Consider the following 384,466-nt stretch of genomic DNA (forward strand, 5'->3'; position numbering starts at 1 on the left):
GAATGCCACACAGATTTTCGATGGCGTGCTGATCCGCCACAGCATCCGCATCACGAGTGGCAACGAAGCAAGGCTCGTGCTGGAATGCCGTCACAAGGCCGTGAAGATGACGATTGGCAGTTACAACGCCAACTACATCGACATGAAGGACAGCGACATCATCAGTCAGTTGATCGACAAGGCAGGCGCAACGTCCGACGTCGCCGCGACCACCACCCAGCACAAGGAAATCGTGCAGTTCTACAGCACGGACTGGGACTTTATGCTGCTGCGCGCAGAGGCGAACGGTGCGCTGGTCATTGCCGACGATGACGGCAAGATCACGGTGAAAGCGCCGCAAACCAGCGCAGCCGCCGTGTTGAAAGTGACCTATGGCATGGATCTCATGTCGTTCTCGGCCGACATCGATGCGCGCACGCAGTTGCAGAGCGTCGTGGCAGCTGCGTGGGATCCGTCCACGCAGGCGATGGTGCAGCAAACGGCGGGGACGGCGTCGCTCTACGAGCAGGGCAACCTGAGCGCGTCGACGCTGGCGAGCGTCGCAGGGCCAGCCACGTTCCGTCTGCAATCGACGGTGCCGGTGCCATCCGACGATCTCAAATCCTGGAGCGACGCGACGCAAATGCGCGCGGCACTCGCCCGTATTCGCGGACACATGTCGTTTCAGGGCAGCGCATTGGCCAAACCCGGCACGATGATCGAGGTAGAGGGCGTGGGCAAACGCTTCAGCGGTAGCGTCTTCGTGAGCGCCGTGCAGCATCGAATTGCCGATGGCAACTGGATATCCGACGTAGATTTCGGCATGTCGCCGGAGCGATTCTCCGAGCGCCGGGGCGCGGGAGATGTCATGGCGTCGGGCCTTGTGCCGGGTGTCGGCGGCTTGCAGATTGGCGTCGTCATGAAGCTCGACGCCGACCCCGAGAGCCAGTACCGGATTCAGGTCGCGGTGCAGGTGCTGCAGGCCGAGACGGTCGGTGTCTGGGCACGGCTCGCGAGCTTCTACGGTTCGTCGGGCGTTGGCGCGTTTTTCATCCCCGAGATCGGCGACGAAGTCATTCTGGGGTATCTCAACGGCGACCCGTCTTATCCCGTAGTGCTGGGTAGCGTCTACAGCAGTCAGCACAAGATGCCTTACGAACTGACCGCCGAGAACTTCACTAAGGCGCTCTGGACGAAGGGGCTGCTCAAGGTCATCTTCGACGACGACAAGAAGGTCATCACGCTCATCACGCCGCAAATGAACACGATCGAGATGAGCGACGACGCCAAGTCGATCTGCCTGACCGATCAGAACGACAACAAGATCCAGATGACGCCGGACGGCATCACGCTCGACAGCCCCAAGGACATCGTCATCAACGCGAAGGGCAAGGTGAGCATCAGCGCGGTGGGGAATATCGAGCAGACCGCGCAGGCCGACCTCAAGAGTCAGGCGCTCAACATCACCAGTACTGCGAACGTCGGCTTCACTGCCAAGGGATCGGCCACGGCCGAGCTTTCGGCCAGCGGCCAGACGACGGTCAAGGGCGCGCTGGTGATGATCAACTGACCCGCACGCCACGCGTCGGGAATACGACAGAGGAGACAACGACATGCCGATGGCCGCCAGATTGACCGATATGCATACCTGCCCGATGCAGACACCTGCCGTGCCTGCGCCGATCCCGCACGTCGGCGGCCCAATCATCGGTCCGTGCGTGCCCACGGTGCTGGTCGGCAAGCTACCTGCCGCCGTGGTGACGGATAACTGTGTCTGCGTCGGTCCGCCGGACAGCATCGTCATGGGCTCGACGACTGTGATGATCGGCGGGAAACCGGCGGCACGCGTGGGAGACACGTGCGCTCACGGCGGCGCGATCGTGATGGGATGTCCGACTGTGATGATCGGCGGCTGAGCGCGGGAGGCACGTTTGAGCACAGATAAATCGTTTCTCGGCACCGGCTGGGCGTTTCCGCCGCGCTTTGGCGACAGCGCGGACAGCGGCCGCACGCAGATGGTCGAAGCCGAGACCGATATTCGCGAGAGCCTCGGCATCATCCTGTCCACGGTGCCGGGCGAGCGCATCATGCAGCCCACGTTCGGCTGCGGGATCAAGGCGTACGTCTTCGAAGAAATCAGCGAAAGCGTGATGACCGAGATGCGCGACGCCATCGACCGGGCGATTCTGTTCTTCGAGCCCCGCGTCACGGTGGAGCGTATCGAGATTGACGCGTCGAACGCGATGGAAGGGCGCGTCGACGTGCTGATCGACTACACGGTGCGCGGCACAAACACCCGCAGCAACATGGTCTACCCGTTCTATTTCCTCGAAGGCACCAATGTGCCGACGGTGCAGATTGAGCCGCAGCGGTAACCCGGTCCGGTGTCCCGATAACAAGGAACGTCACGACCAGCGCAACGACAACACGAAACGATGCACAACCTCATCATTCGAGATGGCACCAGTCAGGCGATGCGGGCGCTGCCCGCGTTGCAGGACGGGTATTTTCATCTCGACGAGATGACGTTTCACGATCTGCTCGATGTCGTGGTCGAGTTCGCGGCGCTGGTGCGCTTTCACAACGCCGAGGACAAGCCTGAGGGCGATTGGTCGCCATTCTTTCGCGCGGATGAAACCGTCGTCATGAGTCGCATTCTGGCGTTCGATTTGTCGCGCGAGACGGAGAGGTTTGCGCAGTGGTGGCGCGACACCCCGGAATATGACGGCGTGCGCGGCAACGGCGCAGGCGTTCGCGCGATGATCGGCGCCTCCCCGGTCCCGGAGCTCGTCGTCACGCTCAACGGCTGGTATGTGGCGCTATCGCAAGCGCAGACGGACAACGGACTGGCACTGCGCACGGTGCTTCGGGCGGTCATCATGCAACTGAGCCGACGGGCTTCGGGCGTGCCGCATGTGATCGAATCGATGTCGCTGCGCGAGCCGCTCGATGCCGTCTGGACCGAAGCGGAGCACTTGCCGCATGCCCCCATGGCCACCACGGTTACGCCTGAACCTGACACCGTGCTGGGCAAAGCCGACGTGCGCGCAGATTTTCACGCGTACATGAAAGCCATCGAAATGGTGCGCAAAGAGGCGTTGGCCCGCTTGCCTGCGTCGCTCCAAAGCGGTAATCACGATCCGGCCATCGGTTTGCTGATCGCGTTCGTCAAACAGTTCGAGAAGCTCCAGAACAAGCTCAACGGGTACACGCAGAAATTCATCGATTTCTACTATGAACGCATGCTCGGCAGCGCGCCGCGCGGCGTGGTGCCCGATCGCACATGGCTGGTATTGCGTCGCAATCCCGACGCCAGGGATGTCGTGGTCCCCGCAGGGACGGCATTTCCTGCCGGGATCGACGCGCATGGCCACGACATCATCTACGAATCGGAAGACGAACTGCGTGTGAGCGGTGCGCGCGTGACTCGCGTGCAGACGCTGTATCTCGACCACAACGGCTACAGCATGCCGGAGAACCTGCTGCCGGAGGATCCGGAAAACGGTGCGACGGGTCGTAAGTGGCCCACGGCGGCGTGGTTCGAAGACGTTCCATGTGGGCCACCCGGCGTGGAGCATCCGCAAGCCTGGCCGGTGCTCGGCGCGCCGAAGCCCGGCGCAGGTATCAGCCCGCATCGCGCCGCGCGTGTCGGTTTTGCGCTGGCCAGCAAGGTGCTGTTGCTCAAGGAAGGCGAGCGCGTCATCAGGCTGACGATTACGTTTGCCGATGAGCGGCTGGTCACGCAACTCGGGCATATCGCCGACGCCGTATTCAATACGCCGGTCGAAGGCGCTGCCCTGAGCGTTGACGATGCCGAGCGAGGGCGAGAGACGGCGAACGATAGCCATCTGCGCCGTCAGGATCTTTACCTCAAGATTCTGCGCAGCTTGTTTTCCGTTTCGCTGACGGGAGAGAAGGGGTGGATCGATATTGCGGGCTACGTACCGGGACTGCTGGGCAACCAAATGACGCTCAGCTTCGTGCTTGCACCGGAGGCACCATCGGTGGTGCGATATTCGCCGGTGCTGCATGGTGAGAATTTCGACGTCGACACGCCGCTCGTGCGCTGCGTCATCAATCCCGGCGCGTATCTGTTCCCGTATGGTTTGCTGCGCAATCTGCCTGTGACCGGCGCGCAAATCGACGTCGACGCGCACGGTTGTCGCGATCTGGTGCTTTATAACAACATCGGCCAGCTTAGCGCGGCAACACCTTTTGCACCGTTCGGGCCGCTGCCGCGACTGGGCAGTTATCTGGTGGTGGGCAGCACGGAAATGGCGTCCAAGCGCATTACGCGGTTCGGTCTTCGTATCGAGTGGGCGGACCTGCCGCGCGTGACTGGTGGCTTCGGTACGTGGTACGACGGGTACGACGTGCGTCTGGCGAACGAAGACTACGTGGCGTCGGTCGAAGTGCTGGCCAAGGGCGGATGGCTGCCATCTGGGGATGCACCACGCCCCGTCGTGCCGCTCTTTCACACGCGGGTTACGCCCGGCAAGGGCGAGCGCATCGACAACGTCATCGTGTGGGAGGCAGGTTCGCTCGCGCATCTCTTCGAGCCGGACGAGGGCGTCAGTCCCGCCCATCCGCTCACGTGGGGCCCGGGGGCGAAGAACGGATTCTTCAGGTTCACGTTTGCCGCGCCCGCATTCGCTTTCGGGCACGAAGCGTACCCGCAGGTGTTGTCATCGACGATGCTCGCCAACTCACGCAAGCGTATGTGGCGCAAACAGCGCCCGATGCCACGTGCGCCCTACACGCCCATCGTCAACACCATCTCCTTCGACTACAGCGCGACGGGTGAAATCAGCGTCGACCGGATTGCGAATCGGGATGAAGACGGCCGCTTCCTGCATCTGTTCCCTTCCGGCTGGGAATCGCTCGACATGACGAGCTATCCCGCCCCCGAGCTACTCCCACGCTTCGAAGATGCAGGCAACCTGTACATCGGCATCGATGCGAACGACCTTGGCGACACGCTGACGTTGCTGTTCCAGCTTCGCGAAGACTCCCGCCCGGTAACGGGGTCCGTGGACGACGCCAGTGACGACGTACGACCGACGGGCTTGCGCTGGAGCTACCTCAGCAGCAACGTCTGGAAGCCGCTCGCGCTTCGCGACGTCCTCACGGACGGTACGCACAAGCTCATGACCTCGGGGATCGTGACGTTGCGTGTGCCGGACGATATCGGCAATCGCAACACCGTCATGCCCGACGGGCTGTACTGGCTGCGCGTGAGCGCCGACCGAGATATGGATAAGTATTGCAGCTTGTACGCAGTGCACGCGCAAGCCGTTCAGATCCGGCGCGGGGCAGACGTGCCACCGGAGGTGCCGATGGTCCTGCCAGCGGGCACGATTGCGCGCAGCCGACGTCCGCTGCCGGGCATCGTGTCCGTCGTGCAACCGCTGCCGTCTTGCGGCGGCCGGGCACAGGAGACACGCGAACAGATGCGTACGCGTGTGAGCGAACGGTTGCGCCACAAGCAGCGTGCGGTCACGCCTGCCGACTTCGAATCGATGATTCTCGAGGCGTTTGCCGAAGTCTTCAAAGTGAAGTGCTTCGCGAACCTGTCGACCCGGCACGGTCCGGTCGATTGCGTCCGCCCGGGGCAAGCGCTCGTGGTGCCGCTGCCGTACTGGCCTGCCACGAAGGACGGCGAGCAGATGCCGATGCTCGACGGCAATGTCGTCCAGCAGATCGCCGAGTTTGCGAATGCGTTGTCGTCGCCCTGGGCGAGTGTTTCCGTCGAGAACCCGGTCTACGAACGCATTCAGGTGCGCTGCAAGGTGCGCTTCGCCGATCGCGCGGGCAACGGTCATTACCTCGCGCTGCTCAACGCGGCGATCTCGCGCTACCTCACGCCGTGGCAGGACGACGTGGGCTACCGCACGCACTTCGGGTGGTGCATCCGGCAACACGATCTCGAAGCGTACATCGGCGCGTTGCCCTATGTGCAGTACGTCTCGGGGTTTTCGATGCTGCGCATCGCGACGGTGGCCACGGACCCCGACACGACGGCGGCGGCAGGCACCGATATGCAGACCTTCACGCTGTTCGACACTGCTCGGCGCTCGGGCGATGCTGCGGGTCCGCAGACGGACATCGTTCCGCTGTATCCGTGGAGCATTGCGATCCCGGTGGCGCATCACGCCATCGAAGCGGTGGACGACGACAGGGATTACGAGGGCGTGCCGACCACGCTCAGTCAGTTGGAAATCGGCACCACCTTCATCATTTCGGATGACGACCATGAACGGAAAACCGATCGCCCGGCGTAACCGGGACACTTTGCGGCGTAAGTTCGGCAACGGAGAGATGCCGTCGGCCACGGCATTCTCCGAACTGATCGACTCCATGCTCAACATCGTGGACGAGGGGTTCGACAAGACCCCGGTCGATGGCCTGAAGGTCTCCCAGCTCAATCAGGGCAAGTTGCTGAGCTTCTATCAGAACATCGACCTGAAGAGCCCCATCTGGACGATCCAGCTTGACAGCGAGGCGGGCGGACTGGCTTTCGGCAACCCGGACAACCCCAACGCGCTCACATTGCGACAGTTGGGCAAGAAGCCTGCGCGCGACGCAGTATCGGGGGCGCCTCATGGGCAGGGCGCGCAGGGAGCGCCCGCGGCCGTACCCACGTTCGAACTGGACGTGGCCGGACGCGTGGTTGCCGACGGACGTCGCGGACGCCCGGGTGCGCGCAGCGTGCAGGCCGACGGCAAGTGGCACGACATCACCGACCCGCTCACGGGATGTCAGGCGTTCGAGATCACCGCCGGTGTCGGCAAGCGCGGCAGCGGCAAGTTCGCGCTGATGCACGCCTACGCGGTGATGGCGTACAACGGCAAAGGGGATATCGACTATCGCCAGTCTCATTTCGGCAGCAAATGCAATCGTCTTCAACTGCAATGGGTCGATGCACCCGACGGCGCGAAGCATAGCTATGTCCTGCAAATGCGTGTCGGCTGTCCGTACGACTCGACGCGGGATGCCGCCGGTGCGCCCAAGACATGGGTGACGTATTACCTCACCACGCTGTGGTTCGATCCCGACATGACGGGCAGCGCCACCGACCCGGAACCCAAGGGGGCGCAATGACCCACGAGAACGCGCGTGCCACGCCCGCGACGGTGGACATCGTCATCGGCACCGACGACGCGCAACTGCTGATGGCCGCGCTGGGCGAGCTGCCGTTCAAACGGGTTTTCGAGCTGATCGGTGCGTTGAACCGCCAGGCCAACGCCGTCGCCCCGGGCGCGCCGGTTGTCTGTGCGCTCGACGCGTCGGCCTTCTCGCTGATCGTCGAAGCATTGGGGCATCTCCCGTATCACCGCGTGCATGGGCTGATCGACGACCTGAAGGCGCAACTGCATGCAGCTAGGCATGCGTTTGGCAACGCGGCGACAAGTAGTTCTGGCCGTATGCCGGGGGCGAAGATGCAATGAACGCGCCGGAGTCCATTGCCCGCTTTGCACCCGATCCTCAGGGGCTCGATTTCGATGCGCTACGCCGCGCCGGGATTGCGACGTTGCAGGCGCTGTGCGGCGATCGCTGGACCGATTACAACCTGCACGACCCGGGTGTCACGATCCTCGAACAGCTGTGCTACGCGATCACCGAACTCGGATACCGCTCGGACTTTCCGCCCGAAGACTACCTGACCGACGCCGACGGACAGATCGATTACCGGCATCACGCGCTGCATCCGGCCGACGAGATTTTTCCGAGCGAAGTCCTGACGTTCGAGGACTATCGCAAGGTGCTTTACGACACGATCCCCGAGCTGGAGGACGTCTGGCTGACGCGTGACGAACGCCCGGCGAGCACTGGCCAGCCCGCGCACGGCTTGTGTCGCATCGCCATCAAATTGAACGATGCGTTGCACGATAGTGCCGACACTGCGTCGCTCGCGCAGATCGAGACCGCCGTTTGTCTGCGGGTGCGGGAAGTCTTTCACGCGCATCGGAATCTGGGGGAAGACCTGTCGGACGTGAGCGTCGTGCCGGTTCAGCCGGTGTATCTGAGCGGCGATATTCAGATTCACAGCGAGCGCGACCCGGCGTCCATCTTTGCGGACGTCTTCTTCCAATGTGCGCGTGCCGTACATTCGGGATTTCGCATCGACCGTTATGTGAAAGCATTCGAGGCTGGTGTGACGCTCGACACGCTGTTTGCCGGACCCCGGACGGTGCACGGATACGTCTCCAGCACGGGCGCGCAGGCGCAGGGTGCGCCGGTTGCGGTGGCGCGTCTCGTCGGACTGGTGCAAGCGGTGGACGGCGTGGCGCACGTGCAACGCCTGGCGCTGTGTACCGCCGATGGAACACCTGTGAGCGGCGACAGTTTGACGGGGGCGTCCGGCACGGTATTGCGTCTGCGGTTTCCCGGCGACGCGCAGAGCAACTTCTTGCGACTGCATTTCGCCAGCGGGGCGCTCGGGAGTGGCGCGCATGCGTTGACGTCTGCCAGCGATCATCGACGTGAGGAAAAGTCGCGGGTCGTACTCGACGACGCCCGCGTGGCCCTCGCCAAGGCACGCTTCGAGTTCGATACGCTGCGTAATACGAAGCAGTCGTTGGCGACTGTTGTGCCCGCACCGACGGGCGCATCGCGCGAATTGCGCGAGTACTTCTCGATTCAGCATCAGTTTCCGGCGATCTACGGCATCAACCGTTTCGGGGTGCCGCCCACGGCCCCGCTGGAGAACCGTGTCAGTGCGCACCAGTTGAAGGCTTATCTGTATCTGGCCGAGCAGCTGATGGCGAACTATCTGGAGAACCTGCAATCGGTTGGCCGCATGTTCTCGGTCGACACGCTGTACGAGACCTATTTTTCGCAGCGAATCGACAACGAGGCGTTGCCGGACATCGAAGCGTTCTATACGGATGCACCGGACGCCATCCGCAGCCAACTGGCCCGGATCGTCTCGCGCAAGGACCGCGCGGAAGACCGTCGCAGCCGGTTGCTCGACGTGCTGCTGGCGATGTACGGCGAGACGTACTCCCAGAAGTCCCTGCGTCGATTCGACGATTATCAGGACGCGCACGGCGCGCGCTGGCTGATCGATAACAAACTGGATTTTCTGCGTCACATTGCGACGCTCTCGCGCGACCGCGCGTCGGCGTTCGATATCACGGCGGCCGACGTGCGGGCCGACGGACGGCCCAACGTGGCGGGCGTGCACGCGAAGATATCGATCCTGCTGGGTTTGCCTGCCGAGCCACCAAGTGTGCCTCTGAGCGACGCGCTAAATCGTTGGCACTTGCGGTTGCAGGGGGATCACGCGGCGACGAAGGAGAGCTACGAATTCGCGGCGGCGCGTCTGATCGTACTCAAGTCTCAGGGCACGCCGGCGGTGCGTCCTGCCGGAGCGCACGCGCAGCCCGGCGACACGTTGCCCGGCGGCCTGCTCGTGCATGGCGTGCGCCTGGAGAATTTCATCCTCCGACAGCACGACGACGCGGTGCACGTCCATTTCCGCACGCACGACGCGCGCCTTGGCGGCGACTCGCCCGGCGAAGTCCTGCTGGCGCGTTTTCATGGCGACGACGCGGTGACTTACGCCGGACGATATGTCGAAATTCTGCGCGAATTTCTCTGCGCGCTGAATCAGGCATCCGAGGGCTTCTATCTGGTCGAGCATGTGCTGTTGCGGCCCAGGAGCATCGGTGCGACGCAAGACGGTACGACGGCGGAATCGGACGCGCAGGCGCGCGAGGCCGAGTCGTTTTTCAACGCGCGGATCAGCGTCGTCTTCCCGGCGTGGACATCGCGATTTAGTGATCCCGACTTCCGCCAGTTGGCGCAGGAGACGGTGTGCCGCAATCTGCCCGCGCATCTGCTGCCGGAGTTTCACTGGATGGATTACGTCTCCATGCGTGACTTCGAGCATCGATACGGACTCTGGCGTGCAAGGTTGCGCGAGCGGGAAACGGCAGCGACACCGGACCGGCTTGACGCCGCGAGCGCCAGCTTGCGGGCGTTGCTGATGCGACGCCGTCGCGCGCACGGCCTGACGTTGTGGGTGTAGCCATGGCCTACCGGCATCGGATCCGCTCGCTCGATTTCGATCTGACCTTTGCGTCGGGCAGCATGGCGATGTCGCAAGGCGAACCGCTGCGAGCGCTGGTTGTCGACCAGTTGCTGCCGGTGGTGGCGTCGGTGTTCGACGAAGCAATCGACGATGGTGCGGCGGCAGACATCTACCGTATCGATCGGCTCGATGTCGATCTTGGTGAGGTGTACGCCGAGGACCTGCCCGAGACGTTGGCCGAGCGGCTGGCGCAAGCGTTGGTGGACGTGCTCGTCATGCGTCGGAACGCAGGTGTGGCCGAGAATGGCGGGGAAGGCGAGGGTGTCGGCGGTAGCGGCGATAGTGACTCGGGTGTTGCGCAAATGTTGTTGGACAGTGATGGCGCTTCCGTGTGGCCTAAGGCGGCGTCGACACCTCATGTCAGCAAGTTCGCGACAGCCGCCGCTGCGGACGCGGCCGAGTTGATAGCGTTTCTGGCGTCCGGCCAATCGGGGAACCCAGGGGGGGCGCCAGCATTCGTGCAGGCCCGACCTGACGATGCGTCGCGCCGGGACGAACGAATGCGTCGAGACACCGACGCTGTGGCGGCCGACGGCGTCGGAGGACTTCTGGCGCGCGTGCTGGCGGGCGACATACAGGCCGTCCGGCAACAAATCCGGGCGAGCGCCTCGCCGGACACACTCATCCAGCGGCTGACGAAGCAGTTTCCGGCGAACGACGTCGAAGCACTTCTTCGCGCGTTACGTCCGGCAGAGGCGTCCGGGTGGTTGCGACAACTTGATGCGCTTGATCACTTGCTTACGCGCGTCGGTTGGAATGCGGCACAGCGCACCAAGGCGCAAACGGCCGCCCGCACCCGGTTGCTCACAATGGGCCTGTTTCCGCCGGATGCTGGTCTGCGAGAAATGCCTTGGCACGACATATGGCAAGCGGTGCTGTCGATTGCGCAGGTGCGGGGACCGGCGCGCGACGCGTTTGATTTGGTCACGAAGGTTCGACAACTCGGGCGAGGCGACGAGGCGCGCACGGGTGCGATGGACGCTGCGAGGACGGGCGAGGTATCTCAAGCGGGTTTGGCACGTTCACCGATGATCGATGCGTTGCACCGCGTTTCCGAAACGAGAGTGAATGGGCACGTGAACGAGGGCGGTACGCCTACGCGTCGTTCGGAAGGTGCGGCGAGCATGGCAGTCGAACGTCCCGACGTGATTACCCATGCGGGCCTGAAGGCATTGCTGGCCGTGGCCCTGATGCGTGCGCAGGCGAAGACGCTTTACGGTGTCTGGACGACCTTGGTGGCCGACGACGCGGACACTTTACGAGAAGCGCTGCGTCACTATCTGGCTGTCTCCGATCTGCGCGAGCAAATCGCACTGACGTTTCCGGTGTCGATGCTTGAGGACATGTTGACGGTTATGCTGACGGAGCGCTCTGCAGCGACGCAAAGTTCAGCGCCGCAGAGGCGCACACAAGCCGAAGATTACGGCGTCGGCGCCCGTCCGCGGAGCATCCAAAAGGACGCCAGTCGAACGTGGGCGTGGCGTAAGGCGTGGACTCACGACATCGCTGCGATATTGGGTATCTTCGAGTCGGATGTGCCGCACGCCGCCGTGGGAGACCCGGCGGATCGATCGCACGCATCAACGCGCGGCGGGAATCGCCTCGCTGACGGCGATCAGCGTGCCGACGATGGTTCGCCACTGGTGAGCGTCGATGCCGGTAGTATCAGACTCGCGCATAGAAGCATTGTCGGCGAGCCGATGCCGGCCGAACCCGTAGTGCCACCATCTGTACCAGACGCGCAGCCATCCATAGGCGACTTCGACGTGCATGCGCCGGCGACGAGCCGCCGTGAGAGGCTTATCCAGGCGCTGTTGAGCGGTTCGGCTGTGGCGCTTCACGAGGATTGGGCTGGATGGATCGGTGACGAACGCGCAGCGCTTGCGTCCGTCTGGCGTCATTACGCGACGTACGACACGGTGTTGATGCGCGTCGTTGAGGGCTTTCCAGAGGCGATGCTTGTGGATCTCGCAACGGTGACGGTGCCGTCCGCAGCGGCCGTTTGGGAGGCGTTTTCGGGGCTTTCCGTCGATCGACTGGTTGATGCAGATCAAGCGTCGGCGCGCGCCATTGAGCGTCTGCCCGGCGACACGTCTCTCACGCGCGAAAGCTCACCCGGCCGTGCCGCCGCAAGCGGGCACGAGGCTCACGCCGAGCCGACCACACGGTACGTACCGTCACAGACTGAGTTCGATCAGTGGAAGCAGGAAGTCTGGCATGCACTCTTCGCGCAGTTACGTGCCGTCTCGCCGATCGCGTCCATATCTTCCATTTCGTCCGAGCTGTTCGCTGTGCCAGAGGCCGCCGCCCTGAGTCGCGGTCCGTCAGCATGGGTGCGTCGGGCGCTTGATCTGTGGCGTGCAACCGTCACAACCGCGTCGCCAGCACCGGCAGCCGACACCACGGCCCGCCACACATCTAAGGTAGCAATCCAACGTCTCGTCCAGCTTCGTCAACGAGTGAACCCGCAAGGCGGCGACCTGATCGCTCGCTCCTCGTCGTTGTCCGATGCAGAGCGAGTCGACCTGCGGCAAATCGTCACGGAGATATCGTCAGCGCGCGAGTCCGGTCTTGCCGGGATCGCCGCTTACCACTGGCAAGCCGTCCTCGACACGATGATCGCCGTCAGCGAAACGATTCCCGACGCGCACAGAGAAGTGCTTTACCGCTCGATTCTCGACAACGCACCGGACGTCGATGATCTTCCCGCCGAAGCCGCCGAAGCCGCCGAAGCCGCCGAAGCCGCCGAAGCCACTGAGCGCTATTACGCGAGTGTTGCCGCCGGGCTCGTCAGCGGTGCCGTGCTAGACCTTGATCTGTTCGCGGCGTCGGCGATTGCGGAAGTCGCTTCGTCAGCCCAGGACGATCCGGATTTCAATGCACTCGCCCCAATCCCCTCGACATCCCCACGCCGTCCGCCCACCATGCCGGAAGACTTCATCGCCTATCTCACTTCCACGGACTTCCGACAGCGCAAGACGCCGCCTGCCGGTTTCGACATCTGGCTTCGACAGTCGGTTTATTCGGGCGCGCATGGGCTGCGACCGGTCATCGCGATGGCCGCAGAAGACGAGGCGCTGGCCGAGCGCTGGTTGGATCTGATTCCGCAGCCGCTGTGGCCGGGCATCGCGCGGCTGTCGTCCCGGGACACGCCGCAAGTGGCGCAAATGCTGCGCGTCGCCAGCGACATCACGGATCTGTTCGCTACGTCCGTCGAGACGGTCGCACCGGCGAGTTTGCACCGTGCGCGCTGGCGTTTCCTGTTCCCGTGGCTATTCCTGCCGCAGCGTCCGTTCGACGCCCCAACGTTCGCAACATCGCTCGTGGCGCAACTGGCTCGCCACGCGAACGTCGCCGTGCCGCCCGCGCTCGCCTCGCGCGTTCAACAACAAACCGGTATCGATATGCGCACTGCCGACGTCACCGACAAAGCCCACCTCTTGCAAACCCCGCTGATGGTGCCTTACGCCGGGATGGTCCTGACCTGGCCGTTCACGTCTCAGCTCTGGGACACACTCGGCCTGACAAAGGAACACCGCTTCGTCAGCGACGAAGCCGCGGAGCGCGCTGTGTTGCTGCTGCACTACGTCGGCTCTGGCCTTACCGAAGCCCCCGAGCCGCATCTGACGATGCACAAGCTGCTTTGCGGATTGCCGTTCGCTACGCCGGTGGCGCGCCATCTCGACATCACGGACGACGAGTCGAAGATCTGCGACCAGATGCTCGACGTCATCATCCAGTACTGGTCTGCGCTCGGTAACACGTCTCGCGACGGGCTTCGCGGAAGCTTTTTGCAGCGCGAAGGCCGGTTGTCGCTGGCGGAGGATGGCTGGCATTTGAAGGTGAGGCGAGCGCCATACGACATGCTGCTGGATCGCCTGCCGTGGAGCATCGCGACAATTCGTCTGTCCTGGATGGAGCAGACGCTATGGGTGGAGTGGGCATGACCGATTCATTAGATCCCTTCGACCCGTTGGGCGCGAACGCCGCGAGCCTGTCGCGCGAGATCGAATGGTTCGGTGCAGTGCTGGAGACGCGGCTGCACGCGTACTTCATGCATGAAGGCGTGCCGCACGACATTTATGCGCATACACCACCGGATCTGACGGACGATCCCTCGCCATTTGCGCGCGCCTTGCGCGAACACGAACTGGCCGACGATTTCGACGCCCGTATCGTGCTCATGCTCGCGATGCTGCCGCACGTTCGCCCGCAAGCGCTGGATCTGCTGTTCACGCAGAACAAGAACACCGAGCGCCAGTTCACCGAGTTCGGTGGATGGCGCGCTCAGCATCACAACGGTCTGCTGCCGACCGGAGAGACCGCTGCGTTCGTCCTCGCAGGCGACGATTTGAGCCGCCGCTTCGATGTCATGGCACTGTTCGACACGGACCACGTCTTCGCGCGCGCCTCAATTCTGCGACTCGAACGCCGGGCGGACGGCGAACCGGCCCTGGCCGCCGCGTTGCATATCGAGCGCGACTTCCTCGAACGCAGTACATCGGGCCGCGAGCATAAGCCGGACTACAGCGCCGGATTTCCTGCAAAGCGCATCACGACGCAGCACGACTGGCCAGACCTCGTGCTCACGCCGGACGTGATCGAGGAGATCGACCAGATCCGGCAATGGCTCGACGACGGCGAGGGCATCATGCAACGCTGGCAACTCGATCGCATCGTCAAACCCGGCTTCCGGGCCTTGTTCTACGGCCCGCCGGGCACGGGCAAAACGCTCACCGCGACGCTGCTCGGCAAGGCGGCCGGCGTGGATGTGTATCGCATCGACCTGTCGAAGATCGTCTCGAAGTACATCGGCGAGACGGAGAAGAACATGGCGAACGTCTTCGATCAGGCGCAGAACAAGCACTGGATTCTGTTCTTCGACGAAGCCGACGCGCTGTTCGGCAAGCGCACCGAGGGCAGCACCGCCAACGACCGTCACGCCAATCAGGAAGTCGCTTATCTGCTTCAGCGCATCGAGGACTATCCCGGCGTGGTGCTGCTGGCGAGCAACCTGAAAGACAACATCGACGAAGCCTTTGCCCGGCGCTTCCAGAGTGCAATCCATTTCCCCATGCCGGACGAAATTCAGCGGCTCCAACTGTGGCGCAATCTCTTCCCCGCGCGCCGGGGACTATCGGATGAGGTCGATCTGCCCGCGCTCGCAGCCGAACACGTGCTTTCGGGCGGTGCGCTGCTCAACGTGGCGCGGCATGCCGTCATGTGGGCAGAGCGCGACGGCCGTCATGTCGTGACGCAAGGCGACTTGCTGCGCGCGATCCGACGCGAACACATCAAAGAAGGACGCACGATCTGATATGAGCCCTGTCGACTTTCTAAGATGTGCCCGCAGGCGGATGCCGTTACTCGGTGCGCTGGTGCTGGGGCTTGTCATCCAAGGACCGGTCGTCGGCGCCGAGCCGACGTCGGCGAGCACGGCGGGGGCGTCTGCCGCGTCATCTCCCGCTGCCCCCTCCGACCCTGTCGAAGCGACTGCGCCAACCGTCTCCGCACCAGCCTCGCAACCTGTCGCCGTCAAGGGCGCGCCCACGCAAGCCGTCGCGGCCCCCGCCGAAGCGTCGACGGCGAAGTTCTCGCGTATGGCGCCGCCCATCGGCAGCGACGGCAAGCCGATGACGCCCGAGCAGGCATGGCACATCGTAAACACCGTTCAGGTGAAGCCCGAACCGACCTCCGGCCCGGCCACGGTGCTGATTTCGGCAGATGTCGTACGGCATCTCGCGCCCGCCACGCGTCGCGCCATCCAGCAAGCGTTGCTCATCATCTACTCGGAAGACCCGGCCTATCTTCAGGCCTACCGCGAGAGCACGCGGCCCTTGTCCGACAACCTTGTCGGACCGATCACCTTGTCGTGGCTGAATCGATTCTGGCTCGACTTCAAGATGCAGCCTGTCGGTAATCTGACGAGCGCGTCGGTGCAGGCACTGCTGAAGTTCGCGTCGATTGTGCGCGCGCATCCGCAATGGAAGGCCGATCTGGTCGGCGCGGACCTCGGGAAGTGGATCGACGGATTCGAGCCGAAAGAGCAGGCGCGTTACTACCAGATCCGTCTCGCGGGAACGGACGACGAGATCGCCGCCATGTTGTGGCTGTATCACCTCGACACCGACGGCAGCCGTAATGCGGGCCCCGATCCCGACCGCGCGCTGCTCACGATCTACAACTACACGCTTGACGCCGCCGACTTCACGTTGCTGGCGTCGAAGTCGAAGGTCATCGATCACCTTTCCGCCTTGCAGGACAAGGTGTACCTGAACCAGCCGCTGTTCGACGCAGCGGTGCTCGATGCGCTCAAGGACCTGGGCCAACAGGCGCACGCCTATCTGCCGGAAGCGCGTGCGGTCGCGATCACAACGACCTATCAGTTGACGCAGGCCTCGCTTGCGCAGCTTCGCAACGACGCCCGTGTGCCCACGCCGATCATCGATGCCGTCTCCGGGTTGACGGAAGAATATGCGAGTCAGGCGGACTTCAACGAAGCGATTCTCGACGCCACGGTCGACATCAAAACCCCGGTCGACCCTTATGTCCCCGAGATCGTGCGGGCGGCGCAATCGCAAACCACTTATGTGCTGACGGCACAGGCGCTTGCGGAGCTGGCATCTAGCCGACGCAACGAGTCGGTGCCACCGGTCATCCTCGACATGCTCAAGGGGTTGCAGGGATTGCAATATCCCCAATTGTGGTTGTTCGACCGGGCTGTGATGGCGCGTTTGCGCGAGGGCGTGGGCGCGTGCCCCACAGGCATCCCGGGCAGCGTGGCCGACGCACGCAAAGTCTCCGCCGAACAGATGCAGCAGTTGTCGGCGGTCCTGCGCGATCCCGCGCTGTTCGCGCAACTCGAAGCGCTGTGGCGCAAGGGCGCATGCAGCAACGTCGACACTTTGTCGCTGCCGCAACTGATGCAGGCGCTGTACGACCGGTTCCGCCCGTCGCTGGTCGCTACCGCGCGCAAGAAGCCCGCGTTCGACCCCAACAAGCAGGTCAGTTGGGACGGCAACGGCTGCGGGTGCGTGCTGGACCGTCTGGATGGAGAGGTGTACGGCTTCTTCCCGTTCTGGATGGCCGGGCCGAAGCAGAACGTCGACTTCAGCACGCTCTCGCGCATTGGCTACTACGGGGCGACCTTCGACGATACCGGACGTCTGGTACAAGCCAACTACGGCAGTAGCTTCGTGGATCTGGCGCAGACGTCGGTGTCGCTGCCCGGAGATTTCGTGTCCGTCGCCCAGCGCCATCAGAGCAACGTACAGTGGGTCATTCAGCGCAACGACTGGCGCTCGTGGGCCCGGCTCGACAAGGACCGTAAGGTCGCCGTGCTCAATCGCCTGAGCGACGACATTGTGCGGCTGCTCTCGACCGGGTTGAAAAACTGGACCGCCGCCGTCTCGAATCACCTCCCATTCGGCGCGCGCTTTGCGCCGACCAACGGCAGCGGCGTGGTGCTGTTCTTCGACGGCTATCCGGAAGACCCGGTGTCGGTGCAGGCCTTCAACCAATTCGTGGATCAGTTGCGCAGCCGATTGCGCAAGGCAAGGGCGGGGGATCGCATCGACGTCATGCTGCGGCACGACCGCGTCGGACATGGCGTCTACAGTTATACGAACCTCATGCAGTTGGTGACGGACAGCGACAAAAACGCCGTGACAGACCTGCTGGCCCGTGTCGAGCGCGACCAGAAGCGTCGGCCGAACTTTCTGGTGCTGCTCGACGAGCCAACCACCGATTCGAAGAAGGCGTTGCGCGAATCGGTCGAAGCCGGGCTACACGGAGAGGCGCGCATGACGGTGCTGCGCCAGATCGTGCCCGTTATCACGTTCGACAACGACAACTGGCAGCAACTCCAGGACGACATCGTCTATGCGCAGGACAATTTTGGCGGGATCGGTTTCTGGCCGATGCCGCTGAGCGCCGCCGGCACGACGCAAAAGACCGATCCGGCGATGCCTACGGTCGACTCGCTGGTCCCCAAGGCGATGGAGGGCGTGCAGGCCTGTACGTTGACGCGCAGCATCAGTGAGTGCATCGCGGATCACTATCAGGATCCGCCCGGCGCACAATCGTCCGCCGTATGCAAGACGGTCTGCGAGAACCTCTACGCGTTCCGGCTGGCGACAAAGCTCGTGCTGCTGTTGCTGATCGGGTGCGGCGTGGCGTACTACGTATCGTGCCGCTGGCGGGAGTGGATGGCGCGCTACCATCACGCACCTGCGCTGGTCGTGGCCGCTGTATGGATGCTGCTGGGGCTGGCGTTGCTGTTCTGCGATCCGTTCCTGCGATGGCTCGCGCGCGGCTACATGATCCCGATTTTCCTGGTGCTGTTCATCATCGCGGTGATCGCCTGGTACCAGTACCAGCTCAAAGCGCGCGACGATCAGCCGTAATCTGTCATGATCAGTCCACTTTGACGGTAAACGAACGAAACAAGACGGGCCGCGCCGTTCGTAAAACGACGTGGGCCCGTCACCGATTTCAGCTATGCTGGCGACTAAACAAGCCGAAAGACGGGGTCATCGCGGGGATGACCATAGAGGGGGGCCGTACAGCACGCACCGCCCATAGCCCGTTCCGGCGATATACGAAACAAAATACTTCGCCAGGCCTACATGTCTATCCCGGCAACCTTCATCAGCATCGCGATCCTCTCGTGTGTCATGAGCGTGGCGGTTCTCGGCTCGCTGTATCAGGCGCACGTGCCAGGGGTTCGCTTGTGGAGCGTGGCCAGCGGACTGCTGGCCGTGACGTCCGCGCTGTTGCTCTCCGGCACATCGGATATCGTCGTGGCGACGTCGAGTAGCCTGCTGATGATTGCCTCGCTGCTCGGGGTACAAGGTTTCCGTCAGTTTCTGAATACGCGCACCGATTACGCGTGGGAATACGTGGCGATCGCCGCGATCCTCGGTCTGCTGATGTACTGGACGTTTGTGTCCCCGCACGTCGATGCCCGCAGCGCAATGATCTCGGGCGTCATCGCCTACGTCCGCTTTAACATTGGCTGGATGGTGCTGCGGTACCGTCCCCCGGGTCGGCCTAAGTACGCGTATTACTTCGTCTCGGTGGCTGCAACGCTCGGAGCGGTCGTGCACGGGGTTCGATCGATTGCCTACGCCCTGGGCCTCGCCCATGAAACGGTATTCCTTGAGCCGACACCCTTGAACGTGCTCTTCCTCGGCATGGCGACGCTCACGCTCCCGAGTCTGTCGGTCGGCATGGTTCTGCTGGCGCACGACCGGCTCGCCGACCGGATGGAGCGGCTTGCCACCTACGACGATCTGACCGGCGTGCTGGCGCGCCGCGCCTTCATTGCACGCGCCGAAACGGTTGCCCTGCAAAGCGGGATGGGGCGCATGCCGCTGTCCGTTGCCATTCTCGATATCGACAACTTCAAGAGCGTGAACGACCGGTATGGGCACGCCGCCGGGGATTGTGCGCTGGCGCACGTCGCGTCGCTGATCTCACGCTCCATCCGGGCCGACGACGTCGTCGGGCGCATTGGCGGGGAAGAGTTCGCCTTGCTGCTGCCGCACGTCACGAAAGAAGAAGCGGGCCGCCTCGTCGACCGGTTGCGCGACATTGTGGCCACTTCGGGTTCCTGCGTCCCGAACCGGGATGTGGTGCCCACGCTCAGTGCAGGCGTGGACGAGTTCGGCGCGGGCGACACCCTGGCGACCGTGATGGCCCGAGCCGACGCTGCGCTCTATGCGGCAAAGGCAAACGGCCGGAACTGCGTCGTGGTCGTGCCGGACACGGAAGTGCGTCCGGCCGAGGGCTGGGACCGGCGCGCTGACGCTGGCAAGGCGGCCACAGGCTGATGGAGGCCCGCTCGGGCCGCCGCCATTTTGGGCACTAATACCATCAGGTGATATTCCGGCATCCCCCGGGTCGACTAGTCTTTCGTCGGGTTGCACAGTGCACCCGCGCGCAACGTAAAGTCAAAGGACCCTGACCATGTCGAATCCCAAGCTCGAAGTCTTGACCCCTCAGAACAGCCAGCTCATCATCATCGACCACCAGCCGCAAATGGCATTCGGTGTTCAGTCGATGGACCGTCAGGCGCTGAAGAACAATGTGGTCGGTCTGGCCAAGGCCGCGAAGATTTTCAATATCCCGACGACGATCACGACGGTCGAGAGCGAATCGTTCTCCGGTTACACATATCCGGAAGTCCTCGACGTATTCCCCGGCGCGAAGACCCTTGAGCGCACCTCGATGAATTCGTGGGACGACCAAAAGGTGCGAGACGCGCTCAAGGCCAATGGCCGCAAAAAGGTGATCGTCGCGGGCCTGTGGACCGAAGTCTGCAATACGACCTTCGCCCTGTGCGCCATGCTCGAAGGCGACTACGAAATCTACATGGTCGGCGACGCCTCGGGCGGCACCAGCAAGGAAGCCCACGATTTCGCCATGCAGCGCATGGTGCAGGCGGGCGCAGTGCCGGTCACGTGGTTGCAGGTGCTTCTCGAATGGCAGCGCGACTGGGCGCACCGCGATACCTACGACGCAGTGATGAAGCTCGTCAAGGAACACGCTGGGGCCTACGGCATGGGTGTCGACTACGCTTATACGATGGTGCACAAGGCTGCGCAGCGCACGTCGGGTACGCACGAATCGCTGGCCCCGGTCCCGGCTCGCTGATCGTTCTCAACCGTTCGACGCAATAAAAAAGGCCGCCAGTTTTGACGCTGGTGGCCATTTTTGCGAGTTGAGTGCGAGACGGTCAGTCGTCCAGCGGCAACCCGCTACGATCCTTTACCAGCGCGACGGCAACGACCGACACCAGCGCGCACGCGATCATGAAGAAGACCACCGGCACGTAGCTGCCGCCGAAGTAGGCGACGAGCGCAGTGGCAATCAGCGGCATCGGACCGCCGACGAGCGCAGCGCCGATCTGATAGCCGAGAGACATCCCGGTGTAGCGAATCGACGGCGGGAACGCCTCGGCGAGCAACGTGCCGATCATCGAGCCATAGGTCGTCCAGATCACGCTCAGGCCGACCCCCACGGCCACCGACGCCAGCAGAATCGACTTCTGATTCAGCAGCCAGAAGTACGGCCCGATCCACACGATGAACGCGACCGTGCCCCACAGGAAGACCTTCTTGCGCCCGATCTTGTCCGACAGATGCCCGAAGTAGAGCATGAACGGGAAGGCGATCAGCGCGCAGACCAGCACGATGTTCAGAATGTCCGAGCGCTGGAAGCCGTGACCGATCATGTACGAGATCGTGAACGTGGCATACAGGAAGAACGTCGACGTCTCCACCACCTTCGCGCCAATGGCGATCAGCACCGAACGCCAGTGATCCTGCAACGTTTCCTTGAGCGGAATGCGCGTCTCAGTGCGCGTGGCCATGATCTTCTTGAACGATGGCGTCTCGCCCACGGCGTTGCGAATCCACATGCCGATCAGCACCAGCACGATAGAGCCGACGAACGGAATGCGCCATCCCCAGCTTTGGAAGTCGGCGTCGCTGATCGAGTTGCTCAACAGCGACGTGATGATGTTGCCCAGCGCTAGCCCAAGCACCGCACCCGTCTGCGGTACCGCACCGTAGAAGCCGCGACGATGGCGGGGCGAGTACTCGACCGCCAGCAAAACCCCGCCGCCCCATTCGCCGCCCAGCGCCAGCCCTTGCATCAGCCGCAGCACGGAGAGCAGGATCGGCGCCCATACGCCGATCTGGTCGTAATTGGGTAGCAAGCCCATGAGTACCGTCGACATGCCCATCATCGTCAACGTGATGGCCAGCGTCTTCTTGCGACCGACGCGATCGCCGATGTGCGCGAAGATCACGCCGCCCAGCGGGCGAATGACGAAGGCCAGCGCGAACGTCGCCAGCGCCAGCAGGTTGCTGACCAGCGGGTCGGTGCTTGGGAAGAATTGCTTTGCGAAGATGATGGACGCCATCGTTCCGTAAAGGAAGTAGTCGTACCACTCGATGGTGCTGCCCACGGCACTGCCGAGGAGTGCGCGTCGACGCTCGGCGTCGGGCACCATCGCTTCTTTCATTGATGACGTCAGGCCGGGGGTGCCTGCGCTGTTGGGCGCTATTCCGCTCATTGTCTCCACCTTGTTTTTTAATGACCGGACGAAGTCTACAAAGGCGGGAGCCGTCGGTACACTGAACGTTTGCGTTAGTGCTATAACTTTTTCTCAGAGCAGGCGGTGGTGTCGCGTCCCTTCGCCATGCGAGGGACGCATACCTGCGATGCCGTGGGCGAAGGAGCGCAGCTTATTCGCCCCGGACGGCGCCATTCGCGACGATGGCGTCCATCAACATCTGCGCGCCGTGCGACAGTGGGGCACCGCGCCGTGTGACCAGCTCGTACGGCTCGCTGAGAGACGACAGCGTCAGGGGCAGCGTGCAGGCGATGCCGTGTTCGGTGTGGAAGCGCGCCACATCGATGGACACCAGCGCGACCAGCGACGGGTTCTTTTGAAGCAACGACACGGTCGCAAAGGCGGACGTCGTTTCCAGTAAATGCGCGGGAAACCGCAGCCCTGCGTCATGAAACTCCCGCTCCAGCAGTCGTCGCATCGGCATGTTGGCCCGGTAGACCACCCAACGGTAGTGCGCGAGATCTTCCAGAGATACATGGGCGGTGTCGGCCAGCGGGTGCGCAGTATTGGCGATGACGGCGAGCGTTTCGTCCTGAACAAAGGTGCTGTCGTATAGGTAGGGCGTCTGGCTGACGCTTGTGCGGCAGACGGCGAGATCGAGCCGACCGGCATCGATCTGGCTCAGCAGGGCGGCGCTCGTGTCTTCGACGATTTCAATCGACATCTCGGGCTGCACCTCACTGACCGCAGTGATGGCGTCGGTGAGCAACGGTACGGCCCCCATGATCACGCCCACCGACACGCGCCCGCCATGTCCGCGCATGATCCCGACCATCTCTTCGCGCAAGTGCGCCAGATCCGACTGGATCAGTCGAGCGTAACGAATCACACAGTGCCCGACGGCGTTCGGTTCGAGGCCGCGGTTCGAGCGCTCGAACAGGGCGGTGCCGAAGGTCGTCTCGATCTCATGCAACGCCTTGCTGGCCCCAGGCTGCGTCATTGCGAGCTGCTTGGCCGCGCCCAGCAACGAACCGTGTTCCTCGATGGCGATGAGCAACCGGAGTTGCTTGACGTGCAGCCGGGAGATGATCGAATTTAGCGAGGGAGGCATCATTGTCTTGATGAAAAGTTATATCGCTATCAAATGCTGTCAATATCGCCGCGGCGCGATGGGCCATACACTGCGAAATCTCTGCGTGAGCATAGCTTTTCTATAACTTTCCGTCATCTACTATGTCCCTCATCAACTACATCACCCAGATCCAGTTCGGCTTCGACTCGATCCGGCTTCTCGCGAGCGAGTGCGAACGCATCGGCATTCGCCGCCCGTTGATCGTGACGGACGCGGGCATTCGTGCCGCCGGATTGCTCAACACCGTATTGAGCGCGCTGGGGCAGGGCGAGTCGGTGCCTGTCTTCGACGCGACACCGCCTAACCCGAACGAATCGGTCGTACGCGACGCGGTCGCCATGTATCGGTCGAACGAATGCGATGGTGTGATTGCCCTGGGCGGCGGCTCGTCCATCGATCTGGCCAAGGGAGTTGCGGTGTGCGCAACGCATGAGGGGCCGTTGCAAAGTTTTGCCGTGATCGAAGGGGGCGCGGCGCGTATCACGTCGGCGACGGCTCCGGTCGTCGCGATTCCGACGACCGCCGGTACCGGGAGCGAAGTCGGCCGTGGGGCGATCCTGATCCTCGACGATGGGCGCAAGGTCGGGGTCATCTCCCCGTACGTGGTACCTCGCGTGGCCATCTGCGACCCCGCACTGACGCTGGGTTTGCCTGCCGGAATGACGGCCGCGACCGGCATGGACGCCATCGCGCACTGCATGGAAACGTTCATGGCCCCGGCGTTCAATCCGCCCGCCGACGGTATCGCGCTCGACGGCCTGTGGCGCGCCTGGCGGCACATCGAGCGCGCAACACGCGAGCCGTCCGATCGTGAAGCACGCCTGAACATGATGAGTGCGTCGATGCAAGGTGCGCTTGCCTTTCAGAAGGGCCTCGGCTGCGTGCACAGCCTGAGCCACTCGCTGGGCGGCATGAATCCTCGCCTGCATCACGGCACGCTCAACGCTATCCTGTTGCCTGCCGTGATCGCGTTCAACCGCACGGCGCCTTCGATGCAGGAGGATTCCAAGCTCGACCGGCTGGCGCAGGCGATGGGATTGCCCTCGGGCGACGACGTGGGTCCGGCGATTGCCGCGATGACAGCCAGACTCGGCCTGCCGGGTGGACTTGCGGAACTGGGGGTGACTCGCGAGCAGTTCCCGCGCATCATCGAGGGTGCGCTGAAAGATCACAGCCACAAGACCAACCCGCGAGATGCCTCGGCTGAGGATTATCGCGAGATGCTGGACGCGTCGATGTAATGCGCAGTGGGGTGTACGGAGGGCCGATGGCCATCAGTTCGTGCGCCTCGCCTTTGCCCAATCATTCTCAGGAAATTCATATGGTTACGTCAGGTTATACAGACACCAAACTTCTGATTAACGGCGAGTGGTGCGATGCCGCCAGCGGCAAGACGCTCGACGTCGTCAACCCGGCGACGGGCGCCGCCATCGGTAAAGTCGCGCATGCGGGCATCGCCGACCTCGACCGCGCCCTCGACGCCGCCCAGCGCGGTTTCGCCACGTGGCGCAAGATTCCGGCCGCCGAGCGTGCCGTGACGATGCGCAAGGCTGCTGTCCTTGTGCGCGAACGTGCCGATTCGATTGCGCGGCTCATGACGCAGGAGCAGGGCAAGCCGTTCGCCGAAGCGCGTGTCGAAGTGCTCTCCGCTGCAGGCATCATCGAATGGTTCGCCGACGAAGGCATGCGCGTGTATGGCCGTGTCGTGCCGTCGCGCAATCTGAATGCGCAGCAGACGGTGCTTAAGGAGCCGATCGGTCCGGTCGCCGCCTTCACGCCGTGGAACTTCCCCGTCAACCAGGTTGTGCGCAAACTGAGCGCTGCGCTGGCCTGCGGCTGTTCGTTCCTGGTCAAGGCACCGGAAGAGACTCCGGCATCGCCTGCCGCGCTGCTGCAAGCGTTTGTCGACGCCGGCGTGCCAGCCGGTGTGGTGGGGCTGGTCTTCGGTGATCCGGCCGAGATTTCCAGCTATCTGATTCCGCACCCGATCATCCGCAAGATTACATTCACCGGCTCGACGCCGGTCGGCAAGCAACTGGCCTCGCTGGCCGGTCTGCACATGAAACGCGCGACGATGGAGCTGGGCGGTCATGCGCCGGTCATCGTGGCCGAAGACGCCGACCTCGCGCTGGCCATCAAGGCGGCGGGTGGTGCGAAGTTCCGTAACGCCGGTCAGGTGTGCATTTCGCCGACGCGTTTTCTCGTGCACAACAGCATCAAGGACGAGTTCGCGAAGGCGCTCGTCAAGCACGCCGAATCGCTGAAGCTGGGCGACGGTCTTGCCGAAGGCACGACGCTCGGCCCGCTCGCCAACGCACGTCGTGTCACGGCCATGAGCCGCGTCATCGAAGATGCACGCAAGACGGGCGCGACGATTGCAACGGGCGGCGAGCGCGTCGGCACGTCCGGCAACTTCTTCGCTCCGACCGTGCTGACCGACGTGTCGCTCGAAGCCGATGTGTTCAATAACGAGCCGTTCGGCCCGGTGGCGGCCATCCGTGGCTTCGATAAGCTCGAAGACGCGATTGCAGAAGCGAACCGTCTGCCGTTCGGTCTGGCCGGTTACGCGTTCACGCAATCGTTCCGCAACGTGCACTTGCTCTCGCAGCAGTTGGAAGTGGGCATGCTGTGGGTCAACCAGCCGGCCGCGCCGTCCCCCGAAATGCCGTTCGGCGGCGTGAAGGATTCGGGCTACGGTTCGGAAGGCGGACCGGAGGCAATGGAAGCCTATCTCGTGACGAAGGCTGTCTCGGTCATGGCGAACTGATCGCCTGAGTGATCGTCTGAAAAGCGCGGCACCCCGTCCCTGGGGGGCCGCGTTCCGTATAAGTCAAATCGTATGCGGACATCCGAAGATCGAATCGCCACGTGTGCTTCGCGCATCACAATCTTCCTGATCGTCACACGCCGTTGCGCGAAGACGCCTCTCTCAGGAAGCGCGATGATCGAAATCTATCTGCTGACGGCCGTTGGCGCCGTCGTCGCCGGTTTTGTGCAAGGCATCTCCGGCTTCGCTTTCGGACTGGTCGCCATGTCGTTCTGGGCATGGTCGCTGGACCCCAAACTCGCGGCATGTCTGGCCGTGTTCGGTGCACTGACCGGACAACTCCTGAGCGCCGTGACGATGCGTCGCGGATTCAATCTGAAGTTATTGCTGCCGTTCTTGCTGGGTGGACTCGCTGGCATTCCGGTGGGGGTCGCCATTCTGCCGCATCTGGAAATGCACTGGTTCAAGGCGGCGTTGGGCACGTTGCTTGTCGTCTGGTGTCCGGGCATGTTGCTCGCTCGGGATCTGCCGAAGATCACGGTTGGCGGCCGGTTCGGCGACGCCGTTGCAGGGTTGACGGGCGGTGTACTGAGCGGCATTGGCGGGTTCGCCGGGACGTTGCCCACACTGTGGTGCACGTTGCGAGGTTTCGAGAAGGATACGCAGCGCGCAGTCATCCAGAACTTCAATCTGGCGATGCTGACGGTGACGATGGGGGCCTATCTCGCGACGGGTGTCGTGACGAAAGAGGCCGTTCCCTTGTTCGCTATCGTCGGTCCGGCGATGCTGATTCCGACCTTCCTCGGCGCGAAGCTGTACATCGGTCTGAGCGAAGCACGTTTCCGCCAGATCGTTCTCTCGCTGCTGACAGCATCGGGCATTGCGTTGCTCGCGTCGTCAGTGCCCCATCTTGTCTAACGTGTCGTGAGCGTGGACCGTTCTCCTGACCGGTCCACGAGGGTTCACGTCGACGTATCGACCATCAGTTGCACGCGATCCGCAGCGAAGTGCGTGATGCCGTATTTGATCGGCAAGCCGTCGAGATCGACGTCGACGTTCTCGACCCAAAGCACCGGTTGCTGGCGATTCACGCCGAGACGCCAGGCGATCTCGGTGTCCGGCAGCACGCTGCCGATGCGGCTCCACTTGCGCAGATAGTCAGGCACGCCCATCGAGGCGAGCGCGTGCGTGATGCTGCTGTCTTCTTCGAGCAGGCTCGGCAGATCCGGGAAGCGCGCGGCAGGGTACCAGTTGCACGCGTACGTCAGCGGCACGCCGTCGGCCGCATGCAGCGACTCGATGCGCCACACCGGGGCGCGCACACGCAATTCCAGCGCCTTGGCGACGGCCGCATCGGCCTGAAGGCGCACCGCCGAGAGCATCTGTCCCTCGGCTGCGTGATGTTGCTGGCGCAGGTTCTCGGTGAAGCGTGTGCGTCGCCCGATCAGATAGTCGATGGCGCCGCGCTGCACGAAGGTGCCGCGTCCTTGTTCGATGCTCACCAGACCGTTCGCGGCCAACCCCAGTACGGCGCGTCGCACCGTGTGACGGTTCACGTCGAAGCGCTTTGCGAGTTCCCCTTCGCTCGGCAGACGGCCTTCGTCGCCGAAACCGTTGGCGGCAATCTCCCTGGCGAGAATCTGCTCGATCTGACGCCAGACGGCCACCCCTGCGCCGCGCTCGACCCGCTCCCCATTGGCTGCATTTGCACTCAATACTGCATTCCCGCTCGCTGTCATAGCGACGTCATCCCCTGGACTTCATATGTTCATCGATCAGGGCGCATTGTAGTGCGCGCGACGTGATGGATGTGTGACTTTGGCGTGTCCGTATGCAGAATCGTCACGATTTCGGGGCGTAATTTTTAGTAACAAAATCATCTAGACGTTCAGATAAATGAATCACGGTTCTGTCATGTCCGATTCCTAGAATCCGCAGCAGAGTTTTCGCACGCCCGTAGTACAACCCAGAGGGAATTCATGAAAGCTATCAAACGCTTCGCCGCGCTCGCCTTCTTTGCTGCTGTCGCCAGCGGTGCAGCACACGCCGCAGGCGAGTGCCCGAACAATGGTGTCGTGCGCTTCGGCGTCGAGCCGTACGAATCGTCGGCACGCATGCTGCCGGTCTACACCGATCTCGCCAAGCTGATCGGCGACAAGCTCGGCTGCAAGGTCGAGTTGTACATCGCCACGAGCTATAACGCCGAGATCGAAGCGATGCGCAACAACAAGCTCGAATTCGCCCAGTTCGGTCCGCTCGGCTATGTGCTTGCGCATCAGGTCGCGCATGCCGAAGCTGTCGCCACGTTCGCCAATGAAAACGGTTCGCCGCAGAACTACTACGCATCGATCGTCACGTGGCCGGGTTCGGGCGTGACGACGCTTGCCGACACGGCGGGTAAGTCGTTCGCGTACGCCGATCCGGCATCGACCTCGGGTCACCTGTTCCCGGCCTACGGTCTGCGTAAGAACGGCATCGACCCGGACAAGGGTGTGAAGGCCATCTATGCAGGCAGCCACACGGCGTCGTTCGAAGCCCTGCGTAACCACAAGGTCGTCGCTGGCGAACTGAACAGCGAAGAAATCTCCAGCGCGCGTCTGCACGGCGAATACGACGACAAGGCTTACGTCACGCTGTGGAAGTCGGACCCGATCCCGGTCGACCCGATGGCCGTTCGTGGCGATCTGCCTGCCGAGTTCAAGACGCGTCTGGCGAAGATCCTGTCGAATCTCGACCTGAAGGAACTGCCGGAAGCCGACCAGAAGTTCATGGCTGCCAACGCGACTCCGGCGCTCAAGACCGTGCCGCAGAACGACGCGGCCTACAACCAGATTCGCGATCTCGTCTCCACCCTCCATATCGATCTGTCGAAACTGTGAACACCTTGTCCAAAGCAACGGACGGATTGGCATTGCCCCCGGCTGACGCATTCGCGGCCGCCGGGGCCGCCCATGCCAGCACGCCGGGAGCGTTTCGCCGTACCAAACTCGCCCCCGGTGTGAAGCTCGCCGTTCAGAATCTGACGATGTGCTACGCGAACGGTCATACCGCGTTGCGCGATTTCAATCTGTCGGTCGAGGCCGGCGAAATGGTCGTGGTGCTCGGCAGCAATGGCTCCGGCAAATCGACCTTCATGAAGTGCGTGGTCGGCATCAACCGTCCGACGCAGGGCAGCGTGAATCTGGCCGGACGCGATCTGGTTAAGCTGTCCGGCGAGCCGCTGCGCGAAGCGCGTCTGCCGCTCGCACTGATCTCGCAGAACGCCAATCTGGTCAAGCGTCGCAGCGTGATCGCCAATGTGTGCTGTGGCGCACTCGGACGTCACCGCACACTCGCGAGCGCACTCGGACGCATGCCGCGCGAAACCATCGAACCGGCGCGCGCGTATCTGGACGAAGTCGGTCTGCTGCATCTCGAAAAGCAACGTGCTGGCACGCTTTCGGGCGGTCAGGCGCAACGTGTCGCCGTCGCCCGTGCCCTGGCTCAGGAACCGCATGTGTTACTGGCCGATGAGCCCGTCGCGAGTCTCGACCCCGAGGCCGCCGACGAAGTCATGCGCCTGCTGCGTCGTCTCGCAACCGAGGACGGACTGGCCGTCGTCGTTGTGCTGCACCAGCCGGATCTCGCCATGCGCTATGCCGACCGTATGGTCGGACTGCGTCGCGGCGTGATGGAATTCGATCAGCTGGCGCATGAAGTGTCCGCCCGTCAAATCGCCAATCTTTATGTCACCGAGGCTTCATGAGTACAGTGCTTGAAATGCGGGGCGGTCGTGGCCCGGGAGAGATGCCTGCGGGCATGCGCAACGCACTGACGTTGATCGGTGTAGTGATCGCCATCGCGTTGTTTGTGCAGGCGTGGATCGTTGTGCAGGCGCGTCCGCAGGATCTGATTACCGGCGCACACGGCATGGCCGACATCATTTCGCGCGCCATGCCACCGGATTTTGCGCAGTTCATTCCGAACTTGCGCCCGGTGCTCGAAACCATCGACCTGGCGATCTTCGGCACGGTGTTCGGCATACTGCTGGCCTTCCCGCTGGCGATTCTCGCGGCGAAGAATGTCACGCCAGGGTTGCCGCTGTACTACGGCGCACGTGCAGTGATCGGCGTGACACGCGCGGTGCCCGATCTGGTGTGGGCGTTGCTGTTCGTGACGGCGGTCGGTCTCGGGCCGTTCCCCGGCGCACTGGCGCTCGCCGTCCACTCGGTCGGCATGCTCGGGCGTCTGTTCGCTGAAGTCATCGAAGACATGGACATGGGGCCGGTCGAAGCCCTGACGCTTACCGGCGCGGGACGCGTCGCCGTACTCACCCATGCGGTCATTCCCGGCGTATTGCCTTCGCTACTGGGGATCGGGCTATTCCGCTTCGACGAGAACCTGCGGTCGTCACTGGTGCTCGGTTTTGTGGGCGCTGGCGGCATCGGTTTCCAGTTGCTCACGGCGATGAACCTGTTCGACTACCAGACGGTGTCGTACCTGCTGATCGTCACGTTCGTATTGGTGGCTTGTGCGGAGCGCGCTTCGGCGTACCTGCGCAGTCTGGTGCATTGAGGGCAGGGCAGTATGCAACGTATCAATTGCGGGGAGGGCGTCGATCCGTGGACCGGCGCGCGAGTGTTGAGCGAGGTGCCGGAGATCGATCCGACGTCACTCGTGCGCGATAGCGATTTCGGGCGCTTTACCTATCTCGGACCGAACTCGGCGGTGCGGGCGTCAACGATTGGCGACTACGGCTACGCGATGGGCAGCAACCAGATCGCGCACGCGCACATTGGTAAGTTCGTAAATATCGCGACGGGCGTTCGCATCAATCCGTCGAATCATCCGATGTGGCGCGCTACGCTGCACCACTTCACGTATCGTTCGCGCTCATACGGTATGTCGCTCGACGACGATGCCGAGATTTTCGACTGGCGTGCGCAGGACGCCATCGCGATCGGCCCGGACGTCTGGATTGGCCACAACGCGATCATCATGCCGGGAGTGAGCATCGGCACGGGGGCCGCGATTGGCTCCGGTGCGGTGGTGACGAAGGACGTGCCGCCGTACGCCATCGTCGTCGGTGTGCCCGCCCGGGTGCTGCGCTATCGCATGGACGACCGCACCGCCGAGCGCATGCGGTCGATTGCGTGGTGGGACTGGAATCCGGCGGAACTGGACGCGGCGCTCGCCGATTTCAGAAACCTGAGTTCGGCAGCGTTCGTCGAGAAGTACGAGCGGTAGGACGGGTGGTCGGGGGCTGACGTGCCGCAATGCCGGGTACATCGGCCACGTGCTTCCGTAGTAGAATCCGCCGGAATTGCCGGGACAACCGACGGGAGCGTCACCGACCATGCAATTCCATGCGAAGCCGCATCAGGACAACGACAATCGGACCCCGGTCGCACCGGAGGTTTCCCGACCGAAAACGGCCACATGGCGCTATCACTTCGTCGATAGCCGACCCGCCACTGCTCAGTTTCGCAGTCTGCAAAGCATTGTGAACGACAGCCCACGGGCCGTTGCACAGCGCAAACGCATCGACAGTCTTTTTCCCTCGCAAGCGACGCCTACGCAACGGCGTGTCACCGACGATCTCTACACGCGCGGTCTCACAGGTGGACTCAACGACGGCGAAGTCGCGTTGAGTCGGCGGCCCGATGTCGGAGCCGTCCATCTCGGCCTTCTGGCGCAATCGCTTAAACCCATTACCCAGCCCAACGCGACGCCAGTGGCCGACGCGCTGCACGCCAACACTGCCGTCGTCACGCCTGGCCGCGTGCAGATGAAAGGCATCGAAGCGACCGCCGATCCGGTTTCGATTGCGCGTCAGGTGGGACAACTGCGTCCGAAGGACACGCGTATCCGACAGTTTGCCGGGGGACGCTTCGAGCTTCAGGCGCGCCTGAATCCCTGGGTGTCGGTGTTGACTGGCGCGGTACTTGAAGATCTGGCCGGCAGCTCGGCGAATCCCAAGGACGGTACGCGCTATCCGGGCCAGCCAGATGTTGTATGGCGGGACGAAATTCCGGAGGAAGGTCATTCGGGTGCCTACGCGGCCTTTATGCAATGTCTTGCGGAAATCGACGCTGACGAGTCGCTGAAGCCCGTGGAAAAGCAGCGGGTCAAGTCGGAGATGCTGTTCGCGTTTCATGGCGGTCTGAAATCGTTGCCTGCCGCAGCCATTCTGAAGTTTGGTACGGATCTGATGCACGCCATTGAGGCACATGAGGCAACGGATTCGCTCGACGCGGCGTTTGAGGAAAACCGCGTCGTTTACCGCACATGGCATGAACCCAGACGGATCGCCGAGTCGACCCAATTGGGCGCGAGCAAGGAGGGCGGCGCAGAGCTTGTGGGGGCAGACGCACTGAACGTCGCCCTAAATCCGGGGCGCTTCAGGGCGCACAAGGAGAAAACGAAAGCGGCCGATTCGGGACTCGTGCCCATCGGTGCGGCGCCGTCGTCGTTGCTTTACGGCGACCTTGAGGGCAATTTGAAGAATACGGTTTTCCTGCGGGATCGCGGCACGGCTGCCGCACTCTTGCCCGAAAATCTGAACGCAAGCTTTAGCCTGTTCAACGAGACCGCCAAATCGGTGTTCCGGTCGAAACAACCGGAAGACGAATTAGATGCCGACAAGCAGAATCTGCAAAAGCACGCCAAAGCGATGCGCGCTCATGTGACTCGGCCGGTCTTCTTCGACAAGGGGGACATTCAGTCGTCCGTGGGGGCCTATAGTCACAAGGACAAAGGTGACGATGACGATCTTCATGTCAGAAAGACGCATTCAGCACTGGGCGTGGATCACAACCCCCTGCGCGAGACCCTTGAGCAGAAATGGAACGATCCACTGCGCCGCAACGCGATCTTCTACCAGACGTTCTCCGAACACTCTCGGGCCAATGTGCATGGCGGCGCGTGGAACGAGATGGTCGTCAAGTATCGAGGGACGGGGAAAACCTCCGCGCTTGATGACAACGTGGCGCAATGGGTGCCGGGCATCCCCACGAACGACACCATCGCCCCGCAACTTCTCGACAGCGGCAAGTTCAGTGCGGAGTATGCGGAGGATACTAAGGCAGAGGCAGACACGGTGCTGGACGGGAAAGCGTTCGATCCCGTCGTTGACCAACCCGAAGCCCTCGTTGGCAAGCGACGAGTAAAGAAGAAAAAGGGCGGGCAATAAGGCACTGCGGCGCTACCGCACTAATGCCTTTCGCGCAGATCGATGCCCATCCGCTGCAACGCCGACGTGCGGCCTTGCACGAATTGTTCGGCCTGAGTAGCCAGCCACGCCTTAAACACGGCGACCGATGGCGACTCGCGATTACGCATGACAGTCCAGTAGCTTGCCGGTGAACGAACCGCCACCGGCAGCACCGGTATGAGGCGTCCATCGGCCAATTCATCCACGATCAGTGAGGCGCGGCCGATGGCCACGCCCTGATGATTGAGCGCTGCGCTATACGCCATGCTTGCCAGATTGAAGCGCGGGCCATTCACGAAAGGCAGCCAGTCGGGCCGGATCGCTTGCATCCAGGCCTGCCATTCCGCAGACGCTTCCGCCCCCGGCCACGCAAATGCATCGTGTAGCAACACGCAGCCCGCATCGATCCGTCCTTCGGCAAGTATCGGCGTGCGCTGAAGATAGGCGGGCGTTGCCACCGGGATCAGCCACTCGTCGAACAATCCGGCGCGGCTACGGGGCGTACCGGGCGTCTCGGCACAGTACCGGATCGCCAGATCGATTTCCGAGATGTTGTCCGTCGCGACGCCGAGCGCGCCGAACTCCGCCATCAACTGCACCGGGTTGCGTTCGTCGTGATGGTGATACTGCGATAGCCGCGACACTAGCCAATGCAGGGCAAACGAAGGGCAGCATCCGACTTTCACCGGCGTGGCCGAATTGGAAATGCTCGCCAGCGTCGATTCGATTTCGTCGAACGCCCGCTGTGCGCCTTCGAGTAGCGTGCTCCCTTCCGAGGTCAGCGCCAGACTTCGATGACCGCGCACGAACAGCGGATACCCCAGACGCCGTTCCAACTGACGCATCTGCTGACTGATGGCGCTTTGCGTGAGGTTGAGCGCGTCCGCCGCGCGGGTAAAACTGAGCAGCTTTGCCGCCACAGTGAACGGGCGCAATGCGCCAAGCAAAGAAGCGTCGACCACGTTTCGCATTAGTTCGCCTAACTCCAGAGTAAAAAATCGTCGCTTGTCACGATATCGGGATTTCTAGACCATGCTTCGGTCACGCCGGGAAAAAGCACGTTGGCTCGTGCGAATTAGCATAAGCCATTTTCGCGAGAAACGAATCGCTGATAAGGAGGTATCTTGATTTCATCACTGGCATCTGCGCTGGGCAAATTTCCGACCGTCGCACTGACGCGTCTGTCGACGCCGATAACGCGCGTCGAGCGTCTTGAGCAGGCGTGTGGCGCTCAATCGCGCGGCATCCGGATCTTCGTCAAGCGCGACGATATCGGCGATATCGGCAGCGGCGGCAACAAGCTTCGTAAGCTGGCGTTCCTGCTCGGACAGGCGCAGGCGGAGCGGGCCGACACGGTGATTACCGTAGGCGGCATTCAGTCGAATCACGCACGACTTACGGCGGCCGCGTGTGCGAAACTCGGCATCGCTTGCGAGCTGTTTCTCTCCGATATGGTGCCCATCCACGTCGCTGAGTATCGCGAAAGCGGGAACGTGCTGCTAGACCGGATCTTCGGGGCGACGATGACGGTCGTGCCGTCGGACGGGGACGTCATGGCCGTCGCCAACGCCAGGGCGGCCGAACTGGCCTCCACAGGACGCCGCGCGATGGTCATTCCTGCCGGTGGCTCATCGCCACGGGGGACGTTAGGGTACGCGCAGTGTGCTCAGGAAATTCTCGAATTCGAAGCGCAGAACGCCACTGAATTCCGTCATATCGTGATTCCCAACGGCAGCCACGGGACGCAGGCCGGACTGATTGCCGGGTTGACGTTTGCCGGTCAGCGCGGGGCGCGGGTAAAAGCCTACTCGGTGCTGGCTGATCGTGACGTCACGCACGCCAGGACGACCGTATTGGCACGCAACGCACTGGAACTGCTCGGCGGGAACCCGGCGGACGTGGATGAGCAGGTCGACGTCGTAGTCGACGGCGGATATCGGGGCGCCGCCTACGGCATACCCACACAAGCCATGGTCGACGCGGTCCATCTGCTGGCCAGGACCGAGGGCATGCTGTTGGACCCGGTGTACTCGGGGAAGGCGTTCTCGGGACTGCTGGCCGATATTGCGAGCGACCGCATTCCCGCAGGTGCAGACGTGCTGTTCGTCGCCACAGGCGGCGTGCCTGGCCTCTTTGCGTATCGCGACACGTTGGCGCAGACGCGAGTGACTAGCGATTGAAGGGCCCGGCATCACTGGCGCTCAGACGCTATTTCGCGCGCTGGGATCGTCAGCGTGCCAGCCGTATCACAATTCAACGGGGGCCCGGATGACCTGCACGGTCATCGCCAATTTCCGAACTGTGCGGTATTCGGACATGGTGATGGGGAAGAAATTCTGGCCGGCATCATCGACGGATGTCGTCATCCACGCCCCATGCGCCTGCGCCGAGGGCATGGGACCAATGTCGTCGAAGTTCCGGTGGCGTCCGTTGGCGTCCCTGCTGTAGACGAGGAATTCCACGGGGACTCGCTCCGGGCCTTCCAACTGTGCCCATTCCAGACCAATTTTGGAGAGGCGACGGAAGAAGGCATTGTGAAACGCGTTTTCCAATGCCGAGTCCAGGACGTCCCCCTCCAGTGGCTTGCGGATCTCCCGGTCGCGAAGGTCATGGGCGTGATGGCGAAGCCGCATGTCGGCCCGGCCTCGCCCGCCGACGTGCCACAGTCTGCCGCCCGAATTTAGCGAGAGATTCTTCTTGACCATCTTTTGCAGGTGCGCGAATCGCTCATCTTCCGTGAAGTTACGAAATCGATGATGTAGGGATAATTCTTCGGCGCGAGAATGCAAATGGGTGGACCACCGTTGCAAAAGCGAAGCGGCGGTTTGCGTATTAAGATGCGGGAGGTGTCGCATGAGCCGTTTTACGTGCTTGCGTCTGACCTCGATGCCTTTCTGGATTTTTTTCAATGCGCCGCGCCCCCTGATGCCGAGTGCTTCGTTAAATTCGTTGATACGGAATCTGACGAGACCGCCGGGCTGATGTACGCGGTTGTACGCTTCGAGATAAGGGATTCGGACATCATCCATCCCATAAACGATGCTGACGGCTTGCTGACCGTCGCGATCCGCAAGCGTCAGCGGATTGTTGACGACAAAACGATAGCGGTTCAGGCCGTCGACGTTACCCGCCGGGTCAGGGTTGAGCCAGCGATGCAGCCAGGGCGCGTGATAGCGCTGCCCGTGGTAATTGAGTCCGGTCGCATCTTGTTCGTGCCCGGCGTAACGGATGGTGCGATACCCGGCGGCGATTTCGCTGGCGGCCGCGCGCCACGCAGTACCACCGAAGGCATAGTAGCTCTCGCGTGAAATGACTTCTGCCTTCGCGTCGATTTCCACGGTGGCACTTTCCAGATGGTCGGCAAGTATGTAGCGGACTTGATGATTCTCGACTCGCGCAGGTAACCCGGTCTCCCAGACGTATACCTGTACGCGAGTCCGACCGGCATCGAGCATGGCGACATGCATCACTTCGCCGGTGGCAGTATCCCGACGCAGCTCCAGTCCATGAAGATAGCGGGTCTCGCGCACATGGGTCGTGGATGCGGCAAGTCGTTTGCCGACTTTGCGCACGCGGTCGCCTTGCGCGTCGTACACATAGCGCTCCTCATCTGCCGAGCCATCGTCGTGTGTCATGAATGTGACGGCCGCGAGTCGGTTTGCGGCGCTCCAGCGGATCGGCTGGCCGGTGGTCAACGCCAAGAGATTGCCGCAGAGATCGAACGACGCCTCGACGTCAGGCTCAGGCAGGCCACTTTCCCACAACACGCTTCGGTTGCTCATGTGCGATACAGCAAAGCGCTGTTTCCAGCTTTGGCCTCGCGTGTCGGATGTGTGCGCCACCTCGACGAGATTGCCGCCCGCGTCATAGGAGAACGTCTGCGTGTAGGGTGTGGTACGCGTCGCGTCAGGCACGGGAATCCAATCCGGCAATGCCGGGGAAGGGGGGAGCGTCGCGCTCTCGCGTCCTGTGGCTTCGATCAGTTGGTAGAGCGAGTCATAGACGTACGTCTGCGTGCCGTCGATGCGTCGATTTCGCCAGAATTGCACCGGGGCCATGGCATTAGTGATTCGGACGACATTGCCCACGGGATCGTAGTCGTAGGCCAGATCCTGTAGCGTGGCGCCGTCGGCGGTTTGGCAAACCCTGCGCAAGAGCCGTTCCGAGGCGGTATCGAAGAGGGTGTTTTCCGTCACCCCGTTGCCCAGCGTTTGCGCCACGATTCGTCCGCGGGCGTCAGCCGTCGCATGAGTGATGAGCGCTGTCGCCTCGCCGCCGGGCGTCTGCCATGTACTGCCGCAAAGCGTTGCGTCGACTGTATAGACGTGTCGCTGCGTATTGCCGACAGCATCAGTCTGTGCGAGGAGCGCGTCGGTCGCGTCGTGTTGCCAGCAGGTTTCGTATGTGATGTTTTCGAGCAAGGCGTCGCGTTCGTCGACATCCTCCGGCCAGTCGGGGACATCGAGCGTTGCCAGGAATCGACGTCGTTCCGCGAACGGTTGCCCGCCTAGCCCGAATGCAGGGACGGTCAGTGTTCCGGCGTCATCGTCGCGCCTGATGACCTGAGCGCACCCGTTGCACTGCGCACTGGTTGCGTCACCGTAGGTCGTCCGACTCGCGCAGCGCTCGGGTTCGCCCGTCGATTGCTCGAACGTGGCGACCTCACGCATCTGATCGTCGTAAGCGATGCGCGCCCGTGTACCGCGTCCGTCCCAGGCGAGAAGACGTTGTCCCACATCACGGGCGAGCGTGATTTCCGTCCCCCCGTCTGCGTTGTCGACGCGTAGCAATTGCCCGGACAGACCGAATATCGCTCTCTCGTTAGGCGAGTTGCGCAACCCTTGCCCCAGCCGTGCGTCCCAACGCGCAACGACGTGCGAGCGCCCATCCCTGACTTGCCGCTCAGGTCTGGCCTCAGGCGTGTCGTCAGCATCGCGCCGATGGTAGTCGACGGTGCGCACCTGCTGGCCGCGCGGATCGACAACGGTGAGCGTTGGCGTATGGGCGTGGAGGGCATGGAGTTCTTGAAGGGCGGCGTCCATTATTCGAGCTCGTGGGCGGTATCGTTTTCGTCTTCGGAAACGGTGTGCCAGGCCCAGTAAGTTTGCCTGCGCAGGTACCCGGGGGCGGTCAGCGTGACGGTGGGGCGACCCAGCGGGTCGTAATACTGGCGGTCATGGCAACCGAAGTCTCGCAGTGATTCGTCGCGCACATAGACCGGGCTGTCCGCAAAGTAGGGACGGTACACGCGTACGGGCAACCCTTTGTTGTTATATTCCACGCGCTCGCTCACGCGCCAGCGCTGGTCGGCGTGGTGAGTTACCGGCTTGTCATCCGGGCCGAGTGCCAGAGTGCCGTCGTCAAGCACCTGATAGGCGTCGCCTGCCGGGGCAAGCTGCTTTTGCTGCAAGGCGCGACCGAACCCATCGGAATCCGTCAACTGCATTCGAATCTGCCGCGCGGGATCGTCTGGATAGCGGTCCGCCTGCAACGCGAGGGTGTGCGGCGGTCGACGCCGTGCGGCAAGCAGCACCTGCGCCACCGCAATGGGCATGGCGACGCGCGATGCTACTTTCGCCACGTCCTCTACCGAGCTGGCGTCGAATGTGGCCAGCACAGCGTGCGCGAGCTTTCGCGCGCTCGCTCGCACATGGCCATCGGGCAAGACCCACCGGGACCTGACCCACTCGGCGTCGAGCGGCACCTCGTCGACCTGTCCCATCCAGCTGAGCGCATCCGTGAAGACGGCGGTGGCGGCGTCTTGCAATGCTGCCTGCGGGGCGGCGATGGCGTCCGTCGGCGATTCGATCTCGCGGACGTAGTCGGACAGCGGCATGAATCCTGCGGGTTCGCCATGCTCCGTGCCATGGAAACTAGTGACCTGAAGGCGGCCGAAACTGTCGTAGCGTGCCTCTTGCGTGTTCTGATTCGGATCGACGATGCGCTCGGGCAACAACGTCCGGTAGTCGTAAGTCGTCTGAGTGGAGCAACCATCGGGTGTGGTCATGCGAGTTGCACAACAGCGATGCGCGTCGTATTCGAGCGTGGTTTGGCCGAGCGAGCGCGTTTCCCGATATGCCACGATCTGATGGAAGTCTTCGAGCGGCGAGAACGTAGGAAACTGGCGATGCACTGCCCATAATGTCATGGCCCGCTCGGGCATAAACGCCCGCATCGGTTCATATCCTGCAGCGCTCAGCTCGACGTTTAGCGCTTCTGTGGTGAGCACATCGTCGTAGGCGGTGAGGGCGTAGTCGTCAAGCTCCGCCAGTTCGACGTATTCCGGTAACGCGGCCAGTGATGGTGCGCCGTCGGCGTCTGCAAAGTAGTGAACTTCGGACATTGCCGCGAGTTGGCGTTCGTCTGCCTGATCCAGCGGACTATCGGCCACTACGAAGGCCTCGTAATGGACTGATGCGGGCGTGAGGGCGTCGAATCCGAAGACCAGTGCATCCTCGCGATTGCGCCATGGAATTGCGACGCGCCACGCGTCGTCCCGATCTATGTCGTACCAGGCGCCCCGGGTGTCCGTGACGTACCACTGCTGCTGCGCGATGTCATGCGCGTCCTCCCACCAGCGGGTGGACCACATGTCGTGCTCGTCGAATGGCGACGAATTGTTGCGACGAGCGTAGTACACGATGGCGCCGTGCAATGCCGAGCCGTTGGTGTCCCAGCGCAGGCCCAGCGTGTGCTGGCAACGTGGGTCCGACGGTTGACGTTCGTAATCGAAGTTGCGGCTCTCTGCAATGAGCGGTTGCACGACCGCGTAGCGGGCGTGGGCGCTGCGCGCCTGTTTCAGGCGCACAAGATAACGGGTGTCGCTGATCGAGAAAGGCGGTGTGTCCTGCGCATCAAGCCCGAAGGTTTCCGTGCGCGCGACGCTGCCGCTCAGCGCTCGCGCCATGTCGCGGCGGGTCTCGTCGTCCCAATCGTCGGCAGGCGTGTCGCTGTTGTCGCTCACATTGAAATGGCAGCGAATCGTGGCGCCCAGCGGTACGGCTTCGGTATCACTGACGTCATAGGTGTCGATGCCGGGCCAATCGTCGCGTCCGATGTGATACCAGGTCTTCGTCAGTGCCGGTGCCGTAAACCCATCTTCAGGCGTAGCGTTCTGAGCGGGCAATTCGGCGTCGTATTGCAGCACTAGCCCGAATCCGCGCAGTTCCCGTTCGATCGGATCGTAGTAGCCGTGACGATATTGGAAATGCTGACGCAACTGCGCGTCGGAAATCTGATCGGTCTGTCGTTGCTCGACCACCACATGGAGCGGGAAGGGAACACCACTCACCGCGATTTCTCCGCCTGCCTGGCGTTCGCGTTTCTCGTCGAGCCATTCCTGGGCCGAACTCCGGAACCGGACTTCACCGGCGGTGCCCATGTTGTTGTCGCTCGACGCTAGCAGATAGGGCTTGCCGGAGCGGGCGAAGTCGCAGACCCAATGACGGGGCGTCATGTGCGGCACGCTAAGGACGAGGCTTGGACAGCCGAGACCGTTGATATCGGCAAAGCTGACTTCGCATGTGGGGTCGTACACAACGCCCTCGGGCCACGCGAGCTTGCCCATACCGGACCAGCCGTTGCCGCTCTCGTTCAGGAAAATGGCAACGCCGTCGGGTTGGAGATAGATCAGATCGGTGGGACCTGAACCATCGAGGTCGACCAGACGCACCCGGCTCGCATCGAATTCGTCTGGCCAACGCGGCACGTTGCTGAATGGACGTGCCGCGCCGAACCGTCCTCGTCCGAGGTTGGGCCAGACGGTGATTTCGTCTTGACGCACGCGCACGAGGTGCGGCTGCCCGGTGCCGAGGATGTCGCTTAAGGCGACCAGCTCGCTACGGCCATCGGTGCGGCACGGCAGTGCGTGGGCGTGGGGAATATCGACCGGTGCAGCAAAACCTTGATCGCGCCGGTTGGCGTACAAACGCACGCTGCGCGGGCCGATCAGCGCGAGATCGGACAGTCCTGCGCCCATCAGGTCGGCGAGTTGTCCGTCAGGATGGGCGAACTCTGACGGGAAGGCCGCGAAGGGGAAAAAATCCGACCACTGACGCTCAGGCCCCAGGGTGAAAAAGCCTGCCAGACCCGGTGTTGCGATGACCCAGTCGAGGCGTCCGTCACCGGTCATGTCCACAAGACTTTGAGAGATCGGCGACGCCGCGTTGCGCGGCGGGATCTGATCGAGTAACTGCGCCGGACCGTAGGTGATGGCGTCTTCATTACGCGCACGGCTTTCGTTGACGTCATCCGCTTCGGCGCGTAACGGTTCGCGGTAATGCCAGCCGTCGTTCGTGTGGTACAGGACCCCCGGAATGCCTTCGCCGTAGAGGTCGACGAGTTGATAGCGGGCGCCGTCGTTCAGGCCCGGCATTGCGGGAAGCGTCTGGAACGTCGCTTCGTGCGGCGGCAGAAACGGCGTATAGCCGTACTCGATCGGGGCTGACCATGTCGCGTCTGCCTGTGCGCCGTAGCCGATGTCGTGCGCGGCAACGAGCAGCGAGCGAATCGGGCTCTCGTCGTACTCGATGAGCAGACGGCGGACCAATACCGGGGCATCTCCGAGTTCGTCGAAACGGTGAAACATCAACACCTGGCGGCATAGCCATCGGGTGCGGTGTTCGACGCCAAACGCAAATGAGGAGAAAGGGTCTGCGCGTTCCGGCCGAGGCAGGTCGGTGTCGTAGGGAGGCACGTCTTCCATGCCGGTGGGACGCTCACCATAGTCGAACACCAGTTCGAAGCACCATGCATCATCGGGGGACGTGTCGCCCAGCAGGGTCGACGGGATCAGACTGGCGTTGACGTTGCCATAGCAGACATGCGTCAGGTAGACGTGCGGGGCGACGTTGTCGTCGGAGAGGGCGCTTCTTATTGCGTTGCCTGTATCGATGCTATCGACCGAGTAGCGATAGCGGATTCGCTCGCCGTTCGGTGCGACCGATTCCTCGAGCCACCACTCGGCAATGCGTGGGGCGATGTCGTTATCGTTATCGTCGTTTGTTACCCCGGGCGCTTCGGTGCGCGCTGTCTTTCCGTAGACATGCACATTGCCCTGTGCGTCATGAATCAGCCAGAACCACGCCGTGGCGTTACGCCAGGATTCGATCCGGTCGTTGCTGCCTTGCACACGTGTGAAATGGCGTGTGACGGTGTAGTCACCGGCCATCGCCGCACCGCGAAACGCCGACATTTTTCGCGAGACGATGTTGCCATCCGGCCCTACCTCGGGGACGAGCACGTCGCCGTTAGGTGCGACGAACTCGTCCGTATCGTCGTATGCCGGGGTGCGCTTGCCGGTGCGCCGGGCGATGCACGGCACGCCGACCTGCCATCCCTGCCCGAATTGCGTTCGTCCGCCCTGACTGCTGTAGCTGAGCGACATGGCGGGCGTGAAACCGCGTCCGGCCGAAATCGGTAGCGCAATTTCCATCGATGCGGCACCCGTTACGCCCACCGCACCCCAGCCTTTGCCGATGCTCTGGATAGCGCCCCCGCCCTTGGGGAGGGCGGGGGCGGCCACGCGCGCTGCATAGGTATCGTCGGTCATGGTCATGGCGGGCGCTTCGAACGGAGGTGATGCGTTGCCGGTGAACGAGGTCACGTTTCCTGTTGTCGAGCAAACGGCTAGGGAGATCGCCGTCGAGTGCCGGTCAGATGCTCAGGTCCAGGTGAGCCGTCCCTTGCAAAGGAAGACGTGCAGACCGTTCTGGACACCGCGATAGAGTATGACGTTGCGTGGCCCAACTCTGGTCGTGCTCACCCTGGCCAAGGCCGTCTCTCCGTATTCAAACGGAAATATCTCGACGTCTATCGTGACACCCTGTTCATCGCGGATCGAGTACGTCTCCCAAGACTCCTTGTTCATATAGGTTGGCCACTGCAGGTAGATTGACTCGCCGGCGGGTACCGACTGGACCGGTGCATAGAGAAAGCGGAAATTACCGCCATCCGTTCCGTGCGGGTGGTCCTTCACCGTTTCTCTATCGAAGCTGAAGTGCCACATCTGCGCCATTCTTCCCCCCGCCGAAATGTGCGCGTGTACGACACGAGGATATTCACGCGGAGGCAGAGGCAGATCGACGGTCGCGAAGAGCCAGCGATCCGACGAACTCTTCTTGGGTATGGCCTTATAGGGGCCCAGCGTGGAGCCATCGGCGAGATCAAGGACGACGTCGATATCTTCCTGGTCGATGTCAGGGAACAGATCATTGATCGGCGCGTAGTGTTTGCCCAGGATGAACACCCGGAGAAAGGCGGTGGCGTAAGGTGCCCCAAGTTCCGGCCTGCGCGGGAAGATGTGCGCGATCACACAGGTCTGGCTCGGGTGCGAGGGTGTTCTGCGATAGCGGATGCCCGCAGTGAGGGGCTTCGGGCCGCCATCGACGGTAATCGTGGCATCGTCGTGAAGTTCGGTCGCGTCACCACGGAATATCACGGGAAACGTCGTGTTGCCATCGGCATTGGTGATTTGTACATGCCCCATATCCAAAAAAAGATCGCCGCTCGAGATGGCGGTGTCCGGGACTAGGCGGGTCAAAGAGCAAGGCACGCCGGGCAGCGGAGACCCATCGGAAATGGATCGCGCTTGAACCACAATACCGCAGGTAGGGAGCGATTGGTATGTGGGTCCGAAGACGAACAAATCATCTTGCATGCAGGTCTCACGCCCCGGCATCGCAACCAGCTCGAATGCTTCGGGGACGACAGTGCCGCGGACCAGAATCGGAGACTTCCACGGCTTGCAGGTCAATATGATGTCGAACATCTGCGATATCGCGCCGCCTGACGCAGCCACAGTCCACTCAAGCCCGTCCTTCGTCAGCTCACGCTCGACACCGGGTGCGGGGGAGAATGTGAGACTGCCGCGTGCGCTTGACGCCTCCTGAAAAGCGTAGTCGAGCGACACCATTTGACCTAGCGACACGTTTCCGTCCTGCGGCTTGAGGGTCAGTTTGCGCGCGGCGGTGTCCGGAAATAGCAACATTCTGCTGTTCTCCGAGTCAAGGCGCTCGCCATCGACGAGGAACTGAAATTGTTCCCACGGTGGTGTTGCAATCGTCTGCACACGGATCAATTCGCGATGAGGCTCGGCGTTGTAGGGCGCGTCAACGACAATGGTGACGTCCGAGTCTGCCGTCGGCTGGAATTCAAAGTGGGCCCAACCCTCGCTGTCGGTGAGTGTTTCCGTCGGGGCCGCACCGTCTACATGCCATTGCACAGCGGCATTCGCGATTGGCACGGACGTGATAGCACTCATCACTCTTGCGCTGATGGCCGCAGTTTCCTGCAGTGCCACGCAGGGTCGATAATCTGGCGCTACGCTCGCGCTGATCAACAGCTTGAAGTCGCCGAGCAGCAGAGCAGGCAGGGAAAAAATTGGCGCGTGATGGACGCTCTCGATCAAAATTTCGTGCACTCCCTCCGACGTGGCATCGCTCGTGAGCGTCCAGGGCAAATGAACGAGTTGCGCGTCATCATCGGGCGTGGCTGCGGTCGGAATGAGTGTCAACTTCTGTTCGTCCGCCGCTGCCTCGTCGTGCCAATAGGCGTACGCCTGGGTTCCGGGATTTCCCGCCACCGAGTCACCTGCCCATCCGCAGGCGTCATCGACAGGCAAAGTGAGTTGATGCTCTGCGCCCTTACATAACGGGATCTTGCCGTCGACCAGCCAACGTGCGGCTACGCCGTCGAGCGAGACGGGATAGGGCGTAGCGTTTAGCGCCAACGGGCCATGAAACAGCAGAACCGACATGCCCGGTGAGCCATCGTTGCCAGGAATTTCCCCGCTGACGTGGACTTGCCCAAGCGCAGTCGGCCAGTCGGGGCCTTCTTCGGGAACTAGCGCGTCGGCAAGTTCCGTCGGCGCAAGCGCAGAGGCCTCGGGTTGTTGTCCCGAGGCCAGTCGAAGTTCGAGTTCGTTGTCCCGGGGGCCCGGACCGAAAGTGGCGTCGCGCGCCAGCCAGGGCGCGGCGCGAGCCTGAATCTCTTCCCCGGGTACCGGCAAGGGGAGCTCGGAGAATCGCTCCGACGGATAGCAAAAGAGCTGAGCATTCGGCTCGGGCAGCCCCGCGCGCGTGCTGGGCTGGTAAAACAGATCGAGGTGATAACCCAGCCCAGGGGCAGTCAGGGCCGTCGCGTTGATCGGCATGGTGAAGCGCGTAGAGACCAGCGTGGTCTCGAGGATGTCGAAGTACGTGCGTCCGCTCGTCGTTTCTCGTCGGTAGAAGCCGCTGTTATTGCCATATAGCGTGCGCCACCCGTCACGCCAGTCGGTACCGATGTCCGCGTACGGGAGCAGGTTGCGTCCGGTCTTGCGTTGTTTGATGTCGGTCATGATGGTCTCCTTCGATATCGGTGCGGTCGCTGCTGCCGCGGATGATCCGCTGCCTTCCTTCGCGGTTATGCATTCATCAGCTCCTCCACCTGCGACGCAAAGTCGGCGCCGCCATCCAGTGCCGTGTATTCGATGTGGAGGATCAGGTCCGACATCGCGTCGATGACGTCCAACTGCTTTTCCGAGCCATGGCGGGGGAACGCGACTTGCCAAGTCGAAATCGCGCCCATGCGCTCGAAGGGTTCGTACCGGTCGTTGTCGAACAGGAAGCGCATGCCGGTGCCATCGTCATCGAGACCTTCGGAGATGGCGACCTGTGGCGTGATGCGCAAGTTATGCCGAATATTCTCCGGACTGGCATCGTCGTGCGTCGGGTCGTAGACGTACTGCACGGCGCGGATGTCGGGCTTCGTCACGATCAGGCTCGACGTCTGCGTGAGCGTCATGTTCAGCGTCTGATACGGGCCGATGACGGCGGGCAACGTGACCGCTACACGTCGCAATTGACGCAAATACATGCCCGGATGATCTTCGTCGAACAGGTGGCTGGTGAGCGGGAATTCGAAGGTGCCTCGATCCTTCAACGATGTCTTTGCCGCATTCCAACCGTCCTCCGTGAGCAGGGCCTTGATCGACACAATCTTCTTGACGACCAGACGGCGCTCGTGGCGATGCAGGAACGACGACTCCATTTTCAGCAGCGCCAGGGACAACGCTTCACCCGCCGTCAGCCCGTAGTTGTTGTCGAACCAGTTGCCGGGCTGTACGAAGTTCGTGTCGTAGTCGCCGATTTCATATTGCCAGCCGGCCTGAGCGGCCAGACACAGTGCGTTCGTGGCGTCGTATGCCTGAAAATAGAACGTCGCCATGCGGCTTTGTAGCCAGCGGTAAAGCGATGTTTTGCTGCCGCGCGTTTGCGACAGGAATGTGTACATTTCCTCGGCTTGTGCCATTGAGCGCGCTTGTTGCGCCAGAGATGAGCGGCTTGCTTCGATCTGAATGTCCTGCGCGGCGAGTTGCGTGTCGATCATGCGCATCTCGGCATCGGCGGTGTCGCGCTGGAACTCCCATTCGGCGCGGCGACGGCGGAAGCCCTCGGACCGGTCGAGCGCGGCCGACTCCATCGCGAGCAGCTTTGTGCTCGATTCCAGCAACTTCACTGCGGCGTCAGCGGTGGAGCTCCACTTCACGCCACCCGCGGCGGTGCCGAAGATGTTCGGCGCGAGATTGGCCAGTTTCGCCATCACTGCGTGCAGATCCAGCGCGACGGTTATAACGCGCGATCCCGTTAATAGGGCGTTGGAGGTGATTTCCATGGGCGACAGATCCTCGTCGTAAAGCCGCTTATACCGGTCGTAGCGGATTTTTACGGTGTCTCGCGAGGCGCGTAGCGTCGCGCTGACCGCTTGCGCGTGCCGAAGCATCTCCTCCTGCAATTGCAGCGTGAACTGAGACATCTCCATGATTTGCTGTTGTTGCAGCACTTCCTGTTCGGTACGGTCTCCTTGTTCCATGTACTGCCGCTGCAGATCGCCAAACCGGCACAGCGTATTCACTGCCTGCTGCGCGCGCGGCAGGATAGACATGAAGCGATAGGGCAGAACGAGCGTGTCGCTGCCGAGATCGCGGCGGTGGAAGCCGCCGTCGGCGGCTTGTGCGCGCAGTAGGTCGGTGGGATGAATTGGCGGGTCGTAAAGCGTTAGTTGCAGCGGCTTGCCGTCGATGGTGAGGTGGTTGCGCAGATTGGATAGCCGGGATGCCAGCGTCTCCCAAATGCTCAGCAAGTCGGTGTTCAACGGCAAACGAAATGCCGGGTGCGCGAGAAGATCCGCGCTCAGCGCCCCGCCTGCCCGTGGCGCAAGATTGGCCAGCACTTCGTCCGATATCTCTGCCTCAATTTCGGCAAATCTTCGCAGGTCTTCCTGGTTATCGAGTTCATCCAGCGAGGACGGCGTCCACTGTGCCGCACTCTTGAATTCCGGTGCCTGCCCCATCAGGCGTGAGGCGCGTAAATAAAGCATCTTCGCCTCGGTCAGACTGTCGCGCGAGACCTGGCGATAAAGCATGTCGGCCCAAGCGATGAGTGTCTCCACGTAGTCGCGGAAGATGCGCTTGCGGTAGTGCACCGGAGCGCTGTATGCAATGGCGTCGGGGTCGGCGGGGGCACCGATCTCGTGATTGGGATCGCCGTCTTCGATCAGCGGGCGCGCCCGCCAGTAGACTGGGGTATCGGTTTCTCCCGGATTCAGGGGCTTGCCCGGATCGAACAGGAAATTTAGCCATTCGAGTGCGTCTTCGTGGCTCATCTCTGCCTTGAGTTGATTGGCAACCAGATGTGGCAGATGGAAGAAGATTTCCCAGAAATAGCGGCCGTTGGCACCACTGAAGTCGAGAACAACCGGTGCGGACCCGGAATTGAACGGCGGCTCGGGCGTGTTCTGGGCATCCCAGCCCAGCAAGTGGTCGAGGGACACGGACGCACGCTGAATCAGCGCTCCCGTAAAGGTTGTATTCAAGCGCACGCGCTCCGGCGCGAAGTCGGCTGCTGCGAACTGGAGGAACTGACTGCCTTGCAGTCCCGCAACAATCCTCGGATTGACCGAGGAGGCAGCCTTCAGGTGGACCTTGTAGGTATTGCGTCCGAGCGCGACGTCGGTCGCACCAAAGGAAAAGGTATGAATGGTTTTCGTGGGTTCGCCCGTCTCATGCATCGAGCGCTCGGCGATACCGCCGTTCAAGGTGAGCGTTTTGGACCAGACTTGAGTACCTTCGTATTTCAGGGAGAAATCGGTTTGGAAAGGGTACGCTCGATAGGAAAACTGAACGCCCGACACATGGCACTTCCAATCGGGGAATATGTCGGGTGATTCAAACGTAAATCCGGCACCAGCCAGGCACTCCTCTTGAGTCAGGTTTGCGAGCGCGTTGAAAACCGCGCTGTCGATCTCAAAGTATTGCCAAGGGGCCCAAAGCGGGTGATTCCAACCGAATGTAATGGAAAACAAATCCTGGAACCGAAGGGTCAAGGAGCCCGTGAGCGGGGCTCCTCGTTTGGCGGTTGCGCCAAGTTTTCCGGAGGGTAAAACCTCCAGGTCGATCTCGCAGACGAGTACCGTGGGCAGATACGCTTGCATGGTATCGGCCAACAGCCGCAAGCGCCCCCCATTGAACTCGAGGAAAAGCCGCTTGGCGTGGCATTTGGCTTCGACATCGAGATGGCCTTGCGGGGTTTCGCCGGCGTTCGAAACGTAGTAATTGGCGTTTAGCGAGAGTTCCGACGCGAATCCGGGAACACTCGCACGCGCCGTCGTCTCCTTGACGACTTCGATTCGGTCAAACGTCAGATCGTCGGCACCGACCGCATCGTCGATCGAGGCAAAGCGATTCTGGAGAATCGCCGACGTTTGGTAGATCGATTGTGCGAGTATCTTGAGCGTCGCAATCTGCTTGGCGGTGAGCGCGATAGGATCGAAAATCGGGTCCCATGCGTGATATAGCGCTGGCGTCGCACCGGACGCAGGAACCAGCGCCACCGCGAGCGCCGATTGGCGTTGATTGAACGATTCGAAACCCGCTGCCACGAGATTGAACTTGGCGTCCCTTGCGTCCTCAAAATCGCCCACGACCTCCGCGGGTGACCACAAACCGTTCAAGTCCATATAGGAGTAATGCAACGAGAAACGCCACGTCGAGGCGCGCGAGGTGACTTCCGGCACTGCCACCTCCGCGCGCTCCACCCAGACCACGAAAAGGCGTCCGCTGACGCAAACCGGCCGAATGTGAGTGACGTCGCCAGACATCTTGACGCTGATCGCGTGCCATTCACCCCATGTACTGGGGTTCAGGGACGTTTGTCCTTCCACTAGCGTGATGTCGGCTCGACGCCAGAAAAACTGATGTGGCGCCGTTTTTTGCCTGCCGATGAAGTAATAAGGAGCGTCGCGATGGTTCAGCCCGTCGATGTAGCCGCTCACGACATCGAGGTTCGCTACCTGCTCGAAAGCGCGAAGGTAGGACAGGATGGCGACACGCGCGCGTTCCTTGTTGAGCCTGGCCTGCCCCAGATCGGTCTCCAACGTGCGGAAGAACTCGCTCTTGCGCAGGCGCAACGTGGGGTCGAGGTAGTTTTCCGGATAGGAGCGAAGCAGCTCTGCGCCGGACCAGATGTCGTAACGCGATTCCCAGTTGCGCCAGTGCTCGAGCACTTCAGAATCGATCGGATCGACGAAGCCCGGTTCTTCGCCTGCAAATGCGCCGTGGATATAGCGCTGCAACGACGCGATCAGTTCGGCGACGACTGATGTCGTGGGCGCGATTTCCACCTCGTGATCGAGCAGGTGGTAATGACTGAGGTCGGTGGGCGTGACGGGCGTGCCTTGCGCAATGTCCGCGTTGACCACCACTTGGCCCAGGTAGAAGTCGACCATTGCGCTCTGGCGGGCTTTGGCCAGCGACTCGTCCATGCGTTGAATGTCGTTCATGGTGGCGTTCCTTAACGGGATTCATGTCGCGGTGGACGAGGCCGTCGAAGCAACGGCTCCCCGGCGATCACTTGTGCGTGTGCTCGGTGGCGTAATCATGGGTGTATCAAGCCGGTAGGATCCGGAGTCGCATCCACCGGACATGCCGAGGATCGGCCAGCCGGATGCCAAGCGAGAAGATGGCATCTGGTGACGGCTCGCGCTCGCAGGTCAGCCACCACGTCACACCTCCAGCCTTCATCGGTACAACCTGCAAATAGGTTGGGGTCGACGACAGGCCCTGGCCGGTTGGGTTGGCACCATCCCAGGTCAACAGAACGTCCTGATCGATAAGAAACGTCTGACTTGGGTCAGGTTTGATATGCAGCGCGACGGGGTTGGGCCCGACCGTGAGCGACAGCGTGTCGGAGACCGGTTCACCATCGAGCGTGATGATCCATTTCGGCTCGGGCACGACTGTGACGTCGAACGATTCACTAACTTGCGTGCCGGTGATGCCGCAAGTGACCGTCATGTCGCCAGCTTTTGCCAGTGATATTGCGGCCTGGCTGTGGCCGGCAATATCGGTCAGCCGGGGACCTGTCTCCACCCCGTTGATTTTCCATGTCATCGGCAGGAACCCGACGGGGGGAGGATCGCGTTTGCCGTCGTCCACGCCGGGATACTCCCCGGCTTCAACGCGTATCGAGACAAAGGCGAACTTCTGTGGATTCTGGATATGCACCTGCACCGACGGGCTGAGCGGCACAATGGTCGGTGCGTCGACGATTTCAAAATTCGCGCTCACGCTGCGCCCGTCGATCGACGCGGTTACGCTCAGAATGCCCACCCCTGTCGGCTCCACTTCCAGCACGGCGATGCCATCCTGATCGGATTCGGTCGGCGACAGATTCTCGTCATTGACCGACCAGTTCACTGTTGCCTCGGGGGAAGGCACGCCGGTTAGTGACAGCACCGTGCAGATAAGCTTGGCGGGGCGGTTAGCGAGATTCGGTGTCATCAGCCGGATGCCGAACATGCTGTCGATGTACGGGCGGTCTACCGAAATAACGTTCGAGAGGAGCGTGTTCACGCCGCTGTACTCGACGCGCACCTCCGTCGTTCCCGTATCTCGACTGACCACGGTATTTCTCGCCCAGCCATCCGTGCCGGTGCGGGTCGCCAGATGCAGCAAGCGTCCGGGGCCTGATCGGATGGACCAGTGCACTTCGCGGTTGATGCCGGGATTCCCGTAATTGTCATGAACGAACACGCGAACGTCAGCGCCTTCCCGCTCGCCGGCGAGAATCTCGACGTCGTCCTCGGGAAAGGTGTCGTAAGGTTTGAGAGAGGCTTCGTGCGCATCGACTCGGACGGCGGGCAAGGTCAGGCGCTGATCCAGCCCGATCATGCCGAAGACATGCGCTGTGCCCATCGACAGTCCCGCATGTAAAGTGACGTAGGCAATCCCGTCCACATCGGTGGTCGACATGTCCGAGTCGATGAAGCCTGCGCCGGTGTGCGACCACCTGACGGGCGCACCGGCGATGGGCTGCCCGGCCAGATCCCGGATGGTGAGGGCAAATTGTGCTTCGGTGTCGACTTGATCGTCGCCGTCGGCGACCAGGGAATCGTGTGACACCGTACTCGAACTGGTAACGCTCTGGCCGACCTCGGGCACGACCGCGCGTTGACCGCTGCGCTCGGCCTGTGCGGCCGCGCTCAGGCAACTGAACGCGTCTCGAATCGCCCGACGATAGTCCTGCGCTGTGGCGGAGTTGGACAGACGGCCCAGACCATCAAGGGCCACGACGCTCAGTCCGGTTTGCTCGGCGAGATCGAGAATGCGCAGCAATCCCGAGAACTCCGACAGCCTTCGCAAGATGCCGATAGGGCTGACGATCAGTGCGGCGTCGAGTACGTCACGTGCACTTGCACCGACAAGGGCCGCGACTTTGCCGGCCGCAGCATCACGCATCAGTCGCGCGTAGGCGCTGCCTTCGGCGATCGCCTCTTCATTGATGATGCCGGGCGTGTTGACGAGCGCCAGATAGTCCAGTAACTCGGCGGGCGCGCGCAAGCCTCGGTCGATCACGTCGCGATAGGTCTGGAGGTGATAGAAGTCGCCGAGACTGGCGGCGCCGGGGGAAAAGCCAAATGCGTCCGGTTCGCGCGCGCTCAAATGGCGCGCGTTCTGCGCGTGACGCCATAGCAACGCGCCATCGAGGGCGAAATGCTTGACGATATCGGCTTGCCTGCGCAATTCGCCGAGCTTGTGCAGCATGATTTCGGACGATGCGTAGGCCGATTCGTCGTCGACGAACTCGCGTGGCCAGGCAAGGCGTGTTGCGAGCTGGGCATGAACGGATGCGGCGGTGCGCTCCAGTTTCGCATCCCACGCCCAGCGCAGCACGTCATAGACGCTTTGCTGTGCCCAATCGATTAACGGCAGCACCAGTTCGGCGGCAATGTTCAGATAACCCGAAATCCGTGCTTCCACCACACCACGCTGCGCAGCGCGCGCGCGAAGGATGACGGACGTTAGCATTGTGCTGATCTCGGCTTGCTCGATGTCGGGCGTTACCCGGTAGATCGGCCTCTCGGTGCGGCGCAGCGGCGACGACTGACGAGCGTGGGTACAACCGACGAAGTCCCCTTTGAAAAGAGCAGCAACGGCGGCGCTTACGATATCGAACGCGCTTGACTCGTAGTCGGCGTCGCTACCTGAAATGCGGTCGAGCACAATACCTTCCGGATCGGTGAGCTCGGACAGCACGCAGAGCCAGTCCGGACGAATGACGTCGGCTTCTTCGTCCGTGTCTTCCTGACCCGCCAGTAAGTGCGGTTTTGGGATCGTCTGAGGCACGCCCGCCTCATAGAGCATGGAAGGTGTGATGCGAATGCCGTTCAACTGGCTATGCAGATCGGCGATCAATTGCCGCTGAGCGTCGCCCGCGATTTGCGGCGTCGAATCCTGACGCAAATGCTGCACCATCCATGCGACGTCGATACCTTTGGCGCGGCACCAGCGAACGCAACCCTCGACCGCAATCAATGCACTCAGAAAGTCGGTCTCGCCGATGGCCGGTCTCGAGTGAATGTGAGGCACGCCAACCATCTGCCGCGTAACAGGATCGCCTTCCTGACTCAAGGTTTCGAGCAATCCTGTCAACACGACCGGCGAGATTTTGAGGTACTTCGCGAGGTTCGTTACGCGATAGAACGCAGAGACTACCTCGAGTGTGCACGTCAGCGGCCCATCGCCGAATGTCGCCGCAATGGAGCGCGAGAGGTAACTGAAGCCTTCAGGATCGAGGCCAAGGGCCGAACTGATGTGTTCGACGGTCCGGCGGTTCTCATCGTCGTCGAGCCCAAGCCGCATCTGCAATGGTCTGCCGTCGAGCACCAACGGCATCGAATGCCTGTGTGGCTCGTTGAAGACCCGGTCGAACTGAGACGGTGCGTTGTCTCCCTGACCGTAGGGCGCCAGCGTCGCGATCCACGCCGCGAAATCCTGCGCGGCAACGCCATATCGGGATTGCATCTCCTTGAAGATGCCCAGCGCACGAAGTGTGTTGGTGGTGATCATGGGGGGGCCGTCGAGACCTTGAGCCGTGTGGGCGGCGACCAACAGCCGGTCGGTATCGGCAAATGACAATTCGAGCCAGCGGCTCAACCGGATCAGTCGGTGGATGCGGTCGGCGCGTGCATCGTCGAGATGTTCCAGCCAGTGCGGGGGTTCGGTGTCGACGGGCTCCGCAGGGTCTTCCGCCTGATACGCCGTTGGCGTCCCCTTCTTGATCTCGATAGCGGGATCGGCACCGCCGTTGATGTACACCGCGCCAAAGCCCGCCCCGGAGACGGGTTCGAGACCGACGATGTTGACGGACGCTACGGGGGCGGCCGTCTGCACGGCGAACAGCCCCGCCAGCGCAGTGCTGGGGGTTTGCGTGCGAGCGCAAAAGGTCGCGGTGTCCTGAAGCGCCGAGAGACCGCTCACGCCGTACGTGTCGCGGTAGTACGTATCGGAAGCAGTGATCGTGCCTGACTGCCCACGATAGGGCGTTTCGAGCAGCAGTTCGCGACGTGCGGGGCCGAGCGGCAGGCTAAGCAGCATGGCGTCGTCGCCCCAAGCGGTCTGCATGCCTTGCCGGACGAAATAGTGATAGTTGGGATCGGCTTGCCGAGACACTTCGCCAAGTGTGAGCGGCTCGCCACCCGCGAGCTGAAGGATCTGACCAATCTGAGTTGTCCAGTGCTCATAGGGCATCGTCATTGGATAACGCACGGTGGACATGGCGAGGTCAATGTCCGGTGTCGCTTCTTCACCCGATAAGACGCGCAAATACGCCGAGATCGCGTACTCCAATACCCGCGCCGACACATCGAGCGTTGGTATCTCGCCGTTGAGCGCCTGATCGTCGATGACTTGGTCGCCGATGTCGGGACGGCGTTCGTCGAGCCTTAGCTTGAAGTCTGCCAGTGCACCCGAGCTTTCCAACGCGCAGGCGCGACGAAATAGCATGAGCAGATAGGCAACAGGCGACGTGCGGGCTTCGATGGCATTGGGTTTTGCCATGGAGCCCCAGTCTTCGTCGAACAAATTGCCGTACACCGGTCCGCTTCCGAGCGCTTCCATGCCGTGCGCGAAGTCAGGCGCCAGACCTGGCGTGCGCACCAGCTCCTGCTCACGAAATCTTCGCGCCACAACGATCCCGGCACTCACCGCCCGATCGTGAACCTCGCGCGCCTCATCGATGTGCAGGTCGGGATTCATCTCAAGCATGCGTCGCAGCGGTAAGCGTCCCAAGGCAACCACATTTCCCGCCGACCTCGCCACCTGGCGAGACATCGTCGAGCGCGATGCCGTGATCCGTCCGAGCAACGGACTCGTTTCAAGCAATGAGCGCGGTTTGCGTGCCATCGACGGCTCCCTCGTGCGCTTGAGCGCGTATGGCAAAGCTTTCCAGCAGCGCAGAGCGTGCGGGCGCACGGGTGATCAGTCGCCCAAGACCTGCCGCTGCTGCGTGCTTGCCGGAATTGCTGTCACCCTGAAATATTTCTCGTGTGGATCGTTTTGCAGAGGTCGTCCGACTATCGTCGGCTCACTTCACGGGCGCAACAACTGTCAACGTTGACAGGAGACGCCCCCAAATTTGTCTGCGTCTGTCTGAGCTCGGCGCTTTATCCGCAAAGCCGTCAATTGTCGCGGCGTGTGAAGGTCTTCACCGAGTGGCTGTCGGAGCGATTCGCGCGCGTTCAGGGCAAAGACCGCTGACGGCGTGAACTCGCAAGCCTGAGAGGATCAGTCGATATCCGGTGCGCCTTGCTTGAAGGCGTTCGGCGTTGCATAGCCGTGTTGTCTGAACAGGCGTGCGAGATAAGACGGAGAGTCCAGTCCGACAGCCGCCGCGACGGCCAGTACCGTCATGCCGGGCGCGCGCAGCAACGTTGCCGCGATTTCCACGCGTCGTCGAGACTGGTAGTCGACGACGGACTCGCCCGTGGCGTCCCGAAAGATCCGCGTCAACGTGCGTCGTGACAGGCCGAACTCATAGGCGATCCGATCGAGCGTAATCGGCTGATCGAGCGTTGCATCCAGAAACGCCTGGATATCGCGCACGATCTCGGCATAGGCATCGCTACGTCTTTGCGGGATCGGAGCGGACGTCAGACCGGCTTCGACGCAACTCGCCGCCACCGTGCGCACCGCGAGATCCGCTCGGAAGGCGGCCAGTTCAGGCAATGGGACGTCGTTTGTCGTGCGCGTGGCGCTTGCGACACGAACCGCGTCGAGCAGGGCCAGCGGAGCCGACCAGATCGAGATGCGGCTGCACGCGAGCTTGCGTCGTGCCTTGCGTTCGCAAAACGCCACGAAATCGCTCGCGACATACACGGCGATATGCTCCTGCCCGGGCCGGTAGCCCCGCGTATCGTGAACCCGCTGCGGCGGCACCACGACGAACGACTTTGGCGCGACGCGGACCGGCGCAATATTCGACTCGACGTTGAGCACGAGTTGCCCGGTCCTGGGTAGGAGGAACATGTACTCGTCGTCATGCGCGTGAGGGTGCGTGCGGTATTCGCCGACGCTCACATGCCGGACATCGGCAATGCGATCTCCGTACAAATGACGCGATGCGGTGGGATAGGGCTTCACTCTCGATTCCTTGGCTGGACAGGCCGGATGGCAACGTTATCAAAGCTCATTCCGGCTTGCAGGCGACCAGTATAGTCTTTGTCCAAAGCGTTCGTGGAACGGTGCAAAGCGTCACGTCACACGCGACGTTTTCTCGTCATTCGTCGCGCCATCTCGGGCAATCGCCGATGCGCCTGCGACAACTGCTTATCGGGTTGAGCGAGATTTGGCCCGATCGGACGCATGGACTGGCCCGATTGACGGCGACTGTCGTTCCGACGTTGGGCATGCTTGCGCCACTTGTCTTCAGGAGTGTCCGATGACCACCCCAATCCTTGTTTCTTGCAGCAGTCCTTCGCCCGAGATGCCCACGCCGGATTTGCGCTTCGTCAACGTGTTCTCCGCCGGTGCCGGTGGCGGCAACCCGGCACCTGTCGTGTTCGATGCCGACAACCTGTCGTCCGACGACATGATGGCAATCGCGGCCCGCTACTGCCACGAAAGCGCATTCGTCTGCCGGGCCAGCGATCCGCGCAACACGGTTCGTCTGCGCTTTTTCGTCCCCGCGCACGAGATGGAGATGTGCGGTCATGCCACGCTCGGCGCGATGTGGCTGTTGCGTGAAGCGGGGCGCTGGACGACGGCAAGTGCGACGGTGGAGACGCTGAGCGGTCTGGTCGATGTGCGTTTCGACGAAGCGACGCAGCGCATCGACGTCGGCCAGCCGCGCGGCATCGTCGAGCCGGTGGACGACCCGACGCTGGTGGCCGCCATTTGCGAAGTGCTCGGCATCGGTGCGGACGATCTGGCGTCAATGAGCATTGTCAACGCGAGCACGAGCCGCACGAAGACGCTGGTGCCCCTTCGCACCGTGGAAAGACTGAACACGCTCACGCCGAACCTCGGTGCGGTCGCTGCATTGTGCGATGCCCTCAGTTCGACCGGACTGTATCCGTTCGCCGTCGAACGCACACGGCCACTGGAGTTGCACGCTCGGCAGTTCCCGCGTTCGTCGGGCTATCCGGAAGACGCCGCCACGGGCATCGCCGCAGCCGCCACGCTTTACGGCGCGCTGCATTACGGTCTGCTGGCAAACGGCGAGTCGGCCATGCGCGTCTATCAAGGCTTTGCCATGGGACGTCCGTCCTGCATTCGGGTGGCGCTACGCGAACCCGGCAATCGCGAGTCCGGCTGCTGGATCAGCGGCGCAGTTGAGTTCGCCATGCTTGAGCCGCACGCTTGAGCGGGCAGACGTCCCCGACGACAACTGAAACGTCGACCTCGTGGGAATCTTCGACCTCTTCCTTCGCAGTCCAAAAGTTGTCAATATGTCGGACATCACGCCAGCCCTCGGCGCGATGCTCGATAAACGACATAACAGGAGCGAATTCATGACATCGTCGAAGACCCCTTGCCAGGTTCTGATGCACTCGATCGCGATTGCCGCACTGGCGTTGAGCGCTGGCGGCTACGCCTTGACGGCCACGGCGGCCGGTACAGAGCAACCCAAGCCGCGCATCCTCGTACTCGCAACTGGCGGCACTATCGCCAGTACAGGCGACGCGCGCTCGGCCATCGGCTACAACGCTGGCGGCGTGACGGGCGAGCAACTGACAGCCAGCGTGCCCGGTCTGGACAAGCTGGCGACGATCAAAGCGGAGCAGATTTCGAACATCGGCTCGCAGGACATGAACAGCAAGGTCTGGTATCAACTGGCTGCACGCATCAAGCAGGCGTTCGAGCGTAACGAGGCCGATGGCATCGTGATCACGCATGGGACCGACACGATGGAGGAAACTGCGTTCTTCCTCGATAACGTCCTCGCCACGAGTCAGCCGGTCGTGCTGGTCGGCTCGATGCGTCCGAGTACGGCGGTGAGTGCCGACGGTCCGGGCAATCTCTACGAAGCTGTCGAAGTGGCCGCCAGTGCGCAGTCTCGCAACCGGGGGGTGCTCGTCGTTCTGAACGACACGATTCACTCGCCGCGCTGGGTCACCAAGACGAATACGACGTCGGTGCAGACATTTCAAAATCCGAACGGCGGGCCGCTCGGGTACGTCGATCCTGCGTCGATCCGGTATCTGGCCGCAGCACCTGCGGGTCGAAAAGGTTCGCTGGCAGTGCCCAACGCTGGCTTGCCGCGCGTCGACATCGTCTACGCACATGCCGACATGGATGCAACCCAGATCGACGATGCCGTGCGACGCGACGCCAAGGGCATCGTGCTCGCGGGCGTAGGTGATGGCAATGCGTCCAAAGCGGCGCTCGACGCGCTCGAAGCCGCTGCGCGCAAGGGCATTGTCGTGGTCCGGTCGTCGCGCGTGGGTGCCGGGTTCGTTAACCGCAACGTCGAAGTCTCCGACGACAAGACGGGGTTTGTCGTCTCGTACGATCTGAATCCGCAGAAGGCCCGAGTACTGACGCAACTCCTCATCGGCAATGGCGTCAGCGCCGCAGACAAAGTGCAAAAGGCGTTCGACGCCACGCATTGAGGGGCGCTTTCCTTCGGACTGACTTTGACGCGACGCTGGGGTTTTGACGTCCAGGTCAGTCCAGCGCAGGCTCTTCTGCGATTTTTCGTTCGCGCAATTGGCGGAAGAATCGGGCGTTGTGGTGATCGGCGACGGTGAACACGTCGTCTGACGCGCGCGAGAGGGCGGCGAAGAGCAGTTCTAGTTCGTCGTACGCCGGGCCGGACATGCCGCAGCGCTTGACCAGTGATTGCCGTATCTCGTCCATTGCGGCTTGCCGGAAGCAATCGAAGGCGGGCGCTGGCGTGGCGTCGAGATGATTGATGTGCGCAAGCAGCATGCCGAGCACCTGCGCGTGCACGAGCGCTGTGGCGCGTTGTTCGATAGCCAGTACGTCGGTTTGCGTCATGATGACCTCCGTCGGACGCTGGTACGAATGCGAACGGGTGCACTTGCAGCATAGCACCGGCGCACGGGACAGGCGGGCGCCGACCTGCGTCGTTGCCACTGACGCAAAAGTGTCGTGTCAAAGCGCGAGAATGTCGCGAGCCATCTCCGGCCAGCCATCGAACCTCATTCGAACCTCATTCATGCCTGACATTGACCAACGATTGGCCGCCGCACTGCGCATCGTCCACGAGGCCGCGCGCGCGGCGCTTGAATTGTTTGACGCACGCGGCCGCTTCGCGTTGGAGGAGAAGGGCGCGCGCGAATATGTGTCCGAAGCCGACCGGATGATCGAACGCCGCATTCGCGAGGCGCTGGCGACCGACTTGCCGGGAGACGATGTGATGGGAGAGGAGATGGGTGGAGAAGGCTCGAACGCCTTCTGGGCCATCGATCCCATCGACGGCACCGCCAACTTTCTGCGCGGATCGCCGTTGTGGGGCGTGTCGCTGGGTTTTGTCGAGGACGGCGAGGCCGTCGTGGGCGCGATTGCCTATCCATCGCTGGGCATGGCACTGAGCGCTGCGCGAGGACGCGGGATGTCACGCAATGGGCTGCCGTTTGAAAGAAATGTCGACTTCCCTTCCGTCCATCTCGCAGCCGTAGGCGACAACGCCCGTTGGCCGGCCACCGAAATCGCTCAGGTCGAATACGCGTTGCGAACGTCGGGTTGGGGCTTAGCCGAGTATCGGTGCGCCACCATCGGCCTTGGGTTCGCCGCGCTCGGGTTCGTCGACGGCTATCTGGAAAAACACACAAGTATCTGGGATATCGCCGCCGGATCGGTGATTTGCCGTGAAGCCGGTTTAAGCGTTCAATCGCACGGGACGTATGACGGCGGCGGCCGGACGATCTTCGCCGGGACCGATGCGTTGAACGCCGTCGTCGGCCGCTATCTCAACTGAAGTTAGTCGCGCTGCGAAAGCTGAAAGACATTGCCCTCCGGATCTTCCCCATCGCACATCGATTGCGGGAAGCCATCGTAACGCTTCATTTCTCGCATCCTGACGCCCGCTTTGACCAGCGTCGCCCGCAAATCCTCCAGCCCCGATTCCACCGAAAAGACGAGCTTTGCGTTCGACATCTCGCCGCTTGTCTTCAAATCGCGATAGGCCACGCCGACACGGTGCAGCGCGATCTCTACTTCACCGGCTTTGAGCACCGCCCATTCGTTCACGATCTCTTCGATCACAGGGAAGGCGAAATGCGTTCGGTAAAACGCTTTCAACAACTCAACGTCGCGGACGTAAAGGATCAATCTGGACATGAAAATCGGCATTGCGTGTTCCGAAATGGCTACGGTCGCCGATTAAGGTCGACTCAAGAGGATCGATGTTGCCGGATTCACGTCATTTCGAAAACAAAGTCCCGCTTTGGGACGGCATTCGGACGTCAACCGGCACGCGTTTAGCATCAAGACGATTCGGCTTTACGGCTATTCAAGCAGACGCTCGAATGCAGTCGAAATGGGGTCGGAATGAGGGTGAAAACCGTCGATTCTCGGAAAATTTCATCTGACCCCCACTTCGATATTAGGGTTTCCACCCATGATTTCGGCGGTCTGAGCTACAATCCTGCGTTTTCGATGGTCGGCTTGTGCTACTTGCCGAAACACCGGCTGGATGACGTCTGTCAGTCCGAATCCCGCCAGCGCGCCAGCCAAGCGTGCGCTTTCCCCCCGGCGTGTGGAAGATGGCGACGCCACACGTAATTGATAAGGTGACTGATTCCCATGACTCAAACCGATAAGAAGCCGGTGCCAGGTAGCGGCCGCAAGCGCTTCACCCGACGCAAATTTCTGGGCACCGCCGTTGGCGCTGCTGCGGTGTGGGCCGGATATTCGTACTTCTTCGGCAGTCAGTACCGCGCCGCCAAGGCAGACCGCAAGGTCGACGTGCTACTGATCGGCGGCGGCATCATGAGCGCGACGCTCGGCGTCTATCTGTCCGAACTGGAGCCGAACTGGACCTGCGAAGTCTTTGAGCGTCTGGACAAGGTCGCAGAAGAAAGCTCGAACGGCTGGAATAACGCCGGTACCGGTCACTCGGCCCTGTGCGAGCTGAATTACACGCCGATGGACGATAAGGGCAACGTCCATATCACGCAGGCTATCAACATCAACGAGAACTTCCAGATCTCGCGCCAGTTCTGGTCGCATCAGGTCCGTCAGGGCGTGCTGGGCAATCCGCGCGAATTCATCAATTCCACGCCGCACATGAACCTGGTGTTCGGTGAAGAGAATCGCGAGTTCATCAAGAAGCGCGTGGAAGCATTGAAGGCTTCGCCGCTGTTCGCGGGCATGGAAATGACGACCGACCCGGCGAAGATCGCCGAGTGGATTCCTATCATGATGGAAGGCCGCAAGCCCGACGAGGTGGTCACCGCCACGCGCTCGCCGCTCGGCACGGACGTCAATCTGGGCGAAATTACCCGTCAGTTCTACAAGCACCTGACCGAAAAGTCCGGCGTGAAGGTCTCGACCGGTTACGAAGTCCGTTCGATCACCCGTAACGAGGATGGTAGCTGGCGCGTGTCCGCGTTCGATATGAACGACAGCTCGAAGATCCAGACGGTGGACGCACGCAATGTGTTCATCGGCGCGGGCGGCGCTGCGCTCCCGTTGCTGCAATTGTCGGGCATCCCGGAAGCCAAGCAATACGGCGGTTTCCCGGTGGGCGGTGAGTTCCTCGTCACCGAAAAGCCCGAGATTGCTTCGCGCCATCTGGCCAAGGTCTACGGTCTCGCGGACACCGGTTCGCCCCCCATGTCGGTGCCCCACCTGGACACCCGCGTGCTCGACGGCAAGAAGGTCATCCTGTTCGGGCCGTTCGCGACGTGGTCGAGTAAGTTCCTCAAGAACGGCTCGTACTTCGACCTCGCGAAGGCAGCAACGCCGTCGAACGTCATTCCCCAGTTGCAGGTCGGCGTGCACGAGTTCGCGCTCGTGAAGTACCTCGCGCAGCAATTGCGACTGTCGATGGACGAGAAGATGGCGGCGCTTCGCCACTACATGCCGGAAGCGAAGAACGAAGACTGGCGCCTGTGGGAAGCCGGGCAGCGCGTGCAGATCATCAAGAACGATCCGGAGAAGGGCGGCGTACTGAAGCTCGGCACGGAAGTCGTGGTGTCGAGCGACCGCTCGGTGTCGGCACTCCTCGGCGCATCGCCGGGCGGCTCGACTTCGCCTGCGATCATGCTGTCGCTGCTTGAGCGTGTGTTCCCGGATCAGATGAAGACGCCCGCGTGGCAGCAGAAGATCCGCGAGATCGTGCCGAGCTACGGCAAGAAGCTCCACGAAAATCCTCAGATGCTCGCCAACGAATGGGCGACGACGGCCGAAACGCTGCAACTGGCCATCGCACCGCCGAGTCTGGATGGCTTCGTACCCGCCAACGCTCCGATGGCGAATCCGGGTGTCGTGAAGAAGACGCCGGATATGGCGCTGTAATGACCTTCGCGTAGCGCGAAGCATCAAAGGGTTCCGGGATGTCCCGGAACCCTTTTTCTTTAGGCGTGCGCAACGCAGAGGGCGGGGAGCTCCGGGCCGGGCGTGGTATTTGAGACGTCACACGCCGTTTTGTCTCATTCGTCGGACGAAGGTGCGACCGCAATCGCGATCTTTCCCCGCAGGCCATTGTTGCGACGCTCCAGCAGGGCGTGAGCCGCCGGAATGTCGGCAAGCGAGTAAACCGCACCGACATGTGGCCGCAGTTGGTCGCGCTCGACCAGCGCACTCAATTCGTCGAGCTTGCCTCGGTTTTGCCGTGTAAAGACGAAGTGATAGCTGGCGTTCTTGCCCCAGGCCTGTACGAGGTTCTGCGGCTGCGCAATATCCACGATCGTGACGACGCGGCCTAGTTGTGCGAGCACGTCGGGGCTGCGCGACAAGGTGTCGCCGCCGATCGTGTCGAAAACGACATCGACGCCGCGGCCGTTTGTCTCTCGCATAATGACGTCGACGTAGTCCTCCGTCTCGTAGTCGATCACAACGTCAGCGCCCATTTCCCGGACGAACGGGAGGTTTGCCTCACGCGCCGTCGTGAACACCCGAGCGCCTATGGCTTTGGCGAGCTGGATCGCCACGTGTCCGACACCGCCCGCACCGCCATGAACGAGAACGCTCTCGCCAACACGCAGCGCCGCGCGTTCGAGCAGCGCTTCCCACGCCGTGCCACCAACAAGAGGCAGGCTGGCCGCTTCGAGATGGGTCAGGGAAGGGGGCTTCTTGCCGACAATGCGCTCGTTGGCGACGTGGTACTCGGCATAGCTGCCGGGACCGTCGAAGATCTGCGGGGTGTACCAGACCTCGTCGCCAACAGAGAAACCCGTGACGCCCGGCCCGACGGCTTCCACAACGCCGGAAACGTCATGCCCGGTAATCGATGGCAACGGTACGAGGTCCGGATAGTCGCCGCGTCGTACCTGATAATCCAGCGGATTGATGGACGTGGCGTGGACCCGAACCAGCACCTGTCCGGCGTGAGGGGTGGGCGTCGGCACATCCTCAAGCGCGAACGATTCCGGACCGCCAAACGACTGCAGAATGATTGCTTTCATTGAGAACTCCTGATTCGATAAACCGGGATATCGGGATTTATCGATATTATGAAATTAAAAAAAGGTCGCCGATTACAGTTCCTTCCCGATCATGCGAGCGAGGGCACTGATAGTGGCTTCGTTACGCTTGTAGTAAGTCCACTGACCGATGCGTCGTACTTCGACGAGGCCAGCGCGTTGCAGCGTTGCCAGGTAGTCGGACACGGTCGACTGCGACAGGCCGACGCCTTCCTGAATGCTGCTCACGCAAACACCCACCGTGTGGACGTCGCCTTCGTCCTGAGGCGGAAAGTTCTTCACGGGATCCTTCAGTCCTTTCAGGATCTCAAGGCGAGTGCGGTTCGAGAGCGCTTTGAAGATTTCGAGCAAATCCATGGGCAGGATTGTATCGAGATTTTTCGATATGTCAATGTGAGGGATGGATGGGTATTTGTGGCTGTGTCGTGACAGTGCGTTGATCCCGCGTGTCGGCCGGAGTATCGTGATCGACTGCACAAAACACCGGTGCCGATCCTCCTTCGGACGCCGTCAGGATCAGGAGACACGCAGTGCGCAAGACAAGAATTGCCGGACTAGGACTGTGCCTTATGACGATGCTTTGCGCGCCGACCATGGCGCAAATCTCAACGGATACCACGGCGGCCACCGCGCCTCACCGTGACGCGTTTTTCTGGCTGGGGGAAATCAACAAGGCGTCTCTCGTCATCAACACCCGCCAGGGTTTGCTGGATACCAAGCTGGCGCCACACATCGCTCAGGGACTCGACACGGTGTTGCGCGCAGGCGATCAGCCCGGCGGCGCGCGTCCGGATCTTGTCATCACGTTCGAGCCGTTGCTGATCAAGGCGGCGGGCGTCGAAGCGACATTGCTGCATGCCGGACGCTCCAGTCAGGACATGCTCGCGACAGTGCGCGCTGCGATGTATCGCGATCGGTTGCTCGTCCTCGCCGCTCAATTACGTACGACAACGGCGACGCTTCGCCGGCTCGCGCAACAGTACGAATCCACCGTCGTGCCCAACTACACGAATGGCGTCGCAGCGCAGCCGAACAGCTACGGGCACTATTTGCTGGGGCATGTGGCCGGATTGCAGCGAGACGCTCAACGTCTGCATGAGCTGTATGCACGGGTGGATCTGTCGCCGATGGGAACCACCGTGCTCAACGGTACCAGCTGGCCGCTTGATCGCGACAAGATGGCGCACGCGCTCGGCTTCGCCGATAAGGTCGACAACGCGTACGATGCCGCTCAGATCGCGGCGACGGACCTGCCGGTGGAGATCGGCGCACTGGCGACGAGCATTGCGCTGCATACGTCCGCGTTTGTGCAGGATGTGATGGTGCAGTATGCGCAGCCGCGTCCGTGGATCTTGCTTCGCGAAGGCGGTGGCAACACATACGTCTCAAGCGCCATGCCGCAAAAGCGTAACCCCGGACTACTCAACGACACCCGCACGGCAGCGTCGATGGTCGTAACGCTCGGCGTCGGGCGTGCGATCACCGCGCACAACATTCCGCCCGGGATGAGCGATGCAAAGCACATCGACGAAAACATGGCGGTGCTCGACAAGACGACGGCGCTGCTCAAGCGCTGGGATCGCGTGCTCAACGCACTGGTGATCGATCCGCAGCGCGCGCTCGACGAACTCGACAGCGACTGGACCGCGTCGCAGGAAGTCGCCGACGTGCTGATGCGCGACTACGGACTGCCGTTCCGCGTGGGGCATCACTTTGCGTCGGAGATGGTCGATTATGCCAAGGCCAACGATCTGCGTCCGAGCCAGTTCCCCTACACCGAGGCGCAGCGCATATTCAAGCAGACGCTCACGGAGATGAAGGTCAGCGGGGGAGATCTACCGATGAGCGAGGCGCAATTCCGCTCGACGCTCGATCCGGTCGCCATCGTCAAACATCGTGCAACGTCCGGTGGCCCGCAACCGGCCGAAATGAAGCGCATGCTGGCGCGCACCGATAGCGAACTGAGCGCCGACGGCAAGTGGATCGATACGCATCGTCAGGCGATCGACCGGTCGCTCGCGTCGCTGGACGGGGATTTTCGGAAGTATTTGACGGCGAATTGAGGCGCCGGAGGCGAATGCCGCTTTCACCAGCGAACCGTTTGCCCCCGGTAATCCCGATACTCCAGCCCCGGTCGCCCGCGCTTTGCCAGAAGCACGTCCACGACGCCGGGGACACTTTCGTCGATCGACAGGCGTCCCTCGGGACCGCCCAACTCGGTACGCACCCAGCCCGGTGCGACGAGCAACAGGGCGCGCTGCGTGGCCGTCGCCTGACGTGCCGCAAAGCTGCGCATGAACTGGTTCAGCGCAGCCTTAGTGCCACGATAGAGTTCGCGCTGGCCGGATTCGTTATCTGCGATGCTGCCTTGCCCCGACGACATGATGCCGATGAGGCCATCCGTGGGCACGAGGTCGCACAGGCTTTCCACGACCCGCATCGGACTTAACGCATTCGTGATCATGAGGTCCACGAAATCGTCGGTCGACACTTCACCGATGGTCTGCGTCGGATCGGGGTTCGTCGTTCCCGCATTGACGAAGAGAATGTCGAATTTCCGGTGACTTAGCCGCTCACGTAAGGCCATGATCTGCTCGGGACGCGTGATATCGAGCGTCTCGATGTCGACTTGTTCCGGGTGCTCAGCGGCCAGATCGTGAAGTCGCGTGTCATGGGTGCCCGCTCGTACGGTCCCCACAACGCGCCAACCGCGCTTGACGAATTCGACGGCCATCGCATGCCCGAGGCCGCGCGACGCGCCAACGAGCAAAATGGTGGGCACAGGGTCGATGGATGTCTGCATGGTGTTCTCCCTTGACTGGTTGATCTGATGAATTCTCCAGCTCAACATTGGGTTGCACAATACGCCTCACCTGCAATCATCCTTTGCGTTTGACGCCATGCGTCATGACTTTTGGCTTATCCTGAGCGAATGTCACGTATTGACCTCAATCTTCTGACTGCGCTGGATGCCCTGTTGAGCGAACGTAGCGTTACGAAAGCGGCTGAGCGCATGAAAATCAGTGTGTCCGCCATGAGCCGGACGCTCACACGCTTGCGCGCGACGACCGGTGACCGCCTGTTGTTGCAGGCAGGGAGAACGCTCGTGCTGACGCCCTACGCGGAGCGTTTGAGTCAACGCATTCCGGCACTGGCCCGCGAAGCCGAAGCGGTGCTGAGTCGGGCCGAATATCGATTTGATCCGGCCACGCTCGAACAGCGCTTCACGTTGCGAGCGGGAGAAGGGTTCATTGACTTGCTTGGCGCGGCGTTGGTGGAACGGATTCATAGTGCTGCGCCGGGCGTGCAGTTGCGCTTCGTGCCCAAGCCGGACTGGAATGCGCAGCCGCTGAGGGAGGGTTTGATCGATCTGGAAATCGGCGTTGTCAAAGTGTCGGCACCGGAGGTACGCGCGCGTCGGCTCTTCCGCGACCGGTATGTCGGCGTGTGCCGCAAGGGGCATCCGTTGCTGGGCCAGAAGCAGATCGCCATCGAGCGATGGCTGGCGTATGGCCATGTGATGGTTTCACGCACCGGCGACGCTGAAAACCCAGTCGACGCGGCATTAGAAGTGAAAGAACGGAGGAGGGTGCTGCCCATCGTCGTCGCGTCGTACACGAGCGCGATGCAACTGGTGCGCCAATCGGACCTGCTCGCCGTCGTTCCCCAATCCTGTCTGGGGAATTCGCATTTGCCAAACTACGCAGCAGAACAGGGCTTGCAATCATTTTTCCTGCCAATCGAGACACCGGAATTCAACGTCTGCGCAATCTGGCACCCACGCCTCGATCATGAACATGCGCAGTGCTGGCTTCGCGCGCAGGTCATGGCGGTGTGCGCCGCGCTTTATCCGGGGTGAGGAAAGGTGAGACGGGAAAAATCGAGATTCTGGCTCGGTTCGAGTACTAAGGTCATGCGATCTGATAGATTCTCCAGCTTCCGCATTTTTTGAATGAACCCAGGCATTCTGTGACCGACTTTGATGAATCCATCCCTCCGTCTCGACGCATCTTTCGTCGTCGCTTCAGTGCGTCGCGAATAGCTGAGATCGCGTTTGGCTGGCTAGCTAAAGGCACGATGATTGTGGTGGCGATTGCAGTAGTCGTGCTGTCAGTGTTTTCCGACGGAGCCGGAATGACGAGCTTGCCATCGACACGACGTCAGTGGCTGACCCTGGCACTCATCCTTGCCGTGGTGATTGCCGGTGTCGTTGTCTACTGCCACTACTTCCCAGCGTCGCCTGCATCGCCGTAGTCCACCTGAAGTGTCAGGCATCATTGGAGCAAGCGGATGATGTCGTTGGCGATTGATCATGCAAACCCTGCTCCGACATTGCCATCACCGACGCGATTTCCCTCTCGCAACCCGCGGTCCGGCGGCTCTGCCCGGTTTGTACGGGCGCGTTTCTGCTGGCGGCCGCCGGGGTGCTTGACGGACGTCGCGCGACGACTCACTGGGGGCGCTGCGATGCACTTCAGGCCGCCTAGCCAAACATCGACGTTCAAACGACGCCGATCTTCGTCAATGACGGCAACGTCTGGACGTCGGCAGGCGTCACGGCAGGCATCGATCTCGCGCTGGCGCTTGTCGAGAGCGACTGCGGCTACGACGTCGCGGCTTCGGTTGCGAAGAAATTGGTGGTTTATCTGAGACGACCGGGAGGAACGGCGCAATTCAGTGAAACACTGCTGATGCAGGAAAGCGCTGACGCACAGGCGTTTTCAGGGCTGATGACCAAGGTTTCCGTTAACCCGAATAAGCGGTGGAGCGTGGAAGAATTGGCCGCGGAAATGGGCCGGACGTCGCAAACGTTTCAGCGACGCTTCAAGCTGGCGATGGGGTGTTCACCGTACGCTGCGGTACAGGATGTACGGCTTTCGCGAGCCCGATTGATGATCGAGACGAGAACCGGCGGCATTTCATTGATCGCGGACCGATGTGGATTCACGTCGGAGGAGCGAATGCGCCGGGCCTTCCAACGGAAATTCGGACTGCCGCCTGCGGCGTTTCGGAGTCATTTTGGGATTGAGGGGTGAGTCATGCGACTTTCATTACACTGCGTGCTTGCGACGACTTTGATGACAGCCGTCACAAGCGGTTTTGCCGCTCTCCCACCGAAATATCTTGGGATCAAGGATTTCGACAAATGTCTTGCGGACAAGCCAGTCGACACATACAGGGCATGGTGCATACCTGCCAGGAAGCCCAAAGACTGTCCGAGGTCGAGCTGGAAGCAGTTACGTTCGTTGAGCGGCCAGGATCGCATCCCCCGATGTTCGGAAAAGTGATTGCTGTATTTAAAAATATTTGGATAGGAAGGCACCATGACCAAGAAGAGCGATGAACAAGTTCAGGCTGAAATCGGCGCGTTGACCGAATTGCTGCCGCAACTTCCACAGCGCGCACGCCACGCGGTTGATGCCGCCCTGGAAGTGCTGAGAGACGACCTGTCGGACGACGCGGTCTACGAGAAGTTCGAGGAAGGGACTGAGGAGTTTGAGGACGCATTGACAGCGTGCATGTGGCGCGACGGCGTCTCGGGCAGCGAGGCGCTCTCGGCTCAATATCGTCAGCTTATCTAACAGGAGCGTTGGCTACGTCGTCCAATGGGTGCTTCGGGCTGCCCCCGATTGCATCGAACGGCGCCAACCTCAGGACTCAGCGACAGCGTGATACGCAAACGCCCCATCACGTTCGGTGACGCGTCCAATGCCGGGAAAGTCGAGATGCGCCCCGGCCACATAAAGATTCGGTTGCGTCTGACGCTGAAGCAGTGATTTGCGCGATGCCACCGCCTTGGCCTGGTCGTCGTCATACTCCCAGGCGATGTCCGGATGGAAGAACTGGACGGAAGGCACGTGAATGAGATCGCCCCAAGCCAGCAATCGGCCCGCGCTGCTTGTCGCTTCGTAGGCGGTATGGCCGAGAGAGTGCCCGACTGCACGGACCGCCGAAATGCTATTCGTGATGCGCGCGCCGTCTTCAACCACGCACACGCGGCTGCGCAGCGGTGCGAGCCGTCCAGTGAAAACGGATGTCTCCTCCTTGGCAACGAACACCTGCTTGAGCATTGGGAAGGCTTCCGAGCCGTCAGGCGCGACCAGTCCATTGACATGGTCTTCATGGGTGTGGGTCAACGCCACGTGCGACACCGAGTTTCGCGCCACACCGGCCTCTTGCAGACCGTCCAGAAGCGAGCCCATCGTGTCGTGCCAAGTGTTCGATGCGCCGGTGTCCACTAGGACAGAGATGTCTTTGTCGATGATCAGAAACGCATTGACCGACAAGCGTAGTTGCCCGTCGACAAGCCTCAGGCCGATCGGTGACGCGCTGAGAAGAGCCCCTGTAGCCGTGCGCAGGCGAGTCGGCGGCATGTCGACATATCCGTCGCGAAGCGCAATGACTTGTAGCTCACCAAAGTCGAACGACGCGTAGTTCCGTCCCTGCGATTTGAGCCTCATTGGTTTCCTGTGAGCGGAGGATCGAAAAAGTACAACACGCTTTCCCGCTGCAACCTGGTATGAGAGGGTACCCGGACTGCTATCTATTTGCCAGGAAGACGTGTCGATTTCCATCGAAAGTGCCCACTACGCAGCAGAACCGGGGCACCATGACACAGCAGTAGATAGTGTTCGGCGGTCTTTTCAATCGAAGCCCTGTGCGCCTTGAAGGCAACGATCAGATCATCAACATGGCACGACTTTGCCTCGAAATGATCTTCCAGTGCTTCAGCTGAGATCGCACAAACAATTCGCTTACGCTCACAGTCCACCACGAACTCGATGGACATGTCGTCTGCGTTATAGGCTGGCGCGACGTGCGGGAATTCAATCTTCACGATGCTCGCCCTCTTCATGAGAATCGCCGTTTCGAGCACTTGTGCTCGGATCCAGACAAACGCTTTCCATTGGCTCCACCACCTTACAGGGCCATCCAAATCGATCGGCAATGCGTCTGCGTAAGCTGTCGGCTGCGGCAGGCTCGCCGTGATTCAGAAAGATGCCACCCACCGGTTTGTGAAACTTCGAAAGCCAGTTCAATGTTTCGCCATAGTCTGCGTGAGCAGAGAGCGTGTCGAGTTGAACGACCTCCGCGTTGACGTGAACGTAATCACCAAATATCTTGACTTCGCTCCCGCCGTTCACCATGGTCGAGCCACGCGTACCCGGCGCCTGAAACCCGGTGAAGAGCACGGTGTTTCGCCAGTTGCCGCTCATCGCCTTGAGATGATGCAAGACACGCCCTCCCGTGGCCATTCCACTGCCCGCGATGATGATGGCAGGCATCGCGCGCGTGTCCAGCCATTTGGACTGATCGACGCTCGTGACGAACGTGGCTGCGTTGCACATTTGCGCACACTCCAAGGCGCTCAATCGCTGGTCGGCAAGATGTGACGAGTAGGTTTTCGTCACGCTGATCGCCATCGGACTGTCCAGATAGACGGGCACATCGGGCATCTCTCCGGCTGATTTCAGCCGGGCAATCCAGTAAAGCAGGCTTTGCACCCGTCCAACGGCAAACGCAGGGACAATGACGCTCCCCCCGCGCGCAAACGTCCGGTGCAGTATCTCCGCCAACTGAGCCCCGGGATCGGTGCGGTCGTGCAGACGATCCCCGTATGTGGACTCAAGGACGAGCAAATCCGGCGTTTCGGGATTGGCCGGTGCGGGCATGATCGGATCGTCCGTGCGACCAAGATCGCCCGAGAAGAGAATCCTCCTCCCGTCGACATCCACCTGTGCCATCGCGGCCCCAAGGATGTGCCCCGCATGCCAGAAGGTCACCTGAACTCCCGGGCAGACCTCAAACGGGGTGTCGAACGCCTGCGGCGTCAGCCGCTCAATCGCTCGCCGGGCATCGTCCGTCGTGAAAAGCGGCAGTGCAGGGTGGTGTTTCGACTTGCCGTGACGGTTCAGGAAGTCGGCTTCCTCCTCTTCAAGATGCGCACTGTCGAGCAACAGAATCTCGCATAAATCTCGTGTCGCGGGCGTGCAATAGACTGGCCCGGCATACCCTTGGCGAACGAGCACCGGAAGATAGCCACTGTGGTCAATATGGGCGTGTGTCAGCACAACCGCATCTAGACCTCGGACATTGAACGGTGGGGGCGCCCAATTGCGGTTGCGTAGATTCTTGACGCCTTGAAACAGGCCGCAATCCACCAGCACATTCCTGTCTGCGATGCGAAGTAACGTCTTCGAGCCGGTCACCGTGCCCGCAGCACCGACGAAACACAACTCCATGAAGGCACCTCTCGCGTCGACTCGGCAACGGAATGCCGCCGGGCAATCAAAGCATAGTCGTCAGGTACTTGGAGTCACGATTTCAGAACCTGTCACGTTGACGTGCGTCAAGGAGGTGACACATGCCAGTTCACGCTCAGGCGGGGTTGGACTACCGTCTAATCGCAACGTTGACCGTCGCCGCGTAGATCGACACCTGCGGCACAGTCCGAACGAGTCAAACTCAGCGAGGACGACACAATGTCTCATCGAATCCTGCTCGCCATTGACGGCAGCGAAACCTCATGGCAAGCCTTACGCGAAACGATCCGATTCGCCATGCCAGATGACGTCGTCAGAGTCGTCAACGTCATCGACGATCCGTTCGCCCACTATCAATCCGCGTTTTCTTCATACATCGACCTCGAAGCCGTGCGGGAGGCGTTGATCGCGGAAAGCCAAGCGACGTTGAGCAATGCCTACAAGCGGCTGCATGAAGAAGGTATTCAGACGGATACCCGCTCCATCGATTTACGCACGTGGGGCGGCACGATCGCCGGCGCCATTATTCGCGAAGCCCGACGTTGGCAAACCGACCTCCTGGTCCTTGGCACGCATGGACGCAAGGGCGTTCGCCGCATGCTGCTCGGCAGTGTGGCCGAGCAAGTCCTGCGGCACTCGCATCGCCCTGTCATGCTGGTCAAGGAATCCACGACGCTGCCTACGGGGGCGGCCAGCGTACCGACTGCTGTCCCGGAGAACTGACACCATGTATGAACTAATCCTGGTTGCCATCGATGGCAGCCCCACGGCGGACACCGCCTTCGACTACGCGCTGTCGCTTGCGAAAGCGCGTAAGGCGAAATTGCACGTGTTGTTTGTCGTCGATATTCCGGTGGCCTATATCAGCGACGCGGATCCGTTTCCCTTCATCGAAGCGTTGCGAATTCAGGGGAACAGCATCCGGGAACAAGCCACGAAGCGCCTGAACGACGAGAAGGTCGCGGGCGACGTGGAGATCCGTGAGCTCCTGCCGCTCGGTGGCGATGTCGCGTTTCAGATCAACGCCGCAGCGGAAGAATGTCAGGCCGACCTGATTGTGATCGGAACCCATGGTCGGCGCGGCGTGCGACGTCTGACACTGGGCAGCGTGGCGGAAAACTGCGCCCGGCAGGCGCAGCGGCCAGTCATTCTCATCCCGCCGCCAGGAACGGAGGAATCCGTCGAAGTGTTGTAATTCGCCAGTGTGCGAAGACTTGCGCTGCCCGGGAGTCGCGCGTGTAGAATCGACTTCATGGGTGTCCGGGCATGGACATCCTGAGACGATGTACACGATCCAAAGGCGGACGCATGATTCGCATCATCGTGACAGACGACCACACGCTGGTACGTGCCGGACTGCAACGCATTCTGGCAGGCACCGGCGATATCGAAATCGTTGGGGAAGCCTCGAACGGCGCGCAAGCGCTGGCGCTGCTGGCGGATACGCCGTGCGATGTCCTGTTGCTCGATCTGTCGATGCCCGGGCGCAGCGGCATCGACCTCATTGGGCAGATCAAGGCGTCGTTTCCCCATCTGACCATTCTTGTCCTCACGATGCACGGCGAAGAGCAGTACGCAGTGAGAGCGCTCAAGGCCGGGGCAGCAGGCTATCTGACAAAAGAGAGTGCGCCGAACGAACTGGTGAGCGCCGTACGCAAAGTCCATGACGGTGGCGTTTACCTGAGCCCCTCAATGGCGGAGCGAATCGCCCGGGATCTGTCGTCTGCGACCATCGAAGGCCCGAGTTTCCGTCGCCTGTCCGACCGCGAGTTCGATGTATTCCTGATGCTCGCCCGAGGTCTGACATTGGGTGACATTGCTGGCCGCCTTTGCGTGAGTGCCAAAACGGTCAGCACGTACAAGGCGCGTATCCTGCAAAAGCTTCAACTCAAGAGCCAGACCGATCTGGCGCATTACGCCATCCGCCACGATCTGCTGCGCGACTAACGCTGAGGCACGCGTTGTAGTCCTTTGCCTACAGGCTGTCATGTCGGCTGACATGAGATCGCGCCCGTCGCTTATTTTTTTTCCCCACTTCATCTCCGATACTTCAGACGTGATGACACGATGCTGAATTGCCGGAGTTTGCCATGCATGCCATTTCCCGCCAGCTAAACACCATCCCCGTCGAAGCCACTCAAAACGTGAGGGTGCATCGCGCCTTCGACGTCGTCGAGTCCGCAGGCCCAAGATGCAGCACTTGTCTGCTGCGCCAGTTCTGTCTGGCCGAAGGACTCAATGATGAGTCGATCCGCCGTCTGGACGGCGTGACAAGTGTTCGGCGCACGGTTCGGCGCGGCGAAGTGCTGTTCCGACCGGGGGACACGCTCGAGTACATCTACGCGGTACGCGCCGGTTCGTTCAAGACGGTGCTGACGCACCCCGACGGACGCGAGCAAGTCACGGGCTATCTCCTCGGTGGAGAGTTGCTGGGCCTGGGAGGCATTGCCAGCGGCCGATATGTCTCCGAAGCCGTGGCCCTCGAAGACAGTCAGGTCTGCGCAATCCAGTTCGCAGAACTGGAGGCCATTGCCGCGAAGGTGCCGGTCATGCAGCATCAGCTTCACCGGCTGATCGCTGCGGGCATCGTGCGCGAACAACAACAGTTGCTTCGCCTGGGAACCGCTCGCGGGGAGGCCCGACTGGCGAGCTTTCTGCTGGATGTGTCGTCGCGGCTGGCCGCCCGGGGATACTCGCCGAACGCATTCCTGCTTCGCATGACGCGCGAGGAAATCGGCAGCTTTCTAGGCCTGCAACTCGAAACGGTGAGTCGCATGCTTTCCCGCATGCAGGCACAGGAAGCGTTACGGGTGCGCCAACGCGAGATCACGCTGCTCGATACGCAGCGACTGAACCAAATGGCGAACGCCGTTTAGTAATCGCGCTACGTTCACGGAGCGCGACAGCATGCGAGCGATGCAACTATCCAAGGCTGACGGCGCGCTCAGACTCGTCGACATTCCTGTGCCAGCGCCGGGCCCTGCACAAGTGCTGATTCGTGTCAGTGTGTGTGGCGTTTGCCGCACCGACCTGCATGTCGTCGATAACGAATTGCCCGACGTTCCCGATGGCATTATTCCCGGCCACGAAATCGTGGGGATCGTCACTGCCAAGGGGGGGAGCGTAGGGGATTTGCAAATTGGCGACCGTGTCGGCGTGCCGTGGCTGGGATCGACCTGTGGATGCTGCCGCTTTTGCCTGAACCACAAGGAAAATCTCTGCGAAGCGGCGCGATTTACCGGCTACACGCTCAACGGTGGTTACGCTGAGTATGTCGTCGCCGAAGCGCAGTTCACGTTCAAACTCCCTGATGCCTATGATGACGCGACTGCCGCGCCGCTGCTGTGCGCGGGCCTCATCGGCTATCGGTCACTGAGCATGACCGGTGACGCGCGGCGTCTTGGGATCTATGGATTTGGCGCTGCGGCGCATCTCATTGCGCAGATCGCGAGCGCTCAGGCACGCGAAGTGTATGCCTTCACCCGACCCGGCGACGACGAAGGCGTGGCGTTCGCCCTGTCGCACGGCGCCCATTGGGTTGGCCCGAGCGATGCGAATCCGCCCGTGCCGCTGGACGCCGCCATCATCTTCGCGCCGGTCGGCTCGCTGGTGCCTCAGGCGCTCGCCGCCGTCGACCGTGGAGGCGCCGTCGTTTGCGCCGGCATTCACATGAGCGATATCCCGAGGTTTGCTTACCGACTGTTATGGGGCGAGCGTCAGGTGCGCTCCGTGGCGAATCTGACGAGAGCGGACGGTCTGGCCTTTCTCGCACTCGCCGAGAGGATCGCGCTTAAAGTGGCCACGACAACGTACCCGCTCGAAAAGGCCAACGCAGCACTTGATGACCTGCGCCGCGGTGCCATTTCGGGCGCGGCTGTACTTCAAGTGCGGCCTGCTGCGTAGATATCCGCCTGCGTTCAATGCGCTGCGGGCGGCGTCGAAGCAGAGGGTTCCAGCGGAATGACGGTGGTAACCACGGTGCCGCCCTCCGACGGGCTGCGGACTTCCAGCGTCCCGCCGAGCAGGCGTGCCCGCTCCCGCATGCTGATGAGCCCCAGGGCATCCGGTTTCGGACGCGTCGGCGGCAATCCTCGCCCATTGTCGGAAATACGAAGTCTGCACTCCCGGTCGCAAGCCAATTCGACCGTTATCGCGGTGGCATGTGCATGTTTGGCGACGTTGTTCAGGGCCTCCTGCACGATACGGAACAATGTCGTCGCGACCGCTGGCGCGACAGCGGGTAATCCGTGTGTCCCCGTCACATCGACGACCACGCCGTAGCGCCGTGAAAACTCCTGCGCGTACCATTCAATAGCCGGACCGAGCCCCAGATCGTCGAGCATGGGCGGACGCAGATCGGCTGCCATCTGGCGAACTGCACTGACCATGCCGTCGATCGACTGTTCGATACGCTTGACGTCCGCAGACATTGCGGGCTGACCGTCCAATGCTTGCCTGAGCATCGCTGCGTCCATTTTCAATGCGGTGAGACGCTGACCGAGATCGTCATGAAGTTCTCGCGCGATACGGGACTTCTCGTCTTCACGAACCTCCTGAAGACGTGCGTTGAGCTTCTCGAGTTCCTGGCGGGATGTTTGCAGAGCGCTCGCCATCTGACGTTGCTCCGTGACGTCGCGCAACACGACCGTAAAGAACTTGCCCCCTGCGTCGGCACTCTGTGAAATGGACGCCTCCATCGGAAACTCCTCACCGTCCGCTCGCACCCCCCAGAGCGGGCGACCGCGCCCCATCAATCGCTCCGACACCCCGGTCGCCCCGAAGCGTTCGATGTGCTGAAAGTGGGCGTCGCGGAATCGTTCGGGGATGAAGCGTCCAATCGGCTCCCCGATCACCTCCATGGCGCTGCACTTGAAAATGCTTTCGGCAGTCGGGTTGAAAATCTGGATTCGCTGCTGCGCGTCGATGGTGATGATCGCCTCCCGCACCGATTGGATGACGCTGAATAGCCGACTCTCGGAGCGTTGCTTGCCGATCGCCGCCCGCTCGTTGACCGCCATGGCGTGCCGACGGGAGCGCAGGGCGACGACCCAGGCGAGTACCGTGATGACGCTCAGCAAGACGCCGAAGACAAGCGCCCAATTGGCGACGCCCGCGCCGCGCAGTGCAGCAAACTCGCCTGAGGCGGTGTAGGCCAGTTCCAGCGCTGGCCGGTCCGCGTAGGCAACTGTTGCGACGGTTCGATAATCGACCGGCGGTCGAGGCTCTGCCGGCGCGCGAGGCGAGAGGCTGTCGAATATCTGTTGCGCGGGCCCTTTGTCGCCGTTCACGGCAATCGTCAATGTCAGGTCATGAAGCAACGGTCCGATTGCTGCGTGAACCAGCGTATCGACATTGGCAATGGCGTAAGTGCAGTCCGGCGACGGATCCTTGCTCGTCAGAAAGACAAGCGATGGCGGAGCACCGGACACCGTGGCGCTGGCAAAGAGACGTTCCCGGAAGTCAGGACCGGAGGGAAGGCGCACGCGGTCGCCGGTGCCGAGCACCGGCTCCCCGCTCGGTGAGTAGCCGGACGTTCTGACGATATCTCCACCTGAGCGTTCGCACTTGCCGAAGCTTAATAGTCCGGGCAGACGTTCCGACAGCTTCATCTTTTTGACGTAATCGATCCAGCGAGCGTCGTCGGGCTTGGGCGTAGCCGCCATGAGGTCGGACGCGGCATGCAAGGCGTCCTCATAGGCGGTGAGTGCGATCGAAAGCTTGTCGGTTGCCGCGCTCGTGCGCAAGGCGAAACGCGCATCGACATTGCTCTGAAGTGCTGTCCGAACGGCCATCCAGTTGGCCAGCGCAACAACCACACACATCACACAAAGCATGGCGACGAGCACGGTATCCGCCCGGCGGCGCGAAGGGAATTGCGTGCTGCGAAGCGTTCTGGCCATCAATCGCCCCGATTCAAGAGTGATTCAAGCGTTATCGCGCGGTAGGTAGGCTAGTTGTATCAGCGTTCTCCTGCATTTCCCATACGCATCAATCCGAAATGTCGACGGCCGCTGGCAGGGACATATGACGGACCGATGGTCGCCTTGACGTTCATCAAGGGCACCCCCACGGACTGTACTACTGTTCAAAGATGACTTCACGTCTCAGGAGCATGACTATGACTTACCGCACGTTACTCGTACATGTCGACAACAGCGATCGATGCCGCGCCAGGGTTGAACTGGCGGCTAGCTTCGCCTATCGGTTCCCAGCCCATTTAGCGGGTATCTACCTGCCGTTTCATCCTCCGGGTTTTCCCGATGTGACGGCCATGGGCGGCACCGGGCTACCGCCGCCGCCCGCGCCCGAGAGCGACCCCAAACGCCTCGCTCAGGCCGAACAGATGTTCACGGAAGTCTGTCGGCGGCAGGACGTCAGCCCGGAATGGATCACGCCGCCCTACGAAGAAAACCCCGAAATGCGGACCCATGCCCGGTATTCGGATCTCGTGATCGTTGGACAAGAAGATCGTTCCGACCCCGAGTCCTCGCCGACGATCGGATTTGTCGCGTCGGTCGTGCTCGGAGGCGGGCGGCCGGTATTGGTCCTCCCGTATGCGGGGAAGCTGCCCACGGCCTTCAATCATGTGCTTGTGGCGTGGGATGGCGGCCGCGAAGCCGCGCGTGCCGCCGCCGACGCCATGCCGTTTCTGCGCTCGGCGAAAGCGGTCGACGTGATGCATGTCAGCCGGGGCGCTCGTCCGGACGATCTGGGCCCCATTCCCGGCATGGACATCGCCATCTATTTTGCGCGACATGGTGTCAACGTCACTGTGACACCGGAGCGCAAGGCAAACGATGTCGCAATTGGCGAGGCGTTACTCTCGCGCGCCGCCGACATGAACGCGGACCTCATCGTAATGGGCGGGTATGGGCATTCGCGCATGCAGGAGTGGGTGCTGGGCGGCGTGACCCGCACCATGCTCGAAACCATGACGGTTCCTGTGCTGATGTCGCACTGAACCTGACCAATGCGGAGTGGCGCCATGAAAGCCCTTGTATTCCACGGTACACAGCAAATCACGCTGGAAGACCGACCGATCCCCGATATCCTGGCACCAACCGATGCCATCGTGAGGATTCGCAAGACGACGATTTGCGGTACGGATCTTCACATCCTGAAGGGTGACGTTCCTACGGTGACACCGGGCCGCATTCTTGGTCACGAGGGCGTCGGGGAAGTCGTGCAAACCGGCGATGCAGTCACGTCCTTCAAGGCAGGCGATCGGGTGCTGATCTCGTGCATTTCATCCTGCGGAAAGTGTCCTGCGTGCCGCAAAGGCATGTATTCCCATTGCGCCGTGGGCGGGTGGATTCTCGGCAACCGCATTGACGGAACGCAGGCCGAATACGTTCGCACGCCTTATGCAGACACCAGCCTCTACCTCGCGCCCGCCAGTGTAGATGACGATACGCTGGTCATGCTGAGCGACATCCTGCCGACCGGCTTCGAATGCGGTGTTCTGAATGGGAAGGTTCAACCCGGCAGCAGCGTCGCCATCGTCGGGGCGGGGCCGATCGGACTGGCGGCATTGCTCACGGCACAGTTCTTTAGCCCGGCTCAGGTAATCGTCATCGATCCCGACATCGCACGGCTGGAAGTGGCCTTACGGCTCGGCGCGACGGCCATCGTGTCTCCGGAAAAGGAGGACGCTGCTGCGTTCGTCCGCAGCCTGACAGGCGGGCAGGGCGTCGACACGGCCATTGAAGCGGTCGGCGTGCCGGCGACTTTCGAACTCTGCGAAGCGATCGTGGCTGCCGGCGGCACGATTGCGAACGTCGGTGTCCACGGTCGCAAGGTAGACCTGCATCTCGAATCCCTGTGGGACAGGAATATCAGTATCACGACCCGGCTGGTCGACACCGCCGCAACGCCCATGTTGCTCAAAACCATTGAATCAGGGCGGCTCGCACCGGCTGTCCTGATCACTCACCACTTTTCGCTCGCCGATATTCTTGCCGCCTATCGAACCTTCGGTGACGCGGCAAACACACATGCGTTGAAAGTGATCATTACACCGAAGGCGTAGCGCCTGACTGGTCCATGGGCACCGCGTAGCGCGCCGCCGACGAAGGCATTCACCGGCGGCTGGCCAGTTCGTCGAGCAAGTCGACAAGCGCCTCACGCACGGCCGGCGTGACATCGATGGCGTTCGACGCGTGGGGCACGGTATTACAGGTCACGACCGATCCGGCACCTGCGGCGATCAGTTCGTCGACGCCGATCCCGTCGAACAGCCCGTGCACCGCGATACACACGGGACTTCCGAAGCCCACTTTGACCAACGCGCCAATCGTGGCGAGCATCGTTTGCCCGCTCGCGAGAATGTCGTCCACGATCACCGGCTGGCGATGCCCATAAGCCGCTGGCACATGTAGCTCAAGGCTGACTTGCCGGTCGCCCTGTCGAGTCTTGTGAGCCACGACCGACGGCGCGCCGATTCGCCCGGCGATCTGTGCCACCCACGCGGCGCTTTCGTCGTCCGGGCCGACAATGAGCGGATCGGGAACGTTCGCGGCGATCCACGCGGCGGTCGCGGTCGCGCTGTGGGGAGAGCGCACCGGAATCGTATAAACGGCGCAAAGCGATGGCAGGCGGTGCAAATGCGGTTCAACGGCGACCAGACCATCGAACCAGGTACTGAGCAACCGGCCGAAGCTGTTGGCCGATACCGATTCCCCCGGACGAAAACGCGCATCCTGACGCAAGTAGCACAAATATGGCGCGACCAGAATCACCTCACGCGCGCCGAGGTCTCGCGCCGTGTCTGCGGCGAAGAGGAGCGGCAGCAGTTTCGCGTCGGGCCGGTTCAACGAGCAGACGATAACGATCGACTTTCCGCTCAGCGGGCCGTCAAGCGTGACAAGTTGCTCGCCATCCGGAAATCGATGGATCAGCAAGCGTTGCAGGGGACATTCGATGAGTCCGGCGAGCACCCGGGCAAACGATTCGTTTCCGGGCATAGCGTAAATGGCGACGTCTTTCATCATGCCCTCACACAGACAATGTCAGGAAAGCGGTTTGCATACTCGAATGCATATTCGAGTTCACCGGGACTCTCCGCGTAGATGGTAAAAAGCGGCTGCCCCGCGCCGACTATGGTGCCGACTGGCGATTCAAACACCACCCCGGCGCGCGTCGCGAGGGGGGCGCCAGCAAGCTTCGCAACGCGCGACAGGTGGCGATTGTCTACGGTGGTGACAACACCGGCGTGGCGAGCCGTTATCGGCTTGCTATGACGCCCGACGACAGGCTCCAGCATGCCGCCCTGAGCCTCACAGATGCGCTGAAACTGTTGCCAGGCGAGACCGCTGACCAACACGCGGCGCGCCATCTGTGCCCCTTCGCCGGGTAACGCCTTGCCACCGGCCTCCAAGATCCGCCCTGCGATTTCCACGCTCTTGGTCATCAAATCCATCGGTGCCCGGGCGCGATTCTGCAGCACGGCCAGTACGTCGCGGGCTTCGAGACTGGGCCCGATACCTCGCCCAACCGGTTCGTTGCCCTGACAGACGTACGTGATGACCTCCAGCCCAAGCGCGCGTGCGATGGTGCGCAGTCGTTCGGAAAAGAGTGTGCTGGCGTAGTCCGATCGAATCTTGGCCGTGGGGCCGACCGGGATATCGATCAGAACGTGCGTCGCGCCGACGGCAAGCTTCTTCGACAGAATCGATGCGACCATCTGCGCCTCGCTGTCCAGCTCCAGGGGGCGCTCCACCTGTATCAAAATGTCGTCTGCCGGACTCAGGTCCGCCGCGCCGCCAAAAACGACACATCCCCCGACATCCTCGACGACACGGCGCATTTCGTCCGCACTGAGATCGACGGGGGCTAACGTTGCCATGGCGTCGGCAGTGCCTGCGGGAGAGGTAATCGCACGCGAAGACGTTTTCGGCATGACCAGGCCCTGCGCCGTTACGATCGCCACGACGATAGGTGTCGTCCGATTACCGGGCAATCCACCGACGCTGTGCTTGTCCATGACCTTGTCGGCACGCCATGTCAGCGTCTTTCCCGTTGCGACCATGACCTGCGTGAGCGAGATGATTTCGTCGTCGGAAAGACGGTTGCCTGTACACGCGGTCAGGAATGACGAGATATGAATGGACGAATAGTGGCCCGCAGCGATATCGCCGACCACCTCGCTTAATGCGTCGTATGTGAAGGGTTCACCGTACATGCGCCCGCGAACATGGCGAAAGGACTCCAGAGGCGGCATGTGCTGAACCCTCACCCAATCTCCTTCGGCAACGTCCAGTGCTTGTAGTGCCGCCTCGCTCAAGCCGATCTCGTCGAGTTCCAGCCAATCGCCCGTGACCGTTTGCAACGTGGCCGCGATAGTCTTCTGACCATAGTCGAGCTGCAAACGTGTCTGCGCGGCAAACCCTTCGGAACGGCAGACCTGGCTGTCGTGACGGAGGTACGCAACGGCCTCACGAAGCGTGTCGACGCTGACATGACGGGCGCGTAAGCAACGCCCGCAGGGCGCTGCGGCCGCGTCGGGCGTGGATTGGCGGTCCGCCATCCCGGTCTCAGGGTCGGGAACCGCAATCGGGCAAGCGCTTTGGACCTTCTCCGGCACGGGACACCTTCCTTGCAGAATGGGAAGCGGACGCATGGCGGAGATCGCGCTCGCGCGGACCGACATGCTGGTGCCTCAAAGCCTAGTCGGAATCCCGCCGAAGGTAGCGATTGGTTGTCATGACGTTGATGCGGGTCAAACGGTCGGGCGTCACAGACATCATGCTTTTTTCCGAGGGTGCGAAGACATTGAGATATGTCAACCGCATGCCTGTCGATCAGCGCTAAGGTAAGAGCGTTGTCGGTGCCAGTCCACCGATGTCCGGATCCCCCGATGTTGCCGAGTCAGTGGCACTTGCGCCCGTATACGGCCCCGTTTAGGGCGCAAGCAAGTTGGGATTACGCCCGCTTCGGCGGGCTTTTTTTATGTCATGACCGCGCTCGCATCTGCGCGTCGACATTGATTTGGGACAAAGGGGATTGCCCGTGCGCGACTAATCTGAAATCGCTGACTTGGCCGGAGGGCGTTCCCGTGTGGAGCGCAACACCATCCGGCCATACGCGGGCCCGCCAATGCAGGCGGCGCTCCCCGATAAAGGAACTCCGACGATGTCGCAAGAACTGAACCCGCCCCTCCGTCTGTGCAAGGCCCCCATGCTCGCCGCGCTCGAAGCGCACCATCACTGGCTCGCCAATCTTAAGCACTTGCGGCAAATGCAGCTGCGGGCGGACGAGGGTTTGCTGGAAGCCGACGGCGCTTTGGGCGACGAACTGGCCAACGCGGCGAACCTGAATGCCATTTTCAATAGCCAACTGGCGTTCATCAACCGTCAACTCGCGATACAGAATCAGATCTGGCAGGGTTGGTTGCAGATCGGAGCGAGTGGTCCCGCCGTATGGGCCGAACAGTATCACTGCGCAGAAAAAGCCTGGCAAAACGTCTTCTCCGACTCCGTCGACGTCGCCCCCAAATCCGGCGTAAGCGCGTGGGAAGCCTGGGGAGACTTCACCAGATCCGCGATCGATGCCATGAATACGATGTCCGGCGGTGCAACGCAGACGATGGTGGACCGGCTCGCGTCGCTTCAGGCCACATTCGACGGGTCCGCAAGCGAAAAACCTGCGAAGCGCGTTCGTGCGAACCGCGAATGACGGTCAATCCATGCGGGCACTTTCCGTTGCGCCCTTCGCGCCCACCACAGTGTGATTAGAGGATTTGATAATGCCTGCCGAAGACCCATCGTGCCTGTCTGAGCGCCACCTGCTGGCGTTCGCCAAAATTGTGCGCTGTTTTGCCCACTACGAATTCACGATCGACACCGCCTGTTGCGCGCTTACGAAATGCGAGCCGACGTGCTTCTCTCTGTTGACGCGCCCGCTCGATTTCCGCGCGAGGCGGGTGATGCTGCTCGACGTGCTTCGACAGGTCGGTTACCCGATGGATCGTTATGACAGGATCAGTGCTTGTCTGATGGTCCCGTTCACCTACTCGATGTTGTTGCACGACATTCTTCATTCGCGGTGGGTGAGGCATTCGGAAGGCGGCGGCATTCAACCCGCATGGATATTCGATCTCGCTCCAAGCGTCGAGCCACACCGGGACTGGTGCGACGAATGCGTAGAGGAACCGCTGCCTCGCTCGGCGGACGACCATGCCTACTCGCTGGACCAACTCGAGACCGTTGCGCGTCGTCTATCGGCAGAGCATCGGGCGCTTGTTGCGTATCTGATGGAAATTGGGTTGTTGCCAGCGTCGTCGAATGCGGCCATCGATTGATCTTGAGAAGCCCCCCAGAATGTCAGACGCGCCGCCCACCGACGCCATCGTCGCAACCGGTCTTACGAAGGCGTTCGGAGAGGGCGCCACGCGCACTACAGCGGTCAACGCTGTCGAGCTCCGGGCACACTTCGGCGAAATGGTGTTCATCGTGGGTCCGTCCGGCAGTGGGAAGACTACGCTGCTGAGCCTGCTCTCCGGCATCCTGCGTCCCGACAGCGGCAAAGTGACGATCAACGGCACGGACATATGGGCGTTGTCCAACGACGATCTGGCCGACTTCCGACTGAATACGATCGGCTTCGTTTTCCAGGACTATCATCTGTTCCCGCGTCTGACCAGCGCAGAGAACGTTGCCGTCCCATTGATATTGAAGCATCGCGACTGGCAGCAGTCCCTTGATGCAGCACGCCATTGCCTTGAGATCGTCGGCCTGAAAGCACGCACGGAGATCCTGCCTGTCAAGCTCTCAGGCGGTGAACAACAACGCGTGGCAATCGCACGGGCCATCATCGGCTCCCCTCAGATTCTGGTATTCGACGAACCGACGGCGTCGCTCGACGGCGACACAGGCCGAATGATTATCGCGTTCGTCAAAGAGAAGATTCTCGACGCTGGGCGATGCATCGTGGTCGTCACGCATGACGCGCGGATCAACGAATACGCGGACCGGATCATTTACATGGAGGACGGACGCATCGTTCTCGACAAAGGGAGCCGACCGTGAATCATCGATGGCTCTTTTACCTCTCGGGTGTCGGCATACTTGCGGCGTTGCTCGGGGCGTTTGTTTTCGGCCTGGAACGACAACCCGAGCCGCCTGCCTTCGACCCGGTGGCGAGTCCTTATCCGAGCGCCATCTACGCCACGGGCATCGTGGAAAGCGAGCAGGGCGGCGGTGCGAACATCAATGTGTATCCCGAAGTCTCCGGCGTAGTGTCGCAAGTGCTTGTGCACGAAGGGCAAACCGTGCATGCAGGCGATGTGCTACTCAGAATCGACGACTCGGTGCAGCGTGCCACCGCAGGGCAACTGCATGCTCAGATGCTTGCCGCCGGTGTCGTACTCGAAGAACTGAAGGCTCAACCGAGACTGGAAACGCTTGCGGTGGCGAAAGCGCAAGTCGATCAGGCGCAGGCGAATCTGAAAGCGGCGCAGGATCAGTACGATAAGCGGCGCGCTGCTTACGAAATGGACAGCCGCTCGATCAGTAAAGACGTTCTAGACACCGCCCACGATGCACTCGGGCAGGCAGCCACGGCGCTGGAAGTCGCGCAGCGCCAATATGCGCTGACCCACGCGGGCGCCTGGCGCTACGATATCGACAATCAGGCAAGACAGCTCGACGCGCTCTCGCAATCCTATGTTGCGGCAAACGCGTTGCTTCAAAAATATGCCATTGCCGCGAACGCCAACGGCGTGGTACTGGCGGTCAATGTCGCGCCGGGCAGCTACGTTTCCTCTCAAGGTGTCTTCGACAGTTACACGAACGGCGCCGATCCCCTGATCGTCATGGGCGCACCTCAGGAATATCTGGCGGTGCGATGTTTCATCGACGAAATCCTCGTCTCCCGACTCCCCGCCGCCGGTCACATCCGGGCACAGCTCTCGGTGCGAGGCTCCAACGTGAAGGTTCCGCTGGAGTTCGTGCGGGTACAGCCCTATGTCTCGCCCAAGATCGAGCTGTCCAATCAGCGGCAGGAGAAAGTCGATCTTCGTGTCCTACCCGTCATTTTCCGCTTCAGGAAGGTAGGTTTGCCGATGATCTATCCAGGGCTGCTAGTCGATGTCTTTATCGGGGAGCAATGATGGCGGACGTTTCCAGATTTGCGCCCCCGGGCCCGGCGTTGTCGTTGCGCCTGACGCTCTACGTCATTGCGATCTCGATGACTTGGGGCTGTACGGTGGGCCCCGATTTCGAGAGACCGGTGCCACCTGCCGATGACCGCTACACGCACGAACCAGCGATTTCCGCGACTGTCGTCGCCGGAGGTGAGTCTCAACGCTTCATTCCCGGCGCCGCGCCGCCCGAAAACTGGTGGCAACTATTCGGCTCGCCTGAACTCGACGACACCGTGCAAACGGCGTTCTCGCACAATCCCACGGCCGACGCTGCGCAGGCAAGTCTTCGGGAAAGTCAGGACAATCTGCGTGCCGGTTATGGCGTGTTCTTTCCGCAAGTGGGCGTAGCAGGGCAGGCGATGCGCGAACTTGCACCTCCCGCCAACGGGCAACTTCAGCAAGCCGGGGTGTTCAATCTGACGACCGCCAGCGCGAGTGTGACGTATTTATTTGACTTTTTCGGCGGCAAACGACGGTCGGTGGAAGCCCTGCGTGCGCAAGTCGACTACCAGCGTTATCTCGCCATCGCCACCTATCTGACGCTCAGTACCAATGTGGTCAACACGACGATCGCTTACGCGGCGTACCGGGCCGAGTTGGATGCGACCCAGCATGTCATCTCGCTTCAGATGCAGCAACTGGACGCGATCCGGGCGCAGGTCAGCGCGGGTACCGCATCGTTTTCAAGCATATTGAGCATCCAAAGCCTTATCGCGAGCAATCAGGCGACGGTCTCGCAGCTGGATCAAAAGCTGGCACAGTCTTCGCATCTTCTGGCGACCCTGCAAGGTCGGCCACCGGCGCAGGCCGCGCCACCCACCGTGACATTGGAGGCGCTGACACTGCCCGCCGATCTGCCAGTGACCTTGCCGTCGCAACTGGTCAGACAGCGGCCGGACGTTCTGGCAGCAGAAGCCCGACTGCATGTCGCCAGCGCGAACATCGGCGTCGCAACGGCGGCGATGTTCCCAAGCATCAGCCTGAGCGGCACGTACGGCAAACAGGCCAACGCCTTCGCGCAGCTGCCTGCAGACGGATTCCGCTTCTGGGGCATCGGGCCGTCGGTGTCGATTCCCATATTCGAAGGCGGGAGTCTGCGGTATGCACGCCAAGCCGCCATCGACGCATTCGAGGTCGCGCAGGCATCCTACCGTCAGACCGTGCTCACTGCGTTTGCCCAAGTCGCCGACGCGTTGAGCTCGCTGGAGCAGGATGCCAAAACGTTGCAGGCCGAGGAAGCCGCGATGCAGGACGCGCGTGAGGCGTTGGATCTCGTGCAGGTCAATCTGCGAGCGGGTACGGCAGGGTACCTCGATGTGTTGGTGGCCGATGTCCAGTATCAGCAATCGTCCATCGCCTATCTCGACGCCGTCGCCCGTCGCCCGTCGCCCGTCGCCCGTCGCCAGCAGGATACGGTCGCGCTCCTGGCCGCACTCGGTGGCGGATGGCGGGCGCTGCCGGGCATCGATGGGGATGGAAAATGAACATGAAGCCCTTCGGCATCATCCGCATCGGCCTTCACCTGCTGATCAACGACAGGGCGAAGTTTTCGGCCCTGCTCGTCGGCATCGTCTTCGCGGTATTTCTGATGACACAGATGACGGCTATGTTCGCCGGTATTTTGAATCGCGCGTACTCGACCATTACCAATGTCGGTGCGCAAATGTGGGTGATCGATCCGGCCGTGAACACGCCGACGACATCCTTCCCCTTACCGAATTATCTGCTCGACGCCGTACGCAGCATCGACGGCGTCAAGTATGCCGTGCCCCTGTATGTCGGCGGGGCACAGGTCAAGCTGGCCGATGGGCGACTTCAATCGGTGAGCGTGGTAGGGCTCGATGATGCCACGTTGATTGGCCGTCCCCACATGGAGTCGGGCAACATATTCGACATTTATGCAGACGATGCCTTCGTCATCGTCGACGATCCGGAAGTCGTCAAACTTGGCAATCCGACGATAGGAACCACGTTCGAAATCAATGACTTTCGCGCCGTCGTCGTCGGTATTGCCCGCGTATCGGCTAACGGGCTGAACGGCATTCCAACCCTGTACACGACATACAGCCGGGCTGTTGCCTACATACCCGGCACCCGGTTCACCATCTCTTACATCCTTGTACAGCCGACATCTGAAGCGGCCGTGGCAAGGATCGAGCAACAGGTCTCAAGTCTGGGCTATCTGGCATTGACCAAAGGCGATTTCAATCGGCGAATCGCGAACTACTACATCTACCAAACCGGCATCGGCACCAACATCCTGTTGATGACGATCATCAGCTTCATTGTCGGGGCGTCGATCTCCGGGCAAACGTTCTACTCGTTCGTACTCGAGAATCTCGACAAGTTCGGCGCACTCAAGGCCATCGGGGCGAGGGGGAGCGAACTGGTGAAGATGATTCTCTTCATGGCCGTCCTTACCGCACTGACCGGCTTCGGACTTGGCGTCGGACTCGTCACGCTCGTGATCGCGCTGGCGAAGCAGGCATTGCCGAACTACGCGGCGATGACGACCTTCTGGAATCTCGCGATCTCGTTCGTCATGGTGCTCCTCATCGCCGCCATCTCGAGCTATATCGGCATTCGACGCGTCCTGAAAATCGAGCCGTTCGACATCTTCCGGGGTTAGTCCGCCGGTGGCGGCGTCCGATTTCACACCCGCTTGACGCTGGTCAAGGCGGTTTTGCTCACAAGTACCAGACTTCAAAAATGCATTGTGCGCCGCAGGCCCCACCGGGTTGGCGTCGGCGCTCGGACGCCGGACGTCAGCTTCGCCCGGCATGGTGACTAAAGGAGGCTCGCATGAGAGTCCAGGACGACAGGCTTCACATCTGGTCCGTCGACGAGCAGCGATTTTTTGCGCTTTCGACAGCGCGCGAGAAGCTGCATTTTTGCCTGCAATATGCAATTCTCGCGCCGTCCACGCACAACACTCAGCCGTGGCGCTTCCTTCTCGGCGAGGATCGCTTGCTGCTGTGCGCGGACCGCTCCCGCGGACTTCCCGTGAGCGACACCTACGACCGCGAGCTGGCGATCAGTTGTGGCGCGGCATTGTTCAATCTACGCGTTGCGCTCAGCCACTTCGGTTGTGCCTACGCGATCGGAATCTTGCCGACGTCTGCGGAACCGGATGTGATAGCCAGCGTTCAGCTCCTGGAGGAAGGATTCATCGACGGTCCCATCGCCGGGCTTTTCGCTGCGATCCCGCAGCGCGTGACGAACCGCCAGCTGTACGACACCCGGCAGGTTCCCCAGGCGGTGGTCGACCAGCTGTGCGCGTGTGCCGAGGCTGAGGGCGCGCGGCTTCAACCTATCACAGACGAAGCGGGCCGCATGCGTCTTGGCGAACTGATCGATCGGGCGGATCGCGCGCAACTGGGCGATCCTCGCTTTCGCAGAGAACTGGCGTTGTGGGTCAGCGCGTCGCGCCGTGACGACGGCATGGCCAGCTACTCGTCGACCGAAAGCCATCTGCTCGACTTCGCGTCGCCGGTGGTTGCGTCCGTTGTCAGAACGTTCGATATCGGCGGCGGCATTGCCGCAAGCCATCGCCGTATCGTCGAAGGCTCGCCGCTGCTCGTGTGCCTCAGCACCCCCGCCGACAATCAGGAAAACTGGATCATGGCGGGGCAGGCCATGCAGCGCGCTTTGCTCACACTGACGGACAACGGGCTCTACGCTTCGTTTCTCAACCAGCCGATCGAAGTCGATGCATTGCGCGCGGACGTCAGCGCTGGCGCTTCGGATCACCCGCAATTGCTGCTGCGCGTGGGGTATGGCCCCTCGCAAGCGCACACGCCGCGCCGCAGCCTGGCGTCGGTCATCTCCTGACCCATGTCGGTCATACGCTCAGGCCCGATGTCCCCGCCATCCGCGTTCACCAAAGAGACTCGGCAATGACATCGGATCTGGCGAACGAACGCTCACCGACGCGTTTCGAGTCCCTTCGCAAGCGTTTGCGCGAGTATCCGTTCGCTCATGTTGGACCGGGTCTCATCACGGGTGTGGCGGACGATGACCCCAGCGGCGTCGTCACCTATTCGCAGGCCGGCGCGCAGTTCGGCCTGAATATGTTGTGGACCATGCCATTGGCCTTTCCGCTCATGGCGGCGATACAACTCATCTGTGCTCGCATCGGCCGCGTTACCGGAAAGGGATTGGCGGCCAATATCGGCGCGAGATTTCCACCGTCGGTGCTTCGCGGGACCGTTACGCTGTTGCTCGTGGCCAATACGCTAAACATCGCCGCGGATCTCGCCGCCATGGGGGAGGTCGCAGAGATGATCGTCGGTATCGAGCGGCACTGGATGACGGTCGGTTTTGCACTGGGCACGTTGTTGCTGCAAATATTCGTGCCATATCACCGGTATGTCGTCTTTCTCAAATGGCTAACGATGTCATTGCTCGCCTATGCCGCCGTGCTGTTCACGGTGCACGTGCCGTGGCATACCGTGGCGCTAAGGACGTTTCTTCCCGAACTGAAGCTCAACGCGTCTGCGGCAGCGGTGGTCGTCGCCGTATTCGGCACCACCATCAGTCCGTACCTCTTCTTCTGGCAAGCGTCGGAAGAGGTCGAAGACATGGCGCGCAATCGGGCCGCGCAGCCGCTGGTGGACGACGAAGCCGCCGCCGGGCGCGAATTGCGCCGAATCGGATGGGATACCTGGAGCGGCATGTTTTACTCGGATCTGACGGCCTACTTCGTGATCCTCGCGACCGCGCTCACCTTGCACGTCGCCGGCGTGACTCGCATCGACACCGCAGCACAGGCGGCCAGCGCATTGCGCCCGCTGGCGGGAGATATGGCGTACGTGCTGTTCAGCATCGGCATCGTAAGCGTCGGTCTCATCGGCGTGCCGGTGCTTGCGGCATCGGGCGCCTACGCGCTGGCCGAGTCGCTGCATTGGGAGGAGGGACTTGAGCGAAAGCTCACCGGTGCTCGCGGCTTCTACGGCATCATCGCACTGAGCATTCTGATCGCGACCGGCATTCAGTTCACAACGATAAGCCCGATGAGAGCGCTCTTCTGGAGCGCCGTGATCAACGGCGTCGTAGCAGTCCCGCTGATGGTGGTCGTGCTGCTGCTTGCCGCCAGCCGTTCGGTGATGGGCCCGTTTACGGCGCGTTGGCCGATCCTGGCGTTGGGGTGGATCGCGACAGCGGTGATGGGTGCGGCGGCCCTCGTCATGCTACTGCCCGATTGAGGGACGCCGCGAGATGCGCTACCCGAATGTTTCGAACCGGGCGGCGGCTCAGTGAGACAACAATACCGGCGTGGACATGTGCTTGAGCATTGTCCGGGTGGCACCTCCGAAGACCAGTTCCCGCGTCGGACCGTGCCCGTACGCGCCCATCACGATCAGATCGGCCTGATAGGCATCCGATACCGACAGCAGTTGCACACCGTCGCTGCCTTCCGTGTCCTCCCTGACCGATACCGCCTTGGCCCGCAACCCGTGCGCTTCCATCAAGCGCACGATGTCGTGCCGCGAGGGATCGTCCTCGCCCGGCGCGCGGTCGATGCCGACAACGAAGATGTCCTGTGCGCGTCCGAGCAATTGCCAGGCATCGCCGATCGCGCGCCGGGCCTCGCGCGAACCATTCCACATCACAACAATGCGGCGGATTTCCCGGGGCAGTGTCACATTATGCGGCAGGCCCATGACAGGCACCCCAGCCCACCGGATGACATCGCTGAGTCCATCGAGACCCAATGCCGCGACACTGCCCGGCGCATCCGGTTGACCGACGATGCAAAGGTCCGTCGCGCGTGCGGCATTCGCAAGGATCGTCGGTGCTGCACCGTAGGGCGTGTGCCAATCGCCAGCGATATCCGCCTCGGCGCACAGCTGGAAGAAGAGATGCTCAGCCGCCTGGAGTGCCGTGCGCGAATGCGCCTCGGTCTGAAAATGCTCGCCCGAGGACTGAAGCTGTCCTGAGTGAACCGCCCCGGGACGGTGAGGCAAATAGATGCCCGAGAGACGGGCCTCGTGCTGTCGCGCCAACTCGGCGCTAAAGCGCAGCCGCGCCGCCCCTGTCGCCGTGTCGTCCACGTGAACGCAGATTTTCCGTAGGCTCATTTGATTGCTCCGGAGAAGGGTGTCTTGGTGTTTTCACCCGAGGTTGGTCGTGATGTTGTAACGCCACTGTCTGTCTATTTATAGCCGCGGGACCACGATTCGCGGCGTCTGCCGGGGCCTCGCGTTGACGTGCATCAAGCCGCAGCAAGCCAGATCGGCGCAACGAGATCCCGCGCCCTAGAGTTCAACCACAGGACGGACTCAACAGTTCGACGCATCTCCCCCGGAGACATTCGATGAAGACAGACATTCAATTGCAGCGCGACATCATGGACGAACTGGCACGCGACACGAATATCCACGCGAACGACATCGGCGTGGAAGTTCGGGACGGCATCGTCACCCTTTCCGGCGACGTCGGCAGCTTTCTCGAAAAGTGCGAGGCAGAACGCGTCACGAGCCGCGTCGCCGGCGCACGCGCAATCGTGGTGTCGCTGGAAGTCAAACCGGCGAACCACGACCGTCAGACCGACGCCGACATCGCGCGGGCAGCGCTCGCCATTCTCAAATGGCACGCGGGCCTGCCTCCCGAAGGCATGCATGTCAAGGTAGAGAACAGCTGGGTAACGCTGGAGGGCACTGCGCCCATGTACACGCAGCGATTGCAGGCGGAGAACGCTGTACGCGCACTGCGAGGAGTCAAAGGCGTCATCAACGACATCAAGGTCGAAGGCACGCCTCATCGACGAGAGATCGTCGGGCACATTGCTGCGGCGCTCTCGCGCCAGGCGCAACGGGAAGCGAGCCACGTTGAGATTTCCTTGCTGGGCAACGGCGAGGTGCTGCTGACGGGCACTGTGCACTCGCTCGCGGAGAAAGAGGCGATTCGCGGTGCCGCGATGCGCACGCACGGTGTCAGCGCGGTCGTGGACCGGTTGCACGTGGAATGAGAATACGGTCGATGTCGTCGCGTTGCGAGGCGCGGCGCGATTCCAAGGGAGACGATCAATGAATCCAAAGCTGGAGACGGTCGTGACGGCGATTCTGGACGGCTGCCGGGAGTTGTCGCTGGCCACCCTGATGCATGACGGCAACCCGCAATCCGACATCGTATGTTTCGTTCATCAGGGGCTCGACATCTATTTTGCGACGGCACGGGACAGCCGCAAGATCGCCAACATCGAGCACAACGCGCAAGTGTCCTACTGCCTTTTCAGGCCTTACGCCGGATGGCCAGAGATCAAGGCGATATCCGGGCATGCCTATGCGGAAATCCTGTCTGATGAATCCGCCGAGCGCTCCCTCGCCATCCGTTTGCTCGACGCTCGCTTTCCCGACGCGTGGACGCGAGTCCCCGAGCACGGATCGAGCCGGACCACGATTGTGAAGCTCGAGTCCTGGGCGATGAAGGTGCTCGACTATAGCCGTGGCTTCGGTCACGCCGATATCGTCTCGATTGCCTCGAAACGCAAATGTGAATGACGTTGTCCGGGACGACGCACGCCGTCTCATGAACTTGGGGTGCCGCATGTATCAAAAAATTCTGATGGCTTTCGATGGCAGTGCTTCGTCGGAGATCGCGCTTACGCATGCCGCACGCCTCACGCGCGCGTTGGGTGCCAGCCTGCGTGTCGTTTACGTCGAAGTCGACCCCGCGCTTTACTTTCCTCTGATGGCTGCGGCGCTGCCGTCGATTGCCGACGTCAGAGACTCGGTCCGTGCGGAAACGATGGCAGTGAGGGAGGCGGCACTGAATGTGCTGTCGCGCGAAGGGGTGGCGGCCGATTTCATCGCGCTGCCGCTCATCGACAGTCACATGCACGTGGCCGACCGCGTACTCGCCGAGGCACTGCGTGCCCATTCGGACCTCGTGATCTCCGGCTCGCACGGGCGCCGCGGGCTGTCTCGTCTGGCACTCGGTAGCGAAGCGAGTCGTCTCGTCTCGCACGCCGACATCCCCGTTCTAGTCGTGAAGGCGCCCGGCCAGTGATTCCATCGGCGCCGGCCGATTTAATGCACGCTACTGCGCCACATTGACCACGAGAAGAGGACGGTCGATTTCTCGCGCCACGCGCTCGTTCTCGTGCCCTCGGAACCAGGAAAACATCCCGTTCCGGTCCTCAGCCCCTACCACCACGATATCGGCCCTCCAATCGCGCGCCTCCCGTTTGATGGCGCACGCCACGTCTTCGGTCAGGCGCGTGTGCGACACAAGACTCTCGATGGTCATGCCGGGGCTGCCTTCGGCCATGACGGCCTTCGCTTGCTCCACGGCGTGATCGGCCTTCCTGGGATCGAGCGTCGTAGAGACGAGAAACTGACGCAGTTGGGCCAGATCGATACCCCTGTCTTCGACGAACAACGCCAGCAGCCGGGCGTGTGGCGGGGCAAGCCGCAAACCGACGCGCACCGCGTGCAATGAGGCGTCGCTGCCGTCCACGGCAAACAGAAAACGCTTCGCAGGGAGCAGCGTCGACGCGTCGGCATCGCCCGGGACTACGAGAATGGCGCGGTGCGTGTGCTCGGCCAATACAGCAGACACCTTGGTCGCCAGCAGGGAAATCACGCCGGCAGTGCGCTCGGCCCCGACGACGATCAGATCGGCGTCCCAGTCCCGGGCGGCGCGCGCCAGTTGTGCGGATATCTCAAGGTTTCCGAGCGCCGGGCCGAGCACGCGCAGATGGACCTGCGCACCGCTGCCTCGCAGTGTCGAGCGTGCCGTTTCGAGTAATGCCAGCTCGTCGTTCTTGAGTTCGTCGAAGGCTTCACGGACGTCAACGGGCATGGCGGAGTGGGGCAGGAGATAGGCTTTCGGGTCCTCGACGACTCCCATCACCAGCACCTGCGTCTGAGCCGAGCAGAGGTGGGCTGCGTAGCTGACCGCCTTGGACGAGGCGCCGCCAGGGTCGACAGCGATGAGAATTCGCTTGAAGGGGCGATGCGTGGCCTGTGGCGACTGCAACAGTGAATTGGGAGGCATGATGGATCTCGCGGCAGATGCCGCGCCAAAGTGAGGTATCGGTACCAGCATAGGCACGCAATGATCAGGGCAATTGCGCTCGGTCAAGGTCGGTGCATTGCGCGGACACTGTTGCAATGCGCCAGCTACTCTGAAGGCATTCTCGCTACGACGGTGGCAATCGTGCCGAACCTCGTCATGACCGGACCCATGCACGATCTGTTGCCGTTTGCGGCGGCATTGGCTATCGGTTTGCTGATCGGGACCGAACGGGAACGGCGCAAAGGCACGACACGAGAGCGCGGCGCGGCGGGTATCCGGACGTTCGCACTGACAGCCATGCTCGGCGCAGTCACCATGTCGGCAGGCGGTGTTTGGTTTGTCGTCGCGATGGCTCTGGGTCTCAGCGCGCTTCTGGGCGCGGCCTACATGCGCCCGCACGACGACCCCGGATTGACGACCGAAGTCGCGCTGCTCCTCACCCTGACACTCGGCGCGCTGGCTCAACGGGCACCGGGACTGAGCGTCGCGCTCGGTGTGGCCGTGGCATGCGTGCTACAGGTGCGCTTTCGCCTCCATCGCTTCGTGACAGGCGTCATTACCGAGGGCGACTTGCAGGACGCGCTATTGCTCGCTGTTGCAGCGCTCGTCATTCTTCCCGTCCTTCCTGACCAGCCAATCGACGGGCTTTACGCTCTGAACCCTTACACGATCTGGCGGTTCACGGTCGTCATGTTGCTGGTCGCGCTGATCGGACATATCGCACAGCGCGTGCTCGGGCCGCGGGCAGGGCTGCCCGTCACGGGCTTCGTGTCGGGATTCGCTTCGAGCATTGCGACGATCAGCGCCATGGGGGCGCTGGCAAAACGAAATCCCGAACGGCTTCGAATGGCGGCAGCCGGTGCCGTGTTATCGACAATTGCGACGATGATACAGCTCGGGATTGTGATCGGCACGATCCATCCCGGGGTGCTGATCCAACTGGCGTTTCCGCTTGGCGCGGGTGCGCTGACCGCGTTGGTCTATGCCCTGTGGGCACTTTGGCGCGCAAGCCGAGAGGGCGGGTCGGACATGCCCGTGATCGAAGTGGGTATCGACCTGAAATCGGCTTTGATCCTGACGTTGAGCGTCTCTCTGGTCATGCTCGCATCGGGTGCACTTTCACAGTGGTACGGGAGCGCCGGTTTGCTAGTGGTGGCGATGACAGGAGGGTTGGCCGATGCGCACTCCGTTGCCGCCAGCGTCACCTCACTTGTCGAACAGGGGCGGCTAGATATGGCGAGCGCCGCGCTGCCTATACTCGCCGGTGTATCGACGAACGCACTGGCCAAAGGCGTCGTTGCCGCGATTTCGGGGGGGCGACGATTCGCTAAGACGGTAGTGCCCGGACTTGTCTTTGTCGTCGCTGCCATCTGGCTTGCCGACATTTTGTCTTCCACAGTCGGAACCCACTGAATCGGCCCACCAGTTTGACTTCGGTCAATAGCGGCACGCGACGCATTTATAGAGTAGAAAGGGTGCGATTTCCGCTGTCGCAAAGTGTCGACAACGACAAGGCGCAAGCGAATTACCGCGACGGTGTGCTCGAACTGATACTACCGAAACGCGCCGATGCGGGCGAGCGTCGACTGACGATTCAGTGAACCGCAGCGTGCGGGACATTCCCCCTTGATTGGGGCGGAGGGCGGCGCAGGCCCCCTCCGGCACGCCGCCTTTCTACAGGACTCGCACGACATAGCACGCAGGGCGCTCACACGCGTGCAGCGATGAGGCATCGTCGCGATACCGACGACCGTAAGAGGAAATATGAGTGTCGATGCAGCAAGCGGACAAACGGTTGCCGCATTTGTGCGTCTGAGCGCTCGCTGGCTCGCATTGTCGTTGTCGTTGTCGGCGGCGGCGTTGCTACTCGGGGTGCCGACGGGTGCGAGCGCCGAGCAGACGCAGCATGACGTGCTCATCCTTGTCTACCACCGCTTCACGGACGGCGAGTTGGTGCGCGATCCGGACTCGACGACCGTCAGCATGCCCATGTTCCGCTCACAACTGAAATTCTTCACGGATAACGGCTACCGGATCGTGCCGATGGCAGACGTGCTTGTGTGGCTCACCGGGTCTCAGGACTCGTTACCGCCGCGCGCCTTGGTGTTGACGATGGACGACGGTCACCGATCCATCTTCGAGATCGCCTGGCCGATGCTCAAGGCGGAATCCCTTCCCGTCACACTCTTCCTCTATCCGTCAGCGATCTCCAACGCAGCGTATGCGATGACGTGGGAGCACGTGCGCAAACTCGCGCTTTCGACGCAGGTCGACGTGGGATCTCACATCTATTGGCACCCAAACTTCAAAACGGAGCGCGCCCGACGCGCCCCGGCCGACTATGAACGCTTTGTCCACGATCAGCTCCGGCGTTCGAGGGTGTCTCTCGAAGCCGCAACCGGCAAACCCGTGCAATGGCTGGCATGGCCGTTCGGTATCTACGACACACAGCTCGAAAGCATCGCGCGCGACGAGGGCTATCGATATGCGTTCTCAATTGGCGCGAAGCCCGTCACCCGCAACACCGATTCGATGGCCATCCCGAGATATCTGATGACGCAGGATTGCGCCGCAGCCTGCCTGAGACGCATGCTCGTGCAAGCACAGACACACCATGACTAGTCAGGTGAAACGCGTCGGAGCAGTACTGATCTGCCTGCTGGCGCTGGCGCCGCTCGCAGCTGTCGCTGCGGCGGGCATAGTCGTCGACGCCAGGACACGGCAACCCATACCGGGCGCAATCGTCGTTGCGGGAGAACACGTGGCGACGACTGCGAAGGACGGATCGTTCACTATCTCCGACATCGGTGCCGAGGTCGCGACGCTAACGGTAAAGGCCCCGGGGTTCTTGCGCGTAGCGGTGCCAATGACGCAGCCGGGGGAGGGTGGCATGGTGGTGACAATGACCGCTTTTCGTCCGAAGGCCGTCTATCTATCGGCCTACGGCGTCTCTAGCCGGACGCTGCTGGCGGCAGCGCTTGCGCTCGCGGACACCACGGTCATCAACGCTTTGGTCATCGATCTGAAGGGAGATCGTGGCGTGACGCCATACCAGAGTGTCGCGCGCGAACACATCGGCGCTCAGGCGTATGTCCCGAGGAATGCGCCGCACGTCGCGGACCTTCCAGGTCTGGTGAGGGTGCTGCATGCGCGCGGTCTCTACCTCATCGCGCGAATCGTCGTCTTCAAGGACGATCCTTTGGCGCAGGCACACCCGGAGTGGGCCGTGCGCAACGCTCAGGGCGATGTGTGGCGCGACCACGAGCAACTGCGATGGCTTGATCCAACGATACCGGTCGTCTGGTCACACAATCTCGATCTGGCGGAAGAAGCGGCACGCATGGGATTCGATGAGATCCAGTTCGACTATCTGAGATTCCCCGATGCGGCGGGGCTGCGATTTCAGGAACCGAACACCGAGGTCCGCCGGGTGGCTGCCATTACAAGCTTTCTCGATGCGGCGCACGAACGCCTCACGCGCTACGGCGTGTACACGTCCGTCGACATCTTCGGCTATGTGTGCTGGAACCAGAACGACACCGACATCGGCCAGCAACTTGAGACCTTCGGTGCGCGCGTAGATTACATCTCCCCCATGCTTTATCCCTCCGGGTTCACCTGGGGGCTTCCCGGGTGTCGTCAACCAACTGAGCATGCTGGTGAGATCGTCTCGCGTTCGCTCAGCGAGGCCATTCGGCGCTCGGGACTTCCCGGCGTCAGATTCCGGCCATGGTTGCAGGCGTTCCGGGATTACGCCTTCGATCACAAAGTGTTCGGCCCGGTGGAGATTCAGGCGCAGATCAAGGCCGCCGAGTCGGAGCAGACGGATGGTTGGATGCTGTGGAATCCCCGAAATCAATACGACCGTGACGCATTACCTCGGTAGCGCGAAAGCGCGTGTTCGATGGAGTGCCGGACGGCGTGCACAGAGTTTGATTCAGGCCAAGGCGCGGCCGCGATGAACGACTACCGTTGACATATTGATCGTCTCGGTGGGCCTTCCGGTAGCGGCGCTTCTACTCACTGGGCGAGGGCCGGCAACGCGCCCTGCGGCCGGAATTTTCAGGAGATTCATGATGAAATTCAGAGCCCGGTCGACCACAGTTCGACCTGTGACGTGGGACCATTTTTCCGAGGCGAATCTTCCGGACAGCTACCAGCAACCCAACGCGGCACCCGCGCTGGCGGTTTGCCCCGGCTGTCACGCCGTCTATATGCGGGGGCGTTGGCAATGGCGCGCGGTACCACCGGGGACGGCGTCGCTGACATGTTCTGCATGCCATCGTATCGCCGACGGCGTTCCCGCCGCGCGCCTCATGCTGGAAGGCGATTTCGAGGCGAAGCACCGTGCCGAGATTCTCGGGCTTGTCGCGCATCGGGCGCAACGATTGCAGCGTGAGCATGCCATGGAGCGCGTGATGAACATCGCGTCGGATGAATCGGGGACCGCCATTACCATGACCGGCGTGCATGCCGCGCGTGATATCGCCACGGCGATTCACCGTGCCTACGGAGGGAAGCTCCATTTCGACTACGGTCACGGCCAGTCCGAGTTACGTATGCGTTGGCATCGCCCGTAAATTTTAGGCGTCCGCGCACACGCATGGACGCCATCCATCAACGGATCAAGATCATGAACGACCTTCATCGTTTCCCCTACGAAATCGTCCCCGCCCCGACTGTACCGATCGCTGTGACCGGATCCCCGGACATCATCGATCTTCCCTCGCCGGACCTCGGCAATGGGGCGTCGCTGATGGTCGCGTTGGCCCGGCGCAGAACGACACGCGAATTCTCGCAGGCTTCGCTTTCTTCACAGCAACTCGGCGACCTGTTGTGGGCCGCCAATGGGATCAATCGCGCGGATACCGGTGGACGCACGGCGCCCTCTGCGCATGACGTGCATGAAATCGACATTTACGCTGCGTTGCCGGAAGGGGTCTACCTGTACGACCCCATGTCGCACGAGCTACGGCTCAAGCGTGCGGTGGATGCCCGAAACCTGACCGGGTATCAGGACTTTGTCGGCGGCGCCCCGCTGGACCTCGTCTACGTCGTCAACCATTTCCGTGCAGATCGGTTTCCTGCCGAGCAACGCGACACGTTCGCAGGGGTAGCCATCGGCGCAATCTCGCAGAACGTTTCGCTTTACTGCGCGGCTGTCGGGCTGGCATGTGTCGTCCGTGGGTGGCTGAACCCGCGTTTGCTCGCCGACGCCATGACGCTGAACGACAATGAAATCCCGGTGCTTGCGCAGACGATTGGGCATGCTGCCGTGACCGTCTGACGCTTAAGCTCACCCGCCTGCGTGCTGCTCGGGGCGGTGCTGCCGCCAGTACAGCATCAGTAGCGCACTTCCCAGCATTCCGCCCACATGAGCGAAGTGTGCGATACCGTTAAGCGCCCCGGAAACACCGAGTGCCAACTCGGCAATGCCGTAAAGCGTTGCAAATAGCCTGGCGGTGAGGGGAATGAGCGGCATGAGCAAAATGACCGTTTCGCCATGCCGGTCATGAGTGTCGTCCCCCTCGACGCCGACACCCCGCAATACCGCGACGGGTATTTAGCGTCGCGCCGTTCATGGCACGGAAAAGCCGCGCGGACCGGCGAGCTTAGCCTGCATGAACGGTGCGTCGTGTGGGGGCGCGCCCGTCGCGCGCGTCGTTGCCAGCGTGTTAATCAGCGTTTCGATGGTGTCGGGCAGTTTGCGCAAAGGCGCATATCGCCAAGATAGTCGGGGATATCCCAGTGGAAATTCAATTCCACGCTGCCCCGGGGCGGAACGCGAACGTTGCGGCGCTCTGCCATTTGCGGCAGTTGGGCCGCAACGCCGTAACGCCCTGGCGGCAGTTTGACGAAGAGGAACGGTCCTTCGGTTCGCACGGCGAGTATCGAGCGCCCGGCGGCATCGGAGATCACGACATCCACGTCCGAGAGATAGCTGCCGGAGGTCGTTGCGAACGTCATTCGCAGGTTGTATTTGCCGGCTGCTTCATGAAATTGTCTGACTTCATCCTCACCGATGCCGCCGGTGATATATGCGACTCCCGAGGGTGCCGTCTCGTGTTTCGCTAGCGGGGCCGATATGGCATTGTCTGCCGTCCACAGGACTGAAAGCCCGGACAGCAGGAACGTCAGAGCAAAGAATCTGATCATGGCAATTCCCCTTGGAAGCATGACGATGCGGCGTGTCGCTGCCGCGCGCAGGGGCGTCCGACAGACATTTCGTCGATCACATGTCGAACGCCAGGGACGGACCATGCGGCGTTGCGCGCCGTCGTTTTCTCGGTTTGACCGGAGGCGGCGCGCTCCGTGTCGACGACGCAGCTTCCCCACGATTCAAGTTAATCCATTGGTGCTCGGCGGGATTGACGCTCGTCAATGATCGTGCTGGATGGCACTGGGGATTCTGGCCGTGGGAATGTCAAGCTGTGGAAACGCATTTCCCCGTCATTTCCTGATGAGAGTGCGACGTCACGACAATGACGTGGATTCAGTTATCGGGACGTCCATCGCAAGGCAAATGAGGACTTGCTAAGTCTTTGCTAAGTGTCGTGCCTCAGAATTTGCCGTCATGGGCTACGACATTTAGCAATATGTGCGGGCCGAAAGCAGTTCCCGACTGACGAACATGACGAGCAAGAGGTTCAGATGAAACAAAGCATTACGCGTTACGATGCGGCGTCCCGGTGCTTGCACTGGATCACTGCCGCACTTCTAGCGGTTCAATTTGGCGTCGCCTGGGCGATGCCGGATATCACGAAGCAAACGCCGGCCATCGGTCTCGTCGCGTGGCATCTCTCGTTAGGCGCAACTATTCTCGGGCTTACGGCAATACGGATGCTGTGGACGCGTTACCGGATCAAGCCGGAAAACGGGCAGAAGTCGCTTATGCATGCGTTCGCCGCTATTGCACACAAGGGGCTTTACGCACTTCTGGTGATCGTGCCCGCACTCGGTTGGATCAATGCGTCGGCCCGAGGCTACGGGGTCAAGTTCCTTGGCGTGATTCCTTTGCCTGCACTATCGGCGCAAGGGTCATCGTTAGGTCACGCAATGGGTGACGTGCATTCGCTGCTGGCCTACGTGCTGCTGGGCGCAGTAGCGCTGCACGTTTGTGCTGCGCTTTACCATCACTGGGTGCTTCGGGACGGGACGTTGCACAAGATGCTTTCCCTTTGAGGACATGACGGCGACTTGTCGCGGGGCGCCGCCAACCGAGCGCGACGCCGCCAGTGCGGCGTGCTCGGTTGCGGGTCGAACATGCAATCAGAGTCCGAGATCCGACAGCCCCGGATGATCGTCCGGCCGCCGCCCAAGCGGCCAGTGGAACTTGCGCTCGGATTCCTTGATCGGCAGGTCGTTAATGCACGAGTAGCGATTCGACATCAGCCCATCCGGCCCGAACTCCCAGTTCTCGTTACCGTACGAGCGGAACCAGTTGCCGGAATCATCCCGCCATTCGTAGGCGTAACGCACCGCGATACGGTTTTCGGTAAATGCCCACAATTCCTTGATCAGACGATAGTCGAGTTCCTTGGCCCACTTGCGCTCGAGGAAGGACTGCGCTTCGGCACGGTTGTTCACGAATTCGGCGCGGTTGCGCCATTTCGTATCGGCGGTGTACGCGAGAGCGACCTTGGCAGCATCTCGGCTGTTCCATCCGTCCTCGGCAAGGCGGATTTTCTGAATCGCGGTCTCACGCGTGAACGGCGGAAGCGGCGGACGGCTTTCGTTGGTGGATGACACGTTGGATTACCTCACGGGTTAGGTTAAGACACAGCAAGAAGTCGACGCGCTACACGCGCGGCGGTGTCGGCGGCTTCGGTTCCGCCGAAAACGAGCGCAACCGAAATCGCGCCGTCAATCAGGATCAACAGCTCTGCGGCGAGCGCATCCGGCTGGGGCAATCCGCTTGCGGTAGTGAGTTCGCTCAGGTAGTCGAGAAGCCGTTGTTTATGCAGTTTCGATACCGACCGAATGCCGCTGGCCGGGTCGCCAATCTCGCCCGCCGCGTTCAGGAACGCGCAACCGTGAAAGCCGTCGGAGGCAAACCACGTACGAAGGGCGTCGAAGCACGATTGCAGGCGCTCGAGAGGATCGTCGCTTTTCGATGTCGCGGCGACGAACCATTGCATCCAACGCTCGTCGCGCCGCAGGAGTGCAGCTTCGACCAACGCTTCTTTTGTCGGATAGTGACGGTAAAGCGTTTTGCGGACCACGCCCGATTCCTTCACGATGGCATCGACGCCAGTGGCGTGAATACCCCCTGCGTAGACCAGTCGCTCGGTGGTGTCGAGCAGCGCGAGTTGAGGTGCAGAGAGATCGGCGGGTTGAGAAGAGCGGGCCATTGGGAAACGTGGAGAATGATCGTTCTCCGCAGTGTAGAACGATCATTCTCCAAAGTCAAAGAGATTTCAGGGAGCGCTTCGAATTGCGAAAACCCTCCATGTCCACCGATGCCGTGATCCACCAGAAAACCAACTCGCTCAACCGCATCCTGAGATACGGGTAAACGTCGATTCTGAAACAGTTGACGACACTCAGCGTCCTCCGTAAAGTAATTCCATCAGCATACTGATGAGTTTTAGGAGAATGTCCATGCCGCTGCAGTTCGTAGCGAATCTCACTGATCTGGTCGAGGATGAACCGCTCCCAGTGACTTTGGGCGAAGAGAAAATCGCCTTGTACTTGCTCGATGGAAGCGTCTACGCGACGCAAAACGTTTGCACCCATCAATATGCGTTGTTAAGCGACGGCTATATGGAAGACGGCTGCATCGAGTGTCCGTTGCATCAGGGGCGGTTCGATATCAGGACCGGTGCAGCCATGTGCTCGCCCGTGACGCAGCCGATTCGTGTGTTCCCCGTTCAGGTGGATGGCAACGCCATCCTGGTCGACATCTGACTTGCAGAAGACGCAATGGAACCCACCTATCTCATCATTGGCGGCGGCCAGGCCGGCGGTCGTGCGGCCGAGACGCTTCGCAATCAAGGCGTGACCGGCCGGGTCGTGATCGTCGGCGACGAGTCCTGCCCGCCCTACGAACGTCCGCCGCTTTCCAAGGAAGTGCTGACTGCACCGAGCGACGAGACTTGCTTTAATGGCTGGCTGCACGAAGCTGTGTTCTATCAACGTGCGGCCATCGAGCAATTGGAGGATCGGGTCACGCGTCTTGACACCGCCCTCCAGATTGCCTATCTGGCGAGCGGTGAGCAGATTCACTACGACAAGTGCCTCATCGCCACCGGTGGCCGTGCACGCATGCTGTCCGACATTGCACAGGGCGAACGGGTACTGTCGCTGCGAACACTGTCGGATGCCCTGCGTTTGCGTAAATTACTCAAGCGCTCACGCTCCGTTGCGGTCATCGGCGGGGGCTTTCTGGGGCTGGAATTTGCCGCGAGCGCTCGCGCACGAGGTCTTGAGGTGACCGTGTTCGAGATGGCACCGAGGTTGCTCGGCAAGGCCATGCCGGCTGCGTTCTCGCAACGCCTTGCGGCCAAGCACCTGGCGCTCGGCGTGAAGTTGAAGCTCGAGACCGGGCCGATCTCGGTAGTACAACGCGACGACGGCGTCACGGTGAACGCGGGTACCCATACGGAAACTTTCGACTTCTGTGTGCTTGCCGTGGGTCAGACCCCCAACGACGATGTTGCGCGCGCCTCGGGCATCGAGGTGAGCAACGGCATCGTCGTCGACGCGTGCTGCCGGACGTCCGCGCCGAACGTGTTTGCCGCCGGCGATTGCGCGAATTTTCCCTTTGGACCAGGTGATGGACGGATTCGTCTCGAGTCGTGGCAGAACGCTCAGGATCAGGCAATTGCCGCCGCCAGGAGCATGCTCGGCGACGCGGCGGCATACCGGCCCACCCCACGATTCTGGACCGATCAGTACGACTGGAACGTCCAGATGATCGGGTTGCACGACGAGACCGTGGATCAATGGGTGATGCGCGAAACCCATGCCGACAAGCTGGTCCTCATCGGGCTGAGAAATGGCGTGATCGTGTATGCGCTTGCCGTGAATCAGGGCGGTGAAGTTCGTGCACTGCAACGCCTCATAGAACAATCCATTCCTGTCGACCCCGACCGGCTCTCCGATATGAGCCTGAAGCTTCGGCAACTCGAACGGTCGGTCGCCTGATTTTCCCGGAGATATCTGTGTACGCCTGCGAAACCGTGATCAGCGGCCCGACGCCGCCGATCAAGAATCAACCTATCGAAAACCTGACGTGGCCGGAAGAGGGGCTACACGCCATTCCCGACTGGGTCTACACGAGCGAATCGGTGTATGCCCGCGAGGTCGACCGAATCTTCCATGGTCGTACGTGGAACTTCGTGGCGCTTGAGGCCGAAGTGCCGAACACCGGCGATTACAAGCGATCGTACGTAGGCCCGACACCGGTGGTCGTGTCGCGCGCCGAGGACGGTTCAATCCATGTCTTCGAGAATCGATGCGCACATCGCGGTGCCGAATTCTGTCGACATAGTCGCGGCAACAACAAGGAATTCGTTTGTCCGTATCACCAGTGGTCATACGATCTGAAGGGCAATCTGCAAGGCGTACCGTTTCGTCGGGGCGTGAACAAGCTTGGAGGGATGCCGAAAGACTTCCGTACTGAAGATCACGGCCTGCGCAAGCTCGCGGTCGCCACGCGTAACGGCGTGGTCTTTGCTTCGTTCGTCCACGACATGGAGCCACTAGAGGAGTACCTCACGCCTGAAATTCTTCAGGATTTCGATGCCGTGTTCAACGGCAAAAAGCTGCGCATTCTCGGCTTCTACAAGAACGAGTTGCCGTGTAACTGGAAGATGTACCACGAGAATCTCAAGGACCCGTACCACGCGACCCTTCTGCACTCGTTCCTGGTCGTTTTCGGCTTGCTCGTGGCAGGTAACCGCTCGGCGATGATCGCCGACAGCAAATACGGCATTCACGGCACGATGGCGTCGGCGAAGAGCGACTCGCTCTATGCGAGCGTCGATGAAGACAAGAAAAAGGAGATGCGCTCGTTTCACGAAGGGATGACGCTGCGCGACGAACGCTTCCTGGAATTCGTCAAGGAGTTCGATTCGGAGTGGTCGGTCACGATGCAGACGATCTGGCCGAATCTGATCGTGCAACGTGAGATGAATACGCTGGGAATCCGGCACATCGTGCCCAACGGCCCGAACAGCATGATCATGCTGTGGACCATGTTCGGCTACGAAGACGATTCCGAGGACATGGTTCGTCACCGCCTGCGTCAGGGCAACTTGATGGGACCGTCGGGTTTCCTCGGACTGGAGGACAACGAAGCGATGAAATTCGTGCAGGAAGGCGTGCGCCGGTCGGTAACGGACCGCAGCGTCATCAAGCTCGATGCGGACAAGATCGGCACGGCGGACAACCTCATTTCCGAGGCGGCCATCCGGTCGATGTACAAACACTATCGCGAAGTCATGGGGTTCTGAATGCTACTGCCAGGTTTCGAAAAGAAGCACGTCGCGCACGACGCAGCCCTGATTGCGCGCGCTGCCGTTGAGGACTTTCACGCGGAATACTGCGCTGTCGTCGACGGCGGCGATATCGAGCGTTGGCCGGAGTTCTTTACGGAGAATTGCATTTACCGCGTGACCGAGCTGGAAAACGCCACCTGTGGCTTGCCCGTGGGCCTCGTGTATGCGGAAGGCAGAGACATGCTCCATGACCGGGCGGTAGCGATTTCCCGCACACAGATGTTCGCGCCTCGCAGCATGCTGCACTTCATCTCGAACGTTCGCATTCTGAGTGCAGATGACGAGGAGATCGTCGCACAAAGCAACTATATGTTGCTGCAGACCCTCGTCGAGGGTGCGACAACGCTGCATCAGGCGGGTCGCCTTTTTGATCGCTTCGCGCGTAATGGCAATATCTTGCTGCTCAAAGAGCGCCAGGCCGTCTACGACACAGCGATGATCGCCAACGATCTGGCATACCCGGTATGACCCCGGTCGCGATGCACAGGAAGTTCATGAGAGAGAAGACGCAATGAGCCACACAGACCACTACGAATCGCCAGTCGAGAACGGCGGTGTTGGCGCGCGTGTCCGTCGGCGTGAGGATGAGCGGCATCTTCACGGGAAAGGGCGTTTTGTTGCGGACTACGTTTTTCCCGATCTTCAGGAAGTGGCGTTTCTGCGCAGCCCCGTTGCCCATGCGCGCATTTTGCATATCGGCAAGCCGCAGCAATACGAGCGTCAGGTGATCGTGCGTGCCGATATGACAAGCGCCACCGATATCGTCGCGGATTCCAGCCTGCCCACCTATAAGTCGTCGTCGCATCCGCCGCTGGCTTCAGCAAAGGTGCGCTTCGTCGGCGAGCCGGTGGCGATGTGCTTTGCCCCGACACGCGCAGAGGCGGAGGATATTGCCGAGGAAGTGGCGCTCGACCTGGAGGAACTCCCCGCATTCGCCAACGCGTTCACGGCGCGCGATCGGACAGACGTCCGGGTCCACGACCACTGGGACAACAATCTGTTTCTGGATCTGACGGCCGACGTCGACTTTGCCGCCCATGCCGAAGGGGCGCCAGTCGTCGTCAAACAGAAGGTCGATCTGGCGCGTCAGTGCATGGTGCCGATGGAAGGCAAGGCGGTCCTGGCCTACTGGGACCATCCTCATTCGCAGCTTGTCGTGATTACTTCGACGCAGGTGCCGCATATGATTCGCACCGTGCTGGCGCAGTGTCTTGGCATCGATCACGCGCAAGTGCGTGTGATCTCCCCCGACGTAGGCGGTGCGTTCGGCTACAAGTGTGTCTTGCAGCAGGAGGAGCTATGCATCGCGTGGCTCGCGTTAACTTACAAGAAGCCATTTCGCTTCATCGAAGACCGTCGGGAGCACCTGATTGCGGGCGCAAATACACGCCAGCATCACTACGAACTGACGGCCTACGCCGACGCGACAGGGAGGCTGTTGGCGCTTGACGCACAGCTTCTGATCGACGGTGGCGCCTATTCCGCCTGGCCGTTCACGATCGGGCTCGAAACCGGACAGGCACTCGGCAATCTTCCGGGGCCATATGACTTTCGAGGCTATCGGTGCCAAACCCAGTGTGCTGCGACCAACAAGCCAGGGTTCCTGCCGTATCGTGGCGTGGCGCGCACGGGCGTGTGCTTTGCTATCGAGCTGACGATTGACGCGATTGCGCGTGCCGTCGGCCGCGAGGCGTGGGAAGTTCGCTACGACAACCTCGTGCGTGGTGAGGACATGCCCTACACCAACGTCGTGAAGAAGCACTACGACAGCGGTGATTTTCAAGAAAGCCTGAAGCGCGCCGCCGATCAGTTGGGTGTGGCGCAATGGCGCGAGCGCCAGAAGCAGGGGGAAAAAGACGGTCGGCTGGTTGGCATAGGGTTTGCCACCTTCACCGAGCAGTCGGCGCACGGCACAGCCGTGTTCGCGTCATGGGGTTTGCCCATCGTGCCCGGATACGATCTGGCAACGGTGCGAGTGACAGCCGACGGCGGGCTTGAAGTTCGTGCCGGTATCCACTCGCACGGGCAAGGCATGGAGACGACACTGGCGCAGATTGCCAATGAAATCCTCGGCGTGCCCGTCGCCAAGATCAAGGTCGTTCACGGTGATACGGCGCTCACGCCGTTCTCGACCGGCACCTATGCATCGCGCAGCATCGTGATGGCCGGCGGTGCGGTCGCGGCAACGTGCAGGGAACTGGTGCCGCGCATCGTCAAAATCGGAGCTCATCTCCTGCAGGAGGATGAAAGCGCCGTACGCTTCGAGAACGGAGACGTGGTCGGTGCGAAGGGACGAATCCCGCTGACGGACATTGCGATGGCCTGGTACCTGCGCCCGGAACGTCTGCCCAATGGCGTCGATCTTGCGGGGCTGGAGGCGACTCAGGGATTCAAGCCGAAGGTGGATACCGGTGCATTCAGTTACGCCACTCACGCCGCGGCCGTCGCCGTCGATACCGAAACCGGTCACGTGGAGATTCTCGACTACGTCATCGTGGAAGACTGCGGGCGGATGATCAACCCGATGGTCGTGGAAGGTCAGACCATCGGTGGCACGGCACAAGGCATCGGTACCGCGCTGTTCGAGGAGACGTTGTATGACGAGAACGCGCAGCCGCTGACGTCCACGCTGGCCGACTACATGCTTCCCGGCCCGACCGAGTTGCCCCGCCTGAAGATTATTCACATGGAAACGCCATCGCCGTATACAGAGTTCGGCGCGAAGGGCGTGGGGGAGGGAGGCGCCATTGCGCCACCCGCGGCTCTATTCAATGCGGTCAACGATGCATTGCGTCCTTTGGGCGCAACAGTGTCGGAAACGCCATTGACGCCGAGACGTTTGCTGTCAGCCATCGAAGCCGCGAAAGCGCAAAAGAACGAGCCGGCCAAACAGGCCTTGCAACACGAGGAGGTCGAATGAAAGCGGCCCGCTTTGACTACGTGAGGAAAGCAAGTCTGTCGGAAGCACTGGCCGAGTTGCAGGCAGACGGAAATACCAAGCCGATTTCGGGCAGTCAGTCGATGGGGCCCATGCTCAATCTGCGTCTTGCGAGACCCGCAAAAATCATCGACCTTTCTCGTCTGGACGAACTGCGTAGTGTGGTGGAGACGAACGACGCCATTCGCGTCGGTGCTGCCGTCACGCATGCCGAGATCGAGGACGGCAAATTCCCGCTGCTTCGACACGCATACCTCCAGTATGTCGCGGGCGGTATCGCTTACCGGGCGATCCGCAACCGCGGAACGATCGGGGGCAGTCTGGCGCATGCCGATCCCGCTGCCGACTGGCCGCTCGCGTTGTCCGCAATCGATGCACGGCTGGAACTGTCCCGCGCCGGCGCAAGCCGGATCGTCCGGGCTGCCGATTTCATGCAAGGGGCCTTCACGACGCTGCTGGATGACGGTGAGATCGTGACCGCAGTGCTGCTGCCGAAGCTGTCGGCCTCTATGCATTGGGGATATCACAAGCTCTGCCGGAAAACCGGTGAATTTGCGCATGCGAGTGCCGCTGCCGTGTTCGACGCAGCAAGCGGTCTGGCGCGCGTCGTGCTGGGGGCGTTAGACGGTCCGCCCGTCGCGTTGAACGATCTGGCCGCCAGCATCGCGCGTCAAGGCCCTGACGCCGTGACGCAACAGGCGCTCGAGTCGGCTGTAGCCGCCGCCATGCCCAATGCCGATGGTATAGACAGAAAAATGCATACCGCAGCGCTCAATCGCTGCCTGGCGCAAACCTTCGGCAATTAGCAGGATCCATAGAAAAGCGAACCCCCATGTCAGTCATCGAACTCACCATCAACGATCGTGCCGTACGCACAGAGGTCGAGCCTCGCGTGCATCTGGGCGATTTTCTGCGCGAGACCCAGCACCTGACCGGCACGCACCTGGGCTGCGAGCATGGCGTGTGCGGTGCATGCACCGTGCTCGTCGACGATATGCCCGTTCGGTCGTGCATCACGTTTGCGCTGGCTTGCGAGCAACAGCAAGTGCGGACGATCGAGGGTTTCGATAACGACGAGCTGATGCGCCGCATCCGCCACGCGTTCTCGATTCATCACGGCCTTCAATGCGGCTATTGCACGCCCGGCATGCTGATCACCGCGCGAGACATCATTCTTCGCTTTCCCGACGCGGACGAGGCGCGCATTCGCCTGGAACTCTCGGGCAATCTTTGCCGCTGCACCGGATACATGGGCATTGTGGCGTCGATCGAAGCCGTTCTGCAGGACCTGCGGGACAACCCGATTGTTGCGCAAGATGCCCCTCGCGAAATCCCGCGGGAACAGATCATATCGACGCCAGCTACCTTCCAGACGTTTACGGCCACTGCGGACGAAGCCGTGAAGCCCGCAGCACCGGACGCGGTCGCGGCAGCACGCAGCGAACCGACCGCGCAGACTCAGCGCAAGGGTTGGACGGCAATCGACGACAGTTTCGTGGTGCCGTTCCCGCTTGAGAAAGTCTGGGCGTTTATGGGCGACCTGCCGTCGGTGACGGCTTGTTTGCCGGGCGCGGAGCTCGTCGAGCACGACGGCGAATCGGTCAAGGGCAAGATCGCCATCAAGTTCGGGCCGATGTCCGCCAACTTCGCCGGCGCTGCCCGTCTGGATCGCGACGATGCCGCCCATCGGGCTGTCATGCGCGGTGCAGGGCAGGACAACATCAGCCGTTCGCGCGCCAATGGCGACGTCACCTACACGCTCACCCGGGAAGACGGCGGCACCCAGACACGTGTCGCCGTCACGCTGGAGTACATGCTTCAAGGCCCCTTGGCGCAGTTCTCACGTTCTGGGCTGGTTAAGGATTTCGTCCGCCGGATGATCGCCGACTTCGGTGCACGCATTACTGCGCAGCTCGGCGGCAATGCCGCCCCCGAGGCCGCCACGGAACAAACAAAGTTCAACGTGGGAAGTCTCGTCTGGAGTGTCATCTGGGGGCGTATCCGTCGCCTGTTCGGCAAGGCGGACTGATTATCGGATAGGGCGATAGCGACATGACTATCGCCGATACATTATCAGTACACTGATTAAATGGAGTTGTTCATGAACGACCGAATTCGCAAGATCGCGCTCGAAGAGCATTTCACCACACCGGGATTTCCGAACTATTCGAAGGCATTCACGCAGCACATTGCGCCCGAAGTCCTGCGCGATCTTGGCGCGCGGCTCGCCGATTTCGATGGGTTGCGCCTTCAGGAGATGGATCGCGCCGGAATCGACTACACGATCCTGTCGCAAACCGGACCGAGCGTGCAGGGGGAGACCGATGCCGGGCAGGCCACGTCGCTCGCACAAATGAGCAACGATTTTCTGGCCGAACAGATCGGTCGTCATCCGACGCGATTCGGCGGCTTCGCCACGCTGCCGATGCACGACGCCAAAGTCGCTGCACGCGAGCTGACACGCGCCGTGAACACGCTGGGGTTCAAAGGTGCGCTGGTCAACGGTCACACGCACGGCAGGTACTACGACGACCGTGCCTACGACGACTTCTGGGCCACGCTGCAGGACCTGGACGTTCCCCTGTACTTGCATCCGACGGACGCCTTTGCCCATCCACGTGTGCTGGAAGGCCATCCCGAACTCTTCGGCGCAACGTGGGGGTGGGGTGTAGAGACGGCGAGTCACGCGCTGCGGCTGCTGTTCGGTGGTGTCTTCGACAGGTTCCCGGGCGTCAAGCTGATTCTTGGCCATATGGGCGAGGGCATTCCGTTCCTGCGTTGGCGATTCGACAGTCGATTCGCCGTCTACTCGCATGGCGTCGAACTGAAGCAGGCGCCATCCGCCTACATCGGCACGAACATCGTCATTACCACTTCCGGCGTGTGTTCCTCAGCTGCGCTGGCAGGCGCCATTGGCGAGATGGGACCGCAAGCCGTGCTGTTTTCGGTGGATTACCCCTACGAGTCCACCGAAGTCGCCGCGAGATTCATCGAGGAAGCCCCGATCGACGAAGACGTGCGCAAGCTCATTTGCCACGGTAACGCCGAGCGCATCTTTCGCCTGTAACCCAACACCTCCCTCGTCATCTACTTTCGCTCCCGGAGCCGCTCCATGAAAAATTTCCGCATTGGCCAGATTGTGCCGAGTTCCAACACCACGATGGAGACAGAGATCCCGGCAATGCTGCTCGCCCGGCAGAACATCCGACCTGAGCGTTTCACGTTTCACTCCAGTCGCATGCGCATGAAAAAAGTCGTCAAGGAGGAACTCGCGGCCATGGACGCCGAGTCCGATCGCTGCGCCGTGGAGCTGTCCGACGCGCGTGTGGATGTGCTGGGCTACGCGTGTCTCGTCGCCATCATGGCCATGGGGCACGGCTACCACCGTGTGTCTCAGAAGCGCCTTGCCGAGCATACCGCCGAGAACGGCGGCGCAGCCCCGGTGATTACCAGCGCTGGTGCACTAGTCGACGCCCTCAAGGTGATCGGCGCGAAACGCATCGTCGTCGTGGCGCCTTACATGAAACCGTTGACGGAGCTGGTCGTGGATTACATCCGCAACGAAGGCTACGAGGTGATCGACTATCGCGCCCTTGAGATTCCCGACAACCTCGACGTCGGACGCCACGACCCCAGCCGTCTGCCTGACATCGTCAAGACGCTGCGCTACCAGGAGGCAGACGCCATCGTATTGTCCGCATGCGTTCAGATGCCGTCGCTGCCGGCGGTTGCCAAGGTCGAAGCGATGACTGGCAAGCCTGTGATCACCGCGGCGATCGCCACGACTTACGCGATGCTGAAGACGCTGGATCTGGAGCCGGTCGTCCCCGGTGCCGGCGCGCTGCTGTCCGGGGCGTATTGAGCAATCTGATCGAAGCCAGCTAATCGAATGATGGAAGCACTGGAGCAACAGATGAGCCAACGATCCACATTTCTCTACGGCGGTAACGTCCACGCCAATGGCATCCGGCAACACTACCTTCGCTACGGCGGTGACGACGGTGCGCGCGCGACCCGCGATCCGGTGATTATCGTGCCGGGGATCACGAGTCCCGCCATCACTTGGGGCTTCGTAGGCGAAACATTCGGCAAGGCGTTCGATACCTACGTACTCGATGTTCGCGGGCGCGGCCTGTCGTCGGCGTCCGGAACGCTCGACTACAGTCTCGACGCTCAGGCTGCCGACCTGATCGACTTTGCCGCCGCCCTTGGCCTCAAACGGTACAGCGTGGTGGGGCATTCCATGGGGGCACGCATAGGTATTCGCGCCGCCGCCGACAGACCTGAGGGGCTCGCCCGGCTAGTCGCCGTCGATCCGCCGGTCTCGGGGCCGGGTCGTCGCACCTATCCGTCGAAACTGCCCTGGTACGTCGATTCCATGGCGTTGGCAAGGCACGGTATGGACGCGCAAGCGATGCGCGAATTCTGCCCGACCTGGACCGAGGCGCAATTGCAGTTGCGTGCGGAATGGCTTCACACGTGCGACGAACGCGCCATTCGCGAGAGCTTTGACGGCTTTCATACCGACGACATTCACAGGAACCTGCCGTCCGTGGCGATTCCCCTGATGTTGATGACCGCCGAGCGGGGCGATGTCGTTCTGGATGCCGATGTCGAGGAGATCCAGGGACTTGCGCCTCAGGTCGTGCATGTCAGGGTGGCCGACGCCGGGCACATGATCCCGTGGGACAACGAGCCGGGCTTTTATCGGGCATTCGGCAGTTTTCTCGGTGCGCCGCTGCCAACGATCTGAACGAATTTTGAGGGAGGGCATCATGCCCGTAAGTGATTTTCAAATGGTGGACGCCTGGACACGTGTCCTGAAGCTGTCCCGCCTTGAGGCCGGACAAACCGTCACAATTCTGACGAGCGCCAATACCCATCCGCAGACCTTGTCGACGGCGCTCATTGCGACGCAAGCGCTTGGTGCCATCGTCAACCGGCTCGACCTCCCGCCTGTCAATGGCGAAAAGGCGCTGAGCCGCGACCCGTTGGCTTACCTGGGGACGACCCCGCTCACCGGCAATCGTGCGGCGATTGCCGCGTTGAAGGAAAGTGATCTGGTGCTAGACCTGATGACGTTGCTGTTCTCGCCGGAGCAACTGGACATTCTCAAGGGTGGCACCAAGATTCTGCTGGCCGTGGAACCGCCCGAAGTCCTCACCCGGCTCGTGCCGACGCCGGAAGATCGCGAACGCGTGCTGGCTGCACAGGCCCGAATCGGCAGGGCACGTGAGATGCATATCGTGTCGGCCGCCGGAACCGATTTCCATTGCCCGCTCGGAGAGTTTCACCCGATCGCCGAGTATGGTTTCGTGGACGAGCCCGGACGGTGGGATCACTGGCCGAGCGGCTTTGCACTCACGTTCCCGAACGACGGTCAGGCCTACGGTCGCATCGTCATCGACCGCGGCGACATTCTGCTGCCGCAAAAGAGCTACGTGAACGACCCTATCGAACTGACCGTGGAGAACGGTTTCGCCACCCGAATCGAAGGCGGTGTGGATGCGCAATTGCTATCCGAGTACATGGCCACGTTCAGGGACGATCAGGCGTATGCCATCTCGCATATCGGCTGGGGGCTGCAACCTCGCGCGCACTGGTCGACACTCGGTCTCTACGATCGAGAGCAAACCATCGGCATGGACGCACGCGCATTCGAGGGCAACTTCCTTTTCTCGCTCGGTCCGAACAACGAAGCCGGTGGAAGCCGCACAACCACCTGTCATATCGATATCCCACTGCGCCATTGCGACGTCTATCTGGACGGTGAGGCCGTGGTTCGCAACGGCTGCGTCGTCAACGGAGGCCATTGAAATGAGTCACGACCTGGAAACCTATCAACGCCAGAGCTTCGGAAGCCCGTTACAACCCAAAGCCCCCGTGGGCCTGCTGATCGTGGACTTCGTCAACGGCTTTGCGAACCCCGAAGTATTCGGCGGGGGGAATATTCGGCAGGCCATCGACAACACGGTGCCGCTGCTCGCGTTTGCGCGGGAAAGAAAATGGCCCGTAGCGCATACGCGCATTGTGTTTGCCGACGATGGGGCAGATCACAACATCTTTACGGAAAAGGTCCCGGGCATGCTCAAGCTGCTCGAACGCGGGCATGACAGCGCGATCGTGCCGGAGCTTGCGCCTGCCGAAGGCGAACTGGTCGTAAGGAAGACCGTTCCGTCCGCGTTTTTTGGCACATCGCTTGCTGCGTGGCTGTCGCAACGCGGCGTACAAACACTGGTGATCGCCGGTGCGGTGACCAGCGGGTGTGTGCGGGCATCGGTCGTGGACGCGATGCAGTACGGATTTCGTCCTTTTGTCCTGAGTGACTGCGTTGGGGACCGTGCCATCGCACCGCACGAGGCGAATCTGTTCGACATGGCGCAGAAATATGCTGCCGTATTGCCGCGCGACGCTGCAATGAACCTTCTCGGAGACCTGTCCACTCGCTAGCGTTGTCATGGGTCGCGCCGATGCCCGGGCATGTGCCGTTCGCATTCGGCGTGGCTGACAGACGAGCGGAGCCTTGGGGCCAACAATGAATACGATGACATCCCCCGCATCGCGCGCGATCGTGACGCGCCATCAGTTTGTGTTGATCTTCGCGTCGTCGTTCGGCGCATTGCTGGAGTGGTACGACTTTTATGTCTACGCGGCGCTGGCCGGGGTCTTTGGTGCGCTGTTCTTCCCGAGTGGAAACGAAACAACGGCCTTCCTCGCCAGCCTCGCCACCTTTGGCGCGGGATTTCTCGTCAGGCCGCTCGGCGCGCTGTTCTTCGGCCGACTCGGCGACCGGATCGGGCGGAAGTACACTTTCATGGCCACCATCGTGTTGATGGGGGTGGCGACGATTGGCGTTGGCCTATTGCCGTCCTATGGGCAGATCGGCATGCTTGCGCCGATACTGCTCGTCAGTCTGCGGTTGTTGCAGGGCTTCGCGCTGGGGGGCGAGACAGGGGGCGCGGCGACCTATCTCGCCGAGCATTCGCCGCCGTCCAAACGAGGCTTCTACACAAGTTCGCTTCAAACGACGGCAACCCTTGGACTGCTTACGTCGATCGCCGTAGTGGGCTTATCGCGAGCGCTCGTGGACGAGGTCGCCTTTCAGTCGTGGGGATGGCGGATCCCTTTCCTGGTGTCGACCGTGCTGTTGATCGTGTCGGTCTATCTGCGCACCCGGTTGGCGGAGTCGCCCACGTTTGAGCAAATGAAGCACGCAGGCAACCTGTCGAGATCGCCGGTCAGCGAGAGTTTCGGCCATTGGGGAAACCTGAAGTACGTGCTGATCATGCTGTTCAGCACGGCGTCGGGAGTCGGCGTGATTTTCGGCACGGGGCACTTTTATGCCATGTACTTTTTGCAGAACACGCTGAAGGTCGCCCCGAACGCCGTCAACCTGTATCTGGCAATCGCGCTCGTCTGCGTCTTCCCGTTCTACGTTCTGTTCGGTTGGTTATCGGATCGCATCGGGCGCAAATGGATCATGATGAGCGCGTGCCTCTTATTGGCGTTGACCACGCAACCGATCTTCCGCGCCTTGACCCACTACGCGAATCCGCAACTCGAAGCGTTCCAGAAGAAAACTGCCGTCACGATCTACGCCAACGATTGTCAGTTCTCGCTGTTTTCCTCTCCACGCACGGAGTGCGATCGCGTGCGGGAGTTCCTATCGGCGTCGGGCGTGTCGTACGTGCAGGCGCGCCAGAAAGCCGGTGAACCGGTGAGAACCATAATCGGCAGCATAGAAGTGCAGGGGAGTGAGCGACACGCGCTGGAAAGCGCGCTGACGGCGATGGGATGGACGAAGCGCGCCGATCCGGCAACGGTCAACGCCCCGATGGTCGTGTTGTTGATGTGGGTGCTCCTGCTCTTCCTGGCGATGGTGTATGGACCGATGGCGGCGTTTATGGTCGAGCTGTTCCCGGCGCGCATTCGCTACACGTCGTTGTCGCTCCCGTTCCATCTCGGGTCGGGCTGGTTCGGTGGAATGTTGCCCTTCGTGGTGTCCGCGATGTCGGTAGCGGCGGGGAATGTCTATTTCGGGCTGTGGTATCCGATCGCCATTGCAGCGCTATCGTTCGTGGTCGGTGTGCTCTTTGTTCCCGAGACGTTCCGACGCGACATTACGGTGTGACCTGACGAATAGCACAATCGATACGGTGTGCAGGGGAGCCGTGCGAGATCGCGGCTCGCCCGCTACCGTGGTGTCAGTCGAAGTGATTGAGCGAGGTGCGACCGTACTGGTTATTGCCTTCCACCAATTGCATCATTAACCGGATGAATGTGGCCTGATCCTTTTCCTCCAGTGGCGCGAGAAACTGGACTTGAGCCTCGCGCATGCTCGCGTACATGTCCCGCATGATCGCGCGGCCCCGTGCCGTGATGTTGGCAATCTTGACACGCCCGTCGCTTGCGCTCGGTGTCCGCTTGACCAAACCTCGCTCCTCGAGGCGGCGCAGCACATCGGCCATCGTTGTGCGATCGACACCGACCTCCGCGCACAACGACGTCTGATCGAGATTGGGATGCTCGCTGAGCGTGGTAAGCAACCCGTATTGAACGGGCGTAATGGAAAAGTCCTTGCAGCTTTCGAAGAAGAGGGCGATGTGAATCTGGTTGAGTCGGCGGATCAGGAATCCTGGACGTTGCCAGAGATGTCCCGTTTCGATAACGCCCTCAGTACTCGTGGTTTCTTTGGCGGCCGTGCTCATTGTGAAGTCGTGAATTAGCGGATTGATAGAGTCTAACCATCTTGCCGAACGGTGTCACATATGGCACGAAATCTGCATGAGGCAGCGCGAGCTAGGGACTTTTACTGATCCGGACAAGACACCTATTGCGTTCCTGATTTTGTCACGATAAAAAGCATTCTGTCAGCATACTGACAAATATTTCAATAACCTTTTTTGGTGGCGCAGCAGGTACGACTGTCGCCATATGCAAAACCAGAATGACCCCCATTCTATCAGTGCACTGATGAGATGAGGAGGTCACGCGGAACTTTCAAAAACCGGTAAACCCGCAGAGTTTGGAGCAAACGAATGACCTCTACCCCAGTGCCGATCGAGGCTGTATCGAATGAACGTTCAATGTCGATGGGCGATATCAAGACGCTGATGCTAGCGTCGCTTGGTGGCGCTCTGGAGTACTACGACTTCATTGTTGCCGTCTTCTTCACGAAGTTACTTGCGACCGTATTCTTCCCACCCCAGACACCTGAGTGGCTTGCACAACTGGAGGTGTTTTGCATTTTCGCAGCGGGTTATCTCGTCCGTCCGATCGGGGGTATCTTCTTCGCGCACTTCGGCGACCGGATCGGCCGAAAGAAGATGTTTGCGCTCAGTCTGTTTCTGATGGCCGCCCCGACGCTGTTGATCGGTTTGCTGCCAAGCTACGCGATGATCGGATTGGTGGCGCCGCTGCTATTCCTGCTGTGTCGAGTGCTTCAGGGCCTGTCGGTTGGCGGCGAAGTGCCAGGCGCATGGATTTTCTGTGCCGAGCACGTGCGCCGGGATCGCGTGGGCCTCGCCTGCGGGCTGCTGATGTCGGGGCTTTGCACGGGCATTTTGCTGGGGGCACTGAGCGCCAAGTTTCTCATCGGCAACATGGACCCGGAAAGCTTGAAGACGTGGGGTTGGCGTCTTCCGTTCATCGCCGGCGGTGTTTTCGGTCTGATTTCGGTCTATCTGCGTCGTTACCTTCAGGAAACGCCCGTGTTCGAAGCGTTGCGCGCCAAACGCCAGGCAGACTCTCGTCTGCCCCTGTCCATCGTGTTGAAGCAGCACCGCAAGGCGCTGGTATTCGGGCTGCTTGCGACGTGGGTGTTTTCGGGCATCTTCGTTGTCTATTTTCTGTACACGCCGACGTACCTGCAAACGCAGTTCCATTTGGCGCCGAAGGAGGTTTTCGCGAACAATTCGTGGTCGATCTTCGGCCTGATTCTCGGTAGCACGTTCGCGGGATGGGCGGCTGACAGGATTGGCGGGGGACGCGCTTATGCGCTGGGCAGTCTTGCAATGCTCGTGGTGACGGCTGCGTTCTATATGTCGCTGGGCTCGACGAGCCAGCTCGTCTGGCCGCTATATATCGCCGGCGGATTCCTGATCGGCACGATCACGCTTGGCCCGTACATCATCGTGAAGAGTTTCCCGGCTGAAGTTCGCTTTACGGGATTTGCGCTGTCGTACAACACCGCGTATGCCGTATTCGGCGGCACGGCACCGGCGATTGCCGCGTTTCTCGTCGGCAAACAGGGACTGACCATGGCACCGGCCTGGTATATCGGTGCGCTTTGCGTGCTCGGTTTGCTGATCGGGCTCGTCTGGCGTGCCCCTGATCACGAACAGTTCGGCGTGCAGCATTGAACGTCAGGGTGCGGAGACGACCGTGAATAGTGAAGATATTGAAGTGCTGACGCAATGCGCGGATTGGATCGACGGCGGTCGACGTGCCTTGCTCGTCACGGTCATCAAGACATGGGGGTCGTCGCCGCGCCCTGAGGGTGCCATGTTGTGCATTCGTGACGATGGACGCGTGGTCGGCTCGGTCTCCGGGGGCTGCATCGAAGACGACCTCATTGATCGCGTTGTACGCAACGGCATCCACCTGAAATTGCCTGAGATCGTCGAGTATGGAATCAGCGCGGACGAGGCTCATCGGTTTGGGCTGCCCTGCGGAGGGACGATACAGCTCGCCCTCGAACCGGTATCGAAGCGCAGCAGAATTCGGGAGGTGCTTTGCGCCGTGCTGCAACAAAAGCTCGTCGCACGAACGCTGGATATGTCCACCGGCGCCGCGCAGATCTGCGCGGCGCCGGTGACACATGGTGTTCATTTCGACGGCTCCACACTTACGACCGTGCATGGTCCCCGTTATCGCATGCTGGTCATTGGGGCAGGGCAGCTCTCTCGATTCTTTTGCCAGATCGCTACCGGCCTCGATTACCAGGTGATCGTGTGTGATCCACGGGAGCAGTATGCCGACAATTGGCAGGTTGAGGGCGTGACGCTCACGCGCGAAATGCCGGACGACGTAGTGTCATCGATGCGCCTGGATAGCCGGGCGGCCGTGATCGCTTTGACACATGATCCGAAGCTGGACGATCTAGCACTGATGGAAGCGCTACGCACACCGGCGTTCTATGTCGGCGCGCTCGGATCGCGAAGAAACAACGCTGCGCGGCGGCAGCGATTGTTACAGTTCGACCTGACGGCCCATGAAGTCGCACGTCTACGCGGTCCGGCAGGCGTGTACATCGGAAGCAAATCGCCCGCGGAAATTGCAGTCTCAATACTTGCGGAAATCACAGCAGCAAAGCACGGTGTTCGTTTGGCCGCTGCGATGTCTGTGGAAGATGCCATCAGCAAATAGCATCGACATCCTAATTTCTGTCCTCATTACTACGTCGCCACTGCACGCCCAATCGAGAGAATTGGCCCCGTTGGCCGATCAATCGGTGAGCCCTGCGGCGGTTCAAGCGTAATCTCGAACAGTTGATTGGGTTGGAGCGGTGGCAGATTGTCGAGATCCACCTCGACAGGCTCGCCCACTCGCAGCAGTCCCAATGAGACTGGGCCGGACCATCCCTCTGCCTTGGTCCACAGCTGCAATGCCTTGTCCGACTGCCTTGGCTCGGTCTTTAGCGGAATCAAACGGAGTTTCCGATCGGCGCTGACCTGAACCAGCCAGCCCGGACTTTTATCCACCGGAGACACAAGCACGACGACGAAACGCGGAGGTAACGCTGGAGTGCTGACTTTTACCTGCAAAGTAACGGCAAGGAGGACCGCTGCACACGTCAAAGCGCCACAAGTCAGTCGCCAAAAGCGGATATCGCCCCACCAGCGGCGCCATACCGACTGTCGAGCGACTGAGATGCTCCCACTGACGCGTCGCCAGAGTTGGCCCGATGGGGCGAGCGGGGCGACCGTGTCGGCCAACGGTTGGAGGCGGGACTCCCACCGAGCGACCTGTGCGGCCAATAAGAGTTCATGCGGCAGCCGCGATTCCACGTCTTGCCTGCGCTCCCAAGAGAGGGTGCCGAGAACATATTCTCCCGCGAGTTCGACGAGCGCGTCAGCTTCTTCCGGCGTCATTCCATGCACTCACGAAGGGACTGTAAGCCGCGACGCACCCACGCCTTCACAGTCCCGAGCGGGGATCGCAGGCGCTGAGCGATTTCACTGTGTGAGCAGCCGTCCAGATAGGCATAAAGAATACTTGCACGACCGGGGGCGTCGAGTCGCTCCAGGCACTGGGCCAAACGGCCGCGCATCATGGGATCGGCATCCAAAGAGAAGGAATCGGTCGCGGCCGTTGTTGTGCCATTCATGTGGGCATCGAACGAGTCCTCTTCCATATCGACTTCCTTGTTCCGGCGTCGAACAGTATTGAGGGCCTGGTGCCGGACAATGCTGAAGATCCACCCGCGGCCGGAGCCGCGCGCGGCATCGAAGGTCGCGGCACGCGTCCAGACACTCACGAATGCGTCGTGCAGCACGTCTTCAGCCAGTTGCCGGTCGCGCACGATACGATGCGCGACGCCCAGCAGATAGGCGGCGTCTCGCTCATAGAGCTGCCGCAGTGCCTCGGCGTCCTGCCGATGGCATGCGGCAATCAACGATTCGTAGTCAAACTCGTCCGTCTGTTCGTGCACAGGCACCTCGTGGAAGCGCTCGGCGGCATGTCCGGGCATGCCGCCGAAGATCGACTACGCTTTCCGGAAAATGCCTATGGCCTCCGATTCTGTCAAGAGGCCTTCCAGAAAATGTAGTCGGCCTGATACTTCACGGTTTGTTTCGCGCCTTTGGTTGCCATATTGCATTGCGACATCGGTGCCGTACCGCCTTGGGTTGTCAGGCGTTGAATATAGGTTACGCCTTGCATTGCGCCTGAACCAGTTGCCGGATTTGCCTTGACCAACTGCAGAGGAATGTTCCCCGTGCCTGCAGGAGATACGGCGACCTGTGTCGCCGTGACCTTGGAGCCGTCGCTGGATTCCCACGTCGCGGGTGGGCCGTAGTACTTCCCAACGACGTTACCGGAGCGGTCGCTCAGAATGGCGTCCGGCCCCACGAAGCTCCATTCAAACTGGCCCATTGCATCCTTTTTCTCCCGACACTCATAAAGAATTTCGCCTTTGCCCACTGTCTGCAAGGCAATGCTATGGCCATCGGGAACCTTCACGGCATCTGCGACCGGCAAAGATGAGCCGGGCGTCGACATGCTTCCAGCACACGCGCTGAGAACGGTTGTGGCAACCAGGCTGACAAGGACGATGCGATTCATGGCAAAACTCCTCAAGAGGATTGATTAGGCTGATGTCTCGAATTCGGGAGCATCACTCTCTCTACACACGAGGAACTGATTTGGATGCAATGAAGCCGATCTTTTGGTTGATCACGCGTCGAGGACATGGCCAGTTGCGAGAATAGGGCCCGCGGGACTTCCCGTGGGGCACGCCCCCGCCGTTCGGACGCATCGAGTACGCCGAGTGCATATTCGGCACAGCGCAGCTTGTTGTCGTTGATCGGGGGATTCATTGTTCAATGGGTGAACCCGGCTGGTACGGAGTCCAAGGCGCTTGCGGTCCCGGACACCGGCGAAGTTCTCGCTCGATAAGCGCGTTCAACGACAATTTGCTTCGGATGAACCGGGTGGTCCGGAGGAATCGGTACGCGACGCCCCAAGGGTGTGTCCCATCCATATGAGGCCGGGCAGAATGACGGCCCATCCGCACGCGAGCACCGCGTAGGCCTGCGTCACCTTCACGAATTGAACTGCTCCCAGCATGGCCCCCGCCTTGAACGACAGGGTGCCGCCAACGGCGCCGAGCAGCAACGAGAGCAGAGGGAAGGGGCGCAGCCACCCGAATAATGTGTTGACCTGCAGAGCGAAAAGCATCCACAGTCCGGCCATCCAGTACGGGGCGCCCCAGGGCCGAATTAAGCCGTTCGGATACGTGAGAACGCCTGTTGCCAGCACGAGAGATTCCCACATCCACCCGAGCACAGTCACGATCAGCACGAACCGCGCCTCGCGTGCACGCTGCGGTGTGAAGCGCAAGTGAACCGCCGCGAGGAACGCCACGGCGCAACATCCCACCCAGCCTTTGCCCCGCGCCGCGCTCAACACGCAGATCAGCCACCCCAATTGCCCGAGCATTAGATAGAGCCACTTCGCGCGTAACATCGCCGCCCGCGCGGTGGACAAATGTGCCGATGCCCTCATTCATGAGCCTCCGCCGAGCAACCGTTCGCGAAGTGACGGGGCGCGGGTGCGAGGGTCGAGCCAGATTCCGAAAAATGCGCGAGCGAAGGCCTCGTCATCGATTTGGCTCGTGGCTACCCCATTGGCATAAAAGCGTGCGCCTTGCCCGGGCAGGTACACGCCACACAACTCGTCGCCTCGCGACACATCGCCGAATGCCTGCTTCATCTCCTTGCGCCACGCGTTCACGGTGGCGCTCGGCAGCGGTTGTGTCGCCAGCCGCTCGATCTCCGAGATGCCTGTCGAGATGATGTTCTCGGCGCTTACGCTGCGCTCATAGTAGAGCACCAGCGCGAATGGCGCATCGGGGGAGAACCGAGGTCTTGCCGACCAGAGTTCCGCCTTGTAGAGGCAGAAGCCCAGGACGCAAAATTCGCCGCTGCCCACGCGCGTGGTCGCAGCGATATCGCTGCGACAGCCGGTCGCCGTAGCCGTTGGGGCATAGGCGCCAGCGAGCAGGAGCGCGGACAGGCCGACACACAGCGCGCGCCGGAACATGTCATGCCCCTCGCGTGAGCAGGAATTGATTGACGTCGATGCGCCGCTCGTCGAACGCGGCTTCGCAATACTTCAGATAGAGGCGCCATGTGCGAATAAACGTCTCGTCGAATCCCTGCGCGCGGACGTCGTCGATTCGAGACGAGAATGCTGCGTGCCAGTGATTCAACGTGCAGGCATAGTCCAGTCCGAATGCCAGCGTCTCGCTGGCTTGCAAGCCGCATCTGCGCGCCGATGCGACAAAACGCGACACACTCGGCAACATGCCGCCCGGAAAGATGAACTCTCGAATGAAGTCGCTGGATCCGCGATAGGCCTCGAATGCCGCATCGGCAATCGTGATCGTCTGGATCAACGCTCGTCCGGAAGGTCGAAGGCGCTCGGCAAGAACGTTGAAATATCGTGTCCAGTAGGCTTGACCGACCGCCTCGAACATCTCGATCGACACCACCGCATCGAACTGTCCCTGCACATCCCGGTAATCCGTGAGTGAGACTGTCGCCAACTGCGTCAGCCCTGCGTCGGCGATACGCGACTGTGCAAGGGCGAGCTGTTCGTGCGACAGGGTTATGCCGTGAACCGCAATACCCTGGCTTGCCGCGTGCAAGGCAAAACCACCCCAGCCGCAACCAATCTCGAGCACGCGATCGCCGGGGCGCAGGCCGAGCGTGTCGACGATGCGCTGGTACTTGGCGCGTTGCGCGTCGGCTAGCGAGCGTTGCGCATCACCTTCGAACAATGCGCTCGAATAGGTCCAGGTCGGATCGAGCCACAAGCCGTAGAACCGATTGCCGAGATCGTAGTGCGCGTGGATATTGCGCCGGCTGCCCGCCCGCGAATTGCGGCGCAGGGCATGACGAAGTCGAAACCAGACCCGGCTCAGGCGCGACCCGACGATGGACCGGTCGATCGTCGACTGATTGCGCAGCGCCAGACGCAGCAGGGCGGCGATGTCGGGCGTCTCGATCCATCCGGCAATGTAAGCCTCGGCAAAACCGATGTCGCCCGCGCGCATGATCTGCCGGCAGGCTCGCCAGTCGTGGATCTGAAGTGTGGCGCCGGGCGCCTCACTGGACTTGCCGAAAACCTGGGTCGAGCCGTCGGGCGCGACGAGCGTCAGATGCCCGACACGAATCCGCTGCAATAGGGCGCAGAAAACGCGAGCGCCAAGCGGAATGTCCGTGTGCGGGGTGTGAAGTCGAAGCATCGTCATGATCTGATCTCCTGATCGGATGGCGTGGCAGCGGGGGGCAATTCGCGCTCGCATGCTGCGCCTGGTGTCGGCATGTCGACATACCGATCCAATGGCGACTTGCCATGGAACGGCACCCGCTTGAGCAATAGCCGCAGCGCCTGCCAGTGAATTCGAAATACGACGTTCAGCGCATCGAAGGGCCCGCGTAGCATGGCCTTCAGCACCCCGACGCCGGTGAAGGGCTCGGCGCGCATGCCGACGACGGTTCGCAGCAGAAGCCTGTCGTCCACGCGGTAATCGATACCCACCGACCACCACCGGCCGTGCCGATTGACGCGAAAGGCATACTCGCCTTCGACCTTGCAAAACGGCGAGACATGAAACACTTTGCGGCACTCGAGCGCGACATCGCCGCGAATGGCGGCCGTGTCCGGCGAGCACAGAAGGTAGCCGTGATGCTGACCGAAGGTGTTGTTCACGTCCGCGTAGATCGCGCGCAGGTTGCCCTCACGGTCGTGGCAGTACCAGAAGCTCACCGGGTTGAACGCGTAGCCCACGATTCGGGGAATGGTTTGCAGCCAGATAGCGCCGTCGGCCGGGATCCCCGATGCCGCGAGACGCTCACGCATCCAGGCATCGAGCGAGCGGCCATCCCTCGGTCCGTAGTCGGTCGACTTCACGCTCAGAAGGCGGTGTCGGTCTGCTGCGAACCACCAACTTGCCAAGGTGTTCATGCGTGCGACGTCGCACGAAATCTGGAACAGGGGATACGTGAACCTGTGCCTCACCGGTGACAGACGTTCGTGCATGACGTGCCCTCTGAGCAGCCAGGCCGCGGGTGCGGCGCTCGGATCCGTCGGCTTCATAGCGAAGCCCATGAAGGGAGCACATTGAAATCCCGGGCCACGCGCAGTGCAGATTTGAGGCCATCCTCGTGAAATCCGTAACCGGTCCAAGCACCTGCGAACCAGGTCCGTCGACGACCTTGGAGCGCCGGGAGTTGTGACTGGGCGTCGACGGCTGCGAGATCGAGCAGCGGATGCTCGTAGGCGTAGCGGCCGATGACCGTAGACGGCGCAGGCTCCCGCACCGGGTTGAGGGTTACGATCACCGGCGTGCTGAAGGGCAAGGCCTGGAGTTGATTGATGAGGTAGCTCACACAAACGGGATGATCCGACGCCGTTGTCCGGCTCGCATGGCTCACGTAATTCCACGCAGACCAGACACGTCTGCGCCTGGGAAGCAACGTCGGGTCCGTGTGGAGTACGGCAATGTTCGGTTGATAGCCCACGGCGCCGAGCACCCGGCGCTCTGTCGGGTCTGCGTCGCCAAGCAACTGAAGGCTGGTTGGCGCGTGGCTGGCCATCACCACCGCATCGAAGCGCTCCGCCTGAGCGTTGCCGAACCGGACCGTCACCCCTTCGCTGTCGCGTTCGACTTGCCCCACGGGCGTTCCAAGTCGAACATCGTCCAGCGTGGCGCAGATGCGCCTGACGTACTCGCGACCACCGCCGGCGACCGTACGCCACTGTGGCCTATCGCGGATCTGCAGCAGGGCGTGGTTCAGACAGAACCTCAGGAACGTCACCGCGGGAAACCGCAGAATATCGGCGGCGCGGCTCGACCAGATGGCTGCGGCCATCGGCAGCAAGTAATGCTGCTGAAACGGCTGGCCGTAACCGTGCGCGAGCAGCAGTTCGCCGACAGACTGACGCTCGCGCGAGGCGCTCTCGAGGTGCCGCTCGGCCGAAGCGTTGAATCGCAGAATGTCGCGCAGCATGCCGAGAAAACTTGGCGAGCACAGATTCCGGCGCTGGGCGAAGACGGTGTTCAGACTGGTCCCGGCCCACTCGAGCGCGCCGCCGCCCACGGACACGGAAAACGACATGTCGCTCGCGATGGACCGCACGCCCAGTTCGTCGAAAAGCGCGATGAGGTTCGGATAGGTGCGCTCGTTGAACACGAGAAAGCCGGTATCGACAGGCGCACGCATTCCGTCAAGCTCGACGTCGACAGTATTCGTGTGTCCGCCCGCGTATTCCCCTGCCTCGAAAACCGTCACCCGATATTTTTGCGCGAGGAAATAGGCACTCGTCAGGCCCGCGATCCCGGCGCCGATCACCGCGATACGTTGACCGGGAGGCAAAACGATCGTCGTTGGGCTCATTGTGCGATCTCTATGTGAGTAAGGTTATCGGCGTTCAGTCTTCGCGACCTGGCGTGACGAAGCCGGGCTGGCCCAGCTGTTCCGGCATCTGCGGCACGCGCCGGAATCGCGATGTGTCGTAGCCCATGGCCTCCAGCCGGGTCAGCAGCAAGCGGTACGTCGCGTCGTCCATCGTCGGCTCACGTGAAAATACCCAGCCCAGCGATTTGTCCGGGTAGCCAAGCAGCGTGTAGCGATAATCCGGGTCCACATACAACGTGAGTTGCGAAACGTAGATCGGCCAGAAAAGTCGTACGCGCCAGTGACCGCCGCCGGTGCCCGGCAAAACGCTGTCGAGAAACTGGTAATGGCTCTCAGGTTGGTCGAATCCGCCTTTGCGACCGTAGAAGTGGTCGTCGATGCGTCCGTCTTCGCGCAGCACCCATTCGGCGCGGCTCGCGACGAAATCGCGCTCCGCGAAGTAGGGAATGTTGGCTATGACGTACCAACGGCCCATGTAGCGTGGCAGATCTACGGACGCCACCTTGAGAGGGACATTAGCGAGCGGGTTCGGGTTGGGAGGCGCGCCGGAGCAACTTGTCAGCGCCGCGCAGGCGAGCACCGCGACGGCGAACCAGCGTCTGCGCGTCGATTGCGGCGCAGCCCTTTGCGTGCGCAGCGACACGGCAACGCGCTCGGTGGCAAGCCGGTGGGGCGGTGTGGAATGTCGAGTCATGCCTGGACTCCTGCGCCCGCTCCTGGCTTTTCGAACAGGTAATGCCCAACTCCCCACTGCTGACCGCCCGCGTAGCCGAACAGCTCTGCCACGGCCATGTAGAACATGCGCCAGCGCTGGAGTTGAAGACGCGCCTGCGCGCCGTAGTTCGCCTCGAGGATCGGCAGCACCGTTTCTCTGGCGGCATCGAGTGCGTCGAGCCAATCGTTGGCCGTGCGCGCGTAGTGCCGTCCGTCCACCCACCAGCGGTCTGCGATGCGCAGGTCATCCTGGAAATGCAGCAGCAGATCGGCGCTCGGCATGGTGCCGCCGGTAAAGAAATGCCGCGACATCCAATCGGATCCGTCGCGGTCCTGAAAATGATAGGCGAGATGCCGATGCGCGAAGATGTGCACGAACAGCATTCCGCGATCGTTCAGCCAGCCCGCGATCTTCTTCATCAGCGCGCCGTAGTTTTTCATGTGTTCGAACATCTCGATCGACAGGACCCGGTCGAATTGCGCGGGAACGTCGTCGGTAAAGTCGAAGTCGGCCACGTTGCCCGTGACGATCCGAAGGTTGCGCAGCCCCCGCTTGGCGGCGGACGCCTCGATGAAACGGCGTTGACCGTAAGAGTTGGATAGCCCGACGATTTGCGCCCCCGGATATCGCTCTGCCAGCCAAAGTGCGAGCGATCCCCATCCGCAACCGAGATCCAGAATGCGCTGGCCATCGGCGAGCTGTGCCCGCTCGGCATAGCGCGTGAACATGGCCTGCTCGGCCTGTTCCAGCGTTGTCGACTCGCTTTCGTAATAGCAGCACGAGTACTTCATCGCGGGTCCCAGGTGGGCGAGGAAGAACTCGCTCGGCACCTCGTAATGCTGGGCATTGGCTTCCTGGGAAGCGATCGCGATGGGGCTCGTACGCAATTCCTTCACGAGGTCGGACAATGCCGACATGCCGCGCTCGAGATGGTGCGCATACTCCTGCTTCAGTCGTTGGCGCATGAGTTGACGCATTCCGGCGCGCAGCAGCGCGTCGGGCACCACGCCCAACTCGCAAAGCCGAACGAGTCCCGATTCTTCTATCGTGTCGGCGCTGGCCGAGGGCGGCCGAGTAAGGGAGACAGTCATAGTGTCAAACTCCAGGTTTGCGCAATGTCCGTCATGACGATGTCGTCTGACGAGCGGGTTTCGGTGGCCAGGGGACTAGCGAGCTGGTGGTTTGCATGTATTCCCGATAAGCCGGACGCGTGGCCATCAGGTGCGCCTCCAGCAACGGGATGCCCGACACTTTCAGCAGCAGCCATGCCATGAACAGTGGGGGAAAGAGCGTCAACCAGCCCCACGGCATTGCGATGGAGAGCGCGGCATAGCTGCACCAATGCAGACATTCGAAGAAATAGTTGGGATGACGCGAGTAACGCCACCAGCCCTCGCGGCAGACCTGTCCCCGATGCGTGGGATCGCTGACGAAGTCGCGCAACTGGCGATCGGCGCTCGCTTCCCCGACGACTGCGCCAGCCCAGATCAGCACTGCGACGATCACATTGAGTGTCGACGCCGCCTGCGCGCTGAACGCGGGCAAGAAGAACGCGACCGCGAGCAACATCGCAATCACGCCCTGGAACTGAAAGAACCAGAACATATTGCGGTCGGCCGTCGCTCCCCATCGTTCGCGGAAGACCCGGTAGCGCGCGTCTTCCAACTTGCCCCAATTGCGGCGCCACAGATGCAGGGCGAGACGTGCGCCCCACAACCCACCGGCCACGCCGACGAAAATCCGGTTAAACGCGTGTCCGGTGCCCTGAGTCGCCACGAAAATTGCCGCCAGACTCAGTGCGGCCGCCCATATGGGGTCGACCATGCCAGCGTTTTTCGTGCGTTTTTGCAACACCCACGCCAAAGCGAAGGCGAAAATCATCCCGCAGAAGGTCATCACGGCAGTCGATAGCATTGGGGACCTGTCAGGCAATTAAGTGTTGTCTGGACGTGTTGTTACGTATACGAAGATCAGACGCCGCCGGATGCACCTTCGATAAAAAAATTCACAGATCACTTGTGAAGTGTGTGCGGGGAGGGCGCATCCGGAATGTCGTGTCATCCGTATCTGTGATGGCTTCCGGATCGGAGAAACGCCATCAGCGTGATCCACGTGTACTGCCTTAAAGACACGTGGCAGAGCGGTGCGCTGAGGTGTGCTGCTTCCGGCCGTCGGGCGATGAGGCGCTTCGTCGCCCGGATTTGACCGGAGTGGGAATGGACTGACGTTCCTTGCCAAAAACTTCACCATGCACCATGCCAAAAATTCACTTTTCCAGCATTCTTTCGGCTGTGTCGGCCGGCGTGACACTTTGTGCCTGCTCGCCGATCAATGTGATCAATGCGCTTACGCCCGCCACGACGTACCAATCCGTCACCGATGTGGCCTATGGCGACTCTCGGCGGCAGCGTCTCGATATTTACGTGCCCACGCGCGCTGGTGCGGGTGACGTCGGCATGCCGGTCGTCGTGTTCTTTTACGGTGGCAGTTGGCAAAGCGGAGACCGTACGGAGTACCGCTTCGTCGGTGAAGCCTTGGCCTCACAGGGTTTTCTGGCAATTTTGCCGGACTATCGGACATTCCCCGAGGTCACGTTTCCGGCGTTCATGGAAGATGCGGCAAGGGCAGTGAGATGGGGAGCCGATTACGCCGGACACTTTGGCGGCGATCCGGGCCGCCTGTTTCTCATGGGACATTCGGCGGGAGCGCAAATCGTGACCTTGCTGGCGACCGACGAACGATATCTTCTTGGCGCGGGCCTCACGACGTGCGCTGTCTCGGGTGTAGTCGGGCTGGCCGGTCCTTACGACTTCCTGCCGTTGCAAAGTTCGACGCTTCGCCAGGTCTTCCCTGTGCCTGTGCGTGACGAGAGTCAACCCATCCGGTTCGTGACGGGACGGGAGCCGCCGATGTTCCTTGGGGTGGGCGACACGGACCTCATTGTCGAGCCGGGAAACACAGCTCGCTTCGCGCAACGGTTACGAGAGACGGGAGCCAGTGTGGAGACCCGTCATTACGACCTCGGTCACGCGCTGATGCTGGGCGCGATCAGCGCGCCGTTGCGCAGATTCTTTCCGGTACTGGGCGATATTGTTAATTTCGTGAACGGCGACCCACAGCGCGCCACGCGTGTCGCCTGCGCACAGCGGGAACGATTCACTGCTGGCGAAATTTCACCCCGGTGAATCGCTTCCACCCGCCTCATTGAACTTAGCCGCCCGACGTCATGACATGCCGCGATGTCGTCGACAGCGTTCGGAGCAGTACTTCACGTCGTCCCATGTCCTCGCCCAGCGCTTGCGCCAGACGAACGGACGGCCGCAGGTCTGGCACACCTTGCTCGGAAGATGAGGCTTGCGGTGCATGTCATTGCACGGGATCCGTGCGCGTATGGCTTACCCAGATCAGCGACGACGTGTCGACGCCAAGCGCTTGCGCGCGGGCTACGATCTGCTTCATCTGCGCGTCGTCGAGATGCTTCTGACGGGCGAGAATCCAGCAGTACCCCGTATCGGGCCCGAGCACCAGCGCCCACTGATAGTCGGGATCCAGTGCGGCCACATGATAGCCGCCGTAAAACGGCCCGAAGAATGACACCTTCAACGAGGCGACATCGGGCGACCCGGTAAAGCGGGCCTTGCCGATAGCCTCCTTCCAGCGTCCGTTCGCCTGATCAAATCCGCGATTCTGCACCTTGACACTACCGTCCGTCTCAAGCATGTAAGTCGCGGAGACATCCGTCATACCTCGCTCGAAGGCGTGGTCCAGGCGGGCCAGCTCATACCAGCGCCCCTCATACCGCCCGACATCGAAAGGCGAAACGGGAACGACGCCTGCCGGCGGTTTCGTGCTTGCGCATGCGGACATGAAGATGAGCACCAACGAAAACAGCGCCAGCAGCGACATGCGCGAAGGTGTCTTGGTACGGATGCAGTCTCTCATGGTGTGCCTTTCATGGTTGATCGAATGAAAACGCCCCGTAGGGACGACTTAGCGTTCGAGCATTTGACGCAACGAAGCGATGCCTCGACGGATCCAACTCTTCGCCGTGCCTTCGGGCACGCCGAGTACCGTAGCAAGCTCGCTATAAGAGAAGCCGCCGAAATAGGCGACCGTGATCGCATGACGATGTCGCGTCGACAGCCCGCGCAACGCATCGCTCAGCCGTTGCGATGCTCGCTTCGTCTCGAATATTTCGCTGGGCAATGCATTATCTGCTGAGAGCGAGGCCATGAGCACGTCGTCCAGCAGCGCGTGATGCTTATGACCTCGCAAATGGCTGATAGCTTTGTGCCGCGCTATCGTAAGTGTCCAGGGCAGCACATCTCCGCGCAGCGGATCGAAAATGACGTTACGCTGCCAGAGCGTCACGTAGACATCGTGAAGAATATCCTCTGCCGCGGCACGATTGTTGACGATGTGCAGAATGGCACCGAGGATCAGCGATGAAGTTCTCCGGTAGAACTGCGCGAACGCCTGCGTGTCTCCGTGCTGAGCGGCTGTCAACAGGTGTCCGAGTTCCGACTTGTCGATTGCCGAAAACTGCCGGGCGGACAGCGGCGCCCGCTTGAATCCATGTGTCTGCGGATGCGCGCCTGACGGCGCTCCCGCCGAGGTGGTGCGGGGCGCTTTGGCGGCATTGGGCAATACATCCTGACTGACGTCGGCGATTGTCATGGCGACATATCGAGAGGGGGATGGGCCGCGGCAATAAGGCGTTTACCGGGAACGCGAAGCCATCAGCGCCAGGAATTCCCGGCGAAGTGAGGGATCTTCCAGAAATCGACCACGCATCACGCGACTCACCATGCGTGCGCCATCGTCTTTCGTCCCGCGCCAGTGCATGCAAAAGTGATCTGCCTCCATGACGACAGCCAAGCCGTCGGGCGTAATCTTCTCTTCGAGCAAGTCTGCGATCTGCTTAACCGCTTCCTCCTGAATTTGTGGCCTCGCCATGACCCAGTTGAGCAACCGGGCATATTTCGACAGGCCGGGCAAATTGGAGTGGGCGTTGGGTAACACGCCGATCCAGGCGTGTCCCATGATCGGGCACAGATGGTGCGAACAGGCGCTGCGTACGCGAAGCGGCCCGATCAGGGTCAGCTCGTTCAACTGCCCGATGTTCGGGAATTCGGTGATTGCCGGCGCTGGCTCGTAGCGACCTGCGAACACTTCTTTGACGAACATTTTCGCCACACGTCTGGCCGTGTCCCGCGTGTTGTGGTCGTTGTCGACGTCGATGACGAGCGCGCGCAGCGCGTTCTCGATATGTCCGGCGACTTCGTCCTGAAGTCGGTCGACGTCGCCTTCGCGCAAATGGGCGGCAACGTTATCGTTCGCGTGAAATCGTACGCCGGCACTTCGAAGACGTTGTCTGATCGCCTGCGAAAGCGGGATCCCCTCTTGTTGCCCCTGCGCTATTACAGCCTGAGAGTCGATGACTGCGCCCATGAGATGCTCCCCATCAAATGTGATCCGAACGCGAAACGCGCTTCAGCGCTCGCCGCGCCGCATGGCTGGAACCGCCCAGCCTTCGTGCGCCGCCACGGCGGCTAGCGCGTCTTCGAACAGCGTGACGGCCCGGTTGGCGGCATCGCCTAAATATTGATGAAGCAGCGCATCGGCCGAGGAGAGCGACAGGCATTCGTCGCTGTATCGCTCGAAGGCTGCGAGTTGCACGACCAGTTCGACGATGTGCTTGGGACACTCGCAAGCGATCGTTGTGGACTGCTGCGCCAGATCGGCCAACGTCTTTTCATCGAAGCGACGCGACGACCTGCCCCACAGCCGGTCGCGGGCCGAGCCTGCGCTATTTTTGTGTGTCAGTGACTTTACGAAATCCGCAAGGACTTCGTGCTCATGAAGCAGCGCCTCGGAAGTGCGTACCATCTGAATGCCCTCGAGACGCGCAAGATCGACGGCCCGACGCGTGCCGAATGCGTAGACGACAAGCACTTGGTCGCATTGCGTCCGCCGTGCGGCGGCAATAATGGATAACACGGTGTCTTCGTGCAGCGCCTCAACCCGTACGACCATACCGCTCGCGCGACCGGCCTTTTCGTGCGCAGCCGGAATTTCGACGACAGTGGCGAATACTTCGTGAGTGACGCCTTCGGGCAACTCGGCAGTCACCCCGTCGCCGAAGCCCGCGATGAACAGAACTGTGTCGTGCGTTATGTCTGCAGCAGACGCCGGGACCTCGCCGCTCGCCAATTGGACCAACTGCTCGTTGTCCAGATGGGCGACGGCACCGATCGCGTGTCCCTTGTCGACAAGTGACTTGATTGTTCTGAGTCGACTCACGTCCACGTCGGAATACAGACGCTGACCGGAGGCGCTCGTGAGCGGGGAGACGACGCCATAGCGCTGCTCCCAGATCCGCAACGTGGCGGCCGGCATATCGACGAGTTTTGCGGCTTCGCCGCTCCGATAACGTCGCATTGAACTCACCGTGTTCTCCATCCTGGGATTGTTGCCATTGGAGTCGTATGCTCGGATCAAACCTTAACTCATCGACATATTAGAGTCAATAAACGAACTCATAAATCATGCAAATAGTATATTTGAGTTCGTTTTTGGACTCAAAATTGGTTCGCGAGGAACCTGAATGTCGCGCATCGTCAGGGCGCGAGGCCATTGGCATGACCGGGCCGCAGTCCTCGGTTCATTCACGCGCCGAGTCGCAATCTGGGCATTCTCGACACGTCCGGACACGGAGTTGGTGGTACAGGCGCCCGTTGAGGCGGCAATTGCACTGGGAGCAGGGCGGTGAGTAAGGTCGTCGCAACTTCCGCTGCGGCTATGGCGGTATCGAGGCGAGCAGAGAGTGAGCCGCCGTAGACATTGTTAGGAAAACTTACCGATGAACTGCTTATTCGCCGTGTCCGGATGGGATGACCACTACAGTGCCGCAACCGAGCAAGGGCGGAAAATATCCGATAACAGTGTTAACGCTATAAATTCGTCGAGAGTCGACGAATAAAACTTGAGACAAAACTACATACACATATGAAACATAAGAAATAACATCAATAATTCGGGTTTTCCCTTCATTCTCGCGGCATTATTTTGTAGTGTGTACGCTTTTTTGTTTGTGCTATACATGCTAATACGCAAGCCGCACACACTATGCGTTTTCACGCGAGCGCTACTTGCGTCATCATTATTCAGCCGCTCACGCCACGGGAAGTCGCCATGTCCTACACCGCTACACCCAATCCGGTTGCGCAACCCGCCTCTCACATTACCAATGTGGATGCGCTTTACGGAAAAGTCACCGTACGTCTGATTACCTTTCTTTGTCTGTGCTACTTCGCTGCGTATCTGGACCGGATCAATGTCGGTCTGGCGAAGCTGCAAATGCTCAGCGCTCTGCAGTTCAGCGACACGGTCTACGGCCTTGGGGCCGGACTTTTCTTCGCGGGCTACATTCTGTTCGAGGTGCCCAGTAATCTGATCTTGCAGAAGGTCGGCGCCAAGTTGTGGATTGCCCGGATCATGGTCACGTGGGGCTTGCTCTCGGGTGCGACCGCATTCGTCACGACGCCCACCCAGTTCTATGTCCTTAGATTCTTGCTGGGCGTGGCCGAAGCCGGGTTTCTGCCGGGCGTCCTACTCTATCTGACGCACTGGTATCCGGACGAGCGCCGTGCGCGAATCATTGCGCTTTTCATGGTCGGGCTCCCGCTCTCCAGCATGGTTGGCAGCCCGATCTCCGGTTGGATCATGTCCATGTTCGACGGCGCTCACGGGTTCGGCGGCTGGCAGTGGTTATTTGTGCTCGAGGCGCTGCCGTCGATTCTTCTGGGGGTGGCGATCTTCATGTATCTGCCCAACGGCATTGCCTCGGCACGGTGGCTGTCGGCGGAGGAGAAGGCGGTGCTCACCGCCAATCTCGACAAGGATGCCAGCGCACATAAAAGCCACAATCTCAGTGCAGCATTCACCGATCCGAAGGTCTGGGCATTGGGATTGATTGATCTTTGCGTGCTGCTTGGCCTGTATGGCGTGAGCTTCTGGTTGCCGACGATCCTGAAGGACACCGGTGTTCGCGATCCGTACACGATCGGATGGCTAATGGGAATTCCGAATGCGGTGGCTGTGGTGGGGGTGCTCGTTTGGGGCGCCAGCTCGGATAAGCGCCGCGAGCGACGCTGGCATATCGTGCTGCCGTTCATGGTTTCGGCCATCGCGATGTTCATCTTTGCGACGGGACAGCACGGCACCGCCATGACCCTCGTGTTGTTCTCGCTGATTAACTTGGGCGCTGCCGCAGCGATGCCAGTCGTCTGGGCGTTGCCTTCCACGTTCCTCAAAGGCTCCGCCGCCGCCGCAGGTATTGCCTTCGCATGCTCGCTGGCCAATCTGGGTGGCTTCGGCAGCACGTATTTCATTGGCTGGCTGCGCGACACGTTCCACTCCCAATCCGCCGGGATCTACGGCTTCGGCGTTTGCATGCTGATCGGGTGCGTGCTCGCGCTCTCCTACCCGAAGCAACTGGTCAATCGTTGAGCGAATTCGTCCGGGAGATCGCGCCGGCCAGCCCGGCGCGCACAATGAGCAGGAACACAGGTACGAAGGGGAAGGGCCGACGAAAATGTCGGCCCTTTTTTATGGCGTGCGATGGAGCGCGTGTCGACGTTTAGTCACTGCGAATGCACGTTGCGAGCGTGTGCAGCCGACGTCTCCAGGTCCGGCCATGGAGGCTGATCGGGCGCGTACCGGGCGCGAATGAAAGCGGCAAGTTCAGCTATTTGCCGGTCGTCGAATGCGTCGCGAAAACCCGGCATGTAGCCAAGCGCCTCCGTGGCCGGTTGGTCGATGCCGTTCATGAGTACGTGCATCAAGTTGTCCGGTGTAGCCTGACTCACGCTGCTGTTCAGCCCCATGAGCGGACGAACGCCGAAGTGACCGACACCCCCGCTGTCCGTGTGGCAAACGGCGCAGGCCGCTTCGAAGGTGCGCCGACCACTCTCAAGGCCGAGCGTCGTCGCAACGTCGGCACCCTTGGTACGCTGGCGGGCGATCTCGGCAACCTTCGATGCCTCCGTCGTCGGCGAGAGCGACGCAAGATAGTGTGCGATGGCACGCACATCCGTTTCGGGCAGTGCCGCGAGTCCGGCGACCACGGGCGCCATGGGGCCAGCAGCGACGCCATGCTCATGTGAGAAGCCGGTGCGCAAGTAATCGAACAGTGCGGGCTCCGTCCATGGCACCGGCGACTCCTTTGAGGCCACTAACGGCGGTGCTCGCCATCCTTCGACCTCACCACCCCCGAGATACTGCTTCGCCTGTTCCGCGCCGAGCATGTTGCGCGGCGTATGGCATGCGCCGCAATGGCCAGCGCCATCGACGAGATAGCGCCCGCGATTCCATAGCGCGGATTGCGACGGGTCGGGACGGTACTCGGTGGTGTCGTGATAGAGCCAGTTCCACCCGGCCACGAGACGCCGCCGGTTTAACGGGAATGGCAGTTCAGTCTTGGGTGGGGTGTTTGCCACCGCTGGCTGCGACATCAGATAGGCGTAGAGCGCGAGCATGTCCGGCTCGCTCATTTTGGCGAAGGCCGTGTAGGGAAACGCCGGGTAGAGATGCGATCCGTCGCGCGAGATGCCTTCGCGCATCGCGCGCGCAAAGGCAGCGTAGGACCAGCGCCCGATGCCCGCGTCTGGATCGGGGGTGATGTTCGTCGAGTAGACAGTGCCGAACGGTGTTTCGAGCGCGAGGCCCCCGGCATTGGTCGCGCCTTTGGCGGCAGTGTGGCAGACCGCACAGTCACCGGCCAATGCGATCTGCCGCCCGCGCTCCAGTGTTGCCATCGACCACAGCGTGTTGTCGGGGGCTGCGATGGGGGCGATTTCGGCGGCACCGAAAAACATGACGCTGGCGAGTCCGCCAATCCCGGCGATTGCTCCGCCGGCAAGCCATCGCGGCCAGCGTTGGGGGAGGCGTCCTCGCTTTTTCGCGCCAGGCGCAGGGCGCACGACATCGACCGGCTTGCGCAGCGTCGCGCGCAGATTCTCGGGGGTAAACGGCGGTCGGCGCAAACGGATGCCCGTTGCATCGAACAGGGCATTCGCAATGGCGGCGGCGGCAGGCGCGGCAGCGCCTGCGAGCCGCTCTGCGTCCGCAGGGGGAAGCATAACGGCACCGGAAGGCGTCTCTGACGTTTCGCCAACATACCTCATGACGGCGTGTTCATCGGTAGATGTGCCGATCTCATCGGGCGACGCCGACATTCGCCATGTCGCGCCGAGGGCATGCCGCACGGCATCGGCGATCTGTTCGGCAGGCAGTCCGTCGACGGCCGCCGCCTCGCCGGGGCGCCCACTGGCTTGCGCGGCAACCACGCGCCGCAGGGCGATCTCGCCCGACACCGGGTTGACGTCAAGGTCGACGATCCACGCAGACCAGGTGTCGGCTTCGGCGTTCGAGGCGGCTTTCGATGTTTGCCCATCGAAAGCAAATCCGCGGCCGCGCTGCCATCCTTTCGGGACACCCTGCGCGTCGGCGCCAGACGGCATGCCCCATGCAGCGCGCTGCGCGACCATGCGGATGACTTCGCGCGGGCCCTCGTTGCCCTCCGATGCCAGATGGCGCAGACGAAAGTTCACCGGGTCCTCGTCTGCCCGAGCGGCCGCTTCGTCGATGAACGATTCGCGAGCGAATGCATGTGCCGTCGCCGGTATCCGTTGCGCCGGATCGATCACCTCCGATGCAACGCTCTCGTAGCGATATGGCGGAAGGTGGTGCGGCGAGTGCGCTGCGGCTTGTGGTGGCGAGGTGTCGCCGGCAAGCACGGCTGGACCGAGCACTTTGGCCCGGTAACGCCACGTCTGCAACGAGCCGTCGTCGCGAGTATCCGCGCTGATTTCGAGCTGCGCGATGGCACCACCGTGTTTCGTGGGCCATGAATAGACGGCGTGCTGTGCCGTGTGTTCAGGTGCAGTAGAGGCGTGCGCTACGTCGCTTCCTACCTTCCGGCCGCCAACTTCCCTTGAAACGCCTGTTGTGTCCGCAGCGCCCGCAGCTTCCGCCGCGTTCGGCATCCCGGAAGTCGACGCAGGGCGACCGTCGCGGCCATTTTCGGGTGACGCATCATCGATTCTTGTCATCTTGTAGGTATTGCGCCGCGCGATGCACGGCTCTGACGATTTCGTAATGCGTGCCGCATCGGCACAGGTTGAAGCGTAGCGCGTCGTGAATCTCGGCGGTGTTGGGCGAAGGATTGCGATCGAGCAACGCCTTCGTGCTCATGATCATGCCGTTCAGGCAATAGCCGCATTGCGCTGCCTGCTCGTCGATGAAGGCGCGCTGAATGGGGTGCAGCGAGGTTGTGCCGCCCAGGCCTTCGAGTGTGGTGATTTCGCGACCCCGCGCAATGCTGACCGGCACCACACACGAGCGCGTCGGCTGCCCGTCAACCAGCACGGTGCACGCGCCGCATTGCCCCAGGCCGCATCCGTACTTAGGGCCGTTGAGTTCGAGGTCGTTCCGCAGCACATACAGTAGCGGTGTCTGCGGGGACGCATCGCCAACGGTGTGCGTTGCACCGTTCACGCGCAAGGTCGCAGGTCCCGTCGCGGGACTGGGTAAAGCCATCGGCTGACTCGCAAAGATAAGCATGAGGGTGACAATCTCGCCACCCTCCCGGGATTATGCAAACCTCGTTCCCGACTCAGGCGGCGGCCGTCAGCGGCGGCGCGACCGTACGTGACGATGCGGGGACGAGCGGCGTCGTGAAGACATCGTAGCCGAATACCCACGCCGGGTCTTCATTGGTGCGCAGCCACGTGTTGTTGTGGGAGACGCGCTGCACCTCCGACGCCCGCGCAGCACGATTCGCCTCGTAGAGAGCGAATGCGTCCGAATAATCGCCGACACCGACTTCGTCGAGACAGCGGGTGAGCATGGCGGCGTCTTCGATAGCCATCGCAGCACCTTGCGCCATGTGCGGCTTCATCGGATGGCAGGCGTCGCCAAGCAGCACCAGCCGGCCACGGCTCCACACCGGAAGCGGATCGCGCTCAAGCAACGGCCATTTCGTGATCGTCGGCGAGACTTCGATCAGATGCTGGACGTCACGGTGGTAGCCGTCGAACGCCGCGAGCATTTCCTCACGGCTGCTCGGCAGCATCGACACGCCTTCCGGCCATTCCTTCTGCGGCACACCGGTGACGTAGTAATACTCGTCTTTCTTCTCGGTGACGTAGTAGACCATCATGTGACGGTCCTCCGACCACCACTTCACGCACATGTCGTACGGCTTGTTGTTCAGGAGCGACGCGGGGAACACGGCACGGTGCGCAACGTATCCCGTGTATCGCGGCGGCTCGGCGCCCAGCAAATGCTCGCGAATCTTTGAATTCACGCCGTCAGCGCCCATCAGAATGTCCGCTGTCTCGACACTGCCGTCGGCAAACGTCATGCGCACTTCACTGCCAGTGTCTTCCACCGTACTAAGGCATTTGCCGAAGCGGATCGTGCCCGGCGTCACCGCCCGGGTCATCAGCTCATGGAAGTCGCCACGATGCACTGTCAGATAGGTCGCGCCGTATGTCTTCAGGGCGTAGTCGCCCAGCGGGATCTGCGCAATGGGGTCAGCCGTCCTTGCGTCGCGGCTGAACCAGAAATCCGGATGCGACCCCATGACGTTGAGCGCGTCCTCGATGCCCAGGCGGCGCATGATCTTCATCACGTTCGGCCCCAGGTGAATCCCCGCGCCCAGTCGGGAGAAAGCGGGGGCCTGTTCGTAAAGCGCGACGTCGTAGCCGCTGCGCTGCAAGAGACCTGCGGCGGCCGTGCCGCCCAGACCTGCGCCAATGATGGCGATACGGGGCTTGTTCATGGAGGCTCCTGATCGTGTGGCCGACATACCTGCATCGAGGTAGCCGCCCAGGTGGTTGGATTGGATTATTTAAAGCGTACACATTACAAAAATCCATCGCAACCACAAAACAAACGACCTAGGGTTTGCACTTACACAATAAGAAAAAGCGCCAAATTTATTTGATTTTTCTCAGGAAAAATCTTGGAAAACTTATTTTTGCAGGGTTGCTAGCATATAGCGCATACACTAGACTTTACGCAAAACATCATCGACCCCCTTTGGGAGACTCTCCTCATGACCAAGCGTTACCGCATCGGCCAGATCGTGCCGAGTTCGAACACCACGATGGAAACCGAGATACCGGCCATGTTCCGTTTGCGCGAAGCGATCCGGCCTGAGCGGTTCACGTTCCATTCGAGTCGCATGCGCATGAAGAAGGTGGTGAAGGAGGAGTTAGCGGCTATGGATGCCGAATCGGATCGCTGCGCAGTCGAGCTGAGCGACGCCCGTGTCGATGTGCTCGGCTATGCCTGTCTTGTGGCGATCATGGCGATGGGCCATGGCTACCATCGCGTGTCGCAAAAGCGCCTGACGCAGCAGACCATCGCCAATGGCGCAGAGGCACCGGTGTTGACAAGTGCAGGTGCTTTGGTCGATGCGCTACATGTGATCGGCGCCAAGCGCGTCGTCGTCGTTGCCCCTTATATGAAGCCGTTGACGGAACTTGTCGTGGATTACATCCGCAACGAGGGCTTCGAGGTCGTCGCCTATCGCGCGCTCGAAATTCCAGACAATCTCGAAGTCGGTCGTCACGATCCGATGCGCCTGCCCGATATCGTGAAGACGCTGCCTTATCAGGACGCCGATGCCATCGTGCTTTCCGCCTGCGTGCAGATGCCGTCGCTGCCCGCCGTGGCGAAGGTCGAAGCCATGACCGGCAAGCCCGTGATCACAGCGGCCATTGCCACGACCTATGCCATGTTGCGCACGCTCGAACTTGAGCCGGTCGTCCCGGGTGCCGGCGCGTTGTTGTCAGGCGCGTATTGATGCTATCGGAACCTATCGACATCTCCAGGACACCTCTCATGACTTCGACCCTGCAATACGGCGCGAATGTCGCCGCCAACGGCATTCGTCAGCACTACCTCCGGTATGGCGGCGCAAGCAAAGCGTGTTCGCACCGCCCGGCGGTCATCGTGATTCCCGGCATTACCAGTCCTGCCGTCACGTGGGGGTTCGTCGGCGAAGTGTTCGGCCGGGTATTCGACACTTATGTGATAGACGTGCGGGGCAGGGGACTGTCCAGCGCGTCGCCCGAGCTCGACTACAGCCTCGATGCGCAGGCAGACGACGTGGCGGCGCTGTGCGCGGCACTTGGGCTCGACCGGTTCGCGCTGGTCGGGCATTCGATGGGCGCGCGCATTGCCGCGCGCGCGGCGCTGCGTGAGCCACGCGGGCTTGCGTCGGTGGTACTCGTCGACCCGCCGGTATCCGGCCCCGGTCGTCGAGCCTATCCGGGCAAGTTGCCGTGGTACGTGGATTCGATGGCACTGGCGCGTGCGGGCATCGACGCCGAAGGCATGCGCGCGTTCTGTCCTACGTGGACTGACGAACAACTGGCGTTGCGCGCCGCATGGCTCCACACCTGTGACGAGCGCGCAGTGCTCGCATCGTATGAGGGCTTCCACCAGGATGACTTCTTCGCCGACGCCGCACAACTGCGCGTGCCGTCGTTGTTGATCACGGCGCAGAACGGAGATGTCGTACGCGACGAAGACGTGGCCGAGCTTCAGCGGGCAACGCCGACGATGCAACACGTACGCGTGCCTGAGGCCGGCCACATGATTCCGTGGGACAACCCTGACGGTTTCTTTGCAGCGTTCGGCGATTTCCTTGGCGCACCGCTGGGCCACGCGCCTGCGGCATGAACATGCAATGCATCGGAGACGGCAATGGCCATCAGTGACTTCCAATTGATCGAAGCGTGGCGCGAGGTGCTGACGTTATCGAAACTCGCTCACGGACAGAACGTGACCGTGCTGACCAGCGCATCGACCCATCCGCAAACGTTGCGCTGTGCGTTGATCGCCGTGCAATCGATGGGCGCAATTGCGAATCGGCTCGATCTACAGCCGGTCAACGGCGAGAAGGCATTCAGCCGCGACTCGCTCGCCTATCTCGGCACCACTCCGCTCACAGGCAACCGCGCGGCGATTGCGGCGCTCAAGGCCAGCGATCTCGTACTTGATCTGATGACACTGCTGTTCTCGCCCGAGCAGCACGACATTCTCAAGGGCGGCACGAAGATCCTGTTGGCAGTGGAGCCGCCGGAAGTGCTTGCGCGCATGGTGCCGACGCAGGGCGACAAGGCACGTGTGCTGGCTGCCGCCGCAAAGCTCGGGGCGGCGCGCGAAATGCGAGTGACGTCGTCGGCCGGCACGTCACTCGTCTGCCCGATGGGCGAGTTCGCGCCGACCGCCGAATACGGCTTCGTCGATGAGCCAGGGCGATGGGACCATTGGCCGAGCGGCTTCGCACTGTCCTATCCGAACGACCACATGGCGCACGGCACTATCGTGATCGACCGCGGCGACATTCTGTTGCCGCAGAAGCGCTATGTGACGGAGCCGATTCGCCTGAGCGTCGAGAAGGGGTACGCCACCCGGATCGAAGGCGGGGTCGATGCGGCTTTGCTGCGCGACTACATGGAAACCTTCCGGGACCCGGAGGGCTATGCGATCTCGCACATCGGGTGGGGGCTACAACCGCGTGCGCGATGGTCGACGCTCGGGCTGTACGACCGCGAAGCGACCATCGGCATGGATGCCCGTGCATTCGAAGGTAATTTCCTGTTCTCGCTGGGCCCGAACAACGAAGGCGGCGGCACCCGGACAACGACGTGTCACATCGACATCCCGTTGCGCCACTGCACGGTCTCGCTCGACGACGACGTTATGGTGCGCGAAGGGCGCATCGTCTACGAGTGATCGAAACATTCCACGTTTTTCAACCAGATACCGATACCTATTCGCCATGAGTGACATATCGCATCACGCCGAATCCGGCGTCTATCAACGCCAGGGCTTCGGCACGTCGCTGGCCCCGCAAGGCAACGTTGCGTTGCTGATCGTCGATCTGGTGGTCGGCTTCGCCGATCCCGAGGTCTTCGGGGGCGGCAACATCCCGTCGGCCATTTCACGCACTGTCGATGCACTGGCTGTCGCGCGCCTGAACGGATGGCCGGTGGCGCACAGCCGCATCGTCTATGCGGACGACGGTAGCGACGACAACATCTTCTCGATGAAGGTGCCTGGTATGGCAACGTTGACCGAACACAATCCGAACAGTGCCATCGTGCCGGAACTCACGCCGATTCAAGGCGAGCTCGTGGTGCGCAAGGTCGTGCCGTCGGCCTTCTTTGGCACGCAGCTCGCACCGTGGCTGGCGCAGCGCGGTATCCAGACGTTGCTCGTTGCCGGTGCCGTGACCAGCGGCTGCGTCCGTGCGAGTGTGGTCGACGCGATGTCGTTCGGCTTGCGTCCGATCGTGTTGGCGGATTGTGTCGGGGATCGTGCGATCGGCCCGCACGAGGCAAGTCTGTTCGACATGCAGCAAAAGTATGCGGCGGTGATGCCGCTGTCGGATGCGGTTCAGGTCATCGAACGGCGCAATCCCTGAGCGGTCGGGACTGCCACCGATCGGCTATCGCGGAAGGTCTCGATTGACGCCCCGAAATGGTCCTTTTATCGTGGGCTACCGGCAGCGTGCATGTTGCCCCTGCCGCATTACAGGAATCCGCTTTCGTGAATCGCTCCGAATTGCTCGTACGCGACGGTTGTCTGCTCGTTGTCAGGCAGCCGGTTACGCCGGTCATCCCTGCGCCCGGACAGCCGGGCAGTCATTCGAAGTTTGTACCCGATGTCGCAGAGATCTTCGTGGCGATTCTCGACGATGGCCGCATTCTTGGCTTTAACGGCCACGTCGATCTCGGCACGGGCATTCGGACCTCGCTTGGGCAAATCGTAGCGGAAGAACTGGACGTGCTTGCTGAAGACGTCGAGATACATCTGGGGCACACGGCTGCGACACCCAACCAAGGGCCGACGATAGCGAGCGCCACGATTCAGATTTCTTCGGTGCCATTGCGATGTGCTGCGGCGCAGGCACGACGCGAATTGCTGGCGATGGCCTCGCGCCGATCCGGCATCGACGTTGATCAATTGCATTGCGGTGCAAGGGAAATCGTCGGCACCACCGGGGAAGGTGAAACATTCAAGGCGACGTTCGCGGAACTGGTGCGCGGCGAGACGGTTGTTCTCCCACTCGATCTGGATGCACCGGTGAAGGACCCCGCGACTTATCGCGTCGTAGGCAAGTCCGCGCCGCGTGTCGATCTGCCGGCCAAGGCCACAGGCGAGCTGACCTTCGTGCATGACGTGCGGGTGCCCGGCATGTTGCACGCGAGAGTGGTCCGCCCGCCGTACAGCGGCATCGATGCTGGCGCATTTGTCGGCAATTTGCTTGAGTCGGTCGACAAAGATGCCGTCATGCAAATGCCCGGCGTTCGCGCGGTCGTGGTGATCGGGGATTTCGTAGGCGTGGTGGCGCAACGCGAGGAGCAGGCGATGCAGGCGGCACAGGCGTTGCGCGTCAGGTGGAAACCTTTGCCTGCTTTGCCGTCGATGGACGATACCGCCGCTACCATTGCAGCGGCGCCTGCTGTGAGGCGTCCGCTGCTGAGCGAGGGCGACGTCGATGCCATGCTCGCGCGCGACGATGTCGTCAAGCTTTCCCGGACTTACGCGTGGCCGTACCAGATGCACGGGTCCATCGGCCCCTCCTGCGCCGTCGCCGATTACCGGGCGCGCGGCGAAGGACGAATCACCGTCTGGTCGGGCACGCAGAACCCCGTGTCGTTGCGCTTCGATCTCGCGCAGTTGATCGCCAGAGACGAAGCGGACATCGATATCGTGCGAATGGAAGCATCGGGTTGTTATGGACGCAATTGCGCCGACGATGTCTGCGGCGATGCGCTGCTGCTCTCCAGGGCGGTCGGTGCGCCGGTACGCGTGCAACTGTCGCGTGCCGACGAACATTTGTGGGAGCCGAAAGGCACCGGCCAGGTGATGACGGTGAGCGGCGCGGCGACGCACGACGGCGAGTTGCTCGCATACGACTTCGCGACGCGTTATCCCTCCAACGACGCACCGATGCTGGCCTCGCTGCTTACCGGCATCGTCTCTGCGCAGGCCCGTGTGTTCGAGATGGGGGATCGCACGGCGGTGTCCCCGTACGTGAGCGCCCATCGGCGCTTCGTGTGCGACGACATGGCGCCGCTGGTGCGCGCGTCATGGTTTCGCGGGGTCTCGGCGTTGCCGAATTCGTTCGCGCACGACGCCTTTGCCGACGAGATGGCGTGGGCCACAGGGCACGATCCACTGGCATTCAAACTGCGGCATCTGGACGATGCGCGTGCCGTCGAACTGCTCAAAGCGGTGGCCGAGCGTGCAGCATGGACACCCAGGTCGCACGACATCTCACGATGGGATAACGACGAGCGGTTCGTTCGCGGGCGTGGGGTGGCGTATGCCCGCTACGTGCATAGCCGTTTTCCAGGGTTCGGTGCGGCGTGGTCGGCGTGGATTGCCGACGTGGTCGTGGATCGTCTGACGGGAGAGGTGCGAGTCGAGCGGGTGACCGTGGGGCAGGATACGGGCACGATGGTCAATCCGGACGGGGTGCGTCATCAGTTGCATGGGAACGTGGTTCAGGTGCTGAGCCGGTCGCTCAAGGAGCGCGTGCGATTCGTCGACGGACGTCCTGCCGGTCGGGAATGGGGCGGGTATCCGATATTGACGTTTGCGGAGCTTCCGCATCTGGACGTGGTGTTGATGCCGAGGCAGGGCGAGCCGCCGATGGGGGCAGGGGAGTCGGCGTCGGTGCCCGGTCCGGCGGCACTTGCCAATGCGATCTTCGATGCCACGGGGGTGCGAATTTACGCGCCGCCGTTCACGCCTGAGACCGTACGCGCGGCGTTGGCACGGGAAGATCGTCTGATTCGTCCGTCCGAACAACGGGTCTGAAAGCCTTGCCACGACGAAATGCCGTAGCGCTCGCGCTCATTGCGCCGAGTCGGTATCCATCATTTTGCGCAGCAGGAACATCAGCGCGACGCGCTCTGCCGGGTTGAGCGCGCCGTAGGTGCGCTCGGTGACGTCTTCCGCGAACGGAACGGTTCGCTCGATGAGCGCAAGCCCGTCGGGCGTGGCTCTTACCAGCAGCTTGCGGCCGTCGGACGGATCGGGCTCCACGTCGATCAGGTTCCGTGCTTTGAGACGCTCGATGACCCCGCGAATGGTGGCTTGATCGATGGCGGTCGTCTTGACGATGTCATTCAGGGAGCACGATTGCTTTTCCTTGACGGTGCACAGCGCGACGAATTGCGCGGCGGTCAGGTCCGAATCGGGAATGGCGTTTTGGAAGATCGAAACATGGCGTTGGTAGGCGCGTCGGAGAAGATGGCCAATCTGGTCGTGGAAGTCGTAAGCAATTTTGCTGGACATGGCTGCGCGAGGGCGAGGTAAATGTGTCACTCGGAGGATAGCATCTGAGGCCGCCGGGTTGCATGGCGCATACGTGTCGGAGCCGCATCAGATCAATCTTCGTGTCGATGCGGTGCAGACGCTTCGCGCGACGGGCGGGAGGTTTGCATGACGAAATTCGGAGGGGTCGACGGCATCGTCAAGGTCAAGCACAATCGGGGACTTCCTACCCGAATAACATTGCCGATGTTTCGAACTTCAGCGCTTGCCTTTCTTCTCTGCGTCGCATCATTTGCTGGCAACTCGAGCAATGCACTGGCGATTGATCAATCCGAGAAACATTCCGGGCCGGCCGTTATGGTTCATTTTGATTACTACCGAACGGACTACGCAACCCTTAGGAAGCTTGAGGCACGGCTTGGGGAAGCGATCAGACGTGCCATGGTAGGGGAACTGAGCGAAAGCGAATTACACCTCGATGGCAATGATGGCTATCTATACATGTACGGCCCTGATCCCGACCGACTGTATGACGTGGCTCGACCGATTTTGCGAGCCAATAGGTTGACAGCCAACGCGGAAGTTACGAAGTGGCGCGGAACGCACACGGAGACCGTTTTGCTTTCGCCGGGTAAGGCCGACCTTCCGTCCAGTGGCGCAAAGATAGGGCCGTGACGAAAAGAGTTGAACCTCCGACCACCTGTATCCCATGCATTGCTTCAATCACGCAAAAATTCTGCGCTATGAAGTTGGCGGACACAAAGCAGGGTGCTCGCAACCACCTTGAAAAATTAATAAAATCAATGCCTTAAATATTTTGCGACGGCATCGACACCCTAATTTTTGTCCATCAATGTGGACAACATTTTAGTGCGCCCATCTGCTTGCCAGAAAGCCCGCCGAGCAGCCCCACCGCGCCGTCACCAACGACAACGGCTGTTGCGCCAGTCGTGCCGATTCCGGGCACCACCAAGCTGGCCCATCTGAACGAGAACCTGCGCACCGCCGAGGTGACGCTGACCCCGGCCGAAGTGCAGGAGCTGGAGGCCGCCGTCTCTAAGATTCAGATCGGGTGTGACAGGTATCCGGCGGCGCAGCAAAGCTACACCTGCGGAAGAAGACTGACCTGCACTCGGTGAGTACGTCCGTCGTCGACCAGCGGTATGTCTGGATCGTTGCCTTCCAAAAGTTGCCCATCGACAGTGACGGATGCGTGGCCTTGACTCTGGCCATGCGGATTGGTCACAGAAATGAGATAACGGGATTCGCCAAATTGGTAGCTAAAGCGATACCCGCGCCACTCATGCGGAATGCACGGTGCAATGCGCAGTGCGTTGCCGCGCTTGTCCAGCCCCAGAATGGACTCCACGGTACCGCGATGCATCCACCCCGCAGCGCCGGTGTACCAGGTCCAACCACCTCGACGCACGTGCGTTGGGGAGGCGTAAATGTCCCCGGCCATAACGTAAGGCTCCACCTTGTAGGCATGCACACCGGCGCGCGTGTCGGCATGATTGATGGGGTTGAGCATCTTGAGCATGTCGCCGGCACGGTTCCCGTCGCCAATTTTCGCGTATGCGATCATGCACCAGGTGGCGGCATGCGTGTATTGCCCGCCGTTTTCCCGAATGCCGGGCAGGTATCCCTTGATGTACCCGGGATCTCGCGCCATCTTGTCGAACGGTGGTGTCAATAGCAGGATGAGGTCGTCGCCCGGGCGTACCAGATAGTGCTCGACAGATTCCATCGCCCGACGCTGCCGGTCTACATCTCCCGCCCCGGAAATCACACTCCAGCTCTGAGCAATCGAATCGATACGACACTCCGCATCGCCCGCCGTGCCGAGCGGTGTTCCGTCATCGAAGTAGGCTCGCAGGTACCATGCGCCATCCCAGGCGCCATTGTTTAGCGCGGCATGCAAACGCTCAGCGTGCGCCCGCCATCGCGCTGCAGCGTCGACCTCTCCGCGCGTCTGCGCCAAATCGGCGAAGGGCAACGCGGTGGCATGCAGGAACCAGCCAAGCCAGATGCTTTCGCCTTTGCCTTCCATCCCGACGCGATTCAGACCGTCGTTCCAGTCGCCCCCGCCGATGAGCGGCAGGCCGTGAGTGCCTGTTGCGAGACTGCAATCGATGGCCCGCTGGCAATGCTCGAACAGGGTTCCGCTCTGCGCTGTGACTGTCGGCACGTAATACGCATTCTCTTCGGTGTCGGGGACAGGGCGTCCCTCCAGATAGGGCACTGGCTCATCGAGGATCTTCGCGTCACCCGTCACTCTGACGTAATGATTGACCGAGTACGGTAGCCAAAGCCTGTCGTCCGAGATATGGGTGCGCACGCCACGACCTGAGGGCGGATGCCACCAATGCTGCACATCCCCCTCGACAAATTGCCTTGCGGCCGCCTGGAGCAAATGCGCCCGGGCAAGATCGGGGCGCGCATGGCACAGCGCCATGCAATCCTGCAGTTGATCGCGAAATCCGAACCCGCCGCTCGCCTGATAGAACGCGGCACGCGCCCACATGCGGCAAGACAGCACCTGATAGAGCAGCCAACCGTTAAGCATCAGATCGGTCGCCCGGTCCGGTGTCTCGACCTGAAGCTGCGTGAGAATCGCACGCCATTCCGATTTGACTGTTGCCAAGACCGTGGCTGACGATGTCCCACGGTAGCGTTGAATGTATCTCCTTGCCGCGTCACGGTCGTTCGCCTGCCCAAGAAGAAGCGTCAGTTCGACGCGTTCGCCGGGGGCCAATGTGATGTGCGTGAGTAGCACGCCGCAAGGATCCATGCCCGCGCCCGTCGCATTGCTGAGCGCCGCATCGGATATCAGCCCGGCAGGACGGGCGAGATCGCCGTTGCGTCCGATGAATTCTGTGCGGTCGCCGGTCCAACTGGACTGCTTGCCCAGCCAGTCCAGAAAGGCGATGCGCTCACTGAATTCACCGTTCCATGCGTTGGTGGCGAACATTGCCCCCGTGACGGAATCGATCTCCGAGACGACAAACGGCGCATTGCGGGCACGTCCGGCACCTAGCACCCATTCGACGTATGCTGCAGCAGAGAGTCTGCGCGGGCGCTTTGAACGGTTTTCGATGGTGAGTACGGAGAGCTTGACAGGGTCGTGCCAACTCACGAATTGCACGAGTTCGGTCTTGATGCCATACACGGCATGTTCGAAACGACTGTATCCAAAACCGTGAGAAGCAATATAGCGGGTGTTCTCCAGACGGATTGGAGATGCGGTCGGGCTCCAGAGATGCCCGGTTTCGTCGTCGCGCAAAAAGAACGCCTCACTGCACGGATCGACGACCGGATCGTTCGACCATGGCGTCAGTTGATTGGCTTGGCTATTGGTCGACCAGGTGTAGCCGCCTCCTGACTCGGAGACTTGAAATCCAAATTCCGGATTGGCGATGACGTTCAGCCATGGCGCGGGTGTGCGCTGGCCCGGACCGAGTACCGTCACGTACTCACGCCCCTGCTCGGCAAACCCACCCAGCCCGTTGAAATACTCAAGCGCAGGGGCGGGCAACGGCATGTCAGCGAGGTCATCGTCACGCGTTGTGCGCGTTCGGCCGATATTCAACGGCTCGTGGATAATCCTACGGCCCATGCGCACGACTTGTTCTTCGAGGCTGCCTTGTCTCGCCCCCGCGAGTACGACACGGGCGGCAGTTAGCAACAATGTCATTTCCGCTGCCTCCAGGCCGTCGGCGCGAATGACGGAAATGCTGCCACGGCCGTCGTTAGGCCCGGATGTGACCTGTGTGCCGCTGACCATCGTCTGAAGCGAGACTTGCAGATCCTCGATATAAGACACCTTGCGTTCATTAAGAATCACGAGGTCGACCGGAACGCCTTTGCCTTGCCAGTATTCGTGGGCACGCAGCAACTGTCTGACAATGTCGCGGTCGTCCTGATCGTCCACCCGGACCAGTACGATGGGCAGGTCTCCGGAAATGCCAAATCGCCATAGCGATGGCGCACTGAGCGTGTTGCGTTTGAGCACCTCGACGGCTGCACGCATAGCGGCGTCCACATAGAGCACCCGGTTGGCGATGAACTGAAAGAGCTGTGCGTCATCGGCGGTGATACCCAGATAGTGCAGATTGACCTGTCCCTGAGTCCACGCCAATGTCGAGATGCGTTGGAAGCTTGCCGGGTCGTGATATTTGTCGGTGAGATCGAGCAATGCCTCACGGCTTGGCGCCACCATCGTAGAAAACACCAGATGCTCGGTCCCACCGGGAGCAACGATAATGCGCGTGCGCAGGCTGAAGATCGGATCCAGTACCGGGCCTACCGTATTCGACAGCGGACGGCCGTCCATCACCGCCAACGGGTCGCGAATCGTTCGCCCCCGTGTGATGAAACGTGCCCGATCCGTCTCATAGCCCACGTTGCCGCCATGCGGTGAGCGCGCCAGCACATGCGCCGCCCACAAGGGCGTATCCGTGCCACCGCGAGGGCGGCGCATGGCGAGCAGACCCTGCACTTCCGGCAGGTATTCGGTCTGGACGAACAGATTGGAAAACGCAGGGTGCGCCGTGTCGCTCGCCATCGGCGCCAGCACGACTTCGGCGTAGGAAGTGACCTCAATTTCGCGCGTCAGCGCGCCCTCATTGGTGATGGACAGGCGACGGACTTCGGCGTTGTCTTCGGGCGACACTATGATTTCCAGTGTCGAGACAAGCGAGCCTTCCTGCCGGACGATGCTTGCACGATCCTCCGAGAACGCCACGTCGTAGGCGTCTGGCTCGGTGTCGACAGGCTGGAAGGTCGCGGACCAGACAGCGTCATTTGCCGTATCCCGCAGAAACAGATAGCTGCCCCAGAGGTCGCACGTGAGGTCCTCGCGCCAGCGGGTCACGGCAGCGTTGCCGCATAGGCTGTATCCAGACCCGGCGGCAGTGATCATGACGGAATATTCGCCGTTCGATAGCAAGTGCGTGGCGGGAGGGGTCTGACCTGCGGAATAGAATCGCCGCATGACCGGCACAATCGCCTCGACACCCGTTGGCGTGTCCGCGATGTCGGGCGCGAGATCCACCGCGCTGATTTCGCGCGGGTTCGCCTCATGCAAGAGCAAATCAGCGGCCCTCACGACGGGCTGACGATGGAAGCGTTGCCGCATGACGTCGCCGAACAGCACGTTTGTCAACGCGACCAGCGACATGCCCTGATGATGGGCCATGTAGGTGCGAACCGGAACGGCGTTACAGTTTTTCGGTAGCCGCGAAGCGGTGTAGTCAATGGCGTCGTAATAACCGAAGACACCGCGAGCGCCAACACCATCGAGCCGCTTCAGGTTGGCCACGGCGTGCGGCAAGTCGTACATTGCGGCGAGCACCGTAGCGTAGGGCGCGATCACGAGAGACCGCGCCAGCCCACGCTTCAATGCCAACTCGGGTACCCCGAAATCCGAGTATTGATAAGTCAGCGCGCGGTCGCGTATGTTGCAGGCTGACTCGGAGATGCCCCATGGCACATTCCGCGCCTTCCCATAGGCAATCTGACTTGCCACGGCAAGCTCGCACGTTGAATCCAGCAGGCTTCTATGCGGATAGTCCATCACGAGCGACGGCATCAGGTACTCGAACATCGAACCGGACCATGACATCAACACCGCGGCCTTGCCGTAAGGCGTCATGATGCGCCCGAGCCGGAACCAGTGCGTTGCCGGCACATCGCCCTTGGCAATGGCGATGAAGCTTGTCAAGCGAGCTTCGGATGCGAGTAGATCGTAGTATGAGTTGTCCAGTTCGGCGTCTGCCACTCGATAGCCGATCGAGAACAAGCGTCTGTCGGCCGCGTACAGGAAGCGGAAATCCATCTCGTCGAACAACCGGCGCGCCAATGTCGCAACGGCTTCGAACCGTTTCACGATGTCCGGGCCAGGCAAAGGTGACAGTGTGAAGTAATGAAGCGATTCGCCCTCAGGCGACACGTCCGGCGCAAGGTCACGCACGTGACTCTTCACGTCGCTACGGATTGCGCCGACCCAGTAGAGCACTTCGCTATGCGCCGCGTCACCGCGTTCGTTCACGAATGTCTGAGCGAGATCGAGTAGGGTGGTCACAAGCTGGTCGATCGCATTCCAGCGCCGGCGCCAGCCTTCGGATGCGTCAGCGATGACATCGACCGGTTTGGACGGTGCCGGCTGGAGGAGCATGAGTTCCAGCGCATCGAGTTCTTCGTACAGGTGAGTGCGATTCACCGTAAGCGTTCTCCGGTCGTCGCTCTCGTGGGCGATGGCGTCGCGCAGCAGGGCGACCGTGTCGAGAATTCCATCGAGTTGCGCGCGGGAAAATACCGGCTCAAGGGGAATGTCTTCGCATGCGCTCGCGACGACGAGCAGATGGCCGGCCAAATTGCCGCTGTCGACGCTCGACACATATTGCGGGGCCAGCGCGCTGAGGTCGCGGGTGTCGTACCAGTTGAAAAAATGCCCCTGGTAGCGCGCAAGCGTCGACATCGTGCCAAGGGTTCGCTCCAGGCGCTCTAGCGTCTCCGTCACGCCAATCCAGCCGAAGTCGCGCGCAGACAGCGCCGACAGCAGATAGAGGCCGAAGTTGGTGGGTGAACTTCGATGCGCCACCACGGGGCGCGGGTCTTCCTGGAAGTTGTCAGGCGGGAGCTGATGATTGTCGTCGTCGACAAAGGTGGAAAAAAAGCGCCAGATACGCCGGCCAGCCATTCGCAGGGCGGGGTTATCCTCCGTGAGGACGAGGGACGGGCGCGTGGGGGCCGGCCGGCGGCTGATCCATTGGGCGACAAACGGAGAGAGACTCCAGAGGATCAGAAAAGGGGCCGCCCACGGGAGGCTTGCAGGTCTGAGCCATGCAACGATAGCCGTGCACAGCGCCGTGAGCGTGATGGCGCCGCGAAACGACCAGAGAAAGTTGCCCACCGAGCGTCCGGTGTGCAGCTTGACCTGTGCCGCCGTCACCCACTCGAGCAATCGGCGTCGCGAGACGGTCAGCCTGAACAGCGTGCGTGCGATGGCGTCGATGGCGAGCCACGCGTGGTTGGCCAACATCGAGGCCACGATCAAGGTTCGCTCGACGCCGCTGCACATGTCGCGGCCAACCGCGCGCCAGTGGCTCGGCATCGAAATGCCGGTCTGTGACGGGATCAGGCCTGTCGCTATCAGAAATAGCGCTGGGGCGGAAATCGCAAGCACCACCAGTGCCGACCAGATCCCGACAGGCGCCTGCGCGACTGTCCACGCGCACAGCAGCGTGGCCAGCGCCGCGGGCGCGGTAATGGAGCGGCGCAAATTGTCGAGCATCTTCCACCGCGCTGCGGCCGGAGTCGCACCGCCGCGCTTGCCGACGATCCATGGCAAAAGCTGCCAGTCGCCCCGGATCCACCGGTGCAGCCGCGCAGCAGCCACCTGAGCATGGGACGGGAAGTCCTCGAACAGCTCGATATCGGTGACCAATCCACATCGGGCGAAATTGCCTTCGAAAAGGTCATGACTGAGAATCGTGTTCTCCGGAATTCGCCCCGCAAGCGAGGACTCGAAAGCGTCGACGTCGTACAGGCCTTTGCCAACGTAGCTGCCCTCGCCAAGTAAATCCTGATATACGTCGGACACGGCGCCGGCATAGGGGTCGATGCCATAGCGCCCTGAGAACAGACGTGAATAAATGGTTCCTTCGCTCATCGTGGGCAATGTTGGCGTGATGCGCGGTTGGAGGATGCCGTAGCCGGCAACCACACGCCGAGAGCCCGGATCGATGTAAGGACGGTTCAGTGGGTGCGCCGCAGTGCCGACGAGCTGCCGCACGGCGTCAATCGGCAGACGCGTGTCGCTGTCGAGCGTGATGACGTACCGCACGCCGGGAGGTGCCCATGGCGCGTGTGCGTCAATCGTCATGAACGAGGTGTCGGTGGCACCTCGAAGCAACCGGTTGAACTCGTGGAGTTTGCCTCGTTTGCGCTCCCATGCCAGCCATTTGCGCTGCGTTTCATTCCAAAGCCGCCTGCGATGGAACAGGAAGAAGCGGGGCGTGTTGGAGGTCCCCTCTGCATAGCGGGAATTCAGTGCCGCGATGCGGGCACTGGCGGCGGCCAGCAGTGGCATGTCGCTTTCGATGTGTTCCTCATCGGCATCCCGCCAATCGGAGAGCAGAGCAAACCGGACATCACCCTTGGGATTCGCCAGATAATGCACTTCCAACTGAGCGACCTGTGCAGCAATGTCCGCCTCGTTCGTCAGCATCATCGGCACGACAACGAAGGTGCTGAGTTCACGCGTAATACCGTCGGCCAGTTCAAGGCGCGGCAAATGACGCGGAGGAATCAATCGGGTCAATGTGCGTTCGATGAGCAGAACGGCAAGTTCCGATGCTGGGAACTGACCGCATACAGCCAATAGCACCAGACCGGCGACGCTCACCCCCGCGATGGCGCTGAGCCAAAGGGGAACAGCCAGGATCAGGCCACTCAGCAGACAAACGCCCAGAATGTAGGCCGCGGCGCGATGATGGGCGTCATGCAGGCGCCAGCGTTGGGTGATCGGCACACGATAGGCGATCTCGCGCTCAAAGGCACCACGGCCGGAAGATAGAAGATAGTAGCCCGGGTCTGTGCGACGCGGCATGTCTTCGGCGTCAGTCGCATCGCCCGTGCCCGCCGCCGCAGCCGCCGCTCGGAGGTTCAGCGCCTGCGTGACCTCAAGCTCCGACAACCGGGATCTCGCCGCCAATTTCTCGATCTCGTGCCGGTAGCCGTCTCGAGTCGCAAAGTCCATTTCCGCGTACCCGGCGTTTTGGCGCAGATACGCGTCGACCAGGCTGACTTCCTCGAATAGCGGCTGCCAATCGAATGCCCGCATGTCGCGCAGACTAGTGATGACATTGCGCACGCTCATGTTGGCCGCCGCCTGACTGGCGTGTTCGGCCTGTACGACTTCGTCGGCCGATTGCCCTTGCTGTGCCAGTTGGTCGCTCAGCCATTGCAGAGACCTGTCCTGATAGCGCAGGCGCTGGATCAACTGGACCGTAAACGCCGGCTCGAACGGCTCGACGACGGCTGCAGCGGCCTTCGGTGCATCATCGGCAGCGGGGGACGCAGACGCCTTATGCGCGAGCAGATCGTCCGCATATCGGTCAGCGGCCTGACGATTCACCTGAGCTCGCGTGACTTGCGCGCACAGGCGCCGGAGATTCTCGATCATCACGGCGCGCAGGGTGAGCGGCATGGCCCAGAGTTCCGCCATGCTTAGCGGTTCGACCTTCTGATAGGCGAGCAAAAAGCACGTGAGTAGTGCAGGATCGAAACGACTGTCTGTGTGCGCCACGAAGGCCCAGAGCACGCCATAGATACGCGGCAGGCCACGCAGTGGGCCATTTAGCAGCCGTGGCAACGATCGGAAAGACTTCGTGTTCAGGTCGTGCCGGACTTCTCTGAACTGGTCGGAGACGGTGCGGAAGTTGTCCAGCAACCACTCCGCAGCCGGGGTGATCGAGCGACGCTGCAAGGTCGCGTGCGCCGTTGCGTCATAGCACTTGCGCAATACGCGCTCGTTGTCGGCCGCGCGTGAGGTCAGGGCTCGGGTGCGGGGCGGATGAACGGCGATTTGCTGCGCACGCGCCAGACTGAGCGCATGCTGCTCCAGCCGGTCGCGGCTGAACAACTCAGCCCGAATCGGGGTTTCCGGAGGCCCGAAGTCGCTCTTCCCCCGGGAAGTTCCGACAAAGTAGTCCATTCCTGGCGGTTTCCACATACCGATGTCTCCGGCGTTGCACGGCGATCAGGAGAACACGGGGTGTTTGTCATCCAGACCGACGACCTCGTCGTAAATGTGGTCTCGCGTGCGCGGGTCGAAGTGCTGCCAGATTCGAGCAAGCCAGTATTTCACCTTGCGCTGGGAAACGTCGCGCCCGCTCACCGGCACGGCCGGGAATTGGACATTCTCACCGACCAGCTTTCCCTGCAGGTACTCGTGGGCGTTGGCTCTGACATATTCTTTGGCTTTCATCAGATCTGTGGCGCTGGAGGAAAACGACAGATCCAGACACGTCAATGTCCAGACTGCGTCCTGACGTTCTCCGTAGACATGAAGCAGTATCCGTTCCTTTCTCATGATCGACTCCTCTTCGCACATGCGCGGCATATGCCTCGAATGATGGTCGCGGCTTTTCCCGAGCGCGTCGGTTCGATACCGAACGGACGCGCTGGAAACTTTGACGTAGGGTGAAGGCGACTTCGGCAACCGATCCTCTCCATCGCGTGGCGTTTGCGTGCGTGCGGAGGCCGGACGCCGTCATTGACAGGCGATTCACGGGAGATTTGCCATGTTACGAACCCTGGACGAACTGGAGGCCTGCACCATCCGCGCGACTGATGGTGATGTCGGTCTGGTGAAGGATCTGTACTTCGACGACAAGGCGTGGGTCGTGCGGTACCTCGTAGTGGAAACCGGGATGTGGCTTGCGAATCGTCAGGTATTGATTTCGCCGATTTCCATTGGTCAGAGCGACTGGCTCGACGAGATCATTCCGGTCACGATCACAAAGGATCAGGTGAAGCACAGCCCGGACATCGACACGCACAAGCCGGTCTCGCGTCAGCATGAAGCCGACTATCTGGCGTATTACGGATACCCGGACTACTGGGGCGGCGTGGACGCCTGGGGAGAAGGCGCATTCCCGAGTGGGCTCGCCAGCGGCAGCCGGTCAGAGCAGGATGCCTTTCGCATCGCACGAGAAGCGACGCATTCCCATGACGAAATGGTGAATCGACCGCGACACGATCCGCATTTGCGAAGTGCGGATGCGGTGACCAACTATCACATCCATGCCAGCAACGGGGACATTGGACACGTCGAAGGCTTGCTCGTGGATGTGCACACATGGGCGCTGCGCTACCTCGTCGTCAACACCAGTAATTGGTGGATGGGCCATCTGGTGGCCGTCCCGGTGACGGTGATCGAGCATATGAACTGGCTGGACGCGACGGTGTCGCTGGCACTGACGCGCGAAGCGGTGAAAGGCGCACCGCCCTACGATAGCAAGGCCAGGCTCGATCGGCGCCAAGAGATCAGCATCCATAACCACTTTGGCCGCGCGGGCTACTGGGACGAACCGGTGGCTCACAAACAAAACGATATTTAGGGCTGTGGCGTCAGCCCCGCGCATCCTGCTCCTCTCGGTACGCCAGCGGACCGAAATTCGCTTTCCAGGCCGTTAGATTGAGCATCAAGAGCGACTATGAATCATGCGGAACCTGGGCCGCCTGTTCAGGTGGGTCCGGTTTGTCTTACGTGCAGACAGTGCACGTGTCTGAAGGTACAGGAGCCCTCACCATGAACTCCATCACTTCATTTCTGGTACTGGTGCTTCTTCTCGTGGGCACGGTAGCCGGCGTCTACGTCAGTCCGTACCTTGCACCATGCTTTCTCGTCGCCGCCGTATTGCTGGGTTCGACGTTGAAGATGGCTAACGCATGGCAGAAGTTCGTGATCCTGCGCGCCGGTAAGCTGCAAAGTGTGAAAGGCCCGGGACTGTTCATGATTCTGCCGGTCATCGATAGCGTCACGGCCGTGATCGACGAACGCATTCAAACCACGGCATTCAATGCCGAGCAGGCGTTGACAAAAGACACGGTGCCGGTCAACGTCGACGCGATCATCTTTTGGCATGTCAACGATGCAGAGAAGGCTGCTTTGGCGATCACGGATTACCGGCAGGCGATCGACCGGGTGTCTCAGACATCCTTGCGCGAGATGATCGGCGCGTCGATGTTATCGACTCTGCTTTCCGATCGGAAAGCATCGGACGAACAACTGCGCGAAGAGATCGGCGCCAAGACCGCCGCGTGGGGGATTGCGGTGATGTCCGTGGAGGTTCGCGATGTCGCCATTCCAGTCGCCCTCCAGGACGCCATGTCGAGACAGGCTCAGGCCGAGCGCGAAAAGCAGGCTCGCATGATTCTCGGCTCAGCGGAGGCTATCGTTGCGGCGAAATTTGTAGAGGCTGCGGCAATTTACGAAGGCCATCCGCAGGCATTGCAACTACGCGCCATGAATATCATCTACGAGACGACCAAAGAGCGAGGCGCCACGATTCTGATGCCGTCCTCGATGGTCGACAGCATGAATCCGGTAGCAATATCGTTTGCAGTGGCCGGCGCCGACCCGGTCAATTCGACTCCGGGCCTGAAGACAGCTGCGTAGTCATCGAATCACCGCATATGGCGGGACCCATCGGCGATCTATTCGCCCAGAAGTTCCGCCAGGGGCTGAAAATTCTCCACGTGCTGCGACACGACCTTCGCGATGACGATGATCGGGATGCTTAGCAACATGCCAGCGATTCCCCACAGCCACCCCCAGAACAGCAGCGAGACGAAGATGGCGGCCGGATTCATTTTGGCGATCTTCCCGGTAATCCAAGTGGACACAAAAGTTCCGACGAGCGCTGCAATCGCGAGAGACGTCCCTGAAACCAGCAGAGCCATCGAGAACGATTGGAATTGCATATAGGCGGCCATACCGGTCGCCGCAGCGCTCACCCCCGGCCCGAGATAGGGCACCACATGCAACAATCCCACCGCCAGTGCCCAGGCTCCCGCGTTATCCAGTCCAATCGCGCGAAACGCCACCCAGGTGAGGCCGCCGACCAGCATATTGGTCACGAGCAACATCAGCATATATTTCTGTATGGAGTCGTTGATGTCGTCGAGAATGCGCACGGTGATTTTCTTCGACGATAGCGACGGCCCCGCCAACCGCACGAGCTTTCGCTTGAACGTGCCTCCGCTGACCAATAGAAAGAACGCCAGCAGGATCACGGTCATGGCTTGGGCAATGAGTCCCAAAGCCCCCATCGAGCCGACCCACAGAAAGGCGCTCAGCTTGAAGGCGGGTTGATCCAGCACCACATGCGTGACCGGTTGCCTCTGCGGCGAGGACAGGTCGGTGGCCTGATTGGCCGCTTTCTCTATCGCGCCTGCGGCCGCCTTCATCTTCTGAAGATTGCCGAACGTGCCGCTGCGAAGGTTATCCAATACGCTCGAGAATGTCCGTGTTGCCTCAGGCAATTGCCCAACCACTCGATCGATCTGATCACGCAAGGGATAGCTGCCGGACACGAACACGCCGACGACGGCCAGCATGACGATGACAGCGCCAGCGGAACGTCCGACCCTGAGTTTCTCCAAGCCGACGACCAGAGGGTTGAGGGTGTAAGCGAGAAGGACACCGAGCAGCACCGGGACGACAAATCGTTGCGCCCACTCCAGCGCGAACAGGATGGCGAGCGTCGCCAGAATGCCCAATGCCAGGCCCCGTGCATCCACCGGCATGCGCGGTGCAGGCTCGATCGGGGACGCGGCAGTATCAGAGGCTTCCAAGCCGTTCGGGGGTATGGTCGGGATGACGTCCGGTCGTTGCGCGAATGCGTCGCGATGTCTGTCTTTCGGTCCGAAAAGACGGGCTGCGCCCCGGTTGATCCAGGTGAATGACCACACGGTGGGCCTCCTGATTCGTAGGGAAATGTGAGCGAGTTCGTTGGCTCGATCCATGAAGGGCATGCGACCTGACGCTCATTTGCAGACGGCGTTTACCGTCATGAGCAGAGCAAAATGAAGCCTATCGTGACAAGCAGAAGCACCGTATAGCTCATCACAATCACCTCGCTTCACCGGCGATGCACACCGATCTCTTCATGCGATTGTCGAAGCCGTGCGAACTATCGCGAGCCGATCGTCAGCCCCGAGCTATCGACACGTTTGACTCCCTTGACACGCTCCGCAATGCGTTTCGCATCGTTGACGGCGTCTTGACTGGCAAGCTTCCCGGTCAAAACAACGATGCCGTGAGTGGTCTTCACACTGACGTTCGTGCCATCGCTGATGCTCTTCGCGAGGAGCTCGGATTTCACTTTGGTCGTCACCCAGGTGTCTGACATTACACGCTCCGAATGATGCATGTCGCTCTTGGCGTCCGAGGCCATGCTGCTCTCGGCAGCCTTTACGGGCACGAGCGCCAGGCCAAGTACGATCGCCAGGCCACCAGTGAGCGCACCGTGCCAGGCGGGGCGATAGACGCGAATCATGGGCAATAGAGGGTTCCTTGGTTTGGAGGCGGCCGGTTGCGCATCGGTGTCGAAACCATCGGCAGCAGCAGGAACCACGGGAATTTTGGCAGTCATGGCGATCTCCGTTTGACCACGGTGGCCTGAACAGGACGTCGGTATGACGTACGCGAGGCGAACCGCACACGGCCATTCACATCGAGGCCGCGCTCAACCGGACGGCTGAGAAAGTCAGCATGCGCGTCCGCCTGCGACATGTCAGTCCGCTACCGAACCGATGGGTGTACCGGGTGCGCGGTCTGTCGACGATTGGGCATCGAAGAACTTTTCGGGCGCGTACGTTGACGTACCGTATCCGAGGGCTGGCGGGCATAGCGTAAGCCTGTCACTCACGACTTTGGAGACGGTCATGCAAAGACGAAAATTCATGTGGGGAACCTCAGGCTCGATGGTCGTGCTCGGACTGGCGCTCTCGGGATGCACGACCACCAGTCCAACGGACGCCAGCGGGCAACAGATGGACAAGCGCCATACGATCGACGCAGGCGTGGACTCGACCTTGACGCGCCTGTACGCCGCGGCCCACGGATCTCGCGAGTTGGTGCGCAAGGCGCACGGCGTATTGATCTTCCCTTCGGTCATGGATGCAGGGTTCGTGGTGGGCGGGCAGTACGGCGAAGGATCGCTGCGCGTTGCAGACCACACGGTGGGCTATTACAGCACCGTTACGGGATCGATTGGCTGGCAGATTGGCGCACAATCCCGAGCCATCGTGCTGCTCTTCATGACGCAGGAATCGCTGAACCGCTTCCGCAATGCCGACGGCTGGTCTGCTGGCGGAGACGCGTCAGTGGCAGTGCTGAAGATCGGTGCCAACGGCAATGTCGATACCACCACGGCCAGCAGTCAGGTAAACGCGTTCGTCCTGACCAACAGCGGCCTAATGGCAGGAGTGTCGCTCGAGGGAACGAAGGTCACGCGAATCAAATCGTTGTAATGCCGCAGAATGAATCGGGCCCCCGAATGGGGGCCCGGTCCGTTAAGTGTCTGTGTTGCCCGTTGGCCCCTGCGGTCCGGCAGGTCCGGTACATGCGCCGAGGGCGAGTGTCGCCAGGACGGCGGCAATCAGCTTTGCATATCTCATGATTAAGCCCTCAATTTGACGTTGGATGCCTGTCCATTCGGATAGGCATCGACGATGACACTGTGCGGTTACCTTGAGGCATCTGGACGGTAGTAGTCGTCAATCTCATCGACCCACGCCTGATCTGCCATATCTGGCCAATGGTCCGGGTCGAATCCCGGTGCTGCTTCCAGGCGGTGTTTGTCGACATCCAGAACAAAACACTTGTTCTCCGTATCGAGTTTCAATGCTTGCCAAGGCACCGCGAACAGTTTTTTTCCCATGCCCAGAAAGCCACCAAACGACAGCACCGCGTAACTGATTCTGCCGGCCCGAACGTCCAGCATGATTTCCTTGATATCGCCCAGGGCTTCACCGTGCTCATTGCACACACTGTTGCCGACGAGCGTGTCTGCCCCCATCAGATTGGGGCCGGGCCCCAGCGCGGTACCCGGGCCGGGACGCACCGTCTCTCTCGCCTTGTACATTCCGTACGTATCACGATCTTCGTAGTTCATAGTCCACTCTCCATTCAGAACACCAAACCTCTAGGCGTGGCGATTTACTCGTCGGAAAGCTGCACCAGCGCGGCCGCTTCGCCCGGTGTCGCCACATTGACAAGCTTGTTTCTCGCACCGCAGCCGGGGCAATCGAAGTAGAAGCCGAGGTCGTTGACTTCCGGCGTCATTTCCGGGAAGTCGCTCAACTCGCCGCAGGTTCTGCATGTGAACATCCGCATCTCCCTGTCGTCTTGACGACGGTGCTTTAACCGCCGCGCGGGGGACGAACGCGCCCACCAATCAAGGGCCAAGACTGCCGCTCGTACTGGTATCGACGGCGTGATACGGAGACTAAGGGGAGGACGTCCGTAGCGTCTGTCCGATAGCGAACAGTCGTTGATTCGAGGAAAACGAGGAGGAGGGTCCGCCAGCGAACAGACACAATCCCGGCATGAAGAGATAACGGATGTGGCCATCGTCCGCGATTGCTACCTATCACGGGCTGACCGCGCAAATTGTCGCTGACCCACTTTTGAGAACCGCCATGAAAATCCCCCGCATTCCGGCACGACTCCACGTCGTGCGCGTACTTGAAGTCCTGTTCGTTGCCGGCTTCGCCGTCGTCTGCACACCGGCAGGCGCAGCTCCCGTCACGGACGGCCCCACGGCTGCCCATGCCATGAAGACGGCCGCGCGTACGCCCGTCGAAACCCGCATCAGCAATCTGCACACGCGATTGCAAATCACCTCGGCGCAAGAGTCCCTTTGGCAACCCGTTGCGCAGGTCATGCGCGAGAACGCCGACACGATGCAGTCGCTGCTCAAAGCCCGCTCCGAAGGCGCGAGCCATATGAGCGCCACTGACGACATGAGGTCATACGGTCAGATCGCTGAGGCGCATGCCGAAGGCATCAGGAAACTGACACCCGCCTTCGCGGCGCTCTACGACAGCATGTCCGACGTGCAGAAACACAACGCCGATCTGATCTTCCGTGACGAAGGTCATCACATGGGCCGAATGGGCCGAATGGGTCATAAGGGCTGAGAACGCAGGAGCCAAAGATGAAATTCTCACTCACACGAAAGCAAGGTGTGTCACCCATCGGGGCGATCGGTCTTGCGTTGATGATGCTGGGCGTGTGTGCGCCGTCCGTGTCTCATGCCCAGTCGGGAAATCGCGATCACGATCACGATACGCAACAGGAGGTCCGGCATGCGCCTCAACGGGCACCTCACGACTATCGCCACGACTATCATCATGACGAACGTCACTACAGCAGTGGGTATCGCGACGGCGGATACGCGTACGGCCCACCACCCGTGATATACGCGCCTGAGGCGTCGCCCGGTATCAGCCTTTTTCTGCCGCTGGAGTTTCGATAGTGCGCGAGTGAAGTGACCAGCCGAAGCTGACTGTCGTGCGGGCTTGCCGGTGTGGCCCGCTAGGACGGTGGCGGTGTTGTATCGCCCAGCGCGTCATCGACGATGGCTTGCGCCTCGCTCAGCAGTTGCTGCAGGTGGCGCTCGCCCTGGAAGCTTTCGCCGTAGATCTTATAGATCGCTTCCGTGCCGGACGGTCGTGCAGCAAACCAGCCATGATCGGCAACCACTTTCAAACCGCCGATTGGCGCATCGTTGCCAGGTGCCTGAGTCAGAATTGCATTGATCGGCTCTCCGGCGAGCCGCTTCGATCGTACTTTGTCAGCACAGAGGGCCGCGAGTGCAGCCTTCTGGTCAGGTGTCGCACTCGCTTCGTGGCGGGCTTGCACGGGAGAGCCCAATGCGTACGTCAGTGTCTGGTATCGCGCGCCGGGGTCCTGCCCGGTGCGTGCCAACATCTCCCCCGCCAGCAATGCAGGTATCAGACCGTCCTTGTCGGTTGTCCAGGTGGTGCCGTCGCGCCGCAAGAAGCCCGTGCCTGCGCTTTCCTCTCCGGCGACTGCCAATGAACCATCGAGCAGCCCGGCAGCAAACCATTTGAACCCGACAGGAACCTCGTACAGACGGCGCCCGAGCTTCGATGCCAGACGATCGATCAACTGGCTACCGACAACGGTCTTGCCAATCGCGGCGTCGAGTGGCCAATCGGGACGGTGCTCGAACAAGTACTCGACCGTCGCGGCGAAATAATGATTGGGGGCGAGCAAGCCCGCGCGAGGCGTCACGATGCCGTGCCGGTCGTGATCGGTGTCGCAGGCGAAGGCGACGTCGAATGCATCCTTCTGCGCGATCAGGCCCTGCATGGCATAGGCCGATGACGGGTCCATGCGGATTCGGCCGTCCCAATCTGCGGTCATGAAACCGAACGTCGGGTCCACGGTTGTGCGGGTGACCGTCAGGTTGAGTCCGTACCGATCGGCAATCTCAGGCCAATAGTGAACACCGGCTCCTCCTAGCGGGTCGACGCCCATATGAATGCCCGAAGCGCGCAACACGTCCATGTCGATAACGTTCGGCAGGTCGTCGACATAGGTTCTCAGGAAGTCATGGGGATGCGTTGTGGAGGCTCGCATGGCCTGCTCGAGGCTGATCACGGGCATCGTCGGCTGTCCCTCGCGCAATAGCGCGTTCGCTTGGGTCTCGATCCAGGTGGTCACCGCAGACTCTGCTGGCCCGCCGTGCGGCGGGTTGTACTTGATGCCACCGTTATCGGGAGGATTGTGCGAGGGCGTGATAATTACACCGTCGGCGAATCTTTCCGTGCGACGGCGGTTGTAAGTGACGATGGCATGCGACACCGCGGGCGTCGGCGTGTACTCGCCGCCCGCTGAAATCATCACATCGAGGCCGTTGCCTGCGAACACGCTCATGACGGTCGCGAAGGCCGGCTCGGACAAGGCATGCGTGTCGATGCCGACGAATATCGGCCCATGGATGCCATGCCGTTGGCGGTAGCGGCAGATGGCCTGACTGATCGCCAGGATGTGCGCTTCGTTAAACGTTGTCAGGAACGACGAACCGCGGTGGCCGGAGGTGCCGAACGCTACGCGTTGTGCCGGGATGTCAGGGTCAGGGGTGTTGCAGTAGTAGGCCGTCACCAGCCGGGAGACATTCACCAGCTTGTCAGGCGAGAGCTGTTGTCCGGCGTATGGGCTAACCGAAGCGAGCCCCGAGGCGAGCGTTCGGGACTCGTTCATGACGATTCCCCATGCGGTTTTGTACCGTAACGCATGAGTTGCGCCTTGGCGGCAGTGACGATATGCGCCACGTCGAAGCCGAAATGACGCGCCAGCGCCTCACGCGGAGCTGACTTGCCAAACGTGTGCAACCCAAGAATGGCGCCTTCATGGCCGGCATAGCGCTCCCATCCAAAGGTGGATGCCTCCTCTACGGCGACGCGCGCGATAACCGAGGGCGGCAGAATGTGGTCGCGATAAGCCAACGACTGGTCCTCGAATATATCCCACGAGGGCATGCTGATAACCCGGGCTAAGATGCCTTCGCGCTTCAGTTCGTTGTACGCCGAAGCACATAACGCCACTTCGCTGCCAGTGGCCAGCAGCAGCACGTCCGGGGTGCCGTCTGCAAAGCCCATTTCCTCGCAGGCATCGATCAGGATGTAGGCCCCTCGGGCAACCCCGGCGGCACTCGCGTAACGGTCTCGATCAAGAGTTGGCACGGTCTGGCGTGTGAGTACAAGGCAGACCGGCCCGCGCTTGAACTCCATGATGACGCGCCAGGCCTCGACCACTTCTCCGGCGTCGGCCGGCCGCAGCACGGTCATGCCCGGCATGGCGCGCAACGTGGCGAGTTGTTCGATGGGCTGATGCGTCGGCCCGTCTTCCCCCAGGCTGATGGAGTCATGCGTCCAGATCGTGATTAGCGGCAATTCCATCATTGCCCCCAGCCGAAGTGCCGCCCGACAATAATCGCTGAAGATGAGGAAGCTGGCGACAAACGGTCGTAGCGACGACAGGCTCATGCCGTTGGCGATGGCACACATGGCATGCTCGCGAACACCAAAATGAAAGTTCCGACCCCGATAGCTGCCGCCGGCCTGCGCTTCGGTGTTCTGAAAGTCGCCTACGAGATCGAACGTCAAGCGAGTGAGCGTCGAGGGCGACAGATCGGCAGCGCCCCCGAGTAACCAGGGAACGCGCTCGGCGATGGCGTTGAGCACTTGCCCCGATGCTGCGCGGGTCGAAAGACCGGCCGTCGTCGGGGCAAAAGCGGGCAGAGAGACGTCCCACTCGGGAGGCAGCTCCCGCGCCTGCATTCTCTCCAAAGCATCGGTCAAGTCGGGATATTGGGCCCGATAGTCAGCAAAAAGCTCGAGCCAACGGGTGTGGGCGTCGCGGCCTCGACGGCCGAGGCCTTCGTGCAGATGTGACGTTACGCCAACGGACACGTCGAACTGCTTGTCAGGATCACTGCCGAAAAACTCCTTGGCCAGACGTACCTCGGCCGCGCCGAGCGGCTCGCCATGAGCCTCGCGCGTGTCCTGCCGGTGGGGGGCACCATAGCCGATGTGGCTTTGCACAATGATGAGGGTTGGGGCGTCGCCGGTATCAAGAAAGCTCTGATACGCACGTGACAGTTGCGTCAGGTCGTTGGCATCGCTAACACGCTCGACATGCCAGCCATACGAGGCAAAGCGCGCGCCGACGTCTTCGGTGAACGCCAGCCGCGTAGCCCCTTCGATGGTGATGTGGTTGTCGTCGTATATCCAACATAGATTGGCCAGCTTCAGATGGCCGGCCAGCGAAGCGGCTTCCGCACCGAGCCCCTCCATCATGTCGCCGTCGCTGCAAAGCGCGTAGATGTTGTAGCGAAATAGCGGAAATCCCGGGCGGTCGTAGGTCGCGCTCAGCCATTGTCGCGCGATCGCCATGCCCACACTCGTGGCAATGCCTTGCCCAAGCGGACCGGTCGTGGTCTCAACACCCGTCGTCCAACCATACTCGGGGTGCCCGGTGCATCGGCTTCCCGGTTGGCGGAACGACTTCAGGTCGTCCATCGTCACGGCCAGTTCGTCGGCTCCATCATCGCTCTTGACACCGCAAACGTGCAGCAAGCTGTACAGCAGCGCACAGGCATGCCCGTTCGACAAGACAAAGCGATCCCGGCCAGCCCAGTGTGGATGTTCCGGGTCGTATCGCAGGAACCGCTGCCACAGACAATAGACCGTCGGGGCGGCGTCCATCGGCGTGCCCGGATGCCCGGACTGCGCCTTTTGCACAGCGTCGATCGACAAGGTACGCAGAGTGTTGATGCACAACTGATCAAGATCACTGGGCTGCATCGCTGACAACTCCATCGAAATGTGAAACGGTTGGCGCCTACGCCTTTTGACTCGCGAACCCGGGTTCGGGGCACCTGTCCGGCGGCGAGAACGACGTGATGTTGCGCCTTCATCATTTGTCCCTTTGGGTAACGGGTCGCGCCCTCGTGCTTTGCCGATCAGGCGTCGCGGGGTGTCGCAATGTCCAGGTGGCCGCCGAACGCGTAGCGCATGGCGGACAAGAGTTGATCTGCGAAGACCGATTGTCCTCGCGAGGTGAAACGCGCATACAGTGCCGCGCTCAGCACGGGAGCAGGCACCCCCTAATCGATGGCCGCTTCTACGGACCACCGTCCTTCGCCCGAATCCGAGACGCGACCGGCGAACCGCGCCAGCGTCGGATCGGTGCGCAGCATCTCGACAACTTTTCCAAGTAGCCAGGAGTCGATCACGCTCCCGTGCCGCCACACTTCGGCGATATCGGCCAGATCGAACGTGTACTGGTAATACTCGGGATGTCGCAATGGAGTGACTTCGGCGCCGACCTCTTGTTTTTGTGTGCCGACGTTCGCGCATCTCAGAATATTCAGTCCTTCCGCATAGGCGGCCATCATTCCGTACTCGATGCCGTTGTGGATCATCTTTACAAAATGGCCAGCCCCGTGAAGACCGCAATACAGATACCCAGACTGGGCGGTAGGCGCGTTGCTATCCGTGGGGAGTCCGATATCGTGCGTCGCATGCTTCCCCGTATCCTCCGTCGCGTCGTGCGCATCGCAGGCGAGGGCGGTGAAGAGCGGTGTGAGGTACACAACGACGTCCTCTTCACCGCCGATCATCAGGCAGTAACCGCGCGCCAGACCCGCCGTCCCTCCGCTGATGCCAACGTCGACGAAATGAATCCCCTTGCCACTCAGTTCGACACTGCGTTTCATGTCGTCCCTGTAGTAGGAGTTACCACCGTCAATGACGATATCCCCTGGCGCGAGCCGGGGCCAGAGATCCGCGAGCGCCGCTTCGACTGCACCGGCGGGCACCATCAGCCAGAGAATTCTGGGGCTCTCCAGCAGCGACATCATCTCGTCGATCGAAGCCGCGCCGACCGCGCCCGCATTCTGAAGCACGTCGATTGTCGCTGGCTGAATATCATGGACAACGCACCGGTGACCGTGGCGCATCAGGCGACGCACCAGATCGGCGCCCATGCGCCCTAATCCAACCATGCCGAGTTGCATTGTCTGCTCCGTTTGGTCTGTGAGTGAGAGGGACACGATCGTGCAACATCGTTCACTCGACACTAGGAGCGTTTGCCCGTCAGTTCTGTCCACTACCGAACAAAAATCTATTGCCGCAAGATCCGGCCACGGCGCTAATCAGGTGCTTTCGATACCGAACGACTTTCATTCACGGCCTTCGTACGGCACCGAACCGACATGCCGCCACGGTGCAACTACCCTTCGGGTGAGGGTCGAGAAATCCCCCTCTAACCAACGCAGGGAGTGAATCATGACTTTAGGAACTGTGGTGCTGATTGTGCTGGCGCTTCTGTTGGTGGGAGCATTTCCAGCCTGGTCGTACAACTCGGGTTGGGGATATGCGCCGAGCGGCGCAGTGGGACTACTGCTGGCCATCGTGATTGTTCTGCTCTTGATGGGTCGACTATGAAGCGCGCGACCCAGGACTTGCTCGACGCCGTCAATCGGCGCCTAAGGCATGTCGCCACGAAAGTGCGGGACACCCGAGCCCCGGTCAAGGGGCTCAATTTTTCATCCACTGAGAACGCAAATCATCATGAACAAAGATCAAGTGAAAGGCAGGGTCAAGGAAGCCGCCGGCAAAATCAAAGAGGTCACCGGTAAGGTGGTCGGCAACAAGAAGATGGAGGTCGACGGCAAGATCGAGAAGAACGTCGGCAAGGTCCAGTCAGTCGTCGGTGACACACGCCAGGATCTGAAGAAGCACAGGTAACGGGGATAGCCCGACCCCGTCACCGGCAGGGCTTCGGCCGTCAAGGGGTTCAGGACATAACGTGCGTCACTGGGGGCGGGCGCCATTCAGGCCCGCGCTTGCCTGCAATGATCTGCATGAGTTCAGCCCATGCCTGCCGAAACGACTCAACGCCTTCGCGCTGAAGGCGTGCGGCGAGCGCTGGGACGTCGATGCCGGCGTGAGCGAAGTCTGCGAGCACCGGATCGGCGTTGCCGCCATCCTCTCGCATTACGCTGATCAGCTCGCCTCCCGTTGCAAAGGCCAGCAGGGTCGCCTCCGGCACCGTGTCTATCGTATCCGGTGCGGCAAGTGCCTCAACGTAATAGCCGGGTGAGAGTTCCCGGCTTTTCACCCCAGTACTGGCCCACACGAGGCGCTGGGCGCTTGCCCCCGCGTCGGACAATTCGCGCCACATTGGGTGCGACATGCGCTCACGGTAGGCGCCGTACGTTTGTTTGGCCACCGCCACGCCGAGACGATTACGCAAACCGAACGGCACCTCGCCTGTGATAGCGATATCCCAACGGCTGACGAATAGCGATGCCACAGATGCCACGTGCAGATCCAGCCCGGCATCACGCCTGCGTGCCAGGCCTCTCCAATAAGCATTTGCCGCCTCTACGTATTGCTCGCGGGAGAAGAGGAGCGTGACATTGACCGGTACACCGGAAAAGATCGCCTCTTCGATGGCGACAAGGCCGATTGTCGTGCCGGGGATCTTGATGAGCAAATTCGGGCAATCGGCACTTGCATACAGACTTTTGGCGGCCGCTACCGTCCCGACGGCGTCCTCAGCGAGCCACGGCGATACCTCCAGCGAGACCCATCCATCGATACCGCCGGTTTCTTGATGCACCGGCAGGAACAGCTCTGCCGCCTGTTTCAGGTCTCTGATCGCCAGCGAAAAGAACAGCGCTTCGTCGGTGAGCGTCGCATCGACAGGTTTTGCGATATCAATGTCGTACGCCGCCGTATCGCGGATCGCCTTAAGGAAGATGCGCGGATTCGACGTCAAGCCTGTGACGTTGTAATCATCGCGATAACGGGTCAGTGTTCCGTCACCGAGCAAGCCTCGCGTGATGTTGTCGAGCCAGAGACTCTGCCCGAGCGCCTGCAATTTCCGAGTGGCTTTCATGGAACCTCGCCGTAGACGTTTCGCAAGACTTTTCCGGTACCGCCTGCAGTACATGATTCGCATTTGCATGCCGCTTGGGTGACTTTGCGTTATCGATCTCACGTTACACGATGGACCGACGCCGATGCAGTACGTCAGCGTACCAATCCCGCCGCTACGATCGGGGAGGGGACGGCGTCTCGCGACGTGAGGTCGACCGGTTCGATGTTTGTCATATTCCGCAGAAACTTCTTCATCGTCATGTGCGATACCGGACGGACACCTCATATCCCCACGAGCAAAGTTCTATATAGACACGGGCGAGGGCACGCACTTGAGTCTACGGAGAGGGTCATGACACCGAGTCAGCTCAGAGATCGAATCAGAGAGTTGGAAGCGAAATTCTCGCGCATCAAAGAAGAGTTTTACCAGGTCGCACATAGCCAGGAGGACGCGCCACGGGTAAATGACGAGGCGACGGCGTCAGGCGAGGCAGGTGAAATCGGGGAGGATCTCACCGGGGGCCGTTAGGACAATCAGACGGTCGACGATTTGTGTTGAGAGAAGCACGGAAGACGTATGTGCCGGGCACCGCGGCGCAAAACGCGGTTCCCAGAGGAGGGTGCCATGAAAGCTGTTCGAAGTTTGTTATTGATGTTTGTGGTCGTCACTTTGGGCGGATGTTGGTGGGGGCCTGGCCCCGGTTACGATCACGGGGGAGGGGGATATGGTCACGTTGGTTACGATCGCGAGGGCGGCCCGGGGCGAGACAGATAATGGAATAGGCCATCCACACGAGTGAGCATGGATCGTCGACGTCGGCGCGAGCGGGGTATTCCTCTGTTGTGTGCACCGTTGGAAGAATGCGGTTTAGAAGCCCGCTCTCGCTGGCGGAGAGACGCTGTCAAATGGCCTGAATATCCGGAAGTAATCGATCGAACTCCCGCTTGACCACGCCATAGCACTCACAGACGCGCTTTTCGAGCCCGACCCGGTCCAGCACTTCGATATGCCCGTGGCTGTAGCGGATGAGTCCGGCGGTTTGGAGCTTTAGCGCGGCTTCTGTGACGCCGGATCTACGGACACCCAGCATGTTGGCGATCAACTCCTGTGTCATCCGCAGCTCGTTCGACGGCAGGCGATCGATACTCAGTAACAACCACCGGCATAGTTGCTGGTCGATCGAGTGGTGACGGTTACAGACTGCCGTTTGCGCCATTTGCGTAATCAATGCCTGGGTGTAGCGCAACAGCAATCGCTGCATAGGGCCGGCGCGCTTGAACTCTTCCTTGAGCAACCGGGCGCTCAACCGATAAGCGTACCCGGCGCTTTGCACGATCGCTCGGCTCGGCGTGGTTTCACCCCCCATGAACAGGGCAATGCCGATGACGCCTTCCTTACCCACAATAGCAATCTCGGCAGACGAGCCGTCTTCCATCACATAAAGCAATGAGACGATTGCCGTGGTAGGGAAATACACGTGATCCAGCCGGTCTCCCGACTCATAGATCACCTTGCCAAGCGGCATTTCGATCAACGTCAACTCTGGGGCGATTCGCGCCCACTCGTCGTCCGGCAACACGGACAACAGATCGTTGGCGCTTTTGTTCGGTTGCGCAAGCATGCCTTTTCCCCTTCATGCCCTGAGATCGGACATGTGCGCGTCAGAATCGCTGCGCAATAAGTGCGTTGAGTGAATCGATGGCGCCACCATGATTGAACGAGACGCAACGTGGCAGGGCTCCCCGGCGGTTGTTCTGAGCGGTTGCCGTGCAACAGCTCCCGTGGGAATTTTTTTCCCCCGTACTGAAAATGTCAATAATTCATTCTCTGAGAGCCGTCGCCAATTCGTTCAGATGCCGATCGAAAGAGCGAGCATCTCACCGCCCCCATGTGGCGAACATGGTGAGGACTGCGCAAGCCATGGTGCCGGTAGCTAGCCAGCCCAGCGCCTTCAGCCGCAGACTGATCGCAAATTTACCCATCACGTCGCGCCTTCCCGCCATCAACATCAGGATGATCATGATCGGGACAGCAATGACGCCATTGACCACGGCACTCCAGAAGAGCGCCTTGATCGGGTCGATGGCGGTGAAATTCAACGCTACACCTAGCAGGGTGGCGAGCGTCAATATCATGTAGAACCCGCGCGCCTGCAGGACTTCACGTCCCAGACCAATGCGCCATTGGAAAGCCTCGGCGACTGCATAGGCCGATGAGCCCGCCAGCACCGGCACCGCCAACAGCCCACATCCGATAATGCCCGCCGAGAACAGCAGGAACGCGAACTCTCCGGCGAGCGGCCGTAGTGCAGCGGCTGCCTGAGCCGAGGTCTGGATGTCTCTCACCCCGTGCTGATATAGCGTGACAGCCGCCGTCAATATGATGAAGAAGGCGATCACATTCGAGAAAGCCATGCCGATGTAGGTGTCGAGTCTGATGCGCCGCAAGTTTCGCCAGGCCTGCGAAGGGGCGCTAGTCAGCGGCTCCTGCCCCTGAGTGGCGCGTTGGACTTCCACTTCCTGAGACGCTTGCCAGAAGAACATATAAGGACTGATAGTCGTTCCGAACACCGCGACAACCGCGACGATGTAGCTGACGTTGAACGACAGATCGGGGATGACGGTCCGATACAGCACGGATCCCCACGAAATCTTGACACTGAAGACCGTGGCCACATAAGCGAGCAGGGCAAGCGTAAGTGCCTTGAGAATCGGGGCGTAACGTGGGAACGGGATGAAGACCTGCAACGTGAGCGACGCCACACCGAAAGCGACCGCGTACCAGACAGCCGGACCGCCGATCAGGAGTTTCAATGCCGCGCCCATTGCACCGACATCCGCTGCGATGTTGATCGTGTTGGCCACAAGCAAGAGTCCCACTAGGACATACAGTATCCATGAGGGGTAGTGCTTGAGAATGTTCGCCGCGATGCCGTCCCCGGTGACGCGTCCGATTTGCGCGCTCACGACTTGAATCCCGATCATCAGCGGATATGTCGCCAACGCCGTCCACAGCAAACCGTAGCCGAATGCGGCGCCCACCTGAGAGTAGGTGGCAATGCCGCTCGGATCATCGTCCGCGGCGCCGGCGATGAGACCCGGGCCCAGCTTCTCCCAGAGCGATTGATTCTTGTGGAAGGCAGTGCGATTGAGCGACACGATATCCGCCCCGTGAGAAAGACTGACAGGTTGTCTCGATCACAATAGGCAGATCTGCCGGTCTCGTCGGTACGCTATCGGACGTGGCGCAAGCTGACACTGCACCGCCGCGGCGGTTTAAGTGAAGGTAGTGCATTACCGTGACGGCCATTCCCACGATCAACTCAGACAAGGATTCTCGCTTGACAAAATTGTGCAAACATTGAGGGGGCGCTACTCATTTGAAACTATGGAAACAGCCCCCAAAAATGCCGCAAAACCCTTATCCATAAAGGCTCCGTGAGATTTCGACGTGAGGGTTAGGTTTGAAATAAACTGCGAATTTGTGAGTAACTTTTGATATTGGTTTGAGAGAGAACGACAAGATATTGCGAGTTTTCGAATCTATTGCGGTTCGCGGCCCATGTCACATTGAATATTCGCGATTCTTTTGGCACACAACTAGCGACGCCGAGAGACGGGATCATCTAGTGCGGGAGCCTGTGACAAAAGACCGCGAAAAACCACATATCATTTTGCCGCGAGCGTGATGGCATCCGCGATCAGCGCCTCGTCTGTCTTGCCACTGGCCTTAAACGCTCGATAAAGCATCGCAATGGACATTGCCTTCTTCTCCGGGGTCAGGCTCTTCCCGAGCCTTGTGGCGGTTACGTCTAGCCGCGCAATGATCGTCGCCAATAGATCGATGTCAAGGAATCTATCTGGCGTTGCGCTGGTTCTCAGCCAATCAAGGATCGCCTCATTGTACGGGCCAGTATCAACGGTGATCGCCCCCCCCTCTAGGGCGGCTTCGTTCGCAATTACCATCTGAGCAATCCGCTCAAGCCGAGTCTCATCAAGCCCCAGCATCATTTCAATCGTGTGGAGCATGCGCTGGTAAGCCCGAGCGTATGCCCAGTCCTCACCTTTTCGAGTGCCGGAAAAAACGTACAGGGAATCGACACCGAGCTTTTCTGCCGCTTCCATGTATGTCCAACTGGGTTCACGCTCCCCTCGCTCATACGTGTATTGAGCAGTTTTACCTACCCCGCAGGCCTCCGCAAAGGCGGCTTGGCTCAAGCCAATCCGCTCGCGTTCAGCCTTGAGACGCATTCCGAAGCTTTCCATGGTTTTCCCGAAAATGTTGACGATATCGCAAACGCGATATATATTCGCAATTGCGTTACAACGTCGCAAACGCGATATGCAATATTAACAGGAGAGCTTATGGAACAAGTCGTCGATGGGACACTGAAGACTCGCGAGCAAGTGCTAGCGGAGTTCGACCGCAAAGGGATCAGCATTGCGAAATGGGCTAAAGAGCACGGTTTGCCGCCATCAGTCGTCTATGGCGTGCTGAAAGACAATCGGAAAGCAAGGATCGGAGCTAGCCACAAGGCGGCGGTGCTTCTGGGAATCAAACACGGCGAGATTGTCGACTAAGGTCGTGCATATGGACGCGAAAGACGAAAAGATTACGCGCGACCTTCGCCCGCCAAGGGCGTGCACTATCGACGACAACGAGAGACAAGCGCACGACCCCGGCGAAAAGCCCGCCGATATTGGTGAAACGCGCGCAGAAGTCGGCACTCCAACTGCCATCGATCATCGTGAGGTCGTGCAAAGGTCGTGCAAAGCACCGATTGCGATCTCGGCCGCACAAGTTGCGAAGCATGCAGGTGTTAACGACGCCACTGTGCGCCGACGGTGCATGGCGGGCGTATATCCGGGCGCGTTTAAGGCCAAAGGTAATGGCGGCGAGGGTTGGATGGTACCGATTGCTGCGCTACCGGCGTCCGTCCAACGTAAGCTGGCTGAAGAATACGCTGCGCGTCTAGCTGCTCGCGTTGGAGTCAAGGACGAGCGGCCCAACGCGGATGAGCTGCGCGGCGAGTACCACACGCTTTGGGACAGTTACGAGCGGAAACCTGCGAACTTCAAGCGGATGGCCGAGCAGGCCCTTGAGGCGCTTTTGGCATACCGTGAACTGTTAGACGCAGGCGTTAGCGTTGCCTTAGCCAAACAGATCATTAGCGACCAGCACGGCGTTTCCGGCATAACGGTGTGGCGGTACGCGACGGCTACGGAGAAGCACCCGCGACAGCACTGGTTGCCATTGCTGTGTCCCCGATACCGAGGTGGCCGAGGGAAGGCGGAATTCACCCCCGAGGCTTACCAATGGATTCTTGCGCGCTACCTGAACACTTCGCAGACGAAAATCGCTGTGATTACAAAAGAGGCTCGCGAATACGGCGCATCGAAAGGCTGGGTAATTCCGAGTGATGACACTGTTGCTAAGCGATTGAAGGAAGAGCCTGGCTGGCTGGAGATCGGTGGCCGGAAAGGCGATAAAGCATTGGTGCGCAGCTTTCCTGCGGTGGAGCGAGACTACACCACGCTGCAATTGCACGAACTATGGGAGTCCGATGGGCGACGAGCCGACGTATGGTGCGTATGGCCTGACGGCACTATCGCCCGCCCGTTCATCGTTATCTGGCGCGATGTCCGCACCAGACTTGTCCTTTCCGCACGGGGCTGCCTTCACCCCCACACGGCCGCAATTTTGCAGTCCTTTGGCACTGCAATGGAGCGCACTGGCGCAGCGCCTAGAAACGCGAAGCTGGATAACGGGCGGGAATACGCCAGCAAGGAGTTTTCCGGCGGCCAGCCGACTCGATACCGCTTTCAGATCAAACCGGGCGATCCCGTCGGGATGATGACCCGCGTAGGAACGGTCGCGCGCTGGTCGAAACCGGCCTACGGTCAAGACAAGCCGATTGAGTCCTTCTGGAATTACATCGCCGAGTACTGCGATCAGGCCCCGGAGTTCCAGCGGGCATATTGCGGCAAAGATGCGGCATCAAAGCCAGATGACTTTGATAGGGCCAAAGCAATCCCTCTCGCCGAGTATCAGGCGCGACTTGCAGCGGCGCTTGAGCACTTTAACCACCGACCACATAGCGGCAATGGCATGGCGGGACGCTCACCGTATGAGGTCTACACTGAGCTGCTCGAAGGCGCGCAAATAATCCGCCCTGACGCTGCCCATATACGGCTGTGCAAGATGGGCATGGCCCTCGTCACGCTTGATAAACGGGAAGCCTCGCTGAAGTTCCGCGTAGAAGGCTTTGGTCCGATTCGATACTGGAATGAGGCTCTATCGCAACTCCCGCTGTCCGCGCGCAGCAAGAAATATCAGGTCTTTTACGATCTCGATGACCCCACCGCGAATGTCGCAGTCTACGACGGGGAGACCTTCATATGTGATGCGTCGCCAATTGATCGCATCCCGTTCATTGAGGAGGGCGGCACGAAGACTCGTAAACATGTGGAAGCGCGCGCGAAATACGTGAAAACGAGTAAGGCCGCGATTGGTGCGGCAAAGGCGGCGGGGGAATCGTTTAGGCCAATGCTGACCCACTCGGGAAGCTTATCCGCTTTACCTTTGCCTCCTGACGCTGTGCCAATTGATGCACGCCGCACACCACAAACACCCGAGTCTGACGCGCCCCTCTGGGCGCAAGACGCACAAGAGCCGGGCAAATGGGTGAATACAAAAACCGGAGAAGTCAGGCAACGAAACATCGCCGCACCACCAGTTAGCCCGGAGAGCAATCGGTCAGACGCTGAATTAGAGGCGTTGCGGAAGGAGTGGCGAGAGAAAGGAAATAGGCCGCTTGGGGTGAAAGTGCCCAAGACAGCCTAACAAACAGCACGCACACGGTAGCAGCCGCGTGTGTGCCAAATCAACCGCAAAATTGGAGTTGCAATGGTAGAAGAAAAACTGTCGGTGGACAAGGGTACGCTTGAGCGTTGGTCGTCTATACAAAACCGCCTTGTGGACGAACTGTCTCGCGGGATAACTATGGAACGCATTGCCACAGAGACGGGCTTAATGGTGCGCCAGATTGAGGTCTGGGCTGGCGATGCTTCGGCTTTCCGCGAGATTCGTCGGCCGGGTGAGGCGTCGCTTGCCGAGCGAATCGAATCACAATTGGAGATTCGTTTCGCCGAACTTGATGCCGAGCGCAATGCACAGGACAAGCAAAGGCCAGCTCGCATCGAAACGTCTGTCACACAGCAAGCGTTTGATGCATTCAACATGGCAAGAACTACGCCATCCATCGTCGACCTTACCGCGCCCCCGGGAGTCGGGAAATCTGCCGCCGTCGAAGCGTACCTTGCAAGCTGTCGCAAGGCGGAAGGCTTTTCTTGTCCCGTGTGGGTGGTAGAGCTGTCCGAGTTCACGCTGTCGGCAAAGTGTGTCCTCTCGCTATTTCTAGAGCAGATTAAGCGAGCATCGCAATTCGGCTCTGAGCACGAGCTAGCGCGGCAGATTGAAGACTCCACGGCCGGGAAGGGCGGACTCCTCATCGTGGAGGAGGCTCAGCATTTGGCCGACACAATGAATGCTAACAACGGCCTGCGAATCATTAATGGCTTGCGGCGCTTTGTTGACAAGGGATTGTTCGGCATCGTGTTCGTGAACAACGGCGAGATCTACCGTCGGCTGCAAAATGGAAAGCACGCTCAGTTATTTAGTCGCATGGAAGCGTGGCGCGTGAAGATTGACGGCGTTACCGATGATGACGTCGACAAGATCATGTTGTCCTGGGGAGTCTCAGGAAAAGCGGCGCGTGAATACTGCCTGAAGATAGCCGGGGGCAGGGGGGCGCTACGCTCCCTTGTGAGCTTGTTCCAGCGCACCTATCAGGAGTTCGGGCTCATCGATCTTGATACGATGAAATCGGTTCGCGGAAGCATATGAAGCAAGCCATTCTGACGAATAGCAAGCGCCGCGAAAGGTAAGTTCTCCGATATTGGTTTGAAATATCCGACATCCAAGAATACGTTAGACGACATATGAAAAATTGCGACAATCTGCGAGTCTTGAGGAATCGAACGTCAACTGACAGTGACCATGAGCGGGCCGTGTCCGAAATTGCGGCCATTCTTGGCGAGGCCCACGATCTGGTCGAACGCCGCTCAAGAAATGAATGGGTTGATCGAGCAAAATCCGCTCTGCAAGCCGTCTCCGGCCTTTGCTCCAATCAAGCCGCGAATGACGAGGCGCTGGAGTGTGTGAATCGGAAAGATATGGCGGTGCTTCTGAATCTAATTTCCGAGCAACTTGAGCAGGCCCAATATTCGGGTGCATAAGCCGTTGGGAGGGGCGAGGGTGGCGGCAGGTACACGGGCCACCCGGCAAGGCCGCCAGCGTGTTTAGACTACCCGTTAGCGGCGATCAATGACGTAAGATGCAGTTTGTATTGCGGCCGTATATTCCGGCTTGGCCCCGGATCGATGAAGGAGCCGCAACACGGTGAGGGGTGGCCAAGCGCCTCTCGCCACTCCCACATTTCCACGCAGAATTCTGCGTCGGCCCCAACAGAGTTCACTGCTGGCGGTAGTGACACCTGCCAGCTTCTCCACATTTTTGCTTCAAGTGACGATTCCCCCATCGCATTTTCGTCAGGTTGCAGCGCATGGGATCGTCAGGAGTTGGCAGAGCGAATGATGGCGCGACCATCCGCACAGCAGTCCGCATTTTGGGATACGACCGAGCCATCGCCTCATTGCCAGATGCTTGTCGTGATCTCACGGAGTTGCTCGGCGTAGACACCGCGGACCAGCTATTTCGAGCGTTTCGCGGCAAGCGAATAAACGTGCCTCGCGGTCGTTCTGCCCCGCATGCCCTAACAACTCGACGTCTGATCGAAGCAATTGGGGACGGGGCCTCGGCGCTGCTGCTGCGCGTCTGTGAAGGGGAGTGCATTTACATCCCTCATCTCTGCGCTCTAGCGACCGCACTCCAGTACGCGGAGGTCAGACGTGAATTCGACATCTTGACTGTGGGAATGTCCGCCCGACGCGTTGTCATCAACCTCGCCGTCAAACACCGGCGAAGTGTTCGCCATATCTGGCGCATATTGAAAAAGACGTAATCGTGCATTTTTCCCGTCTCGCAAATTGGGGTGCTGACATCAGCCAGCTTCTACGTGAGACGAACCTATTGTGAAATCCACCTATCGGAAATGTTTCCGCTTTGGAGAGATAAATGGGCAGCAGGGAAAACGAGAAAATCGCGACTGGCAGGCATCGTGCTGAGGTGATGCGTTTTGATCAGCTTGCCGAGTTCATTGGGTCGTCCAATGTGTCGGTGTTGTGCGATCAAGTCGGCGGACAAGACATGCTATTGCCGCGCGTGTCGGTGAAGTTCTCACCGTTTGATCAGATATTCGGGAAGCGGCTTGCGCTTGAAGTGAAGCGCAGGTTTGGAGGGATGGTTGTCTACGTTCCGACGTCGTGGGGGTGCGCGACCAAGGACAGAGACGAAGAAATTTGCACGCGACGTGCAGCGGGTATTTCGCCCAAGGAGCTTGCAGCTCGGTTCGGCGTGACCAAGCGTCGAATTCGGCAAATCGTGAAGGCAGGACGTGAGGAACAAGCGCAATGATCATCAATGAACAGGCTCTGGACGCAATCTACACAGCTGCCAAGGCGCTCTTCGCGCAAGGCGGACTTGCAGCAAAGCCACTGTGGCCGGATCTCGCGACGAAGGTCAACTCCACGAGTCGTGAAGAGCACTACGCCTGGCTGGGGCAGTTTCCGACTCTCAAGGAGTGGGTCGGTGACCGTGTTGTGCAGAACATGAAGGCGTTCAGCTACACGATCAAGAATCGGGACTTCGAATCGACCGTTCAAGTGGCGCGCAACGACATCGAAGACGACAACCTTGGTCTATTCGGCCCGATGTTCCAGGACATGGGCAATGCGGCCGCGTTGCACCCGGATCAACTCATGTTCGAATTGCTCGCGAGCGGCTTCACCGCACCGTGTTATGACGGCACGCCGTTCTTCGGCGAGGCCCATCGGACAGGCAAGGATGGTAGTGAGAAAACCTCGAATTGCCAGAAGGCCAAGGCCGGTGAGGAAAAGCCGCTGTGGTATCTGCTGGACACGTCGCGAGCGATCAAGCCGTTCGTCTATCAGGTGCGGCGTCCCTACGACATGATCGCGGTGACCGACCCGACCGCTCGCGACGTATTTATGCGGAATGAATACCTGTACGGGGTCGATGGCCGCTCCAACATGGGGTTTGGCTTCTGGCAACAGGCATTTGCGAGCAATTTGGAACTGACGCCGGAGAATTTCAACGCGGCCTACAGTGCGATGACTAGCCTCCAGTCGGATGAGGGGCGTCCGCTGGGTGTCAAGCCGACGATCCTACTGTGCGGCATGGCGAACCGCGAAAATGCGTTCTATATCGCGAAGGCTGATCGACAGGCTAATAATGTGCCGAATCCTAACTATCAGGTGGTGGACGTTATCGTTACGCCTCATCTGCCGTAAGAGATCCTTGGAAACTCCTGAAGGGATAGGGGCGGCGTCGCGAGATTGACTGATCATAGCGACACCGGCAGGCCCCATAATCATGGTCAGTCATGGAAGAAGTCATGCGCCGCAGTCCACCGCCGAATAGGCGGCCCCCTGCGGCGCTTTTGTTTTTGAGCGCACGGTTAGACCATCATGACGAACCGGTGGTCTTGCCTATGGCGATTGCAAATCTAGCGCGGCAATATTTCAAACCAACCGCGCCTTACCAAACATCTTTGACAAAATTCTGCACCATTGAGGGGGCGCTACTCATTTGAAACTATGGAAACAGCCCCCAAAAATGCCGCAAAACCCTTATCCATAAAGGCTCCGTGAGATTTCGACGTGAGGGTTAGGTTTGAAATAAACTGCGAATTTGTGAGTAACTTTTGATATTGGTTTGAGAGAGAACGACAAGATATTGCGAGTTTTCGAATCTATTGCGGTTCGCGGCCCATGTCACATTGAATATTCGCGATTCTTTTGGCACACAACTAGCGACGCCGAGAGACGGGATCATCTAGTGCGGGAGCCTGTGACAAAAGACCGCGAAAAACCACATATCATTTTGCCGCGAGCGTGATGGCATCCGCGATCAGCGCCTCGTCTGTCTTGCCACTGGCCTTAAACGCTCGATAAAGCATCGCAATGGACATTGCCTTCTTCTCCGGGGTCAGGCTCTTCCCGAGCCTTGTGGCGGTTACGTCTAGCCGCGCAATGATCGTCGCCAATAGATCGATGTCAAGGAATCTATCTGGCGTTGCGCTGGTTCTCAGCCAATCAAGGATCGCCTCATTGTACGGGCCAGTATCAACGGTGATCGCCCCCCCCTCTAGGGCGGCTTCGTTCGCAATTACCATCTGAGCAATCCGCTCAAGCCGAGTCTCATCAAGCCCCAGCATCATTTCAATCGTGTGGAGCATGCGCTGGTAAGCCCGAGCGTATGCCCAGTCCTCACCTTTTCGAGTGCCGGAAAAAACGTACAGGGAATCGACACCGAGCTTTTCTGCCGCTTCCATGTATGTCCAACTGGGTTCACGCTCCCCTCGCTCATACGTGTATTGAGCAGTTTTACCTACCCCGCAGGCCTCCGCAAAGGCGGCTTGGCTCAAGCCAATCCGCTCGCGTTCAGCCTTGAGACGCATTCCGAAGCTTTCCATGGTTTTCCCGAAAATGTTGACGATATCGCAAACGCGATATATATTCGCAATTGCGTTACAACGTCGCAAACGCGATATGCAATATTAACAGGAGAGCTTATGGAACAAGTCGTCGATGGGACACTGAAGACTCGCGAGCAAGTGCTAGCGGAGTTCGACCGCAAAGGGATCAGCATTGCGAAATGGGCTAAAGAGCACGGTTTGCCGCCATCAGTCGTCTATGGCGTGCTGAAAGACAATCGGAAAGCAAGGATCGGAGCTAGCCACAAGGCGGCGGTGCTTCTGGGAATCAAACACGGCGAGATTGTCGACTAAGGTCGTGCATATGGACGCGAAAGACGAAAAGATTACGCGCGACCTTCGCCCGCCAAGGGCGTGCACTATCGACGACAACGAGAGACAAGCGCACGACCCCGGCGAAAAGCCCGCCGATATTGGTGAAACGCGCGCAGAAGTCGGCACTCCAACTGCCATCGATCATCGTGAGGTCGTGCAAAGGTCGTGCAAAGCACCGATTGCGATCTCGGCCGCACAAGTTGCGAAGCATGCAGGTGTTAACGACGCCACTGTGCGCCGACGGTGCATGGCGGGCGTATATCCGGGCGCGTTTAAGGCCAAAGGTAATGGCGGCGAGGGTTGGATGGTACCGATTGCTGCGCTACCGGCGTCCGTCCAACGTAAGCTGGCTGAAGAATACGCTGCGCGTCTAGCTGCTCGCGTTGGAGTCAAGGACGAGCGGCCCAACGCGGATGAGCTGCGCGGCGAGTACCACACGCTTTGGGACAGTTACGAGCGGAAACCTGCGAACTTCAAGCGGATGGCCGAGCAGGCCCTTGAGGCGCTTTTGGCATACCGTGAACTGTTAGACGCAGGCGTTAGCGTTGCCTTAGCCAAACAGATCATTAGCGACCAGCACGGCGTTTCCGGCATAACGGTGTGGCGGTACGCGACGGCTACGGAGAAGCACCCGCGACAGCACTGGTTGCCATTGCTGTGTCCCCGATACCGAGGTGGCCGAGGGAAGGCGGAATTCACCCCCGAGGCTTACCAATGGATTCTTGCGCGCTACCTGAACACTTCGCAGACGAAAATCGCTGTGATTACAAAAGAGGCTCGCGAATACGGCGCATCGAAAGGCTGGGTAATTCCGAGTGATGACACTGTTGCTAAGCGATTGAAGGAAGAGCCTGGCTGGCTGGAGATCGGTGGCCGGAAAGGCGATAAAGCATTGGTGCGCAGCTTTCCTGCGGTGGAGCGAGACTACACCACGCTGCAATTGCACGAACTATGGGAGTCCGATGGGCGACGAGCCGACGTATGGTGCGTATGGCCTGACGGCACTATCGCCCGCCCGTTCATCGTTATCTGGCGCGATGTCCGCACCAGACTTGTCCTTTCCGCACGGGGCTGCCTTCACCCCCACACGGCCGCAATTTTGCAGTCCTTTGGCACTGCAATGGAGCGCACTGGCGCAGCGCCTAGAAACGCGAAGCTGGATAACGGGCGGGAATACGCCAGCAAGGAGTTTTCCGGCGGCCAGCCGACTCGATACCGCTTTCAGATCAAACCGGGCGATCCCGTCGGGATGATGACCCGCGTAGGAACGGTCGCGCGCTGGTCGAAACCGGCCTACGGTCAAGACAAGCCGATTGAGTCCTTCTGGAATTACATCGCCGAGTACTGCGATCAGGCCCCGGAGTTCCAGCGGGCATATTGCGGCAAAGATGCGGCATCAAAGCCAGATGACTTTGATAGGGCCAAAGCAATCCCTCTCGCCGAGTATCAGGCGCGACTTGCAGCGGCGCTTGAGCACTTTAACCACCGACCACATAGCGGCAATGGCATGGCGGGACGCTCACCGTATGAGGTCTACACTGAGCTGCTCGAAGGCGCGCAAATAATCCGCCCTGACGCTGCCCATATACGGCTGTGCAAGATGGGCATGGCCCTCGTCACGCTTGATAAACGGGAAGCCTCGCTGAAGTTCCGCGTAGAAGGCTTTGGTCCGATTCGATACTGGAATGAGGCTCTATCGCAACTCCCGCTGTCCGCGCGCAGCAAGAAATATCAGGTCTTTTACGATCTCGATGACCCCACCGCGAATGTCGCAGTCTACGACGGGGAGACCTTCATATGTGATGCGTCGCCAATTGATCGCATCCCGTTCATTGAGGAGGGCGGCACGAAGACTCGTAAACATGTGGAAGCGCGCGCGAAATACGTGAAAACGAGTAAGGCCGCGATTGGTGCGGCAAAGGCGGCGGGGGAATCGTTTAGGCCAATGCTGACCCACTCGGGAAGCTTATCCGCTTTACCTTTGCCTCCTGACGCTGTGCCAATTGATGCACGCCGCACACCACAAACACCCGAGTCTGACGCGCCCCTCTGGGCGCAAGACGCACAAGAGCCGGGCAAATGGGTGAATACAAAAACCGGAGAAGTCAGGCAACGAAACATCGCCGCACCACCAGTTAGCCCGGAGAGCAATCGGTCAGACGCTGAATTAGAGGCGTTGCGGAAGGAGTGGCGAGAGAAAGGAAATAGGCCGCTTGGGGTGAAAGTGCCCAAGACAGCCTAACAAACAGCACGCACACGGTAGCAGCCGCGTGTGTGCCAAATCAACCGCAAAATTGGAGTTGCAATGGTAGAAGAAAAACTGTCGGTGGACAAGGGTACGCTTGAGCGTTGGTCGTCTATACAAAACCGCCTTGTGGACGAACTGTCTCGCGGGATAACTATGGAACGCATTGCCACAGAGACGGGCTTAATGGTGCGCCAGATTGAGGTCTGGGCTGGCGATGCTTCGGCTTTCCGCGAGATTCGTCGGCCGGGTGAGGCGTCGCTTGCCGAGCGAATCGAATCACAATTGGAGATTCGTTTCGCCGAACTTGATGCCGAGCGCAATGCACAGGACAAGCAAAGGCCAGCTCGCATCGAAACGTCTGTCACACAGCAAGCGTTTGATGCATTCAACATGGCAAGAACTACGCCATCCATCGTCGACCTTACCGCGCCCCCGGGAGTCGGGAAATCTGCCGCCGTCGAAGCGTACCTTGCAAGCTGTCGCAAGGCGGAAGGCTTTTCTTGTCCCGTGTGGGTGGTAGAGCTGTCCGAGTTCACGCTGTCGGCAAAGTGTGTCCTCTCGCTATTTCTAGAGCAGATTAAGCGAGCATCGCAATTCGGCTCTGAGCACGAGCTAGCGCGGCAGATTGAAGACTCCACGGCCGGGAAGGGCGGACTCCTCATCGTGGAGGAGGCTCAGCATTTGGCCGACACAATGAATGCTAACAACGGCCTGCGAATCATTAATGGCTTGCGGCGCTTTGTTGACAAGGGATTGTTCGGCATCGTGTTCGTGAACAACGGCGAGATCTACCGTCGGCTGCAAAATGGAAAGCACGCTCAGTTATTTAGTCGCATGGAAGCGTGGCGCGTGAAGATTGACGGCGTTACCGATGATGACGTCGACAAGATCATGTTGTCCTGGGGAGTCTCAGGAAAAGCGGCGCGTGAATACTGCCTGAAGATAGCCGGGGGCAGGGGGGCGCTACGCTCCCTTGTGAGCTTGTTCCAGCGCACCTATCAGGAGTTCGGGCTCATCGATCTTGATACGATGAAATCGGTTCGCGGAAGCATATGAAGCAAGCCATTCTGACGAATAGCAAGCGCCGCGAAAGGTAAGTTCTCCGATATTGGTTTGAAATATCCGACATCCAAGAATACGTTAGACGACATATGAAAAATTGCGACAATCTGCGAGTCTTGAGGAATCGAACGTCAACTGACAGTGACCATGAGCGGGCCGTGTCCGAAATTGCGGCCATTCTTGGCGAGGCCCACGATCTGGTCGAACGCCGCTCAAGAAATGAATGGGTTGATCGAGCAAAATCCGCTCTGCAAGCCGTCTCCGGCCTTTGCTCCAATCAAGCCGCGAATGACGAGGCGCTGGAGTGTGTGAATCGGAAAGATATGGCGGTGCTTCTGAATCTAATTTCCGAGCAACTTGAGCAGGCCCAATATTCGGGTGCATAAGCCGTTGGGAGGGGCGAGGGTGGCGGCAGGTACACGGGCCACCCGGCAAGGCCGCCAGCGTGTTTAGACTACCCGTTAGCGGCGATCAATGACGTAAGATGCAGTTTGTATTGCGGCCGTATATTCCGGCTTGGCCCCGGATCGATGAAGGAGCCGCAACACGGTGAGGGGTGGCCAAGCGCCTCTCGCCACTCCCACATTTCCACGCAGAATTCTGCGTCGGCCCCAACAGAGTTCACTGCTGGCGGTAGTGACACCTGCCAGCTTCTCCACATTTTTGCTTCAAGTGACGATTCCCCCATCGCATTTTCGTCAGGTTGCAGCGCATGGGATCGTCAGGAGTTGGCAGAGCGAATGATGGCGCGACCATCCGCACAGCAGTCCGCATTTTGGGATACGACCGAGCCATCGCCTCATTGCCAGATGCTTGTCGTGATCTCACGGAGTTGCTCGGCGTAGACACCGCGGACCAGCTATTTCGAGCGTTTCGCGGCAAGCGAATAAACGTGCCTCGCGGTCGTTCTGCCCCGCATGCCCTAACAACTCGACGTCTGATCGAAGCAATTGGGGACGGGGCCTCGGCGCTGCTGCTGCGCGTCTGTGAAGGGGAGTGCATTTACATCCCTCATCTCTGCGCTCTAGCGACCGCACTCCAGTACGCGGAGGTCAGACGTGAATTCGACATCTTGACTGTGGGAATGTCCGCCCGACGCGTTGTCATCAACCTCGCCGTCAAACACCGGCGAAGTGTTCGCCATATCTGGCGCATATTGAAAAAGACGTAATCGTGCATTTTTCCCGTCTCGCAAATTGGGGTGCTGACATCAGCCAGCTTCTACGTGAGACGAACCTATTGTGAAATCCACCTATCGGAAATGTTTCCGCTTTGGAGAGATAAATGGGCAGCAGGGAAAACGAGAAAATCGCGACTGGCAGGCATCGTGCTGAGGTGATGCGTTTTGATCAGCTTGCCGAGTTCATTGGGTCGTCCAATGTGTCGGTGTTGTGCGATCAAGTCGGCGGACAAGACATGCTATTGCCGCGCGTGTCGGTGAAGTTCTCACCGTTTGATCAGATATTCGGGAAGCGGCTTGCGCTTGAAGTGAAGCGCAGGTTTGGAGGGATGGTTGTCTACGTTCCGACGTCGTGGGGGTGCGCGACCAAGGACAGAGACGAAGAAATTTGCACGCGACGTGCAGCGGGTATTTCGCCCAAGGAGCTTGCAGCTCGGTTCGGCGTGACCAAGCGTCGAATTCGGCAAATCGTGAAGGCAGGACGTGAGGAACAAGCGCAATGATCATCAATGAACAGGCTCTGGACGCAATCTACACAGCTGCCAAGGCGCTCTTCGCGCAAGGCGGACTTGCAGCAAAGCCACTGTGGCCGGATCTCGCGACGAAGGTCAACTCCACGAGTCGTGAAGAGCACTACGCCTGGCTGGGGCAGTTTCCGACTCTCAAGGAGTGGGTCGGTGACCGTGTTGTGCAGAACATGAAGGCGTTCAGCTACACGATCAAGAATCGGGACTTCGAATCGACCGTTCAAGTGGCGCGCAACGACATCGAAGACGACAACCTTGGTCTATTCGGCCCGATGTTCCAGGACATGGGCAATGCGGCCGCGTTGCACCCGGATCAACTCATGTTCGAATTGCTCGCGAGCGGCTTCACCGCACCGTGTTATGACGGCACGCCGTTCTTCGGCGAGGCCCATCGGACAGGCAAGGATGGTAGTGAGAAAACCTCGAATTGCCAGAAGGCCAAGGCCGGTGAGGAAAAGCCGCTGTGGTATCTGCTGGACACGTCGCGAGCGATCAAGCCGTTCGTCTATCAGGTGCGGCGTCCCTACGACATGATCGCGGTGACCGACCCGACCGCTCGCGACGTATTTATGCGGAATGAATACCTGTACGGGGTCGATGGCCGCTCCAACATGGGGTTTGGCTTCTGGCAACAGGCATTTGCGAGCAATTTGGAACTGACGCCGGAGAATTTCAACGCGGCCTACAGTGCGATGACTAGCCTCCAGTCGGATGAGGGGCGTCCGCTGGGTGTCAAGCCGACGATCCTACTGTGCGGCATGGCGAACCGCGAAAATGCGTTCTATATCGCGAAGGCTGATCGACAGGCTAATAATGTGCCGAATCCTAACTATCAGGTGGTGGACGTTATCGTTACGCCTCATCTGCCGTAAGAGATCCTTGGAAACTCCTGAAGGGATAGGGGCGGCGTCGCGAGATTGACTGATCATAGCGACACCGGCAGGCCCCATAATCATGGTCAGTCATGGAAGAAGTCATGCGCCGCAGTCCACCGCCGAATAGGCGGCCCCCTGCGGCGCTTTTGTTTTTGAGCGCACGGTTAGACCATCATGACGAACCGGTGGTCTTGCCTATGGCGATTGCAAATCTAGCGCGGCAATATTTCAAACCAACCGCGCCTTACCAACCATGACGTGAAGGAACGGCCATCCGCTTTACTGCAACCACTCATGATTTAACATAATGTACATTATGCGAATTACAGGTGCCGAGGCGAATCGTCGAGAGCGCCTCTCCCGTCGAGATTTTGGGCGCTCCGAAAGCAGCGCGAACGCAGCGGTTTCTCAGCTGCGTGTCACGCTGAACCGCATCGCGCCAATTCGTACCCAGTTGGGGGGCGCAGCGTCGTGGAACGCTGCGCAACGCCTCTCGTTATCGATGGCGAGAGGCAACGGCCACCGTGTCCGGCGAGTCGGCCAGCGGGACGAACTTGCGGGTCTCGCCGTCAAGCGCGTCGATGCCGCCGGTTTCGATGTCGTACACCCATCCATGCAGGTTCATACGGCCCTGCTCAAGCGCAAGGGCCACCGACGGATGCGTGCGAATGTTCGCCAGTTGCGCGATCACATTCTCTCTGACCAGCCCGTCGAGCTTCGCGCCGGGCGTCTCGAACGAATGCGCCGCATTGATTGCCTTTGCGGCGTCGGCGTGACGTAGCCAGTTGGCCACTGCGGGCATGTGGTCGAGACAGGTGCAGCGTGAGATCGCGCCCATCGCACCGCAGTCCGAGTGACCGCAGATCACAATATCCTGTACACCCAGTACCGACACCGCGTACTCGACCGTAGCGGAAACGCCACCAGGCTCCGGTCCATATGACGGAACGATGTTTCCGGCATTGCGAATGACGAATAGCTCGCCGGGCTCGCGCTGCGTGAGTAGTTCCGGAACGACACGGCTATCCGAACAGGTAACGAAGAGGGCTTTGGGGTTCTGACTCGTGGCAAGCCGCTTGAAAAGCTCGACACGCTGAGGAAAGGCTTCCCGCTGGAAACGCAGAAAGCCGTCAATGATGTCACGCATAGCAAATCTCTGAGTTAAGACGTCGGTGCGAGGGCGACCGTTTCGCACAAACATATCCGCCATCGACCGGTGCCTATTATCCCTTATCCGCGATCACGTGCCCTCCCCGGCGGCGCGCCCGAGCATCCAGCGAGTTACGAACGAATCATAATGCACACTCACAATTATCGATAACTGTAATTTTGAGTCCAATTATTGACCCAATCGAATTCATGAACTACGGTCTGAGTCAAAGAATCGATTCGAATCACAACAACCTTGGGAGGAAACGCTCGGTGAGTTCAACTCGACGTTATCGAAGCGGCGAGGCCGCAAAACTTGTCGGCATGCCAGCCGCGACGTTGCGGATATGGGAGCAGAGATATGGCGTAATCTCCCCGCCCACCAGCGCCTCAGGACAGCGCCTTTATTCGGACGAGGACGTGAGTCGGCTGAGAGCGATCAAGTTGCTGGTCGACAACGGCCGTCCCATCGGCGTCATCGCGCGTCTGGATAACGAGCAACTGATGAGACTTGCGAGTGGCGCCGGCGGCGCCCCTATTGCCCATGATACGCACGGCGCAACGCTGTTCGTCGTCGGCTTCGGGGGAGGCATCACGCCCGATTTGCCCGCAGGTGTCAGGCACGAGTCATTCGATAACGTCGAAGAGATTCCGCACCTTGCCGACAAGGCTGGTGCGGCGAGCGGCTTGGCCGTACGGGTCGAGGCGCTGCATGAAGACACGGTACTGTCCATCGTCGCCGCGGCGCAGTCGGCCCATTGCGATCGTGTACTCATCGTCTACGCGTTCGGCACGCGTCAGGCCATCGAACTGGCTCGCCTTGCGGGGATACGATTGGCTCGCACTCCCGATGCTTTGATCCACACTTACGCATTGCTTTCCGACTTCGTGCAGTCCTTGACGCATGAGGATGATGCGTCGTCGGCGAGCCGCCAGCTTTGGTCACGGTCATCACGTCGGTTTGATCAAGACACGTTGAGCAAATTGGCACGTCAGTCTTCAACCATTGCCTGTGAATGTCCCAAGCATCTCGTTGAACTGGTCCTACAGCTCGCGGCCTTTGAGCGTTATAGCGACGAATGCATGTCCCGCTCCCCTGCCGACGCCCTGCTGCATCGGCATCTGGGCGATGCCGCCAACAAGGCCGTTGCATTGTTTGAAGACGCGCTGGCCGCAGTCGTCGAGCATGAGGGCTGGTCGCTGTAGCCATTTTCGTGGCGTTATGGGGCACGGGCGATGCCCTCAACCGAATATGCGTGTTTGCGGGGCGGAGGCTCCCGGCAGCGCCGTGATCGGTGACATCGGGAGCATGTGCCCCATTTTCGGTAAACTATCGGTTTCCGGGAGGCGTTGCCTCCCGCAGCTTATTCAGTTTTCCCATGTCGAATACCCACGAAATCCGTCCCGGCCAGTCCATCGAGCTGCTCAAGGAACTCCATATCCTGACGCGCGACGGCAAGATGAATCAGGACAGCCGGCGCAAGCTCAAGCAGGTCTATCACCTGTTTCAGTTCATTGAGCCGCTGCTCCAGGAAGTCAAGAACGACAATGGCCGCGTGACGCTCGTCGATCACGGTGCCGGGAAGTCCTATCTGGGCTTCATCCTCTACGATCTGTTCTTCAAGGCGCTGGCGGACGATTCGCATATCTTCGGGATCGAAACCCGTGAGGAACTCGTCAAGACCTCCACCGCGCTGGCGCAACGCCTCGGCTTCCCCGGCATGTCGTTCCTGAACCTGTCCGTCGCCGATTCGATCGCCTCGCCCGCATTGCCCGAAACAGTCGACGTCGTCACCGCACTCCATGCCTGCAATACTGCTACGGACGACGCCATCCGCTTTGCGCTGGCCAAGCAAGCCCGTCACATCGTCCTCGTGCCGTGCTGTCAGGCCGAAGTCGCCGCAGTACTGCGCAAACACAAGGGGCAACAACTCGCGGGCAATCCGTTGACGGAAATCTGGCGTCACCCGTTGCACACGCGCGAATTCGGCAGCCAGGTCACCAACGTGCTGCGCTGCCTCCAGCTCGAAGCCCATGGCTATCAGGTCAACGTGACCGAACTGGTCGGCTGGGAACACTCGATGAAGAACGAACTGATCATCGCCCAGTACAAGGATCTGCCGCGCCGTCGGCCCGCCGAACGTCTGGAAAGCGTGCTGGCGTCGCTGGGACTCGAAGAAATGCGTGAACGTTTCTTCACCACCGACGCGCCAGCCTCCACCACCGAAGCCTAGATCTCCACCGCGCGATACCCCGGTTGCCGGAACGGATGGGCTTCGGCAAACTCCGGCATCCCGAAGCAGCGCTTCGTCAATTCCGCCACCCGGGGAAATTCGTCCATGTCGACCTGATATAGATCGGCAATGATTTTCTGACCGGCGATGCAGATGTCCGCCAGCGTGGGCGTCGCGCCGATGACGAACGGCGCGGCCGGGCGCGTCGTCAGCATCCGCTCATACGTCGCCATCCCTTCCCTCCCCCAATGCGCGCACCAGCCCTCGATGGCGTCGGTCCCCACGCCGTACGTTTGCGCCAGATGCTTGCGAACACGCGGCACGACAAACGGATGTGAATCCGCCACGTGGACCTGCGCGACGGCACGGACATACGCGCGCTCACGCGCTGTCTCCGGCATCAATCGCGGCTCGGGATACACCTCGTCCAGATACTCCATGATCGCCATCGACTGAAAGACGAGATGGCCGTCGTGAACCAGGGTCGGCACCACACGCTCGGCGTTGACGTGCGCGTAGTCGGTGTCGAATTGGCGTCCCGCAAGAATGTCGACCTCGATCTCCTCAAACGGGAGTTTCTTCAACGCAAGCGCAACCTTGACGCGGAACGCCGCGTTAGAACGCCAGAATCCATAAAGCTGAATTGTCATTGCGATAGTCCGATCGTGATGTCGTTCAGGAGGTGCAAACGCTCGTGCAGGTAGTGACCCGATACAATTGCATTTGCAATTCATTAGAAGGCGATGATGCCACCCAACGATTGCATTTGCAATCAATGATCAATGCCTGTGATGAACCGCGCGTAATCGGAGAAGGAAATTCATCAGTTCTTGAAATGGATGACAAACACGGGCATTTCAGCCAGAATTTCCCCGGCTCGCCGGATTCGGTCAGACGCGCCCGGCGTGTCACCTCCCGATGCACCGACCAACTCAGCAGAAGGCTCAAGAAATGTCACATCCTGTCTTTCTCGAGAGTCCGCCGTGGCCACGCATGCCGGAGGGCCGTAAGGGCGAATTGAAGACGTATTTCTCCGCCGACGGCCCGTCGTTGGAAGCCAACGCCTATCTCCCGCTGTTCTGGCGGGTGCTCTTTTCCGTCGAAGACATTCACTTTGCCTCCGTCATCGACGAGTTCGATCCGGACGACGACGCTGTAGAAATCGAAGAGTTTCTGGAAAACGCGACGCAAGCGGAAAAGGATGCGAAGTACCCCTATCTGGTGACGACAAAGACGCTCGCGCTCGAACGAGCCGCCCGTCGTCGCGATCACGTAATCGAGTTACTGGGCGAACGTTACCGGCCGATCTTCGACGCCTTCGTCGACTACCTCGGCACCGCGTACGGCGGCTTCGTCCTCGTACGCACTGGCGGTCTGCCCGACGTGACCGACGCCACCGAATGGATGACCACCGAGCTGGAACAGGTGGCTGCCCTGGATCACGGCACGCACGTGCAGGCTGCCCTTGCCGACGAGATCGAAGATCTTCGGCGCATCCCCGACACCGACGCCGTCTGGCGATCGACCGGCACCGGGAATCCGCGCGCCGAGGTGAATCCGTGGCCGAGCCGGTCGCTGGTGGACACCTTCCCGGCTTGTGCACCACGCTCGCGTCCTGCGGCAGCAGAGCGCCCGCCCGCCGTCGAAAAGCATCAGTACCGGGATCCTAACGTGCTCGACAAGGCACTTGAATGGGTGGCGATTCTGGTGTTTGCGGCAGTCGCGGTCGGCACGTGGGCCGTCACCCGATCGGTCTGGAAAGCGGTTGTCGCGACGGTTGTTGTCACCGCCATCATGGCGTGGCTACTGGTGCGCGTCCGACGCAAGTGACGCGGTCTGCCTCGTTCGAATTTTCCGGCCAGATCAGTTCGCGCCGATCATCCCATCGAGCCCTTTGAGCCATTGCACGCGGGCGGCCGTCTCTCTTGCCGCCTGCGCATTGCGGCACGCCTGAGCATTCGGATTGGCATCCGACGGGCACACGGCGGCGATCAATCCCTTCTCGGCAGACGTAAAGTCGCGCCACTTCTCGTTAGACGTCCGCACGATACCGCGTGACGCCGACGGTAATCTCCGCGCCATTCGACGGCCCCAGCGGTCGACTTCGGCAGTTTGGGCGTGACCAGCCGCCTTCACAGACGCCGGGCGCGAGCCCTCCGAAGCGGCCGACGAGACCTCGTCACGATACCGCACGAGCGTCTGCGCCCGATGTTGTGTCAGCAACATCACGTCGTTGGCATTCGCCGGGGCGTACATCGTGCCCTGCACGGTGGCGTAGACGCCCGCGATGAGCTTCAGATCGGCGTCCCGGCTCGCGAGCCATGCGCGCTGCGCTGCGAGCAACGCCGGGCGAGCCGTTTCCGGCAGCGCATCGCGCAGCGATTGATAGGTCGCATTCAGACTGACGTCCCAGGCATGGGTGGCGTCCACGATGCACTCGTCCTGCCCGCCGGTGGACTGCTTCTCCGGGTCGGCAAGGCATCGGGTGAGCGTTTGATCGATGTCCACCACAGCGCCGGACGCTGGCGCATCGGCCGCCCTGGCGGCACAAGTCAAGCAGAGGGCCAGCGCAAGCAGGCCGCACAGCAGCACGCGATTCACCATATCGGTCGTCGTTCCGGCTGGAATATCGGATTAGCGGATTCAAGCGCGTGCGCCACAAAAAATCAAGCATCCTCCAAATGGTGGATGCTATGAACACACGAGCGCGACTATCCTCCTTTCAAAACAGCACCACAAAACCGCAGGGGGAAAACATGGCACACGTCTACAAGCGCGCATACCAAGCCTATCGCGCAAAACTCGCCTTGGCTGCCGCAAGCGCAGTCGGGCTATTCGCCATCGTCGGCAATGCACACGCCGAAGAAGGCGCATTCATTCAGGCGGAAGGCCCAAGCCACTGCAAGGTCTGGTCGGACGCCAAGCCGGAAGAGCGTCCCGAGTGGACCTCCACCTGGACCGGTTCGTGCAACAAGAACGGTATTGCCGATGGCCCCGGGGTCCAGGAATGGAGCCGTAACGGCGTCTTTTCGGCCCGCTTCGAAGGCACCATGGTCAATGGCAAACGCGGGGGTGTCGGCGTCTACACATGGGCGTCCGGCGACCGCTACGAAGGACCGTTCGCCGCTGATGGTCGCACCGGCAAAGCCAAGTACCACTGGGCGAACGGCGACTTTTATGACGGCGATTTCATCGCTGGCAAGCGCACTGGCAAGGGTGTTTATATCTGGGCCAGTGGCAAACGCTATGAAGGCGACTTCGTCGACAGCGATATGACCGGCGAAGGCTATCAGCTGGAAACCAACGGCAACACCTATCGCGGCGGATGGCTGAAAAACCAGTTCAGCGGCAACGGCGTGATCGTCTTCGCGCAGGACGGCTCGATTCGCGCGGGCCAGTTCGTCAACGGCAAGATCGTCGAGGGCACCGACAGCCAGGCGGACGGCACGCTCATCGCGACGTACTCCAACGGCGTGCGAACCAAGGCGGCATCGGCGGATAGCGGCCCCGGCGTGTTCTCGTTCGTCGCCGGTCTGCTGGGCGCGGCCGCACAAGGCGTCGCCAGTGGCGGCGGACGCAATGCCGCGCAGTATCAGGCCGCCGCCACCGCACTGCAAGCGGTCTCGGGAACGGGATCGTCCGGCGGCGGCACGATGCCGATGGCGCAGCCCGTCTCGACGATGGCGTCGGCTGGCAACGGTAGCGTCGGAAATGCGGCATCAGGGGGCGGACGTGCCTCGTCCAACGATCCGTTTGCCGGACGCAAGGCGACCGACCCCGTCAAGGGCTGTATCGATCAGGTGCGCATCAAGCGGGGCGCGACTGGCTGGGGCGGCTGGTACGACTACGAAACCGGCATCGTCAACAAGTGCGGCTATGTCGTGAACACCGCCTGGTGCGTGACCAGCCTGAAGGGCGAAAGCGACGCCGCGCAGTGCGAGAAGCAATACTCCGGCATGTACGGCCTGAATCCGGGGCAGCAATCGTCGCTACACGCCGACCGGTTTGGCGAGCTGCAAATGCTCTCGTGCAAGGAGCCCGCCATGCCACTCAAGATCCAATGGAACGGTACGCGCTTCACCGGCACGTGCTACCTGCCGCCGGGTCAGTCGTAACGCGACCTGCCCGGCTTATCCCTTGCGCCCTGGGTTTCGGCACCGGGCGCATCGGACATGCGCCCCGACGAACGCGCAGCATGCCTCAACTGCCGCCACGCATGCATGCGGTTCGCCGGTCGTCATCGTCCGACGCCAGACGGTGAAGCCCTGCCGCCTTACAGCGTCACGACTTCCAGAATCGCGTCGGCGAACGCCTTCGGGGCTTCCTGCGGCAGGTTGTGACCGATGCCGCCGCCGATATCGCGGTGCTGATACTTGCCGGTGAACTTCTTCGCATAGGCCGCTGGGGCCGGATGCGGTGCGCCGTTGGCGTCGCCTTCCATCGTGATCGTGGGCACAGTGATCGCCGGGGCCGTCGCGAGACGCTTTTCCAGTGCATCGAACCGCGCCTCGCCTTGTGCGAGACCCAGACGCCAGCGGTAATTGTGAATCACGATGTCCACGTGATCGGGGTTGTGGAACGCAGCGGCCGAGCGCGCGTATGTCGCGTCGTCGAACTGCCACTTCGGCGACGCCAGTTGCCAGATCAACTTGTTGAACGCGTCGGTGTTGGCGGCGTAGCCCTTCGCACCGCGCTCGGTCGCAAAGTAGAACTGATACCACCATTGCAATTCGGCTTGCGGCGGCAGCGGCACGGCATTGCCCGCCTGACTGCCGATCAGGTAGCCGCTCACGGAGACCATCGCCTTCACGCGCTCGGGCCAGAGGGCGGCGACGATGTTCGCCGTGCGTGCGCCCCAGTCGTAGCCGCCGAGAATGGCCTGATCTATCTTCAACGCGTCCATCAGGGCGATGATGTCGGCCGCCACCACGGCTTGCTGACCGTTGCGCGGGGCGCTGGCCGAGAGCAGACGCGTTGTGCCATAACCGCGCAGGTACGGCACGATCACGCGATAACCGGCTGCGGCCAGCAACGGCGCGACGTCCACGTAGCTGTAGATGTCGTACGGCCAGCCGTGCAGCAGGATGACGACCTTGCCATTCTTCGGCCCGGCTTCGGCGTAACCGACGTTCAGGTCGCCAGCGTCGATCTGACGGATGGCTTCGAACGAGGTGTGACCACCGACCGAACCCGACGCACCGGCGGACGCCGCCGCGTTAGCCAGTTGCGACAGCCCCAGTTCGGCGAGCGTGACGCCTGCGAGCGTGGTGCCAAGAAGACGACGACGGCGAAGATTGACCGGATCCGACATGACTGATGACCTCTCTGAGTGATATTCCGGCGGCTGCCGGGGGTAGCTCCAACATCACACCTGCGGTGCGTGCCGAGCGCATACCCGTAGTTATATCGGCGAGTTCATCGTCGTTTATGTCCGAATGTATCTGGCCGGACAAGTGACACATACGGATTCAAAAAACCCTGTCTTTCCGGGGGACTTCGAGGGACAGAGCGGCGCTGGCCACCCCCTCACCCCGAACGACTGGTCTTACTTGACGCTGGCCACTGCGTCGAGAATCACCTTCGCCACATCGGCCGGACGCGACTGCTGCGGCACGTGGCTCGTCGGCAGCTCCGTCACCTTCGCACCGATCGTGCGCGCCATGATGCGCTGGGCTTCCGGGTTGATCATGCGGTCGTTCTGGCTGATCACGAACCACGATGGCTTCTGGTGCCACGAGGCGACGCTGATCGTCTCGCCGAACGCCGACCCCTTGATCGGGCCTTGCGTCGCGGCCATCACACGCGCTTGCCTGGCGGGCACGTCCTGCGCGAAGAACTTGGCGACGTCGGCCGGCGGCAGGCTCAACCAGCCGCTGGCGTCGGCGACGATGTGATCGATGCCGGGTGCCTTCGGCAGGTCTTTCGAGAGCGTTTCGACCGACTGACCGGAGTCCGGCGCGAAGGCGGACACGTAGACGAGACTGGCGACTTTGTCGTCCTTACCCGCTTCAGTGATGACGGCGCCGCCCCACGAGTGGCCAACGAGCACGACCTTGCCCGGCTGATTGTCGATGGCGCGCGTGGCGGCTGCGACGTCGCCGGAGAGCGAGTCGAGCGGGTTCTGCACGGCCGTCACGTGGACACCTTTGTCCTGAAGGATGGCGACGACCTTGGCCCAGTCGGAGCCGTCGGCGAACGCGCCGTGCACGATCACGACGGACGGTGCGCCGTCGCGGGCGGTGGCCGCAGGAGCGGCGTTTGCGGAAACGGCAGCGCCCAGCAGACCGGCGCTCAGCAGCATGGCAGCGAGAGTAGAATGGCGGTTCATCGAAATCTCCTTGATTCGGGAAAGCGAGCCACGAGGTTGGCTCGACTGGTTGCCAGTGTCGTCGTCTCGCGGTCGCGCCGGTATCGGACGATCGACCGATGCAGACGCCCGATGACCAATAGCGCCCCCTTTCTTCCGCCTCTCATCCACGTCCAACATGTCATCGAGTACCGCCGGCCTCACCGACGCGATTCTCGCGCTCGCCTTCATCGGCGATCTCAGCATGGGCCGCTCGACGGACCACTCGCGCCGCGCCGCCTGCCTTGCTGGCTGGCTCGCGCAGGAATGCGGTGCAGACCTCGACGCGCAGAATCATGCCCGCGCGACGGCACTGCTGCGCTGGTCCGGCTGCACGGCGAACGCCGGTGGCTTTGCCGAGTTGCTGGGCGACGACGTCGCCGCGCGCGAAGCCATGATGGCGCAGACGCTGCCGCCGCTCTCCGCACAAACGCAATCGCTCATCGTGCCGTTGGCTCTGATTCACTGCGAAGTGTCGGGGGACGTCGCCGCTACGATGGGCATGCCGCCGCGCGTGGTCGACGCGCTGCGCAACGTCTTCGAACGCTTCGATGGTAAGGGCATGCCTGCCGGGCGCGATGGCGATGCGATTCCCGAGGCGGTGTTCTTCGTCAACGTCGCGAGCGATCTCGAAATTCTGGCACGTGCTCACGGACGCGAAAGCGCCCTCGCCTTCCTGCGCAGTCAGTCGGACGCCAAATATCCCGCCCGGCTGGTGGATGCGGCCGTGCGTCAGGCGAACCGTTGGCTGGATGCACTGGACGCCGCCGATCCCGATACCGGCGCGTGGCAACTCGCCGGGTCTGATCACCGTACGGATCGTCATGACGACGTGCCGCTATCGCTGCTGGCGGATGTCACCGAACTGAAGCTGCCGTGGCTCGCCGGCTTCTCGCGTCGCACGGCGGATCTGGCGTCGCGTACGGCGCAAAGCGTGGCCCTTAACATCGAAGTCCAGACGCAATTGCACTCAGCGGCCCTGTTGCACGGCATCGGCCGCGCAGCCTTACCGAACCGGCTTTGGGAGACGGATGGCAAGCTCTCCGCCGATCAGTGGGAGAAAGTTCGTCTCGTCCCATACTGGAGCGCGCGTGCGGCCAAACAGATCGACGGGCTACGGCAAGTGGCCGACCTTGCGTCCTACGCTTATGAGCGGCTGGACGGTAGCGGCTATTTCCGTGGCGTCGACGGCGCAACACTGACGACGCCGCAGCGTGTTCTCGCCACTTCGGTCGCGTTCGAAGCGTTGCTGGCGACGCGTCCGTGGCGACCAGCCCACACGTTCGACGAGGCGGCGGGACTGATCGAACGCGAAGCCGCCGCCGGAAAGTTCGATGCCGACATTGTGGCGGCGGTCGTCGCGACGTCGCAGGGGCAAACGGTGCGCCCCCGTGCGACGCCACCGGGCGCAGCCTCGCTGCTCTCACCACGTGAGATTGACGTGCTGCGTCAAATCAGCGCAGGGCTGAGTAACAAGGAAGCCGCCCGCGCGTTGGCCCTGAGTCCCAGCACCGTGCGCACACACGTCGAAAGCATCTTCCGCAAGCTGGACTGTTCGACGCGCGCAGCCGCGACCCTCAAGGCACTCACGGCGGGCATGATCTGACGCCTCGCGTGATAGCATTTCGGCTTTAACACCCCCAGCCCATCGCAATCTACGGCCCTCCGACGCATGACATCGTCTTCCCGCAAACGTCTCACTGCATGGCTCGGCCTCGCCGCCATGTGGCTGGCGATTTGCATGCCGATCGTCAGTCAGGGACTCGCGGCGCATCGCGCCGGACAGGCACGTGTGCTGGACGCCGCGTTCTGTACGGTCGACGGTGCCACGCATGCGTCGTCCGCCATGCTGGTGGCAGCCACGGCTTACGGGCACGACGCCGACGCGACGCACGGCGCAGGCATGTCACATGCCACGCATGAGAATCAGGGCGACCTTTGCGGCTACTGTTCGCTGCTCGCCAATCATCCGCCGCTCGTCATGCCCGCGCTTGCCGGTGCGATCTCGTTCGCATGGGTCGCGCGCGCCGGACCGGTCGCGGATGCCGCCCCGTCGAACATTCAACTCGCTTACACGCCGCCTGCGCGTGCCCCGCCTGCCGTTTCCTGATCTCTCGCGTTCAGTCCGATGCCTCGCCACGCCCGGTGACGGCGTCGCTCCTCATTCGCGCCCAATGCCTGTCTGACGCTTGCGCCAGCGGCCTGCGCGCGCCGCTGCCATGCAGTGGCGACACGAGACGGAATCGTCGCAACATGCAGACATCTCATCCGCCGTACTCCCAGACGCCTCACACCCGTGAAGCGCAATCGACGGCCGCCGCAGGCCAATACCGTACCCTCTGGCGCTGGCACTTCTATGCCGGTTTCTTCGTGATGCCCTGGCTCATGGTGCTCGCCATCACCGGCACGATTTACGTCTTCCAGCCACAGATCGAACCGTGGCTCTATCACGACCGGCTGATCGTCGCAGCGTCCACCGAACCGCGTCTGGCCGAGCAGACGCTGATGGAACGCGCGGCGGCGGCGCTGCCCGCAGGCGCGAAAGTCAGCTCCGTCGAAGTCAATCGCGATCCGACGCGCAGCGCGGAATTCATCTTCCGTCTGCCAGGTGGCGAGCGTGAAAGTGTCTATCTGAATCCTTACACCGGCGCAGTGCTTGGCACGCTTAGCGTCGAAAACCGGCTAATGGCGCAGGCGCGTGCGTTGCATCGCTCACTCATGCTGGGCAAGCCCGGCGAATTGCTCATGGAGCTGGCCGGGTGCTGGACACTTGTCATGCTCGTGACCGGACTCGCGCTCTGGTGGCCGCGTACGGGCACAACTTGGGCGAATGCGCTGCGGCCGCGCTTGCAGTTACGCGGGCGTCCGCTGCTGCGTAATCTGCACGGCGTCGCGGGCTTGTGGCTCGCCGCAGGTGGACTGGCGTTTGTGCTGTCGGGGCTGCCGTGGTCCGGCTCGTGGGGAGCGCAGTTCAAGGTACTGACGTCGAAGATCGGAATGGGCTCGCCGCCCGGTGTCTGGGGCGAAGCACCGGTGCGCTCGCAGGTACCGGTAAAGCCCATGAAGATGGACGACCTGCCTATCGCCCAAATTCCGTGGGCCGTGGGAAACACGCAGGTGCCAAAGTCGACGCCACCTGCAAGTGCCGATGGAATGGCCGGGATGGCGAACATGCAGGGCATGAACCATGCCGCGCATGACTCCAAGAGGCTGGCCGACGAACATGCGGCCCACAACGGACACAGCACTTCTGGCAACACAGGCCTGTCGCCCGCCGCGTTGCGCGCAGAAGGTGCGCTGCCCGTCGACGACGTAATGGCCATTGCCTCGCGTCTGGGTGTGCAAAGCGGCTATAGCCTCGTCGTACCGAAGCGGCCGGACGGCGTCTACACCGTGTCGTACTTCCCTGCCGATCCGAAGGCCGAGCGCACGATTCACATCGATCAGTACAGCGGCCGCGTACTTCGCGACATCGACTACAACGCGTACGGTGCCGTCGCACAGGCGGTCTCATACGGCACCGCGCTGCACATGGGCCGGTACTTCGGCGTGGCCAATCAATGGTTGTGCGCGGCGATTTCGATGGGACTTTTCGCCATGGCGGCGACGGGTGCGATCATGTGGTGGATGCGTCGTCCGGCACGCACGCTCGGCGCGCCGTCGCGCCCGCAGACGCGTCCGCCGATGCGCGGATGGACCGCCGTCATGGTGGCGCTCGGCTGCGTTTTCCCGCTCATGGGGGCGACCATGGCGCTCGTCTGGGCTGGTGACCGGGCAGTATTCGGGAGGCGTTCGGGCGCTTAGACTGCGGGCGACGGGTCAGGTCGCGCACCGACATAGGCGGCGCGCGGCCGAATCAGTTGCGTGCTCTCACGTTGCTCCCTCGCGTGCGCGATCCAGCCGATGGTGCGTCCGAGGGCGAAGAGTCCGAACGCGGCCCCGACGGGTAATTCCAGGTGACGGCGCACCGCCACGAGGGCGAAATCGAGCGACGGACGCTGGCCGATGAGTGCCTCGGCCGAGTCGATCATCGTTTGCCATGCGGCATGCGCAGGCAACACCCGCGCGAGCATCGCACTCGCGCGCACATCCCCCGCCGGATAGAGATGGTGGCCGAAGCCGGGTAGCTTCTCACCGCGCGCCAGCCGCTCACGCATGCGCGCCGCGGTATCGATTTCACCGACTTCGTCCCACATCGCTTCATTGCGTGCGGTGGTGCCACCGTGACGGCCGCCGGTCAGCGCGGACAGCCCCGCGACGATCGCCGCGCGCAAGCTCGCGCCGGTCGATGCCACGCAGCGTGCCGTAAAGCTCGATGCGTTCAACTCATGGTCCGCGCACAACACCAGCGCCATGCGGATGAGGTCGGCACCGTCGGCACCTTTCACGCCCCATGCGGCTGCACATTGTTCGTGGATCGGCGCGTGGCTTGGCAGTGTGCCCAGCAAGCAAGCCGTCATCGTACGCAGCAACGCGGCGCTGCCCTGCGCCACACGCACTGGATCGCGTTGCCAGATCGCAGTCGACGCGTCGTCGCTCGCAACCGTGAATGCGGGCAGTAGCGCATCCTCCGCACGCCGTTCGCGATACCGTTCGAGCAACGTCACGGGCCAGTCGTCGGTGAGGCGATTGATCGAGGCGTTTGCGTCGTCGCCAAATGCGGACGCTTCGTTGCATTGCCACAGCCACGCCGCCGTGGCTTCGACGGAGGCAGTCTTCGCCATCTGCAGCGCGTCGCGTCCCCGGTAGTAGCACCGTCCGTCTTCGATCAGAGTGATAGAAGACTCCAGCACCGGCATGCCCCAATCGAGCGCGGCCTTGACCACCTCCTTCGGCTTGCGTCCGCGCGTGCGTTGCGTCGCCAGGCGCTGCACATCCGATACGCGATAGCGACGGTCACGATGCGTCTTGCCCGGCTCGGCATGCAGCAGGCCACGACTGACGTACGCGTAAAGGGTCTGAAGCGACACGCCAAGATGCTCGGCCGCTTGTTTCGCAGTGAAGTATTGCATCGTCGAAGCCGGTGGATGACCAACAGATTGATTAAGTTAATCAATATTGACAATAAAATCCATCGGCTTAAGCTTCAATGCGCCGGCAGTCTTGCATCGCGACTCATTGCGATGCCACGTATCGAATCGTTCGAGGACTTCCCATGCGTTCCCCTGCTTCAGAGACTTCCCCTACGACACCCAGTCTCGCACTTCCGTTGGCGGAAGACCCCGGTGCCGTCGCGTCCTACCTGCACGAGATGCGCCACGCCGTCGACGGCGGCAAGCATGCGCAGACCGATCTCACACTGAGTGGCACCGGTGCATTGCCCTGCACATTTCCGTACACCGATTTCGCGACTGCCTCGATCGCCACCGCGACACTCGCCGTAGCCGGTCTGACCACGGGTGCCTCGGGCGACTACGGCCTGAGCGCGAGCGCCGTCGCACCGCACGTCCATGTCGACAGGCGACTGGCGTCGTTCTGGTTTCAGACGTCGTTGCGCGCGCAGGGCTGGTCGTCAGCGCCCATGTGGGATCCGATTGCAGGCGACTACCGGACGGCCGACGGCTGGATTCGTCTGCACACGAATGCCCCGCATCATCGTGCGGCCGCACTCGCGGTACTGGGTGTGGAAGCCGACAGAGACGCCGTCGCGCGAATCGTCTCAACGTGGCAGGCCGACGCGCTCGAAGCGGCCGTCGTGACGCAAGGCGGTTGCGCTGCCGCCATGCGTACGCTGGCGCAATGGCGTGAGCATCCGCAAGGGATGGCCGTCGCCAACGAACCGTTGCTGCATTGGGAGACGTTCGACACCGGAAGCGCCAGCAACACGCGACGCAACACGTGGCAGCCCATGCGCGAACGGCCGCTGAGTGGCATTCGCGTGCTGGATCTGACACGCATCCTCGCCGGGCCGACGGCCACACGTTTCCTTGCAGGCTTCGGCGCACACGTACTGCGCATCGACCCGCCCGGCTGGGACGAACCCGGCACGGTGCCGGAAGTCGTGCTCGGCAAACGCTGTGCACGGCTTGACCTCAAGCACGCCGACGGACACGAAGCACTTGAACGGTTGCTGCGTGACGCAGACATAGTGGTTCACGGCTATCGTCCCGACGCATTGGAGCGTCTCGGACTCGGTGCCGCGCGCCGCCGCGAACTCAACCCGACGTTGGTCGACGTTTCGCTCGACGCCTATGGGTGGCACGGTCCGTGGTCCGCGCGACGCGGCTTCGACAGTCTGCTGCAAATGAGCGCAGGCATTGCCGACGCGGGAATGCGTGCTGCAGGTGCCGAACGTCCGGTGCCGTTGCCCGGGCAAGGAATCGATTACGCAACCGGCTACCTCATGGCGGCGGCGGCCGTGCATGCGTTGGCGCTTCGTCAGACACAGGGATTCGGAAGTTCAGTGAAGGCTTCGCTGGCCAGAACGGCCAGCTTGCTTGTGACTCAACGTACGCCGGAGAACGCGCCCCCACCGTTGGCCACCGAGACGGCAGACGATCTGTCACCGCGCATCGAGGACACGTCCTGGGGGCCGGTCCGACGTGTCGCCACGCCGATGTCGGTGGCGGGTACGCCCGTCGACTGGGCATTGCCTGCGCTGGCCCTGGGAACGGCAACGCCGCAGTGGCCGTAATCGTCTGTGACGGGGTGTGCGGTCGTCGCCGCTCACCCCGCCGTGTGCCGCTTCGCCTGACGTGCCGCGTGTAACTGGCGTTCCGCCTGACTCAGCAAAGCCGACACGCTCGCGGGTACGCCGGTGCGCGTGCCGGTGACGTCGAAGGTGGCGGGATCTGTCATCGCAATGCCGAAACTGGCGGTAAGCGTCAGCGTCTCCCCGTTCGGCAAGGCGAGCGTCGTGGCTTCGATGCGTCCACGCAGCAATTCCGCGAACTGCCGGGCGCGCGATTCGTCGAGCACGCGCGCAAGAATCACGAACGCATCCGCGCCCAGCCGCGCCACGACGTCCCCCGGTTGGCACGTATTCAGACAGACGGCGCCTACACGGCGCAGCACGTCGTCGCCCACGCTGTGGCCCCACGCGGCATTGAGTTGCGTGAAGTTGTCGATATCGAACTTGATCAGCGCAATGTGGCCGGGCGTGCGCATCGCACACAGCGCCTGCGCCTGACGCTCGAAGGCGCGCCAGTTCATCAGGCGTGTGAGCGGATCGGTATCCGAACTCATCTCCAGCTCGCCGACCAGTCGCGCGCGCTCACGGCGCAATTGGACCAGTTCGACGGCGTTCAGCCGCAACACACGCAACGCGTCGAACACGGCGCGCACCTGTGCGCGTTTCATCGGCACGCCGTCGACCGGCACCGTTGCATCGAGATTACCTTGTGCGAGATCGTCGACGAAGCGGGTAGCGGACTCAAACGGCAGCACCACAGTGCGCCGGAAGTTGCGCATCGCCGCGATGATGACGAACACCAGTGCCGTTTCCGCCAACGACGTCAGGATCAGCCATCGCAACGCCCGAGCGCGTTGCGACTCGACCTTGCGTTGCGCAAGCCATAGCATGCTGTCGCGCAGGTCCGTGATGGCGCGCATCGTCGGCACATACTGGCGGGCGAACTCGGCCGTTGTGAGCACGGGCGGCTTCGGCTGCGCGGCCAGCGTGCGAACCGTCGCCACGTAATGCAGCCCCGTCCCGAAGTATTGGGCGTTAATAGCGCTCAGCGAGTCGGGGCCCAGTTCCGGCGGTTCGTTGACGCGCGCAACAATCATGTCGCGCAACTGATCGATACGGCCGAGCGTGCGCTCGATGGCACGCTGATCGGCTTCGGTCAGGGTCTGTCGGGTGGTGAGTGCGGCGGTGAAGTGCGATCCGAGTTGTCCGGCGTACTCCCGGAGATCGGCCGCAAGACGCGCGAGGATGACGTAATGCAGTGCACCCGGTGCGCCGCGCGACACGACATCGATGCGCGATGACGCCACGGGGGTGAAGTCGGCGATGACACGAACCATGCGCTCGACGGCATCGCGCACGGATGCGTCGCTGCGCATTTCGCGCGGGCGCTGCACCAGCAGATCGACGTTCGCACTGGCCGCAGCGAGATCGAGCCGCGCCCGCTCGACGGCACGCAGACCGCTTGCACATTGGTTGCAGTCGTCCGAAGACAGTACCGAGAGCAGCTCCTGAAGTCGTTCGTTGGTCGCTTCGCGCGCGTTGCGCAAGGCGGTGACCGACGACGCGGGCAGCGGGAGGTCCGCGCCCAGAACGGCATTAGCCGGCCCGCGCTCGGCGGACGCCTTCTCCATCGCCAGCAACGTCGCGCGCAAGGCGTCGAGCGCGAGCGCTGCGTCGCTCGCCTGGCGGTACGTTCCCCACGCCAGACACAGCAGGCCGCTGCAAAGCACGACGACAGCGCAGACGATGGCGAGATTCTGTAACCGGAGACGGCCCGTGAGCGAAATGGCCGAAAGTAACTTGCGCTTCATTGACGATGACACCGTCGGCCACACGGTACGGAGTCCCACTGAGGCCGCGACGGATGACCCGCGATGGTGGAAATCCGGCGCACGCCTCGGAAACGTCGTGCCCGGCACTTGGCACACACGCTTGGCATCGCAAAAACCGCCTGCAGAAGGCCGGAATCGCGAGGCGCCATTGTCGCACAACGGTATGCCGCGCCCCGTGTAGCTCCCTAAACTTATAGGTCGATCGCAAGCTCTGTGCCTTGCTTGATGGCGCGCTTTGCGTCGAGTTCCGCCGCCACATCGGCCCCGCCGATGACATGCACACGCACGCCTGCCGCCTGCAATCCTTCAGCCAATTCACGCAGCGGTTCCTGTCCCGTGCACAAAACTACGTTATCAACGGGCAGCACATGCGGCGCATCGTCAATAGTGACGTGAAGACCCTCGTCGTCGATACGTCGATAGGTCACGCCCGGGATCATTTCTACGCCGCGATGTTTAAGCGAAGTGCGGTGAATCCAGCCGGTGGTTTTCCCCAGACCGTCACCGACCTTCGAGGTCTTGCGCTGCATCAGGAAAACTTTGCGCGGCGAAGTCTCGGGAACGGGCGGACGCAGGCCACCTGCATGCGCGTACGACGGATCGATGCCCCACTCGGCGTAGAACTTCTCGGGCACCAGCGTGGCGCTCTCGCCCGCTTGCGTGAGGAATTCGGCCACGTCGAAACCGATACCGCCCGCACCGAGCACCGCGACGGTTCGGCCGACCTTGGCACCGCCACGAAGCACATCGATATAGCGCAGCACTTTCGGATGATCCACGCCTTCGATGTCCGGCGTTCGCGGCAGAACGCCGGTCGCAAGGACCACGTCGTCATAACCGCCACGGCTAAGCGAATCCACCGTCGCACGCGTGTTCAACTGGACGTTGACGCCACTGGCGTCCAGCTCGTGCCGGAAGTAGCGCAGCGTCTCAAAGAACTCTTCCTTGCCGGGAATGCGCTTGGCCATATTGAACTGGCCACCGATCTCGGCATCGGCTTCGATGAGCGTGACGTCGTGTCCGCGTCGCGCAGCCACCGTGGCCGCCGCCAATCCCGCGGGCCCCGCGCCGACGACCGCCACGCGGCGTCGACGCCCCGTAGGCTCGATGCGCAACTCGGTCTCATGGCAGGCACGCGGGTTGACCAGACACGAGGTGATCTTGCCGCTGAACGTGTGGTCGAGGCATGCCTGATTGCAGCCGATGCACGTGTTGATCGTCTGCGCACGGTCTGCGGCCGCCTTGTTGACGAATTCGGGATCGGCCAGCAGCGGGCGCGCCATCGAGACCATGTCGGCTTCGCCGTCCGCCAGAATCCGCTCGGCCACATCCGGCATGTTGATGCGGTTGGTCGTGATGAGCGGAATGCCTACGTGGCCCTTGAGCTTGCCCGTCACCCACGCGAAGGCAGCGCGCGGCACGCTCGTAGCAATCGTCGGAATACGAGCTTCGTGCCAGCCGATGCCCGTGTTGATCAGCGTCGCACCGGCGGCCTCGATCGCGCGGGCGAGCCGCACGACTTCGTCAAACGTGGAGCCACCCTCGACCAGATCGAGCATCGACAGCCGGTAGATGATGATGAATTCGCGCCCGACGCGCTCACGCACCCGGCGAACGATTTCCACCGGGAAGCGCATTCGGTTCTCATAGCTGCCGCCCCATTCGTCGGTGCGATGGTTGGTCCTGGCGGCAATGAATTCGTTGATCAGATACCCTTCCGACCCCATGATTTCAACGCCGTCGTACCCCGCGCGCTGTGCGAGTGCCGCGCAGTGCACGAAGTCGTCGATGGTCGCCTCGACCTCGTCGCTCGTCAGTTCGCGCGGTTTAGCCGGTGTGATGGGGGCCTGCAAGGCGCTCGGAGCGACGAGATCGGGATGGTAGGCGTAGCGGCCGAAATGCAGGATCTGCATGGCGATTTTGCCGCCAGCGGCGTGCACGGCGTCGGTCACGACACGATGCTTGTCCGCCTCCTCTTGCGTGCTGAGTTTGGCGCCGCCCGCATACGGACGACCCGCCTCGTTCGGCGCGATCCCCCCCGTCACCATCAGGGCCACGCCGCCACGGGCGCGCTCGGCATAGAACTCGGCCATTCGGGCAAAGCCGTTGCGTGCTTCTTCCAGCCCAACGTGCATCGAGCCCATCAGCACGCGGTTGCGCAACGTCGTAAAGCCCAAATCGAGGGGTTGCATCAGGTGGGGATAACCGCTTGTCGCGCTCATGGTTGTCTCTCTCGTCGTCCGGCCCGGAGTCGCGGGCCGTGGGTCTTGTGGAATTGGGGAATGACCACGTGCATCTCCGGTTATGCAACCGGTTGCATAGTTTGATGGCGATTCTAGCGCGTCACGACGACTATGCAACCCGTTGCATAGTGCGATTAGAGTCCCTAGACTACCGGGCATGCCGCTCGCCCACGCCCTGATGACCTCGCTGCTGGAGAAATCCTCCTCGGGGTACGATCTCGCCCGCCGCTTCGACAAGTCCATCGGTTTCTTCTGGCACGCCACGCATCAGCAGATCTATCGCGAACTGGCGCGCATGGAAACCGCCGGGTGGATCGCTTCGACGGCCGCACCGGACGGCGGCCGCACACGCAAACGCGTCTACCGGGTGCTCGACGGCGGACGCGATGAACTCCTCGCCTGGGCCGCCACGCCGACCGAGCCGTCCGACCTGCGCGACGACCTCATGGTCCGGTTGCGGGCCGATGCTGCCATCGGCTCCCTGCGTCTACAGCCAGAACTGGCGCGGCGCGCGACGCTTCACGCGCAGAAACTGGCCGCCTATCACGCCATCGAAGCGCGCGACTTCCCGGCAGACGCACCGCTGACACGCGAAACCGCCTTGCAACGTCATATCCTGCGACTGGGTGTGCGCTACGAACAAGGATGGCTGGACTGGACCCGCGAGGCGCTGGCCCTGCTGGCGCAATGGGACGGGCCCGCGACCGGCGCGCCTGACGAAGCCTGATCAGGCCGCCTGATGCTATCGTGTGGAGCTGCGAATTCGTCCCATTTTCTTGTCAACGAATGGGGTGTCTGGCGCGTTTAACGTGAGAATCGACGTTAAGCTTACCGGCGAACGTCACCGTTTTTCGCCCCACCCTAGGCATTCATGGTGTTTTCTTCCAAGCGCTCCAAGCTTTCCCGGCTGGCCGGCCACGTCCGCGTCGCGACGCTCTCCCTGCTGGCAGCCGCCGTACTCCCGCTGACGTTCTCGTCCGCCCACGCGGGCACGGTCATCGTGCTCGACTCGGGGGCCGCGCAGCTTTCCCTCATCGATCAGGCGTCACACAAGGTCATTGGCACGATGCCCACGGGCAAAGAGCCGCATCACCTGATGATTACGCCCGACAAGCGCTCGCTGATCGTGGCCAATTCGGTCTCGAACAGCCTGATGTTCCTCGATCCGAACACCGGCAAGTTCCAGCGTCAGGTCGTGGACATCGACGATCCCTACCAGCTCGGCTTCTCGCCCGACCACAAGTGGTTCGTGACGGCGGCATTGCGTCTGGATCGTGTCGATCTGTATCACTATGACGGTGAAAACGTCACGGTCGCCAAGCGCATTCCGCTGGCCAAGACCCCGAGCCACATGACCTTCTCGTCCGACAGCAAGACGGTGTTCGTCACGCTTCAGGACTCGGGCGAGCTGGCCGCCATCGACCTGGCGACGCAAACGGTGAAATGGCGCATGCCGGTCGGCAAGACCCCCGCAGGCCTGTGGATGACGCCCGGCGACAAGTATCTGCTCGTCGGCATGACGGGCGAGGACGACGTAGCCGTGGTCGACTGGCGCGCGCAGAAGGTCGTCAAGCGCATTCAGACCGGCCGTGGCGCACACAACTTCCGCTCCCTGTCCGACGGACGCCATATCGCAGTGAGCAACCGCGTGGAAAGCACCATCAGCATTCTCGATTACGAGTCGCTGACCAAGGTGGCCGACCTCACCGGTCTGATGCCGGGACCGGACGATATGGAATTGTCCGCAGATAAACGTTATCTTTGGGTAACGTTCCGATTTGCCCGCCACGTTGGCGTGATCGACCTGACGACGCGTAAGCTGGTCGACACCATTGCTGTGAACCGTTCGCCGCACGGCATCTACTTTGCCGACCGCGCACCGGTTCTCTCGCCGAATCCGGACTGACAAGGCCGATAGATGATTCAGGAAGCCCTCAATTTCGTCGATAGCGGCATCTCCGCCGTCCAGACACTCGTCTATGTCGATGTGGTGCAGCCGCTGCTGTTCCATTTCAATCTGATGGGTTACGACGACGATATCTACGACGCCCTTTATCTGGTGATCATCGGCGTATTGCAGGTCGGGCTGACGTATGTGCTGTTGCGTCCGCTCGAAGCGCTGCGTCCGATCGAGCAGTGGCAAGACCGCAAGCAGGTCCGAGCGGACGTCATCTACACGTGGATCGCCAAGCTCGGCATTCTGAATCTGCTGTTCTTCGTGGTGTTGCAGCCGGTCTTTAACGACTTGCAGAGCCAGATGGTGATTCACGGGCTGCCCAGCGTCGATCTGGACGGGCTGTTGCCCGGCGTGACCGACCAGCCCATCGTGTCGTTCCTGCTGTATCTGACGGTGCTCGACTTCGCGGGCTATTGGTATCACCGCTGGCAGCATCGCTTCGGCGTGTGGTGGGAGTTGCATGCCGTGCATCACAGCCAGCAGCAGATGTCGCTGTGGTCGGACGACCGCAACCACTTCCTCGACGACATCGTGCAGGCCGCGTTCTTCGCCGCGATCGCTCTGTTCATCGGCGTGCAGCCAGCACAGTACGTCGTGCTGGTGGCCGTGGGCAACTTCCTGCAAAGCGTGCAGCACGTCAACGCCCGCCTGCCGTACGGCCCTGTGCTCGAACGCCTGATCGTGAGCCCAACGTTCCATCGTCGCCATCACGCCATTGGCTATGGCCACGAAGGCACGCGCTATGGCTGCAACTTCGGTGTGCTCTTCCCGTGGTGGGATATGCTGTTCCGCACGGCATCGTGGGAAAAAACCGTGGAGCCGACCGGTATTCGCGACCAGTTGCCTGCCCCGGCAGGACGTTCGCGCCGCTACGGTCTGGGCGTCGTTGCCCAGCAGGTCCGTGCCTTCGGCCGCATCATCAAACGTCTCGCTCCGCGCCGTACGTCGCCCCGTCAGCCAGTCTGAACCGCGTTCCCGGCGTGGAAAGGCTTCCGGCCCCTTACCGGCAAGCCCCTCAGTAACACGATGTAACAGGGGGACGACAGCCGTCCCTCTGCTTCCCAAGCGCCTTCTCGCTTACCCCTTTCCTCCGCGACCTCCTTGTCTCGACAGACTTTCATGGGGTTTGTCGACCCGACGTCGCCCGACCATTTCGAACAGCCGCAGGTAACACGCCGTAACGTCGGGTATCCGTTCGCATCGCCAAAACCGGCATGCCCCTAGCTAGACTGCTAAGCGTGGTCTCCCCGGTGGGCCGGGGAGCTTCCCGGCATGCTCGCCGGGCGGAGAGGCAAAGATGGAAAATACGTCGAATACAGCGGCGTCACCCCAGGAAACGAAACCCCCGAAGCGACGTCGCACGGCGCTCTGGATCGGCATTGTCATCCTCGTACTGGTGGCATGGGTCGCATGGCATCTGCTGCATCGTCCGGCGGCCAAGCGCGGCGCGCAGCCGCAAATCGTCTCCGTCGCCAAGGTCGCTTACGGCGAAATGCCGGTCACAATCACCTCGCTCGGCACTGTCACCCCCGAAGCGACGGTGACAGTGTTGCCGCAGTTGAGCGGCTACCTTACGCAGGTCGGCTATCAGGAGGGACAGGACGTCAAGCAGGGCCAGTTCCTCGCCCAGATCGACCCCCGTCAGTACGAAATCAGCAAGGAACAGGCGCAGGCGCAACTGGCCAAGGACCGCGCAGCACTCGCGCAGGCAAAGGCCGATCTGGCCCGCTACACCCAGCTTCACGAGCAAAAGTCGATTGCCGAGCAGACGTTCGTCGACCAGCAATTCACGGTTGCACAGGACGAAGCCGCCGTGAAAGCCGATCTGGCCAACATCAAACAATACGAACTCGATCTGACGTACTGCCGCATCACTGCACCGGTATCGGGGCGTGTCGGTCTGCGCCTGGTCGACCCGGGCAACTACGTCACCGCGACGAGCACGACGGGCATCGCGGTCATTACCAGCATCAAGCCCACGACCGTCGAGTTCACCGTCGCTCAGAACGCCCTGCCCGCCGTCATGAAGCGCTACCGCACCGGCGAGCCGCTGGCGGTCACCGCGTACTCCAGCGACAACCAGGAGCAACTCGCGACCGGTACGCTCTACGCCGTGAGTAACCAGATGGCGACGGCGACCGGCACGGTCACACTGCGCGCGCGCTTTGCGAACGACGACGAAGTGCTGTTCCCGCAGGAGTTCGTCAACGTGAAGCTGCTCGTCGACACGATGCGGCACGCCGGGCGACTTCGTCTACGTGGTTACGCCGCAAAATACCGCGTCGTTGCGCAAGGTCACGATCGGGCCGAGCGACGGTAAGCACACAGTCATTACCGCGGGCCTCAAAGCCGATGAGACGGTGGTCACGGACGGTATGGACCGGCTCAGCGACGGTGCGCACATCGCCCTTCCCTCGACGGCGAGCGGCGCGAGCGCGGCGGCATCGACGGGACCGTCCACCGAGCGTCATGGCGGGCATCGCGGAGCGAACGCTTCGGGTGCATCGGCGGCATCGGGCCCTTCCGCCCAATGACTCGGGTGCCCCGGTCTGATCCCACGTCGACAAGCGCCCGCCCATGAACTTTTCGCGAATCTTCATCCTGCGCCCGGTCGCGACCTGGCTGCTGATGATCGCGCTCGTGCTGATCGGCCTCGTGGCGGTACGGGTGTTGCCGGTGTCGTCGCTGCCGAGCGTCGACTACCCGACCATACAGGTGCAGACGTTTTACCCGGGCGCGAGTCCGTCGGTGATGGCGACGACCGTCACCGCGCCGCTTGAAGTGCAGCTCGGCCAGATTCCCGGCCTGCAACAGATGATCTCGTACAGCGCGGAAGGATCGTCCGTCATCACGCTGCAATTCGATCTGGCGCTCAATCTGGACGTCGCTCAGCAGAACGTGCAACAGGCGATCAACGCCGCGAACAGCCTGCTGCCGAGCGGACTGCCTGCACCGCCGACCTATGCCAAAGTCAACCCGGCCGACCAGCCGATCATGACGCTGGCCGTCACGTCGTCCACGCTGTCGCTCACGCAATTGCAGGACGCCGCCAACAACCGGCTCGCCGCGAAAATCTCGCAGGTGGCAGGCGTCGGTTTCGTCACGCTCGCGGGCGGCAACGTGCCCGCGGTGCGCGTGGAAGCCGATCCGCAGAAGCTCGCCGCGTACGGCCTGAATCTGGACGACCTGCGCACGCTGCTCGCGAACGTCAACGTCAGCCAGCCGAAGGGCAACTTCGACGGCCCCGAACTCGATTACACGCTCGACGCCAACGACCAGATTACCGACCCGCAGGACTATTTGGACTCGGTCATCGCCTATCAGAACGGCAACCCCGTCTATTTGCGCGACGTGGCGCACGTCGCCAAGGCCGCGCAGGATGTCGAGCGCGGCGCATGGCTGAACAAGACCCCGGCTATTGTGCTGAACGTGCAACGCCAGCCCGGCGCAAACGTCATCGCCACCGTGGATCAGATCAAGCGGGCGCTGCCGCAACTGGAAGCCACCCTGCCCGCCGGTATGAAGGTCAGCGTCGTCTCGGACAGCACCGGCGTGATCCGCGCGTCGGTCAGCGACGCCGCGTTCGAACTCGTGCTCGCCGTGGTGCTCGTGGTGGCCGTGATCTTCGTCTTCCTGCGCAACGTTCCGGCCACTGTCATCCCGAGCATTTCAGTGCCCGTCTCGCTGATCGCCACGCTCGCGGTCATGTACGAGCTGGGGTACTCGATCGACAATCTCTCGCTTATGGCGCTCATCATCGCCACGGGCTTCGTGGTCGACGACTCCATCGTCATGATCGAGAACGTCGTGCGCTATCTCGAAGCGGGCATGGCGCCGCTGGAAGCCGCGCTGGCGGGCGCTGGACAGATCGGCTTCACGATCATGTCGCTGACGATCTCGCTGATCGCGGTGCTGATTCCGCTGTTGTTCATGGGCGGCGTGATCGGACGCCTGTTCGGCGAATTCGCCGTGACGCTCGCCGTTACCATTGTGATATCGGCCATCGTGTCGCTCACCGTGGTGCCGATGCTTTGCGCGCGCATGCTCCGGGCGCAGGAAGCGCGCCATCCGAGTCGCTTCGAGCGGGTGAGCGAGCGGGTGTTCGACAAAACGCTGGCCGCCTACGAGCGCGGACTGAACTGGGTGCTCGACCATCAGTTCCTGACACTGATGGTCGCGCTCGTCACGGTGGCACTCACCGTCGTGCTGTACGTTGTGATCCCGAAGGGCCTTTTCCCCGTGCAGGATGTCGGGGTACTGCAGGGCATCACGGTGGCGGACAACTCGGTCTCCTACGCCGCGATGGTCAGGCGACAGGCGGCGCTGGCCGACGTCGTCCTGCAAGACCCGGACGTGACGTCCATCACCTCCTACGTCGGCATCGACGGGATCAACACCACGCTCAACAACGGCCGGTTCCTCATCAACCTGAAGGCACGGGACGACCGCGCCGAGAGCGCCGTCGAGATTGGCCGTCGGCTTCAGCAAGCCACGGCGAAGGTGCCCGGTATCCGGCTTTATGTGCAGCCAGCGCAGGATCTGACGCTCGACACCACCGTCTCGCCCAACCAATACAAGTTTGTAATGCGCGGCCCGGATCAGGCGACGCTCGCGCAATACGTCCCGCCGCTGATCGCCCGGATGAAACAGATTTCGTCGATCACGGACGTAGCCAGCGACCTCGATACGAGCGGTCTGTCGATTCGGGTGGAGGTCAACCGTCAGCTCGCGGCACGCTACGGCATTACGCCCGCGACCATCGACAACGCGCTATACGACGCTCTCGGCCAGCGCATTGTGTCGACGATCTTCGAGCAGTCGGCGCAGTACCGCGTGATCCTCGTGGCGAAGCCCGAGTCGCTCAACTCCATCCAGTCGCTCGGCACGATTTATCTGCCGAGCCAAACGAGTTCGAGCGGACAGGTGCCGCTCTCAGCCATCGCGTCGCTCAAGGTGGTTCGCACGCCGCTCGCGATCAGTCACCTCCAGCAATTCCCGGCGGTCACGGTGTCGTTCAATCTCGCGCCGGAGGCCTCGCTGTCGAGCGCCGTGAAGGAGATTCGCAGCGCTCAGCAGGCGGTGCATCTGCCGCCCTCGATTGCCTCGTCGTTCCAGGGCGCGGCACAGGCGTTCGAAGATTCGCTCTCCAGCGAGGTCTACCTGCTCGTGGCCGCACTGGTCGCCGTCTACATCGTGCTCGGCGTGCTGTACGAGAGCTTCATCCATCCGGTCACCATTCTGTCGACGCTGCCGTCGGCCGGGATCGGCGCGCTGCTCGCGCTGATGCTCACGGGAAGCGATCTCGATGTGATCGGCATCATCGGCATCGTGCTGCTGATCGGGATCGTCAAGAAGAACGCCATCATGATGGTGGACTTCGCGCTGGACGCCGAACGCACGCATAACAAGCCTCCACGTGAGGCCATCTTCGAAGCATCGCTGCTGCGTTTCCGTCCGATTCTGATGACGACGCTTGCCGCCATGCTCGGCGCGTTGCCGATGCTGCTCGGCTCGGGCACGGGGTCGGAGTTGCGGCGGCCGCTGGGGCTCGCGATCATCGGCGGTCTGGCGATGAGCCAGTTGCTCACGCTGTTCACCACGCCCGTCATCTATCTGTACTTCGATCGCATGGCCGCGCGGGTCCGTGAACGTCGTGCCGCTAGACGCGAACGCCGGGCGAAAGACAGTCAAACGAGAACACCGCCGGACGACGGACCGGGAGGTGCGCCGTGAACCTCTCGGCGCTCTTCATCAAGCGGCCCGTTGCGACCACACTCTTAGCGGTCGCGGTGCTGATTTCGGGACTGCTCGCGTATCTGCGCCTACCGGTCGCACCTTTGCCCAACGTCGCGTTCCCGGTGATTGCGGTGCAAGCGAGCATGGCAGGGGCGAGCCCCGAGGTGATGGCGGCGACGGTGGCCGCCCCGCTGGAGCGACGGCTGGGTGTGATCGCCGACGTCAGCGAACTCACGTCGACGAGCACCGTCGGCTCCGTCTCGATTCCGGTGGTCTTCGGCCTGAAGCGGGATATCGAAGGCGCCGCGCGCGACGTCGAAGCCGCCATTCAGGCCGCGCGGGCCGACCTCCCGAGCACGCTGCGCAGCAACCCGAGCTACCGCAAGTTCAATCCGGCCGATACGCCGGTGATGGTGATCGCACTGACGTCCGCCACGCTCACTACGGCGCAACTCTACGATTCGGCCGACTCGATCATCCTGCAGCAGTTGTCGCAGGTCGATGGCGTGGGCCAGATCACGGTCGGCGGCGGTGCGCTGCCCTCGGTGCGCGTCGAACTGGAGCCCGGTAAGCTCAATAGCTACGGCATCGGACTGGAAGACGTTCGGGCCGCCCTCTCCGCCGCCAACGCCAACAGCGCCAAAGGTCATCTTGATCAGGGCGACCAGCGTTTCGAAGTCACCTCCAACGACCAGATCAGCAAAGCCGACGGTTACAAGGACCTGGTCGTCGCGTATCGCAACGGCGCACCTGTGTTGCTCCACGACATTGCCCTCGTGCGCGACAGCAACGAGAACATCCGCAACGCCGGGCTGTTCAACAACAAACCCGCTGTGCTCGTCATTGTCTATCCGTCGCCCGGCAGCAATGTGGTCAAGACAGTCACACAGATTCGCCAGATCCTGCCACTCGTCGAAGCCACGCTACCGCATGACATCAAGGTGGGGGTGGCGCTGGACCGTTCCGTCTCGGTCGAAGCGTCGCTCAAGGACACCGAACGCACACTGATTCTCGCGGTGCTGCTGGTCATCGGCGTGGTGTTCGTCTTCCTGCGCTCGGCCAACTCGACGCTGATCCCCGCCGTGGTGCTGCCGCTCTCGATCATCGGCACGTTCGGCCCGATGTACCTGCTGGGCTACAGCCTCGACAACCTGTCGCTCATGGCGCTCACCATCGGCACCGGCTTCGTCGTGGACGACGCTGTCGTCGTGATGGAGAACATCGTGCGCCATCTGGAACTGGGCGTGCCGCCGAAGGAGGCCGCCCTGCTCGGCGCAGGCGAAGTCGGTTTCACTGTGCTGTCGATGAGCCTGTCGCTTATCGCCGTCTTCCTGCCGATTCTGCTCATGCCCGGCATCGTCGGCCTGTTGTTTCATGAGTTCGCGGTCACGCTGTCGATCGCCATTCTGATCTCGATGGTGATCTCGCTCACTGTCACGCCGACGTTGTGCGCCTACGTGCTCACACGGGAATCGGCGACGTCCGAAGCCCGCTGGTCACAGTGGATCGGCCGTCAGTTCGACCGGTTCCGCGATGTCTACGCACGCACTCTCGCCGCTGTACTCGACCACGCCGGGCTGGTCGGCCTGGTGATGCTGGGCCTGCTCGTCGGAAATCTATTCTTGTTCCGCCTGTTGCCCGCGACGTTCTTTCCCGAGCAGGACACCGGCATTCTGATCGGTCAGATCATGGCGGATCAGAGTATCTCGTTCCCGGCCATGCGAAAGAAGCTGGAACAGTTGCAAACTATTGTGCAGACGGATCCTGCGGTCGCGTCGGTCGCGGGCTTCACCGGCGGACGCTCGCTCAACTCGGCGACCGTCTTCGTCCAGTTGAAACCGCTGGCCGAGCGTCATTTGTCGGCCGACGCCGTAGTGAACCGGCTGCGGCCCAAGCTCAACGCGGTCTCCGGTGCGCGCTTGTTCCTTCAGGCGCAGCAGGACCTGCGCATCGGCGGACGCCAGTCGGCCGCCGAGTATCAGTACACATTGACGAGCGACGACGCGCAGGCGCTCTACAAATGGGTGCCCAAGCTGGTCACAGAACTAGGCAAGCACCGCCAGACGGTGCTCGACGTGAATACGGATCTCCAGCAGAACGGCTTGCAGATGTACATCGACATCCACCGCCAGATGGCGGCTCGCTTCAACCTGCAACCGAACCAGATCGATAACGTGCTGTACGACGCGTTCGGGCAGCGCACCGTCTCCACGATTTACAACCCGATCAATCAGTACTTTGTGGTGATGGAAGTCGCACCGCAGTATTGGCAGTACCCGACGTCGCTCGATCAGATCTATCTGAGTACGGCCGCCGGTAACGCGAGCGGCACCGGGCAGACGCAAATGTCGGGCAAGACCGTGAACGGCACGACCGTGAAGGCGGTCGCATCGGGAACCAATGCCCTGAACGCGAACGCCGTGGCCAACCAGCAGAACAACGCCATTTCGAACAGCCGAGGCGGGAATTCGAGCGGCAGTGCAGACAGCACAGCCTCGGAAACCATGGTGCCGCTGAGCGCGCTCGCCAGCTTCTCGGCGCGTCACACAGCCACGCAGGTCAACCATCAGGGCGGGATGGTGGCCGCCACGATCTCGTTCAACCTCCCGGCGGGTGGTTCGCTGAGTCAGGCACAGGTCGCCATCGACGACGCTGCACGTGCCATCGGGATGCCTGCGTCGATTCACGGCGCGTTCGCCGGAGCGGCGCAGGCCTTTTCGCAGTCGATGGGCACCGTGCCGCTGCTGATCCTCGCGGCGCTCGGCGTCGTCTACATCGTGCTGGGCGTGCTCTACGAGAACACAATCCATCCGCTCACCATCCTCTCGACACTGCCGTCGGCCGGCATTGGCGCGACGCTCGCCCTGCTCATCTTCGGCACACCGTTTTCCGTCATCGCGCTGATCGGGATGATTCTGCTGATTGGCATCGTGAAGAAGAACGGCATCATGATGGTCGACGTGGCGATCCAGTTGCAGCGCAACCAGAACATGCCCGCCAAGCAGGCGATTCACGAAGCGGCCGTCGTGCGTCTGCGTCCGATCATGATGACGACGTTCGCGGCCGTGCTCGGCGCGGTGCCGCTCGCCATCGCCCTCGGTCAGGGGGCGTCGCTGCGCCAGCCCCTCGGCGTGACGGTGATGGGCGGCCTGCTGCTCAGTCAGGTCTTCACGCTGTACACCACCCCGGTCATCTATCTTTATCTCGACCGCCTGCGCGCCCGGCTGGCGCGCTGGTCCACGCGCCTTCCCTGGCATCGCGATTCCGGCCCGGAGGTTCGATCATGACGCTCATCAGAAACACTCGCCGAATGTCCCCACGTCCGATGCATCGGCTCACGCTTGCTTGCCTCGCTAGTCTTGTCCTGCTTGGCGGCTGCGCCGTCGGCCCGGACTATCAGCGCCCTCTCGTCGACATGCCCACTCATTTCACGGAACTGGACGGCTGGACACAGGCGCGCCCGGACGCCGAAGGCCCCAAAGGGGAATGGTGGAAAGCCTTCCACGACCCGCTGCTCGACGAGCTGGAGCCTCAGGTGCAGGTCTCGAACCAGACGGTGCGCCAGAGCTACGCCAATTATCAGCAGGCGCTCGCCGAGGTGCGTCAGGCACGCGCAGGCCTGTTTCCGACGCTCGGCATCGACGGCTCGGCCAGCCGCTCGCGCGGCAGCAGCGGCGGCGCGAGCACCACGGCTGCGCTGGCGTCGCGCAGTGGCGCAAACATCGTGAACTCGGCATCGGCTGAGGGGAGCGTCAGCTGGGCACCGGACATCTGGGGCCAGGTGCGGCGCACTGTCGAACAAAGCGGCGCGACGGCGCAGGCCAGTCAGGCGACGCTGGCGAACGCGACGCTGTCCGAACAGATCGCATTGGCCAACGCCGTCATCGACTTACGCATTACCGACGCCAATATCGACCTGCTGACGCAAACGGTGGCCGCCTATACCGAATACCTGCGCGTGGTGGCCGATCAGGACCGTGCAGGCACGGTGCCGCCCTCCGACGTCATCACGGCACGCACCCAGTTGGAGAACGCCCGGGCCAGCCTGATCGCATTGGGCGTTTCGCGCGCGCAGTATGCACACGCCATTGCCGTGCTGGTCGGACGCACCCCGGAATCGCTGACGATCCCGCACAGCACGGCGCTCCCGACGTTGCCGGACGTGCCGATCGGATTGCCGTCGACACTGCTGCAACGGCGTCCGGATATTGCCGTGGCGGAGCGACAGATGGCCGCCGAGAATGCCGCCATTGGGGTGGCCATCGCGGCCTACTACCCGAACATCACACTCTCGCTCACGGACGGATTCTCCGCCGCCCCCGTTGCGGGACTCTTCAAAATCGCCAACTACGTGTGGTCGCTCGGCGCGAGTGCATCGGAGACGATCTTCGACGGCGGCGCACGCAGCGCCAAAGTCGATGCCGCCCGGGCCGCCTACGACGCCGCTGTCGCCAACTATCGCGGCACGGTACTCACTGCATTGCAGGGCGTGGAGAACGATCTGTCGTCGCTGCGAATTCTGGAGCAGCAGGCGCAGGCGCTGGACGCCGCCGTGCGAGATTCGACCGATGGCGCGCGCATTGCCATGAACGAGTATCAAGCCGGAACGGTGGACTACACGACGGTCGTCACCGCGCAAACGACTCAACTCAACACGCGGCAGAACGCGCTGACGGTGCAGGAGTCGCGCTTGCTGGCGGCCACGTCGCTCATCGGCGATCTCGGCGGTGGCTGGTCGATTGATGCCCTCGCGCAGGACACCGACCCCCACCCCGCGCAGACAAACGGGGCGACGGGGACAACAGAGGCGAAGGCCCCAGCGTCGGCGCCCTGACCTAGCGGGGCTTATTCGCGGCCGGACCGAAATCCGGATCCGAGCCGAACGTCTTGCCGCGCGGCACATTGGCGCACGCGGGCAAGTCCGGGAAGTCGGTGCAAATGATCCGCCGGTCCTGATACTGGAACCCGTGGTCGATCATGCACAACTCGCCCTTGGCGAAGTCGTTGAGCGGCATGTCCTTGCGGTCGACATACGCCGAATTGGGGAAGCCGCACGCCAGCATGGCATTGCGTACGCCCTGCTCGTCGACACCTCGCTTTGCCCAGAGTTTGTAGAGCGGTGGCGAGGGCTGAAACGGGCGCGTGGTGCAGGCGGCGAGCCCGACGGCCCCGAGCGCCACCATCAGCAAGACGCTCCAACGAACCAGTAATCCCCCTTTGGAATGCCTCAGCATGCCAGCCTCATAACGTCTCCAATTCGTGAAGTGAATGCCCGGAATCCGTGTTGAGGATGCACGGAATGCGGGCATTGTAACGCGCCGCCGCACCGGCCTCGTACCCTCCCTCGGAGACCTAACTTACGCTATGCTGCCCGGGAGTCACCATCGTCTCGTCGATCCACGCGCTATGCCGTGAGCCTGTTCGTGGCATGCGTCTACTGTCCCCGATGGCCTCGTGCATGCAGACGAAGTTCGGCTCGTCGCCGCTGAACGGGCGCGAATGGCTGGAAGTCCTGGGGGCCGGTCTGCTGGTATTCTTCGGCGCTGAACTGGAAAAATGGGTGGTACGCCGCGCGGGTTGGGCCGAGCGGCTGGCTGTGCAGTGAGGCGGTCGCCTTAGCCGTTGCGAGGCGGCCGCGAACCGTTGCAAGGCGGCCGCCCCGGATTGAACTCTGCGAAACATGGTGCAACTGCAATCCCATGCTGGCGACGCGCTCGCCAGCCATCACATCGCGTGGTACGTCTACGTGCTGCGCTCGTTCCTCGCCCTGCTCGTGCTGGGCGCGTGCGCCTGGGGGACGATGGCCCTCGCCTATCGTTGCCCGGGTCCGGCGCCCGTGCGCTACCTCGTGATCGCCGCGTGGGTGCTGCTCGGGATCGTCGCGATCGTTGCGCTATTGCGCGTACGCGCCGGTATGCCGCTGCGGGGCTGGCCACTCGCCTTTCTGGTCGCGCTGGTGCTGCTCGTCGGCTGGTGGCAGACGATCCGTGCGTCCAACGACCGCCTCTGGGCGGCCGATGTCGCGCAATTGCTCGACTCCCGAATCGACGGCGAACACGTCACACTGCACAACGTGCGCAACTTCGAGTGGCGCACGGAAACCGACTTCACGCCGCGCTGGGAAACTCGCGAGTACGATCTAGACAAGCTGGAGAGTGCCGATCTCGTCCTGTCGTACTGGATGGGTCCGGCAATTGCCCACACACTGGTGTCGTTCGGCTTCTCCGACGGTCGCCGCGTGGTGTTTTCCATCGAAATTCGCAAGAAGCAAGGCCAGAAGTTCTCGGCTATCGGCGGGTTCTTCAAAGACTTCGAAGCCACGCTCGTGGCCGCCGACGAGCGCGACATTCTGCGGGTCCGCAGCAACGTGCGCGGCGAAACGACCTACCTGTATCGCCTCAACATCCCGCCCAAACAACTGCGTGAAGTGTTTCTCGGCTATCTCGCCCGCGCGCGCGAACTGCACGATACGCCCGCTTGGTACAACACGCTGACCAGCAACTGCACGACCATCGTCTTCGAGATCGCCCGTCTCATTGCGCCGGGATTGCCGCTCGACTACCGGTTGCTGCTGTCGGGGTACTTCGCCGAGTACGCCTACGATCAAGGCGGTCTGACACCGGGCTTCACCTACGCGCAACTGCATGAACGGGGCAATTTCGTGGCCCGGGCACTGGCCGCAGGCGACGCGCCCGAGTTTTCGACCCTCATCCGTCAGGGCGTGCCGGGCGACGATCCGAAGGTGACGCCATGATCTCGTTGCATGCATGTGGCAAGGCGCCTGCGTTGCGGCGTGCGGGCATGCTGATGGCTGCGGTATGGCTGACGACCCTGTCCGGGTGCGCGATGGTGGAAGTCCGCTCGCTCGGCCCCGAACAGTACATCGCCATGAAGCGCGGCGACATTCTGTCGACCGGCAAGCTCAGTGCGTCGACCGACGAGACCATTCGCGTGGCAGGCCTCGACGACACCCTTTGCGCCAAATCGTCGCTCGACTGTATCGACGCGTTAGGCCGCGCCAAGGAAATCGACGTCGACCGGCGGCTCGCGGCCATGGCCGAAATGTCGATGCAGCTCGCCATCGCGCAGACCCCCACGGGCGAGCGGCAATGGAACGATGCGCAGTTCGACCTGTGGCTGCGCTCGGCACGCTACGCCTACGCGTATCTGTTTTACAGCGACCGTCCGTCGAGCGAACGGGCCTTCGAAGACCGTCAGACGCAGGTTCGCGACTATTACAACTATGCCGTGCAGAACTTCTCGGTCGCGTTGTTCCGTCGCGTGCAGCAAACGGGCAGCGACAAAATAGCGGGATGGCTCCTGCCGGTCGACGCCAGCAGCGTGCGATTCGCCGGTAACCGCGTCCAGCCGCGCGAAGTCTTGCCCGCGTCCACGCTGTCTTTCGCGGGGCTGCGCAGTCCGTACCGGCGCGACGGTTTCGGCGCGGAGCTGGTGGCCGTGCTTGACGAGAAGTCCGCCGCCGAGGCGCTCGCCGCCGCCGGTCAGAACCCGACGCCCCGGGGCGACGCCGCAACCGGTCCGGACAACCGGGACACGACACCTAACCCACGCGAAAGCCGGGCGTCGCGCGATTTCCGGCGCGCCACCGATCCGAATGCCGGGCCGGTGTTCAGCGAGATGCCCTCACCGTCGCTCACGCTGCTGTTGCGCTTCGACGGCACCACGCTCGAACAGGTCCTCACGACGAAGGTCGCCACACTGGTGGTCTACGACCCGTACCGGCAAACGTCCGTCGAACTGAATCACCAGACGGTGCCGCTGGCGGGCAACTTCACAGCCGGTTACGGACTGTGGCTGGCGCGCTCGGGCTTCGCCGAGCAGTCGTTGCGCACGTTGTTCGGACGCGACCGCGGTATCGTGCGTCCCCACATTTACCTGATGCAACCGTTCGATCCGGGACGCCGTGTCATTCTGATGCTGCACGGGCTGGCCAGCAGCCCGGAGGCATGGGTGAATCTCGCCAACGAAATTCAGGGCGATGCGACGCTGCGCGAGCACTTTCAGGTCTGGCAGGTCTATTACCCGACGAATGCGCCGATTCTCGTGAACGCGATGGCCATTCGCAACGCGTTCGAGACGACGCTTAAGCACTTCGACCCGGATGGCCTGTCCGCCGCGTCTCACGAAGCGGTCGTCATCGGACACAGCATGGGCGGCGTGATCGCGCGCCTGATGGTGTCCAGCTCGGACGATCAGCTCTGGGACACGTTCCAGCACGAGTACCACCTGGACGAAGACCAGATCGACCGTGCCCGCGACCGGCTCGATCCGCTGTTCAGCTTCAAGCCGGTGCCGCAGTTCGAGCGCGCCATCTTCATCGCCGCACCGCACCGGGGCACGCCGTTCGCCCGCAACCGCATCGGACGCTGGGTGTCGAACCTGATCAAGCTGCCGGTCACGCTGCTCTCGGGGATCGACGACGTTCTGCACTACGCGACTGGATCCGAAGACAGTCCGTCGGAGGGCAAGACACGCTACGTGCCCAACAGTGTCGATCAGTTGCGTGACGACGATCCTTACGTGATGGCCGCGGCCGGACTGAAGATCTCGCCGTCGGTGCAATACCACTCGATCATCGCGCGGCGCGATGCCAAGGGGCCGCTGGAGGCGTCGAGCGACGGTGTGGTGCCGTACACGAGTGCGCATCTCGCGGGCGCGCAATCCGAGCGCGTCATCGTCGCAGGTCATAGCGTGCAGGAGACGCCACAGGCGATTCTGGAGATCCGTCGCATCTTGCACGAAGATGTCGACGAACTCGATCCGGTCAAACTGCCCGGGCGTCTGAACCCATATCAAGCGATCGATCCCCCGCCGCGCGCGACGTCAATGCCAGGGCGCCCGACGTCGTACTAAGACAGGATCGGGTGCGTCACGAAACGGCGTTGATCTGAATGTGATACACGCCCCACGGACACAGGGTGAACTGCTCCTTGAGCGGTTTGCCCGCCAGCGCCGGAATCGCGGCCGGGTCGTACACGGCCCACAGTGGTCCGAGTCCGCCCAGCGCGAGCGGCTTGTCGTCGATATGCGTGGCAAGCAGGAAGCCGTACTCCCGCACCTGCCCTATCGTGGTCGCCACCACGTAGCCGTCGATGGCGCGCAGCAACACCTGAGTGAGCGGATTCGACGGCGCCCCCGCCTGCACCAGCACATCCGCCAGACGCGGTCCGCGCAACGTGTGCGGCTTCGCGTCGTACTCCAGCGTGGGGCGAATCGTCTGCGCTGGCATTCGCGTGAGCATGGCGAAGTCGAGCGCATACGCCGCGTCGAATCGCACGAGTTGCTTGTGAAACAGTTGATCGAGCGCCGGGTCGACCGGACCGCGGTTGAGACGCGTGATCGCGCCGCTGAGCGTGACGAGCGGTGTCGACGCCGGTGCTGCAGTGGCGGAGATGCCCGCGGTCCCCGGCTTGGCAAAGACAGGCACCGATGCGCCCAGTGCCACGGCACCGGCAAGGAATTCACGTTTGTTCATGGCGTTGACATTAGCGAATGACAGAGGCGGCAGACCCATGCGGGAGGAGCCTCGGCTCGCTCCCATGAGGTCGCAAGAGCGTACCACCGATGTCATCCGGTGCGCCAACCGCCATGGCATGACAGCCGTGCCACTGGGTCAACGCCCGATTGAATCCGGGCGGACGGTGGACTCAGTGAGATGACGTCTCGAACGTGAAATGCACGCGCCCGTCGCGGATCGGCAGGATGTCCGCGCGATCTTCGCCCACTTCTGCGTCTAACCGATCGTTGAGCAGCGTGTTCATCGCCATGAGCAACGCCCCGTTGCTACGCGCGTCGAGCGCCAGATTGCGCGACTCCGTCGGATCGGCGTGCAGATCGTAAAGTTCGACGTCGTTATTGGCGAACAGTGTCTCCAGCGACGTCGGCCGGTTGAACGCCTTTGGCGAAAAGTAGCGAGAGAAGCGATAGCGGCCGTCGAACACACTGCGAATCATGCCGCGATGCCGGAAGTCCGGCTGACGTGCGATCACCCGTCGATGGATCTCGTCGACCGACACGCCCTTCTGACGCAACGTCGCATATTCCTGTGCCAACCACTCGCTGTCGTAGAAAAGCAGCATGGCGTAGTTGAACAGGGTGGCCGGACGAAGCGCATCGACCGCCTGCCGCTCAGGACGGCGTAGCAGCGGCGTGAGGTCGTGCCCATGCGCGGCCTTGCCTGCAATGCGGGCCACACTGTCGGCGTCGAGCCCCGTCAACCCGAGCAACGTCGGCGTGATATCCACGTGCGAGCTGAGCGCGGCGCACTGCTTACCGCCCGGATATGCCGGGTGACGGATCACGAGCGGCACGTGATTCTGCTCACGATAGGTCGTCGGCCCCTTCCCTACGAGCTTGTGCGCGCCCACGTGATCGCCATGATCGGCACTCATCACGACGATGGTGTTCTTGTCGATGCCCAGCTCTCGCAGCGTATCGAGCAGCGTCACGACATGGGTGTCGCAGTCGCGGATGCAATTGAAGTAATAGTCCTGATAGACCTGAAGACGCGCGTCGTCGAGCGGATAGTCCCCGACCAGCACGCCCTCGGCCGCGTTGTAGACACCGTGCGCAGCGGGTCGGCCGGATGCATCGTAAGCCTGCTTTCGCGTGGCTGCGAGCGGGACGTCCCAATGCTTATCGTAAAGACTGTCCTTCGGCGGACGGGCGTTGCCCAGCGTCGGTTTGCTGGCGTTTTGCGTGTCGACGCCCGCCGGATCGGTGTTCAGAAACATCGCGTCGTGCGGATTGACGAGATTCACCGCCATGAACCACGGCTTCTCTTCGCTCGCCAGTTGTGCGCCGCGTCCGCGCAGCCAGGATACGGCGGACGACGTCGTCAATCCGTCGTAGGTATAGCCCCCACGCACGCGCCCGATCAGATCGCCCACGCCGAAGTAATCGTCGAAGCCGTATGAGCGGATCAACGCGTTGTATTCCTGCGTCGGCGTGTCGTAGGGCGTGTGGTTGTGATGCAGTTTGCCGCTGAGATGCCACTTGCCGAGATACGCCGCGTAGTACCCGGCGTCGCGCATCATATGGCCGATCGTGCGGATATCGGTCGACATATCCGGCTGCCACGGAATACCGCAGTTGTCGAACACGCGCGTGTGCTGGATGTGCTGACCGGTGTAGACGACCGAGCGCGACGGCGAACACACGCAAGCGGCAATCTGATGATTCATGAACGTCACCCCCTCGCGGCGCAGCCGTTCGCGGCCCGGCACCGGAAACGGCCACTTGTCGAAGTGCCGCTCCTGATCGGTGAGGATGAACAAGATGTTGTAGCCCTTGGGGGCGGCGCCCGGGGCCTCCGTCGGCATGACGTAACCGTCGTCGGCCGCGTGCTGGGTCGGCGATGCCACGCCCGTGGCCGACATGGCCGACGGCACCAGCCCGGCCGATGCCATCGCAACACCGGCCTGTTTCAGAAAGTCGCGTCGCGCGTTGCGGCTGGGCGTGTCCGGCTGTACTGCGGACGTCGCGTCGTCGGAGGTCCCGGGGGATGAAGGTTTACGTGTCGTCATGCGTCTCGCTCCTGATGGGGTGCCAGCGTCGTGTCGTGCGCCAGCGACCGGATGGGAGTCTCATTATTCGGTTTAACTCTGAACAGATCGATGAAAAGTCACGCCAAATTCATTACCAGAAGAACATCAATAATGCGGTAACGTATCGGCAACTCATCAATGCATCGCCTGGCCGACATGACCGAACACTCCCGCACGGACCGAGACCCTTTGCCGTCGTCACAATTCGCGCGTCAGATTCCGGCCGTCCTCCGCAAACTCCGAATCCGCGATCTCGAGACGCTTCGCTGGCTGGGCCGCACGCGCAGTTTCGCCCGTACGGCGGAAGCTGCCGCGATCACCCAGCCTGCATTGTCGAAGTGGTTGCGTGAGATCGAGGACGCGCTCGGCGTGTCGTTGTTCGAGCGCACCACCCGGCGCGTGACCCCGACCCCATACGGCGACGCACTGCTGGAACGCGCCGAGCGCATGCTGACCGATCTGGCAGGTGTCGCCCCCGCCATGCAGGCATTGCGAGACGGGCTTGCACAGCCGGTGAACGTGGGCATCCTGCCGGGCATGGCGAGCGTGCTCATGCCGCAAACGCTCGCGCGACTGGAACGCACCGGGCCGTCGATTCGCATCAATCTGTTCGAGGACACGCTCGACCGTCTGCTGCCCCGCGCGCGCTGGCACGAGATCGATCTGCTCGTCTGCCGACTGGACGAAACCGCCATGAACGCGGGCTTCGGCAGTGTGCCGCTGTATGACGACGACGTGCGGGTGTTCGGGGCGCGAAACCATCCGCTCGCGTCGCACCCTTCGCCCGGCTGGCCCGATGTCGCGCGCTATCCATGGATCGTCCCGCCACCCGGCACCCCCATGCGGCGGGCCATCGATACCGAATTCGCCCATCATGGGCTGCCACTGCCGCGCGTGATCATGGAATCGGTCACGCTCATGACCAATGCGAGCGCAGCGCTGGCCATGCCGTGCCTCTTCCTCGCGTCGACGCTGGGCGTGGCGCGCTCACCGCTCGCTCCAGCACTTCATGACTTCGGGTTGCCGTTCTCCCACGTCGCACCGACCGTCGGCGTCCTCCACGGGCACGCCCCGAGTGCCGCAACCCTCGCGCTCATCGAGGTGTTGCAGGACGTCTCGCGCACCCTCGCCACGCCCGCCCATCATGAATAAAATTACCGTTACATAGAAATAAGACCATTTTCATTCATGGCTTGAAGTCTCTATGATCGATGTCACCGTTTCAATTCCTCCGGTGACAAGGGTCGATAGAGAACATGGTAAAGACACACAATCTGGGATTCCCGCGCGTTGGCGCGAAGCGCGAGCTGAAGTTCGGTCAGGAAGCGTACTGGAAGGGCCAATCGTCGCGCGACGAACTGAAGGCGCTCGGTGCTTCACTGCGTCTGCGTCATTGGCAGGATCAAGCGGCGCTGGATTTGGCCCCGGTCGGCGACTTTGCGTTCTACGATCAGGTGCTGGACATGAGCTTCACGCTGGGCAATCTGCCCAAGCGCGTACAAGGCTTTCACGGCGACGTACTGGACAACTATTTCCGCGTGGCACGTGGCCGCTCGGCCCAGAGCGCTGACGATCACGCCGACTGTTGCGGCGGCGTCGCCGCTGGCGAGATGACGAAGTGGTTCGATACGAACTACCACTACATTGTCCCCGAGTTCACCGCTGACACGACCTTCGCGCTGGACGCTTCGCGTCTCGTCGATCAACTCATCGAAGCCCGCGCCGCCGGGGTCAAGGCCAAGCCGGTCATCGTCGGTCCGGTCACCTACCTCTGGCTCGGCAAATCGAAAGACGACAGCGACAAGCTGGCGCTACTACCGCGCCTGTTGCCGGTCTACGTGAAGCTGCTGGAAACGCTCGCCGCACAAGGCGTGGAATGGGTGCAGATCGACGAGCCGGTCCTCGTCACCGAACTGGAGGCCGAATGGCGGACAGCCTTCGAAACCGCGTACGCCGCGCTTGCCCCCGCACCGGTCAAACGTCTGCTTGCCACGTACTTCGGTGAGCTGCAAGAGAACCTGCCGCTGGCGTGCCGCCTACCCGTCGAGGGTCTGCACATCGACGCCGTGAACGCGCAAAGCGAAGTCGCCAAGGTCATCGCTGCACTACCCGCGGACAAGGTCGTGTCGGTGGGGGTGGTCAACGGCCGCAACATCTGGAAGGCGGATCTGGCGGCCGTGCTGGACTGGCTGGAGCCAATGGCGAAACGACTGCGTGAGCGTCTGTGGATCGCGCCGTCGTGCTCGCTGCTGCACGTGCCGGTCGATCTGGAGAGCGAACAGAAGCTCGACGCCGAGATCCGGTCGTGGCTCGCCTTCGCCAAACAGAAGCTCGCTGAAGTGACGGTGCTGGCTCGCGCCATTAATGAAGGGCGTGACGCCGTGGCCGCCGAGCTGCGCGCCAATGCCGCCGCCATCGCCAGCCGCCGTGCGTCGCCGCGCGTGCACAACCCGGCCGTCAAGGCAGCGGTTGAACGGATCGAAGTCACCCTGGGCCGTCGCAAGCGTCCGTACGCCGAGCGGGCACCGAAGCAGGCCGCGCGACTAAACCTGCCGCTCTACCCGACCACGACCATCGGCTCGTTCCCGCAAACGACCGAGATCCGCAACGCCCGCAGCCAGTACAAAGCAGGCGAGCTGGATCAGGCGGGTTACGTCGCGGCCATGAAAAAGGAAATCGAGCGCAGCGTACGTGAGCAGGAAGCGTTGGGGCTGGATGTACTGGTGCACGGCGAAGCCGAACGCAACGATATGGTCGAGTACTTCGGCGAGCAACTCGAGGGCTACGCGTTCAGCCAGTTCGGCTGGGTGCAATCGTATGGCTCACGCTGCGTGAAACCGCCGATCATGTTCGGCGACATCAGCCGTCCGAAGGCCATGACGGTCGAGTGGATCAAGTACGCGCAGTCCCTGACCAGCAAGCCGATGAAGGGCATGCTGACTGGCCCCGTCACGATCCTGAACTGGTCGTTCGTGCGCGACGATCAGCCACGCTCGGTCTCGTGCTTCCAGCTCGCGCTCGCAATCCGCGAGGAAGTACTGGATCTGGAGCGTGCCGGTGTGTGCGTGATCCAGATCGACGAAGCGGCGCTGCGCGAAGGGCTGCCGCTGCGCCGTTCGCAATGGGCGACCTATCTGTACTGGGCGGTCGAGTCGTTCCGCATCACGGCGAACGGTGTGCAGGACGACACGCAGATCCATACGCACATGTGCTATTCGGAGTTCAACGACATCATCGCGGCCATCGCCGAAATGGATGCCGACGTGATCACCATCGAGACCTCACGCTCGGATATGGAACTTCTCGATGCATTCGACTCGTTCCAGTACCCGAACGAGATCGGACCGGGCGTGTACGACATTCACTCGCCCAACATCCCGACGCAGGACCATATGGTCTCGCTCATGAAGAAGGCCGCCGAGCGCATTCCGGCGCAACGTCTGTGGGTCAACCCCGACTGCGGACTGAAGACGCGTCAGTGGGCGGAAGTCATTCCAGCGCTGCGAAACATGGTCGCGGCCGCGAAGACGCTTCGCGTCCTGTAGGTCCTACTCGCTGCGCGCATTCCGACGGATTCGCACACTAGGAAAATGCCTCAAATGAACGGGCCGACGAAATGTCGGCCTGTTTGCATTGGGGCACCGAAACGGGCTCAGCAATCATGTCACTTGAAGAATCGTCGCTAAGTCATTGATTGCTGAAGTGTTTGCATGGCATAGTCGCACGAACGCACACGCGTACGAGCTAAGTTTCTCCTAAGTTTCGCGCGCTATCGTGCGCCCGTGCCATCCATCCGTGGATGGCACGGATTAGGCGTAGGCTGATCTCAGCACGCCAGAATGCGTACGGAAACCCATGCGGATATTGCTAGTAGAAGACGACGCCATGATCGGTGAGGCCATGATGCAGGCGCTCAAGGACGCCTCGTACGCCGCCGATTGGTGTCGCGACGGCGACGCCGCGCTCGCCGCCCTCGCCGCTCATGCGTACGACCTCATGCTGCTCGACCTCGGCCTTCCCGGTCGGGACGGCTGGGACGTGCTGCGCGCCCATCGCGGCGCTGGCGGGCGCACGCCGATCATCGTCGTCACCGCCCGCGATGGCGCAGAAGACATTATTCAGGGCCTCGATCTGGGGGCGGACGACTTCGTCGTAAAACCCTTCGAAGTGGGTGAACTACTCGCCAGAATGCGTGCGGTCATCCGACGTCACGCGGGCGTGGCCGTGCCGGTGCTGACCAACGGCGCGCTCGCGCTCGATCCGGCAACGCATCAAGCGACTTACGGCGAGAACAGTTGCGTTCTGTCCGCGCGCGAATACGCGCTGCTCCACGCACTGATGCTGCGCCCCGGCACGATCCTCTCGCGGGACGCGCTCGAACATCGCCTGTACGGCTGGGGCGAAGAAATCGAGAGCAACATGATCGACTTCCTGATCCATTCGATTCGCAAGAAGCTCGGCGCCGACGTCATTCGCAACATCCGCGGCGCGGGATGGTTGGTGCCCAAGGCATGATGCGTTCGTTGCAGTCACGGCTCGTCGTCACGCTCTCGGCCTGTGCGCTGGGACTGGCCATCGTCGCAGGCTTCGTCTCGTACGGTGCGGCCTTTCGCGAAGCCTATCGGTTTCAGGACGACCAACTGCTGCAACTCGCCGCGCTCGTTGACACGCGCAATCTGGCCGAGGCAGATTCGGCCATGCACGGCCTGCCGATTCAGGATCACGACTACCGTCTGAGCGTCCAGCGCCTTGGCGGCACCTTTCCCGTGACGCTGTCCGACGGTTTCCACACCGTCAACACCGGCGACCATACCTGGCGGGCCTTCGTGCGCACCATCGAGCCGAACCTACGCATTGTCGTGGCGCAGCCGACGGAAGGCCGTAACGAGATCGCGCGCAATAGCGGACTTCGCACCGCAATGCCCTTCGTCGGGTTCCTGCCGCTGCTCATCGCCGCCATCGTATTGACGGTGCGCCGCGCATGGCGGCCTGTGCAACAACTGGCCGCCGAAGTCGACAAGCGCCGCGATACCGATCTACGCGGTCTCGACACGCAAGGCGCCCCCACAGAAATCGAGCCGTTTATCGTGTCGATCAACCGTCTGCTGGCGCGCCTGGCCAAGGCGCTCGACGAGCAACGCCGCTTCGTGGCGGACGCCGCGCACGAACTTCGCTCGCCGGTCACTGCGCTGGTGATTCAGTCCGAAAACCTTGACCGTGCACTCGCACCGGCCGCCCTCGATGCCGAAACGCGTCACCGGCTGGCCAAGCTCAAGAGTGGCCTGCATCGCACACGCACGCTGATCGAACAGTTGCTGACGCTGGCCCGCGCCCAGAGCGCGCCGACCGTTCCGGCCAATCCCCTGACGTTGCTCCCTGCGGTGCACGAAGCGCTCGAAGATGTGTTCGTTCTGGCCGATCGCAAGCAGATCATGCTCGATCTGTCGGACGCATCGACCGGTGTGCCGGGCCGCTCCGGCCTGCCCGGCCTACGTGTTGCAGGGTCGAAGCGCGACATCGTCACATTGCTGAGCAATATTGTCGGCAACGCCGTGCGCTATACGCCCGCCGGTGGCACGGTCTCCGTGCAGTTGTCGGCCAAGGGAGCCTACGTCCTGATCGACGTGATCGACTCAGGCCCCGGAATCGATGTCGACAAGCGCGAACGCGTGTTCGACGCGTTTTACCGCGCCACCGATCACCGCGAACCTCGCGAACACGGTGGCGACGGGACCGGGCTGGGGCTGGCGATCGTGCGTGCCATCGTCGACCGCCTCGGCGGGCAAGTGCAATTGACAGATGCGAGTCTGGCGCCTCCGCGCGGGCTGCATGTGCGGGTGACGCTGCCGAATCCCGATGTCGCCGATTCACCCGATGCGCCTGATGCGCAGTCCAGCGGGCTCGGCCAGCCGCGTCAGTCCTGAAGCGAACACTCAACGACCTCAATTTCATCCTCAAGACCGGAAGCCTCGTATTCATGTCTACACGTCCTCAACGTGACGCCGGGTTAGAGCCCTGGCCGATTTCCCCCACCGCCCTGCTCTGGCTGATCGCCATGTTCGCGCTGGTCTGGTTCGGTGTTCTGAACCTGAGACACCTGATTCCCAGCGACGAAGGCCGCTATGCAGAGATGGCGCGCGAAATGCTGGCCACCGGCGACTGGGTCACGCCGCGTTACAACGGCTATCTGTACTTCGAGAAGCCGCCGCTCCAGACCTGGATGAACGCCCTCACGTTCATGATCTTCGGGCTGGGCGACTGGCAGGCGCGCCTGTGGACGGCGCTGACCGGGTTCGGCGGCGTGCTGCTCGTGGGTTACACCGGCCGTCGCGTATTCAGCGCCCGCGCAGGTCTGTTCGCCGCGCTGGCACTGGCAAGCGCCCCGCTGTGGAGCCTGCTCGGCCACTTCAATGTGCTGGACATGGGCCTGTCGTTCATGATGACGCTGGTCCTGTGCGCGCTGCTGCTGGCACAACGGCCGGGTCTCACCCACACGCAAACCCGCAACTGGATGTGGCTGTGCTGGGCGGCGATGGGCCTGTCGATTCTGAGCAAGGGGCTGATCGGTGTGGTCCTGCCGGGAGCTGTGCTCGTCATCTACACGCTGATCGCGCGTGACTGGGCCTTGTGGAAGCGTCTGCACATCGTGAGCGGCCTGATCGTGATGCTGGCCATCACGGTGCCGTGGTTTGCAGCGGTGATGTCGCGAAACCCGTCCTTCTTCGATTTCTTCTTCATCAACGAGCACTTCAACCGCTTCCTGAAGCCGGACCACCATCGTCCGGGCGCGCTCTGGTACTTCGTGCCCGTGCTGCTGATCGGTTTCCTGCCGTGGCTCTCGACGATTCCGCGCGCCATCGCCGGTTCGCGTGCCGTGCCGCGTCAGGCGAACGGTTTCCGTCCGGTGCTGATGATCACCGTGTGGGCCGTCTTCATCTTCTGCTTCTTCTCGATGTCGCACTCGAAGCTCATTTCGTATGTGCTGCCGATCGTGCCAGCCATCGCGATGCTGTTCGGCCTGGGCCTGGCCACCATGACACGTGAGTCGCTGCGCAAGCACCTCATCGTGTCCGTCGTGCTGTTTGTCGCGACGATCGTCACGTGTCTGGTGTTCCTGTCGCATCACTCGGACAGCCGTAACCCGGTGGAGGCGTACCGCACGTTCTCGTACTACCTGTATGCGGCGAGCGCCGTCGGCCTGATCGGTATCGGCATCACCCGCTGGCTGAGTACCCGCAGCACCAGGCAGGCACTCATCGCGTTTGCGGGCACGTGGCTGGCCTTCGTGATGATTGGCGGCTCGGGGCACGAAGCGTTCGGTCGCGGAAGTTCGGGAATCGATCTGGTACCGGCGGTGCGTGCGGAGATGGATCGTCTGGGGCCGGACACGCCGTTCTACTCGGTCGGCACGCTCGACCACACCATGCCGTACTACCTGCGTCAGCCGATGATCATGGTCGCCGTGCAGGACGAGCTGGAGTTCGGCATCTCGCAGGCCCCGGACAGTTGGGTGCCGACGCTTGAGAAGTTCGTGGACGTCTGGATGGAAGACCGCAAGGCGCTCGCGCTGGTCGATCCGGACAAGTTCGCCGTGCTGGAGACGCTCGGTTTGCCGATGAAGGTCATCGCCCGCGATAACCGCCGGGTGATTATCGAGAAGCCAATGACGGCAAAGGCACCTGCGCCCGCGTCAGCGCCCGCTGCGAACTGACGCGCTGCAAAAGGGGTATTAACCGCGAACGACCTCACCGGCCGGACACATCTCCGGCCGCTTCTATTTGCGCGACGCGAATTGAAGGTGACACCTCCCCCTGTCAACCCTGACAGTTGTTGCGCGCGAAATCGGCGTGTCACATTGGTAGCGAAACGCTGACGACTTATGAGAAGCGCCTGGGTTACGGTTCGTTCGTCGGCAGCGATTCTCTCCCTGGCTTTCATGGAGTCACAGATGAACGCGCGCGAAGATTTCCCCCCTGGTGCTGGTGCTTCAGCTTCGTCCGCCGACGCAGCCGCACCGCGATTTCTCGATCCTCCGTCCGTATTGCAAGCCGATCCACCTTTCCTCGACCCAGCCGATACCACGCCGGGCGGTGCGACTGTCGAGGTGCCGGTTTATTGGGACCAAGCCGCGGGCGATATGGTCCGCATCAACTGGCAAGGCATCGATGCCGACGGCAACCCGCGTAGCTACAACGATGAGCAATGGCTGTCCGGCAGCGGTGTCGGAAAACCAATGTATTTCACTGTGCCGCAGGTAAACGTTGAGTTGCTCGCAGGTGGCACGGTCACGCTCACCTATACCGTCACCTACTTCTCCGGCTTGCCCGTGCAGACCTCCTACATGCTGGAGCTGAGCGTTGTCGCGAAAGACGAAGTCGATCCGAATCTGCCGTTGCCCCTCGTCGATCGCGTCGCGAACGGCAAACTCGATCCCGATGCCGACCCCGGCGGTACGGTTGCGCGTATCCCGTCGGACGTTACACGCGCAAACGACATAGTGCACATCGTGTGGACTGGCACCTCCAGTTTCACCGACTGGATTCCGATCAGCGCCGCAATGGCGGGAATGGAAGTCCCGTTCCAAATCGCGCGTAATCTGATCGAAGAAAATCGAAACGGTCTCGTTTCGGTGCGCTATGAAATCGAGCGCAACAACAGACGACTGGCATCAAGAAATCTAATTTTTGTCGTTGGCGAGCTTCAGAATCTGCCCACACCGAAGCTCAAGGACATCGAGGGTGACGAGTTGGATCTCGATGACGTCGAGAATGGCGGTGTAGTACAGGTGGTGCCGCCGTGGCCGTTCATCGCCGAAGGACAGCGTTTCTGGCTTGACCTTGAAGGTACCGACGAAGATGGAACGCCTCGCAAATTGCGTCAGGCCAACGGGGTGGTGGTCAATCCACAGCACGTCCAAATCGGTCTGACGAACCGACAGGTACCGGCGAGCTTCTTCGCGTCGCTGGGCGACGGTACCGAGCTACGCATCATTTTCAAGGTGACGTTCGACCACTCCCTGGATGAGGCCAACGCCATAACGTTTCCTGAACGCACCTTCAGGATCATTTCAGCGCCGGATACTTTCACAGAAGACTTCGAAACGGCTCCGCTTGGCATCATTCCCGTCGGAACGTCATTGGAGCTACAGCGGATGACCCTCACTGCAGTCTCTGCATCTGCAGCTATCGGCGCAAACGGCAGCGCTTATGCGCCGCAAATTGGGATGCAGTACGTCGGCCTTAGCAGGAACGCAACCGTCCGGATGGAACTGAAGACGCCGATGCGGACTGTCAGATTCGGCATTGCAGATTCAGATCGAATCCCCAGCCACGTCCGATATCTGGACAAAGACTCAGTCCTGATACATTCGCACGCAACGCCGTCATACGGCTCAGCAGACCGTGTCTGGTCACAATATACGGCGCAGCAACCCAATATCAAGTACATCGAAATTACGGATGGCGGCGGCGACTCTTTCATCGATAACTTCACCTTCACGAGATAGAGTCAGCTTTCCACCCAAATTAGGAGGATGCAGGCGCTGCCAGGTGATCGGCGGCGTGCTGCAACCCCGCAAAAATGCTTTCTGCCACGCGTTCCGGGAACTCAGTGGGCAGCCTGCTCGCAACTTCGGCGATGGCCTGCGGGACTCTCGCGAGCAACGCGTCGAGGATAGATGCCGCGCCCGCCCCGAGATAACACTTTGCCGCCATTGCATCGAAGTGTCGACGCTGAATCTCCCGAAGTCGATAGTGTCGGTGCTTGCCGGCCACCGACATCGCGAGCTTGGCGCGTTGCCACGGCACCTGATTCGGCCCGTCGCCAATAATCGGCCACATCGACAGCACGTCATAGAGCGGGGTAAGACGGTAACGTCCGCCCGGCAAAAGGTGAATGCTGAAGTTCTTTGCGTGACCGTCCGTCGCCGCCAGCATCCAGAACACGATCTGCGCGCGAAACACCGTTTCCAGGTCTTCGTCCGATGTCTGCGACTGGCGCAAGGTTGCGGCCAGATCGGCAATGCCGGGGCCACCGTCTGCCTCATATTTGAGATGTGGCGGCAGCCCGAATACCTGACAGAAATCTTCCTGCGGCAAACGCATGATCCACGTACCGCTGGAGTGCATCTGACGGTCGAAGCGCGTCACCGATAGCACTTTCTGATCACCGAACGTCAGTATCTCGCTCGCGGCTGTCGGCAAACCGAGCGCCGCGCACAGTTGCATGCAAAGCCACTCGTTTTCGACGGACGTCGACAGGTCTGCCCGCCGGTTGCCTACGAGCCCTATCGGCAACTTGAGGATGTGGGTCGTTGGCGTGGCGCCATGCGGCAAACACCAGCGCCCTTCGTGGTACAGCAGGGCCGTCTTTTCCTGTGCCCCCGCGATCGACAGTCGCAAGTCGTCGTGAGCATATCGCTCCGGCATCACACCGCCAGCGGCTTTGTGCAGATGCTCGGCGACAGCTTCCTCAGACAAGGGACTCGCGTCAATGGTTTGCACATTGCCAGGTACATCGTCTTCGCCAAGGAGTTGAATCGCCCCGACACAATCGCGTCCGATGGCCTCAAGCAAATCGAAGCCATCCGTCGATGGCGTGCCATACCTCCCTGCCAGCCGACGCCGGATGACATCGCTGTCCGGTAGAAGATTCTCGAGATAATTACCGACCCGGCCCCCGGTCAGCGGCGACGAATCGATGCCGAACGGCAACGAGAGCGAGAGTGGACGCCCTGCAGCGGAATCGCGCCACGCGTCGTCGTACTGCAATGCCATGCGGTCTCGTGACTGCACGCGCCACGTGCCGACGCGCTGATTATTCGCCCAGATGGACAATGCCCGGGTGTGTGACCTGCGCCCCATCGATTACCACTCCGTGTTGGAAGCAACAGGAGCAACATCGCGTGACTGGACGACAAGGTCAAGGCGGTAAAGGCCCATTAACGCCAGTAACTGCTCGACCGAGATGATTTTCGGATCGAGCTCCAGCGCGGACAGACGACTCTGACTCAGTCCCAGACGCGTGGCCGCCTCAAGCTGAGTCAACCCCGCCGACCGACGGGCCGACCGCAAAATTTCGCCGAGTTGCGTTGGCAAAGCAATGAGCTGATTCATCGGGATTCACCTTATATGCAGGTATTTTGCATTTTAGCTGATATTCGCGTAAATGCGAAATAGCTGGATATAGCGTAAATATGTTTTACCTGTTATTCAGGTGAAATATCAAAGACATCGCCGGGTGAGCTTGGGCGAGCGCAGATGCGACGCCTCCCCCTGTCAACGTTGACAGTTGTCGAGCCGCAACTTGGCGTGGGAAATTGGGTGCGACTTCCCCCATGCCGTGCCATCTGCCGTCCTGATGGGCATTGCCCATTGAACTCCCAGGAGCGGAAAGAGATCGCGATCTCACCCTGACGTCACGACATTCCTCTCTCGTTTTTTTGTGGAGTGCATCATGAATGCTCGGGATTTAATGCCTCAAGTGGTATCACCCAGCCAGCCCGATACGAGGTTTACCGACCCACCCTCGGTACGCGAAGCCGTTAACAACACGCTCGACCCGGCGATGAGCGCCCCAAACGGCGCCACCGTCGTCGTGCCGGTCTACCTCGAACAGCAACCCGGGGATTCGATACGCATCGACTGGAATGGATTTGGCGCCGGCGGCGCACCGGTCAACTACGATGCCACCCAGCCTGTCTTTGGCGGTGACGTCGGCAAGGAAATCAACTTCACCGTGCCTCAAGACATCGTTGAGGCCACCGCTGGCGGTCAGGCCAGCATCACCTATACCGTCACGTTCTTCTGGGAGGCCGCCAGTCCTTCTCCCCAGCCAAGGCCACAGACCTCGCCACCGTTGACGCTGACTGTGTTGGCGACATCGGCAGAACTGCCGGTGCCCAGCGTGGATCGCGTCACCAACGGTATGCTCGATCCCGACGCCAACCCCGCTGGCACGGTCGCGCGGGTTCCGGCAGGCGTGACGCAGGCCGGGGATATCGTCCGTCTGTATTGGGTCGGCGCGACGACCTACACCGACTGGTTCCCGGTCAATACCGGCACAGCGGGTAAAGAACTTCCCTACGACATTGCCCGCAATTTCATCGACGAAAACCGCAACCGGCGCGTGAGCGTGTATTACGAGATCGAGCGCGGTGCGGCCAGACTCAAGTCCGATACGTTGCGCTTCTCCGTCGGTGAAGTTCAGTTGCTCCCCGCCCCGGACATCCCCGACGCAGTCGATGGCGTGCTCGATCCGACGGGCATCGTGGATGTGCCTATCGTGGTGCCAGCAGAGGCCGATCTCGAACCTGGCGACAACGTCACCGTGCACGTCGACGGCCCCAAGGGTTCCGATACCGTCTCCCGGATCGTTCCCGGCAGCGGGACCGGGCAGCCGCTCACTTTGCTCATGGCCGTCGATGTCTTCCGGGACAACCTCGGTGACGAGGTTGAAGTTCATTACACGGTCAGCCGCTTCGTGGATGGTAGAGAAGACGTCTCCGACGTCAGAACCATTCGAGTTCGCGCCGCGCCGATGGCATTTCCGGCACCTCGTATCAAAGAGGCCACCGGCAACCGACTCGAACCGCTCGACGCGGTCAACTCGCTCACCGCCACCGTGAACTTCAACGGCGCGCAACCGGCCGATGAGGTGCAGGTCACCTGGACCGGAAATGGTATCGACGGGAGCTATCAATCCGAGTGGCTCTTTATCGGCAGCGTGCCAAGAGACATCGCGCTCGATCCATCGGTCGTGGCTTTCAATATCGGGAACAGTGTGACGGTGACATACGAAGTCCGGCGGGCGGGCGCGTCGGTTGGGGTCTCCGATTCGCTCACGCTGGATGTGCTGGCGCTGGACACGTCGCCAGGCGGCCCGTTACCCACGCCCGAACTCAAGGACATCGAAGGCGATGAACTCGATCTGGAGCTTGTGGCGAATGGCGGTGTCATTACTGTGACACCCCCGTGGCCGTTGATTGCCGAAGGCCAGCGCTTCTGGCTGGATCTGGAAGGCACCGATGGCGACGGCAACGTCCACAACTATCGGCAGGCGAACGGGGTGCTGGTCAACGCCCAGCACGTCGAAGTCGGACTCGCGAACCGACAGGTGCCAGCGAGCTACTTTGCACCGTTGGCGGATGGGTCCACGCTGAGGCTTGTTTTTAAAGTCACGTTCGACGGCTCATCGAATGAGGCTGATGCGGTTACTTTCCCGGTCAGAACCTACTTCGTTGGCAAAGTGCCAGCGAAGCTTACTGAGGATTTCGAATCGACAGAAAACTATAACTTTCCTGTCAATGACACTCAGCATCTCGAATTCATGGACGTCACGAATCTGGCCGGGCTTGTCAGGTTCGCATCATCTCCCCAGTTCCCGGACCCGGGGACACCCGTGAGTGGGCGAATGCTATATCTGATAGGGGTTGCGCGAGCCAGAGTCGAGTTTCATTTCCCTGTTCGTTTCGTGCGATTCGGATGCTGGACCGGCCCTCGATCGTGCTTAGTGTATTACTACGATTCCAATCGAGTTCTGTTGCAGGCGAAGTGGGCACCAAACCACGGGAGTGCTCCGGGCGCATGGGTCGACTATTCACGAGATACGGCCGACATCAAATACGTTGAACTCTGGGACCAAGGTACCAATACACAGTTGGACAACTTCACAGTCGAAACCTAATCACCCGTATCCGCCCTGCGCCCCATCCATTGGGAAACCCTGTGGAAATAGAAAAGGGCTGAGGACATCGCGCATGCGAATCCTCAGCCCTTCCCGTTTCACCACTTCAGTGACTTAACGGCCTTACTTACCCTTCACCGTCTTAGCCGCCACACCCGGTGCCACCGACACACTCGCCTCAGCCGTCAGCATCAGGAACGTAAATGTCTCTTCCAGATACAACCGCACCGTTTCGGCGTTATGGTCCAGATAGCCAATCGACAGGTCCTGACCGATGTGCATCTCGTAGTCGCCGCCGCGCGTCGACACGATAGCGCCCCCATCGATGGCCGGCGCCCAGATGATCTCGCCGCTCACGATGTGGCCGATGTGCTCAAGGATCGGGTAGCCCTGGTCGTTCGCTTCGGCCACCGCCGTATAAGCGTCCGCGCCCAGCAACACGCTGTAAGGGCCATCGACCCCTTCAAGGCGCAATTGCTCCAGCGCCTTGGCGATCACCGTCGGGTAGTCCGCGATGTCCTTGGGCAGCGGCAGTACCGGATTCGACGTGCCTTCACGCACACCCGTGATTTGCGCCGCCTTATAGCCGTCGAAAATCGCGCGGTCTTCGGCATAGGCCAGCTTGATCGCCGCATCCTTCGCCGGTTGCCAGTCGGAATCGTTCGCGCCACGCTCGACATCGTCAATCGCTTCGCGCGACAACTCGAACGGCACGCGCAGCACCACCAGCGGCAGCACCTGACGTTGACGCGCATCCACGCCCTTGAGCGGCGATGCAATCGATTTCTGATGGCCGGTGCCGACGCCAGACAGCGCCAGACCGCCCGGCCCTTTCACGTCGACCACGCGGCGCGCGGCAACAGTGCGCTTGAACGTGCGGGCCACTTCTTCTTCGATCTGCGCCCATGCGGCGCTCGAAATGGGGGCCAGTTCGCGATGCAGGTTATTCATGCCTGAGAAACTCCTTTGAGCGATCCGATTTGCAGCGAGCCTTCCGCAACTGCGGGGCTCGCCTGATGAGAAGCAGTAGCGGCGTCGAACACTTGCACGCCCGAGGGCTGTGCGTCGATCAACGTCTTGATGACATGGCTGGATTCGGTGGCGGCCGCTTGCGGCGCACGGTCGGCGAGTTCTTCAAGCAGCGGGGCCGAAGGCACGAAGAACAACCCGCCGGTCACGGCCGTGCTGAAGTCCAGCAAGCGGTCGTAATTACCGGGCGGCTTGCCGACGAACATGTTTTCGAGCATCTGCTCGATGGGCCACGGCGAGCGTGCGTAGCCGATGAAGAACGTGCCGAACTCCCCCGATCCCGGGCGACCGAACGGCATATTGTCGCGCAGGATCTTGACCTCCTTCCCGTCGACTTCGAGCGTGGTCAGTGCGCTGTGCGAATTGCTCGGCTTCACGTCCTCGTCCAGCTCCACGTCCGAGAACTTGGTGCGGCCGATGATGCGCTCCTGCACTTCCACCGGCAGCGCGTTCCAGCCCGTCATGTCGTGCAGGTATTTCTGCACCAGCACATAGCTGCCGCCCGCGAACTCGGGGTCTTCGTCGCCCATGACCGTGAAGTCGAGCGCCTCCTGACCTTCCGGATTCTCGGTGCCGTCCACGAAGCCGATCATGGCGCGCATGTCGAAATAGCGGAAGCCGTGCACTTCGTCGACGACGCTCACCGCGTCGCCCAGCTTGTTCAGCAAGAGCGTGGCGAGGTCGAAGCACAGGTCCATCTGTTCGGCACGAATGTGCAGCAGCAGATCGCCTGGCGTGGCCGGGGCGTGTCGCTTGCCCGCGCCGAATTCACGGAACGGATGCAGCTCGGCCGGGCGCGGATCGCCGAACAGGCGGTCCCATGCGCTGTCGCTGAAACCCGCCACACAGGTCAGATTGCCGGTCGGCACACGCTTGCCCACGGATCGGACATACGCGGCCACATCGGCACACCAGCCCCGCACGGCGGCGTGCGCGGCCTCGTCGTCGCGAATCGTGGCGACGAGGAAGATGGCGCTGCGGGTCACTTTGCCGGAAACCGGCTGCGGTTCGGGAGGAGGAGACGTCGGACGTTCGGTCATTGCTTTCCTGCGTGGGACTGGAGTTCTTGACGCTGTCGGCCGCCAACGCCCAGTCCTCGGGAGGACCATAGGCTATCGGACAGCGACTTTTAGTGTGACAACTTTATAACGCAACACGCCGTAATATGCCACTCTCATCGATATGGCGGTGTGTCGGGCCTTGTGCGACGGGGGTTTCCGGGCGGCGTCGCGAATTCTGTCAATTTCGCCATATTCGCGCCATTTTGGCGTTGGGGGTGCGCCCATAACATGGCGGCGTTCCTTCCGGTACCGGTGACGCGCCCGCGTGCGCATTATTGGCGCCGCCCTTGTCCGTACGCCTGTGACTGCGCCCGAGCGCGTCTGAATCATGTGGATTGTCAACGTTGCGCTCAAACGGCCATACACGTTCATCGTGATGGCCATTCTGATCCTGCTCGCCACGCCGCTCGCGCTGTTGCGCACACCCGTCGACGTGCTGCCGGAAATCAACATCCCCGTCATCAGTATCATCTGGACCTATAACGGTCTGTCCGCACAGGACATCGCCGACCGGATGATCTCCGGCAACGAACGCGGCCTGACGACCACCGTCAACAACATCGAGCACATCGAGTCGCAATCGCTGCCGGGCATCGGCATCATCAAGATATTCCTGCAACCGACGGCCAATATTCAGACGGCCATCGCACAGGTCGTTGCGGTCGAGCAGGCGCAGGTCAAACAGATGCCCCCGGGCGCGACGCCGCCACTCGTCATCAGCTATTCGGCGTCGTCGATTCCGGTGATGCAGTTGGGCCTGTCGAGCCCCAGCCTATCGGAACCGGCGCTCAACGACACGGCACTGAACTTCCTGCGCCCGCAACTGGTGACGATTCCGGGTGCCGCCGTGCCGTATCCGTATGGCGGCAAGACGCGACTGATTTCGGTGGACATCGACTCGCGCGCCCTGCTCGCCAAGGGCCTGACGGCGCAGGACGTGGTGGCAGCCGTCAACGCGCAGAACCTGATCCTGCCGACCGGTACGGCGAAGATCGGACCCCGCGAGTACACCGTCGACATGAACGGCTCGCCGCCAACGGTCGAGGGACTGAACAACATTCCGGTGCGCACCGTGAATGGGGCGACGACCTATCTGCGTGAAGTGGCCCACGTGCGCACCGGCTTTTCGCCGCAGACGAACATCGTGCGTCAGAACGGCCAGCGCGGCGTGCTGATGTCGATCATGAAGACGGGCGATGCGTCTACGCTGTCCGTCGTCGACGCAATGAAGGCGTTGTTGCCCGAAGCGCGCGCCGCCCTGCCCGCAGACCTGCACATCTCGGCCCTGTTCGACCAGTCGGTCTTCGTGAAGGCCGCCGTGCAGGGCGTGATTCACGAAGCGCTGATCGCCGCCGCTCTCACGGCCGCCATGATTCTGCTGTTCCTCGGCAACTGGCGCAGCACCTGCATCATCGCCATCTCGATTCCGCTCTCGATCCTGTCATCGCTGCTCGCGCTCCACGCACTCGGGCAGACCATCAACATCATGACGCTGGGCGGGCTGGCGCTTGCCGTGGGGATTCTGGTCGACGATGCGACCGTCACCATCGAGAACATCGAGCGACACCTCCACATGGGGACGCCGCTGCATCAGGCGATTCTCGACGGTGCCGGGGAAATCGCGGTCCCCGCACTCGTCTCGACACTGTGTATCTGTATTGTCTTCGTGCCGATGTTCTTCCTGACGGGCGTGGCGCGTTACCTGTTCGTGCCGCTGGCCGAGGCGGTGGTGTTCGCGATGCTCGCGTCGTACGTGCTCTCGCGGACGCTGGTGCCCACGCTCGCCATGCTGCTCATGGGCCACGCCCATCCCACGGATCCGAACGCGAAGCCCGGGGTGTTCCGCCGCATCTACCTGCGCTTCGACGCCAGCTTCGAGCGCATGCGCGCGGCGTACATCGTCGTGCTGTCCACCCTGCTGGTACGCCGGCGCGTCTTCGCCATGGGTTTCCTGGCGTTCTGCGTGCTGTCGATGGGGCTGGTGTTCGCGCTGGGCGCCGACTTCTTCCCCTCGGTCGACGCGGGCAACATCCGCATGCACATGCGCGCCCCCACGGGCACACGCATCGAAGAAACGGCGCGTCTGGCCGATCAGGTCGAGAGGGTCGTGCGCGAGGTCGTGCCCGCCAACGAACTCGAAACGATCCTCGACAACCTTGGCCTGCCGTACAGCGGCATCAACCTGTCGTACAGCAACGCGGGCACGATCGGCACGCTCGATGGTGAGATCCAGATTGCGCTCACGCCAGACCATCGTCCTAGCGCGGAGTACATCGACAAGCTGCGCGCCCTGCTGCCGCAGCGTTTCCCCGGCGTGGAGTTCTTCTTTCAACCGGCGGACATCGTCACGCAGATTCTCAACTTCGGTCTGCCCGCCGCCATCGACATCCAGATCAGCGGCAATCAGCAACTGGCGAACTTCGACGTCGCGACCAGGCTGCTCAAGCAGGTGCGTCAGGTGCCGGGCACGGTCGACACCCATATTCAGCAACGGGTCAACGCGCCGACGATCCACCTGAATATGGACCGCACGCGCTTGCAGCAGTTGAATCTGAATGCCAATGCCGTCGCTCAGAACGTGCTGATTTCGCTCTCGGGCAGCTCACAAACGTCGCCCGGCTTCTGGTTCAACGAACAGAACGGCGTGGAGTACAGCCTCTCGGTGCAGTCGCCGCAGTACCGCATCAGCTCTATCGACGATCTGTTGCGTCTGCCGGTGGCGGGCACGGGCAATAACGGCCAGCCGCAGTTGCTCGCCAACTTCGTACAGGTGGAGCCGACGCAGCAATTCGCCGTGGTCAGCCACTACAACATCCGCCCGGTCATCGACATCTACGTCAGCGTAGAAGGCCGGGATCTGGGTAGCGTGGCGAACGATATCAACAAGCTCGTCGCACAGGCCCGCAAGGACCTGCCGCGCGGCAGCCAGATCGTGGTGCGCGGTCAGGTCAGCACGATGCAAAGCTCGTACATGGGCCTGGGCATCGGGGTGGCCATGGCCATCGTGCTCGTCTACCTGCTTATCGTGGTGAATTTTCAGTCGTGGGTTGACCCGCTCATCATTGTGAGCGCCCTGCCCGCCGCGCTGGCCGGCATCGTCTGGATGCTGTTTCTCACCGGCACGCGCCTGTCGGTGCCCGCGCTCACGGGGGCCATCATGACCATGGGGGTCGCGACCGCCAACAGTATTCTCGTGGTGGCGTTCGCGCGGCAACGGATGGAAACGGGCATGGCTCCGCTCAAGGCGGCGCTCGAAGCCGGGGCGAGCCGAATTCGTCCGGTGCTGATGACGGCGCTCGCGATGATCATCGGCATGGTGCCGATGGCGCTCGGTCTGGGCGAAGGCGCGGAACAGAACGCGCCGCTGGGTCGCGCCGTGATCGGCGGGCTGATGTTCGCCACGGTCTCGACGCTATTTTTCGTGCCGCTGGTCTTCGCAGGCGTGCACACGCGACTCGCACGCCGCAAGGCGCGTCGCGCAGGAAACGCGGCCACGACGACGCATGGCGACCGTAGTGATGACAACGATAACGCCAGCCAGTAAGGCATGGCGACCGACACCTCACACACCAGATACCAAGATTTGACGGGTTGAACGACATGACCGAGAAACATCACGCCGAACTGGCCATTCCCGAGCACGATCCTGCCGACGGTCGGCAGTTGCCCCCGCGTCACGGCGAGTTCCGTCGCGCAAAGATCGTACTGATCGTGGTCGCTCTGCTGCTGGTCGCCGGGGCAGCACGCACGACCATCTCCAACTTCCTGCAACGCCGGGCCGTCGCCAACGTGACGTCGCAAAACGCGAAGCAATTCGTGAGCGTGGTGACGCCACAAGCCACCGCCGCCAGCGAAACGCTGCTGCCCGCCACCCTGCGCGGCGCCGTGGAGTCGCCCATCTACGCCCGAGCGACGGGCTATTTGCTGCATCGCTACGTGGACATCGGCGCGAAGGTCAAACAAGGTCAGTTGCTCGCCGACCTCGATACGCCGGAAATCGATCAGGAACTGGCGCAGGCCATCGCCCAGCGCAATCAGATTAACGCCAGCCTCGGCCTGGCCAAGTCGTCGCTCGACCGGTGGCAGCAACTGCGTCAGCGCGACGCCGTCTCGCAGCAGGAACTGGATGAACGTCAGAGCACCTACACCCAGGGCGTGGCGAATCTCGCGGCGGCCGACGCCAACGTCAAACGGCTTCAGCAGCTGGAATCGTTCAAGCGCATCGTCGCCCCGTTCGACGGTGTGATCACGCAGCGTAACGTGGATGTCGGCGATCTCATCGCGGCGGGCAGCGGCAGTGCTCAGGCGATGTTCTCGCTGGCGCAGACCGACCCGCTGCGCGTCTATGTGCAAGTGCCTCAGGCCTATGCGCAGAGCGTATCCGTCGGTCAGCCGGTGGTCGTGACACAAGCCGAACTGCCCGGACAGCACTTCCAGGGCAAGATCACGCACGTGTCCGGCGCCATCGACGTGGCGACGCGTTCGCTCCAGATCGAAGCCGCATTGCCGAATCCGGACGGGAAGCTGCGCCCCGGCGCGTATGTGCAACTCGCGCTGCCCGGCGCCGTGCAACCGCATCTGAGCGTACCGTCCAACGCGCTGCTGTTTCGCGCCGAAGGCCCGCGTGTGGCGGTCGTGGACGATCAGGGCGTCGTGCATCTGCACAAGATCGTGATCGCGCAGGATCTCGGACAGACGCTGGAACTGGCCGATGGCGTGTCGCCCAACGACCGCGTGATCGTCAATCCGAGCGATTCGGTGGACGACGGCGACCACGTGCAAGCCAAGGCGCTTGAGGCCAAAGGTGGCAGCAAACCGGCAGCCAAGGCGCAGGGAGACGAATCGTGAGCCGCATGGATCGCGACGGCCGGGGTCACCTCCAAAGCGGCATCCGGCTCAGCGCAACGCTGCTCGCCGTCGCCGCGCTGCTGAGCGCGTGCGCCGTAGGCACGGACTACCATCGCCCGGAAGTCTCGACCCCGCCCGTCTGGAAAACAGATGGTTACTGGAAGGTCGCGCAACCGTCACGGGCTGCGATGCAGCCGGACTGGTGGAAGGCGTTCAACGAACCGGCGCTCAACGCCCTCGAAGACAAAGCGCTCGCACAGAACCAGACGCTCGCCGCCGCCGTCGCGCATTACGATCAGGCGCATGCGACGCTGTCCGGCATTTCGGCACAGCGGCTGCCGGAAGTCGATGCCTCGTTTGGGCTGGCACGTCAGCGCATCTCGGCGAATCGCCCGGTCACGAGCTACTCGTCGAGCAGCATGTCGACCGTGCAGAACAACGTTCAGGTGGGACTGGGCGTGAGCTACGACACCGATCTGTTTGGCCGTATTCGCCGTCAGGTCGAAGGTGCGCAGGCGTCCGCCGAACAAGCGGGCGACGATCTGGCGAATGCGCGACTCGTCCTCACGACGCAACTCGCTACGGCCTACTTCCAGTTGCGTGCCATCGACGCCGAGATCAAAGTGCTGGACCAGTCGGTCACCTTGCAGCAAAAGGCGCTCGATTACGTGAGCGCCCAGCACGATCTCGGCGCGGTCTCGGGGCTGGACGTCCTCCAGCAGCAATCGCAACTCGACACCACGCGCGTTCAGGCTCGTCTACTGCATCAGCAACGCGATCAGTACGAACATGCCATCGCGGCGCTCGTCGGCGTGCCCGCGCCGACGTTCTCAATTCCGGAGGGCGTGCTGCCTGCAACGCTCCCCGAGATCCCGCTCGGGGTGCCGAGCGATGTGCTGCAACGGCGTCCGGATGTGGCGTCGGCCGAACGCAGCATGGCCGCTGCAAATGCGCAGATCGGCGTCGCGAAAGCGGCCTTCTTCCCGAGCTTGACCCTGAATCCCGGCATCGGCTGGCAAAGCACCGAGTTCGCCAACCTGCTGTCTGCGCCCAGCCTGTTGTGGACGCTGGGCACGCTGGCGTCGCAGGTCGTCTTCGACGGCGGACGGCGTCAGGCGGGTGTCGATTACGCCAGCGCGGGCTATCGCGCCGTGGAAGCAAACTACCGTCAGACGGTGCTCACCGCCTTCCAGCAAGTGCAGGACGGTGTGACCGGTCTGTCGGTCCTCAATGCCGCCGCGCAGGAATCGCATGCGGCCGTGGTCGACGCCGAGCGCCTCCTGAGTCTGGCGAACGACCGGTATTCGGGCGGACTGACAGCGTATCTCAGCGTGATTACGGCGCAGCAGGCGGCGCTGGCGAGCGAGCGACAGGACGTCCAGATCCGGGGGCAGCAACTCGTGCTCTCGGTGGCGCTGGTCAAGGCACTGGGCGGCGGATGGCAACCATCGGAGACATCCTCTGACTCGTATAATGCGCAAAGATGAGGTGACGACATGAAAGTGCTGATCGTTGAAGACGAACAAAAGGTAGTGGACTATCTGCGCTCGGGGCTGACCGAGCAAGGCTGGGTGGTCGATGTTGCGCTCGACGGCGAGGAAGGCACGCACCTGGCGCTGGAGTTCGACTACGACGTCATCGTGCTCGACGTCATGTTGCCTAAGCGCGACGGCTTTGCGGTACTCGGCTCGCTGCGCGAGCGCAAGTCCACCCCCGTCATCATGCTCACCGCCCGCGACCATGTGAACGACCGGGTGCGCGGCTTGCGCGAAGGGGCGGACGACTACCTCACCAAGCCCTTCTCGTTCATCGAACTGGTCGAACGTCTTCACGCGCTCGCCCGTCGCACCCGCGTGCAGGAGTCAACGCTGATCTCGGTGGGCGACCTGTTCGTCGATCTGATCGGCCGCCGGGCGACGCGCGACGGTCACCGGCTCGATCTTACGGCCAAGGAGTTCCAGCTGCTGTCGGTGCTTGCGCGCCGTCAGGGCGACATTCTCTCGAAGACGGCCATCACCGAACTGGTCTGGGACGTCAATTTCGATAGCCATACGAATGTAGTGGAGACCGCCATCAAACGGCTGCGCGCGAAGCTCGACGGCCCCTTCACCACCAAGCTACTGCACACCGTGCGTGGCATGGGCTACGTGCTGGAAGTGCGCGAGGCCTGAGCGCCTCGCCCTCCACGCCAACGACGTCACCGTGAAACACTCGATCTCCCGCCGCCTTGCCGCCATGTTCGCCGTCGTGGCGCTGTCGGTGTTCGCGCTCGTCGGTGCGGCGTTGTATCTGGTGTTGCGCGTTCAACTGGAGCGGCACCTGCGCGAGTCGCTGGACGACCGCGCGCAGATCGCGCACATCATCGTGTATCACGGCGCCACGCCCGAGAAATGGCAGATCGTGCGGGAAAAGCTGAGTGACATGACCCCGCGCGACGGCACCACAACGTACGCCGTCTCCAGCGACGACCCGAGGTACACGTTCGGCACGCCTGTGAGCGGCATGTTCGTCAAACGGCTATCCAACGGTTATGTGCGCCTGAGCCCGGACGGCGGGGGCGACGACATGCTGACGACCCGCGAGATCCTGCCGCCCTACGGCACGCGGCCGGCAGTCACGCTGCAAGTCGCGGCCAGTTATTCCCCCAACGAACAGACGCTACGTGCGTTCGGGCTGAGTCTCGCGGCGCTCTCCGGATTAGGCGCGCTGGGCGTGCTGCTGCTCAGCTACTCGGTGACGCGCCTCGGCCTCTCGCCGCTCACGCGGCTCACGCGCGAAGCGTCTGAAATCCGGCCGGATAACCGCTCACAACGCCTCGTGACTCGCTCGCTGCCCGTCGAACTGGACGATCTCGCGCATTCATTCAACGGTGCGCTGGCTCGGCTCGACGGTGCCTACGAACGGCTGGAATCGTTCAATGCCGACGTCGCCCACGAGTTGCGCACGCCGGTCACCATCCTGATCGGACAAACGGAAGTGGCTCTGACTCGCGACCGGCCGGTCGAGGAACTGCGCATGTTGTTGCAGTCGAACCTTGAAGAACTCGGCCGCATGCGCACCATCATCAACGACATGCTGTTCCTCTCGCGGGCCGATCAAGGTGAACGCGCGACGGGACTCACTGCCGTGTCGCTGGCGAGCGAAGCGGCACACACGCTGGAATTTCTGGAATTTCCGCTGGAAGAAGCGCAAGTCACCGCGCGTCTGCATGGCAGCGCGTTCGCGCAAGTCAACAAGGCGTTGTTCGGACGCGCGCTGGCCAATCTGGTGATGAACGCTATCGAGCATTGCGCGCCGGGTGCGAATATCGACGTGCGCATCACCACAGAGATCCCTGACGCCAGCACCACTGCCGAGTCGAACCGCGCCCGTCACGTGCGTATCGAAGTCGTCAATCCGGGGGCGGAAATCCCGGCGGACGTGCTCAAGCATCTGTTCGACCGGTTCTACCGCGCCGAGGCGTCACGCACCAATAGCCGTGAGAATCACGGCCTTGGGCTGGCCATCGTCAAGGCCATTGCGGAAATGCACGGCGGTACGGTGTGGGCACACAGCGCGAACGGCTTCAACGCGTTCGGCTTTTCGGTCAGTCATCGCGAAGACGCGGGTGCCGCCGGCACGTCACCCGCCGCGTCTGCTACTGCAACGACATCGACTCAGCTCGTGCGTCAGACGCCGTGACTCCCCAGGCTGCTCGCCTGCTGCACGGCATGCGGCGCGAAGACCGTCAGCGTTTCGCCCAGTGCCTCGCGGGCATAAGCGGCGGCCACCGTCATTTGCGCCAGACGCGCGCGTAGCTCCAGATTCTCCCGTTCCAGATGCTGCACGCGACGCATAGCGTCGGCCACGTCGGTGACACCGTCGCCAGCCGTACCGTGGCTTTCGGGTATTACGTCGAGCAGCGTCATGGCACGCGCCAGATTCTGTTCGAACTGCTGCGCCCAGACGGACTGCCCTGCGACGGGTATCCCGCCGAACGCCGGGATCACCGGGGCTTCGTACATGCTGCGGGCACGCACGATGGCTTTTTGCACAGTACCAGCGCTGGGACGGCGCGTGACGCCGGCCTGTGCCATGAAACGCAGATAGGTTTGCGCACCGTAGATCCGGCGCTCGGCTTTCCATGCATCCGTCAGGAAGGCATCGAGGAAGGCGGGGTTGTTGTGGGGGTGTGCGGCGTCTGCATCGCGTGCAGCGCCAAGCAGGGCAGCGTAGGTTGCATCGTCGAACTGCAAGGCGGACCGTGCCATGGCGATCTCCGGGTGCTTACCGTATCGGGAGGTATCGCGCCCCGGCGAGCCAGCACAGGCCCTACCGGGGACACGACGGTCAATGCGACTGCGCGCTGCGCGGCGCAGTCGCCGGTTGACACAACTTAGGGCTTCGGGGCCGAGGCAGGCGCCGGCGGCACCCACTTCTTCGCCTTGCTCTTTGCCGACGGATCCGGCGTCACGGCCACGGCAACCGCTTCGGTGTAATTCACCGTTACGGAGTCGCCCACCTTCACACCTTCGAGCAGCTTCGGATCTTCCACGTTCACGTCGACCGTGCGGTTCGGGCCGCGCAACGTCACAACATTCGACTTCCGGTCGATACGCTGCACCGTCGCCACGACCTTCAGATTGCGCGCGGCATCGGCGGCGGGCTTCTGGCCCGGCGTCGCACGGTCAGCCCCTTCGGTCAGCACACGGCTGCGAATGCCGTCGCCCGGCGCGACGGAGATGGCCACCGAGCGCTGGAACGCCACGATGACTTTGTCGCCCTTGCGAATCTGTTCGAAATTCCGGACATCCGGGCCAACGATGAAGGTGACCGGCTTGCCGTTATCGTCGGCTACCTGAATGGTGCGTTTCTTGACATCCACCCCCAGCAACGTGGTCCGGAATTCGACGACGTCGCCTGCAACGATGGGCGCCGGACGCGCAGCATCCTGTGCGTGCGCCACCGTCCCCAACGACAACAGACCGGCCAGAATCATGGCATTCGTGAGCTTCATGCTGAGTCCTTTTGTTATCGATGTATGCATACCGAATGCATACGTTGCATATATTGGTTTGCGAAATATTTAATTATCCAAACTAAAACACCAGGCATTCGAAGACTGCGTAAAAACCCGAATGTTTCCATCGGATAGTAACAAAATAATTCAAAGCTGCAAGTTTCTTTCGAATTGCATACCAAATTCCACCATCGACTTACGTAATTAAAATTACCAACAGATTCTCACCAAATCCCTTAACGCTCCCCAAACATGGGGACTGCAAATATCACGCTTCGATGTAGATCAGCTTTCTTTGCCTATTCATGGGGCAATAGATTTACTTTGCGCATCGATTCAGATACACCTTGTTACAAAATTATTCACAAGATTCAAGTAATTCTTAATCCGTTCGGATGATGATTTTGCAACTTGACAGTTTGCAATCCGAATCACTATTCTGGCTTCACATACCGTTCACCATTCCGCATCGGTATTGCCTGAAAGTCATGTTTGCGCGTCATCCGGCGTCGCGTCCGCACGTGTTGGTCGTCCCGTTCAATTCCACCATTCGAATGAGGTCACACAGTGCTTTTTCCATTCTCCCGACGAAAAATCCGGCGATATCCCCCCCGCAGCGTCAGACTGGTCCTGTTGACGGGCGCGCTGCTTGTCGCCGCACCGGTATTGGCGCAGGCCCCCGAATCGGACAGCACTTTGCCAGTACAAGGCATGCCGGAGATGCAGCAAGGTGCGGTCGATGCGTTGACGACAATGAGTCGGTATTTGCGCTCGCTCAAGCGATTTCAGGTACACGCGGATACCGTGACCGATGCCGTGCTGAGCACCGGACAGAATGTCGGCTTTCTTCACCAAACGGAGCTTTCCGTTCAACGTCCCGATAAGGTCCGTGCCGTTGTGACGGGTCAGGCGCGCAATCGCGGGTTCGTCTACGACGGGAGAACCTTCACCCTTTACCAAGAATCGCAAGGCAAGCGATATTTCAGTCAGGCAAGCGCCCCGCCGACCATCGACGAGCTGATTCGGGATATCGACGAGAAATATCAGGTCGGCATGCCGTTGGCCGACCTCTTCTATTGGGGCATGGACCCGGACGATGCCACGCAATTGCGTTCTGCCCTGTTCATCGGCCTTGATCGCGTGGGCGGCGAGTGGTGCAACCATTACGCGTTCCAGCAGCCCGACGTCGACTGGGAGCTTTGGATTCGGGTCGGTGCGCGCCCGCTGCCATGCCGCTTCGTGATCACGGATACGTCGCAGCCGTCACGCCCGCGACATTCCGTGAATTACCGCTGGGATGTGAATCCGACGTTCCCGCCGGGGACCTTCACTTATAAAGCCCCCGCTGGCGCGCAACGCATCGAGATGCGGCCGCCGTCTGCCGCAGGAGGCCCGCAATGAAGCGAACGACCTCTTCAGCAAGCACTCCGGCGACGGTGGGCAAACGCGGCATACTCACCGTGGCTCGTGCCACGTGCCTTGCCACAGCGGCGGTGCTTGTCCTGACGTCGACGGCCAGTCATGGCTTCGGTTTTCGGGGCGGCGCGCGCACCAGCCTTCACGGTGGCGGTGGTGGTGATTTCCACGGAGGTGGCGGGCTCCACGGCGGCGGAGCGCCGCAAGGCAACTTGAGCGGTGCCACGCGCGGTGGCGGCCCTGCGGGCGGTGGCGCGATGCACGCCAACGCTAGCGGCGGCCAACCGCCCGGGCCGGGACCGCAGCCGCATCCGAACCCCGGCCCCAATCCATCACCCAATCCCGGCCCGCACCCGCCCGGACCTGGACCTGGACCTGGACCTGGACCTGGACCTGGACCTGGACCTGGACCCGGACCTGGACCCGGACCTCACCCACCCGCACCACCTCCCGGCCCGGGGCCGGGACCCGGGCCACATCCGCCGCCTCCACCGCCGCCGCCCCCACCGCCGTATTGGGGTTGGGGTGGCGGTTGGTATGACCCGGTGGCAGCCGCTGTCACGATCGGGGTGTCGGCAGCAATCATCGGCTCGACCGTTACCTCGTTGCCACCGAGTTGCGTGAGCACTGTCGTCAACAACGTTGCCTATCAGCGTTGCGGCTCGACCTGGTATCAGCCGGTCTATTCCGGCACCACCGTCCAGTTCGTCGTCGTGACGGCACCTCACTGAGGCAGCTATCTCAACGCGTATGTCGGCAGCACCGCATGTCATCTCCGGCGCTGCCGCATCGCTTTTTGGGTGTCGCTTGTGGGCGTCGCATCGGGAACGTTATTCTTGAGCCCATGAACCGTCGCATTCTTATCGCCCCCGAAGACGTCGAACTCACGGCCATGCGCGCGCAAGGCGCAGGCGGCCAGAACGTCAACAAAGTCTCCAGTGCCATCCATTTGCGCTTCGACGTCATGCGCTCGTCGCTGCCCGACGAAGTGAAAGCGCGCCTGCTCGCCCGGCTCGATCACCGCATTACGCAAGACGGCGTCATCATCATCAAGGCACAACAACATCGATCGCAGGAACTTAACCGCGCCGACGCGCTGGCGCGTCTTCAGGCGCTGGTTGACGCCGCCGCCATCGCACCCCGCCGCCGCGTGCCTACGCGGCCAACGTTCGCGAGTCAGGTACGCCGCCGCGATGCCAAACAGGTGCGTTCCCGCGTCAAGGCATCGAGAGGCAAGGTCCATTCCGGACATGACGGCTAATGCTAATTTTAATTATCATTTTCGCGCAAAAGCCAACTTAAATTAGCTTGTTGGCAAAAATTACTTGGAAAAGTGCTAAGATAAATCATCATTTACCCTGAAAAGCACATGATGATGAGCTTCATGGAGCCTCTAATCTCGGCACGTAAGGACGCTGGACTGACCCAGGCCGAGCTGGCGGAACAGGCCGGGCTGTCGCGCATGACCGTGCAAAAAATGGAGTCGGGCGCGCTTGATCCACGTATGTCGACCTTGCTGGAGACGGCGCGCGCGCTCGGTCTGGAACCGATGTTCGTGCCTGCGGCACTACGTCAGGAAGTCGAAGCGTTTCTGCGCTCCGGCGGCAAATATCTTGCGCAGCCGAGCGGCGTGTCGGCCCCGCCCTCCATCGTGGAAACGCTTCGGGGCTAACCGACCCGACGGGCCTTATCAACACCATCGGCACCATCGGCGCATGACCGCCCGAACGAGACTCTCGCCATGAATATCAAGTACTTGCGCGCCTATCTGCACCAGCCGGACGGCAGCCGTCGCGCCATCGGCTATCTCTCGCAGTATGGGGACATCTTGCGCATGTCATTCGACGAGGACTACATTGCGGACGCGCGGCGCCCCGTCCTCTCGCTCGCCTATCGCGGGGCCAACGAGACGGCGACCCGCGAAATTCTCGCATCGCCGCAGGACGTTCGTCTCGTGCGCACCGATGGCCGCTGGCCTGTGTATTTCGAAAATCTGCTGCCCGAAGGTCACAACCGCGAACGCCTCGCCGCCGAGCGTCATTGCAGTCCCGACGACGAGTTCGAACTGCTCGCCGCCGCCGGTCATGACCTGATGGGCGCATTGGAAGTCGAGCCGGTGCCGCCGCGCGAAGGCGTGCCGGACATCGTGCATCGCTGGCACACCGCACTGGGACTCGAAATGGTCGAGCCCGGCTTCGTCGACACGCCGGTGGAAGATGCGGCGTCGCTGCCCGGCGTCGTAACGAAGTTCTCCGCCATTCGCGACGGCCGCCGCTACATCGTGAAGCGTCAGGGGCGCGCGGGATCGGTCATTCTCAAGCTGCCGACCACGCGCCACCCCGATCTCGTCGAAAACGAATTCACTGGCTATCGGCTTTGCGAAGCCCTCGACCTCGACTGCGCAAAAGCCGAAATCATCTCGCGGCACGACGCCGAACTGCCTGAGCACGTGCCGTTCGAGCACATCCTCGCGGTGCCGCGCTTCGACCGACTGCCCGATGGTCGGCGAGTGCATATGGAAGAGTTCGCTCAGGTGCTGCAATACCCGCCGCGCAGCAAATACGGACGCGGCCTCGACGTCGACTACACCACGATGCTGCGCGTGCTCGATCAGCTCTCCGGCCAGCCCGTGCGGGACGTACGCGAGTTCATGCGACGACTGATCGCGTTCATCCTGCTCGGCAACACCGACGCACATCTCAAGAACTGGGCGTTGATCTATCCCGACGCGCAGACACCCCAACTCGCCCCCGTCTATGATCCGGTGTGCGTCGCGGCCTTCTTCCACGATGTGCCGCCCTCGCACTACGGCGTGAACCGGGCCATCGACAAGACGCTGCGTGCCTTCGACTGGCCCGCCCTCGAAGCGCTGCTCAAAGGCGCCGGACTGCTGCGCGTGGGACGGCTGATGACGATTGCTCGCGAGACGGTTCGTGAAGCGCAGGCCGTCTGGCCCACCTTGCTCGACGATGCGCCGGGTGCCGTCAAGGCCACCGTGCTGGAGCGACTGAACCGCGGCGTGGCGCTGACCGCCTGAAACACGGCCTCGCCGCTCCGCAAAAAATATTACCCGGGTGATATTGCAATCCAAATAACACCCGGGTAATATTCGCCCCATCGACCATCCGTCATCGCTATCGGAGTCCGTTGTGGCTACTCAATCTCTTGGCTATACCGTCTTTCGCGACAAGCGTCGCATCGCCTCCGGCTCGCTTGCCGACGCGGCCATCGCCTATCAGCAGGCGATGCTCGCCGACCCGAACGCATCGGTCCTCATCTTCGACAACTTGACGGGCGACACGCGCGACGTGGACACGCGCGGTAGTGCCGCCGACATCCGTGCGCGCTACCCCGCCGCCGTGACCGGCAGCCCCGTCAATGCCGATAGCGCACCCGAACCGGACGACGCCCCCAAAGGCCGGGGCCGCCCGAAGCTCGGCGTCGTGGCGCGCGAAGTCACGCTCCTGCCGCGTCATTGGGACTGGCTCTCCGAGCAGCGCGGCGGCGCGTCTGTCGCACTGCGCAAGCTGATCGACGAAGCTCGTCGCACGAATGCCGAGCGCGATATGCAACGTCGTGCGCAAGAGCGTTCATACAGCTTTATGTCGACGATGGCAGGCGATTTGGCGCACTTCGAAGAGGCATCCCGCGCGCTCTTCGCCAACGATCTCGACGCACTGGCCCAGCGCATCGTCGAATGGCCCGAAGACGTGCGCACGCATCTGATGCGTCTCACGTCCACCGACGACCTGGTCGACGCGCTGGCCTGATCACGCCTTAGTCCGTCGGCGCGAGGGGACCATCCCCCCTCGCCTCCCTTCACAGATTTCGCTGATTTCACTGCTCACCGGGCGGACCGCCGCCCCGGATAGGCCTCGCTTTGCCTGTCGCTTTTGCGACATCCCTTTCGCAGCCCCCTTTTACCGACGTCCTTGTCCGACGTGTCCCGTCCGACGTTTGCGTTCTCACCAAGGAAAACGAACCATGACGCAACACCCCTCCACACCACAGCAGCCACCCAGGCCGCTCTGGAAAACCTGGCTCCTCATCGCCGTGCCGATGATGCTGACCAACGCGCTCCAGTCCATCGCGGGCACCGCCGACGGCATCTATCTCGGACACCTGATCGGCACCGACGCGATTGCGGCCGTCTCCGCCTTCTTTCCCGTCTTCTTCTTTTTGCTGGCCATCGTGATCGGTCTGTCTGCCGGCGCAACCGTCATGATTGGCCGTGCGTGGGGCGCGCAGGATCGTGCGCTCGTGCGCAACCTTGCAGGCACGGCGCTCGTGATGATGTTCGGCGCGGGCGTCGTGATCAGCGTGCTGGGCGGATTGTTTGCAACGCCGCTGATGCGTGTGTTCGGCACCCCCGAGCCCGTATTCGACGCCGCGACGCAATACGCCCGATGGATGCTCATCGGCATGCCCGTCATCTTTATGCTCTGGCTGACGACGTCGATGAGCCGAGGCACCGGTGACGCGGTGTCTCCCCTCATCGCGCTACTGATCGCAACGCTGCTGTCGCTCGGCCTGACACCGGCGTTCATCTACGGCTGGGGACCGTTCCCGGCACTGGGCGTAGCGAGTGCCGTGGTATCGACGATGATCGCGTTCTCCGTCGCCCTGCTCTGGATGGCCTTTCACTGGCGACGCAAGGGTCATCCGCTGGCACCGAACACCGATCTGTGGCGCGCAATTCGATGGAACCCGACGTTGGCGCGCGGCATCCTTCACATCGGTGTGCCGGCAGCGATTCAGATGCTGACGATGGCGATTGCCGAAATGGTGCTGCTGAGCATGGTCAATCGACACGGCGCGAATGCTACCGCCGCTTACGGTGCGGTCACGCAGGTGATGAGCTGGTTGCAGATGCCGGTAATGACGCTGGGCATTACGGCGTCGATCCTGTGCGCCCATGCCATCGGCGCAGGACGCAGTGAGCGCATCGACGCAATCGTGCGCACCGGTCTGCTGTGCAATCTGGGACTGACCGGCAGCCTGATCGTGGTGATCTATCTGATCGCACCGACGATCCTTCGCGGCTTCCTGACCGATCCCGACGTGCTGTCGCTCGCGACGCACCTGCTCTACATCGTCGCCTGGAGTGTGCTGGTGATGGGAACCACCGCGGTGATGACCGGGGCCATGCGCGCAAGCGGCAAGGTGTGGGTGCCGACGCTACTCGGCATGATCGGGCTGTTGGGCATTGAAGTGCCCGCCGCGTGGATGTTCGAGCGGATCGCCGGACTCACCGGCATCTGGTGGGCGTATCCGCTCGCGTTCATTGCCATGCTGACGATGCAGGGCTTGTGTTACCGGGCCTTCCGGCGGGCATCGTGCCGCGCCCAGAAGAACATGACCATGCCGGCGCAGGAAAGCAAAGCGCCGACCCAACCGGTCGACGTCCAGCCGTAACCCGCAGTGATCGCCACGCCGCCGAGCCATGCGCCAGCGGCGTTGGCCATATTGAACGCCGAATGATTCAGCGCCGCCGCGAGCGTCTGCGCCTCGCCTGCCACGTCCATCAGACGTATCTGCAATGCGGGGCCGATGATGATGATCGTGCCGATCGCCAGCACGTTCACCCCCGCCAGCCAGGGGCTCGACGACGTGAACGTGAAGGCCACGAGCAACACCGCCGACCAGATCAGCGTGCCGCCGATGGCACGCATCAACGTGGCCGCCGCCACCAGACGCGGGCCGACAATCGTGCCACCGACCATCCCCACGCCGAACAGCGCGAGATAGAACGGCACCCACGACTCGGGCACACCGGCGACTTGCATGAGCGTCGGCTTGATATAGCTGAAGACGGCAAACATGCCGCCGAAGCCGATGGCGCCGATTCCCAGCGTGAGCCAAACCTGCGAGTTGCGCAGCGCACCCAGTTCGCGCAGCGGACTTGCGCCATGCGGTGCGGGCGCATCCGGCACCCAGCGCCACACGAGCAAGGCCGTCAGCGCGCCGATCACACCCACCATCACGAACGCCGCGCGCCAGCCCAGCCATTGGCCGAGACCTGCGGCAATCGGCACACCGAAGAGTGTGGCGAGCGTGAGTCCCAGCATGACTTGTCCGACGGCATGCACGCGGCGATGAGGTGGCACAAGCGACGCCCCGACGAGCGCCGCCACACCGAAATAGGTGCCGTGCGGCAGACCACTGAGGAAACGCAACACGATCAGCGAGAGATAGCCCGGGGCCAGCGCGCTCGCGAAATTGCCGATAGCGAACATCGCCATCAGGACGATGAGAAACGCGCGACGCGGCAGACGCACGCCAAGTACCGCAAGCAATGGCGCACCGATCACGACACCCAGTGCGTAGGTGCTGATCGCGTGACCGGCCTGAGGAATGGTGATGTCCAGACCTTTGGCGACGTCGGGCAGCAGGCCCATGATGACAAACTCGCCGGTCCCGATACCAAAGCCGCCCATGGCGAGCGCCACGAACGAGAGCCAGACGGGAATGGACGACGGGGGCAACGCTTCAGTCGCCTCGACGGGGAGGATTTGGGGGGAACTCATCGGGATTCGGAGATGACAGCAAGCGAGGATTTTACGCGAAGCTGCCAAAGTCTGCAGACCCACTGCGGCGTTGCAACATCATCAAAACGTCACAAATACGGGCAAACAGCCTCATTTTTTCACGTATTTACCGCACCGCAATATGACAAACGACGAAACGCTCCCTCATAAACATCGCGCCACACTTACATAAGCCTGCCTGGCATAAAAAAACCGGCCCAGTGGGTGGGCCGGCAAGCTACGAATGCGCTCCGGTTGCGGGAATCGGATGCAGTCGTATTGGGGGTCAACGGTGAGTGACGCTTCGCGCGCGCCGCATGGGTATCACTGCGCAGCGCTTGAGCCCACTCCCCGGAACAACCGATCAGTGGTCAGTGATGCTTCGAATGCCACTTCCCGGACTTGTCATCTTTTTCGTAAGTCTGTTTCACGGCGCTCCATGCCACTTTGTGCGCCGTCTCCTCACGCGATTCATGACCGCGCCGCTCGCCTGGGTCCTCGTACTCATCCCAGGCCGAATTGAACGCCTTGAGATAGATCTCCTGAGCGTGTGTCGGCAAGTTGTCTTTCACGCTCGCCGGTAAATCGTGAGTCTGTCGATACGGCATGACGAGTCCTCCTTGAATAGGGCCAATCGTCAGATATGCCCCATCACCACGAGCAACACCACAATCAGAACGATCAGTCCAAGCCCCCCGGACGGGTAGTATCCCCATCCCCGGCTATGCGGCCACGCGGGTAATGCACCGACCAACAACAAAATCAGAACAATCAACAAGATGGTGCCAAGCATGACTTTCCTCCCTTGCCGATCTGACGACGACCGTCACCCGCCAAAGCATCCAGACGATCTTCACGCCACCCCGCCCCAACCGTGCGATTGCTCGACATACTTGCCGGGCGGGCGCAACGGCGGTTCTTCCACCGGCGGATCGAGCGGCCGGTCGGGCGGAGGCATCGGCGTCGGTTCATCCTCGTCAGGGGGCGACTTCGGCGGCGGTGTCCCCGGCGGTTTGCCCGGCGGGCTGCCTGGGTCATACGGCTCAGGCAAGTGCCCGTCCAGACGGGGGGCCTGCGTCAGCCGGCGAATATGATTTAGGCTCGGCATGAGCATGGACTCGTGCGGCTCAATGCCAGTACGGGTCGACGGTGTAATACGTATGCACCTGCTCGGCCCAATGCATGTCGGCCATACTCGGCCAGTGATCCTTGTCGAACCCCGGCGCCTTCTTGAGGGCCTCTTTGTCGATGTTAAGGATGAAGCGCTTGTTCTCCACGTCGAGCTGCAAGGCATGCCACGGAATGGCGAACAGCTTGTCGCCCATGCCGAGGAAGCCGCCAAAGGACAACACGGCATAAGCCACGGTCCCACGCTGGACGTCGAGCATGATGTGCTTGACCTTCCCGAGGCTCTCGCCTGCGGTGTTCACGACGTCTTCCGCTTCGAGCGTGTCGGCCGCCATCACGGACGGGCCCGGCCCGTCGGGCAGCTTGTGCGATGCGCCCACGATGCGAGCGCCTGATTGACTGGTTTGGGGCATCTGGCCCCGGCCTGATTGCATAGTCATGATTCCTCCTTCGCTAATGAAGTCGAGGCGCGCATTTCAGAACAACGGCGGACAACTTAAAGCGTCACCCCAACAACGCGTCTTCGACAGGGCGAGAGTGCGGTCTCTTGTACGTTGCGGCGACACGCGCCGCCGCAACGTCTTGCAATGACTGGCGCTTACTTGGCGGATACCTTGATGTCGTTCTTGACATCGACAACGCCGTCTACGCCCTTGACCGTATCCTCGACGAGGGTCTTCTGTGCCGACTCGGGCACCGAACCCGTCAGGTGCACCACACCGTGGCGCGTTGTGACGTGGACCTTGGTCGACGGCACATCCTTCTTGGCGAGCAACTCGGCCTTGACCTTGGCGGTCAGCGCCGAATCGTCGATCTTGCGGCCGGTATCGCTCATCACGCCACTGGCGGTCGCGTTATCGGCAATCTTGATGATCCCGCCCTGATCGAGTGCGTGGGCTGCGATGCCCGTGGTAGCAAGTGCACCCGCCATGACGAATTTGAGCAGATTGGCTTGTTTCATTGTGTTGACCTCCCGAAATTGGCCGTCGCATCGTTGGCATTGCTTTGCCTTTGGGCGTCACCTCCTGCACGTCACGCGTACGGCGCCCATACGACGACCGAGTCTTAGGTGATACATCCCCTCGCCCGGAGATGCCCGGTCTTGCCTCTTGACAGGCGTCTTCGGTGCTTTGCCTGTATCGCTGCACCTCGGATGCCCGTTTGTCCTTTATTCGTTTGTCTGCGCTAAATCTTGTGGCCTTCCTGGCTCTCGCCCGGGTGGCTCATCGCTTTGACGCGCCGCTCGTGCAACCGGTTGTCGACGCCCTTCACGCCATCGACCTTCTCCACTTCCGTCTGCACGACGTGTTGCATCCACCGTTCGGGCACATAGCCGGTTAGCAGTACGAGGCCTGACGTCACGGTCACTTCGACGTGGGAGACGTCGAGGTCGATGGCGTCGGACAGCGACTTGCGAATCGCATCGTGTATCGCGCCATCGGCCTCAACGTCTGCACTTTCGTCACTACGCCCGCTACTTCGGCCCCGACTCCCTGCTGCCTGTCCGGCTTCGCCCTCGATATTCTTGACGTTTCTGGCCTTCGCATTGCGCTTCACCGCATCCGCGGCGTCTATCGGATCGACGCCGACCGTGCCTTCCGGCCAGTCGACCCGTTGCGACTGCGACGGACCTCTTACCACCGGCACCGATCCGGAGGCATCCCGTCCGATACCGGCATAGTCGTCGTGCGGTTGCAGCGTGCCCGCGTCGTCGGACGTCGGCATCGGCGCACCATGCGTCTCGGCGTCACCATCTTCATGCGTCAGAGCGTGTTGCTCATGCTCAGACGGATACTGCGCGCCTTCCTGCGTTCCTTCGTCCGCCAACCCGCGCTTGTCAGTCTTGCTGGGCGGTGTTGGCGATGGGGGGTTACGCTTCGCCATGACTGACTCCTTGACTGCCGTCCGCGCTATTGCAACTCGCACCGGACTTGTTGAAATCGATTGTAGAGAGTGAGTTTCATCCAGCGAATCGGCGGAATCTGAAAGACGTGTAGGCGGACGCTGGCAAAACGCTTATGGCGCCCGCATCAATACGTCCGAACGCAAAGAGTCGGCAAAGAATCAAAGGCTTACAGCCGTCTTCTGATCCTCTTGAAGAACGAGAGATTCGGGAGCAGATGCGGTCCGTAAAGCGTTGATCCGCCCCCGTTGCGGGTGCGGAATCAGACAATTCCTACGAGGAGATGAGGACGGCCTGCCTGAGGTCGACGGACTTACGATTTCGACGCCGTCATCGCATCGTCTTCCGAAGCGACGATCACGCGATTGCGGCCGGTGGCTTTGGCACGATAGAGCGCGCGGTCGGCCGCCTTGACCAGCATGTCGACGGATTCCCCGGCCTGCGGCTGTCGGCAAGCCACACCGATACTCACCGTCACGTGGCCGAAGTCGCTCGACGCGTGGTCGAGATTGAGCCGGTCGACTGCCAGCCGGATACCCTCGGCCACGCGCTGAGCGCCCGGCGCATCGGTGTCCGGTAGCACAGCGATGAATTCCTCTCCGCCGTAACGACCGGCAGCATCCGATGGACGTTGCAGCGCCGCCCCGATGGCGCTGGCGACCGCAGCGAGTGCGGCGTCGCCCGCCTGATGGCCGTGCGTATCGTTGTAGCGCTTGAACCAGTCGATATCGATGAAAGCGACGGCCAGCGAATGACCGGCGCGGCGCATGCGCCGCCACTCCAGCGCAAGGATTTTGTCGAGCGAGCGGCGGTTCGAGAGGCCGGTCAGGCCGTCGGTACGGGCCAGAAGGCGCAATTCCCGCTCGGCTCGCAGACGTCGCCGCAACTGGGCTGCGAGGAGTAACGATGTCAGCACGAACCCCGCGTTGAGGAGCAGGAACAGTCCGCCGAATTCGATGACGCGCTTGTGCCACGGGGCAAGCGTCTCCTCGCTGGACGTCACGATGATCAGCGTAAGCGGCGCATTACTCAGAAACCGGCGGGACATCAGGCTGTCGCGCCCCATGAAGCGGATCGGATAAATGCGATGATCGTCCCGCCCCGGGGGTAGCGACTCGTAGCGGCCGGTCTGCGCCATCGTCAATCCGATAACATTTTCGTCGTACGGTTTGCGCATGAGAATTGCGCCGTCCTTGCCGAGCAGGAGGATCACCCCCTGGCGGCCGACTTCGATGTGGTCGAACAACTGACGGAAATACTTGATGTCCACCGCGAGCGACACGACGCCGCCGAACGAGCCGTCGGCGCGGGAGATGCGTCGGCTCATGACCATGGTCGGGGCTCTGTTGCGAAGGCGCGAATGCAGAAAGCCGCTCACGTACAGTCCCGCGTCCGGATTGGCACGATGGATGCTGAAGTAATCGCGATCGGCGAAGTTGAACGGTCGCGGCACTTCGCTCTCCGCGTCGATGGCGATATTTCCCTCGGCGTCGAGCACAACGAGCGACCCGATGTAACGCGACGCCCCCGCCCGCTCGAAGATCAGCTCGCGGCGAAGCGCGGGTGCCATGGCCTCGACGTCGGGACGTGCCAGCAACTTCACGACTGCATCGAGCGAAGCCTCGTATAGCTGGAAGTTGAGCTCCAGATCCCGCTCCATCACGTCGGCGATATTGCGTTGGTTGTCCGCCGCACGGGCCAGCACCAGCAGCCGTCCTTCGTAGAGCAAGGCCACGGCCACCACCATAACGAGTACGGATATCCCCACGCCGCTCCATACGATGAGCGTCGGCGTGCGCGCCACCCAGCGCACCGCCGTTTCCAACGCGACGACAATGCGTGCCTGCAACCGATACAGCGACATACTTCGATGCGCTCCCTGTTCAGGCCATAAAGTCGGCGGCCATATCCGCGTCGGTGCGGGCTTCGAGCCGCCCGTCTCGACACGCCTTGCGGAACACTTCATAGTCCCGCTCGACCTGATCGGCGTAGTCCGTCGCGTAACGAATCATCGCCTCGCCCAGACGAATCCCCTTGCCGACGTAGCCCACGAGTTCGGGCGCGCATCCCCCCGCTTTTGCATGCGCGCGGGCCAGCACCCAGCCGCACAGGCCGGCGTACTCGCGGAAACCATCGGCACGGAACAACTCGAACTGCGCGGAGATCTTCATGTCTCGCAACTGGCGGCCATAGATACAGCGACCGAACGGGCCCGAACCCCACCCGAGGAAGGCGTCGGAGGCTGCCTGCATGAGGCGCTGCCCTTCGACCACACGTCGCCCGTCATGCTTGGGCGTGACATTGCGAACGAAGCGCGAGACGACCGAGCGCGACGCCTCCTTGAACTGAAGGAACAGCGGTTGCTCATGAGCATCCATCATCAGCAACACCAGACAACGCGTACCGACACTGCCGACCCCGACCACCTTGAAGGCCATGTCCTGCTGCGTATAGTTCTCAAGCATGCGGGCGCGATCGGGCGGGAGCGAATTGACGTAACTTTTGTAGACGGGGGCGAACAAGGTGCGCCAGTCGCCCAGACCGAGCCAGTCGTCTTCCGGACCGAAAAGGGTGGTCGCGCCGTGGACGTGGAACATCGTGGGCGGCGTGTCGCGAATCTGCCAGTGATCGCCGACCTGCTGCGCGAACTTTGGCAGGACGTTCTCATGGGTGCGACCGGACGCCCGGGCGATGCCGCGTTTGACGCCCTCACGCACCCGGTCGGTACCGGCCAGATTCAGCATGCGCTCGAAGGTGATCTGCTCGTGCCAGAGTTCAATGGTCGGCATGTGAGCGTACTCATCCAGCCGTCGGGCGTAGCTGGCTACGGCGGTGCGCACCATCTCGACACCCAGCGTGTCGCCGAAGCCGAACTGTCGTGCGGCGAGCACCAGACTCGCGCATAGCCGCTTCAGATCCCACTCCCACGGACCGGGTGCGGTTTCGTCGAAATCGTTCAGATCGAAGATCAAAGTCCGTTCCGGGGTAGCGAAGCCGCCGAAGTTCGCCAGGTGGCAGTCCCCGCAGATCTGCAAGGTGAGCCCCGTGTTCGGCGTCCCCGCCAGATCATGCGCCTGGACGATCGCACTGCCGCGATAGAACGCGAACGGCGACGCGAGCATCCGGCCGTAACGCAGCGGCACTAGCGCCGCCACTCGCCCCTCGCTGCTCGTTCGCAACAACGCCACAATGTCGCGATCGGTGTTGCCGAGATGCGAATGGCTGCTGCGAGGTGTCTTTTCGCGCAGTTTCCGCCCCGCTGCGACGCGGGCCTCGAATGGGACGTTAGAGACGCTGGGCACCGTCTGCTGTGAGGACGAGGCAGGCGCGACAGGCGCTGCGGTCGGAGCGGCCGGGGTCGCCTTCGCGGTACGTTCCTTTGTCGTCAACGATTTAACGGTCATGACCGGCTCCTTATTCTTGTGATGTCTGCGAGGGTGCGGATGTCGGTGGTACGCCGCCCACATCCACCGGTGCGCGCGCGGGGACCGGATACCAGTTTTCCGGCCGGATCGTGAGCGGCACATGCGGCTGCTCTTCGAAATGCGGCGACATGATCTGTACGCCGTAACGGTTGAAGGCGTCCTGAATGTTTTCGTGAAGTGCGGAAATCGCCGCGAACCGCGTGGACGGATCGCGCAAGGTGGCGAAGACTTCGTACTCGACGTAGAAGTCCGACAGCGCCCGCTGCAACACGTACGGCGCGGGCTCAGCGGCGATCTGCGGCGTCTGCGTCGCCGCTTCGATCAGCATGGCGTGCACCTGACGCCACGGCGTGTCGTAGCCGATGGTCAGCGTCGTGCTGATCGCGACGCCACGCCCCTGCGTCGTGAAGTTGCGCACTGTGGACGCCACGACGACAGCGTTCGGGATGGTCAGTTCTTCCTGTGCGAGATTGCGCAGCTTGACCGAAAGCGCATCGACGCCGATGACCATACCGGTAGCGTCGCCGATCGAAACGAGATCGCCCTTCTTCAGCGAGCGGCTGTAGATCACGACCATCCCGCTCATCAATTGATTCACAATGCCGCTCGATCCCAGCGTAACCATCAGACCGAGCAGGACCGACAGACCTTTGAAGACGTCGCTCTGTGCGCCCGGCATGTAGGGGTAAGCGAATGTCAGCGCAAGCCCCCAGACCACGACCGACACCACGCGCCGCGTCGCGCCGGCGGTCTCGGGGTGCATGCCGGGAATGGACAGGCGACCGCTTTGCACTGCGTCGAAGACATTGTTGACGAGGCTCTGCAACGCGCGCGTGAGAAGAAAGATGACGATGACAGTGAGCGCGCCCGGGATGGCACCCGCCACCCCGATACCGAAACGGTCGACGAGCGTCCAGAGGAAGTCCGACAGGCGACCGGCCAGCGGCTGACTGGCCGGGAACTGCATCAGCACGAAGATGAGGTAGAGGTAAGCGAAAGTCAGCGCCAGACACACGGCCCCGATCTGCACGACCTGATGCACGAGGTGAACGGCCGACCCCGTCCAGTCGAAGGTGCGGGCCGTGCGTTGCAGGACACGCTTTTCGAAGGCGGTCTGAAGGCGCGTCTCAAGCCGGGTCCGCATGCGACCGATGCCGATCACAAACATCGTCAGCACCACGGCACCGAGCGCACTGAGAGCGATGCCGCGCAGAATCGTCGGCCAGTGGAGTTGCTCGCGCCGGGCGGCGAAGGCCGTCTGGAGATTCGTCTTCACCTCGGCTACCACGGCGTCGAGTGAACGCGGGTCGCCCGGTGCCAGGTCGTCGGTCGTCAGCGCAAAGAGGATTCGGTCGCGAACGCGAAACGCCACGCCGGAGACGCCGCCGAGCGATGCATGCAGCACGTCGACAGGCAAATCGAAGGTGCTGCCGGGCAGGCTGTCGAGTACCGCCTGCGCCCGAGCCGCCCGCACCTCGGGGGTTGCACCGCCAAGCGTGCCACGGAACGTGACGACCGGCCGGTCCATGAAGCGAAGCTCGGCGCCGTCGTTCGGGGCGTTGGCGGACGCGTCCGACGCGCCCAAAGACGCCTCCGGCGAAGAGGCGAGCGCAGATGTCGCCGAAACCGCATCAGCGAGCGGCGCGACGGCCATTCCAACCACCACCAGCACTTGCAACAGCCCCATGCGAATGCGCATATCACGGCTCCTGCGGGCACGTCGGCCACCAAGATTGCACTCAGTGAGAGGAAATCCCAAGGAAATCAGGCAGAATCTAGGGTTGCTGTATTTCGCCCCGCGCGGGCGGGTATGGACGGATTATTCACTATGGCATCGGCACTGTCGAGCATCGACGCAGCAGGCGCGAAGACGCGCGCGCGGGGTGCGGGCAGTCGCAGGTTCCCAGATTCTCGGAAATATTCCACCGCAATCCTCAACTATTGGCGCTGCGTGCCGATAATCAGTTAAGCGGGACTTTTCGGTCGGTTTTCATATGTCCAGTTCGTACAGTGGTTGGCTTGTTGCGCTATCGCTCGCAGTGGCAGTACTGGCGTCGTTCACGGCGCTCGACCTTTCCGGTCGCATCTATCTTCTGACCCACCGTGGCATGCGCCAGGCGTGGCTTGCCGTGGGCGCGACCGCCATGGGTATCGGCATCTGGTCAATGCACTTCATCGGCATGCTCGCCCTGTCGCTGTCGCCTTCGTGGTCGCCGCTCGACTCGAGAGCCACCCTTGCGCTCGGCTACGACCCGGCTATCACGGCGGCGTCGCTCGGCATTGCGATCGCGATTTCATGGGCGGCGCTCTGGCTCGTCGCCAGTGAACGCTTCACCCCGTGGCGCCTCGGATGCGCGGGCGTCACGCTGGGCATCGGCATCGCCGCCATGCATTACTCAGGCATGGCCGCCATGAAGATGGACCCGGACATCAGCTACGATCCACTGCTTTTCGCTGCGTCGATCGCCATTGCTATTGCGGCCGCCACGGCGGCGCTGTGGATAGCCCGGACGCTGCGCGACGGCAGCCTGCGCTATGTGATGGCCAAACGCGTGGGGGCCGCCATCGTCATGGGGCTCGCGATCACAGCTATGCACTACACGGGCATGTCGGCAGCCACCTTCGCCGCGGGCGCCGTCTGCGGCGCCGCCAACGGCGTGAGTTCGCCGTGGCTGGTGACGACCGTGAGCCTGTTCACCTTCCTGATCCTGGTCACCACCCTGCTCGTCTCCCGTCTGGACGCACGCACGAGCTTCCTGGCCAACTCCGTCCTGCAACTGAACACCCAGATCGCACGCATGGCGACGTACGACGCGCTGACGGATCTACCTAACCGCCGCGCCCTGCATGACGCGGCGGCGCGCATGCTGATCAACTCGCGTCGCGACCAGCGCCGGTTTGCGGTGCTGTTCATGGATCTGGACGGCTTCAAGACCATCAACGATTCGCTGGGCCATAACGTGGGCGACGACGTGCTGCGCGCCTTCGCCAAACGACTGCGCAAGAACGTGAACGGCGACGACGTGGTGGCCCGGTTGGGCGGCGACGAGTTCGTGGTGCTGCTCGGTTCGCTGTCATCCCCGGAAGTCGCGGGACGCGTGGCGCAGCGTCTGCTCGACGACATGCGCGACGGCCTGAAGGTCGGCTCCCAGTCGCTGCACGTCATGCCCAGCATTGGCGTGGCGCTGTTCCCGGACGACGGCGACAGCATCGACCTGCTGCTCAAGCACGCCGACACCGCCATGTACGAAGCCAAGCGCGCGGGCCGGGGCATCTTCCGGTACTTCGAGCCGCGCATGAACGCGGCGGCCCAGCGCACCTGGGAGATCCAGCAAGCGCTGCACGATGCCGAAAGCGAGCAGTACTTCTCGCTGCATTTTCAGCCGAAGTATCGCGGCGATACGGAAGCGCTGGCGGGTGCCGAGGCCCTGCTGCGCCTAACGCATCCGACCTTCGGCGAATTGCAGCCGGCCGACTTCATCCCGGTGGCCGAGCGCACGGGTCAGATCGTGCAGATCGGTTACTGGGTGGTACGAACCACCTGCCAGCACATCAAGGAGTGGGACGCGGCCGGGTTGCCGCCGGTGAAAGTGGCGATCAACCTGTCGCCGCGTCAGATGGCGCAATCGCAGCTGGTCGAGAACATTGTGGAAATCGTGCGGGACGCTGGCATCGCTTGCACGCGCCTGATGTTCGAGATCACGGAAACGGTGGCGATGTTCGATGCGCAGCACACCATCGATGTGATCCGCGCCTTCCAGGATCACGGCTTCGAGGTGGCGATCGACGACTTTGGGACGGGCTATTCGAGTCTGGCGTACTTGCAACGTTTCCGCGTCAAGCAGTTGAAGATGGACCGCTTTTTCACCAACGGACTGGATACTTGCGGACGAGAAGGCAGTGCCGTGGTGTCTGCGATCATCGCGCTGGCCCACTCGCTCGACATGGACGTGGTGGCCGAAGGCGTCGAGACAGCTTCGCAACGCGAAGCGCTCAAGACACTCGATTGCGACGAGCTGCAAGGTTTCCTGCTGGGCAAACCGCTGACCGGAGACGCCTTTGCGCGCCTGCTTGCCTCGTTGCCGGGCATCCCCGGCACCCCGGTGATGGCCTGAGCGGCGGTGACAATACCAAACAAAATCAACGATCAGCCGCCGCTTCCTCAGAACTGACTTCCGCTTTTCCTTCCGCGTCCGCCACAGGCTGCCCCGTCGCAAACGCTGCGGCTCGCGCCAGTCGGGCTCGCATGCCCTCGGTCGCCACCGGACCTGCGCTCGGCACGTGCCGCTGCGGATCAAGACGCACCCCCGTCACCGCATCGACCACGACCGGCTCGACCACTTGCCCCGTCTCCCGGTCCACCAACTGGGCCGCAATGCCTTCCGGCGCAAAGTGCCGATTGCCCCACGCGAGCAATGCCCACAATACCGGACGGAAATCCCGACCGGCGTCGGTGAGCACATATTCGAAGCGCGGCGGGCGGTCGCAGTACTGACGACGTGCCAGCAAGCCCTCTTCCACCAACGCGTTCAGACGTCGGGTCAGCATGTTCGGCGCGATATCCAGGCGACGCTGAAAGTCGTCGAAGCGCGTGGTCCCGTAGCCTGCCTCGCGCAAGATCAGAATGCTCCACCATTCGCCCACGCGCTCAAGGCTACGGGCAATGGGGCACTGCATGTCGCGGAATGTCTTTCGTTGCATAAAGATTCCTTCTGTTCAGCGCCGTCGATGACGACAGCGCTGCCTATTACCATGCAAGTGAGCATAAGCGCGTCGACACCGGGGAGCAAGCCACCCGTGTCTCGAGAACTTCACATTTCACTTGAACAACGAGGTGTCACCCCTCTCCATCATTTAAAATCAATTACTTAAAAAAGATTTTCGAGGTAAATAGTTTGAAGTGAAATCTCCTGCCGATATACTCAGAGCGTCTTCGCCATACCCTCAGTGCGCATCTGCGCTCGGCGCTTTGGGCGGAGCAACGCGACGCATGAGCGGCACCATCAGCGTCACGCCCAGGAAGATCAGCCCCAACCCGCCGAAGATATCGCCGAACGTAATCGTCTGCGCTTCGCGCAACGTCAGCAGCCAAAGTTGTCGAAGCGCCGCCGTCTGCGCATCGACTGCATCCAGTCCGGCCGCGCCCAGTCGAGCACCCACGCTCGCCAGCCACTGACCGACCGCCGGATTACCCTCACCCATGCGCTCGGCGAGCCGGAAGAAGTGCAGATTCGTTCGGTCGTTAAGCACAGTCGTGCAGACAGCGATGCCGATAGCACCACCGAGGTTGCGCATCAGATTGAAAAGCCCCGACGCCAGACGTAATCGCGCAGGCGGAAGGCTACCCAGCGTCAGCGTGACAATCGGCGCCACCGCGAACTGTTGCGATGCACCGCGCAGCGCCTGCGGCAGCATCAATTGCAACGACCCCCACTCGTGCGTGATGGGCGCGAACTGCCACATCGACAAGGCAAAACCGCCAATCCCGAGCATCATCAAGATACGCAAATCGATCCGGTTGGCCAGCATTGCGTAGATGGGAATCGACAACAACTGAAAGACCCCCGTGGAGAACACGGCCATCCCGATCTCGAACGCCGAAAATCCGCGCACGCGCCCGAGGAACAGCGGCGTGAGATAAATCGTCGCGAAAATGCCGATGCCCGTTGCAAACGAGAAGAAGCACCCGAGCGCGAAGTTCCGCTGCTTGAGCGCCCGCAAATCCACAATCGGCTGCGAATACACCAGACTGCGCCAGATGAACGCCACGCCGCACAGCCCCGCGAGCCAAGCCGTGGCACGGATGGTGTCGTCACCGAACCAGTCCCAGCGCGGGCCCTCTTCCAACGTGTACTCAAGACATCCAAGACTGACCGCCATCAGGACCATGCCGAGATAGTCAGCACCGCGCAGCAGCGAGAAGTCGGGACGATCGATGCGCACCATCAGGGGCACCATCACCGTCACGAAGATGCCCGGCACGATGTTGATGAAAAACAGCCAGTGCCACGAGTAGTTGTCCGTGATCCACCCACCGATGGTCGGCCCGAGTGTCGGCGCGAGTGACGAAAGCCCGCCGATCACGGCGGCCGCCACCACGCGCTGCGGCCCACTGAAGAAGGCGAACGCCGTGGTGAAAACCAGTGGAATCATCGAACCGCCGAGAAACCCTTGCAGCGCACGGAACGCGATCATGCTCTGGATGTTCCACGCCGCGCCGCACAGCAAGCTCGCCACGGTAAAGCCCGCCGCCGAGGCAGCGAAGATCCAGCGCGTCGACATCACGCGAGACAGCCAGCCCGAGAGCGGGATCACGATGATCTCGGCAATCAGGTAACTGGTCTGCACCCAGGCCGTTTCGTCTGCGCCCGCCGAGAGACCACCGCCGATATCGCGCAACGAGGCCGACACGATCTGAATGTCGAGCAGCGCGATAAACATGCCGACGACCATTGTGCCGAAGGCAATGATCTTGGCGGGCGTGGACATGGCGTCGACCGAGAAGCCGCCACCCGCCGGCGCGGGGGCCGGCGCCAGTCGCGGTCGCTCGTCGTTCGCGGAGTGCACCGACGGCCCACCGCTGTCACTACTGGCAGGCAGCGGTTGTGCTGCCCCCGAGTTAGCGGCGCTCATCGTGCTGCCACCTTGGCGGGTGCCGGGGCCGACGACTTGTCGCCGCTGCCATCGCCACGCGCATCCACCTCGGCCGTCACAGAGAGACCGGGGCGCAGCGTCCCCAGACGTGCGTCTGCATCGTCGAGTTGCACGCGCACCGGCACGCGCTGCACGATCTTGGTGAAGTTGCCCGTTGCGTTTTCCGGCGGCAGCACACTGAATTGCGCGCCCGTTGCAGGGGCAAGACTCGCCACTCGACCGTGGAAGACGCGACCAGGCAACACGTCTGCCTCGATCTTCACCGGCATGCCGGGACGCAGATGCGCCACCTGCCCCTCCTTGAAGTTCGCGTCGACCCAAAGACCGTGAGCCGGCACGACAGCCAGCAGTTGTGTGCCCGCCTGCGCGTACGCGCCCGGACGCGCCCGGCGGTTTCCGATGGTGCCGTCGACCGGTGCACGCAGGACCGTGTATTCGACGTTGAGTCTGGCGATGTCGCGCTCGGCGACGGCCTGTGCCAGTGCTGCCTGCGCCTGCTGCTTCTGCGTGGCGATCACGTCCAGTTGACGCTCTGCCGCCACTGCCCCCGCCTCTGCCCGTTCGCGATTCGCGGCGATCTGCTTGTAATCGGCGTCCGCCTTCTGTGCGCTCTGCACCGACACCGCCGCCTTGGCGACGAGATCCTGATAACGCACCTGATCGTCATGTGCGCGCCGAGCGTCGGCGGTCACGGCCACCACGCTGGCGCGCGCTTGGGCAATGACCGCCGCCTGCAACTTCGCCGTCGCATCGAGATTCGCGATCAGCGCCTGTTGCGCGGCAACAGCCCCTTCGGCCTTCGCTAAGGCAGCGCGGTAATCGCGGTCGTCCAGGCGCACCAGCACGTCGCCCGCATGCACCGTCTGGTTATCCGTCACCAGCACTTCAGCGATGTACCCGGGCACCTTGGGACCGAGCACGGTGACGTCGCCACCGACATAGGCATCGTCCGTCGATTCCAGATAGCGCGCCGTTGTCCACCAGTAAGTCCCGTAGCCCAACACCGCGATCGCAGCGACGACAATCGCGCCACGCATGGCGAGGCGGCGCGGGAAGTTGGGCTTCTCAGAGGGACCGCCCGGTTGGCTGGCGTGTTGGGCGGGAGTGCTCGGGGATGTCATGGGTCGATCCTTCTTCGCGCTTGAGGCGGTGGTGAGACAGAGAACGGGAAATCGCAACCAGGGGTTGCTTTCATAATGGAAGTGAGTATAGAGTTGCAACTATCATCTTGCAAGTAACTCGTTAAATTCCATGAATGCAACCCTGCTCACGGTGTCCGGCGTTACCCCGTCGATTCTGCGCAATGCCTTACTGGCGCTATCTGTCAGCGCGATGGCCGGATGCGCGGTCGGCCCCGATTACGTCGCACCGAAGGCCGATCTGCCGACGCATTTCCAGGGCAGCGCAGCGCTTACGCAACGCGATGCCAGCCATGGGCTGACGGGCGCGGCGTCCGAAAACGGCGTGGCATTGGATAGCTGGTGGACGCGTTTTCATGACCCGGTGCTAACGGAGATCGTCGCGCAGGCGCTCGCGCAGAACCTCGACTTACAGGCCGCGATGGCACGCGTCGAACAGGCTCGGGCACAGGCGCGTGCGGCCGGCGCGCAACGGCTGCCCTCGCTCACACTGGACGGCAGCATCACGCGCGAACACCAGTCTCTGGAAAGCCCACTCGGCGTGGTGGCGCGCAACCTCCCCGGCTATAACCGCAACATGACGATCTACGACATCGGCGCGGGCGCAAGCTGGGAGCTGGATCTGTTTGGTGGACTACAACGCTCGGCGCAAGCCGCAGGCGCGTTGGCGCAAGCGGCAGAAGCCCAGCGTGACGGCGTGCGCGTGAGTGTTGTGGCCGAAGCTGCCGATGCTTATTTCCGCGTCAGGGCCGCCCAGAGACGACTGGCCATTGCACAGGACCAGATCGACACCGACGCCCGGCTGATGGAAATCGTCCGGTTGCGACTGAAGGATGGTTTGGCGACGGCGCGCGAACTGGCGCAATCGGAAGCGTTGCTGGCACAAGCGCGCACGACGCTGCCGCCGCTGCGTATCGAGCGCGAAACACAACTCAATCGGCTCGACGTGCTGATGGGCGCCGCGCCGGGAACGTATGCGAGACGCATGAGCGTGGCGACGCAGGATGACGACCTCAAGGCGCGTGCGCTGACGATTCCCGCCATCGGTGACGCCAGCGCCCCCACCGATTTGCTACGCCGTCGACCGGACGTCATCGCCGCAGAACGCAAACTGGCGGCGTCGAACGAACGGATTGGCGCGTCGCTCGCGGAGTACTACCCCAAGCTTTCGCTCTCCGGTGTGCTGGGATTCGACACGCTCGCGGGCGCACGTGTGCCAAGCGTCGCGACTTTCCAGCCGCTTGCCGCGCTGGGCTTGCGCTGGCGTCTGTTCGATTTCGGACGCATCGACGCCGAAGTCGCTCAGGCGCGCGGCGCGAACGCACAAGCTATCGCGGAGTACCGGCTGTCGATGCTGCGCGCCACGGAAGATGTCGAAAACGCCATCGTGACACTGGTGGAACTGGAGCAGCAACGCAAGGATCTGGCGAGCGCCGTCGACGCGCAGACACGCGCTCGCGACAGCGCACAGGAGGCGTACACCGGCGGCACCGTCAGTCTTTACGAAGTGCTCGACGCCGACCGCCAGTTATTGACGGTGCGTGACGCCGATGCCCGCGCCCAGGCAGACAACGCGCGGGCGGCGGTCGCGACGTTCCGCGCGCTTGGGGGCGGATGGGAGGCAGATGCGCCGACGCTCGCCCAGATGAAGTGAAAATCGGATCACACCAAGGTCGCCGACCAAGTTCGTGCAGCGCAGCGCGTCACATCAAGGACGTCGCGCTCGACGCAACACTGAAGCCGTCGGCGCGACGGCGCTGCTAAGACGGCGCTTGACACCTGACGTCATGCCCAACGTTGCACCGCGCCCAGCAACCGACACCGGCGGTGCCGCCAACATCGACTGATAAGTCGAGGCCAATGCTTCTTGCGTGCTGACTTGTTCGCGCAGTCGCGCGATCACGGCGTCCTGCAACGCCTTGGCCGAACGCATTTCGTGCTGCGTTTCGGTCATCGCCGCGAGACTGGCCTCGGCGTCCTGCAATTGACGTTGCGCCTGTTTGCGCTCCTGCTGCAACGACTTGATGGATTCGCGTGCCGCGTCCAGCTCAAGCATCAATCGGCGCTCGTTGGCATCGGCACGCTCGGCCAGCTTTGCGCGCTCAGCATCCCAGTCCGCACGATGCGATGCATGCGCCGCCTGCATCGCTTGCGCCGCGTCGCGCGCTGAGGCAAGCGACTGACGTGAGGCAACGGCATCCGCCTGTGCATCGATGAGCAGCGCCTCGGCGCGACGTGCCTGCGCCTGCGCTTCATCGCGTGCCTGACGCGCATCCGCCGCCGCCGTCTCCGCCGAAGCAATCCGCTCGTGCAACACGGCGCGGGCCTGCTCCAACGCTTCACGGTCTGCATTCAACTCAGCCTCCCGCGCATCGAGCGCTGCTCGCTGCACGGCAGCCTCCTCGGCCAGCACCGTACGAGCTTCGTGCATCGCCAATGCCCACAAATCCAGTGCGGCGCGGGCCACCGGCTCCGGCATGGGTACTCCGTCCGGCAAACCCGCTAAACCGCCATTGGCACCGCCCCCACCGTTCAGACGCGCCCCCAATCCCCCAAACCACGCATCCAGATACGGACTCACGGTGTTCGGCGATCCGCGCCCCAATTGCTGCCGAATCCGTTCAATCGTCGGACGCTGCCCCGACATCAATAGCGTATCGGCGGCCGTCCACACGTCGTGCTCGGAAATACCGCGACCGCCCTGTCGAGGCGACGGCGCGAGCGTGGCGGATTTGGGGGGTTGGGACGCAGTCATCGCGAGCACTCCTTGAAATCGACAGCATTGCCAAATAAGCCACGATAATGGAAGATTATCGATACTTATTTATCACATACGTTATATTTACTACATATTACATATGATTTCATATGTTTAGTGGAAAAATTACGTTTCAAGGCGATTCAATGCGCAAAAGCAACGCTGGCGATATCGTGAAAATCGTGGACGCAGCCCACCTCCCCGCGCCGCTGGACCCGGCGACATTGCATGCCGACGCCCGGGAAGCCGCGCAGGCGCTCGTTCGTGAGGGCGACTCGGCAAATACACATCAGAGTTATCAGTCGGCCATGCGTTACTGGATGGGTTGGTATCGGCTGCGCTACGGTGCACCACTGATCCCCCCGCTTTCGCCTGCAGCGATCGTGCAGTTCGTCGTCGATCACGCGCAGCGTCAGGGCAAGCAAGGGCTGACGACGGAGATGCCCGAGGCACTCGATGCGGCGCTGGTCGCGCAAGGACTCAAAGCGCGTACCGGTCCGCCGGCGCTCGCGACGCTGCTCCACCGGATGAGCGTCATCGCCAAGCTACATACGTCGCGCGATCTGCCCAATCCTTGCGCCGAACCGGCGGTGCGGGAGTTGCTCGCCAAGACGCGTCGTGCCTATGCGAAGCGCGGCGTGAAGACCGCCAAGAAAGACGCCCTCACCCGCGAACCGTTGCGCGCGCTGCTGGCCACCTGCGACGACTCGCTGCGCGGCAAGCGCGACCGCGCATTGCTGCTCTTCGCATGGGCCAGCGGTGGACGCCGACGCTCCGAAGTCGTTCGCGCAACGTGTGAGAACGTGCGACGCAGCGGCCCTGAACATTACGTCTACACGCTGGGCTGGTCGAAGACGAACCAACAGGGAGCCGACCTTCCGGAGAATGAAAAACCGATCGCGGGTGCGGCCGCCGCCGCGCTCACGGACTGGCTGGCGGCATCCGGCATCGAAAGCGGTCCGATCTTCCGGCGTGTGCGGCGCGGGGGCCATGTCGGAGAAGCGCTTTCGGAGGCCGCAGTGCGCGATATCGTGCGCGAGCGCTGCGCACTGGCGGGCCTCGACGGCGATTTCTCTGCGCACTCGTTGCGCGCAGGCTTCGTGACGGAAGCAGCACTTCAACAAGTGCCATTGGCGGAAACGATGTCGATGACCGGACACACCAGTGTGGCGACGGTCGTCGGGTACTTCCGTCGGGCAGACATGCAACGCTCGCGCGCGTCCGATCTGATGGGCTCGGACGACGGCGCGAAAGCATGACCATTACGTGAGCGATGCTCAGCTATTGCCCGTCGAACGCATGCCATCGCGAGATGCTCCGACAGCGTCAAGGGTGGCTGGCATAAAGATGCATTTAAGTGGTATCTTTTGTCGCGATGGGCGTATGCCATATTGAACATACCGCCTGCTGTGACTGCCGCTGTTCCCCCCATTGAACACTCTTAGGTGCAGATCGTCATGCCTAGCTCTCTTGCTTCCCAATCCCGCAATCGCGCGCTCATCGAGCGACTCGGTCTGCTCACGCCAATCATTCAGGCACCGATGGCGGGCACGTCCACGCCGGCGCTTGCTGCTGCCGTTTCCAACGCAGGCGGGCTCGGCTCCATCGGCGTGGCGGCGGGGAATGCGGAAACGGCTCGCAAAGCCATTCACGAGACGCGCGCCCTCACGCGCAAGCCGTTCAATGTCAACGTGTTCTGCCACGCGCCAGCCAAACTCGACGCTTCGCGCGATGCCGCCTGGCTCGCCTACCTAGCCCCGGAATTCGCACGCTTCGACGCCACGCCGCCCACCACGCTCAGCGAGATCTACAAGAGCTTCGTCGCCGACGACGCGATGTACGCCATGCTGCTCGAAGAGCGCCCGGCCGTCGTCAGCTTTCATTTCGGTTTGCCGTCGCAAGAGAAGATCGACGCATTGCACGCCGCCGGCATCATGCTGTTCGCCACGGCGACGAACCTCACCGAGGCCCGCGCCATCGAAGCGGCCGGTGTGGACGCCGTCGTCGCACAGGGATATGAGGCAGGCGGCCATCGCGGACGCTTCGAAGATCTCGGCGACCGCGTGCCGACCGACGATGAACAGCTCGGCACCCTTGCCCTCGTACGGTTGATCGTGACACACACGTCCGTTCCCGTGATCGCCGCCGGCGGCATCATGGACGGCGCAGGCATCGCCGCGGTGCTCGCGCTTGGCGCGCAGGCCGCGCAACTCGGCACGGCCTTCGTTGCATGCCCGGAATCATCGGCCGACGCCGCTTACCGGGAGCGACTCACCGGACCGAATCCGCCGCGCACGGCCCTCATTCGCGCCATCTCCGGCCGTCCCGCTCGCGGCTTCGTCAACCGGCTCTATGCGCTTGAACAAACCACCGAGCGCCCCGACTTGCCTGCCTATCCTGTGACGTACGACGCAGGTAAGGCCATCAACGCCGCAGCAAAGTCCAAGGGCAACAGCGACTACGCCGCACAATGGGCCGGTCAGGCCGCACCGCTCGCGCGAGCGATGCCAGCCGCTGAGCTCGTAGGTGTGCTGCGCGCGGAACTGCACGAAACGTTCGACGCGCTGCGCGATCTCGCCGCCAATTTCTGAGACGGGTCCAGACCATGACTTCGAAAGTGTCCCCGTCGGCCCGCATCACCCAACGTCTCGGTATGTCGACGCCGATCATTCAGGCACCGATGGCTGTTGCATCGACACCAGCGCTGGTCGCAGCCGTCTCCAACGCGGGCGGGCTCGGCTCGCTCGCAGTCGGCAATATGGATGCCAACGCCGCGCGCGACGTGATCCGCCAAACCCGCGCACTGACCTCCCGTCCGTTCAACGTCAATGTTTTCACACACGTGCCCGCGCGAGCCGACGCCGCGCGCGAAGCCGAATGGCTCGCGTATCTCGCACCGGAATTTGCGCGCTACGACGCAACGCCACCGGAAGCGCTGCGCGAGATCTATCTGAGCTTTGTCGAAGACGTCGCGATGTACGAGATGTTCCTTGAGGAGCGCCCGGCCGTCGTGAGCTTTCATTTCGGCCTTCCGTCGCAGGATTGGATCGACGCATTGAAGGCCGCAAGCATCGTCTTGTTCGCTTGCGCCACGAACGAAGCGGAGGCCGACGCTATCGAAGCCGCGGGCATCGACGCCATCGTCGCGCAGGGCTGGGAAGCTGGCGGGCATCGCGGACGCTTCAACGACGAAGGCGACCGCCAGCCGAGCGAAGACGAGCAGCTCGGCACCTTCGCGCTGGTGCGGCGACTGGTGGCACGCACGTCGCTGCCCGTGATTGCAGCGGGCGGCATTATGGATGGCGCAGGCATCGCGGCCGTCCTTGCCCTCGGTGCACAAGCGGCCCAAATGGGAACGGCCTTCGTCGCCTGTCCGGAATCCGGTGCCGACGCGGCTTATCGAGACGCGCTGCTCAGTGGGCATCCGCCGCGCACGGCGCTCATTCGCGCCATCTCGGGACGTCCGGCACGCGGACTCGCCAATCGCTTCTGGGCATTGGAGCAAGCGGCCGACCGACCCGCGATTCCCGACTATCCCATCACCTACGACGCAGGCAAAATGCTCAATGCGGCCGCAAAGGCGCAAAAGGAAAGCGGCTATGCGGCCCAATGGGCGGGTCAGGCGGTACCGCTTGCACGGGCACTTCCCGCAGCGGAACTGATCGACGTTCTCTCGCGGGAAACGCGCGACGCTATCGCAGCGGCCATCTCCGGCTGAAGCCACTTCGTAGCGACGGTCGTCTAGCATCCAGTGAGGACCGTCACTGCCACCTGCCCCCACATCCTTACAGCCCACCCGCTTCGGAGACTTCATAGCATGTTCAATGCAATCCTGTTGACGCAGTCGGACGGTGTCACCCACGCCCAGGTGACCGAACTGCAAGACGATGCACTGCCTGCCGATGGCGACGTACTCGTCGCCGTCGATTACTCGACCATCAATTACAAGGACGGCCTCGCCATCACCGGCAAAGCGCCCGTCGTACGCTCATGGCCGATGGTCGCTGGCATCGATGGGGCAGGCACTGTGCTCGAATCGTCACACCCCTCGTGGCGTAAGGGGGATCGCGTGGTGCTCAATGGCTACGGTGTGGGCGAAACGCACTGGGGATGCCTCGCGCAGAAGGCCCGACTGCGCGGCGACTGGCTCGTGCGGTTGCCCGAACGCTTTACACCGCGCGACGCCATGATTATTGGCACGGCGGGCTACACGGCCATGCTCTCGGTGATGGCTCTGGAGCGCGGCGGAGTGCTGCCGCACCAAGGCGACGTGCTCGTGACGGGCGCGTCGGGCGGTGTCGGTTCGGTAGCCATCGCGCTACTCAGTTCGCTCGGGTATCGCGTCGTGGCGTCCACCGGCAAGTTGCATGAGACGGAGTATTTGCAGGCGCTCGGCGCAGCGGAGGTCATCGACCGTCGTCTGTTGTCGGATCCGGGTAAGCCGATGCAGAAGGAACGTTGGGCGGCGGTGGTCGATTCCGTCGGCTCGCACACGCTGGTCAATGCCATCGCGCAATTGCGTTACGGCGGTGTTGCGACGGCATGTGGTCTCGCGCAAGGCATGGACTTCCCAGCCAACATGGCGCCGTTCATTCTGCGGGGTGTGACGTTGCACGGTATCGACAGCGTGATGGCACCGCGCGAGTTGCGCGAGGAAGCGTGGCAACGGCTTGCGCGCGATCTCGAACCGCAAAAGCTTGGTGGCATTTCCCATGACGTCGGTCTTGCGGACGCCATCGGCATCGGTCAGCGCATCGTCAAAGGCGAGATACACGGCCGCGTGGTCGTGGATGTGAATCGCTGATATCTACGCAGCAACGACAAAGGGCAGCCAACTGGCTGCCCTTTGAACTGACTACGATGTGCAACGGTCGCGTCAGTGACTCCCCCCCAGATACGCCGCGCGCACCTTGTCGTCGTTGCGAAGACTCTCCGCCGGGCCGTGCACGGAAATGCTGCCGTTCTCCAGCACGTAGCCATAGTCGGCCACGGCCAGTGCGGCGGCAGCGAACTGCTCCACGAGCAGCATCGTCACGCCTTCCGCTTTCAGGTTGCTGATGATGCGGAAAACCTCGTCGACCAGAATCGGCGCCAGGCCCATCGACGGCTCGTCGAGCAGCACGATGTCCGGGCGCAGCATGACCGCGCGCGCCATCGCCAGCATTTGCTGCTCGCCGCCCGAGAGCGTACCCGCCAATTGATTGCGACGCTCCTTCAGGCGCGGGAACAAGTCCATCGCGCGCTCCAGATCCGCCGCCACGTCGCCGCGCGGGCGGCTGCCCGTCAGACGCGCAAACGCGCCCAGCCGCAGATTGTCCGTCACCGACATCGTGGCGAACACACGCCGGCCCTCCGGCGAATGCGCCAGACCGAGCTTCGCAATGCGATGAGAGTCAAGTCCGTCGATACGCTTCTCGCCGAGCGTGATTTCGCCCGACGACGGTTTGATCATGCCGGACACAGCACGCATCGTGGTCGTCTTGCCCGCGCCGTTCGAGCCGATGAGCGTGACGACCTGACCGCCCGGTACATCGATGTCGATGCCGTGCAGCACCTGCACCTTGCCGTATCCCGCTTGCAGATTACGAATGGAAAGCATAGTGGTTCCGTTTATCCGTCTATCCCGGTCAGTGCGCGGTCGATGCGCCGCCCAGATACGCCTCGATCACCTTCTCGTCGGCCTGAATCTGCGCGGGCAGCCCTTCGGCAATCTTCTGCCCGAAGTCCAGCACCGACACCGTCTGGCAGGTGCTCATCACCACGTCCATGTGGTGCTCGATCAGAATCACCGTGATGCCGTGATCGCGAATCTTGCGGATGATGGCGAGCAACTCGCGAATATCGGGTGCCGTCAGACCGGCCGCCGGTTCGTCGAGCAACAGCAGACGCGGATCGAGCGCGAGCGCACGGGCGATTTCGAGCAGACGCTGTTTGCCGTACGGCAGGTTGCGCGCCTCCTCGTCGGCCAGCGACGCCAGCCCCACGAACTCCAGCAGACGCATGGCACGCGCACGCGCACCGTCTTCTTCGCGCTTGTATCGCGGCAGGCGCAGCGAGACGTCGACCAGCGTCGAATGGAACGTATGGTGCAGACCGACCAGCACGTTTTCGAGCGCCGTCATTTCACCGAAGAGCTGAACGTTCTGAAACGTACGTGCAACGCCCGAGAGCGCAATGTCGGCAGACGTGCGTCCGGCCAGCGACTCACCGGCGAACTCGATGCTCCCGGCCGTGGGCACGTAGATGCCCGTCAGCACGTTCATCATCGTGCTCTTGCCCGAGCCGTTCGGGCCGATCAGGCCGTGAATCGTGCCACGCTTGACCGTCAGGTCCACCTGGTTGAGCGCCTTCAGGCCGTCGAACTGCATCAGCAACTGACGTACTTTCAGCAACTCCTCCGGACCGCTGGCCGCAGCCATGAGCACCGGGTCGTTGCTGCTGGCGGCCGCTTCGTCCACCTGCGTGGCCGATACCGTGAGCGTGCGGCGGCGATGCAGAACGCGCGAGCGCAGGAAACCGATGATGCCGTCCGGCAGGTAGTACACGACGAACAGGATCATCAGACCGAAGATCGTCAGACGCCAGTCGGTGATACTGTCGCGCCACCAGGTCACACCGGCCAATGCGATGGTGCCTATCACCGGCACCGCAGCCTTGGCGAGCGTGGTCCGCCCGCGTGCAACAGCTGCGACCGCTGCCACCGTCGTGACCGCCGCGATCGCCGAGGCGACAATGCGGAAGATGTTGATGTCGTCGAGCAACTGCGGCAGCAACACGATGATCGCCGCGCCCAGCAACGAACCGCTGCGCGTCTTGCGTCCGCCCATGATGACGGCCAGCAGGAACAGAATCGTCAGCTCGAAGTTGTATGTGTTTGGCGAGATGTACTGCTCGGAGTAGGCATAAAGGCTACCGGCCAGACCGGCAAACCCGGCGCTGATCACGAATGCGTACACCTTGTAGCGATACACCGACACGCCCATACAATCCGACGCCACAGGCGAATCGCGCAACGCTTCGAAGGCGCGACCGAGGTGCGACTTCAGAATGCGGTGGGCTACGAGCATGCTCAACAGCAGCAACACGGCAACGATCCAGTAGTACTCTGTCTCGTCGATCGGATGACCACCGATGACCGGCTTCGTGAGCTTGATGCCCATCGGACCGGACGTCAGGAAATCCATCTCGTTGATCAGAATCTGGATGATCGTGCCGAAAGCCAGCGTCACCATCGCCAGATACGGTCCGATCACGCGCAAGGCGGGCAATGCGAGCACTGCACCGAAGGCGGCGGTGACCAGAATTGCGGCAGGCAGCGCGAGCCAGAGCGAGAGTCCCAGCTTGGCGAAGAACACACCCGCGACGTAGGCGCCGATGCCGAACAGACCAGCGTGGCCCAGCGACACCTGCCCCGTGTAACCCACGACGATGTCCAGCCCGAAAAGCAGGATCGCGTAGATCATGATCGTCTCGATCATGTGGATGTAATACGGGTTGCCGATGGCCAGGGGAAAGCCGAACAGCGCGACGATGCCGAGTACGGCAGCGATCTTGGTCAACGCGCGCGTACCGCCGAGATCGCCGGCCCCGCGTGCAGTGGAGGTCTGTGCGCTCATGGTTACACCTTCTTGATGGCGGTCTTGCCGAACAGGCCTGCCGGCTTCACAGCCAGCACGAGCAGCAGCAGTACGAGACCCGGCACGTCTTTGTAGCCGGTCGAAATGTAGAACGCGGTCGTGGTTTCGGCCACGCCGAGGATCACGCCGCCCACGAGCACGCCCATGCCGCTCGACAAGCCGCCGATGATCGCCACGGCAAATGCCTTGAGGCCGAGTACTGCCCCCATCGTGGCACCGGTCAGCGTGAGCGGCGCGACCAGCACACCGGCAAACGCAGCGGCCATCGACGACAGCGCGTACGAGAACGTAATCACGAGGCTGGTGTTGATGCCCATGAGCCCGGCGGCGTCGCGATCGTTCGCGGTGGCCACCACGGCCTTGCCGTAGATCGAGCGACGGTTGAAGAACTCGACGGCGGCCATCATGAGCAGCGCGCCCACGACCACGAGCAGTTCCATCGGCAGCACATTCGCGCCCAACAGCTTGATCGGGGCTTCGGGCAGCGGCGACGGGAATTTGAGGTCGTCACGGCCCCAGAGGTTTTCCGCAACGTTCTTGAAGATGATGCCCAGCGCAATGGTGGACATGATCCAGCCGAATTCCGACTTGATCCGCAAAGCGGGTTTCACGCCGATGCGTTCGACGAACGCGCCTTGCACGAGACCGAACAGACAGACGATGGGAATCATCAGCCAGTAGTTCAGCCCGAGCGTGTCGACAAGCGTCAGGCCGACCAGTGCGCCGAGCATGAGCGCTTCGCCCTGGCCGAAGTTCAGAGTGCCGGAGGTCGCAAACGTCAGTTGGTAACCGAAGGCGATCACGGCGTAAATCATCCCCAGCGCGATACCGCTGTAGATGAGTTGAATCAGGATGGTCATGCGGTCCTCTCTCGCGAGTGCGAGCCTACGAGCGATGCTCGGGAGGCATTCGGTACTTGTGCCGCACACCGGTCCCGAGTGCCGGCGGCAGGCGACAGTTGCGTGAAGACGGCACGCGCGCCTTGCCAGGATGCCCCCAAACCGATGGTTCGGGACAAAGGCGGAAGAGGCCACGCGCGCCGTCGTTCACCCGTCATGGCTGCAACGGCAGCCTTGGGAGGAGGTGCGGCTTACTTGGAGCCCGTCGTGCCGGCCTTCTCGCGGACCTTGCTGCCGGCCTTCAGGTCGCTGTCGTAGGCATACACGACACGACCGCCCTTCACTTCGCCGAACACCGGAATATTGGCCGTGATGGCGTCGTGATCGTCATGCGTGAACGGACGATCGTAGGTCGTGACCACGCCTTCGACCGGCGTCTTCAGGTCTTCCAGTGCAGCGCGCACCTTCGGGCCGTCCGTGCTGCCCGCTTGCTTGATCGCGGCAGCCAGCAGGTAGATCGAGTCATAGCCTTGCGCAGCTGACACAGCCGAGTCGATGCGGTTGTTCTTCGGCTTGAACATAGCCACGTAGGCGTCGATGAAGGCCTTGCGCTTGGGCGTGTTGGGTTCCTGAATGAACGTCTGTGGCATGCGCGCGCCTTCGCCGTTCGCGCCCGAGTTGTCGATGTAGTTCGCCATCGCGAGCGTCCAGCTGCCTACGATCGGCAGCTTCCAGCCGAGCTTGCCCATGCCGTTGGCGATCTGCGCCAGTTCCGGGCCGATACCGTACGTGAGGATCACGTCGGCGCCAGCTTGCTTGGCCTTGAGCAACTGGGCCGTCATGTCGACGTCCTTGATGTTGAATTTCTCGACGGCGACCGGCGTGATGCCCTTAGCCTTGAGCGCCTTTTCAAGATCTTCACGACCGAGCTGACCGTAGTTGGTCGAGTCCGCGAGAATGGCCGGCTTCTTGAAACCACGGCGCGTGATCGCTTCTTCCACGATCATCGGCGCCTGAATGCTGTCCTTGGCGGCGTTGCGGAAGACATAGTTGTCCGGGTACTGGGGCGGCTTGAACTGGTCAGTGATGACCGTGCCCGTGGCCACGTTGTTGAACACCGGAATTTTGGCGTCCTGATAGAAACGCTGCGACGCGAGCGCCACGCCGGTATTGATGTAACCGACGGTGGCAACCACCTTTTCCTTGTTGATCAGTTCCTGAGCGACTTGCACGCCGCGCTCGTTTTTGGCTTCCTCGTCGCGCTCGACGAGCTGGATCTGACGGCCGAGCACACCGCCCGACTTGTTGATCTCCGCAGCGGCGAGACGCACGCCATCGCGCATGGAAACGCCCATCGACGACGAGCCACCGGTGAACGGGCCGGACACGCCGATCTTGATCGGATCGGCTGCGATGGCCATCGAGGCGGACAGGGCGAACGCGACAGCGCCAGCCATGAGCTTGAATCGGAATTGCATAAGGGTCTCCTTCGGTGCGATGCGTTTCGATATGACGCTTTTTTGCTGCGATTTTCTTGGTGTCGCAGGCCCTGCCGTGGATGCGCGAATACCGGGATGTCCCCCCCGTCGCACCGCCCCGGTCCTTGTAATTCGTGTCAGGGCGATACCGTCAAGCACGCGTCGAACGACCAACCTAGCGCGCCGATTATGTGATCGCTGAGTTTCGCCCGCAAAGGCGGGAATACCCCTACGGGGACGCGGGTTTGCGCCCCGTTATCGCCATTTGGCGCGGGTTTCCAAGGGGTTTTGCGTCGCGCGCCCATGTACGGCGCGTGTCAGGAGAACAGCACGGAGTGCCAAAGAGTTCGACTCGTATGACGGGTCGTAAGCGAGTTGTAAGCGAAGGCGATTATTCAGCGCGCAGGCGACACTCAAAAGACGCGCTATTCGCCCGACGCGACCACTTCGCGGGCGCCGTTGCGTCCCATCGGCGTAACGAGTCCGGCCGCTTCCATCTGCTCGATCAGACGCGCCGCCCGGTTGTACCCGATGCGCAATTGCCGCTGCACAGCAGAAATCGACGCACGTCGCGAATTCAGCACGAACGCCGCGGCTTCGTCGTACAGCGGGTCGGCTTCGGCGTCGCCCGCCGTGTCGCCGAACAGATCGGCGGACGCCGCGTCGGCCGGATCGCCCGCGAGGATGGCCTCATCGTAGTCCGGCTCGCCGTACTGCTGCCAGTGCTGCACCACGCGGTGCACCTCGTCATCGGCGACGAATGCGCCGTGCACGCGCTGCGGATACCCCGTGCCCGGCGGCAGGAACAGCATGTCGCCCTGCCCCAGCAACGACTCTGCCCCCATTTGATCGAGAATCGTACGCGAGTCGATTTTCGACGATACCTGGAAGGCAACCCGCGTCGGAATGTTCGCCTTGATGAGACCGGTGATGACGTCGACCGACGGGCGCTGCGTCGCCAGAATCAGGTGAATACCGGCAGCACGCGCCTTCTGGGCCAGACGCGCGATCAGTTCCTCGATCTTCTTGCCAGCCACCATCATGAGATCGGCCAGTTCGTCGATGACCACGACGATGAACGGCAAACGCTCAAGCGGCTCGGGCGCGTCCGGCGTCAGCGAGAACGGGTTGCTGACCTTCTCGCCCGCGGCGCGTGCGGCATCGATCTTGTCGTTGTAGCCCGCCAGATTACGCACGCCAAGCGCCGACATGAGTCGGTAGCGTTTCTCCATTTCGCCTACGCACCAGTTCAGCGCATGCGCAGCCTGCTTCATGTCGGTGACGACCGGCGCAAGCAGATGCGGAATGCCGCCGTAGACGGACAGTTCCAGCATCTTCGGATCGATCATGATGAGGCGAACGTCGTCCGGCGTCGCCTTGTAGAGCAGCGACAGGATCATGGCATTCACTGCCACCGATTTCCCCGAGCCCGTCGTACCGGCCACGAGCAAGTGCGGCGCACGTGCCAGATCGGCCACGATCGGCTCGCCCGTGATGTCCTTGCCCATCGCCAGGGCGAGACGCGAGCGATGCGTGTCGAAGACCGGTGCGGTCAGAATTTCCGAAAGTCGGATCATCTGACGTTGTGCATTCGGCAACTCAAGCCCCATACACGTCTTGCCGGGAATCGTCTCGACCACGCGGATGGACGTGACACCCAGCGCACGCGCCAGATCCTTCATGAGACCAACGACCTGCGCGCCGCGCACGCCGACGGCCGGTTCCACTTCGAAGCGCGTGATGACCGGTCCCGCGGATGCGCCGACGACCGTCACCGGCACCTTGAATTCGGCAAGGCGCTGCTCGATCAGTTGGCTTACTGCGGCGAGCGCTTCGTCCGAGACGACGTTGGCATGGTCGCTGGCCGTTGCCGGCGCCAGCAGGTCCACGGCAGGCAAGTCGTAGTCGATGGCGACGCGCGGCGGCGGTAGCTCGTAAGGCGTATCTGCGGTGAAGCTTGCCATTTGCGACGCAGCGGAATGCGCTGCACCGATGGGGGCCGACGGTGTCATGGATGCCGCACCGAACGACGGGATCGCAGGGATCACCGGCGTGGCAGGCCGCAGGTGTTCGGGGGTGGGCTGTGCGAGCGACGTCGTATCGTCCGACGTCAGCGGCAACCCATCCGCCCGTGCCCACGTGCCATCGGCGCGCAAAACGTAATGCGGTTTCGCGGAAGGCTCAAGGGCTTCGTCGATGTCCGACGGAATGACAGGCTCAGGAACGTCGAAAGGTCGGTCGAAAGGCGGAAGTGCATCGTCTTCATCCGATGCTTCCGCAGCAAGCTCCGCCGACGCGACAGCGGTTTCTGCGGCGACAGTCTGAGTTGCAGGTGCCGTGACGGTAGCGTCATACGCTTCGACGCTCGCCAGCACGTCGGCAAAAACGAACGGGCGCGGCGGCACAGCGGTGGGCATCGCTGCGCCGGATGCCGAAGCGACCGGCCGCCGAAGTTGCATCATCGGCGGCAAATTAAGTACTTCCGCAGGCGTCAACGGCGCAACGGGCGGCGGCGTTAGCGGCTCAGCCACGACGACCTCGGGTGACGCCGCCAGTGCAGGAATCTCAGGGGCCGCGATGTCGACATCGCTATCGAGCGACGTCGGCATGACGTCGTGCGAAACTTCAGCGACAGCTTCAGACAGTTGCGCCAATGTCGGCGCACCACTTGCGCCTGACGACTCAGGCGACGCCCAGTCTCGCAAGTCGCGTAGCAATGCCTCAGCTTCCTGACGCAGCGCAATCATCGCGTCGATTCTTGCCTGCTCGGCCGCGCGCGCGGCTTCTCGCACAGCTTCCTGTTCGGCCAGCATCTCAGGGCTCGGGCCTTCGGGCACAGGCTCGACAGACGGTTCTACGACGTCGTTGAGCGACCAGTCGATGGGCGAAAACTCGGCAACGTCGGATGCCAGCGGGACAGCGGCATCCGCCGCCGACCATGAGGCTGCACCACGCATGACCGGCATCGCTGGCGTTGCGGGTGTTGTTGGAGCAAAAGGGATCGACTCGGCGGCATTCGTTGCACTGTGCGTCGAGGCCTCATCGCCAGCCGCAGACGCCGTCTGCGACGTCGGTGCTTGCGGACGCGGCGGTGCGCCACGCGGCGGGATGTCCTCGAGACCCAACTGAGGCTTGCGGAACGGACTGTGCACGACTGTGCCGCGCAAGTGCGCCGGAGCCATACCGACAGGACGACGATAGCCGGTCGCGCCTGGCATCGATGTGGAATCCAGCGGTTCGGCGTGCGAAGCGGTACTCGGTGCCGGGGTTGCGTTCGTCGACCCCGAGGCGGGGCGCTGCGCGACCGGCGACTGCGACGACGCAGCCGGTCGCGGCTCGCGAGGCGTCATGCCCGGTTCGGCGCGCACGAATTCCGTCGTCCGCAGCGCTTCGCCACGGCTCAGTTTTGCGGCATACGCGCCACGCGGGAGAACGGCACGCGGCGCCGCATTCACGCCAAACGTCGGCTCGGCACGCGGTGCTCCGCGCGTGGTCAGCGGCGGAGGTTGCATGGCATCCAGACGCGCACGCTCTTCGTCCGACAGTTTCCAGCGCGGTTGTGCCGCCAGGCCGCGACGGCGCGGCACCGGCTCTTCGATCAGACTGCCGACGTTGTGGTGACCTTGTCCGACCGTCGGCGTGAAGCTGCCACGTTCACCACGATCCCCCGTGTCGAACGACATCTGCGACAGACCACGGACTGGCTCACGCACGCCGGTGTCGAAACGGGAATCGCGCGGCTCGAACGCAGGCGCGTCGTCCTCGTCGTCGGCCGATGGACGACGCGAGAACATGCCCCACCACGTGGTGCCGAAGACAAGCGGGAGAGAAAAAAGGAGGACGAAGCCGGAGAGGCCCATGGCCAGCGTGCCGCCGAGCGCGACGCTCAAACCATGGGAGAGCGACTGACCGATGCTGCCACCGGCAGTGTTGCTGTCGCCGCCCGTCAGCGCAGCCAGCGTGGCGCTGGACACCATCGCCAACGGAACGCCAAGCAGCATACGGAGCGTGCCGGGGCCGAAGATTCGTATCTCACCGCCAAGCAGACCCCGTACGCCAGGCCAGCACAGTGCCAGCAACCAAAACGTCGACAGTCCGAACCAGCCAAACCCCATAATCGCTCATTGCTTCAGGAAAACCCGGAGAGCGATTGTAGCAGGTAGGCCACCGCGCGGCGGCCCTGCGCACGGACTTTTGCGCATCATGCGTGCCACGGCGTGTGCCGCATCGCGCGCGTGATGTGTCCGCCGGACGTCAGCCGCGACCATGCGTTCCCGTCGGACGCAGGGACGGCGCGCCATCGGCCGCCACGCTGTCGCGCGTTGCGACCAGCAGCGCCTCGTCGGGCACGACCAGACTCAGATTCCGGCGACGCAGCGAACGCCAATCGACCTTGGCGAAAATGTCCTCGCCCAGTGCGCTCGTACTCGAGAGGTTCTCGACGCGCACGCCACGTGCGCGCAATACGTTGGCGGCCAGGCGGAACGACGGCTCGATCAACGTCGAGAATTCGGCGTCAAGACGCGTCGGCGCACGGGTTTGCATCGTTTCGTAAAAACGCGGGGTCGCTGCGGCATCGCGCAGATCCAACCCGTGCATGTACATCTCGGTGAAACCCAGCCACGTCGCGACTTGCAGCGCAAAGTACGCGACCGTGCCGCCGTGGAAAAAGCCGTTGTCGATATCGAAGCTGAAACCCAGTCGGCTATCGTCCCCGAAGAACGCCGCACTGGCGCAGACCTGCGCGTCCGCGCGCAGCATCTGCGTCGTGCGGGCCGCTTCAAACCCGCGCTTGAAAATGTCGTCGACGAGATAGAAGCGGCAGCCGAAGGCGGACATCGGGAACATATCCAGCAAACGGGCCAGCACGACCGGCGTGACGAACAGCACCAGATCGCGCGCCACGATACGGCGCGCCAGATCGGGACGCTGGCGCACGAAGCCCGCGTCGAGAATGCAGTAGTAGTTGAATTTGACGGGGGCGCGCTCGGTCAGCGCGATGGCCCCGTTCACGCCCATCACGTGATGCATCGGCAGCGCATCGTAGTCGATGTCGGCGACGGAAGGACCGCTGGCGATGATGTGGCAAGGCAGCCGACGCAGGCGTTGCAACTCGGCGCGACGTGCGAGCGGCACGTTGCGTCCGCGCCAGGTGAATCGTTCGATCGCCCCCATCGCATCTCGCGCAATCTGCGCGTGCGGCCACAGGCGTTCGTTGTGCCGCCACTTCGCCGAATGGCTGTGACGGTAGACGAGTTTGAGGAATGTCGAGAGCATTGTCGTTGTTCTGGTTAGGTGTTCTGGTTGCGCCGCGCTCACCTCACAGTGGTACGGTCCTAACCCCGTTCATATCGCGTGTCGGTCGATTGCCGAGCACCTGTGAGCCGACTGCAACCCCGCGACTCCCCCTGTCTCGCGGTATAGCTCACGATGGCATGGAGACCTGGCTCCATCACGTCGATGCGCAAATTCTGCCATTCCAGTTTAATGCCGGACAAGATTTATTCCAGTTGGAAATCTTACGTCGAGTTACCTTTCCGCGCCGTTTTCGACCGACGGACTTGACAGCAAAATCCCCTGTTTATGCGGGTTTGCGTCGGATTGGATGTGACAACACAGGGAAGGAAAGGAAATTTGCAGAGAAATAGAGCATTGCTAAAAATGCAGACAATGCTCAATGCAATTCGACGATTAATGCGTCGTCCGTAAGCGTCGTTGCGGGGAATGTGGGAGGCATTGACGGGCCACTCGCGCACGCGCGAATGACCCGGCTTTCACCGGACCGATCAGTGCAGCGCCGAGCGGTTACCCGGAGAGCGATAGAAAGACTGCTCCAGTTCACCGAGCAACGTTGCCAGTTGCGGATCGCGAATGAAGCTTGCGGCGGAGTCGGCGGCGAGGATCGCTTCGGGCGTTTGCGGCCGGGCAATGAGAAAGCCCTGCACGTAGTCGACACCAAGCTCGGAGAGCGCTTCTAGCGTTGCGGCGTCTTCGACCCACTCCGCCACGCTACGAATACCGAGGTTCTTGGCGAGCGCCACGATGGCCTCGACGATGGCCAGATTGGCCGGGTGCGCCGCCATGCTCTTGACGAACGCCCCGTCGATCTTGATCGCGTCGACCGCGAGATCCTTAAGATAGGAAAAGGAACTGAAGCCCGCGCCGAAGTCGTCGAGCGCGATGCGCCCGCCCAACTGGTGGATGCGGTCGACGAAGCGTCGCGTGTTGTCGAGATCGTGCAACGCGACCGTCTCGGTGATTTCGATGCACAGCAGCCCCACCGAACGCTCATGGGCGGCCAGCGTCGCAAAGATATCCCGCACGAAATGCTCGTCGTTGAGCGATGCCCCCGAGAGGTTGACGCAAACGAAGCGTGTCTTGGACAACTGATCCCGATGCGTATCGATCCACGCCAACGTATTCGTGAGCACCCATTTGTCGATCATGCCGATGGTGCCGTTCTCTTCGGCCGCGCTGATGATGCGCGACGCCGGCACGATATTGCCGTCAGAATCGCGCATGCGCAACAGCACCTCGAAGTTCAGCGAGTCGCCCGGTGACGCCATCTCCATGATCGGTTGCATTTCCAGGAACAACGTGTTGGGCGTGAGGCCGGCGTCGAGCGCGTCGATCAGACGCAACTCCGCCAGACGCTCCCGGAATGCCGCCGCTCCGCGTTCGTAGACGACCAGTTCGCGACGGCTCTTCTTCGCCTCACGGCAGGCCCGGTCGGCGGACGAAATCGCGTCGGGCACACGCATGTCGGTCGTCAGCTCGATGACACCGGCCGACGCGCGTACCTGGAACGCCCGCTCGCCGATCTGATACGGCTCTCCGGCGATAGCGTCCACCAGACGTCGCGCCACCGCCGCCGCTTCCTTGATGGTGGCATCGCGGAAGACCACGATGAACTCGTCGCCACCGGTGCGTCCCACGCTCTGTTCCGTCGACAACCGCGCACGCATCCGGTCGCAGGCCTGACGCAGCACCTCGTCGCCCGCCGCATGCCCGAACAGATCGTTGACGAGTTTGAAGCGGTCCAGATCGAGATACGCCAGCGCCGCCGGACGCGCATCCGAGAGCGTGCGGATGGCTTCGCCCAGCGATTTTTCGATGCCGCGCCGGTTCGAGACGCCCGTGAGCGGGTCGTTCTCCGCCAGATACCGCAGTTGCTCCATCGTGCGGGCACGTTCCGTAATGTCCTGTAAGGAACCTTCGATACGCCCGTCAGAGAAAATCGCCTTGACGAGGTAACGGCTGATTCGCCCGTCGTCGCGAGGCAGCGAGAGGATTTCAAGCTCGGACTCGTCGCTGTGCTGGGCGACGTCTAGCAGCATGCGCCATGTGCTCTGACCGAAATACTGGTCCCAGCGGAACGTGCGTCCCTCGGTGTTGGGAATGCCGAGCATGGTGTGCAGCGCCGCGTTGCCCCGCACGAACACCCCCTGATCGTTCAGCGTGAAGAGGCCGACCGGCGTCACGTCGTAGGCGTTGCGCAGTTCGGTCTGGGCTTCGAGCTTGCCCTTGTGTTCCAGGCGCATCTGCTCTGCAATCGCCAGCGCGGCCATCAGGCTGGAGAACAGCGCCGCCGTCACGCTGTTGAGCGCCGACGACAACGCGCGCGCATTGAAAGCGGCGGCGATAACTTCAGAGAACGTCGCGAACAGAACGATGGCCAGCGACGCGCTGTACCAGACCGCCACCCGAGAGCGTGTGAGTACCAGAATGCGCACGAGCAGCACCAGCACAATCACGATGCCCAACGCCGCCACGGCCCACAGCACCGGAATGAAGTGCGCATACGGCAACGCGATGGCGGCGCAGCACAGCACCACGCCGGCCCATTGCAGCACCATCACCATCCAGCGCAGCCCGATCAGGCGCAGTTCCTTCTTGAATAGCTGCGTGAACAGCGAATAGGTCAGCACGTAATAGATGGCGAACGTGGCCTTGCGTACCAGTGCGTCCCATTCCATCGGAATGGCGCGCTCGAGCCACTGCGTGTCTGCGCCCAGCGAGTTGGCGGCGAGTCGAAGATTGCCGATCAGCCAGGCGGCGAACAGCACATACAACCATTCCTTGTTGATGATGGCTGTGACGAGCACGAACGCCGAGAGCGTTAGCAGACCGCCTTCGAGCAAGCCGTTGCTGCGATGAAACTCCTTCTCGGAGATGCTCAACTCGGGCGCGGCCCATGCGACGAGCGACAGATGCGCCGGGCCGGAGAACGTGCCCTGACACAGCAACGTGACCGGCTCGACCAGATGACCGAGGTCGATCGCGAAGCCCGCCTTCGACATGCGAATCGCGCCGCTGACATCGCTCCGGTCGGCGCGGCCGATGGCCGGGGTGTCAGGGCTTCGCCAGCAGGCAAGCGTCTGCGCGTGCCGCGAGGGAAACTCGATGACGGTGCGCTCCTGCCCGCCTACCGGCGGGACCGAGAAGCGGAACCACACCGGCGCTTCGGATAGATGTGTGCTGAATTGCTGGACCAGCGGCGCGCGCTCCAGCGCCCCCTGTGCCATCGGCGGATTAAACGTCGCGGGAAGATCGCCCTGCGCCTGAAAGCTCACCGGGGTGGCACCGCGCACGGCGTACTGACTTTCCTGGAACATGAGCACGATGCCAGAGAGCAGCATGATCGCTGCGGGCACCGCGTAAAGGGAAATGCTTCGAAAGAGTTCGTCGAGCCGGGCCGTGATGCGCCAACGGCGCCGCGAGCCGGTGAGTTCGCTCAACTCATCGGAGAAATCGTTCGTATTACGGCCGTCGTCGCGCTCGTTGCCGAGTTCCCCCGCCATATGACTTTTGTGCCCTTATCTCGTTGGTCGCCCCCGTGTTGATCTCCGGACAAGGCGAGCATCGAAGCCCGCCTCCCCGGCCGGGCCGGCCCTGTCCCGTGCGGCCGTCTTCCGGCCGACACGGGCAGGTGTCTCTCGCCCGTCCTACGCGTTACCGCCGTCGTGTAAAACACTGCCTGTTGCAAACGACGGGATAACGTTATTTCGAATAACGGCATTACACCGCCAGGCTGTAGCCTGCTGCTACGCATCGTACCTCGTCGGCACCAAAAGATAAATCCCGCAAATGCGCGCCAACACTGGCTTCAACCGGCACTGGCCCGTCGTCGTTCTGTACCTGCCCAAGCGCCCCTTCGCCCGGCATGCCGAGACGCAAGTCGGGGTGATGGGTGAGGCACATATAGGCAAACAACGGGTGACCAGCCGACTGCCAGCGCGTGCGTGCCTGCGCCACATCCAGCGCCAGTACCCGATGCCCGATTCCGCCGACATGCGCCATCGGGATCAGACCCTGTGACGGGAAGACGTCCGTAAACATCAACGCTTCGTACTGCCGATGCAGCGGCGGGCGGGCCGTAATCACCATCCAGTCGATGCCCGAGACCAGGCAGTACTGATAGAACGCCTTGAAAAGCGCCGTCTTGACGACGCGCCCCACCGGACCCGCCACCACGCCAAGACGTGTGGCTTCCGCCAGTGCTGCGCTATCGAGCCATTCGGGCAACGGTGCGGAATCCTCAAGATGCAATGCCTGATAGCGATTGGTCTGGATCCGCATCGTGCCGAGCACCGCACCATCGAGCCGGGCGCGCGCCACAAGGACGACCGAACCCGCTTCCCGGTCGCTGACCTCTGGCTCGCTCAGCGTTGCCGCAAGCTCGGGCAAGTGACGGCCATAGGCCGCCTGGCGCATCGCAACGGCATCGCGCAACGACGACTCGTCGCTCGCGATGGTGACGACAAACGGCAGACGTTCCTCGCGCAGCGCGCCAATGCCGGACGTGGCTGACGCCGGGGCCCGCGCCGTCGCGGGTGACGACGCAGGACGGAGGTTTCCGGCTGGCCGGTCTGCATGGGTAATCGAGAGGACATCCGAAGCTTGTGCAAGGTCAAACATGATTGACACTCCTTAAGGTCAATGAAAGGGCTGGTGCCGTGCACTGGCGCTGACGCCGGTGCATCGCACAATTCCTTTCTTGACCCGCCGAGGCGAAGTGTCAAGTGCTTATTTTCGTTAGGTTTTTCGCAGTTTGATAGCACGGCTTCGCCCGCCCGTCGGTTCGTCGTGCCAACCGCCCGGGAACCCCCGTCGCGCCGTATAAAACGCCCCAAAACCCGACGCCCCCGCCCTTTCCTTCCCATCCCTTTGTCACCTATTTGCGACAGTTGCCGTCCAAAGAATGACTCTGGCAAAATGCTAAACCTGTTTACTAATTTACCGAACCGACGCGACGCGCAGCTGTTCCGTTCGACGTCGGTCCGGTGATCGACCACGACATTCCAAGACATGCCGAAAATCGACTGGTCTTCCCGGTTTGGCACGCTGGTGCACGACACGGCACGGGTCTACTCGCGCCTGTTCGACCGGCGCGCCCGGGGTAATTTCGACCTGACACGCGCCCAATGCCGCGTGCTGGTGATGTTGCACCGCTACGGTGTGCAGACGCAGGCCGAGCTCGCCGAGCGCATGGAACTCACGCCGATGGCGCTCGTGCGCCTGCTGGACCGTCTACGGGAAAAGGGACTGGTCCGTCGCGAGCGAGATCCCAAGGACAAACGCGCCCACCTGCTTTATCTGACGGACGCCTCCGAAGCCAAGATCGACACCATCGTCGCCTTCGCCAACGTCACGGAACGTGAGGCGCTGGCCGATCTCACGCCGGCTGAGCGCGCCGAACTGTCCCGGCTGCTCGGCAAAGTGCTGGCCAATCTGACGCGCGCCGAGGCGGAATGCCCGGCACCGGTGCGGCGACGTGAGGAGGCAGATCCGGCGTAAACATCGGAGAACACGGCAACAGGAGGAGATAAGCGCGATCCAGGCGGGACTCATGAGGGGAACATCTCTTTCCGCGCTTAGCGACACATAACAACGTCGGGCACGACCAGAACGACGATCTACCAGAGGAATTACCGTGGCATCCCCCAAAATGGCTGACGACCCGGGCAAACACCGGGCGCTCGTCAGCGTATCCGTCATGCTGGCAACGGTGCTGCAGACGCTCGACAGCACCATCGCCAACGTTGCGCTGCCCCACATGCAAGGCAGTCTGGCGGCATCGCAGGACTCGATCACCTGGGTTCTGACGTCCTACATCGTGGCCGCCGCCATCGCCACCCCCCTCACCGGCACGCTGTGCGCGCGCTTTGGACGCCGACGCGTCTTCCTGTGGTCGGTCGCAGGCTTCACCATCGCCTCCGCGCTGTGCGGCATGGCGCACTCGCTCACCGAGATTGTGGCGGCGCGTCTGTTCCAGGGGATCTGTGGTGCAGCGCTGGTGCCGCTCTCGCAGGCGACCATGCTCGACATCAACCCGCCGAGCAAGCACGGCTCGGCGATGGCGGTCTTCGGCATGGGTGTGATGGTGGGACCGATTCTCGGGCCATCACTCGGTGGCTGGCTCACCGACAGCTACGACTGGCGCTGGGTGTTCTACATTAACCTGCCCATCGGGCTGATCGCCTTCCTCGGCATCGCTGCCTATCTGAAGGAGCCGCCGGAACAGAAAGCGGGCAAGTTCGATGCGCTGGGCTTCGTCACACTGGGTCTTGCCATCGGACTGCTGCAACTCCTGCTCGACCGGGGCGAACAGCAGGACTGGCTGAATTCGACGGAAATCTGGCTGGAGATGCTGGGCGCGATCGTCTGCTTCGCATATTTCATCGTCCATACATGGACGGCGGGCGAACACTCGTTCTTCAACCGTGCCTTGCTGCGCGACCGGAATTTCAATACAGGCGTGGTCTACATCTTCGTGGTCGGCATCATTCTCTATGCCACACGAGCCCTGCTCCCGCCGATGCTGCAAAGCCTGTTCGGCTACCCCGCGATCCTGACCGGGCTCGTCACGGCCCCTTCCGGCGCGGGCACGATGGCCGCCATGCTGGTCGTCGGACGACTGGTCGGTAAGGTCGACGTTCGTTATCTGCTGGGTTTCGGCTTCGCGCTGACCGCCTATTCGCTCCACATGATGGCCGGCTACTCGCTGACGCTGAGTCCGTCGGACATCGTCTGGCCGGGCGTGATTCAGGGCTTCGGGCTGGGTTTCGTGTTCGTGCCGCTGACAACCGTCACGTTCGCCACGCTGCCGGGCCAGTTCCGCGCGGACGGTGCAGCAATCTACAGTCTCTCGCGCAATATCGGCAGCAGTATCGGCATCTCGGTGGTGCAGACACTCCTCACGCAAAACACGCAGGTCAACCACGCGGTACTTTCAGAGCGCGTCACGCCGTTCACACAAGGCGTCGAGACTTACGTGCAGACGTACGGGGCCGCCGCGATGGCCGCGCTCAACGCGGAGGTGACGCGTCAGGCGGCGATGATCGCTTACCTCGACGATTTCCGTCTCATGCTGTTCCTGACGATTATCGTCATGCCGCTATTGCTGTTCATCCGCATGAAGAAAAAGGCACCCGGCGAGCCCGACGAGATGGTTCACGTCGCTGCCGACTAAAGCGATATTGGCAATGCCGAAGCGCGCGAGTTATTAATAAATATCTTATAAATTCGACGCGCGCTTCTTTACGGATTTACGTGGCTTTCTAGGCTTCGGCTCAATACCAATACGCGAATCTCCGGCAAGCACCAATTTCGTCACGCGCTCGACAACCGCCTCGAATTCAATTTCCGACTGCGGGATGTAAAGCCATTTCCCCAGAACCGGATGCGGGCGCAACGCAGGCATCTCCTCAATGAGCGACGCATGGTGTTCATGCGACGTGCACACCAGCAGCCCATACCACGGCGGATCCCGGTCGATCACGGCAACACATTGCCGCCCGTTCAGATACGCCGCTTGCGCACCGAACATCCGCTTGTGCATGAAGGTGTCGTCACGCTCGAACGCATCGAAAATCCAGAGAAGCGAATTACGAATAGAGGATGGCATACGCTGATTGCCTCAATAACCTTTAGAAAATCGAGATATCGGTAACAACTTATTACAACTCACCAAAATACAACGCCGACATTTGTAATTGTCGAGCGGAACATCTAATTTGAACTCACTCGAATTGCGCACGATGAAATAAAAAACTCGCCACCCTCAGGAGTGCGATATGACAATCTCGCCACGTGCAGTTGAGTTCGTCCGGCATTCGCCGTGCCAGTCGCCGCCCCTGCCTCTCAAACCCCTCATTATCGCGCTGACGTTATGCGTCACCGCTCAGGCACGCGCCGCATGCGACAACATCGCTCCCGCCAGCGGCACAACCGTGACCTGCACGGGCACCGACGGCGTGGTAGCCGCGCAAGCCGGCAGCACAGGCGTCAACGTGAACGTGCAGCAAGGGGCCAACATCAGTTCGGTCCGGACCACCGCCGACGTCGCAACCATCACCGTCGATTCATCGAGCACGATCACCAACAGCGGCACAGTCAGCATCACAGGGACCAATTCGCCGCAGCCCGGACGCGGTGCTGCCATGCTCGGCGCGCACGACTACAACGTGCTGGTCAACACATCCACCGGCGTCGTTTCGACATCGGGCTACGAAAACGACGGCATGGCCGTCAACGGCAACCACGGCTCGCTGACCAACAACGGGACGATCACCGTCAACGGCCCGAACGCCTTCGGCATGACCGCCGCCTGGGGACAATCCTCCGGCCTGGGCCTGTTCAGCACCTTCGTCAACACCGGCACGATCACGGCCAATGGTGGCGGCAGCCGTGCGATCAGCGTCGTGGGCGGACAAAGCACCGTGACGAACAGCGGCACGCTTATCACCACAGGCGGCACGGCGTCGAACCGCTCGTTCACCGTCTTCATGCAGGGCAACAACAATAACCTCACGAACAGCGGCTACATCGAAGCGCGCGGCGTCAACAGCGACGCCGTCGTATCGAACACCGCATCAGGATTCACGTCGTCTATCGTGAACCAGTCGGGCGGCCAGATCATCAGTCGGCAAGGCTTCGGCGTTCGCACGGTCAACGGCACGATCACGATCACGAACGCAGGCCTCATCGAGAGCGATGTCGGCACCGCCATCGCCATGAACGCGGCGGCGAAATCCAATACCCTCACGCTGCAAACCGGTTCGCAAATTATCGGCACGGCAGATGGCGGCAACAGTGCGGTCAGCCGCGTCAACTTGCAGGGCACGGGCACGGCGAGTAACGCCTTCGTGAACTTCGGTACGCTCAACATGCAAGGCGATAACTGGACGTGGACCGGAAGCGGCAACTTCACGACCGCGCAGTTTCAGAGCGGCGTGTTCAATCTGAACAGCACGCTGGGCGGCGCGACGTCTCAAGTCGCCGCCGGGGCCACGCTCGCAGGCACGGGCACGCTCGCGGGCAACCTGACCAACGCCGGAACCGTACACCCGGGCGACGGCAGCGGCAACGGCACGCTGACCGTTGCCGGCAACTACACCGGTAGCGGCGGCAAGCTCGCCATCGATACGGTGCTGGGCGACGACTCATCCAAAGTCGCCCCGCTGACGGTCAGCGGCGGCACCATCGGCGGTAGCACGACGATTGCCGTCAACAATATGGGCGGCGCGGGCGGACTCACGACCGGCAACGGCATTCCGATGGTCAACGCCGTGGGCGGAGCGACGTCGAGCGCCAGCGCGTTCGCCCTCGGCGGCACGGTCAGCCAGGGGGCATACACCTACTATCTGTATCGCGGGGGTACGACCCCTGGTTCGGAAAACAGCTGGTTCCTGCGTTCGACAGTACCGGTGGCCACCGCCGTGACCTACATCGACCCTGTAACCGGCCAGACTGTCACCACAGTGCTTTCGCCTGTCGGCGCAGCGGGCAGCCCGCCAACGGCCGCCCTAGGATCGACGCCCATACCCATCTATCGCGTGGAAGTCCCCGTCTATTCGACGATGCCGGAAATCGCACGCGTCGCCGGGTTCGCGCAGATGGGCACGTTTCACGAGCGACAGGGGCAACAGGGCTTGCTGACGGAGAGCGGTGTGCTACCGGCCGGCTGGGCCCGAGTGTGGGGACAAACCGAACAGTTCCGCGCCAAGGGCGACGTGTCCCCGCAGTTCGACGGCAACATCGGCGGCGTGCAGGTCGGCCACGATCTCTTTTCGCACAGCACAGACAGCGGGCACCACGACCACATCGGGATTATTGCGGGATGGACGCGCGCCTACGGCGACACGCAGGGCAGCGCGCTAGGATCGATGGACACGCACACCGGGTCGCTAGGGCTGGACATGTACAGCGCGGGTCTGTACTGGACCCACGTGATGCCCAACCTCGCCTACGTCGACGCAGTTGTACTCGGCTCTGCGCTCCAATACGAATCGAAGCCCATCAGCGGCATGAACACTAGCACGCACGGCAAGGCGGTCGCCGCGTCGCTCGAAGCTGGCTGGCCGATTCGGCTGACGCCCGCCCTCATGCTCGAACCGCAGGCGCAGATCGTCTATCAGCATCAGTCGCTCAACGATCTGACGGACGCCGTCTCGTCGGTGTCGTTCTCCAACACAAATAGCTGGCTTGCGCGTATCGGCGCGCGTCTGGAAGGCAACTACGACGGCGCGCGCGGGTTGCTGCGGCCGTACCTGCTGTTCAACCTGCTGCATACGTTCGGCAACGACGGCCGCGCCATCTTCGGTGGCACCACTCCGATCGTCAGCAGCGCAAACACCACGGCGGCACAGTTCGGCATCGGCGTCGCCGGACGCTTTAACAAGCACGCGAGCGTGTACGCCACCCTCGCTTACCTCACGCAAATCGACGATACCCGCCAGCAGAGCGTGTCTGCCACGCTCGGACTGCGATGGAGCTGGTAAGCACCGCCGCAGGGGCGAACGAGCGCGTTCGGTAGCACGTGCAGCTTGTAGTGGTTTTCGCCATTGAACCGGTTCTCACCCGCCGGCCGCGGCGTGCAAGGGCGGCGTCGCTACGTCGGGCACCTCTGTCCGGTCGACACGCGGATCGGCGACGGGCATGGCCGTCTCCGGCGTGTAGCGCACACAACGGTTCCGTCCGGCGGCCTTGGCCTGATACAAGGCACGATCCGCCCGTTGCACAAGCGACGACAGCTCGCCGCGCGAGCGCTCGTCACACGCGATGCCGATGCTCACAGTCGCGGCGACCGTCTCACCCTGCACCATCCGTGCCGAGCGCTCGAACGCCTCACGCACGCGCTCGGCAATGGTCTGCGCTTCGTTGGCACCCACGCCCGGCAAGAACAACGCAAACTCCTCGCCGCCATAACGCCCGAAGATATCGTCTGCCCGAAGCTGTTGCGATGCCGTGCGAGCGAACAGCAACAGCACGGTATCGCCGAACGGATGGCCGTAGGTGTCGTTGATGCGTTTGAAGTGATCCAGATCGAGGAGCAGCAATGCGACGGGGGCACGGGCAGCGCCGTGACGTCGCAACTGCTCACGGGCGAGCCGTATGAACTCAGGGCGGTTAAACGCCTGCGTCAACCCATCGCGGGTCGCCGCGCGGTGCAGCGCAATTTCCGAGCGCTCCTTACCCAACGACACCATCAGGAAGCTCGCCACGACGATCAGCACGAGCATCTCGGTCGTGGAGACCTGCGGCCCGAACCACGCGAGGAACTGCGAATCGGTCGGCCCAAGCCACACGAGCGCGGCAGCACGCGCCGTGTAGAACGACCCATGCAGTACCGCGACGACCGCCAGCACGATGCTGCTCGGCAGCCGTAGCCCCGAGGCCTGCCAGAACTCTCTCGCCGCCATCAGGCTGTAGAACGCCAGCAACGAGAAGAACAGCACGCCGCCGCTCCAGGCGTCGAGCGGCCGCGCAAACAGCCACGTCCCCCAGAGCAGAACCGCCGGACCGCCGAAGACCGTGACCCACTGGACGCTTCGACCGTAAAAGCGCCGCGCCCCGCTCCACACCATGGCGAACGCTAGCGTGGCGACGGCATTGCCCAGCGGATAGAGCACCGCGAGCTGAGCGCTTCGTGAGGCCAGCAAATAGAGCACAGGAGAGAACGTCGCGAGCAGGAAGGCCAGACTCCACCATCGTGGTGATTCGGCTTCGTCGCGGCGTAAGGCGTCGAGCATGAACAGGATGCCTGTCGCAATGCTCAATAAGAAGGTCACAAACTGTAGCGTCGGCAGATCCAGCGCCGGCAGCGACAAACCAAGAGCCATGGCTCCGTCCCCCGTACGCACGGCCAGCGGGCGATCATCACCGTCCCGGGCGCATGCGCAGTTTGAAATACGGGGGGTAAAACCTGACTGAATGATCAGCGGTTCGTTATTTTGGAGATGGCAAAACGCGGCAGCCGCTTGCGCGCCGTATGCGGCGCACCGTCTGGCCGCCCCGGTCCGGCCATCGGTTTCTCTGAGGAGTGTCCGTCGTCGCTGGCGTGTCTCGCGCTTCCCTGAAGCCCACACGGTCGTGGACCCGCTGTGATATTTGACGCGCGACGCCGGAATTCCCTGAATTCAGCACTGCTCCATGTCCATGCGGCGGGATTCTAGCACGTCAAATTGAGACGACAAGAACCGCTCAGCCCCACCCGACAACGACGTCTCAACCTTCCTTACACTGCCTCTCTTACATTTCCTGACGCCGCCGCGCCGACAATGCGCCTGCCGTCTGAATCACGAGATCGGCAAACCGGCGCTCGTCGCGCTCTGCATTCCAGCGCACACGCGGCACGGCAATATTGATCGCCCCGATGGCCCGGCCATCCTGATTGACGACGGCCGCCGCCGTTGAGATATCGCCCATGAAGAACTCGTCTTCGGTGTGGGCGTACCCCTGCTTGCGGATGCGGGCAAGCCGCTCCTTGATCTTGCGCGGCTGCGACACCGTCGATGGCGTGAACTGGACGAGGTTGGTGCGCGCCAGAATATCGTCGATCTCGACGTCATCGAGCGTGGCGAGCATCGCCAGCCCTGGCGCCGTGCAATACGCGGGCAGGCGCGAACCGACGATCACATTGGCATTGAACACACTCCGGCTGACGATACGTAGCACGAAAACGATATCCGTATCCAGACGCACGGTCAGATTGGTCGCCTCTTCCGTCTCCGCCGCCAACTGCTGCAAATAGGGTGCCGCGCGACTGACCAGCTCATTCGAGACGAGATAGTGATACGTGAAGTCCAGCAGCTTCGGCGAGAGTTCGTATTTCTTGCTCTGCGGATCCTTCAGCAAATAACCCAACGCCGAGAGCGTGAACGTGAAACGCTGCGCGGCGCTGATGTCGAGGCCAGTGGCCGCCGCAATTTCGGACAGCGACAGATGACGCTTCGAGCCATCGAACGCGGTGAGCACCTTCATCGCCTTTTCGACGGAATTGACGTACAGCGTAGACTCCGTCGACGACGTTGCCGAAGGCGTCTCTGCCGAGACGGATGTGACGGCGGTCTTTTCTTTCGCGCGGCTGCGTGGGGTTTTGGTGGTGGCCACAGTCAGATGGGTGTTTTGACGGATTTGGCTGGATTATCGCATAAAAATAGCACTCTATCTTTATGCGATAACTCTAAATCCACGTTCAGCCCTCGCGTGCGCGCTGCCTCATTTCGTTGCGACCCACTCCCACGCGCCTTGCGTGTCTCGCGACAACAAGTGCTTGCGGATTCGCTCCGATGGCGTCGTCTCGAACTGCGCGGTCTCGCGATAGTAGCGCGGCCGTTGATAGCTGGCCAGACGCTCCGCCGCCCAAGTCGACAACGCCGTCCAGTCGACGGCCGCCTCGCGGAACTGCACGTACAACATGACGTCCTGCTCGCCGATCTCGCTCGCCACGCCGATCGCCGCACATGCCGCCACCGCCGGATGCCGCGCAAACACCCGTTCGATTTCCCAGGCCGAGACGTTCTCGCCTCGCACGCGCATGCTGTCGGTGCGACGTCCGATGAAAACCAGACTGCCGTCGGCACTGCGGCGCGCACTGTCGCCCGTATAAAGTTTGCCGTCGCGCAGCGCTTTCGCCGTGGCGTCGGGATTATCGAGATACCCCGGCAAGAACACGCCGTCGACATCGCTCGACAGGACAATCTCCCCCGGCTCCCCATCGGCCACCGGCTGGCCCGCGTCATCGAGCAATTCCAGCGTCAACCACGGCAACGCATGGCCGATGGAGCCGGGTTGATCGGCGTCGTTCAGCGTGGCGAAGCTTGAACACTCGGTCATGCCGTAACACTCGCGCAGCACACAACCCAGGCGTTCGCGCGTTGCCTGCCAGGCACTCGCCGAGACACCTGCGCCCCATGCCACACGCAGGGAATTTGTCGCCGGTTGCGCGTCGCGCGGCAACTGCATGAGGATGTCCAGAATGCCGCCAAGGTAGTGAAGATGCGTGGCTTGCGACTGCTCGCACTGCTGCCAGAAGCGGCTCGCCGAGAAGCGCTCGACCACGTGCATCTCGACATCCACGAGAAACGGGATCAACAACATTTGCGCGCCGCCAATGTGGCACAACGGCTCCCACAGGAACAAGCGGTCGCCGTCGGCTGCATCGGCCACGCGCAACGCTGCCTCGCTGGCAATGCGCATCATGCGATGCGTGAACAAGACCCCCTTGGGTGCACCCGTCGTTCCCGACGTATAGATGATGCAAAGCACCGATGCCGGTGTGACGGCCGCTGCGGCCGGCGGCTGCCCTGTATAAGCGGCGGCCTGCGCCATGACATCCGACATCCAGTGCCGAACCACTTGTGTGCCGTGATGCCCGGGTTGCTCGGCGGCGAGCGCAACACCGGCATCGAGCACATCGGCGAAAGACGGCTCGGCGATGAGCAGCTTCGGTTTGGCGTGCCCCAGCAGATACTCGATGCCGTCGCCTTTCAGACGCGTATTGACCGGCACCCACACGAGGCCCGAGAGCATGAGCGCGTAGATCAAGGCGACTTGCGCGGCACTGTTGCCCAGCATGACCGCCACGCGATCGCCCGGCACGAGTCCCTGCGCGGCAAACCACGCCTGCATCGCGCCGACCCGCGCGGCCATCTGCGCACGGTCGATCGCCTCGCCCTCGAACACGACGACCGGCTTCGATGAAGCCCCTTCACGTTGATTAAGCCCCGCCATGAGCAGCGGCACGACATCGAGCGAGTCGCCCTCTGCCCGCTGCGGGAAGTACTGAAGATATGGATGCGACGACATGGGTGATGCGTGTGACGATTCCGACGCCGAAGACGTCTGCGCACTCACCGGCGCAACTCGGGCAACGTTAGACATGGACATACGAGAATCCGCAGGTATCAGTAGCTCTTGCGTTTGAAGATGGAAGACAACCAGACGACGAACACCATCAGGAAGACCAGCGACGTGGCGACAGCGGCCAATGTCGGCGTCACAGCCAGTTGGATGTCGTCCCACATCTGCTTGGGCAGCGTGGTGTTGATCCCGCCGGACACGAAGATGGCAATCGTCAGGTCGTCGAACGACACGATGAAAGCGAACAGGAACGCCGAGCCGAGGCTTGCCGCGAGCAAGGGCAACAGCACGGTGCGTACACGGGTGAAGGCCGACGCGCCGAGCATTTTGGCGGCATCGTCGAGCCGCCAGTCGAAGCGCTTGAAGCTCGCCGACAAGGTGACGACCACGTACGGAATCGCCAGCACGGTGTGACCGATGACGAGGCCCGCATTAGTGCCCGCCAGTTCCCACCGTGCAAACAGATACAGCAGACCGACGGCGACGACGATGCGCGGCACGATCAGCGGCGCGATGAACACGGCGAACAGCGGCTTGCGCCAGCGCGACGGCAACCGAACGAGCGCAAGACTCGCTCCGAAGCCGAGCACGAGCGCGAGCGCGGCCGTCGCGAAGCCTACGCCCAGCGAGCGCCACAACGCCGCCTGCCAGACGCTGGATTCGAGAAACGCCACGAACCACTTGAAGGTGAACAGCTCCGGCGGGAACGACACGAACGATTGCTTCGTGAACGCCAGCGGCACGACGAACGCAATGGGCAGCACCAGTGCAAGCACAACCGCCCACGTATAGGCCTTCAGGCCCAGACCGCCGTCCGCCCGCTCGCCGCCTCGCGAGAACGACAGCTTGCCTGCGAGACGTCCGACAGTCATCAGCACCGGCAACATCCGGCCGCCCGCTCCTGCGCGTCGTTCCGGCGCTTCTCCGGCCAACGACGACAGACCGACCACCCGGTCGTACACGAAGAACACGACGATGGAGCACAGCAGCAGGACCGTCGAGAGTGCGCCCGCAAACCGCAGATCGAACAACTCCAGCACGGACGAGATGACCAGTTGCGCCACCATCGACTCACGCGGCGAGCCAAGCAGTGCGGGCACGATGAAGAAGCCGAGACTGGTGATGAAGACGAGCAACCCGGCCGCCGCCGCACCCGGTCCGGACAGCGGCAGGAACACAGTAAAGAATCCCGTCGAGCGATCCGCGCCGAGCGTTTGCGCCGCCTGCACCAGTTGCATGTTGATGCCGCGCATGATCGGCAGCATCGTCATGACGGCGAGCGGCAGCATCGCGTGCACCATGCCGATCAGCACGCCCGTCATCGACGGCGCGAGCGTGCCCGCGCTGTCGAGCAGACCGAGGTGCGTGGCGAGCGTCGTGAGCAGGCCCGTCTTCGAGAGCAGCAACATCCAGGCATAGGTCTTGACGAGATAGCTCGTCCAGAACGGCAGCACGATCCACAACAGCCAGCGCTCACGCGAGCGCGCCGACAGGCGGGCCAGCAAATACGCCACCGGATAGCCCAGCAGCACCGACAACGCGGCCGTCAGGAAGGCAATCCAGAAGGTCGAGCCGAGCACCTTGATATAAACGGCCGAGTGCGTCATGCGCGCGAATTGCGCGACGGATAACACACCATCGGCATCGTAAAGGCCGCCTTGCAAGATCTCGACGACCGGCACGATGAAGAACACAGCGAGGAACAGCAACGCAGGCAGCGCCGGCAACCACCGGGCCACGTGTTTCGGCCAGGCAATACGGGGCCCCGCCTGAGGCAGGCGTTGAACAAGCCACATGGCAAATACTCCTGAAGCGGATGACTTGGGCGAAAGAAGACTCAGCGCGTGAGTAACGTGGCGCGGCCGTGATCCCACGCGAGCCCGACGCGCTCGCCTACGCGTGGTGTCAGCTCACGCGGACAGCGCACGGTGAAATGCGCGCGCTCGGCATCGGCAGCGGAGGCGGACTCACCGCCCTGCCCCAGCGATACGATGGCGCGCGTGTCTGAGCCGAGAAAGACCACCTCGCGAATCGTCCCGGCAAGTGCACCGTCTTCCGGCGTGGTCAGCCGTGCCGCCTCCGGGCGCACGAGCAGGCTCGCCGCACCGGCCGCAGGCAAATCGGGGCTCGGGCCAATGGGCACCAGACGCTCACCCACGCGCAGCGCGACGCGTCCGTCCGCCAGACGCTCCACCACGCCATCGAGCAGATTCGAATGCCCGAGGAAGTCGGCGGCAAAGCGCGTGGCCGGACGGTCGTACAACTGCGCGGGCGTACCGATCTGTTCGATGCGCGCCTGATTCATCAGACAGATGCGGTCGGACAGCGTCAGCGCCTCATCCTGATCGTGCGTCACATAGATGAACGTTGCGCCCAGCTCCTGATGCAGACGCCGGATTTCCAGTTGCATGTGCTCGCGCAACTTCTTGTCGAGCGCGCCGAGCGGCTCGTCGAGCAGGATGATCGACGGACGAAACGCGAAGCAGCGCGCCAGCGCGATACGTTGCTGCTGACCGCCCGACAACTCCGAAGGCAGACGTTGCGCAAACGCCTGCATCTTGACCATGGCGAGCGCCGAGTCGACGGCCGGTCCCAACTCGGCGCGCGGCAGCTTGCGCATGCGCAAGCCATACGCCACGTTCTCCCAGACGGTCATGTGCGGAAAGAGCGCATAGCTCTGGAACACCATCCCGATGCCACGCTTGCCCGGTGCGTCGTGCGTGGCGTCGCGCCCGTCGATGAGCAACTGGCCCGCGCTGGGCTCGACCAGCCCCGAGATCATTTGCAGCAGCGTGGTCTTGCCCGAGCCAGACGGCCCGAGCAACGTGAGAAATTCCCCTGCCGCGACGCGCAGATCCGTCGGCAGAAGCGCGGGAGTCTCGCGGTACGTCTTGGCAAGACCGATGGTTTCCAGTTTGGTGCTCATATTCGTGCTCATCCTGCTCCGGTATTCACAACACTTGCATCGACGCTTACGACAGCAGCCACGCGTTGAAACGCTCGGTAGCCTTCGTACGGTTCTCGGCCCACCACTGCGGACTCGGTAGACGCATGCCCTTGAGGTTGGCAGGCGCGGTCGGCAGCAGCGGTGCGCGCTCCTTGGGAATGCCATCGAATGCCTTGAGGTTGGTCGGACCATACGCGAGGTCCTGCGTGATGAGCGCCTGTCGGGCCGGATCGCCGCAGAAACGCACGAACTGCTTCGCGAACTCGGCGCGCGGCGTGCCCTTCGGAATTCCCCACCCTTCGATGGAATACAGCCCCTGATTCCAGACGATCTTCACCGGTGCCTTGTTGTCGATGGCCGCCTGCGCACGCCCGTTCCACGTCGACATCATGTCGACGTCGCCGCTCTGGATCGCCTGCATGGCCTGCGCCCCCGACGTCCACCAGAGGTTGATGTGCGGCTTGATCTTGTCGAGCGACTTGAACGCGCGGTCGAGATCGAGCGGATACAGCTTGTCGATGGGCACGCCGTCGGCCATGAGCGCTTGTTCCAGCGTGTCGAGCGGGCTGCGGCGCAGCGAACGGCGGCCCGGGAAACGCTTCACGTCCCAGAAGTCGGCCCACGTCTGCGGCGCTTCTTTCTGAAACTTGTCGGTGCGATACGCCAGTACGGTCGAGTAGACGTCGACACCCAACCAGTCGGCCGTCACGGCCTCGGGCATGATGCCGGGGAAATCGGCCGCCTTCATGCCGATCGGCTCGAGAAAGCCCTTCGATTCGAGATACGGAATGTCGGCCGACAGCGTGAGCGTGGTGACGTCCCACACAAAGTTCTTCGTCTGCACCATCGCCGCGAACTGCGCCACTGGCTGCGAATCGCGCGCCACGCTCACGACCTTGATGCCGGTCGCCTTCTCGAACGGGTCGTAGAACGCCCGGCGATAAGCGGCGGTGTACGGGCCACCCGGATCGGAGACGATCAGTTGCTTCGCCTGAGCGAATGCCGTGTGCGACGCGAGCATCGGCACCGAGCCGGCCAGCGCGGTGACACCGGCCATTTGAAGCAGACGGCGGCGGGACGGATTTTGCGGGTCGTGCGAGTGAGACATAAGGAACTCCGCTTGTGCGATGGACAGACGCAACACGCCTGCCCTGTGTGGGTTGCCGCCCGTCGCGCCGTTGTGACTAGGTGTCCACAGGCAGCGACGGAGGTAACGCTTCAGTCGATGGCGATCTCTTGTGGATCGGCCGGTAGTGGCGTCAGGCTTTTGCCGTTTCGGCCTTGGCGGCCCGCTTGGCGAAGAACGCTGCCATCATGCGCGCCGGTTCGCCCGACTCGTACGACTCGCGTTGAATGCGCATGCCCGCTTCGATGGCGTCCTGGAACGTGCCTTCGGTCATTTCGCGGAAGCGCTGCTTGTCCAGACGCATCGCCACCGGCGGCTTCTCGGCGAGTTCCGTCGCGATTTCCAGCGCCTTGTCGAACACCTTGTCTTCCGGCACGAGGTGATGGATCAGGCCAAGGCGATGGCTCTCGTCCGCGTCCATCAAACGGCCGGTGAGCGTCAATTCGATCGTGCGCGACAGCCCCAGCATGTGATTCATGATCCACGGACCGGTCGTGCTCGCGATACCGGCATTGATCTCCGGCTGCCCCATGCGCACGCCCGGGTGGCCGACGCGAATGTCCCCCAGCAGCGACACCTGGAAGGCGGAGCCTGCAGCCGTGCCGTTCAGCGCCATGACCAGCGGCTTCTTCAGGCTACGGATCACGTCGTAGTAGTGCTCCCAACCCTTGATCCACTCGATGGCCGTGTCGCCGTCGAAATGCTTCGCTTCGGCCAGATCCTGTCCGGCCGAGAACGCGCGACCTGCGCCGGTCATGATCACGGCCGCCACGTTATCGTCGGCATTGAAACGCTGGAGCGCATCGATGATCAGTTCTCGCATGGCAATAGTCCAGGCGTTAAGCGCCTGCGGACGATTCAAGGTGATCACCGCCACCTTGCCAACCTGCGTGAAGAGAACTTCCTGCTCCGTTTGCTTTGCTGTCTCGCTCATTTGAACTCCAAGGGCACCGACGCGTGGACATCACGCGTGCATTGAGAGGGCGACAATGCGATCAACGCATTTTTCGCTAAACAGTTATCTCAGTGCAATAACTGTTATCTGAGAGCAATATAGTTATTCCAAAAAAATGGTGCAAGCAGAATCAGTTCAGGGTTTACCTCAGGCGGTTGCACCTTGAGGATCGATGACACAACTCAGTACGGAATACATGGCGAACGAACGGTCGAGCGTCGACAGGAGGTGGCGCACGCCTGCGCAGCGCCATCCGACGAGGGCGCTCAGGCGATGTCCATTGAGGGATCGGGGAGAAAAACGCGGCGATCGGCCCGGGAGGACCGACTGGCTTTGAGAGGCTGGAGGTCAGCCGGGGAGAAGGTCGCCCACGGGCGACCTGAAGACTAACTACGGTTAATCGCCTTGCGCCCGCGACTTTTGTTTGCGCAGGCGGCGAATGGCTTGCAGTTGCGCCACGGCTTCGGCCAGTTCGGCCTGCGCCTTGGCGTAATCGATGTCGCCGGTCTGTTGCTCCAGCAATGCGGCAGCTGCTTCGCGGGCACGCTCCGCGCGCGCCTGATCGAGACTGTCGGCACGCATGGCCGTGTCGGCGAGCACCGTCACCCGGTCAGGCTGGATCTCGACGAAGCCACCGGCGATGTACAGGAACGTCTCGGTACCGTCGACACCTTCGATGCGCACCGTTCCGGGACGCACACCCGAGAGCAGCGGCGTGTGCCCCGGCAACACCCCCAACTCACCTGCCGAGCCGGGGATTTCCACGAATCGCGCCTCGCCCGAGAAAATCGCGCGCTCGGTGCTGACCACGTCTACCTTGAGTAATGCCATGTATTTCACTTCTCCCTGCGACACGACTTCCGCCGCCTGAGCTTGCTGCAGCGCTGTCGTCGCGCCGTGTCCTTCCTAAGGTCTGGCGAACCCGGACGCGAACCTATCGCGCCCCGAGTCCGCCCTGAACATCACAACGTTCGTGGCGTCGCGACACCAAGATCCGTCGACATCTTCAATAGCGACTCCCAAATCGGTGTCGTGAGGTCGATATGATCGTGATGCTTCTTGCGATTGTCCGCCTCGTATTCACCGGGATACTGCACGCGGTCGAAGCCAGGCTGCGGCGGGCATGACGTCAGATAGTCGATAAACGCCTCCACCTCGTGCGAGCGCCACGTGGCGGCGAAGTCGACCTGCGGGTTGAGCACGATGGCGAACATGTTGTTCGTCGCCACGCCCGCACGCGGGTGTTCCGGCTGTATCGTTCCGCCGCCCGAGAGCACCCCCGCCAGCAACTCCGTCACGATGCCCAGCGCGTAGCCCTTGTGTCCACCGAACGGCAGTAACGCACCGAACGGCTCGGTGAAGAGCACGTTCGGATCCGTCGACGGATGACCGTAACCGTCGATCAACGACCCCGGCGGCGCCTGTTTGCCTTCGGCCGCCAGCACACGTGCCTTGTTGATGGCGATGGCGCTCGTCGCCATGTCCACCACCAGCGGCGGACGGTTGTTCGGCAACGGCCCGGCAAAGCACAACGGATTGGTCGTCAGGCGCGGCTCGCTGCCGCCAAACGGTGCAACCATTGGCTGACGGTTCGTCACATTCGTGAACGCCATGAACACCAGCCCTTGATGCGCCGCCATCTCGCCATACTGGCCCATGCGGCCCAGATGGTGGCTGTTGCGCAGCGTCAGAATCGCCACGCCCTTTTCGAAGGCGCGTGCAATCGCATGCTCGACCACGAACTTGCCCACGTGCTGACCGAAGCCGCGATTGCCCTCGAACAACAACAGATTGCCGTGATCGGTGAGCACGGTCGGACGTCCGCTCGGATTGACCTGTCCGTCCTCAAGCACTTTGCGATAGGTCGGCAGAATCGACAGGCCGTGACTCGCATACCCGACACGGTCCGATTCCACGAGATGCTCAGCGACGTCGAGCGCGATGTCGTCCGGTACGCCCTGCGCGAGCAGCAATTGTTTGCCGAAGTCGACGGCATCTTTCAGGGGGATTCGCATAGTGACTCCTTATTCATCGAGCGCAGCAGGCACGCATTACAACCAGCCCAGCCAGCGCCAGTACGTCGCGGCGAACACCAGCAGCAAAGCGTAACCCACGACGGTGACGATGATCCCCACCTTGGCGAATTGTTTGGCGGTGAACGTGTCGGTGCCCAGACACACCATGTTCTGCGGTGCGTTGATTGGCAGGATGAAACCGAAGCTGACCGTGAAGCCAAGCAGCATGGTCATGCCCAGCCGGTTGAAGTCACCCGGCAAGGTTTGCAGCACGGCAATCAGAATAGGCAGCATGGCCGAAGTCAGCGCCGTGGCACTGGCGAAACCCAGGTGAATGAGGATGAGGAATGCGGCCAGTATCGCGAAGATCGACAACGTCGGCAGCGAATCAAGGCCCGTTGCGGCCACCACGTGATTACCTAGCCACTGCCCTGCCTGCGTCGTGAGCAATGCGGTGCCAAGACTGATACCGACCCCGAACACGATCACGGTGCCCCAGGGAATGCGCGACTGCACGTCCTTCCAGGTCATCACGCCAAAACGCGGCAGCATCAGCACCACCAGACCGACGTAGGTGACCGAGGTCGTATCGAAGCGGTGCAGCTTGCCTTCCGTCGCCCAGAACAGCAGCAGTCCGATCGACACCGCAAGCAAGCGCTTTTGCGAACTCGTCATCGGCCCCATTTCGCGCAGTTGCGCTTCCACGGCTTCTTTGCCGCCGGCAATGGCGTCGGCCTCGGGTGGCATCAGCTTGAGCACGAGCACCACGAGCACCACCGACATGATGATCGCCCACGGCGCGCCGGCGACAAGCCACTCAGCCCACGTAATGCGGTCGCCGAGCATCTTGTCCATGAAGCCCACGGTCAGCAGGTTCTGTGCGGCCGCCGTCTGAATACCGACGTTCCAGATACTGGTCGCCTGCGCCACGATGATCATGATGCCTGCGGCAATATTCGAGCGCTTATCGACGCCGAACGCGGCAATCACACCCATCATGATCGGCACCACACAGGCGCTGCGGGCGGTGGCGCTGGGAACGACAAGCGAGAGCAGGATGGTGACGGCAACGGCACCGATCATCACGCGGCGCGTGCTGGTCCCGATCTTGGAGAGGGTCACGAGTGCAATGCGACGGTCGAGCCCGGTGAGGGTCATCGCCGCAGCGATGAAGAGCGCACCGGCCACCAGTGCGAGGGCCGAGTTGGAGAACCCGGCAAGCGCCATGCTAATAGCGCGCGACGTGCCGTACTCGACGCTCGGATCCTGCACCGTGGGCGCGGTGCCCACGAGAAACGCCATCAGCGAAGTGATGATGATGGCGCTGGCTTCGTACGAGACGGCCTCGGTAATCCACACCACCACGGCAAAGGCGAGAATGGCCAGCATGCGATGGCCTGCGACCGGGAGATCGTCGGGCATCGGGATAAAGAGCACGGCAATCATCACGATCACACCGGCAATCAGCCCGATGGGTATCGCTTTCTTCTGGGGAGGGCTTTGCACAGAAACGTCAGGCGTGCTCATAAGGGGGCTCCAGAACGGAATGGCATGCCGGCAGTCGGCATGTCTTGAGGAAATGCCACGCTTGAACTGCGGGTCAATCCTACCTGCATTGAACTTGGCGAGGCAAGCTCGGGGCATAGGCGTGCACCGTTGGCCGCAGGCCCTAACGCAGCGTGGGGCAATACGGGCACGGCATAGGCAAGCGTGGCGGGGAAAGGGCGAAGTCCGACAGTCCCGTGTGCATACAGATGCACGGGACAGCAATCAACGCGGCGGTGAATGCAGCACGCGAGGCATTCGGGGTGTACCGGCGCACCAAAGGTCCGGACGCCCCGGTCGCCGGAAATGCATCGCAAATGAAACGGTGACGCGATCCACGCAGGTGATACGGTTCGCAGTGAGGTGCGCGCAGCTAGAAATGCAGTCCGAAGTATTCCGGTGCACCGGCGAACAGTTGGGTATTGAGGACGGGATTGGTCAACGCGCGATGCCAGAGCGTCTGATACAGCCCTGTGAGTCCGGCGCGCGGTCCGGTCACCATGCCGTCCGCGCCCGACGTCAACCCGGCATTGCCGAGCGTCCCGCTTAGCGTGCGACCGCTGACGATGACCGGGTCTGCCGCCCACGCGCCCGCGTCCGCGAATACGTCGTGCCACGGCGCGGGAGCCGCACCTACGAGCGCCGGCGGCGGCGAACCCGGCGGCGTATGGGGAGACACCCGGGCCGACGCCCGGGCCGCACGCTTCGAACGTGCGGCCCGTGTCGGCCGGGCGCCAGACTTGGCCTGCGCCGTTGCGGACTTCGTCGCCGCCTGCACACCGGTGGAATTCACGGGATGCGGCGGATTGGCGGCATGTGCCGATGCCACCATCCAGAAGCAACACAACAACGCCAGCGCCGAGCTGGCGCCCATCAGGCGGGTAAGCGACTTCGTCATGACATCCTCGTGTATCGGCGGTGATCCCCGCCTGTCTTGGGATAGTCAGAGCAAATTTCGGACCACGAGAGACAACTGTTTGATTCTTATGCACTTCTTATTCCACCATTCGCAGATGTCCGAAGAATTCCCAAGATTTGTTTCACTTCAGAAACATCCGGCGGCCGCGATTGATCATCGACGATACGTTTTGACCGCCTTGCAGGCCGGTGTCCACGCTCGCCGGTGAAGCATTGATCGACTTTCGACGCTTCGATTGTCGTCCTGCGTTTCGTCTGGCGCTTTGATGTGGGTCAAAAAAAGCGCACGACCGTGCGAAAACCCGAATTGACGGACGACGAACGTTATGGCGAGGCACGGCGGCGTTTTAGCAGCGGTCAATGGGGCGTTGACTGCCCCTGGGCTCGGAGGCGTCCGAAAATGCCGGGGCCCTTCAGATGTAGGGAGCATGTCTCTGGCACAATCGCTCAACGCTAGCGGCACGGGGCCATCGACCGACTGTCCGGTGCGCCCAATGACATAAAGGAGTCAGCAATGTCCCAGTTCGATGTGGATCTGTTCGTGATCGGTGCCGGTTCGGGCGGCGTGCGAGCCGCACGCGTCGCCGCGCAATACGGCGCACGCGTGAAAGTCGCGGAAGAGTTTCGCGTGGGTGGCACGTGTGTCATTCGCGGTTGCGTGCCGAAGAAGCTGTTGGTCTACGCCAGCCGGTTTGCCGACGAATTCGAAGATGCCGCCGGTTTCGGCTGGGAAGTGCCCTCCCCCAAGTTCGACTGGAAAACGCTGATCGCGCGCAAGGACACCGAGATTGCGCGACTCGAAGGCATCTACACGACCAACCTGGAACGCGCAGGGGCCGAACTCGTCGCGGCGCGAGCCGTAGTCGAAGGCCCACACACGGTCGTGCTGCCCGCCACCGGTGAGCGCATTACCGCGCGCAACATTCTGATCGCGACGGGCGGCCGTCCGGCAGATCAACCGCACTTCGTCGGACGCGAGCACGCCATTTCGTCAAACGAAGTGTTTCATCTCGCATCGCTCCCCGAGCGGATTACGATCATCGGCGGCGGTTACATTGCACTGGAATTCGCAGGGGTTTTCGCCGGGCTGGGCTCGAAGGTGACCGTCGTGCATCGCGGGCCGCATTTGCTGCGTGGCTTCGACGAGGAAGTTCGGACGTCGCTTGAAGCCGCATATCGCGAGCGAGGCATCGAGATCCTGCTTGAGCGCACGATCGAGCGTGCAGAGAAGACTCAGGACGGCTTGCGCATTAAGCTGTCGGACGGCAGCGCGCACGAAGCGGACGTGCTGTTGAGCGCTGCGGGGCGTGTGCCGTACACGCAAGGACTCGGGCTAGCGGCCAGTGGCGTGGCACTCAACGACAAGGGGGCGGTGATCGTCGACGAGTTCTCGCGCACGAATGTGCCGTCGATCTTTGCCGTTGGCGACGTCACCGATCGCGTCAACCTCACGCCGATGGCGATTCGCGAAGGCCAGGCGTTCGCGGATACGGTGTTCGGGGAGCGCACCACGCGCGTCGACCACAAGCTGATTCCGACGGCAGTGTTCAGTACGCCGGAAATCGGTGTGGTGGGACTGACCGAGAGTGAAGCCCGGGCACAGTACACACAGATCAAGGTGTACAAGGCCACCTTCCGCCCGCTCAAGGCGACGCTGTCGGGCCGTCAGGAAAAGATGCTGATGAAGCTGCTCGTCGACGGCGCGACCGATAAGATCGTCGGTGCGCATATGGTCGGGGATCACGCAGGAGAACAGGTGCAGTTGCTGGGCGTCGCGCTGTCGATGGGCGCAACGAAGGCCGACTTCGATCGCACGCTCGCCGTGCACCCGACGGCCGCCGAAGAATGGGTGACGATGCGCACGCCGGTGGCGTAAATCGGCACCACCCGACGCGGGTACTGAAGCCATTGCCGTGGTCAGCGCCCGCGTCCACCTATCCGAGTCTAAGTCTTAGAACGTCTGATACCAGACGCCGAAGATGGCAATCGGCGTGAGCACCAGCAGCAGTACGCGCCATACCGGTACAAACCACTGCGCGCGCGAACCTTCCAGCACAGTACGTGCCTTGGGCCAGATGCACGCACCGACGAAGATCGCGATGCAAAGCCCGCCCGCTGGCATCAGCAGATTGACGGTGACGTAGTCCATCAGATCGAAGATCGTGCGGTTGAACAGTCGTACTTCCGACCAGACGCCGAACGATAGTGCCGCAGGCGCACCGAACAGGAATGTCGCGACGAACACTGCGAGGACCGCCGGACCACGCCGCCATTGATATTCGTCGATCAGAAAGGCCGCGACCGGCTCGAACAGCGAAACGGCCGAGGTCAGCGCGGCGAACAGCAACAGCAGGAAGAATGCGATGGCAATGGCGTGGCCGAACGGCATCTGCGCAAAGATGGCAGGCATGGTGATGAATGTGAGGCCGGGACCGGCATCGGGCGGCACGCCGAACGCGAAAACGGCCGGGAGGATCATCAGACCGGCAAGGCAACACGCCAGTGTCGCAAGCGTCGCGACCCAGACGGCCGAACCGGCAAGCCGTGCGTCGCGTGGCAAATAGGATCCGTAGACCACGATCATGCCCGCCCCCAGCGACAACGAGAAGAACGCCAGTCCTAGCCCTTCGAGCAGCGTGTCGCCGGAGATCATAGAAAAGTCGGGCGTAAGGAACCAGGCCACACCCGCCATCGCCCCAGGCAGCGTGAGCGCTCGGGCAATGACCATCAACATCAGCAGGAACAGCGCGGGCATGAGCCACTTGCCTGCCCGCTCGATGCCCTTCTGTACACCGGCCGCGACGATCAACGCCGTCAGACCGAGAAACACCCCCATGCTCGCGAGTAACGCCACCGGATTCGCGGTGAACGCCGAGAACTCGGCGACCAGCCGCTGCGTATCGTTCGCGAGGACCGAGCCGGTGAACGCGCGCATCAGGTACGTCACCGTCCAGCCACCGACCACGACGTAGAACGAGAGAATCGCGAACGCATTGAATGTGGCGATGCGCCCGACCCAGGCCCAGGCGCGTCCGCCGAGCGTGCGCAACGCGGTCGTGATGGACTGCCCCGTCAAACGGCCAACCGTCATCTCTGCCAGCAACAGGGCGACGCCGAGCGTCAGCACACAGGCCAGATAGACGACGAGGAACGCCCCCCCCACCGTGCTGCCCGACGACATACGGAAATTTCCAGACCGCGCCGAGGCCAACGGCAGAGCCAGCGGCGGCGAGCACGAAACCCAGCCGAGATCCCCAGGTGGCACGGCTCGCTTCGCCCGAGGCTTCGGTTGCAACGGGCGATGCCGCTGGGGCAGCAGGTGAGATGGGCAAATGGGACACGTGTCTCCTCCGGAAACGGACGTGCAGCCACTCGTTCCACGCGGCTTGGCACCGCGCGGGAGCGACACGTCACTGGTTCATTGGAATGGCGTCAGGCAGATTACTGGCATGGCACGGCATCGTTATCGGAACGATGCGGATCACGTGCGCCAGCGCGCGACACCACAAGGGTGGCCGGAGAGTCTACGCGGGAAAAGGTGCCTACCGGTTTAGGAAAGCACCCAAATTGGCATCAGTGGCCGAGTTCGACCTCGCCTGCCGAGGCAGAACGCGTCCCCGGTTTCGGCGGATTGCTTTCGCCCCGGTACGCGAACACGACTGAGAATTTAGTGGTGTCACCTTCATTGCGGCCAGCCGCGTGAAACAGTCCGCTGTGGAACAGCACGACATCGCCTTGTGCAAGTTCCACTTGTTTGCCACGCGCCACGAGCGGCTGATTGTCCGGTTCGTCGGGACGCAAGAAGTCCAGCGAATCGAGCTGATGCGGTTGGAGCTGCTCGCGGTGCGAACCGGGAATGAAGCGAAGCGCCCCGTTGTCGCGCGTCTCCGGCCCCAGCGCCAGCCAGACCGAAACCAACGAGTTCTCGGGGAACGACCAGTAGCGGATATCGCGATGCCAGCCGGTTGCCGTACCGAAGTGAGGATGTTTCGTCATCACGCAGTTGTGGTGCGCGAGCGTCAGCACCACGTCTTCGCCGAAGATCTGAGCAAGCGATTCGATCAGGTCCGGGCGCGTGGCCCAGTGGCGAAGTGCATCGCCGCGATCGTAAGCCTTGAGCAGACGGCGAACCGTCTGGCCCCCCTCGGCGTCGCGCGATTGCGGTGCGCCCTCATAACCCACGTCGGCTTCGAACTCGAGCGGTAGCGTGGCCGCCGCCAACTGCGCTCGCACATCGACCAGAATCGCCTCGCAGTCGGCCTGCGCGACGTAGCGCGGAAGGATCAGATAACCGTCGTTACGGAAGGTTTCAAGTTGCGATGCGGTAAGCGCCATGATGGTCGGCGAAGCGGGCAATAAGCTGACTGTTAATGGGAAATGACGAGGACTTGGAGTTTCGCTGTAACCAGATGAATCGGGAGGACTTGCAGGGTCATGGCCGTTGACGTCGTCGCTGTATCACATGGCGTCGTAACGGCAATGGCGCTCAGGCGGCGCGTTTACGTCGTCGGGGCGGCAGATCGCCGGTCGTCTTGCGTTCGAGCTTGGGTTCGGGCTGTGGCACGTCGGTGCCGGGCAGCGACGCCTGCGGATTACCGGCGGGACGCGGCGTGTCGACCACGCTGCGCAGACGGTCGAGCTCGCGGGTGAGCTTCGCCAATTGGTATTCGAGCTGGCAATTACGGCGATACAGCGTGCGCATTTTCTGGCTGAGCGCCTGCGTCTGTGTCCAATATTCCGGATACATGACGAAACGCCCATCCGGGCGTTCGACGACGCCAAGCCCGCTCTGCCCCATCACGTCGATGGTTTCCAGCGCGTAGCGTCGAACTTTTTTTACCGTACCTGCCGCCATTTATTTCCTACAGTCCCAGCCTGAGAGAGTCAGGCGCGGCATTTTGCCACGAATTCGGCCCGCCCGGGCGGCAAACCCGCGTCGGACCTGAGATTTATTTTTCTGCCGCGGCCCCGCCGGACGGGGCTGCGATCGACTCACTTCGTCTCGCTGGGGCGCGACCCGGGAACCCGCTTCGGTTTGTCGACTTCGATGGACACGGGATCGCTCGCCGGAAACGTCTCTTCAAGCGCTTCGTCGAGGTCGCGTTCCACGGCGTCCTCCTTGTGAGGATGCTGTGGGCCGGGCTTGCGCGTGGGGGTATCGCTCATCAAGTCCTCCGCTGGTAAGGCCGCGCCGGTGCGCGACCGTCCCCCTACTATACCGCGAGCAGCGTAGGCTCGCGCGTCGCGTCAGGCCGCTGGCGTCAGGCGTGCACGGTGGCGCGTCAGGGCCTCCCGCACGAGCGCATGCATTTCCTCACCGTCCGGGGTGTCGACGAGGGCCAGAATCTGCGAACGCATGCGCGGATCCCAGAATTTATGCAGGTGCGTCGCGACCTGATCCAGCGCCTCTTCGCGATCGGGCAAGGAGTCGAAGAAGTCTGCAATGCGGTTAGCCATACGCACGAGGTTGTTGCCGTCCATCGAAAGTCTCCCGCTCCGTCAGGGTCACGGCCGTCAGACGCGCTCGTCGAGCGCCGCCCCGCCGGTGTAAATCACGCACTGTTCGCCGCGAACGAAGCCGACAAGCGCCACACCCGCCGCATGCGCCGTACGCACCGCCAGCGCCGTGGCCGCCGACACGGCCGCCACCATCGGAATGCCGACTTGCGCCGCTTTCTGCACGATCTCGACGCTGGCGCGACTGGTCATCAGGACAAAACCGCTGTCGAACGCACGCCCCTCGCGGGCCAGCGCCCCGATGAGTTTGTCAAGCGCGTTATGACGGCCGACGTCTTCCCGCAGACAAACGATCTCGCCCTGCGGCGAGCACCAGGCCGCGCCGTGCACTGCACCGGTCACGCCGTTGAGCGCCTGATGCGCTGCCAGCCCCTCATGCGCCGCCGCCAGTGCCGCATGGGTCACTCGCAACGGCTCGCCAGCGGACGGCAACGGCCGCAACACCTGATCCAGACTCTCGGTGCCGCAAAGTCCGCATCCGGTGCGCCCCGTCAGATTGCGACGCCGTTCCTTAAGCCCGGCAAAAGCACGCGACGACACTTCGAGGTGCGCGGTAATACCCAGTGAGGTCGCCGAAACGTCCACGCCATAACACTCGCGCCGGTCGTTAAGAATGCCTTCCGACAAAGCGAAACCCAGCGCGAAGTCTTCGACATCGGCCGGTGTCGCCAGCATCACCACATGCGAAATACCGTTGAACTCCAGCGCGACGGGCACTTCCTCGGCGAGTTCGTCGCTCGCCGCCTGCCACGCGCCATGACGGAAACGCCGCACGGCGAATGTCGCGTGAGGCGAGAGGCTTTCGGGGTCGATGGCTGTCGGCGCGACGTCGCATACGAGCGCGGCGATGCCATCGATCTCATTGCTGGCATCGCCTGCCAATTCACTGGCTTCGCGGGCTTCACCCACTTCACGTAACGGGTTGGACATCGTCAAACACTGACTCCAGGTCATTCCAGGGGTTCGCGCCCCTACTTCGCCGATACCGGTTCGGCAGGGTTGCGGGCCGCATCGAGCAATTCGAGTTGCGTGCGGTTGAAGGAAGAATACTTGGCCTGCCACGCCGACGGCTGCACCACCGGCAGCACCTGCACGGCCGTCACCTTGTATTCCGGGCAATTCGTTGCCCAGTCCGAGTTATCCGTCGTGATGACGTTCGCGCCCGATTCCGGGAAATGGAACGTCGTATAAACCACACCGGGTTGCATACGTTCGCTGAGCATCGCGCGCAGCACCGTCTCGCCCGCCCGGCTCCGGATGCCGACCCAGTCGTCATCCTTGATGCCCCGCTCCTGCGCGTCGTGCGGATGGATTTCGAGCCGGTCTTCGTCGTGCCAGTGAACGTTGTGCGTGCGGCGCGTCTGCGCTCCGACATTGTATTGCGAGAGGATGCGCCCCGTGGTGAGCAGCAGCGGGTAGCGCGGCGTGACCTTCTCGTCCGTCGGCACATAACGCGTGATGATGAAGCGCCCCTTACCGCGCACAAAGGCGTCGACGTGCATGATCGGCGTGCCGTCGGGTGCCTCGTCGTTGCACGGCCATTGCAGACTGCCCGCTTCGTCCAGACGCGCATAACTCACACCATGGAACGTCGGCGTGAGCCGCGCAATCTCGTCCATGATCTCGGACGGATGCGCATAAGGCATGTCGTAGCCCAGGCGCTTGGCCAGCGCGATGGTGACTTCCCAGTCGGCCATGCCCGGCAACGGTGCCATCACCCGGCGCACGCGAGAAATGCGTCGCTCGGCGTTGGTGAACGTGCCGTCCTTTTCGAGGAACGTCGTGCCCGGCAGCAGCACGTGCGCATACTTGGCGGTCTCGTTCAGGAAGATGTCCTGCACGACGATGCACTCCATCGCCTCCATCGCCGCCGCGACGTGCTGCGTGTTGGGGTCGGACTGCACGATGTCTTCGCCCTGACAGTAAAGTCCCTTGAAGCTGCCGTGGATGGCCGCGTCGAACATGTTCGGGATACGCAGCCCCGGCTCGGCCTGCAACGTTACGCCCCACGCGGCTTCGAACTCCTCGCGCACCAACGTATCGGACACATGCCGGTAGCCCGGCAATTCGTGCGGGAACGAGCCCATGTCGCACGAACCCTGCACGTTGTTCTGTCCGCGCAGCGGGTTCACGCCGACCCCTTCGCGCCCGACGTTGCCCGTCGCCATCGCCAGGTTCGCGATGCCCATGACCGTGGTCGAGCCCTGCGCGTGCTCCGTGACGCCCAGCCCGTAGTAGATCGCTGCGTTGCCACCCGTCGCGTACAAACGCGCAGCGCCGCGAATCTGCTCGGCAGGCACGCCCGTCACCACGGACACCGCCTCCGGCGAGTTCTCTGGCAGCGCCACGAAATCGCGCCACTGTGCATACGCTCGGTCTTCGCACCGCTCGGCAATGAACGCCTCGGCCAGCAGTCCCTCGGTGACGATCACGTGCGCCAGCGCATTGACCATCGCGACGTTGGTGCCGGGACGCAATGGCAGATGGAACGCCGCCTTCACGTGCGGTCCGTCGACGATATCGATGCGACGCGGATCGATCACGATGAGCTTCGCCCCCTCGCGCACACGCCGCTTGAGTCGCGAGGCGAAGACGGGATGCCCGTCCGTCGGGTTCGCACCCATCACCAGAATCACGTCGGCGTGTTCGATCGACTTAAAGGTCTGCGTACCGGCGGACTCGCCGAGCGTCTGCTTCAGCCCGTAACCCGTCGGCGAATGACAGACGCGCGCGCAGGTATCCACGTTGTTATTGCCGAAAGCGGCACGCACGAGCTTTTGCACGAGATACGTCTCTTCGTTCGTGCAGCGCGACGAGGTGATGCCGCCAATGGCGTCGACACCATACTTTGCCTGCAGCCGACGGAACTCCGACGCTGCGTAATCGAGCGCCTCATCCCACGACACTTCGCGCCACGGATCGGTGATCTTGCTGCGGATCATCGGCTTGGTGATCCGCTCCTTGTGCGTGGCGTAGCCCCAGGCGAAGCGCCCCTTGACGCAGGCATGGCCTTCGTTCGCGAGACCGTCCTTGTATGGGGTCATGCGCACGACCTCGCCGCCCTTCATCTCCGCCTTGAACGCGCAGCCGACGCCGCAGTACGCGCACGTCGTCACGACCGCATGCTCGGGCTGCCCCATTTCGACGATGCTCTTTTCCTGCAACGTGGCCGTCGGGCACGCTGCCACGCAAGCGCCGCACGACACGCACTCCGAGTCCATGAACGGCTGATCCTGCCCGGCCGAGACGCGCGCTTCGAAGCCACGCCCGGAGATCGTCAGCGCGAAAGTGCCCTGCGTCTCCTCGCAAGCCCGCACGCACCGGTTACACACGATGCATTTCGACGGGTCATACGTGAAGTACGGATTGGACTCGTCCTTGGTGCTGTGAATGTGGTTATCGCCGTCGAAGCCGTAGCGGACTTCGCGCAGACCGGTCACACCGGCCATGTCCTGCAACTCGCAATCGCCGTTGGCCGCGCACGTCAGGCAGTCCAGTGGGTGATCGGAGATGTAAAGCTCCATCACGTTGCGTCGCAAGTCCTGCAACTTCGGTGATTGTGTGCGCACCTTCATGCCCGGCTCGACGGGCGTCGTGCACGAGGCGGGGAAACCGCGCCGCCCTTCGATCTCGACCAGACACAGGCGGCACGATCCGAACGGTTCGAGCGAATCCGTCGCACAGAGCTTGGGGATGTTGACGTCGTTGCCCGCTGCGGCGCGCATGATCGAGGTGCCGGCCGGAACCGTCACGCTCAGACCGTCGATCTCCAGCGTGACCTCGACTTCGCTTTCACGCCGCGGCGTGCCCATGTCCGGGCCGTGGCCCGGCGAGACTTGTGCATTCGGATGGATCATGTGTCGTTCTCCCATTCAGACGTGCAGGCTTTGGACGTTGGCGTGTCAGGCAGCTTCGGCGCATCCGGCGCCGTCGGGCAGACCGAAGTCCGCCGGGAAATGTTCGAGTGCAGAGCGCACGGGGAACGGCGTCATGCCGCCCATCGCGCAGAGCGAACCGGACACCATCGTGTCGCAAAGGTCGTGCAGCAACTTCACCTGACGCGCGGACGTATCCCCGCGCCGGATCCGCTCGATCACCTCGACACCACGCGTCGACCCGATACGGCACGGCGTGCATTTGCCGCACGATTCGAGCGCGCAAAATTCCATCGCATAGCTCGCCAGTCCGGCCATGTCGGCCGTGTCGTCGTGGACCACAACACCGCCATGCCCCACCACAGCACCTAACGCCGCGTAGGCCTCGTAGTCCATCGGCACGTCCCATTGCGCGTCGGGCAGATAAGCGCCGAGCGGCCCACCGACCTGGATGGCCTTCGCGGGACGCCCGCTCGCCGTGCCGCCACCGAAGTCGTCGAGCAGCGTACGCAACGTCACACCGAATGCCAGTTCCACCAGACCGCCGCGACGGATGTTGCCCGCCAGTTGCACCGGCAGCGTGCCCTGCGACCGGCCCATGCCGTACTCGCGATAGGCCTGTGCCCCATGCGCGAAGATGTACGGCACGCTCGCCAGCGTGATCACGTTGTTGATGAGTGTGGGCTGTCCGAAAAGACCGGACAGCGCGGGGATCGGCGGCTTGGCACGCACCACACCGCGCTTGCCTTCGAGGCTTTCGAGCAGCGCCGTTTCCTCGCCGCAGATATAAGCGCCAGCAGCCTTCGCCACGCGCAATTCGCAGGCGCGTCCGGAACCGAGGACATCCGGCCCGAGCCAGCCCTCACGACGCGCTACGGCCATCGCAGCCTCCAGCGCCGCGATGGCGTGGGGATATTCGCTGCGCACGTAGACAATGCCTTCGCTCGCGCCCACGCTCAGCGCCGCGATCGCCATCCCTTCGATGAGCACGAACGGATCGCTTTCCATGATGAGGCGGTCGGCAAACGTGCCGGAGTCGCCTTCGTCGGCATTGCAGACGACGTACTTCTGCGCGGATTCGGCGCGACTCACCGTACGCCACTTGATACCGGCCGGGAATGCCGCACCGCCGCGTCCGCGCAGCCCCGAGTCGAGCACCGTCTGACAAGCGGCCTCCGCGTCGAGCGCGAGACAGGCGCGAAGCCCCGCGAGGCCGCCGTGCGCCAGATAATCAGCCGGGTCCAGTGGATCGGTCACACCCACGCGGGCAAACGTCAATCGTTGCTGGCGCGCCAGATACGGAATCGCCTCAACGCGCCCCACGCAGGCGGGCATGGCGGCATTCCAGCTTCCGTCGGGATTCTCCTGCGAGACACTGCGCTCTGCGTCCTTCGCTGCGCACGCGGGCCAACCGCTGTCGAATAGCGCTGCGACCTGCGACGGCTGCACGTTGCCGTATCCCACGCGCCCCGCAGGCGTCGCTACCTCGACGAGCGGCTCCAGCCAGAACAAGCCCCGCGAGCCATTACGAACGATATCGATGGCAACGCCGCGCCGGGTCGCCTCGGCGGCTACCGCCGCCGCCACCCTGTCCGCGCCAAGCGCAAGCGCGCCAGAGTCACGCGGGATGTAGATACGGAAAGACTTCGACGCCTCAGTCATGACGACCCTCCTTGCTGGCGACGGCATCGGCGAGCAGCACGTCGAAGCGTGCCGGACTCACACGCGCATGCAATTCACCGTTGATCGTCACGGCAGGCGACAACGCACATTGACCAAGGCAGTAGACCGATTCGACGCCCACGCCATTACATGCGTCGCCATCGATGTGCGCGCCGGTACAGGCTTCGACATGGGCGACAAGCGCTTCGCCGTCGCGACTGCGACAGGCTTCCGCACGGCAGACCTGCACGACGGTCGATGGTGGCGGCGCGCTGCGAAAGTGGTGATAGAAGGTGATGACGCCGTGGACCTCGGCGCGAGAGAGATTCAGCGCGGCAGCGATGGCTGGCACGTGAGCGGGATCGACGTAGCCGTCAGCGTCCTGCAAGGCATGCAGCAACGGCAACAACTCGTGTGCGCGGCCAGCGTGGCGAGCCAGCAGCGGCGCGAGCGTCGCATGAGGTGTGGGCACCATCTCGAATTGTCTCCTGGGGCAAGACCGCGTTTCATATGTTCTTGATTGCATATGATGACAACAGGTCTTTTGGGGGCTCAGTCCTTACGACAGTAGACCAAACGCCCCGTCCCAACAAGCCTCGTGCAAATACCGATACCCTCACATGACCGTTCGCGCTGCATAGCAACATGATGCAGACATCCAGCCCATGCGGGCCGGGGGGCGGTCAATGAAAAACGTCCCGCATCGTATATGCATGAGAATACATATGAAACTTCACCCTAGTAACGGGAATGCCTCGGACAACGACGTCACTCGTCCCGTCGCCCCTTCGCTGTAGCCCGGGATGGCATGAACGGTCTGCCGGTATTCGCCACTCTGGAGAATCTCAAGCAAAGCCTGAAGATGCGGGGACTCGCTGCCGCTCTCCGGGAACATCAGGCAATAACGCTCCGTGAGGATCGGGATGAAATCGAGGCCGAACTGACTCGCGGCGGCTTCAATAGCAAGGCCGGCGTCGGCGCGTCCGCTGGCGATATACGCAGCGACGGCGGCATGCGTGAATTCGATGTTCTCGGCACCGGCCACCGCCGAGGGATCGATACCGTCCTGCGCCAGCAACAAGTCGTAAATGATGCGCGTGCCCGACCCGCGCTCGCGGTTCGCGAAGCGCGCGCCCGTGCGCGGCAGATCCGCCAGCGTCCGGATGCCGAGCGGATTGCCGCGCGCCACGAGCAGACCGAGACGTCGCGACGCCACGTCCGCCACGCGATACGACTTACCTTTCAGCAGTGGCATGTACTGGTCGAGCACCGGCTCGGCGAGCGCGCCAATCGGCACGTGAAAGCTCGCGACTTCGCATTCGTGCTTGGCCAGCGCGGCAATCGCTTCAATGCTGCCGCGATAGCTGACGTCGATGGGCAAACCGGCGCGTCCCGCGAAATCAACCAGCGCCGCCACCGCCAGGCCGTGACTCGCGAAGAGCCGCAACTGGTCGGTTTCCTGAAGCAACAAATCGTCGAGTTCGGTCTGCAATTCGGACGCCATCGTCTCCAGCAACGGGCCGAGCCGGGCCTGCAGTCGCTTCTGCCCCCAGAGCAATCGCTGTGCGAGCGGCGTAAGGACGGCTCCGCGCCCGCGAGCCATCGTGAGCAACGGCGCCCCCATCAGCGACTCCACTTCCTTCACGTGCCCCCATGCGCCACGGTACGACTGTCCCAGCACCTGACTGGCGGCCTGCAAGTTGCCGTGCGTCTGCACTTCGGTGAGCAGCGACAACACCTTGTCGAGCGGCAGGTCGCTACCGTCATGGCGAAAACGAAGTTGTGGGGCAATGGAGATACGCTTCATAGGGCTCACCTTATATGCTATTCATTGCATAAATCAATTTATGCAAAATCCTGATAACATGCTTACAAACGTCGATTTAACGGGCATTTCCCGCTCAACATTCGCACGAAGTCATTGGCGCAATGTTTCGCAATTATGCATCATTTTGCCTATTTGACGTCAATCGTTTCCTCTGGACATTGCGCCCCCCCGAAGTTGGCGCAATGCGCCGGTCACTCTTGCCCGAACACGCGTAATGTCTGCCCCGAAAATTGCCCCGTACGATCGCCCCGCTGGCGGTTGGGGCGCGCTCAAGAACGTCGCCATCCAACTCGTCACGCAAGGCATCCCGCTCAAAGGCGCGCGAACGCTGCTCAGCGCGAACCAGCCCAGTGGCTTCGATTGCCCCGGCTGCGCCTGGCCGGACCGCGAACACGCGTCGACCTTCGAATTCTGTGAGAACGGCGCGAAGGCCGTCGCGGCCGAGGCGACCAAGCGCCGGGTGACGCCCGAGTTCTTCGCCGCGCGCACCGTCACCGAGTTGCTCGAACTCGACGACTACACGCTCGAAGGTTACGGCCGTCTCACGCACCCGATGCGCTACGACGCAGCCAGCGATCGCTATCTGCCCATCGCCTGGGATGCCGCGTTCGCCATGATCGGCGAGCATCTGCGCGCATTGCCCGACCCCGATCAGGCGGCGTTCTACACCTCGGGACGCACGAGCAACGAAGCGGCATTCTTGTATCAACTGTTTGTCCGTCAGTACGGCACGAACAACTTCCCGGACTGCTCGAATATGTGCCACGAGCCGACCAGCGTGGGGTTGCCGCCGGTCGTCGGCCTGGGCAAAGGCACGGTCACGCTCGAAGACTTCGAGCAGGCCGATACGTTGTTGTTGTTCGGGCAGAACCCGGGCACCAACCATCCGCGCATGCTCGGCGAATTGCGGGAAGCGGCCAAACGCGGCGCAACCATCGTTTCGATCAACCTGTTGCATGAGCGCGGTCTCGAGCGCTTCGCCGACCCGCAGAGTCCGGGCGAAATGCTGAGCATGGGCGGCACGGCCATCAGCGGCCATTACGTCACGCCAGCGAGCGGCGGCGACTTCGCTTTCGTGAAGGGCGTCATCAAGCATGTGCTGGCACGTGACGCCGATGCCCGCGCCAACGGCGAACCCGCCCTGCTCGACGACGCGTTCATTGCCGAACATACGCACGGCTTCGACGACTTCGCCGCCGACGTGCGCGCCGAGCGCTGGGACGATCTGGAGCGCGCATCCGGCGTGTCGCAGGCGCAGATGTGCCAGATTGCCGACGTCTATCTGCGTGGCGAGCGGGTCATCGCGACCTGGGGCATGGGCATCACGCAGCACAAACAGGCGGTGGCAACGATCCAGATGATCGTCAACCTCATGCTCTTGCGCGGCAACATCGGCCGTCCGGGTGCCGGGCTTTGCCCCGTTCGCGGCCACAGCAACGTGCAGGGCGACCGCACCGTCGGCATCAACGAGAAACCGACGGCTGCGTTCCTCGACCGGATCGGGCAGGTCTTCGACTTTACGCCGCCACGCCGCGAAGGTCTGGGCGTCGTCGACACGATCTCTGCGATGCTCGCCGGACAGATCCGGGTCTTCATCGGGATGGGCGGCAATTTCGCGATGGCCACGCCCGATACGCCGCGGACGTGGGAAGGTCTGCGTCAGTGCGACCTGACCGTGCATGTGGCGACCAAACTCAACCGCAGCCATCTGGTGCACGGCCGCGACGCACTGATCCTGCCGTGCCTCGGCCGTACGGAAATCGACATGCAGAACGGTGCGGTGCAAGGCGTGACCGTCGAAGATTCGATGAGCATGGTTCACCTGTCGTACGGCATCAACGCCCCGGCCTCGGAGCATCTGCGCTCGGAGCCCGCAATTGTCGCGGGCATGGCGCAGGCGACGATGGGCAGAGCCGTCGGCGGCCATGACGACTGGCACTGGTACACCGAAGACTACGACCGCATTCGCGACGCCATTGCCGCCACGTTCGACGACTTCGCCGAATTCAACCGCCGCGTGCGCCATCCGGGCGGCTTCCGCCTGCCGGTGCCGCCGTCGGAGCGCCAATGGCTCACCGCCAACGGACGTGCCAACTTCACCACGCACCCGCTACCCGCCGAGTTGCCCATCGACATCGCCCGCAAACAGGCGGGAGATCGCGGCGTAGAGGTGCTGCAACTCGCCACGATCCGGTCGCACGATCAGTACAACACCACAATCTATGGGCTGAACGACCGGTATCGCGGCGTGTTCGGTCAGCGCCGCGTCGTCTTCGCGAACATCGAGGATCTGGATGCGCGCGGCCTGCGCGCAGGCGAGCGCATCGACCTCGTCGGCGTGTGGAACGACGGCATCGCCCGTCGCGCCGACGACTTCCTGCTGGTCGCCTACGACATTCCGCGCGGCAGCATCGCCGCGTACTACCCGGAGACGAACGGCCTCGTACCGCTCGACGCCATTGCCGACGGCGCAGGCACCCCGACATCCAAGTCTGTTCCGGTATTGCTGGAGCGCCGCCTTGGCTGAGCTCTCCACCACCGCCGACGGCGAACTGGCACAGGCGGAGCAGGAACTCGCCCGTCTGCTGCAAACGCTCGCCGACGGGCGTCGCGAAGGCCGCGCGTCGATGTCGCTCGCGCGCCTGGCCAAGCGTAGCGCATTGCCCATGAGCACGTTGCTGCGCTACCTCAGCGTGCTCACGGAGGCCGGATGGGTCTCGCTCGAAGACGGCGAGCGCGGCCTGCAACTCGCCCAGTTGACGTCGGCCGGGGCCGAGCAGTTGGATAGCCTTGGCAGTCCTCAGTAAAACTGCCCGTCCGTCGAAAAAGCGGCCACGTATGACGGAAATGCGACGAAAGTAAGGCGCCGCAATACGACTGACATATTTCCATCCCGGCACCCGACATACACTCTCGTCGCTACGGGGCGGATCACCGCCCCGGGCGCTTACGTTGCCCGATGCGATCCATGCAATCTGTTCAACATCGGAGACGTCAGGCCACGTCATGTCCGCCATGCCCCGGAGACTTCATGGAGAACGTCGTTGCGCGCCCGGTCGAGATCGACGCCGCCACGCCCTGCGTCAGCGCCACCGTCGAGAGCGTTGCGACGCCCTCGCCCGCGCTGTGGCGTCACGCCAGACCGTCGCGCTGGAACCCCGTGCTGATCGGCCTGACGACGCTCGCCGGACTCTGGCAATGGCTGGGGCTGGGATGGGCGCTGCGCCACTGGGGTGAGATGGCGTCGCTGACGCTGCTGCCTGTGCTCCTGCTCACTCCCATGCACTGGGGGCTAATTCACGAGTCCATCCACGGCCAGTTGCGCCTCAAGCCCCGCGCCAACGAACGCACCGGCCGCTCGCTCTCCCTGCTGCTCGGACTGCCCTTCGAGATCATGCGATTCGGGCATCTGATGCATCACCGGTTCACGCGTCAGCCCTACGACCGTCCCGACATCTCGACCCTGCCCGCCGATGCACCGTTCGCCGCACGCGCCAGACGCTGGCTCGGCTATCAGTCGCGCCTGCTGGGCGGCATGTGGCTCACAGAGCTGTTCGCACCGCTCATCGCCTGGCTGCCGGTCAAGCGCCTGCCCACGCTCGCGGTAAGCGCACTGGGTGCCGACCCGCAGGACGACGATGTGCGTCGTCGTGTGGTGATGTTCGCCTCCGATCCGGTGCGACGCCGCCGCATTCAACGCGATTTCCTCCTGACGCTCCTCGCACTGGGTGCTGCGGTCTGGGCGTACGGTCCTTGGTGGCCGGTGTTCGCGATGACGTTCGTCGCGCGCGGCATCTGGCTATCCATTGCCGACAACCTGCCGCACTACGGCGTGGCAATGGACGAGCCTGCGCGCTCGCGTAACTTCCGCTCGCCCGCGTGGGGACGTCTGCTCGTGCTCAATCACCATCTGCACCGCGTTCACCATCAGTACCCCACTGCGCCCTGGCACCTGCTGCCGGAAATCAACGTCGCGCAACCTTCCTCCGGCCCTGTCATTCCATACTGGCAGGCCATCCTCCGCCAGTTCCGCGGACCGTTACCAGCCAGCAGCCTGACGGCCACCGTCCCGACCGCGCATCACTAGAGCCGTCACACCTGAGCGGCAACGACGCCCCGTGCGTCGTTGTCTGCGCGCCACGCAAGTCCCACGTCTTACTATGGATTTCGGACCGACTCTTTCAGGATTTGTCCGAATCGTGATATAAATGCGAATCGTTTTCGTTAACGTTTACATCATCATTTCGTCGGATACTAATCGTGATGATGTAACGAGCGACCGACACCGTCTGTGGATTTGCGCTGCCAGCCACGTCGCCTCAGGGCGGCGTTTTCGTTTTCGATTTCGTTTTCGTCGGCACAACGCGAAAACAGGCGTAAGGCGCTCCGCTTGGCGTCCGTATTTCTGCTTTTTGCGCTCACTTATCAGTCACTCGCGAGCATGTTGATTGCATTGGCCCTTGCACTGGCATGGTTGGCAGGCGCTGCCTGCTACCTCACTTCGGAACACCAGCGATTGCGCGCGCACCGCCTGGCGGCACAGCCCGCGCGCGCGATAGCCCTGGTCGCGGCGATCGCGAGCCTTGTTTGCTGGTGGCTGGCCGCCGGTCCGTCGGCCGGTATTGCATCCGCGTTCATGTCGCTGTGCTTTGGCCTGCTTTTCTGGCCGTATGCAGCGGGTGGCTGGCACTGGCTGCGCGGAGACGCTCATGTGGAGTAGAACCTTCGCGGGCCTTGTGCTCGGCTTCTTCGCCGCCGTCGCCTTGTGTGGTGCCATCGCCTACATGACACCGGCTGGCTGGCAAACCGCCGCGATCCCCGTCATCGCCCTCTTCCCGCTCGTGTGGCTGGGTCTGTTCGCCGTCGTCTATGCGAGCCGTACGGCCGCGCGTGCGTGGATCGGCATTGGCGCGACCACTGTCGTCGCGTGGGCCGCGCTGCTGCTGGCGCGCATCGTCTGGTAAGGATCGCTCTATGCGCGCCCAAACGCTTCGTCAATACCTGAGTGTCCATACGTGGGCCGGCATCGTGGCCGGTTTCGCGTTGTTCGTCGCCATGCTCGGCGGCGCACTGACCGTCTTTCATCACGAAATCGAACGCTGGGAGCAGCCGGCGACGCGTCACGCGCCGCTCTCGCTCGCGCAAACAGAGCAGCTCGCAGAGATGGTTCGCGCGCAGTACCCTGCGGCCCGCGAGCAAATGGGCGTGGTGCTGCCCAGTCATTCGCCCATGCCTTTCGCCTACTGGCAACAGCCCGATGGCGAATGGATGCAGGCACGACTGCGTCTGAATGCGGACGGCACTGCATCGTCCCTCATCACGGGCGATGCGCGCCCCGGTCTGTCGAACACCGTCAATTCGCTGCATTACTCGCTCTCGATTCCGACCTACGGCCTGTATCTGATGGGCGTGGTGTCGTTGTTCTACGGCATGGCGCTGATTTCCGGCGTGATCGTGCACCTGCCGCGCGTGACGCGCGACATCTTCGCGCTGCGTCCGGGACGCAATCTGAAGCGCTTCTGGCAAGACGCACACAACGCCATCGGCGTACTGAGCTTGCCGTTTCATATCGTCTTTGCGCTCACGGGTGCACTGCTGTGCCTGAGCCTGCCGCTGATGATGGCGTTCAACGTGCTGACGTTCGAGAACAAGCTCGCCCCGCAGTTCTTGCAGATGACGGGCGCCGTTCCGGCCAAGATCGCACCGGTCGATGGCAAGCCACTCGATCTTCAAGCGGTGCTGGCACACGCCGAACACGCAGCTCCTGATTTGGAGACGACGGCCGTCGCATGGTCGCGCTACGGCAAACCGGACGCCGTGGCCGAAGTCTATGGCGAAGCGAACGACTCGCTGGGCGTCTTCGGTGCCGTGGCGGTCCGTCTGAACGACGGCGAAATCGTCGGCCAGCACAGCCCCGGTGTACGCGACGCGAATCACGCCGTGCTCAGCATGATCTACGGCGCACATTTCGGTAATTTCGCGGGCGACGTCATGCGCTGGGTGTATTTCATCCTCGGCCTGATGGGTGCCGTGCTGGTGTATAGCGGCAATCTGCTCTGGCTCGAATCGCGTCGCAAGCGCAATGCCGCCATTCAGCCTGCCAATTTGCAATGGATGGCCAAGGCAACGGCTGGCGTATTCCTTGGCACCTGCTTTGGCATTGCCGTGGCGTTCGTCGCTGCCGTGGTTGCGCCGGGCGCGACGTCGCTGTCGATCTTTGTCGTCACGCTCGTGCTATCGATGCTCTTCGCCGCGCTAACCGCACCTGCGGTGGCGGCGACCGGATTGCTCGTGGCGACTGCGCTTGCCTGCCTCGCGATTCCCGCCGTCGATGCGACGTTCACGCCCGACAATCTCGTGCGGACGCTGGCCAATGGCGACTGGGTGCTCGCTGGCGTCGATCTGATCGCCCTCGCCGGTGCCGCGATCTTCGGGCTGTTCGCGCGAGCGACTTGGCGTCGTGCACGGCGCGGCGACCCGAACAGCGTCTGGGCGCACCCGACTGCGACGGACCAGGCCACGCCACAAGTCATGCCGCAAACGCCCCACAAATAAAAGATCGATTCACGACGGACGCGCCCGCACACGGCGCGTCACCTACAGGGAGATGTACCGATGTTGCAACACCGCCCGCTCGCAGGGCGCGGATTCGCTCGTCCTCGCGCCGCGCACGACCTGACGCATCAACACCCGAATCACCCCCAACACGTGCCTGCCCCCTCGCCCATCACACGTGCCATCGCTGGCGTGTTCGCCATCTGCACCGCGTCGCTGACCTTCGTGTCCGGCACGACTTATGCACAACAAGCGCCACAGGCTTCCCAAGCGTCGGACGGGCAACCCGCCGCGAAAGACACGGCGGCGTTGCCCACGACGACCGTGTCGAGCAATCGCGATGAAGACGTTAAAGTCGAACGGGTGACGAGCGGCGCACTCGGCACGCGGCGTGCCGTGAACACGCCGTTCTCGGTCGTCGGCGTAAACAGCGAACAGATCAGGAATCAGATGGCGCAGACGGCGACGGATGCCTTCAAGTGGGATCCGGCCGTCACCACACTCTCGGAAAACAAGCGCAACGAAAATTCGTACTTTGCGGTGCGCGGCATGCGCGTCGACATGCTCGACGGCACCAAGATCGACGGTCAGAACTTCGTCTCGTGGCAGGCCGACATCCCGCTCGAACCGTTCGAACAGGTCGAGCTGCTCAAGGGACTGTCCGGCTTCATGTACGGCTTCGGTGCACCGGGCGGCATCGTCAACTACGTGTTGAAACGCCCGACGGACGAGCCGCTGCGTCAGTTCTCGGTCGGCTATGAAGCCAGCAACGTGTGGAGCCAGAAGCTCGATCTGGGCGGACGCTTCGGTCCCGACAACCGCTTCGGCTATCGCCTGAACCTCGTCAACGAGGAAGGCAATACCGCCGAGCCGAACAACCACGTGCGCCGCAAGACGATCTCGTTTGCGACCGACTTCCGCATCACTCCCGATCTGACGTGGTCGGCCGACGTCGCCTACTGGAAGCGCCAGACGACGGGCACGCTGTTCGGCATGAGCTTCGGCGGCGCGACGGCAGTCCCCGACGCCAACAAGGTCGCACGCAATCTCGCCCAACCGTTCACCTACTACGAAACCGACGCACTGACGGCTGGCACCGCCCTGGACTACCGCATCAACGATCAATGGAAAGCGAACTTCAAGTATCGCTTCGCACGTCAGAATCGTCTGAACGGCGACAGCTTCCTCTACGTGATGAACTCGGCCGGTGACTACAGCGACACGCAGTACAAGTGGAAGACCGCGTACTACTACCAGGCATGGGACGCCATGGTGGAAGGCAAGTTTGCGACCGGTCCGTTCAAGCATAACGTGGTGTTCGGTGTGTCTTACCAAACGCAGGTGAAGCTCAACGACAACGGCCTGGGCGGTAACGGCATTTCGCTCGGCACGAGCAACATCTACAACCCGTCGCTGCTGCCGAATCAGGACATCGGCATGGATTACCAGCCGTATCGCAGCGAAAAGATCTCGCAACGCGCGATTTTTGCGAGCGACACCGTCGACATCACGTCGCGTATTTCGGCACTGGTCGGCCTGCGCTACACGCAGTTCAACGACGACCTGTACGACATCTACGGGCAAACCGGCACGTCGTACAAGGCCAAGCCCGTCACGCCGACGCTGGCGTTGATGTACAAGACGGACAACGATTCGACCGCTTACGCGAGCTACGTCGAATCGCTGGAACCGGGCGGCTCGGCCTCCATCACCGACAGCAACTATCCGACGACCTATGGGCCGCTCAAGAGCAAGCAATACGAAGTGGGCTGGAAGGCGGACAAGCAGTCGTGGGGCGCGAATCTGGCGCTGTTCCGCGTCGAACGCGGCTACGGCTATACCAACGTGTCGAACTTCTACGTGCAGGACGGCACGCAGCGCTTCCAGGGGCTCGACGCCAGCGGCTGGGTACGTCTGGCGCGTGACTGGCGTGTGATGGGCGGCGTGCTGCTGCTCAACACGAAGGCCGTGAACGTCGACGATCCGAACGTCGCAGGTAAGCGTATCTTCGCGGCACCCCGCTATGTCGTCACCGGTCGTGTCGAGTACGACACCCCGTTCGTGCGCGGCCTGACCGTGGCGGCAGGCGTGAAGGTGACGGGGCAGCAGGAAGTCGACGCCGCCAACACGTTGTCGATTCCGGCTTATACGACGATCGATGTGTCGGCGAAGTACGCCACCCGCATCGCTGGCAAGTCCGTCGTGTTGCGTGCCGCCATCAACAACCTGACGGACAAGCACTACTGGACGACCACGTACAACGGGTTCGTACTGCCCGGCTCGACCCGCACGTTCCTCGCCAGCGCCACGATGGACTTCTGATCGATACGGCACGTTGGCCTCGCGCCGATGCTGGAAACACCTCTCGATAATCTAAGGACCGAATCGTCGGATGGCGTTCCCAGCGCGACATTTCATTTTCCGTCCGTCAGCAACACATGGCGTCGCTTTATGCGACGCCTGACCCATTCTCGATCTACCTTTCATTCGTTTCGAGAAGACGCAATACATCTCGACTGGCAAGACGCTGTGTAACGGGATGTGCCCGACCTTGAAACGCCACGACCTCGGCACTACGATTTTTCTAGGTTGACGGTAGCTATGCTTTCATTCGCTTCCTGCTGCCTTCGCCACGCTACAGCACAGGCGCGCGGTACAACATTGATGGATTGAGTGCAAAGCGCCATCACAAGTCAGTCAATTCAGTGAGGTCGAATATGCAAATAACGGTCAGGACGTTGACGGGCAAGGACATTGCTCTGGAAGTCAACCCGTCTGACACCACTGAGGCTGTCAAGCAAAAGCTTCAGGAAAAGGAAGGGATTGCACCGGAAAATCAAAGATTAATATTTGCGGGCAAACAACTTGAAGATGGTCGAGCACTTGCCAACTACAACATCCAAGCGGGCAACACGCTTCACCTTGTCTTGCGCTAATGAGCCGTGATGAGCGCAAAAAAACAAAAAGGTCGGGTTCCACGAAAAGAACCCGACCTTTTGTCGAACTGCCTGGTTTACCACGCCCGAGACAATCCAAATACCTTACGACAGCGATGCATGATGTATTGAATCAGCGCAAGTCGCCACCGCCGTCACACCATCGCTCGCCTTAACCGACGAACGCGCGCTCGACCAGATAATGACCTGGCGCGTGGTTGTGACCTTCCACGAAGCCGCGCTTTTCGAGCAGCTCGCGGGTGTCCTTGAGCATGGCCGGGCTGCCGCACAGCATGACGCGGTCGTGTTCCGGCGAAAACTCCGGCAGACCAATGTCCGTGAAGATCTTGCCCGACTCGACCAGTTCCGTAATACGGCCCTGGTTTTCGAACTCTTCACGCGTGACCGTCGGGTAGTAGATCAGCTTGTCTCGGACATACTCGCCCAGATACTCGTGCTCCGGCAGATGCTGGGTAATCAGATCGCGGTAGGCCAGCTCGCTGGTGAAGCGGCAGCCGTGCACCAGAATTATGTGCTCGTAGCGATCGTAGACTTCCGGGTCGCGGATGATGCTCATGAACGGCGCGAGGCCCGTGCCCGTCGAGAGCAGATACAGGTTCTTGCCCGGCAGGAGGTTGTCGTCGATGAGCGTGCCCGTCGGCTTACGGCCAACGATCACCTTGTCGCCCGGCTTGATGTTTTGCAGACGCGAGGTAAGCGGACCGTCCTGCACCTTGATGCTCAGGAACTCCAGCTCTTCCTCGTAATTGGCGCTCGCCATGCTGTAGGCGCGCAGCAGCGGCTTGCCGTCGACTTCCAGGCCGATCATCGTGAACTGGCCATTGACGTAACGGAACGAAGCGTCGCGAGTGGTCTTGAAGCTGAACAACGTGTCGGTCCAGTGGTGGACTTCCAGCACGGTCTGTTGATTCTGAATGCTCATATTGACTTGACGTTTAACGGAGGCGGCGGCACAGCGCTTCGGCACGGCTCAACGGGTTGATTGCCCCGCACAGCCAAACTTGCCTGAATGACGCTTTCGCAGGCCATCCTTGACGGCCCCGATGCCCGAACTCCAGGCGCATCAGGTGTACGCACTATCGGTTATGGACGGGAAAACCCCACTATTTTACCCCAATTGGGAATTGCTTTCATTTATCCCCAACGTCATTTAAGACATATCCATATGCCTGAGAGGCATATCGCACGGGGCTGCCCGCTCAGCGATAGCCGTTCGGGTTTTGATGCTGCCAGCGCCAGTGGTCGGCGCACATGCGCGCCAGATCGTGCTCGGCGCGCCAGCCCAGCAGCGCCTGCGCACGCGCCGGATTGGCGTACGACATGCCGATGTCGCCCGACCGGCGCTCGACGATCTGGAACGGCACCTCACGGCCGCTGGCGGCCTCGAAGGCGCGCACGACTTCCAGCACGCTGCGCCCTTCCCCCGTGCCGAGATTGACGGTGAACCCGGCGTCGAGCTTGGCCAGCCCGGCCAGTGCCGCCAGATGGCCGCGCGCCAGATCCACGACATGGATGTAATCGCGAATACCGGTGCCGTCCGGCGTGGGCCAATCGCCCCCATAGACATTGAGGACCGGCTGCTTGCCGACGGCGACCTGCGCGACGAACGGCATCAGGTTGTTGGGCGTGCCGCCCGGATCTTCGCCGATCAGCCCGCTTTCGTGCGCGCCAACCGGGTTGAAGTACCGCAAAACACCGATACGCCAGCGCGGATCCGATTGGGCAGTATCGGTCAGCATCTGTTCGGCCATCAGTTTCGTATGGCCGTACGGATTGGCGGTCGACAGCGCCGCCGTCTCCTCGACCGGGACTGACACCTGATTGCCGTACACCGCCGCCGACGAGCTGAACACCAGATGCCGCACGTCGTGACGGTCCATCGTCTCGATGAGCGTCAGCAGGCTACCAAGGTTGTTCTTGTAGTACAGGAAAGGCTTCTGAAGCGACTCGCCGATGGACTTGAGTGCCGCGAAGTGGATCACGCCGTCGATGCGGTGACGGGTGAATACGTCTTCCATGACACTCGCCGAGCAGGCGTCGCCCTCGACGAACACGGGCGCACGCCCGGCAATGCGCTCGATGCGCGCCACGGCGGTGCGGTGGCTGTTGCACAGGTTATCGAGAATGACGACTTCGTAGCCCGCCGCCAGGAGCTCGACACACGTATGCGAGCCGATGTAACCGGCGCCGCCGGTGACGAGAATGGTGCCCAGATGGTTCATGAAGATGCCTTGGCAACGCCCGTGTGGCGTGCCCGATTCGCACAAATGTGCACGACGATTGCAATCGCGAGACCCGGCATCTTACTCCAGCCGTCCACGCCATGCCACTGACGGCCGCTGCGCCGGGCCCCATAGCCGTTCAGACGTTCGGCCCCATGTAAGTATCGTATTCGAGCGCCGCGAGTCGCCGCGTCAGCCGATGCGCGCCGAGCGCCAGCACGCACAGCAGTGCAAGCGCAAACCCGTAGCCGTACAGCGCGGGCCCGTAGACCAGACTGACCCCGGTGAACAGGGCATTCAGACACACCAGCATGGCCGTCAGGATCAGCACGTCGCGACGTCGATCGAGGTAGAACAACACGTTTAGCACGCCGAGCAGGAGGACTTGCAAACCGGCCGAGACGACGTCGATACGTAGCAGCGTCTGCCATCCGCCAGGCACGCCGACGAGCCGCAGCATATCTTCGCCGAACGCAAAGACGAGCAGCGTCACGACGGCCTGCACCTTCAGAATCTCGTACAGACCAGTACGCACGGCACGTACCATCAGCACCCGCGACGCCGAAATCTGGCACAGCGTGCCGCCGTGACGCACCGCGTCGAAAAAAGCGGTGTAAGCCTCGGCGAAGTCGGTTTCGATGCGCAGCAGGAACACCGCCATCCCCGGGATCACGCAAAGATAGGACAGGAAGACCGGCAGATCGTAGAGGGGTGCGGCCCGCAGCGGGCCGATCACCGTCATGCCGGTCGCAGGCCACGCCCAGAACATCAGCTTGTCGATCCACACGCCCAGCCCGAAGCAGACGCCGACACCAACGAGCGAGAGCCTCAGATTGCGCGGCACGAACACCGCCCATGAAAGCCACGTGGACGTACGGTAGTTGCGCGCGACGATGACCGTGAACCCGAGTAGCAGCGCCGTGTGACCGATGACGAAGCCGCCCAGCAGGCCAGTCAGGCCGAACCGTCCCAGCAGCACCGCGCAGACGACGGTCAGACTGTAGCCTGCGCAGAACACGCCGAGAATCGCCCGGTACTGCTTCACGCTCGTCAGAAACAGCACCACGATCCAGAGGTTGCCCAGCAGCACAAAGCCGATCCACATCAGCCAGCGATAGGTCAGCGGCTGGTCGACGAAAAGCGTTTGCGACAGCAACAGGCCAATGCCGCCGAGCACGACCGTCGTCACGAGCGACACGGCGTTGAAAGACGGCATCACTGCCTGCGGCTCTCCGGCGAAGAGCCGGTCGCTCAGATAACGCGTGAAGGCGAGCTGGATCAGCCCGGTCACGATCACGCTCGACGCGATCAGGTACGTCACCGACACCTGAAACTGCGTGAGGACGACCTGCGGATGCACGTGCGCAAGACTCATCAACCCGACCAGCACCACGCCGACCATCGACAGCACCAGCGGGCCTGCACTGATGATTCCGGCGTAGCTGTAGGCCGCGAACGTGCCCGACAGCGTGTCGCTGCGTAGCAGACGCCGAAGTTCGAACCCGATCCCGGCCATCAGCGCTCACCTCCCGGAGTGTCCGGCATGCCGGGCGTACCGTCTTCGTTCATCCAGCGTCGATACAGCGTGCGATAGGCATCGCGAACGGTGTCGAGGCGATAGTGCCGTTCGACGCGCGCGATACCGGCAACGCTTGCGGCCTGCCATGCCGACGGCTCCATCACGTCGACGATGGCGGCGGCAAGCGCTTCGGGGTCGGCCATCGGCACAATGCGCCCCGACCGCCCGAGCGCGCGGTCTTCCGGGTCGCCGCCCTCGATCAGTTGACGGCATGCCCCGACGTCCGTCGCTACCGCCGGCACCCCGGCGGCCGCCGCTTCGAGCATCACCAGCGGTAACGCCTCGGACACCGACGACAGCGCCAGCACGCCGATCTGCGGCAACACCGACTCGACCGCGCGATAGCCCATGAACCTCACCTGATACTCCATCCCCAGACTCGCCGCGAGGTCGCGGCACTCCTGTGCATACGCCCGGTCTTCGGTGTCCGGGCCGACGATCCAACCCTGCACATCGGGCCGTGCACGATAAGCGATGAAGAGCGCGCGCAGGAAGGTCTTGATGTCCTTGACCGGCACCACGCGCCCGATTAGTGCAACGACGGGTGGGATGTCGTCGTGCGCCACGCCCCCCACACCTTTGACGCGTTTCTCCCGAAGCGCCGCAAAGCGTGCAATGTCGACCCCGTTGGCGATGCATCGCGTCTTGTGCGCAGGCGCGCCGTCGTCGATCTGTCGCAGCCGATTGCCCTCGTATAGCGACACAATCTCGTTTGCCGTGTCGTAGCAGACCCGCCCGATGGCTTCGAAGAACCGCATCCAGAGATTTTGGAAGTAACCCACACGCGAGATGTCGCGCTCGAATGGCCCCCGGTTGTCTCGCAACCACTCGCTTTGCAGCAGGTCGAGCTTGCGCTCCTTCGTGTAGCTGCCGTGTTCGGTCACCAGCAATGCTCGCCCGCTCGTCATGCGCAGCATTGCGCCGAGCAACCCCGCGTAGCCCGTCGACACCGTGTGATACATGCGGGCGGGCGGCAACGCACTGGCGATGCGTGCGAGTTGCCAGATCGGACGATGCATCGCGCGAATCGTCCAGAAGTAGTCCGTGAACGACGGGTCATGGCAAAACCTCTCGTATCGCTCGGTGATGAATTCCCAGGACCGTTCGCTGTGCAGGAACGCCGAAGACGACAGCGGCTGGCCGTCGCGCAGCAGCGGAAGGAGGTGCGCAAGCATGCTGCGCAGGCCATCGACTGTCATGTACCCCGCAACGTCCGCTATCCGCGCGTCACCCGCCCCGCCCGACCGGCTCTCGTACCGCTGACGAAACAGATCGTGCATCCGGGCGATGCAGGCAAAGGCTTCGGCGTCGCCCGCGCTTTTCCGGGATGCAGTGCGCGTGTCTTCAACGTCCGTTGGCGTCGCGGACGGCGCATCCGTCTCGTAAAGGTAATGCGCTTCGAAATGCGTGACGTTCGCGGGCAACGGGTAGACCGGCGCACCGTAATCCTCGCGGCGGCTGCCGATGAACACGACGGAGAACGTCAGGTCAGGAAATGCCCGGATCAACTGGTCGACCCAGGACGACACGCCGCCACGCACGTACGGAAAGGTGCCTTCGAGCAAGAGCGCAACGTCTGCCATTGCGGCCGTCGTTGCGATGTCCGCCCCGATGCGGGACGATGGTTCGGGCGTCGCGTGGAACTTGGACGAAGCCATGGGATTCAGCGCGTCCAGAAGCGCACGACGGGTTGAACGACCGGCGAGGCCGTGACATTGGACACGCCCCTCGCCCCGGTCACACCGGCGCCCAGCCCGCCCAGCAACAGCGAAACGCGGTCATACCGACGCCGCTGGAACGCGGCTTCCGCCAGCCACGGCAACAGGCGCTCGGTCGGAAAGCTGTGGAACTGCGCCTGACGCAAGTGCATTTCGGCCACTTCGGGGTTCTCGCGCATCAGCGCACAGCGGCCCAGCAGATACCACATGGACGCATCGTCTTCGTGCTGCTCAAGTGCGTCGCGCGCGAACTTCTCCACGCGCTCCAGCGTGAAGCGCAGGACCTCACCACGCACGAGGTTCTGGTAAATCAGTTCCCAGTAGAGTTGCGCGAGACAGACGCAGGCGTGTGCGCGTTCATCGTCGTCCTCGGCCGCCTCGTGCCGGTCGCGCATCACGAAGATCTGCTGCATGATCCGCTTCTCCATTCCGTCGAGAATGCCGTACGCGAGCAGGCGCACCTCCTCCACCGGGTCCGCCAGCAGGTCGCGCGCAATCTCGCTCGTGACCCGCGATGGCAGCGCCTGCACGGAGATCAGGGCAGCAACGCGGTCGTCCCGCTCGCCCTGCACGTTGCGCAGCCGGGCGCGCAGACGCATGCCCGCACCGTGACGCACACGCGCCACCAGGTGCGAGACGAAACCCGGTGTCTCCACGCGGCCCGCTGGCAGCGACTCGCGCGCCGGTGGGAACAGATACCCCATCAGCAGCACACCGATCACGACGACCATGCCCGCCACCGGCAGGAAAAAGGTCGCCAGCGCGATATGCCCGAATAAGCCGCGACGGTCGCGATAGCTCGCAGGCAGCGCGCACGTCACGAACCCACCGGCAAGCAGTGCAGCGATCGCTTGCCATGCCAGTACAACAGGCATGGCATCGCGAACAAGGCCGGTGGCGGCCGACGCGATGAACGGCGTGTCCCACGTTGCCGTCTGCAAAACGAGTCGCAGCACGTGCCACTGCGCGGCGACGGCGAGCACCGCCAAGGCCAGCGTCAGCGCCCAGCGGATGACGCGCACACCACGCGCCGCGCCCCGTTGCCGGAGTCGCCAGACAGCGCTTGCGGATCCGCTCGTCGAATGGCGCTCAGGCATGATCGACGCAGCGCTCCATCAGCTTGAGCAGGCCCTCGCCCGGGGTGTCGGCGTCGACATGTGCGGTGTGCACGGCAATATGGCCGCTCTGAAAATCGACGTCGTACTGCTGACGCAGCAACGTCTCCACACGCATCAGATAACCGTCAATCCCGTGCTCATCCGTGATGGGCATGAGTGCGATGGCGATTTGCCGGCGCGGCGTGCCGATCGTCCACATGGCGTCGAGTGCCCGGCGCTGGCGCACCGTCTGCTCGAACAACGAGTCGCCTCGTGCGCCGCGCGGAAACGCCAGCGCAACCAGCGACGACTCGATGCCGCTTGCGCGCTTGAGGCGCGCGAGCCGTCCGAGTTCGAGGGCGAAGTCATACGGGGCTTGTGGCACCAATGCTCTGACGCTCGCCACGAGCGGCTGATGCGCGACGCCGTCGGCGTAGTACGCGAGCAGCACCAACAACAGTTGCAGGTTGTCGTGATTGAGCGCGAGGAACGGCATGCGGCGCACGATCAGAACGCTGGTCAGCGCCCCTTCGGCGTCAAGCAGCGGCACACAGGCCAGATAGGGGCTGCCGTCGCTGGCGGCATCGTCGGCCTTCACGTGAGCTAGCGCGCCTTCGCGCAGACAGTGCCGAACCAACGGGTCGTCGACGTCCGGTTCGAACCCTTCTCCGACCCGCGCGATGGGCGTCGCCGTCAGCCGGTCTCCACGCACCGGGAACAACGCGGCAACTTCGATCTGGCATGTCAGCGCAGCGAATTCGAGCATCGGTTGTGCGTTGGGCAGACCGCCGGGCGCGCCATGAACATCGCCCGAACGCCTTACGGTGAGGTCACGCAGCCGCGTCAATGCATCGCGCAACGTGACGGGACGCGCAAGCAGATCGCGCTCCAGTCGCTCATGAGACACGCGCAGCAAATAGTGATTGTGGGTAATCGCGACGAGGCGGTCGCTGTAGTAAGCGTTGATGCCCTGCGATCTGAGCGCGCGATGGGACCAGATGTCACAGAAGTGACCGGCGACGAGCGCCATCGTCATACCGCCCGCAAAGTGCGCCATCGGAAATGGCGTGCCGGAAGCGCCGCACAGGACATGCCACGCCGCCATGAGCATGGCACCGCTCGCCGCCCCGGCCAGCGAGCCGTAGCGCAAGGCGCCAATGAGCGAAACGAGCCAGAGCCACGGGAATTGCGTGGTGAGCAGTAAAGGATCGTCGGGACGCAGCCGCCAGGCCACGAGCACCGCGATCAGCGTGGCGATCAAAACCTCCAGCAGCGCGAAGGGACGCGACATGGCCGGTGCAACCCGCCGCCCCCAGCGTCCCAGATTTCCGAGCGGTTGCGATCGGCGTACGCGCGTCGTCGATGACGATGGCGACGGTGATGACGTCGATGCACCGGAAGCCGAAGAAGCGGAAGGAGATGACGAAGCACCGGCGCGATGGGCGCTCGCCGGTTCGGCGTCGGTATGCATGATTCCCCGTTATCAGAAAGCGCCCTGCCCGGCCTTTTCATTCATGCCTGGGTCATGGGCCACGGATCGACAGTTCCTGTGAAAGACCCGTCGCTCCCGTCCCGCGAATGTTGCGCTCCGGGACGGCCTTTGACTGCTGATCCGAACTGATCTCGTATGTTTAATGGAGAAGCACTTTACACACGCGTAGTCCTACTTTCGTCCCCATGTTTTCTCGCCGCCAACCCGCATGAATACTCAGGATACCGACGCAAGCCGCCCCTTACCGGGGTTCCCCGTCGAACGAAAACGGCCCCTCGTGCGGACCGACGTAAGCGAGATGGGTACGCACGCCCGCGCCCGGTTGCCACAGGTGCATGGCGAAGCCCGGCGGCTCCAGCGTGACCGAGCCCGGCGCACCCGCGGCCAGCCCGAGCGTGATCTGATGCGCGGTCGACACACACGTACTCGCCATGATCCCCGGCGCACCTTCCACGCTCGCATGAATGCTGCGATGCAGATGCCCGCAGATCACCCGCTCGATGTGACGATGCTGCGATATCACCTGCGCAAAGCCTGCACGCCCTTGCGCAGAAAGGCCGTAGCCGTCCATGAACTCGATGCCCGTATCGAACGGCGGATGGTGCATGGCAATGATCGTCGGGCGTCCCTCGCAGGCGTGCAGCTGTGCGTCGAGCCATGCGAGTCGCGCGTCGCACAAATGGCCGCCCGCGCTCGGCGGGTCTTGCGTGTCGAGGGTCAACACAGTGAGCGGCCCAAGGTCGACGCGGTATTGCACGAACGTATCGTTCGTATGCAGATAGGCATGTTCCGGGAAAGCATCGCGCAGCCCTTCACGATGATCATGATTGCCGACCACCAGGTAGAGCGGTATTTCGAGGTCCGCCAGGCACTCGCGAAGTACTTCGTATTCCGATAGATGCGGTGTGTCGATCAGATCGCCCGTGGCGATGACGGCGTCAGGCCGTGGCGTCCAGCGATTGATGGTCGCGATTGCATTGCGCAAGGCGCGCGCGGTGTCGACGCGTCCGCAAGCGAGCATGCCGGGACGCGTGATGTGGAGGTCGGTGATCTGACAGAGCAGCATGAAGCGGTTCCTCAATGTCGATTTGCGGCGTCACGCTAGCCATCGTAAATGACACGCGAATGACCAACCAAAAGACGCCCGTCCGCGCAAGCACTAAAACGCTAGGGAAACTCCCAAAGCCCGCCCAGCAAGGGATTGCGCGGGGGCATGACCGGAGATGCCCGCAGATACCGGGGTTTTGCCATCAAGAACAAGAAAGTACGCGGCATTGCACAACAAAATCGCCGCAAACCGTTGTCAGGACTGGCCCACAGCCCGCCGAAGGCTCTATAATGCGGCTGCCCGGCCAGTGCCGGCGCCCTCACGATGCGTGACGAAACCGGTCTCCGGATCAGGTTCGCGTGACGTGCCGCGAAGGCGACATTCTGGCGTGTGCCGCGTGCCTTATGGCGCGGATACAACACCGACACTCGTCAAATGGCGAAAGTGTTAGAGTTATCGCCGGTATTCACCACCTCTCAAGGGAAACACACATGAACAAACAGGAACTGATCGACGCCGTCGCTGGTGTTACGGGTGCAAGCAAGGCTCAAACTGGCGAAACCATCGACGCTCTGCTCGAGACCGTCAAGAAGGCAGTCGCCAAGGGTGACTCGGTTCAGTTGATCGGCTTCGGCTCGTTCGGTTCGGGCAAGCGCGCTGCGCGTACCGGCCGCAACCCGAAGACTGGCGAAGCGATCAAGATCCCGGCAGCCAAGACCGTGAAGTTCACGGCTGGCAAGGCGTTCAAGGACGCTGTGAACAAGAAGTAAAACCAGTTGCGCGCAGGCCGGCCTCCGTGCCGGCCTATCTTTTTGCTCGCACTCGGCCGTCGCTTTCGACTGCGATTTCGACAGGATTCCTGCTGGATTCCGCGTCTGAATCCCGCGCTTGAATCCCGATTCGCCATGCGCAGCAATGAGAAGGTGTCACGTCATCCTCTCGCGAGGACCACGACTGATGTGACGCTGCGTGCCTCGCGGGTGGCCTGCACCCCGCTCTGCGGAAAGCAGGTGCCCGCGACAAAGTGCTGCACCCGCTTTGCCGCGTCATACGCTCAGGCAACTATGCTATGTTGCGTAACATGACACGCGCGCCGCTAGCGGCCTCCGCCGCCTCTTCCAAAATTTTCTCCGCTGCCGTCTCTCGTCAGGCAGAGGAAGTTGCACTGCCGTCGCCGGCCCAAATGCGGCGTATGTCGGCGTCTCGTCTGCTGGTCATACATGTGGCGTCTGCATTGACGCAATGGCCAGCGCTGCCGGATGCGGCAGAAGACGCCGCCAACATCGACAGCATTCCTCCTGAAGCCGTCCATCAACTGCGCATTGCGACGCGTCGCCTTCGTGCGCTGATCGACATCTACTCGCCGTGGCTCAAACCGCGCTGGCACCGTCAACTTGTCGCCGAGCTGCGTTGGCTCGGGCATTCGATGGGCCCCCTGCGCGACGCAGATGTTTTGACCACCGAGACACTCCCGGCCTTACGCCTCGAATATCCGGATGTCGCCTGGATTGCAATCGATGCGCATCTGTCGAAGGTTCGCAGCGACGCCCGGGCGCAAGCCGCCGCCGCGCTGACGAGCGATCGCCAACGCGCGTTGCATGGGCTGTTGCGCGATGCCTTTGGCGTTCACGACAACGGTACGGCCGATGCGCGCGCAGCCAAAGCCTTGCGACGTCCGTCCCGTACGCCCGGCAAGCGTCCACGTGCACTGGCGAAACACGCGCATAACGTGCTCCGCGCACGATACATTGGGCTGTTTCCTGATTGTCGTCAGTTGGCGATGCTCGATACCGAGCAGTTGCACGCGTTGCGCGTGAAGATCAAGAAGGCGCGTTACAGCGCCGAGGCGCTCACGCCGTGGCTGCGAAAGTCGGTTAGCTCGTCTTATCACGAAACGTTGCGCACTGCGCAATCGTTGCTCGGGCATATCAACGACGCTGCGCTCGCGCAGCGGGCGCTGGAAGACATGCCCATCTCAACAGAGCACCGGGAGACGCTGACGGCACGCCTTGACGCGATCATCATCAACTCCACCAGCCGCGCCGCGCACGCGCTATGCCAATTGCCCGACGCCCATCGCCTTGAGCGCGGCATGCGCAAGGCGTAGGCATCAGGCAACCCAACGTCACGCGGCTCAGGCGACCTTGGTACGAAGCAGACGCATGCCGTTGGCGATCACGAGCAAACTTGCGCCCACGTCCGCAAACACTGCCATCCACAGCGACGCCAGCCCCATTACCGCGAGTGCGAAAAACACCGCCTTGATGCCGAGAGCGACAGCGATGTTCTGCTTGAGCACCGTCGCCGAGCGTCGCGAAAGTGCCAAAAACGCTGGCAATTTGCGCAAATCGTCGTCCATCAGCGTAACGTCAGCGGTCTCGAGCGCGCTGTCCGTGCCCGTCACACCCATCGCGAAGCCGACATCGGCCGCCGCCAGCGCGGGCGCATCGTTGATGCCATCGCCCACCATCCCTACGTTTCCGTACGCTTCACGCAGCGACGACACGGCTTGCCACTTGTCTTCCGGCAGCATTTCGGCGCGCACATCGCTCACACCCGATTGCTCACCGATGACCTGAGCGGTGGCCCGGTTGTCTCCCGTCAGCATGACGGTGCGCACACCCATTTTCGTCAACTGAGCAATGGCCTCACGGCTTTCCTCCCGCAGCGTATCGGCCACGGCCAGTACCGCCAGCGCCTGCGTTTCGCTTGCCAGCACGATAGCGGTACGCGCCTGCGCTTCAAGACGCGTCAGTTCGGCTTCCACCTCGGCATTGCACACCCCCAGCGATTCGATCAGACGATGATTGCCGAGGTAGTAAAGCGTTTCGCCGACACGTCCCTTCACCCCCATGCCCACCAGCGCCTCGAAATCCGTCACAGACGGCAACGTCCCAAGCCCCGCCTGCGCGTGACCGTCGACGACGGCGCGCGCAATCGGGTGAGTCGTCTGGGCGTCCAGTGCGGCGGCGAGCGTCAGTGCGTCGTCACGAGATGTTCCGCGCAACGGCACGACATCGGTCAGGCGCGGTTCACCACGAGTGAGCGTGCCCGTCTTGTCGAGCGCGACCGCACGGATCAGGCGTCCACTCTCCAGAAATGCCCCGCCCTTAATCAGAATCCCGGCGCGCGCGGCGGCCGTCAGCCCGCTTACGACCGTGACCGGCGTGGAAATCACCAACGCGCAGGGGCACGCAATGACCAGCATCACCAGCGCCTTGTAGATCCACGGTGACCAGGTCAGTCCGAACGCCAGTGGCGGCACAATCGCGACCAGCAGCGCGCAAAGCACCACAACCGGCGTGTAAATGCGCGAGAACTTGTCGACGAAGCGCTGCGTCGGCGAGCGTTGCTGCTGGGCCGTCTCGACAATGCGCACGATGCGCGCGAGCGTCGTATCGCCAGGGGCGACGGTCGTGCGATACACGATCAGACCGCTTTCGTTGATGCTGCCTGCGTAGACGTCATCCCCAACCGTCTTGTCGACGGGCACGCTCTCACCGGTAATCGACGCTTGATTCAGTGCCGACGCACCCTCCTCGATCACGCCGTCGATCGCAATGCGCTCACCCGGACGCGCCCGCACCCGTGCCCCCACAGCAAGCGTTGCGGCAGGGACATCCGCCCAGGTGCCGTCGGCCTGCCGCACCGACGCCTGATCCGGCGCGAGACGCATCAACGCCTCGACGGCGCGACGCGCTCGGGTCAACGATGCCGCCTCAAGCTTTTCGGACAACGCAAACAACACAATCACCATGGCCGCTTCGGGCCACTGACCGATGAACATCGCGCCGATCACGGCAAGCGACATCAGGAAGTGGATGTTCAGTGTGAAGTGCCGCAGCGCGATCCAGCCCTTCCTGAGCGTCGGCAAACCGCACGCAAGGATGGCGGCGACAACCATCGCGCCCACCCACGGGCTGTGCTCCGGCACGCCGGACCAGACCGCGACTTCGCTCGCGGCAGCCAGCACACCACCTGCGACGAGCCGGGCAGCGTCGCTTGTCCGCTTGGCGGGCGGCGGTGCAGTTGCGTCAGCGTTCTCGCCGGAAAGCGGCACCGGCGTCATCCCCAGTTTGCGCAGAGTTTCCGCCACGGCATCGCGCTCACGGTCGACGTTGGACGCCGACGCGTGCTTGTCGAAAACGACCGTCAGTTCGCGCTTTAGCAGGTTGAAATACAACGTCTCGACGCCGGGACGACGCTCAAGCTGGTCGCGAATCAGGCGCTCCTCCGTCGGACAGTCCATCTGATCGATGCGAAAGCGTGCCTGTGGGGCATCCGTCGTGGGAGCCGGTGCCGACGGCGCAAAACTTGCGCCGCCGGAACAGCACGACGCTTCGTCATGCGCATCGGCGACGGTTACGCCGTGGCGGCCGTGGTCGTGGTCGTGGTCGTGGTCGTGAGCATGACCGTCGTGACGATGGCCGTGATGGTGGGCATGCCGATGCGCCTGTGACGGCGGCGTGTGCTCATGCGAATGCCCGTGACAGATCTCGTGGTCATGACCTTGTGCTGGACCATTTCCATAGCCGGGCATTTCCCGATCCGCCGTCGCAGCCGTCAGCCCCGCCGAACGGGCCGATTCCGAAGGGTTCGACATGTGAACTCCTGGTTACATGATTCGTGTTACCCTTCATTCAAAACCCTGTAGTGACTACGGAGTCAAGCATGAAAATCGGAGAACTGGCCCGGGCGGCGGGCACCGATGTCGAAACCATCCGCTATTACGAGCGCGCTGGCCTGCTACCACCGCCGCCGCGAACCGACGCGGGTTATCGCACCTATGGCGAGGAACACCTGGAAGCTCTGCGCTTCATCCGTCACTGCCGTTCGCTCGACATGCCACTCGCCGATGCCAAACGACTCGGCGAACTGGCGCACGACACCCACGTGACGTGTGAAGACGCCAACCAACTGATCGAGGCACATCTGGCACGCGTGCATACGCGCATCCACGAATTGCAGGCGCTGGAGCAGCAGCTTCTGCATCTGCAAGCGCAATGCCGCAGCCGCCATGAAACAAGCGACTGCGGCATCTTGCGCGCACTCATGCAAGGCGCACAGGGCGAAGCCTGCGCTTGTCACAACGAGACGGAACCCATCGAAGTCGCTTGCGAGCACGACCACAGGCACGGCCACGCGCACGCGTAAATAGCAAACGTTCCCTTTTTTTTCGCGTCGCATCACAGGCGACGCAAACCGATTCTGCACATTACGCAAACATTCCCGGGCAACACATACGTGATGCCCGCGTCAACATCCGCCGTTCGCTTCGGCACTCGCCGCGCCCACCTTCGCACAATACAAAACACGTCGCACGACCTGCGCGTTAACAAACGCGGCGTCTTCACGCAGATGGCATACGCCCTGAACGTTCCACATTCGATCAAAACGTAAAAATTGTGAGAAATCCGCGCGCTTCCCGCGAAATCAGGGGCAAGTGAACGTAGAATGTCCCGCACGCTCCGTAACTGCCTCACACGGCGTGTTACGTAACGCTCGGAATACGCATCGATATGTCGTAATCCGTTTCAATTTTTGATCACTTGTCGGAGACCTTATGTCCAGCGATGTATCCGCGACGCAGAGCAACGCCGACATCGTCATCATGGGTGCGGGGGCGGCCGGCATTTCCGTTGCCGCAAGCCTGCGCCGCCGCCGTCCGACGCTCTCGATCACAATCGTAGATCCGGCCGACACACATTACTATCAGCCCGCCTGGACGCTCGTCGGCGCCGGCGAATTCGACGCCGCCCGCACGGCCCGCCCGATGTCGAGCGTGATTCCCGAAGGCGTGAACTGGATCCAGGCCGCGGTCACGGCTTTCGCGCCGGAGCGCCAGCAAGTGCTGCTCTCGGACGGACGTCGCCTCGGCTATCGCTTCCTCATTGTGGCCCCCGGGCTGCAACTGAATTGGGAGGCCATCGACGGCTTGAGTGAAACGCTCGGCCGCAATGGCGTGACCTCCAATTACCGCTTCGATCTCGCTCCGTACACGTGGTCGCTGGTTCGCGAATTCAAGGGCGGCAATGCCCTGTTCACGCAGCCGCCGATGCCGATCAAGTGCGCGGGTGCCCCGCAGAAAGCCATGTATCTCTCAGCCGATACGTGGCGTCAACGCGGTCTGCTGGACAAGACGAAGATCGAGTTTCATCTCGTGGCACCCGCCCTGTTCGGCGTCAAAGACTACATCCCGGCGCTGATGGAGTACGTCCAGCGATATCGCATCTCACTCAATCACCTCTCGCATCTGCGTGCGGTGGATGGCGAGCGCCGTGTGGCGCGTTTCGAGATTTTCGATGCTGACGGGCAATCGCAGTTCGTCGACAAGCCGTTCGATCTGCTGCACGTGGTGCCGCCGCAAAGTGCGCCGGACGTCTTGCGAGCGAGCCCGCTGGCCGACGCCGCCGGTTGGTGTGAAGTCGACCCGGCGACGCTGCGCCACGCGCGCTATGCCAACGTCTTTGGTCTCGGCGACGCGATTTCCGCACCCAACGCTAAAACCGCTGCCGCAGCACGCAAACAGGCCGTTGTCGTCGCCGAAAACTTGCTCGCTTCGATGGATGGCCGTCCCCTTTCACTGCATTACGACGGGTACGGAGCTTGTCCGCTTACCGTGGAGCGCGGCAAGATTGTGCTTGCGGAATTCGGCTATGGCGGGAAACTTCTCCCTACATTCCCCATCGACGGTACGCACGCGAACCGCTTTGCATGGGTCCTGAAAAAATACGTGCTGCCAAAGGTTTATTGGGACTTCATGCTTCGGGGCCGCGAATGGCTGGCGCGCCCACGCTGAGCTGACCGTAGGTGAAACCCGCACTCAATTTTCAAATTTGGGTGCCGTTAAAGGTCAAAGGACCCGGCCTCGCGACCGGGAACGAGCTTCTAGTCGGGCCACGCCTTGCGCGCGGTCTGCCGGAACGCGAAGGAAACGGCGCACCGGTCGGTGTGCACGATTCGCCCCTCGCACGACGGCCGACACATTTACGCGTCTTATGCAGAACATGATTCAAGGGTTTTCTGGCGGCACGACCTGTTCGACGCGTGGGCTTTTCCTGCTGAATGGCCTCGCCAGCATTGAACGCACCGGTGATAATCGCTCAACCGTTCAGGCGATGTTTGCCTGCCTGCCGAGATGAACGATACGAACGCGCTGCGACGGCAAGTCGTCCTCGCCGATTTGCTGCTGGATCGCCAGCGGCTTTTGCGCGCCCTCAGTCTTGAGCTGAGGACGCCGAGTCCGCCCAACAGCCACAGCGCGCTGGTCGTGCTGCACGTGGGCCGGGGCCAGCGTAAGGCGTCCAGTCAGCAGGCTATCTCCGACGCGGATCTGCTCGCGACGGTGGCATTTCGCATCGGCTCGCGTATTCGACGCCGCGACCTCATCGGCCGTGTTTCAGACCAGCAGGTCGCGATTCTGCTACGCGACCTGAGCAGCCGCGAGGCCGCCGTTCAGATCACGCGCCGCTTCATTCGAGCTGGCGAGTCGCCGGTGCCATGCGGTAACGGGCTGCTCTATCCGATTGTCTCGGCGGGCATCACGCACCTACCGCAGGTTCCCGTGTGGCCGGCCACCCTGCTTGAACATACGTCCGACGTCGCCGATCAGGCCATTCGCGAGAGCGCGTCGCGCTTTCTCGTCACCGAAGCCCCGGCCGCGCCGACCGAGGGCATTGCCCCGCCGGACGACGCAGGCAACGAGCATTACTGGCGCAGCGCCATCGGACGCGCGCTCTCGGACTCGGAATTCCGCCTGCACTATCAGCCGCAGATCGACATGCGCACGCATCGGTTGACGGGCCTCGAAGCCCTGATCCGCTGGCAACGGGATGACGAGCTGATCATGCCGGGCGAGTTCATCCCGGCTGCCGAGCGGTGCGACGTCATCGGCCCCATCGGCGACTGGACACTGCATGAAGCCTGCCGTCAGCTCGACAAGTGGCATACGGACGGTGAAGAGTACCCTCGCGTGGCCGTAAATCTCTCCGCTCAGCAAATGCGTGTGCAGACGCTGGAGACGGTTCGCTACGCCCTTAAACATCACCGTGTGCCTCCGGACAAGCTGGAGATCGAGATCACCGAGTCGTCGCTGATCTCGCACCTCGACGAAGCCGCCACGCTGATGAACGAACTCGTCGCGATGGGCGTGCGCTTGTCGCTCGACGACTTCGGCACCGGCTATTCGAGCTTCGTGCGGCTCAAGCGCTGGCCGTTCGGCACCGTCAAGATCGACTACCAGTTCGTGGCCGGGGTGCTGCTCGGCGGCTACGACACCGAACTGATCCGCGCGATCATCGCCATCGCCCGTAAGCTCGAAATCGAAACGGTGGCCGAAGGCGTGGAGACCAGTGCGCAACGCGATGCGCTGGCTTCGCTGGGCTGTCACGCGTGGCAGGGGTATCATTGCACGCGTCCCTTACCGCCCGGGCACATCGAAACGTTCATTCGAGACTGGCACGGGCGCCTGTAAACGCGTCAGCAACCGCCTTTGCCGTTGGTCAACGCTCTTCTTTCCCGTCGACATGCCGCTTCCGCCTTTCTGTGCGGCGTCGTCGTCCTTATGTGCGTCCTTATCGCCTGGGGTCTGGCGCGCTTCGCTGCCGATCAACTCGTGGCGAACCGCGCCGCGCGCCTGCTTTACGAGGAGCGCAGCATCGCCACGCGGCTGGCGCATGGCACCGTTCATACGGTCAATCAGGACCTGATGCTCATTCGCGGCATCCCGCAGGTCCTCGCGCAGATCGAGCAGATTCAGTCCGCAGCGAACACGATTGCCAAGCATCCGCTGACCGATGTTCCGCAGGACAAGGCGCGCCAGATGCTGCTGGCAAATCCTGTGCTGAAGCCCGTCAATGAGCTGCTACGCTCCTCTCAGCTTTACTTCGGCGCGGATCTCGTCTGGTTAGGCACGCCCGACGGCATCACCATTGCGTCCAGCGATTTCAATACCACGAACCCGCTGATCGGCGACCGCTACGGCGACCGCTACTACTTCAACACGGCGGTGCTGGGTGGCGCAGGGCAGCAATACGTCACCGGACGCAAGACCGGAATGCCCGGCATGTACTTCACCGCTCCGGTCTATCAGGACGGCATTCTGGTCGGCGTCGTTGTCGTCAAGCTCGGCATTCGCCGGTTGTCGCACTGGGTCGACAGCGGCGCTTCGTTCATCACGGACAAAAATGGCGTGATCGTGCTCGCCAATGACCCGACCTTCACCGGTCTGGCCGTGCCGGGTGCGGCAGTGTTCAACCTCACGCGCCCTGAGCGCCGCCATCTGTATTTGCAGGAAGACTTCACTGTCGTCCCCATCGAAAACTACGATCTGACACCCGGCACTCCCAACTTCCTGCAAATGGGGCCGGACGACGAGGACAACGAACACAGCGCGCGACTTGTGCGCGTGCGCCCAGACAATCAGCCTTATTTGCTGGATGCCGAACCGTCTTCGGACGGCGACATGGTGATTTACACCATGAGCGAAGCGCCAACGCTCGGCAGCCTCTCGATCGAACGGCGACGCTATGCAGCGCTGGTGTTCGCGTTGTTGCTCAGCTCCGCCGGTGCACTCTACCTGCTCGTGCGTTACCTGCGCCGCGAAAAGCTCCAGTTGACGGACACGCTGGCGAAAAATGCAGCCCTCGAACACGAGGTGAAGTACGACGCACTGACCGGCGCGCTTTCACGCGGCCACTTCCTCAAGCGCCTGCGTGCCGGAGTCATGCAAGCGGATTCGGCGGACGTGCCGACAAGTGTCATCCTCATCGATCTGGACCATTTCAAGCAGATCAACGACACGTGGGGACATGCGCTGGGCGACACGGTATTGGCCACCTTTGTCCGGCTTTGTCACGAATCGTTACGCGAAGATGACATCTGCGGTCGTTTGGGGGGCGAAGAATTCGCTATTATCCTGAGTGGCGCCACGGAAGCACGGGCGTTCGACGCCGCAGAACGGCTGCGCGAAGCCGTTCGCGAATCACGCATCAACGTCGACGGTCGAACGCTTCAGTTCACGATAAGTGCCGGCGTAGCCCAATGGCATGCGGGTGACGACGACAACGCCTGGCTGCAACGTGCCGACGCGGCGCTGTACCTTGCCAAATCTCGCGGACGCGATCGCTGCGCCCGCGAATCCGACCTCCGGGTACTCACCCGAGGCGGCTCTTAACCGGCTTCAGGCATCCCGGCCTGAAGTCGCCAACTCAGACCGGACCGATGTTCAAGACGAATCTCGCCACATTCGCCCCATCACCGCTTCGCGCCATTCAGGTCGGCGCAGCCGCCCTCTGCCTGGCCCTGAGTAGCGCCGCACATGCGGATCTCTCACTACTCCAACCGCCGCGCGCCCTCACTGGCGGCGCACCATTGCAGCTTATGCTGTTGGCCACACAGGATTCGCCAGGCCGCAAGACCATCCAGTTGCCGGAGGAAATCGTCGTTCGCATCTCTAACGACGACTTCAAACCCACGCTGCTGCATCTGAAGCGGGCGGCCCTCGCCCCCGCTAAGCTCACTCTGTCCAACGGACAGTTCCGTCGTGTCTCTTATTCGGCAGTCCTGCCGAAAGAGTTACGCGGCTCCGTACGCATCGAGCCGGTCGACTGGGACGCCTCGATCACGACCGTGGTGCTGGATCGCGCCGCACCTGCCGAACCGATGGTCGCCGCAGCGCCGATCCCGGCGGAAAGCAGCGCAACCTCGGGCACTGGCACGGCAGCACCCGCATCTGCCGCAGTCGCAGCGGCACCGGCTGCCACATCGTCCGACGCCATTGCCCCGACCGCAGACGCCGAGTTCGCCCGTATTTCGTCGAATGAACCGATGTACATCGGGTTTGGCAAGAATGGCGACGCTAACGCGCGCTTTCAGCTCAGCTTCAAGTTCCACATCCTGAAGCCCGACAACCCCTCGTCGAAGTCCTTCCTCGACAATTTGTACTTCGGCTACACCCAGTTGTCGATTTGGGATCTGGAAGCCGAATCCGCGCCGTTCCGCGACTCGAATTACCGTCCGAGCTTCTTCTACTACGTCCCCGACACTGGTGTGCGTGCTGGCTGGTTCTCGTCGCTAGGTATCGCGGCGGGTATCGAACACGAGTCCAACGGCAAAGCAGGCGACGACTCGCGCAGCATCAACACCGTCTTCGTTAAACCGATCCTCACGTTCGGCAACCCGTCCGAGTATCACTGGACGATCGCGCCGAAGCTCTATGCCTATCTGGAGAAGAAGGACAACCCCGATATTCAGGACTATCGCGGCTACATGGACCTGCTCGTATTGTGGGGCAAGCCCAACGGCTGGCAGATCGGCGCAACGCTTCGCAAGGGCATGAAGCGCAACTACGGCAGCGTGGATGTGCAGGTCACCTATCCGCTCGGCAAGCTGATTCCTGGGACCGGCGGCTATATCTGGCTCGGTTATTTCACTGGCTATGGCGAAGATATGCTCGACTACAACCGTCACTCGCCATCGCAGGTGCGCATCGGTTACAGCGTGTTCCGTTGGTGAGGCGTCACAGCACCAGCACGAGGGCGCCGGCGACGATCAACGCGCCGCCGAGCGCCTCCTTAAGCGAGAACGGCTCGCCAAGCACGACCCAGCCGATCAGCATCGCCATCGCCACACTGAGCTTGTCGAGCGGTGCGACGCCCGACACCGGCCCCAACTGCAACGCCCGGAAGTAGCAGAGCCACGACAGCCCCGTTGCAACCCCCGAAAGGACGAGGAAGACCCATGTGTTGGCGCTCAGGCTTGTCGGCCTTTGCCACTCGCCGCGCATGCCGACGATGGCCAGCGTCACCCCGAAAATGATGACGGTACGAATCAATGTGGCCATGTTCGAGTTAACCTGCGCCACTCCGAGTTTGCCGAATATCGCTGTCAGTGCAGCGAAGAACGCCGAACCGAGCGCAAAGAGTTGCCAGCTACGCAGCATAAAGATCGTCACCCCTCAATGAATACCCTCGCCAACCTTAAACGGACGCAAATGTCTACCGTCCGCCGCCCCCCGTAGGGGAATCAAAACCGCCCCGGCCATCGATGCGATAATGGCGACATCTTGTGTCACCCCGCCAGATCTGGCCGAATTCTCCCCTATGTCCGAATTGCACGACCGCCCCGATAGCCCTTGCATTGGCGTTTGCTCGACACTTTTCGACGACGTCTGCAAAGGTTGCGGCCGCACCGCCCACGAAGTCTCCAACTGGGTGTTTTTCACCGAGCAAGAGAAGGTAGCGGTGTGGGAGCGCATCACCCGCGAAGGCACGGCGATGCGCTTTTGCGACAGCAGTTCTACGACTTCGCAGACTTGAACTGAAGCGACTTGTATTCGAGGAACTCCTCGAAGCCGTACACGCCGTTCTCCCGCCCGTGTCCCGATTGCTTGAATCCACCGAACGGGGCCTGCACGTTGAACTCCCCGCCATTGATATCGACCTGTCCAGTGCGAATCTGACGCGCCACACGTACCGCGCGAGCCTCGTCGCCTGACCACACGCCACCGCCCAACCCGTAGATCGAATTGTTGGCGATACGCACTGCGTCGGCTTCGTCCTGATACGTGATGATCGACAACACGGGGCCGAAGATCTCTTCCTGCGCGACCGTGGCGTCCGGCGTCACACGCCCGAGCACCGTCGGCTGTACGAAGAAGCCTGCCTCGAAGCCCTCGGGCACCGTGTCCCCACCGGCAATCAGCTCCGCACCTTCCGACAAACCCTTGCGGATGTATGTCTGCACGCGCTCGCGTTGCGCAGACGATGCAAGCGGCCCGAGACGCGTCGTTTCCTCGCGCGGATCGCCCAACGTAAAACGTGTCACTGCGTCCTTCGCCAATGCCTTGACCTCGTCATAGCGCGACGCTGGCACAAGCATGCGCGTGTGTGCGGAACATGTCTGCCCCGAATTCAGATAGCAGGCGTTGAGCGTTCCCTTGACGGCTGCGGCAAGGTCCGCATCGTCGAGCACCACCGAAGCCGACTTCCCACCCAATTCCAGAGCAACACGCTTGACGGTTTGCGACGCCACCTCCGACACGCGTTTGCCCGCGCGCGTGGATCCGGTGAAAGACACCATGTCGACATCCGGATGCCTTGCCAGCACCTCGCCGACGACCGGCCCAAGGCCCGTCACCAGATTGAAAACGCCCGGCGGCAGTCCAGCCGCTTCGATTACTTCGGCCAGAATGAAAGCATTGAACGGCGCCACTTCCGATGGCTTCAACACCACCGTGCAACCGGCAGCCAGCGCCGGTGCGACCTTGAGCGTGATCTGGTTCAGCGGGTAATTCCACGGCGTGATCGCCCCCACAACACCGACCGGCTCGCGCACCACCAGCGAATTGCCGACGCGCGCCTCGAACTCGAACGATTCGGCCAGCTCGGCATACTTGTTCCAGTGATACACGGGACCGCCGACCTGAATGGCGCGCACGAGCTTGATCGGCATGCCCGTCTCGCCCGTCATGACTTGCGCCAGCTCGTCGGTTCGCGCCTTCAGGCCTGCCGCGATCTTGCGCAGATAACTGGCACGCTCGACAGCCGGTGTGGCCGCCCATGCGTCACGCGCTTTACGCGCAGCGGCAATCGCAGCTTCCGTATCTTCCGCCGCGCCTTCGGGAATGCGGCCCATGAGCTTCGCGTCGGCCGAATGGAAGACGTCCAGTGCGCCGCGCCCGACCGGCGTCACCCACTGTCCGTCGATGAAAAACTTGTCGTACGTCTTCATGCATTGCCTCCTGCTGGCGTTGAGCAACGAATGGTCATTGTAGTCCGCCCGCCGTAAACGCAAGCAGGGCGCTTGCAATGCAAGCGCCCTGCTCTGGATACGACGTAACGGCGTATCTATCGAACGTTCGCGAACGTCAGACTTCCACGCCCTGGCTGGCCAGGTACTCTTCGTAAGTACCAGCGTAGTCGACCAGCGTACCGTCGTTCTTCACTTCGATGATGCGCGTGGCCAGACCCGACACGAATTCGCGGTCATGCGACACGAAAATCAGCGTGCCCGGATACTTGTCGAGCGCGATCTGAAGCGATTCGATCGATTCCATGTCCATGTGGTTGGTCGGCTCGTCCATCATCATGACGTTGTGACGGCCCAGCATCAGCTTGCCCCAGATCATGCGGCCCTTTTCACCACCGGACAGCACGCGCACCGACTTGCCCACATCGTCGCCACCGAACAGCAGACGGCCCAGCGAGCCACGGATCACCTGATCGTCGTCGCCTTCCTTGCCCCACTGCGTCATCCAGTCGGTGAGCGTCTGGTCTTCCGGGAATGCTTCGGACGTATCCTGCGGGAAATAGCCGATGTTCGCATTCTCCGCCCACTTCACGTTGCCGCTGTCGACCGGCAGATCGGCCATCAGGCTGCGCAGCAGCGTGGTCTTACCGGCACCGTTCTCACCGATGATCGCGACACGTTCACCCGCGCGCACTGCGCCGGTGAAGTTCTTGAAAATCTGACGGTCGTAGGCTTTCGAAATGCCCTCGAATTCGAACGCGAGGTTGTGCAGCTTCTTCTCGAACTCGAAACGGATGAACGGGTTCTGACGCGACGACGGCTTGATGTCTTCCACCTTGATCTTGTCGATCTGCTTGAGACGACTCGTCGCCTGACGTGCCTTCGACTTGTTCGCCGAGAAGCGGCGCACGAAGTCTTGCAAGTCGGTGATGCGTTCCTTTGCCTTGGTGTTCGCCGCCATCTGACGCTCACGGGCCTGTGCCGACGCCAGCATGTAGTCGTCGTAGTTGCCCGGGTAAATCTTGAGCGTGCCGTAGTCCATGTCGGCCATGTGCGTGCACACGGCGTTCAGGAAGTGGCGATCGTGCGAGATGATGATCATGGTGGAGTTGCGCTCATTGAGCACGTCTTCCAGCCAGCGGATCGTGTTGATGTCCAGGTTGTTGGTCGGTTCGTCGAGCAGCAGCACGTCCGGATTCGAGAACAGCGCCTGCGCCAGCAGCACACGCAGCTTCCAGCCCGGCGCGACGTTGCTCATCGGGCCCTGATGCTGATCCGTCGGAATGCCCACGCCCAGCAGCAACTCGCCCGCACGCGCTTCGGCGGTATAACCGTCGTACTCGGCGAACTTCGCTTCGAGTTCGGCGGCGTGCATGTAGTCGTCGTCGGTCGCTTCCGGATTGGCGTAAATCGCGTCGCGCTCGCTCATGGCTGCCCACATTTCGGTGTGGCCCATCATCACGACGTCGAGCACGCGCATGTCTTCATACGCGAATTGATCCTGCTTGAGCTTGCCCAGACGCACGTTCGGTTCGAGCATGACGTTGCCAGCGCTCGGCTCCAGGTCGCTGCCGAGAATCTTCATGAACGTCGATTTGCCACAACCGTTGGCACCGATCAGGCCATAGCGGTTGCCCCCGCCAAACTTGACGGAGATGTTCTCGAAGAGCGGCTTGGCGCCGAATTGCATCGTGATATTGGCAGTAGACAGCACAGGCGGTATCCGGGGAGATGAGTTGCGGCGGCACGAAATTGCGCCACGAAACCTGACATTTTAACACCGATGCGTGTCACGCGCCCTGTGCATGGCGTCGCACCTTGTGACGCTTGCTGAGCCGGGAGCGCCGGGCGACGACCGGCCCGAAGGACTCCCACGACGAAAAATCGCATAGATTGCGAGCATCCATAAAAAAACCGCCAGCATCGGCTGGCGGCTTTTTCATCGGCCTTGCCGCACGCAGCGGCACAAACATTACTGCTTCGGCAGCGAACCTTCGACGCCTTCGACAAACCAGTTGATCTGGTGCTTTTCGTCGTCGTTGAGCGTCTTGCCCGCAGGCACGACTTCCTTGCCGTCCTGCCCCTTGAGCGGGCCGGTGAACGGGTCGTACTTGCCGTCGCGGATCGCGTCGTGGCGTGCGGTCACCGCCTTGCGGGCAGCTTCCGACACGGCCTTGTCGTTGATAGCGACCAGGTTGATTTCGTCTTCCTTGATGCCGCCCCAGACCGGCGTGTTCTTCCACGTACCCTGCATGACTTCGTCGACCGTGCGGATGTAGTACTTGCTCCAGTCGATGGCGGCCGATGCCAGATGTGCGTTCGGGCCGAACTTGCTCATATCCGAATCCCAGCCAAAGGCGTGGATCTTCTTCTCTTCGGCCACTTGCATGACCACGGCCGAGTCGACGTTCTGCATCAGCACGTCAGCGCCCTGACCCACCAGCGATTCCGCGGCCTGACGCTCCTTGCCCGGATCGAACCAGCTATTGATCCAGACGACCTTCACCTTGACCTTCGGATTGACTTCGCGCGCGGCGATGGTGAACGCATCGATATTGCGGATCACCTCGGGAATCGGCACCGACGCCACATAGCCGATCACGTTCGACTTCGTGGTGTAACCGCCGACGACGCCCGCCAGATGCGCACCTTCGTACGTGCGCACGTCATACGTGCCGAGGTTCGGCGCGGACTTGAAGCCCGTGGCGTGCTCGAACGTCACGTCGGGGAAATCGGCGGCCGTCTTGACCATCGAATCCATGTAGCCGAACGATGTGCCGAAGATCAGCTTGTTGCCCTTGCTCGCCAGATCGCGGAACACGCGCTCCGAGTCCGCGCCTTCCGGCACGTTCTCCACGCGGGTCACGGTGACCTTGTCGCCGTACTTGGCTTCGACTGCCTTCGCGCCCTGCTCATGCGCAAAAGTCCAGCCTGCATCGCCCGGGTTGCCGATGTAGACGAACGCCACACCCATCGGGCCCTTGCCCGCCGGTGCTGCGGATGCCTGCGCATCGGACGCTGCCGCCGGCGCGTTGGCGGTCGTGTTCTCCTGCTTGCCGCAGGCGGAGACCAGCATGGCGGCCGCCAGACTTGCCATTGTGATCAGGACTTTACGTCGCATCGATTTTCTCCTCGTCATCGATTGTTTCAGTGAAATGCTTGTATCTCTTACTGCGTGCACGCTGTCGTCAACCCGACTTCAACCTGGCATCTATCCGGCATCAGGACCCGGCAAAGAACGGTTTGCCCAACGACGCCGGCGCGTTCAGTCGAATCGTCTGACGATTGCGGGAAATGATCACCAGCACCACGATGGTCGCCAGATACGGCAGGCTTGCGAGCGCTTGCGAAGGGATACGAATGCCCATCGCCTGCGCCTGAAACTGCAGCGCCATGACGACGCCGAACAGCAGCGCGCCGAGCGCCGTGCGTCCGGGCCGCCATGTGGCGAAGACCACCAGCGCGAGCGCGATCCAGCCGCGTCCGGCCGTCAGGTTCTCCTGCCACAGACGCAGATAGCCGACGGAGTAATAGGCCCCGGCGAGTCCCGACATGGCACCGCCGAACAGCGTCGCGAAATAGCGAATCCGCACCACTGGGTAGCCGATGGCATGGGCGACCGAAGGCGCTTCGCCAATCGAGCGCAGCACCAGACCGGCGCGGGTACGGTAAAGGAACCATGCAATTGCCGCGAGCAATGCGACCGAGCAATACCCCAACGGATTGAGCGAGAAGATCGAAGCACCCAGCACGGGAATCGACGACAGCCCCGGAATCGGCATATCGCGCAGCATCGGAATCGTTGCGTCGGTGTACGGACGACCGACATACGCCGACAGGCCAATACCGAATATCGTCAGCGCCAGGCCTGTCGCGACCTGATTGGCCATGAGCGAGAGCGTGAGCCACGCGAAAACGGCCGACATGACGACGCCCGACGCAATACCGGCGATCACGCCCAGCCACAGGCTACCCGTCTGCACGGTGACGGCGAACGCGCCGATGGCGCCCATGAGCATCGTGCCTTCCACGCCGAGATTGAGTACGCCCGATTTCTCGGTGACGAGTTCGCCCAGTGCGGCGAGCATCAGGGGGATGGCGGCGATCACCGCACTTGCGGCCAGCGGCGTCAGCAGATTGATCCAGTCCATGCTGCGTTCCTCAGGCGTCGCGCGTCAGCGCACGAGCGCGCCGACGCAGTCGGTAGTTCACAAATACGTCGCAGCCCAGCAGGCTGAACAGCAGCAGTCCCTGGAACACGCCGCTGATGGCTTTGGGCAACTGGAGCGACGTCTGCACCGCTTCGCCGCCGAGATACAGCAGCGCCATGAGCAGACTCGCCAGCACAATGCCCACCGGATGCAACCGGCCGACGAACGCGACGATGATGGCCGTGAAGCCATACCCCGGCGCCCACGTCGCCTGCAACTGTCCCACTGGCCCGGCCACTTCGCCCGTCCCGGCAAGCCCGGCCGCCGCGCCACCGATCAGCAACGCGAGCCAGACGGCGCGCGGTTCCGAATAACCGGCATAGCGTGCGGCGAGCGGTGCGAGCCCACCGACTTCCATGCGGTATCCCGCGAAGCTCTTGCGCATGAAGAACCACGCAAGCGGCACCGCCGCTACGGCCATGAAGATCGAGGCATTCAGGCGAGTGCCCCGCCACGTCGCCCAGTGCCAGTCGCCGAAGAAGCGCGGGAACAGCGCTTCGCGGCTGAAGTTGATGGATTGCGGGAAGTTCATCCCATGCGGGTCTTGCCACGGCCCGCTGACCAGATAGATCAGCAGTTGCGTGGCGACGTAGGTGAGCATCAGGCTCACGAGAATCTCATTGGCGTTGAAGCGCACGCGTAGCAGCGCCGGAATCGCAGCCCACAGCATGCCGCCGAGCGCACCGGCCGCCATCATCAGTGGCAGCAACCACGCACCGCCATGCCCGTCGAAATGAATCGCCACGCCGGACGCGAAGATCCCGCCGAGCAACAACTGCCCTTCTGCGCCGATGTTCCAGACGTTCGCGCGATAACCGATGGCGAGTCCCAACGCGATCAGGCACAGCGGGGACGCCTTGAGCAGCAACTCCGACCAGCCGTTCAGACTGCTGATCGGCGCGAGGAAGAATGCGGCCATCGCCTGCGCCGGATTCTTGCCGAGAAAGCTGAAGATGAGCACGCCGCCAGCCAACGTGATGAGCGTGGCCACCAGCGGCATGGCGAGCCGCATGGTGCGGGAAGGACTTGGCCGTGGCTCAAGCGTGAGATCGAACATGGTGTCTGATAAATCGATGAAAACCGATGAAAACATTGCGGTGTTCCGGCTGGCAAGCGGTCGCTCGTCACGCTCCGGGACACGTCGAAAACGGAAAATGCCGCGCTTGCCCGTGTTTGCCTGTCAGGCTGCTGCGGTGCGTTCTCCCGGGCCACCGGGGAACATCCCCGCCATCCACAGACCGATCTCACGCGCGTCGGTCTGCTCGGGCTGACGCACGGGCGACAAACGTCCTTGCGCCAGCACGGTAATCCGGTCACAAATCTCGAACAACTCGTCGAGTTCTTCGGACAGCACCAGCACGGCCACGCCACGCGCCGACAGGTCCAGCAATTGCTGTCGGATAAAGGCCGCCGCCCCGACATCAACACCCCACGTCGGTTGCGCCACCACCAGCACCCGCGGCTCCTGCAAAATCTCGCGTCCGACAATGAACTTCTGCAAATTGCCGCCCGAGAGGCTTTGCGCGGCGGCGTCCGGGCCACCGGCCTTCACGTTGAAGCGTTCAATGCACAGCGTGGCGAACTTGCGCAACGTGCCCCGTCGAATCCATCCCCCGCGAAGCAAGCCAAGATGCGCCGTGCCCGAGGCGCCCAGCAAGGCGTTATCCGCGAGCGACATGCTCGGCACTGCGCCGCGTCCCAGACGCTCCTCGGGGACGAAGGCGAGTCCGAGCCGTCGCCGCGTGGCCGCGCCCATGCGGCCGACCGCGCGGTCGTGCAACGCAATGGCTTCTGCATGCGGTGCGCGAGTCTCGCCCGAGAGCGCTGCCAGCAACTCGGCCTGCCCGTTGCCGGACACTCCCGCAATCCCGACGATTTCGCCCGCATGCACATCGAGATTGATGTCGTGCAGCGAGGTCCCGAACGGATCTTCGCTCGTCATCGAGAGGTTCTTGAGAGACAGCAGCACGTCGCCCGGCTGATGCGCACGACGCTCGATCTGCGGCAATGCACGTCCGATCATCATCTGCGCCAGCGTCTCGGCCGTTTCTTCGCGCGGCACGGCGTGACCCGAGACACGTCCGCCACGCAACACGGTCGCGCGGTCGCAGAGGTCGCGAATTTCGTCGAGTTTGTGACTGATATAGACGATGCTGCATCCCTCGGCGGCGAGGCGGCGCAACGTCGCGAAGAGTTTTTGAACGGCCTGCGGCGTGAGCACCGAGGTCGGTTCGTCCATGATGAGCAGACGCGGATTCTGCAACAGGCAGCGCACGATTTCCACGCGCTGACGCTCCCCCACCGACAAGCTGTGCACGTGGCGCAGCGGATCGACCTCAAGTCCATACTGGGTCGAGACCTCGCGGATGCGTTTGGCCAGCGCTTTGAGATCGCGTCCTGCGTCGTCGAGCGCAAGAGAAATGTTCTCGGCGACGGTCAGCGTCTCGAACAATGAGAAATGCTGGAAGACCATGCCAATGCCGAGCTTGCGTGCCGCCGCCGGGCTGTCGATGCGAACCGGCTGGCCTTCCCAGAGGATTTCCCCGGCATCGGGGCGCACGGCACCGTAGATGATCTTCATCAACGTGCTTTTACCTGCGCCGTTCTCACCCAGTACAGCGTGGATCTCGCCGGGTAATACGCTCAACGCGATGTCGTCGTTAGCTACCACGCTGGGGTAGCGTTTAGTGATGCCGGTCAGCGCCAGACGTGGCGTCGATTGCATGGAAAGGGTCACTGGCGGAGTCTGACTGAGTCTGAGTTCGGGGCTTGGGCGGTCCGAAAATACCCAATTCGCGGCGAAATGTCGAGTCTGTGTCATTAACAGGGACATCTAAGGCCACCTTACGAACGACGCGCGTCTATTTTACTGATAGGGACTTTCCGCTATAGAGGCCCCCGACCTTGTCCTTCATAATGATTTACTTATGCACTACAGGGTCCGACATATTCGGATCGTTATATTTCTCATGAGCCAAAACCGCGAACCGATTGACACTTATTTGCTGCGCGTTCTTCACACCCTGTTGATCGAGCGCAGCGTGACGCGTGCGGCCGTCAAACTGAATCAGTCGCAGCCGGCGATCAGCGCTGCGCTACGCCGTTTGCGCGACATTACCGGTGATCCGCTGCTGGTTCGCGGCAAGTCGGGCATGGTGCCGACCGAATACGGTCAGTCGTTACTGGAGCCGACGCAAAACGCATTGCGCGAAATCGAGCGCATTACGGTGCAGCAGTCGAATTTCGACCCGGCCACGACGGTGCGCACGTTCCGCATCGGCTCGCCCGACTATCTGAATACGCTGTTCGTGCCGACGGTCGTCGAGCGTTTTCGCCAGCAAGCCCCCAACGCGCAACTGGAACTGCACTCGCTCGGCCCCGCCTTCGACTACGAACACGCGCTCGAAGACGGCAAAGTGGATATCGTGATCGGCAACTGGCCGGAACCACCCGAGCAGCTGCACCTCTCGAATCTGTTCGTCGACCAGATCGTGTGTCTGGTCCGTAATACGCATCCGTACGCCAAGCGCGGGCTCACGCTGGAGCAATATCTTGGCAGCCCGCACCTCGCGCCGACGCCCTACTCCGTCGCCCAGCGCGGTGCGATTGACATGCACCTCGCGCGCGAGCGTCTGAAGCGAAATGTGGTCGTCACGATTCCGTACTTCAATCTGGCGCCGTACGTCCTGCTGAAATCCGATCTGATTTTCACGACGACGCGCCTGTTTGCCGACCACTACGCGGAATTCCTGCCGCTCACGGTGCTGGAGACGCCTATCGATTTCCCGCCGATGCAGTACTACCAGCTGTGGCATGAGCGCACGCACTACTCGGACGAAGTGCGCTGGCTGCGCAGCGTGATTTCCGACGCAACGCGCACCCTGCTGGAATCGCGTACGCCGTCCTGATATCGATTCAATCAGAGGGGCTGTGCCGATTTTTACCGGCGGAGCGGCCCCCACCGCCCCGCCGAACCGCACGGCAGCGTTCCCCATGCACAGGAACGCCACCCCGACTTCCCGACTGCCCATCGCCACGCCGGAACCGGCTCACCCGAATCTGCCGATTTGGGTGAGCAGTCCCGCGGCCTCACACCATGAATGTGCGGCCGGTGTGGCAACGCCTTATCGGGAAGCCTCGGCCAGTTGCCGCGCCAGCGCGTTGTGACGCGTGACGAGCGACGGCAGGTCGAGCGTCGTCAGACGCCCTTCGCGCACCACTACCCGTCCGTTCACCACGCTGTACGCGGCTTGTCCAGGATTACAGAAGACGAGCGCCGCCACGGGGTCGTGCAGACCGCCCGCCATGCCGACGCTACGCGTATCGAACGCGACGAAATCCGCCGCCATGCCTGCAGCGAGCACGCCGATGTCGTCGCGCCCCAGCACGCGCGCACCGCCGAGCGTCGCGATTTCCAGCGCTTCGCGCGCCGTCATGGCGCTTGGGCCGAATCCGACCCGTTGCAGCAGCAGCGCCTGACGCGCTTCGTTGATCATGCTCGCCGCGTCGTTGGACGCCGAGCCGTCCACGCCTAGTCCGACGGGCACACCGGCGTCTCGCATCCGGCGAATCGGGGCGATGCCCGACGCTAGCCGCATGTTTGAGCACGGGCAATGCGCAACGCCGGTACCGGTTTTCGCGAAGAGCGCGATACCTGCGTCGTCGAGCTGAACACAGTGCGCGTGCCAGACATCGTGACCGACCCAGCCAAGATCCTGCGCGTACTCGGCTGGCGTCATGCCGAACTTCTCGCGGCTGTAGGCAATGTCGTTGACGTTCTCGGCCAGATGGGTGTGCAACGACACGCCGAAGTGGCGCGCCATCGTGGCCGACTCGCGCATCAGGTCACGGCTCACCGAGAACGGTGAGCAAGGGGCGACGACCACACGCAGCATCGCGTAACGGCCTTCGTCGTGGTACGTCTCGATGAGGCGCTGGGTGTCTTTGAGAATTTCGTCTTCACGCTCAACCACACGGTCGGGCGGCAGTCCGCCCTGACTCTGGCCAACGCTCATGCTGCCCCGGCTCGCGTGGAAGCGCATGCCGATCTCAGCGGCGGCTTCGATGCTGTCGTCGAGCTTGCAGCCATTCGGGTAGATATAGAGATGGTCGCTCGACGTGGTGCAGCCCGAGAGCAGCAACTCGGCCATCGCCGTCTTCGTTGAGACGCGAATCATCTCCGGCGTAAGGTTCGCCCATACCGGATAAAGGTTCGTCAGCCAGTTGAACAACTCGCCGTCCTGCGCGGCCGGAATGGCCCGCGTAAGGCTCTGGTACATGTGGTGGTGCGTGTTGACCAGACCCGGAATGACGACGTGCCCCGTCAGATCGAGCACCTCATCGGCACTCTCCGGCAGCATATCGCTGGTGCCGACGGCCACGATCCGGTTGTCTTCGATGTACAGCCCGCCGCGCGCGATTTCGCGGCGACCGGCGTCCATCGTGACCAGCACTTCAGCATTCTTGACGAGCAACGTTTTCATCAATGCGCCTCCAGGCCCATGCCCGATCCGTTCTTCTCGCCGTGACCGTTGCCATGCGTCACCGGCGCTTTGAAGCCGTTGAAGTAGGCGTTCAGGATCACGGCAGACAGCGTAGCGAGCAGAATCCCGCTATGCAGCAACGGCGCGAGCTGTTCCGGCATCTTCGCAAAGAACTTGTTCGACGCGACCGGAATCATCGCCATACCGATGCTGATGGCTACGATATACAGGTTGTAGCGGTTATGCGAGTAGTCGACCTTGGACAGGATCTTGATGCCCGTGGCGAGCACCATGCCGAACATGACGACGCCCGCGCCGCCCAGCACGAACTGGGGAATGGACGCTACGACGACGGACATCTTCGGAATCAGGCCGAACACGAGCAGGATAACGCCGGCCGAGGCACACACCCAGCGGCTCTTCACGCCCGTCACGCCAACGAGACCGATGTTCTGCGAGAACGAGGTGTGCGGGAAGGTGTTGAACAGGCCGCCGATGACGGTGGCGACGCCATCGACACGCAAACCAGCGACCAGCGCCTTCTCATCCACCGGCTTGCCGACGATCTCGCCCAGCGCGAGGAACATGCCCGTCGACTCGATGAACGTAATCAGAATCACAATGGTGAGCGTCACAATGGCCCACGGATCGAACACAGGCATGCCGAAGTGGAACGGCAGCACGACGTCGAACCATTTCACCTGATCGAGACCGTCGAAATTCACTTTGTGCAGCAACAGCGCAATGCCGAATCCGAACAGGATGCCGAGCAGCACGGCGATGTTCGAGAAGAAACCCTTCACGAAGCGCGTGATCAGCAAGATGAAGATAAGCACAGCAAACGACACACCGAGGTAGACCGGGTCGCCGTAGTCCGGGTTGCCTACGCCGCCGGCCGCCCAGTTGATGCCCACGCCGATGATGGTCAGCCCGATGGACGTAATGACGATGCCGGTCACGATCGGCGGGAAGAAGCGCAGCAGCTTGCCGACGAGCGGCGCGATCAGCGTGCCGATGATGCCGGAGGCAATGGTTGCCCCAAAGATACCGGGCAAGCCTAGCGAGGGGTTCGTGCCGATGGCGAGCATCGGCCCCACGGCAGCAAATGTAACCGCCATGATGACGGGCATACGGATACCGAAACGACCCACACCGACACTTTGAATCAGCGTGGCGATGCCGCAGCACATCAGATCGGCGGAGATCAGAAACGCAATCTGATCCTTAGGCAGGCCCAGCGCGCCGCCGATGATGAGGGGCACGGCGACCGCGCCCGCGTACATCACCAGAACGTGTTGCAGGCCCAGCATGAACAATTTTCCGATCGGCAGTCGCTCATCGACCGGATCCACGGTATTGGTTGTCACACTCATTGCGTCTCCGTCCCTCGGGGGGCTGTTTAATGTCTATTTTTAGGGTGACTCAATGGTGCAGGTCGACGCACTTTGCGGCAAGACCGCCGGAGGCTATAGTGTTTTTTTCATGGAACGTATGCATGAATGCTTATCTTGCGTCTCGGGTTTTCCCCAAGCATGCACGTAACCATTGGGCTTCCCGGGCGATCCGTCTCCTATCGCGATAACGGCTCATACGTCATGCGTTATACGCTGGATAACAGAATCCAATAGTCCTCCAAAAAATCCCAATTCCGGTGCACGCGGCGTACGCTTCAGACGTCGGGATGCCATATTGATGCGCGTCATGTTTTTGTCCTGCATAACGGGGTATGTGCGCGTTTTTATCTTTGGTATTGCGCGCGTTGCCGGGCCGCCATCTCCCTACAATGCACCCATCCATCACAGGAGACATCATGGGACGACTGACTACCCACGTACTAGATACATCGCACGGCAAGCCAGGCGCGGGCATCCGTGTCGAGTTGTGGCGCGTGGACGGCGAGCGCCGTTCGCTGCGCGACGTGCAGACGAATGCCGACGGCCGCTGCGACAAGCCGCTGCTCGAAGGTGAGGAATTCGCCGCAGGCGAATACGAGCTGGTGTTCCACGCGGGCGACTATTTCGCCGCACAGGGCGTGGAAGTGCCGTCGCCGCGCTTCGTGGATCGCGTGGTGCTGCGTTTTGGCATCGCAGAGCCTTCCCAGCATTACCACGTGCCCCTTCTGGTGTCGCCGTGGAGCTTTTCAACGTATCGCGGTAGCTAAATCGCGAACGTGAACGTCAGGCAGTTGAGGAGAACATAAGATGGAAGCGTTTATTACCGACTGGGTCAATCTGTTGCTGCGCTGGCTGCATGTGGTGGCGGCCATTGCCTGGATTGGCGAGTCGTTCTATTTCGTGATGCTGGACAATGGTCTGAAGCCGCCCAAAGCTGCCGAGGACAAACAGAAAGGCGTGTTCGGCGAGATGTGGTCGGTGCACGGCGGCGGTTTTTACCACGCCCAGAAGTATTTGAATTCGCCGCCGCAGATGCCGGAAGATCTGCACTGGTCGAAGTGGAAGTCGTACACGACGTGGCTCTCGGGCTTCGCCCTGTTCTGCGTGCTGTACCTGCTGCAACCGCAGACGTATCTGATCGACAAGAACGTGATGGATCTGCAACCGGGCCAGGCCGTGGGCCTTGCGGTCGCATTCCTGATCGGCGGCTGGTTCGTCTATGACTTCCTGTGCCGTCTGCTGGGCAAGAACGAGCGTGTGCTCGGTATTGGTGTGGCACTGTTCGTGGTGGCCGCAACGTATGCAACGACGCACATCTTCGCCGGTCGCGCTGCCTTCCTGATCGTTGGCGCAATGATGGCGACGTCGATGTCGGCGAACGTGTTCTTCTGGATCATTCCGGGCCAGCGCAAGAGCGTGGATGCGCTCTCGAAGGGCGAAGTCCCGAACCCGATCTGGGGTAAGCTCGGCAAGCAACGTTCGGTGCACAACACGTACTTCACGCTGCCGGTCGTGTTCATCATGATCAGCAACCACTACGCGTTCACGTACAGCAACCCGTACAACTGGGTGATCCTCACGATCATCATGGCCGCAGGCGCAATGATTCGTCAGTTCTTCGTGCTGCGTCACGCAGGCAAGAATCTGTACGCGCTGCCGGTTGCCGGTGCTGCACTGCTCGCAGGCGTTGCCGTGTTTGCCGCCCCGCGCCCCGCCCCGGCACCTGCCGCCGGCGCGCACGGTGAAGCTGCCGCCCCGACCGTGAAGCTCTCGGAGATTCAGCCGATTCTCACGCAACGTTGCGCCACCTGCCACTCGGCCAAGCCGACGATGATGGGCAGCGCACCGGCCGGCGTGATGCTCGATACACCCGCCGAGATCTCGCAGAACGCACAACGCATCTATCAACAATCGGTCGCGCTCAAGTCGATGCCCCTGGGCAATGTGACGCAAATGACCGATGAAGAGCGCCAGAAGATCGCCGCGTGGTTTAACGGCGGCGCACAACAATAACGGCGATACCGTCTTTCTTGCTGGACCCATGTTGGGGCGCTTCGGCGCCCCTTTTTTATCGTGACGTTCCCATGATGTCAGCTGTCGCTTGACGTCAAGCGCGGGAACTTCGGTGTGATACGGCTTGTCTGTCATACGCGCCCGGCATTCCGGGCTGAATGACAAACATCATGAATTTCCTCCTCTTCTGTTCCTCCCGGCAAGGCGTCGTCTGGGTGCATCTGCACCAGGCGATGTTCCCTCCGTCCGCCTGACTGCCTCGCTGACGTCCACCCGCTCGGGTGGCACGCAGCGCGGCGGAGCGCTTACGCCATCGCTTGCGCGTGAGCGACAACCCTCTCCATCCCGAAGTCTCTGAAGTTCTGAAGCCTTTGATGTGCAAGCCACGGTGAGCCGCGTCCCGACACGACGCGGTGCGAAGTCATCGGGGGGACCATGTCTCTTTCCACGTCTACCAATCATCACAATCATTCGCAGGGCGCAAGGACGTCTCTGCTCAAGGAATTTACCTCTCTCGCAATTCCGACGATCCTCTCTGGCTGGGTCTACACGATCTACACGCTGATCGACGGCATCTTCATCGGCCGCTATGTCGGCCAACAAGCGCTGGCCGCGTTGAACCTCGTGGTGCCGTTGCTTTATGTGCCGTACGCGGTCAGCGTGATGGTCGGCGTCGGGGGCGCAACGCTCATCGCCCGTCTGCTGGGTGAACAGCGTCATGCTGAGGCGCGTCGCGCGTTCTCGCAGGTGCTGTGGGTGATGCTCGCCTCAGGCGTCGTGATGAGTGCTGCCGTGCTCATCTTCAAGCACGAGATCGCTGCCGCGCTGGGTGCGCGAGGCGCGATCACGGCGGATGTCGTCGACTATCTGTCCGGCTGGGGTTGGTTCGTGCTGTTTGCCAACGGTCTCTACGCCATGGAGCTGTTCCTGCGCGTGGAAGGCGCGCCCGCCGCCCGTTTCGGCCTGTATGCGATGTTCATGGGCGCACTCGCGAACGTGGCGCTCGACTACTGGTTCATCGTCGTTCGTGAGATGGGGATGCATGGTGCCGCGCTGGCCACCGGGTTGTCGATGATGGTGTCGAGCAGCGTGATGTTCGCGTATCACCTCTTCCTGGCGAAGCAAGTGGTACCTGCCCGTCGCGCCTTCGGTGGCGGCGAAACACACGTGTGGCGTGCGATGTACAACGGTGCGTCGGAGTTCCTCGGGGCCATTGCACCGGCGGTGACGGTGTTCGTCTTCAACCGCGTGATTCTGGCGAGCTTCGGTGAGCCGGGGCTGGCCGCTTACGCCATCCTCGAATATATGACACTCGGGGCTACCGTGACGATGGTCGCACTCGTGCAGAGCATGCAGCCGATGATTAGCTTTTATCGCGGCGCGCAGAATGCGAAGGCGCTTCAGGGGTCGTTCCGTCTGGGCGTCATCTCGGTGATGGGATTCTCGCTGCTGGTCGCTGTGGCCATGACAACGCTGGCGCGTCCGCTGACGTTCCTCTTCCTGCCCGCCGGTGGCGATGCCTGGTCGATTCTGGAGCACGCGGTGATCTGGTACGCGCTGGCATTTCTGCCAGCCGCAGGCAATCTGATCGTTGCGGGCTATCTGACGGCGGTCGAAGCGCCGGGCCCGTCGGCGGCCATTGCGATGCTGCGCAGCTGGATTCTGCTGCTGGGCATTCTCTGGCTGCTCGACGCGCTCTTCGGAGGCGGTGCGATCTGGTACACGCTACTCGCCACAGAAGCGGCAACGCTTGCCGTCAGCGCATGGCTGTATCGGAAGCGGCACCGCAGTCTCGGGTTGGCGTGATGGCTGCGCAGATGCGCGTCGCGCAAACGCCGACGCGCATTGGCAACTGAGGGTCAAGACGGCATCTTGAGCGATACGGTCTGCGCGAGCGACTGAACGCTCCCCGGCTCGTCCGCACCGGGCATGCCTTCGGGCGGCTCGGCCCGCGGCGGCAACGAAGCGGGCACACTGGCCACGCTGGACGTCGCCCATTGCGGCTCGGGCAGTTCGTCGAACACCTGACGCAGACGCGAGCCCCACGTGTCGTGGATCATCTTGTAGTAGACGTTCTCGTCGTCGAGCGATGCGAAGCGCGTCACACGCAAACTGTCCTCTTCATAGACGAGCAGATCCAGCGGCAACCCGACGGAGACGTTCGAGCGCAGCGTGGAGTCCATCGAGATGAGAGCGCATTTCGCGCCGTCGTCGAGTGACGTCGCGGGCGTGACCAGTCGATCGATGATGGGCTTGCCATACTTCGACTCGCCGATCTGGAAGTACGGATTGACGGAGGACGCCTCGATGAAGTTGCCCGCCGAGTACAACTGGAACAAACGGCTGCGAGCACCGGCGATTTGCCCGCCCAGCAGGAAGCTGCAATTGAAGTCAACGCCGAACGCTTCGAGCGACTTGGCGTCGCGCGTATAGACGTCGCGAATGGCCTGCCCGACGACGCGCGCCACGTCGCTCATGGTCTTGGCAGTCCACAGCGTTTCGGTGTCGCGTGCCTCGACCAGTTGCTGGCGCACCGCCTGCGTCAACGCGAGATTCCCCGCCGAGAGCAGCACGATGACGCGTTCGTCCGGACGCTCGAAGACGAGCATCTTGCGGAATGTGCTCACATGATCGACGCCCGCGTTGGTGCGGGTGTCGGAAAGAAAGACCAGCCCGGCATCGAGCTTCATGGCCACGCAATACGTCATGTCGTTCCTGTCTTGCCGTGCAAGGCGCGCTGCCTCGCTACGTTGAAAAGCTATTGTTGTTGACCGAGCGGTGCCGTATCGACACTAACCGATACGTGCAACTTCTCGGTCGCACCGCCGCTGCGCATTCCTCTGACGGGCGCCGCGGATTCGTAATCACGTCCCACCGCCAGACGGCAGTAGTTGCCGCTGGCGAAGCAGGCATGCGTGACGTCGATGCTGACCCACCCTGCCCCATCGACCCACACGTCGACCCAGGCATGGCTGGCCGCATGCGGCACGTCGCCCGGATCGATGTACCCGCTGACGTAGCGCGCCGGCACGCCACGCGCGCGGCAGACGGCCAGCATGAGGTGTGCGTGGTCCTGACAGACGCCGCGTCCCAGCGCGAGCGCCTGTGCGGCGGTGCTGGTCACGGCGGTGATTCCCGACTCGTAATCGACCTGCTCGCAAATGGCCGCAGCCAGCGCCAGCAACTCTCCCGGCGTGGCAACCCCGGCGTCGCCCGCCAGTGCGTCGATGCCATCGCTGCGTCCCGTCAGGGGCGTAGGGCTGGCGAAGCATAACACCGGTACGGCATGGCTCGTTTCCCCCAGCCTGCCGTCCATGAGCGGTGTCGTTTCGACCTCGCCCTCGGCCAGCAGATGGATCTCATTGTGCGGTTGGTGCAGCACGAGCGTATGCATGTCGTTGCCAAAGGCGTCGCGCGCGGGCGTGAGCTTGCCCGGCGCGCTCAGTCGCCATTGCACGATGCGCTGCACTTCCGACGCGCTCGGCGTGAGCCGAAGCTGCTGGATGGTGTAGCGCACCGGCGTGTCGTAGCGGTAGGTCGTTTCGTGGCGGATGGTCAGGCGCATGGCATCAGGCGGCGAGCGGGATCAGGAAGGTCTGACTGATCTTGTTGCCGAGCACGGAAACTCGCTCGAGGAATTCGGTCAGCACGGCGTGCAAGCCTTGCTGCCGAATCTGCTGGATGTCGGTGTATTTGAGTTCGGACTGAAGTTTGCCCGCATAGCGTTCAACGTCGCCAGACTGGGCGTTGGAGAGCGTGGCGAGGTTCTCGCACACGCCGGTGAGCGACGCGAGCAACGAGCGCGGCATGTGCGCGTTGAGCATCAGCAACTCGACCACACGCTCGGGCGTGATGACGTCGCGGTATACCTTCCGGTAGATTTCGAAGCCGGAGACGCTGCGCAGCACAGCCGACCAGTAGTAGAAGTCGGTCGGATGCGACGCATCCGGCCCCGCCTTGTCGGCACGCACGGCTTCGTGGAAACGGACGTCAAGAATGCGGGCGGTGTTGTCGGCGCGCTCAAGGAACAGGCCGAGCCGGGTGAAGTAGAACGCGTCGTCCTGAAACAAGGTGCCGAAGCTCACGCCTCGCGAGAGGTGCGAGCGCACTTTGACCCATTCGAACAGGTGCGCGGGGTCGCGCTCAAGCAGATCGAGGATGCGTGGGAAATCCAACCAGGTGCTGTTGACGGTCTCCCACAGTTCGGTCGTGAGTGTGCCGCGCACGGCACGGGCGTTCTCCCGCGCGGCGGCCAGACAGCAGGCGATGCTCGACGGGTTCTCGGGGTCGCGCACTACGAAGTCGAGCACGTTGGCTCGCGTCGCACGCCCATGTTTGCGATTGAACGCCGGCTCCAGCTCGGAGATGCGCAAGGTCGCGCGCCAGCCAGCTTCACTGTCGATGCCACCGGCGAGGACTTGCGTCAAGTCGGTATCGTCTTCGTCGTCGATGGCGTCCTGCGGAAGCAGGAGGTTTTGCAGGTTGACGTCGAGCAGGCGAGCGGTGTTTTCAGCCCGCTCCATATAGCGGGCCATCCAGAACAAGTGGTCGGCGGTACGGCTGAGCATGATCTCTTCCCGATAATTTTCCGATGTGCGCGGTCTGGCTGACTTGCGCGCCTTCTATGGCCTCTGCCGCTTACTGTTCACGCATTTTTCTCTCATTTCTCCAGTACCCAGGTGTCCTTCGTCCCTCCGCCCTGCGAGGAGTTGACGACCAGCGAACCCTCTGTGAGCGCTACGCGCGTCAGGCCGCCCGGCACCATGGTCACACCCTTGCCGGAGGACAACACGAACGGGCGCAGGTCGATGTGTCGCGGCGCGATACCGGCTTCTACAAAGGTCGGGCATGCGGAGAGTGCCAGCGTGGGTTGTGCGATGTAGCCGTCGGGTTTCGCGATAAGCCTGTGGCGGAACGCTTCGATTTCTGCCTTGCTGGACGCCGGACCGACGAGCATGCCGTAGCCGCCCGCACCATGAACCTCCTTGACGACTAGCTCACCGAGGTTGTCGAGGGTGTACGCGAGGTCGTCGGGCCGGCGGCACTGGTAGGTCGGCACGTTGTTCAGGATCGGCTTCTCCCCGAGGTAGAACTCAATCATGTCGGGGACGAACGGGTAGATGGATTTGTCGTCGGCGACACCCGTACCGATGGCGTTGGCCAGCGTCACGCGTCCCGCACGATAGACGCTCAGCAACCCCGGCACGCCTAGCGTCGAGTCAGCACGGAAGGCCAATGGATCAAGGAAGTCGTCGTCAATGCGACGATAGATGACGTCGACACGCCTGGGACCGTTGGTCGTGCGCATGTAGACGAGGTTGTCCTCAACGAACAGATCCTGCCCTTCGACCAACTCGATCCCCATCTGCTGCGCCAGGAACGCATGCTCGAAGTAGGCGGAGTTGTAGATGCCAGGCGTCATGACGACGACGGTCGGATCGTCCACACCGATCGGCGCTACAGCCCGCAGGCTGTCGAGCAACAAGTCCGGGTAATGCTCCACCGGTGCGATGCGATTGCGCGCGAACAACTCCGGGAACAACCGCATCATCATCTTGCGATTCTCCAGCATGTACGACACGCCGGATGGCACCCTTAAGTTGTCTTCCAAGACGTAAAAGACGCCATCGTCTCCCGTTCCCGCTCTGACGACATCGACGCCAGCAATGTGCGAGTAAATGTCGCCGGGAACGTCTACGCCCTGCATCTCCGGGCGGTACTGCGCGTTCTTCAACACCTGATCCGCCGGGATAACACCCGCGCGCAGGATGTTCTGGTCGTGGTAGACGTCGTGAATAAACTTGTTGAGCGCCTCGACTCGCTGACGCAAGCCCGTCTGCAAGGTCTGCCACTCATGCGCAGGGATAATCCGAGGGATCAGATCGAACGGAATCAGACGCTCTGTGCCCGCCTCATTCCCATACACAGCAAAGGTAATCCCGACGCGCCGGAACGCCAGATCGGCCTCGGCTCGCTTATGGTGCAAGACATCGTCTGACTGACATTTGAGCCAGTCGTCAAACCGACGGTAGTGCGAACGCGTCGCACCCGTGATGCTCGCCATCTCGTTATAGCTCTCGACCATACGCTTCTCCGCAGATTGCTGTGTCGAGATCGAGCAATATCCATGCCCGAGCTGTTTTTCCGCCCTTTTTCCACCCTTTTCTAACCTTTTCACCCTTTGCGCACGCTTTCGGTGCGCCCGCCCTCCTGCACCACTTCCTTCGCACCACATCGGTGTCTCGAAGTATAGGAGTTGGGTTTCGACTCAGACTGTTATTTTTACCCCCGCCCCCCCCCCTAAAACCCTCCCCCTAACGGACCGGGGCCCCTTTCCGCCGCTCAGACATAAACCCAACTCGCTGCAGAAAGGCGCCCCGGTCCGTCTCCCTCGAAGCACCCAGTGCCTCAACCGACACCGCCCGCTTCCCGCTTCCTATCTCGAAGCCACCGGTCCCGTCGACACCGCTCTACTCCAGCACCATCGCGACGCCACACCCGCCCCGCACGTGCTCCGCAACTG

Annotated in this window: 308 protein-coding genes and 3 pseudogenes (1 of these 311 running past the window's edge); 165 read left to right on the top strand and 146 right to left on the bottom strand. The window is 62.0% G+C overall.

The features are described 5' to 3' along the window. The 12 genes from vgrG to PAN31117_RS08530 all read left to right on the top strand — a co-directional run. Nucleotides 1-1,549, top strand: partial view of a type VI secretion system tip protein VgrG gene (vgrG, locus tag PAN31117_RS08475; RefSeq protein ID WP_150737804.1) — the 3' portion only. Its footprint begins 242 nt before the window's first position; 1,549 of the gene's 1,791 nt are visible here — the last part of the coding sequence; its start codon lies off the left edge, out of view; its stop codon occupies nucleotides 1,547-1,549. Between the two features lie 49 nt (nucleotides 1,550-1,598). Further along, on the top strand, nucleotides 1,599-1,895 hold the full coding sequence (locus PAN31117_RS08480; protein ID WP_246184387.1) for a PAAR domain-containing protein: 297 nt from the start codon (nucleotides 1,599-1,601) through the stop codon (nucleotides 1,893-1,895). A gap of 15 nt (nucleotides 1,896-1,910) precedes the next feature. Continuing rightward, nucleotides 1,911-2,354 (top strand): GPW/gp25 family protein, encoded by a 444-nt coding sequence (locus tag PAN31117_RS08485; RefSeq protein WP_150737805.1) that lies wholly within the window; start codon nucleotides 1,911-1,913, stop codon nucleotides 2,352-2,354. Between the two features lie 60 nt (nucleotides 2,355-2,414). After that, nucleotides 2,415-6,260 (top strand): baseplate J/gp47 family protein, encoded by a 3,846-nt coding sequence (locus PAN31117_RS08490; RefSeq protein ID WP_150737806.1) that lies wholly within the window; start codon nucleotides 2,415-2,417, stop codon nucleotides 6,258-6,260. After that, nucleotides 6,232-7,080, top strand: coding sequence for a hypothetical protein (locus tag PAN31117_RS08495; protein WP_150737807.1), 849 nt, complete (start codon nucleotides 6,232-6,234; stop codon nucleotides 7,078-7,080). Before PAN31117_RS08490 ends, PAN31117_RS08495 begins: the two co-directional genes overlap by 29 nt. Next, nucleotides 7,077-7,427 (top strand): hypothetical protein, encoded by a 351-nt coding sequence (locus tag PAN31117_RS08500; protein ID WP_150737808.1) that lies wholly within the window; start codon nucleotides 7,077-7,079, stop codon nucleotides 7,425-7,427. The genes PAN31117_RS08495 and PAN31117_RS08500 overlap by 4 nt, the downstream gene beginning before the upstream one ends. Further along, a complete protein-coding gene (locus PAN31117_RS08505) occupies nucleotides 7,424-10,012 on the top strand; it encodes a baseplate wedge protein (protein ID WP_150737809.1) in 2,589 nt (862 codons plus the stop codon). The genes PAN31117_RS08500 and PAN31117_RS08505 overlap by 4 nt, the downstream gene beginning before the upstream one ends. 2 nt (nucleotides 10,013-10,014) lie before the next feature. Beyond that, nucleotides 10,015-14,022, top strand: coding sequence for a contractile injection system tape measure protein (locus PAN31117_RS08510; RefSeq protein ID WP_150737810.1), 4,008 nt, complete (start codon nucleotides 10,015-10,017; stop codon nucleotides 14,020-14,022). Beyond that, entirely contained in the window at nucleotides 14,019-15,392 is a 1,374-nt protein-coding gene (locus tag PAN31117_RS08515; protein WP_150737811.1) for an ATP-binding protein, read from the top strand. The genes PAN31117_RS08510 and PAN31117_RS08515 overlap by 4 nt, the downstream gene beginning before the upstream one ends. 40 nt (nucleotides 15,393-15,432) lie before the next feature. Continuing rightward, complete coding sequence (locus tag PAN31117_RS08520) at nucleotides 15,433-18,480, top strand: hypothetical protein (protein ID WP_150737812.1); 3,048 nt, start codon at nucleotides 15,433-15,435, stop codon at nucleotides 18,478-18,480. Nucleotides 18,481-18,702: 222 nt separating this feature from the next. Beyond that, nucleotides 18,703-19,908, top strand: a complete 1,206-nt coding sequence (locus tag PAN31117_RS08525; RefSeq protein ID WP_150737813.1) for a GGDEF domain-containing protein — start codon at nucleotides 18,703-18,705, stop codon at nucleotides 19,906-19,908. A gap of 136 nt (nucleotides 19,909-20,044) precedes the next feature. Continuing rightward, nucleotides 20,045-20,731 carry a hydrolase gene (locus PAN31117_RS08530; protein WP_150737814.1) on the top strand — a complete coding sequence of 229 codons (687 nt, stop codon included), beginning with the start codon at nucleotides 20,045-20,047 and terminating at the stop codon, nucleotides 20,729-20,731. Nucleotides 20,732-20,813: 82 nt separating this feature from the next. Here PAN31117_RS08530 and PAN31117_RS08535 read toward each other — a convergent pair whose 3' ends face one another. Both PAN31117_RS08535 and PAN31117_RS08540 read right to left on the bottom strand, forming a co-directional pair. Further along, nucleotides 20,814-22,157 (bottom strand): MFS transporter, encoded by a 1,344-nt coding sequence (locus PAN31117_RS08535; protein ID WP_150737815.1) that lies wholly within the window; start codon nucleotides 22,155-22,157, stop codon nucleotides 20,814-20,816. 172 nt (nucleotides 22,158-22,329) lie between these two features. After that, the gene (locus tag PAN31117_RS08540; protein ID WP_150738058.1) at nucleotides 22,330-23,268 is read right to left on the bottom strand and encodes a LysR family transcriptional regulator; all 939 of its coding nucleotides are present in this window, start codon (nucleotides 23,266-23,268) and stop codon (nucleotides 22,330-22,332) included. A gap of 122 nt (nucleotides 23,269-23,390) precedes the next feature. Here PAN31117_RS08540 and gbd point away from each other — a divergent pair, with 122 nt between their 5' ends. The 3 genes from gbd to PAN31117_RS08555 all read left to right on the top strand — a co-directional run bounded on the left by gbd (nucleotide 23,391) and on the right by PAN31117_RS08555 (nucleotide 26,974). Beyond that, the gene (gene gbd, locus PAN31117_RS08545) at nucleotides 23,391-24,530 is read left to right on the top strand and encodes a 4-hydroxybutyrate dehydrogenase (protein WP_150737816.1); all 1,140 of its coding nucleotides are present in this window, start codon (nucleotides 23,391-23,393) and stop codon (nucleotides 24,528-24,530) included. A gap of 80 nt (nucleotides 24,531-24,610) precedes the next feature. Next, nucleotides 24,611-26,056 carry an NAD-dependent succinate-semialdehyde dehydrogenase gene (locus PAN31117_RS08550; protein ID WP_150737817.1) on the top strand — a complete coding sequence of 482 codons (1,446 nt, stop codon included), beginning with the start codon at nucleotides 24,611-24,613 and terminating at the stop codon, nucleotides 26,054-26,056. A 174-nt stretch (nucleotides 26,057-26,230) separates the two neighbouring features. Next, nucleotides 26,231-26,974 (top strand): sulfite exporter TauE/SafE family protein, encoded by a 744-nt coding sequence (locus tag PAN31117_RS08555; RefSeq protein WP_150737818.1) that lies wholly within the window; start codon nucleotides 26,231-26,233, stop codon nucleotides 26,972-26,974. Nucleotides 26,975-27,018: 44 nt separating this feature from the next. Here the strand turns inward: PAN31117_RS08555 and phnF are convergent, their stop codons facing one another. Further along, entirely contained in the window at nucleotides 27,019-27,771 is a 753-nt protein-coding gene (phnF, locus tag PAN31117_RS08560; protein ID WP_246188979.1) for a phosphonate metabolism transcriptional regulator PhnF, read from the bottom strand. 264 nt (nucleotides 27,772-28,035) lie between these two features. Between phnF and PAN31117_RS08565 the strand changes: the two genes are divergently transcribed. The 5 genes from PAN31117_RS08565 (at nucleotide 28,036) to PAN31117_RS08585 (ending at nucleotide 33,227) form a co-directional block, all read left to right on the top strand. Beyond that, the gene (locus PAN31117_RS08565) at nucleotides 28,036-28,935 is read left to right on the top strand and encodes a phosphate/phosphite/phosphonate ABC transporter substrate-binding protein (RefSeq protein WP_150737820.1); all 900 of its coding nucleotides are present in this window, start codon (nucleotides 28,036-28,038) and stop codon (nucleotides 28,933-28,935) included. Further along, on the top strand, nucleotides 28,932-29,801 hold the full coding sequence (locus PAN31117_RS08570) for a phosphonate ABC transporter ATP-binding protein (RefSeq protein ID WP_370855737.1): 870 nt from the start codon (nucleotides 28,932-28,934) through the stop codon (nucleotides 29,799-29,801). Before PAN31117_RS08565 ends, PAN31117_RS08570 begins: the two co-directional genes overlap by 4 nt. Beyond that, nucleotides 29,798-30,610 (top strand): phosphonate ABC transporter, permease protein PhnE, encoded by an 813-nt coding sequence (phnE, locus tag PAN31117_RS08575; RefSeq protein ID WP_150737821.1) that lies wholly within the window; start codon nucleotides 29,798-29,800, stop codon nucleotides 30,608-30,610. Before PAN31117_RS08570 ends, phnE begins: the two co-directional genes overlap by 4 nt. Before the next feature lie 12 nt (nucleotides 30,611-30,622). After that, a complete protein-coding gene (locus PAN31117_RS08580) occupies nucleotides 30,623-31,282 on the top strand; it encodes a DapH/DapD/GlmU-related protein (protein WP_150737822.1) in 660 nt (219 codons plus the stop codon). Between the two features lie 487 nt (nucleotides 31,283-31,769). Beyond that, complete coding sequence (locus tag PAN31117_RS08585; RefSeq protein WP_150737823.1) at nucleotides 31,770-33,227, top strand: hypothetical protein; 1,458 nt, start codon at nucleotides 31,770-31,772, stop codon at nucleotides 33,225-33,227. 20 nt (nucleotides 33,228-33,247) lie between these two features. Here the strand turns inward: PAN31117_RS08585 and PAN31117_RS08590 are convergent, their stop codons facing one another. Beyond that, a complete protein-coding gene (locus PAN31117_RS08590) occupies nucleotides 33,248-34,219 on the bottom strand; it encodes a LysR family transcriptional regulator (RefSeq protein WP_150737824.1) in 972 nt (323 codons plus the stop codon). A gap of 153 nt (nucleotides 34,220-34,372) precedes the next feature. Between PAN31117_RS08590 and PAN31117_RS08595 the strand changes: the two genes are divergently transcribed. Next, nucleotides 34,373-35,428 (top strand): D-cysteine desulfhydrase family protein, encoded by a 1,056-nt coding sequence (locus PAN31117_RS08595; RefSeq protein ID WP_150737825.1) that lies wholly within the window; start codon nucleotides 34,373-34,375, stop codon nucleotides 35,426-35,428. A gap of 66 nt (nucleotides 35,429-35,494) precedes the next feature. On the opposite strand, the gene PAN31117_RS08600 is transcribed toward PAN31117_RS08595, so the two are convergent. The 6 genes from PAN31117_RS08600 to PAN31117_RS08630 all read right to left on the bottom strand — a co-directional run bounded on the left by PAN31117_RS08600 (nucleotide 35,495) and on the right by PAN31117_RS08630 (nucleotide 56,205). Next, nucleotides 35,495-37,669, bottom strand: a complete 2,175-nt coding sequence (locus PAN31117_RS08600) for an RHS repeat domain-containing protein (RefSeq protein WP_174990879.1) — start codon at nucleotides 37,667-37,669, stop codon at nucleotides 35,495-35,497. A 620-nt stretch (nucleotides 37,670-38,289) separates the two neighbouring features. After that, a complete protein-coding gene (locus PAN31117_RS08605; RefSeq protein WP_150737827.1) occupies nucleotides 38,290-42,852 on the bottom strand; it encodes a SpvB/TcaC N-terminal domain-containing protein in 4,563 nt (1,520 codons plus the stop codon). Between the two features lie 57 nt (nucleotides 42,853-42,909). Then, on the bottom strand, nucleotides 42,910-45,585 hold the full coding sequence (locus PAN31117_RS08610; protein ID WP_150737828.1) for an Ig-like domain-containing protein: 2,676 nt from the start codon (nucleotides 45,583-45,585) through the stop codon (nucleotides 42,910-42,912). Between the two features lie 65 nt (nucleotides 45,586-45,650). Beyond that, entirely contained in the window at nucleotides 45,651-50,066 is a 4,416-nt protein-coding gene (locus tag PAN31117_RS08615; RefSeq protein ID WP_150737829.1) for a Tc toxin subunit A-related protein, read from the bottom strand. 106 nt (nucleotides 50,067-50,172) lie between these two features. Continuing rightward, nucleotides 50,173-54,969, bottom strand: coding sequence for a Tc toxin subunit A (locus PAN31117_RS08620; RefSeq protein ID WP_150737830.1), 4,797 nt, complete (start codon nucleotides 54,967-54,969; stop codon nucleotides 50,173-50,175). Between the two features lie 381 nt (nucleotides 54,970-55,350). Further along, the gene (locus tag PAN31117_RS08630) at nucleotides 55,351-56,205 is read right to left on the bottom strand and encodes an AraC family transcriptional regulator (RefSeq protein ID WP_150737831.1); all 855 of its coding nucleotides are present in this window, start codon (nucleotides 56,203-56,205) and stop codon (nucleotides 55,351-55,353) included. Nucleotides 56,206-56,503: 298 nt separating this feature from the next. Between PAN31117_RS08630 and PAN31117_RS08635 the strand changes: the two genes are divergently transcribed. Beyond that, a complete protein-coding gene (locus tag PAN31117_RS08635) occupies nucleotides 56,504-57,427 on the top strand; it encodes a PhzF family phenazine biosynthesis protein (protein WP_150737832.1) in 924 nt (307 codons plus the stop codon). Between the two features lie 148 nt (nucleotides 57,428-57,575). After that, nucleotides 57,576-58,676: an asparaginase gene (locus PAN31117_RS08640; RefSeq protein ID WP_217429641.1), complete on the top strand. Its 1,101-nt coding sequence runs from the start codon at nucleotides 57,576-57,578 to the stop codon at nucleotides 58,674-58,676. Between the two features lie 55 nt (nucleotides 58,677-58,731). Here PAN31117_RS08640 and PAN31117_RS08645 read toward each other — a convergent pair whose 3' ends face one another. Continuing rightward, nucleotides 58,732-59,064 (bottom strand): hypothetical protein, encoded by a 333-nt coding sequence (locus PAN31117_RS08645; RefSeq protein ID WP_150737833.1) that lies wholly within the window; start codon nucleotides 59,062-59,064, stop codon nucleotides 58,732-58,734. Between the two features lie 181 nt (nucleotides 59,065-59,245). Between PAN31117_RS08645 and PAN31117_RS08650 the strand changes: the two genes are divergently transcribed. Next, nucleotides 59,246-60,007, top strand: coding sequence for an inositol monophosphatase family protein (locus PAN31117_RS08650; RefSeq protein WP_150737834.1), 762 nt, complete (start codon nucleotides 59,246-59,248; stop codon nucleotides 60,005-60,007). Nucleotides 60,008-60,009: 2 nt separating this feature from the next. Here the strand turns inward: PAN31117_RS08650 and PAN31117_RS08655 are convergent, their stop codons facing one another. Continuing rightward, entirely contained in the window at nucleotides 60,010-60,369 is a 360-nt protein-coding gene (locus PAN31117_RS08655; protein ID WP_246188982.1) for a VOC family protein, read from the bottom strand. A gap of 465 nt (nucleotides 60,370-60,834) precedes the next feature. Here PAN31117_RS08655 and mqo point away from each other — a divergent pair, with 465 nt between their 5' ends. Then, nucleotides 60,835-62,550, top strand: a complete 1,716-nt coding sequence (gene mqo, locus PAN31117_RS08660) for a malate dehydrogenase (quinone) (protein WP_150737836.1) — start codon at nucleotides 60,835-60,837, stop codon at nucleotides 62,548-62,550. 134 nt (nucleotides 62,551-62,684) lie between these two features. On the opposite strand, the gene PAN31117_RS08665 is transcribed toward mqo, so the two are convergent. Together PAN31117_RS08665 and PAN31117_RS08670 are read right to left on the bottom strand one after the other, a co-directional pair. Further along, nucleotides 62,685-63,659, bottom strand: coding sequence for a zinc-dependent alcohol dehydrogenase family protein (locus PAN31117_RS08665; protein ID WP_150737837.1), 975 nt, complete (start codon nucleotides 63,657-63,659; stop codon nucleotides 62,685-62,687). Between the two features lie 72 nt (nucleotides 63,660-63,731). Beyond that, complete coding sequence (locus PAN31117_RS08670) at nucleotides 63,732-64,034, bottom strand: ArsR/SmtB family transcription factor (RefSeq protein ID WP_150662659.1); 303 nt, start codon at nucleotides 64,032-64,034, stop codon at nucleotides 63,732-63,734. 236 nt (nucleotides 64,035-64,270) lie between these two features. Here PAN31117_RS08670 and PAN31117_RS08675 point away from each other — a divergent pair, with 236 nt between their 5' ends. After that, nucleotides 64,271-65,740, top strand: a complete 1,470-nt coding sequence (locus PAN31117_RS08675) for a lyase family protein (RefSeq protein WP_246188983.1) — start codon at nucleotides 64,271-64,273, stop codon at nucleotides 65,738-65,740. Nucleotides 65,741-65,763: 23 nt separating this feature from the next. Here PAN31117_RS08675 and PAN31117_RS08680 read toward each other — a convergent pair whose 3' ends face one another. Beyond that, nucleotides 65,764-66,480 carry an SDR family NAD(P)-dependent oxidoreductase gene (locus PAN31117_RS08680; protein ID WP_150737838.1) on the bottom strand — a complete coding sequence of 239 codons (717 nt, stop codon included), beginning with the start codon at nucleotides 66,478-66,480 and terminating at the stop codon, nucleotides 65,764-65,766. Nucleotides 66,481-66,609: 129 nt separating this feature from the next. Here PAN31117_RS08680 and PAN31117_RS08685 point away from each other — a divergent pair, with 129 nt between their 5' ends. The 4 genes from PAN31117_RS08685 to PAN31117_RS08700 all read left to right on the top strand — a co-directional run bounded on the left by PAN31117_RS08685 (nucleotide 66,610) and on the right by PAN31117_RS08700 (nucleotide 69,259). Then, nucleotides 66,610-67,536, top strand: a complete 927-nt coding sequence (locus PAN31117_RS08685; RefSeq protein WP_150737839.1) for a LysR family transcriptional regulator — start codon at nucleotides 66,610-66,612, stop codon at nucleotides 67,534-67,536. Between the two features lie 490 nt (nucleotides 67,537-68,026). Further along, nucleotides 68,027-68,164 carry a DJ-1/PfpI family protein gene (locus tag PAN31117_RS27795; protein WP_370855742.1) on the top strand — a complete coding sequence of 46 codons (138 nt, stop codon included), beginning with the start codon at nucleotides 68,027-68,029 and terminating at the stop codon, nucleotides 68,162-68,164. Nucleotides 68,165-68,314: 150 nt separating this feature from the next. Then, nucleotides 68,315-68,713: a helix-turn-helix domain-containing protein gene (locus tag PAN31117_RS08695; protein ID WP_246189005.1), complete on the top strand. Its 399-nt coding sequence runs from the start codon at nucleotides 68,315-68,317 to the stop codon at nucleotides 68,711-68,713. A 288-nt stretch (nucleotides 68,714-69,001) separates the two neighbouring features. After that, on the top strand, nucleotides 69,002-69,259 hold the full coding sequence (locus PAN31117_RS08700) for a hypothetical protein (RefSeq protein WP_150737841.1): 258 nt from the start codon (nucleotides 69,002-69,004) through the stop codon (nucleotides 69,257-69,259). Nucleotides 69,260-69,328: 69 nt separating this feature from the next. Here PAN31117_RS08700 and PAN31117_RS08705 read toward each other — a convergent pair whose 3' ends face one another. Genes PAN31117_RS08705 through PAN31117_RS08715 form a run of 3 tightly spaced genes read right to left on the bottom strand, consistent with a single transcriptional unit; the run spans nucleotide 69,329 to nucleotide 71,920 of the window. After that, the gene (locus tag PAN31117_RS08705; protein WP_217429642.1) at nucleotides 69,329-70,252 is read right to left on the bottom strand and encodes an MBL fold metallo-hydrolase; all 924 of its coding nucleotides are present in this window, start codon (nucleotides 70,250-70,252) and stop codon (nucleotides 69,329-69,331) included. After that, a complete protein-coding gene (locus tag PAN31117_RS08710) occupies nucleotides 70,222-70,515 on the bottom strand; it encodes a DUF1488 family protein (RefSeq protein WP_150737842.1) in 294 nt (97 codons plus the stop codon). The genes PAN31117_RS08705 and PAN31117_RS08710 overlap by 31 nt, the downstream gene beginning before the upstream one ends. Continuing rightward, nucleotides 70,505-71,920 (bottom strand): MBL fold metallo-hydrolase RNA specificity domain-containing protein, encoded by a 1,416-nt coding sequence (locus tag PAN31117_RS08715; protein WP_150737843.1) that lies wholly within the window; start codon nucleotides 71,918-71,920, stop codon nucleotides 70,505-70,507. The genes PAN31117_RS08710 and PAN31117_RS08715 overlap by 11 nt, the downstream gene beginning before the upstream one ends. 240 nt (nucleotides 71,921-72,160) lie before the next feature. Between PAN31117_RS08715 and PAN31117_RS08720 the strand changes: the two genes are divergently transcribed. From PAN31117_RS08720 to PAN31117_RS08740, 5 genes are all read left to right on the top strand, one after another. Then, a complete protein-coding gene (locus PAN31117_RS08720; protein WP_150737844.1) occupies nucleotides 72,161-72,664 on the top strand; it encodes a universal stress protein in 504 nt (167 codons plus the stop codon). Between the two features lie 4 nt (nucleotides 72,665-72,668). Continuing rightward, complete coding sequence (locus PAN31117_RS08725) at nucleotides 72,669-73,136, top strand: universal stress protein (RefSeq protein ID WP_174990880.1); 468 nt, start codon at nucleotides 72,669-72,671, stop codon at nucleotides 73,134-73,136. Between the two features lie 113 nt (nucleotides 73,137-73,249). Then, on the top strand, nucleotides 73,250-73,888 hold the full coding sequence (locus tag PAN31117_RS08730) for a response regulator (protein ID WP_150737846.1): 639 nt from the start codon (nucleotides 73,250-73,252) through the stop codon (nucleotides 73,886-73,888). Nucleotides 73,889-74,031: 143 nt separating this feature from the next. Continuing rightward, nucleotides 74,032-74,817 (top strand): cyclic nucleotide-binding domain-containing protein, encoded by a 786-nt coding sequence (locus tag PAN31117_RS08735; protein ID WP_150737847.1) that lies wholly within the window; start codon nucleotides 74,032-74,034, stop codon nucleotides 74,815-74,817. A gap of 31 nt (nucleotides 74,818-74,848) precedes the next feature. Beyond that, complete coding sequence (locus PAN31117_RS08740) at nucleotides 74,849-75,844, top strand: zinc-dependent alcohol dehydrogenase family protein (RefSeq protein ID WP_150737848.1); 996 nt, start codon at nucleotides 74,849-74,851, stop codon at nucleotides 75,842-75,844. Nucleotides 75,845-75,858: 14 nt separating this feature from the next. On the opposite strand, the gene PAN31117_RS08745 is transcribed toward PAN31117_RS08740, so the two are convergent. Continuing rightward, the gene (locus PAN31117_RS08745; protein WP_150737849.1) at nucleotides 75,859-77,841 is read right to left on the bottom strand and encodes a PAS domain-containing sensor histidine kinase; all 1,983 of its coding nucleotides are present in this window, start codon (nucleotides 77,839-77,841) and stop codon (nucleotides 75,859-75,861) included. 218 nt (nucleotides 77,842-78,059) lie between these two features. Here PAN31117_RS08745 and PAN31117_RS08750 point away from each other — a divergent pair, with 218 nt between their 5' ends. Together PAN31117_RS08750 and PAN31117_RS08755 are read left to right on the top strand one after the other, a co-directional pair. Then, the gene (locus tag PAN31117_RS08750) at nucleotides 78,060-78,902 is read left to right on the top strand and encodes a universal stress protein (RefSeq protein WP_174990881.1); all 843 of its coding nucleotides are present in this window, start codon (nucleotides 78,060-78,062) and stop codon (nucleotides 78,900-78,902) included. 24 nt (nucleotides 78,903-78,926) lie between these two features. After that, nucleotides 78,927-79,970, top strand: coding sequence for a zinc-dependent alcohol dehydrogenase family protein (locus tag PAN31117_RS08755; RefSeq protein ID WP_150737851.1), 1,044 nt, complete (start codon nucleotides 78,927-78,929; stop codon nucleotides 79,968-79,970). 49 nt (nucleotides 79,971-80,019) lie between these two features. Here PAN31117_RS08755 and PAN31117_RS08760 read toward each other — a convergent pair whose 3' ends face one another. After that, on the bottom strand, nucleotides 80,020-80,931 hold the full coding sequence (locus tag PAN31117_RS08760; protein ID WP_246188984.1) for a ribose-phosphate diphosphokinase: 912 nt from the start codon (nucleotides 80,929-80,931) through the stop codon (nucleotides 80,020-80,022). Further along, a complete protein-coding gene (locus PAN31117_RS08765) occupies nucleotides 80,928-82,466 on the bottom strand; it encodes a thymidine phosphorylase family protein (protein ID WP_150738065.1) in 1,539 nt (512 codons plus the stop codon). Before PAN31117_RS08765 ends, PAN31117_RS08760 begins: the two co-directional genes overlap by 4 nt. Before the next feature lie 605 nt (nucleotides 82,467-83,071). On the opposite strand from PAN31117_RS08765, the gene PAN31117_RS08770 reads away from it, so the two are divergent. The 8 genes from PAN31117_RS08770 to PAN31117_RS08805 all read left to right on the top strand — a co-directional run bounded on the left by PAN31117_RS08770 (nucleotide 83,072) and on the right by PAN31117_RS08805 (nucleotide 91,285). Beyond that, on the top strand, nucleotides 83,072-83,614 hold the full coding sequence (locus PAN31117_RS08770; RefSeq protein WP_150737852.1) for a hypothetical protein: 543 nt from the start codon (nucleotides 83,072-83,074) through the stop codon (nucleotides 83,612-83,614). A gap of 70 nt (nucleotides 83,615-83,684) precedes the next feature. Next, the gene (locus tag PAN31117_RS08775; RefSeq protein ID WP_150737853.1) at nucleotides 83,685-84,239 is read left to right on the top strand and encodes a hypothetical protein; all 555 of its coding nucleotides are present in this window, start codon (nucleotides 83,685-83,687) and stop codon (nucleotides 84,237-84,239) included. Nucleotides 84,240-84,258: 19 nt separating this feature from the next. After that, entirely contained in the window at nucleotides 84,259-84,966 is a 708-nt protein-coding gene (locus PAN31117_RS08780) for an ABC transporter ATP-binding protein (protein ID WP_150737854.1), read from the top strand. Continuing rightward, nucleotides 84,963-86,048, top strand: a complete 1,086-nt coding sequence (locus PAN31117_RS08785) for an HlyD family secretion protein (protein ID WP_150737855.1) — start codon at nucleotides 84,963-84,965, stop codon at nucleotides 86,046-86,048. Before PAN31117_RS08780 ends, PAN31117_RS08785 begins: the two co-directional genes overlap by 4 nt. 77 nt (nucleotides 86,049-86,125) lie before the next feature. Beyond that, on the top strand, nucleotides 86,126-87,565 hold the full coding sequence (locus PAN31117_RS08790; protein ID WP_281349162.1) for an efflux transporter outer membrane subunit: 1,440 nt from the start codon (nucleotides 86,126-86,128) through the stop codon (nucleotides 87,563-87,565). A 2-nt stretch (nucleotides 87,566-87,567) separates the two neighbouring features. Further along, the gene (locus tag PAN31117_RS08795) at nucleotides 87,568-88,710 is read left to right on the top strand and encodes an ABC transporter permease (protein ID WP_150738067.1); all 1,143 of its coding nucleotides are present in this window, start codon (nucleotides 87,568-87,570) and stop codon (nucleotides 88,708-88,710) included. 173 nt (nucleotides 88,711-88,883) lie between these two features. Beyond that, the gene (locus tag PAN31117_RS08800) at nucleotides 88,884-89,912 is read left to right on the top strand and encodes an Acg family FMN-binding oxidoreductase (RefSeq protein ID WP_150737856.1); all 1,029 of its coding nucleotides are present in this window, start codon (nucleotides 88,884-88,886) and stop codon (nucleotides 89,910-89,912) included. 65 nt (nucleotides 89,913-89,977) lie between these two features. Next, entirely contained in the window at nucleotides 89,978-91,285 is a 1,308-nt protein-coding gene (locus PAN31117_RS08805; protein ID WP_150737857.1) for an NRAMP family divalent metal transporter, read from the top strand. A 48-nt stretch (nucleotides 91,286-91,333) separates the two neighbouring features. On the opposite strand, the gene PAN31117_RS08810 is transcribed toward PAN31117_RS08805, so the two are convergent. Beyond that, nucleotides 91,334-92,161, bottom strand: coding sequence for a universal stress protein (locus PAN31117_RS08810; protein ID WP_150737858.1), 828 nt, complete (start codon nucleotides 92,159-92,161; stop codon nucleotides 91,334-91,336). Between the two features lie 236 nt (nucleotides 92,162-92,397). Here PAN31117_RS08810 and PAN31117_RS08815 point away from each other — a divergent pair, with 236 nt between their 5' ends. From PAN31117_RS08815 to PAN31117_RS08825, 3 genes are read left to right on the top strand one after another with little or no spacing between them, the layout of a single operon-like run. Beyond that, nucleotides 92,398-93,051, top strand: coding sequence for a BON domain-containing protein (locus tag PAN31117_RS08815; protein ID WP_150737859.1), 654 nt, complete (start codon nucleotides 92,398-92,400; stop codon nucleotides 93,049-93,051). 58 nt (nucleotides 93,052-93,109) lie between these two features. After that, nucleotides 93,110-93,583 (top strand): pyridoxamine 5'-phosphate oxidase family protein, encoded by a 474-nt coding sequence (locus tag PAN31117_RS08820; protein WP_150737860.1) that lies wholly within the window; start codon nucleotides 93,110-93,112, stop codon nucleotides 93,581-93,583. A 46-nt stretch (nucleotides 93,584-93,629) separates the two neighbouring features. Continuing rightward, nucleotides 93,630-94,091: a universal stress protein gene (locus PAN31117_RS08825; protein WP_174990883.1), complete on the top strand. Its 462-nt coding sequence runs from the start codon at nucleotides 93,630-93,632 to the stop codon at nucleotides 94,089-94,091. A gap of 30 nt (nucleotides 94,092-94,121) precedes the next feature. Here the strand turns inward: PAN31117_RS08825 and PAN31117_RS08830 are convergent, their stop codons facing one another. Beyond that, the gene (locus tag PAN31117_RS08830; protein WP_174990884.1) at nucleotides 94,122-95,081 is read right to left on the bottom strand and encodes a universal stress protein; all 960 of its coding nucleotides are present in this window, start codon (nucleotides 95,079-95,081) and stop codon (nucleotides 94,122-94,124) included. A gap of 177 nt (nucleotides 95,082-95,258) precedes the next feature. On the opposite strand from PAN31117_RS08830, the gene PAN31117_RS08835 reads away from it, so the two are divergent. From PAN31117_RS08835 to PAN31117_RS08860, 6 genes are all read left to right on the top strand, one after another. Further along, nucleotides 95,259-96,515, top strand: a complete 1,257-nt coding sequence (locus tag PAN31117_RS08835; protein ID WP_174990885.1) for an MgtC/SapB family protein — start codon at nucleotides 95,259-95,261, stop codon at nucleotides 96,513-96,515. Nucleotides 96,516-96,577: 62 nt separating this feature from the next. Then, a complete protein-coding gene (locus PAN31117_RS08840; protein ID WP_150737864.1) occupies nucleotides 96,578-96,703 on the top strand; it encodes an Hsp20/alpha crystallin family protein in 126 nt (41 codons plus the stop codon). Between the two features lie 163 nt (nucleotides 96,704-96,866). After that, complete coding sequence (locus tag PAN31117_RS08845) at nucleotides 96,867-97,724, top strand: polysaccharide deacetylase family protein (RefSeq protein ID WP_150737865.1); 858 nt, start codon at nucleotides 96,867-96,869, stop codon at nucleotides 97,722-97,724. Continuing rightward, complete coding sequence (locus tag PAN31117_RS08850; protein ID WP_150737866.1) at nucleotides 97,717-98,988, top strand: putative glycoside hydrolase; 1,272 nt, start codon at nucleotides 97,717-97,719, stop codon at nucleotides 98,986-98,988. Before PAN31117_RS08845 ends, PAN31117_RS08850 begins: the two co-directional genes overlap by 8 nt. A gap of 187 nt (nucleotides 98,989-99,175) precedes the next feature. Further along, nucleotides 99,176-99,682 (top strand): BCAM0308 family protein, encoded by a 507-nt coding sequence (locus PAN31117_RS08855; RefSeq protein WP_246188987.1) that lies wholly within the window; start codon nucleotides 99,176-99,178, stop codon nucleotides 99,680-99,682. A 53-nt stretch (nucleotides 99,683-99,735) separates the two neighbouring features. Continuing rightward, complete coding sequence (locus PAN31117_RS08860; RefSeq protein ID WP_150737867.1) at nucleotides 99,736-100,389, top strand: nitroreductase family protein; 654 nt, start codon at nucleotides 99,736-99,738, stop codon at nucleotides 100,387-100,389. A 9-nt stretch (nucleotides 100,390-100,398) separates the two neighbouring features. Here PAN31117_RS08860 and PAN31117_RS08865 read toward each other — a convergent pair whose 3' ends face one another. Next, the gene (locus tag PAN31117_RS08865; RefSeq protein ID WP_150737868.1) at nucleotides 100,399-100,584 is read right to left on the bottom strand and encodes a rhomboid family intramembrane serine protease; all 186 of its coding nucleotides are present in this window, start codon (nucleotides 100,582-100,584) and stop codon (nucleotides 100,399-100,401) included. A 197-nt stretch (nucleotides 100,585-100,781) separates the two neighbouring features. Continuing rightward, a complete protein-coding gene (locus PAN31117_RS08870) occupies nucleotides 100,782-101,258 on the bottom strand; it encodes a carboxypeptidase-like regulatory domain-containing protein (protein ID WP_150737869.1) in 477 nt (158 codons plus the stop codon). 495 nt (nucleotides 101,259-101,753) lie between these two features. Here PAN31117_RS08870 and PAN31117_RS08875 point away from each other — a divergent pair, with 495 nt between their 5' ends. Then, on the top strand, nucleotides 101,754-102,284 hold the full coding sequence (locus PAN31117_RS08875; protein WP_150737870.1) for a cytochrome b: 531 nt from the start codon (nucleotides 101,754-101,756) through the stop codon (nucleotides 102,282-102,284). A gap of 87 nt (nucleotides 102,285-102,371) precedes the next feature. Here the strand turns inward: PAN31117_RS08875 and PAN31117_RS08880 are convergent, their stop codons facing one another. After that, nucleotides 102,372-102,851, bottom strand: coding sequence for a nuclear transport factor 2 family protein (locus PAN31117_RS08880; RefSeq protein ID WP_150737871.1), 480 nt, complete (start codon nucleotides 102,849-102,851; stop codon nucleotides 102,372-102,374). A gap of 23 nt (nucleotides 102,852-102,874) precedes the next feature. Next, nucleotides 102,875-103,453, bottom strand: coding sequence for a TetR/AcrR family transcriptional regulator (locus tag PAN31117_RS08885; RefSeq protein ID WP_150737872.1), 579 nt, complete (start codon nucleotides 103,451-103,453; stop codon nucleotides 102,875-102,877). Between the two features lie 250 nt (nucleotides 103,454-103,703). On the opposite strand from PAN31117_RS08885, the gene PAN31117_RS08890 reads away from it, so the two are divergent. The 13 genes from PAN31117_RS08890 (at nucleotide 103,704) to PAN31117_RS08950 (ending at nucleotide 117,672) form a co-directional block, all read left to right on the top strand. Further along, nucleotides 103,704-104,009, top strand: coding sequence for a non-heme iron oxygenase ferredoxin subunit (locus PAN31117_RS08890; RefSeq protein ID WP_150574072.1), 306 nt, complete (start codon nucleotides 103,704-103,706; stop codon nucleotides 104,007-104,009). A 15-nt stretch (nucleotides 104,010-104,024) separates the two neighbouring features. Beyond that, on the top strand, nucleotides 104,025-105,248 hold the full coding sequence (locus tag PAN31117_RS08895; protein ID WP_150737873.1) for an NAD(P)/FAD-dependent oxidoreductase: 1,224 nt from the start codon (nucleotides 104,025-104,027) through the stop codon (nucleotides 105,246-105,248). Nucleotides 105,249-105,265: 17 nt separating this feature from the next. Further along, the gene (locus PAN31117_RS08900; protein WP_150737874.1) at nucleotides 105,266-106,558 is read left to right on the top strand and encodes an aromatic ring-hydroxylating dioxygenase subunit alpha; all 1,293 of its coding nucleotides are present in this window, start codon (nucleotides 105,266-105,268) and stop codon (nucleotides 106,556-106,558) included. After that, on the top strand, nucleotides 106,559-107,071 hold the full coding sequence (locus PAN31117_RS08905; RefSeq protein WP_150737875.1) for an aromatic-ring-hydroxylating dioxygenase subunit beta: 513 nt from the start codon (nucleotides 106,559-106,561) through the stop codon (nucleotides 107,069-107,071). It abuts the gene before it with no gap. A 43-nt stretch (nucleotides 107,072-107,114) separates the two neighbouring features. Further along, nucleotides 107,115-109,523, top strand: a complete 2,409-nt coding sequence (locus PAN31117_RS08910; protein ID WP_150737876.1) for a xanthine dehydrogenase family protein molybdopterin-binding subunit — start codon at nucleotides 107,115-107,117, stop codon at nucleotides 109,521-109,523. Next, nucleotides 109,520-110,347: an FAD binding domain-containing protein gene (locus PAN31117_RS08915; protein ID WP_150737877.1), complete on the top strand. Its 828-nt coding sequence runs from the start codon at nucleotides 109,520-109,522 to the stop codon at nucleotides 110,345-110,347. The genes PAN31117_RS08910 and PAN31117_RS08915 overlap by 4 nt, the downstream gene beginning before the upstream one ends. Nucleotides 110,348-110,373: 26 nt before the next feature. Then, nucleotides 110,374-111,570 (top strand): xanthine dehydrogenase family Fe-S subunit, encoded by a 1,197-nt coding sequence (locus PAN31117_RS08920; protein ID WP_150737878.1) that lies wholly within the window; start codon nucleotides 110,374-110,376, stop codon nucleotides 111,568-111,570. Nucleotides 111,571-111,642: 72 nt separating this feature from the next. Beyond that, complete coding sequence (locus PAN31117_RS08925; protein ID WP_150737879.1) at nucleotides 111,643-112,608, top strand: amidohydrolase family protein; 966 nt, start codon at nucleotides 111,643-111,645, stop codon at nucleotides 112,606-112,608. Nucleotides 112,609-112,653: 45 nt separating this feature from the next. Beyond that, a complete protein-coding gene (locus PAN31117_RS08930) occupies nucleotides 112,654-113,403 on the top strand; it encodes a maleate cis-trans isomerase family protein (RefSeq protein WP_150574064.1) in 750 nt (249 codons plus the stop codon). A 51-nt stretch (nucleotides 113,404-113,454) separates the two neighbouring features. Further along, nucleotides 113,455-114,294 (top strand): alpha/beta fold hydrolase, encoded by an 840-nt coding sequence (locus tag PAN31117_RS08935; RefSeq protein WP_150737880.1) that lies wholly within the window; start codon nucleotides 113,455-113,457, stop codon nucleotides 114,292-114,294. 22 nt (nucleotides 114,295-114,316) lie between these two features. After that, nucleotides 114,317-115,357, top strand: coding sequence for a 2,5-dihydroxypyridine 5,6-dioxygenase NicX family protein (locus PAN31117_RS08940; protein ID WP_150737881.1), 1,041 nt, complete (start codon nucleotides 114,317-114,319; stop codon nucleotides 115,355-115,357). 1 nt (nucleotide 115,358) lies between these two features. After that, on the top strand, nucleotides 115,359-115,991 hold the full coding sequence (locus PAN31117_RS08945) for an N-carbamoylsarcosine amidohydrolase (RefSeq protein ID WP_150737882.1): 633 nt from the start codon (nucleotides 115,359-115,361) through the stop codon (nucleotides 115,989-115,991). Between the two features lie 94 nt (nucleotides 115,992-116,085). After that, complete coding sequence (locus PAN31117_RS08950) at nucleotides 116,086-117,672, top strand: MFS transporter (protein ID WP_370855738.1); 1,587 nt, start codon at nucleotides 116,086-116,088, stop codon at nucleotides 117,670-117,672. 73 nt (nucleotides 117,673-117,745) lie between these two features. Here the strand turns inward: PAN31117_RS08950 and PAN31117_RS08955 are convergent, their stop codons facing one another. Further along, nucleotides 117,746-118,249, bottom strand: a complete 504-nt coding sequence (locus PAN31117_RS08955; RefSeq protein WP_150574060.1) for a MarR family winged helix-turn-helix transcriptional regulator — start codon at nucleotides 118,247-118,249, stop codon at nucleotides 117,746-117,748. 330 nt (nucleotides 118,250-118,579) lie between these two features. Here PAN31117_RS08955 and PAN31117_RS08960 point away from each other — a divergent pair, with 330 nt between their 5' ends. After that, nucleotides 118,580-119,902 carry an MFS transporter gene (locus PAN31117_RS08960; RefSeq protein ID WP_246188988.1) on the top strand — a complete coding sequence of 441 codons (1,323 nt, stop codon included), beginning with the start codon at nucleotides 118,580-118,582 and terminating at the stop codon, nucleotides 119,900-119,902. Between the two features lie 22 nt (nucleotides 119,903-119,924). After that, nucleotides 119,925-120,908: an XdhC family protein gene (locus tag PAN31117_RS08965; protein ID WP_150737884.1), complete on the top strand. Its 984-nt coding sequence runs from the start codon at nucleotides 119,925-119,927 to the stop codon at nucleotides 120,906-120,908. A gap of 29 nt (nucleotides 120,909-120,937) precedes the next feature. Here PAN31117_RS08965 and PAN31117_RS08970 read toward each other — a convergent pair whose 3' ends face one another. The 11 genes from PAN31117_RS08970 to PAN31117_RS09025 form a co-directional block, all read right to left on the bottom strand. Further along, nucleotides 120,938-121,633 carry an anti-sigma factor gene (locus tag PAN31117_RS08970; RefSeq protein WP_150737885.1) on the bottom strand — a complete coding sequence of 232 codons (696 nt, stop codon included), beginning with the start codon at nucleotides 121,631-121,633 and terminating at the stop codon, nucleotides 120,938-120,940. Continuing rightward, nucleotides 121,630-122,232 carry a sigma-70 family RNA polymerase sigma factor gene (locus tag PAN31117_RS08975; RefSeq protein ID WP_150737886.1) on the bottom strand — a complete coding sequence of 201 codons (603 nt, stop codon included), beginning with the start codon at nucleotides 122,230-122,232 and terminating at the stop codon, nucleotides 121,630-121,632. The genes PAN31117_RS08970 and PAN31117_RS08975 overlap by 4 nt, the downstream gene beginning before the upstream one ends. Nucleotides 122,233-122,285: 53 nt before the next feature. Continuing rightward, on the bottom strand, nucleotides 122,286-122,825 hold the full coding sequence (locus tag PAN31117_RS08980) for a DUF3455 domain-containing protein (protein ID WP_150737887.1): 540 nt from the start codon (nucleotides 122,823-122,825) through the stop codon (nucleotides 122,286-122,288). Between the two features lie 339 nt (nucleotides 122,826-123,164). After that, the gene (locus PAN31117_RS08990; protein WP_150737888.1) at nucleotides 123,165-123,767 is read right to left on the bottom strand and encodes a DUF2878 domain-containing protein; all 603 of its coding nucleotides are present in this window, start codon (nucleotides 123,765-123,767) and stop codon (nucleotides 123,165-123,167) included. Then, nucleotides 123,768-124,304: a chalcone isomerase family protein gene (locus tag PAN31117_RS08995; RefSeq protein WP_150737889.1), complete on the bottom strand. Its 537-nt coding sequence runs from the start codon at nucleotides 124,302-124,304 to the stop codon at nucleotides 123,768-123,770. Between the two features lies 1 nt (nucleotide 124,305). Beyond that, nucleotides 124,306-125,517 carry an SAM-dependent methyltransferase gene (locus tag PAN31117_RS09000; protein WP_150737890.1) on the bottom strand — a complete coding sequence of 404 codons (1,212 nt, stop codon included), beginning with the start codon at nucleotides 125,515-125,517 and terminating at the stop codon, nucleotides 124,306-124,308. Continuing rightward, nucleotides 125,514-126,365, bottom strand: coding sequence for a DUF1365 domain-containing protein (locus PAN31117_RS09005; protein ID WP_150737891.1), 852 nt, complete (start codon nucleotides 126,363-126,365; stop codon nucleotides 125,514-125,516). Before PAN31117_RS09005 ends, PAN31117_RS09000 begins: the two co-directional genes overlap by 4 nt. Next, nucleotides 126,362-127,666 carry an NAD(P)/FAD-dependent oxidoreductase gene (locus tag PAN31117_RS09010; RefSeq protein WP_150737892.1) on the bottom strand — a complete coding sequence of 435 codons (1,305 nt, stop codon included), beginning with the start codon at nucleotides 127,664-127,666 and terminating at the stop codon, nucleotides 126,362-126,364. The genes PAN31117_RS09005 and PAN31117_RS09010 overlap by 4 nt, the downstream gene beginning before the upstream one ends. Nucleotides 127,667-127,700: 34 nt before the next feature. Continuing rightward, nucleotides 127,701-128,381 carry a lipocalin family protein gene (locus PAN31117_RS09015; protein ID WP_150737893.1) on the bottom strand — a complete coding sequence of 227 codons (681 nt, stop codon included), beginning with the start codon at nucleotides 128,379-128,381 and terminating at the stop codon, nucleotides 127,701-127,703. Then, nucleotides 128,378-129,493, bottom strand: coding sequence for an SAM-dependent methyltransferase (locus PAN31117_RS09020; protein WP_150737894.1), 1,116 nt, complete (start codon nucleotides 129,491-129,493; stop codon nucleotides 128,378-128,380). The genes PAN31117_RS09015 and PAN31117_RS09020 overlap by 4 nt, the downstream gene beginning before the upstream one ends. Before the next feature lie 31 nt (nucleotides 129,494-129,524). Beyond that, nucleotides 129,525-130,283, bottom strand: coding sequence for a DUF1295 domain-containing protein (locus PAN31117_RS09025; protein WP_370855743.1), 759 nt, complete (start codon nucleotides 130,281-130,283; stop codon nucleotides 129,525-129,527). Nucleotides 130,284-130,657: 374 nt separating this feature from the next. Here PAN31117_RS09025 and PAN31117_RS09030 point away from each other — a divergent pair, with 374 nt between their 5' ends. Beyond that, complete coding sequence (locus tag PAN31117_RS09030; protein ID WP_150737896.1) at nucleotides 130,658-131,587, top strand: alpha/beta hydrolase; 930 nt, start codon at nucleotides 130,658-130,660, stop codon at nucleotides 131,585-131,587. 39 nt (nucleotides 131,588-131,626) lie between these two features. Here the strand turns inward: PAN31117_RS09030 and PAN31117_RS09035 are convergent, their stop codons facing one another. Genes PAN31117_RS09035 through PAN31117_RS09055 form a run of 5 tightly spaced genes read right to left on the bottom strand, consistent with a single transcriptional unit; the run spans nucleotide 131,627 to nucleotide 134,843 of the window. Further along, nucleotides 131,627-131,767 (bottom strand): DUF2256 domain-containing protein, encoded by a 141-nt coding sequence (locus PAN31117_RS09035; protein WP_150737897.1) that lies wholly within the window; start codon nucleotides 131,765-131,767, stop codon nucleotides 131,627-131,629. Nucleotide 131,768: 1 nt separating this feature from the next. Then, nucleotides 131,769-132,344 (bottom strand): lipocalin family protein, encoded by a 576-nt coding sequence (locus PAN31117_RS09040; RefSeq protein ID WP_150737898.1) that lies wholly within the window; start codon nucleotides 132,342-132,344, stop codon nucleotides 131,769-131,771. 48 nt (nucleotides 132,345-132,392) lie between these two features. After that, on the bottom strand, nucleotides 132,393-133,079 hold the full coding sequence (locus PAN31117_RS09045; RefSeq protein WP_150737899.1) for a sigma-70 family RNA polymerase sigma factor: 687 nt from the start codon (nucleotides 133,077-133,079) through the stop codon (nucleotides 132,393-132,395). A 42-nt stretch (nucleotides 133,080-133,121) separates the two neighbouring features. Then, nucleotides 133,122-133,853 (bottom strand): GTP cyclohydrolase I, encoded by a 732-nt coding sequence (gene folE, locus PAN31117_RS09050; protein WP_150737900.1) that lies wholly within the window; start codon nucleotides 133,851-133,853, stop codon nucleotides 133,122-133,124. 42 nt (nucleotides 133,854-133,895) lie between these two features. Continuing rightward, nucleotides 133,896-134,843, bottom strand: coding sequence for a MerR family transcriptional regulator (locus tag PAN31117_RS09055; protein WP_174990886.1), 948 nt, complete (start codon nucleotides 134,841-134,843; stop codon nucleotides 133,896-133,898). 753 nt (nucleotides 134,844-135,596) lie between these two features. Here PAN31117_RS09055 and PAN31117_RS09060 point away from each other — a divergent pair. Next, nucleotides 135,597-136,913: an MFS transporter gene (locus PAN31117_RS09060; protein ID WP_150737902.1), complete on the top strand. Its 1,317-nt coding sequence runs from the start codon at nucleotides 135,597-135,599 to the stop codon at nucleotides 136,911-136,913. Between the two features lie 134 nt (nucleotides 136,914-137,047). On the opposite strand, the gene PAN31117_RS09065 is transcribed toward PAN31117_RS09060, so the two are convergent. From PAN31117_RS09065 to PAN31117_RS09075, 3 genes are all read right to left on the bottom strand, one after another. Beyond that, entirely contained in the window at nucleotides 137,048-139,450 is a 2,403-nt protein-coding gene (locus tag PAN31117_RS09065; protein WP_150737903.1) for a cytochrome c, read from the bottom strand. A gap of 49 nt (nucleotides 139,451-139,499) precedes the next feature. Next, nucleotides 139,500-140,003, bottom strand: coding sequence for a (2Fe-2S)-binding protein (locus tag PAN31117_RS09070; protein WP_150737904.1), 504 nt, complete (start codon nucleotides 140,001-140,003; stop codon nucleotides 139,500-139,502). 76 nt (nucleotides 140,004-140,079) lie between these two features. Next, nucleotides 140,080-141,249, bottom strand: a complete 1,170-nt coding sequence (locus tag PAN31117_RS09075; RefSeq protein WP_150737905.1) for an FAD-dependent monooxygenase — start codon at nucleotides 141,247-141,249, stop codon at nucleotides 140,080-140,082. 276 nt (nucleotides 141,250-141,525) lie between these two features. On the opposite strand from PAN31117_RS09075, the gene PAN31117_RS09080 reads away from it, so the two are divergent. The 5 genes from PAN31117_RS09080 to PAN31117_RS09100 all read left to right on the top strand — a co-directional run bounded on the left by PAN31117_RS09080 (nucleotide 141,526) and on the right by PAN31117_RS09100 (nucleotide 147,314). Next, nucleotides 141,526-142,278 (top strand): maleate cis-trans isomerase family protein, encoded by a 753-nt coding sequence (locus PAN31117_RS09080; protein WP_150737906.1) that lies wholly within the window; start codon nucleotides 141,526-141,528, stop codon nucleotides 142,276-142,278. 38 nt (nucleotides 142,279-142,316) lie between these two features. Continuing rightward, the gene (locus PAN31117_RS09085; protein ID WP_150737907.1) at nucleotides 142,317-143,159 is read left to right on the top strand and encodes an alpha/beta fold hydrolase; all 843 of its coding nucleotides are present in this window, start codon (nucleotides 142,317-142,319) and stop codon (nucleotides 143,157-143,159) included. A 24-nt stretch (nucleotides 143,160-143,183) separates the two neighbouring features. Then, nucleotides 143,184-144,218, top strand: coding sequence for a 2,5-dihydroxypyridine 5,6-dioxygenase NicX family protein (locus PAN31117_RS09090; protein WP_150737908.1), 1,035 nt, complete (start codon nucleotides 143,184-143,186; stop codon nucleotides 144,216-144,218). Nucleotides 144,219-144,264: 46 nt separating this feature from the next. Beyond that, complete coding sequence (locus PAN31117_RS09095) at nucleotides 144,265-144,909, top strand: isochorismatase family protein (protein WP_150737909.1); 645 nt, start codon at nucleotides 144,265-144,267, stop codon at nucleotides 144,907-144,909. A 125-nt stretch (nucleotides 144,910-145,034) separates the two neighbouring features. After that, nucleotides 145,035-147,314, top strand: coding sequence for a xanthine dehydrogenase family protein molybdopterin-binding subunit (locus PAN31117_RS09100; RefSeq protein WP_150737910.1), 2,280 nt, complete (start codon nucleotides 145,035-145,037; stop codon nucleotides 147,312-147,314). Between the two features lie 36 nt (nucleotides 147,315-147,350). On the opposite strand, the gene PAN31117_RS09105 is transcribed toward PAN31117_RS09100, so the two are convergent. Then, nucleotides 147,351-147,794, bottom strand: coding sequence for a MarR family winged helix-turn-helix transcriptional regulator (locus PAN31117_RS09105; RefSeq protein ID WP_150737911.1), 444 nt, complete (start codon nucleotides 147,792-147,794; stop codon nucleotides 147,351-147,353). A 147-nt stretch (nucleotides 147,795-147,941) separates the two neighbouring features. Here PAN31117_RS09105 and PAN31117_RS27075 point away from each other — a divergent pair, with 147 nt between their 5' ends. Further along, the gene (locus PAN31117_RS27075) at nucleotides 147,942-148,448 is read left to right on the top strand and encodes a hypothetical protein (protein ID WP_174990887.1); all 507 of its coding nucleotides are present in this window, start codon (nucleotides 147,942-147,944) and stop codon (nucleotides 148,446-148,448) included. A 427-nt stretch (nucleotides 148,449-148,875) separates the two neighbouring features. Here the strand turns inward: PAN31117_RS27075 and PAN31117_RS09120 are convergent, their stop codons facing one another. After that, on the bottom strand, nucleotides 148,876-157,491 hold the full coding sequence (locus PAN31117_RS09120; RefSeq protein WP_150737912.1) for a GH36-type glycosyl hydrolase domain-containing protein: 8,616 nt from the start codon (nucleotides 157,489-157,491) through the stop codon (nucleotides 148,876-148,878). Between the two features lie 45 nt (nucleotides 157,492-157,536). Beyond that, on the bottom strand, nucleotides 157,537-157,869 hold the full coding sequence (locus PAN31117_RS09125) for a hypothetical protein (RefSeq protein ID WP_150737913.1): 333 nt from the start codon (nucleotides 157,867-157,869) through the stop codon (nucleotides 157,537-157,539). Between the two features lie 211 nt (nucleotides 157,870-158,080). On the opposite strand from PAN31117_RS09125, the gene PAN31117_RS09130 reads away from it, so the two are divergent. Both PAN31117_RS09130 and PAN31117_RS09135 read left to right on the top strand, forming a co-directional pair. Continuing rightward, on the top strand, nucleotides 158,081-158,899 hold the full coding sequence (locus tag PAN31117_RS09130; RefSeq protein WP_150737914.1) for a PRC-barrel domain-containing protein: 819 nt from the start codon (nucleotides 158,081-158,083) through the stop codon (nucleotides 158,897-158,899). Nucleotides 158,900-159,090: 191 nt separating this feature from the next. Then, complete coding sequence (locus PAN31117_RS09135) at nucleotides 159,091-159,960, top strand: slipin family protein (RefSeq protein ID WP_150737915.1); 870 nt, start codon at nucleotides 159,091-159,093, stop codon at nucleotides 159,958-159,960. Nucleotides 159,961-159,998: 38 nt separating this feature from the next. On the opposite strand, the gene PAN31117_RS09140 is transcribed toward PAN31117_RS09135, so the two are convergent. Both PAN31117_RS09140 and PAN31117_RS09145 read right to left on the bottom strand, forming a co-directional pair. Then, the gene (locus PAN31117_RS09140; protein WP_246188989.1) at nucleotides 159,999-161,255 is read right to left on the bottom strand and encodes an AI-2E family transporter; all 1,257 of its coding nucleotides are present in this window, start codon (nucleotides 161,253-161,255) and stop codon (nucleotides 159,999-160,001) included. A 221-nt stretch (nucleotides 161,256-161,476) separates the two neighbouring features. After that, complete coding sequence (locus PAN31117_RS09145) at nucleotides 161,477-161,938, bottom strand: BON domain-containing protein (RefSeq protein ID WP_150737917.1); 462 nt, start codon at nucleotides 161,936-161,938, stop codon at nucleotides 161,477-161,479. A 292-nt stretch (nucleotides 161,939-162,230) separates the two neighbouring features. Here PAN31117_RS09145 and PAN31117_RS09150 point away from each other — a divergent pair, with 292 nt between their 5' ends. Next, complete coding sequence (locus tag PAN31117_RS09150; protein ID WP_150598608.1) at nucleotides 162,231-162,818, top strand: BPSL1445 family SYLF domain-containing lipoprotein; 588 nt, start codon at nucleotides 162,231-162,233, stop codon at nucleotides 162,816-162,818. A 215-nt stretch (nucleotides 162,819-163,033) separates the two neighbouring features. Here the strand turns inward: PAN31117_RS09150 and PAN31117_RS09160 are convergent, their stop codons facing one another. Next, nucleotides 163,034-163,462, bottom strand: coding sequence for a PRC-barrel domain-containing protein (locus PAN31117_RS09160; protein WP_150737918.1), 429 nt, complete (start codon nucleotides 163,460-163,462; stop codon nucleotides 163,034-163,036). A gap of 44 nt (nucleotides 163,463-163,506) precedes the next feature. Then, nucleotides 163,507-163,677 carry a hypothetical protein gene (locus PAN31117_RS27080; protein ID WP_174990889.1) on the bottom strand — a complete coding sequence of 57 codons (171 nt, stop codon included), beginning with the start codon at nucleotides 163,675-163,677 and terminating at the stop codon, nucleotides 163,507-163,509. 311 nt (nucleotides 163,678-163,988) lie between these two features. On the opposite strand from PAN31117_RS27080, the gene PAN31117_RS09165 reads away from it, so the two are divergent. Together PAN31117_RS09165 and PAN31117_RS09170 are read left to right on the top strand one after the other, a co-directional pair. Beyond that, the gene (locus PAN31117_RS09165) at nucleotides 163,989-164,489 is read left to right on the top strand and encodes a Spy/CpxP family protein refolding chaperone (RefSeq protein ID WP_246188990.1); all 501 of its coding nucleotides are present in this window, start codon (nucleotides 163,989-163,991) and stop codon (nucleotides 164,487-164,489) included. Between the two features lie 17 nt (nucleotides 164,490-164,506). Next, a complete protein-coding gene (locus PAN31117_RS09170; RefSeq protein WP_150737919.1) occupies nucleotides 164,507-164,827 on the top strand; it encodes a hypothetical protein in 321 nt (106 codons plus the stop codon). 59 nt (nucleotides 164,828-164,886) lie between these two features. Here PAN31117_RS09170 and pgm read toward each other — a convergent pair whose 3' ends face one another. The 3 genes and pseudogenes from pgm to gnd form a co-directional block, all read right to left on the bottom strand. After that, the gene (gene pgm / locus PAN31117_RS09175; RefSeq protein WP_150737920.1) at nucleotides 164,887-166,581 is read right to left on the bottom strand and encodes a phosphoglucomutase (alpha-D-glucose-1,6-bisphosphate-dependent); all 1,695 of its coding nucleotides are present in this window, start codon (nucleotides 166,579-166,581) and stop codon (nucleotides 164,887-164,889) included. Next, entirely contained in the window at nucleotides 166,578-168,701 is a 2,124-nt protein-coding gene (tkt, locus tag PAN31117_RS09180; RefSeq protein WP_246188991.1) for a transketolase, read from the bottom strand. Before tkt ends, pgm begins: the two co-directional genes overlap by 4 nt. A gap of 143 nt (nucleotides 168,702-168,844) precedes the next feature. Then, nucleotides 168,845-169,900, bottom strand: a pseudogene (gnd, locus tag PAN31117_RS09185) (phosphogluconate dehydrogenase (NAD(+)-dependent, decarboxylating)). A 271-nt stretch (nucleotides 169,901-170,171) separates the two neighbouring features. Here gnd and PAN31117_RS09190 point away from each other — a divergent pair. Together PAN31117_RS09190 and PAN31117_RS09195 are read left to right on the top strand one after the other, a co-directional pair. After that, nucleotides 170,172-170,330: a DUF3309 family protein gene (locus PAN31117_RS09190; RefSeq protein WP_150737921.1), complete on the top strand. Its 159-nt coding sequence runs from the start codon at nucleotides 170,172-170,174 to the stop codon at nucleotides 170,328-170,330. 126 nt (nucleotides 170,331-170,456) lie between these two features. Next, on the top strand, nucleotides 170,457-170,633 hold the full coding sequence (locus tag PAN31117_RS09195) for a CsbD family protein (protein ID WP_150737922.1): 177 nt from the start codon (nucleotides 170,457-170,459) through the stop codon (nucleotides 170,631-170,633). A 49-nt stretch (nucleotides 170,634-170,682) separates the two neighbouring features. Here PAN31117_RS09195 and tal read toward each other — a convergent pair whose 3' ends face one another. The 4 genes from tal to PAN31117_RS09215 form a co-directional block, all read right to left on the bottom strand. Continuing rightward, nucleotides 170,683-171,852, bottom strand: a complete 1,170-nt coding sequence (gene tal, locus PAN31117_RS09200; protein WP_246188992.1) for a transaldolase — start codon at nucleotides 171,850-171,852, stop codon at nucleotides 170,683-170,685. An 820-nt stretch (nucleotides 171,853-172,672) separates the two neighbouring features. After that, the gene (locus PAN31117_RS09205) at nucleotides 172,673-173,392 is read right to left on the bottom strand and encodes a Crp/Fnr family transcriptional regulator (protein ID WP_150737923.1); all 720 of its coding nucleotides are present in this window, start codon (nucleotides 173,390-173,392) and stop codon (nucleotides 172,673-172,675) included. Nucleotides 173,393-173,648: 256 nt separating this feature from the next. Then, nucleotides 173,649-174,929, bottom strand: a complete 1,281-nt coding sequence (locus tag PAN31117_RS09210; RefSeq protein WP_150737924.1) for an Nramp family divalent metal transporter — start codon at nucleotides 174,927-174,929, stop codon at nucleotides 173,649-173,651. 510 nt (nucleotides 174,930-175,439) lie between these two features. Next, the gene (locus PAN31117_RS09215) at nucleotides 175,440-176,036 is read right to left on the bottom strand and encodes a helix-turn-helix domain-containing protein (RefSeq protein WP_150737925.1); all 597 of its coding nucleotides are present in this window, start codon (nucleotides 176,034-176,036) and stop codon (nucleotides 175,440-175,442) included. 99 nt (nucleotides 176,037-176,135) lie between these two features. Here PAN31117_RS09215 and PAN31117_RS09220 point away from each other — a divergent pair, with 99 nt between their 5' ends. The 6 genes from PAN31117_RS09220 to PAN31117_RS09250 all read left to right on the top strand — a co-directional run bounded on the left by PAN31117_RS09220 (nucleotide 176,136) and on the right by PAN31117_RS09250 (nucleotide 182,261). After that, on the top strand, nucleotides 176,136-176,351 hold the full coding sequence (locus PAN31117_RS09220) for a DNA-binding protein (protein ID WP_150737926.1): 216 nt from the start codon (nucleotides 176,136-176,138) through the stop codon (nucleotides 176,349-176,351). A gap of 10 nt (nucleotides 176,352-176,361) precedes the next feature. Continuing rightward, nucleotides 176,362-178,614, top strand: a complete 2,253-nt coding sequence (locus PAN31117_RS09225) for a transposase domain-containing protein (RefSeq protein ID WP_150737927.1) — start codon at nucleotides 176,362-176,364, stop codon at nucleotides 178,612-178,614. A 63-nt stretch (nucleotides 178,615-178,677) separates the two neighbouring features. After that, the gene (locus PAN31117_RS09230; protein WP_150737928.1) at nucleotides 178,678-179,676 is read left to right on the top strand and encodes an AAA family ATPase; all 999 of its coding nucleotides are present in this window, start codon (nucleotides 178,678-178,680) and stop codon (nucleotides 179,674-179,676) included. Nucleotides 179,677-179,840: 164 nt separating this feature from the next. Next, nucleotides 179,841-180,068, top strand: a complete 228-nt coding sequence (locus tag PAN31117_RS09235; protein ID WP_150737929.1) for a hypothetical protein — start codon at nucleotides 179,841-179,843, stop codon at nucleotides 180,066-180,068. Between the two features lie 898 nt (nucleotides 180,069-180,966). Then, on the top strand, nucleotides 180,967-181,365 hold the full coding sequence (locus PAN31117_RS09245; RefSeq protein ID WP_150737931.1) for a Mor transcription activator family protein: 399 nt from the start codon (nucleotides 180,967-180,969) through the stop codon (nucleotides 181,363-181,365). Beyond that, the gene (locus tag PAN31117_RS09250) at nucleotides 181,362-182,261 is read left to right on the top strand and encodes a Mu-like prophage major head subunit gpT family protein (protein WP_150737932.1); all 900 of its coding nucleotides are present in this window, start codon (nucleotides 181,362-181,364) and stop codon (nucleotides 182,259-182,261) included. The genes PAN31117_RS09245 and PAN31117_RS09250 overlap by 4 nt, the downstream gene beginning before the upstream one ends. 587 nt (nucleotides 182,262-182,848) lie before the next feature. On the opposite strand, the gene PAN31117_RS09255 is transcribed toward PAN31117_RS09250, so the two are convergent. Further along, nucleotides 182,849-183,445: a helix-turn-helix domain-containing protein gene (locus PAN31117_RS09255; RefSeq protein ID WP_150737925.1), complete on the bottom strand. Its 597-nt coding sequence runs from the start codon at nucleotides 183,443-183,445 to the stop codon at nucleotides 182,849-182,851. A gap of 99 nt (nucleotides 183,446-183,544) precedes the next feature. Here PAN31117_RS09255 and PAN31117_RS09260 point away from each other — a divergent pair, with 99 nt between their 5' ends. The 6 genes from PAN31117_RS09260 (at nucleotide 183,545) to PAN31117_RS09290 (ending at nucleotide 189,670) form a co-directional block, all read left to right on the top strand. Beyond that, a complete protein-coding gene (locus PAN31117_RS09260) occupies nucleotides 183,545-183,760 on the top strand; it encodes a DNA-binding protein (protein WP_150737926.1) in 216 nt (71 codons plus the stop codon). 10 nt (nucleotides 183,761-183,770) lie between these two features. Beyond that, a complete protein-coding gene (locus tag PAN31117_RS09265; RefSeq protein WP_150737927.1) occupies nucleotides 183,771-186,023 on the top strand; it encodes a transposase domain-containing protein in 2,253 nt (750 codons plus the stop codon). Between the two features lie 63 nt (nucleotides 186,024-186,086). Continuing rightward, the gene (locus tag PAN31117_RS09270; protein ID WP_150737928.1) at nucleotides 186,087-187,085 is read left to right on the top strand and encodes an AAA family ATPase; all 999 of its coding nucleotides are present in this window, start codon (nucleotides 186,087-186,089) and stop codon (nucleotides 187,083-187,085) included. A gap of 164 nt (nucleotides 187,086-187,249) precedes the next feature. Beyond that, a complete protein-coding gene (locus PAN31117_RS09275; protein WP_150737929.1) occupies nucleotides 187,250-187,477 on the top strand; it encodes a hypothetical protein in 228 nt (75 codons plus the stop codon). An 898-nt stretch (nucleotides 187,478-188,375) separates the two neighbouring features. Continuing rightward, nucleotides 188,376-188,774 (top strand): Mor transcription activator family protein, encoded by a 399-nt coding sequence (locus tag PAN31117_RS09285; protein WP_150737931.1) that lies wholly within the window; start codon nucleotides 188,376-188,378, stop codon nucleotides 188,772-188,774. Continuing rightward, complete coding sequence (locus PAN31117_RS09290) at nucleotides 188,771-189,670, top strand: Mu-like prophage major head subunit gpT family protein (RefSeq protein WP_150737932.1); 900 nt, start codon at nucleotides 188,771-188,773, stop codon at nucleotides 189,668-189,670. Before PAN31117_RS09285 ends, PAN31117_RS09290 begins: the two co-directional genes overlap by 4 nt. Nucleotides 189,671-190,169: 499 nt before the next feature. Here PAN31117_RS09290 and PAN31117_RS09295 read toward each other — a convergent pair whose 3' ends face one another. Next, nucleotides 190,170-190,820, bottom strand: coding sequence for a carbonic anhydrase (locus PAN31117_RS09295; RefSeq protein WP_150737933.1), 651 nt, complete (start codon nucleotides 190,818-190,820; stop codon nucleotides 190,170-190,172). Nucleotides 190,821-191,032: 212 nt separating this feature from the next. Here PAN31117_RS09295 and PAN31117_RS09300 point away from each other — a divergent pair, with 212 nt between their 5' ends. Beyond that, nucleotides 191,033-192,028, top strand: a complete 996-nt coding sequence (locus PAN31117_RS09300) for a MerR family transcriptional regulator (RefSeq protein ID WP_150737934.1) — start codon at nucleotides 191,033-191,035, stop codon at nucleotides 192,026-192,028. A 173-nt stretch (nucleotides 192,029-192,201) separates the two neighbouring features. Then, nucleotides 192,202-193,056, top strand: coding sequence for a class I SAM-dependent methyltransferase (locus tag PAN31117_RS09305; RefSeq protein WP_150737935.1), 855 nt, complete (start codon nucleotides 192,202-192,204; stop codon nucleotides 193,054-193,056). Here PAN31117_RS09305 and maiA read toward each other — a convergent pair. Then, entirely contained in the window at nucleotides 193,053-193,706 is a 654-nt protein-coding gene (gene maiA, locus PAN31117_RS09310; protein ID WP_174990890.1) for a maleylacetoacetate isomerase, read from the bottom strand. The genes PAN31117_RS09305 and maiA overlap by 4 nt on opposite strands. A gap of 301 nt (nucleotides 193,707-194,007) precedes the next feature. On the opposite strand from maiA, the gene PAN31117_RS09315 reads away from it, so the two are divergent. After that, complete coding sequence (locus tag PAN31117_RS09315) at nucleotides 194,008-194,886, top strand: hypothetical protein (RefSeq protein WP_150737937.1); 879 nt, start codon at nucleotides 194,008-194,010, stop codon at nucleotides 194,884-194,886. A 33-nt stretch (nucleotides 194,887-194,919) separates the two neighbouring features. On the opposite strand, the gene PAN31117_RS09320 is transcribed toward PAN31117_RS09315, so the two are convergent. Next, entirely contained in the window at nucleotides 194,920-195,660 is a 741-nt protein-coding gene (locus tag PAN31117_RS09320) for a lysozyme inhibitor LprI family protein (protein ID WP_150737938.1), read from the bottom strand. Nucleotides 195,661-195,812: 152 nt separating this feature from the next. Here PAN31117_RS09320 and PAN31117_RS09325 point away from each other — a divergent pair, with 152 nt between their 5' ends. Then, nucleotides 195,813-197,171 carry an MORN repeat-containing protein gene (locus PAN31117_RS09325; RefSeq protein WP_174990891.1) on the top strand — a complete coding sequence of 453 codons (1,359 nt, stop codon included), beginning with the start codon at nucleotides 195,813-195,815 and terminating at the stop codon, nucleotides 197,169-197,171. 158 nt (nucleotides 197,172-197,329) lie between these two features. Here the strand turns inward: PAN31117_RS09325 and PAN31117_RS09330 are convergent, their stop codons facing one another. Then, the gene (locus PAN31117_RS09330) at nucleotides 197,330-198,367 is read right to left on the bottom strand and encodes an alpha/beta fold hydrolase (RefSeq protein WP_150737940.1); all 1,038 of its coding nucleotides are present in this window, start codon (nucleotides 198,365-198,367) and stop codon (nucleotides 197,330-197,332) included. Between the two features lie 234 nt (nucleotides 198,368-198,601). Beyond that, nucleotides 198,602-199,384 carry an alpha/beta fold hydrolase gene (locus tag PAN31117_RS09335; protein WP_150737941.1) on the bottom strand — a complete coding sequence of 261 codons (783 nt, stop codon included), beginning with the start codon at nucleotides 199,382-199,384 and terminating at the stop codon, nucleotides 198,602-198,604. Between the two features lie 157 nt (nucleotides 199,385-199,541). Between PAN31117_RS09335 and PAN31117_RS09340 the strand changes: the two genes are divergently transcribed. From PAN31117_RS09340 to PAN31117_RS09350, 3 genes are all read left to right on the top strand, one after another. Then, the gene (locus tag PAN31117_RS09340) at nucleotides 199,542-201,008 is read left to right on the top strand and encodes an HD domain-containing phosphohydrolase (protein ID WP_150737942.1); all 1,467 of its coding nucleotides are present in this window, start codon (nucleotides 199,542-199,544) and stop codon (nucleotides 201,006-201,008) included. Nucleotides 201,009-201,074: 66 nt separating this feature from the next. Next, the gene (locus PAN31117_RS09345) at nucleotides 201,075-201,512 is read left to right on the top strand and encodes a DUF2946 domain-containing protein (protein ID WP_150737943.1); all 438 of its coding nucleotides are present in this window, start codon (nucleotides 201,075-201,077) and stop codon (nucleotides 201,510-201,512) included. 143 nt (nucleotides 201,513-201,655) lie between these two features. Continuing rightward, entirely contained in the window at nucleotides 201,656-203,206 is a 1,551-nt protein-coding gene (locus tag PAN31117_RS09350; RefSeq protein ID WP_150737944.1) for a PepSY-associated TM helix domain-containing protein, read from the top strand. On the opposite strand, the gene PAN31117_RS09355 is transcribed toward PAN31117_RS09350, so the two are convergent. Continuing rightward, nucleotides 203,203-204,414 carry a citrate synthase family protein gene (locus PAN31117_RS09355; protein ID WP_150737945.1) on the bottom strand — a complete coding sequence of 404 codons (1,212 nt, stop codon included), beginning with the start codon at nucleotides 204,412-204,414 and terminating at the stop codon, nucleotides 203,203-203,205. The genes PAN31117_RS09350 and PAN31117_RS09355 overlap by 4 nt on opposite strands. Nucleotides 204,415-204,653: 239 nt before the next feature. On the opposite strand from PAN31117_RS09355, the gene PAN31117_RS09360 reads away from it, so the two are divergent. Continuing rightward, entirely contained in the window at nucleotides 204,654-206,036 is a 1,383-nt protein-coding gene (locus PAN31117_RS09360) for a CoA transferase (protein ID WP_150738073.1), read from the top strand. A 32-nt stretch (nucleotides 206,037-206,068) separates the two neighbouring features. Here PAN31117_RS09360 and PAN31117_RS09365 read toward each other — a convergent pair whose 3' ends face one another. Then, the gene (locus PAN31117_RS09365) at nucleotides 206,069-207,844 is read right to left on the bottom strand and encodes a GGDEF domain-containing protein (protein WP_150737946.1); all 1,776 of its coding nucleotides are present in this window, start codon (nucleotides 207,842-207,844) and stop codon (nucleotides 206,069-206,071) included. Nucleotides 207,845-208,056: 212 nt separating this feature from the next. Next, a complete protein-coding gene (locus tag PAN31117_RS09370) occupies nucleotides 208,057-210,087 on the bottom strand; it encodes an NADPH-dependent 2,4-dienoyl-CoA reductase (RefSeq protein ID WP_150737947.1) in 2,031 nt (676 codons plus the stop codon). Between the two features lie 178 nt (nucleotides 210,088-210,265). On the opposite strand from PAN31117_RS09370, the gene PAN31117_RS09375 reads away from it, so the two are divergent. The 7 genes and pseudogenes from PAN31117_RS09375 to PAN31117_RS09405 all read left to right on the top strand — a co-directional run bounded on the left by PAN31117_RS09375 (nucleotide 210,266) and on the right by PAN31117_RS09405 (nucleotide 222,635). Beyond that, nucleotides 210,266-210,835, top strand: a complete 570-nt coding sequence (locus tag PAN31117_RS09375; RefSeq protein WP_150737948.1) for a PadR family transcriptional regulator — start codon at nucleotides 210,266-210,268, stop codon at nucleotides 210,833-210,835. A 144-nt stretch (nucleotides 210,836-210,979) separates the two neighbouring features. Continuing rightward, nucleotides 210,980-212,014, top strand: coding sequence for a YVTN family beta-propeller repeat protein (locus PAN31117_RS09380; protein WP_150737949.1), 1,035 nt, complete (start codon nucleotides 210,980-210,982; stop codon nucleotides 212,012-212,014). A 12-nt stretch (nucleotides 212,015-212,026) separates the two neighbouring features. Beyond that, nucleotides 212,027-213,031, top strand: a complete 1,005-nt coding sequence (locus tag PAN31117_RS09385; protein ID WP_150737950.1) for a sterol desaturase family protein — start codon at nucleotides 212,027-212,029, stop codon at nucleotides 213,029-213,031. Nucleotides 213,032-213,362: 331 nt separating this feature from the next. Then, nucleotides 213,363-214,599, top strand: a pseudogene (locus PAN31117_RS09390) (efflux RND transporter periplasmic adaptor subunit). A 43-nt stretch (nucleotides 214,600-214,642) separates the two neighbouring features. Next, nucleotides 214,643-217,798 carry an efflux RND transporter permease subunit gene (locus PAN31117_RS09395; RefSeq protein WP_150737951.1) on the top strand — a complete coding sequence of 1,052 codons (3,156 nt, stop codon included), beginning with the start codon at nucleotides 214,643-214,645 and terminating at the stop codon, nucleotides 217,796-217,798. Beyond that, entirely contained in the window at nucleotides 217,795-221,088 is a 3,294-nt protein-coding gene (locus tag PAN31117_RS09400) for an efflux RND transporter permease subunit (RefSeq protein WP_150737952.1), read from the top strand. The genes PAN31117_RS09395 and PAN31117_RS09400 overlap by 4 nt, the downstream gene beginning before the upstream one ends. Next, nucleotides 221,085-222,635, top strand: a complete 1,551-nt coding sequence (locus PAN31117_RS09405; RefSeq protein ID WP_150737953.1) for an efflux transporter outer membrane subunit — start codon at nucleotides 221,085-221,087, stop codon at nucleotides 222,633-222,635. The genes PAN31117_RS09400 and PAN31117_RS09405 overlap by 4 nt, the downstream gene beginning before the upstream one ends. 1 nt (nucleotide 222,636) lies before the next feature. Here the strand turns inward: PAN31117_RS09405 and PAN31117_RS09410 are convergent, their stop codons facing one another. Further along, on the bottom strand, nucleotides 222,637-223,035 hold the full coding sequence (locus PAN31117_RS09410) for a hypothetical protein (RefSeq protein ID WP_174990892.1): 399 nt from the start codon (nucleotides 223,033-223,035) through the stop codon (nucleotides 222,637-222,639). A 194-nt stretch (nucleotides 223,036-223,229) separates the two neighbouring features. On the opposite strand from PAN31117_RS09410, the gene PAN31117_RS27085 reads away from it, so the two are divergent. The 3 genes from PAN31117_RS27085 (at nucleotide 223,230) to PAN31117_RS09420 (ending at nucleotide 226,675) form a co-directional block, all read left to right on the top strand. Then, nucleotides 223,230-223,406: a hypothetical protein gene (locus tag PAN31117_RS27085; RefSeq protein WP_174990893.1), complete on the top strand. Its 177-nt coding sequence runs from the start codon at nucleotides 223,230-223,232 to the stop codon at nucleotides 223,404-223,406. A gap of 75 nt (nucleotides 223,407-223,481) precedes the next feature. Next, nucleotides 223,482-224,555: an Lnb N-terminal periplasmic domain-containing protein gene (locus tag PAN31117_RS09415; RefSeq protein ID WP_150737954.1), complete on the top strand. Its 1,074-nt coding sequence runs from the start codon at nucleotides 223,482-223,484 to the stop codon at nucleotides 224,553-224,555. Then, nucleotides 224,552-226,675 (top strand): esterase/lipase family protein, encoded by a 2,124-nt coding sequence (locus PAN31117_RS09420; protein WP_246188993.1) that lies wholly within the window; start codon nucleotides 224,552-224,554, stop codon nucleotides 226,673-226,675. Before PAN31117_RS09415 ends, PAN31117_RS09420 begins: the two co-directional genes overlap by 4 nt. Before the next feature lie 16 nt (nucleotides 226,676-226,691). On the opposite strand, the gene PAN31117_RS09425 is transcribed toward PAN31117_RS09420, so the two are convergent. Together PAN31117_RS09425 and PAN31117_RS09430 are read right to left on the bottom strand one after the other, a co-directional pair. Next, a complete protein-coding gene (locus tag PAN31117_RS09425) occupies nucleotides 226,692-227,297 on the bottom strand; it encodes a putative pterin-binding protein (RefSeq protein ID WP_150737955.1) in 606 nt (201 codons plus the stop codon). 172 nt (nucleotides 227,298-227,469) lie between these two features. Then, nucleotides 227,470-229,347, bottom strand: coding sequence for a sulfatase family protein (locus PAN31117_RS09430; RefSeq protein ID WP_150737956.1), 1,878 nt, complete (start codon nucleotides 229,345-229,347; stop codon nucleotides 227,470-227,472). Nucleotides 229,348-229,557: 210 nt separating this feature from the next. Between PAN31117_RS09430 and PAN31117_RS09435 the strand changes: the two genes are divergently transcribed. The 6 genes from PAN31117_RS09435 to PAN31117_RS09460 all read left to right on the top strand — a co-directional run bounded on the left by PAN31117_RS09435 (nucleotide 229,558) and on the right by PAN31117_RS09460 (nucleotide 238,873). After that, nucleotides 229,558-230,520, top strand: coding sequence for a LysR family transcriptional regulator (locus PAN31117_RS09435; protein WP_174990894.1), 963 nt, complete (start codon nucleotides 229,558-229,560; stop codon nucleotides 230,518-230,520). 104 nt (nucleotides 230,521-230,624) lie between these two features. Continuing rightward, on the top strand, nucleotides 230,625-232,913 hold the full coding sequence (gene metE / locus PAN31117_RS09440; protein ID WP_150737958.1) for a 5-methyltetrahydropteroyltriglutamate--homocysteine S-methyltransferase: 2,289 nt from the start codon (nucleotides 230,625-230,627) through the stop codon (nucleotides 232,911-232,913). Between the two features lie 310 nt (nucleotides 232,914-233,223). After that, nucleotides 233,224-233,883, top strand: coding sequence for a response regulator transcription factor (locus PAN31117_RS09445; protein WP_039398505.1), 660 nt, complete (start codon nucleotides 233,224-233,226; stop codon nucleotides 233,881-233,883). Continuing rightward, a complete protein-coding gene (locus PAN31117_RS09450) occupies nucleotides 233,880-235,292 on the top strand; it encodes a sensor histidine kinase (protein ID WP_174990895.1) in 1,413 nt (470 codons plus the stop codon). The genes PAN31117_RS09445 and PAN31117_RS09450 overlap by 4 nt, the downstream gene beginning before the upstream one ends. Nucleotides 235,293-235,345: 53 nt before the next feature. Continuing rightward, nucleotides 235,346-237,079 carry a glycosyltransferase family 39 protein gene (locus tag PAN31117_RS09455; protein WP_150737960.1) on the top strand — a complete coding sequence of 578 codons (1,734 nt, stop codon included), beginning with the start codon at nucleotides 235,346-235,348 and terminating at the stop codon, nucleotides 237,077-237,079. A 237-nt stretch (nucleotides 237,080-237,316) separates the two neighbouring features. After that, the gene (locus tag PAN31117_RS09460; protein ID WP_150737961.1) at nucleotides 237,317-238,873 is read left to right on the top strand and encodes a hypothetical protein; all 1,557 of its coding nucleotides are present in this window, start codon (nucleotides 237,317-237,319) and stop codon (nucleotides 238,871-238,873) included. Between the two features lie 19 nt (nucleotides 238,874-238,892). On the opposite strand, the gene PAN31117_RS09465 is transcribed toward PAN31117_RS09460, so the two are convergent. Together PAN31117_RS09465 and PAN31117_RS09470 are read right to left on the bottom strand one after the other, a co-directional pair. Beyond that, complete coding sequence (locus PAN31117_RS09465; RefSeq protein ID WP_150737962.1) at nucleotides 238,893-240,230, bottom strand: type II toxin-antitoxin system HipA family toxin; 1,338 nt, start codon at nucleotides 240,228-240,230, stop codon at nucleotides 238,893-238,895. A 3-nt stretch (nucleotides 240,231-240,233) separates the two neighbouring features. Beyond that, complete coding sequence (locus PAN31117_RS09470) at nucleotides 240,234-240,482, bottom strand: helix-turn-helix domain-containing protein (protein WP_150737963.1); 249 nt, start codon at nucleotides 240,480-240,482, stop codon at nucleotides 240,234-240,236. Between the two features lie 340 nt (nucleotides 240,483-240,822). On the opposite strand from PAN31117_RS09470, the gene PAN31117_RS09475 reads away from it, so the two are divergent. Further along, entirely contained in the window at nucleotides 240,823-243,051 is a 2,229-nt protein-coding gene (locus tag PAN31117_RS09475; protein WP_150737964.1) for a hypothetical protein, read from the top strand. A 123-nt stretch (nucleotides 243,052-243,174) separates the two neighbouring features. On the opposite strand, the gene PAN31117_RS09480 is transcribed toward PAN31117_RS09475, so the two are convergent. Both PAN31117_RS09480 and PAN31117_RS09485 read right to left on the bottom strand, forming a co-directional pair. Continuing rightward, entirely contained in the window at nucleotides 243,175-244,002 is an 828-nt protein-coding gene (locus PAN31117_RS09480; protein ID WP_150737965.1) for a family 1 encapsulin nanocompartment shell protein, read from the bottom strand. Continuing rightward, on the bottom strand, nucleotides 243,999-245,120 hold the full coding sequence (locus PAN31117_RS09485) for a Dyp-type peroxidase (RefSeq protein WP_150737966.1): 1,122 nt from the start codon (nucleotides 245,118-245,120) through the stop codon (nucleotides 243,999-244,001). Before PAN31117_RS09485 ends, PAN31117_RS09480 begins: the two co-directional genes overlap by 4 nt. A 349-nt stretch (nucleotides 245,121-245,469) precedes the next feature. Between PAN31117_RS09485 and PAN31117_RS09490 the strand changes: the two genes are divergently transcribed. From PAN31117_RS09490 to PAN31117_RS09510, 5 genes are read left to right on the top strand one after another with little or no spacing between them, the layout of a single operon-like run. Continuing rightward, nucleotides 245,470-248,685, top strand: coding sequence for an efflux RND transporter permease subunit (locus tag PAN31117_RS09490; protein WP_150737967.1), 3,216 nt, complete (start codon nucleotides 245,470-245,472; stop codon nucleotides 248,683-248,685). Between the two features lie 56 nt (nucleotides 248,686-248,741). Then, the gene (locus tag PAN31117_RS09495) at nucleotides 248,742-249,989 is read left to right on the top strand and encodes an efflux RND transporter periplasmic adaptor subunit (protein WP_150737968.1); all 1,248 of its coding nucleotides are present in this window, start codon (nucleotides 248,742-248,744) and stop codon (nucleotides 249,987-249,989) included. Nucleotides 249,990-249,994: 5 nt separating this feature from the next. Further along, the gene (locus PAN31117_RS09500) at nucleotides 249,995-251,476 is read left to right on the top strand and encodes an efflux transporter outer membrane subunit (protein WP_150738074.1); all 1,482 of its coding nucleotides are present in this window, start codon (nucleotides 249,995-249,997) and stop codon (nucleotides 251,474-251,476) included. 9 nt (nucleotides 251,477-251,485) lie between these two features. Beyond that, nucleotides 251,486-252,160 carry a heavy metal response regulator transcription factor gene (locus PAN31117_RS09505; protein ID WP_039398512.1) on the top strand — a complete coding sequence of 225 codons (675 nt, stop codon included), beginning with the start codon at nucleotides 251,486-251,488 and terminating at the stop codon, nucleotides 252,158-252,160. Nucleotides 252,161-252,191: 31 nt separating this feature from the next. Next, nucleotides 252,192-253,670 carry a heavy metal sensor histidine kinase gene (locus PAN31117_RS09510; protein WP_150737969.1) on the top strand — a complete coding sequence of 493 codons (1,479 nt, stop codon included), beginning with the start codon at nucleotides 252,192-252,194 and terminating at the stop codon, nucleotides 253,668-253,670. Here the strand turns inward: PAN31117_RS09510 and PAN31117_RS09515 are convergent. Then, on the bottom strand, nucleotides 253,658-254,239 hold the full coding sequence (locus PAN31117_RS09515) for a hypothetical protein (RefSeq protein ID WP_150737970.1): 582 nt from the start codon (nucleotides 254,237-254,239) through the stop codon (nucleotides 253,658-253,660). The two genes, PAN31117_RS09510 and PAN31117_RS09515, sit on opposite strands and share 13 nt — an antisense overlap. A 125-nt stretch (nucleotides 254,240-254,364) precedes the next feature. Then, the gene (locus PAN31117_RS09520) at nucleotides 254,365-254,985 is read right to left on the bottom strand and encodes a hypothetical protein (protein WP_150737971.1); all 621 of its coding nucleotides are present in this window, start codon (nucleotides 254,983-254,985) and stop codon (nucleotides 254,365-254,367) included. A 699-nt stretch (nucleotides 254,986-255,684) separates the two neighbouring features. Here PAN31117_RS09520 and PAN31117_RS09525 point away from each other — a divergent pair. Next, entirely contained in the window at nucleotides 255,685-256,389 is a 705-nt protein-coding gene (locus tag PAN31117_RS09525) for a DUF2092 domain-containing protein (RefSeq protein ID WP_150737972.1), read from the top strand. A gap of 14 nt (nucleotides 256,390-256,403) precedes the next feature. Here the strand turns inward: PAN31117_RS09525 and PAN31117_RS27090 are convergent, their stop codons facing one another. Further along, nucleotides 256,404-256,574: a hypothetical protein gene (locus PAN31117_RS27090; RefSeq protein WP_174990896.1), complete on the bottom strand. Its 171-nt coding sequence runs from the start codon at nucleotides 256,572-256,574 to the stop codon at nucleotides 256,404-256,406. A gap of 375 nt (nucleotides 256,575-256,949) precedes the next feature. On the opposite strand from PAN31117_RS27090, the gene PAN31117_RS27095 reads away from it, so the two are divergent. From PAN31117_RS27095 to PAN31117_RS09555, 6 genes are all read left to right on the top strand, one after another. Beyond that, nucleotides 256,950-257,135, top strand: a complete 186-nt coding sequence (locus PAN31117_RS27095; protein ID WP_174990897.1) for a hypothetical protein — start codon at nucleotides 256,950-256,952, stop codon at nucleotides 257,133-257,135. A 113-nt stretch (nucleotides 257,136-257,248) separates the two neighbouring features. Further along, on the top strand, nucleotides 257,249-257,665 hold the full coding sequence (gene arfB / locus PAN31117_RS09535; RefSeq protein WP_150737974.1) for an alternative ribosome rescue aminoacyl-tRNA hydrolase ArfB: 417 nt from the start codon (nucleotides 257,249-257,251) through the stop codon (nucleotides 257,663-257,665). A gap of 123 nt (nucleotides 257,666-257,788) precedes the next feature. Continuing rightward, the gene (locus PAN31117_RS09540) at nucleotides 257,789-258,076 is read left to right on the top strand and encodes a helix-turn-helix transcriptional regulator (RefSeq protein WP_246188994.1); all 288 of its coding nucleotides are present in this window, start codon (nucleotides 257,789-257,791) and stop codon (nucleotides 258,074-258,076) included. Between the two features lie 69 nt (nucleotides 258,077-258,145). Further along, nucleotides 258,146-259,441 carry a type II toxin-antitoxin system HipA family toxin gene (locus PAN31117_RS09545; RefSeq protein ID WP_150737976.1) on the top strand — a complete coding sequence of 432 codons (1,296 nt, stop codon included), beginning with the start codon at nucleotides 258,146-258,148 and terminating at the stop codon, nucleotides 259,439-259,441. A gap of 112 nt (nucleotides 259,442-259,553) precedes the next feature. Then, nucleotides 259,554-260,174: a DUF2239 family protein gene (locus tag PAN31117_RS09550; protein WP_150737977.1), complete on the top strand. Its 621-nt coding sequence runs from the start codon at nucleotides 259,554-259,556 to the stop codon at nucleotides 260,172-260,174. Nucleotides 260,175-260,388: 214 nt separating this feature from the next. Next, nucleotides 260,389-261,819, top strand: a complete 1,431-nt coding sequence (locus PAN31117_RS09555; RefSeq protein ID WP_217429643.1) for an MATE family efflux transporter — start codon at nucleotides 260,389-260,391, stop codon at nucleotides 261,817-261,819. Here PAN31117_RS09555 and PAN31117_RS09560 read toward each other — a convergent pair. The 10 genes from PAN31117_RS09560 to PAN31117_RS09605 form a co-directional block, all read right to left on the bottom strand. Beyond that, nucleotides 261,717-262,931, bottom strand: a complete 1,215-nt coding sequence (locus PAN31117_RS09560; protein WP_150737978.1) for an MFS transporter — start codon at nucleotides 262,929-262,931, stop codon at nucleotides 261,717-261,719. The two genes, PAN31117_RS09555 and PAN31117_RS09560, sit on opposite strands and share 103 nt — an antisense overlap. Before the next feature lie 371 nt (nucleotides 262,932-263,302). Further along, a complete protein-coding gene (locus PAN31117_RS09565) occupies nucleotides 263,303-263,539 on the bottom strand; it encodes a ChaB family protein (RefSeq protein WP_150737979.1) in 237 nt (78 codons plus the stop codon). 29 nt (nucleotides 263,540-263,568) lie between these two features. Further along, entirely contained in the window at nucleotides 263,569-263,724 is a 156-nt protein-coding gene (locus PAN31117_RS09570; protein ID WP_072633275.1) for a DUF3309 family protein, read from the bottom strand. A gap of 60 nt (nucleotides 263,725-263,784) precedes the next feature. Further along, nucleotides 263,785-264,039: a hypothetical protein gene (locus tag PAN31117_RS09575; protein WP_150737980.1), complete on the bottom strand. Its 255-nt coding sequence runs from the start codon at nucleotides 264,037-264,039 to the stop codon at nucleotides 263,785-263,787. A gap of 19 nt (nucleotides 264,040-264,058) precedes the next feature. After that, nucleotides 264,059-264,499 (bottom strand): PRC-barrel domain-containing protein, encoded by a 441-nt coding sequence (locus PAN31117_RS09580; protein ID WP_150737981.1) that lies wholly within the window; start codon nucleotides 264,497-264,499, stop codon nucleotides 264,059-264,061. A gap of 158 nt (nucleotides 264,500-264,657) precedes the next feature. After that, nucleotides 264,658-265,020: a BON domain-containing protein gene (locus PAN31117_RS09585; RefSeq protein WP_150737982.1), complete on the bottom strand. Its 363-nt coding sequence runs from the start codon at nucleotides 265,018-265,020 to the stop codon at nucleotides 264,658-264,660. Between the two features lie 224 nt (nucleotides 265,021-265,244). Then, nucleotides 265,245-265,943, bottom strand: coding sequence for a BON domain-containing protein (locus PAN31117_RS09590; RefSeq protein ID WP_150737983.1), 699 nt, complete (start codon nucleotides 265,941-265,943; stop codon nucleotides 265,245-265,247). Between the two features lie 332 nt (nucleotides 265,944-266,275). Further along, the gene (locus PAN31117_RS09595; protein WP_174990898.1) at nucleotides 266,276-267,826 is read right to left on the bottom strand and encodes a GGDEF domain-containing protein; all 1,551 of its coding nucleotides are present in this window, start codon (nucleotides 267,824-267,826) and stop codon (nucleotides 266,276-266,278) included. A gap of 19 nt (nucleotides 267,827-267,845) precedes the next feature. Continuing rightward, entirely contained in the window at nucleotides 267,846-269,366 is a 1,521-nt protein-coding gene (locus tag PAN31117_RS09600; RefSeq protein ID WP_150737985.1) for a DUF2252 domain-containing protein, read from the bottom strand. Nucleotides 269,367-269,376: 10 nt separating this feature from the next. Then, a complete protein-coding gene (locus PAN31117_RS09605) occupies nucleotides 269,377-271,086 on the bottom strand; it encodes a mechanosensitive ion channel family protein (protein WP_150737986.1) in 1,710 nt (569 codons plus the stop codon). 295 nt (nucleotides 271,087-271,381) lie between these two features. Between PAN31117_RS09605 and PAN31117_RS09610 the strand changes: the two genes are divergently transcribed. Beyond that, the gene (locus PAN31117_RS09610) at nucleotides 271,382-273,502 is read left to right on the top strand and encodes a putative bifunctional diguanylate cyclase/phosphodiesterase (RefSeq protein ID WP_150737987.1); all 2,121 of its coding nucleotides are present in this window, start codon (nucleotides 271,382-271,384) and stop codon (nucleotides 273,500-273,502) included. A 25-nt stretch (nucleotides 273,503-273,527) separates the two neighbouring features. On the opposite strand, the gene PAN31117_RS09615 is transcribed toward PAN31117_RS09610, so the two are convergent. From PAN31117_RS09615 to PAN31117_RS09625, 3 genes are all read right to left on the bottom strand, one after another. Then, nucleotides 273,528-274,088 (bottom strand): winged helix-turn-helix transcriptional regulator, encoded by a 561-nt coding sequence (locus tag PAN31117_RS09615; protein ID WP_150737988.1) that lies wholly within the window; start codon nucleotides 274,086-274,088, stop codon nucleotides 273,528-273,530. A 243-nt stretch (nucleotides 274,089-274,331) separates the two neighbouring features. Then, nucleotides 274,332-275,876 (bottom strand): DHA2 family efflux MFS transporter permease subunit, encoded by a 1,545-nt coding sequence (locus PAN31117_RS09620; protein ID WP_150738076.1) that lies wholly within the window; start codon nucleotides 275,874-275,876, stop codon nucleotides 274,332-274,334. Nucleotides 275,877-276,016: 140 nt separating this feature from the next. After that, nucleotides 276,017-277,162 carry an HlyD family secretion protein gene (locus tag PAN31117_RS09625; protein WP_150737989.1) on the bottom strand — a complete coding sequence of 382 codons (1,146 nt, stop codon included), beginning with the start codon at nucleotides 277,160-277,162 and terminating at the stop codon, nucleotides 276,017-276,019. A 130-nt stretch (nucleotides 277,163-277,292) separates the two neighbouring features. Here PAN31117_RS09625 and PAN31117_RS09630 point away from each other — a divergent pair, with 130 nt between their 5' ends. Continuing rightward, nucleotides 277,293-278,834 (top strand): efflux transporter outer membrane subunit, encoded by a 1,542-nt coding sequence (locus PAN31117_RS09630; protein WP_150737990.1) that lies wholly within the window; start codon nucleotides 277,293-277,295, stop codon nucleotides 278,832-278,834. A gap of 54 nt (nucleotides 278,835-278,888) precedes the next feature. Here PAN31117_RS09630 and PAN31117_RS09635 read toward each other — a convergent pair whose 3' ends face one another. Continuing rightward, on the bottom strand, nucleotides 278,889-279,935 hold the full coding sequence (locus PAN31117_RS09635; RefSeq protein WP_150737991.1) for a DNA-binding protein: 1,047 nt from the start codon (nucleotides 279,933-279,935) through the stop codon (nucleotides 278,889-278,891). 149 nt (nucleotides 279,936-280,084) lie between these two features. Between PAN31117_RS09635 and PAN31117_RS09640 the strand changes: the two genes are divergently transcribed. The 4 genes from PAN31117_RS09640 (at nucleotide 280,085) to acuI (ending at nucleotide 284,742) form a co-directional block, all read left to right on the top strand. Beyond that, nucleotides 280,085-281,197 (top strand): site-specific integrase, encoded by a 1,113-nt coding sequence (locus PAN31117_RS09640; protein WP_150737992.1) that lies wholly within the window; start codon nucleotides 280,085-280,087, stop codon nucleotides 281,195-281,197. Nucleotides 281,198-281,395: 198 nt separating this feature from the next. After that, entirely contained in the window at nucleotides 281,396-282,529 is a 1,134-nt protein-coding gene (locus PAN31117_RS09645) for an NAD(P)H-dependent flavin oxidoreductase (protein ID WP_150737993.1), read from the top strand. Nucleotides 282,530-282,543: 14 nt separating this feature from the next. Then, complete coding sequence (locus PAN31117_RS09650) at nucleotides 282,544-283,656, top strand: NAD(P)H-dependent flavin oxidoreductase (RefSeq protein WP_150737994.1); 1,113 nt, start codon at nucleotides 282,544-282,546, stop codon at nucleotides 283,654-283,656. Nucleotides 283,657-283,755: 99 nt separating this feature from the next. Continuing rightward, nucleotides 283,756-284,742 carry an acrylyl-CoA reductase (NADPH) gene (acuI, locus tag PAN31117_RS09655; protein WP_150737995.1) on the top strand — a complete coding sequence of 329 codons (987 nt, stop codon included), beginning with the start codon at nucleotides 283,756-283,758 and terminating at the stop codon, nucleotides 284,740-284,742. A 72-nt stretch (nucleotides 284,743-284,814) separates the two neighbouring features. Here the strand turns inward: acuI and PAN31117_RS09660 are convergent, their stop codons facing one another. From PAN31117_RS09660 to PAN31117_RS09695, 8 genes are all read right to left on the bottom strand, one after another. Then, nucleotides 284,815-285,537, bottom strand: a complete 723-nt coding sequence (locus PAN31117_RS09660; protein WP_150737996.1) for an ABC transporter ATP-binding protein — start codon at nucleotides 285,535-285,537, stop codon at nucleotides 284,815-284,817. Nucleotides 285,538-285,565: 28 nt separating this feature from the next. Continuing rightward, nucleotides 285,566-287,554 carry a branched-chain amino acid ABC transporter ATP-binding protein/permease gene (locus PAN31117_RS09665; protein WP_246188995.1) on the bottom strand — a complete coding sequence of 663 codons (1,989 nt, stop codon included), beginning with the start codon at nucleotides 287,552-287,554 and terminating at the stop codon, nucleotides 285,566-285,568. A gap of 2 nt (nucleotides 287,555-287,556) precedes the next feature. After that, nucleotides 287,557-288,435 carry a branched-chain amino acid ABC transporter permease gene (locus PAN31117_RS09670; protein WP_150737997.1) on the bottom strand — a complete coding sequence of 293 codons (879 nt, stop codon included), beginning with the start codon at nucleotides 288,433-288,435 and terminating at the stop codon, nucleotides 287,557-287,559. Between the two features lie 230 nt (nucleotides 288,436-288,665). Next, on the bottom strand, nucleotides 288,666-289,892 hold the full coding sequence (locus PAN31117_RS09675; protein WP_150737998.1) for an ABC transporter substrate-binding protein: 1,227 nt from the start codon (nucleotides 289,890-289,892) through the stop codon (nucleotides 288,666-288,668). 425 nt (nucleotides 289,893-290,317) lie between these two features. After that, nucleotides 290,318-294,007: an FtsK/SpoIIIE family DNA translocase gene (locus tag PAN31117_RS09680; protein ID WP_150737999.1), complete on the bottom strand. Its 3,690-nt coding sequence runs from the start codon at nucleotides 294,005-294,007 to the stop codon at nucleotides 290,318-290,320. 139 nt (nucleotides 294,008-294,146) lie between these two features. Next, entirely contained in the window at nucleotides 294,147-295,169 is a 1,023-nt protein-coding gene (locus PAN31117_RS09685; RefSeq protein ID WP_150738000.1) for a WaaZ-like lipopolysaccharide core biosynthesis protein, read from the bottom strand. A gap of 509 nt (nucleotides 295,170-295,678) precedes the next feature. Then, the gene (locus PAN31117_RS09690; RefSeq protein ID WP_150738001.1) at nucleotides 295,679-298,693 is read right to left on the bottom strand and encodes a putative bifunctional diguanylate cyclase/phosphodiesterase; all 3,015 of its coding nucleotides are present in this window, start codon (nucleotides 298,691-298,693) and stop codon (nucleotides 295,679-295,681) included. A gap of 217 nt (nucleotides 298,694-298,910) precedes the next feature. Beyond that, the gene (locus PAN31117_RS09695; protein ID WP_150738002.1) at nucleotides 298,911-299,810 is read right to left on the bottom strand and encodes a hypothetical protein; all 900 of its coding nucleotides are present in this window, start codon (nucleotides 299,808-299,810) and stop codon (nucleotides 298,911-298,913) included. 390 nt (nucleotides 299,811-300,200) lie between these two features. Here PAN31117_RS09695 and PAN31117_RS09700 point away from each other — a divergent pair, with 390 nt between their 5' ends. Then, the gene (locus PAN31117_RS09700) at nucleotides 300,201-300,689 is read left to right on the top strand and encodes a MarR family winged helix-turn-helix transcriptional regulator (protein ID WP_150738003.1); all 489 of its coding nucleotides are present in this window, start codon (nucleotides 300,201-300,203) and stop codon (nucleotides 300,687-300,689) included. Between the two features lie 151 nt (nucleotides 300,690-300,840). Beyond that, complete coding sequence (locus tag PAN31117_RS09705; RefSeq protein ID WP_150738078.1) at nucleotides 300,841-302,364, top strand: MDR family MFS transporter; 1,524 nt, start codon at nucleotides 300,841-300,843, stop codon at nucleotides 302,362-302,364. A 45-nt stretch (nucleotides 302,365-302,409) separates the two neighbouring features. Here PAN31117_RS09705 and PAN31117_RS09710 read toward each other — a convergent pair whose 3' ends face one another. After that, entirely contained in the window at nucleotides 302,410-302,799 is a 390-nt protein-coding gene (locus tag PAN31117_RS09710; protein ID WP_150738004.1) for a hypothetical protein, read from the bottom strand. A 169-nt stretch (nucleotides 302,800-302,968) separates the two neighbouring features. On the opposite strand from PAN31117_RS09710, the gene PAN31117_RS09715 reads away from it, so the two are divergent. Continuing rightward, a complete protein-coding gene (locus PAN31117_RS09715) occupies nucleotides 302,969-305,674 on the top strand; it encodes an autotransporter family protein (protein ID WP_150738005.1) in 2,706 nt (901 codons plus the stop codon). 75 nt (nucleotides 305,675-305,749) lie between these two features. Here PAN31117_RS09715 and PAN31117_RS09720 read toward each other — a convergent pair whose 3' ends face one another. The 11 genes from PAN31117_RS09720 to PAN31117_RS09770 all read right to left on the bottom strand — a co-directional run bounded on the left by PAN31117_RS09720 (nucleotide 305,750) and on the right by PAN31117_RS09770 (nucleotide 319,523). Then, a complete protein-coding gene (locus PAN31117_RS09720) occupies nucleotides 305,750-307,015 on the bottom strand; it encodes a GGDEF domain-containing protein (RefSeq protein ID WP_150738006.1) in 1,266 nt (421 codons plus the stop codon). Nucleotides 307,016-307,424: 409 nt separating this feature from the next. After that, entirely contained in the window at nucleotides 307,425-308,285 is an 861-nt protein-coding gene (locus tag PAN31117_RS09725) for an IclR family transcriptional regulator (protein ID WP_370855739.1), read from the bottom strand. Nucleotides 308,286-308,393: 108 nt separating this feature from the next. Continuing rightward, a complete protein-coding gene (locus PAN31117_RS09730) occupies nucleotides 308,394-309,983 on the bottom strand; it encodes an AMP-binding protein (RefSeq protein ID WP_246188996.1) in 1,590 nt (529 codons plus the stop codon). A gap of 98 nt (nucleotides 309,984-310,081) precedes the next feature. Continuing rightward, nucleotides 310,082-311,833 carry an ABC transporter permease subunit gene (locus PAN31117_RS09735; protein WP_150738008.1) on the bottom strand — a complete coding sequence of 584 codons (1,752 nt, stop codon included), beginning with the start codon at nucleotides 311,831-311,833 and terminating at the stop codon, nucleotides 310,082-310,084. Between the two features lie 41 nt (nucleotides 311,834-311,874). Then, on the bottom strand, nucleotides 311,875-312,963 hold the full coding sequence (locus PAN31117_RS09740; RefSeq protein ID WP_150738009.1) for an ABC transporter ATP-binding protein: 1,089 nt from the start codon (nucleotides 312,961-312,963) through the stop codon (nucleotides 311,875-311,877). A gap of 46 nt (nucleotides 312,964-313,009) precedes the next feature. Next, the gene (locus PAN31117_RS09745; RefSeq protein ID WP_150738010.1) at nucleotides 313,010-314,092 is read right to left on the bottom strand and encodes an ABC transporter substrate-binding protein; all 1,083 of its coding nucleotides are present in this window, start codon (nucleotides 314,090-314,092) and stop codon (nucleotides 313,010-313,012) included. 151 nt (nucleotides 314,093-314,243) lie between these two features. Next, nucleotides 314,244-315,044, bottom strand: a complete 801-nt coding sequence (locus tag PAN31117_RS09750; RefSeq protein ID WP_039398566.1) for an enoyl-CoA hydratase/isomerase family protein — start codon at nucleotides 315,042-315,044, stop codon at nucleotides 314,244-314,246. Between the two features lie 417 nt (nucleotides 315,045-315,461). Then, on the bottom strand, nucleotides 315,462-315,896 hold the full coding sequence (locus tag PAN31117_RS09755) for a F0F1 ATP synthase subunit epsilon (RefSeq protein WP_039403343.1): 435 nt from the start codon (nucleotides 315,894-315,896) through the stop codon (nucleotides 315,462-315,464). A 131-nt stretch (nucleotides 315,897-316,027) separates the two neighbouring features. After that, nucleotides 316,028-317,080, bottom strand: a complete 1,053-nt coding sequence (locus tag PAN31117_RS09760) for an Ldh family oxidoreductase (protein WP_150738011.1) — start codon at nucleotides 317,078-317,080, stop codon at nucleotides 316,028-316,030. A 36-nt stretch (nucleotides 317,081-317,116) separates the two neighbouring features. Next, nucleotides 317,117-318,607 carry a DASS family sodium-coupled anion symporter gene (locus PAN31117_RS09765; protein ID WP_150738012.1) on the bottom strand — a complete coding sequence of 497 codons (1,491 nt, stop codon included), beginning with the start codon at nucleotides 318,605-318,607 and terminating at the stop codon, nucleotides 317,117-317,119. 391 nt (nucleotides 318,608-318,998) lie between these two features. Then, entirely contained in the window at nucleotides 318,999-319,523 is a 525-nt protein-coding gene (locus PAN31117_RS09770) for a hypothetical protein (RefSeq protein WP_150738013.1), read from the bottom strand. Nucleotides 319,524-320,057: 534 nt separating this feature from the next. On the opposite strand from PAN31117_RS09770, the gene gor reads away from it, so the two are divergent. Beyond that, nucleotides 320,058-321,419 carry a glutathione-disulfide reductase gene (gene gor / locus PAN31117_RS09775; protein ID WP_150738014.1) on the top strand — a complete coding sequence of 454 codons (1,362 nt, stop codon included), beginning with the start codon at nucleotides 320,058-320,060 and terminating at the stop codon, nucleotides 321,417-321,419. A 75-nt stretch (nucleotides 321,420-321,494) separates the two neighbouring features. Here the strand turns inward: gor and PAN31117_RS09780 are convergent, their stop codons facing one another. The 11 genes and pseudogenes from PAN31117_RS09780 to PAN31117_RS09820 all read right to left on the bottom strand — a co-directional run bounded on the left by PAN31117_RS09780 (nucleotide 321,495) and on the right by PAN31117_RS09820 (nucleotide 332,404). Continuing rightward, nucleotides 321,495-322,724, bottom strand: a complete 1,230-nt coding sequence (locus tag PAN31117_RS09780; RefSeq protein WP_246188997.1) for a sodium-dependent transporter — start codon at nucleotides 322,722-322,724, stop codon at nucleotides 321,495-321,497. Nucleotides 322,725-322,749: 25 nt separating this feature from the next. Further along, nucleotides 322,750-322,884: pseudogene (locus PAN31117_RS27800) on the bottom strand (hypothetical protein); the annotation flags it as partial. A gap of 232 nt (nucleotides 322,885-323,116) precedes the next feature. After that, on the bottom strand, nucleotides 323,117-323,878 hold the full coding sequence (locus PAN31117_RS09785; protein WP_150738015.1) for a phytanoyl-CoA dioxygenase family protein: 762 nt from the start codon (nucleotides 323,876-323,878) through the stop codon (nucleotides 323,117-323,119). 151 nt (nucleotides 323,879-324,029) lie between these two features. Then, nucleotides 324,030-324,398 carry a hypothetical protein gene (locus tag PAN31117_RS09790; protein WP_150738016.1) on the bottom strand — a complete coding sequence of 123 codons (369 nt, stop codon included), beginning with the start codon at nucleotides 324,396-324,398 and terminating at the stop codon, nucleotides 324,030-324,032. A gap of 137 nt (nucleotides 324,399-324,535) precedes the next feature. Then, nucleotides 324,536-324,709, bottom strand: a complete 174-nt coding sequence (locus PAN31117_RS27100) for a hypothetical protein (protein WP_174990899.1) — start codon at nucleotides 324,707-324,709, stop codon at nucleotides 324,536-324,538. 81 nt (nucleotides 324,710-324,790) lie between these two features. Then, the gene (locus tag PAN31117_RS09795) at nucleotides 324,791-325,024 is read right to left on the bottom strand and encodes a formate dehydrogenase subunit delta (RefSeq protein WP_150738017.1); all 234 of its coding nucleotides are present in this window, start codon (nucleotides 325,022-325,024) and stop codon (nucleotides 324,791-324,793) included. 33 nt (nucleotides 325,025-325,057) lie between these two features. Further along, complete coding sequence (fdhD, locus tag PAN31117_RS09800) at nucleotides 325,058-325,990, bottom strand: formate dehydrogenase accessory sulfurtransferase FdhD (RefSeq protein WP_246188998.1); 933 nt, start codon at nucleotides 325,988-325,990, stop codon at nucleotides 325,058-325,060. A 41-nt stretch (nucleotides 325,991-326,031) separates the two neighbouring features. Next, nucleotides 326,032-328,917: a formate dehydrogenase subunit alpha gene (fdhF, locus tag PAN31117_RS09805; RefSeq protein WP_150738019.1), complete on the bottom strand. Its 2,886-nt coding sequence runs from the start codon at nucleotides 328,915-328,917 to the stop codon at nucleotides 326,032-326,034. 45 nt (nucleotides 328,918-328,962) lie between these two features. Further along, on the bottom strand, nucleotides 328,963-330,597 hold the full coding sequence (locus PAN31117_RS09810; RefSeq protein ID WP_150738020.1) for a formate dehydrogenase beta subunit: 1,635 nt from the start codon (nucleotides 330,595-330,597) through the stop codon (nucleotides 328,963-328,965). Then, on the bottom strand, nucleotides 330,590-331,072 hold the full coding sequence (locus PAN31117_RS09815) for an NAD(P)H-dependent oxidoreductase subunit E (protein WP_150738021.1): 483 nt from the start codon (nucleotides 331,070-331,072) through the stop codon (nucleotides 330,590-330,592). Before PAN31117_RS09815 ends, PAN31117_RS09810 begins: the two co-directional genes overlap by 8 nt. A 258-nt stretch (nucleotides 331,073-331,330) precedes the next feature. Beyond that, on the bottom strand, nucleotides 331,331-332,404 hold the full coding sequence (locus tag PAN31117_RS09820) for a substrate-binding domain-containing protein (protein WP_150738022.1): 1,074 nt from the start codon (nucleotides 332,402-332,404) through the stop codon (nucleotides 331,331-331,333). A 235-nt stretch (nucleotides 332,405-332,639) separates the two neighbouring features. Between PAN31117_RS09820 and PAN31117_RS09825 the strand changes: the two genes are divergently transcribed. The 8 genes from PAN31117_RS09825 to PAN31117_RS09860 all read left to right on the top strand — a co-directional run bounded on the left by PAN31117_RS09825 (nucleotide 332,640) and on the right by PAN31117_RS09860 (nucleotide 341,916). Further along, nucleotides 332,640-334,952 (top strand): FdhF/YdeP family oxidoreductase, encoded by a 2,313-nt coding sequence (locus PAN31117_RS09825; protein WP_150738023.1) that lies wholly within the window; start codon nucleotides 332,640-332,642, stop codon nucleotides 334,950-334,952. Continuing rightward, nucleotides 334,945-335,232, top strand: a complete 288-nt coding sequence (locus PAN31117_RS09830) for a helix-turn-helix domain-containing protein (protein WP_246188999.1) — start codon at nucleotides 334,945-334,947, stop codon at nucleotides 335,230-335,232. The genes PAN31117_RS09825 and PAN31117_RS09830 overlap by 8 nt, the downstream gene beginning before the upstream one ends. 224 nt (nucleotides 335,233-335,456) lie before the next feature. After that, nucleotides 335,457-336,512, top strand: a complete 1,056-nt coding sequence (locus PAN31117_RS09835; protein ID WP_174990900.1) for a fatty acid desaturase — start codon at nucleotides 335,457-335,459, stop codon at nucleotides 336,510-336,512. Between the two features lie 354 nt (nucleotides 336,513-336,866). Next, a complete protein-coding gene (locus tag PAN31117_RS09840; protein ID WP_150738025.1) occupies nucleotides 336,867-337,145 on the top strand; it encodes a hypothetical protein in 279 nt (92 codons plus the stop codon). After that, a complete protein-coding gene (locus PAN31117_RS09845; RefSeq protein ID WP_150738026.1) occupies nucleotides 337,135-337,389 on the top strand; it encodes a hypothetical protein in 255 nt (84 codons plus the stop codon). Before PAN31117_RS09840 ends, PAN31117_RS09845 begins: the two co-directional genes overlap by 11 nt. A gap of 10 nt (nucleotides 337,390-337,399) precedes the next feature. Further along, a complete protein-coding gene (locus PAN31117_RS09850; protein WP_174990901.1) occupies nucleotides 337,400-338,980 on the top strand; it encodes a PepSY-associated TM helix domain-containing protein in 1,581 nt (526 codons plus the stop codon). Nucleotides 338,981-339,040: 60 nt separating this feature from the next. Beyond that, nucleotides 339,041-341,302: a TonB-dependent siderophore receptor gene (locus PAN31117_RS09855; RefSeq protein WP_150738028.1), complete on the top strand. Its 2,262-nt coding sequence runs from the start codon at nucleotides 339,041-339,043 to the stop codon at nucleotides 341,300-341,302. 395 nt (nucleotides 341,303-341,697) lie between these two features. Then, nucleotides 341,698-341,916: a ubiquitin-like protein gene (locus tag PAN31117_RS09860; RefSeq protein WP_150738029.1), complete on the top strand. Its 219-nt coding sequence runs from the start codon at nucleotides 341,698-341,700 to the stop codon at nucleotides 341,914-341,916. A gap of 172 nt (nucleotides 341,917-342,088) precedes the next feature. Here PAN31117_RS09860 and PAN31117_RS09865 read toward each other — a convergent pair whose 3' ends face one another. The 7 genes from PAN31117_RS09865 to PAN31117_RS09895 all read right to left on the bottom strand — a co-directional run bounded on the left by PAN31117_RS09865 (nucleotide 342,089) and on the right by PAN31117_RS09895 (nucleotide 351,111). Beyond that, nucleotides 342,089-342,859 carry a ferredoxin--NADP reductase gene (locus PAN31117_RS09865; RefSeq protein WP_044455659.1) on the bottom strand — a complete coding sequence of 257 codons (771 nt, stop codon included), beginning with the start codon at nucleotides 342,857-342,859 and terminating at the stop codon, nucleotides 342,089-342,091. A gap of 277 nt (nucleotides 342,860-343,136) precedes the next feature. Continuing rightward, nucleotides 343,137-344,159, bottom strand: a complete 1,023-nt coding sequence (gene galE / locus PAN31117_RS09870) for a UDP-glucose 4-epimerase GalE (RefSeq protein WP_150738030.1) — start codon at nucleotides 344,157-344,159, stop codon at nucleotides 343,137-343,139. A 139-nt stretch (nucleotides 344,160-344,298) separates the two neighbouring features. Next, nucleotides 344,299-345,675 carry an exopolysaccharide Pel transporter PelG gene (pelG, locus tag PAN31117_RS09875; RefSeq protein WP_150738031.1) on the bottom strand — a complete coding sequence of 459 codons (1,377 nt, stop codon included), beginning with the start codon at nucleotides 345,673-345,675 and terminating at the stop codon, nucleotides 344,299-344,301. After that, nucleotides 345,675-347,321 carry a GT4 family glycosyltransferase PelF gene (gene pelF / locus PAN31117_RS09880; RefSeq protein ID WP_150738081.1) on the bottom strand — a complete coding sequence of 549 codons (1,647 nt, stop codon included), beginning with the start codon at nucleotides 347,319-347,321 and terminating at the stop codon, nucleotides 345,675-345,677. Before pelF ends, pelG begins: the two co-directional genes overlap by 1 nt. 80 nt (nucleotides 347,322-347,401) lie before the next feature. Beyond that, complete coding sequence (locus PAN31117_RS09885; protein ID WP_150738032.1) at nucleotides 347,402-348,553, bottom strand: lipopolysaccharide N-acetylglucosaminyl transferase; 1,152 nt, start codon at nucleotides 348,551-348,553, stop codon at nucleotides 347,402-347,404. Further along, nucleotides 348,546-349,844 (bottom strand): PelD GGDEF domain-containing protein, encoded by a 1,299-nt coding sequence (locus tag PAN31117_RS09890; protein WP_246189000.1) that lies wholly within the window; start codon nucleotides 349,842-349,844, stop codon nucleotides 348,546-348,548. Before PAN31117_RS09890 ends, PAN31117_RS09885 begins: the two co-directional genes overlap by 8 nt. A 442-nt stretch (nucleotides 349,845-350,286) precedes the next feature. Then, on the bottom strand, nucleotides 350,287-351,111 hold the full coding sequence (locus tag PAN31117_RS09895; protein ID WP_150738034.1) for a phosphodiesterase: 825 nt from the start codon (nucleotides 351,109-351,111) through the stop codon (nucleotides 350,287-350,289). Nucleotides 351,112-351,584: 473 nt separating this feature from the next. Between PAN31117_RS09895 and PAN31117_RS09900 the strand changes: the two genes are divergently transcribed. Continuing rightward, the gene (locus PAN31117_RS09900; RefSeq protein ID WP_039398613.1) at nucleotides 351,585-351,863 is read left to right on the top strand and encodes an HU family DNA-binding protein; all 279 of its coding nucleotides are present in this window, start codon (nucleotides 351,585-351,587) and stop codon (nucleotides 351,861-351,863) included. Nucleotides 351,864-352,285: 422 nt separating this feature from the next. Beyond that, a complete protein-coding gene (locus PAN31117_RS09905; protein ID WP_174990902.1) occupies nucleotides 352,286-353,200 on the top strand; it encodes a CHAD domain-containing protein in 915 nt (304 codons plus the stop codon). 27 nt (nucleotides 353,201-353,227) lie between these two features. Here the strand turns inward: PAN31117_RS09905 and PAN31117_RS09910 are convergent, their stop codons facing one another. Further along, nucleotides 353,228-355,696, bottom strand: coding sequence for a heavy metal translocating P-type ATPase (locus tag PAN31117_RS09910; RefSeq protein WP_370855740.1), 2,469 nt, complete (start codon nucleotides 355,694-355,696; stop codon nucleotides 353,228-353,230). 68 nt (nucleotides 355,697-355,764) lie between these two features. Between PAN31117_RS09910 and PAN31117_RS09915 the strand changes: the two genes are divergently transcribed. From PAN31117_RS09915 to PAN31117_RS09935, 6 genes are all read left to right on the top strand, one after another. Further along, nucleotides 355,765-356,247: a Cd(II)/Pb(II)-responsive transcriptional regulator gene (locus PAN31117_RS09915; protein ID WP_150738036.1), complete on the top strand. Its 483-nt coding sequence runs from the start codon at nucleotides 355,765-355,767 to the stop codon at nucleotides 356,245-356,247. Between the two features lie 409 nt (nucleotides 356,248-356,656). Beyond that, entirely contained in the window at nucleotides 356,657-357,892 is a 1,236-nt protein-coding gene (locus PAN31117_RS09920; protein WP_150738037.1) for an NAD(P)/FAD-dependent oxidoreductase, read from the top strand. 199 nt (nucleotides 357,893-358,091) lie between these two features. After that, entirely contained in the window at nucleotides 358,092-358,235 is a 144-nt protein-coding gene (locus PAN31117_RS27340; RefSeq protein WP_217429644.1) for a hypothetical protein, read from the top strand. Continuing rightward, the gene (locus tag PAN31117_RS09925) at nucleotides 358,232-359,566 is read left to right on the top strand and encodes a putative bifunctional diguanylate cyclase/phosphodiesterase (RefSeq protein ID WP_052252903.1); all 1,335 of its coding nucleotides are present in this window, start codon (nucleotides 358,232-358,234) and stop codon (nucleotides 359,564-359,566) included. The genes PAN31117_RS27340 and PAN31117_RS09925 overlap by 4 nt, the downstream gene beginning before the upstream one ends. A gap of 90 nt (nucleotides 359,567-359,656) precedes the next feature. After that, nucleotides 359,657-361,267 carry a sensor domain-containing diguanylate cyclase gene (locus PAN31117_RS09930; protein ID WP_150738038.1) on the top strand — a complete coding sequence of 537 codons (1,611 nt, stop codon included), beginning with the start codon at nucleotides 359,657-359,659 and terminating at the stop codon, nucleotides 361,265-361,267. 47 nt (nucleotides 361,268-361,314) lie between these two features. Continuing rightward, nucleotides 361,315-362,607, top strand: coding sequence for a phospholipase A (locus PAN31117_RS09935; protein ID WP_150738039.1), 1,293 nt, complete (start codon nucleotides 361,315-361,317; stop codon nucleotides 362,605-362,607). Nucleotides 362,608-362,611: 4 nt separating this feature from the next. Here PAN31117_RS09935 and PAN31117_RS09940 read toward each other — a convergent pair whose 3' ends face one another. Next, nucleotides 362,612-363,034, bottom strand: coding sequence for an EamA family transporter (locus PAN31117_RS09940; RefSeq protein ID WP_174984390.1), 423 nt, complete (start codon nucleotides 363,032-363,034; stop codon nucleotides 362,612-362,614). Between the two features lie 160 nt (nucleotides 363,035-363,194). Here PAN31117_RS09940 and PAN31117_RS09945 point away from each other — a divergent pair, with 160 nt between their 5' ends. Continuing rightward, nucleotides 363,195-363,410: a DUF1289 domain-containing protein gene (locus tag PAN31117_RS09945; RefSeq protein WP_150738040.1), complete on the top strand. Its 216-nt coding sequence runs from the start codon at nucleotides 363,195-363,197 to the stop codon at nucleotides 363,408-363,410. Here the strand turns inward: PAN31117_RS09945 and PAN31117_RS09950 are convergent. The 6 genes from PAN31117_RS09950 to PAN31117_RS09975 all read right to left on the bottom strand — a co-directional run bounded on the left by PAN31117_RS09950 (nucleotide 363,391) and on the right by PAN31117_RS09975 (nucleotide 371,778). Further along, nucleotides 363,391-364,824 (bottom strand): aldehyde dehydrogenase family protein, encoded by a 1,434-nt coding sequence (locus tag PAN31117_RS09950; protein ID WP_150738041.1) that lies wholly within the window; start codon nucleotides 364,822-364,824, stop codon nucleotides 363,391-363,393. The genes PAN31117_RS09945 and PAN31117_RS09950 overlap by 20 nt on opposite strands. A 136-nt stretch (nucleotides 364,825-364,960) precedes the next feature. Further along, nucleotides 364,961-366,556, bottom strand: a complete 1,596-nt coding sequence (locus PAN31117_RS09955; RefSeq protein ID WP_150738042.1) for an ABC-F family ATPase — start codon at nucleotides 366,554-366,556, stop codon at nucleotides 364,961-364,963. Between the two features lie 258 nt (nucleotides 366,557-366,814). Continuing rightward, on the bottom strand, nucleotides 366,815-367,963 hold the full coding sequence (locus PAN31117_RS09960) for a BMP family ABC transporter substrate-binding protein (protein WP_150738043.1): 1,149 nt from the start codon (nucleotides 367,961-367,963) through the stop codon (nucleotides 366,815-366,817). Nucleotides 367,964-368,063: 100 nt separating this feature from the next. After that, on the bottom strand, nucleotides 368,064-368,993 hold the full coding sequence (locus PAN31117_RS09965; protein ID WP_150738044.1) for an ABC transporter permease: 930 nt from the start codon (nucleotides 368,991-368,993) through the stop codon (nucleotides 368,064-368,066). A gap of 10 nt (nucleotides 368,994-369,003) precedes the next feature. Continuing rightward, nucleotides 369,004-370,146, bottom strand: coding sequence for an ABC transporter permease (locus tag PAN31117_RS09970; RefSeq protein WP_246189002.1), 1,143 nt, complete (start codon nucleotides 370,144-370,146; stop codon nucleotides 369,004-369,006). Nucleotides 370,147-370,233: 87 nt separating this feature from the next. Next, nucleotides 370,234-371,778 (bottom strand): ABC transporter ATP-binding protein, encoded by a 1,545-nt coding sequence (locus PAN31117_RS09975; RefSeq protein WP_150738045.1) that lies wholly within the window; start codon nucleotides 371,776-371,778, stop codon nucleotides 370,234-370,236. Nucleotides 371,779-372,022: 244 nt separating this feature from the next. Between PAN31117_RS09975 and PAN31117_RS09980 the strand changes: the two genes are divergently transcribed. Continuing rightward, the gene (locus PAN31117_RS09980) at nucleotides 372,023-372,961 is read left to right on the top strand and encodes a LysR substrate-binding domain-containing protein (RefSeq protein ID WP_039398644.1); all 939 of its coding nucleotides are present in this window, start codon (nucleotides 372,023-372,025) and stop codon (nucleotides 372,959-372,961) included. A 216-nt stretch (nucleotides 372,962-373,177) separates the two neighbouring features. On the opposite strand, the gene PAN31117_RS09985 is transcribed toward PAN31117_RS09980, so the two are convergent. Together PAN31117_RS09985 and PAN31117_RS09990 are read right to left on the bottom strand one after the other, a co-directional pair. Then, on the bottom strand, nucleotides 373,178-374,536 hold the full coding sequence (locus tag PAN31117_RS09985; RefSeq protein ID WP_150738046.1) for an 8-oxoguanine deaminase: 1,359 nt from the start codon (nucleotides 374,534-374,536) through the stop codon (nucleotides 373,178-373,180). Further along, entirely contained in the window at nucleotides 374,536-375,909 is a 1,374-nt protein-coding gene (locus PAN31117_RS09990; RefSeq protein WP_039398648.1) for a nucleobase:cation symporter-2 family protein, read from the bottom strand. Before PAN31117_RS09990 ends, PAN31117_RS09985 begins: the two co-directional genes overlap by 1 nt. A 437-nt stretch (nucleotides 375,910-376,346) precedes the next feature. On the opposite strand from PAN31117_RS09990, the gene uraH reads away from it, so the two are divergent. The 3 genes from uraH (at nucleotide 376,347) to PAN31117_RS10005 (ending at nucleotide 379,749) form a co-directional block, all read left to right on the top strand. Further along, entirely contained in the window at nucleotides 376,347-376,697 is a 351-nt protein-coding gene (gene uraH / locus PAN31117_RS09995) for a hydroxyisourate hydrolase (RefSeq protein ID WP_039398651.1), read from the top strand. Between the two features lie 40 nt (nucleotides 376,698-376,737). Beyond that, nucleotides 376,738-377,943 (top strand): urate hydroxylase PuuD, encoded by a 1,206-nt coding sequence (locus PAN31117_RS10000; protein ID WP_150738047.1) that lies wholly within the window; start codon nucleotides 376,738-376,740, stop codon nucleotides 377,941-377,943. Between the two features lie 435 nt (nucleotides 377,944-378,378). After that, nucleotides 378,379-379,749 carry an MATE family efflux transporter gene (locus PAN31117_RS10005; RefSeq protein WP_150738048.1) on the top strand — a complete coding sequence of 457 codons (1,371 nt, stop codon included), beginning with the start codon at nucleotides 378,379-378,381 and terminating at the stop codon, nucleotides 379,747-379,749. 53 nt (nucleotides 379,750-379,802) lie between these two features. Here the strand turns inward: PAN31117_RS10005 and PAN31117_RS10010 are convergent, their stop codons facing one another. The 4 genes from PAN31117_RS10010 to PAN31117_RS10025 form a co-directional block, all read right to left on the bottom strand. Next, nucleotides 379,803-380,651 (bottom strand): proteasome-type protease, encoded by an 849-nt coding sequence (locus PAN31117_RS10010; RefSeq protein ID WP_150738049.1) that lies wholly within the window; start codon nucleotides 380,649-380,651, stop codon nucleotides 379,803-379,805. Nucleotides 380,652-380,701: 50 nt separating this feature from the next. Then, a complete protein-coding gene (locus tag PAN31117_RS10015; protein ID WP_150738050.1) occupies nucleotides 380,702-381,508 on the bottom strand; it encodes a transglutaminase family protein in 807 nt (268 codons plus the stop codon). 4 nt (nucleotides 381,509-381,512) lie between these two features. Then, nucleotides 381,513-382,511 (bottom strand): alpha-E domain-containing protein, encoded by a 999-nt coding sequence (locus PAN31117_RS10020; protein WP_150738051.1) that lies wholly within the window; start codon nucleotides 382,509-382,511, stop codon nucleotides 381,513-381,515. 92 nt (nucleotides 382,512-382,603) lie between these two features. Then, nucleotides 382,604-384,028: a circularly permuted type 2 ATP-grasp protein gene (locus PAN31117_RS10025; RefSeq protein WP_174990903.1), complete on the bottom strand. Its 1,425-nt coding sequence runs from the start codon at nucleotides 384,026-384,028 to the stop codon at nucleotides 382,604-382,606. Nucleotides 384,029-384,466 lie beyond the last annotated feature (438 nt).

The organism is Pandoraea anapnoica (genome assembly GCF_902459765.1).
Classification (GTDB): domain Bacteria; phylum Pseudomonadota; class Gammaproteobacteria; order Burkholderiales; family Burkholderiaceae; genus Pandoraea; species Pandoraea anapnoica.

Bases quoted from the DNA above. Each gene is read 5' to 3' on its own strand.
- PAN31117_RS08480 (WP_246184387.1), top strand. From the start codon at position 1,599: ATGGCCGCCAGATTGACCGATATGCATACCTGCCCGATGCAGACACCT.
- PAN31117_RS08490 (WP_150737806.1), top strand. From the start codon at position 2,415: ATGCACAACCTCATCATTCGAGATGGCACCAGTCAGGCGATGCGGGCG.
- PAN31117_RS08495 (WP_150737807.1), top strand. From the start codon at position 6,232: ATGAACGGAAAACCGATCGCCCGGCGTAACCGGGACACTTTGCGGCGT.
- PAN31117_RS08500 (WP_150737808.1), top strand. From the start codon at position 7,077: ATGACCCACGAGAACGCGCGTGCCACGCCCGCGACGGTGGACATCGTC.
- PAN31117_RS08505 (WP_150737809.1), top strand. From the start codon at position 7,424: ATGAACGCGCCGGAGTCCATTGCCCGCTTTGCACCCGATCCTCAGGGG.
- PAN31117_RS08510 (WP_150737810.1), top strand. From the start codon at position 10,015: ATGGCCTACCGGCATCGGATCCGCTCGCTCGATTTCGATCTGACCTTT.
- PAN31117_RS08515 (WP_150737811.1), top strand. From the start codon at position 14,019: ATGACCGATTCATTAGATCCCTTCGACCCGTTGGGCGCGAACGCCGCG.
- PAN31117_RS08520 (WP_150737812.1), top strand. From the start codon at position 15,433: ATGCCGTTACTCGGTGCGCTGGTGCTGGGGCTTGTCATCCAAGGACCG.
- PAN31117_RS08525 (WP_150737813.1), top strand. From the start codon at position 18,703: ATGTCTATCCCGGCAACCTTCATCAGCATCGCGATCCTCTCGTGTGTC.
- PAN31117_RS08530 (WP_150737814.1), top strand. From the start codon at position 20,045: ATGTCGAATCCCAAGCTCGAAGTCTTGACCCCTCAGAACAGCCAGCTC.
- PAN31117_RS08535 (WP_150737815.1), bottom strand. From the start codon at position 22,157: ATGAGCGGAATAGCGCCCAACAGCGCAGGCACCCCCGGCCTGACGTCA.
- PAN31117_RS08540 (WP_150738058.1), bottom strand. From the start codon at position 23,268: ATGCCTCCCTCGCTAAATTCGATCATCTCCCGGCTGCACGTCAAGCAA.
- gbd (WP_150737816.1), top strand. From the start codon at position 23,391: ATGTCCCTCATCAACTACATCACCCAGATCCAGTTCGGCTTCGACTCG.
- PAN31117_RS08550 (WP_150737817.1), top strand. From the start codon at position 24,611: ATGGTTACGTCAGGTTATACAGACACCAAACTTCTGATTAACGGCGAG.
- PAN31117_RS08555 (WP_150737818.1), top strand. From the start codon at position 26,231: ATGATCGAAATCTATCTGCTGACGGCCGTTGGCGCCGTCGTCGCCGGT.
- PAN31117_RS08565 (WP_150737820.1), top strand. From the start codon at position 28,036: ATGAAAGCTATCAAACGCTTCGCCGCGCTCGCCTTCTTTGCTGCTGTC.
- phnE (WP_150737821.1), top strand. From the start codon at position 29,798: ATGAGTACAGTGCTTGAAATGCGGGGCGGTCGTGGCCCGGGAGAGATG.
- PAN31117_RS08580 (WP_150737822.1), top strand. From the start codon at position 30,623: ATGCAACGTATCAATTGCGGGGAGGGCGTCGATCCGTGGACCGGCGCG.
- PAN31117_RS08590 (WP_150737824.1), bottom strand. From the start codon at position 34,219: ATGCGAAACGTGGTCGACGCTTCTTTGCTTGGCGCATTGCGCCCGTTC.
- PAN31117_RS08610 (WP_150737828.1), bottom strand. From the start codon at position 45,585: ATGACCGACATCAAACAACGCAAGACCGGACGCAACCTGCTCCCGTAC.
- PAN31117_RS08615 (WP_150737829.1), bottom strand. From the start codon at position 50,066: ATGAACGACATTCAACGCATGGACGAGTCGCTGGCCAAAGCCCGCCAG.
- PAN31117_RS08620 (WP_150737830.1), bottom strand. From the start codon at position 54,969: ATGGCACGCAAACCGCGCTCATTGCTTGAAACGAGTCCGTTGCTCGGA.
- PAN31117_RS08635 (WP_150737832.1), top strand. From the start codon at position 56,504: ATGACCACCCCAATCCTTGTTTCTTGCAGCAGTCCTTCGCCCGAGATG.
- PAN31117_RS08640 (WP_217429641.1), top strand. From the start codon at position 57,576: ATGACATCGTCGAAGACCCCTTGCCAGGTTCTGATGCACTCGATCGCG.
- PAN31117_RS08645 (WP_150737833.1), bottom strand. From the start codon at position 59,064: ATGACGCAAACCGACGTACTGGCTATCGAACAACGCGCCACAGCGCTC.
- PAN31117_RS08650 (WP_150737834.1), top strand. From the start codon at position 59,246: ATGCCTGACATTGACCAACGATTGGCCGCCGCACTGCGCATCGTCCAC.
- PAN31117_RS08655 (WP_246188982.1), bottom strand. From the start codon at position 60,369: ATGTCCAGATTGATCCTTTACGTCCGCGACGTTGAGTTGTTGAAAGCG.
- mqo (WP_150737836.1), top strand. From the start codon at position 60,835: ATGACTCAAACCGATAAGAAGCCGGTGCCAGGTAGCGGCCGCAAGCGC.
- PAN31117_RS08665 (WP_150737837.1), bottom strand. From the start codon at position 63,659: ATGAAAGCAATCATTCTGCAGTCGTTTGGCGGTCCGGAATCGTTCGCG.
- PAN31117_RS08670 (WP_150662659.1), bottom strand. From the start codon at position 64,034: ATGGATTTGCTCGAAATCTTCAAAGCGCTCTCGAACCGCACTCGCCTT.
- PAN31117_RS08675 (WP_246188983.1), top strand. From the start codon at position 64,271: ATGGCGCAAATCTCAACGGATACCACGGCGGCCACCGCGCCTCACCGT.
- PAN31117_RS08680 (WP_150737838.1), bottom strand. From the start codon at position 66,480: ATGCAGACATCCATCGACCCTGTGCCCACCATTTTGCTCGTTGGCGCG.
- PAN31117_RS08685 (WP_150737839.1), top strand. From the start codon at position 66,610: ATGTCACGTATTGACCTCAATCTTCTGACTGCGCTGGATGCCCTGTTG.
- PAN31117_RS08700 (WP_150737841.1), top strand. From the start codon at position 69,002: ATGACCAAGAAGAGCGATGAACAAGTTCAGGCTGAAATCGGCGCGTTG.
- PAN31117_RS08705 (WP_217429642.1), bottom strand. From the start codon at position 70,252: ATGGAAATCGACACGTCTTCCTGGCAAATAGATAGCAGTCCGGGTACC.
- PAN31117_RS08715 (WP_150737843.1), bottom strand. From the start codon at position 71,920: ATGGAGTTGTGTTTCGTCGGTGCTGCGGGCACGGTGACCGGCTCGAAG.
- PAN31117_RS08720 (WP_150737844.1), top strand. From the start codon at position 72,161: ATGTCTCATCGAATCCTGCTCGCCATTGACGGCAGCGAAACCTCATGG.
- PAN31117_RS08725 (WP_174990880.1), top strand. From the start codon at position 72,669: ATGTATGAACTAATCCTGGTTGCCATCGATGGCAGCCCCACGGCGGAC.
- PAN31117_RS08730 (WP_150737846.1), top strand. From the start codon at position 73,250: ATGATTCGCATCATCGTGACAGACGACCACACGCTGGTACGTGCCGGA.
- PAN31117_RS08735 (WP_150737847.1), top strand. From the start codon at position 74,032: ATGCATGCCATTTCCCGCCAGCTAAACACCATCCCCGTCGAAGCCACT.
- PAN31117_RS08740 (WP_150737848.1), top strand. From the start codon at position 74,849: ATGCGAGCGATGCAACTATCCAAGGCTGACGGCGCGCTCAGACTCGTC.
- PAN31117_RS08745 (WP_150737849.1), bottom strand. From the start codon at position 77,841: ATGGCCAGAACGCTTCGCAGCACGCAATTCCCTTCGCGCCGCCGGGCG.
- PAN31117_RS08750 (WP_174990881.1), top strand. From the start codon at position 78,060: ATGACTTACCGCACGTTACTCGTACATGTCGACAACAGCGATCGATGC.
- PAN31117_RS08755 (WP_150737851.1), top strand. From the start codon at position 78,927: ATGAAAGCCCTTGTATTCCACGGTACACAGCAAATCACGCTGGAAGAC.
- PAN31117_RS08760 (WP_246188984.1), bottom strand. From the start codon at position 80,931: ATGATGAAAGACGTCGCCATTTACGCTATGCCCGGAAACGAATCGTTT.
- PAN31117_RS08765 (WP_150738065.1), bottom strand. From the start codon at position 82,466: ATGGCGGACCGCCAATCCACGCCCGACGCGGCCGCAGCGCCCTGCGGG.
- PAN31117_RS08770 (WP_150737852.1), top strand. From the start codon at position 83,072: ATGTCGCAAGAACTGAACCCGCCCCTCCGTCTGTGCAAGGCCCCCATG.
- PAN31117_RS08775 (WP_150737853.1), top strand. From the start codon at position 83,685: ATGCCTGCCGAAGACCCATCGTGCCTGTCTGAGCGCCACCTGCTGGCG.
- PAN31117_RS08780 (WP_150737854.1), top strand. From the start codon at position 84,259: ATGTCAGACGCGCCGCCCACCGACGCCATCGTCGCAACCGGTCTTACG.
- PAN31117_RS08790 (WP_281349162.1), top strand. From the start codon at position 86,126: ATGACTTGGGGCTGTACGGTGGGCCCCGATTTCGAGAGACCGGTGCCA.
- PAN31117_RS08795 (WP_150738067.1), top strand. From the start codon at position 87,568: ATGAAGCCCTTCGGCATCATCCGCATCGGCCTTCACCTGCTGATCAAC.
- PAN31117_RS08800 (WP_150737856.1), top strand. From the start codon at position 88,884: ATGAGAGTCCAGGACGACAGGCTTCACATCTGGTCCGTCGACGAGCAG.
- PAN31117_RS08805 (WP_150737857.1), top strand. From the start codon at position 89,978: ATGACATCGGATCTGGCGAACGAACGCTCACCGACGCGTTTCGAGTCC.
- PAN31117_RS08810 (WP_150737858.1), bottom strand. From the start codon at position 92,161: ATGAGCCTACGGAAAATCTGCGTTCACGTGGACGACACGGCGACAGGG.
- PAN31117_RS08815 (WP_150737859.1), top strand. From the start codon at position 92,398: ATGAAGACAGACATTCAATTGCAGCGCGACATCATGGACGAACTGGCA.
- PAN31117_RS08820 (WP_150737860.1), top strand. From the start codon at position 93,110: ATGAATCCAAAGCTGGAGACGGTCGTGACGGCGATTCTGGACGGCTGC.
- PAN31117_RS08825 (WP_174990883.1), top strand. From the start codon at position 93,630: ATGTATCAAAAAATTCTGATGGCTTTCGATGGCAGTGCTTCGTCGGAG.
- PAN31117_RS08830 (WP_174990884.1), bottom strand. From the start codon at position 95,081: ATGCCTCCCAATTCACTGTTGCAGTCGCCACAGGCCACGCATCGCCCC.
- PAN31117_RS08835 (WP_174990885.1), top strand. From the start codon at position 95,259: ATGACCGGACCCATGCACGATCTGTTGCCGTTTGCGGCGGCATTGGCT.
- PAN31117_RS08845 (WP_150737865.1), top strand. From the start codon at position 96,867: ATGAGTGTCGATGCAGCAAGCGGACAAACGGTTGCCGCATTTGTGCGT.
- PAN31117_RS08850 (WP_150737866.1), top strand. From the start codon at position 97,717: ATGACTAGTCAGGTGAAACGCGTCGGAGCAGTACTGATCTGCCTGCTG.
- PAN31117_RS08855 (WP_246188987.1), top strand. From the start codon at position 99,176: ATGATGAAATTCAGAGCCCGGTCGACCACAGTTCGACCTGTGACGTGG.
- PAN31117_RS08860 (WP_150737867.1), top strand. From the start codon at position 99,736: ATGAACGACCTTCATCGTTTCCCCTACGAAATCGTCCCCGCCCCGACT.
- PAN31117_RS08865 (WP_150737868.1), bottom strand. From the start codon at position 100,584: ATGCCGCTCATTCCCCTCACCGCCAGGCTATTTGCAACGCTTTACGGC.
- PAN31117_RS08870 (WP_150737869.1), bottom strand. From the start codon at position 101,258: ATGATCAGATTCTTTGCTCTGACGTTCCTGCTGTCCGGGCTTTCAGTC.
- PAN31117_RS08875 (WP_150737870.1), top strand. From the start codon at position 101,754: ATGAAACAAAGCATTACGCGTTACGATGCGGCGTCCCGGTGCTTGCAC.
- PAN31117_RS08885 (WP_150737872.1), bottom strand. From the start codon at position 103,453: ATGGCCCGCTCTTCTCAACCCGCCGATCTCTCTGCACCTCAACTCGCG.
- PAN31117_RS08890 (WP_150574072.1), top strand. From the start codon at position 103,704: ATGCCGCTGCAGTTCGTAGCGAATCTCACTGATCTGGTCGAGGATGAA.
- PAN31117_RS08895 (WP_150737873.1), top strand. From the start codon at position 104,025: ATGGAACCCACCTATCTCATCATTGGCGGCGGCCAGGCCGGCGGTCGT.
- PAN31117_RS08905 (WP_150737875.1), top strand. From the start codon at position 106,559: ATGCTACTGCCAGGTTTCGAAAAGAAGCACGTCGCGCACGACGCAGCC.
- PAN31117_RS08910 (WP_150737876.1), top strand. From the start codon at position 107,115: ATGAGCCACACAGACCACTACGAATCGCCAGTCGAGAACGGCGGTGTT.
- PAN31117_RS08915 (WP_150737877.1), top strand. From the start codon at position 109,520: ATGAAAGCGGCCCGCTTTGACTACGTGAGGAAAGCAAGTCTGTCGGAA.
- PAN31117_RS08920 (WP_150737878.1), top strand. From the start codon at position 110,374: ATGTCAGTCATCGAACTCACCATCAACGATCGTGCCGTACGCACAGAG.
- PAN31117_RS08925 (WP_150737879.1), top strand. From the start codon at position 111,643: ATGAACGACCGAATTCGCAAGATCGCGCTCGAAGAGCATTTCACCACA.
- PAN31117_RS08930 (WP_150574064.1), top strand. From the start codon at position 112,654: ATGAAAAATTTCCGCATTGGCCAGATTGTGCCGAGTTCCAACACCACG.
- PAN31117_RS08935 (WP_150737880.1), top strand. From the start codon at position 113,455: ATGAGCCAACGATCCACATTTCTCTACGGCGGTAACGTCCACGCCAAT.
- PAN31117_RS08940 (WP_150737881.1), top strand. From the start codon at position 114,317: ATGCCCGTAAGTGATTTTCAAATGGTGGACGCCTGGACACGTGTCCTG.
- PAN31117_RS08945 (WP_150737882.1), top strand. From the start codon at position 115,359: ATGAGTCACGACCTGGAAACCTATCAACGCCAGAGCTTCGGAAGCCCG.
- PAN31117_RS08950 (WP_370855738.1), top strand. From the start codon at position 116,086: ATGACATCCCCCGCATCGCGCGCGATCGTGACGCGCCATCAGTTTGTG.
- PAN31117_RS08955 (WP_150574060.1), bottom strand. From the start codon at position 118,249: ATGAGCACGGCCGCCAAAGAAACCACGAGTACTGAGGGCGTTATCGAA.
- PAN31117_RS08960 (WP_246188988.1), top strand. From the start codon at position 118,580: ATGACCTCTACCCCAGTGCCGATCGAGGCTGTATCGAATGAACGTTCA.
- PAN31117_RS08970 (WP_150737885.1), bottom strand. From the start codon at position 121,633: ATGACGCCGGAAGAAGCTGACGCGCTCGTCGAACTCGCGGGAGAATAT.
- PAN31117_RS08975 (WP_150737886.1), bottom strand. From the start codon at position 122,232: ATGCCCGGACATGCCGCCGAGCGCTTCCACGAGGTGCCTGTGCACGAA.
- PAN31117_RS08980 (WP_150737887.1), bottom strand. From the start codon at position 122,825: ATGAATCGCATCGTCCTTGTCAGCCTGGTTGCCACAACCGTTCTCAGC.
- PAN31117_RS08990 (WP_150737888.1), bottom strand. From the start codon at position 123,767: ATGAGGGCATCGGCACATTTGTCCACCGCGCGGGCGGCGATGTTACGC.
- PAN31117_RS08995 (WP_150737889.1), bottom strand. From the start codon at position 124,304: ATGTTCCGGCGCGCGCTGTGTGTCGGCCTGTCCGCGCTCCTGCTCGCT.
- PAN31117_RS09000 (WP_150737890.1), bottom strand. From the start codon at position 125,517: ATGACGATGCTTCGACTTCACACCCCGCACACGGACATTCCGCTTGGC.
- PAN31117_RS09005 (WP_150737891.1), bottom strand. From the start codon at position 126,365: ATGAAGCCGACGGATCCGAGCGCCGCACCCGCGGCCTGGCTGCTCAGA.
- PAN31117_RS09010 (WP_150737892.1), bottom strand. From the start codon at position 127,666: ATGAGCCCAACGACGATCGTTTTGCCTCCCGGTCAACGTATCGCGGTG.
- PAN31117_RS09015 (WP_150737893.1), bottom strand. From the start codon at position 128,381: ATGACTCGACATTCCACACCGCCCCACCGGCTTGCCACCGAGCGCGTT.
- PAN31117_RS09020 (WP_150737894.1), bottom strand. From the start codon at position 129,493: ATGACTGTCTCCCTTACTCGGCCGCCCTCGGCCAGCGCCGACACGATA.
- PAN31117_RS09025 (WP_370855743.1), bottom strand. From the start codon at position 130,283: ATGATTTTCGCCTTCGCTTTGGCGTGGGTGTTGCAAAAACGCACGAAA.
- PAN31117_RS09030 (WP_150737896.1), top strand. From the start codon at position 130,658: ATGCCAAAAATTCACTTTTCCAGCATTCTTTCGGCTGTGTCGGCCGGC.
- PAN31117_RS09035 (WP_150737897.1), bottom strand. From the start codon at position 131,767: ATGCACCGCAAGCCTCATCTTCCGAGCAAGGTGTGCCAGACCTGCGGC.
- PAN31117_RS09040 (WP_150737898.1), bottom strand. From the start codon at position 132,344: ATGAGAGACTGCATCCGTACCAAGACACCTTCGCGCATGTCGCTGCTG.
- PAN31117_RS09045 (WP_150737899.1), bottom strand. From the start codon at position 133,079: ATGACAATCGCCGACGTCAGTCAGGATGTATTGCCCAATGCCGCCAAA.
- folE (WP_150737900.1), bottom strand. From the start codon at position 133,853: ATGGGCGCAGTCATCGACTCTCAGGCTGTAATAGCGCAGGGGCAACAA.
- PAN31117_RS09055 (WP_174990886.1), bottom strand. From the start codon at position 134,843: ATGCGACGTTATCGGAGCGGCGAAGCCGCAAAACTCGTCGATATGCCG.
- PAN31117_RS09060 (WP_150737902.1), top strand. From the start codon at position 135,597: ATGTCCTACACCGCTACACCCAATCCGGTTGCGCAACCCGCCTCTCAC.
- PAN31117_RS09065 (WP_150737903.1), bottom strand. From the start codon at position 139,450: ATGCCGAACGCGGCGGAAGCTGCGGGCGCTGCGGACACAACAGGCGTT.
- PAN31117_RS09070 (WP_150737904.1), bottom strand. From the start codon at position 140,003: ATGGCTTTACCCAGTCCCGCGACGGGACCTGCGACCTTGCGCGTGAAC.
- PAN31117_RS09075 (WP_150737905.1), bottom strand. From the start codon at position 141,249: ATGAACAAGCCCCGTATCGCCATCATTGGCGCAGGTCTGGGCGGCACG.
- PAN31117_RS09080 (WP_150737906.1), top strand. From the start codon at position 141,526: ATGACCAAGCGTTACCGCATCGGCCAGATCGTGCCGAGTTCGAACACC.
- PAN31117_RS09085 (WP_150737907.1), top strand. From the start codon at position 142,317: ATGACTTCGACCCTGCAATACGGCGCGAATGTCGCCGCCAACGGCATT.
- PAN31117_RS09090 (WP_150737908.1), top strand. From the start codon at position 143,184: ATGGCCATCAGTGACTTCCAATTGATCGAAGCGTGGCGCGAGGTGCTG.
- PAN31117_RS09095 (WP_150737909.1), top strand. From the start codon at position 144,265: ATGAGTGACATATCGCATCACGCCGAATCCGGCGTCTATCAACGCCAG.
- PAN31117_RS09105 (WP_150737911.1), bottom strand. From the start codon at position 147,794: ATGTCCAGCAAAATTGCTTACGACTTCCACGACCAGATTGGCCATCTT.
- PAN31117_RS27075 (WP_174990887.1), top strand. From the start codon at position 147,942: ATGACGAAATTCGGAGGGGTCGACGGCATCGTCAAGGTCAAGCACAAT.
- PAN31117_RS09120 (WP_150737912.1), bottom strand. From the start codon at position 157,491: ATGGACTACTTTGTCGGAACTTCCCGGGGGAAGAGCGACTTCGGGCCT.
- PAN31117_RS09125 (WP_150737913.1), bottom strand. From the start codon at position 157,869: ATGAGAAAGGAACGGATACTGCTTCATGTCTACGGAGAACGTCAGGAC.
- PAN31117_RS09130 (WP_150737914.1), top strand. From the start codon at position 158,081: ATGTTACGAACCCTGGACGAACTGGAGGCCTGCACCATCCGCGCGACT.
- PAN31117_RS09135 (WP_150737915.1), top strand. From the start codon at position 159,091: ATGAACTCCATCACTTCATTTCTGGTACTGGTGCTTCTTCTCGTGGGC.
- PAN31117_RS09145 (WP_150737917.1), bottom strand. From the start codon at position 161,938: ATGACTGCCAAAATTCCCGTGGTTCCTGCTGCTGCCGATGGTTTCGAC.
- PAN31117_RS09150 (WP_150598608.1), top strand. From the start codon at position 162,231: ATGCAAAGACGAAAATTCATGTGGGGAACCTCAGGCTCGATGGTCGTG.
- PAN31117_RS09160 (WP_150737918.1), bottom strand. From the start codon at position 163,462: ATGAACTACGAAGATCGTGATACGTACGGAATGTACAAGGCGAGAGAG.
- PAN31117_RS27080 (WP_174990889.1), bottom strand. From the start codon at position 163,677: ATGTTCACATGCAGAACCTGCGGCGAGTTGAGCGACTTCCCGGAAATG.
- PAN31117_RS09165 (WP_246188990.1), top strand. From the start codon at position 163,989: ATGAAAATCCCCCGCATTCCGGCACGACTCCACGTCGTGCGCGTACTT.
- PAN31117_RS09170 (WP_150737919.1), top strand. From the start codon at position 164,507: ATGAAATTCTCACTCACACGAAAGCAAGGTGTGTCACCCATCGGGGCG.
- pgm (WP_150737920.1), bottom strand. From the start codon at position 166,581: ATGAACGAGTCCCGAACGCTCGCCTCGGGGCTCGCTTCGGTTAGCCCA.
- tkt (WP_246188991.1), bottom strand. From the start codon at position 168,701: ATGGAGTTGTCAGCGATGCAGCCCAGTGATCTTGATCAGTTGTGCATC.
- PAN31117_RS09190 (WP_150737921.1), top strand. From the start codon at position 170,172: ATGACTTTAGGAACTGTGGTGCTGATTGTGCTGGCGCTTCTGTTGGTG.
- PAN31117_RS09195 (WP_150737922.1), top strand. From the start codon at position 170,457: ATGAACAAAGATCAAGTGAAAGGCAGGGTCAAGGAAGCCGCCGGCAAA.
- tal (WP_246188992.1), bottom strand. From the start codon at position 171,852: ATGCGAATCATGTACTGCAGGCGGTACCGGAAAAGTCTTGCGAAACGT.
- PAN31117_RS09205 (WP_150737923.1), bottom strand. From the start codon at position 173,392: ATGCTTGCGCAACCGAACAAAAGCGCCAACGATCTGTTGTCCGTGTTG.
- PAN31117_RS09215 (WP_150737925.1), bottom strand. From the start codon at position 176,036: ATGGAAAGCTTCGGAATGCGTCTCAAGGCTGAACGCGAGCGGATTGGC.
- PAN31117_RS09220 (WP_150737926.1), top strand. From the start codon at position 176,136: ATGGAACAAGTCGTCGATGGGACACTGAAGACTCGCGAGCAAGTGCTA.
- PAN31117_RS09225 (WP_150737927.1), top strand. From the start codon at position 176,362: ATGGACGCGAAAGACGAAAAGATTACGCGCGACCTTCGCCCGCCAAGG.
- PAN31117_RS09230 (WP_150737928.1), top strand. From the start codon at position 178,678: ATGGTAGAAGAAAAACTGTCGGTGGACAAGGGTACGCTTGAGCGTTGG.
- PAN31117_RS09245 (WP_150737931.1), top strand. From the start codon at position 180,967: ATGGGCAGCAGGGAAAACGAGAAAATCGCGACTGGCAGGCATCGTGCT.
- PAN31117_RS09250 (WP_150737932.1), top strand. From the start codon at position 181,362: ATGATCATCAATGAACAGGCTCTGGACGCAATCTACACAGCTGCCAAG.
- PAN31117_RS09255 (WP_150737925.1), bottom strand. From the start codon at position 183,445: ATGGAAAGCTTCGGAATGCGTCTCAAGGCTGAACGCGAGCGGATTGGC.
- PAN31117_RS09260 (WP_150737926.1), top strand. From the start codon at position 183,545: ATGGAACAAGTCGTCGATGGGACACTGAAGACTCGCGAGCAAGTGCTA.
- PAN31117_RS09265 (WP_150737927.1), top strand. From the start codon at position 183,771: ATGGACGCGAAAGACGAAAAGATTACGCGCGACCTTCGCCCGCCAAGG.
- PAN31117_RS09270 (WP_150737928.1), top strand. From the start codon at position 186,087: ATGGTAGAAGAAAAACTGTCGGTGGACAAGGGTACGCTTGAGCGTTGG.
- PAN31117_RS09285 (WP_150737931.1), top strand. From the start codon at position 188,376: ATGGGCAGCAGGGAAAACGAGAAAATCGCGACTGGCAGGCATCGTGCT.
- PAN31117_RS09290 (WP_150737932.1), top strand. From the start codon at position 188,771: ATGATCATCAATGAACAGGCTCTGGACGCAATCTACACAGCTGCCAAG.
- PAN31117_RS09295 (WP_150737933.1), bottom strand. From the start codon at position 190,820: ATGCGTGACATCATTGACGGCTTTCTGCGTTTCCAGCGGGAAGCCTTT.
- PAN31117_RS09300 (WP_150737934.1), top strand. From the start codon at position 191,033: ATGAACTACGGTCTGAGTCAAAGAATCGATTCGAATCACAACAACCTT.
- PAN31117_RS09305 (WP_150737935.1), top strand. From the start codon at position 192,202: ATGTCGAATACCCACGAAATCCGTCCCGGCCAGTCCATCGAGCTGCTC.
- maiA (WP_174990890.1), bottom strand. From the start codon at position 193,706: ATGACAATTCAGCTTTATGGATTCTGGCGTTCTAACGCGGCGTTCCGC.
- PAN31117_RS09315 (WP_150737937.1), top strand. From the start codon at position 194,008: ATGTCACATCCTGTCTTTCTCGAGAGTCCGCCGTGGCCACGCATGCCG.
- PAN31117_RS09320 (WP_150737938.1), bottom strand. From the start codon at position 195,660: ATGGTGAATCGCGTGCTGCTGTGCGGCCTGCTTGCGCTGGCCCTCTGC.
- PAN31117_RS09325 (WP_174990891.1), top strand. From the start codon at position 195,813: ATGGCACACGTCTACAAGCGCGCATACCAAGCCTATCGCGCAAAACTC.
- PAN31117_RS09330 (WP_150737940.1), bottom strand. From the start codon at position 198,367: ATGTCGGATCCGGTCAATCTTCGCCGTCGTCGTCTTCTTGGCACCACG.
- PAN31117_RS09335 (WP_150737941.1), bottom strand. From the start codon at position 199,384: ATGAACCGCCATTCTACTCTCGCTGCCATGCTGCTGAGCGCCGGTCTG.
- PAN31117_RS09340 (WP_150737942.1), top strand. From the start codon at position 199,542: ATGTCATCGAGTACCGCCGGCCTCACCGACGCGATTCTCGCGCTCGCC.
- PAN31117_RS09345 (WP_150737943.1), top strand. From the start codon at position 201,075: ATGACATCGTCTTCCCGCAAACGTCTCACTGCATGGCTCGGCCTCGCC.
- PAN31117_RS09350 (WP_150737944.1), top strand. From the start codon at position 201,656: ATGCAGACATCTCATCCGCCGTACTCCCAGACGCCTCACACCCGTGAA.
- PAN31117_RS09355 (WP_150737945.1), bottom strand. From the start codon at position 204,414: ATGCAATACTTCACTGCGAAACAAGCGGCCGAGCATCTTGGCGTGTCG.
- PAN31117_RS09360 (WP_150738073.1), top strand. From the start codon at position 204,654: ATGCGCCACGCCGTCGACGGCGGCAAGCATGCGCAGACCGATCTCACA.
- PAN31117_RS09365 (WP_150737946.1), bottom strand. From the start codon at position 207,844: ATGAAGCGCAAGTTACTTTCGGCCATTTCGCTCACGGGCCGTCTCCGG.
- PAN31117_RS09370 (WP_150737947.1), bottom strand. From the start codon at position 210,087: ATGAGCGCGACAAGCGGTTATCCCCACCTGATGCAACCCCTCGATTTG.
- PAN31117_RS09375 (WP_150737948.1), top strand. From the start codon at position 210,266: ATGCCGCTCGCCCACGCCCTGATGACCTCGCTGCTGGAGAAATCCTCC.
- PAN31117_RS09380 (WP_150737949.1), top strand. From the start codon at position 210,980: ATGGTGTTTTCTTCCAAGCGCTCCAAGCTTTCCCGGCTGGCCGGCCAC.
- PAN31117_RS09385 (WP_150737950.1), top strand. From the start codon at position 212,027: ATGATTCAGGAAGCCCTCAATTTCGTCGATAGCGGCATCTCCGCCGTC.
- PAN31117_RS09395 (WP_150737951.1), top strand. From the start codon at position 214,643: ATGAACTTTTCGCGAATCTTCATCCTGCGCCCGGTCGCGACCTGGCTG.
- PAN31117_RS09405 (WP_150737953.1), top strand. From the start codon at position 221,085: ATGACGCTCATCAGAAACACTCGCCGAATGTCCCCACGTCCGATGCAT.
- PAN31117_RS09410 (WP_174990892.1), bottom strand. From the start codon at position 223,035: ATGCTGAGGCATTCCAAAGGGGGATTACTGGTTCGTTGGAGCGTCTTG.
- PAN31117_RS27085 (WP_174990893.1), top strand. From the start codon at position 223,230: ATGCGTCTACTGTCCCCGATGGCCTCGTGCATGCAGACGAAGTTCGGC.
- PAN31117_RS09415 (WP_150737954.1), top strand. From the start codon at position 223,482: ATGGTGCAACTGCAATCCCATGCTGGCGACGCGCTCGCCAGCCATCAC.
- PAN31117_RS09420 (WP_246188993.1), top strand. From the start codon at position 224,552: ATGATCTCGTTGCATGCATGTGGCAAGGCGCCTGCGTTGCGGCGTGCG.
- PAN31117_RS09425 (WP_150737955.1), bottom strand. From the start codon at position 227,297: ATGAACAAACGTGAATTCCTTGCCGGTGCCGTGGCACTGGGCGCATCG.
- PAN31117_RS09430 (WP_150737956.1), bottom strand. From the start codon at position 229,347: ATGACGACACGTAAACCTTCATCCCCCGGGACCTCCGACGACGCGACG.
- metE (WP_150737958.1), top strand. From the start codon at position 230,625: ATGGTAAAGACACACAATCTGGGATTCCCGCGCGTTGGCGCGAAGCGC.
- PAN31117_RS09445 (WP_039398505.1), top strand. From the start codon at position 233,224: ATGCGGATATTGCTAGTAGAAGACGACGCCATGATCGGTGAGGCCATG.
- PAN31117_RS09450 (WP_174990895.1), top strand. From the start codon at position 233,880: ATGATGCGTTCGTTGCAGTCACGGCTCGTCGTCACGCTCTCGGCCTGT.
- PAN31117_RS09455 (WP_150737960.1), top strand. From the start codon at position 235,346: ATGTCTACACGTCCTCAACGTGACGCCGGGTTAGAGCCCTGGCCGATT.
- PAN31117_RS09460 (WP_150737961.1), top strand. From the start codon at position 237,317: ATGAACGCGCGCGAAGATTTCCCCCCTGGTGCTGGTGCTTCAGCTTCG.
- PAN31117_RS09465 (WP_150737962.1), bottom strand. From the start codon at position 240,230: ATGGGGCGCAGGTCACACACCCGGGCATTGTCCATCTGGGCGAATAAT.
- PAN31117_RS09470 (WP_150737963.1), bottom strand. From the start codon at position 240,482: ATGAATCAGCTCATTGCTTTGCCAACGCAACTCGGCGAAATTTTGCGG.
- PAN31117_RS09475 (WP_150737964.1), top strand. From the start codon at position 240,823: ATGAATGCTCGGGATTTAATGCCTCAAGTGGTATCACCCAGCCAGCCC.
- PAN31117_RS09480 (WP_150737965.1), bottom strand. From the start codon at position 244,002: ATGAATAACCTGCATCGCGAACTGGCCCCCATTTCGAGCGCCGCATGG.
- PAN31117_RS09485 (WP_150737966.1), bottom strand. From the start codon at position 245,120: ATGACCGAACGTCCGACGTCTCCTCCTCCCGAACCGCAGCCGGTTTCC.
- PAN31117_RS09490 (WP_150737967.1), top strand. From the start codon at position 245,470: ATGTGGATTGTCAACGTTGCGCTCAAACGGCCATACACGTTCATCGTG.
- PAN31117_RS09495 (WP_150737968.1), top strand. From the start codon at position 248,742: ATGACCGAGAAACATCACGCCGAACTGGCCATTCCCGAGCACGATCCT.
- PAN31117_RS09500 (WP_150738074.1), top strand. From the start codon at position 249,995: ATGGATCGCGACGGCCGGGGTCACCTCCAAAGCGGCATCCGGCTCAGC.
- PAN31117_RS09505 (WP_039398512.1), top strand. From the start codon at position 251,486: ATGAAAGTGCTGATCGTTGAAGACGAACAAAAGGTAGTGGACTATCTG.
- PAN31117_RS09515 (WP_150737970.1), bottom strand. From the start codon at position 254,239: ATGGCACGGTCCGCCTTGCAGTTCGACGATGCAACCTACGCTGCCCTG.
- PAN31117_RS09520 (WP_150737971.1), bottom strand. From the start codon at position 254,985: ATGAAGCTCACGAATGCCATGATTCTGGCCGGTCTGTTGTCGTTGGGG.
- arfB (WP_150737974.1), top strand. From the start codon at position 257,249: ATGAACCGTCGCATTCTTATCGCCCCCGAAGACGTCGAACTCACGGCC.
- PAN31117_RS09540 (WP_246188994.1), top strand. From the start codon at position 257,789: ATGGAGCCTCTAATCTCGGCACGTAAGGACGCTGGACTGACCCAGGCC.
- PAN31117_RS09545 (WP_150737976.1), top strand. From the start codon at position 258,146: ATGAATATCAAGTACTTGCGCGCCTATCTGCACCAGCCGGACGGCAGC.
- PAN31117_RS09555 (WP_217429643.1), top strand. From the start codon at position 260,389: ATGACGCAACACCCCTCCACACCACAGCAGCCACCCAGGCCGCTCTGG.
- PAN31117_RS09560 (WP_150737978.1), bottom strand. From the start codon at position 262,931: ATGAGTTCCCCCCAAATCCTCCCCGTCGAGGCGACTGAAGCGTTGCCC.
- PAN31117_RS09565 (WP_150737979.1), bottom strand. From the start codon at position 263,539: ATGCCGTATCGACAGACTCACGATTTACCGGCGAGCGTGAAAGACAAC.
- PAN31117_RS09570 (WP_072633275.1), bottom strand. From the start codon at position 263,724: ATGCTTGGCACCATCTTGTTGATTGTTCTGATTTTGTTGTTGGTCGGT.
- PAN31117_RS09575 (WP_150737980.1), bottom strand. From the start codon at position 264,039: ATGCCGAGCCTAAATCATATTCGCCGGCTGACGCAGGCCCCCCGTCTG.
- PAN31117_RS09580 (WP_150737981.1), bottom strand. From the start codon at position 264,499: ATGACTATGCAATCAGGCCGGGGCCAGATGCCCCAAACCAGTCAATCA.
- PAN31117_RS09585 (WP_150737982.1), bottom strand. From the start codon at position 265,020: ATGAAACAAGCCAATCTGCTCAAATTCGTCATGGCGGGTGCACTTGCT.
- PAN31117_RS09590 (WP_150737983.1), bottom strand. From the start codon at position 265,943: ATGGCGAAGCGTAACCCCCCATCGCCAACACCGCCCAGCAAGACTGAC.
- PAN31117_RS09595 (WP_174990898.1), bottom strand. From the start codon at position 267,826: ATGTCGCTGTATCGGTTGCAGGCACGCATTGTCGTCGCGTTGGAAACG.
- PAN31117_RS09600 (WP_150737985.1), bottom strand. From the start codon at position 269,366: ATGACCGTTAAATCGTTGACGACAAAGGAACGTACCGCGAAGGCGACC.
- PAN31117_RS09605 (WP_150737986.1), bottom strand. From the start codon at position 271,086: ATGCGCATTCGCATGGGGCTGTTGCAAGTGCTGGTGGTGGTTGGAATG.
- PAN31117_RS09610 (WP_150737987.1), top strand. From the start codon at position 271,382: ATGTCCAGTTCGTACAGTGGTTGGCTTGTTGCGCTATCGCTCGCAGTG.
- PAN31117_RS09615 (WP_150737988.1), bottom strand. From the start codon at position 274,088: ATGCAACGAAAGACATTCCGCGACATGCAGTGCCCCATTGCCCGTAGC.
- PAN31117_RS09620 (WP_150738076.1), bottom strand. From the start codon at position 275,876: ATGTCCACGCCCGCCAAGATCATTGCCTTCGGCACAATGGTCGTCGGC.
- PAN31117_RS09625 (WP_150737989.1), bottom strand. From the start codon at position 277,162: ATGACATCCCCGAGCACTCCCGCCCAACACGCCAGCCAACCGGGCGGT.
- PAN31117_RS09630 (WP_150737990.1), top strand. From the start codon at position 277,293: ATGAATGCAACCCTGCTCACGGTGTCCGGCGTTACCCCGTCGATTCTG.
- PAN31117_RS09635 (WP_150737991.1), bottom strand. From the start codon at position 279,935: ATGACTGCGTCCCAACCCCCCAAATCCGCCACGCTCGCGCCGTCGCCT.
- PAN31117_RS09640 (WP_150737992.1), top strand. From the start codon at position 280,085: ATGCGCAAAAGCAACGCTGGCGATATCGTGAAAATCGTGGACGCAGCC.
- PAN31117_RS09645 (WP_150737993.1), top strand. From the start codon at position 281,396: ATGCCTAGCTCTCTTGCTTCCCAATCCCGCAATCGCGCGCTCATCGAG.
- PAN31117_RS09650 (WP_150737994.1), top strand. From the start codon at position 282,544: ATGACTTCGAAAGTGTCCCCGTCGGCCCGCATCACCCAACGTCTCGGT.
- acuI (WP_150737995.1), top strand. From the start codon at position 283,756: ATGTTCAATGCAATCCTGTTGACGCAGTCGGACGGTGTCACCCACGCC.
- PAN31117_RS09660 (WP_150737996.1), bottom strand. From the start codon at position 285,537: ATGCTTTCCATTCGTAATCTGCAAGCGGGATACGGCAAGGTGCAGGTG.
- PAN31117_RS09665 (WP_246188995.1), bottom strand. From the start codon at position 287,554: ATGAGCGCACAGACCTCCACTGCACGCGGGGCCGGCGATCTCGGCGGT.
- PAN31117_RS09670 (WP_150737997.1), bottom strand. From the start codon at position 288,435: ATGACCATCCTGATTCAACTCATCTACAGCGGTATCGCGCTGGGGATG.
- PAN31117_RS09675 (WP_150737998.1), bottom strand. From the start codon at position 289,892: ATGCAATTCCGATTCAAGCTCATGGCTGGCGCTGTCGCGTTCGCCCTG.
- PAN31117_RS09680 (WP_150737999.1), bottom strand. From the start codon at position 294,007: ATGGGGTTTGGCTGGTTCGGACTGTCGACGTTTTGGTTGCTGGCACTG.
- PAN31117_RS09685 (WP_150738000.1), bottom strand. From the start codon at position 295,169: ATGCTCTCGACATTCCTCAAACTCGTCTACCGTCACAGCCATTCGGCG.
- PAN31117_RS09690 (WP_150738001.1), bottom strand. From the start codon at position 298,693: ATGGCGGGGGAACTCGGCAACGAGCGCGACGACGGCCGTAATACGAAC.
- PAN31117_RS09695 (WP_150738002.1), bottom strand. From the start codon at position 299,810: ATGTTTGACCTTGCACAAGCTTCGGATGTCCTCTCGATTACCCATGCA.
- PAN31117_RS09700 (WP_150738003.1), top strand. From the start codon at position 300,201: ATGCCGAAAATCGACTGGTCTTCCCGGTTTGGCACGCTGGTGCACGAC.
- PAN31117_RS09705 (WP_150738078.1), top strand. From the start codon at position 300,841: ATGGCTGACGACCCGGGCAAACACCGGGCGCTCGTCAGCGTATCCGTC.
- PAN31117_RS09710 (WP_150738004.1), bottom strand. From the start codon at position 302,799: ATGCCATCCTCTATTCGTAATTCGCTTCTCTGGATTTTCGATGCGTTC.
- PAN31117_RS09715 (WP_150738005.1), top strand. From the start codon at position 302,969: ATGACAATCTCGCCACGTGCAGTTGAGTTCGTCCGGCATTCGCCGTGC.
- PAN31117_RS09720 (WP_150738006.1), bottom strand. From the start codon at position 307,015: ATGGCTCTTGGTTTGTCGCTGCCGGCGCTGGATCTGCCGACGCTACAG.
- PAN31117_RS09730 (WP_246188996.1), bottom strand. From the start codon at position 309,983: ATGTCGTCGCATCCATATCTTCAGTACTTCCCGCAGCGGGCAGAGGGC.
- PAN31117_RS09735 (WP_150738008.1), bottom strand. From the start codon at position 311,833: ATGTGGCTTGTTCAACGCCTGCCTCAGGCGGGGCCCCGTATTGCCTGG.
- PAN31117_RS09740 (WP_150738009.1), bottom strand. From the start codon at position 312,963: ATGAGCACCAAACTGGAAACCATCGGTCTTGCCAAGACGTACCGCGAG.
- PAN31117_RS09745 (WP_150738010.1), bottom strand. From the start codon at position 314,092: ATGTCTCACTCGCACGACCCGCAAAATCCGTCCCGCCGCCGTCTGCTT.
- PAN31117_RS09750 (WP_039398566.1), bottom strand. From the start codon at position 315,044: ATGAGCGAGACAGCAAAGCAAACGGAGCAGGAAGTTCTCTTCACGCAG.
- PAN31117_RS09755 (WP_039403343.1), bottom strand. From the start codon at position 315,896: ATGGCATTACTCAAGGTAGACGTGGTCAGCACCGAGCGCGCGATTTTC.
- PAN31117_RS09760 (WP_150738011.1), bottom strand. From the start codon at position 317,080: ATGCGAATCCCCCTGAAAGATGCCGTCGACTTCGGCAAACAATTGCTG.
- PAN31117_RS09765 (WP_150738012.1), bottom strand. From the start codon at position 318,607: ATGAGCACGCCTGACGTTTCTGTGCAAAGCCCTCCCCAGAAGAAAGCG.
- PAN31117_RS09770 (WP_150738013.1), bottom strand. From the start codon at position 319,523: ATGACGAAGTCGCTTACCCGCCTGATGGGCGCCAGCTCGGCGCTGGCG.
- gor (WP_150738014.1), top strand. From the start codon at position 320,058: ATGTCCCAGTTCGATGTGGATCTGTTCGTGATCGGTGCCGGTTCGGGC.
- PAN31117_RS09780 (WP_246188997.1), bottom strand. From the start codon at position 322,724: ATGTCGTCGGGCAGCACGGTGGGGGGGGCGTTCCTCGTCGTCTATCTG.
- PAN31117_RS09785 (WP_150738015.1), bottom strand. From the start codon at position 323,878: ATGGCGCTTACCGCATCGCAACTTGAAACCTTCCGTAACGACGGTTAT.
- PAN31117_RS09790 (WP_150738016.1), bottom strand. From the start codon at position 324,398: ATGGCGGCAGGTACGGTAAAAAAAGTTCGACGCTACGCGCTGGAAACC.
- PAN31117_RS27100 (WP_174990899.1), bottom strand. From the start codon at position 324,709: ATGAGCGATACCCCCACGCGCAAGCCCGGCCCACAGCATCCTCACAAG.
- PAN31117_RS09795 (WP_150738017.1), bottom strand. From the start codon at position 325,024: ATGGACGGCAACAACCTCGTGCGTATGGCTAACCGCATTGCAGACTTC.
- fdhD (WP_246188998.1), bottom strand. From the start codon at position 325,990: ATGTCCAACCCGTTACGTGAAGTGGGTGAAGCCCGCGAAGCCAGTGAA.
- fdhF (WP_150738019.1), bottom strand. From the start codon at position 328,917: ATGATCCATCCGAATGCACAAGTCTCGCCGGGCCACGGCCCGGACATG.
- PAN31117_RS09810 (WP_150738020.1), bottom strand. From the start codon at position 330,597: ATGACTGAGGCGTCGAAGTCTTTCCGTATCTACATCCCGCGTGACTCT.
- PAN31117_RS09815 (WP_150738021.1), bottom strand. From the start codon at position 331,072: ATGGTGCCCACACCTCATGCGACGCTCGCGCCGCTGCTGGCTCGCCAC.
- PAN31117_RS09820 (WP_150738022.1), bottom strand. From the start codon at position 332,404: ATGAAGCGTATCTCCATTGCCCCACAACTTCGTTTTCGCCATGACGGT.
- PAN31117_RS09825 (WP_150738023.1), top strand. From the start codon at position 332,640: ATGTCTGCCCCGAAAATTGCCCCGTACGATCGCCCCGCTGGCGGTTGG.
- PAN31117_RS09835 (WP_174990900.1), top strand. From the start codon at position 335,457: ATGGAGAACGTCGTTGCGCGCCCGGTCGAGATCGACGCCGCCACGCCC.
- PAN31117_RS09840 (WP_150738025.1), top strand. From the start codon at position 336,867: ATGTTGATTGCATTGGCCCTTGCACTGGCATGGTTGGCAGGCGCTGCC.
- PAN31117_RS09845 (WP_150738026.1), top strand. From the start codon at position 337,135: ATGTGGAGTAGAACCTTCGCGGGCCTTGTGCTCGGCTTCTTCGCCGCC.
- PAN31117_RS09850 (WP_174990901.1), top strand. From the start codon at position 337,400: ATGCGCGCCCAAACGCTTCGTCAATACCTGAGTGTCCATACGTGGGCC.
- PAN31117_RS09855 (WP_150738028.1), top strand. From the start codon at position 339,041: ATGTTGCAACACCGCCCGCTCGCAGGGCGCGGATTCGCTCGTCCTCGC.
- PAN31117_RS09860 (WP_150738029.1), top strand. From the start codon at position 341,698: ATGCAAATAACGGTCAGGACGTTGACGGGCAAGGACATTGCTCTGGAA.
- PAN31117_RS09865 (WP_044455659.1), bottom strand. From the start codon at position 342,859: ATGAGCATTCAGAATCAACAGACCGTGCTGGAAGTCCACCACTGGACC.
- galE (WP_150738030.1), bottom strand. From the start codon at position 344,159: ATGAACCATCTGGGCACCATTCTCGTCACCGGCGGCGCCGGTTACATC.
- pelG (WP_150738031.1), bottom strand. From the start codon at position 345,675: ATGGCCGGGATCGGGTTCGAACTTCGGCGTCTGCTACGCAGCGACACG.
- pelF (WP_150738081.1), bottom strand. From the start codon at position 347,321: ATGGCAGACGTTGCGCTCTTGCTCGAAGGCACCTTTCCGTACGTGCGT.
- PAN31117_RS09885 (WP_150738032.1), bottom strand. From the start codon at position 348,553: ATGCCTGAGCGCCATTCGACGAGCGGATCCGCAAGCGCTGTCTGGCGA.
- PAN31117_RS09890 (WP_246189000.1), bottom strand. From the start codon at position 349,844: ATGTCGCGTCCCTTCGCGCTGCTGGAGGTTTTGATCGCCACGCTGATC.
- PAN31117_RS09895 (WP_150738034.1), bottom strand. From the start codon at position 351,111: ATGCTGCTCTGTCAGATCACCGACCTCCACATCACGCGTCCCGGCATG.
- PAN31117_RS09900 (WP_039398613.1), top strand. From the start codon at position 351,585: ATGAACAAACAGGAACTGATCGACGCCGTCGCTGGTGTTACGGGTGCA.
- PAN31117_RS09905 (WP_174990902.1), top strand. From the start codon at position 352,286: ATGTCGGCGTCTCGTCTGCTGGTCATACATGTGGCGTCTGCATTGACG.
- PAN31117_RS09910 (WP_370855740.1), bottom strand. From the start codon at position 355,696: ATGTCGAACCCTTCGGAATCGGCCCGTTCGGCGGGGCTGACGGCTGCG.
- PAN31117_RS09915 (WP_150738036.1), top strand. From the start codon at position 355,765: ATGAAAATCGGAGAACTGGCCCGGGCGGCGGGCACCGATGTCGAAACC.
- PAN31117_RS09920 (WP_150738037.1), top strand. From the start codon at position 356,657: ATGTCCAGCGATGTATCCGCGACGCAGAGCAACGCCGACATCGTCATC.
- PAN31117_RS27340 (WP_217429644.1), top strand. From the start codon at position 358,092: ATGCAGAACATGATTCAAGGGTTTTCTGGCGGCACGACCTGTTCGACG.
- PAN31117_RS09925 (WP_052252903.1), top strand. From the start codon at position 358,232: ATGAACGATACGAACGCGCTGCGACGGCAAGTCGTCCTCGCCGATTTG.
- PAN31117_RS09930 (WP_150738038.1), top strand. From the start codon at position 359,657: ATGTGCGTCCTTATCGCCTGGGGTCTGGCGCGCTTCGCTGCCGATCAA.
- PAN31117_RS09935 (WP_150738039.1), top strand. From the start codon at position 361,315: ATGTTCAAGACGAATCTCGCCACATTCGCCCCATCACCGCTTCGCGCC.
- PAN31117_RS09940 (WP_174984390.1), bottom strand. From the start codon at position 363,034: ATGCTGCGTAGCTGGCAACTCTTTGCGCTCGGTTCGGCGTTCTTCGCT.
- PAN31117_RS09945 (WP_150738040.1), top strand. From the start codon at position 363,195: ATGTCCGAATTGCACGACCGCCCCGATAGCCCTTGCATTGGCGTTTGC.
- PAN31117_RS09950 (WP_150738041.1), bottom strand. From the start codon at position 364,824: ATGAAGACGTACGACAAGTTTTTCATCGACGGACAGTGGGTGACGCCG.
- PAN31117_RS09960 (WP_150738043.1), bottom strand. From the start codon at position 367,963: ATGCGACGTAAAGTCCTGATCACAATGGCAAGTCTGGCGGCCGCCATG.
- PAN31117_RS09965 (WP_150738044.1), bottom strand. From the start codon at position 368,993: ATGGACTGGATCAATCTGCTGACGCCGCTGGCCGCAAGTGCGGTGATC.
- PAN31117_RS09970 (WP_246189002.1), bottom strand. From the start codon at position 370,146: ATGTTTTCATCGGTTTTCATCGATTTATCAGACACCATGTTCGATCTC.
- PAN31117_RS09975 (WP_150738045.1), bottom strand. From the start codon at position 371,778: ATGCAATCGACGCCACGTCTGGCGCTGACCGGCATCACTAAACGCTAC.
- PAN31117_RS09980 (WP_039398644.1), top strand. From the start codon at position 372,023: ATGAGCCAAAACCGCGAACCGATTGACACTTATTTGCTGCGCGTTCTT.
- PAN31117_RS09985 (WP_150738046.1), bottom strand. From the start codon at position 374,536: ATGAAAACGTTGCTCGTCAAGAATGCTGAAGTGCTGGTCACGATGGAC.
- PAN31117_RS09990 (WP_039398648.1), bottom strand. From the start codon at position 375,909: ATGAGTGTGACAACCAATACCGTGGATCCGGTCGATGAGCGACTGCCG.
- uraH (WP_039398651.1), top strand. From the start codon at position 376,347: ATGGGACGACTGACTACCCACGTACTAGATACATCGCACGGCAAGCCA.
- PAN31117_RS10000 (WP_150738047.1), top strand. From the start codon at position 376,738: ATGGAAGCGTTTATTACCGACTGGGTCAATCTGTTGCTGCGCTGGCTG.
- PAN31117_RS10005 (WP_150738048.1), top strand. From the start codon at position 378,379: ATGTCTCTTTCCACGTCTACCAATCATCACAATCATTCGCAGGGCGCA.
- PAN31117_RS10010 (WP_150738049.1), bottom strand. From the start codon at position 380,651: ATGACGTATTGCGTGGCCATGAAGCTCGATGCCGGGCTGGTCTTTCTT.
- PAN31117_RS10015 (WP_150738050.1), bottom strand. From the start codon at position 381,508: ATGCGCCTGACCATCCGCCACGAAACGACCTACCGCTACGACACGCCG.
- PAN31117_RS10020 (WP_150738051.1), bottom strand. From the start codon at position 382,511: ATGCTCAGCCGTACCGCCGACCACTTGTTCTGGATGGCCCGCTATATG.
- PAN31117_RS10025 (WP_174990903.1), bottom strand. From the start codon at position 384,028: ATGGTCGAGAGCTATAACGAGATGGCGAGCATCACGGGTGCGACGCGT.